Genomic DNA, 461,373 nt, shown 5'->3' with positions numbered 1-461,373 from the left:
AATAAGAATAGTTAGGTTTTAACACACTCAATTGCCTTTAGAATTTAACATAATTACTAATGAAAAAAATTGGGCTTGTTGGTGGAATTAGTTGGGTTTCAACCATCGAATATTACAGGTATATTAATGAAGGAATTAACGAAAAAGTTGGTGGTTTAAACTTCGCTGAATGCATAGTTTATTCCCTCAATTTTGGAGATATCCAGGCTAAGGGTTGGAGCAATTCATTCGAGTTGTTGTATAAGGCTTGTCTTAGTCTTAAAAAAGGCGGTGCTGAAGTAATTGTACTCTGTGCCAACACTGCTCACATGATGGCGAGTAAGCTTGAAGAAGAAACTGGACTGCCCATCATCGATGTGATTACAGCAACATCTGATGCCGCACATAAACAGGATATAAAAAAAGTAGGATTACTAGGTACAAAGTTTACAATGGAAATGGATTTTTACAGGCTAAGTCTTAGGCAAGTGGGAATTGAAGCAATCATTCCTGAAAAGCAAGAAACACGCGATTTTATACAGCAAACACTTGTCGAAGAATTGGGGAAAGGAATCTGCAAAGAGTCTACAAAAAAAAAGTACATCGAGATCATTGATGAACTGGTTGATAATGGAGCCGAGGGTATTGTTCTTGGGTGTACGGAGATCCCTCTAATTATACATCAAAACGATGTTTCAGTTCCTGTTCTTAACACAACAAAAATACACGCAGAGGCGGCAGTGACTTTTTCTCTCTCTTTATAAATCTTGAAATTTTGCTAATCTTTTAACGAGTTGAGCATTCACAATTCTAATGAAAGCTCGTAAACAACTCAATGCTATAAAATAGTATTTAAATTAATAAGCTTTGAAACTATGAATTATCCCATTATTCATAGTTTGCCAATTTAAGGTATTTCTATTCTACTCTCAATGTATCAATTACTGCATTGGCAGGTCTGGCAAACAAAGAGTCGGGCGGTGCTTGTTCGTTAAGTAGTACATTTGTAAAAACTGCTGTAGCAAAAGGTTCTCCTTTTGTTCTACCGTTTTCATACTGATACCAATCAATTTTTGAAGGCACTAACAAGCCATTTACTCTTTGCCATTCTTTGTAGTGTCCAAACCCATATCGCTCAGCCTTTTTATTTGTAAAATAGGTCGCTGAGTACAGTATTACCTCCATCAAATTTGTTGTTACATCAAAATGAAGAAAATATTCATCATGAGGTGAGTCCCCTATACCTTTACTAAAACTACATCGAACAACGTTATACACTTTCCCGTTTGCCTCTTGTCGACCAAGGTCTTCATATTCAACTCCTGGATCTGTAATGATAAATGGTAAACTGAAAAAATACAAGTATAAACCATGATAAAATCGTGGCGGAGTTCTTGTAAATGCTTCTAATCGAGGAGTTACCCAGACATCATTCCCATCAAATCCAATCGTATAAAGGTTTGTTGATATTCTCTCTTTACGGTTCTTAAGATTTGTTACTTGCCGTTCAGGTTCTTCAAAGTCTTTTCCTCCCAGCATTCCATTTACAGTAAACTCCATTGTATTAATCTTATTCCACGTACCTAAGCCACCATGGGCAGTTAACCCTTGGGCAAGGCTTGTTGGAAACCGCGATGAGTCATAAATTGTTTTTGATTCTAATGATTCATCAACTATTGCATTAGGCTGTCGACAAGCGCAAAAGGTAACGAGTGTAAAAATTAGAAAAAAGCTTAGTCTCATTTCAATCTACCATAAATTCAAAACGTTATCAGTTTTTCACCAATGCATCCAGCATCATAACCTAAAACCATGGATTGTACTTGTTGAAAAAACTGATAACATTCAAATAACGTCATCTGCTTAATAATAAACTGTCGCTTTTATGACATAATGAATCTGTCACATTTTTGTAAAACAAATACCAGTATCAACTAGTTATTCTCAGTTTTAAGCCAAACCTCTGCTTCCTGCAGACTACTAAAAAATAACGCAAACTGATTGCTTCTCTGTTGTGCTAATTGCTCTGTATACATCTCCATTGACATCTGTGTATAAATGCTTTCAGGTAACACAAAAAGTATTTTTTCAGCACCAAACTCCACTAATTTATTTAGTTCACGTGCCGCATAGTCTGTAGCTTCTTGTGTAAGTGGTGCTTGCAATTGAGTATCTGCAATAATATATTTTACCTTGTATCGATGGCATAGTTCCAGCAATACGCTTATCTTTTCAATAAACTGGTCCGTGCTGATAACTCCGTACCAGGTAACAATTAATAATTTTCTATTGGAGAAGTACTCCATCTTTACTGAGATTGAATCATGAACTTTCATTTTTATGGGGATTAAATGCCAGATAGAACGTGCTTTCTGAAGATTGGATTGTCAGAAAAACTACAATAGATTGTACTTTTTGTTAACCAAAAAATCAAAACCTTACTCCCATTAAAAGCATATCATCAGTTTGTGGTGTTTTTTGCATCCATGACAGCAATTCTTTCTCAATACACTGCATCTGTTCTTTGAGGGGTAGCCGATGTATACTTTCTATTAGTGCTTTCAATCGCTTAGTTGAATATTTTTTTGAGTCACTCCCATCGTATTGATCAGTTATTCCATCGGTATAAAAGTAGAATGTGTCACACTCTTTTAGACTAAATACCATCTCTACAAAGGGTGATTTTTCACTAAGGCTAGACCCAATAAAATTTCTGCTTCCCTTAAATTCATGTAACACATTATCTCGCATAAGAATAAATGGCCTGCTGGCTGAAGAGATTTTCAGTGATCGGCTTTTTTTATCAATGACGCAAAGCGTCATCTCCATCCCTTCCATTGTTTCAACACCTCCCCCGCTTAGCATCTTTATTAGCTGAATATCAAGGTATTTTAAGATTAAACGCGGACTGTCGGACAGGGTGCTCTGAATAATCTGATTCAGCAAGCTTCCCCCAAGCATGCTCATCAGCGCCCCTGGCACACCATGTCCGGTACAGTCAGCAATAGCGAGATATGTCTTATCATTTGTCTGCATAAACCAGTAGAAATCTCCGCTCACAACATCGCGTGGCTTAAAATACAGAAAGAGGTCGGTAACGTGCTTCTGTATTTCATTAACTGCAGGTAACATTGCATGTTGTATTCTATGAGCATACTTAATGCTTGATGTAATCCCTTGATCTCTGGCGCGCAACAAATTATTTGTGCTGATAATTTCGTCACGTTGAGTTTCTATCTCGTCCCTCTGCAACTTTACTATTTCGCTGTTAGCTCTTAGTTCCCTTTCGTAGTTTTCCTGACTATACTTCAGCAAGGCCAGAGTCATTATTATTACAATCAGGCTAACTGAATAATAGATATATTTGACCATATCAGAGGATACCACCGGCTGAGGCGTTTCCAGATTATTCAGTAGAAAAACCGATAGCAGGTAGCAAGCAGCCACAAATATGGCAAATTGAATGGTACGCTTCGGTTGAGGAATAAATACGAATGTACCAGCCAGTATAGCAACAAACGCCAACTCGATATGGAGATTGGCACCATAATAGTAGACATGGATCAGTGTCGCTACGCAAGCGATACTAAAGTAGAGTATCTGCGCGGCCAGATAAAGATGATAATAGTGTAAAAGTGGAATTGTTATAAGAGCAAACGAAGTAATGAGTGCAGCAGTAAAAGGCAGGGCATGAATCTCACCATTGGCTAGCATCAGGCTAATAAAAATGGCTAAAGGACTATTTGAAATTATCAGTATGTTAAATAGGCGCAACGAACGTCTATGTGAGTTGGGCATGGCAGGTTGAACTCCTGCATTAATAATACTGCCCAGAAAATTGCTCTTGATAACGCTAGTCATTTCATTCTGTCACCTGAATATTCTATGCAGTCTAATCCTCTGCCAAATCTTTTTTTCGGATGGTAGATGCAGCTACTCCAAAGTTTTCAGGAAGCACAAGAAATGAGTTCACTTCTTTTAGGCCGATTCTGATCATTGCCATGTGATGGACAGCATGCTCAATATTATAGACAAGTTCCCGCTGATAGTTTGTTTCCAAGGAAACAGCTTCTAATCCATTGATATCGTAACTGAGCTCTAGACTAAGTACCTTTTCCAACCTGTGATAGCGCAATTGCTCGCTATTTTTTGCTATCCAACTGATCGCAGTAATTCGATCCGACTCGAGCAGAAAGTCTCGCCTTCGTTTATCATAGTTTACAATTCCATTAAAGTATCCCTGGTTCAAGCAACCAAAGAACTCCAAAATATGCCTTACATGCTGACCAATGCTTGAACCGTTTAAGACCTCTAGCTTAGTACTGTAGTCAGCATCTGACATTGAATTGATAGCAAATTCCAGTTGTTCCATGATTTGCTTTGCTGCTTTTCTCAGGTGCATACCATATTCATAATTTTTCATTAGCAAACTTAATTACTATAGGTTACCACGCTAGTCATTTTAGTTTCATTTCTCATTGGAAAAGCCATTTGACTCTTTGCTTTTCTAAATATTGTAATATTTATGACAGTCAGAGTGTCTCAATTTGAATGGAGGAGAATAAGCGTCTAAATTGATGAAATTAAACATTACTGATACCTCAGTAGTTTTTGAAAGGAGTATTTCTTAGCTAACGTTAAGGTTCAGGATTAGTCAATATTTTAAAATTGCTAATCCTGAATATCGAAAGTAAAGTCCAATTTCATTTTAACATCACTGATCAAAGTAACATTAATAGTCGGCCCATCTTCTTGAATTAATTGAAAAGTATTATCTACTGCATCTGTACCAAAATATAAGGGCTTTTGGTATTTGCTATCGCTATGTTGATTATTCCGATTGTTTGGATTAGGGTAAATATCGAATTGGGTAGTTACTTGATCAGTCTCGACAGCAGTAAGAGTGCTCACCGTTAACGTACGACTTACTGATTCCGTAGGATGGCAGTTGTTGTTACCATCCTGAAAAACAGTGATAACTGTTGCTCCAATGCCATGTAACAAAACCACACTATTATGTATTGATGCAACATTTGTATTGCTACTTTCAAACCGAAGGGGCAAGCTCCTTGAACTTAACGACATTAATTCAATGAGATCAAAATCTTCTAGGGTAGTGCCAAAGTCGGAAAATGTGATTATTTGATCCGCTTTGTTCACAGTCAGAGTCTGCAGAACTTCTGATGCTGTTTTGTAGTTTTCATTTCCGTTCTGTATAGCTCTGACTAACGTAGTACCTGCACCTACAATAGCTACCTGGATTCCATTTATGATCGCAACCGAAGGATCCAAGCTCTCAAAGCTTACTGGGATCCCTGAACCGGCAATTGCTTCTATCTCAAAAGTACCATCCCCAAAAATTCGTTCTGCCAATGAATTAAATGTGACAGACTGATCTGCACTATTTACTACCAGGATTTGTTCAACATCAGCAGGATTAAAGTTTTCGTTACCCGATTGAATAGCTTTAATTACTGCAGTACCTGCAGCTACAATAGTCACCTGGCTTCCATTTATGGTGGCAACCGAAGGTTCCGAGCTCTCAAAGCTTACCGACAACCCTGAACTGGCCACTGCATTTATCTCAAAATCACCATCCCCAAAAATTCTTTCTGCCAATGAATTAAATGTGATAGACTGATAACTGCGAAAGGTTGTCGCTGAGGCTTCAATAGAACGTATAGATCCTCCGTTAATATTTAACACGCTTACAGCATAAGAATAAAGATTACCACTTATGGATTTAGATCTAAAAATTAGTTTTCTGTTTTGAGACACTACCGTTTCCAGTGCAATACTGCTAGTATCTTCTCTTAAGCCCTTTGCCTTTCAAATATTTACTTTTAAAAGATTGCACTTTCTTTCTCTCTTGAATTCCTTTTTGCTTACCATACGGGAGGTGTGTGATACATTCACTAAGAAGTCTTTTCCGCTCAGCATAAGATGAGAAATCGATTCTTAATGTGAACTCGCTTGTTGAACCAAGCTGAGATCTGATTCCTGATGTATTTAATTCATGAGAATATGCTACCATCACTTTTTCAAAAATATAAAACCCTAGAGTTCCATTGATTGCATTACCTTTTCGTACAGCCGCTCCTGCAATTATTTTTTCTGCATATGTGTAGAAAACACCCAAGTCCCACAATGTATAAAGTGGCGAAAATTTCCTCAATGAAATGTATGGATCAAAAACATCCTTCTCGCTTCGGACCGGAATACTACCTTGCAGGTAGGTGGAAAAGTAATTTGAAAACAAATCAGAGCCACTTTTTACCCATGAAGATGCAATCTTATTGAGCGCAAATCCGGATTTGATGTACCGAGTTTGATAGTGCACACCAAACGAAACATCAAAAGCAGGAATTCTTGAACGGTAGTCCTCTAACACCGGATCTATAACGGTAGGATTGACGCTTGATGGCTCAGAGATAATAGAAGTGCCAAATTCAGTTGACACTCCAACCGAAATTGCTTTGAACTTATTTCTTATATGGTATGCAAAGGCTGCTGTGGCAAATGAATTCCGAATTACGTTCACCTTCTCCTGAAACAAGTTAAGGCCAACACCACAGCGATATCCCGAAAATGGCGTATGTGCACTCAAAAAATGATCTTCAGGGCCACCCTCTATATCTGCATAGTTTCTTCGATAAGTATACGTTGCAGAACCTGTTGTTTGTCCTGCCAAGGCTGGATTGTAAAAAAATGAATTAGTTAGTTTCTGAGAGAACAAAGGTATATCCTGGCACACAGCTGGCACACCGATAAGAATGCCCACAAATAGTATTAACGATCTCATCATTTACTCTTTAAAATTGAAATCATCTGCTTTTTACGCTTTGTAACAGTTTCGTTGAAAAGCTGGTACTCAAGTAAACAGATGTAATTACCAGGAACTAATTGGTTGAAGTCTATGATATGTTCGCCTCCATCTGGATCGTCAAAGTTTTTAAAGTTTGTCCATTGTTTCACAATAACTCCGTAACGATCAATAAGAATTACTTTATTCTTATTCGTGAACTGAATATTTTTTATGTAAAAATTATCATTAATCCCGTCCACATCATAAGGTGTTATCAGATTACTGATAATCATTTCATCGTCATAAACTGTAAACTTTCTGGTACTCAATGAAGATACCCCACATATCTGTACGTTTATGTTTCCTGTTGTGGAACCTTCTGGAACTTTACATTCAATTTGGCTTGTGGAGGAGGATAAAACGACTGCGCTGACGCCATTAAATGTAACAAAATTGTCTTCAGGCACTTCACTAAAATTACTTCCTTGAATGATAACAATATCGTCTACTTGTCCTTCATTAGGCGATATGGATGTAATTACAGGTGTAAGTTTGTTGGTGTAATGCCCAGTTAGCGGTGCACTTGAAAGGTATTGGATACAAAGCCCTCCTCCGTTAAATGAGTATATAGCGTAATAATAATCTATACAGGGTCCAATAATTGTTTCAGTAAAAGAAAGATTGGGTCCTACATAAGCAACCGTCCCATCACTTAGTATTGACCCTGTAGTGTAGAATACTCCATCAGCAGGTACGGATGTTGGAGCGGAACCATCTTTTCTAATTACAATATAGCCTGAAGGTAATTCTGACGCTGCACGGTAACTTACAATTACTGACGATGAGCTTGATCCTGGTGAGAATACCAGTGAGGTCGGCTGAGAAATCGGACCTTGTGCTTGAGCTTGTGTTTGCTGATTGCCTGTAAGGGGAGCTGTAGTCAGGTAACCCACGCAGGCTCCACTCCTTTTGTATGCATAAATTTTATAAAAGTAATTAGTGCAACTTTCCAATGAGGATTCATGGAACATTCGCTGTGGTCCGGTGTATACTATTATGCCATCACCTAACGGTGCGCCTGCTACATAGGTAATCCCATCAACGGGAACGGACGTTGGTGGAGAGCCCTCTCCCCTTATTACTAAATAGCCGGTGGCTAAATCGAAAGAGGTACTAAAGCTCACATCCATTTCAGCTGTAGTGACATTAGAAAATTGCATTCCAGTTGGTTGGTAAAGGGGCTTATCTGGAAGTGTCTGTTGGTTTCCCAAAAGTGGTGATGAGATTAGGTAATCAATACATATGCCATCCTGGTAGTAAGCGTAAACTGCATAATAATAGTTTGTGCAACTCTGCAATCCATCATCAATGAAGGTGCTTAACGCTCCAGTGTATGCAACGACTCCATCTGTTCCCACCATATCGCCCTTCGAATAATTGATTCCATCTTGCGGAGGCGAAAGGGGTCTTGAACCAATTTTCCTGACAACGATGTAACCAGTAGGTTCCGTTGCAGGTGCACTATACCGAACCTCCATAGACGAAATTCCAATCGGTGAAAGTATCAGCGACAAAGGCTGCAAAAGTGGCTCACGTGAAGGTGTAAGTCTGCTGCCAATAAGGGGCGAAGTATTAAAATAATCAACACAAGCACCGTTCTCAGTATAAGCAAAAATACTATAATGATAATCCGTACAGGGTAAAATTGATTCGATAAACGATAAGTCAGATCCCTTATATACGATCATGTCGTTTCCAACAGTTGTTCCCATTGTGTACGCTTCTCCATCTGCAGGAACAAAAGCAGGATCAGAATTAATGTTTCTTAGAACCAAATAGCCAGTTACGACACCAGTAGCCGGAGAATATTCAATTCTCATTTGTGAGCTACTTAAAATTGAAAAGCGAAGTGAAGTTGGTTGGGTTGCTGGCGATTGAGAAGAGGTTTGTTGAAATCCTGAAAGCGGTGATTGAACAAGGTAATTAATGCACGATCCGCTTTGGTTATAAGCATAGACACGATAGAAATAGTTTGTACAGCTTGTGAGCATCATGTCAGTAAAGCTATTTGATGACCCCACGTATGCTATTACTACATCGTTACCGGTTATCTGTTGCCCCGTAGAGTACAAGGTATTGTCCGTTGGCGAAAAAGATGGAGACGACCCGACACCTCGTACTACTAAATACCCTGTAGTACCTGAAGACATAGTGTATTGCACGTTCATTGACGAAATACCTACACTTGTAAATGTTAACGATGTTGCTTGAGCAGTTGGTTCATCCAACAAAGTCTGTTGGTTTCCAGAAAGTGGTGATGTCGTCAGGTAATTGATACAAGAACCATCCTCATAATAACTATACACATTATAAAAGTAATTCATACAACTTGTCAGTGAAAAATCATAAAACGAAGTTCCAGCCCCGACATAAGCAACTATTTCAGTTGGATCTGTTGGATTCATCGTTGCTCCAATTCCATAACGAATTCCATCATCAGGAACAGATGAAGGTGGTGATCCCATCTTTCGTACTACTAAATAACCTGAAGGTATCGTTGAAGGTGCTGTATACTGCACTTGCATAGAGGTGCTGGAAGGACTAAATCTTATTGAGTATGGTTGAGTGGTTGGTTCGCGAGAAGCTGTCTGCCAATTTCTGGAAAGAGGTGATGTAGTGAGGTAATCAATACATGAACCATTTCGACTGTATGCAAATACGCTATAGTAATAGCTTGTACAAGGTAAAAGCGATGATTCCTGAAATGATACATCCGATCCATTATACACAACTATGCCACTACTAGTTGTTGAACCGAATGCATAGTCTGTACCATCAACAGGCACGAATGTTGATTGTGATCCTATGTTTCTCACAACAAGATAACCCGTAGTAGTTGAGGCCGATGTGGCGTTGTAACTAACTGTTACTATTGAAAAGTCACTACCTTGGGCAAAAGTCATCATGGACGGTTGCGAAACTGGTTGCTGAGAAGATGTCTGCCGGTTTCCTGCCAGTGGCAAGTCGACCAGGTAGTCTATGCAAGAAGCACTCTCGTTATAAGCAAAGATTCGATAGTAATAATCTGTACAAGGAGATAAAAAATTATCAGTAAAGGAAGTAAGTGGTCCTGCATATACAACCACTTCGTTACCAGTTACCAATCCGCTATAGTTATTTCCATCCTGCGGCACAAAGCTTGGAGCTGAGCCGGATTTTCGAACAACAAGATAGCCTGATGGAGCAATTACCGGGGGTGTGTAGCTTCCTGTAATCGAACTTGAAGAAGCTGACAGCGTTAATGATGTTGGCTGAGATGCAGGCTGCGAAGGGGAAATCGCGCCTACCATCACTGTCGGTTGCACTGAGGGGTAGTTGAAATAAAAAAGACTATCAAATCGGGCACTGTGACCAGATGAATAGAAAGTGAAATTTGTCGCATTGTAGCTAGCTGCACTGTACGCAAAAACATCACTTTCATAATCATCAAAATATAGTTTTGCATTACCGCCAGATAAAGCCATTCGCACCTTATGCCAACCAATTGATAAGGGCGATCGATCAATATTTAATGGATTACCTAAGTTCCCATTCAAATACCACCTTACCTGATACCTTGTGCCAATACTATTTACGTACCAATATTTATCTGCATATGAGCCACTACCTTCTCTTACTCCTACTAATAAAGATTGTGTCCCAATAATTCCACCCCAGAGGTTTGTGCTTGTTCCCGTGAACCCGTCTTCATAAAAAGAAAATTGTATGTACACATTATCCAAAGGAATTGCTGCATCAGTATAATTAGGTGGAGTATTTATAGGACCTGAAAAATTGGGAAAAACGCTTCGTGGATCATTTGCATACGTTAGTAAGGGGTTACCATGACGAACGTATATTGTTGTACTTCCAGTAGGTAAGTTTGGTGCTATCTTTACCCAAATACGTGTTTCTGAAGAATTTAAGCCACTCTCAATCCAATGAGTATAATATATGCCACTATTTAGTGAGACCTCAAATCGTAAATCTCCACCATCAGCACGTAGTTTGCCATCATTGATTAGTACTTGTGTATTTAATGTTACCAATAAGGGGTAATTATTAAGTACACCTCCAGGGTTATTAACTGTAACTGGTGTATAATACCAGCATACCTGGGCTGACACAATGTTAGAAAAGATGAACTGTACTAAAAGCAAGAATAGTGTAAGTTGTACCCTTGCCCCCAGTTTCTCTTTTAAAAAGCATTTTTGAAACGCTAATGAAGTTTGTTGGCTTGCCGTGAAATACATATTATCCTTTTCTTAAAATCTGGATGTAACGTAAATCTTGATTTATTTTGACGAGCCTGCTAAATTGATGAATAGAGAATGGGTGCACACGCATTTTTAGCCACTCTGCTTGTACTCCTAAGCAATTGTACACCTAAAATACACTGCTAATGATGATCTTGAACCTGTAAATAGGGTTGAGTTCTAACCAAAATCTGATATTTTCAAAGAAAAGAACCTTCAAAAATTAAATCTTAACTGCTGGATTAGTGAGTTGATTGATATTATTAATAGGTAATGTAATTGTAAATGATGTGCCCTCACCCAACTGAGAATTAACATAAATGGCGCCCTCCAATTTATCAACAACTTCCTTGACTATATATAGACCAATACCCGAGCCTGGTCCAATGTCCGTTGCTCTGAAGAACATGTCAAATATTCTCGGTAAAAATTCAGAATGTATGCCTCTTCCATTGTCTTCAATGGTTATATGCTGATTTGTACAATTCAGGGTATGTGTCAATTTGATAAACGGCTGACTCTTTCCTGGATTATAGTATTTTATACTATTTGCTATCAAATTGCTGAATATCACTTTTACTCTATGAACATCGCAGGTAATTTCAAGATCTTCAGGTATAGCAAGTTCAATAGCAATAAATCGCTTGTTCTCCATATAGTCAAGCTCCTCAATAATGGAGTTTAATAACTGATACAAATTAACTTTTGCCAGACTGACAGTACTTCTGGAATTTCTTGAGTATGCCAGCACATCGTGAATAAAGCGATCCAATGCTGTTGCTCGCTCTCCCATCATTACGATAAATTTCCTAAGTTCAGTCTCATTGCTTGAGGTTTTTGCAAGGTTAACAAGTCCCAAGATGGAACTTAGTGGTGCCCTTACATCATGAGATACATGGTATACAAAATTATCAAGTTCCTCATTGGCCTTCAATAACATTTCATTTTGCTCGATAATTTTCTTCTCTGTCATTTTACGGTCATTGATGTTCATAAGTGATCCGATCATCCATCGAGGCATATTTTTGGTATCTCTGTCAATAATTGATGATGCTGATAACCAGATATACTCTCCTGATTTTGCTCGAACTCTGTATTCTAATGAAATAGTATCGCCATCTGCTAATGCCTTTGTAATCTTTCCTATAAATTTTTCTCTGTCTTCGGGATGTATTAAGTCGGCCGACTCTTCAAAAGTGTACGCTCTGTTATCTTCATAACCCAGCATACGATTAACTTGTGGATTCGGTGGCACACGGTTGTTAATCAAATCATACTCGTAAAGTATAGCACCTGATGCAGAATGAATAATTTCATACTTGCGTAATTTATCTTTAAGTTCATTGGTCAGATCTACCAGTTTTTGTTCAGCGTAGTACTCATGTCGTACAGGTATAAATACAATTACAATGCCTGTTGTCAAACACATAGTATAGCTTATTAGAAAAATCGTTACATCATAGTCAGAAGAAAAATAAAGTCGCTCTGTCGTGATTAACCAAATGAATGATCCAAAAAAAGAAAGACAACAAATGAAAATCATTAATATAGAGAAAATTTTTTCTCTATATGTAAACAACATTATAGAGGTAATGGCAATAAATATGTAAAACCAAAGGGCAACTGGATTACCCTTGATTACTAATGTGCCAGAGACCATCAATAGAGAATTTACAGGAAGCAGTAATCTGCTGACCAAGTGATGCCCTCTAACATTAAGAAAAAATATGATTGCATAAATAATTAGAACTGAGGCAAATAGTGGTAAAGAACGCCAGTCTCCAAAGTAAATATCCAACAGCATCACCACAAAAACAAAGAGAACAGAAACCACTGATAGCGTATTATTAAATTGAACCTTTCGTTGAATTGCTTGTGTCAGCGAATTCATTTGCGCTTCAGACAGTATGTCAAATACTCTTTTCATAGCCTTTGCTCTATCAACCGAAAATTGGGTGAATTTTATTGACCAAAATGTGCTATAGATGACAAACTTTTACTGAATGAGAACGAATGAGTTCTGGTTGGATATATAAATGACTTCAGAATGTCAGAGCAACCACCAAGTATGAGAATGTTTTTCCGTTTTCGTCTGGAGATTATGTGAACTGTTTCTTTATGTTATTTTTTAACAGCCTTGATTCGAGTAGCGTTTCTGCTGGTTTTAGAAGAAGCACAATTGATAACTTCAACAAAAATCCAAGGAGCATACCATTACCTAAAAAGTCAATAACGGGCTCAATAAAAAATTCTTCCAATACAAAAAGAATTACCGCTATGGTATAGATAATTGCTCGTGCGCGATTACTTACACGAGCTTTGGTAAGCTCAGTTAATACTGATTGTAATTGCGTATTTTTTGTATGCAAATCATGATTAACTGACTCTAATTTTTTTTCCAGTCTATCGCTAATTTTTGTAATAAACTTCGCCTGGTTTAGTAACTCCTCATAACTATTAACAAATTTAGAGAATTCTTCACGTGTGTAAATATCAGTCGAGCTTTGTGATCGTCTACCAAATGCCAAATTTCGGTACCTCTCCAATATTCGTTCTTCAGTATCAAAGAGTTGTTTTTCTTGTCCATTCATTCTACACTTCTAGTAATTAAGTTGAAAGGTATTCTTAGCAGTTCACTAAAATCAAGCCCTGCATCTTTCATATCTTCATCTTCACTTTCATATTGCCATTCAATAGAAAGATCAAATCCCATTTTTCTGACAGTGCACAATTTTTTCAAAAGCTCGAGTATGCATTTGGATGAGCTGGTGTTAAAATATTCAAAAAAGATAACCACATGCGTACTACGTCTGGGGGTAACTACATAATTATCAACCCAAGAACTTATTTTAGCATAATACTCCGCAGGGTGTTCTGGGGTGGAACGTCCATTGATTTCGAACTTACCAGTTGTGTAATCAAAATTTACAGAAGGTGTCGAATTTGTTGGTGGTATAATCAGGGATTCCATAATAAAAATACGTTGTTAACTAAGCTCAGCTGATTTTGGGATTGTGATAAAAAAAGAGAAAATTGAATAATGATCATTAATTTTCTCAAATGCATATTTAAGCTTCTGCCCAGATTTGCGGGCAATGTCTATAAATCCCAAGCCTGCAGTTCCTTTCGCAGAAAATTCTCCATTGTCTAATATCTTCTTATATGATATTCTTAAATCTTCAGGTGAGAGTGAATTGACAACGTCAAGCCACCCTTTCAGCTCGTGAATCCTAACATTAGCTACCATATTCCCAGTTCGTATAAGATAGCCTCCCTCTTCACAAGTCAACAATATTAGTGTTATATTATCCTCACACGAAATCATTCTATCAAAATCCTGATGATGCGCAATGTTCTGGATACATTCTAACATTACATTATAAAGTTTCTTCCGAATTCTTAAATTTTGCTCTATGCATTTCAAGCGTGGCTCCACTGTATCCATTAGCGCACTTACCAATGGTCCGGTAATCTCTCCTTTATAAGTCAACATAATATTTTGATCATGCATTTTCCTATAAAAATCTTTGTACCTGTTCATCATGTTTAATAATCAGATAATTTATATCACAAGAATAGTAGGTATTGTGTACAACGAGTGTCAGATTTTAAACATTACAACAATTTAGAAAAGTCTTCGGTCCTGATTATGTTTCTTGTTTAAAAAGATTAGGCTTTGTCGACTATCCGACAATATCAGTAAAGAGACATCTGCACCTTAACAACTCTTCACTAAATTCATATTCAAATCCATGCAATTTTATACAAAAATGTTGCTTATTGATAATAGAGTAACTAGTCTAAGTCTCCTGTTCCTGTTAACAACTAACTTATTGCTCGGCCAGCAGAAAATCAATACGGAATCGGTTAGCGAAATTACATTTCTTAAAAAAGTTAAATTTTCTACCGTCTTTATAGCAGGACAAGATAAGAACAATATTAGAGCTTGTAATGGTAAAGTTTGCCATCCCAACGGGGTGTCAGTCACCTCTATTCAGCGACTCATATATCCTAAAGCCAAAATTCAAACAATTGGAGACTGTAAAGTAGAAATGGAAATTGCTTCAGACCATCTAGTAAAATATAGTATTCTGACAAAGGATAAAAAGACAACGGAAAAACTAAGCGAATCAGTTTTAAAGTTATTAGGCACTCCTTCATATGAAAAAGATGGAGTAAAAACCTGGATTCAGATGCAAACAGACAAGAAAAGCATTGCATCCACATGGACATTAACAGCAGACGCGATGACAGGAAGTTTTGTAAGTTGTTTTGATGACTTCCTATAAATATCAATTTGTATATGTTTTTTGTAGCACTTGTCAGTAAAGGTATACCTACAACTTACTTTAAAAGTAAGCTTTCCCCCGAAAGGTTTATACAAATAAATTTTTGTCTTGCGCAATTTTAAGGTTCAAATTTGCGCGATTCAGCTTATAGTTTGACCCAAAATAATTTTATGAATTCCTTTGAGAACTTTTTTCAATTACACCATAACACCACACCACTATTACTTGGTAATATTTGGGATGTCAATAGCGCCAAATTGTTTGAGGCGAACGACTATCAGGCAATTGGCACCTCCAGCCAGGCAGTAGCCAATACTTTTGGGTATGAGGATGGAGAAAAATTGGACTTTGAAGCACTGTTTCAATTGGCAAAAAGAGTTGCCCAGGTTGTGCAAATTCCGCTCTCGGTAGATATTGAGGGTGGGTTTAGCCGCACTACTGATGGCATTATTAAAAACATAAGTAGACTTCATGATGTTGGCGTAGTTGGAATAAACCTGGAGGATACTATCGTAGACACTACTCGTCAATTTCAACCTATTTCGAAATTTCAAAAAATTCTTTCTACTGTAGCTGATTACATTGGTCAGAATAATCTTAAAGTATTTCTAAATGTAAGAACAGATGGATTCCTTTTAGATATACCTTCAGCACTTACTGAAACAGTATCAAGAATCAAGGCCTATGAAAATTACGGGGCATCTGGAATTTTTGTCCCATGCGTCACACGTAAGGACGACATAAGTGAGATAGTGAGAGTGACACACCTTCCGATCAATGTGATGTGCATGCCTGGATTACCAGATTTTGAAGATTTAAAATTATTAGGCGTAAAAAGAATCAGTATGGGGCCTTTTGTGAATAATTATGTAAATCAAAAGGCGGATGAGACGATTAAGGAGATAATGCGGCAAAACAGTTTTTCGGCACTCTTCACATAATTTTCATACAAGACAAAATCAGCAAACGTATCAGCTTAACATAGCCCTTTTGTGCTCCAAAATCAGTTTTGCAAAAGCTATCCCGGGAATGCTGTAAGTTCTTCATCTCATTTCTTATATTTTGAAAATCGAATTGCATATTGCATGAAGTCCATAGATAGGAAGTAAGTACTTTTTTCCAGAAGAATTTCATTTCTGAAAAATCACTTTCTTTAATATTCTATAAAATCGCATACTGTAGCAATGCAACATCAGCGGATGCGGCATTCACGTAAACCAGTATTCAAATTTCCTTTTATTGTTCAATGATTTCACATTTGACATAAATATGACATTTCCCAGGGATTTTCAGCATTACATTAGTTTGAAAATATCCCTACATCATGATAGACAAAGCGAAAAATTACATTATCCTGCTACTTCTTTTAGTCGCATTCAGTAGCAGTGCACAGATTACAAACAGCCAGCTGATTCAGTCAATAAAGGATTGGGAGCGCGCCAAAGAATATACCCGAGAATACCTGATTGTTGTATCCGAAGATGGATTATTCTTTAGACCAACCGCTGAAATGAGGACATTCGCAGAGCAATTACTTCATTTAGCAGAGGACAATTACTTTTTTACTTCTATGGCTTTAGGAAAGTTAAGTCCTTATAAATTTCAGGAATTGGAAAAAAACAAAAATTTTAAAACAAAGGATGATATTATCAAAGTTGTGATGGACAGCTATGACCATGTAATTAATGCTCTTAAGGACCTGGGAAGTGATGACAAATTTACTGAAGTCATTAAATTAAAAGACTTTGAATCAACACGTCAAACCATAATCAACAAAGGGTTTGAACATCAAACCCATCATCGTGGGCAAACGACTGTTTATTTACGTTTAAAGGGCATCAAACCACCAGATGAGAAACTATTCTGATGTGAAAATAGTGAATTCAAATTGATTCCGAATTGGATTAGATTAATTAGTCGAGTATTAGCAAGCTGTTTTAAGCTTACAACAAAAAATGTATGCAGAGTATGAAATTTACAGTCACAACCATCACAGCAATTATTATTTCCAGTGCGTTTTTAACTTGTCAGGCCCAGCCCAAAAAGTACAATAAAGTGCGTAAGGTTAACCTTTCAGCTCCTGAAGGAAAAGCTATTGCAGCATTTGCCGAAGGATGCTTTTGGTGCTCAGAACATATTTTTGAGGCTGTCGTGGGAATCGATTCAGCCGTTTCTGGTTATGCCGGTGGCACTACACCCAACCCAACTTATGAACTTGTAAACACTGAAACTACGGGTCATGCAGAAACGGTGCTTGTGTATTACGACCCTAAAGTAATCAGCTACACTGAGCTTACAAGAATTTTTTTCTTATCGCACGACCCGACAACCCGCGACAGGCAGGGACCTGATCATGGCTCGTCCTACCGGTCTATTCTATTTTACCTGACTGTCGAAGAAATGAACATAGCAAAACAATCGGTAAAGAGTTTTTCTCCTCAATTTAATAATGCCATTGTAACGGAAGTTAAGCAGTTAACTGAATTTTACAGGGCGGAGGAGTATCATCAGGACTATATTAAGCATAATCCTTTAAATCAATATGTACAAAATGTATCGCTACCACGATTCGAGTTGTTTAGGAAAAAGTACAAGGGAAGACTTAACTGATGCTGGTGGTTACTAAAATTACTCTTTGTGTATAATGTAATTCTTTCTGAAATGCAGCAATAGTGGGTCTAGTTAGTGGTTCTTTCTGAAATCCATATCAGAGTATCGAGAAAGCATATTTCAAATTAGTTTTTAAGTCAACTTCTAAAACATGCAATAGGGCATCCTGAACATTCGCACACATTACAAGGAGGAGGTGTTTTAATGGATTCAGTTATGACTACATAACACCGTTTTTAATCTTTATATTTCAAATTCTGCGGTCTAATGAAAAAACACTCAAGTCATAAATACTCAATCAGTTTGGCATTTGAAGAGATAAAGCTCCCTCCTTTTCAGGATATATTAGTACTTGGCAAAAATTCACAGCATGGAAAAATTGGCCTGCATAAGTCGTTTGACCTTCTTGCCCCAAGCGGTTTTGAAGTTATTGAGGTTGAGCATGAAAAAGTAGAAGCTGTTTTTGTAAATAAAAGAATACTCACGAAAATTCCACAAGAAAAAGTTCTGCAAATACTCACCCTTAAGGTGTTCCCTTTTATATCGGAAGGCGAGCTACTCAAGCTTGATTTTAAGGTTTCAATTTCTTACCTGAATATTGAAGAGGAGTTTTAGTTAATATCAGGAATAAACGAAATGTAGCTATATGACAATTGCACCTTTCATAAAAACAGACTATACAACAATTTCACCCTATAGCGGCACTTTTTTAAATAAAAGTAAGCTGCTTAAGGCCGGAGCGTTAGTTGTAATAGATGATGATGCTGAACTGGGCTCAACTGTAATCGGAGTTTTAACCCCTGATGATATACTTCGCAAACCTTTTAATCTCGTTATTGATTGTCTTAGTCAAAAGCCTGTGGTATCATCAAATGAACTGCTAGAAGAGGCAGTAATTATCATGCTAAGAGAAGATGCAGAGGTACTCCCGGTTTACTCAGATGATAAATTTGAAGGCATACTATTCAGATCTGATCTTGTGAAATTCATTGCCAGTCAACGCAGTGATGATCAAAGCAAAATAGTTGAGAATTCAGTAATCCTAGCATCGCTAAACAAAAAATTTGAAATTTCTAAACAAGCGCTCATTGAAATTTGCCACATCCAGTCGCACGAAACGAGGCAACCCGTTGCCACAATTCTTGGTCTTCTGAATTTAATGGATGGATCATTGCTCTCGGAACAGAACAAAGAAATTCTCGAAATGCTTACAACAACCTGTGAAAAATTAGATGTAATTATTAAAGGCACAGTAATTAAAGCAAATCATATTTACGACAGGGTTACAGATGGTAACATGACACTAAGTGATGGTGGTCAGTAAACAGCACGCATGAAATGATCTTTGCTCAATCAATATGCCGCAATCAGAAGAATAAAAACTGACGTCATATGCCATAACTGGCTCAAAAGAAAAGGTAAAAAAGATTAAGCAACAGACATTACTTGTGACAAGGGGAGCATATTCTGCCTAGGAAGTTTAACAATAAATTCCGTACCCGCGTCAAGATCACTCTCAACGGTTATTTCACCTTTCAATTTTTCAACAAGTGATTTAACAATGGACAAACCTAATCCAGTGGAATGTTCACCACCGGTTGGTCGGGCAGTTAGCCGCTGAAACTTACGGAACATTTTGCGCTGATCATCTGCGCTGATGCCTGGCCCCTGGTCTTGCACGCCAACAAAAACAAAATCGTGCGATTGAGTAGCTCTTATTATTACATTGGTCTGAGGTGGTGAGAACTTGATAGCATTCGAAATCAGATTTTCGAAAATTCGTTTGAAAGAAGAGGGATCAGTAAGCAATTCAATTTTATCATCTACAACAACAAACAATTCTATCATCTTTCGCGCAGCAGATTCCTGCATAGGCGCAATTATTTCATCCTGTAAAAAAGTCTTAAGATGAATGGCCATAAATACAGGTTTTTCTGACTCATAATGAATCGCATTGATGTCTAGAATATCTTTAATCAATCTTAGTCCTTCATCACTAACGGTAATAATTTTATCAATAATGGCAACATCTTCGTGCGGCAACTGGCGCGTACGCAATAAACTTGCAAGACCCTTTGTTCGATTAAGAGGTGCTCTTAAATCATGAGCCACAACCCCCATCAACCCATCCTTTTCCTGGTTAATTTCCTCCAGTCTTTCATTTTGCAATTCAAGGTATTCGTTTTTATATCTTAGTTGTTCTGTCTGAGATGTAATCTCCTCATGTTGCGAAGTGATCTCCTCATTTTGAGCTTGTATTTCTTTATTCTGCTCACTTAATAAATAATTCTTTTTTCGTATCTGAGTACGTGAAGTAAATAATACAAAGATAATTCCTGCACCCAATATCAGTACGACTGATCCGATAGCAATAAGCCAGTTCTGATTCCTGACTTTTTGCTGTTGAATAGCCAAATTCATTTTCAGAACGGTATGCTCCTTCTCCTTTCGTTCAGCCTCAAGTCTATGCTCAATGTCTTCTACATTTATTCTGCTTTTGGCAAGCGATAGGCTGTCGGACAGCGTGGAGTATAATTTAAAAAGCTTGAGCGCTTCGACTAAATTTCCAGTTTTTTCAAGAATAGTAGCCTGTAATTTGGCTATATTCACTTGCAAATCAGGGGACTTTAATTTTTCATTTAACAGGATTGCTCTATCAATTTCCCTCCGGGCATTATCATATTGCTTTATGCCAATATAGCATGATGCCTTTTCTGTATAATAATTTGGCTCAAGCTTGTAATTGAATTGCTTTGACAATACTTCTACACTGTCCAGTTTTTGTATGCATAAGTCACAACGTTTTTGAAGGTGAAGCAACCGGGAGCTTGTCAGAAGCAGCTGAACCATATAATGGGCAGGATTTCCCCCTCTATCACCTTCAATATTCACCATTCTTGCAGCCTGGATAGTTTGCAGTGCCTTATCAGTTAATTTTTGCTCAATATAGCAATCGGCTAAAGCTAACAAGACCTCTCTTAATAATATCGTTCTTTTATTTTTTCTGAAGAGTGCAATTGATTTATTGTAATACTCTTCTGCCCGTACATAGTCACCTTTCAGCTGGTAAATGTATGCGATTAATTCAAATCCTAATCCTGAGTTTCTGTGCCTCCCTTCACCATTTTCATCAAAGGCCTCCGATGCCTCAAAGTAATACTCAAGAGCACTATTTAATTTACCCTGGTATTGATGTAAAATACCAAGATTAATGCAGGTTGTACCATAGGCATTTACATCGCCTAGTTCCTTAAATAGAATTTTACCTTCTAAAAAATAAGGAATGGCCTTATCATAATCTTGTACTTTAAAGCGGTAATAATAGCCTAACCCATTTAGTGCAGATGCTTTGCCCCTTACATAACGAATCGAATCAGCAAGGGAAAAAGCCTTTTCGGCAAGCATAAGAAAAAAGGAACCAGTGTCTCTATTATATACTAACTCAGATGCTCTAACGTAAGCATTAACCCGTAGGGTATCATGCTGGTTCATGTCACCGGCAAGAAGCAACAGACTGTCTAACTTTGTACTTTTTTGCGCCAGAACTATTGTGTTTCCTGCAAAAAAAAATAATACCAAAGCCAGAACTCCATACATATGGTGCATTACTTTTCTAACCATAATGGCTCCTAACAAGGATTAATTTTTAAGCAAATTACTTATTAATAAACAATGTTAGCATTCAAATTTTAGGAATCTGCAGCCAAATTACTGACAGGGATAAGACAAAAGCAGAATAATGCCTAATTATTAGATACAAATAGTGTAAGCTGCCTTACAAAAGATCACAGAAAAGCATCAACATAAAAATTATCACTACCCAGATATTAAAAAGTTAAGGTTAATATTTACCTTAACTTCTTAAAATCTGGCCATTAGTGAAAAAATTCTTCCATGAGACTGCCAGAAAATAGCCTACTTACCGGCTGTAGTCCCTTTACTCAACAATCTGATTTTATAAATTCCTGCGCTTGCAGCAATAAATAATGTATGTCTGTCTTCGCCCCAGGCCATGTTTGCCGCATGCTCTGGAGTTTTGATCCTCCCCAGGTATTTACCTTCAGGCGAAATAATCCAGATTCCGTCTGGCCCGGAACAAAATACATTGCCGTTTATATCAACCTTCAATCCATCCAACGCATCCTCTCCATCTGTTTTATTCATATCAAAGAATACTATGCCCTTACTTAGAGTTCCATCCTTTGCAACATCGTATCGCATAATCACTTTTGTATTATGAATATCATTAATATCCCAATTGCTTACATACAAATACTTTTCATCAGGAGAAAAGGCAATCCCGTTTGGACCTTTCAAATCGGTAGTCAATAGTACAGTTTGTCCATTAACGACTGCATACACACCGCTATGCTGAGTTTCTTTTCTTGGATCATTAAAAGCTTTTGGTAGTCCGTAGGGTGGATCGGTAAAAAATAACATGCCATCAGAACGTAAGACTAAATCGTTAGGGCTGTTCAATTTCTTTCCTTGAAAATTATCCGCCAGAACTGTAACAGGTCCTTTCTTCTCAATACGAATTACTCTTCGCTCGCCATGTTGGCAAATCAATAATCTACCTTCTTTATCAAAGGTTAACCCATTCGATCCCGGCTGATGATACTCCCCTATATCTACCCCTGCATAGCCACTTTTTGTCCTGTATACTTCCACGTTTCCGCTCTCAGGCTTGTAGGCATAAATTACATTTGTATTTGGGTCAGAGAAAACAAGATAACCATCCGGGTGCCAAGCAGGACCTTCGGTAAATTGAAACCCTGTAGCCAATTTTTCAATTTTGGTACCAGGGGCTATAATCTTATCTAAGGCTGGATCAATTCTCACAATCTCACCAACATCTTTCCATGTTTGATTTTTGAGAGGGAACTCCCTGTAGAAGTCGATTGTAGCAGAGCGAATCCATATATAATTTTCTGGTAAGTCGGCTACGGGGGCGTTTATTCCCAACACCGCCAATTGAAATTGCTGTCCAGGTTTAACATTTTGACCAATGATTATCCTGTTTCGCGCATTCCAACCCTTCACTACACCCCCGCCCGACTGACCTGTTGATTTATTTAGCTTCCCATCAATAAAAATTTCCGAGTAATCATCCATTACAATTTCAAAAACGGCTGTTGAACCCGCTGTTGAAAAATCACCTAACTTTTCAGGAATAGTAATGTTAATTCTGTACCAGTTAAAAGACAATAGCCCGGTCCCCCTTCTTATTTCTAACGAGGTAGGATCAAGTTTCTCCCATTTGTTATCATCGAAATCTTTTGCGCCAGCTTTCGGTGTGATATCGTGTGTTTTAATGTTTTTACCTGTGGGATATAGCGCAAGTTTATCGTCCTTAAATGCGCCAGGTGCCTTAAAATCCTTTTCAACAATCTGGGCATCCGAGTAACGCCACTCGCCATTCACAAGTGCTACACCCGCTTTGGTTTTAAGATCGACTATTGCAACAGGTTTATCGAGTGCTAATTCAACAGACTCCTGCCCCGCAACATAAAAAGAAATGAGAAAGAAGCCCGCTACGCCTAAGCGGGACTTCCCGACTATTGCATGAAACAACCCTTTCATACCTTAATCAATTTTTGTTTTAGAACCAGCAAGAGCAATTTCTACATCTTGAGCAGAGCTTGAAGCACCACTCACACCAATAGCTCCCACAATTTGTCCTTGATAGATAATAGGAACGCCACCTTCCAGCATTACATAGCCTACCGTTACAAGTGGTGTTCGTCCACCCTTTATAGCATTTTCCATGTTTTGTGTAGGCTGCTCAAACATAACTGCAGTATGTGCCTTTTCATAAGCGACCATGCCTGATCCTGCAAATGTTGTCTCAGGACGGTCTAGGTATAGTAAATGACCTCCGCGGTCCACTATAGCAATAGCGGGACCTCCATGAGGTGCATTAATAGAGGCTGCATACTTTCTTGCCTCCGCTACAATTTTCTTTGCCGCCTCAAGTGTTAACGACTGGCGTGTACCAAGCTGCGCATAGCATGCTGTTGCACTTAGTAATAACAGAATAGCAAATGTTAATTTTGTCATATTGATAGAATTTGAGTGTAGATGAATAGAAATAATTTACTTTGCAGGCTTATCAAATTTTACCTTATGCCCGGCTTTTTTCTGTTCGACACTAGGCCATTTATTGTCAGCTTTAATAATATTGTCTTTTACGTTTTTATAAAAAAGATCATACGCTTCTTTAGTATGTTGTAGCATCAACCGACCTTCCTCTATAGAAAATATTTCAGGGTTAACAGGACGTATCTTCCCTAGGCTCATAGCATACGCACAGAAACCGCCATATTGCGGCAAATATTTTTTAGGTGTCTCACGAAACAGCTCCTGGTTTTCTTTTGACGAAAAATAGTATTTAGCACCATGAAACCACTCGGTGAATTTTGCCTCACCTTTTACAGCCTTATTTTCTGTATGATAAGCAACCACATCATATCCCTGATTCGCTAATCCTGTTTCGTCAAGATTAATATAGAAATGTTCGGCTCCCTTTATAGGTATTTGCTTGCCACCGTTTTTCTCTACCACTGGCCAATATTTAAAAGCATCAACTAATAGTCCGTTGGGATTTTTATTCCACAGATCTGATGCTTTTTGGTTGTGCTGGCAGATTAACCGCTTTACGCCTTTATCGTCTTCCTGTACTATACAGAAGTTAGGATTAATGGGTGATACATGTCCTTGCGATACGGCATATGCACAAAATCCTCCAAATTGTACTTCATATCTTTCTGGATCAGCATCAAATAATTTCTTATTATCAGCAGAGATAAAGTTATAAATGGAACCCTGATAGGTTGATTGATACTGTGAAGTACCTTTAACTGGTTTGTTTTCTGTGAAATAAGCGACAGGATCATACCCATCAATAACCACCCCTTTATCATCAAGATTAAGTAGTTTTTTTTGGGCTACTACCTGATTTGTTGTTAGCGCACAAACCATTAATATACCCATTAGTTTTACTGTACTAAATTGCATTTTTCTTTTTATTATACTTCAAAGAAAAAGAACAATGCCAATAGTGTTTGTCGTGAAAATTGCAAGCACATTATAAATACTGAATCAATGATAGAATGGAGAGGGCATTAAGAAGGCAGTGCCATATCATGCCGATGTATAGATTTTGTTCTTTTTTTATTACATAAGCAACTGGAAGAAAAATAAGAAATCTCGATAACAATCCGTATGGCTGCAGAAAATGCTGAAGAGAGAACAAGAAGCTATGCAGCGGAACCCCCCAACTACTCATTCGCTCCATCTGCTTTAATAAATAACCTCGAAAGTATAGTTCTTCAACAACAGGATTGATTATCGACACAATCAATAGTTGGCCAACAATAACAAGTAACACCAGCCCTTTAGAAAACCCTGATAGTTGTGCAACATTAAACCATGTAGGCACTATGGAATAAAACCACTTGGCGAATGCACCCTCAAAGACTGAGGCAATTCCTACTGCCAAAATTATTGCTATGAGTAACAACATTACTACATATAGTAGGTATTTAAATAACGGAATTCTGCTCTGATAGCCGAGTATCTCATTAACTGATTTTCCCTGACTAACAGCTACTCTATACAAAAAAAATAATTGAAAGGAACTCACGACAAGCGATGAGAGAAATACGGCAAAATACACTGGCAAACTGTAGATGACGGCCATAGGAGCAAGTATACAAAAGAGCAAGAACAACATTGCTCCGGGCCACATATGCAATAATAGTAGTTTGGTCGATGGTTTTTGGATTATTTTCATAATTCTAAGAACTACTTATTTAGAAATCGGTTTGTCGGAAAAATTGCTTACACGTCCCCATTTACGCTACTCAGTCTGGCATCTTCATTATTTATATTTGAAAAGTCGTCTCAAATACCATCATTAAAAGCGATCGCTAAACCAGAAACTTGAATAGTAATCACCTAGCGATTTCCTAGACTGAATCCGCAAATGGGTGATTACAGCTTATGAAAGTGTATCAATGGCACTAAATAATTTTTATAAATAGTTGCCTTCAGATCACGCAATCTTTTAAATAACTATTTTTCAAAAATTCCAACAGGGTGTCCATCGGGATCCCGTACGTAAAACCCTCTTTTATATAAATAATTTTTTGAAGGAATCGAGATAATACCTGTTGATATAAAGGGGACCTTCTGTTTGATTAGCTTATTATACAATGCATCAAGATCTACAGTAGTCATAATCGTTTCAATATGAATCAGATCATCAACACGTGTTCCAGATGGATACTTTCTTCCATTTTCCGGATAAAAATACTCAAGAAATTCTACTCCCATGCCTTCCCCTGCGCTATTACCTGAGATATGCAATTTTGCTCCCTCTACATTATTCAGGTGTTCCTGTTCTGTACCAAAGTTAAGGCTCTCTCCCATGTACTTAACTCCCAGTAGCTCACCATAAAATTTTTTACTTTTTTCAGTTGCTGTTACTGCAATTGCTGTATGGTCGATCCCCAGAAAAATCTTATTCCCGGGGTTCTGCCACTTTGGATTTCCTTTTCCTGGCGGAAAATAAATCAACTCAAGGTTGTGACCCGCTGGGTCGCGAAAATAAAAAGCTTTTATACCTTCTGCTGCGGGAATTGTTTTTGGTAAAGTTTGAGGCGATGTTGAAACATGTTGCACATTATGCTTTCTTAAGTATGCGTACGCTGAGTCCATGTCACTAACAACAATGGCAATATGCTGGAACCATTGATCATTACTTTTTGCATCTTCCGGTATCGATCGTCCTCCAGGCGTAAGGTAATCGGTGAGTTCTACCTCTTCATCACCAAGACGCAAACGCACCTTCTTATAACGAATGCCAAACAGTCCTTTAAGTCGTTCATATTCTGATCCATGAACTTCCACCTCAGAAATTTTTTCAAAAGGCAGAACTTTAGTAAAGAAATTTAAAGCTCGATCCATATCGGCTACAGTTATACCTACTGCATCTACACGCTGTACATGTTGAGAAAATGTTGCAGCGCTTATAGTAAGGAGTATGATGAGTATCGTTATTTTTTTCATAAATTTTGAGTCAATATTCAATGATTAAGATCTTTAAACTATTTTAAGCTACCTACAGTGCTGAGTTAATGTAAATTTAGTACCTGAACAATTTGCCAATTGTTGATTCTTATACTACAGCATAGCAAATGTCACTTAACACTTGCCATCGTTTCTGTATGCTGAGACGAATGCTTCAATTCTCTTTCCAGAAAATAATTTAGTAAAGTCCGGAGAGCAGCAATCGCTGCAAGTTTCCCTATTTCATCCCAGGTAGGTGCAACCGCAGTGCGTAAAATGTCGGCAGCTAGTAGAAATTCAAGTGACAATGCTAACGATTTTCCCAATGTCAACCGGATCATTAATTTATCTAGGACAGATTTTGCAGATAGTGCAGTCCGGCCATATAAAATCAAGGCCCTAATCACTGCATGTGCAATAATTAAGGCTGAAATTCCCTCTATAACGCTAGCCAGTGAAAGCGTGAGTGTTTTAACAAGATCTTCCAATTCAATCATAGTCCAATTAATACCCCAAGGGTCAAATCGTATTTCTGTAAATGCGTGACGTATTTTGATTCAAAAAACAACTTTACAACTTTCGTATCTAACTCCAAACCCACCCCAGAATTGAAGGCAGTTACCCAACGCTTGTCAGGGTCCTCTCCTCTGGGGTGAACTGTTATCTTAGAATAATTTATTCCTACTAAAGGATATGCAGCAATCTTCTCTCCTACTTCAAAAAGGTAAGTTCCATTAAAGTTGTACTCTATCTCTTTGTGAATTGTTTTCTTTCCATTCTCAATTCTCTCATCACTCAAAATAGCTGAGAAGTCTGGTCCAATATGAAGGTTGCCGATAATCCTGTACGTAACATTCAGATTAACACCGGGATTTCCCAGATAGCTGCAATAGGTTATGCCTGTACCGACCAGCCAACGGCTATCTTGGGCAGTAGCCTTGCTAGAGTAAAAGCAAAGCAAAATTATTGGTAAGTAGTATCTTGTGAATGTCACATCAATGCATTAGTTCATTACTGCTTTACATTACTTTAGGCGATTTATCAAATGATCGCCAACTCTTAAGGCATTTGCCATAATGGTAAGCGATGGGTTGTACGCTCCAGACGAAACAAAGAAACTGGCATCCACTACGTATAGATTATCCAGGTCGTGAGCCTTGCAATTCACATCCAGTACTGAAGTTTTTGGGTCCCTACCAAATTTAAGAGTACCCATCTGATGTGATACTCCCGAAATACCTAAATCATAACCAACTCTTACTGCGTCACGATAAAGCGAATCTTTCTCGGCAAGTTTATCCAGTATATCATAGAGCTTCTTCTTTAAACGAGTGTAAGCTTCCCTGTTATTAACAGTATAACTGGTTTTGATGGAACCATCGTTTCGCAAGGTTACTCTGTTTTCGTAAGCGGGTAAATCCTCCGAAGTAATCCAGAAATCTATTGAGTGACCCGAAAGCTCTTCAAACGATTTTGTTGGAAAATGCTCTTTAGCTAAATCCAGAAGTGTATCTGGATCACTTTTTCCCATAAGCTGTATTGTTCCTAATGGAAATTCTGAATCCTCTGCTCGATTGTAAAAATCTGACAACGAAAACGATTTTTGAAATTGTGAAGTGTTCGGCTTTTTAGAAATGTTAATGACACATCCGTTTTGATGAAGCATGTAATTTCTTCCTACCAACCCTGAACTGTTCGCCAGGCCTATATCATGTTGCCTTCCTTCTGAACGCAATAAGATGGCCGCAGAATTAACTGCACCAGCAGCCAGTACAACAAGATCGGCCTGAAATGAAATTTTCTCATTCTTATATTTTACCTCTACAAAAGCAACTTGTTTACCTGATTTGTCAGTCACTAATCTATCAACATATGAATGAGTGAGCAGTGTTACGTTGGGCAGTTTTAAGGCCTCTTTTATAGAAATTACCTGTGCATCTGCTTTTGCTTCCGTTAAATCAGGAAACCCATCAAAATTGCTCAGTTTCACTGGAGAAGCACCATCCTTACCATTCTCATCTAACCGAGCACCAATTGGTAATGGAAAAGGCCTGTAACCCAAGGACTGTATAGAATCATACAACTCCTGCATACTTGGTTCATGCATAAGCGGTGGTAATGGATACTCGATAGATGCTTTCGGCTCTGTAGGATCAACACCCCGCTTACCGTGTGCACTGTAAAGCTTTTCAGCAATTGTGTAGTACGGTTCAAAATCTTCATATCGAACAGGCCATGCTGGTGATATACCACCGTAGTGTTTTGTCTCCATAAAATCACTTTCGCGAAGTCGAAATAAGGCGGCTCCATATACTTTAGTATTACCGCCTACAGCATAATGTGTATATGGGCTAAAAGGCTGATCGTCCTTATCATACCACTTCTCGGTGGTGCGATAGCGGCCCACAGTAAATACTTCTTTTGCATCCCAGTTTTCTCTCTCTTTAGGTATATAATCACCGCGTTCCAGGATCAATATTTTTTTTCCAGATTGCGCAAGTTTGTAAGCAAGAGTACCTCCACCTGCCCCTGATCCAATAATGATAATGTCGTATTTAGTATTCATGCTTTCGAGTTGTTCATCCATTACTTAGTGATAGTAGTATTTATAATTATTGCTGAGTATTACTCCCACTTTGGTGTTTGCAATACCCACAGCGAAAAATGCAACGATAAGAATGTGCATGGTGAAATTTTGCACAAATAACTTTGCCATTGAAAACTCCATAAAGTGAGGCTGCAGAAAACATTCCCATAAAGGGGGCAACAATGTAAATCCAAAGAGATGGAAACTGATTGGCTGGTATGGCTGATGCAAGTGTACGTGCAGGGTTCATTCCAAATCCTGAAACGGGACCCGATACAATTACATATATCATTACGAGCAAGCCTGCCAACACACTTGTATACTTTGCGAGGCGTGCATGATTTGTGGTGATAAGCACCATCATCATCATTACAAAAGCAATAACAACTTCAGTGACAAACGCTAAAGCCTTACCCATAGCTGGTGCTGTGATGACGTAGTTAACGGGCATATTTCTAAAAGAATCACCTAGCAACCATGCCATCATATATACAGTTGCTACACCTCCTAAGCACTGGAAGAGACTATAGTAAATGGCATCATATTTTTTAATTTTTCCGAGTCCGTAAAATGTAATCGTAACTGCAGGATTCATGTGTGCTCCTGAAAGTTTACCCATGGGCGAATAAAAAATGCAGGTTGCTGTAGTACCCATTGCCAATCCCATCAGGCATAACCTAATAAAATCATCTGGCAACATTTTATGAATAACAGATGTAGGTGATTCCAGAATTGTTGCAAAAAAAGAGGCCGAGATCATAAACAGACCCAGGCACACTGCTTCCATTGAATATATCTTCCAGTTTTGTTTTAATGCGCGAATCATGGTTTATCAATACACAAGTTTCGCTCATTTATAAGATTTCGATTGTCAAATAGCTTGCAAGTATTACAAGATTATAATATTATGTACTGCTAAACTAAGTTTTAATCTATCATACGTACTAATTTACTTACTGAGTCAGAAGCACTGTTACTAGAAAAGCGTGGTTGTTATGTCTGACAAATTATCTATAAAGCAAAAAGTGGTAGAGCCAGAATAATTTGGCCACTACCACTTTTTTAAACAGATTAATGCCCTTCCCTGAAATTAGAGTCTTGGCGCAACACCCACTACTTGCATACTAACAGGATCTACATGAACACGAAAAGGGCCTAGCAGCGAATCATTAATAGTTCTGAATGTTACTACGATGGTCGCTATCTCCCCCCAACTTGACTCATCCAATTGGGCTTCTTCATAGGAATGTGTAACACTAGATGTCCAGCTTTTATCTTCAAGATATTGCCAGGCAACAAGTCTTAAATCCATTTTTTGTGACTCGGTCATTCCAGTTAACTTCAAACTAGTTACACTGGGTTGATCCTCAGATTTGAGTCCATTTTCTGAGCAGGATACGAATCCAACCTGAATCGCAACGGCTAATACTAGCACAATACATTTCTTAAGCATCTGGTTTACAATTTAAGGTTACTATGTTTTTTAGACATACTCACACTGATTGAGGTTGGAATGCACCTTTGATAAAATAAAACCATTTGTCACATAAATGACAAAACCTCTGATCTGGCGACTGGCCTAAACTAGTCAAGTTCAAATTATATCAGCTTTCAGATTCTTCATTACTTAAATGTTGTCACTAATTCTCCCCTGTTACCTGTAGATAAATAGAAAGGCCAGCCTTTGTAAACAGAAAAGCCTTCTCTAATTGTTACTTCTTCTTTTAGCTCAGCGCGTGCAGAGAAATAATCGTAAAAGGACATCTCATAATCACTTAAAGGCGTTTGTGTAACGATGATAGTCGCAATTTCAAATTTTTTTTGAGAATTTGCACTTGATGGCTCACGCACACCCATTTCATTCGTGATTTTATCTATTGAAAGTATCTCGATTGGTCCTGTTAATACAGCATTAGTTTGACTTACTTGATTCTGATTTTCAAATACTATGTGTGGAACCACTTCTTCAGCTGGAAGGAGTCCCATTAAGTAAAGATCTAAATCATTAAATGATGCAGGATTTGCTCTCGGCTTTAGCAACCATGAGTTTTCACCTTGTGACTCCAAATCAAAAGGGAAGCTTAATCCTTGTCCGCCACCCGGTGAGTAACCCATGATACTGTTTGCCAAATCGGAAAGAGGCCAATGAGGTCTGGCACTTCTCAAAGACGGAATGTCTAAGAAACTAACCCAGTAGTGTCCAAGTTCATGCTGATAACCGACACTTGCGCCATCAAAAAAGCGAGCATTCGGAAATACATTGATACCAAGTAGTCGTCCGGACGAGCCATACTCATCCGTAACGTCATATTGACGCTTTCCTATGCCGTCAATGTTAAGTTTCACATCAATATGATGCCTGTTTAAATTGTACCCAGGATAAATAATGACAATAAAATCATATTCATCTTCAAATACAGAATAGAATGTTTTAATGTAATCTGTAAGGTTATCGGGGCTTATTCTATCCGACACAAGGTTAACAAGGTGCGGAGTTTGTTGAATTGAGTTTGAAATTTTAATCGGGGAAAGTAAAGGAATGTCTGAGGAACTTACTTCAGCAAAAATACTCAGGTATCCCTGTGCAAGCTGTATACGTCCGACATAAGGTCTGAAAATATCATTGGGTTGAACCATTCCCAAAATCTTCTTTGCATTAAGAAAAACAGAAAATATTTTGTCCCCAGCTCTCTTATCTCCATTAGCACCGTTATCATTCAGTTCAATTGTTTCCTGCCACGCTGTTTGTAATATTAAGTTTGTTGTATTCATACTATTAATCTCAAGAAGAACATCACCTGAATATCCTACAGGAATCACACGAGGTGTAAGATTGGTGAAGTTATAATTAATATCATGCCCTCCTCCCGCGATAACAAGTGGCTCAGGGTCTGATTTACACGATACTGTTACAACAGTGATTGATAGTAAAAAGATACGCCTCAAAATTCCAGAAAAGATTATCATATAATTGTAATTTATTGGTGCTTTGCAATATGACTTTTTGTTAATTGTTAACTTACTCATGATTAAAATATACCTGCGAAATTTATCTTCTGGCTAATCAGTTGCCTTCAATTCCAACACCTATTCTAACTGTCCGACAATCAATAGAATTCTTCAGTGTTTTCACCTTTAATACCTGATAAGTTACATAAGATTATAAACCAAAATAGTATTTGACTAATTCTTGTCAGACACATGACAATTCTAATTCTCGTCTGGTCGTGGTGAATTAATAGTGGTCTATATTTTTCTAAAATTCTTGTGTTATTGTCCTTTTAGTGACTTCATTACGAAGAAACAGACACTAATTAGCTAGATAAATTTTGCAAGTATGAAGTCTTTAAATGCAGAGACCGAACGTTTAGCTATTGTAGACAGTATTCGAGCTTTTGCACTGTTTGGTGTTTTGTTGGTAAATATGTGCTATTCAAGTGGCCTTGAATTTATGACATCTGAAGAACGCTCTGTGCTGCCGACTGCAAGCATTGATTATTATCTCCATTTTTTTGTGCGTTTCTTCTTTGTAAGCAAGTCGATCACAATTTTTTCAATGCTTTTTGGTTTTGGAATGGTTCACCAGTTGAGTGCTTTGGAGCTTAACGGAGTTAGGCGCATTTTTTATCTCAGGCGCTTGGTAATTCTCGCAGCACTAGGTTTACTTAACATGAGCGTACTACTTTGGTTTGGAGACATCTTATTCCGGTATGCACTCGTAGGCACTGTTGTTTTTTTTCTGTTACTAATCAGCCCCAAAACTATTATAGCTAAGATCATTTTGATCTATTCACTATTCATTACTGTGGCAATACTTCTAGCCCAAACTATCTTGGTTCCATCTGACTTTGGTGAAATGGCGGAAAAAACAATAACTGCGTTTACGTCAAAAACATACATTGAAATGGTTAAGACGAGTACTCAATTTCAATTAAACAACTTCATTCTTGATTGGTCAGGTTTACGTGGACTACTGTGGATAACGGGGATTATGCTGGTTGGTGCATCTCTTTATTATTCCAATGTATTCACACATCAGAATAAACTAAAGGAAAAATATTTTCTGTGGGGAGGCCTCGGAATAGGAATCTGGGGAAACTTGCTATTCTGTTTTCAGCATTTAGTGTTATCACCACAAATACTAAACTTACTAAGTTATCAACTCATAGCTATTACTTCCATTACAGCTGGTTTTATCGGCATGGCCTTATTTTATTGCATGCTGCTGACTCGTCTATTCAGAAATAATACCTGGAAAAATAGATTGACGATCTTACAGCCAATGGGAAAAATGGCACTCACCAACTACCTTATACAGAGTGCTGCGCTCCTCATCCTGTTCACTTCCATTGGTTTTGGGTTAGCAGAAAAAACAGGCATAAGTGTTTTGTTCCTGTTATCAGTGTTGATTTATATACTTCAAATCATTTTTTGTCGATGGTGGATGAGGAAATTCTTGTACGGCCCTGTGGAGTGGCTATGGAGGTCATTACTATATGGGGAAATGCAAATCATGTGTAGGCAAAATGTAAACTTTAATGAAGTCAAATAAATTTTTTCATATGTTAGTTATCCGATTACTCAGAAAATTTTCATGCTCCCTATTTTTTCAACTCTTAAGCAGAATTAAGCACTAAATCGTTAGGATGAAATTACATTTCGGTGCCACAGGAAAACAAGTGTTCCAAAAGTCTGATATCCGACAATTCATATCACTACAAATCCAGAGATTGATTTAAAAATTATCATGAAAAAATTTAAGTTACTGACAATATTACTATTTGTTTCTCTTTTTGCTTTTTCACAGGAAAGCCCCAAGGGTTTGGCTGTTAATGATCTGGCACCGGATTTTTCAGCCAAAGATCAAAACGGTAAAACGGTTAATCTAAAATCTCTACTGACGAAAGGCTCGGTTGTACTTGTGTTTTATCGAGGGCAATGGTGCCCGTATTGCAGCAAGCATTTGAAAACCCTAGAAGATTCCCTTTCATTTATCTCTGCTAAAGGCGCGAAAGTAGTAACGGTAACTCCCGAAAAACCAGAGTATATCGCTAAAACGATTGAGCAGACAAATGCTAGTTTTCCCATCATACACGATAAAGGGCTTTCCATTATGCAAAAGTATGGTGTACTTTTCAGACTTGAAGATGAGAAGATTAGCGTTTACAAAAAATATAATTTAGATTTTGATATTATTAACGGAGAGAATGGGCCTAATCTTCCTGTTCCTGCTTTATACATTATTGATCGGAGAGGTAAAATCACCTATCGTTATTTCGATCCGAACTACAAGAACAGGCCAACTGTTAAAGAGATATTGAAAAATCTGTAGTGTAATTAAGCTGTATTTTATTCACGAATAAATTACTTCATCACTATCCTCATTATAAAACTATTTATCTGTATGCAGATAAATAGTTTTATACATTAATGATCAGTAATTGTTAATTGCCTAGTACGTTTTTTAAATATGGCCACTATATTGTTATGCCTTTTCTTTCTTAATCGTGTTGGGGCGTAATAATAAATCATACTCCAGAGTAACTCTTAATATCTCCGCCACACCCCAGGCTTGTGCAATACATCCTCGTGAAGTGTGAGGAGCGTCTGCATCAAAAATTTCTGATACTGTACCCACTCCTGCTTCATCTAAATGTTCAAAAAATTGGTTCACAATTCGGGAGGCTGTCGCTTTACCTTTACTCCCTTTTAACAGCATTAATGCATCAATATAAGGACCCAGTAAAAAACTCCACACAGTGCCCTGATGATAACTTCCATCCCGTTGCCACTGATTGCCTCCGTAAACAGGTTTGTAATCTCTATGAGATTGTGACAAGCTCCGTAAACCTCGCCTGGTAAGTAAGTAATTTCCCACAACTTCTAATACCTTCCCGGCTTTCTCACCTTTTAGTAAGGGAAAAGGTAAACTGATGGCGTAAATCTGGTTAGGCCGCAGATCATCATTCTTATAATCACCATCAACAAAGTCGTACAAACAACTTTGGTTTGCATTCCAAAATTTGTTTAAAAAGTTTTCACTTACTCTTGTTGCTGCCTGTCTGTATTCTTCAGACTCCGGTTTATATCCCAACTCAATAGAAAGCACATCCATAATAGAAAGTGCATTGTACCAAAGCGCATTAATCTCTACTGTTTTTCCTTTACGTGGGGTCACAACCCAATCACCAACTTTAGCATCCATCCAGGTAAGCTGAACACCATCAGCACCACCATAAAGAAGTCCATCAGTGGGGTCCACCTTAATATTATATCGGGTTCCCTTATAATGCCACTCAATTATTTCCTTCAAAATGGGAAATATCGATTTCACAAACTTTTTATCTTCGGTATGTTCATAGTATTTGTAAATAGCATGAAAAAACCATAGGGTAGCATCAATAGTATTATACTCTGGTGTTTCACCATAATCAGGAAAACGATTGGGCAACATACCTTCACTAACACTTTCTGAAAACGCTTTTAGAATTTTCTTTGCATCAGCATATCTTCCTGTTGACAAACATAAGCCTGGTACTGAAATCATCGTGTCACGACCCCAGTCGCTAAACCAATGGTACCCCGCTATGACAGTTTTAAGATTATCACCACGTTGTACAATGAATTGGTCAGCTGCAAGCACCAATCGTTTGATGGTATCATTCCACTGAAAATCCACAAGCAGAGCTTCCCTTCGTTTTTGCTCTTTATTATACAATTTGAAAGCGTCTTTTGTGCCCGTATTTTCTGTAGAGATAATAATGCCCAGTTTACTACCTTTCTTTAGAGTAACACTAAAAATACCGTAATTAAACAAGTCCTCGCTAAAGTCAAGACCACGATAGCGCTCTATTTCATATTGAAAATTGTGGTACCAATGTCCTGAAGTATTGAAAGATGATCCAGGTACTTTTATAAATAGATCCGGATCATCATCATAATTTTTTGTATGAAGTAAGCCATCTTCGAAATGATACTTAGCATTAATAGCCTTATTAGCATGACTTAATGAATGATAATCGCGCGAAGTACATAGTGGTAATAATTCTAGCAAGAATTGTTTTGAAGCATCTAACACTTCAAACAGAATCACTGTTGTATTTTCACCATGAATAGATGCGATGGTTTTCTTAAGTCTGATTCCGGCAACTTCATAGATAAATTCAGGAAACATGTTACGCTCAAATCGTGTGAGGTGTTCAAATCCTTTTGGATGGATTGCATCAGGGTATTGATTAGCACCTAACTCGTAGCGTTCGCTATTAATTATTATAGTCTCTTCAAGTTTTGATAACACAACAGTGCGTCCTACCGGTGGATGCATTGCAGCTACTAAAAGACCGTGGTATCTGCGTGAATGAGCTCCTGAAAATGTACTGCTGGCATACCCGCCCAGTCCATTAGTTTCAAGCCACTCCAGTCGTTGCAATGATTCAAATGAATTCATAAAATGATGCTTGGTTATATGTTAATCGGTCTTTGATGTTAATTATTGACTAGAAAGCACTATTTACGTGGTTGTATCAATTTAGCCACAAGCCCCGTCCAACCGGTTTGATGCGTAGCACCCACACCCCTTCCGCTATCTCCATGAAAATATTCGTAGAAATAAATTAAATCACGGAAATATTCATCATCCTGTAACTTTTCATTATCGCCAAACACAGGGCGTTTGCCATTTTTATTTCGTTTAAAAATCTTCACCATACGTTCTGAAAGATCATCTGCTATTTGTTGTAAGGTTCTTAGATTACCTGAGCCCGTTGGGTGCTCAACTTTAAAATCATTTCCATAATAATGATGGAAACGTTGAAGAGATTCAATCAATAAATAATTCACAGGAAACCAAATAGGTCCTCGCCAGTTAGAGTTTCCACCAAACAAATCTGTATCTCCTTCACCGGGTGTATAACGCACACTAAATTCGTTTCCATTGGCATAGAACTTATAGGGTTCATCTAAATGCTTTCGTGAAAGCGCTCGAATTCCATAGTCAGATAAAAATTCCTTTTCATCAAGCATTCGCTTAAGTAGCTGCTTCATTCTATGACCACGAAGTAAAGAGAGCAAATGGCGCTCACCTTTTCCTTTTTCTTCCCAACGCGAAATAAGGGATGCTAAATCTGGCCGATTTTTTAGAAACCATTGCAATCGCTCACGAAACTCAGGCATTGCTTCGAATATCTCATTGTCTAGTACCTCTACTGCAAAAAGTGGAATTAATCCCACCATCGAGCGTACTTTCATCTTAGTTCGTTGGTTATCGGGCGTATGTAACACATCGTAAAAGAATTTATCTTCTTCATCCCATAAGTTCACACCGTCTTCATTAATATTAGCCATGGCACCAGCGATGTAGAGGAAGTGTTCGAAAAATTTAGTAGCCAAACTTTGATAGGTCGGATTCTCTTTTCCCAACTCAAGCGACATGCGCAACATATTCAGGGTGAACATAGCCATCCAACTAGTTCCATCCGATTGTTCTATAAATCCACCAGTGGGTAATTGGTTACTTCGATCAAACACACCGATATTATCCATTCCCAAAAAACCACCTTGAAAGATATTGTTTCCGCTATTGTCTTTTTTATTAACCCACCATGTAAAATTGAGCAGTAGTTTATGAAATACTTCTTCTAGGAATTTAGTGTCACCTTTACCAGCATTTAGCTTCTGATCCATTTTATAAACTCGCCATGTAGCCCAGCCATGTACAGGTGGATTCACATCACCAAGTGCCCACTCATACGCAGGCAGTTGACCATTTGGATGCATATACCACTCTTTTGTTAACAGCAAAAGTTGTTTTTTTGCAAACTCCGAATCGACCATTGCAATTGGAATAGTGTGAAATGCTAGATCCCAAGCAGCGTACCACGGATATTCCCATTTATCAGGCATTGAAATTATGTCGGCATTATTCAGGTGAGTCCAATCATGATTGCGCCCCCGCTTTCGCTCGGGCGGAGGTGCCGGCTGCCCTGGATCGCCCTTTAACCATTGCGCTACATCATAATAGAAAAATTGTTTACTCCACAACATCCCAGCAAAAGCCTGTCGTTGAATCTCTTTTTCATCTTTATCCTTTATGTCCTTTTGAAGTTCATTATAAAATTCATCTGCCTCATTCTGCCTTTCCTTAAAAAGGACATTGAAATCCTTAAATGCATTCGCTTCAAATTTTGATGATAATCGCAGGCGAATGGTTTTTGTTTTACCGGCTGGAATAGAAAGATTATAATTAAACGTAGCCTTCGTTCCTTTCGGGCTAGGGTTAATTGCATCTACATTTCCGTGGATGAGGAAGTCATTGATCCCATCTTTAAAAGTACCTTCCTTAGGATAATTAAATAGTCTACGTGTATTTGTCTCATTTTCACAAAAAAGCACCTCAGGCTTATCGTCAGCAAAAAGATAATAACTTCCTAATTCCTTATGGTCTATTTTAATGCAGCCACTATCATTGAGATACATTTCCGGTTTATAGTCGTTATAACCCCATGACCAAGTATTACGAAACCATGAAGTAGGAAGCACGTTTATAGCTGCTTCCTCAGGGCCGCGATTATGAATCGTAATCTTAATGAGTAAATCATCGGTATCAACTTTTGCGTACTCGATAAAAACATCGAAATAGCGATTTGCATTAAATATGCCAGTATCCACCAATTCAAACTCTGGGTCGAGTTTTCCACGTTTTTTGTTCTCATCTACAAGCCAGGCATAAGGAAATTCCTGTTGTGGATACTTGTAGAGCATTTTCATGTATGAATGTGTAGGTGTGCTGTCTAGGTAATAGTAATGCTCCTTACAATCTTCAGCATGGTTACCCTCATTGCCCGTGAGTCCAAATATTCTCTCCTTGATAATTGGGTCTTTCTTATTCCAGAGTACCAGAGAGAAATTAATCAATTGTCGCTCGTCACTAATACCTCCTATCCCTTCTTCACCCCAACGGTACGCTCGGCTTCTGGCTGCATCATGCGAAATATGCTCCCAAGCATTTCCAAAGGCACTATAGTCTTCTCGTACAGTTCCCCATTGGCGTTCTGTTAAATAGGGTCCAAATTTGCGCCAGTTTCTTTTTTTTTCGCGGTCTTCAGTTAGTCGTTGTCGTTCTGTGGTCATAGTGGTGATTTTTGATTTAACAATGCCAAAAGCATAGGCTACTTGGACTTATGGACTGTCAGCAGGGTAAATTTCATGCCCATCAATAACAAGAGAAAACTATTTAAGGCAAGCAGTCTCATTTTTCAATAAGCAAGCCAGGCAAGAACAGAGCAGTAAATTGGTGATGGACTCCATTAACAGATGCAAGTACTAAGGGATTCAAGCATTCATCCCTGGCATCCCAATTAAAAGGCTGAAGCACGCAATTTTTTGAAGTGAACACTTCATACTTTAAGTCAGACAAAGTAAAACCCGCTTTTATTTTTTTAAAAATCACTTGCCATTCATAACCAGGTAGAAGTATGTACTCAATTCTATACAAAAGTGTGTCAGCCATTGTAAAGGTTTCGGCAACATTCAATGCCAACTTTATCTCTTCAATGGGATTAACCCGTCCTTGTCCGACACTATATTTTTTGATAATAACCGTATCTTGTTCTAATTCCTGCGGTGTATATCCTAGAGTTTTAATATAGAACCTCGAATAATTCGTGCAGGCTGTTTCATCACAGCAACTTGAAATAAAGACAAATAGGATCAGCAATGGACATGTCGTCTTCTTGGATAAATTGAAATTCCAATGCAAGTTAGTTGGCATAATTGCTGAAAGCATTGTACCCGTCTTCATTAATGATACTTAACCAATCACCCGTTATCTTCAAACCCTGGGTATAACAACATTCCCCCGTCCACAAAGAGTGTAATCCCATTTACGTAATCAGAGTCATCCGAAGCAAGCCAGACAGCCGCACCACCGATGTCGTCTGCTTCACCAATGCGCTTAGAGGGTATTAATTTGAGCAACTGGTTGTACGCTTCAGGTGTTTGCCAGGCGGCATGATTGATTGGCGTTTTAATGGCACCCGGCCCGATGCTATTGATTCGGATTTTCATAGGAGCATATTCCTGCGCCATTGTTTTCATCAGCATCATTACGCCACCTTTAGAAGCCGCATAGTTTGCATGCCCTGCCCAGGGTATAACCTCATGTACGGAGCTCATGCAAATAATCTTTCCTGCAGCCTTCGATTTTTCAGGGACAATACCTCTTCTTATAAACTCCTTTATAGCTTCGCGGGAACAAAGAAACTGTCCAGTAAGGTTAATTCCCAGCACGTAATTCCATTGCTCAAGAGTCATTTCATGGAGCTTCGCATCTTTTTGAAGTCCTGCATTATTTACTAGAATGTCGACAGTACCATACATTTTTACCACCTGCTGGAACATATCAACCACTTCCTTTTCATTACTAACGTCAGCCTTTATTGCAATCCCTTCTCCACCCTTGTCTTTAATTTCTTTAAGCACATTCATTGCTTTTTCTGGGCTGCTCGAATAATTAATCACAACAGTGGCTCCTTCGCTAGCCAGTGCTTTTGCAACACCTGCTCCTATTCCTGAACTCGCACCAGTTACAATGGCTATTTGATTAGTTAGCTTCATTTTTAAATTTGAATTAGTCATTATCAAAAATGGTTATATCGTACTTCATGGTTTGTCTTACTTCTTTCCAAATTGGTTAATTGACAGCCAAAATTATTGAAGAGAACTCTATTTCTTTGCGTGTATAGTTAATATCACCTGACTTCTTTAATTCATTCAGAATAACAGTAACGGTTTGCCTTGATGTGGAAACAAGGTTGGCTAAATCGCTATGTGTAAGAGAATTTTTCACAATTACTTTATCTCCAAGCTTTCTGCCTTCTTTTCGAGCCCATTCTTGAAAACAATAAATAAGTCGTGACTTTACATCTTTTGTAATCATGTTCATATACCTATTCTCAAGATTCTTGAATTTTTCATTTACTTTCGCCATGAAATTCATCGTTAAGGTATGGTTGCTTCGCATCATAGAAGCAAGTTGTTCCTGTCCTATTGCATAATAAGTAGCTCGCTCAGAAACGACTTCAGCATATTCATAATTCGGGCCGTCATAGGTAAAAAGTATGTCACCAAAAATATCACCAGCTACAATAAGTTCTTTGATCATCTCATTACCCGATGCATTTATTTCTGATATTTTTACTTTGCCGCTGATCAGTAGAAATATTTTTTTCTCACTGCCTTTTGCATAAATCACCTGCGATCTTTTTGCCTCCTTTTGAAGCATACTGGCGCTCAGATCATTCAATTGTTCGTCAGAAAGACTAGTACCAATATTGAAAGATTTAAGATAAAAATTTTTGGTTTCCATGAGAGTAAAGGATTAGTGATAATTTTTACTTGACTAATTGATTAATTCTATTTGAGATAACATTCTTTTGTACTAAGCCCGTGAGCTTATCAACTAATGCTCCTCCTTTAAAGAATAATAGAGTCGGGACTGACTCCACCCGATATGTTGAAGTAAGAGCAGCTTCTTCATCATGGTCCATTTGAAAAAATTGAACCTGACCATAAAACTGATCGGCTAGCTCTTGTAATGGCGTTTTTAAGAGTTGCGATGAAGCACTCCAACCCGCACTAATTTTAACTATTGCATCAGCTTTATTGATTAATATTTTGTCAATAAACTGAGCCGAATTTATTTTGGATATCGCTTTCTGTTCCATGTAATCAAACATTTGTATTGCTTGATTACAATAGGTATGCCATGAAGTTAATTATTTGACAAACAGACCTTTACAGAATTAAATCACCTCCAATTTATTGGATATTCTAAAATATTGGAGATTGGATCTCTAATATTTTGGAGGGACTGTTGTTTAAGAATTGCAGTTAGCTTTTTGCTCTTTTGATTCCCATTTTCTTCATGCGGGCCTCAAGTGTTGTGGGCTTAAGTCCAAGGAGTGCAGCTGCACCGTCATGTCCTCTGATTTTCCAGTTAACAGATTCCAAGACATTTATGATATGTTGTTTCTCAAGTTCTGTAAGGCTATGTATAGAATTTATAGCTGTGGGCAATTGTAAATTTTTTTCATTACTTATTCCATCTGCACTATTCTTTGCCTTATTTTTCGGCAACCAGTCTCCTAACTCCAAGATTCCAGTTTTTGAAATGATCATTGCCCGCTCAATCACATTTTCTAGTTCTCGAACGTTACCTGGCCAGTTGTAGTTAATCAGTACATCCATGATATTCTTCGGAATTGAAGTAATCTTTTTCCCAAGCTTCACACCATACTTCTTACAAAAATGATGAACCAGTAAGGGAATGTCTTCTTTACGTTCTCGAAGTGAGGGCGACTCTACAGGGAATACATTTAGTCTGTAATAAAGATCTGATCGAAATTCTCCCTTTTCTATCTGAGCTTCAAGATTTCGGTTTGTTGCAGCAATAATTCTTACATCAACTTCTTGTGTTTGAGAACTTCCCAAACGCTCAAATTCTCCTTCCTGTAATATTCTTAATAGTTTGGCTTGCAGCTCTATCGGTAATTCACCAATCTCATCTAGAAAAATTGTACCACCGTCCGCTAATTCAAAACGTCCGACCTTTCGGGCAACAGCACCTGTAAAGGCACCCTTCTCATGACCAAATAGTTCACTCTCAATTAAGTTTGCCGGCAGGGTTGCACAGTTTACTTTTACAAGTGGGCGGTTACTTCGTCTGCTTATGCTATGAATAGCCCGTGCTATAAGTTCTTTTCCCGTTCCAGATTCACCCAGAATAAGAACAGTAGCATCGGTTTCGGCAACTAACTCAATCTTTTCAAGTACTCGCTTAAATAATTCACTTTGGCTTACAAGCTCATCAAAGTTATTATGAAGTTTTATCTCCTGTTGAAGATAAATGTTTTCTGCCTCTAGGCGCTCTTTTAAATCTTCTACCTGATTAAGCGCTTGCTGAAGTTTACCTTGAGCTATCTTTTGCTCACTAATATCAACACATGAAACAACAGATCGCTTCCAACTTATTTCTGATCCTCTCAAGATTACACGCTTTGCTTTTAAGTACCGGATTTCACCATTTGCCATTTTCAGCATAACCTCTCGTTCAAAAGACTGATTGCCTTCTTCCAGCTTAAGAAGAGACTCTCTAAACGTATCTGGCTGAAACTTATGTCTAATAAAATCGCAATATGCTTCTTTAGATTGAACTCCAAATAGGGTTAACTGCATCTGGTTGACATCGATCCAACGAATTTTGTTGTTACACTCTATAATTGCTTCTGGAAATTGATTAAAAATATCTCTAAGGGGTAAACCATGCTTCACTTTAAGCGCATCAATATGTTTTTTAACCTCCGAGAAGTCTTCTTCTGTAAGACCAATTGGCGAGTCTTCGAATAAATTCCAATACCTTGCAAGATTATCTTCCAGAAGCTTATCCTTATGTTCACGCTCAATTTCCACACCGGCACGAGAAGCAAAGATCTTAAGGATGTTGAGTTTTTGATGATTAATTTCCATGGGCTGGCGATCAAAAACAGCTATGTGCCCGGCAACCCTACCATCTCTTAGAAAAATCGGAACTCCGAAATAAGATTTAATACCCTCTTCGTTAAAGAATTTATCAAGATCGTTGGTGCAATAATATGTCTCGCCCTGCATCACAATTTCGCATGGTGTACCTATAAGGTCATACTCAAAATTATCCAGCAGTTTATCATGAGCCATGTAAACAATTGTCTTTACCCTTGTCTTAGCTTCACCTGTACATTCTGTAATTATGGCATATTGAATTCCTATCGTATCGATAATGTACCTTGCCAACGACTGAAAAAAATCAATGCCCGTTTTTGACATAGTGCCCTCCGAAATGATCCGCAGTATTTCAGCAGCTTCCTTATCATGATCAGAAACGTGAGCCTTATCCATTATAAACTATAGAATGCAAAACAAAGATATTTATAAATTTTAATGGTTTCTTCAACGACAAATTGAGCAAAAAGATTAAGGAGATAAAGTAGGAAGGCTGAGAAGTTAATACTATATTAATCAAGTAGATCATAGTATTAGCGCATCTGAATGTCTCCGAGCGTCTGCTTCGTGTTAGTGACTTTAGGCGATAACCATTAATCATTGATTATCAGTACATTAGCAATCTGTTGATAATTTAACTTTTTTGAATTTGCCTTAAATTTTGGTTTAAAAGGCATTTTCTAATAAAGCCTTAACATTTCTGCTTACTGTTTACGCGTAATCCCATAGTTCTTTACATAATCGATAAGCACCCTAACATTTAAGATTCTTCATTCAATCTACAAGCCCTATTAATTTATTCTTCCAGATCAGTATCTTTGGATGTTTTTGCCCTATTCATGAGAAAATTTTTTGTTGTAGCAGCTTTATGCCTATTCTTGATAGGCACGGCCCTCTCTTCATCCAAAGCCCAATGTTTAAACGGTACATATTCTGTTGGTGCCAATAGTAATTATGAAACTGTTAAATTGGCAATTCAGGCATTGGTAGAGCATGGTGTGTGTGGTCCTGTTATCTTCAGTATCAAAGATGGTGTTTACCAGGGCAATCTACTCATTCCGGTTATTCTAGGTGCCTCTCAAACAAACACAATAACCTTTGTCTCAGAAAGTCTTTCAGCTTCAAAAGTTAAGATAACATCTAATACCGGATCCAGTACAATGCTTGACATTCAGTCTTCAGCGCACCTGAAATTCCAGCACCTCACCTTTTTTACTAACAACAGCACAGGACAAAATGTTAGGGTTAAGAACTCCAGTTATATTGAATTCTCCAACTCTGTATTCACTTCTCTTCCTGTGTATTCGAATCCTCAGTTATCAATACATAACGCTGGCCTGCCCGCCTCTCCTAGTCAGTTTATAAATGTTACAAATTGTATCTTCAGTTTCGGATCAAGTGCGATCAGTACCTCTTCTGTTAGCCATATTACTATTGATGGAAACATTGTACATAATAGTAAGTTCGCATTCGCATTGCAAGACACGCCAAACAGCCTTGTCACCAATAATTATGTGCTTCTAGACATTGAGGATGCAGGTGCAGCCATCTACTTGGCAAATTCTTCCGAAAACACTGTCGTTGCCAACAATGAAGTTATACTGCGTAATTGTAAAAATTGTTTTGCCTTATCCCTTCAATCGGTCTCGGTAAAAGTTCCTACGGAATTCTTAACAATTGCCAATAACATTTTTAATGTTCGCAAAAGTGCCACACTGCAGTCAGCTGTAAGATTTTACGGAAGCACAAATGTAAATTTTGTGTTCAATACTGTTGCATTGGGATATGGTTCATCCGAGACTTTTCCTCAAAGTGCAGCAATCTACATTGACCAATCCCAGCGGTTTGATTTACGAAACAATATTTTGGTAAACTATTCTGGTGGATACGCATTGAAGCAGTATCACACAAGCAGCACGGCACCATGGACATCGGATTACAATAACCTCTATACAAAAGGAGCCAACTTGGTTAGCGCAAGATCAACAAACGTTGCTTCGCTTCAAATCTGGAAGCAATACGGTTATGATTTGCACTCTGTCAGCCTTATACCCGATTTTGTTTCTCACGACAATTTGAGAGTAATCAATGTTGATGGATTACAAAATGGAGGCATACAGATTGCTGGTATCACCCAGGATATTGATGGCATAAGTCGCTCATCAAGCCCTGATATAGGTGCCTCTGAATTTGAAGGATTATCCCCTACTGCTGTTGATGCGGCTATAAGTGTTCCTCCCCTCAATCATGAAACTTATTGCTATGGCTGGCATCCTGTTCAGGTATTGTTAAAGAATTCTGGAACAGTTCCATTGACTTCGGCCACCATTATTACCCATGTTGCAGAAAAGGAATATATCACAAACTGGACTGGTAACCTGTCGAGTAATGAATCCGAAATAGTCAATGGTGCCGAACATTATTTTACCGATAGATTTTACAAAATAAACATTGCGTTGCAGTACGTGAATGGAATGCCTGATCTAAATCCTTCCAATAATGTTCAATCTTTCGCTCTGAGCATAAAGGATAAGCCTTTGATAAGCTTATCTGGCTCACCCGACATTTGCGATGGAGAGATTGTGACACTTTCTGCTAACACACCATCCGCTAACTGGTCCAATGGATCTGTTACAACTTCCATCTCAGCAGGTACGGCAGGCCAATATTGGTACGACTATATCGTAAATGGTTGTTCTTCACGATCAGATTCAATTACGATGACTGTGAATTTTAACCTACCTGAAGTTCAGGTTGATTTAAAAGCAATTGGTCAAGAACTTCAAATCAAAAATAATTCAGTCAATGCCACATCTTATACATGGAACTATAATGATGGAACGTCTGGAAGTGGAGCATCTATAGAGCAGCTCCACCAGTTTGAAAATCCGGGTACATACAATATCTCGTTTACGGGTGACAATGGTGAATGCAAGAACACTAAAACCTATGCAGTTGTCATTGACGATCTTGCAACCACAACTTGCCTCATTACAGATGTCAGGGCTAAACTTATCAAAGAAATAGGTGAATTTATCTATGTCGGTGGACAATCAAAATTTGATCCTTCAAGTGCGCTTATTTACAAATTAGACCGAAATACAAAGGCAATCATTTGGCAATGGCAATATAACACCAGTGATGGTTCCAACGGTACTGATGTGGTGAAAGATATTGATGTTGACAGCCATGGAAATGTTTGGGCCACCCTGTATTCATCATTCCTTTACAATAGGTTAATAAAAATAAGCAGTACTGGTGTTTTACTATTTGAGAAAAGAGTGCGTAGCTACTCTAGTGACGATACCGGACCTATAGGAGCAGCCGTAGTCAAGGTTGGTACAGATGATGCAGTCTATTTTGTCAACACGCGAAGTACCTACACTATTGAAAAATTAAGTTCAACCGGAGTTAGCATTTGGTTACGTGAATTTCCGACTGGAAAGTCTGCGTTTGTTCACGATGCAATGATGGATGTGGATGGTAATATGGTTGTGATTGCCTCCGAATTGCTTCCCCAAGGTGATCAGCTTACTATTACCAAGTATAATGCCAATGGAAACCTTATCTACAGTCGCCTACTAGATGAGCGTACCTATAGCGATACTGATTTTCGAATTACTATGTCTATTAAGAACGGATATATTTATGTTTTTGGAATAAACTATCTTAATAAAACCTTTGTAAAAAAAATTAATTCAACAGGCAATGTGGTATGGTCGCACAAGCTATCGGAAACAGTAGCTCCTTATTCCCACGCGGTAGATAGTAAAGACAATCTGTTAATGCTTTATGGGAAAGAATCCTCAATAGTTGTACGAAAAATAGACTTCAATGGTAGTTTACTCTTTGAAAAAGTTGCGGCTCAGAATCTAACAGGTACCAATTCAACTTTTTGCCTGGACGATAATGATTATATTTATATTGTGAAGAGAAGACTGCTTGTGAAACTTTCTCCACAAGGTAATCTGGTGTATACAGAACCCAATGATCTAATTCCAGCGGTTAAATTTGCTTTTATTTCCTCGACAAGAAACGAAATATTGATTGCTGGCGATATTTCCTATCCCGATTGTGGTGTTTCTCGAATTATACAAACTGAACATCGCAAGCTTCAGACGATACAGGTTAGCCAAGGGGCCTTGAGTGGTAAATATGGTTCAACAATACCTTTTTCAGGCATAAGCAGCGCTTCACTGCCTGTTGATTACAAGATAGATGACGAAAACATTGCTGGTATTGAAAATGAATTTGTAAAGTTGAAAAATGTCGGAGAAACTTTATTGTCAGTTTCTCAACCAGGAAATGAAGAGTTCCTTCCAGCCACATTAATGATTGTTCCCGTCATCGTGTCGAAGGCGGATCTCTTGGTTCTTGCTAACGACAACCTTAAAGTTTATGGAGAAGATAATCCCACCTTTTCCCGTTCCATAACCGGATTTGTAAATGGCGATACAGAATCCGACCTTGATGAACTCCCCGTTATAAGCACTTCAGCAGAGAAATTTACTAATGTGGGCACCTACGATATTACATTTGAGGGAGGACTTGATGACCGCTATAACTTTGTTTTTGAAATTGGAAAACTCCAAATAAATAAGGCCCCTCTTCAGTTTACACCTAACAACCAAACTAAATTGTATGGAGATGTAAATCCTGATTATACCTACACAATCACTGGATTTTTAAATGATGATGATATAAATGACGTAGACTCACCTCCAGTCTTCTCTACGTCAGCTGACGCTCTTAGTGATGCAGGTGAATACCTAATTTCGGGTAATGATGGCCTCGATAATAACTATGAATTTGAGCTGGAAACAGCCACGTTGACAATACAAAAGGCGTTACTGACGGTAACTGCTAACCATGCCACTAAGACTTACGGACAACCTAATCCCGATTTATCATTCTCCGTTGAAGGCTTTGTTGGTAATGATAATATAGACGAAATAGATTTGCTTCCAGCCTTCTCTACGTCAGCTGATGTGCTTAGCGGTGCTGGTGAATACCTGATTTCAGGTAATGGTGGCCTCGATAATAACTATGAATTTGAGTTGGGAAGAGCCAAGTTGACAATACAAAAAGCGTTACTGACAGTAACTGCTAACTATGCCATTAAGACTTACGGACAACCTAATCCTGATTTATCATTCTCCGTTGAAGGCTTTGTTGGTAGTGATGATATAGACGATCTAGAAGTGCTTCCAGCCTTCTCTACGTCAGCTGATGTGCTTAGCGATGCTGGTGAATACCTGATTTCAGGAAACGGTGGCCTCGATAATAACTATGAATTTGAGCTGGGAGCAGCCACGTTAACAATACAAAAAGCATTATTGACAGTGACTGCTAACCATGCCTCTAAGACTTACGGACAACCTAATCCTGACTTATCTTTTTCTATTGAAGGCTTTGTAGGTAACGATGATGGCTCAAATCTGGATGAGTATCCAATTATATCAACATCAGCAACTGTATATAGTAATGCAGGATCGTACGATATTACCTGCAGCAATGGATTTGATAACAACTATACGTTCGAATACAGAGCTGGGTCTCTGACAGTGAATAAGGCATCACAGGTGATATCCTTCCCCGAAGTGCCTGACAGACTCCTGTCCGATCGTTCGTTTATTGCAACGGCAACAGCATCATCTGGTTTGCCAGTAACCTTTCTGACCACTTCTCCACTCATCCAAATTGAGGGTGACGTTGTACAGTTAATAGATATTGGTGATGCCGAAATGTCTGCAATACAACAAGGGGATGAAAATTTTCTTCCAGCGGAATCGGTAAACCGCCAATTTAATATAATGATGATAACGGATATTGAGCAAAGACTAAATCCGTTTCAGGTGTTCCCGAATCCAGCTTCAAGTGAACTAAATATAGAAACAAGCGAAAATAATACAGAGGCTACACTATTAAACATATCTGGTGTTGTTCTGAATAGTAAGCTTCTTACTAAAGGATCAAACAAAATAGACCTTGCTTCTCTTCCCGCTGGAGTTTACATGTTGAAAATAACTTCAAAAACTAACGTAAGTTATTATGTCAGAATACAAAAAGTTGAGTAAGAAAGGGTAAGTCCCTACTCACTGTTTAGGGTCATCATGCATTTAACATAGAGTCTGGATTTTTTGTCATTAAATCACTGTTTAGAACAGCATTAAATGCGGATAGAGTAATAGACGCATTTAGAGTAGACACATACAAAAAAAGAAAGTTAATTGCCATATTGTGAGATACTTAGTCCCATTGTATGTAAATTCACTTTACACTTGCAATCAGGTGTTTTGAAATGTCTTTAGCCTATGGTATAATTGCTTTTGTAACACCCTAACTCGTATTAATGAACCTAACCTCTGCTGAGGCTATACCACAAAGCCTGATACCTGATACCCTATCGGGTTTGCACTGCATAGCCAATCTCCATACCCATAGGCAAGACTTACTCAAGCACTACGAGTCATTTCAACACTTCATCAATCAAGAAATAAAAAAGTATGGCTTGACTAAAATCGGTGAAGTTTACCACAACTTTCCAAACGGTGGCTTTACTGCAGTTGTCTGCCTGGCCGAATCACATTTGTCTATTCATACCTGGCCTGAACGCAACTACCTGACTTTCGATGTATTCCTCTCGAACCACATGAAAGACAACAGCGGAATCACCAGGGCCTTATACAACAACACGCTTCTATTTTTTCAAGCTACTCCCCTTCAGGAAAACATTCTTAATCGTTAAGCGTGAATCAGTATCATTTATTTACTTGTCCGGATTGTAACCTGGCTGCTAAAACCAAGGGCTTGCGTTCTGTTATTGTTACTTGTACAGCCTGTGGTGCAGTGCTGGCCAACGAAACAAGTTTAGACATTCCGAAAATGGCTATGCCCGATGACTGGAGCATTATCCAGATAGGCGCTACAGGCACGCACAACAAAAAAGGTTTTGAAGTAGTCGGCCGTGTGCGCATGCAAATGCGCAAGGAATATAAAAACTATTGGTGCCTGTGGTTTCCGATTGATATGAAGTATGCCTGGCTGGTGGAATCCCTAGGTTTCTACGCCATATGCACCGATACTTTCTTTGAGATCGATCAACTTGAGCTTGTAAAAAAGATCAGGGCCAACACATCTTTTCAGGTTTCTGATAAGACTTCTGTTACCATTGATGAAGTGGATTTCTGTGAGATACTCTCCTTCAGCGGTGAAATAAACACCTGGAGTTACGGCAATCGCTTTTTTGTCGCACAAGGCAAAAAAGGTCCTATCATCGCGGCCTTTATCCATTTCTCAGCGCAAAAAGACAGGGTAAAATTTCTAGCAGGCGAATGGGTGCCAGTAGAATCTTTGCAACTTAAAAATATCAATACAACGCATGTCTGGTAAAAGTCTGATCACCTCTGTATGTCCACATTGTAAAAAAGACAATGTTGTGAGAGGCAAGGCCCTTACCCTCGCCATGACTTGTCAGCATTGCTCCACCTATTTTACCAGAGGTAACTGGACGGAAGTAGATGTTAAATTCAACGACACCACAGTGCCTGTGCTGCCTATTGGCAGTAAAGGAAAAGTAGAGGGTACCACCTATGAAGTGATGGGCTTTGTGGTAAAGTACGTGCGTAAGTATCGCTTTAAGTGGCGCGAGTACACTTTATTTAATCCTGTAAAAGGTTTAGCCTTTCTATCTGAAAGTGAAGGACATTGGAATTTTGTGAAGCCCCTCAAGGATGATCCTAAAGGAGAAAAAAGAGGACTGAGTTTCAATTATAATGGAAATGGCTTCCACTTATTTCAAAAATATAAGGCTGAAGTGGTTTTTGCCAAAGGGGAGTTTTGCTTTGATATTTTTACCGGTACGGGAAGAACCCTAGTCGAAGAATACATTGCTCCACCCTACTTACTGAGTCTTGAATCGGACAGCGAAAGTTACCGTTGGTACGAAGGTGTTTACATGCCCAATACAGAAGTGGCCAGTGCTTTCGGTCTGAATACAAACACACTCCCACCCAAGGAAGGTCGCGGTTACACCCAGCCCTTTATCTCAGCCTTCAGTAAAGAAAGTTTGATGTTGCTTTGCTTTTTGTTGGGGGCAGCCTTGTTTGCTATACAAATCTACCTGCATGCCAGTAGTCAGGATAAGATTGTATTCGAGCAAAAGTTTTATGGCAATTCTCTTAAGGAAGGACAGAAAATGTTTGTGACTCCCTCCTTCGAACTGGAAGGAGAATCTAAAAGTCTGGTGATGGATTTGTACGCGCCCCTGTATAATGATTGGTTCTTCGGCAATTTTGTGTTGGTAAATGAAAACGATAATTCAGAATACGAGTTCTCTAAAGAAATAGAATACTATTCCGGTAATGATGGTGGTGAGTCCTGGTCGGAAGGATCGAAGAAAGGTTCTGCTTTTTTATCCAGAATTCCAGCAGGCCGCTATCACCTGAACATCTACCCTGAGTTTTCTTTCTCCAACAAAGAGTTTACCATTACCTTAATCCGTGATGTGTCCAACATGAGTAATTTCTGGATCACCTTACTTGTATTGAGTATTTTTCCTGTCTTCTATTTTATCAGGCATCACCACATCGAATCCTCACGCTGGAGCGATAGCGACTATTCACCTTATGACGAATAATGTATATGAATAAGAAAGACCTTTATGCCTTGCGCTACTTCATCGCTTTTGCCACCCTGGTACTTGGCTTTTATGCCTACTCAGGTACTATAGGCTGGAAATGGATTGGTGCTACCAATACTGAAAAAGCTGAAAAAAATAGTGATGGCACTTATCGTTACCGTTACTTGCATAAATAAGATAAAGGCTACTTTATTTAATTGCATGAATGTAAAAACAAGCGGCCATTAGATTTTAGCAAAAGAGATAAACAAATATGAGCAACTATTAAACAACTAATTATACTGATATGGAATGGAAATATGTATTAGCCTCGCTGGTTTACTCAGTAGTAGGTATTGTGATTTTAGGTATAAGCTTTTGGATTTGGGAAAAGATTACTCCCGAAGATCTTTGGAAAGAAATTCTTGAAAAGCAAAACCTGGCACTTGCCATTGTCGCTGCAGCTTTCATGATTGCACTGGCCATTATCATCAGCTCTGCTATTCATAGTTAATTGTAAGAATAGCGTGCAGTCGCATAATCAGAAGAAGAGTTTTCAGTTATTGATGTTGCTATCCGTTTTTGTGGTAGCAACCTGTGGTCTTATTTATGAGTTGGTAGCCGGTACCCTGGCCAGTTATCTCCTGGGCGACTCGGTAACACAATTCTCTACCATTATAGGCACTTACCTATTTGCCATGGGTATAGGCTCTTATTTTTCCCGTTTCTTTAATACAAACCTGGTAAGGTGGTTTGTGCAGATTGAAATACTCGTAGGCATCTTTGGTGGCTTTAGCTCTACCATCTTGTATTTACTCTTCGAGCAGGTCGCTTACTTCCGTTTGGTTCTTTATTTTTTAGTAAGCTTAACGGGCATATTAGTAGGTCTTGAATTGCCCCTACTCATGCGCATCCTTAAAGACCGCCTGGAGTTTTCGGACCTTGTTTCTAAAATTTTCACTTTCGATTACATTGGTGCACTGCTGGCCTCGCTGATTTTCCCCATACTGCTCATCCCCTATCTCGGCATTATTAAAACCTCACTTTTCTTCGGACTTTTTAATGTGCTCGTAGCCATTTTAGTTTGTTACAAATTCAAGACTGAAATAGCCGGTGCAAGGTTTGTGTTAATACAAGGTTTAATGGCCATTGCCTTACTTATTTTAGGAATTATCTATTCCGAAAAACTTGTTCAGCTATCAGAATCACTCGCCTATAGTGATAAAATCATTTACACTAAATCAAGTCCTTATCAACGCATAGTAGTCACTAAAAATAATGAGGACGTTCGTTTGTTTCTCAATGGCAATCTTCAGTTCAGTTCTAAAGATGAATACCGTTACCACGAAGCCCTCGTTCACCCGGGCATGAGTATGCTTGATCAACCAAAAAATATTTTAATATTAGGCGGTGGGGATGGTTTAGCCATCAGAGAAGTTTTAAAATATGAAAGTGTAGAACACATTACCCTGGTTGATCTGGATCCAGTAGTGGTTGACTTATTTAAATCTCATTCTTTGTTAACCAAACTTAATCACTCCTCATTATTATCGGAAAAAGTAAAAGTAATCAATGAAGACGCCTTTCGTTGGATAAAAGAACAGCAGACACAATATGATTTTATCATCATCGATTTTCCGGATCCCTCCAATTACTCCCTCGGTAAATTATACAGCGTTTCTTTTTATAAGGAACTAAAAAAAATACTAAAGCCCAAAGGTTATGCCGTAGTGCAATCTACCTCCCCTTTCTTTGCCAGAAAATCGTTTTGGATCGTAAACGAAACCTTAACACATGTGGGTTTCTCCACACTCCCCTACCATTGTTATTTACCCTCTTTTGGTGAATGGGGTTTTATACTGGTAGCACATCAGGCGATTGGGAAAAACATCAGCACTACTTTACCTGCGCTTTCTTTTATTGATGCAGAAACATTTAAACAGTTAACCTATTTTCCTCCGGATATGAATAAAGTGCCAGTACCGGTCAATCATTTGAATGATCAGCGTTTGGTGCAGACTTTTGAAAAAGAGTGGGCGCAGTATACACAATGATAAAGCGAAGAGAATTTATTGCGCAAGGCATAGGCTTGATCGGTGCAGCCACTTTTGGTTCGGTGCTTACTTCCTGTACACCAAAACGGAGTATCAGTGGAGTACTCTCTGGTCCTAATCAGGCCTTAGGTCACAAATTACGCCAGGCTAATTTTTCTTTACCCATTGACATACAACAACAAGATGTCGTGATTGTTGGGGGTGGCGTGGCTGCCTTGTCTGCCGCACGGTACTTAGCCAAACAAGGTATTAGGTATACTTTGTTGGAACTTGAGCAGCGTGTAGGTGGAAATGCTTCTTCAGGTGTTAATTCAGTTTCTGCCTATCCGTTGGGTGCACATTATTTGACAGTGCCTGGAAAGCACGATCAGGAGCTGCTTCAATTTCTGGAAGAGTGTAAAGTAATTGTTGGCTACGAACAGCAGAAGCCTGTGTTCAACGACTACTACTTATGTTTTGATCCAAAAGAAAGGTTGTTCATTCACAATCAATGGCAAGAAGGACTCGTACCGCATCAGGGAGTACCCGCTGCGGATGCAGATGAGATAAAACGCTTTCACGAACTGATGGACAAGTATAAAAACCTTGTCGGTGCAGATGGCAAGGAAGCCTTTTGTATTCCCCTGGCAGCCTGTTCAAACGATCCGGAAATTTTGAAACTGGATACCATCAGCTTTGCCCAATTTTTAAAAGAGCATCAATTACAGTCACCTTATTTGCGTTGGTATGTAGGTTATTGCTGTGCCGATGATTTTGGTGCTTCTATTCACAATACTTCAGCATGGGCGGGCATACATTATTTTGCGAGTCATAAAGGTATAGGCGCTAACGCAGAAGCAGATGCAGTACTCACCTGGCCGGAAGGCAATGATTGGTTGGTGAAACAACTCAAAAGCTATGCTGAGCAAAGCATCATCAGCAATAGCCTGGTGTATAACATCACCATCAGCAACGAGGGTGTGCAGGTAGATTACCTGGATGCGCAGCAAGAGGTAAGCAAACGAATACTCGCCAGAAAAGTTCTTGTGGCCACACCACAGTTTATCAACCAGCGCATCTTGGCGCGGGACATACACAGGCCTTTGGATTATACAGCTTTTCAATATGCTCCCTGGATGGTTGGCGCACTTACCGTTAAAGGTGAACTGAACAACCGCAGAGGCGAACAACTTTCGTGGGATAATGTCATCTATGGCAGTTCATCACTCGGCTATGTTAATGCTAACCACCAGGATGTTGCCATGCACAGCTATAAACGTGTAATCAGTTTTTATCAGCCTATGTTAGGTGATAATATACAACAGGAAAGACAAGTTGCTTATACCAGGACCTATCAGCAATGGTACGATCACATCCTGAAGGATTTGCAGCATCCACATCCGGAAATAGAAAAACAACTGGAGTCTTTAGACATCTGGGTCTGGGGACATGGTATGATCAGGCCTTCAGTGGGTTTTATGAGTGGACAAGCAAGGCAAGAAGCCACGCGCAGCATCGATAACAAAATATTTTTTGCACATTCCGACCTGAGTGGTATCTCTATTTTTGAAGAAGCATTTTTTCATGGTGTAAGGGCAGCCAAAGAAATTTTGTTATGATGAGAGATCTATTGCAACATCAACCCTGGCTGGAAAGTAAAAAGAAAGATTTGCTTTTTATCTTACTGCCTGCTTTTATACCCTTGTTGTTGATTATCATATTTCAGGATTATTTCAGCAGACAAACAGAGGTAAACATTTTTTGGTGGGTTGTATTGGTGTTGAGCATTGATGTGGCCCATGTGTACAGTACCTTGTTTCGTTTTTATTGGGAAAGCGACACCTTTACTAAGCATAAGTCCTTGTTAATCATCATTCCCCTGGTCGCCTTCATGGCAGGCTTTATACTCCACCTGATTGACGGAATGCTTTTCTGGCGCGTTCTTGCTTATGTAGCGGTATTTCATTTTGTACGCCAGCAATATGGTTTCATGCGCTTGTATTCCAGAAAAGAAAAGTTTAATCGCCTTTCGCGTTTCATTGACAGCCTTACTATTTACAGTGCAACAATCTATCCCCTGATTTACTGGCATGCCAACCTTAACAATAATTTGCATTGGTTTGTTGAAGGGGACTTCATCCATATTTCAACACAGCTTGCCGACATAGCCGCTTATGCCTATTGGCTTATCATCGTGGTCTATGTAGTCAAAGAGATCATATCGATTAAGCAAGCTAGAAGTATTAACCTTCCCAGGAATTTACTCATCATTGGCACTTGTTTGTCCTGGTACCTGGGCATTATCACTTTCAAGGGCGATTTGATTTTTACTTTATTTAATGTTATTGCCCATGGCATTCCCTACATGGCGCTGGTTTATTTTTTCAGCACTAAAAAGTCTGTGCGCAGCAATACACTTCCCTGGAAGAGTGTTTCCATTTTTATACTTACGGTATTAGTCCTTGCCTACCTTGAAGAAGGGCTATGGGACGGATTAGTTTGGAAAGACCATGAAGCTGTATTCCCTTTCTTTAACGCTTTGCCGGCTATAGAAAGCCCGCTCCTCTTGGCGGTGCTTGTGCCCCTGCTAGCCTTGCCACAGCTGACACATTATGTGCTTGACGGATTTATCTGGAGAAAGCATTAATAAGAGTTATGATTTTTTTTAGCTTCGCGCAAAATTTAGAAAACAAATTTTTCGTTCTTATTTGGCATTATTTCCTATGAATTGAGATCAGTGGTATACAATAAGCTCTGTTGTTTTCTTAATAGAGAATTCCTTTTAAGCCAAATCATGTTTGTGGGCATAGTTCAGTAGTTGAAGGCTGTTCTTAACCTTTAATTTCCTAAATAATTTGTTCCGGTGATTCTTTACTGTACTTACACTAATATCCAGTGTTTCTGCAATCTTTTCATTAGAGAATCCCCTGGCCAATAAACCTATTATGTCTTTTTCACGTGGTGTAATGGCATTACCTTTTTGTTCGGGTATATAATGCTGCACTTTGATAAAACCTCTATCTTTTTGTTTAGATACCAACAATTCAACATGATGAAAAGGCTTTTCTGCGCTGATGTTTTTAATCATGGCTAAATCTGCAAAGTAGCCGTCATGCTGAATAGTAATTGCCTCATAAGTAATGTGGGCATAGTCTGTACCATTCATCTGATAGCGTAGGTTTATTTGATAGCGTATGGCCTCATGTACATACCCTGGTTTTTGCGTGAGTTGATATACTTGTTCCATCGCCTTCCGAACTGGCATGACATCTTCCGGATGTATACGCCCGATAAACTCCATATCAGTAAAACTGATTACCTCTTTTGGTTTATAATTAAGCTCCTGTGTTACGTTACTGGATACATATACCCGCTCCGACAAATCGCTATGCAATAAAACAATACAATCCGGAAAAAGTGCTTCGGCTGTGCGAAGGATGGTGTGAAGTCGTTCCACATCATTTTTTCTGACCACTTTCTTGTCTTTATAATACAACTCTGTAAACTTCATTAATTTCTGTTGTATGCTATAAAGCTTAACTAATTCTGTCTGTCCCATTTCCCAAAGAAAAAACTTTCCGGAAAGCCTACAGGCTAGCCGTTGTGTGTTGCAAATTTCAATAAGTCAGTAGGATAATCTAACGAAGCAATGTGAATAAAAGAGTTACACTCGTTGAATGTGTTAGCCGTGCAAACCAATACTTTGGTACTATTGACGAGCTAGCGAGAAAAGTGAAAATTGCGCACACTAACCTTTAGCTCATGAAACACCTTTACATTATTTTATTTTTTGTAACTTCTCAAGTACTTGCACAACAGGTTTATTATGTATCTCCTGCTGGTAATGATGCTAACAATGGTACGGAACAATCTCCTTTAAAAACTATTGGACGGGCATTAACGCTGTCTAATGCTGGTGCTGAAGTAGTTTTAAGAGCAGGTATTTATAACGAGTCGTTAAGGGTTCAGGATGAAAATATAACCATACGTTCATTTGAAGGTGAAAATGCTACTATCTCAACAAACAATACTAATGGAAGTCCCGATCAAACCATTTGGTTTCAGGAAAAGGGTGGTAAACTTATTAACCTGAATGTAATTGGTGGTTTCTATTATGCAGTAAAATTTGAGAAAGGTGATGCTTTGGTTCAAAACTGTAAAATACATGACAGTGGCAGGGATTGTATTAAAATAGTACCTGGCGCCAATAACATCACCATTGAGCAATGCGAAATATACAATTCAGGCCAACGTGACAATTCGAATGCCGAAGGAATTGATAATGTAAATGGCGATGGTTTTGTGTTGCGTGAAAGCTACATACACGATACAGGAACGACAGGTGTTTATGTTAAGGGCGGTGGAAGAAATTGTTTGATTGAAAGAAACCTGATTATGAATACAGGTAATGCCGGTGTTCTGTTGGGCTTTTTTACAGATGAAGAATTTTATCGGCTTGATAATGATGCGGATACTAATCCTGAATATTATGGAAATATTGATGGTGTAGTGCGTAATAACATTATTGTCAATACAAGCGGCCCGGGTATTGGATTATTTGCATCCTTCAATTCAAAAGTATACAACAACACCTTTGTCAATGTAGCTAAGGATTCTCGCGGGGGGATACACTTTGAACCCCTGGACGATGATGGCAACGGGACCCCTACTCCTGTTGTAAATCCATTCATTGTCAACAACATCGTAGTGATGAATTCTACTCGCCCTGTTATTGAAGGCAGAAAAGTAGGCACAGTAAACAGCTTATCAGGATCGATTACTATTAACAATAACTTATATCATCGTGCAAGTGGTGCCCCGGGTTTTAGTCTGAACGGAACCGGCAACAAAAATTTCACGCAATGGAAGACAGACACTGGCTTTGATGCACAAAGTTTAGCCTCAAATCCCTTACTGGATGCCAATTACCATTTGCCAGCCAATAGCCCGGCAGTTGGAAATGGCCAGACGATTGCTGCAAACACCATAGATTACGATCGCGGTGACAGAGCACAGCCCTTTGATATTGGAGCAGATGAATTTGCCCAAGGGTGCGAAACTGTAATAGTCCCTCCGGCCTCAGGTATAATTGGTACCGGAGCAGATTGCGGAGATCCTGACCTAATAACTGATTTAACAGAGGATATGGATAAAAACTATGCCTATCCCTCTCCTACAAGTTTCAAACTTTATGTTGATCATAAAGGTAATAGCAAGACCACTTTTGTAATCAGTGACTTGAATGGGCGTAAAATAACATTTGGCAACTATACGCCTGAAGGTATTGATATAAGGAGTCTGGATAACGGGGTATATATTTTTACTATCTATACTGAAAATGGACGGCCAAGCAGCTCCAGATTTACAGTCAAGAAATAAATTGGGCTATTAGTCCCGATTTCGTCAGTCCTGCAGCCTATATTTTTGATGCTAATCGAATATCTGACCTGCCTTTATAGGCTGCAGGAATTCTAATGTTCATAATGCTTTTACTTTCTGGTGTCTTTTCTTGGAAGCCTGTCTTCTAACACATACACCCATTAAATAGTAGTAAATAGATTCCACGATAATCAAATCCCCCCACTAATGGGGTAGTAAATCGACTTTCTCCAAATTTGTTCACCATTCGTTCACCTCAAAATTTCTTCATGTTCACTGATTGCTGACCTGATTTTAAAGCGATTGAAGCCTTAAAGTCCGTTATTAGAGTAAGTATTTAAAATGCTATTTTCATTTTTTGCACAACCACACGTGGCTGCAAAATTGAACCTGTAAAAAAGTATTGATTTAAACATTAGATTTAATGAACCTGGAAAGAAATAAGCCCATCCCTCTGTACGTAAAAAATAACCCTTGGCAGCATTCCGTTCAATTTCAAAATTTTGAAGCGGAATCGGTTGAATCATCTGTGATTGCAGGCATTCGTTTTGCAGAACAACTTTTTCCTCAAAAACTTTTTATGTTATGCCCTGTCTCTCATCCCACATTTTCTTATGTAAGTGAATCATGTCAGACAGTTTTGGGTTACTCCGTTAAAGATATGAAAAACAAAACCATAGCTGATTTTGTTGCACTTATACACCCTGAAGATATCGATGGTTTTATGCGATGCCTCTCTTATGTAGAGAAACTTGAACCATACGACCCCACACAGTATCGACTTTTGATCAACTACCGGATTAAAAATAGTGACGGTCATTACGTTCAGATTTGCGATGAGAAAATCGGTTTACAAAGTCAGTCAGGCAAATACATTTATATGGCCGTTTTGCATGATGTAAGTAAAGAGCAAAGAACACATAATGTTAAAGTTGAAGTGCTCAAAAAAAACAGGAGTGGATTCACAAAATTAACTTCCTATAATCCACTGTTACAACAAAATGACATTACCCCTCGACAAGAGGAAATTATCAATCTTATCAAGAAGGGTTTCACTAATAAAGAAATAGCCGATATTCTTCATGTCAGTGTTTATACAGTTAAAAATCACAAACAAGCACTGTTTAAGAAAAGAAACGTTAGTTCCAGTCTTGAGCTGGCCTCTTTGGAATTTGCTGTATAGCCAGGAAGGAGTGAACTAAGTCAATCATAATCCATAAAAAAAGATATTTTTACTTCTTGGTCAGTTTTGAGGACTGACTCTTGATTGAATATCTTTTTATATTGGTGAATGAGTGAATCAATTTTAGCATTTTCAATCGCAGAGGACTCATGCATGTAGATAACAATAGCCGTCTCTTCAATAACCGGATTACCGCTCAGATCAGTCCAATATCCATCTGCTCGTATTTCAGTATATCCATGAAGACTTTTGCTAATATTCTTCCGAAAGCTATGCCAGGCTGAATCTGATACAGGGCCTGATTTGTTAGATAGACCAAAATATATTTCTGTTTTGACCATCCTCTTTTCATTAGCTATTGTCGAACACGCGCTCGACATTAAAGCCAATAAGATAATGTAATACAGGTTTAATAATTTCATCACTACATTTTATTGACTTGCAGTGGTTCTCAACAGCATACGGAACACTACCATTACCTGTGCTGTTTCCAGAAATACCCTGATCCAATTGGTATCTGTTATTTTTTGCATCAACACCAAATCCTTACCATGGGCAAGTTGGTAGTTCCAGGGAGCTTGCATCAATACAGTCGACATAAAATCAAGCACTAATAGCACCAAAGATATAGCCAGCATTTTTCGAAAGTCACTATTGGCGCCCTTCCATAGCAGAAAACCGTTTAAAACAATGATCAATAAAAAAGGAATCACACTGATGGGCCAAATAGTCGCTTCTAACAACTCATGGTATGCTATAAATTCCTTCTCACCTACCAGAAATCGTGATGGATATACTAAAAAATAATCCATCATGGCCGTGCCATAACTGTAAAAAGAAAGGCTACAGAAGAGCAGAAAAATAATATGAATATATTTTGTCGTTTTCATGAGGCAAAAGTAATTCTTACAAATAAGTATGAATATAGCTCTCTGGTGCTATTTAAGCGTTACCATACTTTCTTTTGCAGACACCCCATTATTATTGAGTGATGCTTAAAAGTATATTGAACTAGTACTTTAGTATTATTTGTAAGTAATAACCACTCCGTTAACATTTAGTTAACAACCTTAGTCGGAATAAACACGTGAGTAGCAAACATTGCTAAAGGAATTTTTCTATGCTTAAAAATTATTTCATACTTGCACTCAGAAATCTTGTGGGTGGCAAAATATATTCTCTGATTAATATTGTCGGGCTTGCCGTTGCGCTCACTTCGGTTATATTAATTGCGCTCTTCCTTGCAAATGAATATAGTTACGATAAGCATTTTGAACATGCTGCCAGGCTCTATCGAATACCTACCAAGTTAGGATCTTACCAAACACATCACTCTCCTCTCCCACTTGCAGGAGTTCTTCAGGAACGTTTTGCTGATGTCGAGGCTGTAACGAGGCTATTATGGATGGAACCACCTTATCCTTATTTTAGTCCACGCGAGGAGGATGACTTCCGGGAAACACAGGCGTACTATGCAGACAGTTCAGTACTGGATGTCTTTGGAATTACACTCATTGAAGGGAGTCCAAAAGAAGCACTCACACATGCACAAACTGTTATACTCAGTGCATCACTGGCCAAAAAATATTTTCCAGACAGTGAAAACGTGATTAATAGAACAATTCGCTATAACAACAGCATTGATTTAAAAGTAACTGGTGTTTTTTCAGATTTCCCTGTTAACTCTCATATTCGCCCAGCTCTTTTCGTCTCAGCCATTAGCAATAGGTTAATGACAGATCAGTCTCATGCCAATTGGGACTGGCTTTATCCTTGCTTAACCTATGTCCGTTTAAAAGAAGGTGCAGACTTACCTAAAAATGATGCGGTGTTAAAAGACTTATTTTTTCAGGTAACTGGTTATACTCGTGAACAGTACAATGCAGATTACCAGTTGAAATTGCAAGCTGTACAAGACATTCACCTTGAATCAAATTACCCTGGTGAAAACAATGGCAATAAGTCAGTTACATACACTTTCGCTATTATCGGAATAGTGATCATCTTGATAGCAGCCATTAATTTTATGAACCTTGCCACTGCACGCTCGCTGCAACGTGCCAGAGAGGTAGGCATGCGTAAAGTACTTGGCGGAACAAGAAGCAGTCTGATTGCTCAGTTTCTTACTGAATCAGTATCGACCGTCATGTTATCCGGTGTACTGGCGGTAATTTCAGCCTATGCTTTACTGAATGAGTTTAATGAACTAATTGGTGCCAACTTTACCTTCTCAGCGGTAGCAACGCTCCCTAACCTGCTTATACTTTTCATTTTCATTCTTATGTTAGGGATGCTGGCAGGCTTGTATCCGGCCTTCTTTTTATCTAAACATAATCCAGCCTTAGTATTAAAAGGAAAATTTTCCAAACAAGTCAGTTCAATCCGTCTTAGGAAGGCCTTGGTAATTGTCCAATTTGCAATAGGCTTTGTAGTACTCAGCGGCACGTTCATTGTGAATGGACAACTGAATTTTATGCTCACTAAAGATCTTGGTTACACCAAAGACAATATAATTACTATTGAACTCCCTGCTGACTCAGTGGGTGTTGATCGTCTCCGCGATGCAATAGCTTTACTACCAAACATTGTGGAAGCTTCTAAAATGTCAGAGTCTTTTAATAATGTGCAGGGATGGCGTGTGCCCTGGTATGAAGGCGCACCGCCTGAACGCGATTTTTCTGTAACGCGCTTCCACACAGATAGTCATTTCATAAAGCTCGCAGACTTACAGCTTGTGGCCGGACGTTTTTTTAATGAAGATTTCCAAAGCGATAGTCTCAACTACGTATTAAACGAGACTGCTATTAAGCGACTAGACTGGAAACCCGAAGAAGCCATAGGAAAATTATTTGGCAATCAGGATAACCCCGGCAAAGTTATCGGTATAGTCAAGGATTTTAATTTCAGACATTTAACTACACCTGTCGCTCCCTTTATTTTTTTTCCACCCAGCAAACGAACAGATGTTTATGAAAAAGGAAGAATTGCTGTAAGGATGGAAAAAGAGGCTAATTTGCATGAGACTATTGCCTTAGTTGAAAAACGTTGGAATGAACTAGTACCTAACTGGCCTTTCCAATATACCTTTCTGGACGAAGATGTGGCGCAGCAGTACCAGACTGAGCAGAAGCTCAGCCTGTTGACGCAGGTATTTTCAGTACTGGCCATGCTTATTTCTGCACTGGGTTTATTTGGCTTAGCTTCCTTCAGTATTGTTCAGCGTGTAAAAGAAATTGGTATCCGAAAAGTGCTAGGTGCTAAAAGTTCTCAGCTTGTATTTTTAACAACACGCGATTTTATTGCCCTGGCTGGTGTAGGTGTGATGCTTGGAATTCCTGGCGCTTATTGGCTAATGAATCAATGGCTTGATCAGTATGCTTTCCGTATTCCTATTTCAATAACTACTTTTATCATGGCAGTGTCTCTCTCATTATTCATTGCAGCATGTACAGTGATGCTGGTTGCCTGGAAAGCTTCCATATCCAATCCTGTTGACGCGCTTAAGCAAGATTAGTGAAAGTTCAACCATGATAAATTGGTAATGTATGAAATGGACCGTTCTCATTGGCAAACAAATCGGCAATTTTCTTGATTGACCAAAAAAATGGCATTTTACTCAGATAAAATAAATGGAAGAGAAAATAGTAATAAGGCAAGAAACGGAAAGTGACTTCAAAGAAGTTGACAGAATTATTCAATCTGCTTTTAGACAAAATAATGAGGCTAACCTTGTTAAATTATTGCGATCTAGTGAGGCATTTATTCCTGAACTTTCTCTAGTTTCGACATTGGATGGCAGAGTCATTGGTCATATTCTATTTACAAGAATTAAGATTATTAAACCTGATAAAAATGAAATAGAGAGTTTAGCGCTAGCACCCTTGTCAGTTAGCCCCGAAAATCAGAATAAGGGAATTGGCGGACAATTAATTTGGGGTGGTCTTGACAGAGCAAGAGAGTTACGATACAAATCTGTTATTGTGTTAGGGCATGAACATTACTATCCAAAGTTTGGTTTTGTTCCGGCTAGTCAATGGAATATTCAATCGCCTTACTCTGTATCAACTAACCGCTTTATGGCCCTTGAATTAGAGTCTAATGCTTTAAAAAATACAGCAGGTCAGGTTAACTATGCCAAAGAATTTGAGTTTTTTTAATAATTTAAAAGAAGATGAAATATGTGATGCATGTCTAAAGTTAGTAAGTACTTTTTTAATGGAAATGCGCAACCTACAAAAGCATTCAAAAAATATTGTTTAAAGCTCTTTGGGGGCAAGTCATTTTATTTAAGTATGCATACAAATTCATAATAATATATCTTATACTTATCAGAAAAAACAATAGACAGACTATCAATATTAACAGTAAGATTACTGAAATAAGTAATAAAAAAAAGCATAGAAATGAAAATTTTTTTTAAAGAATTATTTGAATACAATCATCACTTCAATCAAAAAATGGAGGTGTTTTTTACCGAACAACAAGGCAAAACGTCTGCCAAGGCAGTGAATCTGTATAATCATATTCTTAATGCACATCAAATTTGGAATAACAGAGTGAAGCCTTTTGAAAAAGAAACTTTTGGCGTCTGGCAACTGCATTCTGCGCAAGAATTAAAAAGCATTGATATTAGAAATTATGAACATTCGCTGGCAATACTAGATACGCTTGATTTAAATACCGTAATCGAATACTCAAATACAAAAGGTCAAAAATTTCAAGGCACAATTCGAGATATTTTTTTCCATGTAATCAATCATTCAACCTATCACCGAGGGCAAATTGCTACTGAATTTGTGCAATTCGGACTTGAACCAATTGTAACTGACTATATCTTCTATAAGCGATGAAATTTAAAAGTGTCATATTTTTTTTAGGGATGCTAGCTATTATTCATTTTTCTTTAACAGGTTTGTTAATGAAAAACAACTTCTTTTTAATAGAATCAGGGCATACCCTAGTACGAATGATGCTTAGGGCAAATCATATCTATATTTTGTTTAGTGGACTTATTCTTATGCTTGTTAGCTATTCTTTAAAAGAAAACCGGGAGGTGAATTATCTTAGAGTTCTATCGAACAGTATTTTAATAATAGCAGCTGTTGGGATTAACGTAAGCTTTTACATCGATCCAATAAATCATCTGGGATTGCCAACCCAAGTGTTCCAACGAAAACTGACTGGATTTTCTATTATTGGCCTTTTAACAGGTACAGGACTACATATGTTGTTAATACAATTCGGTGATATGAAATGGCGTAGAAACCAGCATTGACATTATCAGTTGGGCTCCAGATGGTTTCAGTTTCGAATTGAATGCCCTTTGCACTGAGACCAATCCACCATATAATAATCGCGTTTCAATTTGAATTCGTAATTTAAAAGTTTTTATTTTTTTTTAAAATAATGATTATTAGAAAAGGTAACCTTGGCGATCTTATGGAAGTACAACAATTGTTTGTATCTACTATCGAGAATATCTGTAAGAGAGATTATAACAGCGAGCAAATTAAAGCGTGGTGTTCGGCTGCTGCAAATAATCAGAGATGGATTGAAATCTTAACTAAACAATTTTTTATTGTGGCACAAGACAACGAGAAGATAATTGGTTTTTGTTCACTTGATCAGCATAATTATATTGATCTCCTGTATATCCACAAAGATTATCAACGTCAGGGAATTGCGCATAAACTCTACTCAAAAATTGAAACGGAAGCAAGACTACAAAAGCAAGTCAAACTGATATCAGACGTTAGTTTAACTGCTAGAGGTTTTTTTGAACGCATTGGTTTTAAAGTTATCAGCGAACAGAAAGTAGTCAGACATGGCACAGAACTTACAAACTTTAAAATGACAAAAGACTTGGTTGATGAGTAGTTTTAAACTAGTATTTAGTAGTATATGGAAATTAGCACAGTAAAGCTCGCAGTTACTATTGCGTGATTTTTTACTGGCAATGGCAAAAAATAATCTAAGCAAAAAAAACTAACATAAATTTAATAACCTAAGCACTAAGTAACTCGAATATGAAATCATTTGACAAATTTAAAAAACTTCACCAACAGCCAAACCCAATATTGATTGGTAATATCTGGGATGTGCAAAGTGCAAAGATCTTCAGCGCTAAAAAGTTTCAGGCAATTGGTACGTCTAGTGCAGCAGTGGCCAACTCATTTGGATATGATGATGGTGAACAGGTCCCATTCCCACTTATCGTTCAATTGGCAAAACGTGTAGTCGAGGTTGTTGACATACCTTTATCGGTTGACATTGAAGGTGGCTTTGGGAACAATGCAATGGCTGTAAGTGAGAATATTGAAAAGTTGTTTGATGTAGGTGTAGTCGGCATTAATATAGAAGATTCATTACCTGGTAAAGCGCGTACCTTAAAAAACAAGGAGGAATTTACTAAAATGCTTGACGCTGTTATTAATCAGCTAGCAAGAAAAAATATGCGCATCTTTATCAATGTGCGAACAGATAGTTTTCTGTTAGGTCTGCCAAATCCGCTTATAGAAACCATTCAACGTACAAAGTTGTACGAAAATATTGGAGCAGATGGCATTTTTATTCCTTGTATTACTGATACTGAACACATCAGCAAGGTTGTTGCTGCCACACAATTGCCAGTCAATGTAATGTGCATGCCCAATCTACCTTCATTTGATCAACTTCAGCAATTAGGTGTAAAACGAATCAGTATGGGGAATTCCCTGCATAAACGTATGCTGGAAATTCACGCACAGCACCTGGAGTTAATCATGAAAAATCAATCCTTCAAAAGTCTTTTTCTTGAATAATTGATTCCTTTAAAGTATACAACTAAGTCGTTTAACACATTAGCGATACTCATTCAGTTCTAAAGAACTATTTCAGCTTAGCATGACTTTCGCCTCTTTTGCAATTAAAAAGAAGGGATCGCATGAAGGAGAAAAAGAAATGGTTAGGGATTACTAGCATACTTGTCATTTTGGCTTCATCCTTTGCTATTCGTTACAATCCAATCCCTATCACATGGGATTTATCCGAGATAAAACGATTTCACCTACCACCACCTGATAGCACTGTGCGTGTGGTTTATGCCAATGAGAAATACTATAATTCCTTACCTGAACATATTATTTATAAGTCTTATCCCGTCTACGTTCGGGAACTGGCACCTGCCAATTACCTCGACTCCCTGAGACAACTTGAACCTGAGATAGCTTTTGATCTTACAAAAATAAAAACGCAAGAAGATTGGATTAAGGCTGGTGAATTAGTTTTTAACTGGCCGGTTGCTTCCTATCGGAAAATCGAAGGCAAGGTGCCGCACCTCTCCACTGTTTCATTTGAAGGTAACCGTGGTAAATATTCTAAAGAAGGTATCTACCCCGCGAATCGTTACTTTATTGCAGAGAAAGGTATCATCCAGTTGGGATCCTTATCTTGTGCTTCCTGCCATACACGTGTGATGGAAGATGGCGAAATGGTGGCTGGTGCTCAAGGCAATGTATTTAGCTTAACAGGTTTTGCAAATGATATTGAATCTGGCAAAATCCCCTACCAAGCTATCCAGCAAGAGAATCAGAAACTTACTTATGTGCCATGGATTGTGCAAGACACAAAGAATACTAGTATTTCAAAGGAAGAATTTGTAAAGTACCTACGAAATTTACCACTGGGCGTAAGTGATCGTTCGGGCATGGCATTTCTGTATCCCTTGACGATACCAAGTTTAATTGGTTTAAAAGATATTGAATATTTAGACCATACTGGCCTAATGCGCCATGATAATCCTGGTGACCTGATGCGTTACGCTGCCTTTAATCAAGGCATGGATATGCTTACAGCTTATAATGGCTATATCCCTATTGGAATAGAGAAAAATTCAAAACTGCCCGATGCTACTGCGTGGCGACATCCTTTTGGTTACTTACCTAAACGATATTCCGATGCGCAATTGTATGCCCTCACGCAATACATTTATTCGCTAAAGGGACCAGAAAATCCCAACAAATTTTCAAAAGCGATTTTAAAAGAAGGGTCACTTGTATTCCATAAGGCAGGCTGTGTAACATGCCATACACCGCCCTTATATACTAATAATACACTTACACCTGTCAATGGCTTTGAACCACCTGATGCGCACATTAAGAAGTACAATATATTTAATGTGTCTGTTGAGACAGACTCTGTAACGGCACTTTACTCAAGGAGAGCTACTGGATATTATAAGGTGCCATCACTCAGAGGTGTCTGGTATAGAAGTGCCTTTTTCCACAATGGGCATCTGACCAAACTTGAAGAAGTATTTGATCCTAAAAGATTGAATCCGGATTATGTTCCTTCAGGCTATTTACCGCCTCAAGTTAAATCAATGGCTGTAAAGGGGCATCCTTTTGGTTTGGATCTGACTGACAAAGAAAAGGTAGCCTTACTCGCTTACTTAAAATCGCTTTAAACACCCGCTGCTTTGAAAATATTATTGACCTGTATATTTCTCACGCATACCTGGATATCAACTACTGACAATTTGGTGCTTGGTAATTGTGATTTAAAATTTGAGGTGATTAATGCGGGTTTTACTGTTGAAGGATCATTGCAGGCGACTGTGATTGAAGGCCACTTCGATCCAGAAAAACTTGACGAGAGTCATGTCCTTATTGTGGCAAATCCGGCAACTATTAACACAGGTATCTCTATTCGCGATAAGCATTTGCAACGTACCGATTATTTTAATACGAATGCTTTTCCTGACATAAAACTGGTGTCTCAATCTTTTGAAAAAAAATCAGGAAATAAATTCCTGGGGAAATTCAAATTGTCTATCAAGGGCATAACCAAAGATTTTGAAGTGAGCTTTGCAATGAGATCGTCAGGAGGCAAAAAAAAATACGAAGGTTCTTTTACCATTAACAGACTTGATTTTGAGCTAGGCAAACCTAGTCTTACACTTTCGGATGAAGTGCTGATAAAATTTAGCATTAACTAAGATTATATATCAAAAAAGGATTCGCAGCATAACGATTGCAAATACATGGATTAAGTCTTCAGGGGCTAAAAATTAGTGCGCTGGTACTATTGCTATAATTTTAGGTCAGGTCTTACTTGCAGGCTTATTTATTTTATTATGAAAAAGAACCTCCTACTTTTTTTTGCAATAATAACTTCCATCACAAGGATTCAGGCGCAAGCTCCCTTTACGCTGCAACGAGATGTTCGCATACCCATGCGCGATGGCATTACTTTATCAGCTGATATTGCGATACCTAAAAATACTAAACAGGCTTCGGTAGCACTCATAGTAAATTGCTATCCCACTGAGAACGGCATTGTTGGTGCTCAGTACGCAATCACTAGTGCCGGCTATATTTATGTAGAGGTGGCTAACCGGGGCAAAGCCAAGTCTGAAGGAGAATTTACTCCTTTTGTCAATGATGCCCAAGACAATTATGACATTATAGACTGGATTAGTAAACAATCGTGGTGTAATGGCAATGTTGTTATGGGCGGTGGCTCCTATCTGGGTTTTACGCAATGGGCGGCCGCTAAAATGAATCATCCAGCACTTAAAGCAATAGCCCCTATGGTGGCAGCAGCACCCGGTATTGACTTTCCACTTGCTAATAATATTTTCTCAAGCTATGCTTTGCGCTGGTTAAATTACGTAACCAACAATCCATATACTGATAATGCTTTGTTTGAAAATAATAAACACTGGTATTCTTTATACAATCTCTACCATACCAAAGGATTAGCATTTAATAAACTGGATTCACTTGATAATAATTCAAAAGAAATATTTCAGGAATGGTTGTTGCATCCTTCCTTTGACAATTATTGGTCTTCCTCTTTGCCTAGCACGTCAGAAGACTTTAGTGCTATTTCTATTCCTGTATTGACCATCACTGGTTTTTTTGATGGTGACCAGCGTGGGGCTTTCTATTATTACAACAATCATCAAAAATTTAATGCAAGGGCTAAGGATAATCATTACTTGATCATTGGGCCTTACGATCATTTTGGCGCCCAATCAATGCCTGCTAAAAAGTATGGCGATTACGTTGTTGACAGCACCGCCCGTATTGACATGCGTTTTGTATGTATTGATTGGTTCAAACATACCCTGGAAGGGAAATCTAGACCAGCCATTATAAAGGATAAAGTAAATTGTTTTGTACTCAATAGCGGCTGGAAGCATGCAGCATCACTAGATGCACTTGCACCCGACACTCTTACTTTAAAGCTAAAAGCTAATGCTAAAAACGCATTTAATATGCTGACCAAAGAAGAAACAGTAAAGTCTGAGATTATCTCTATCAGTTTTGATGCAAGCTTAAAAGACACCATAGATATAGGCACACAAGATTCTGTTTACAACTATGAAAATACCAAATCATTTTCAAACGAATACTTAAAGAAAAAACAAACGATATTTTTTGATTCTGAACCTCTTCAGAAAGTATTCGATTTAATTGGATCGCCCGTAGCTGATTTGTATCTAAAGTTTAAAGGAATAAAAGATTGTGACCTTAGCCTTACTTTTTATGAGGTTACGCCCGATGGCAAGAGCTATCCCTTATCACAACAATATCAGCGCATGAGCTACTTACTTGACAATAAGCAAAGAAATTTATTAAGTGAAGATAAAATCTATCAGTTCAAGTTCGATAATACTCAATTCATGGGAAAGAGAATAGCGAGTGGCTCAAAAATAAGACTAGCCATTTCAGTTATTAATTCACCGTCCATTCAAAAAAACTATGGCAGCGGACGTGATGTAAGTGAAGAAACAATTAAGGATGCCCAACTAGGCACCATTCAGGTATTAATGAGTAAAAAACAACAAAGCGCTATTTACTTACCAGGAAGTAAAAATTGATTCAGTATTAATTACTGAGTTCAATGAACGCAAAGCAGTATGACACCATCTTAAGTGTAAAAAAGCAGTTACCCTTACAAATAAACTCAACAAAATAATTTAGTAAAAGTTAACAAACAATGTATGAGAGCAGGCGATGTTTTTGATAACCCCATAACAGGAGAGCAAGGTTACATTAGGAAAGGCACCACAGAAACAAATGGGCAATTACTTATAGCAGATTTGCGTGTTAGACCAGGAGGTGCAGTATTGGGTAAGCATTACCATCCCATAATTCATGAAAGGTTCACAGTAGTTAGTGGAGAACTACAATATGTATTGGATAAAAAGCGTGGAGTGCTTAAAGCTGGTGATACCATGGATCTGCCAGCCGGAGTGGCACATGATTGGTGGAATGCAAGTAACCAAGAAGTACGGGTAATTGTACAAGTAAAGCCGGCTGCCCGCTTTGTGGAAATGGTCAATACTACTTTTGGCTTAGCCAGAGAAGGGAAGACAAATAAAAAAGGAATGCCCAACATTTTGCAACTAGCAGTCATCTCTACCGAATATAAAGATGTAATGCGACTTACAAGTCCGCCAGTATGGTTGCAAGATGCTCTGTTTTTTGTGCTTGCCCCTATTGGCCGACTAGTGGGTTATAAAGCTCTTTATCCACATCATCAAGTGGTAACAAAATCGGTTACGGTAGAACCCCTGCCTGATGATTTACGAATTGAAGAACTTTAAATAGATGGATTATGCAAAAAAATGCTAACTCTCTAAATTCATACACATCAAAGCATGGCAGTTGGGTAACGATTTTCTTTTTCAGTCTGGCCTTCTACGAAATTGGGGCGGGTATGATGGATAGTTTTGTCCTATATCACAGTTGGCAATTTGTTGGTGAAAATGAGTTTGCTCTATTTCATAAGGAGGCTGGTCAGCGCATTGTCCCGATATTTGTATTACCTATGTTTTTATTGACTGTGTTGGCAATTCTTATGCTTTGGCACAGGCATGTTGCCATACCAAGGAAATTTCTATGGATTTTACTGATTTGTCTTGGAACCGGATGGTTATCTTCTGCGCTGATACAAATACCTATGCAAATTGAATTGGACAATGGGAAAGATTCAGTCTTATTAAGTCAACTCATCATAACAGACTGGATACGTGTAATTGCCAGCTGGGCAATGGGCTTCATTACGATTTTAATGATGCGCAGGACTATATCTTGAAATTAAATAAAATAGAATCAGATACAAATGGAACAATCATTAGGAAAGAAAGTACACGAGAATCCAATCTATGGCGATAAAGCTATATTTTTAAAAACGTCAGCTGAAACAGAGGGTGCTCTTACTTTAATTGAAATAGAACTCGCTGTTAATGGAGGGAACACAAAACACTACCATGCCTCGTACTCAGAGACCTTTACAGTAACAGAAGGTGAACTTACATTGTATGTGAATGGTAGTTTTATGAAACTTAAAAAGGGGGAGAGTTTTTTAGTGAACCCCAAAGTAGTGCACTATTTCAAAAATGAAACACAGGAGAAGGTTACGTTTTTGGTTGAATTTCAACCTGGACAACCTGGATTTGAAAAAGCCCTTATGATAGGCTATGGTCTGGCTAAAGATGGACTAACCAACAAAACAGGGACACCTAAAAAATTCTCTCACCTGGCTTTGCTCATTGTACTATCTGACGTACAGGTACCAGGACTATTCAAGATGATAGACCCCCTCTTTAAATGGGTAGCCAAACGAGCCGTGAAAAGAGGTGAGTTGCAAGAACTAATTGATCGATACTGTCATTAATCTATCAAAGGATAAGCTAACAAACTAAATAAAATAACCCATTAGTCAGGTCGTAATGAAAGCAATCTTTATACTATTATTCTTACTAGGTATAGATACCAGATCGTATACTGTTCACCAAATTGATAGCTTATCCAGTGCGGAGGTTATCATAGATAAGGATCGTAAACTTAATAAACTCATTTATGAAGGGAATTCTCTAGCCGCTGCAGCGTATTATCATGATGATTTTATATTGATTACCTCAATGGGAACTCAGCGAAACAAACAAGAGATACTTGACCAGATCGCCATGCCAACGTTAAAAATGCAAATAAATGAAACCTTAAATCCAAAGGTACGAATTGCAGGTGAAACAGCTGTTCTTACTGGGACACTCCACCAAAAGTATATACTGAATAATCGTGAATATGATTATAAAATGATTGTAACCGATACATGGGTAAAAGCTGGTGATGATTGGCTTCTATTTTCAGGACAAGCTAATCTGATAAAATAATTAATAAGCTTTATATGAAATTTGGATTTTAACTTAACATAATTTTTGCCCATGACGACTGGGGACCTGGATTTATTTATTGATAACAAAAATTGATGAGTATTAGATGGTATAATTAAATTAACTAATAAGCATTAACAATCAGGGAATAACTATACTTAAGTACTATTGAATATAAAAGCGTGAAATAGAAACTTGCATCATTTCTTAGTACGATCAACAACTAACATCAAAGCACAGGCGGTGTTTTGATGTTTTTTTTTACACAATTTCTTTACCCATGCGCAACAATATCATCTGAAGAATATAACTTATGAAAAAAATAATACTATCCATTACCTTTTTGTTTGTATTGGTGCTTGTTGTTTTAGTAGCCAACACCATAGTATTTGAGAGCAAGCAAAATCAGGATTTCAAAGTTAGTTTGGCAAAACCGCTCACTCATCAATCGATTGTAAATCTGCAAAAAGCTGTTACACATAAGACCATATCCTTTCATGATTCCTCACAAGTTGATAAAAGTGAGTTTTTGAAATTCCATGACTTTTTAAGCCAAGCCTACCCCCTTTCACACACAACCTTAACTAAAGAAGTCATTAACAAATACAGTTTATTGTATACTTGGCATGGCACGGACTCAAGCCTGAAACCAGTCGTATTGATAGCACACATGGATGTAGTTCCCGTAGAAAAAGAAACTATTCAATCATGGCTTGAAGATCCTTTTACCGGAACATTCAAAGATGCATATATCTGGGGGCGTGGTACAGTGGACGATAAGATAAATCTGATCTCCATGATGGAAGCTGCAGAAGATTTACTACGTGCGGGATTTAAGCCTAAGCGTACGATTTATTTTGCTTTCGGTCATGATGAGGAAGTAGGTGGTAAAAATGGAGCAAGGAAGATTGCTGAAAAATTAATAAGTCGGAATATAAAAACTGATTTGATCCTTGACGAAGGAGGAATCATTACAAACAATAAAATTCCAAACATGCAAAAGCCGGTAGCTTTATTGGGGACGGCTGAAAAGGGATACCTGACAATAAAACTCTCGGCCGAAAAGAATGGTGGTCATAGCTCAATGCCTGAAAAGGAAACTGCAGTAGATATATTGATAAAGGCACTTTCAAAAATTCGCAGCACTCCCTTTCCAGCAAAGGTTACTGAAGCGCAAAAAGATTTTATAGAATACCTGGGACCAGAGTTACCCTTTTTACAAAAAATGGTATTTGCTAATCGCTGGCTATTGGAGCCCTTAATAATAAATCAGTATAGTAAATCAGCAACTGGTAATGCTCTGATGCGAACAACAACTGCTCCTACCCTATTAAATGCTGGTGTAAAAGAAAACGTAGTCCCTGGTGTGGCTGAGGCTACCATCAATCTTCGGCTTTTACCAGGAGACTCCATTCACAACATCGTACAAAAGCTTCAACAAATCATCAATGATAATCGAATAAGCATTACTGTACTTGATGGTGCAGAGGCTTCTTCAAACACACAGGTAAAAGGTTTTGGTTTCAAAGCTATAGAAAAGGCCACTAAGAGTACTTTTGACAGCACAATAGTTACTCCTTTTTTGTTAGTTGGTGGAACAGATTCAAAGCATTTCACTCAGGTTTCTGAGAATATCATTCGTTTCAGTCCGGTAATAGATCCAATTGGTTTTCACGGTGTTAATGAAAGAGTCAGTGTCGACAGTTACCGAATGGCTATTTGGTTTTATATTCAACTTATGAGTGATTTATGATGGCCTTGAATCTAAATAAGCGAATGGTTAGAATGGCCTTTCTTTTGCCAGAATTATTCAAAAAGAAACATTTCGTATTGCCATAATTCAAAATATCAGTGCATTTGCGTCTAGATAAAGTACCATTGCGCAATAAACTAAATTACTTTTACCATGAAGACACTAATCAAATATATAATAGCCGTTTTTATTGGAATAACTACAGGCTTAGTCACAATTTTCGTTGTGCCGTCCAGGTATGAGGTAATAGTTTGGGTAATTGTGATTCTACTTTTAGCATATACATCTGGACAATTATCAAAAGTAAGGTCGTTTAAGCTTTCATTTCTGTTTGCTGTTACTTCCGGTGCTTCTATTACAGCTACGCATTTGTTCTTTTTAAAAGAATATTTAGAAAGTCATTCGGATGAAATTCAAATGCTCGAACAAACTAATATTTTCGATTCATATTATGCAACGCTAATTTTAGTCGCTCCCATTTATTGGCTGGTCCTTGGTATTCTGTCAGGGCTTCTAGCTTTACTATTGGATCGATTAAAAGAATAATAATGCCATACTCTTTATAGTTGTTTACAAGCTTTTGCTGAAGAGCATCGCCAGCAATTGTTATAACTACTGTCGAAATACAGCATTCGTTTATTAGTTTTGCTGTATTTATGAATTTATCATAAGCAAGTATTTTAATCACTACACAGAGATGATGCTAAGAAGATATGAAAGCAGAAATTATGATATAATATCTACAATGGCTTGAAAAATATTTTCGGGATTCTCTGCTATTCTATTACAAAGGTACAGGTACCATTCTTTTCCATATACAATATATTGCCTGCACGGATGTCCTTCGTTTTTTAAATTATGCAATAAATCCTCTCTAATTCCTAAAAGCATTTCGAATTCATAGTTATTCTTGCTTACGGAATATTGATGCAGCAATTCTTTTAGTCTAGCTTGAATTTTATCGTGATGCGTGGCTATGGAACACCTCCTGTTGTGCTTAATAAGTTCTTCTACAAGATTGACATACGTATTGTCCAAGTGATCACCTCTATCAAGTGCATGTCCTGGAGGTGCAGCAAAGGCACCTTTCACTAATCTTATTTTTCCCTGTGTCTCCTTTAAAAGTCGTTCAATATCTTTCGGAGTTCTTAACAAGTAGGCTTGTAAAGTAAGGCCAATGTTGGGATAATGGGGTGAGAATTTACAAAAAGTATCTATTATTTCGTTTGTCCTTTCAACACCTTCAGCACTAATAACTACTTCTATATTATTTTTGGCAGCATTATCAGCGATTATCTTAAAGTTTTCAGTAGCCAGTTCCTGATTAAAAGCTAAACCAATATGTGATAAATCAAGTGAAATTATCGATGTCAAATTTCTGATTCTAATATTGTTGATAACGCTTATGAATTCCTCTGTTACCTCATTAGCTTCCCGTACAGACGAGACACTTTCACCCATAAACTCTAGGGATACAGGCATTCCTTTTGCGTTAATCCGATTGGCTGTTACAATTGCTTCTTCCAGATTCTCACCTCCAATGTATCTTTTTGCTGCCTTTAAGAGTAGACCAAAAAGTGTTGGATTCTTAAGAAGAAATTCCTTAGCAGATACGTTTAAAGCAGCAATTTTTAGTGCTTCACTGGCTTTTGATTGTAAATGGGTCATATTATAAAAAGAATATTGATTGTCTAATCCGTACTAAGGTCATCATCAAACCCAGACTATGTACTTAGCATCAAAATCATAATAATAATAATACATTTTAGCTCTTAGTTAGAAAAATGGGAAATTGAGACTATTCTCAATTTCCCTCATTCTTTGTGATCAATTCTTAAAAATCTATTATTGATAGGAATATGCGCCAAGGCACTCTCCCAGTTGATTTCTTTAGTTCTTCTTAGTTGCTTATTACTTTATTCCTAAAAGTTATATAGCAAAAGAGAGTGAGTATTATGGCGTTATTGTTACTGAAATATAATAGATACCACCTATAGTGGGCGCTCCGTAGTTCGCAAAGTAGCGTTGGTTAAAAATATTAGAACCACCTATTTTTACAATTGATTTTAGTGGCTTTACTGCATAGCTCAATTGTGCATCTGTCACTCCAAAGGATGGCACTTCCCCCTTGGCAAAAGTTGATTCCCATAAAAATGCCTCCTGCCAACGATACGAAATACTAAAGCCCAGATTCTGCGTAAGTTTGCGGTTACTAAACATAATATTAAACTTATGTTCTGGTGTGTTAAAGTCAGTATTAAACCCTTCCAATTCTTCATTCAGTTTGTTCCAATTGTAATTACCACTCATTACAAAATTTTTGGGGAGGCTATAATCAAATCCCCCGACAAATCCTTGTGATGATATCACTTGCTCCACATTTGTATGGATGGAGAAAGTATTCTCATTACCAGGTGTGGTTACAGCACTTAGCAGACTTTGTGCAGCTTGTGGGTTAGTGGGGGAAACAAGACCGTTGGCCTTACGGACGGCTCGCTGTGCCAGAAAATTGTTATATTGGTTGTAAAAATAGGATGTTTCTATAAACAGTTTCTTTGTCAGCATAGATTTATAGCCAATTTCAATCGCCTGAACTTCTTCTGGAACAATAGGTTTAAACTTTTCTACACGCTCGAGCAGTGCTTGATTGGCTGGATTAACAATGGCAGCAGGGGAACCGGAAGCAGCAATCGCAGCAATAAATTTCTGAACCGATGGCAATGAATAAGCATTTTCAAAGACATTGAATGATGCTGCATACTCGGGCAAACCGCCTAATAACCGCAATGATACTGCGTTAAAATTAACATGCTGACCTTGTACTGTAGGGTTTCTAAAACCTGTTTGATAGGATATACGGAAATTATGGTTAGTGACGGGTGCGTATACGACTCCAAGACGTGGGTTCAATTGAGCATCAAAATTTTCATTCTTATCATAGCGAAGTGAACCGGTAATTTTGAGCTTGTCATTCAATACGCTTTTTGTAGCCTGAAGATAAGCACCGACTTCCCTGATTGAAATATTCCTTCCGGCAGTATCTGAAAAAATAGTTCCATTCGATTGCAGATCGAAAATACGATAACTGGCGCCTGCCTGTAAGGAAACAAAACTGATCAGTTTCTTAAAATCATATTGTGCCTCTGCATGGTAAATAGAGGTGTTGTCTTTAATGGCTGACCCATTAGGGATTGTGTTAGCCACAACATTTTTCTTAGTTGCTTCAAATTCAGGTGTACCAGGAATCAAACGTCCTTGATCGGCCGCTGAACGTGCAAACTGGTGTGCTGCTTCTTGTGCACTTATACTAGTAGGGTCATACCCTGGTTGACTCATTTGAGTGGCTATATTGGTTAAGTAAGCAAGTGAATATTCCTGAAACCACTGGCCGTGAGGCTTCCATGAATTATTGATCAAAACCCCCGTCAAATCACCACTATACGTTTCTCCTAAATCAGGTATGGTAAAATAGGTGCGTACAAAAAAATCGTTACTCTTTAGTTCCAATTTATGCTGCTGCATTGAAAACCCATTGGCTACAGTACGTTGCGCGGCATTAAAGATTGAAGACGCATTACCATAATTGAACATGTAGGACAGTTCAAGATTATCGTGCACACGGTAGTGTACAGAGGTATTGATTTTGGCATTGTAAGTATCGTAATCCACAAAGGAAGATTCATCATAGCCTGTACGGGCAACCGTATGGTTGGGTAAATATTGAAGTAATGGCGCTAAGGGGCTGCTTTGAAAGGCAGGATTTGCAGCTAATGAAAAACGGACAAGACCTAATGAGGTTGCTACCTCATCTCCAGATGCAAAAATAAGGTCAGCGCCTGGATTAAATGAAAAGCCTTGTGGTTTATTTATGGCTGCTCTGTCTTTGAAACTTGTACCGTACCAATCTTTGGCTTTTGCATATGAAAAAGACACTTTAAAAGCAAAGCGATTGTTGAAAGCTTTGGCATACCTAAGTGCTGTCTCATACATGACTTGAGCTGAACCAGGACCTACCTTACCCCTACCCTCTGTTTCAAGATCTGAATCATCCAAATGATTGACACCTACTTTTGTAAAGACGCTTAGTCCCTGGTAGTCAAAGGCATTCTTACTTGTCTGCAAAATAATTCCGTTAAAAGCGTTCGGGCCATAGAGTGCAGAAGAGGCACCCGGTAGGATTTCAATACTTTCTATATCAAGCTCAGATGGACCAAAAATATTTGCTGCTGACAAGTTAAGGCTAGGAATTTGTGTATCCATCCCATCAAGCAACTGAACTGTTCTATTGTTACTTGCTGAACCAAAACCCCTCATGTTAAAAACAGGAAAATTAATGCTACTAGCTACTACGTCTACACCTTTCAAATTCCCTATACTTGAATAATAATCAGCCGCAGGTGAACTTCGTAGCTGGAGCATGTTCAACTTTTCGATGCTAACTGGTGCATTTAAAATGCTTTCTTCAACTCTAGAAGCAGCAATTATTATTTCATCATGAAGTACTGCATGTTCTTCAAGTTTGACAAGTATAGTAGAACTATAATTGTCCAACGTTATTTCTTGTGAGAGATAACCTATAAATGAAAAATTAATTACAAACGGTGGTGCTTTTTTTACCGATAAGGAAAAAGAACCTTCAGAATCGGTAACGGTACCCACTAATTGATTTTTCATTTGAATATTTACACCAGGTAATGGCAATTGTGTTGCTGCATCAATCACCTTACCTGATAGAACCGTCTGACCAAATCCGAAAAAATTACAGGTCAGTAACGCTAGCAAAAGAATAATTTTAATTTTCATGAAGTGTCTATATATGTTGAGAAGAAATAAACCACAAACGTCTTATTAACACTGGCTACTATCAATAGTACTTTAGAATCAAAAGAAAAATAGCGGAAAGCGTTTCAATTGAAATCTTGTGATTACTTACAACATCACATTTAATTCGCTTAGCTGTTCTGCGCTAAGTCTAAAATATTTCTGAAGCTTTTCCCCCTATTCATTGAAACCAAGAATAATCAAAGCTGATTAAATATTAATACATAAACTCAAGGAAGTATTTACATATAAAAAATTGTCAAAGTAAGTGCGTTCAAGCAGTCATTTTTTGATGTTACCTCTGGCATTCTTATCCTGGCTACGCATTTGTTCTTTTTGAAAGAGCATTTTGAAAATTATTTGAATGAGAATAAGATGCACAAGTAAATTAAAATTTACAGACCATTTTATGCAATGCTAATTTCAACTACTCCCTTATGTTGACTAGTCTTTTGCATTCTGTAAAGGCATTTGGCTTTATTGTTACAGAAAGTAAGATAAAAATGAGGTCCTGCTTAGTGTTTTGTTTTTTCTTTAACTGTATCTTTGGTAATAGCGATAAATTCAATCTCGATAATTGCCTCCGGTGAATACAATCGTTGCACTTGAACCCATGTAGACGTTGGATACTCACCTTTAATATAATATTGCTTGCGTATTTCCTTATATTGAATCAAAGAATCAAATTGCGTGGTATATATTGTTTCTTTTACTACGTGATCTAAAGTTAAATCATAGAAAGCTAGAATATTTATTGCGCGTTCGTAGACCTTTGTAATTGCAGAGTCCATTTCTCCTTTTGCGGCAATACCTGAAATATAAATCGTATTATTAACACACATTGCCTGGACATAGCCAAACTCGTCCTCAAAGATTTTATTATTGTTAAATACATTCTTTTTCAACCCATCTTTAGGTTGTGCAAATACCGATTGCAGCCCCAAAAGGGCAAAAAATAAATACGAAAAAATAATTTTACCGCTCTTGATTTTCATAAAGTAGTGTATGCTTAGTCATATAAAGTTCTTCCTGATCTTGAGGTAATTCAATGATAATTCTAGTTCCTTTGCTTATTTTACTTTCTACTTTCAGCTTGCCATTATGCTTTTCAACAAATTCTTTGCAGATAATTAAACCTATCCCAGTGCCCTTTTCATTGTGTGTTCCTGACATTGACTTACGTTCATTTAGATGATAAATTTTTGCTACCTGTTCTTGGGACATACCCACACCAGTATCTTCTACTATTATAGAAAGTGTTGGATATTGATAAGTCGTATACACTGAAATATTTCCATTTTCAGTAAATTTAACTGCATTGGAAATTAAGTTTCTCAATACCAGGCTAAGCAATGTCTTGTCAACTTTACCAGATATTGTCTCGTCAACATTATTAATTAGCTTGATATTCTTCTTTTGACTTAGAAAATAATATAGATTAAAGTTTTCTGATACTAAACTATTAATACTATGCTTTTTTATGGATAAGGGAATATTCGTGCCTTGATAAATTGACCAATACAGTAAGTTATCCAATAGGTTACCGGTACTTCCTAAAAGCAGGTCTAGTTTTTTCGAATGTTCTTTAAATTCTTCATTTGTTATCATATTTGATGAGTATAGATACAGTATTCCTTTAATACTGGCCAGGGGTCCCTTTATATCGTGCGAGATAATAGACAACAATTTATTTTTTACCTCATCCGCTCTTTTAAGTTGCCGTGAGTATCGCTCTAATTGATTTTTTTTTCTTGTAATTTTTAAGAGATTATTTTTCTCCTTCTGCTGAAGTTTCGTGATGAAAAATTGAACAGTACTTCCAAGAAAACCAGCTGTAAATAAATAGGAAACCTGCTCTAAAAAAATAGTGCATTGCAGATAGTTGGCGTCTATGCATGCAGATTTATTTATACCCAACACAAAAACGATAATAACTATGCTGATAGAAAGAATCGTAAAAAAAAAGTTAAGCGCAAGCAGCATTGGGCAAAAACTAATTAATAGGATAAGTCCTACAAAATAAACAAACTGTACTGTAGCATTTTCACTAGACAAATGCATGCAGATCAACATTCCACTAAACCCAATAAGAGTAGCCATAAAAGAGATGATCTGATTAAAACGAGCTATGTTTTTACTGTAGGTAAGCGCAAAACAAATAATCAGGCCTGGAAGCACAATAAGATACCGCGTTATATATAGAGGTTGATAACTGTCTGGTAGCAGCAAAGGATCATATAAGCCAAACAAAGCATACAATATAATTCCCAGGATAAGCCCTATCCTTGTAATCTTGATTGAGCTATCAAAATAGTGCAGATTTAAAGATTGCCTCTTAATCTGCATACCGATATTAACTCCAAATAGTTTCATTGGTTTTTGCAATTTTTTGACAATAAATAGACAGCTTGGAGAATATTAAAAGCTTCTAATGTCACACCAAATCTGATCTAAAAAAATAGTACTTAAGTACTGTTATAGTTAATAGAGGTTTAGTAACAAAAGCCGTTGCCCCACTTTGCAGCACATCTATCGAATTGATTCGTTGTATTTGCATAAGATATTTAACTTATCTCATGCAGTAGGTGCGCTGATGCAGAAACTTCATTCCAGCTTAGATATTTAGCACCATACATGCCTTGTTTTGGGTACAGGATGCCTTCGTATACCCCCTAAAGGGCTAGCTACTCTTTGTCAAGATATGTCCGTTTTGTTTTGTTACGTTCCCAATACTTCTCAATAAAAATTTCAGTAAACTGAATGCCATAATTTTACTGAGAAAGCTTGTGTTGATCAATATTGAATTGCTTTCGCTAGTAGACATACTGATGTTGTTACTTCGCTTAAGCTTTCTGACTAATTATTTTCTTTAGAATATATCTTTACTCCACTTTCGAAACTCATAATATTTACTCTTTGGTTCTCCGGTCCAACCGTTTATGCCCTTCTTCTTTGGCAAATAGTATCCGTGAACATATAACAACGGCAAGATAAATAGTGATAGAATTGACATTGAAATTGTTCTCCCAAAATAAAAGGAGACGCTGCAGACCAATCCGAGTGTTAAAAAATATTTTCCTAATCTTCGGACTTTCGGGGTTCGTTCTTCAAAATGTCCCATAAGTATATTTCCTATAGCAAAAATTATACTTACAACCGCTATTTCAAACCATAACGTTTCCATTGACTACTTATCTATTTATTGCTAAAAACGAGAGTTCACCTATTTATAATTTATATCAAAATTCTTTTAACTTTTAACCTGTTTCCAGAATGCTTTAGAATTAGAGAAATCCGGGTTTATAGACATACCAATGCTCAAGATCAACCAAGGTAAACCCCAGCACATTATTGCTGTCAGATCAGGGTGACCAATAATTATTAATAAGGGAAGCATTACCATAAACGGATAGAGGCCAACTAAAAGTGAAGCATATTTATAAATGCCAATCCAACACTTAGAAACAAGTATCTCAATACCTGTTATTGTCATCCCAACACCTGTCAGCAATGCTCCCATAGGTAATAGAATTTTCGTATTTAAATCTAACCAGTATCCCAATACATAATTCAATATATAACATATCGCACCAATTGCAGCGATGGATAGACCCAATGGGCCTAGACTTTTGCCATTATGAAATTTCTTGTTAAAAAATTGTTTAAGTGTAAATAGAATTCCAATCTGTCCAATTGTCCACAATGCCCCGAGAACACCATTAAGAAAATAGCTTTGTGGAAATGAAATCCAAATTAGGAATTCTGATAGATAGCATATTGGTGTTATAAAGTAGAAAAAAAATATTAGACCAGATGTATTCTTTCTTATTTGAAACGATTGATTTTTCATGTAGCTAAATATATTATCTTGTGAACAGTAGACATATTGTGAGCGTAGTCATTATAGAAATCTTAGAATTGGTATAAAGGAAAGACTAGAATACTTTTTTTCTTGATCTTAGTTATAAACTAAAATATTTCTTATTGCAATTCTTATGCTAGATAGCATCTTCACTCAAATGATAGCATAGTACTTAAGAACTGATTCAAATGCTTAGGCTTAAATCAATTGATAACTCATGCTTTACTTAGTACTCCATTATTAGGTATTTTTATCTACACTTAGTGGCATGCTATTAGCCTACTAATGAAGCTTAAGCTACATTGTAGAGATTCATTACTACTCATTAAATCGTTAATGAGAAAAAATTAACTTCTAGACTAATTATAATCATGATTATCATCTCCCCTGCTTATTAACCAGAAGGCTGGGCACTGTATTACGCCAACGGATAAAAGTAGAGCCCTGTAATGCAAGGACATCAAGGGGGCTGTTCATATTATAAGCCAAAAGTAATCAGTAAGACTGATGATTAGCACACTTTTACTTATGAACTGTGCATAAGATTATATGTTAAGGTGATTCTTTCACTAATACGTCATTCTCTATGACTTACGTAAAATAAATTTCAACTGCATGTGCCCTTATTAGGATTTCATTGGCTCGGCTTTCAAAAAATCTTCTTCAGTTAGCTCAGGCAAAGGCAAACTGGAGTCAACCAGGATTTGCCACTTATCCATTGATTTCTTTAGCGTCACATGAAAAATGGAGTAATAGTTTAATACACGACCATCGGGCAAAGTAAGAACGCTTTTATAATAACCTGTCTCATAGGCAAGAGTGTCGATAGCTATTCGCTCTAGAAAACGAAGTTCAACCTCGAATTTTACACCCGGTGTCTTTTTATTTTGAATTATACTTTGTTCAAAACCAGTTTTCGTCAGCTTGTGATAATAGTCATAGCCATAAATTTTACTATTCTTACGCTCTATCCGTATCAATTCCTTAGCATGTACTGACATGTATGTAGTGGTGTCCAGCGATGTTAGGCCTTTGCAAAAAGGTTTCCAGACTTGATCATTAATTTCTGTTTGGTAGTCTTGCGCTGAAAGTTTGATAGTAATTAATATAATGAAAACACTAAACCAGTATCTCATATGCGGTTAAATTTATCAAGTCAAACAAGTTTTCAAGCACCATGTTTTTACTAATAAATCGATTCAGCTTGAATTGTAAAACAATAATTTATCGTAATTTTGGCACTAACCCAGATCCCAAACAATAGTCTTTTAGTACTATTTAAGGTTTATGTTCATTAAAAGTCATACTATGCTGCTAGTGCTTATTCGATGATTCATTATATATTAAGATAGCCTTAAAATTCTACTTACGAAGCCTCCTTCATATGTTATTCAGGCAAATTTTTTTCTTTTTTATATCACTACTAATTACTAATGTTTCATTTGGTCAGGCGCGAGAAAAAATTGATAGCCTCAGTGCTTTGCTATCTACTTATCCGCATGTGGATACACTCAGGATTAACATACTGAATCAAACTGGATTTGAGTATTGGACTATTGATGCTAATAAGTCAGAGGAGTATGGCTTACAGGCACTTGAACTCTCTAGAAAACTGAAATACATGCCTGGAGAAGCCATGGCCAATCGCGTAATAGGTGTATCTCATTGGGCACGAGGCAACTTCTACGATGCACTACAGTATTTATTTGTTTCACAGGAATTATACCAAAAAGAAAATGACCTTTTGGGAGCTGCCAATAGCACCATGAATATTGGATTGATTTATGCCGACCAGCAAAACCATGCGCAAGCCTTACAATATTACATGACGGCTTTGGATTTTTTTAAAAAAACTGGTTATCAAGACCGTGTAGGTACAACGTACACTAAAATTGGATCAATATACAACGATCAGAAAAAATTTGCATTAGCATACGATTATTTCAGTAAAGCATTAGAGATACATCAAAAAATAAACTTTCAATTTGGCATTCAGGAGGTTACCAACAAGCTTGGTCTGCTCTACTTTGATCAGGATAAAATTGCGGAAGCTGAAAAATACCTGCTTCAATCGCTTGCAATGGCCCGCAGTAGAAATGACCATGAACATATTGCCACTAACTTAGAAAATCTTTCCAGGATTTACATTAAACGCGGGAAACTCAAAGAAGCCAGGCAAAGTCTTGCTGAAGGATATAAAGTAGCCAAGGAATACGGATATAAAAAGTCTTTACTGGACATCCTCTTCAGCTTAAAAGAATTAACTGCAAAAAATGGAGAGTATGAGTCATCACTCCGGTATTTTGAGCAATACGAACTGTTGAAAGATAGCATTTTTAGTCAGACGAAGGCGCGACAGATTGCTGCCCTAGAGAAGGAAAGAGAAGTGAGAGATAAAGAACAACAACTGAACATGCGAAAGCGCGAGATCCAACTCTTGCAACAGGAAGCACGATTTAATAATATGATGCTCATTTTTTTAACTATATCTATTGTACTACTCGGTCTTTCAGGCTATATCGTTTACAAATATCAACGTGTCAGGATAAAGAAGAATGCTGAGCTTTTGGAGAGCAGTCAAAAATTATTTGAGTCCAAAGAAAGGCTGGCAATGGTTGAGCTCGAAAACATTAAACTGAAAGAGAAAGATCTAAAACAGGAACTCGAGCTGCGTAATAAGGAGCTCACCTCCTATGCAGTTAATTTTATACAGAAAAATGAGCTGTTTGAAGAACTTGAGCAAAAACTTCAGGTGTTGAAACAATCAGTAACAAATCCTGAGTTAGCAAAAGATGTAAATGGGATTCTGCAACTCGTTAACAAAAAATTGAATATAGACCGTGATTGGGAAGATTTTAAACTGACTTTTGAAAACGTACATCAAAATTTCTTTACCAATCTGCTAAAAAGTTACCCTGACCTTTCACCTGCGGAATTAAAACTATGTGCCCTAATCAGACTGAATATGGGCACCAAGGAAATAGCCTCGCTCCTGGGCATTTCTGCTGACAGTACGAAAACAGCCAGATATAGGTTGCGGAAGAAACTTAATCTGAATGCAGAACAAAGTCTTACGGATTTCATTATTGCCTTTTCTTAAGTCAAAGTCGCTTTTTATGGTCAATTCTGATTTCTATTGGCCTTTGTTCACTTCTTGTACCCCTCCTTTCGCCTGTTTGTTCACTCTTTGATGGCTTGATTTTCTTCGTAATTGCTATCAAGCCTACTTCTTTTGTAGTGTAAATTTTAAACTACAAACAAACCCAATTCACAAATGAACTACCTGAATTTTAAGGTGTACACCACCAAAGTATTCTCTATTGCGTTGCTCACCCTTTGCATTTTTACCCTGGCCTGTTCTTCTGACGATGACAATGTAACGCCTCAAAGTATTACATTAACTGAACACGATACCTTTGGCTACATTATAGGCGATTCAGAAGGAATGACCCTATATTTCTTTGCAAACGATGCAGATGGAACCAGCACTTGTAATGGCGCATGCGCTGCCACATGGCCTCCGTTTTTATTGCAGGAAGGTGCCTTGCCTGCCGGACTGCTCGCAGCAGACTTTGGAGAGATTACACGCGCTGATGGCACCAAACAAACAACTTATAAAGGATGGCCTCTTTACCGCTTCAGCGGAGATGCTACGGAAGGCGCTGTAAATGGTGAAGCTAGTGGTGGAACCTGGTTTGTAGCTAAGCCAGATTATACACTTATGCTCGCTAAAGTTAATGGCGAGCTCGTATTTGTAGGCTCAAGAGGCAAAACAGTTTATACGTTTGACAATGACGCAGCCAATGTGAGCAATTGCAATGGAAGCTGCGCAACTACCTGGCCACCCTACTTCTATGGTGAGTCCATCATAGTTCCGTCAACTCTTAATACCAATAACTTTGGTACGATTACCCGTGCGGATGGCGCAAAACAAAACACTTATGCAGGTAAGCCACTTTACCTATTTAACAACGATGTAAATCGCGGTACTGTGTTGGGTGATGGTGTTGGAGGTGTCTGGCACAAAATCGTTAAGAACTAACTAGTAAATCTCGGAAGTGTTAAAGACCCTCTCCCTTTAGCACTTCCTGAAGTACTCCATTTCTTTTTTTTACTAAATACTGCTTTACATGAAAAATGTTACTTATAAGCTAACCCGACTCATACTCGGCCTTGCGGCTTGTACGACTGCCTGTACTTATGAAACCATTCAAAGTAATTTGTGTGAGGTATTTCCTGCTATTGATGCCCTAACTATACTCGGGACAGCATGTGGCCAAGCAACAGGCTCTATTGAAGTAGTCAGCGACTCTGACACACCCGTAACGTATAGTATTGATGGAATTAATTTCCAGGAAAGCAATGTATTTACCAATCTATCAGCACAGTCATATACAGTTACTGTTAAGAATGAATTGGGTTGTCTGACGAGCCAGACTGCTATTATCGAAAATCTTAACGGAATAAATATTTTGATAAGCAGTAGTCCCTCAGGTTGCGATGCCAGCAATGGTACAATCAATGTTACAGCATCTGGCGGACCTGAACCTTATACTTATAAACTTAATGGCGGTGCAGGCCAGACTGCTTCATTATTTTCAGGGCTTGCCTCAGGAACTTACACTGTATTGGCAGTAGATGCCGATGGTTGCTCAGTACAACAAAGCACCAGGGTACACACCGGTCAAAGTTTTGCCTCTATCAAATCAATTATTAATGCGAATTGTGCTACCTCTAGCTGTCATGGAGGAAGGGTATCACCTGACCTTAGAAATAATCAGAATATTCAGAGTAATGCAACACGGATTGCAACGCTCACCGCTAATGGCAGCATGCCACCCCTGGGCGAGCTTAGCAACAGTCAGATTCGTGAAATTGCCTGTTGGGTAAGCGATGGAGCACCTATTAATTAATTAATGAATACTATGCAGACAACAATTGTTCGAAACGTTTTCATTATTGTGGGGATATTCGTTTTTGTAGGTCTGTTATTGACTACCATAGTTTTTATTAAGGATAACTTTACTAGTCCATCCATAAAATCTGTTACCGCTGACGAGCTACTTGTTTCATACGCAAGAGATGAGAAAAATGCCAATCAGCAATACCTTAACAAAATAGTTAAAGTATATGGCAAAGTATCAGAGATTGGCCTGCTAAAAGATAATCAGGTGGAAGTAGCCTTGACTGGCTCCAGCAAAAATTCCATTCTGTGCACCTTAATGCCTGAAAGAATATTTAGCGTCATCGATAGTATTCAAATAGATGATGAGCTTATCATACAGGGTAATTGCATTGGTTATTTAAATGATGTCTACTTGAATAATTGCACAATTCTTAGTCTATCCAACATAAACCAAAACAAATGAAAAAAATACTTTTAATATTTCTGGCGATGTGCAGTTTACAGGCTGTGGCTCAGAACAGGTACATTACCAAAAACGGTCATATACAGTTTTTCTCAGAAGCACCCCTTGAAAATATAGAGGCTCACAATCATCAAGTAGCCGGTATCCTGGACTTGTCCAAGAATGAAGTGGCGATCAGCTTATTGATTAAAGCTTTCAAGTTTGATAAATCCCTCATGGAGGAACACTTCAATGAAAATTATCTTGAATCAGATAAATTTCCAAAATCTGCACTGGTTGGTACACTACAACTCAAGGAGGCTATCGATCCAAATAAAAATGGGGTTTATCCTGTAACCATAGAAGGTAAACTAACCCTGCATGGTGTAACCAAAGCGGTAAACATAACGGGTACTATAGAAGTACAAAAAACACAATTATTAGCTAAGGCCAAATTTCAAATATCCATCAAGGATTATAATATCGAAATCCCTACTCTGGTAATCAAAAACATTGCAGAGGTAGTAGATGTAACTGTTGAATTGCCATTTACTCTAGAAAAGAAATAAGATGAAAAAATTAGTAACCCTGCTATTCTTACAGATTTCGCTGGCAGCCCTGGCACAAGACGATTTGTTGAGTGAACTTGAAAGCAATGTGGTGGAAAAGACCCCCACGTATGCAGAAGCTACTTTTAAGGGCAGCAGATTGATTAATGGCCATTCTGTAATTACACGAAAGAAAAAATCACTTGAGTTTCTAATATCACATCGTTTCGGAAAGGTAAATACGGGTGCTTACAATTTTTTCGGAATTGATGGTGCCAATGTTCGTTTTGCCCTCGAGTACGGAATCAACGACAGACTTACGGTTGGTGTTGGAAGAAACTCTTTCGAAAAAACATATGATGCTTTTGGCAAGTATAATTTGTTAAGACAGCAGACTGGCACACTTACAATGCCTGTCACCGTTACCTGGCTTTCCAGCATAGCCATTAAAACAATAAAACCGGCTGATCAGGCGCAGGTTGTAGAGACATCATTTTCGCAAGCCGTATACAGTCATGTACTCTTGATTGCCCGCAAGTTCAGTCCAGCAATCTCCTGGCAATTGATGCCAGCCATGGTTCATCGTAATCAGGTGTTTGAAGGCGAACGCCATGATCAATTCGCGTTGGGTACAGGTGGTCGTATCAAAGTGAGCAAGCGCATTTCCCTCAATGCAGAATACTACCATCAGCTCAATACTGTGGCTACAAATACCAGTGAAAACTCAATAGCATTGGGTGTGGACATAGAAACAGGTGGTCATGTCTTTCAATTACATTTTACCAATTCTCAAAGTATGGTGGAGAAAGGATTTATTACAGAGACACAAGGCAACTTCTTTAAAGGGGATGTTCACTTTGGTTTTAACATTACAAGGGTGTTTAACTAAAAGTATAATCGATGGAAAAGATTTATTACAAAGATGACTATTCTACACTGTCGATTAGCCAAATGATGCCATGCCTCTTTCAGAAATTTAAAGGAACAGCCCATAGCTCAGATCATTATAAAAAAATCCAAGATATGAGCATAAGCCTGGTTACTGAAAAACTGCAACATTACAAAAGACTGAATATGTTGGTAGATTCCAGTGAAGCCAGTCCGATAACACTGGAGGATATTGAATACTATAGAAATAAAGTAATACCTACACTTTATAATAAGGGAATCCGATTTATTGCTTATGTTCCACCATCAAAAAAAATTTCCCGAATAATTTTTGGTGAAGTATTACAATTTGAAAATTGACAAGCTCGTAGTGCAACACTTTGATTCACCCATGGAAGCCAGAAAGTGGTTGCGATCGTTAATAAAAGGTAATTTATACTATAACTAAAAAACTCAGTAAAACAGCTTGAAACTAAGCGTAATTCCTTAGTTCAAAATCTAGCTTGATTGTTTGCTACACTGTATAATTTAAAACTGACATCAGCAAAGTTGATAGTTTAAATAAAAGTATTTACCTAGATGGTATTATTGATTTCAGAAGATGTGAGTTTTTTAGGCTGAGAAAAGTTTCTAGCATATGGTTTAAAAGTAGATTTGATTCCTGCTATACTTTTGTAAACATTTAGATGATTTTAAAAGACTTTATCCCTAGCCCATCCCTTAGCGAATTTGTAAAGTGTTTCAGGATCGTTCATTTTAAATTTGAAAACAGCAGCGAACCTGTTCATAAAGCCTACGCGCCAAGGCCAGAAGTTTGCCTTCACTTTTTTCTTAATGAACGTGAACTAATTCAATTAAAGGAAAGTCCAGCCAGAGACTATAAATATTCCGTAGTTCTTGCTGGCCAGCAAACTTCAGTAATTAACCGATATTTACTCGGAGGTGAATTTATAACGTTCAATATCATTTTTCAACCCACTGCCTTATTTCGCTTAGTAGGTATTCCTTCATTTGAGTTAACCGATAAATACCTGGATGCCGCTTGTATTTTTTCAAGTAGTATCAATCTGGTACTTGAACAGCTGCAACATGCCTACAATTATCAACAGATGATACTCATCGCGGAGCATTTTATAAGTAGCTTAGTGAGTAAAGCCAAAGCGAGTGCTCACAGAATAGATGAAATAAGCAGAAAGATGCTACTATTTAATAATAAAATTTCGCTAGAATGGCTTGGAAATGAATCATGTTTATCTCCCAAACAATTTACCAGAAAATTTTATGAAAGAGCCGGAGTCAATCCTAAAACATACATGAGCATTATTCGCTTTAATAAAGCCTTCAATATAAAAAATGCCTACCCTGAGCGGGATTGGCTACAAATAGCTTTAGATTCTGGTTACTTTGATTATCAGCACTTAGTTAAGGACTATAAGAAGTTTACCGGGCATAACCCAAATCAATTTCATCTTATTGAAAGCCACTCACCGGAACGAAGGTTTGGACTTACACCTGATGTTTATAAGAGTCGTGTAAATTCGTCCACCATTTTAAACAATGTCGCTTTTTTACCACCAGTTATAAAATGAGTTTTAGGAATTTTGGCTTATAATCCATTAAAATTATGAAGTCAATCTTATTTTTCACTTTATTCTTTGCTACAATGACAAACAATGCATTTTCCCAAGGCGGTAAAACATATATTCTGATTCATGGTGCATGGCATGGTGCCTGGTGTTGGGATAAAGTCGTACCCTTGCTACAGGCTAAGGGGCATAAAGCAATTGCTATTGATTTGCCTGGACATGGTGGCGATATAGGTCGTACTGCAGATATCAGCCTCGATGATTATGTAAATGCAGTAATTAAAGCCACCAATGAGCAGGAAGGCTCAGTAATATTAGTAGGCCATTCCATGGCGGGGATGGTAATTTCACAGGCTGCAGAAAAATTGGGTAGCAAAAAAGTATCGTCATTAATCTATCTCGATGCTTTTCTTCCGAAAAATGGAGAATCATTATTTTCCTTAGTTGAGGCAACAATGAAAAATTTGCCACCCAACTCAGGTAAATCAGACATTGTTGGAAACATCATTACGGCTGATGATCATAAAACAAATTTTATTAATCCTACCATGGCTGCGCAACTTTTCTATCATGATTGTTCTGATGATGACAAAAAGATGGCAGTGTCAAAAATGACAAAAGAACCCATCGCTCCGTTGGCAACACCTGTTATTTTAACTGATAATATTTATGGAATTATCCCGAAGTACTACATCCTTTGCACAGAAAGCAAAAACATGGATAATACTTTTATTTCTACAAATGTTCCTTGCAAAAAAATCTATAAGCTTGCCAGCAGTCATTCACCCTTTTTCTCAATGCCTGACAAGCTTGTCAACATATTTGACGAGATCAAGTAGAATTTCTTAGTTTAAACCATTGTGATGAACTGCGTGAAAGAATCAGATCTCCATTAAAAAGAAGCAGGTTCCAACTTAAGGAACCTGCTTCTTTTTAACTAATTACGTAAAATTCAGAAAGATATAATTAATAACCCATCACCTAAAAGACGTTTCCTGCCATTTCACTATCTGTCAAGTATTCTCAAAAACAGCTAGTTCATCCACCTTCTTAACATTAAGCTTATGCTCATTTAAATTGCGATGCTTATAAAAAGCGTACTTAAAAATGCAATAAATAGCCCTGACTCCATCTTTCCAACCAATCTTCTTTCCTTCATTAAAAGAGCGACCGTAATATGAAATTCCTACTTCGTAGATTCTTAACTGAGGTACTTTTGATATTTTAGCAGTTACTTCTGGTTCAAATCCAAATCTCTTCTCCGTAAGATTAAGACTCTGCATTAATTTAACTGGGATTAACTTATAACAAGTTTCCATATCTGTTAGGTTTAATCCTGTTGTAATATTGGAAAGAAAAGTCAAAAAGTTGTTCCCAAAAGTATGCCAGAAAAATAATACTCTGTGCGCTTTTCCACCTAAAAAACGTGAGCCATAAACAACATCTGCATGGCCATCTATAATCGGCTTTAGCAAAAGATTGATTTCCTCAGGGTCATATTCAAGATCTGCATCCTGAATTAAAACATAATCACCATTTGCAGCATTTATACCCTCATGAATTGCAGCACCTTTACCCATATTGCTGTTTAATTTTATATAACTTATATGTACACCATAATTATCGTCTATAAAATCAAAAATTATTTGTTCAGTAGCATCTTGCGAAGCATCATTCACAATGATGATTTCCATCCTAACTGATTCCAGGAATTTGACAGATTTTATTTTGTTAAGAACTTGTAAAATACTTTTTTCTTCATTGTAGACCGGCACGATTACTGACAATAAAATATCTGATGACTTTTTCATTGATTAATTTTTAATAGATAAGTATCGGGGTTTTTGAAATGTAGAACGATTGAAAAAGACTGTATATTCTTTTCTATTGCAGGAATTAAAAATTTTTGTGTGGAGGCGTACCCGAGATTATCTATTATCACGTAACTAACTTTTTTATTTCGCAAATCCCCTAGTAGCTCCTCAGCATTTTTTGTGAATTTATAATTTGTTGTTAATCGATTGCTGAAAAGATGAAATAATTCAGGTTTTCTACAGGAGACTATTGCTTCTTTAGATGTGTTGGCTTTCACCCATTCAGCTATAGAAAAATAATTACGCCAATTATTGGGGTATTGCGCAACTGCTTGTTTGTGTAATTCTTTAATCTCGGTAAAATAGGGTAAGAGAAAAATTAAAAGAATGAATACAGTTGAATCAAGTCTAATTTTAGTTTTTATGGTTATCCAATGTAGTACGTTCAAAAAGCTCACAGCTAGCAGAAAAATTAATATTGGCAGAAAGCCTAGAATAAAACGGACTCCAATCCACATGCTTGGCCATAAGAGTAAAATTATAAAAGTTGTAATGAAGTATATACCTATAAGCCTCCGGAATGGAAATGGCCTACTAAATGCAAAGCCTATAACTAGAATAACCAGGAACCCAAAAATGTATTCGTTTGTTGTCGTTGTATCATATCTTGCCTCTTTATGTGGGAATAGAACATATGGTATTTCTTTAAAAGCGTATCTCTTTGCATTTTCACCAATTCTTATTGTTATATCTGAAAAGGTGGCTCTGCCTAAGGATGGATCATAGTGATTCTTTGCTATTAATGCTCTAGAATACTGGCTGGGTCCAAGAAGATTTGATCGCAATTGCCACGGAAGTAGACAAATGCTTGAAAAAACGGCTAATACAATCACATGTTTTATTCTCTTTTTAGTTAGCATATCTAATACATATGCACCAGCCAATGCTATCCCTAATGCTCGGATATATATTGCGATAAGCAATAAGCTCAACGACAACAAAAAATTTAAACCAAAATATGTTTTTGAACTAAAATCAACTTTACCGTAAAAAAACAGACTAAGCATTGAAAAGAATAGAAATGGTATCTCGCTCATCTCTATGGTTGCATATCGAAGTAGATGACTGTTGCATAATAAAAATAGAGTGAAAACAAAGGCAACATTCTGATTACGTAGTAGTCTGATAAGAATGAAGAAAAAAAGAAGGACAGTCCCCAATAAGAAAAGGCCATTAACAATTTTTATAGCGAACAAACTGTTAGGGGCCAACAACATAATTATACTCAGTAAAGCAGGATATCCGGGTGGAAACTGATTATTGGGTGTTTGCTCAGCAGTAAATATGTTAACATATCCTTTACCAGATAATATAGACTTTCCCAACAAAATATAATTCGCATTATCCCCATTAAGATCCAGCTTAGCATCATAAATGTAGGCGTAGACTGTCCAAAAGGTCAAGATTAATATAGCGATGTAAAGTAGTCTAGTCCTCCTAGTATTACCAGTTGATTTTTCTTCAATAGCTGTATTTTTCAAAGCTGAAATTTAATTTATCATTTTTTCCAATACTATAGGTTATTCAGAATAAAACAATTAAACATATAGAATCTTACCTTATGGTCTAGAATGTGTAGGCACAATAAATATGATGTTAGCATAGTTCATGCTAATTAAATTCATTACAAAGATGCCAAGATTAAATTCATAACCCACTGCGTTAAAATGTTATACATGAAGAAGAGTATATGTCCAATTTTATAACGTATTACATCGGATAAAACTATTGTTAAAAATTTTAAAATTCATAATTTTTGCTGATTGTAAATAAGCTAAAATAAGTACTTATTTTACTTTGCAAAATATATTGACAGCAAGAAATATAACATAGTACTTTAGGATGATATAAGAAGTACGTCCATCATTTACTAATATTTAAAGTAAACTTTGACATTATACTATATTTAATACTTACAGAAAAAAAATTACAAAATTCAGGCAGATCTCCATTAAAACGAAAAGGTTCCCTCTTGGGAAACCTTCTTCATTAAATAAAACAACCGAAATTTATAAAACTAAAAAATGATTACTATCTCTTTTATCTCTGTCCTTTTGTTATTCTCTTTCAACCTGTTGACAACTAATTCTAATTGTACTTAAATAAAGAGAATAGTCTACATCATGTACTCCTTACTCTTTTTATCCTGTAGAATAACAAGTTTTTTCCTTCCCACTCCAATTCTTTAAACTTCATCATTCCCAGTCTTTCGCAAACCATCCTTGAATTGATATTTAATAGATCAAATGAAGCATCTACATACTTATAATTGAGATCAGTTAAGGCATATTTGATAACTTCAGCACTAGCCTCAGTTGCGTATCCTTTTCCGGTATGTTCTGGGGAAAGTATATAAAGCAGTTGTGCTTGTGGCTCTTCAAAGAAGAACCATAAGCCAACAACACCCACAGGAACAAGGGATTTCTTTTCTAAAATCTTCCAAAGCCCCAACGACTTTGTTTTAAAGAGGTGCTCATTGGTTTGCAACAAGCTACCTGTCTCTTCTTCAGAAAGAATGAGATCATCAAACAAGTATTTACGAACCAATGGAATAGTTACCAGCTCATGGAAGTATTCATGATCCTCTAAACCAAGTTTGTGAAACAGCAAACGCTTCGATTCTATCAGATTATTCAAGAACAGAATTGTTTTATTGTTTAATCATCACCCTGGAAATATCATCTTTTCTCAATTTAAGTGTTGATTCATTGAGAATGTCAATTGTTGATATCTCTGCGGTAACAGTAACTATCTCGAGCTGAATTTGTTGCTTATCCACAAAGCGCCATGTACCATCAGTAATGCTGTTAGTCCTGCTACCCGCGTGGGTGGTAAGACTTGCGCTGAAAATGCCATTTTCACTAAATGTATAAATTAAACTTGGGGGTACCCCAGCAGGGTCATTGGTTTCAATTAGTTTCCAGCTACCCAGAATGAGTGCATTTTTATCAAGATCAACTTCTTTCTTTTCGTCAGGTTGACAAGCGAACGTAAATGCCAATGCTATTATAAAGACCAGGCTTATTAACTTTTTCATAATTTCAGATTATTCAATGACCAACATTTTATTTGAGATGACTTTGCCTGCTACTTCAAGTGAACATATATACATTCCTGTCAGACTTCCATTTTTAACACTTTCCTTTGCATTCCACATTATTTTATGGATTCCTGCTTCCTGCCTTCCGTTAACAAGAACAGATACTACTTGGCCGGTCGTGTTGTAAATGCGCAACGTTACATGTGCACTCTTTTCAATAGCATACTTTATTTCTGTAGAGATCGAAAACGGGTTTGGATAGTTAGCATACAAACGGAATCCATCTGCGCTGGTCTCACCATTTGGAATTGAGGTGACAAGGTCATTTAAATCAGTTTTCCAAACACGCAATAGTTCACGCAGTGCTTCTGGTTTGTTCTGAGGAACATCATTATTCGCCTTAGACTTTCCATTAATACCATGGCAACCAGCACAAGTCCTTACTTCTCCAGGTGCAAAAGTTACCCATTGTCTTTCCCGAACAATTGGCTCTTTAGTTGGAGAAAGTGTTTGCCAAGTCATCGCTCTGGTAGCAGGGACAAAGGCTGCAATTGATCCATCACTTGCAATTTTTACACTACCGGCTGGTGCATTGGGATCAAGCAGGTTAGTACTTTCTATGCTCGTATTCTGCGGAGTGTTATGCATGGGTGTTGCTAACACACGTCTGCCTGGTTTACCTTGTCTGTAGCCACGTACAACATCTGCCTGAAAAATCTGAAAGTGCGAAATATCATATACTTTACCCTGCTTAGGTATAGTTGAAACGCCTCCAGGTACTCTTAAATTGAAGGGTTGCTGTAGATCAGCTGCATCGCGTTCAGTCGCATTTCTGATCACGATTAACGCCAAGTTCCTTTCTCTCATCCATGTACGAAGTTCCTCTTCATTTACTTGTTCCTCTGCAATTACCTGCTTTTCAATATCTTCAATTTTAGAAGGAATCTTAGTGGGGCGGTTACGGGGGGTAATTTCTACAACGTCCACTTCATTCATTTTCACAAAAGTGCGTAATGGAGTTGCTGCATCGCTGTGATATACAATTTCTCTCTCAATACCATTTCCTGTAAATCTTTCACCTGCTATATGTTCAGTATCACCAGGGGTTGCATTTGCCTTTATCATTTTTGCAATTTGAAAATGATAGGGTTTAGTTGAACTGAATAAATCAGACTGAGTAGCAAATGAAACCAACATAGTGCCGTTCATAAGCATCAGAGGATTGCGGAAATGACCTTTATTGTTAGCACTATTATCTATGGCAGCATTTGTCCAGTCAATTATTTCCATATCCTGCGGGTTAAAACCTATGGGCATGGTAAATTCAAAAATTCTGCCCGATGCAAATCGCTTAAATTCTCTGGACCACGTTCCATAAAAAGTTCCTTGTCTGCCAGGTCGTGGATCTTCTTTTAATTGAAATATACCGGCATCTGAGCTAACAGTACCATGGTATTTGTTCTTAGTAAGGCTTGAGAAATTTTCACTAAGATTAGGATCATCTTTTTTCGAAGGTGCCAGATACAATCCACCAAATTCATGTCTACCGGCATGGTTCATCGTCTGGTGACCTTCTCCATCCTCCGACATTTCCCAAATTAAAAATTCGTTAAAATCATGAAGTGATTCATTGGGATCGCGTGTTGGATCTTCCGCAGATAAGGCTTCAGGAAAAAGCTCATACGGAACACCCCTTGCATCGGCAAAAGGTTTGCCGTCCTTAATCTGAGGTGCTACAATGGGCTGAGCATTGGCTGCCTCACTAGCAAATGTTTTAATCTGATAATCATTAGAACCAAACCTTGTTTCATCCGCTTGTTGATCTCGCTTTAGGTGCTCCCAACGTGTAGATAGAATACGACCATCCGAAGCTAAAAACAAATCAGTGTCACCACTGGGTGAGTGACTGAGGTGAACCACAGTCCCTGTTACTGGATTTAACTTGTAAATTCCAGTGTTAATCGGTGTTGATTCATATTCGTCTAAGGCAGGATAGGCATGTGTCAAATTAAAAAGAGGGGCATCACTTGTAAAAATAATCTGATCATCCGATCCGTAAATTGGTGAAATATTATTGTAGTCAGGTTGTCCACTTACTTTTACAATATTTGCAACCTGGCCTTGCTGCACAACTGCATCTAAGTTAGTGATCTCGTAAATCTGCCATTTATTACTTTGATATGAAATATCAAATCTTCTCAAAGGGCCACCAATAACCATTGAGAATAAAGCTCGCTTACCGCTCCAGTGAATGGTTGGCTGACGAACAGCAATGGCATTTTCGGCTTGGATTTGCCCACTGGCAACACCAAAACCGGCTTCTGCTGTAAGAAATCGTATTGTTCCATCAGTGTTCATCAAACACAAATCGCCTCCCCTGGGAGCAGATTCCATATCCGTTAAATGGTTGCCAAATGTTTCCATTTGATGACCATACGAAGTACTTGTGTGCATTGGGGGTGGAACTAGGGCAAAAAGCAAAGGGTTATCAAGAATGACAGCCTTGTCCCTAATACTTTTTGATGTTGCTGAAGTAAACAAAACAAGTAACGAAGTAAGCGCTAATGCCAACAAGCTTCGTATTCTTTTCTGTGTCAGTTTTTTTTCGTGTAGAATTGCTTTCATAGAAATTGGTCAATAATGATTGGCAACTTCACTAGAAAGTAAAAAAAACGGAATAGTACTTTAGTACTGAATTATTCTTGCGTGTGTATAATCGAGTTCTTTAGAGCATGATCATCTAAGCTCAATGTGGAATAAGTGTTTCTACACAAATCATTGGTGATTCAATAAAATGATGCTTAAGTACTATTTAAACAATTTAATATTATTTACTACTTTGAAAGTTGTTGAAAGGTTAATTGCTATTTGTAAATCAAGTATACAACACCATCTATTAAAATAAAGAATAGAAGATGGTTATTAACCTTTCTGATGAATAGGACGAATTTATTTTGCAGATTAAAAAAATCATCCTTCTACCGTGAGCATAAGTGTCGATACGAATAAACGAGCAATAGTTTAAACTATCGAATAGCGAATTATCATTTTCTGTGGCATCATTAATCTTGAGAAAAAATATTGTCGATTATACATAACAAAAAAGAGAATCGTAATCATTCATTTTTAATTACATTAAAATAATTTAGATATGAATATTCAAGATCTATAAGTTATAGTCCAGCTCAACATTTTTTTTTCTTCTTTAAATAACTAACAACTTTTCGGACCCAAACAGTGTATAATCTACTATGATCCGTATAATTCTTACCCTACTGGCAACATTCATGTTATACCAATGTTGCACTAAAGATGAAAAAGAGTATTATAAATTAACAGATAAGGATAGACAGGTTGTACCCTATCATGATCAACAGGTTTTAAAATTTCGGAATAATGTTAACAATACAATAGACGAAGTCACGGTTAGCGTTTCCGAATTTTCTAATGACTTTGATTACAGCATGTGCGGTGGGGAGTGTTGTGATATATGGAAGAATATTGAATTAAAGATTATAGAGTTTAATTCAGCAACCCGGCAAGAATTGTTTCCAACTCTTGTTATTAATCCATATACTAAGAAAATAATGTTTTATACATGGCTTGATTTTGATAGAGAATAAGACTGGTTACCAGAAGGTGCAGACATCTCATACAACGATGAATACTTTCTTGAGTGCCTTCCTGAAAATTGTGAACAATCAATTGATATTGGAACTGCTCATTTCGAATCAGTAAACATGCTTCGAACGCCAGGACCAGGCAGTACTGCTTCGGTATATGAAGCTTTCATCTATCATTATACAAAAGATGAAGGAATTCTTAAGATTACACATGAAATCTCGGAATATCGTGGAAACCAAATGGTTGTCATTTCAAGTGATGAATACTTTGCGGTATTGTAACTACTTCTTTGCGTAGGCTATAATAGTAAATTCGAAACCCATCATTCTGATATTCGAATACTTTTCATTTAAAAGCGCATATTATAAGGAAAACAAACTGAATTGATCTTATTAATGCAAACCTAGTTTTTATTGAATCTTTCTGCTTTAACAGTTTTAAGCATTCAATGCTTTCTAATAATCAATAGTTTGTAATGTGACCAACTATATCCTACGCAGTTGATATAGGGTATAACCCAAATCAAAAGTTCTCACCATTTCAAAACCCAGTCTAGAATAAAAGGGCAGATTTCTTTCCATGGATGTCTCCAGGTAAATTGGCCTATGCACCCTTTCATATTCCATAAGTACTTCGTTCATAAAAGAGGTGCCTATTCCATTTCCCTGCTGCATTGGATGCACTCCCACAAACCATAAATAAGCGATTGTATCTTTAGGGTAACTTGCCTTGATGGTTGCTTCACGTTCCATTACAAGTTTAACGCGATTAAGCCCTATGGCGCCAATCGCTAATTTGAGGTCCCAGAAAAGTGCTTGAAAAGAAAAATATTTTTTATCAGGCAATAAAACAAGGGCACAAGCCAGATGATTGTCATCAATCCATACTTCACCAAAGGCTTGGCACATATTAAAAGAGTAGTCCATGAGCATTCTGATACGCTCTACCCTTTTCTGATCTTGCTTTACTACATAGTTAACGCTTTTATTATCGTTAAAGGATTGCGTGAGTAAATCCAGAATGAAGTGTTTATCGTTGTTGGTAGCCTTGCGCATAACTCATGGGAAACACAAAGATACTAACGATTCGTATGAAAGCGGAGAAGGTAGTTTTTAAGATAACCAATTGGGGAGGCTAAACTAACAAAAGCCCCCCCGTTCAGTCTACTAAAATCGATACAACTTGAAGCAACATAAGTGCAATAAAATCAATTACTTATATCGCATGAATAAACGCTGTTGTTCCAATCAAATTCAAGCTCTTTAAATAAATTGATTAATCAGGTTTTCATAATATTCTTGCTTGCCACTCAGTGCTTCCGGTTCACCATTTTTCAAGGCAAGAGAACGCAGATCGCCTAAACCAAGTTTACCCTGCTCAAACTGCTTACCTTTACCACTATCGAATGATGCATATCGTTCTTTGCGCAATGACATGTATTCGCCATCGTCCAGTATTGCTTGTGCGGTAAGGAGCGCTCGGGCAAACATATCCATGCCACCAATGTGTGCATAGAATATGTCTTTCAAGTCAGTTGAATTTCTGCGTGTTTTTGCATCGAAGTTGATACCACCTGTTTTTAATCCACCGGCCTGCAAGAACACTAACATGGCTTCAGTAAGCTCATAAATGTTGTTCGGAAACTGATCGGTATCCCAACCATTTTGATAATCGCCACGGTTAGCATCAATACTGCCTAACATGTTAGCATTGGCAGCTACTTGCAGTTCGTGCTGGAAAGTATGTAACGCCAGCGTAGCATGGTTCACTTCAATGTTCAATTTGAAATCATCCATTAAATCAAATTCACGTAAAAAGGCAATTACTGTAGCTGAATCAAAATCGTATTGATGCTTTGATGGCTCCATCGGTTTAGGCTCAATTAAGAAAGTACCTTTAAAGCCATTCTTCCTTCCATAATCCCGTGCCGCAGTCAGGAATTTAGCGAGGTGCTCCTGCTCGCGTTTCATGTCTGTATTTAATAACGACATATAACCTTCTCTACCACCCCAGAATACATAATTAGCACCACCCAATGCAATGGTTGCGTCAAGTGCATTCTTTACTTGTAGACCTGCGTGGCAAACCACATCGAAATTCGGGTTAGTGGCTGCGCCATTCATGTAGCGTGGATGCGAAAACAAATTGGCTGTACCCCAAAGTAATCGCAGATCACTTGCTTTCTGCTTTTGTTTGGCATAGTCTACAATTTTTTCCAGACGCTGCTCAGATTCTTTCAATGTTGGTGCTTCGTCTACTAAATCATAATCGTGGAAGCAATAGAATTTTATTCCAAGCTTGGCAGCAAATTCAAATGCCGCATCCATTTTATCGTAAGCGCGTTGCATCGGGTCGCTGTGCTGAAGCCATGGGTAATTTTTCGTACCTGGGCCAAAAGGATCACCACCAGTACCACAGAAGGTATGCCAGTAGGCCACTGCGTAACGTAAGTGCTCTTCCATGGTTTTCTTACCTACTTTTTTCTTGGCGTTATAATATTTGAACGCAAAGGGATTTTTAGATTCCTTTCCTTCAAATTTTATGGTAGGGATATCTTTAAAAAATTTACTTGTTGTTTTCATAATGAGTGGTTCTACTGGTTTTCAAGTTGTTTAGTTAAAATTGTTTTCCATTCAGCATAAGCTTCAATATAGGCAGGTTGCGTAGCCGCAGCCGGTTCAAAGCTTTTTATGCAGCTTAAACTACTAAAGGCCTCGTTTGTATTTTTATAATGACCAATCCCCATACCGGCACCGCGCGCAGCACCTTGCGATCCGTCCGTATTGTATAACTCCAGCCGTGCACCTGTAACATTAGCAAAGGTTTCACAGAATAGATCACTGAGAAACATGTTAGCATGACCGGCACGTATTACACTAGACTCAACACCTAATTGATTTAAAATTTCAAATCCATAGCCAAGTGCGAATACAATCCCCTCTTGCACAGCCCTGCATAAGTGCGCATGGCCGTGACGATTCAAATCAAGTCCGTTAAAACTGGCACCAATGTCTTTATTTCTGAAGATACGTTCAGCACCATTACCGAAAGGAAGCACTTGCAGTTTATCAGCACCAATAGGCGCCTGGTTGGCGAGCGCATTCATGTCTTTATAACTGATGTTTTGTCCTGCAAACAGATTTTTACGCAGCCAGCTATTCATAATGCCAGTACCATTCACACACATGAGTACACCATAACGTTTATCTTCTTCGGTATGGTTAACATGTACAAAAGTGTTTACACGCGAAAGCTTGTCGGCAAGTGGTTCTTTCACGATACCATAGATAACGCCAGAAGTACCAGCCGTGGAAGCAATCTCACCCGGATGAAGTGTGTGTAAGGAGAAGGCGTTGTTTGGTTGGTCGCCAGCTCTATAACTAATGGGCACTCCTTCTTTTAGCCCCAGCGCGCTTGCAGCTGTAGCTGACAAGCGCCCCTGATCTGAAAAAGTGGGTAAGGCTTCTGCGGCCAGGGCCTGGTCAATGCCCAGATAATTAAAGAGCCGCTCGGGTGTTGTTTTCTTCTGGTAGTCCCACATAATGCCTTCCGATAAACCTGAAACAGTGGTGGCAATTCTTCCCGTCAGCTTAAAGGCGAGGTAGTCACCGGGTAGCATTACTTTATGTATACTATTATATATAGAGGGTTCATTATCCTTTACCCATTTCAATTTGGCTATTGTGAAATTACCTGGTGAATTCAGCAGGCGCTCCATACAATAAAGTTCACCAAGCTGATTGAAGGCATCCTCTCCTATTTTAACAGCGCGGCTATCACACCAGATAATGGCAGGACGTAGCACCTCACCTTTTTTATCGACCACCACCAAACCATGCATTTGATAAGAGATACCAATGGCCAAAATTGAATCAGGCTTAGCATCTGCACGTTTGCAAATGGCGCGCACGGCAGTAACGGCATTTTCCCACCAGCCATTAGGGTCTTGTTCCGCCCAGCCGTGGCGCGGACTACTGATCTCCATTTCCTGCTGGGGGGAGAAAGCAAATCCAGCAGATTTGCCCGTGTCAGCATCTATAAGCGATGCTTTTACAGAGGAACTTCCTACATCGATTCCTAATAAATAGTGGGCCATAACTTAAAAACCAGTCTAAAAAGTGAGTATTTCAGTGCTTCAAGATACTGTGAAAGGCACAAATATCCATATTTTATGTAAATCGGTTGCATTAAATTATGTCTATTCTATGGCAAAAAACCGATTTCTAGAAAAAAAATAATGCAATCGGTTGCATGATTAGAATTATTCTCAGACATTAGTACTACCCTATCGGCCCAAACGCTGGGGTGCCTGACTAAACATAAACATTGAACAACTCAAAAACCACGTTATGAAGAAAGTACTACTGCGATTGCTCACGCCCCCAGCAGCGCTTACCGGAACGATCCGGTATCTGTTGGCCACTTTAACACTCGTTTTACTGTCGGTTTCCATACAGGCTCAAAGCCTTGTAAAGGGTACTGTAACAGATGAGAGCGGTGTTGGTATGCCCGGGGTAAACATTGTCATTAAAGGGACAACTTCTGGTACAACAACCGATTCTGATGGAAAATATTCCATCCAAGTTTCTGGTAATCAGATTGTACTTGTCTACTCATTCATTGGTCATGTTACACAAGAACAAACGGTGAATGGACGCACTCTTATTGATGTTTCAATGCCCTTTAGCGCCAGTGAGCTAAGCGAGGTTATTGTAGTTGGTTACGGAACGCAAAAAAAGAGTGATATCACTGGATCAATTGTCAGTGTCAATAGCGAATCATTAAGAGAAGTTCCAGTTGCCAATATTTCGCAAGCGCTTCAAGGTAGAGCTGCCGGTGTAGAAATTAACTCAACTTCATCAAGACCAGGTGCCGGAGCCCAAATTCGCATTCGTGGTAGCCGATCACTTTCTGCTACCAATGATCCCCTCATTGTATTAGATGGTATTCCTTTTAGTGGTACAATTAATGACGTTAATCCAAGTGACATTGTTTCGCTTGATGTTTTAAAAGATGCTTCTGCTACAGCCATTTATGGTTCCAGAGGTTCTAATGGTGTAATCCTGATCACTACAAGACGTGGTAAAAGTGGTAAAGCGCAACTATTCTATGATGGATATTATGGTGTATCAAATGTTATCGGTAAGTACGATGTATACAATGGTGTAGAATTTGACGCTTTCAGAGATGCCGCTGTTGCTGCTGGTGCAGCTTATGTGCCTACAGCGGATGAAGTAGCAAATCTTGCTGCCGGAAGACAAACTGACTGGCAAGACGAGCTTTACAAAAGCGGATATATCACTAATCACTCTATTGGAACAAGTGGTGGAACGGATGAAACGCAATTTGCAATCTCTGCCGGCTACTTTAAGCAAACTACCGTACTACCAGGTCAGGCATTCTCTCGTTATTCCTTATCTGGTGTAATCGATCAGAAGATTGGTGAGCGCATTAAGATCGGATTAAATACTATGAACTCATTTAATATTAATGATGGTGAGGGTGTAAGCCCCATGTTCTCGATTTTGACACTTAGTCCACTCTATAGTGCCCGCAACCCTGATGGTACTATATTAGAACAACCAGCCCTTGGAAGCGCAAACCCTGAAACACGTAATCCCTTATTGATCTACAGAGACAACACTTGGAAACAGCAAAGAAGAAGATTAAGAACTTTCAATAGTCTTTATTCGGAAGTGAAATTAGCTGAAGGCTTTAAGTACAGAATCAATTTAGGTCTGGATCTTTTCCAGGATAATTATGGTCAGTATGTTGGTTCTAATACCCCTTTTGCAAATGGAGGTACTAATACAGCGGATGTAGAAAATACAAATAGCTGGAGCTACACTATAGAGAATCTTCTCTTATATGAAAAGACTTTCGCTGAAAAACATAAGTTGGGATTAACAGGTCTTTTCAGTGTTCAGGAAACTGAAGATTACAGAAGTGGCGCTAACGCCAACACCTTACCTGCTGATTATACTTTTTACTACAATCTTGGTCTAGGTAATGTTACTTCTGTACCTGCCGGTGTTTCTTATTACGCAAAATCCGGACTACTCTCTTATATGGGTAGAGTAAACTACACTTTCTCTGACCGCTATTTAGTTACCGCCACAGCACGTGCAGACGGATCTTCAAGACTTGCAGAAGGTAATAAGTGGTTCTACTACCCCGCTCTTGCACTTGGCTGGATAATTAGTAATGAATCTTTCATGAATAGCCAGGATGTTGTTTCTTCACTTAAACTACGTTTCGGAACTGGCCGCACTTCAAATCAGGCGGTTAATCCTTATGCTTCATTAGGCTCTCTGACTTCAGAACCTTATAACTATGGTAATAGTGGTCTGTATGGTTTTTATGTAAATGCCTTACCCAATCCTGATTTACGTTGGGAGTTTACAACCACGACCAATGTTGCGCTTGATTTTGGATTATTCCAAAACAGATTAACAGGTACCGTTGAACTTTATAAACAAAATACCGAAGACATTTTGCAGCGTGTTAGTTTACCCAACACATCGGGTGTAGCCTCTGTTGTTAAAAATGTTGGTAAGACAGAGAATAAAGGTTTTGAGCTTATGCTGAACAGCGTAAACGTTGAGAGCAGTGAAACAGGAGGTTTTAACTGGTACACAGATTTAAATATTTTCCTTAACAGAAATCAAGTTGTTGAATTGGCCAATGGTGTGAAGCAAGACATTACTAATGGCTGGCATGTTGGCCACCCTATAGATGCCATTTTTGATTATGAGAAAATTGGTGTTTGGCAAACTGGTGAGACCGGTGCCCCTGCAGGCTTTAATACAGGCGAAATAAAAATCAAGGATCAGAATACAGATAATAATGGTGACGGTGAAATTGATGGTCCTGATGGTATTATCGATGCAAAGGATCGTGTCATCCTGGGAAGCGCGCAAGCCAAGTGGTCTGGTGGTTTAACCAATCGTTTCACGTACAAAGGCTTCGATCTTTCAGTGGTGCTCTTCTGGAGAGTAGGTGGTATGTTGGTAAGCACATTCTATCAATCAAATATTTCCAACCCTATCAATTCATTAGAGGGAAGAAGAAATGGACCTAAGGTAGACTACTGGACACCCACCAATCCTACTAATGCTTATCCAAGTCCAGGTCTTGGTCAGGTTCCTGATTTCGGTTCTACATTGGGTTATTTTGATGCCTCTTACTTAAAAATCAGAACAATGTCACTTGGATACAATTTACCAGCGAGCTGGTTAGGTAAAACAGGTATCAGCACATGCCACTTGTATGTTCAGGCACAAAATCCATTCAAAGCCTTTTTCTCCGACTATGTTAAAGAGGGTGGTTTAGATCCTGAAACATCTGGTGCAGGTGGTTCTGTAACGGAAGGCTTTGGTCCTAACGGAACAAATCGATTAACGGTGCAGCCTAATACCCCTCCCACCAAATCATTTATTGTTGGCATTAACATTAAATACTAATACTCATGAAATCAACTGTTAAAAAATATATTACTATCGCCTGCACGTTGCTTGCGGTATTAACCATCGGTTGTAACGATGTGTTGGATGAACAACCGCGATCTGCATTGGTTCCTGATTTCTTTAAGACAGGTCAGGGTTTAAATGCAGGTATTACAGCTGCCTATGCTTCCTTCCGCTACTTTTATGCTAATGAAGGTGGTATGAACACAACTGTTTATGGAACCGATGAGTTTACCCATGGTCAGCAACAGACCAATCCTATCTTGAGTGTTTACGGACCGCAATTAAATCCTTCCAATGCCAGTGGTCCGGCATGGGCACGCGCCTACCCTGCCATCAATACCTGTAATGGTATTGTAGATCTGGGTTCTGCTGCAACAGACTTGACTTTAGCGCAGCGTAACGCACTGATTGCAGAAGCTAAATTTATAAGAGCACAATGGTATTTTATTCTGGTTCAAACCTATGGTGGTGCTTCATTGGATCTGGGATCTGGCCCACTTCGTTTCAATTCAAACACAACCAGCTTTGCAACAAGAGCAACATTAGCTGATACTTATGCAGCGATTATTCAAGATCTTGTTGATATCACGGATGGTGCTAACAATGATGATCTGCCATCAGCTAAACCTACTACAACACCCGGAAGAGTTTGGCGTGCCAGTGCTCTTCATTTATTGTCGAAGGTTTACCTGACCCGTGCTTATACTTCAGTAGCTGTAGCCGGAGATTTCCAAAATGCATATACCACCGCTATGGATTTAATCAACAACAGTGCTGCTTATGGTGTGTCTCTATTGCCTAACTACGCAAGTGTACATCAGGAAGGGAACGAGAACAATGCAGAAACATTATTTCAGGTAAACTGGATTGATAATACTACTTTCAACAATAACACAGCTTTTGGTGGCCCTGCTTATCAGAACGTTAGTTTGTTTTTGTTCCGTTGCTTTTATAATCAGAACGTACCAGGAATGGTGAGGGATATTGCCAATGGGCGTTCTTTCGTTCGCTACAAACCTACGGCTTGGCTGTTGAATGATGCTTTCGCAGATAAGATCAATGATACACGATATAATAAGTCATTTCAAACCGTTTGGTATGTTAACTCCACTACAACTTTAAATCCAAAAGGTCTTGCCTTGGGTGACACGGCTATGTGGGTTGTACCTAATCATTTGGCTGCAGCTGTTGAACCTACAAAAGACAGCAGACGTTACGTTGTGTTCTTACCAAACTCCGCTACAAATCCTGGTACCTACTTTGGAGCAAGTGGCGCTGGTTATGCTGATTATGCCGGCTATTATAATGGTCAGAATAAATATTATCCAAGTCTTAGAAAATTCAATTCAACTCAGCCACGCTCTGGCAATGACGTGAATATTGCTTCGGTACGACCTTTCATTGTCTATCGCTTTGCTGAAACGTATTTGATTGCTGCAGAAGCTGGTCTTCAATCTGGACAGCCCTTAGCGGATATGGCCAACCTGATCAATGTGGTAAGAAGTCGCGCTGGTGACACAGCTCCTGCGAAAGCTGCATTGACAGCAACAACCTTGGCTGATTTAACCGCACGAGGTATTGACTACATTCTTGACGAACGTGCACGTGAATTGTGCGGAGAGCAAATGAGATGGTTCGATTTAGTTCGCACTGGAAAACTGATTGAAAGATTGGCATTGTACAATAGCCTACCAGCAAGACCGGGAGCTCAGGTGCCTAATCCACTACCGCATCATATCTTAAGACCTATTCCACAATCGCAAATTGATGCAAGTGTTGATCCAAACTCAGCAGATGGTAAGTATCCACAGAATCCTAATTATTAGATAGTTTGTTTAGTTTTAGTTAGAGGAGGGCGCTAATGCCCTCTTCTTTTTCCTATACACCATGAGAATATTCGTTTCCAGCCTTGCCATTATTATTTCTATCAGCTTGCTGCAATCACCATGCAAAGCGCAGATTCCTAATAGCAAGGTTAGCAGCCATAATGCAGGAAATAACTTTGCATTATTAGTTGCTGGTGAAGCTGTACCGATTCTCACCTCTAACACTGACCATCTTGGTGTTCTGTATGCGCTCAAAAATCTACAACAAGATATTAAAGCGGTAACCGATAAACAGCCAGCACTTGTGTTCGATAAATTACCAAAATCAAAAACTGTTATTCTTGCTGGCACTATTGGTAAGAATAGTTTTATCGATCAACTCATCACTTCAAATAAATTAGACGTTTCTGATGTAACCGGTAAATGGGAAAGGTATGTTATTCAGGTTATTGAAAAACCGTTTAAGGGTATTGACAGAGCTCTAGTCATTGCAGGAAGTGATAAGCGTGGAACCATTTTTGGTGTTTATGAAATCTCTAAACAAATCGGTGTATCACCCTGGAACTGGTGGGCTGATGTAACACCAACAAAAAACAAGAATGTGAGCATCGCTGCAGTAAGACAATATTCTGGCGAACCTGCAGTGAAATACAGAGGCATTTTTATTAATGATGAACAACCTGCTTTGGGTGGATGGGTAAAAGAAAATTATGGAGGCTTTAACAGTAAGTTCTACACCAAAGTATTTGAACTCATCCTTCGCCTGAAAAGCAATTTTTTGTGGCCTGCCATGTGGGGGCAAAGTTTCTATACTGAAGATCCGCTTAATCCTAAGCTGGCAGATGAATATGGTGTTGTCATCAGTACCTCCCATCATGAGCCCATGATGCGTGCCCATGTAGAGTGGCAACGCTACAATAAAGGCAAATGGAATTATGCTAGCAATGAAGCTGCCTTACGTGAATTCTGGCGCGAAGGCATCACACGCATGGGAAATTATGAAAGTGTGGTAACACTGGCCATGCGTGGTGATGGTGACGAACCGATGTCGGAAGACAGTAACATTGCTTTACTCCAAAAGATTGTTGAAGATCAGCGAGCCATCATCGAAGAAGTAACCAAACGTAAAGCCACTGAAACACCACAAGTGTGGGCCTTGTATAAAGAAGTACAGGACTATTATGACAAGGGTATGCGTGTACCGGATGATGTAACTTTATTGTTATGTGATGACAACTGGGGTAACATTCGGAAACTACCGCAAGTGGGAGAAAAACCAAGAGCTGGTGGTTATGGTATTTATTATCACTTTGACTACGTAGGCGGTCCACGTAACTATAAGTGGATCAATACCAATCCTATCGAACGTGTGTGGGAACAAATGCACCTGGCATATGAACACAAAGCTACTGAGCTCTGGATTGTTAATGTAGGCGATATCAAACCGATGGAATTCCCCATTTCTTTCTTTTTAGACTATGCTTGGAATCCAACTGCGGTCAAGGCAGATGATCTACTAACATATACTGAACAATGGTGTGCTCAGCAATTTGGGAATACCTATGCTAAGGAGATAGCGCCACTCCTGTCATTGTATTCAAAGTACAACGGACGCGTTAAACCAGAATTACTCAATGAAAAAACTTACAGTTTACAACATTACAATGAATTTGAAACAGTAGTAAAAGAGTATCAGCAATTAAAAACAAAAGCCGAAGCGCTTGCAAACAAACTGGACGCTTCAAAGCAAGAAGCATATTATCAATTGATACTTCACCCCATTATTGCTTGTGCTAATCTCTACGAATTGTATTACCATGTTGCACTCAATCATCAGGCGGCAGCCAATAACGATGCCAAGGCGAATGGATATGCAGATAAGGCTAAAGAGAATTACAAAAAAGATTCTTTGATTACCATTGAATATCACACACGCAACAATGGCAAATGGAACCACATGATGAGTCAGACACACATTGGTTATACCTACTGGCAACAACCTCCCTTTAACAAGATGCCTGAAGTTAAGTATGTAACAACCGGTAGCCTGCAAACAAACAAAGAAACTCGTTCATCGTTGGATGCATCTAAGCTTGTGCCGGCCTCTGATGCAAAGAATATATTCATTGAAAGAGACCAATACGTGTCCATCGAGGCCGATCATTATACCTATGCTTCCAACACCTCAGGAATAACCTGGCAAATATTGCCGAATCATGGGAAGACCGGCTCCGCCATCACTGCTTTCCCGGTTACGGCTCCAGAACAAACCTTATCATCAAGTTCACCACATCTGGCTTATGAATTCTATTCTTACAGTGCAGACACGGCAACATTACAGTTGTTCTTCTCGCCTACCCTTAACTTTCATCACCGCAAAGAGGGTTTGCAATACGCCATTTCTATTGACGATGAACAAGCCCAGATTTTCAGTCTGAATAAAGAGGACTCAGATCCACGGTATTGGAATAGATGGGCAGCTAATAATATTATCATGAAAACTTCATCTCACCAATTGGCAAAACCGGGTAAACACACCATTAAGTTTTGGATGATCCATGCGGGTCCTGTTTTACAAAAACTTGTACTTGATTTTGGTGGTGTAAAACCAAGTTACCTGGGACCACCTGAAACTATGTTTAACAACAAACAATAAAAAAAAACATGAACAGAATTAATCAATCACTTTTAACAATCGGTTTGGCCTCAACCTTATTATTTTCAGGATGTGCCAAAAAAGAAGGCACAGAAAACACTACTTCAACTGACTCCTTATTGTCACAACCATTGGTAAGTCATATATACACGGCCGATCCATCTGCCCATATATTTAATAATCGCATTTACATCTACCCTTCGCACGATATTGAAGCCGGTACGCCTGAGAATGATAACGGTGACCATTTTGATATGCGGGACTACCACATCCTTTCAATGGATTCAATTGGTGGCGAAGTGACTGATCATGGTATAGCGATTGATATTAAGGATATTCCTTGGGCAGGCAGACAATTATGGGCACCAGATGCCGCGTATGCGAACGAAACTTATTTTCTTTATTTTCCTGTAAAAGATAAGCAAGACATTTTTCGTATTGGTGTAGCCACCAGCACAAAACCAGAAGGACCTTTTATTGCTGAACCCGAGCCCATAGCCAAGAGTTATAGTATTGATCCATCTGTGTTTAAAGATGACGATGGCACTTTCTATATGTATTTTGGTGGCATTTGGGGCGGTCAGCTACAACGCTGGAATAACAATCAATACGATAGCGCTGGAGCGCTACGCAAAGCAGAAGAACTGGCTGTTCTTCCCAGAGTGGCTAAACTATCACCCGATATGAAGCAATTTGCGGAAGAGGTGAAAGAAATTAAACTGGTTGATGAAAATGGTAATCTGTTTACCGAAGCACAAAATGACAAACGCTTTTTTGAAGCTGCCTGGATGCATAAGTATAATGGTAAATATTATTTTAGCTACTCTACCGGTGACACACACTTTATTAACTATGCTATCGGTGATTCACCCTATGGACCATTTACCTACAAGGGTGTTGTGTTGCATCCCGTTCAAGGGTGGACCAATCACCACTCTATTGTAGCAATAAACAACAAATGGTATTTATTCTATCATGATGTGCAGCTTTCTGGAAAAACACATTTGCGTAATGTAAAGGTAACGGAACTGAAACATAATTCGGATGGAAGTATAGAAGCGATCAAACCTTAGGTATAAACAATAGACTCGCCACAGATATCACTGATATACACAGGAAGAGCAACCATCTTTGTGAACATTTGTGTAATCTGTGGCAAAAAAAAGAATAAAAGTGGAAACCCGTAACCCGTAACCCGTAATAAGTATCAATGGAAAAAATAATCATAAGAACCGCCCTTATCATTTTAGCTGCTTTTGTTTTGGCTTGTCAGCCAAAACAGGAGGTAAAAGATGATACAACGAAAGGACTAAAAGATTTTTATTCAGATTACTTCACTATCGGTGTGGCTGTTTCGCCTTGGGCTTTAAAAACAGACGAAGCACAACTTATTCGTCAGCATTTTAATAGCATGACTGCTGAAAACGCGATGAAGATGGGGCCTGTTCACCCAAAAGAAAATGAATACTATTGGTCACAGAGTGATTCTATTGTAGCTTTTGCCGAACGAAACAATATGAGGTTACGCGGTCACACATTATGTTGGCATAATCAAACACCCGATTGGATGTTTAAAGATGAAGCAGGAAACACAGTAAGTAAAGAAGTACTACTACAACGTTTAAAGGATCATATCACTGCAGTTGTATCAAGGTATAAAGGAAAGATTTATGCATGGGATGTAGTGAACGAAGCCATCTCCGACAAAGGTGATGAGTACCTGCGTGTTTCTCCATGGACTACAATCATTGGCGAAGAATTTATTGCCAAGGCATTCGAATATGCGCATGAAGCTGATCCAGATGCTTTATTATTCTACAACGACTACAATGAGATCAATCCAATTAAACGCGAAAAAATAATTCGCCTTGTAACAGATTTAAAAGCGGCCGGTGTACCTATTCACGGTGTTGGCTTGCAAGGACATTGGGCCGTTAATGAGCCTTCTTTTACGCAGCTCGATTCTACGCTCACTGATTTTGCAAAAACTGGTTTACAGCTACAAATCACTGAGCTTGATATTTCAGTATACCCTAAAGAACATCAGGCCAGAGATCGGAAAGCAGAAGATTACGATACTACCTTTACTTCCACTAAAGAGCAAGAACAAATTGAAATGTATAAAAGATGCTTTGAGCTTTTCAGGAAACATAAAGCATCCATCAGCAGCGTTACATTCTGGAATATTTCAGACAGACGTAGCTGGCTTGATGATTTTCCTGTCAGAGACAGAAAGGATTATCCATTGTTGTTTGATAAAGCACTCAAACCCAAAAAGGCTTATTTCGAAGTAATTAAATTTTAAGCTACATTCATGAAGATGGTGAGGAATACCTTGTTAATCATTTTATTATTTGTTTCAAGCATTGTGGTAACACATGCTCAAATAAAATTGCCACGTCTTATCAGTGATGGTTTGGTATTGCAACGTGATATGGAATTATCACTTTGGGGATGGGCCAGCCCTGGAGAAAAAATTCAACTGGCTTTTCAAAATAAAAAGTATGCAAGCACAACAGATGCTTCCGGTAAATGGTCTATTCAACTGCCCAAACAAAAAGCTGGTGGCCCTTATGATTTACACTTTAGTGGTACTACATCCATTACAGTAAAAAATGTAGTGTTTGGTGATGTTTGGATTTGCTCTGGTCAATCTAACATGGAATTACCCATGGAGCGCGTTAAAGAAAAATACCGCACTGAGATTGCCCAGTCCGAAAACCAATTTATACGACACTTCCTGGTGCCTGACCGCTATAATTTTAAACAAGAGGAGCAAGATGTCTCCGGTGGTATGTGGGAAGTGGCGAACCCAAAAAACGTTCTTAATTTTTCTGCCGTTGGCTACTTTTTTGCCAAAGATCTATATGCGAGATACAAAGTACCTATTGGCTTAGTTAATTCAGCCCTGGGTGGCTCACCAGTTGAAGCCTGGATGAGTGAAGAGGCCTTAAAGAAATTCCCACACCATTATAAGGAAGCACAACGCTTTAAGAGTGATTCTGTTATTCGCGCTATCGAAGCTAGCGATAACAAACGTGCGCAAGACTGGTATGCCACAGCCAACGCAACAGATAAGGGATTGAAAGCATGGCATAAAACTGATTTAGATGACACTGACTGGCAATCCATTAATGTGCCTGCGTATTGGGCCAGCACTCCAATTGGAAATGTAAATGGGGTGGTTTGGTACCGAAAGAAGATTAATATTCCATCAGCCTTGCTGAGCACAAAACTTAGTTTATGGTTAGGTCGCATTGTAGACGCTGATTCTGTATTTGTTAATAATGTATTTGTAGGTACAACCAGCTATCAATATCCGCCAAGAAGATATGAAGTTCCTGCAGGTATTTTAAAATCGGGAGAAAATACAATAACCGTAAGAGTTATTAATAGTGCAGGACGTGGTGGTTTTGTAGAAGATAAGCCCTACTTTATAGCTTCCACAAGCGATACCCTGTCATTGGAAGGGCCTTGGAAAATTAAGGTAGGTGCCGTAATGCCCTCCCTGCAAGGTCCGACTTTTATTCGCTGGAAACCGGTTGGCTTATACAATGCCATGATAGCGCCACTTTTATCCTTTCCCATCAAAGGTGTGATCTGGTATCAGGGAGAATCTAATACAGGTAACCCTACTGAATATGCCTCTTCATTTCCTGTTATGATTAGCAACTGGCGTGCGAACTGGAAACAAGGTGATTTTCCTTTTCTATTTGTTCAGCTTGCCAATTTTATGCAGGTTAAAACAGAACCGACCGAAAGTGGTTGGGCAGCGCTCCGTCAAAGTCAGTTGAAAACGCTTAACGTACCAGCTACTGGCATGGCCGTTATCATCGACATTGGCGAATGGAATGATATACACCCCCTAAACAAAGAAGATGTAGGCAAGCGTTTAGCATTACAGGCACAACGCTCTGCCTATGGAGATAAAAAGATTGTTGCCTCAGGCCCCTTATATCAATCATCTTCGATAAAAGGCAATCAAATCATTCTTACATTTTCATCAATCGGAAAAGGCTTAACAACGAAGGATGGAAAAGAATTGAAATACTTTGCCATTGCAGGCACTGACAAAAAGTTTGTTTGGGCTAAAGCAAAAATAGAAGGTGATAAAATAGTGGTGTGGAGTGATGCCTTACCTAATCCTGCCTTCGTGCGCTATGCGTGGGCCGATAATCCTGAAGGTGCTAACCTATGCAATAAAGAAGGATTGCCTGCATCACCTTTTACAACTGAGTAGTTTGATATGACTGAACAATGAAAGCGAAAGGAGTAACAAAAAACAGAAGAGAATTTTTGCAACAACTTGGTGCGGCAGCAGCTATTCCCTTGTTGAGTTCATTTCCTTTATCTGCTATGCATCAAAGAAAAAATGTGAATAATCGTAAAAACGGTAAACTCGGTGTTGCTCTGGTGGGGCTGGGATCCTACGCTGAAGGTCAGTTGGCCTCTGCCCTGCTACAGACAGAACATTGTTACCTGGCCGGGATTGTTACGGGCACACCTTCAAAAATTAAACCCTGGCAAGAACGTTACGGCATTGAGGACAAAAACATTTACAACTACAAAAACTTTGATAGCATTGCCAATAACAAAGATATTGACATCATATATGTAGTGTTACCAAATTCGATGCACGCTGAATTTGTAATTCGTGCTGCACAAGCTGGCAAGCATGTTATTTGTGAAAAACCCATGGCCACTACGGTAGAAGATTGTGATCGTATGATCCAGGCTTGTACTAAGGCCAGGGTGCAATTTTCAATAGGTTATCGCTTACATTTCGATCCTTATCATCTTGCTTTGATAAAGCTTGTTGAAGAGAATTCAATAGGCAAGCTGAAAAGCATGTCAGCTGGTTTTGGTTTTAGCATTGCACCCAATGTATGGCGTCTTGACAAGACCTTAGCGGGTGGCGGCCCATTAATGGATCTTGGTATTTATTGTGTGCAGGCCTTCTGCTACCTCAGCGGAAAAGCGCCCCTCGCTGTAACTGCCAAGGAAGGTGTAAAAACGGACCTTAAACGTTTTAAAGAAGTCGAGCAATCAATACGCTGGACATTCGAAATGCCCGATGGAATAATCGCAGAAGGAAATACAAGTTATGAAGACGGGATGAATTTCATTAATGCCAAAACTGAGAAGGGTTCGTTTGGGCTGATGCCTGCTTTCAGCTACAATGGCATTCAGGGTAAAAGTTCTCTGGGCACACTGGATTTTAAACTAACAAACCAACAAGCCCTGCAAATGGATGATTTTGCGTTATGTGTAAAACAAAATAAACCAACGCGAGTGCCTGGTGAAATGGGTAAACGTGATGTAAAATTATTATTGGCTATTTACGAAGCAGCCAAAACAGGAAAGCGTATTGTTTTATAGTCGCTAATGGATAATATCCATGATTCCATAAAAAATAGAAACAGCTAGATTGAATTTTTAAAAAGTGAGTACTACAGAAGGCAAGTGGGAAAAACGCTGGCACCCTTTAAGAGAAGAATGGGTTGTCTATTCAGCTCATCGCAATAGCCGCCCGTGGCAGGGCGCTCCGCCATTAACTACAAAAAAATCGCATGAGCATGATCCCGGATGCTATCTGTGTCCTGGAAATAGTCGTGTAAACGGAAAGCAAAATCCACAATACCAGGACATCTTTATTTTTGAGAATGACTTGCCTGTAGTTGGAATGGAGGCCCCAATCATTCAGGAGTCTGATCATACCGGGCTTTACAAACGTGCCAGTGCCCTGGGTTTGGCTAAAGTGGTATGTTATGATCCGCGTCATGACATGACACTGTCAAGAATGAAACTGGATAATGTAGTGAAGGTATTTGAGTCCTTTCAACAGGAAATGACGGCTTTTGAAAAAAATCCAGCGATTAAATACGTTCATTTTTTTGAGAATAAGGGAGAAGCCGTAGGTGTAAGTAATCCTCACCCCCATTGTCAGGTTTACGCTACCGATTTCACTTTTAAGTTTATTGAGCAACAATTACGTGTTGCTAGAGAATACGAGAAGAAAAATCAACGCAATATTTTTGAAGACATCATTACTACCGAAAGGATGCATGGCGTTCGGATAATTGCTGAAAATGATTTTGCGATCGCTTTCATTCCTTTCTTTGCCAGGTATGCTTACGAAACTATGATTTTTCCAAAGAAAGCGCACTCAAGTTTAATAAGTCTAAGCAAAGAAGAGATCAAAGGCCTGGCTGCTGTTTTTCATGAGACTGTTCGCAGAATGGACATGAATTTCAACATGGACTTTCCGTATGTAATGTCTGTAATGCAAGCACCTGTAGATGGTGGAGATTATTCGGATTTCAGAATGCATTTGTGGCTGCAACCACCTTACCGGCAACCAGGCTTAATTAAGTATCTGGCAGGGCCGGAAATTGGTGGTGGAAATTTTATGGCGGATACTATGCCGGAAGACAAAGCTGCTGAATTAAGAAAATTAGACACGCACAACTATCCCTATGAGCGATGAATCACGCATTGATTAAAGAAATGCTTATTGAGGCTGGCAAAGCCGTAAGGCAGCATGTTATTCAGGCATTGGCTGTCTCGTCTCACCAGGCCTTATCTGCAGTGCATGAAGAAAAGAAAGAAGACACTATCTATGTTATCGATCGCGATGTAGAAGATATTCTTGTAAGAGTTATTGAAAAGCAAAGCAGAGCACTTGGTGGTATTATACTATTAGCAGAAGGTATTGGTGAAGATGAACAAGGCTTGATTCTGCCAGCTGACTACTCGCGTGAAAAGGCTGCGTTGTGCCTGATCATTGATCCTATTGATGGCACACGTGGTTTGATGTATGATAAACGATCCGCTTTCTATCTGGCTGGTGCTGCACCAAATAAAGGTGTGCATACAAGTCTTGCCGATATTGAGGTAGCCGTGATGGTAGAATTACCCATAAGCAAACAATACAAAGCAGATGTGCTCTGGGCCATTAAAGGAAAAGGAAGTTATGTCTATACTGATAATGTATTAACGGGTGAGACACAAGATAAATCGATCAGCCCAACCAATGCCAACAGTATATTGGGCGGCTTTGCACAACTTGCACGCTTCTTTCCTCCTGGGCGTGCCATACTCGCGGGCATAGAAGATGACTTGATTCAACACCTGGCTCCAGCCAATCCTTCCGGTAAAGCCCTGGTCTTTGAAGATCAGTACATTTCCAGTGGTGGTCAGTTGTACGAATTGCTAATGGGACATGATCGTTTCGTTGCAGATGTTCGCGGATTATTATTTCAGCGAATGAAACGTGAAGGTAAAGAAGGTGGTCATGTTTGTCACCCTTACGATGTCTGCGCTCATCTGATTGGTACGGAGGCAGGTATCATCATTACAGATGGCCATGGACAGGCTTTAAATGCACCGCTCGACTTGTACAGTGAGATTAACTGGGTAGGTTATGGTAATGCACGTATTGAACAAGAAGTGAAAACGATTTTTATTGACTTATTGAAAAAATATCAATTGCTATAAGCGATGAAAGAACCATTAATTAAAGCATCAGCACCAGGAAGATTAGATGTAATGGGTGGCATCGCAGATTACTCAGGCTCCCTTGTTTTACAGAAAGCGATTGCGCAACGAACTTTCGTTGAGCTTGTATTACGTGATGATTATCAGTGTTTTATAGAAAGTCAGCTAAGTACAGGAGAAGGCTTGGTCTTTAATGGCGATTACCGGGATTATCTGAATAATGATGAAGTGCACTACGATTATGCACAGAAGAAATTTAAGTCCCTTCAGCAAAATTCCTGGGCAGCTTATATATTGGGTTGTGCCTTGGTATTGCAAAAAGAAAAAGGAATAGACTTCAGAGGTGCCGATATGAAACTGATTTCACAAGTACCTAATGGAAAAGGTGTGGCCTCTTCTGCATCGGCTGAAGTGGCAAGCATGCAGGCGATAGCAGCTGCTTTCAACATTGTTTTCTCATCTACAGAACTTCCTGTATTGGCGCAACGAGTAGAGAACCTTATTGTAGGTGCACCTTGTGGCTTAATGGATCAACTCGCTTCATATTTTGGAAAACCAGGCATGCTGCTTCCTATTATTTGCCAGCCAGATCTGGTAAAAGATAGTATTGAGATACCAAAAGATATTCATTTCGTAGGCATTGATAGTGGCATTAGGCACAGTGTAGCAGGCGCTTCCTATAGCGATGTAAGGTGTGCCGCCTTTATGGGTTATGCCATCATTGCACATGCGCTGGGATTAAATAATCAGGATGTTATCCGTTCAAAAAAGCTAGGAACACTTCCATATAATGGCTATTTATGTAACATTACACTTGATGAGTTTAAACAACGTTTCGAGCACCTACTGCCTGAAAGTATAAAAGGAATTACTTTTCTGGAACAATATGGAGAAACCACCGATAGTGTTACCGATGTAGATCCGGATAAGACCTATCAAGTAAAGGCTTGCACCCTCCATCCAGTTTATGAAAATTATCGTGTTCAACAATTTATGGAATGCATCACTGTTTTGGATAATATTACCAATACTTCAGAAAAATGCGCAATTATTCAACGTATGGGTAAAATTATGCTGGGGACACACGAGAGTTATTCCATGTGTGGCCTGGGGACTGTAAGGACAGATACTATTGTAAAACTTGCGCTGACTAAAAAAGGAATTGCAGGTGGACGCATTACAGGTGGTGGCAATGGTGGAACTGTATGTTTAATGGCCATTGGTGAAGAAGGTATAAATGCTGCACATGAACTTCATCTTGAATTATGCGAACATTATGGGGAAGAACTTTCTCTATTTCTATAAAATCTGTTTTTTAACTCATTCATAAAGACTATGACTATTCCTCAAATAAAAAAACTGATCGTTTTAGTTGGCTTTGCCAGTTTATGGAGCTGTCAGTCAAGACAGGAAACTGACGCATCCATCAAAACGAAATCCTTCGGCATGATTAACGCTAAAGAAATTGTAGCGTACACACTTCAGAATAAATCAGGTATGCAGGTAACTGTGCTGAACTATGGAACAACGATTACCAAAATTCTTGTACCTGATAAGCAGGGTGTTTCAGGAAATGTAGTGTTAGGTTTTGATTCGCTTGCAGGCTATCTCCAAGAGACTAATCCATACATCGGCCCAACGATAGGACGTTTTGCCAACAGAATTGGAAAAGCGACATTTACCTTAAACGACACTGTTTATCAACTTACGGTTAATAACAATGGCAATACCTTGCATGGTGGTGCAGAAGGTTTGCATAAAAAAATCTGGAATGTACATGTGCTATCGGATAGTAGTTTAAAGTTCACCTACCTGAGTCCGGATGGTGAAGAGGGTTTCCCTGGAAACCTGAGTGCCGAAGTGATGATGACTTTGAAGTCAGACAATGCTTTGCAGATTGACTATGCGGCTACCACTGATAAAGCCACACCCGTGAGTCTTACGAATCATGCCTATTTCAATTTAGCTTATGGCGAAAGTGAAACAATCTTAGATCATGAATTGATGATTCATGCTGATCAGATAACACCCGTTGACAGCATGTTAATTCCAACAGGTATTTTAGCCCCCATAGCAAATACAGCTTTCGATTTTAATCAATTTAAAAGCATGGGAAGAGACATAGCTCAGGTAAGCGGTGGATACGATCATAACTTTGTATTAAATAAGCAAGAAGGTAAACTTGCTTTGGCCGCTACCGTGGTTGAAGGTAAAAGTGGGAGAAAACTGGAACTGTTCACTACTGAGCCTGGTTTACAATTTTATTCCGGTAATTTTTTAGATGGTACGTTAAAAGGAACCAACGACATCATGTACAAGAAACATGCAGGTTTCTGCTTGGAGCCGCAACGCTTTCCTGATTCACCAAATCAACCATTATTCCCCAATGCTATATTAAAACCGGGTGAAATCTATAAACAGACCAGTGTGTATAAGTTTTCGATTCAATAATGATTTAGTATCATCCTAATGGCCTTATCTGGAATTGACAGGTTGACCTAACAAATAAAGATTGAATTGCTTAGATATCAAACTCATTAAATTTAAAGTGAAACCCCACGTTTCCACGGAATAAAATCATCCTGACCAAGACGTGTGGCATGTGTCTGCTGTCTTCCACTCGCTACTTCAATCACGTATTCCATTAAGGCATGTGCCTTGCTTTCAATGGTATCTTCTCCGGTAATGATGGTTCCAGCATTTACATCTATTATGTCGTGCATGCGTTCTGCCAGCTGATTATTGCTGGATACTTTTATCACAGGTGTAATCGGATTGCCGGTGGGTGTGCCTAGACCAGTGGTAAACAACATCAAAGTACAGCCTGATCCGGCAAGGGCCGTTGTCGACTCAACATCATTGCCAGGGGTGCACAATAAATTGAGTCCGGGTTTGCTTATCTGTTCTGTATAATCAAGAATATCCGTAACAGGCGATGTCCCGCCCTTTTTCGCGGCTCCTGCAGATTTCATCGCATCTGTGATTAAACCATCTTTAATATTACCTGGAGACGGATTCATATCAAAACCAGAGCCCACTTCTTTGGCTCGCTTGTGATACACATTCATCAGGGAAACAAAGCGTTCGGCTAGTTCTATGCTTGTACAGCGGTCAACAATGTTTTGTTCCACACCATTCAACTCTGGAAATTCTGCCAATACAGGTGAACCACCCAGAGCAGTCAGCATATCTGAAAAGTAACCCAGCAAGGGATTGGCAGATATACCTGAGAAACCATCTGATCCGCCACATTCTAATCCAACCAATAGCTTACTTAAGGGAGCGGGTTTTCGATGACAGATATTCGCTTGCATCAATCCCGCAAATGTTCGCTTGATGGCATCTTCCACAAAATGCTTTTCCGATTTACTTTCCTGCTGCCCAAGTATATAAAGCGGTTTATCAAAATTCGGGTTAACTTTTTTAATAGCTTCTTCAAAAATTTTCACTTGTGCATTCTGGCAACCTAAACTTAAAATGGTTGCTCCTGCCACATTAGCATTGTGTACATAGCCCGCTAATAAATTACACAGGGCTTCACTATCCTGTCTAGTACCCCCACACCCACCGTTGTGTGTCAGGAATTTCACACCATCCACATTCGGGAAAAGCTTGTTATGTGGCTGTTGTTTTTCAACCACCTGAATATCGGTTTCTATAATGCTTTGTACATCAGCACCCGATTGATATTGCTTAATCAGCTTATGTACATCCCATGCCGTAGATTTTTTACCATAACCTAATTCAGATTCCAATGCCTCCTTTACTGCTTCTATATTTCTATTCTCACAAAACACAAGAGGTATTACAAGCCAATAATTGGCTACACCTACTTTCCCATCACTTCTGTGGTAACCATCAAAGGTTCTGTTTGCAAAAGAAGAAACGTTTGGGGCTTTCCATGTGAAGTCAGTGGGGCGTACAATCACTTCAGATGCAGCATGCTTTACGTTAAAAGTGGTAATGACTTCTCCTTTCTTAATAGGTTGATACGCTTTCCCAATCAGCACACCATACATATAAAGCGGATCACCCACCTCAAAATTGTTTGCTGCAAATTTATGCTTGGCTTGTACAGTCTGTTGGACAATAATCTCTTCATTCATCCAGACAATGCGCTCCCCTGCCGGAATATTGTCCAGTGCTACAATCAGATTATCTTCCGGATGTACTTTTAACACTTTGCTCATAACGCCTCTACCTGAAATTAATCTACTTTAATGGCAATGCTCTTTGGAGTTAGTAAATGCATTAGCACTAAGGCTAATACATAGGCAAAACCACATAATAAAAATAATATGTTATACCCTGCGGTGAGGTTACCCAATAACTTGTAATGATCCAGTAAATAACCTACCACTATTGGAAATAGAAGTCCACCAACAGAACCTGCCATCCCGCCTATACCCACCACACTACTCACAGCATGCTTGGGAAAAATATCGCTCACGGTAGTAAATATATTAGCACTCCATGCCTGGTGCGCAGCTGCTGCTAAACTGATCAAACCAACGGCTACCCATACATTCGTGGTGTATTGTGCAAACACTATAGGAATGACGCATAAAGCAAAAATCAACATCGACACACGTCTTGCCTTAAATACAGGCCAGCCTCTGCGAATTAACCAGCTTGATAAATACCCACCACCAATACTACCAATAGTGGTAGCGGTATAAACAATTGCCAGATGAAGACTTGGTTTTTTAAAATCTATCTGGAAGGCCGCAGTGAAATATGAGGGCAACCAGAAAAGAAAAAACCACCAGATAGGGTCAGTTAACAACTTGCCTACAATGAAAGCCCATGTTTGTTTAAAGGACAACAATTTCATCCATGGAATCTTCTTACTGTTATCTTGTTGCTCTTCTACATCGCTATGTATATAATCATATTCCACTTTTCCCAATCGCTTTTGTCGGGCTGGAATTTCATAATAAATCCACCAAAAGATTAGCCAAACAAAACCGATTGCTCCTGTTAGAATGAAAGCTTCTTCCCAACCATAAGCACCCAATATCCAGGGTACCACAATTGGTGCTGTAACGGCACCTATATTGGCACCACTATTAAAAATACCTGTTGCTAATGCCCTTTCTTTTTTAGGGAACCATTCAGCCACTGCTTTTATCGCAGCAGGAAAATTTCCTGATTCACCTAACCCCAGCACTGCTCTTACTACACCAAAGCCAAAAGTAGTTTTTGCCATGGCATGTGCCATCGCTGCAATACTCCACACCACGATGGAAATGGCATATCCCAACTTAGTGCCGATCTTATCAATAATTCTTCCAAAGCCAAGGAGGCCTATGGCATAAGCTGCAGAAAAGGCCATAACAATTCTGCTATAATCTGTTTCAGACCAACCTAAGTCTTGCTCCAGCACTGGCTTTAATAAACCAATCACCTGCCTGTCTATGTAATTGATGGTGGTTGCAAAAAACAACAAGGCACAAATGCGCCAACGATAATTCTCAATAGTCTTGGGATTGATTCCTTGTGTCATGCTACAGGGTTTAGAAGAATATTATTACGTTTTGAATTTGTGCGTAGTTAATTTGAAATTTGAAATTTGAAATTTGAAACTTGAAACTTGAAATTCTTAATTCTTAATCTGATTGATCATAGACAAGGTATCCTTTACACGCTTTTCCATGCCTGACCAGTCCTTTTTGTTTATTAACTCTTTTGTGAATAATTGAGACCCCATACCCACCGCTACCACACCGGCATCAAACCAGGCAGTAAGGTTATTTATATTGGGTTCAACACCACCCGTAGGCATGAGTTTTACTTCTGGTAGAATTGCACGCACCGCAGATACAAAAGCTGGTCCCAATACATTCCCTGGGAAAACTTTGATCAAACGCGCACCCAACTCTTTAGCTTTTACTACTTCTGTAACGGTGCCACAACCTGGAATCCAGGGTGTATAAGCATTGGCCTGAATGGTACACATACTTGGAATCATGGCCGGAGAAACTACAAACCTGGCACCTGAAGATAAGAAAGTCTTGGATTCTTCTGTGCTCAGTATGGTACCAATGCCTAATAGTAAATCAGGATTTTGTGCAGCATAGTTTTGTAATACTTCGAAATTCTTTTGTGCTGCTGCACCCCGATTGGTAAACTCAAATACCTTTACACCAGCCTGATGACAAGCTTTTAAAACAGATAAGCACGTATCTGCATCGTCATGATAAAATACAGGAACAATAGCAGATTGTTCAATAGCCTGTACAGTTGTTTCTATTAATTGACTTGTCATCTTTAGCGAAGTAGTTTACCCACGTTTATTCCTTGTACTAATTGATTAATCTCTTCCTGTGTTGCAATCAGCGCATCACCCGGAATGGTATGTTTGAAGGCAGCAGCGGCAGTTGCAAACTCTATGGTCTCCTGCAGGGAGCTGCTATATAAAAGTTTATGAATAAGTCCTGCCATAAATGCATCCCCTGAACCAATACGATCCACGATGTCGTGGAGGTTATAGACTTGTGAAGTATACAACGTATGATTCGCATACAGTATTCCAAACAAACTGTTTTCAGAAGCATCGATGGTGTCTCGAACCGTATTGGCAAACATCTTGGCAGCAGGAAATTGTTTTGTAACCTGTTTACAAACGGATACAAACGGATCTTCATCTCCATGAGGAACAATGCCTAAACAATTTTCAAAATCGGTTTTGCCGCCAATCACTACATCGCAATAGCTGATTAACTCAGGCATAATTTCCTGCGGACTTTTACCATATTGCCAGAGTACTCTGCGGTAATTGATATCGCCTGAAATTTTTATGTTAAGTTTTCTGGCAGCCTTAACTGCCGCCAGGCAAGCCTTTGCTGCACTGGCTGAAATGGCAGGCGTTATACCAGACCAATGAAACCAATCCGCTCCTTTTAAAATTTCATCCCAATTGATATTGCTCGCATCAAGCCTTGCAAAAGCAGAATCGTAACGGTCATAGATCACCTTGGATGCGCGCACCGAAGCACCGTTCTCTAACAAATAAATACCAATGCGCCCCGATTGTAGCTGTATATTTTCCACACCCACACCAAATTTCCGAAGTGCATGTATGGCCGCATAACCTAAGTCATTGTCGGGTAAAACTGTTACATGTGAAGTCGCATTAAACCACTGCGATAATGCAACGCTTACATTGGCTTCTGAACCACCATAAACAACATCAAACACAGATGCTTGCTGAAGACGTTCGTGATGCTGCCCTGAAAGGCGAAGTAAAACTTCTCCAAAAGTTATAATTTTCTTACTCATCAGAAGTTAAAGTAACGTTTTGCATTTGTATATCCTATGCCTTTTACAAGACCGTGAAGCAAATTCATATCTTGTGGTAACTCTCCCCGCACTACATCATTGCCAATGAGGTTACATACAATGCGTCTAAAGTACTCGTGACGTGGAAAAGAAAGGAAACTGCGTGAATCGGTAACCATACCAACGAAGTGGGCAAGCAATCCCATATTCGACAAGGCATTGAGTTGCTTTTCCATACCATCTTTCTGATCTAAAAACCACCAGCCACTACCCCATTGTATTTTACCAGCACTAGATCCATCATTGAAATTGCCTATCATGGTTGCGAACAACTCATTGTCTGCAGGATTCAAATTATAAATAATGGTTTTGGCTAATTGGTTATTGCTATCTAATTCATTAAAGAAAGCAGCCATTGCTTTGGCCTGCGGAAAATCGCCAATGGAATCGAAACCTGTGTCAGCACCCAATTGTCTCATCATGCGAGAACTATTGTTGCGCAAGGCGCCCAGATGAAATTGCTGCACCCATTGTTGACGGTGATACAGTTTACTCAAATGTAACAAAATGAATCCGCGCAAAGCATTTGCCTCAACTTCCACAATCTGTTTACCATTTCTTATTTGCTTGAATAAGCTATTGGCACTTGCTTCTGTCAAGCCAATGGATGGCATCATTTCCAAACCATGATCGGAAACACGGCAGCCATGTGCTTCGAAGAAAAGTATTTTTTTCTCCAGTACATCGAGTAAATCCTGTAGCGTTTCAATTTGCTGATTCGCTGCCTTCCCTAATACAGTCAGGTAATTATTATAAGCAACTACATCGTGAAAAGCATATGATTTGTCGGGACGAAAAGTCGGATACATACGGAAACCCACCTCTTGTTTTGAAAAGGCGGCATGGAATTCCAATGAATCTGCAGGATCATCGGTTGTACAGACTACCTCAACTTTCATTCTTTTCAACAAACCCTGCACACGGTAATCTTCTTGCTTCAGTAAAGCATTGCATTGCTCATAAACAGAAGCTGCCGTTTTTTCGCTGAGCAATTCTTTTATACCAAAGTAGTTTTTCAACTCCAAGTGTGTCCAGTGGTAAAGAGGGTTGCGTAAAGTAAACGGAACTGTCTTTGCCCACTGCAAAAACTTCTCATCGGGTGGCTCATTACCTGTACAAAATTTTTCAGGAACAGCATTGGTACGCATGGCACGCCATTTATAATGGTCACCCTCTAACCAAACTTCTGTAATGGTACTGAACTGTCGGTTCTCTGCAATATCCTTTGGCGATAAGTGATTGTGATAATCGAGAATAGGAAGTGATGAGGCCGTTTGATGATACAACGCTTCCGCTACCGGAGAATGAAGTAAAAAATCATCACCTAAAAATTGTTTACTAGTCACTGTCATGTGTCTAAATAGTTAAGCGAAAGCAATTGCACACATCACTTATATCCATTGTCTTGTGTTGCATAAAAACCTTCGGTTTTATGTTGCTTTTTCATCGCTGCCTAAATATACAGGAATTTTGTGCAATCGATTGCCTAAATATGACAAAAGAAATCGTTACACACCCCTCTGTGTGAATATAAATTACTGATTTACAGATTATTAGTGTTAAAAATAATTGAAATCTGATGATCCAAAAACGAAGAAAACAGCCTTTACTCACCAAATTTAAACGCACTTAGAATGCAGTATAAAGGATTATACCTCCTGTCTGTTTAACTCACGCAAACTCTCCACTATTCCATGTTGGTCAATGGCATAAAGATATTTTCCTGTTTGCGCTGCCAGGTTGGGAACAAGCGATAAGTCACTCCCCCACCACTCCGTGTGCGCAAGTAGTGTTGTGCACAAATCCTTAATACCTTCAGGGTTATAGGAGGCGTTTTTCCACACTTCTTTCACCACTTCAATGATCTTCGGATCATCATTAAGCGGTATCTCTTTGCCTGACTTAAGTCCTCTATAGAAAAAGAATAAAGCAGCAAAGGCATAGGCTAGCCTGGGAGGTACATAACCATTACCGGAAGTGTATGCCAGCAACGTAGGCAATAAGCGCACTTTGAATTTACCAAAACTATTCAATGTAATACTCAACAAAGCATGTTCTATGGCCGGATTCATAAAGCGAGCGAATACTTCTTCAGCGTAAGCCTCAAGATCGCTCCTGTCTCCCGCCAATACAGGTATTATTTCCTTATACACGAGTTTACGAATGTATTCACTCACCTCTTTGTGTTCCATGGCCTCACGCACAGTTGGAATGCCAGCCAGAAAACCAACGCAAGCCATGGCAGAATGGGCACCATTTAAAATCTTTACCTTCCTATTTCTGTACAGTTCAAGGTCTTTAGTGAAGATGACGTTAATACCAGCCTTATCCCAGGGTAATGCTTCCTTTACCCAATCCGGTGCTTCGATCACCAGTAAATGGAACCATTCGGCTGTTACCATTAACTCATCCTTATAATTTAATTCTTTCCAGATTGCTTCGTGTTCAGTTTTAGGCGCACCGGGTACGATGCGATCCACCAGTGTATTACAAAAAATTATCTCAGCATTTATCCATTCAAAAAACATGGTTGGTAAGCCCCAATGTTTCGCATAAGTTTCAACACATCGTTTTAGCACCTCCCCGTTTTTTTCAATTAATTCACAAGGCAATACCACAATACGGCCAGTCAGTTTAGACTTAAAGCGATGGTATAAGAGTTGTGTAAGCTTACCTGGAAAGGTGGTGGCTAAAGTATCAACATCCTTGTCTTTGTCACTGAAAACAATACCCGACTCCGTTGTATTGGATACAATGAATTGAAGATCAGTGTTGATAGCCTCCTGTAAAAATGCACTGAAGTTGTCCTGTGGTTGCACAATTCGTTGCACACAATCAATGCGATAATGCTGTTGCAGGTATTTGCCTTTGTGCAATCCTTTTACCAACACCGTATACAAACCCTGTTGCTCTTCCAGCTTTTTATCTCTTGAAACAGATTGAACAATGCTGACTCCGGCATTAAAATCAATTTTATCATTAGCTTCCTGCACCATCCAATCAATAAATGCACGCAGAAAGTTGCCGCTCCCGAATTGCAGCACTTTTACAGGATAGCGCTTACGTTCAAGGGTTGATATAGCAGGGAGTACTTGATTTATATTTTTTGACATTGTCTTATTTGCTTGCGTTTGTAGCTGCAATTAGACAATAATTAAAAGGATTGACAAAACTTTTTGAATAGACGTTGTAATTTTTTAGTCTAACGAACGTACGCTTAATGTATTTGTTATCAATCTTTGGTTGCTATAATTAATAGTTTTACTTACTCAGCGAAACAAAAATCTTCTCTCCCTTTTCCAGATCTGGTATACTGGTGTAAAGTGTGAGTAAATCTTTCTTCACGACTACACTTACTTCGAAGTAAGCACCGCAAAAAATTACACGCTCAATATATGCTTCAACTGCATTGGCTGCCTGTCTTCTGCTTATCTTAAATGATCCTGGTCGTATTACCTCACCTTCCTTTAGTTTTTGCCTTCCAAGCTGTTTGACTAAAGCTTTGGGTACAACATTGTATTGACCCATTAAGGCGGCCACATATTCATCTGTTGGCTCGTAGTAAATATGTTGTGTTGATCCTGACTGAACAATTTTCCCCTTGCGCATGATCATTACGTGTTCTGCCCAAGGTAAAATATCCAATGGATCGTGCGATACAAGTATGCAGGCTATGCCTGTTGTTTGAAGCACTTTATCGACTACCTGCCGCAAGCTATTCTTGTGGATAATATCCAGATTTGAATACGGTTCGTCTAATAATAACAGTTCCGGATTGCTTAACAGTTGTCTGGCTAAGGCAATGCGCTGCCTTTCACCACCAGAAAGCTCATCTGTTTTGCGATCAAGCAAATGCTGTATTTCACAAAGTTTAAAAAGTCTGCTGGCTTCTTTCTCGCTTTGAAGATTAGCGTAGGCCAGTACTTGCTCCACACGCAAAAATTTGGGCAACTCGAATAGTTGGGACAGGTAAGCAATTTTAGGATGTCCTGGAACAAGGGTTTCCAGTGGCCCCTTGATCACTTCGTTATTAAAAATAACTTCTCCGCTATCGGCTTGTTCGAGTCCGGCAATTACTTTTAGCAACGTACTCTTACCTGAGCCCGTTTCACCTGCCACCACCATGCGTTTGTAAGCCTTTTGTTCAAACGAAATATTGCGAAGGATATGGTGCTGTCCTGATTGTTTAGAAATTTTTGAAAGCCTGAGTCCGCTCATAGACCAAAGGTATTGAAACAAGATTAAATCAAGAGGCTAAGGAACTTTATTTTACAGCTTGTGTTTTGCTGATAATTATTCAGGAGTTTATGGAATTAGGATTATACAGCTTTGTTGAAATGGGTAAAGATCCGGCTACCGGTAAAACCATGAGCGGTGCTGAGCGCATGCAAAATTTGATGGAAGAAATTACCCTGGCCGATCAGGTAGGCCTGGATGTTTTCGCTTTAGGTGAACATCACCGCGCGGATTATCTGATATCCTCTCCGCCTGTTGCTTTGGCTGCGGCTGCTGTGCTCACTAAAAATATTAAACTCTCCAGTGCTGTAACAGTACTCAGTTCTGAAGATCCTGTTCGTGTATTTCAACAATTTGCAACGGTAGACCTACTGTCGAATGGTCGTGCCGAAATGATGGCAGGACGAGGATCTTTTATCGAGTCCTTCCCCCTCTTTGGTTACGACTTAAAAGATTACGATACGCTGTTTGCAGAAAAGCTTGAGATGTTGATTAAGCTGAATGAGCAGGAGCGTATTACCTGGAAAGGAAAACACAGGGCTTCGGTTAACAATCTCGGAGTATATCCAAGGCCACATCAGCAAAAAATGCCCATCTGGATAGCCATTGGTGGCACACCAGAATCAATTGCTAGAGCAGCCACACTTGATTTACCATTGGCCCTCGCTATCATTGGTGGCAGTCCTGCTCAATTTGTTCCGCACATCAAATATTACAGAGATACTAAACAACAATTGGGACATACAAGTCCTGTTCAGGTAAGCATAAATTCGCATACCTACCTGGCGGATACCTCCCAGAAAGCAGCCGATGAATTCTATCCGGCTTACGCTGCCGTGATGTCGCGTATTGGCGCTGAACGTGGCTGGCCTCCTATGGAAAGAGCGCACTATGAAAACATGCGCAGTCCGAAAGGCTCATTATTAGTAGGCAGTCCACAACAGGTCATTGACAAGATTTTGTATGAGCATGAATTATTTGGTCACACACGTTTCTTAGCGCAAATGATGGGCCCCATGCCACACAAGCAGATGTTACGATCTATCGAACTCTTTGGAACAGAAGTAGCACCGGCCGTGCGGAAGGCTTTGGGTGTTAGTCAAAAATCTGCTGATGTCAGTGCGGTAGCAACCTGATACCTGCGGCAAAGCGTCCGCTATCACCCTTACGAGCAGAGAAAAAATAATGGCTGTGAATAACGGTACAGGTATTGGCAACTTCAATGTTTTCTGGTTTTACACCGAAAGCAGTGAGTTGCACATAATTTGCCTGCCAGAGATCAAGCTTCGCTTTGCCATTATCCTGCAGCTGAAGTAAAGCATCTGATTTACCAAAAGATTTACGGACAGCTTCCACCACTTCGTGACCTACTTCATAAGAGGCCTGGCAAACAGAGGGGCCAATGGCAGCAACAACATCAGCACCCTGAGTACCAAATTCACGCTGCATGGCCTGCAAAGTTTTGGTTAAGATATGGGCGACTGTTCCTTTCCAACCCGAATGCACTGCCCCTGCAACATGGTTCTTCTTATCATACAAAAGTATGGGTACGCAATCAGCCGACATCACTGCAATACAAACATGAGTATCATTCGTAATCAGGGCATCTGTTTCTTCCAAGGCATCTACTAGAGTATTAGCATCAACTTTAAGCACATGATCTTTGTGAACTTGCCTGGGTATATATAATTCATCGACCGTTAAGCCCATTGTTTTTGCTACACGCTCTCTGTTTAGGGTAACAAGGTTGGGATCTGGTGAAGTACTGTAGCTGAGGTTAAAATCAATATCATCGAACGATTTTCTATCACTCACAAAATGGTTTATACTCTGCTCTTCGGATAAGCGTGTAAACTGCCACAGTTTTAAGTTTCCTATATTCTTCTTTTCAAACATCTTTAACTAATCCATTAACCACAAACCATTGTTTCGCAGATGTTGCAGGCTTTTCTGAAAGTACCTTTTTTGCTATTTGCTCCTGAGCCCTTACAATTGATTTATTAATCATGGTGTGGGCAATTACTTCGTCTTCCTGTGTACCCAATTTGTACATAAGCTCTCGTATGCGATCTCCACCAAAAATACTGAAGAAGGGATCATCTAAAGAAGAGAGCACAGGAACATTGTTAAGCGCTAAACGGATAAAAAGGTCTTGCTCTTTTTCTTTTAATGGATAATGCTCAACGAAAATCAAAAGTTTATGCTTCAGGATTTCTTCTGTAATTTGATCTGCCAGCAGTACTATCTGATTATCTTCATCAAGTGATAAATTCTTCCTTAATGCCTGCGCTGTATCTTCAAACCAGGCAACAAACAAAATGTCTGGATTAGCCTTTAACATTTTCTGGTAAGCACGAAATTTTGCTGCCTCCGTTAGCCACACCTGATCATTGACAGTATTGTACTTTGTCTTACTTTTGAATAGACCGAACATCTTTAGTTTTATTATGCCCTATGTTTACTCTCTAAAAGTAATGGTGAAGGTAGTGCCTTGATCAATGATACTTTCTACCTGAATTTTCCCACCAAGACTACTCACGTGGTTATGAACAAGGTAAAGACCAATTCCTTTACTATCTGTATAGTCGTGAAAGGTTTGATGCAGTCCAAATATTTTATCGTTCACCTTCTCCATATCAAAGCCACGACCATTGTCTGTAAATATCAATTGTTTGCTTCTGTTACTTAGTTTTGAAACAATTGAAATCATTGGCACATCATCTGGCCTGGCATACTTAATAGAATTGGTTATCAAATTCAGAAAAATGCTATCCATGTAAGCCTTATTAAACTTTACAATGGCTAATTCAGAAAAATCTGCCCGTATTACTGCTTTAGAAACATCAATCAATGCACTGATCGATTGATGAACATAATCAAGACTCTCCTGGAAAGAAATTTCTGTCAGGTTATTATGTGCAACGTGTTTATTACTCAACACATCTACATATTTGTTCATGGTTTGCTTTAACTTATCGCCAGTGAGTTTAACCACTTCAATGAGTTCAAGCGTTTCCTGATCGCTTATTTTCGAATTATCAATCAGACTAAAAAGTGAAACCAGATTATTCACCGGAGAGCGTAAATCATGTGAAGCTGTAAAAGTTAATCGCTTTAAGTCTTTATTGGTTTCCGTAAGATTGGCTAACAAGGCATTTCTTTCTGCTTCCAGTCGTTTTTTATGAGTAATATTCTTCGCGATGGCAAAAACAAGTTTCTCCCTTTCAACCGGTAACGAAGTCCAGGAAAGCCAGACGATTTCTCCGCTTTTGGTAACATATCGATTCTCAAAATTGTGGAGCGTCTTAGCCTTTGTCAACTCCTGCCTGACCCTGCTGGTAATATCTCTGTCTTCCTCATATATGAAGCTGTTAACGGGGCGTGAATACAACTCTTCCAAACTATAGCCCAGGAGTTGTGGCACAGCAGGATTTACCCTTTTAAAGTAGCCATCAAAGCCTGCGATGCAGAGTAAATCCGGGGTTAAATCGAAAAAGCGTTCATATTGAAAATCCTCTGCAGCCATGGACTAAAATCCTACACAAATTACATACCGCAAAATGTCATTTTTTAACAATTTTTACTAACCCACATTCATCATTTAAAGGCTTTTAACCAACATTGAAAAGTATATTACCACTCGCTGGAGAAAGCTACATGTATTAGCTTAAAAAACCTGAAAGCAATCGGCAAACTTGGCATTTCACCCTGATAATTCTCATGAAACCTCTTATCTTTGCGCCCTTATTTTAACAAACATGATCTCAGTAGACGCAGTTGGTGTAGAATTCAGTGGCACAGTTCTTTTCAGCGATATTACCTTTAACATTAATGAAAATGACCGCATAGCCCTGATGGGTAAAAACGGTGCGGGTAAATCTACCCTGCTCAAAATAATTGCCGGTGTAAATAAACCAACCAAGGGTAAAGTTTCGGCTCCCAGAGAAGCCGTGATTGCTTACCTGCCCCAACACCTTTTAACGGAAGATAATGATACCGTATTCGAAGAAGCCGGTAAAGCTTTCGCCAAAATCCACAACATGAAAAAGTTGATGGATGAACTTAACAGTCAGCTCGAAACCAGAACTGATTATGAATCTGAGGAGTATGCTAAAATTATTGAAGACGTTTCTGAGTTAAGCGAGAAATACTACTCTATTGAAGAAATCAATTATGATGCAGAGGTAGAAAAGACTTTAATGGGCCTTGGTTTTCTCCGCAGCGATTTCGACAGGCCTACAAAAGAGTTTAGTGGTGGATGGCGCATGCGCATTGAGTTGGCTAAAATTCTATTACAAAAACCTGATCTCATCTTATTGGATGAGCCAACCAACCACCTGGATATTGAGTCGGTGCAGTGGCTGGAGGACTTTTTAAAAAATAATGCGAAAGCTGTCATTGTAATCAGTCACGATAAAGCCTTTGTTGACAACCTGACTAATAGAACCATTGAGGTCACCATGGGCAGGATTTACGATTACAAAACCAACTACACCCATTATCTACAACTGCGTAAGGAGAGACGCGAGCAACAACAAAAGCAATTCGATGATCAGCAGAAAGAAATTGCGGACATCACCGCCTTCATTGAACGTTTTAAAGGCACTTACTCTAAAACATTGCAAGTACAGTCGCGCGTAAAAATGTTGGAGAAAATTGTGCCAATCGAAGTGGATGAAATTGACACTTCCGCTCTTAATTTGAAGTTCCCTCCTGCTCCCCGTTCAGGAAATTATCCCGTTATTATTACGGACTTCACCAAGAAATATGGTGATCATACGGTGTTACAAGATGTATCACTGACTATTTCACGCGGAGAAAAAATTGCCTTTGTCGGTAAGAATGGTGAAGGTAAGTCTACCTTGATTAAAGCCATCATGAATGAAATTCCTTTTGATGGAAAATGTCAGCTGGGACATGGCAGCATGATTGGTTACTTCGCACAAAACCAGGCAGCTTTGCTGGATGGTGAACTGACTGTATTCGACACCATTGATCAGATAGCCGTAGGCGAAATTCGCACCAAGATGAAAGATATTCTGGGTGCCTTCATGTTTGGTGGTGATGCTATTGATAAAAAGGTGAAGATGCTGTCCGGGGGTGAGCGTACACGTCTCGCGATGATTAAATTACTACTTCAACCTGTTAATCTGTTGATTCTCGATGAACCAACCAACCATTTGGATATCAAAACCAAAGACATTTTAAAAGATGCATTAAAAGCTTTTGATGGTACGTTGATTCTTGTATCGCACGATCGTGATTTCCTTGATGGACTTGCCAATAAAGTATTTGAGTTTGGTAACAAGCGAGTTAAGGAACATTTCGAAGATATTGGTGGCTTCTTGCGCAATAAGAAGATGGAGAACTTGCGTGAGATTGAAAGGACAAGCAAGTAAGTAAAGTCCGCTCATATAAAGCAGGTTAACATAGAACTAATAATTAGTTATTTGTGACATGCGTGAAATCTGTGCATCAAATAATCCTGAGTTTAAGCGGAGAATATTTTGATACTCTAATAGGCTAACATAGCTAAAGAAATTCCAACAATCATTTGGGTAAATAGCTACATTAGAGTTTTCGCTCTCAGGCCGCTGGGCCTCGCATACTCATTCAAGGCTGTATGCTATCCGCACATACCCTGCCAGGCCAAAGATAGCATAATGCCTTGTCTGAGCATGCTGTAAGAAAGCATAAGAACTTCAAATTGGGTAACAAGAATACCTTCTTGTTTTAAAAATAGCTTTCATCGATGACTGTTTTTTTAAATACATTAATTTCCCTATACTCTGAACAAATCTGACAAATAAATTGTCTGTTAACTATTGAATTAATGCTACTATGGATAAAGTATGGTTTATTACCGGGTGCTCCACCGGCTTTGGAAGAGAGCTCTCTAACTTATTACTGGCACAAGGCTACAAAGTAGTAGTTACTGCCAGAAAATTAAACGACATTCTGGATATTGTTGAGAAACATACTGACAAAGCATTAGCGCTTAGTCTGGACGTTACTAAGCCGACTGACATTGAGAATGCCGTAGTTCAAGCGTATAAGCATTTCGGCCGCATTGATGTACTGGTGAACAATGCCGGCATTGGATACTTCGGTGCCATTGAAGAAAGCGAAGACGAAGAAATTCGAAAAATGTTTGAAATCAATTTCTTTGGTTTAGCCAACATGACTAAAGCTGTTTTACCAATAATGCGCAAGCAACGAAGTGGGCATATTCTCAACATTGCCTCCATCGCTGGCTTGGTTGGTTACCCGGCTGTTGGTTATTACAATGCTACAAAATTTGCGGTCGATGGTTTCTCAGAATCGCTTTCAAAAGAAACAGCCCCTTTGGGTATTAAGGTAACGGTGATTTCCCCAAGTGGTTTCCGCACCGATTGGGCCGGCCGCTCAGCCAACACCAGTAAAATTGTAATTGAAGATTATGCTGCCACTGCCGGTGCCAATAAGGACAGCATCCGTGGGTACAGTGGCAGTCAACCGGGCGATCCGCTACGTGCCGCACAGGCGATGATAAAAGTAGTGGAGTCTGAAAATCCACCTTATCGCTTATTGTTAGGACAAGGCGCCCTGCGCAGTGCAAGAGCTAAACTTGATTTGCTTAAAAAGGATTTTGATAACTGGGAAGAAACTACCATTTGGGCAGATAATCCAAAAAATTAATTAGAGCCCATCTTAAAAAAGAGGATTCGTCATGCGATCCCGATAAAATCGGGAGAAGCAATCTAGCTGGTTGCTTTAAATCTCATAAATAGATTGCTTCCTCACCCTAACACACATTCAACGCTTCGTTCATCGCAATGACGCGATGATTTTGTTTCGAATTATTTTTAAGCTGGCTTATAATAAAAAAAGCCTCCGGTTTAACCGGAGGCTCTAACTATCTGATTCGCTCTCCCCAGTCAGCGAACTTCGATAGCCTTCTTAGGTTTTGCAGTGCCAATCATCTTTTTGGCCACATGCAGTTTTAAAATACCGTCTTCGTAATAGGCCTTCACATCTTCTTCATTCACGTTTTCAGGCAAGGTGAACGAACGACTAAAAGAACTATAACTGAATTCTTTGCGCGTGTAGTTTTTGTCTTTCTCCTCTTTTTCTTCTTGTTTTTCTGATGATATGGTCAGTAAACCATTATCTACAGAAACGTGAAAATCTTTTTTAGTTAACCCAGGCGCAGCCACTTCAATTTCAAAGGTCTTTTCAGTCTCTTTTACGTTGACAGCAGGAACTGATTGCTTACGTAGCCAATCAGCATCAAAAAAGCGATCGTTATCGAAAAAATCCGATAGCAGCGAGCCATTCATTAAGGATGGCCAGTCAGTTTTTTTAATGAGTGACATAAATACCTCCTTGTTTTAATTGTTGATACTAAACTAATCTCCAAACGGCTGGAATTTTATGACGCATCTCATGGCCTGGAGTGATCTTAATCATTTATAAGAGACTTATGCTACCATGACAGAAAATTACGCAGCATACTAATTGCCTTTCTAAAATGTTAATTGAAAAAATGCTATTCTTTGCCTAGATCATAGCCACCAATTGATTAGACGATAGAAAGTCTTACCTTGAACCACATTATTTACCCCTATGAAAACAACTACGGTCTTTTTCTTCCTGATTTTCTTTTCCATCAACGTGCATGCCCAAAGTAAAAGTGGTGCGCAACAGTTTTGGAGTGAACTTCAAAAGCATTGTGGAAAAGCATATGAAGGAAAATTGACTGAGAATCCTGAAGGCAGTGGCACTTTTAAAGATCAAAAACTGGTTATGCATGTGCGGGCGTGTAGCGACTCCGTTATTCGCATTCCTTTTATGGTAGGCGATAACCGTTCCAGAACCTGGGTGCTCACCCTTAAGAATGATTTGATTCAACTCAAGCATGACCACAGGCATGAAGATGGCAGCGAAGATGCCGTAACGCAATACGGTGGCCTCGCTACCAATAGTGGATCTGCCACCTTACAAATTTTTCCGGCTGATGTACAAACCGCCACCTTACTCCCCAATGCAGTTGCTAATGTTTGGTGGATTTCATTGACAGATAAGTTGTTTACCTATAATCTACGCAGACTTAACAGTGACAGAATCATTACGGTTGTTTTTGATCTTAGTAAAGCAGTAGAAACACCTGCGGCACCCTGGGGAAGTCAATAATTACAAATTACTTAAAGATTCCTTCTTGCCTGCTGTATGTGTCTTTGGTTATGCACCAGTAAAAATTCTATCGCATCACCGCCATTAATTTTAATCAGCGGGGCTAAGGAGGTTTTGATCTTCACATTTTTAAGATCTTTAGAACTTGCTTCGTGCAGCAACTTCAATAAATCTTCCTGATGCTGAATAAACCTGCTGATCACCCCTGCCGGATTTTCAATATGCTTTGGCTGATGTTGCTTTATGGCTTTATACTTCTTTTGCGTGCCATCAATACGCATCGTTCTGATAAAGTACAAGCCTAACCAGGTATTCCTGAAAAGTGGCAGCACTTCTGCAGCTGGTGTACGGTTAAGTCCTTGTTGAATTTTAGGATGATAATATTCAGCGTAAGAATTTAAGTGTTCAAAACATGCTGCAATACTCCAGCCACCTTGCGCAGATGACCGGAGTAATGTTGTAGTAGGTAAATTCTGAAAAACACCTATTACTTCCTGCAATTGCTTTTCAAGCATTGCCTCCAGTTTTAAAAGATATTCTTCCTGACTAAGCATTTCTAATCTCGGTAAATTTACGACCAAAGATCAATAGGCCGAGACCAATCAAACAAAAAGTGGTCTCGATAATAAGCCAGGTATTCCCAAATTCGCCCAAAGCACCATCAACCAATAAAGTAATTAGCCTTGACAGTGCGTAGGATCCCCAGAAGATTGAAATAAAGGCAAGTCCTTTGCTGAGTTGAAAAAATGCCAGGTAAATAATAACAATAACCAATGTAATTCCCACGCCTCCATACACGCCCCTGATTGAACTCAAGGCATCGTTGTTATTCAGTTTAACATTGACAAGATCCATTACGGCTTGCGGGCTTTTTATGGCCAATAAGGCAACATAGGCCAGGCTTAAGGCTGACAAGAGCATAAAGCCTTTGGCTAATACAGTGTAGATTGTTTGTGTTTTCATTTTGTGTTGTTTTACATGTTTACACAAAACAAGCCACTGCTGTGCTCTTCACTCTTGGTATTTACCAACAATTCTAAATCCGCACAGAATTTATGAACTTACTAAAGTTGGTGGCATCTATGCCCAGGTAGTTAGCCAGGTATTTGTGGGGCACAAGCGTAAGTATGTGTGGACTTCGCTGCAATAGCTTTTTGAACTTTTCCTCGGAACTAAAGCATTGCAACTCCACCATTCTTTCTAACAAGCCGGAGAAAGCCTGTGTGAGACCAATGTGCACCAGTTTTAGAATGTCCGGGTGCTTGTCCATCAATAAGGCTATGCTCCCATAATCTGCGCGAAGAAAAACAGATGGCGTTAATGACTCATAATAAAAGCGTGAAGGACTTTGCATGAGAAATGAATCCATTACCCCGCCAAAAGAAGGTGCATAGGTTAATATGATGGTTGATTCTCTTACATCATCCAGGTAGTAAATGCGCTGTACACCTTCTGTCACAAAGTAAAGGTAGGCTTCCTTCTCTCCTGCTTTTGTAATTGTCTCTTTACGTTTTACTGAAAAGGTTTTCCAACAGTCGGCAAAATCTCTCCATGCTTCGTCCGATAAAGGTTGAATATGATTAGCCGCTGATTTTAATAAGTCAAGGGGTTTCATGACAGCACAGGTAATAGCAATTTCAAATTACAAATTTGAAATTCAAAATTAGCATTGAGATTCATTCCTTTTAAAACCTTATCAATCATTTTAGGAACAGCTACTATTCATCATTGTGTTACTAACAATTTACCTCGACTAAATCCCTCTTCAGTTTTAATGCTGAATAAATAAATTCCCGGGGGTAATGATGGTATTTGTATACTTTCCCTGTCTGAAAGTAAGTCATACGTAAACAATTTCATACCATTACCACTGTAAAGTGTAAACACTTGTGGTGAGCGCTCAAACTGCTTGGCAATAATCTGCAGTTCGGATCCGGCACTCACCGGGTTTGGAAATATTAAAAATGGGATTGTTGACAAGAAGTAGTCACTGACAATATCACTTACCAACTGCTCACCATTCATAAAGTGTAATACTAGTCTGTAATTGTTTAAGCCCTGAAGTGGTGCGGAGTCCAGAAAACTAAAATTATTTGATTCGATAGAAGTTAGTGTTTGAATATCCATAAATTCATCACCCATCTGTCGCTGAAAAACAATACGCTCTATCCCATAGGTAGTACCAACTTCGCCTATCAGGTCAATTCCTTCGTTAGGTCGAAGCTGGGTATAAAACGAACGAAGAAAACAAGTGATTTCCTGTAACGCATAATCAAAAGCATAACCCTGAATTCCCGTTTGCCCATTCCCTAAAACAGTCTGAATGGCAAAATAAGTTTTGGCTGATCCTGTCTCTTTAAAAATGAAACTTGTATCACTGGTCAGTAAATATTCCTCCATACGTGAATTATTATAATAGCTAACGCGATAGCTATTGGCACCATTCACCCTGTTCCATTGTAGCAAAACAGAATCCTGACAATTAAACCCAACTTTCGGAATAATTGGCTGCGAAATGATGAATTCATCTGTGGTATATTGAGCTGACCCTACTACCATGCGTGCTTGTGCAAGGGTATTGATTGCTGGAGCCTGCCACCGTAGTAAACCTGTTGAGAGATCAACAGCATCTTTGATCACTTGCCAGGTATTCCCCTGATCCATACTTAGCTCCAATCTCCCATGAGCAGCAGCCAAGGTACTCTTCCATTGAAAATAGGTACCTGCTTCACCATTATAGGGCATGTTATCACTTGCTGTCGGATAATACCAGGTAAATGCGTCCTGCTCTTCCCAGCTATAGGCTATTGCATAACTTTGCTCATTCCCTGCAAGTTCATTCGCTTTAACCACAATCGAATACATGCCCTGCTCAGGTTGTTCAATCAATACCTGTTCAATATTATTTAAATGATCTGCCCCGCGCGTGGCAGGCTTCTCCAAAGCACTAAGTAGTGGTGAACTGTCTAATATCCATGGATAAACTTCCTGAGCTTGGGGCGTTTGAATAACCATATCTAAATCGTTAACCAAGGCTATGGTTGAATTTACCTGACCAGGTACATCGTCCCACAACAGTGTTATTTTCAGATTGCGGACATTGGGTGGAATGGTTAACTGATGAACCTTACTTTCAAACTCATTTATTGCCTGCTCAATAAACTGATCCGTTTGTAACAGATGCATACTCTGCCACGCATCAAGGTTTCCATAGCCGGTTTTAAAATCAGGACCTGTAGTTCCTAAATCCTTTGCACCGTTAATTAACAGTGCTTTTTGCAAAGCTACCGAAGGCAAGCTACCATACTTTTGTTTATAGACTTGCTGCAATAAAACTGCTACACCCGAAACCAAGGCAGCAGCATTGGATGATCCTACCATACTATAACTAACAAGCTCAGGTTTAACTCGCCCATCATAAGCTGGCCCCTTTGAAGAAAATGATATCGCTCTGCCTACTGTATCTACTGATCCGACAGCGAGTGTATTTTTCGACATTTTAAAATTACCTGTAAGGTTCGCATAACCAGCTATCCCCGCATAGGCACCCGTTGTGCTTGCCAGGGCACCGTCATTACCTGAGGAAAATACATGCAGCAGGTGTGGTTGTTGTTGAACGTTTTGATCAAAAGATTCTGCCAAAGCCCCGTACATATTTTCTATTTGGGTACCGTAAGAATGATTTTGTACAGAAATGTTCAACGAATTATAAACAGGCAGAGGATCTGGACTCAGCACAGCAAAACTGGAAGATGCGAGCCTTACCTCCGGAGCCACCCCTTTTCCTGTGATGAATGAGTTTCCTTCTCCGCCAATAATCGTAGCCATTTCAGTTGCATGCAAATCCTGCGTGGCCGATTGAAGGTTTGATTCAACATATCGCCCCTCAAGATCAATGTCATTTGTATTGAAGGCTTCTTCTTTTACTGACACTGTAATGCCTTCACCCTGCAACATTGGCAACCTGTGATGCAGATACGAAACTGTATTAGGTGCAAGATTTAAATCCAAAACTCTGCTTTCAGTCCTGGCTTTTTGTGATTCATATCCGATATATACCACCATATCAAGCGGAAGTACAATGTTGCGAAGCGCATCATCACTACATTCAATCAAAACAGTACTATTTCTTACATCACGAATTTTTATTCCAGGGAAAAGTGCTGAAAGTGCATCACCATCCATGGGGCACCTTAATTTTAAGGTATAAACATTTTTACTGTGTTTATGCACTGGCAGTTCTAGTAAGTTATCTGAGAGTTTCCATAAGTCATTGGCCTTGAACAACGAAGGGTATACTGGTAAATTCTTTATCGCATCTCCCCGCATAATAAAACTGCGAAAATTCAGGCGCCTCATTATTAAGGTTTTTCTTACCAAATACTGTTTGGCCTCTGCCTCATTTTCAAAGATTGCAAGGTAGTAGGCACTATCAGAAATAACTGATTTTGTAAGGGCATTACCTGCTTTAAATGTTGAAACATCTACCCCCCTATTGGTTTTTTGAGCAAGCGAAATCGCTGTATTTGAAAGGATCAGGGCTATTATGAAAAAACATGTGCTCGCCCAGTAAAAAAAAACACTTCGACTTGTTGAAGCAAAAGCCTTAAAGTATGCAGATACACGAAAACACATTTCATTACGCTTGAACATTATGCAGGTGGACATGAAGTAATTTCGAAATATAAACCTAAACCTAATAATTATGTTAAACATTCGAAAAGCCGCTTCGGCACTTGCGGTAGTTCTTCTCAGTGCCTTTGTAATTTCCTGTACGGAAACTTCTGTCAAAACTGAAAAAGCTGAGATTTCAGAAAACGTGAAACTTCAGTTGACAAGTCTTGGTTTTGATGTGAGTGATGTACAAAAAGTATCTTCAAGAAATCCTATAACAGGAGAGTTGATGCAGGGATATATGCTTGAAAAAGATATGTTCCTCTCTGACGAAGATATCAGGGAAATGAGTAACAGTAAAGTTCAGCACGTAGGTGCTGTTGGTGAACAATACAGAACCACTAATTTGGTTAGCTCACCCCGCACCATCCGTGTGCTTGGTTACACCAGTGGAACCAATGCATTGGACACTAAGATGCGCACTGCACTTCAAAATGCTGTTGCTAACTACAATGCCCTGAACATTGGTCTTGATTTCACGCTGACGTTCGGTACTAATACTGCAGCTGCAGAAATCGTAGTTTACCGTGTTAGCGGTGGAGCCGGTGGTTCTGCGGGCTTCCCTAGTGGCGGACTTCCTTATAAGTGGGTTCAGATTCTTTCTGGTACAAGTTCTTATAGCGTAGACGTTGTAGAACACGTAATGACACATGAAATCGGTCACTGTCTTGGTTTAAGACATACTGATTACTTCAACCGCTCACTTTCTTGTGGAACAGGTGGTAACGAAGGTGCATCAGGTGTTGGTGCTATTCTTATACCAGGTACACCTTCTGGTTTTGATGCTAACTCTATCATGTTATCATGCTTTGGTTCATCTGAAGATGGAGAGTTTGGTTCATTTGATGTAGTGGCACTGGAATATTTATACTAGCTAAATAGCCCCCAGCTAATGCTAGAAGCCTGACAATTAATTGTCAGGCTTTTTTTATGCAAATGCTTTTATCAACAAGCTTACTGACTTAATTTGCGGAAAATTTGTGAACATGAAGGTAGCCGAAATCCATACAAAAAAGGGCGTTATGAAGATTCAGTTCTTTGAAGAAGATGCCCCTGGAACTGTAAAAAACTTTATTGACCTTGCCCAACATAATTTCTATGATGGCCTGACCTTTCACAGGGTTATTCCAAACTTTGTGATTCAGGGTGGTTGCCCCAATGGCATTGGTAATGGTGGCCCCGGTCATACCATTAAATGTGAACTAGATGGCAATAACCAATACCACGACCGTGGTGTACTATCAATGGCACACGCTGGACGTAATACTGGTGGCTCACAGTTTTTTATTTGCCATAGTCGCCAAAACACAGCACACCTGGACCGCAACCATACTGTCTTTGGCAAGGTGTATGAAGGCCTGGAAGTAATTGACCTGATTCGTCAGGGTGATGTAATGGAGAAAGTGGTGATTAAGGAAGTTGAAAGTCTTTAAGCTAACGCAAGCATTTTTTTTATAATAAACAATAAAAGCGGGTTCTCCCGCTTTTATTGTTTTGCAGCACGTAAAAAAGAAAATGGGAACAACAATATTGCACCTACCAATTTAAAAAGCCACTCCAATGTAAAGCCAACAATTCTAAAAGGCAAAGCTATTAACCAGATGATTGGAAAGAACAATAATAGCAACAAGGCTAAGGGCCAACATAATACTAAGAGCAGACACCAAAGCACCAAAGAAAGGAATACGTTCATGTTGATATAAGTTTGAAAACTTAAGTCAACAATCACGCCAGCTCATAAAACAATCATTCATGCGAAAAATGGCTGTTTGTCTGTGGCAAACAAGTAAACCTGAACAGTTGCTTGTACAAAATCGTACAACTTACTTGTAGAAGTCCTGCAGCGATCCGAAATATACTTCGTTCCACCCCTGAACAATATCCTCATAATCCTCATCAGGGATATTGGTGTGCCTGAGTTCGGCTGAAGTGGCTTTATCGCCATCAGGGTGAAGCTTAATGGTTACAATAGAGGCATCGTTGTCAATGCCAAAATACCATTGTTGTATAATCTTCTTATCCTTTTCAAACTCCAGGTTACGGCCTACAATTGCACCATTCCACATCGAAAACTCCGTTCCAGGTTCAGCGATCATCTCGGCATGATCGCCCGTCCAAAGCATAATGGTAGTTTCTGTAGTAAGCGCGAGGTAAACCTGATCTGGTGGAGCAGATATGGGGAAATATTTTTTGTAATCCTTCATTTCGGGATTACTTAATAATCTTAGTCAACTCCACTTCAAATTTCAGGTTGGCATTTGCAGGAATTGAAGTACCTGAACCTTGAGCACCATAGGCCAAACCTGAGGGTATCAGGAAAATAGCACTTCCTGTTTCGTCCAGCAAGGGCATTCCCACTTTCAATCCATCTATTAAACTAAATACATTGATGTTCGATAATGTGCCATCGTCAAACACACTTCCTGTGGTTAATAAGGAACCTGAGTAAATCATGTTGACTGCGTCATATGATTTAGGTCTGACACCCGTTCCTTGCTCGGTAATTTTATACCACACACCACTTGGGTGTTCCATAAATCCATCAAGGCTATTGTCAATAATGTATTGCTTAATAGCCGTTGTGTCACTGGTAAATCTTGCTTGTTCAGTTGTTGTTCTGGTAACCTCAAATAGCTTAACTTCATAAACCAAGGTGGAATTTGCCGGAATATCGTTGGTAGTAGCCGAGCCATTTGCATATTTGGAGGGAACGTAAATACTTGCTTCTCCACCCACCAGTAAAGATGAGATGGCATACTGCAGGCCTGCACCACCAATACTATCCAGTAAGGAGTTAAAGTTAAGGTCAGTGAAGTAATTACCATTACTGAATAATTTGCCTTTTACACTGGCTCTTATTTTTTGGCCCTTATGTACTGGAGGCAGGTATCCAAACTGATGAATTACTAATCTTATGCCTGATTGGTCATAGGCAACATAGTCAGTTACATTGGCTTTTAGGTAAGCGTCTATCGCTTCAACTTCACGAAAAAGCTGATCATCAGGCACTTCTAGTTCCTGACAAGAGAAGGAAAGGATAGCGAGGGATAATACGAATGGGGCAGTTAGTCTCTTCAGCACAAAATATTGGTTTAGGAATCCCAACGCATTGTCGGGAATTTATTGTTTAAACAATTGAAATTAAATACAAATATAAGCAAGTCATGATTCCATGTAAATGATCAGGATTGTTTTAGACGATTAATAAGCCTTAAACTGTTTAATCAGTGATTTCGGACTGAAGTAAAGCAAAGAATACCTTAATTATAAGGTATTCTTTGGACATTGGTCTTTTTGAAAAAGTAATGAATTACTCACTTCTCAAGGCACTGATCGGGTTAGCCAATGAAGCCTTAATAGCTTGATAACTTACTGTGAGCAAAGTTATCCCCAGCAAAATAAGGAAGCTGACCACAAAGGTTATTACATCCAGGCTGGTATGGTAGGTAAAGTTCTGTAACCAATCATTTAAAAAATAATATGAAATTGGTATTGCCACTAAAAATCCGAACAAGAGTAACCAAACAAAGTCTTTAAAGATCATTAATAGAATACCACTGATGGTAGAGCCTAAAACCTTACGAACACCAATCTCTTTTACTTTACGCTGAACAATAAATAACACAAGGCCATATACCCCCAAGCAAGAAATAAGGATGGCTATTAAAGTAAAGGCCCTGATGATATCACCAAAGCTTTGATAGTTGGCATACTGCAGATCCAACTGTTCATCTAAAAATACATATTCAAAACTCTTTTCAGGAAAAGCTTTATTCCACTGCGCTTCCACTTTATCCATCAGTGTAGTAACCTGATCATTTTGAAACCGCACTGACAACACATTGAACTGATTACTATTATGTTCGATCACCAAAGCAGATACAGCCGTAGTTAATGAGGTAAAATTATAATCCTGAATCACACCGATTACTTTTCCCAACTTACCTTCGCGGTTTATTGTTTTACCAATGGCTTCTTCCGGACTTCCCCAGTTAAATTCCCGCACCGCTGTTTCATTTACTACAAAGGCCTCTGTGCCATCTGTCCCGTAGCCTTGTTCAAGCCATCTACCAGCAATAACCTGTAGTCCATATGTTTCATTAAAATTATAATCAACAGCAAAGTTTGCTACAAACAATCTATCTTCCTGTGAATATCCTTCTGGGATAGTACCACGGTAGGTGGCCCCTAAGCCGGGAGGGTTAGATGACAAGGTGGTTTTTAAAATACCTGTTTCACTTTCGAGTGCATCGCGAAAGCTTTGCAAACGAATAGCAAATAAGGAATCACGCTGACCAAAAATACCATTTAGGTTCTGACTGAATAAAGGAATAGTGACCACATTTTCTTTTTCAAAGCCTAAGGGTCTGTCGTGCAAATAGCGAAGTTGTTTAACAATTAACATAGAGCATGTTAAAAGCAGAAACGCAATACTCAATTGAAAAACAACTAAGCCCTTTCTTAACCACTGGCTACCCAAGCCCGTAACCCCCTCACCTTTCAAAGAACCAACTGAATTGAATTTTGTGACGAAATAAGCCGGGTAAGACCCTGCAAGCAAGGTAATACCTATCAGTAAAGCCAGGCAGGTAAATGCCAGGGGCATATCTACAAAATCCATAAACACTAGATTTTTACTGGTAAATAAATTTAACAGTGGAAGTGTAGTGTAGAATACACCAAAGGCTAACACCATTGATATCAGTACAAACAGAAAACTTTCCACAAAAAACTGTATAACAATCTGTTGCTTACCAGATCCCATGATTACCCGCACACCAATTTCTTTAATGCGTGAGAGTGACTGGGCAGTGGAAAGGTTGATGTAATTAATGCTGGCAATCACGAGTGTTAGCAAGCCAATAGCAATAAAGATATAAATGGTAGACATCGAATTTGTTGTTGATGGCTCTGCCAATAATGTCGACTTCAGGTGAATATCCTTAACTGGAAAAAGTGTAAACACTTGCCCCACCAGCATCTGTGGTAATGCATGTTGTTTCAGGAAAGCCTCCATATTGGCATCAACCTTTCCAGGATCGGCTCCTTCTTTTAATAATACATAGGTATAGCCATGACTGATCACAAAGTTTATGGCCAAATTATTTCGCAGCACCTGTGCAGTCTGCTCAGTTTCTAAATCAAACATATTTTCATAAGGCACTAACATATTAAAGCGCAGATGCGAATTCTCCGGAAAGTTTTTGACAACTCCGGTTACCTTAAAACTATGCTGACCAGAAAACAATAATGATTCTCCAATAGGGTTGGCATCACCGAAGTATTTGGTAGCCATCTCCTCGTTAATAATAATGGTAAACTTATCTACTAATGCTCGTGAAGGATTTCCTTTCACAAATTCGAAAGAGAACATATCCATAATAGCGGAGTCCGCAAAGAAAACACCTGATTCTTCAAAAGCAATTTCCTGATCAGGAAGTTTGATACTCACATTCCGACCGTATAGCCTTGCCGCTTGCTCCACTTCCGGAAAGAAGTCTTTCATCGCTGGTGCAATGGGCGGTGGTGAACTGGCCAGTTCCAAACCATTGGGTGCTTTATATTTTATACGATAGAGTCTGCCAATCTTTTCATGAAAGGTATCATAGTTGGTCTCTGACCTTACGTAAGCCATAATCAACAAGGCCAATGCGATACCTGATGTAAGACCAATCAGATTTATCGCTGCATAAGCTCTTTGCTTTACAATAATGCGGCCGGCAGTTTTTAGAAAATTTTTAAGCATGGATGTGCGATTGATGAATAGGATGAAAACCTTTGTACGTGGAGCATTGCAAAAGAGTTACATAAAACAACTGTGCTCTTTCAGGATAACCTTCCTTGGGGTATTCAGATAAAAAACTGTGCTTTTTTCTTATACTGCTTGTCAGATAAATTTCATATTATTAAATCATGGCTGCAAGCATCTAAAATGCCGCTTATATAATTTGTTTTACCACTTTTTACAAGCCTACCGTTTATTTCTAACTTATGGCTTGAACCACATTATTCACCTTAAATATTACAACCTTGAAAAGAAGAGACTTTGTACAGATTGCGGGCCTGGGTCTGGGTGGCATGATGCTGCCTTTGGGCTTACTGGGTAATTCTAACCCTGTATCCATTGAGGCCTTACTTGAATCGCCCCTGGATGCCCTGCAGAAAAAGCAGATAGCTGATGCTGCACTCAATACTGCCAAAAGTAACGGAGCCACCTATACAGATGTTCGCATTGGCCGTTATTTGAATCAGTTCATATCTACCCGTGAAAACAAAGTGCAGAACATTGTTAACGGTGAATCGTATGGTGTTGGTATTCGCGTGATTGCCAATGGTACCTGGGGATTTGCCTCAACCAACGATGTAAGTCCTGAGGGTGTTAAGAAAGCCACCCTGCAAGCTGTTGCCATTGCCAAGGCAAACTCAAAGTTTCAAACAGATCCGGTAAAACTTGCTCCGAATGTGTCTCATGGAGAAGTAAGCTGGAAAACGCCTATCCAAAAAAATGCATTTGAAATACCCGTAGCGGAAAAAGTAGAACTACTATTGGCGGCAAATGCCGAAGCACAGAAGAATGGTGCAAGCTTTGTCAATTCGAATCTGTTTCAGGTGAATGAACAAAAATATTTTGCTTCCTCTGAAGGCTCTTATATTGATCAGGACATTCACAGAATCTGGCCAACGTTCAACGTAACCGCCATTGATAAGGCTGCAGGTAAATTCAAGACACGTCAGGCCATGAGTGCACCTATGGGCATGGGTTATGAATATATGATGCCTAAGAAAGAAGATAAGTTAATTGGTGCAGTCTCTGACATGTATCTGTATAAAAACAGCTACGATATGATTGAAGATGCAGCACTTGCTGCGCGTCAGGCAAAAGAAATGCTTTCTGCCAAGTCGGTCGATCCAGGTAAATACGATCTTGTATTAGAACCTAATCACCTTGGTCTTACCATTCACGAATCTGTGGGCCATCCATTGGAACTAGACCGTGTGTTGGGTTACGAAGCCAATTATGCGGGTACAAGCTTCGCAACACTAGATAAGCTGAAGGCTGGCAATTTTAATTACGGCAGCAAGCTTGTTAACATCTTTGCAGATAAAACACAAGTCGGTTCATTAGGTGCTGTGGGTTACGATGATGAAGGTGTTAAGTGCAAACAATGGGATTTGATTAAAGATGGCGTGTTGGTTAACTACCAGGCTATTCGCGATCAGGTTCATATTATCGGGCAAAATGAATCGCACGGCTGCTGCTATTCACAAAGCTGGAATGATGTTCAATTCCAACGGATGCCAAACGTATCGCTAGCACCAGGTAAAGATCCCTATTCTGTACAACAAATGATTAAGGATGTAGAGAAGGGAATTTACATAGCTGGACGTGGTTCATATTCAATTGATCAGCAACGCTACAACTTTCAGTTTGGCGGCACAGTGTACTACGAAATCAAGAACGGTCAGATTACAGGTATGCTCAATGACGTAGCCTACCAATCTAATACACAGGAGTTCTGGAACAGCTGTTCAAAAATATGTGATGCATCGGATTACCGTTTGTTCGGATCTTTCTTTGATGGCAAGGGCCAACCCTCGCAGGTAAGTGCAGTGTCGCACGGAAGTTCGACCACACGTTTTAATGGTATTAACGTTATCAATACCGGAAGAACTATCTAATTAGTATCACATAATTTGTAAAAGCATCATGGCTATATTATCGAAAGAAGAATCAAAACAAATACTGGAAAAGGTGATCAGCATGTCAAAAGCTGATGGCCTCATTGCTAACTTAAATGGAAACAACAGTGGTAACATCCGCTATGCCCGTAATACCGTTTCTACCGCAGGTGAAAACAGCGATGTAACCCTGGGTGTCCAGGCATATTATGGAAAGAAATCAGGTGTGGCTACTATCAATGAGTTTGATACGGCATCGCTTGAAAAAACAGTAAGACGCGCTGAAGAACTTGCCAAACTAGCTCCTGAAAATCCTGAGTTTATGGAGCCACTGCCTCAGCAACAATATGGTGGTGAATCTAAAACTTACTCAGAGGCTACTGCTAAAATTACACCTGAATACCGCGCTCAGGCTGCTGCTAACAGCATCAATCCTGCTGCTGCCAAAGATGTTACTGCTGCAGGTTATCTGGAGCACAATCATGGCTTTTCAGCCATGATGAATACCAAAGGCATGTTCTTATATAACCAATCTACCAATGTCGATTTTACTGTTACGATGCGTAGCAATGATGGCACAGGCTCTGGTTGGGTAACACGTGACTTCAATGATGTAAGCAAACTGGATACGGCAGAAGCTTCTAATATTGCTATTCAAAAAGCATTAGGATCGAGAGATGCTAAAGCGATTGAGCCTGGCAAGTATACCGTAATTCTGGAGCCTGCCGCTTCTGCTGAATTATTGGGTAATATGTTTTTTGCGATGGGGGCCCGTCAGGCAGATGAAGGCAGAAGCTTTCTTTCTAAAAAAGGTGGTGGAACCAAGTTAGGCGAAAAAATGCTTGACGAGCGTGTTAACATCTACTCAGACCCATTCAACACTGAAGTACCGGCTACACCCTGGACTGGCGATGGTCAAGCACGTCAGCGACTTGATATTATTAAAAATGGTGTTGTCAGCAATTTGTTTTACGATCGGTACTGGGCAGCGCAAAAAAATGTAGCACCTGTTCCTTTTCCCGGGAATATCATTTTTGAAGGTGGTAAAGCATCGGTAGAGGATATGATTAAGGATACAAAGAAGGGAATTTTAGTAACGCGCTTCTGGTATATCCGTTCGGTAGATCCGCAAACACAACTCTATACAGGTCTTACACGCGACAGTACATTCTTTATTGAAAACGGAAAGATTAAGCATCCGGTAAAGAATTTCCGTTTTAATGAAAGTCCGGTAATCATGTTGAATAACCTTGAAACACTTGGAAAGCAAGTGCGTGTAGGTGGCAACTTAATACCTTACATGAAAATTCGTGATTTCACTTTCACCAGCTTATCTGATGCTGTGTAGGCCATAACAATTTTTAATCAGAGACTGTCTCATTACTGGTGTTGTCTGTCATAAATAGTTTCAGACAAAATATGAATCAGCAGAAATGCTGAGACATGTACCACATGAGGCAGTCTCTTTATTTAGGTTTAGTCGTACTGTTCTTTTTACTCAATGAGTCTTGTTAATAAGTTCTTCTTCACCCGCTTGCAATATGAGTCCGGAGACTGGGACGTAGACCAACGCATGCCATCCAATGTACTCAACTCACTGGTGGAGTATACTTCATTAAATATTGACACACAAGAAAATATCATTCTCCTTAGCAGCAACGAGATTTTTCGTTGCCCATTTTGTTATTTAAGCGGACATAAGCTGGTTGAATTTACACCACAGGAAAAAGAGAATTTTGAGAAGTATGTGAACAATGGTGGTTTTGTTTTTGTAGATGATTGCAACCATGACATTGATGGTCTCTTTGCTAAATCTTTCGAAGCACAAATGGAAAAAATATTCGGTATTGCCGCACTCAAGAAAATACCTAACAACCACGTACTCTATTCCTCCTTTTTTAAATTCGAGGGCCCTCCTACTACATCGCAGGAATTGAATGGTTGGGGTGATGACATTGTACACGATTATTTAAAAGCCATTGAAGTAAAAAATAAAATCGGAGTACTCTACAGCAATAAAGATTATGGTTGTGAATGGGACTACGACTTCAGAAATAAAAGATTTTATAGAATTGACAACACACGATTCAGCATCAACATTATTATGTACGCGCTAACTGCCTGATTTTTTTATGACGAATGATTTAAAAGAAACCGAGAAAAATATAAGCTTACTCACCGGTAAACTTCAGGCACTTAAGAAAGAAATTAAGAAAGTAATAGTAGGCCAGGATGAAATTATCGATCAGTTGCTCATTACCTTTCTTGCAGGTGGTCATGGTTTGTTAGAAGGTGTGCCAGGTCTGGCCAAGACTTTAATGATTCGTACCTTATCGGAAGCAATAGATCTTCACTTCAGGCGAATACAATTCACGCCTGATTTAATGCCTTCTGATATTATAGGAACAGAAGTATTGGAAGAAGACCACGCCACAGGTAAGCGCTTTTTCAAATTTAACAAAGGTCCCATCTTCGCTAATATTATATTAGCTGATGAAATCAACCGAACATCTCCTAAAACACAGGCTGCTTTACTCGAAGCCATGCAAGAGTTTGAAGTAACCTATGCCGGTGTTACTTATCCGCTGGATAAACCTTTTTTTATCCTGGCTACGCAAAATCCAATTGAACAAGCTGGCACCTTTCCTTTACCCGAAGCACAATTAGATCGTTTCCTGCTCTATATCAAAGTAAGTTACCCGACCTTAGAAGAAGAGCTAAATATTTTATCACAAACAACGGGAAGCAAAAGAGGTGGCGTAGAAAAGGTAATCACGGCACAAGAGATCATCAAGCTCCAACAATTTGTACGTGAGATTCACATCAGTCAGGAATTAATTGAAGCAGTTGGTAAACTTGTACGGGCTACCCGACCAAATGAAACACAAGATGCCTATGTAAAAGAATGGGTACGCTGGGGCGCTGGGCCACGTGCCGGACAGGCGATGATCTTAACTGCCAAAGCACGGGCTATTTTACAAGGTAGATTAGCCGTTAGTCCTCAAGACATCACCCACGTTGCCTATCCTGTTTTACGACACAGAATTTTGATGAATTTTAAAGCAGAGGCTGAAAATGTCAGTTCAGACTCTGTATGTAAACACCTATTACAAAGTAGTCAGATAAAGCTGATCTAAGGTGGACGCGCGCATTAAAGAATTATTAAAACCGGAAATCCTCAATACCGTAAATGGTCTTGAGTTGGTGGCGCGCGTAATTGTAGAAGGTTTTATGAGTGGCAGCAATAAAAGTCAGGCTGTAGGGGCAGGTCAGGAATTTAGTCAGTACAAAAACTATCAGGCGGGTGATGACCTCAGGCAACTGGATTGGAAATCGTTTGCCCGGACAGAAAGATACTACATCAAGCAAGCTGAGATTGAAACCAATATCACGGTTAAGTTTGTAGTCGATGCCAGTCAGTCGATGGCATATACCGAAGATGCTATCAGCAAACTTCAGTATGCCAAAGTGTTAACAGCGGCATTGGCTTACCTGGGCAGAAAGCAAGGCGATTCGATTGGTCTTTCTACTGTTAATGAAAGTCAGATTAAAATATTACAACCACGTTTTGAGCAACAGCAATTTGTACGCTTCTTATACGAGCTCATCAACGTAAAAACTTCAGGCACCTGGAACCATTCAAACCAGCTTGAACAATTGTTCGATCATCATGGCAAAGAATTAATCATTTTTCTTACCGATCTGTATGACGATAAGGGAGATCTGTTAAACTTTATTGCACGACTCAAGACACCCAGAAATGAAGTTATTGTTTTTCATCTGATCGGTAAAAAAGAAAGAGACCTGAGTTATGAAGGTTCATTTACCTTTCAGGATATGGAAACGCAGGTGCGAACCAAAGTAAATACCAACACACAAAAAGAAAACTACATAAAAAGGTTTAATGAATGGTTGGAGCAATCCAGAATCTGGATGCTTGAAAAGCACGTATCCTGTTATCCGGTAAATTTGTTCGAATCGCCTGATACTGTGCTGAGAAATTTCTTAACCACACGCAAAAGATTACAAAGATGATTAGCTTTAGTAATCCCCTCATGCTTTGGTCATTGCTTGGTTTATCCATTCCGCTTGCTATTCATTTATTGAGTAGAAAACAGGGTAAGATAATCATGATGGGTAGTGTGCGACATCTTGAAGAAAGCCCCTCGCAGCAATTTAAGGGTATAAAACTGAATGAATATTGGTTGTTAATTTTACGCGCGCTCTTGGTTATTATACTTTCATTTTTCCTGGCGGGCGCACAGTATATACCTGCGTCTGGTAATACACAGAAGTGGCTTATTGTTGAAAAGGCATTACTTGAAAAGCCCATGGTTCAAAAACTGATCGATAGCTTATCACTTGATGGCTATGAAATCCATCTTCTGGCTCAAGATTTTCCTTTAGCTCAATCAAATGATGACTATATTCCATCAGATTATTATACACTGCTTGAGGAACTTAGTAGTTATAATATTACTAAGGGCATTATAATCAGTAGTAACCATGCTTCATTGTTCACTGGTGATGTTGTGCCTCTACCGAAAAATATTCAATGGTTAAGCATTACTTCCGATCCTGTACAATACTTGTTAAGTAGTCGAAGAATAAACAATGATAGTCTTGCAATCCGCTATGGATACACAGATGCAGACCTCACCTACTTTAGTACTGAGATGATTCATAACAATGAGTACAAGGATAGTGTAGCCATTAGCGATGCAGACACCATTAAAATAAGTATCTATGCAGAAAATAACTTTCAGTATGACAAACAGATAATCGAAGCTGCCCTCTCAGTCATTCAGAAAACATTTAAAACAAACATAATCCTGCAGTACATTACAGACAAGTCGGATCAGATCCGTGCTGATTGGCTTATCTGGCTTTCCAATGAAATAGCACCAACTTGTGATTGCAAAGTCCTATATTTCGAGGATAAGGACTATGACCGACTTGTTAAGAAGATCAGCGCTCAACAATGGACGTTAACGCAAAGATTGAATCAGGAAGTAGCCACACAACAACATCTCACCTTACAATTAACTTCTTTGCTCATCAATACAGAAGCTTTACAAAACAGGGCGCTTGTCTTTGATGCGCGCTCCTTATCCGACTCCTTGGCTTTTGCCTGTCAGGGGAATAAGAAAGTGGCTGCCATTTCTCCAATGGCAAATCAATCTTTGAATAATATTCTCTTCATTCTGTTCTTCAGTTTATTCGTAATTGAAAGATTGCTATCCTATATCCGAAAACAATGACGCTGACAGATATTCGATATTGGATAAACCGACTTAGCGCTAAACAAAAATTAGTGTTGTTGCTTCAAGCTTTACTGAAAGGAATGGGCTTTGGTGTTTTATTTTTTGCCTTAGCGCAAGCATTCAGCATTTCTTTTACCAGCAGCCTTGTTCTATCTATCGTCACAACAATACTATTCATAACTACTTCCCTTTTCTTATCAAAAATTTGGGTGATTAATAACAACTACATTAGTCGTTCCTTAGATCAATTGTATCCCCAATTGCAAAATAGCACAGACTTAATACTCAGCGAAACACAGAATTTGTCAACACTGCAACAGATTCAGCAATTCAAGGTGATTGAACTTATTGCTACGCATAAAGAAACACTTAAGCTTCCGAATGACTTATTGAAATCAGCAGGACTCTTTTTCCTTTGCCTGGTCAGTGCCTTGCTATTAATGTGGAATCAAAACAGTCATGGAAATGATTTTATAACTCGTCTGGAGGAAAATAATGCAGACCAAGTCAATGCTTCCTTTACCACACCAACAATAGAAACGATTAAAATAAATATAACACCACCCGCCTACACGCAAATCAAACCTTACTCCTCTCCCCTGCAAAATATTGTTGTCCCCGAAGGAAGTGTTATTAATTACCAGATTCATTTTAATCAACATGTTCAAGTTGCAAGTATTATTATTTCAGGAAAAGACAGCCTGCAATTTAAATCTCGGGAGAATCAGTTTTTTGAAATCAGTTTCACTATGAAACAGGATGCCTACTTTCAACTCGCCTGGAAAGATAAAAGCTGGCATCAGAGCGATCTCTATGCCATACGCGTAACCAAGGACAACAGTCCAGTGCTAACAATCAATAACCTTCAGCAATTCACAGAACTTACCTGGGAGGATTCGCCACAAGTAATGTTACGCGCGAATCTGCTGGATGATTATAGCATCAGTAAAGCACAGATTATTGCGACAGTAAGTAAAGGCAGTGGTGAGTCCGTGAAATTCCGGGAAGAAAAAATCAATTTTACTTCACCAAGATCCATCCAAGGCAAAAATATAAAGGCAGAAGCACTGCTGAATCTTAAAAAGCTAGGCCTCGAACCAGGAGATGAGCTTTACTTTTATATTGAAGCATTCGATAATAAAACGATTCCTAATCGAAGTCGCACCGATACGTACTTCATTGCTGTACAAGATACCAGCGAAGTCATTACCAGCACTGAGGAAGGACTCGGTGTAGACCTGATGCCGGAGTACTTCAGAAGTCAGCGCCAAATCATCATTGACACCGAAAAACTAATCAGGAATAAAAAGACCTTGTCGCTGGCTGACTTCAAAGCTACCAGCAACGAATTAGGATATGATCAAAAAGTATTGCGTCTGAGATACAGCGAATTTATGGGTGAGGAATTTGTTTCAGGCATCGGTCCACAGGTTGATCAGGAGGACATGGAGGCAACAGAAGAGGAAGATGTAACCAAGGCCTTTGGTCATGTGCATGATAGTGAAAATGAACACAACCTTGTTGAGCATAAACACGAAGAAGAGCATGATCATAAACATGAAGAATCAGCTGACCCTGACAAGAAACTAAGCCCGCTGGAAGAATTTGTTCATGCGCATGATGACGCGGAAGAAGCCACTTTTTATATACAATCTGTAAAAGCCAAGTTGAGGGCAGCACTTACACTCATGTGGGATGCCGAATTGCAACTCAGACTTTTTGAACCTACGAAGTCCTTACCCTACCAATATAAGATTTTGAAATTGTTAAAAGAGATTAGTAACGATTCCAGAATTTATGTTCATCGAACAGGTTTCGATCCACCACCCATCAAAGAAGATAAACGTTATAGCGCTGATCTGAGTGAGGTGACTAATCCGATAAAACAGAGTCAGCTCAGGCAGCAAAATGCTTATGTAGCCATCCAGCGCGCCATTACCCTGCTTCAGGCAAAGAAAAGTGTTACTACTAAAACCTTTACCATAAAAGAAATAGTCGTTTTGCAAGTGGCAGGAAATGAAATGGCTGCCCTTTCCAAAGACAATCCAATACAATACCTGGAAGGTTTACAAGGCTTATCGAAACTAATCAATGGTAACTATGCTAAAGAAGAGCTTCCACAAGTCATGAGCGCAACAGAAAAAGCTTTATGGGAGGCCTTACCAAACAATTTGCAGCAAAGCACACGTAAACAGATCGTACAGCATGCCTTGGATAGTGATTTCATAAAAGCCTTGGAGCAACAGAAAAATGACTAAGGAGTTTTTCATCTTTCATCCAGTATTTAATACCTTTTGGTTATTTTTTATACTATTGTTAGTAACTATATTTTTACTAGTAATAGAATGGCTCAAACCCAGACGCTTCCTTGCATATAGACTGCTCGCGCTTAGTATAGCCATGTTTTCAATTGCCATGCTCTTACTACGACCCTCCTACCTCACAGGAGATAAATCCGATCAGTATCTGATCTTAACCCCCAACTATCAACAGCAGCTTGTTGATAGTGTTCTGCAAGTACATCCGGAATTAAGGGTGCTTAGCTATGGCGATAGCAGTAAGCGACAATCGACTGAAAAAATTGAAACACGGCAGCAACTAAAGAATTTAGATGGCAAAATTGCTTTCATTGCCGGAGAAGGATTAAATAAATCGCATTTTGATCTGCTCCAAGATAAAACGTTTCATTACTTAGTTGGAGAAAAACCAGGTGGAATTATTGAAGTTTCACTTCCTTCTCTTATTTATCCTGGACAATTATCAGTAATCAAAGGAAAACTCAATGCACGGGAATCTACCCAGTTACATCTCATCGACCCCGCTGGAAAAATTGATTCCTTAGCTTTTGATCAGCCTGGCGAGTATGATTTTAGCTTTCAAGTGCTCCCGAAACAAGCGGGTAAGGTATTGTTTACTTTAAAAACAATAACGAGTTCAACCGTAGAAACAGTGAACATTCCCTTAAAAATAAGTGAACCCCAGAAGCTTGAGATATTGATGCTGCAATTGGCACCCTCCTTCGAAATGCGTCAACTTAAAAACTTTCTGACAAGTCAGGGGCACGGTATTCAAGTAAGAAGTCAACTATCGAAAAGTAATTTCAGTTATGAAAAAGTAAATACAGCGCTAAAGCAAATGACCAGTATGAATGATGATGTACTGAAAAATTATGATTTGTTGATTCTTGAAAACTCAACTCTTGAGAAACTTTCGCGTAATGAAACAGAAGCTATTAGTAGGGCTGCAAAGGCAGGCTTGGGTATACTCTTGTTAATGGATCAGTCAGAAAACAAAAACAAGGAGACTAAACGTATTATCGATATGCCTCTAATGAAGGATGATCAGGATACGATTCATCTTTCCTTTTATAGCTCCTCAAAAAAGTATATCCTAAAAAAACAAAGGCTAAGCATTACTCCTGAACAAGACATCATTCCGATATTGGCAAACACAGATAAAGTACTGAGTGCTTATCGTCATCAAGGCTTTGGCAAAGTAGCTATACAATTAGTAAACGAGACTTATCAGCTGCGGCTTTCCGGAGACTCCACAGTCTACGCAGCAATTTGGACAGACCTGATTAGTAAGAGCAGCAGGGCAAAACCAATAAAAACAGAAATTACCATTGCTGATCAATTTCCTTACTATACTGGAGTTCCGTTGACATTCAACATCCTTAGTGCTGAAGAGAAGCCGCTACTTTCCTATGAAAATCAAATTATTCCCATTACAGAAGATCTTTTCATTGACAACCTATGGAGTGTCACACTACGTCCACAAAAAGTCGGATGGAATTCAGTACAACTTAGCGACAGCAGTTTCTATGATTTTTATGTTTCTGTAGAGCACGAATGGTCGACCTTAAGACGTCAACAGCAGATGACTTTACATCAGGCTGAAACAATTAAGCCCAATGATTTAAACGAGGAAAAAGTAAGAAGGTATCAAGATATCCCCGGTTATCTTTTTTATTTTACCTTCTTACTCTCCATTGCTTTTCTATGGCTTGCCCCTAAGCTTTAACGCAATTCAAAGCTGGCTCCGTTTTTGGTGTTGGAATCAGGGCCAACAAATACCCTGAACTCGCCAGGCTCGGCTGCAAATTGTAATTGTTGGTTATAAAAAGACAATTCTTGCTTGCTGATGGTGAAGCTCACTTCTTTCGCCTCCCCTGCCTTTAACGCAATTTTCTCAAAGCCCTTCAACTCACGCACAGGTCTGGTTACACTGCCTACTACATCCTGCACATAGAGTTGCACAATTTCTTCGCCAGCGCGTGCACCTGTGTTGGTGATGGTACACGAAACCTTTATACTGTCTGTTTGGGACATGCTGGTGTTTGACAGCTTAACTTCTCCATAGCTAAAGCTTGTGTAGCTTAAACCGTATCCAAATGCGTATAGGGGCTCGTTGGATACATCCAGGTAGTTCGACTTAAATTTCTCAAACCACTTACCCTCAGGCAAGGGTCTTCCGGTTGTTCTGTGGGCATAGTAAATAGGCACCTGCCCTACATTTTGTGGAAATGTAACCGTAAGCTTACCTGAAGGATTGACATCACCAAAAAGCACATCAGCAATAGCATTGCCTGCTTCTGTACCACCAAACCAAGTGTTTACAATAGCCGGTACGTTGGCATTTTCCCAGGTAATAGATAAGGGTCTGCCATTGAATAACACTAATACAACAGGCTTACCAGTTTTTAGCAAGGCCTTCAACAGTTCTTGTTGTGTGTCGGGTATCTCCAGATTAGTTCTGCTTGACGATTCACCACTCATTTCTGCTGACTCGCCTAAAGCCGCTACAATTACATCGGCTTTCGCAGCCACACGCAAGGCCTCTTGAAGCAATTCCTGCTCTGTTCTGCTATCGCGATGCAATGTTTTTCCAAACATGGTTGCTCTTTGTTCAAAAGCATCATCTTTAGATAAGTTAGAACCTTTTGCATAATGCAAAACAGTTTTTTCACCTAAGGCATTTTGTAAGCCTTCTCGCAATGAAACTGCTTTCATAAAATCAGTGGCTACAGCCCAGGTGCCTACCATGTTTTCTTTCGCATCAGCCAAGGGGCCAATCAGAGCAATCGATTTGCTCTTGCTTAATGGTAAAAGATTTTTGTCGTTCTTCAACAGCACTATACTCTTCGCTGCTACTTCTCTGGCAAACGCTCTGTTCTCTGGTGTAAAAATTTCGTTGGCCCTGCTTTCATCGCAGTATTTATAGGGATCATCAAATAAGCCAAGTTTGAATTTAGCTGTCAGTATTCTTCTGCAGGCTTCATCAATTTGTGCCTGCGTTACTTTTCCTTCTTCCAAAGATTTTTTCAATGTAGTAAGCATGCCTTCACCTACCATGTCCATATCAACTCCGGCATTGAGGGATTGAGCCGTAACCTGTTGTAAATCACCAATACCGTGCGCTACCATTTCGTTAATAGATGTATAGTCGGTAACCACAAAGCCATTAAAGCCCCATTGATTGCGTAGCACATCCGTTGTGAGCCATTTATTGGCTGAGGCTGGTACACCATTAATGTCGTTGAAGGAAGTCATGACACTGCCTGCCCCGGCTTCTACAGCACCTTTATAGGGCAGCATATAATCATTGAACATGCGCATTTCGCTCATGTCTGTTGTATTGTAATCTCTGCCTGCCTCCGCAGCACCATATAAAGCAAAATGCTTCACACAAGCCATAATGGTGTTGTTAACGCTTAAGTCATTGCCCTGATAACCACGCACCATGGCTTTAGCAATATGATAGCCCAAAAAAGGATCCTCACCATTACCCTCAGCTACACGTCCCCAACGAGGATCTCTGGAGATGTCCACCATCGGTGAGAAAGTCCAGTTAATACCATCCGCACTTGCTTCTACGGCAGCAATGCGTGCTGTACGTTCAATCAATTTCATATCCCAGGTGCTGCTGAGCGCCAGTGGTATTGGAAACTCTGTTTGATAACCATGAATTACATCCATACCAAAAATCAATGGAATCTTCAGTCTGCTCTGCTCTACCGCTATTTTTTGTATTTCTTTAATGCGTGATGCTGACTTGATATTGAAAAGTCCGCCCACCATGCCTTGTTCAATTTTCTTGGCAATGTCGGAGTTACTCGCCTGACCTGTTACAAAATCGCCTGCTGACGGTAAATTCAACTGGCCGATTTTTTCTTCCAGTGTCATGAGTGCCATCACTGAATCAACTTTGGCATCAATACCTGAGCTGGGTTTATTCGATTTTGTGCAGGAAGTTATAAAGGCAACAAAAAGACAAGCTATAACACTTATCCTTACAATTGAACGAAGGGGACTGTGCTTAATCATTGGTTATTATTTAATTGGACGTATCCGTAAATTCAAGTTTAGTAAAGCCTTCCTGTACTTCAGGGGCAGACATAAATAGATCCCACAGTAAACCTGTTCTGTGGTTTTCAATCATAACAATGATTGGTCCCTGGTCTATTGCTAAGTATGAATTAGCAAACCAGGCTTGTGTTAAATTAAATGAATCATAAAATCCATACTCACCCCATGTGCGATCGCCCAGGGTGTAATAGAAAAACTTTAATGCCTTCATAGACTCCGTTGGTGTGTATGGGAATGAAGACAAGGCGGCTGTTGGTGTGATCACACCAAGATCATTGCCAGGTGAATGAGCACTGTAGCCATTCTGGTTGTCGCTGCTGGTTAAACCCCAGCATGCATCGCTGTAGCCCACATAGTTTCTGGGATTCGCTATACAGTGTGCCTGGTTGATTAAAGTAGCATTTACATTTTGCTCCCAATAATTAGCGTAACCATCGGAGAAGTGAGGATCAAGACCGAGGTAAGAATAATGCACCCAAAACAAAGGACCCGGACTTTCTAAGGGGAGTTTTATGTTATAGAAGAGATTGTTTTTAACAATGGCCCCATTTTTACCATAACCATTGGTATAAACACTTTTAGGTATACCATGCGTTGGTGAAGCAGCGGCAAGAAAATAGGTGATCTGTTGTTCGTAATAACCGTACATCGGAAAATTCATGTCCCAATTAAAATTGGGTGACCAATGCCAGTAAAGTACCTCTTGATTGTTTTTGCGATACCAGTCCCACTCCACTTCATAATATAAATCTGTAATGCGATCGATTAAGTCATTCCCCACTGTATCCGTAGGTTCTAAATATTGGCGAAACGTAATGAGACCTTGTATGAGAAAAGAAGTTTCTACTAAATCACCCCCATTGTCTTTTGCACTGAAGGGTACTACATTGCCGGTGTTGCCATTGATCCAATGCGACCAGGCGCCATGAAAGCGATCGGCTTCTTCCAGAAAAGAAACAATCTTGTCCATGCGTTCAATGGCCTGTTGTTTACTGATAAAATTTCTTTCTGCACCAACAATCAAGGCCATAATGCCAAAGCCGGAGCCACCACTGGTAACGATATCACCAGACGTGTTCCGTTCGCGTGCCATACCACTGGTAGGATGTGCAAAATCGTAGAAGTATTTGAAAGTTTGTTGTTGGACGAGTGTGAGGAGTTCTTCGTCTGAGACACGTGGAAATTTATCAGTTTCGTCTATCTCAGTTATAAAACTGTATTGTGAGTAAACCGTGTATTCCCTTTTTGATTTTGCTTTAAGGGCAGCATCAATATATAGATCGTGTTTTGATAAAGCTTTTAAATTTGAAATAGGTCTTATTTGTAAAGTGCTATCTCCATTTGTTAATGAGAATTCGCATAATATCGTAGTGGACTTTTCTTTAAGCACAATTGTGTTTTGGGCAGAGGCCAAATCCACTGGTTCGGAAAAGCTTAGCACAATGAGCGGTGTTCTGGAAACAGCCGTAAGGCTTGCGCCTCCTTGATTGTTGTCTATTGTTAAATTGATAAGAGTGAAGTTTTTTGCACCCTGTATGTTGTCTTCCTTTTCATCGCATGAAAAAGAGAGCAATAAAATAACTGCAATAAAAAGTTTATTTTTTAACATTCGATAAAAATAAAAAGAGCAGAGGCCTTACCTCTGCTCTTTATTAAAAACAAAATTATCTACCCGCTGTACCTAGGTTAAATAAAGCAGTGATCTCTGCATCAGACAAAGCAGTGTTATACACACGCACATCATCAATTAATGCATTCGCCAATACGTTAAAGCTTCTGTCAGGTGCGCTGGCAAAGCCTACATCGTTATGTGTTAAGCTACCAAAGATAGCTCTGGCCGGTGTTCTCATTACCAATGGAGGTGTTGTTCCACGATCGCTGTAAGCACCAACATTCACACCGTCACCAAAAATTTCGAACTTATGTGTAGTCCCATTCCAGCGAGCAACATAATGTGCCCATCTTTTAGCACCAAGAAAATGCTTACCCACATCACCATTAATTGTACTAATGTTATCCTGTAAGCTGGTACCTCCACCATTTAAAAGCGTTTTCAATAAAGGCTTAAGCATGAGTGTATCAGAAGTTGGTAAATAATTACCTGTTTCAGCAGCCATTGTGATATTACCCCAAATGTCGGTATCATCTTGATAATTAATAGCAAAGAAAGACGTAAACCCTTGCTTAGCAGTGCGCTTGTTACCTTGTACATTCACCCACATACTAACAGTGAAGTTACTTAGTGAATTAGCACCTCCTATATCAGCAATGCTTGGATACAATACAGCACCGCTTGTTAGTTTAAGCGCTTTGCCTACCTGACCATCTGCAAAGCTAACAGCTCCTGCTCCACCATATTCATTAGACGGTGCAGTGTTAGACAAGCGTTCATTCTTTGTATCATCGAATGTCCAGTGTGCCTTTAAATTATCCGATGCAACTTCATTTGAATTGTTGTAGCCATCAATTGGCGGAAGTGCTTCCTCATCATCGCAAGAAAACACTACAGCACTTCCCAGTGCAAGTGCTGAAAGTAAAAAATAATTAATCTTCTTCATTTTTAGTTTGTTTAAATTTAATTGTTCTCGTTTAGTTTAATTGAAAAAAATCTTCTTCTTAAAGTCGATACCCTGTTTGTTGTGTTCAACATTGCTTAGTAATTATTTTGAGTCAACTTATTTCCGCTTAATACAATCTGAGAGTTAGGAATTGGCAACAATTCATGCTTACCTGCTACAAAATTTGTTTTACCTGCGGCCAACATTACCTGCGCTGCCCTGCCCTGCCTAACAATATCCCAAAAACGATCGTGCTCCATGGCAAACTCAACATGTCTTTCTTGCCAGATGTCATCTACAGTAACTCCGCTCTTCGGGAGTAAACCTGCCCTGTCGCGAATCTCATTTACGAGTGCATCAGCATCACCGGAGCCACCACCTCTCACAATAGCTTCCGCATGCATAAGCAGCACATCTGCATACCTTAAAATTCTGATGTTCTTGGGTCTGTTTTTTGATTCAGGACGCGCGAACGACTCCATCGTTCTACTTGTGTAGGCTTTATAATTGTAGAATAGATTCTGTACCGAATCTGAACTCGGTATTCTAAAGCCATCCCACAACCTGGTACCTACATGCGTACCTGAGTTATCAATGGCTATAATTGTCGCATCCTTGCGGAGATCACCTGGCTCATAAGCGTTTAATAAACTTGCTGATGGATTATTAAAACCAAAACCCAGATCATCCCAGCCACCAGCACCACCAACGCGGGGTCCCTGACTGACAATGTAATTATCTATTGCAAGGTTTTCATTATTGAATTCACCTGTTTGTATTTCAAAAATTGACTCGCTGTTATTATCACCTGCCTGTCTCCAAATGGTGGCATAATCATTCACTAAACTATATTGACCAGATTGAATAACTGCGTTCGTCAAGGCATATACTTGCGGCCACTCTCCTCTGTACATATGTACTTTGGCCAACATCGCCTGCGCAGTTCCTTTATTGATGTGCCCAACTTCACTTTGGCTTTTTATTTGCAAATTATCAACAGCATATTGTAAGTCACGTTTTATGCTATCGTAGACAATACCAAGTTCAGCCCTTGTCTGAAATGAGGGGTCACTATTTGCATCATCTGCATCCACCGGTACTCTTAACACCAAGGGTACTTCGCCAAACATTCTTACTAAATTGAAATAGATATAGCCTCTAATGAAGCGAACTTCTCCCAAAAGCTTTCTCTTCTCTGTTTCATCGAGAGAAGCAGTTTTTAGTGCCTGAATAGCCTGGTTAGCCGCTCCAATACTGTTGTAATGTCCGCTCCAAAGTGTTTCTACAAATCTGTTGGTGGGTGTCAATGTGAAATTATCGATGTCACCGATTGGCACTGCCTGATCACCAGCTGTACTTCCTTTATCAGCATCATCTGAAATGATGCTGGTGACAGAAATAAAGCCCCAGCCGTGTACATCACCATTTCCAAAGGCATCTCCTTGTAATAAACTATTATAAACACCCGTTACCAACTTCTTAGCAAGGTTAGGATCTGTTTTGGTAGTAACACCACCCTGAACTTTTATATCCAGAAAATTTTCACTGCACCCGACTACTATTAATCCAATAATAACTACTGCTACTATTTTCGTTCTATGTATATATTGATTAGTCACTTTCTTCATATGCTTAATCATTAAAAACCAACATTTAAACCCAAAGCAACTGTACGCGTAGTGGGATAAGCACTTAATTCTATTCCTGAACTGATTGGATCACCTGGTAATTCAGGCGTGAAGCCGCTATACTTTTTAAGTGTGAACAGGTTCTGTGTAGTAACAAAGGCCCTGCAACTGGAGATCCTAACTTTTTCAAGGATTGACTTGGGAATGTTGTATCCAACAGTCAAATTATTAATACGAAGAAATGAACCTGATTCAACAAAATACTTTGATGCTAACTGATTTCCCGTATTAGCGCCAGGCTCCGTCTGAGATCTATTGCCCGAAGTCCATCGATCATACACCACTGATTTCTCTACATTATCACGACCTTCTACCCTGACAGCCTTTTTACCATTATACACTTCGTTGCCCACGTTTCCATATAAGTCAAGACTGAAATCCCAGCTCTTAAAATTAACGGATCCATTTATACCGAAGTAAGCAACCGGTTGATAGGAACCAGCAAAAACACGATCTTCATCATCTATTCTGCCATCGTTGTTTACATCTTCATATTTAAAATCTCCTGCTTTCGCAGTAGGCTGAATGATAGTACCATCACCGTCGGTATAGGCATTTACTTCAGCTGTTGTATTAAATACGCCTATAGGATTTAGAACATAAAAACTACCCACTGGCAAACCCTTGTCGGTTAAAGTGGTAAAACCTTGTGCTGCACCAATGAAACCACCCCGAATAGCACGGCCACCATTCAATGCTACTACCTTATTATCGTTAAAAGTTACATTACCACCAACCGAGTACGATAGGTTATCATTTACCAGTTTTTTCCAATTCAATAATATTTCAACGCCACGATTTTGAATAGTGGCTGCGTTGGTCAAGATAACACCGTCTGCATCGCCTACCGTTCTTGGAATTGGCACATTGATGAGTGCGTTGGCTACTTTTTTATCATAATAGTTTACCTCGCCAGTCAACTTCGATTGGAACAAACCAAATTCTATAGCAAGATCATATTCTTCTGTGATCTCCCAAGTGATGTTCGGATCGATGATTTGATCAATTTGCGCACCATTGGTTGCTGGTTGTGCACTACCATTAAATGGATAGGGTTTATTTAAAGTAACTGTCTGCGAAAATGCATTGGTAGGAATTTGATCGTTACCAACCTTTCCATAGGAACCTCTCAGTTTCAACATATCGAAAGTATTCTGGCTTTGCATGAAACCTTCTCTGTTTATTAACCAACCCAGACCAAAAGACGGGAAGGTTTGCCAACGATTTACTTTTGGCAATCGTGAACTACCATCTAGTCTAACAGTAGCAGTAAACAGATACTTTTCATTATAGGAATAATTGACTCTAGATAAATATGAATTGCGTGCCCATGCATCACCACGTCCGTTGTTCTGCGAGCTGTTGGCATCACCTACACCGATGTACCAAAGATCCGGATCTGCCGGAACATCATTGCGATTAGCGGAGAAGAGCGTGAAATTTGATTTCTCAGCAGTGATACCTGCTAACACCGTAACATCGTGTTTACCTATTTGCTTTATAAAGGTTGCAGTGTTGTCCCACACCCAGCGAAATGCCTGTGAATTTTGAATGTTTAAAGAACTTAATGCACGCAACTGATTACCACCGGCTACTAAGAAAGTAGTCTCGTCTGCATTGAACTGATAATAATAACCTCTGTTAAGTGAATTTTTCCAATCAGCACCTAAGGATGAACGGAGACTCAACCATTCAACAGGTTTATAGGAAAGGAATGTTGATCCTTGTAAACGATTCTCCTTAACCTTAATACTGTTGTTATTAAGATCGAGTAGCGGGTTACCTACATTTTGATATGCTGATGTATTACCATAACGCCCACCTTGAATACTTGTGATGGTAGGTGAAGCGCGATACGCATTGTTATACACCGAGCCAACATTTCCAAAAGCATCAATATCAATATTACCAAAAGCATTTTCGTTAATGCTATTGCCAAATGAAGTCTGAAAACCCAATTGGAGTTTATCGCTTATTTTATAATCGTTATTAAACCTGACGGTAAAGCGCTCAAAGTCGTTGTTCAGAATAATACCCTGGTCCGCTAAATAACCGACATTAAAAAGATAAGTTACTTTATCAGAACCTCCTGAAACTGATATGTTATGATTTTGCTGGAAAGCATTTCTTAAAATGGTTCCATACCAATCTGTATTGTAAGGTGAAGCAGGAGCAGGATTACCTGTTGCAGCCTGTATGTAATTGCTGTACTCTGCTGCATTGGCCATTTCAACCAGGTTTGAAGCCTGTCTGAAACCAAGGTTATTATTATAATTAATTTTTAAATCACCTGCAGCGCCTTTCTTGGTCGTAATGATTATTACGCCATTAGCACCTCTAGATCCATAAATCGCTGCTGAAGAGGCGTCCTTCAGAATATTCATGTCAATGATGTCGGCCGTGTTGATATTAGAAATATCATCAGTCAATACGCCATCCACCACATAGAGTGATGTGGTGCCACCCAAGGCTGTACCCACACCTCTAACTCGTATCTGAGGAGAGGTGCCCGGCTGACCGCTGCTTATGATTTGGACCCCTGCAACTTTACCCTGCATGGCTTGCGTTGCAGTCAGAACAGGTTGTTTTAAAAGTTCATCTCCCTTCACACTGGCTGTAGAACCTGTGATGTCGCTCTTTTTTTGCACGCCATAACCGACCACTACAATTTCGTCTAATGTTTTAGTATCCAACTCAAGTTCTACGTCCACCACGGCACGACCCTGTACTAACACTGTCTTGCTGGTAAAGCCGATAAAAGAGAAAATCAGTGTTTCATCTGTAGTAGCAAGTTCGAGACTGTATTTACCATCCAGGTCCGTAACGGTACCCCTACTGGTACCCTGAACCAGCACGTTCACCCCAGGGACAGGCTGTTTGTCCTCCGCTGAAGTGACTGTTCCGGTAACCTGCCGGTTTTGTGCCAAAGCCGAATTCAGGCTCAAGAGGCAGAAAGCGAAAGAGAATATTCTGTAAAAAGGCTTCATTCGCATTGAGAATAAGGTTTATTGACTTAAAGCGAAATGAAGTTAGGTCAGTGTCAAGCTTTTTTAAACTTTTTTTAGCTCAATTGAAGATTTATGCAATCGAATTCGGTATTTAATCGCTGTAATATTTCCCGCTAAAAAAACATTAAAAAATAGGCCAAATAGGGCAAAATATGGCACAAACGATTGCAATATGTCGCATAAAAAACATAGACAAAAGAATGGTGGAATTCAGGCCAGATTCCTGAGTTTTTCTGATTTTTTGGAACTCTCTGAACTTCGCTTAGGCAGCAAAATAACCTCTTGCCAGCGGTTAGAAGATGGCCTGGCGCCCTTGTTTTCGAGCTCCTGAAGCCTTTCTGCTACCTTGCTTTTGAAGGCCCAAATGGTATTCAGGCGTAAATCTAATACCTGAGAAAGGGTATCGAGGGTTAAATCCTTACGTCCTGAAACAATTAAATAAGCGATGTAAAAGGCCTTCTCTATCGGGAACTTAATGCTATGGAATATGGTATAGGCCGTAATAGACTCATTATAACCACAACGGGTACAGCGTCTGGCAAATTTCTGTGCACCATCAAAATGTTTATCATTGCCACACTTCTTGCAGGCATAACCCCGCTCCCATTTCAGGCTCTCTAAAAAACGGTAGCACGAAAGATCATCTGGATATAAAGTCTTGAATTGATCATAATCCATGGTTCTTTCCATAATACGATCATTCAACACTTCTTTAATACTGTTCTTCAATTTCCAGTTGTCAAGATCGAGCATAGAGTTAATCTGGTTGATCTCGGTGGACTGCTTTTCAAGCCTGGTGTTGATTAATTCTAATTCCTGATTCTTGTGGTTTAATTCAGTAGTTCGCTCCTGCACCTTGTGTTCAAGTTCACGATTAACAGTATCTTTTAACTGCATATTAAACTCATGCTGTTGAATGATTCTCCGCAAGGCCCTGTCTCGGTTATCTTTTAAAATACGAATACGGTCGCCCAGGGCAAAAGTCAGAAATAACATCTCCACACCAAATGAAATGTGCAGGCTATAATGCGACAGGATGGTGAATGGCAAAATATTAAAGTGAACTAACGTACGAAGAAAAAAACCCATGAAAAGAATACCGTAGGCAATGACAAAGAAACGGGCTGGTTTATAATTGCCCATCCATACTTTTATACCTGTGTAAAAGATCAGTGACAAGGGGATGATCTCAATATTTCTATAGGTAAGAAATGATGGGAAGAAAAATAATGAAATAAGAAACAGCAAGGTTCTCGCTATCACCATACCTATAATAGCCCTGTCGAGCTCAGGAGCATTGGCGCGCGTGCTTAAAAACTTTCGTGTAAATAGCAGTGCCCAAATGATAAGTGAATACAGGGCAAATCCTGTAGCATAGCTATTCAATTGTGGCAGGTCTGGCCATAAAAACTGAAAGCCGGTACCATCAAGACTTGCGGCATACAAGGCCACACTTAATATGTAAAATATGTAGTATATGTTTTTGATTTCACGGATGGCCAGGTATACCAGAAAATTATACAAGCTGATGATCAGGATCATGCCATAGAACATGCCATAAAGCAAATACTCATTCAGGGCGTAGTAAACGAAGCGGTTTACTGAGCGAAAGGCAATGCGAATATCGGCAAATTCATGTGAGGTGACTTTGAAGTAGCAAACCACGGTCTCATCCGAAAACATGTCAACCGTAGCTTCAAAATTTTTGTGTAGCAGCATGCGTTCAGCAAAAAGATGTTGATCGCCCGTGTATATACTGGCATAAGTACCATTTTTAGTTGGTACATGTATTTCTAAATAGTCAATGGTCTGATCATAAAATTCAAGTAACCATTTCTTTTTGCTCTCTGAATTTAACTTAACAGGAAATTTTACCCAGTAGGCTGTATTTACATTGAAATCTGTATTCTGATAATCGCTGTGTCTTTTAAACCTGGATTGAAAATCAGCTTTACTTACATCCGCTAATGTTAGCATATTGGTTGAATCGATGTAGTACTCCAGGTCGTTGAGTGTGTAGATTTTTTCATCTACTTCATCAGATACCTGCACGACTGATTGCGCACACAGGTTTCCAGCCAGGCTAAGCGAGCAAATCAATAAGAAAATCCTTCCCCTCATAGCCCTAATCTACAAAATTATTGGATTGTCACGCAGTCATTTGTGTGTCAACACTAGGGCTTATCTAACCATCCGCCTGCAAAGCCTGCCTTTTTCAAACCCTTAACAATGTATGGGTTCTTCTTCATCAGATTCCAGACAAACTCACTTCTGTAGTTCTCTGTCTGAATTAAAATCGGTCCCTGATCTATGCCCAGGTGATCTTTGTCTACCCAGCCTGTGGTTCCATCCTTATTCTCAATAGATAAATTGAAAGCATCTACAAAGCCGTATTGTGTATAAATCTTATCGCCATATTGCTCGTACATCGTTTGTAATGCAGGTATGCAAATTTCCGGTGCAAAAGCAATTGATCCACCTGCTGCCGTTGGCGTAATGGTTCCGTCATCGTCATTGTAATATTGCGCAGCTCCTCTTGCATGATAACCCATAAAGGATACGTTTGGATTTGCTTTAGTCGAATTGCCAGGTCCATCGCAGGCAGTCAATCCCCAAATGTTAGCCGAGTATCCTGTATAATGCCCGGGGTTTGCCATGCAATAAGCACGGTTTGCATACGTAGCGCGTTTGCTGTTTTCAAAATAGTCTATCCCCTTATCTTTCATATAGGGATCATAAATACCTCTGAAGTCGATATACATCTGTGAATACTGATGCCCGAATAGTGGACCAAAGTTGACGTGCTCCTGCCCATAATAATTCGCCCATTGATAAGTACTTGTCCAGGCTGTCCAGCTTTCTGCAGGGATGCTGTGTGTTGGCGACCCCAGTGCTAATACATACAAGATCATGGCTTCGTTATAACCTCTCCATCTGCTTTCGATAAAACCTTTTTCAGGGTGCCAACCCATCGTCATGGTTTCCTCATTGTTCATCGCCCAGTCCCACTCAATAGCAAGATAAAGTGAATCTGCTATTGCCCTGATTTGTTTTTCATTATCGCCTTCGCCATCAAAATAACTTTGTGCAGATAAAATACCCGCCATCAGCAAACCTGTATCAATGGTTGACAATTCAACATTGCGATAACGGTGTCCGGTTTTCATATCGATGAAATGATAGAAGAAACCTTTATATCCTGCTACACCGCTTACAGAATCACCTTTGGGCAAGTGATGTAAGAATGCAATCGTTTTCAATACCCTTTCTGCAGCTTGTTCTCTGGTAATGTAACCTCTTTCTACACCAATTAAATAGCTTGTAATGCCGAAACCTGTTGCTGCAATACTCGAAAAACTTGGCGTTGGCCAACGATCTGGCACTTGCGCTGTGTTGCTGTCTGCGGTTTCCCAAAAGAAATTAAAAGTGTGTTTAGATAATGAATCTAAAAAGACAGTTGAATCACCATTAACAACTTGCTGTTTTGGCTGGCAGCCTACAACAAGGAGAACAAAAATGGTGACAACTGAGTAAACAAGTAAACGCATAGAGAAAAATTTTAACGCAACAATATCGTTACATTTTTAATTATGTGAGGGTAATTTTTTTTTCAACGGTGTAAGCAGCGTGGTTTAACCGAAAAACATTGCAAATACGTTGATAAGAACCGACCTTCGTTGCTCAAAGTGCTGCCATGAAAAAGATTTTGCTTATTCAACTGTTTGCCCTGACACTGCATTCATCCATTCTATTTGCACAACGCCTGGACCAGAAGACTTATTGTAATCCCATGGACATTGGTTATCGTTACAATTGGGAGCAAATCAATAAGAAAATTTCGTACCGTTCAGGTGCTGATCCTGTCATCATCAATCATAAAAAAGAATACTTCTTATTTGTAACTATTTCAGGTGGCTATTGGCATTCGCCAGATTTAATTAACTGGAAATACATTGTACCATCGCGCTGGCCGATGGAGGACATGTGTGCGCCTGCAGCAATATCGGTTCGTGACACGTTATATCTATTTCAATCTACATTCGAACAGCGCCCTATTTTTTATACTACTACACCTGAAACAGGAAAACTTTCATTTTATAATCGCTGGCTGCCTGCTTTGCCAAAAGAAGTAGGCCCTTGGGACCCTGCTCTATTCTACGATGAAGCGTTGGATAAGTGGTACATGTATTGGGGATCTTCCAATGTGTATCCTTTGTATGGAGCAGAGTTAGATAAAAGCAAAAACCTTATTTATAAATCTGATTACAAAGCCATGCTCAAACTACATCCCACATTACACGGCTGGGAAAGGTTTGGTCAGGATCACAGAGACACCATCAAGCCTTACATGGAGGGTGCATGGATGACCAAGTATAAAAATAAATACTACTTGCAATATGGTGCACCCGGCACTGAATACAATGTATATGCTAACGGAACCTATATTGGTGACGATCCACTCGGGCCTTTTTCTTATGCCAACTACAATCCCATTTCTTATAAGCCTGGTGGTTTTGTAACCGGAGCCGGACATGGCAATACTTTTCAGGATAACTATGGCAACTGGTGGAATACTGGTACACCCTGGGTGGCTGTAAACTGGAACTTCGAAAGGAGAATGGCGATGTTCCCCGGTGGATTTAATGAGGATGATGAAATGCATTTCAACACACGCTTTGGAGATTTTCCGCATTATATGCCTAAGCAATCCGTTAAGCATAATGAATCACTTTTCACAGGTTGGATGCTCCTCTCCTATAAAAAGAAATGCATGGCATCTTCTGTGAAAGATGATAAACAAGCTGATTTTGTCAATGATGAAAACCCACGGACTTTCTGGGTGGCTCAAACTAACAAAGCCGGTGAATGGGTTCAGATGGATTTAGGTGCTGTGAAAAACATAAAAGCTTTTCAGGTAAACTATACTGATTACAAATCTGATCTTTATGACAATGATGAAAGCGTTTACCTGCAATTCAAGATGTACTCTTCTACTGATGGTAAAAACTGGGGCGTAATTTTTAGTAACGCAGACAGAAAAGAAGACAGACCAAATGCTTATATAGAACTTGAAAAAGCAGTTGACGCTCGGTATTTAAAATTTGAAAACATTTATGTGCCTACTGACAATCTAGCGATAAGTGATATTCGCGTTTTTGGTAACAGCGCAGATCCACTCCCTAAAACACCAGGCAAATTCAACGTCACACGCATGACAGATCAGCGTAATGCACTGATCCGTTGGGAGCCAGTAAAAGGTGCGGTTGGATACAATATTGTCTGGGGCATTGGCACTGATAAACTGTACCAGACGTATCAGGTATGGGCAGATCAGCCCACATCACTCGAAATAAGGGCTTTAACACTCGATCAAAAGTATTATTTTGCCATCGAAAGTTTTAATGAAAAAGGTGTATCGACCTTGAGTAAAGTATTGGGGCCGTTTTAAGGAGTGAATGTCCTCGTTTAAGATGTTTTGTTCCTTTACATGATTGCTTTCGAAACAAAAATTGCGTTTTAAATATATCACCAACCATAATAACAAGTAAATCAACACTAAATAAGTATACATGAAACCAGTTAAGTTTTTCATTTTGTTAATGTTTGTAAGCCAACTCATTATGGCACAAACGTTACAATCACCTGACCAGCAATTAAAGATGCGTTTTTCGCTATCGTCTGCTGGAGAACCACTTTATCAGTTAATCTATAAAACAAAAACAATTGTTAAGTCCAGTAAGTTAGGCTTATTGCTAAATGGTGCAGACGCACTCAATACCAACTTCAGTATATTAAAAATTGATTCTTTAAAACACGATTCAACCTGGGAACCGGTGTGGGGAGAAGTAAAAAGTATCAGAAATAATTACAACGAACTAAGTGTAACACTTCATCAGCAAGCGACCGACCGAAGCATCGTTATTCGTTTCAGACTTTTCAATGATGGTTTGGGCTTCAGATACGAATTTCCCAAGCAGCCAAATCTTCAGCACATGGTGGTGAAGGAAGAAGTATCTGAATTTGCATTGGCAGGTGATCATAAGACATTCTGGATACCCGGTGATTATGAAACCAATGAGTATGTGTACTCAACTTCAAAGCTCAGTGAGATATCTCCTACGTTGCGCAGTGCCTCTGCTGATGAAATCAGTACAAGGGCTGTGATACCTGACGGTGTGCAAACACCTTTGATGATGAAAACGGCTGACGGCCTCTACCTCAATATTCATGAAGCTGCTTTAGTGAACTACTCAGCGATGCACCTGGTGCTGAACAAACAAAACCTGACACTGACTTCTCATTTAGTTCCTGATGCGAGAGGCAATAAAGCCTATTTACAAACTCCTTTTTCTACACCATGGCGAACAATTCTGGTAAGCGATAAAGCGGGAGATATCCTGACATCAAAAACAATCCTGAACTTAAATGAGCCCTCTAAGATTGAGAACACAGATTGGATTAAACCAACCAAGTATGTGGGCATCTGGTGGGAAATGCACGTGGGTACCGGAAGCTGGAATTATTCAGATGAATCGAACCTTAAACTGGATGGCACCGATTGGTCTAAATTAAAACCTAATGGAAGACATGCTGCAAATACCACTAACACAAAACGCTATATCGATTTTGCTGCACAGCATGGTTTTGATGGTGTATTGATTGAGGGTTGGAATGTAGGCTGGGAAGATTGGTTTGGTCAGTGGAAAGAAGAAGTATTTGATTTTACCACGCCCTACCCTGACTTTGACGTAAAAGCACTTCATCAGTACGCAGCTTCAAAAAATGTGAAGTTGATTATGCACCACGAAACTTCTGGCTCTGTAACCAACTACGAACGAAGAATGGATGCTGCCTATACCTTTATGAAAGCGAATGGTTATGATGCCGTTAAAACAGGTTATGTAGGACGTATCATTCCACGTGGTGAGTTTCATGATGGTCAGTGGATGATTAACCACTTTAATCGCGTAGCCGCCAGAACAGCGCAATACAAAATCATGCTTGATGCCCATGAGCCTGTACGCCCTACAGGTTTACACCGCACTTATCCAAACTGGTTGGCCTCGGAAGCTGCCAGAGGTAATGAGTTTAATGCCTGGAGTGTAGGCAATCCACCAGAACATGAAACCATTTTGCCTTTCACACGCCTGATGGGTGGCCCGATGGATTATACACCGGGTATTTTTGAAATTAAGATGGATTATTATGTAGCGCAAAGACCTTTCAACAACCAGGCACCTAATGGTAATCAGGTGCATACTACATTAGCCAAACAACTAGCCTTGTATGTAACCATGTATAGTCCTTTGCAAATGGCTGCTGACTTACCAGAAGCCTATGAAAAACGAATGGACGCTTTCCAATTCATTAAAGATGTTGCCGTGGATTGGGATGATACACAGATTCTTGAAGCAGAACCTGGTGACTACATTACCATTGCGCGCAAAGCCAAAAACAAGAATGAATGGTTTATCGGCAGTATCAGTGACGAAAACAAACGCATAGCTACTGCATCTTTAAAATTCCTAGAAAGCAAAAAGAAATATGTAGCCACACTTTACATGGATGCCCCTACAGCCCATTGGAAAGACAATCCCATGGCTTATGAGATTAAATCATTTATTGTAGACAGCAGTAGCATTCTGAAATTACCCATAGCCTCAGGTGGTGGCGCAGCCATCAGTTTAAAAGAAGCCAATGCTGATGACTTGAAAAAGTTTAAGCGTTATAAATAGTCTTATTTGCAATAATCATAAAGCCAACCTGATCATTTCTGGTTGGCTTTACCTTTTTTTTTCTTGTTTTCTGAAATATCTGCGCGTTAAAAAATTATGTTTCAACGCCTCCATATTTTCATTAAAGCGAGAGGTGCCTTCTTCTACATTGACCATACTTCGCTTCAATTTATTAACCAGGGCAGTATCATACATTAAGGTGGCTGCAGTACCCCCTCCTTCTTTTGTTTGTTTCACCAAGGCCTCCAGATCGCTTGCCAGACGCTGTGCGCTGTTACCAGTCTTCTCTAAACCATTCACAGCATTCTTCAACTGATTAAAAACAAGTGTATCAGTCAGGATACTGCCCGCAAGCCCCTCACCTCGCCTGACTTCTTTAATGAGGTAATTGGCTTGTTCTGTAAAAGCGACCGTATTCTTGCTCGCTGCGCGAATCTCCTGCACAGCCATGGTCAGGTCTTTTGCTATAACTGTATCTGCCAGTAATGTCCAAAGACTGTTGTTGCTGTTGAGCTTCTCCGTAATGCTCTTTAGATTTTGTGTTATAATTTGAATATTGTCGTTTGTAGTATTTAAAGTTCTGAGCATGGCATCTGTTTCTATCGGCCTTAAGGATTGTATCACTGTGCCGGGTTCCAGCAAAGGCGCTGCACCAGATTGGGAATTTATGTTGATCAGCTTATTGCCCATTAATCCGTCTGTGCCGATAGAAGCAATTACATTTTGTCGCAAGTACTTTCTTACACGCTTATCCAGGAGCATGGTTACAGCGATTGTAGAATCTGATTCGATTTCAATGCTTTTAACGGTACCTACATCAATACCGGAAAATCTTACATTATTGCCCGGGGTAAGTCCGTCAACATTATAAAAACTGACTTTAATGGTAAATGAAGAACCAAATAAATTTCTATTACTGCCAATCATGTACAGCGAAAAAACCATGAAAAGCAAACCGGAAAAAACAAAGAGTCCGAGCTTTACATTGTTAAGTGACTTGGGTGTCATTGAAGTAGCGTTTATTCCTAACTAAAAAATAATCTAATATTCTGGTCCTGACTGTTCTGCAATTTTTCAAAACTGTCTTCAGCATAACAACGGCCGTCAATCAGCATGATAACACGATCAGCTGTTGTCTTAATGCAATTCATATCATGCGAAATTATAATAGAAGTAGTCTGGTACTTTTCTTGAATGATGTTGATCAGCTCACTTATCTCGCGGGAGGTTATGGGGTCAAGTCCTGTTGTTGGCTCATCGTACAAAATGATTTCAGGTTTTAGTATAAGTGTTCTGGCTAATGCTATTCGCTTGCGCATACCACCCGATAATTCAGCCGGCATCATGTCAATGGTATGTGCCAGTCCTACATTTGATAATGCTTCCAATACCATCGTCTCTACAAACTGATTTGTCATTTCTTGTTTGATTCTATGCCTGCGTAAAGGAAACTCCAGGTTTTCTCTTACAGTCATTGAATCATACAAGGCGTTGCTCTGAAACAGAAATCCGACCCTTGACCTCAATTCGTCAAGACCTTCATGATCAAGATTAAGCACATCTGTACCCAGTAATTTTATACTGCCATGATCAGGTTCATTTAAGCGAATAATGCACTTTATTAGTACAGATTTTCCTGAACCTGATTTGCCTAACACTGCAATATTTTCACCTCGCCCTACACGCATACTAAAATCTTTCAGTACATGGTTATTACCAAATGATTTATATATGTGATCAACGTCTATAACGATCTGCTTGTCCATATACCTCAGGTGAGCCCTAACAAATCAGTTATTTGCACAGCAAGTAGATCGATGATGAAGACCAGCAGTGAAGCGACCACAACGGCCTCATTGGCTGAACGCCCTACTCCTTCAGTACCTTTTTTTGAATAGTAGCCTTTAAAGCAACCAACCAGGCCAATAGCAAAGCCGAAGAAAAAAGTTTTGATCAAAGAGGGCACCAAATCACCAAAGTTCAGCACATCATACACCTGCGTCCAGTATAAACTCCAGCTGACATTGCCCCTAATATTCACACCAAGATAACTACCATATAGTGAAATCGCATTGGAAAGATTCACCAATACAGGCAACATTAAAGTAGCTGCGGCAATTCTTGTTACTACTAAATATTTAAAGGGATTAGTACCCGACACTTCCATAGCATCAATCTGCTCGGTCACCCGCATTGAACCCAGCTCTGCCCCCATACCAGAACCAATTTTACCTGCGCAAATCAAGGCTGTGATGACAGGAGAAATTTCCCTTATTAAAGAAACAGATACCATTGAAGGCAACATGGCTTCCGCTCCGAATTCAACCAGCGTTGGTCTTGATTGAATGGTTAAGACCAAACCCATAATGAAGGCGGTGATGGCCACCAATGTAAGTGACTTATACCCTATCCAATAACATTGTCTCAAAAACTCTTTCCATTCATAACGAGGCTTCAGACCCTGCGAAAAAAAGCGCATGGCGAAGCGTGTAAGTTCACCTGTTTGCTCAAAAAATTTACTGTTGAAATCTCGCATGGCATCTGTGTTTCACACAATTAAAGTTGCACGGAAGACCAGAGTAAAATACTGATAGCGCTTAGTTTAAAATATGATAATTGTCAGCTGAATCACTGCTTAAGCTAACCTGGCTACTTTTCGGTTTTTAGTATCTTGACAGCATATAACCAACAACCCAATGAGCCATTATTTTAAAAGAGTAGATAAGGAGATTAAAACACAAAATAAGCAATTGCTCATTTTACAATATGTCGTATACGGTTCGCTAATACTTTACTTTGGAAGAGATCTGTTTATTCCAATCAGCTACGCACTCTTGATTAGTTTTATTCTTTTTCCGCTTTGCCGTTGGTTAGAGTATAAGGGTTTAAGCAAATGCGTGGCCATTCTTATAGGGCTGTTGCTGCTGCTCTTGCTTATTGTCAGCGTGGTTCTTCTTATGACCTACCAATTAACACTATTCATAAATGAGTGGCCGGCTATTCAGGCAAAGCTCCAAGTCTTTATTGCAGACAGCAGTTTATTCTTTATAGAAAAATATGCTATTACAAAAGAACAACAGGATCTATGGTTTAATGAAATCAGTAATGGATCTGTAACATACCTTTTTTCTCTTATTAAAAATACTTTATCCGCCTCTGTTCATTCAAGTGTAATACTTATTCTAATACCGGTTTATGCAGCCTTGTTTCTTTATTACAGGAATCTGCAGATACAAGCTATCGCGTATATTTTTCCCGGTGAGAAAAAAGAAGAGACAAAAAGAATACTTTATTTATCTGTAGACGCCTATTACAATTTTATTAAAGGCATGGCTATTGTTTACCTGATTGTCGGCCTACTCAATAGTCTGGGACTACTTATGTTAGGCATACCGCATGCTTTTTTCTTTGGATTTGTTACCTCTATACTTACTTTTATTCCGTATGTAGGCATTATCATCGGTTCACTCCTACCCATAGGCATGGCCTGGGTCACCTTTAATTCAATCTGGTATCCATTAGGTGTAGTTATCATTTTTATGATAGTGCAATACATGGAAGCCAATATTATTTTCCCACTAGCGGTAAGTAACCGATTGAGCATAAATCCCATGGCCACTATACTGGCTATTACCTTGGGAGGAATATTCTGGGGTGTTTCAGGTATGATTCTTTTCGTACCCTTTCTGGCCATATTAAAGCTAATTGCCGATCGGCATCCTTCTATGCGTTTGTTATCGCTGTTGGCTGGTCAGGAAACAATAAATCCCTGAAAACCAAGACCGTCATCAACAGCAATAATTTTCAGGGATCTATTCTCTTTTAATGAAGAGCTTTCCTTAACGATTTGTAGTTATCATGTATGGTCTGTTTTGCTTTTAGCCATGCATCTTCACCATCATTTATTACCTCTTCAGCCTGCTCCTTTACTTTTTGTAATACACTGGAAGAACTTTTAAAATAGTCACGAACACTATCTTTCACTTCAAACTTCTTCAAGGCAAATTTCAACTTTAGAATTTCGAGCTTCAGTTTAAATTTTTCAAATTCGTTAATAAACTCATGCGATAAACGTTTATCACTTAACCAACGTTCCACATCATGCTGAACGGTTTCAACCAAGGCCAACAGTTTCGTTCGTTGCGCATCAAAATCGACTAAATTACCGGTTTCAGGCTTCTCCAGCGCTGCCTCTAATTGATCAATGGCATCGCGTGTTTTTTTAGTTAGGCCTGATCCATTAAAAGAAAGGATTTGTAGCTTAAGTGAAGCCATAGAAGCTTTAAAATCTTTCTTTAGCTCCTGAAACTTATCTTTAGCTTCCGCTTTACCTAATGCCAATTGAAGCATAAGTTCATCAATCTCTTGTTGTACAGTCAGCAGATTTTCAGCAACAGAAACCAAAAACCGCTTTTCCGATGCAGGCATGGTTGTTTTCATTTTATTTAACGTTTTTCATACAACTTATCTTTGTGTTTTCTTAATTGACTTTCTAAATCCAATGCTACTTCATTCGCTGCGGCTTCAAAACTATCACCGGTTTCCTTTGCGAAGAGTACATTTCCGGGTACAAACAATTTGGCTTCTACGAAAAATTTATCAATGATGCCCTTTGGCTCTTTCTTAATGACAACTTCGCATTTTTCAATTCTATCAAACAGCTTTTCTAATTTTCTAAACTTTTGCTCAACAACTTCTTCTGTAGATTCTCTTAAATCTAATCTGGGAGACTCAATAATCAGTTTCATAAAATAATATTAAGGTTAAAAAAATATTTGTGTTTGATCGTTTATGCGAATTACATCGCTAATTACTTGTAACTAATATAACTACTAACGATCTCTCGGTATATGAGTTCCATCTTTTAAAGAAATGATTTTAGTCAGTGTTAAATTTTGTTACTGTTTCTGATTAGGAACATCAATCTGAAAGCTTGTTCCTTTGGTAAGCTGGCTTTCTACACGAATGTTTCCACCGAGCTTATCTACAGCTTTTTTAACAATATAAAGGCCAAGGCCATTCCCTTTTGAATCAAGACTGGCACGATAATACATATCAAAGATTCTTTCCTTGTAAGCAGGATCTATTCCCTGTCCATTATCTTCAATCTGAAAAATATAACGATCGGACTCTTGCCTGGCACTAATGGAAATAACCGGATGCTCCTGTGCACAAAAGTTGATGGCATTTTCCAGGAGATTTTCAACAATAATCTTTAGCAATGAAGGATAGGAAAACAGCTCATTTCTTTGAATGGTAACGTTCACCTGAATACCTTTCTTATTTATTTCTTGCTGATAGCTTGTAATAATGGAATCTACAAACTCTCTGAAAAACACCTCTTTATATGCCAACTGCTGCACACCAACATCACTAATGGATTGAAGTTTCAGCAACATCTTATCCAGATTTATAGCAGTCTCTTTTACCTTGTCAAACAGGTGAATAGCATTGGGATCTTTTAACGTTATTTTTGCAACTTCCGCGAGGCCCATAAAAGTAGTTAATGGTCTTCTGAAATCGTGCGATGACCTGTAGAAGAACGTGTCGAGTTCCAAATAAGCCTGGCGCAACTCTGCTGTTCTGTCGGCTACTTTTCTTTCTAAATTACTATTGGCTAAAAAAATGGCTTCATTTGCTTCTCTCAATTCTTCAGACTGCGCTTCAATCTCTTCTTGTTTTTGCTGCAGATCATGGTTTACATCAATCAGCCTTGAATTAGATTCAATGAGTTCCTCTGCCTGCCGTTGAATCTCTTCCTGCTTGTCACTGATTTGTGTATTTAATGCCTGAAGTCTATCATTTGCTTTTTTCTTATTTATATAATAGTTGAAAAGTGTAATTGCCACTGCAAGCAGCAATAAACCAGCCACTGCAGAAAAAATAAGCGCCCACGTCTGATTCTTCAATTTAGACTCCTGTAATTCTAATTCATTTGCTTTAATCTGGTTCTCACGATTTAAAAGTTCTATTTGTTGTTCCTTTTTCTCCAGGTCATATAACGCATGAATCTGAGCTGCTTTTGAAATAGATTCTATTGAAAAGAGACTGTCATTGATTTCTATGTATTGATTTAAATAATCGCTTGCACGCGAGAAATTACCTTCTTGTCTGTAAATTTTACCTCCTAACAAGTAGGCACGCTTTAGTTCGATCGGCAAGCTCAGTCGCTGACTGCTGTTAATTGCTTGCAGCACGTATTGAAGCGCTTCTTTTCTGCTACCTGTTATAAATTTTAACTCAGCAATGTTATTGTAGGTGGTCGTCAGCCTGCTATTCGAACCAGTCTCTTTAAATATAGATAAGACTTGTTGATGGATCTCCAATGATTTTTTAAAATCCTTCTTTGCTTCATAAACATAAGCCATATTCTCCAGTGTTGAGGCCACGTAAACAGTAAGCCCCAATTCTTTTCTAATTTGCAAAGCAGAATCATAAAAGGATATGGCTGTGGTGAAATTTTTAAGAGCCAATGTAAGTGAGCCTAACAAATTCTGTGCATACGCAATTCCAGCCTTGTCGCCAACTTGCTTCATCAGGTAGAGTGACCTGCCAGCATAATTCTCGCCCTGACTGTAATTACCTTGATGATAGAAACACCAACTGATAAGTCCGTAAGTCCTGGCCATTTCATGTTTGCTCTCCAGACGCTCTTCTATAGCAAGTGCCTGAAAAAAATGCTTATTGGCTCTTTCATAATCACCTAATTCGTCATAAATTTTGCCTATTCGTTTTAATGTTATGGCTTCATAACGTTTAAATTTATGCTTACTTAAACTTTCCAGTGCTTTTTCGTACATGCTGATGGCATCAAGGATTTGCCCTTGTTTCGTATACAATTCCCCTATACTCACCCAATAAAAAATTTTAAGTTCGGTATCATCATAGCGTGTTGCCAATCCATTAACCTTAGTAAGGTAGAATTGTGCAGAATCAAAATTTAGTAAGGCACTGTGTGTCATACCTATGAATTTCCAAGCTTCCGCTATCAATAACGAGTCTTGCATTTTGAGCCGAAGTGAAAGTGACTTTCGCATTAAGCGCATTGCTTCGGCATAATTACTAAGCTCATAGTTGAGCCATCCCAAATTGTGGTATACAGATGAAAGTGCAAATTCAGCCTGCTTACCATTCAATAACTCCAGCGATTTTTTATAGTAATATCCAGCTGAATCATAGCTACCCTGTACCCTGTACAAATTACCAAGGCGTGTGAATGTATAGGCAGGGTAATCTCCAAAGTTATTACCTCCTGTAGTTGATATTGCGTTTGTGTAATATTGTTTAGCTGTTTTATAGTTGCCACTGAAATAATGGTACAAGCCAATGTCAGTAAGACTTCGAACGAGAAGCTCAGGATCTTGAAGTCGGGTGGCAATGGCATATGACTGTTTTGCATAATTTAAGCCTTCTTCAAAATCGTAATCCCATGATTGAGAGGCTAACTCATTTAACAGCATAGCCTTTTCCCGATCGTTGGTGCTGGTTTGAAGCTTATACTTAAGTTTTTCAATAGCCGGTTGCGCAGTAAGACCTATGCTGCATCCTGAAAGTAAAAGCAAGAGTAGATAACGTGTAACCACGGGGCTTTGAGAAAAAACTTAAGCTAAATAAAAGTGATGATATTGTAAAGTATTAATGCAAAATCGGCAATTCCACGCAAAAAGTTGTCCCTTCATTATTGCGGGTTGTGAAATTGATACTCGCATTCAATTTTTCAGTTGCCTTCTTCACTATGTAAAGACCTAACCCATTACCCTTTGAGGATACATTGGCTCTGAAATACATATCAAAAATACGTTCATGATAATCTTCTGGTATGCCCTGTCCGTTATCTTGTACGGAGATTACCAGTTTATCGGTATAATCTTCCACTAAAATTTTAATAAAAGGATTAACAGGTGATGCAAAGTGGATTGCGTTCTCGATAATATTAGCCAGGATCACATTGATCAGTGCCGGATATGAATCAAAGGATCGGATATTGTTAAACTGATTATATACTTTAATATTTTTTCTCTCCAATTCTTCCTGAAACCCAATCAGGATATTATCAATCATTTCTTTCAGCAACACCTCCTTCAAAACAAGTTCTTGTGCCCCCACATCGCTTATTGATTGAAGCTTACGAATCATCTTATCAAGACTTTCAGCGGTTTCCCTCACCTTATCGAATAATTCCAGCGCTTTAGTATCTTTAACTGTAATGCTGGCTACTTCGGCCAGACCCATAAAGGTGGTAATTGGCCTTCTGAAATCATGTGATGACCGATAGAAAAAAGTATCCAGCTCTACGTAAGCTTGTTTGAGCTGATGTGTGCGCTCCTCTACTTTTTCTTCAAGGGTTATATTAATGTCCGATATCGTTTCATTGGCCTCTCTCAGTTCTTCCGCTTGTGTAAGTACCTCCTCCTGTTTCTCATGAAGTGCTTCATTAAGCTTAAGTAGTGCATCGTTTGATTCCCGCAGCTCCTCTGATTGCGCTTGTATTTCTTCTTGCTGCTCCAGCAGCCTGTTATTCAGTTCAACAAGCGATTCATTTGATTCGCGAAGTTCTTCTGATTGTGCCATCAGTTCTTCATTTAACTCAGCTAAATCAACCTTTGCTTTGGTTAGTTTTTTATTGGTGCGTACCATAAGGAAGATAAAGCCAGCTGCAAATACAATGACAACAACACCAAGCGAGATAATAAAAGTCTGGTTGCGCAACCTGGCCTCTTGCAAAGCCAATGCATTGGCTTGCAATGCCCTTTCTTTTGAGAGTAATTCAATTTCCTGTTCTTTACGCTCTACCTGGTATAAAGCCTGCATCTCAGCCAGCTTCATACTGTTGCTCTCGGAGTAAAGACTATCGCTTAATACCTGTTGCTTTTTTCTAAAGACAGATGCCGTTTTGTGATCACCCTTTGCATCTGAATAATCTGCATAATTGGTATAATAGTTTTTCAATAAAAGTCTTGAGCCTGTTTCTTTAGCAATTGAACTGACTTGCTCCAGAACCTTCTCTACTTCTGATAATCTACCTAACTTTAAATAAAGTGCTGCCAGTCCGTTATATGAAATACCAAGGCTCAGCTTATCGCCTATCGTTTTATCGATGGCCAGCGCTTCGAGTTGCAATTCCAGCGCTTTGTCTAACATATTCAATGCTTCATAGGCCAGACTCATGTTATACAAAGAGGCGGAAATACCACCCGCATGGTTTATTTTCTGCCTGATGACCAAGGCTTTTGTGTGTTCTTCAATTGATTCCTTGATTCTATTTTGAAGGAGAAAAATCAAACCTCTTACATTATGACACGATGCCATACCTCGCTGGTCATTCATTGCTTCACGCAATACCTGCGATCTATCTGCATACTCGAGTGCAAGCTGAAAATTAGATTGATCTTTATACACCCAGGCCAGGTCATGGTACAGAGAAGCTGTCATTGGTTTTAAACCATCTTTCTCTGTAATGCTTAATGCCCTGTAAATAAAATCAGAAGCTAATTTATAATCTGATAACTGGCTGTAGATCTCACCAATCAATGTATAAACCTGCGCTCTTAATAAATGATAATCATAGACCTTTGTCATTTCAAGCACCTTAAAACTTTCGGTCAAAGCCTGTTGTAGTTTACTTTGTCTAAAGTAGACGAGGGCACTCAGGTAATGGCACATACCAGAATGAAACTGATCTTCCTTATTTTTAGTAAGTTCACAAAGCTTATTTACATAAGTCGATGCCTGTGCAAAGTCCCCAAGGTTAAGGTATATTCTTGCATAGTTTAGGTATATATCCTGTTTATCAGTTTCCGGCTGTCCCGTGCGAAGTTTCTCAGCTATTTGAAGGTTGCGAAGTGCCTCTTCATTTTCCCACTGATATGTTTTGAGAATTGCATAGCCCTTATAAATACCGGCACTATACCTATTGTCTTTCGATTCTTTAAGTAAAGCAAAACCACGTTGAAATGTACTCTCAGCAGCACCATACTCACCAATATCGGCTTGGGTTCTGCCCATGAGCATGAGGTTATACAAACTGTAATTTAATCGCCCCTTGCTGCTTACGCTATCAGATTTATAAAAAGCCTTCAATGCTCTGGGGTAATGACCAAAAGTAAAATAGCCCACGCCACAAAGGGTATATGCGTATTGCATACCTGACATGTATTCAATATCTAACGAAAGTTGCAACGCCTCTTCTGCATAAGATAATCCTATGCTGTCATTAAAATCATAATACTCGTAGGCAAGGGTATTCAGAATATCAACCCTTTGTTCATCGCTGAGTTTTGTCTCCAGCACTGAGGCAAGGCTATCCTTTGAGAGGTCTTGTGCAAAAGCATGCGTCAAGTTGGTCAGCATAAATGCTAACAACATTAAAGCAAACAATAGTAGGCTAGAGACCTTCGTTTTCAAGAGGAAATGGTTGCTTTAATTAAGTCAAAAAAATTCAAGTAAAAAACAAATTAGTGGCATTTAATAGGCTGATAATTATATATCTATGAATTCATATCATTTTATTAATTTTGGGGTCGAATAATAGTTTAAACTGTGAGATTAGCCTTTATAAGTCTCTTTTACCTCCTTTTTAATGGTGCCACTGCGGTGGGACAACATTCCTATCTTAACATTCTTGAGGACAAGGCCATACGTTTTGATACTACTTATTGGGTTAACGTATCCAATATATTGGCCTTCGATACTCTGTATGCCTGGCAAGAATGGCAAATAGCTGAAAACTATAACTTTGGTAAAAACAGAGGAGACCTGCAAATGATTACTGATCTGGAGGCGCTACATCCTTACTTTAGAGACAAGATTATTCAACTTATTAAAAACTGTAAAGAGAAAGGAATTCAAGTTTCAGTTGTAGAAAGTTACAGAACCCGTGCCAAGCAAGCGGAGTATTTTGGTATGGGCAGGAAATACACACGATCGGCAGGTGGTAAGTCAAAACACCAGTACGGATTGGCTTGTGATGTTGTGCCAATCGTGAATGATAGCGCACAATGGGAAGATAAAATGCTCTGGAAAAAAATTGGCGTTGAAGGTGAAAAGCTTGGATTAAGATGGGGAGGTCGGTGGAGAAATCCTTATGACCCTGCACACTTTGAATGGACCGGTGGTTTAACAACAGTACAGCTTTCTGCCGGCTATTTTCCGAAACCAAAAGAAAAGCTTTATCCCTGCATTGATGAAGACCTTAAAATACTTAAGAAATTTTGGGAAGCTTGGGAAAATGAACAAGCCGCTATCAGCCGCTCAAATAAAAATAAAGGACTAGCAAGTTCTCTAATTCCTTAAAATAATAAAACTGGTGCCGTTCATAAAGGCTTTGTTGCATTGGCTCACAAGCAGCCTTAACATGCTTGTTGTTTTGTTTCACTAAACCTAAAAATTATGAGGACTTCACTCCTGTTTTCCTGTCTGTTTTTTCTATTGGCCATCCAGGTCCATGCACAAACTGATGTTGCCGTAACTGATGAAGAATTGAGCAAATACGCTACTGCCATGGATTCGGTAAATGAACTTACCATTGAATTAATGGATAGCATTACGCTGCTGGTGAAAAATAATACAGTGATGAATGCAGCACGTTATAATGATTTGTCAAAAATCATTAGCGATGAAACCAAATTAACTGAAGCAAAAGCAACACCTGAAGAAATTGCGTTTGTAAAGGGCATCGCTGATTATAAATCAAAAGGTACAAGTGAGATCAATGTTGCCTTTCAGAAGCTTGCGAAAGAATATGTAGGTGCCGCTACTTTTAACAAGGTTAAAAAAGCACTCGCTGCCAACGCAGACCTTAAAGCTAAATATGATGGCTTAATGGAAGAGCTGAAAAAAGATAATGTTAAAAGTGTAGAGTAATTTTAAGTCTATCCGCAGTATTACAAACATACTGCGGATAGTTTTTAATCAATCCATTTCATCGTGCGTTCAATTGCTTTCTTCCAACCCTTATAAAGTTTAGCCCGCACGTCTTCCTGCATATTCGGGGTAAAGCTTCTTTCAATTTTTCTGTTGCGGGTAATTTGATCCTTTTTCCAAAGTCCTGCCTGAATACCGGCAAGGTATGCAGCACCCGTTGCTGTAGACTCAATAACGGTTGGCCTTTCAACAGGGGTATTCAATATATCAGCCTGAAACTGCATCAGCATATTATTGGCAGAGGCTCCACCATCTACGCGCAACGCTTTTAAGGGTATACCAGCATCCTCCTCCATGGCAGTCAACACATCTTTAGTTTGGTAGGCCAGGGACTCTAAGGTTGCTTTTACAATATGATCCTTTCCGGTATCACGGGTAAGCCCGAAGATGGCACCACGGGCATACATATCCCAATAAGGAGCGCCTAAGCCAGCGAAAGCGGGAACTACATACACATCGTTAGAGCCGAGTGCCTTAGAAGCAAAGTATTCTGAATCTTTTGACTGATCGATTAAATGCAAGCTGTCGCGTAACCATTGCACAGCTGCACCCGCTATGAAAACACTACCTTCCAGGGCATATTCTACTTTTCCATCCAGCGACCAGGCAATGGTTGTTAATAAACCATGCTTGGAAAGTTGCAGTGTTGTACCGGTATTCATCAACATAAAGCAACCAGTTCCATACGTATTTTTAGCCATGCCTGGTTCAAAACACGCCTGTCCAAACAGCGCTGCCTGCTGATCGCCCGCTATGCCACAAATATTAATACTTACACCATTCACTTTAGTACTGCCAAATGTATGTGCAGACGGTTTAACTTCAGGCAACATTGTCTGTGGAATGTTTAATGCTTTCAAAAGCTTCTCATCCCATTGCAGGTTTTTTATGTTATACAACATCGTACGCGAAGCATTGGTAACATCGGTTGCATGCACCTTCCCTTCGGTCATATTCCAAAGCAACCAGGTATCTATGGTACCAAATATCAACTCACCCCTATTTGCTTTCTCTCTTGCACCTGCAACATGATCTAAAATCCACTTTACTTTTGTAGCCGAAAAATAAGAGTCTATCACAAGCCCTGTATGCTTGCGAACATAATCTTCGAGTCCTTGCTGTTTTAATTCTTCACATATATAAGCTGTGCGCTTGTCTTGCCATACGATGGCATTATAAACGGGTATTCCTGTTTTGCGATCCCATACCACAGTGGTCTCTCGCTGATTGGTAATACCCAGGGCTACAATTTCTTTCTCCGAAATACCCTGCTCTTTGATCAATTGACTCAGTACGGTCAGTTGTGTTTTCAGGATTTCTTGCGTATCATGTTCAACCCAACCTGATTGTGGAAAAATTTGTGTAAATTCCCTTTGCGCAATTCCTTTGATCTCCCCCTGTTCATCAAATAAGACTGCACGTGAACTTGTTGTACCCTGATCGAGGGCAATAATATACTTTGATGCCATAGTCTAGTGAAAGTGTCTTGCTTCTGTAATAAGCTTATTGATAAATGCTTCTTCTTGTTCCATTTTTTCTAAACTCCAGTTAAATTGATCTTTAAAATATTTGAGCACCCAGATTTTATATTGAAGTACCCTATCCATATCAAAAAACAGCATACCTGTTCTTCTTACAAAAAAATCGCTGGCATTCAATACCAGTTCATGTTGCATGGTAAAATCCAGTTCTGCCTGAAGCAAACTCTCTTCACTGCCTTTACCTTGCTTAATTAAGTGCTTTGTTTGTATCAAAATTTCGTCACTTTGTTTCCCATAAAGATGTACACAGTAATCTGCATAGTAGGGCGATAAACCAATTTGTTGAAAATCTTTACGCATTGTTCTCAGATACAATCTAAGTTTGCGCATATTTTTAAAATCAGCTCCGGTAAGTTTGAGTTGCTTTGTTTGGCATACCTTTAACTTACGATCAGCAAAATATTTCTTCTGAACAAGATCAACCACACGTTCGGCCATTTTGCGGTAACCCGTAAGTTTGCCTCCTGCGATGGATAATAAGCCGGAAGCAGCTTCAAAAATTTCATCCTTCCTTGATAACTCAGAAGCTGATTTACCTTCTTCATGAATCAATGGCCTTAGTCCTGCCCAACTCGACTCCACATCTCTTTCGCTTAGCATTACATGTGGAAAACTTTCATTTACTGCATTGAGTAAATAGTTAACATCAGCCGGAGTAACACGCACAGCATCGATATCGGCATGATAATCCGTATCTGTAGTACCGATATAGGTTGTTCTGCCTCGCGGGATGGCAAAAATCATCCTGCCATCGGCTACATCAAAATACACAGCTTGTTTTATTGGAAAGCGTTGATAGGCCACCACGATATGAACACCTTTAGTCAGGTGAAGTGTCTTACCTTGTTTTGATCCATCCAGCACCCGCAACGTATCTACCCAGGGGCCTGTAGCATTTACAACTACCCTGGCTTTAATACTTAGTGTGGTGTTGGTTTGCAAATCAGTCACCTGAACTCCTTCAACTCTACCATCTTTATAAATAAAATTTTCAACTTGTGCATAAGTCAAAAGCACGGCACCTTGTTGATGGGCAGTCTTGGCAATTTCAATGGTTAGGCGAGCATCGTCAGTTCTGTACTCTGCATAAAGTCCCCCACCTTTTACACCATCTTTTTTCAATAAGGGCTCGGCTCTGAGCGTTTGTTTGCGTGTCAGCATTCTTCTTCTGTCCGCTTGTTTAACACCTGCCAGCCAATCGTATAACCATAATCCAAAAGAAGTTAACAGACTGCCAAAGCCTCTGCCTTCGCGCAAGGGCAGCAACATTTTTTCGGGCAGCACAAGATGTGGAGCAAGTCTGTGAACAACTGCCCGTTCACTCCCTACTTCTTTCACCAACGCGAATTCAAATTGTTTTAAATAGCGCAAGCCCCCATGAATCAGCTTTGTAGAACGACTGCTCGTGCCATAGGCGAAGTCATTTTTTTCTACCAGCACCGTTTTTAACCCACGGGAGGCCGCGTCTAAAGCAATACCAACACCTGTTATGCCACCGCCAATGATCAGCAGGTCAAAGGTTTCGCTTTGCGCTTGCTTTAAAACTGAATTTCGTTGATGTAAGGAGAATGACATTGTGATGATAAGTTAATAGTTATTCATCAACAATCATCATAGGCAGATATTAGAAAAGTAGCTGGAATATCCAGGCCCCTAATAGACCTCCTATGGCAGGCCCGACAACCGGTATCCAGGCATAAGACCAATCGGATGAGCCCTTGCCGTGAATCGGTAAAAGAAAATGTGCTATGCGCGGCCCAAGGTCGCGTGCCGGATTAATGGCAAAGCCTGTAGTACCTCCCAAGCTTAAACCAATTGAAATAATCAGTAAGCCCACAACGAGGGGATTGAGTCCTTCTGTAAAAGTATTAGCCCCTATAAACAAGATGGCCAATACCAAAACAGCTGTGGCCAGTACTTCATTAAATAAATTGCTGAGCGGGGAACGAATGGCTGGTGCCGTACAAAACACGGCCAGTTTAACCTCAGTACTCTCTGTCTTTCTCCAAAAAGGAAAGTAGAAAAGCCAAACCAATACACCACCGCTAAAGGCTCCCAGCAATTGAGAAATGCAATAGGCAGGTACCTCCTGCCAGGGAAAACTTCCCTGAAAGGCCAACGCTATGCTTACTGCGGGATTAAGGTGTGCACCACTGTGCGCACCCACTGCATAGATAGCCAAGGTAACCGCCAGACCCCAACCTATAACAATGGTGAACCATCCGGCATTCTCAGACTTCGTGTGTTTAAGAATAACAGCGGCTACTACCCCATCGCCTAATAAAATAAGTAGTAGCGTGCCAAAAAATTCTGCCAGGTATGGATTCATGCTATTCAGTTTAGGATACTCAATATGCATGTAAAGCAAAAGACAAGCAAATAACTTGCTTGTCTTTTATAATAGGACTTTAAAACTTCCACTCCGTAGACTCGCCTACCCCAAAGGCTTTATCATCTTTATCGTCTTTCTCATTTGACTGAGAAGTACCATTGTCTAGCGTTTCTTCGGTTTCGTTTTGGTCTTTGTTTTCACTTGAGCTTTCACGCTTTTCTTCGAAGTCTTCTTCTCGACTTTCTTTGGTTTTGCTTTTGTTGCTTTCACCGAAGAGGTCTTTTTGCTCGACTTTGATTTTTTTGATGGGCTCGCCTTTTTGCTGGTGGCTGGGCGCTTGCTCGCGGCCTTCGCTACTTTCTTGCCTGGGCGGGCCACCGAAGAGGCTGACTTGCCCGTCTTCTTCGATAACGGTGCTTGCTTCAGGTTCTGTTTTTTTTTTGACGACTGATCATCATCAGTAGTCTCATCATCTTCTTGCGGTGCAACCTCCTCAGGCTCTTCTAGTAAAGAAACCTTGGTTACCTTATACTGAGATAGTTTATTGCCAAGTGCCTTCCAGCCCTTTACATCAACAATCTCTTCCAGGTTCACCACTTCGCTCACTTTACCCTTGTCTTTGCTCCTGATTTCCTCCACTTCAATTTCTGGTGTTTCTGAGGTTGTAATCAATACCAGGCGCGAGCCAATACCTTCTGAAATAAAGCCAAACTCTTTATCTGCTGTACTGGTTTCAATCATGAAACGCTTCGCCATGTATTGCTTACTTTCACCATCAACATAAACGGCAGAAATAATTTTCTTAGGATTGAATTTCTCCAGGTGCAAGGTTTTCTCCGGTTCGTAACGGTTAGTCAGATCGTAATTAGTGATCTTGTAAGAACCGTTGCGCATGAAGGCAATGATTTGATCATCACCATCAAACTTACCTATATACTTACCACGTTCATCTTTATTGATACGGCCTGATGCTTCGTCATACCAGAGGTTAAGCTTACTCAAAGTAGAGCCTCCGGCTTTTAAGAAGTCAACTCTTCTGATAGGATACTTCGTAATCGTGTTACCTTTCACAGCACGACCTTTCACTTCTAACTCTGAAAAGTCATACTCAAATATCTTTTTACGTGCTGTACTCGCTTGTGATAATTTCACTTCTACTGTTTCAGCTTCACCATTAGGGTTGCCACTTACATAGTGAATCTTCGAATTCTTTTCATCTGTAGCAATCGGGTACTCTTTATCGCGGGTTACACCAGGTATGGCAAAACGTTTAGCGAAACTTACACCTGTTTTACCATCGGTGTAGATTACGTTATAGATCATCCTGTCGTCACCTTTCTTCCAGATACCCACATAGAGGATATCTTTACCCATAAATACTTTCTCCTGTATGCGGGATACTTTGGCTTTACCATCCTTACGCACCACAATCACATCATCTAATTCAGAGCAATCGCAAATGTATTCGTCTTTCTTCAGACCCCAGCCTATGAAACCATCTTCTCTATTTACATACAACTTCTGGTTGTTGGCAATTACTTCTACTGCTGTTACTGACTGGAAGCTCTTGATCTCTGTTTTGCGCTCACGTCCTTTACCATATTTATCCAATAAGTTCTGGTAGTAGGCAATGGCATATTCTGTTAAATGCTTTAAGTGATTCAGTGTTTGTTTTAATTCCTTTTCAAGGTCCTTCAACAATTCATCTGCCTTGAAGGAGTCGAATTTAGAAATACGTTTAATTCTGATCTCCGTCAGGCGAAGGATATCCTCTCTGGTAATCTCGCGATAGAATTGTTTTTTATAAGGTTTTAAACCTTTATCAATTGTGGTGATTACTTCTTCGAATGTTTCGCACTCTTCAATGTTGCGATAAATACGTTTTTCGATGAATATCTTCTCCAATGAAGAGAAAAGGATTTTCTCCATCAACTCATCTCGTCTGATCTGCAACTCCTGTTTCAGTAACTGAACAGTCTGGTGCGTGTTGTATTTGAGGATTTCATTTACCGGCATGAAAGTCGGCTTGTCCTCAATAATTACACAGGCATTCGGTGAAATCGAAATCTCGCAATCCGTGAAAGCGTATAATGCGTCAATAGACACCTCAGGTGACTGACCTGCCTGTAAGTGAATTTGTATCTCTACATCTTGTGCTGTATTGTCTACTACCTGCTTTACCTTGATTTGCCCCTTCTCACTCGCCTTTACAATAGACTCCATGATGGAGGTTGTGGTCGTGGCAAAAGGAATTTCTTTGATCACAAGTGTTTTTTTATCAAGCACTTCAATCTTGGCGCGCACCTTGATTTTACCACCGCGCAAACCTTGGTTGTATTCTGAAAAATCAGCAATACCACCGGTAGGAAAATCAGGATAGATTTTTGGCTTCTTTTCTTTAAGAATATCGATGGAAGCCTTGATCAACTCTACAAAGTTGTGTGGCAGAATTTTAGTAGAAAGACCTACTGCAATACCTTCTACACCTTGCGCTAATAAAAGTGGAAATTTAACCGGAAGAGTTACCGGTTCTCTTTTACGGCCATCATAGGATAATTGCCATTCAGTAGTCTGTGCGTTGTAAACTACATCCAGGGCAAATTTTGAGAGTCTGGCTTCAATGTAACGTGGTGCCGCTGCACCATCTCCTGTGCGTACATCGCCCCAGTTACCCTGGGTTTCTATCAATATATCTTTCTGACCAATATTAACGATGGCTTCCCCGATGGCAGCATCACCGTGTGGGTGATATTGCATGGTGTTACCGATAACGTTTGCTACTTTATTAAAACGTCCGTCATCCATTTCTTTAAGCGAGTGCATGATTCTTCGCTGCACTGGCTTAAGACCATCTTCAATGCGGGGCACTGCGCGTTCAAGAATTACGTACGAGGCATAATCCAAAAACCAGTTTTGATAAAGACCGTCCACACCAATGGAAAGGTTAATACCATCGGCCTGTTCGGCTGCGGAGTTAACTGCGGGTGTGATATTCTTAATTTCCTTTTTCTTACTCATATTAAATGATTTAGACTTAAGTAGTAAGACATTAGATTTTAGACTTGACTTAGTCTTAAGTCTAACGTCTAATGTCTTGTGTCTAGATTTTTACTGTCTTATGTCTCTTCTACAATTTCCTCTTCTTTGGTATTCTCTACTTTATCGAGTTCTATGCGCAGGTTTCCAATAATAAATTCCTGGCGGTTAGGTGTGTTCTTACCCATATAAAACTCGAGCACTTTTTGTAAGTGACTGTCTTTGTGGAGCAGTACAGGTTGCAAGCGGATATTCTCGCCAATAAATTTTCCAAATTCATCTGGTGAAATTTCTCCCAAACCCTTGAAACGCGTGATTTCTGGCTTACTGCCGAGTTTATTTACTGCGGCCTGTTTCTCTTCCTCACTATAGCAGTAAATGGTTTCCTTTTTATTCCGTACCCGGAAAAGTGGTGTTTCAAGAATGAAAACGTGCCCTGCCTTTACCAGGTCAGGGAAGAATTGAAGGAAGAATGTCATGAGCAACAAACGAATGTGCATACCATCCACATCGGCATCGGTAGCAATAATCACTTTGTCATAACGCAAACCATCCATGCCATCTTCAATATTCAAGGCATGTTGCAAAAGATTGAATTCTTCGTTCTCGTACACTACTTTTTTAGTGAGTCCGTAGCAGTTCAGTGGCTTACCACGCAAACTAAATACAGCCTGAATTTCTACGTTGCGCGACTTGGTAATAGAACCACTGGCCGAGTCACCCTCAGTAATGAAAATCATGGAGTCTTGTCCTTTCTCATGTTTTTCATCTAAATGAAAACGGCAGTCTCTTAGCTTTCGGTTATGCAGGTTGGCTTTCTTGGCTCTTTCGTTTGCCAGTTTTTTAATACCGGCAATCTCTTTACGCTCACGCTCAGACTGCATGATACGCTTCAACAGCGATTCTGCAATAATCGGGTTTTTGTGCAGGTAGATTTCCAGTTCTTTGGAAACGAAATCGCCCACGAAATTCTTAATAGTTACACCGCCTTCTGGTGAAGTACTGATTGAACCTAATTTCGTTTTTGTCTGCGATTCAAAAACCGGTTCTTGCACCCTTATCGCAATGGCCCCGATAATGGACGCACGAATATCTGCCGCATCAAAGTCTTTTTTATAGTAATCGCGCACAGCCTTTACTACACCTTCGCGGAAAGCCGCTAAGTGTGTACCACCTTGTGTGGTGTTCTGTCCGTTAACAAACGAATAGTATTCTTCACCGTATTGATTGCCGTGCGTTAAAGCCACCTCAATATCATTGCCTTTGAAGTGAATGATCGGGTAACGTAATTCTTCAGGCTCTGTCTTTTGTTTTAATAAGTCAAGTAGACCGTCTTTCGAGAAGAACTTGTTGCCGTTGTAGTTAATGGTTAAGCCTGCGTTCAGAAAGGCGTAATTCCACATCAAATCATCCAGGTATTCCGGAATGAAGTGATAGTTTTTAAACATGGCATTGTCAGGTTCAAACACCACCAATGTTCCATTCTTTTCGTCTGTCTTACCTGGTTTAGGATCGGCTGTAAGTACACCTTTTTTGAATTCCGCAAGCTTGGTTTGTCCATCGCGAAATGCTTGTACTTTAAAATAGTTGGACAGAGCATTAACTGCTTTAGTACCCACACCATTTAAACCAACAGATTTCTGGAATGCTCCTGAATCATATTTGGCACCCGTATTTATTTTGGAAACCACGTCTACCACTTTACCCAACGGTATACCTCGTCCATAATCGCGTACGGTTACTTTAGAGTCGGTAATGGTGATGTCGATGTTTTTACCGTAACCCATCATGTGTTCATCGATGCAGTTATCAACAACCTCTTTCACCAACACATAAATACCATCGTCTTTTGCAGAACCATCGCCCAATTTACCGATATACATACCGGGTCTTAAGCGAATGTGTTCACGCCAGTCAAGCGATTTTATGCTCGACTCGTTGTATTCAAATACATCCGGAGTTTTAGCCATAGAAAAGAATAAGGTTAAAAAAAATGCTACTGCTAGCAAAGCGCGAATTTATAGTATTTATCGCAGTGAGAAAGTATTGACAAAAAAGTCTTTGTCAATTAGTGTCAATATTTTACTATTCCAAAGGACTTCCAGTGCAGTTATGCTGGCTGAGCAATGTATCCAACCCACAGGCAGAATGGTCCGAAAAAAGAGGTAAGGCGTTGATTAATAGAAACTTCGCGCTAAGCAGCTTGTAAACGTTTACGAACAAACCAGTATAAAAGCCCCCCTACGATCCATGAAAAGACTAAAATTAAAGATCCGTAAATTATGAAACCGATTTGGCCAAAACGGAAGTCCTCATTGCTGTTAAAAAGGCTGATAAAGCTTAAGGCAATGACCAAAAAGAAGTTAATAATGGCGATAAAGCCATAAAACCAGGCTTGAAATTCTTCGGATTTTTTAGCGAAATTCCGCGCGATGTAAACCGTTACGTTTACAAAAGCCAGTAGCGCCATGCACATATAGAAAAAATTATCTCTCGAAAGGCTGATAAAATTAACTTCTCCCTGTCCTACAACTATTGTTTCTGGCCAGGCAGCATATTGGTACAATAGCACGAACAAAATCGCCAAAACTGATAAAAACCAAACTGAACGAAATATTTTTACTGCCATGTGCGGGTTATTGAGGCGCAAAAATGAAAATAAATACTGTATTTTAACAGCTCAATAAGAAAATGGTTTTTTATCATGGATATCAACCCGATAGTACTGTCTATACCTATCTTTTTTGTGCTGATAGGCATAGAGTTGGTGGTGGAGCGAATCAGTCATAAAGACTTTTACAGATTGCCGGATGCCATTGCCAACCTGAGCTGCGGCATTACTTCTCAGTTATCGGGTTTATTTCTGAAAATACTTGCTGTTGGTGTTTATCAAGTTCTCTTTGAGAACTTTGCTTTTTTCACTTTAGAACGCACCTGGATCTACTGGTTAGCGCTCGTATTATTGGTGGATCTCGCCTACTACTGGGCACACCGCATGAGCCATGAAGTAAATTTGTTTTGGGGAGGACATGTTGTGCATCATCAAAGTGAAGATTATAATCTATCCGTTGCCTTACGACAAAGTTCTTTACAGATTGTCTGGACTTTTGCTTTCAGCCTACCCATTGCCTTTATTGGTTTTAATACTACTGATTTTGTATTGATCACCGCCTTGAATACCTTATATCAATTCTGGATTCATACAGAAGCCATTAAGAAATTGCCCCGGTGGATAGAATTCATTTTCAACACCCCCTCCCATCATAGAGTACACCATGGCAGAAATCCAAAATACATTGATAAGAATCATGCAGGTTCTCTTATTATTTGGGACAGAATGTTTGGCACCTTTCAGGAAGAGGAAGAACATCCAACCTACGGTATTACAAAACCAATTAACAGTTGGAATCCTGTATTCGCCAATTTCAGTCATTATGTAGATATGAGTCGTGATCTGAAAATGATTCCGAAGTGGTCTGATAAGATCCGTTATATCTTTAGCAAACCAGGCTGGTTGCCCAGTTATTTGGGTGGACAGCGTGCAGTACCTGAAGTAGATGAAAAAACATACAAGAAGTATGATACACCGGCCCCGATGCTCTTAAATGTATACGTACTGTTTCAATACATTTTGTGCCTAGGTGGAACGGCACTTTTCTTATTTAAACAAACAGCATTTAGCATGCCTGAAAAGATTTTTATCTCCATGCTGATTACGATTACTGTTGTAAACTGTGGTGTTCTTTTCGAGAAAAAAAACTGGGCTTATTATACAGAATGGTTCCGAATCATTTCTTATCCTTTACTGCTTACCGCACTCACCTATCAAACAAGTGCATCATACTGGCTTTACCTGGTTGCTGCGGCATACATGATCATATCAGTACTTTGGTTTAAAACAATTTTTAAAAATGAGAAGGTTCTTCGTGCTGCTTAGTGTGCTTTTATTGATGGCATGTAGCAAATCAACACCCCAATTAGAAAACCTGGATACTGAGCTTTGGAAAAACGATCGCTATGCCTGCAATGGCAATAGAAAAGAAATGCTTGCCTCATTAGAGGCACAACAAGATAAATTGCTGGCATTAAGGGAGACGCAGATAGTTACCTTGCTGGGCAGGCCAGATAATAATGAACTTTATGAACGCAACCAGAAGTTCTATTATTACCACATAAACCCGGCACCAGCTTGTGCTAACGCAGATTCCGTTCAACTGCAACTTGAAATCCGCTTTAACGCCCTGGGTTATTCCAAGGAGATCTATATCAAGTAGATCACCATTTTAAACATTGTATGGCAGGCATTTTTTGGTTAACTTCCCAATAGTTAAACCAGAGAAGTCTATGCAATTCCATCCAAATGAGCTTTTTCTACTCTACAATCCGCAAAGCAATAGTGGCAAGCAAACAAAAGCCATGGCCAAGGATATCTGTAGCAACATTAATGAAATTGACGCCTTACATGAAAAACTGATTCCTACCTATTGGATAGAGGTTGTAACCATGCTGGGTATTAGTCCTGCTGAGCTGCTGGATAAATCGCATCCTGACTATGCATCTAAGGTTGGTCAGAACACATATACGATGGAAGGTTGGTTGGAAGTGTTGGCCAGGAATCCACAATTGTTAAAGGCGCCCATTGCTATCTATAATAAACGAGCCATCTTTTGCGAAACCCCTACGGATATCATGAAGTTGGCCATCACAGCAAAAGCAGGTGAAAAAACTTTGCCTCATTTGCGCGGAAACGCCTAGCTGTGTAAAGCATTTGTCTGAATACGTGGCCTCCTTTGTTTAGCCAGTTCAATTTTCTCCCAGAGTAAATTGACAAGTTTGTCTTTGCTTTTATAATTGAGCGGATAAAGTAAAGAAGGCTTAAAGTAAAAATGATTGCCCAGGATATCTGCATAATACAACTCAACACGCCACATTCCTCCCAGTGTTTTCATTTCTATATCCTTGATATTTTCCAGAGGCATTAAAACATCTCCTGTTCTTTTTAACACATATAGGTACTCATCATCAAATTCTACCTTATAAACCTTTATGTGTGCCTTAAACCAGGTGTAAATCATAAAACCCCACACCACTGGAAAATAGAGCGAGGGGAAGAATCCACGGCTCCTAAAATCGTCAATGGACTGAACAAGCAGAAGGCCTGCAAAAGCAGTAAGTATTACTACAAAACCATACCTGTAAAACTCCAGATACCTCGTTGATAAGTTTCTGATTCTTGATTTTTCTGACACAGCTTATCCTTTATATTTGCGCTCGCAAACGATGTAAGCCCGAATTTATGAAGAATATTGCAGTTATCGGATCTGGTACCATGGGGAATGGCATTGCGCATGTTTTTGCGCAATATGGCTTTTCTGTCGCCTTAATAGATATTTCTGAGGATGCCCTTAAAAAAGCACTTGCTACCATTGAAAAGAATCTGGACCGACAAGTGGCTAAGCAAACCTTAACAGAAGAGGGCAAAAAGCAAACCCTGCAAAACATCAAGATTTTCACGCAGCTAAAGGAAGGTGTCGCTCATGCTGATTTAGTTGTTGAGGCTGCCACTGAAAATGTTGAATTGAAGCTTAACATCTTTAAGGAAATGGATAGCTATGCAAAGCCTGAGGCGATTCTAAGTACCAACACTTCTTCAATTTCAATTACTAAAATAGCCTCTGTTACCAAACGCGCTGATAAGGTAATAGGCATGCACTTTATGAACCCTGTGCCTGTGATGAAATTGGTAGAGGTAATCAGAGGATATAATACCAGCGATGAGGTAACTAACACCATCATGGAGATGTCGAAGAAACTTCAAAAAGTACCTGTTGAAGTGAATGACTATCCTGGCTTTGTTGCCAATCGCATTTTAATGCCCATGATCAATGAGGCCATTTATTCATTGTACGAAGGTGTAGCAGGTGTTGAAGAGATTGATACCGTGATGAAATTGGGTATGGCACACCCGATGGGGCCTTTACAATTGGCCGACTTTATAGGACTAGATGTTTGTTTATCTATTCTAAGGGTTTTACATGATGGCTTTGGTAATCCTAAATACGCACCCTGCCCCCTATTGGTAAACATGGTACAAGCAGGACATAAAGGCGTAAAATCAGGCAGTGGTTTCTATCAGTACACGGCAGGAAGCAAGGATTTAATAGTCGCCAAACAGTTTACAAAGTAAGTTTTAACGGCTGATTCTATCTTTTCAGAATCACTTCCTTACACGAAATATATACCTTTGTGTAAATGAAGTTAAACTGGTCTGGATTTTCAAGATTCGAGGGCTTAAACGATGACGAGAACAACGTCTATAAGGGTTTTAATGTACTTCTGATCTTAGCATTATTCGACCTGATTGTCATTGCTGGAACACTCAGTACAATCGAACCACGTTGGCCCTTATTTATATGCCTGGTTGAGTTTTTCGTATTCATCGCCCTGATATTTCTTCATCTAAAAGGACATTTTAAGACAGCCCGTTATATCTTCTTTTTATTAACCACGGGGCTGCAAGTGATGGCAAGTATTATCCATGGAAAATCTGGTGGTTTCGATTATCTCTTATTTTTGATTTGTGTTCTACCCATGATGTTTTTTGAATCCAAGAAACATTACATATCGCTTTTTATTTTCAGTATGGGAAGCTATTTATGGGTACAGTATCAATTGTTAAGGATGCAACCACTTATTGTTATTGACTCAGACTTCCCCTTGTACTGGAATACATTTGTAACCGGATTCGGATTATTGTTTATTCTCTACATTTTTAAAAGAAGTTATCAGAAATCGCAGGACTCCCTGCGGAAACAAAATGAAGAGGTTAAGCTTCAGAAGGAAGAGATAGAAAGTATCAACAACAATCTTGAAAAACTTATTGTGCAAAGAACTAAGAAGGTGTTAGAGCACGAAAAATTATTTACTGAATACGCCAACATTAACGCACATAAAGTAAGAAGTCCGTTGGCACGCATTCTCGGCCTGCTAAACTTAATTCAACTGGAAGAAGACAAGGAGAAGCATATTAAGGAGTTTCTCCCCATGCTTAAAGCCAACGCTGACGAACTGAATGATATTCTGGACGAGGTTAGTAAATCACTCAACGCGGTCAGTCACTCAGGTGAGTCCCACAAGTCATCTTAAAATAATTCTTTAGCGATCCTATAAATAGGATCTGACTTACCCATGGAATAAAAGTGCAATGAAGGCACACCCGCTTTCATTAACTCCTTGCTTTGTTTTACTGTCCATTCAATCCCCACTTGTTTAACGGCCGCATTGTCTTTGCATTTATCTACTGCGTCTGAAAGTTCTTCTGGCAAATCAATATAAAAAATGGTAGGTAGAATGCTGGTCTGCGCTTTTGTTGTGATGGGCTTAATACCTGGAATGATCGGCACGGTAATACCTATTTCACGGCATTGCTTCACGAATTCAAAGTATTTACTGTTATCGAAAAACATTTGTGTAACGATAAACTCAGCACCTAAATCAACTTTATTTTTCAGGTACTTTAAATCTGTTTTCAGGTTGGGCGCAGCAAAATGCTTTTCAGGATAGCCTGCTACTCCAATACAAAAGTTTGTTGGTGTTGAATTAAGCAAGTCTTCATCCAGGTATCTACCCTGATTAAGGTTCACTACTTGTTGCAACAGTTCAGAGGCATAACGGTGACCATCAGGATCTGCTACAAATCGTCCTTCGTTTTTTATACCATCGCCTTGTAGTACCAACGCATTCTCAATTCCAAGAAAATGTAAATCAATCAATGCATTTTCTGTTTCATCTTTGGTGAAGCCACCACAAATAATATGCGGCACAGTATCAACCTTATAGTGATTTTGAATAGCAGCACACAAGGCAACAGTACCAGGTCTTTTACGGGTAGACCTCTTCTCTAACAAACCGTTTTCACGTTTTTTATAAACAAACTCTTCACGGTGATAGGTTACATCTACAAAAGGTGGTTTGAACTCCATTAAAGGATCCATGTGATCGAATAAGGTACGTATGTTCTCCCCTTTCAATGGAGGCAATACTTCTAATGAAAAGAGAGTTTTACCTTTTGCGTTCTTTATATGGTCAATTACTTTCATAGTAGTGCTAAAGTGTTAGGGTTGTAAAGTGTTAGAGTGTTGAAGTATTAAGGTGCTAGAGTGTTGAGGTGTTAAAGTTCGTATGAGAAAAGATTAAGTGCTATTTTCTTAATAATATTAAATTCAATTTATTTTTTGGGTCTGCTCTTTAGATACCGGATAAGTCCTAGAATTTGATTTTTTGTATCGTCTGTAAGCTTTTGTAATTCATTAAATCTATCTTCTTTTATATATCCTATATCTAATACTACATAGAGAATACTTTTTACCTCTAAAGCAGATGCTTGTGCAATATTGAGAAACTGAATAATTCTTTAGGATTAAATCTTCCAAAACCTTCTGCTATGTTATTCATTACCGAAAGTGCTGCTCGCTTTAACTGACTTCTGGTATCAAAATCTTTGGCAAGTTTACCTTCTTCACATACAAAATAAATTTCACGGACTAGTATTCTGGCATCCTTCCAACAATTAAGGTCTTCAAATCTTTCAATTTTAGCCATAACCCCAATTCGTTAAAGATTTATCATTTTCAAACCTGCAAACTTTAACACTTCAGTACTCTAACACTTTAAAACTTCAGCACTTTAAATATCGTATGCCAAATTAGGCGCCAACCATCGCTCTATTTCCTCTACGCTCATTCCTTTTCGCTTAGCGTAATCCAACACCTGGTCTTTTTCTATTTTACCCAAGCCAAAGTATTTGGATTCCGGGTGTGAGAAATAAAAACCACTCACAGCCGCTCCGGGAAACATCGCGTAAGACTCTGTCAATTGTATGCCTACCTTTTCAGCTTCTAACAACTTAAATAATAATTTCTTTTCAGTATGATCTGGACAAGCCGGATAACCCGGTGCCGGACGAATACCACTGTACTCCTCATCAATCAACTGTTGATCTGTCAGTTTTTCTTCTTTGGCATAACCCCACAACTCTTTGCGCACTTTTTCATGCAGGCATTCTGCAAAAGCCTCCGCTAAGCGATCGGCCAAGGCCTTCGCCATGATATCAGAATAGTCATCCTGATTGGCCTGGTGTTTGGCTGTTAATTTTTCCAACCCTAAGCCAGCCGTAACAGCAAACATGCCCAGATAATCATTTCCCTGTTCAGGTGAAACAAAATCAGCCAAACAGAAATTAGGCAGGTTTTGGGCCTTCTTATTTTGCTGGCGCAGGAAATGGAAAGTAGCAAATGCTTGATTAGCTGAATCCTTTTTATATAATTCGACATCATCACCCTTATTTGCTGCCGGATAAAAAGCGACTACACCATTCGCCTGCAAACTTTTATCGCGCACAATTTCATCCAACATTGCATTGGCATCATCAAAAAGCTTTTTGGCTTCAACACCTACAACGGCATCTGTTAAAATGCCAGGATAGCGACCCGCCAGCATCCAGGTTTGGAAGAAAGGGGTCCAGTCAATATACTTCCTGATTTCTTCCAATGGATAATTCACAAACTCTTGTCTGCCAAGTACCACTGGCTTAGTCAACTGTGTTGCTTTCCAGTCAATTTTAACGCGATTCGCACGGGCTTCACTTAAGGGAATATAATTTTTAGCCTGCTGACGACTTGCGTGGTCTTTCCGCATTACTTCATATTCCAGCTTGACCTTAGATTTAAAAGCATCCCGTGTTTCTGTGCTGATTAACTCACTGGCTACTGGAACCGAGCGTGAAGCATCCAGTACGTGTACAACAGCACCATCGTAAACCGGATCAATCTTTACTGCAGTATGTATACGCGAAGTGGTAGCACCCCCGATTAACAACGGCAGAGTCATTTTTTCGCGCTGCATCTCTTTGGCTACATACACCATTTCATCCAGGGAAGGTGTTATTAATCCGCTAAGCCCTATTACATCAACTTTCTCGCGTTTGGCTGCTTCAATAATTTTTTCAGGTGGCACCATTACCCCAAGGTCAACAACATCATAGTTGTTACAGGCAAGTACTACACCTACAATATTTTTTCCGATGTCGTGTACATCACCTTTCACGGTAGCCATTAAAATACGGGCTGCCGGTTTACCAACATTACCACTAAGTCTTTTTTCTTCTTCCAAAAAGGGCGTGAGGTAGGCTACCGACTTTTTCATTACGCGGGCACTCTTTACCACTTGTGGTAAAAACATTTTACCTGCGCCAAATAAATCACCGACTACGTTCATACCCGACATAAGCGGACCTTCAATTACATGCAGGGGTTTGTCGTACTTCTGGCGCGCTTCTTCGGTATCCTGATCAATAAAATCAATAATACCTTTTACGAGTGAATGTGTTATTCTTTCTTCAACAGTGCCCTTTCGCCACTCATCATCTACTTCCTTCTTCTTGGCAGAACCTTTTACTGATTCCGCAAAATCCAACAACCTTTCCGTTGCATCTTCCCTCCTGTTGAGCAGTACATCTTCAACACGTTCCAGCAAATCTTTCGGTATTTCATCGTATACTTCCAGCATGGTTGGATTAACAATGCCCATGTCCATACCATGTTGTATTGCATGATATAAAAAAGCAGAGTGCATGGCTTCCCGCACCTTTTGATTTCCCCTGAAACTAAAAGAAACATTACTTACACCACCGCTTACGTGGGCATGTGGAAGATTCTCTCTAATCCACTGGGTGGCTTTAAAGAAATCCAAGGCATAATTTCTATGCTCATCTATACCCGTAGCAACTGGAAAAATATTGGGATCGAAAATAATATCCTGAGGTGGAAATTTAACTTCATTCACCAGAATATCGTAAGCACGTTTACAAATATCAATTCTGCGTTGATAAGTATCCGCCTGACCTTGTTCATCAAAAGCCATTACGACAGCTGCAGCACCATAGCGCTTCACCAATTTAGCCTGACGAATAAATTCTTCAACCCCACCCTTCATGCTGATGGAGTTCACAATGCCCTTGCCTTGTAAGCATTTCAGACCGGCTTCAATCACTTCCCACTTGGAGGAATCGACCATAACCGGTATAGCGGCAATCTCAGGCTCAGAAGCCATCAGGTTTAAATACTTGACCATGGCTGACTGAGAATCTAACATCCCCTCATCCATGTTCACATCAATTACCTGAGCACCACCACGCACCTGATCGAGTGCTACTTCGAGCGCTTCATCAAATTTATCTTCCTTAATCAGCTTAAGAAACTTAGCAGAACCAGTTACGTTGGTCCGCTCACCAATGTTAACAAAATTGGAATTGGGTGTTACTTCAACTGCTTCTAATCCACTTAATTGTAGCGGTCGATTGTTTATAGTCAATGGTCGATGGTCGATGCTCATTACTTAATTGAATTTCGTAAGGCTTGAATACTTTTTATTAATTCAGTCAAATAGTTATAAAAATGATTGAATTGATCTTCATTAATTAATTTTCTTCTTTTTGCTAGATATAAACAACTCACTACCTCAATTGCAGGTCTTAGCGCAAAGCTTAAAAATCTTTTAAACTCTGGTGTTGTTTGCCCTGTTGAGCCTTCAGCTATATTTAATGCAATAGAATCAGAAGCACGTTGAATTTGAGAGGATAATACAAACATCTCGTGCTTAGGAAATACCTCTGTCAACTCAGCTATCTGCCCGGATAACTCAACTGCATTTTGCCACACTTTTAAATTTTCAAATTTGAAAGCCATGTATGGTTCATTTAGTTCTCGGCAATCGACAATGGACTATCGACCAAACGCGGCTTATAATTTTTAGCAATATCAGCGATACGCTTAATATGTTCAGGTGTTGATCCACAGCAGCCTCCTAGTATATTGATTAAACCTTCTTTCAGGTAATCTTCAACTTCTTTGCCCATTTGAATGGCTGTCTGATCATACTGACCGAACTCATTTGGCAAGCCTGCATTAGGGTGTGCACTGATGAAGAATGGTGCCTTATCGCTCAGTACTTTCAGGTAGGGTCGCAAGGCTGATGCACCCAGGGCGCAATTGAGTCCGACACTCAACAAAGGAACATGAGAGACTGAAATCAGAAAAGCTTCAGCTGTCTGTCCGGATAAGATCCTGCCACTGGCATCGGTAATTGTGCCTGAAACCATGACGGGCACTTCCTTACCTGTTTCTTCAAACAATTCCTGAATGGCAAACAAGCCTGCTTTTACGTTCAGTGTATCGGTAATGGTCTCAAGCAAAAGCATATCAACACCACCGTCAATTAAAGCTTTCGCCTGTTCTTTAAATGCAACTACCAGCTGATCAAATGTAATAGCACGGTAACCTGGGTTGTTTACATCAGGCGACATGGAAGCCAACTTGGTGGTCGGTCCCATTGAGCCTGCTACAAAACGTGGCTTATTCGGTTCTTTTTTAGTGAACTCGTCTGCAACTTCGCGTGCTATTTTAGCTGACTCATAGTTGATCTGATATACTAGATGCTCCAGGTGATAATCAGCCTGCGCTACACTTGTGCTACCAAAAGTATTGGTCTCAACAATGTCGGCTCCTGCATCAAAATATTGACGGTGAATGTCTTTAATGATATCTGGCCGGGTAACACTTAGTAAGTCATTGTTACCCTTTAGCGGATGCGGATGGTTCTTTAAGATTTCTCCTCTGAAATCAGCTTCTTCCAGTTTATGACGCTGAATCATCGTGCCCATGGCACCGTCCAGTATCAAAATGCGTTCTTTTAAAATGTCCTGAATTTTTTGCTTCATACACTCTGGTCTACAATCGATTATCCAGAGAGCCCTGTAAAGTGGGTTACTTATCTTTTTTCAGTACAAAGTCTGAAAAGGGATTTAGCACAACATCACGCCAAGGGCGTGATAGGATGCTAAGACATCATAGGGCCCGACCCTCAGTCTTTCTGGATAAGTGATGCAAAGAAAGCGAAGGAAGAGGAAATAACAAAATCTACTTGAAACGGTAGCCTATTCTGGCGCCAAAAAGCGGTGAAAGAACAACTCTGTCTTCTTCATTAGGACCAAAGAAATTAAATCCCCCCGTAGTGGCTACGGGAGCATCATCAGGTTGGTCATAATCAATTGATCGCCAGGACCATCCAATGTTTATATCCAGGAAAATGTTCTTATCAAAGTAGATCATATATCCTCCTTTACCACTAATGCCCACCTCTCTATACTCGACCTTATAGGCATAGTATCGCAAAAATCTATTCTGGCAATCAGGATCAAAGCATTCACTTAAAGTAACAGCCCTGTCAAAGTTGATGCTGGTCATATAGGGTTCAATGCTGGCATAAAAACCATCAAGCGTACCCGGGAAACTTCCAAAGTAATATCGCAATTCTGCCTTGAGCTTAACACCTCTTTTGTTCATGTATTCGGTATTGGTACCCCCTCGGTAACTTACTACAACGCCTGCATCTGCCTGTACCGATAGTCTTTTACTGATGCTTGTTTCATAGGCGAGCTGCAGGCTTGGGTAGAAGCCCCAAAGATGCAACGGGCTCCACTTAATAGCCTGCGCTGGTTTATGCTTGATTTGCAGGGAATCTTGTGCCACAAGCGTAAGGCTTGCCTGTATAAGAATCAGTATTATAAAACAGCGCATTAGATTATTTTGTAACAGGAATTAAGCTTAACAAGTCCAACTCATCATGACTGTAGCTATATTGATAAATGCCCTCGTCTCCTGTAATGGTTGCTATTCCGTTATGCAATATAACATCATAAGTATGTATGTCCTCAACCTGATGAAGCATTTGTATGTTGTTAGGATTGCTTACATCAAATACTTTAAAGCCGAAGGTTTGCTCACATACGAATAAAATATTATCTCTTACCCCAAGTCCAAGCGGTGTATTCATAGGGTAATTTGCAATGAGCACCGGGTTATTTGGATTGGAGATATCAATAATCTCTAATGCATTGGTGCCTCTGTTGCAAAAACTTCCGCTGCTTAATGTAACATAGGCCCTGTTGCCTTCTACAACAACCGGATCGCAGGAAACGATGTGAGAATACCGGAAAATAAACTGTGGGTTCTCAGGATTGCTGATCGAATAAATGTACATGGCGTCCTGGGCGCCAAGGTATAGATAGGTACCCCGCGTAGAAATTGTTTCGAGCCCAAAGCCCACGTTCATGGTTTTCAGCATTTCAAAATCATTATTGTTGCTGATATCATAAACACTTAATGTTGTTTGAGAAGCTATGTAGAGATAGTTGCCATTAATAGCGAAACGGGATAATGATCCACCCTGTCCTTGACCACCACCCACCTGAAGGTTGTTGGCTCCATCATCTGTGCAGGCCATGACTAAACAAAGCCAAAGTAAATTCCAAATAGTCTTAGTTTGTCGCATAGCAGTCAGGGTTATTAAGTTCAACAGATTGCCAGCCAACCACCACACCTTTTGATACATCCACACATTCAAAATAAAAACCTGCAGGCGGTGGCACACCCAAATTCCAAATTGCCAGGGGGATTGAATCAAGAACAGCCAATGAATTAAAGCCATTGAGTCTGATGGATTTTAAATCGCCATTGTGATCCGCATAGAGAATATCATCTTTAATGGCCATATCAGTATTACCTAAGAGGTTAATAAAAGCTGTGGCTTGCGGATTGGAAGGGTCAGCATTATTGTAAATATGAATGCCCTTACCACGTTCGTTAATCAATAAAAATTGGTTATAAACGTATATTTTCCCAGGATTTTCCAAGCCACGGGCTTCCAGCAACGAGACCTCCGTTGTTGCCGGGCTACCGTAAAGCGGTCTGTAGCCATTTATTTTGCCTGCAGGAAATTCGTTTCCAAATGGTTCTACCACACAGGCCGAAAGACTCGCAACAAAGAGTGCAACCACAAACAAAAGTTTTATAGTTTTGTGCATCATAAATTCTTAGACAAGTAAACCAGCCTAATAGTTGTAAGCAACACTAAATTAATATAAGCATTTGAAACTAGCAGCTATCGACATCGGTTCTAACGCTATTCGCTTTCAGATTTCATCTGTTCTGGAAAATGGCCCTAAGGTAATCTTCAAAAAACTTGAATATGTACGTTTTCCGCTCCGTTTAGGGCATGATGTATTTGCCACAGGCAAAATCAGTCCAAAAAGCATAGAAAAGTTTAAAAAGCTGATGACTGCTTACAAATTATTGATTGACCTGTATGAAGCTACGGATTATATGTTCTGTGCTACTTCGGCCATGCGCGAATCGGAAAACGGGTATGCCTTAGCCGAAGAAATTGAGAAAGAATTGGGTGTAAGCATTGAAATTATTGATGGCAACAGAGAAGCTGAATTTATCAACCGTGCCATACAATCTTATCTTTCAGATAATACCTATTTGCATATAGATGTGGGGGGAGGAAGTACAGAACTCAACCTGTATACAGGCGGTAAAAAAATAAAAACACGTTCTTTTAAAATCGGCTCTGTTCGTGTGTTGGAAAATTACGATTCGCCTGTGATGTGGGAAGACATGGAGAAATGGGTACGGGAAAATGTAAAGAAAGAATTAGGCAAAGTGACTGCGGTGGGTACCGGGGGTAACATCAGTAAAATGTATGAGCTGGCTAAATTGAAACCACACCGCCTGATGTCGTTTAAAAAAATGATTGAGGTGAGGGATATGATTGAAAGCCATAGTATTGAAGATCGTATTTATAAACTCCAGATGAATCCGGACCGGGCCGATGTGATTATCCCTGCCAGTCGCATATACATGAAGGTAATGGAGTGGGCTGGTGCAAAATATATTTTTGTGCCGGATGTTGGTTTAAAAGACGGCATGCTCCTGCATCTTTACGACAGGAATATACAACAGCATAAGATAGAGTTTGTGAAGTAGCCTTCTCTTGGAAAGAAAGTGATCAGGGAAAACCAACCACTTCAATGTAAAACTTATAAGCAATTCATTTTCTACAATAAACAACTCTTTTTACAAACGAGTATGTTGAGCGTAAGTTTGATTTTTCTTTATTAAAGAATAAACAATTCTAAAATAAACTAAGAAGATTGCTATCGCTATTAAGAACGCATAATTCAAATAGGTTTGATTCTTAAAAAAAATATGTCTTTCAAATGACAATATAGAAAAAGATTGCATCCTGTAGATGTATAAAAAAATAGCATATAGGACTCCTTCGGAAATAAAAAAGTAAATATGGGTTCTTCTTTTAAAGGAAAATTTGAGAAAGAATGTTACCAACATATATAACAATGCTAAACTAATATAATATAAGCCCTCAATCGAACTTGAAGCATTAATGATACTCATGTGATAAATCGAAACAAGCACAAGCGTCAAATGGATTGGAATTAAATAATGCTTTAATAGAAGATTATTCATTTATCTGAAAGTTATAATCTATAGGTTCTATTTCTTGTGACAATCTTCAAATTTATGTTCTATAACTAGTCTTCTTCCACCACCAAAGGGAAATCCTGACCTCTTGAAAACGTATGCGGATACTGTGGTTTACCTTTTAGCTTGCGTGTTAGTTCAGGTACCTGATCATCCAGGTATGATTTCAATTCGTATATCGTAACCTTACCGTCCTTGGGTGAACCATCGGCTTCACCAGAGAGTCCTTTGATTAACAGATACGTAAAAATACCGTGACCCAGTTCTGCAAACTCTGCTGCAAATTGTTCACTGCCCGCTGAGGCCATTACATGAATACCTGCACTTCTCGAAAGTTGCGCAATGGCTTTTTCTTCTGTTGCACCTCTGGCAGCCATTAACTCCACTGACCCACCCGACTGACAAGCATCCATAATGATCAGCTGTTTTAATGCCTGTATCTTTTTAAACTTTTCTTGCAATACACTTCCTTCAATCGCTTCCTTTTGAAGCGCGTTTAAATCGTACAAACGCAAGCTCTCGGTAGGAATAAAAAAGAACTGATCATCTACCATACTGCCATGCCCTGCATAATAAAAGATAAATACATCTTCCTGCTGAATTTTTCCAGAAAGCTCATCCAGTTTATTTAAAATGCCTGTACGTGTAGCTTCTCCATCATATAAAGTATGTATCTCTATTTTTTTATGAAGTGATACCCCCATCTCATCAATAACTTGCTTAAAAGATTCTGCATCTGGCTTCGCGTAATTAAGTGCCAGCTTAGGATTTTTATATTGATTAATACCAACAGCCAGTAAATAACAAGTACTGTTCTTGGTGACAACATCTGAAAAGATTTCAACGGAATGTGGATCTGCCTCTACCCTGTCCAGGTTAGCAGCGGTAGCAGAAAATGTATTATTACCTCCAACAAGTGAAACTTCCTTCTTAAATGTAGCGACCTGTCCTTTTCCTTTAGGCAAGGCAAAGTTTTTATCGATCAAAACAGATTTACCATTGTGAAAGAGTTTGAAGTTCTCCACGCCTGCGCCATTGTCTTGTACACGAACATAGAGTTCTGCCTTTCCTTTTTCTGATGAAGGAAGTAAGGCAACCTTAACGTGTGGCGGAGGTGATTTTAATAATTTACCCTGCATACTTTTATAACCATCATCGCCTCCCCTGCTTTGGAAAATCTTGGGTAATAAATCAGGTCTGTAAAAATCATTGAAGAACTGATCCGCTGAATAAGTCTTCATGCCATCTACAAAATGAATATAGCGTCTGGCTTGCTCTGTGGCATTAAAATAACCTTCAGGGCTTTTCGCCATCCAGTCTTTTTCTCCAATATGAATGTGTTCAAAAAACTCCTTTCCTGAAGCGAGGTCCCAGAATTTTGTTACTCCATCAACGCTATGGCTGATCAACATCTTTTCATCAGTAGTGAGTGCTAAACTCATCACCTCACTTTGATGACCTATAAATGTCTTGATGACTTTGCCAGTAGTCATATCCCAGTATCGTATAACGCGGTCTGCTCCGGCACTATAAAAATTCTTCTCTGAGGCAGTCATTACGCTGGCATAGATTGCACCCTGATGCCCTGTGTATTTTTTTTCCATCAAGCCAGTGCCCACATCCCACAAACGCACAGAGCCATCCCAACTGGCACTTAAGAGTTTGCTGCCATCATGCGTGAGTTGCAAAGCAGAAACTGTTTCCGTGTGGCCAATAAATTCGCGAATGACTTTCTTTGTATCTATTTCACGCAAAGCCAAACCGGTTGGCAGATTGGCTGTGAGCACGTACAAATCATTTGGTGTAAATTGCGCCAGATAGGCAGAGGCATTATCAAGGTCGATATAGCTTAAGCGTTTGCCTGTAGACACCTCGTGGATTTTCAATGAACCGTCCCAACTACTACTCACCATTTTAGTTTCATCGTGACTGAAGTTAACATCAAATACAGGTTGGTTGTAGGATTTGATTGTACGCAGTGTATCTCCCTTCTTCGCATCCCAGAGTATCAACATTCCATCTGCACCCCCTGTTAGCAGCAAACTTCCATCGCGGTTATAACGGTAGCAAAGCACCGCCTTTTCATGGCCTACATATTCCATTGCTGTTTTTCCAGTTGCGATATCCCAACGTTTTGCTTTTGTACCAAACTTCCCCCTCAGTAATGTTTTATTATCGCTGCTTACTATCACACTTCCTTTAAAGCGGAGGTATTTGGCAATGCTGGCATCCCAGTAGGAATTAGGATTATAGTTTAATCCACCCTTATCTCTTGCATTCAGAAAGCCAGTGAGCTCTTTTACTTGTTTACCAGCGCCTATATCGAAGATCATCACTGTATTGTTATCGCTGGCAATCAATAAACGTTTGCCATCGGCAGTAAAATTTGCCTGGTTTAACGCAGCTTCTGCATCAGGAGTGATGGTCTTGATCAAATCGCCTTGATCAGCATTATAAATCGAAACAGCATTTTCTGTGCAGATAGCGATTAGTTTTCCGCTACCACTTACAGTAACAGATCGCAGATTATTGACCTCTTTACTATAGGTGCTCACTAATTTTCCATTGCTGAGGTCATATTTTATTACAGCATCATTGTTCGATGCTTTAATCAGATACTTGCTGTCTGGTGTGAATTGAACATCAGTATAACAACCTCCACACGAGGAATGAAGTTGGGAAGTATTGAACGTGTATATTCTCTTCCAATCACTGCAACGATAGACATTAGCTGTAAAGCCATCCTCTCCCACAGCAAGCCATTCACCATTCGTACTGATGGCGACATGGATAAGTCCACCTGAACCAGCATAACCATTGGCATCCATTTCTGCTAACTTTTTCTTTGTCGTAACATCCCATACACGCACTTTTTGTCCAAAACCTACTGTCACAAAAAATCTGCCTTTCGGATCATAGGCTACATCAGTTATGCGTTCTTCATCCGGTTTGATAGAGAAGAGTTCTTTGCCTGTGGCCACTTCCCAAATTTTGGCTGTAGCATCACCATTAGCACTGATTAGGGTTTTGCCATCACTACTGAAATTCAATTGATTTACAGAGGCGCTATGCCCTAAGAAGGTGCGTACCTCACGACCTGTGCTTAACTCCCAAAGCTTTATTGTTTTATCGCGACTCCCAGTAGCCACATAATTACTATCAGGGCTTACTACTACCGTGAGCACAGCAAGCTCATGTCCTTTTTGGATAACCGTTTCCAGATTTTGAGCATAGGTAAATTTTATGCTAATAAAAAAAATAATGTATAAGCATAGCTGCTGTTTGGTGATCTCCGGGTAGCCCAAAAATTTTCTATTCATATCATTTCCCATTTGAGCAGTGCGCCCATGTCTGTCTCGTTAATTCTACTCACAAATTAAATTATAATAATTCATCAATCGGTATACTGAAATTCATTTAAAGTGCTAATCTGTTTAGCGTTCAAAAAATGTTTTGTCAAGTCCTTATAACTCGGAACAAATCGTACGTAGTGTTAAACTTAAATAGGACAATACATCGTTGTCAGTATTTTTTAATGGATGTTTCCAACAAATTCATTAAATTTAATATCAATAATCTATCATGAAAGCAGCAGACTTAAAATTTAACCTTGTTAACAGCTATTTGGGGCTTTTAAACAATTTAAGTATTGATAATAAGCTTGAGTTGATTGCTAAGCTATCAGACTCGCTAAAGGGCTCTAAAAGGCCAGTTGATAAATCTATCCGTGATCTCTACGGTGCTTTTATCTCACCCAAATCTGCAGAGGAAATTATCACTGAGCTCAAAAATGCCAGAAGTTTTAATAGAAAAACGGAAGCGTTTTGAAGAAATTCCTTCTTGATACAAACATCTGTATATACTTTTTAAAAGGACAATACGATCTTGATAAGAAAATTGAAAAAGCTGAGACATCGAATTGTTTTGTTTCAGAAATAACCATTGCAGAACTAAAATTCGGAGCGGAGAATAGCGAGAATAAAGAGAAGAACTGGGAAACCATTGATTATTTTGTAAGTAAATTTACAATCATTCCGATCTTTAATTCCCTTGACGTTTACGCAATAGAAAAGACCAGATTAAGAAAGAAAGGATTTCCTTTGGATGATTTCGATCTTTTAATTGGTGCTACAGCAATTTCAAATGGCCTTACACTGGTGACAAGGAACACCTCTGACTTCGAGAGAATGGAGGGAATTGAAATGGAGAATTGGGTGACTGACTAAGCACAAAGTCAAATAAAGCCCAATAAAAAAAGGGCCTTTCGGCCCCTTCACTTATCAATATTAGTATTGACTATTTCACCTTGTTCAACACTGCGTTGAACGCTTCAGGGTGGTTCATGGCTAAGTCGGCAAGAACCTTACGGTCCAAATTAACACCTGACTTTTTCACTTTACCAATGAAGGCTGAATAGCTCATACCGTGTTCGCGAACGGCAGCGTTGATACGCTGAATCCAGATAGCGCGGTATTCTCTTTTCTTTTGCTTGCGATCGCGGTATGCGTACACAAGTCCTTTTTCAACGGCATTTTTTGCTACCGTCCAAACGTTTTTCTTACGACCAAAGTAACCTTTGGCGAGCTTTAGCACGCGCTTTCTCTTGGCGCGGGATGCTACAGCATTGACTGATCTTGGCATTTCTTTTTACATTTTTGACAACTGGCGTCTCTTCTTACAGAGGTCTTAGGTGCCAGGCATCGGGTTAAACATATATTCTCCTTCGCTTACGCTCCGGAGAACGAACCAATCCTGATTTAAAATCAGAATGTTACACGAGGTACGGTAGCATAATGGCTACGTTCTTCGCATCTGCCTTACTTACTACCACTGTTCCAGTAAGGTTTCTCTTTTGTTTTGTCTCCTTCTTTGTGAGGATGTGGTTTTTGAACGCTTGCTTGCGCTTTATTTTACCGGTACCGGTTACTTTAAATCGCTTTTTGGCGCCCGACTTGGTTTTTACCTTCGGCATTTTATTAAACAGTTAAATAAAAACTACTTTTTAGCTTTGGGCTGAACAAGAATACTCATGTTCTTACCTTCCAGCTTTGGCAATTGCTCCACCTTTCCATGTTCTTCCAAGGCCTGAGCAAACTTCAATAAAAGGATTTCTCCTCTTTCCTTATACACAATTGAACGACCTCTGAAAAACACACTTGCCTTTACTTTAGCACCTTCACCTAAGAAGTTGATGGCGTGTTTTACTTTAAAGTTAAAATCGTGATCATCTGTGTTCGGGCCAAAACGAATCTCTTTCATCACGACCTTCTGGGTCTTCGCTTTGATCTCTTTTTGTTTCTTTTTGTGCTCGTACTTAAACTTCGAGTAATCCGTAATTCTGCAAACCGGTGGATCTGCATTGGGCGAAATCTCCACTAAATCTAATCCCAGATCCTGAGCCAGTTTAATGGCCTGCTGAATGGGATATACGTCTACCGCAACATTTTCACCAACGACACGCACACGTTGTGCCGTAATTCGTTCGTTAATCTTGAAAGGTTCTTCCGGACGCTGCGGGCCTCTTCTCTGAAATGGCCTTGGATTAGGCTTAAAATTCGGGTTTATACTCGTTTTGTTTAAGTTCTACAAAAACACATGCTTACCTTAGGCAAACAGGGTGCAAATATCGGTAAATACTGTTTAAAAGCAAACTTTACTTCAAAAATGCCTAAAAAGGTGCTGCGCATTCTTTGCGGAAGTTCTCCACAAATTCATCAATCCCCACACTACCCTGGTCGCCCTGACCATGCTTACGAATGGCAACCTTTTGTTCATTCACCTCTTTCTCCCCTACAATCAGCATAAATGGTATTTTCTTAACCTCTGCATCGCGGATTTTACGACCAATTTTCTCGTCACGATCATCAAAAACACCACGAATATCGGCTGCTTTTAAACGCTCATAAACAGATTGTGCGTAATCATTAAACTTCTCAGATATTGGCAATACCGCTATCTGATCCGGTGCTAACCACAAGGGGAAGTTACCGGCACAGTGTTCAATCAATACCGCCACGAAGCGTTCCAGCGAACCAAAAGGTGCGCGGTGTATCATCACTGGCCTATGCTTTTGGTTGTCTGCCCCTACATATTCCAATTCAAAACGCTGCGGTAACTGATAATCAACTTGTATAGTACCCAACTGCCAACTTCTTCCTAACGCATCACGAACCATAAAATCAAGTTTAGGTCCATAGAATGCTGCTTCGCCTTTAACGGCTACAGTTTTCAGCCCTCTCTCATCAGCTGCCTCCTGAATCTCTCGCTCCGCCTTATCCCATAAATGATCTTCTCCAATGTATTTGGCTTTATTGGCCGGATCGCGCAATGAAACTTGTGCAGTATAGTTTTCAAAACCTAAAGAGTTGAACACATGAAATACCAGGTCGATTACTTTCACAAATTCTTCCTTCACCTGATCAGGGCGACAGAAAATGTGAGCATCGTCTTGTGTAAAGCCACGTACGCGTGTCAAGCCATGCAACTCACCGCTTTGCTCGTAACGATATACTGTTCCGAACTCCGCTAAACGCACTGGTAAATCCCGGTAAGAGCGAGGTTTGTGTTTATAGATTTCACAATGGTGCGGACAGTTCATGGGCTTTAGCAAGAACTCCTCTCCTTCATCCGGTGTATGGATAGGTTGGAAAGAATCCTTACCATATTTTTCATAATGACCAGAAGTAACATACAACTGCTTGCTGCCAATGTGTGGGGTTACTACAGGATCATATCCGGCACGCACTTGTGCTTTGCGCATGAACTGCTCAAGACGCTCACGCAGAATAGTACCTTTTGGCAACCACAAAGGCAAGCCCATACCTACTTTCTCGGAGAAGGTGAAGAGCTCTAACTCTTTTCCTAGCTTTCGATGATCGCGTTTTTTGGCTTCTTCCTGCAGATGCAAAAACTCTTCGAGCTCTTTTGCCTTAGGGAATGTGATTCCGTACACACGGGTGAGCATCTTATTATTCTCGTTACCGCGCCAGTACGCACCAGCCACGTTGAGAATCTTGGCTGCTTTTACAAAGCCTGTATTTGGTATGTGCGGACCACGGCACAAATCTGTAAAGTTACCTTGTGTATAAAAGGTAATAGTACCATCTGCCAGATCGTTGATCAGCTCCAGTTTATATTCATCACCTTTTTTGGTGAAGTATTCAATCGCTTCTGCTTTGCTTACCTCTCTTCGCTCGTAAGCGCTAGCCTTCTTTGCCAGCTCCAGCATTTTCGCTTCAATCTTAGCGAGATCATCTTCCGCGAAAGCTTTGCCACCTAAATCCACATCGTAATAAAAACCATTTTCAATAGCAGGGCCAATACCAAACTTGGTACCGGGGTACAAAGCCTCTAATGCCTCTGCAAACAAGTGAGCTGAAGAGTGCCAGAAAGTAGTCTTACCTCCTGCATCATTCCACGTCAAAATTTTAATGGAAGCATCTTCCGTTATAGGCCTTGACAAATCACGGATTTCACCATTTACTTCAATGGCTAATGAAACCCTGGCCAAGCCTTCACTGATACTTTGGGCGATTTCTATGCCCTTCACATGTTGCGGGTACTCACGCACGCTGCCATCGGGCAGTGTAATTTTAACACTCATACTTGTCGAAAAAATGAATGGCAAATATAGGGCTTATTCAACAATGAAAGCATTAACTCTCAGGATTATACCTGACAACTAGCATAGCGGCAGAAGTCTGGATGCTTACGCGAATTCTGTCTCCGTAAAAATAAAGACCAATGGCAGGAATTACAGCGTTAGCTGCACTGTTCCGAATACACCAAACTTACGTACATCAGGTCCGTCCAGATAGGAAAGTCTATGGATGAAATCAATTCTGAAAAATTTGAAGATGTTTTCAACACCATAACCCATTTCCAGATAAGGTTTACGTAGGGACAGCTGCCCCGGGGGTAAAATCTCATTGTTCGGATCAGTGTTTTGTACAATAAGGTTCTGACTGGCCTGACTCATGCTACCATACACCATATTGGCTGTACCTACGAGGCGCCACTTAAGCTTACGCAACAATGGCATCCTGTTAAGTAACAAACCCTCGAAGTGATGGTTGTATTGAGCTGTAACATAACGATCGCTCACAAACTCCCCATAATCCATCAGGTTAAAAGTAAGGGGTGTGAAAATCGGTGTTTGATTGCCTAAGTGAAGACCTAATAAAGTATAAGGCAGGGGCTCGAAAACATATTCTGCGGTAGCCCTTAACTTTCCTGTACCCAAAATGCCGAGACGGGTTCCTTTCTCGAAGGAGAAACGGAGTTTATTGTAATCAAAATCGCTTCCTGCAATGTTTTTAATACCGCGGGTATAGCGGAGTGTTAAAACTGGCCACTTTATAGTTCCCAGACTTACACGTTGATTATCGTCCTGTAGAAAGACTTCATCTCTGGCATAACGTGACTCCACGATCACCTCTGAAGTGGTGTACCTTGATTCAATGGGTGAGTTTACAATGTCATCCGGATTTTCGTAATAGCCAAAGTTGAAAGCCGGATCAAACGTAGCATGCCTTACGGCTATTCGCTGGTTAAATCCTTTGAACAGTTCTCGCTGGAAATCCAATTTTGTTTCGTCAAAATAAAATCCGCGTCTGAAAAAGCCCCAGCGCTGTGAAGCCAGCAAGAGCGCGTTTCCGCCCACAGCTTCATCATCAAAACCAAGGCGGCCCAGGTCACTTCGTGAACGAATGCTCCAGGTTGTCCAACGTCTGGTAGATAAAACCTGCTTGGCATAAACTACATACTTATACTTCTCATCTAAAAAACCATAGCCTATCTGTCCGCCAAATGTCCATTTCTTATTAAATGCATACGTTGTGCGGAAGCCGGGCATAATTCTTATGCCCTCTATGTTGTTGTATGAAATCAAATCGGGATAGGGTCCAATTTCAATTTTCTTACCAACACCAATATAACCGTCAACAACAACCCTGATGATGTCTGTATATGTTCTGATAATGGGAATGTTACGAAGTGTATCAATCATCTTATACACGTTCCGCTCAGTTTCAGTAAGTGGTTCGTGCCTTAAGGTATCCCAAACCGTTTCATCATTTTGGTTAAGGCGGGCACGTTCATCTAATAAAATCGGTCTTTCATAAAATGTTAAATCATAAGGCTTATTAACCACAAAGTTTTTGTTTGATGTGTAAAACTTGGCGAGCATACCTGCACTGTTATTGCTTAACTCACTCACATCAATCAATACACGATTCTTCACTGGTAACCAGGCTCCGCCTGAGGTTGGTTCAAGCTCTTGCTGAATGCGGATTCGTTCAATGAAGTTCAGGTTGGCTCCCTTCCCAATATTTACATCAATCTGTTTGAGTGCGTAATTATCTTTTGTTATCCACATGCTGCCAGTAAAGGCAAGATCCTGGGGTGATCGTGGGAAGAAATCAAGGCGATAGCAATAGTGCTCACCTACGAAAAGACTGTCTATTAAATCATAATCATAATACAAACGCCAGCCGTCTGCTATAGGTGAAACAAATTCTTTCTCTACAATATTTAACCAGTTTTGATAAAAATTATATTCCTGAAAAGAGGAACCAACAAGTTGTGTCACGGTTGTTCCATCTTCTACACCTAATCCATTGATTTTTGAGTGAAGGATTTTTTCGAATTTGGAGTTAGGATTATCTCTGTAGTATAACTTTGAAACGCTTTCCGTGATAAAAATAGGTAAGATCGGCTTACCATCTTCGCCAGCAATGCGCTCTACACTATCCAGTACTTGAGTTATTTTCTGAATCAGTTTTCGCTCTCGAAACTTTTCAGACATGTTATCAACATCAACTTCAATTTTTGTATACGTATCGTATTCGTAGGCTGACAGTCTGCGCTTATCGTTTTCTTTTTTATTACGCACTACTTTACGAAGCACTTCAAAGGCAGGATTCTCCCCGGCCATGACAACTACCTCCTGTAAGTTGGTAACCTCCTCCTCTAACTGGAAGTTAACGGTTTGTGTTGTACCCTTTGTAATAACTTTAGTTCTGGGTTTATACCCTATGTAAGAGGCGAGCAGGGTATCCTTAGGGGTATTGGTCTTTAGTAGATAATTACCGTCAAAGTCGGTGGTCGTTCCAATGCTGGTTCCCTTATATAAAACATTAACAAAAGGAATGGGATCTCCTGAATTGGCATCGGTTACTTTGCCTTTAATGATAGTTTCCTGAGCAAAGGCTGTTGAAGCAACAACAAAGAAAAGGAATATGAAAATGGGTCGGGTAAGCGTATTCACAACAGTTAAACTCCTCAAAAGTATAAAATTTACACGTGCTTACTTACGTGTCAGGGACGATTTAGTTCTTCCTTTTCGCCTAAAAAACGTGGTTCGGTATTAAAAACATAGAGATCCAGTATAGCCAAAGGCCTGGCTAACAGCTCTCTGGTCAGTACTTTAACTGATTGCATGGCTTCAGGTTCTTCAGCAACTACAACGATTGCATCCATCCCAAAATAATTGCTGATAAATAAAGAACGGTAACTGTGAAAGGGTTGTGTAATGATGGTGATGCTTTCCTGGCCGAAGATCTCTTTGCAGCGCACAATCGAATCGAAGGTTCTTAGACCAGCGAAATCAAGTGTTATGATTGCAGAAGGTACCCCCTTAGCAATAAGGGCTTTGCGCATTTCAGCTGGTTCATTGTAGTATTTACTCCTATTGTCACCGCTTACAATAATATAATCTGCTTTACCAGCTTTATAGAGATTGTAAGCAGTGGTAATTCTATTATCAAAAAATGGATTTGCACTACCATCTGATAGTTTTCTGCTGGTGCCTAAAACAAGTGCCACTGATCGGTGCGGTGCTTCTGCTGAAGTGTTGTACACCTGGTTTTGAGTTGACGCCACAACCCACACATTACTGATAATAATAAACAGGGACAGAGAGAGGAAGGCATAAAATACCATTCGCCTGATCCATAGCCATGAACTAAAGCCCTTACTCGACAACACAGTGCAAAGTTAACACAGATTAAGCAAATAATGCACCTGCAATTGTTCCACTTAACATAGTAGCTAAAGAGGCAGCCAATAAGGCACGTGGTCCAAGTTTTGATAAATCGCCTTGTCGCGATGGTGCCATACCTCCTATGCCACCAATCTGGATGGCTATTGAACTGAAGTTAGCAAATCCGCAAAGGGCATAGGTAGCAATGATGATTGATTTTTCACTGAGCACACCAGCAGCTTTCATGTCTGAAAGACTGAGGTAAGCAACAAATTCGTTAATCACCATTTTTTGACCAAGTAAGCTTCCTACCTGCACTGATTCAGACCAGTCAACCCCCATCACAAAGGCAAAGACTCTGAACAATTGTCCAAAAATATATTGTAAAGAAAAACCGTCAAAAGCACCATTGGTACTTGAAACAACCCAGGCATTAAGACCTGTCCAGTTACCTATACCATCTACCAACATCCAGTTTACCGCATAGATCACCGCGATAAAAGCCAATAACATGGCGCCAACGTTCAGAGCAAGTTTTAAACCATCACTTGCACCTGTGGCTAAGGCGTCAACGATATTAGTACCTATACTTTCTTTGTTAACCTTTAATGTCCTGTCAATTTTTTCAGGCTCGATTTCAGGCATGAAAATTTTAGACATGACTATTGCTGCGGGCGCATTCATAATGGAAGCACACAAAAGATACGTTGCAAACTTGGTGGCTTGCTCGGGGTCTGCCCCTCCTAAAAAAGTAATGTAAGCCCCCATTACACTGCCTGCTATGGTTGCCATACCACCTGTCATTAAGCAATGCAATTCAGAGTTTGTCATTTTTGCAATGAATGGTTTTACCAACAAGGGAGCCTCTGTTTGGCCCATAAAAATATTACCTGCAGCTGACAAACTTTCGGCACCAGAGAGACGCATGGTCTTAGCCATGATCCAGGCAAAAACGTGCACAATTTTTTGGAGCACTCCCAAATAGTATAACCCTGATGTAACGGCTGAAAAGAATATTAAAACCGGCAGTGCCTGAAAAGCGAACAAGAATCCTAAGTTATGTCGCGCACCAGCAACGGCATCGCTGTTGCGCGCTAAATCGCCAAACAAAAAGGAAGCACCCTCTAAACCAAAATTTAAAAATTTAACAAAGCCACTCCCTACTGTTTCAAATCCATCTCTGACAACGGCTACCTTCAACACTAAAACGGCTATGACTAGCTGTAGCAAAAGTCCTGATATGACTAAGCGCCAATCTATTTTTTTTCTGCTGGCCGATAGCAACCAGGCTACTGCAACAATAAAGGCTATGCCTAATAATCCGCGCAAATAATCCATATCTCTTGGCTTTTACTCAGTGGTTGAATTTAACTGAGTTAATTACGTTTACTCAATTCATCGCGGATCTTCGCGGCTTTTTCGTAGTCTTCTTTATCGATGGCATCTTTCAGCAACTCATTGAGTTTATCTACGCTCAGGTTCTTATAATCATCCTGGCTTTTGGAAGCCTCTCCTTTCTTAACCCTGGTTTTTGGTTCTGGTTTCACCTCTGGTTCATCATCGGCTTCATCTGTCAGAACTATACCGGCCTCAGCCAGGATATTCTCGTAGGTAAATATGGGCGAATCGAATCGAAGACCTATGGCGATGGCATCTGAAGGTCTTGCATCAACCTCCATTTTTTTCAAGCCATCGGTGCAGATAATTTTTGCAAAGAAGACACCTTCCTTTAAATCGGAGATGATTATTTCTTCAATCGTAAAATGAAAATTAGTCGCGAAGGCTTTGAAAAGATCGTGGGTCATTGGCCGATTAGGCGAAATCTTCTCGATTTCAATCGCAATGGCCTGAGCCTCAAACATTCCAATAATAATCGGCAGCCTGCGGTTTCCCTCTACCTCACCCAACACCAGAGCAAAAGAGCCAGTTTGTGATTGGCTGGAGGAAAGCCCCAGTATTTCTAATTTAAGTTTATTCACAACAGCAAGATAATAGTTCTTTGCAAATAGTTAATTGTTGGTCAAAGAACCTGCAAAAAACACAAAAAATCAAAAAAACTATTTACCTGCCTTTACTGCCGCAATCAGTTTGGGCAGCACATCAAAAGCATCCCCTACTATGCCATAATCAGCGGCTTTGAAAAAGGGAGCATCAGCATCTTTATTGATAACTACAATGCATTTGGAGGAGTTAACACCTGCCAAATGCTGAATAGCACCAGAAATGCCAACTGCTATATACAATTGAGGGCTCACTTTAACACCTGTTTGTCCCACGTGTTCGTGATGTGGTCTCCAGCCGATGTCTGACACAGGTTTGCTGCATCCGGTAGCTGCACCTAAAAGCTTGGCAAGCTCTTCAATTGGTCCCCAGTGTTCAGGACCTTTCATACCACGACCACCAGATACTACAATATTGGCTTCTGGTAGTAAAATCTCTCCGGTGGCTTTTTCTGTAGCGGTAATTTTTGCTGCAAAATCAGCATCGCTTAACTGAGGCGCAAAAGTGGTTGGTGCTACATCGCTGCCAACTTCTTTGATCTCAGCCGCATTCTTTTTAATGGCTATTACTTTCTTGGCGTTCTTCAGTTCTATTTTAGAAAAAGCCTTTCCTGTGTATATGCTCTTCTTTACTACAAAACCTGCTGATGTTTCTGGTAATTCAGTGACATTGGTGGCAATGCTGGCACCAAGCTTTGTAGAAACACGGGCTGCAACGGGCGTACCTAAAGATGAATTGGCCAAAACCAATACATCGGCACTTTCTGCATTCATGGCTTGTACAATTGTGTTGGTATATGCCTGAATTACACCATCGTTAAGTTTAGCATCGCCCGCGTGTAATACTTTTTTAGCACCATATCTTCCAAGTGAAGCTAATTCAGCGGCCTCTACAGTTCCCAAAGCCAGGGCGGTAACATTACCCCCCATGCCATGTGCGTAAGCCACAGCTTCTAATGAAGTCTTCTTGATTTTACCTTCTGCACTTTCTACAAATACTAAGATATTCATATCGTCAATCGTTGATTGTGTTCGTTAAAGATTTTAAAGATTAAAGAACCTTTGCTTCGTTCTTCAATAAAGTTACCAGTTCAGCAACATTGTCTGCCGACACCATTTTCACAGCACCTTTTGCAGGAGGTAATTCAAATTGCTGAAGACTTACTCCGCTATCCACTGCTACTGGTTCCACTACCTGCAAGGGTTTAGTGCGCGCAGACATAATACCACGCATGTTCGGGATTTTCCATTCAGCAATAGGTTCCTGACATCCGGCTACGAAAGGAAGATTTACCTCTAGCAACTCTTTACCGCCTTCTATTTCACGCGCAAGTTTAGCTTTTGTTCCGTCTAACTCCAGTTTCATCACTGGCGATAAAGAAGGTATTCCCAATAATTCACCTACAATACCGTGTACAACACCACCATTAAAGTCAATAGACTCACGACCCATCAATATCAAATCGTAACCTTTAGATTTTGCATGCTCAGCTATTTGCTTGGCTACAAAGAATGAATCGCTTGGCTCAGCATTCACACGCACCGCATCATCCGCGCCAATGGCCAATGCCTTGCGAATGGTTGGTTCGGTATCTGCAGGGCCAACATTTAAAACTGTAACAGTAGTACCAGCATTGGCTTCCTTGATTTCGATGGCACGCGCCAGGGCGTAATCATCGTAAGGGCCAATAATGAATTGCACACCATTGCCATCAAATTTTGTATTGTTGTCGGTAAAATTGATTTTTGATGTGGTGTCGGGAACGTGCGAAATGCAAACTAAAATCTTCATCGTGCTCACTATCAGTTAGTTGAAAACTCCTTTTCTTAGAGGCCTCAAGATAAATCATAAAATTGGAAAAATAGTATGCATGCCTACAAAATTTATGAATACGCAAAGGATTGAAATGCTTAAAAAGCTGGTTTTAGAAGATCCGAATGATCCCTTCTACCCATATGCCCTGGCCTTGGAATATTTGAAAACGCAGCGATCGGAGGCCTTGTCTATATTAAAGGAGGTAATGGAAAAGCATGCGGATTATTTGCCCAGTTACTACCAGGCTGGTCTATTAAATATAGAGTTTGGACAACTTGATGAGGCTCAGGCTATTTTGGAAAAAGGCATAGCACTGGCACAACAACAGAACGACCGCAAGGCCCTGAATGAGCTGCGGTCGTTGCTTGACAATATGTAAAGTATTACGAAGGGTGTCTTAGCTGCTGGCTACGAGTTACTAGCTGATAGAAATAAGTGAATGCTAACGAAAATATCAAATTTTAAAACGGAGCATCTTCATCGTCTAAGGATGGTGGTGCCGGTCTTGGTGGCGCTTCTGTATCACCTGTATTCAAACGACTTTCAAATTTGCGGAAGCCTTCGAACGGACTATCATTAGATGGCGCATCGAAATCAGCAAACTTCGTGTACTTGCCTATAAACTTCAGCTTAACCGTTCCGGTAGAACCATTTCTGTGTTTAGCTATGATGACTTCACCCATGCCTTGTGTTGGCATGTTGTCTTCATCTACTTCAATCTTGTAATACTCAGGGCGATACAAGAACATTACAATATCAGCATCCTGTTCAATAGAACCCGATTCACGTAAGTCAGAAAGCTGAGGGCGCTTATCTCCTCCCCTGGTTTCTACACCACGACTCAATTGTGACAGAGCCAATACAGGTACATTCAATTCTTTAGCAATTCCTTTTAAGGCACGCGAAATAGAAGCGATCTCCTGTTCGCGGTTACCCCCCTGGTCGCCCTTCATGAGCTGCAGGTAGTCTATAATAATGAGTTGCACATTATGTTCAGCCTTTAAGCGTCTACATTTGGCGCGTAATTCGAGTACTGATAATGCAGGTGTATCATCAATGAAAATGGGTGCAGAAGAAAGCTTGTTGGTTTTATGTACGAGTTGTTGCCACTCAAAATCAGCAAGTTGACCTTTCTTAATTTTTTCACCTTCCAATTCAGCTTCGGCAGAAATCATACGATTCACCAGCTGAATCGAGGCCATTTCTAAAGAGAAAATGGCTACTGGCATTTTGAAATCAACTGCGGCATTGCGTAAGGCCGAAACTACAAAGGCAGTTTTACCCATACCAGGTCGTGCCGCAATGATCACTAAGTCAGAACGTTGCCAGCCTGAAGTCATACGATCCAGTGCCGTAAAACCACTCGGCACTCCGGTAAGTCCGTCTTTATGTTCCTTCAGTTTTTGCAATTCCTGAATGGCACGATACATGAGGTTCTTCATGTTATCGTAATTCTTTCGAAGGTTTGAATCAGAAATTTCAAAAACGGCTTGTTCGGTTTTATCTAATAATTCGAATACATCGGTGGTATCTTCATAAGCATCTGCATGAATCTGAGAAGCCACTGTAATCAGTGTTCGCTTGATCGCCATCTCAATAATCACACGGGCGTGATATTCTATATTAGCTGCTGAACTTACTTTGGAGGTAAGTTCGGCAATCTTATACGGGCCGCCAATAATATCAATCTTACCCGACTTGCGCAGTTGGTTCACCACCGTGCGCATATCCACTGGCTCTGTATTTTTAAAGAGCTCTACAATGGCTGAATAGATTTCTTTATGCGCCTCCGCATAAAAATGTTCAGGTTTTAAAAATTCAACGACCGCATTTAATGCATTTTTCTCGAGCATGAGTGCACCTAGCACCGCTTCCTCCAGATCAAGCGCCTGAGGCGGCAATTTGCCTAAGCTTTCCGAAATGTCTTTCGGTACTAACTTGTTTGACTTGTTACCTATCCTCAGTGCTGATCGCTCCATACAAGTGGTTGTTGTACGTTCTTTAAATATTTTTTAGGGGAGACAAACGTACAACGATGTATAGATACACAGTAGACAAGTTCTGCACAAAGCATCCATGTGGAAATGTTCATAAGTATCCAAAATCACGTCAGTAATTGTCAATAGAAAGACTTGGGAAGGTAATGGTGATTAAAACCAGGCTGTGCACTGTGGACAAATTTTCATTACTTTAGCCACAAAAACATTGAGTAATGGCAGTGAAGCTGCAGAAGATACATTTTATAGCGATCGGTGGTAGCGTTATGCACAACCTGGCCATCGCATTAAAGGAGTCTGGTCATACGGTTACCGGATCTGATGATGAAATTTATGAACCCTCGAGATCCTTCCTCCAGCAACAAGGATTGTTGCCTGTTTATGAGGGTTGGAATCCCTCCTTACTGGATAAATCTTATGATGCTGTTATTCTTGGCATGCACGCTAAAAAAGACAACCCTGAATTACTTAAGGCTCAGGAGCTTGGCTTAAGGATTTACTCATTCCCTGAATACATTTTCGAACAATCAAGAGATAAGCAACGTGTAGTTGTGGCTGGTAGTCATGGTAAAACAACAACTACCGCACTTATAACGCATGTGCTTAACTACCACAAACGCAAATTTGATTATGTAATTGGCGCACGCGTTGAAGGATTGACCAACACGGTTAAACTATCGGATGCACCTGTCATTATAATAGAGGGTGATGAGTATTTGTCTTCAGCCCTTGACCCAACACCCAAATTTTTACGGTACCAACACCACATCGGCATTATAACAGGCATTGCCTGGGATCACGCCAACGTATTCCCTACTGAAGAGGACTATGTAAAACAGTTTGATCTATTTGGCGACCAGACCCCAAAGGGTGGAATGCTTATTTATTGCGAGCAGGACTCCATGTCCATGATGATTGGCAAGAAAGAAAGACATGATGTGTTTACCATTCCTTATAAAACGCATCCTCACGCAGAAGAAAATCATCAATGTTATTTGACCAATGGCAAGGAACGGTATTCTATCAAAATCTTTGGTACGCATAATTTACAGAACATCAGTGCTGCAAAAGAGGCCTTAAAAAAAATCGGAATTACTGCCGATATGTTTTTTGAAGCAGTCTCCAGTTTCGAAGGTGCCGCGGGCCGATTACAAAAAGTTAAGGAGGTGCATGGCACAACCATTTTTAAGGATTTTGCACATGCACCCTCGAAAGTAAAAGCTACTGTTAAAGCCGTTAAGGAGCTATACAACGACCGAGATCTGATCGCTTGTTTTGAATTGCATACCTACAGCAGCCTTAACAAAAACTTTTTACCACAGTATAAGGATAGTTTTAAATATGCCAACACGGCTGTGGTTTATTTTAGTCCTGAAAAAGTAAAAGCGAAAGGCTTTCCTGAAATTACCGCTGAAGAACTAAAGAAGGCTTTTGGTAATCCATCAATACAGGTTTTCACTTCAACGCAAGATCTGATTGCCTTTTTAAAGCAACAGCAATACAAAAACAAAAACCTGCTCATGATGAGTTCAGGTAATTTTGGCGGACTGGATATTAGTCAACTGGCCTCCGAACTGATTTAATATCATCTCCAATCTTATGAAATTGAATTTAAAAAATCCGCTGTGCTTTTTTGATCTTGAAACTACTGGTATCAATATTACGCATGACCGTATCATTGAAATAGCAGTAATTAAAATGATGCCGAACGGAGAAGTATTGCGGAAAAGCAATTTACTTAATCCTACCATCCCCATTTCACCAGAGTCTACTGCCATCCATGGCATTAAGGATAGTGATGTTGCCGATAAACCAACCTTTAAGGAAGTAGCGAAGGATTATGCAAAGTTTTTTGAAGGGTGTGATCTGGCAGGATTCAATATTTTGAAGTTCGATATTCCCCTGCTGGTAGAGGAGTTCCTCAGGGTTGGCGTTGATTTTGATTATGGCAGAAAACGCATTGTTGATTCACAACGCATTTTTCATTTGATGGAAAAAAGAACCCTTTCTGCAGCATATAAATTTTATGTGGCTGAAGATATGGTTGATGCGCATTCGGCAGAAGCAGACACTGAAGCTTCTATGAAAGTGTTGCTGGCACAAATTGAACGGTATGACGGACAGGATGTAACCGATGGCTTGGGTAAAAAAGTGGGCGAGATCCGAAATGATATGGATAGTCTGCATAAACTGACGGGTGCAGAAATGGTAGACTTAGCTGGCCGTATTGTGCGCAACCAAAAAGGTGAAGAAGTTTTCAATTTTGGGAAGCATAAAGGTAAAGCAGTTACTTCAGTACTTTCAGCAGAACCATCCTATTATGATTGGATGATTAACGGTGATTTTGCCCTTGACACTAAGCGCAAGTTGACAGAAATCAAGTTGAGAAACTTTAAACGTTAATTCTTTAATCTTGCGTTTTCTTCAGCCAGGAGGAAGTCAATTCATTAAGCAATGATACCTTTTGAGAGAAGTCTCCCTTAATATGACTACGCACTTTATTCATGTTGACTAGCAATTCATCTGCCGATTCAGGAATTACTTCTTCAAAAAATTCACGTATTCTTTTGGCAATGGTTGGTGATTTTCCATTGGTTGATATGCCCAGTTTCAGGTTTCCTTTTGTAACTACAGCGCCAAGATAGAAATCACAAAGATCTGGTGTGTCAGCTACATTAATTAAAATCTTTTTCGCTCTTGCCTCTTCATAAATGCTGGCGTGTAGAATCTTATTATCTGTAGCCAGTATCACGATATTTTTCCCCTCCAGGTCTTTGTGTTCGAAATCGCGGTGAATCAACGTTAAGTTAACGTGGGTGCTAGCCAGCTTTCTAATTTCAGGCCTAATACTTCCGGCAACAAGGGTAATTATTGCATTCGGACTGCTCTTCAGCAAGGCGTTAATCTTTTCAAGTCCCACATTACCTCCACCAACTACAAGGCACTCCAGATTCTGCAGTTTGAGGAAAATTGGAAAAAGTGTATTCTGAAAAGGCTCCATACACTTCTATGCGGTATGCTGAAACTGTTGTGAAACCTGATGCAATCTATTCGCAAAATATACCACCTCTCCTATTACAATTATAGCTGGAGCCTTCATGGCATTGGACTCTACCAGGCTTACTATAGTGGAAGCCTTTCCAACAATACTTTTTTGGGTTGGCAACGTACCATCCTGGATGATAGCCACCGGAATATCTGGATTTCCATCATTGACGAATACTTCCATGATCTCCTTCAAATGATGAAGCCCCATCAGAATAACAATGGTAGCAGAGGATTGAGCGGCCAATTGTATATCTTTTGAGATCGATCCCTCACGTGTTGTGCCCGTTACTATCCATAGACTTTCGCTCTTCCCCCTGGCAGTAACCGGTATGCCTATACTTGCAGGCACTGCCAGTGCACTGCTTATACCAGGTACTATATCAGTCTCTATTCCAAATGATTCGGCATAAGCTATCTCTTCTGCACCCCTTCCAAAAACAAAAGGATCTCCACCCTTCAATCGAACAACGTGCCCATACCGGTTGGCAAAATCAACAATCAGTTCATTGATTTTGTCTTGAGAGAATGCGTGTTCACCAGCCCGTTTTCCTACACAAAAAGATGGAATGCCTGTTGGAATTCGCTTTACAATTTCATCTGAAACAAGCGCATCATACAACACAACGTCTGCCATTTCAAGCACACGCAGCGCCTTTAAGGTAATCAGTTCAGGATCACCCGGGCCTGCCCCCACCAGACTAAGCTTGCATCTATTTTTCAAGGCTATCATACAGTTTGATTTTTGATTGCTCCGGCTAAATGATAAGCAATGCAGTCTTTGAGGAAGGTTTTCATGTCTTCCAGATAACTTAGTGCAAACTCAGCGGAAGGATCATTCTTGTTAATCTGTAAAATGAATTCCTTGAAATTTTTTGCGCGGGTGATTGTGCTTTCCGAAAATTCTTTTTCAAAATCCTGCACAATCTGAATTTGTGTACTGGGATGTATTTCTTTTAACAACAACAAGGCTTTTGCGGCATTCACTCCAGCACTGTAGCTATGATAAATCGCATCTGCATACTGTTGATCCTGTATGGCCTGTGCCGACCACTGCAGTTTTTCTTCCGATTCGTAGAAAAGGGTAGTTACTAAATCGATGATGACACCAGCACACTCACCCGTAGCTGTCTGAAGCTTAAAACTGTGATCTTCACTCCAATCACAATAATCAGTTGGTGTTATGGATGACAAGTCACTCAATGGCTTCAATAAACTATAAAAATGATTCCTTCCAATTCTCTCAAAATAATCGTGATAGTATTCTCCCTCGTTGGATTGGTTCATAAAATCATTAAGCAATAAGCGCAGGGCTGCTGGGCCTCGCTTGCTCGGAATTTTGATAATTTTATCTGAAATTCGTCCGTCTCCATCTTTTAAACGACCGCCACCAAGCAATACCACCAAAGCAGGAAGTACTTTACCCTCCTTATCTTTTATGGTGCTTCCATGCAAACCAATTCCAGCTAAGCCATGCTGCCCGCAAGAATTAGGACAACCACTGATTTTTATTTTAAGATCGCTGTTATAGATAAGGTCAGGGTACTCTTCACGAATAATTTTTTCTAATTGCAATGAAATATTTGAACTGTCTGAGATAGCTAAATTACAAGACTCCGTACCGGGGCAGGCCGTAATATCTCCTACGCTGTCAAAACCTGGTTCTGCCAATCCAAATTTATCGAGTGCTTCAAACAAGTGCGGTAAAGCTGAAGGGTGTACAAAGCGAATGAGATATCCCTGATTGATGGTTACCCTGAGTTCAGAGGAAGCATATTTGTCTACCACCGCAGCAAAAGAACGCGCCAGCGTTGAAGACATATTGCCCAGGGGAAGTTTTACGTATACACCAAAAAATCCATCCTGTTTTTGCTTTACTACATTGGTGCTCAACCAGCGTTGGTACTTGACTTCATTAGTGACCGTTATTTTTTCGAAAGCAGTAAACTCATTGATATTTGAATGCGAAAGTATATCCTTGTTAATCGTGTAGGTTTTGTTTTTAATTGCTTTTCGCTCTTCATTTACAAGATTCAAGAAAGCCGGCAATCCCAGTTCATCAATAAGAAATTTGAGTCTTGCTTTCATTCTTCTGTTGCGCTCTCCATAGCGATCAAAGACCCTGAGTACAGCTTCTGAAAAAGGTATAATTTGATCTTCTTCTAAAAAATCGAAAGCCTTTAGTGCAAGGTGAGGATTCGCTCCCAAGCCACCGCCTATCATGACTTTAAAGCCTCGCTTACCCTCTTTAAGTTTAGGAATAAAACCAAGATCGTGGATAAAACTGAAAGCAGAATCCTCATCACTCGATGAGAATGAAATTTTGATCTTACGCCCCATCTCCTGACAGATAGGATTTCGCAGAAAGTATTGAAACATCTCATAGGCATATGGGCTTACATCGAATGGTTCCTTGGGATCAATGCCCGCTAAATCAGACGTTGTAATGTTTCGAACTGTGTTGCCACAGGCTTCGCGTAAAGTAATATTGTCTTTTTCAAGCTTTGCCCACAGTTCAGGTGTTTTATCAAGGCTAACAAAATGCAATTGAATGTCCTGACGGGTTGTGGCATGCAGATTTTTACTTGCATATTCATCAGACACATCAGCAATGGTTCTCAATTGTCGGGTAGTCAAACGCCCCATCGGAAGTTTAATCCGGATCATTTGCACACCAGCTTGTCTTTGTCCATATATACCACGGGCAAGTCGTAGACTTCTGAATTTATCATTATCTATCTTTCCATGTTGGTATAGATAAATTTTCTTTTCTAGATCAATGATATCTTGAGCTACTACAGGGTTGGTAATGTCTTCAAGTTCTGTGCGAAATGCCTGCATTGTATTTTGGATTAGTGGAAAGTAAAAGAGCCTCTCTGAAAGTTTCAGAAGAGGCTCCATCATATTGAGTTTAAGACAAGGTCAGGGTTCTCTTCTATTTAAGGATGGCATCATGCAACAACACATAGAAGCTGTTTCATTTATTCTACACTTATATATTGAGGTATTGAGCATATTTCAAGGTAGCTTCTCCTTTCTGGTTCAAATATATGTAAAATTTATTAGTCTACTATTCCCATAGATATAAGATATTTTATATTTTTGCCCCATGCTATTAGATACATGGATTTCAGGCAAATTGAAGACCGATCAGGAAGCGGCACGCTGGATTAGCGCTACAAAAGCAGTTTCATGGCGTATTGTAGGTACAATTGATACCTGGATCATCTCCTTTATTATTACAGGACAATGGGAATTAGCGTTCTCTATCGCCTCGGTTGAGGTCTTTTCAAAAGTAGTGCTCTATTATTTTCATGAAAGAGCATGGGAAAAAATTCGGGTACGTACCAGTAAAACAAATCGGGTATGAACCAGCAAGCACTGGCAACACAACTTAATGGCCTGACTAGCTCAGAAGCACTGGCGTGGGTAGCAAGCAATTTTACTAAACCCAAATTTTCCACAGCACTTGGGGAAGAAGACCAGGTATTAACACACCTGATTGCTAAACTTCAGCTTCCCATTGAGATTTTTACACTGGATACAGGCAGGTTGTTTTCAGAAACATACGATCTGCTCTCCCTTACAGAGCAAAAGTACAAGCTTAAAATTCAATTGCATTTTCCGGAGGCCGAAGAAGTTGAACAATTTGTTGCGACTAAGGGAATCAACGGCTTTTATGATTCAGTAGAAAACAGAAAACAATGCTGTCAGGTACGCAAAGTTCAGCCACTTAAACGCGCACTTGCCGGAGCCGATATATGGATCACTGGTTTGAGAAGCAGTCAATCAACCAACAGACAGCAAATGCAAAAAGTTGAGTGGGATGCCGGCATGAACATATTAAAATTCAATCCACTCCTCGATTGGACAGATCAGGAGTTAAAAGAATTTATTGAACAGCATAACATACCCGTTAACACACTTCACAAAAAAGGATTTGCAAGCATAGGATGTGCACCTTGCACCCGTGCTATACTTGCCGGAGAAGACTTGCGAGCCGGCAGGTGGTGGTGGGAAAGTTCAGCAAAGGAATGCGGGTTACACAATACCAAAGTAGTTATACATAATTGAGAGGGAAAATGAGCGAATATTTAAAAGAGTTTCCGCGTGATTTAGAAGATGAGGCAATTTACATTTTAAGAGAAGCAGCTGCTCAATTCGAACGTCCATGCATCCTATTCTCAGGTGGAAAAGATTCCATTACGCTGGTTAGGCTTGCACAAAAGGCTTTCTATCCTGGTAAGGTTCCTTTTCCGCTTGTTCATATTGATACCGGACATAATTTCATCGAAACAATTCAATTCAGAGACTGGCTGGTTAAGGAAGTTGGAATGGAGCTTATCGTTGGTTATGTGCAGGATGATATTGACTCGGGAAACGCTACAGAGGAGACCGGAAAGTTTTCAAGTCGTAATGTATTGCAAACCACCACACTCCTACGAACCATAGAACACCATAAGTTTGATGCCTGTCTGGGCGGTGCAAGACGTGATGAAGAGAAGGCCCGGGCAAAGGAGAGAATCTTTTCTGTTCGAGACGATTTTGGTCAGTGGAATGCAAAAAATCAGCGCCCTGAATTGTTTGACTATTTAAATGGTAAAATTCAACCTGGTGAAAATGTTCGGGTATTTCCGATTTCCAATTGGACCGAACTTGATGTTTGGAACTATATACGCGAAGAGCAATTGGAAATCCCATCCATATACTTTAGTCATCAGCGTGAAGTAATAGAAAGAGATGGTGTTCTATGGCCGTACTCACATTTTATTCACAAAGATGCAGATGAGGTTTTAGAAAACAGGCAAGTGCGCTTTCGCACAGTTGGCGATATGAGCTGTACGGCAGCGCTCCCCTCTTCAGCCTCTTCTATTGATGCCATTATTGAGGAAATCATTGGTACCACAGTATCAGAGCGAGGCACCCGCCTTGATGATAAACGCAGTGAGGCTGCAATGGAATTGAGAAAGGCCAACGGTTATTTCTAAACGCATTAAATTAAACTTTGTACCTGAATTCAGAAAATTGTTTTTATCATGGAAGTATTACGTATAGCAACCGCAGGAAGTGTAGATGACGGAAAGAGTACCTTAATCGGAAGACTTCTTTATGAGACAAACTCAATTACCACTGACAGGCTCGAGGCCATTGAAAAAGCCAGTCAGCGGAAGGGCATAGGATTTCTCGACCTATCGTTATTGACTGATGGACTCATTGCTGAGCGGGAACAAGGAATCACGATTGACGTAGCGCATATTTACTTTAATACACCGAAACGAAAATTTATTATCGCTGATTCTCCTGGCCATGTAGAGTACACCCGTAATATGGTTACAGGAGCATCTAAAGCAGATGTTTCTCTCATTCTAATTGACGCCCGAAATGGTATTGTAGAACAAACACATCGACATTTCTACATTGCGAGTTTACTGCGTACACCTCAAGTAATTGTCTGTGTCAATAAGATGGACCTTGTTGCTTATTCGGAAGACACATTCAATAAGATAAAAGAGGAATTTCTAACCTTGACAAAGCGTTTGTCTGGCACAACGCAATCTGTTCATTTCATTCCTGTTAGTTCACTTCATGGTGATAATTTAACCAATGCTTCAACGCAAATGACTTGGTTTAACGGAAAACCACTTCTTGAGACATTGGAATCAATACCTGTACAAGAATCTGTCAGCTCAAAACCATTCAGGCTCCCAATTCAATACGTGATTAGGCCAAGAAGTAATGAGCATCATGATTTCCGCGGCTATGCAGGTCGCATTGTAAGCGGTGAACTCAGCGAAGGCGACACCGTCATTGCGCTTCCATCGGGCAGGCAATCTACTGTATCCAAAATTTATCAGCACACTACAAGCCTACCAAGTGCAAAAGCACGACAATCGGTAACAGTTACCCTTAAGGATGATATTGATATCAGTCGGGGAGATATGCTGGTAAAGATTCAAGCTCAGCCTGAATTAAAAAATGAATTCACTGCATCGCTTTGCTGGTTAAACAATACGCCATTGTCACCTGGGAAAAATTATTTGCTCCAGCATGGAACGCAGCGATCAAAAGCCAAGGTGCAAAGCATCCACTACGTGCAGGACCCCAGTTCCCTGCTCAGAATTGAATCGGTAGATTCCCTAAAAATGAATGACATGGCCAGCGTAAACATACGCGTTGCCAAGGCTTTGCCTGCAGACCCTTACGAGCAGAATGCACCAAACGGTTCGTTCATACTAATTGATGAACATACCAACAACACAGTTGCTGTAGGTTTTGTCAGGTGAGCCTAGCCTTTGCTGTTCGGTTTTAAAAAAGTGTTTAGCTCTTCTTTTGAGAAACCCAACTTTTCAGCTACAGTTGTAATCAGATCAAGTTCTGCTACGGCAAACTCACCATCCACCATAGCAAAGTCTATCATTTCCTGTAACTGCTTTTCGCGCTCAAACTGGTTTTGTGGAATTAAAAAGGTATATTCATTAGCCCTGTTCAGCATGACATTCATTCTGTCCATGGGTATACCCTTTTCGTAAGCGATTTTTGAGAGTGCAATCCGCTCACTTTCTTCAATTTTTCCGTCTGCTGCGGAAAGTGATACCAGGTTTCTGAAGTGTTCTATTTCTGTAGCCATTTTATTTAAGGGGGGGATTAAATAAAGATGGCCTTCTAAATATCTAGTGCTGCTTGTATCCTTTGAACAGGAGATTTACTCCAAGCTTTTTAAAGTATTCGGAAAGCCATCAGATTAGTTTTTCTTGTAATATTTTAGCGCTTCCGGCATGGCCGCATTTAAGTCACGTATGCGGGTATCATCAGAAGGGTGAGTCGATAACCACTCAGGTGGCTTTTGACCTCCACTACCTGCCGACATACGCTCCCAAAATTTAGGCGCTTCCTGAGGATCATAACCAGCCATCGCCATAAATATCAGGCCGATCCTGTCAGCCTCTGACTCGTGTTTACGTGAAAAACTGAGCATACCCAATTGTGAACCATAACCCACGGCTTGTGCAAATATCTGAGAAGTTAGCCCCGGATTTTGTCCCATGGCTGCCCCTAAGGTGCTCAGTCCAAATTGTTGAACTAACCCGGTGCTCATACGTTCTCTACCGTGGTTGGCAATAGCGTGCGCCACCTCATGTCCCATAACTACGGCAACTCCATTCTCATCTTTACAAATTGGCATAATGGCTGTATAAAAAGCCACCTTACCACCAGGCATACACCAGGCGTTTACCGTTTGTGGATCGTCAATTAAATTAAACTCCCAAACAAAGCCTTCCAACTCTGAACTTGCGCCCTTTTCGGCCATATATTGCTCAACGGCCGTCTGTATTTTCAAGCCAACACGTTTCACCATATCGGATTGCTCCTTGTTAGTTGAAATAGGGCCTTTCTTCAACACTTCATCGTATTGTTGGGCAGCCATTGGAATAATCTCACTATTCGAAACCAGACTTAACTGTGATCGGCCGGTAACCGGTACTGTAGCGCATGCGTAACAGATCATGCCTGCAGTAAAAAGAAATACTACCTTTTTAAACATAGGTTTGTGATTTGTGTAAAAATACAATTCTATTCATTTTTTGTTTAATAGATTTGAACTTTAAGTTTTAGCAACGCACAAGCTATGAGAATATTTGCCATTGGTCGAAATTATGCAGAGCATATTAAAGAATTAAACAATGAAAGGCCAGATGAGCCGGTAATTTTCACTAAACCGGACACAGCCATTTTACGTAATAACGCCCCTTTCTATTATCCAGATTTTTCTAAAGATATTCATTACGAAGTAGAGCTGGTTTTGCGCATTAGCAAGGAAGGAAAAAACATACAGGAGAAGTTTGCCTCTAAATATTTTGATGCCATCGGTATTGGTGTTGACTTCACAGCCAGGGACTTACAGCAAAAAGCCAAAGAAAAGGGTTTGCCATGGGATATCGCAAAAGGCTTCAATGGGTCGGCTCCCATCTCCGACAAATTTATAAACGTGGGTGATTTTAAAAATCTGGCCGACATCAATTTTAGTCTCGATGTGGATGGTATAAACAAACAACAAGGGAACACTAGCCTAATGCTATTCAACTTCGATTACATTATTGCTTATTTATCAAAGTTTTTTACACTGCGAACCGGTGACCTTATTTTTACAGGAACTCCCAAGGGTGTGGGACCTGTTATGGTAGGTAATAAATTAAGTGCAGCAATAGAAGGCGAAACACTGTTAGAATTTGAAGTGAGGTAATGGAAGGGTGCGGCAGCATAAGGGCTGCTTAATTTTTTAAACTTAATGAGGTATTTACTTTTATTTATTCTGGTTTGTGCAGATCAATTCGTGATCGCTCAGGCTGACCGTTATTTATTCCCGATACAACCGGGGCAAACTGCTTCACTGGCAGGTACATTGGGCGAATTGCGTTCCAACCATTTTCATACGGGCATCGATATTCGTACTAACAATCAGATTGGCTATGCTGTAGTGGCTACGCAATCAGGTTATATTTCAAGGGCTGCCATGAGTGCCGGTGGTTATGGCAATGTTTTATATGTGCGCCATCCGGATGGCAATACTTCTGTGTATGCACACCTTGACGCATTTAGTGGTGCTGTTGGTAAGTATGTTTTACAGGAACAATACAGGCGCAAAACATTCGACATTGATTTATACTTCAGGCAAAATCAGTTCCCTGTAAAGAAAGGCGATACCATTGCACTGTCTGGCAACACAGGTTCTTCCAGCGGTCCTCATTTACATTTTGATATCAGAGATAAAAACAACCTTGCATTGGATCCGCTCTCGTTCAATTTCCCTGAAGTGGTTGATAATGCATCTCCTTATACAGAAAAACTTGCGCTTAAAACGCTCACTACACAATCAAGGATTAATGATCGTTTCGGCAGAACCGAATTTTATGTTCAGCGTAATGGCAATGATTTCTTCTTGCCCTACCCTATTCTTGCGTATGGTGATATTGGCATAGAGTTACTGGCAAAAGATAAGCTCGCTGTAGGAAGTCCCTACTTTGGTGGCGTTAACTTTGTGGAGGTGTATGAAAATGATCAATTGGTTTTTAAACAAGCCATTGAAAAACTTGATCTGGCCGAAGGCCGGGCGATCAATGCCTTATTGAGTTTCAGAACACTGCGTGGTAATAACAATAAGTTCTATAAGCTCTATGTTGATGATGGCAATTCCTTGCCCTTCTATTCGGTAGCTGTCAATAAAGGCATCATTAAAGTAGAAAGCGGAGTAGAAAAATCTATTAAGATTATCTACAAAGATATTTTTTCAAACTCCGCCACACTCAACTTTAAACTAAAAGGAAGTCAACCAGACCAGCAGATATTACTTGACAATAGCATAAAAGGAAATTTTAGATATGAAGTACAAGACAATACCCTTAGCCTGACCATCAATGAAGCACTCGCCAAAAATGTAAAGGCCATTGCTTTTACAAAAGGTAGTGTCGACACCATTTCCCTGGCCTATGGTGGTAAGTACTCCTCTACTTACCTGATTGATTTAACCAAAAAACTTCCGGATTCCATTTACCTGGGCAATGAAAAAGTATTCACACATTTTAAAGCCATGGTGCCATCAGGCAGCGCTTACACCTATTATGGAGATTTCGCTGAAATGTTCTTCCCTAAAGGCAGTTTGTACGATACGCTCTTTTTAAAAGCAAGAGAAGGGAGATTAGAAGACAGCACACAATATATTGAAGTGGGCGACCCGCAAGTTCCGTTGCATCGCTTTATCAGCATTGCCTGGAAACACAACATGAGTAAAAGCTGGACAAAGACCTGGGCTGTTTACCGAAGAGCAGGCAGTGAACTCAGCTATGTTGGTGGCAGTGCAAGTAACGATAGAATCAAATTCAATATACGCGAGTTTGGGGTTTATCAATTGGCACAAGACACGATTCCCCCAAGCATTAAACCCATAATCGTTAACAATGCCAACGTGAGTTTCAAAATTAAAGATGATCTTTCAGGAATTGAACGTTATGAAGCAAACATAAATGGAAAGTGGTTGTTAATGCATCTGGATGGCAAGAGCGGCACAATAAAATCCGAGCGACTTAATAAGGAAGAACTTCTTAAAGGGGACCTGGTAATTGTTGTCAGCGACCGTGCCGGAAATATAGCAACGTATAAACAACTCATTCCTTAAGTATGGCATTTTTAAAAGTTGGTAGCAAAGCCCCTGATTTTGGTGTTCCAGACCAGGATGGTAAGATAGTACAGCTCGCAGATTTTAAAGGTAAAAAAGTGGCGCTGTATTTTTACCCAAAAGATGCAACGCCTACATGCACTACAGAGGCCTGCAACCTCAGAGACAATTATAAAGCTTTACAAGGTGCAGGCTATGAGGTACTGGGCGTTAGTACCGACACTTCCAAATCGCACAAGAAGTTTATAGCCAAAGAGAAACTTCCCTTTAGCTTATTGGCCGATACGGAAAGAAAGATGCATGACACCTATGGTACCTGGATAGAGAAATCCATGTACGGAAGAACCTTCATGGGCACAGCCAGGGTAACCTTTATCATTGATGAGAAAGGCATTATACAGGAGGTGATAGAAAAAGTGGAATCAAAAATTCATGCATCCCAGATTTTAGGAGAAGTACAGGCTGCGCCAAAAAAGATTGCGCAAGCAAAAGCCAAGCCTGCTAAAAAAACTGCAAAAAAAGCTGCTAAAAAGACGGTTAAGAAAACTGCTAAAAAGAAATCAAGTAAAAAATAGACTAACAGGCCTGGTTCGAGTCATTCAGCCTGAAAATGCAGTTCAATTCAGATTTGAACTGCATTTTTTTATATGAAATGCTACATTTTTCCTACATCTTCGCGCCAAGAATTTACCATCATGGCCACAACAGACACTAGCTCCCTAAAGAAACTTTCTTCTCAGATCAGACGCGACATCGTACGCATGGTACATGCTTGTCAATCAGGGCATCCGGGAGGGTCTTTGGGTTGTGTGGAGTATTTTGTCGCGCTTTACTTTCACTTTATGAAGCACGACAAAAGCTTTAAAATGGATGCACAGGGCGAAGATCTATTCTTTTTGTCCAATGGCCACATTTCACCGGTTTGGTATTCAACCCTGGCCAGAGCAGGTTACTTCGATGCCAAAGAATTATCCACATTCCGTTTTTTAAATACAAGATTACAAGGCCACCCTGCTACCCATGAGCACCTACCCGGTATTCGCATAGCCTCTGGTTCTTTAGGACAAGGTCTTTCAGTAGCCATTGGTGCTGCACAAACCAAGAAGCTTAACAAAGACGATCGTTTTGTTTATGTGTTGATGGGCGATGGCGAGCAACAGGAGGGCCAGGTATGGGAAGCAGCTATGTATGCGGCTCACAATAAAGTGGATAACTTAATTGCTACTATCGATTACAATGGTCAGCAGATTGATGGCGCTGTTAAGGACGTACTTAACCTGCTTGATTTAAAAGCAAAGTGGGAAGCCTTCGGCTGGATTGTGAATGAATTCAATGGCAATGTGATGGAGGAAGTGCTGGCAGGCATTGAGAAAGCACAATCCATGGCAAAACATGGTAAACCAGTACTTAATTTAATGCGCACTGAAATGGGCTTTGGTGTAGACTACATGATGGGCTCACACAAATGGCATGGTGTTGCACCTAATGATGAGGAGCTGAAGAAGGCACTTGCTCAGTTAGAAGAGACTGTGGGAGATTACTAGAAGCGTTATTAGTTGATCGAAGGTTCAGTACCACCGAACTCAACTAAGAAAAAATTGCAAGTAGACAATTATATAACTATCTGACTTTAAGGTAGAATAGTCAATAACATGGTATGATCTCGACTATTTGACTTTAGGAAATTTACCTTCAATTAATACGAGCGATTAAAAACGAACAACCAACAACGACCAACGATCGACCACTAAACCGACTCCTTCATCTGGAAAGTATAAATAGTTGGGTCTAGTCGTAAAGTGCCTTCATTAAAATCCCTTATAAAAATTTCGATGGTTTCTTCTGTTACTTCTTCTACATGAAGACCAATATCCAGAGCAATACCAAAATCAACATTAAAGTCTTTGTCAACGTGCTCTTTTACTTTTACGGCACCATCCTCCTCCAGTTCCATAATCACCTCCGCCATAAACAATCCAATTTCCTCTTCTAGATCATCTAGCGGTTCAAGGTTGCCATTTTCATCTTCTTCGTAGTCAATCTTCTTATACTCAGGAAACTGTTGTGCGGCACGGTGTTCCGCTATTTCAAACAATTCACCCTCATGCTGCATGCGTAATGTGTACAATACAGCATCATAGATCACCTCTTTACCATCGTGCTTGCCAATAAAAAAGAAGTGAGCATACTCCTCAGTGCGATCATCATCGTCATCATATAAAAAAGTTTTGCCCAAAGCTTTCATCTCGGCTTTGTATTGATTGATTTCCTCCGTTGAATAACCCTGATTATCTTTTAATGACATATCTTCTGAATCGTTAAATAATGTAATACAATGCTGGCTCAAATCAAAACAAAATGAATCTCAAATTTCAATTTTTTACTTCCTCCTTAAACCATTCAGCATACATGGGATAATTGCGAGCCGTTCTGGCAATCACTTCCTTCATCTCCTCTCCTACATCCTTTATGCGTTTGGCGGGTATGCCCGCATAAATACTCCCTGGTTCCACCATAGTTTTGGGTAACACTATAGCCCCGGCTGCAATGACAGATCCTGCACCAATCACAGCATCATCCATGATAATGGCCCCCATACCCACCAATACATTGTCTTCAATGGTACAACCATGCGCAATAGCCTTATGCGCAATGGAAACATTGCTGCCAATCACCGTTTTTGCTTTCTGATAAGTACAGTGGATTACGGCACCATCCTGAATGTTGGTATTATCTCCTATGCTAATCGAGTGAACATCTCCCCTTACAACAGCATTAAACCAGACCGTACAATTGTCACCCATGGTTACTTCCCCCACAATAACAGCTCCGTCTGCAAAAAAACAGTTCTTACCAAATTTGGGCGTAAAGCCCCGCACTGATTTTATAATAGCCATAAGAAATTCAGAAATTCAAGATTAGCGATAAGAAGGCATTAGCCCAATTTTAGATTTAAAATTTTGAATCCGATTCTGCCAATCTGTCATAAATAATGCAATAAAAGGCTTATTTTTGCGTCTAAGAAAGGGTTAAGACATGGAGAATTTAGTTACAGACCTTGATATTCTAGATAAAAACAGTGAAGAAGCTTGCGAAACCGTAAAAACAACACCTGAGCAAAATACAGGTAAGGGGCGTAAGTTGTATATAGAAAGCTACGGTTGCCAGATGAATTTCTCAGATAGTGAGATCGTTGCCTCCATTTTAAACAAAGAGGGTTTCGATACTACCTCTGAAATTGAAAAGGCCGATCTGATATTTTTGAATACCTGCTCTATTCGTGAAAAGGCAGAGCAAACTGTAAGGCATCGCCTGATGCACATCAATGGCTTCAAGAAACACAAGCCTGAGTTATTGGTTGGTGTACTAGGTTGCATGGCTGAGCGCCTCAAATCAAAATTTCTGGAGGAAGAGAAGATCGTAGACCTTGTAGCGGGTCCTGATGCTTATCGTGATTTACCCAAGCTTATTGGTCAGGTAGATGAAGGGCAAAAAGCCATTAACACCTTCTTGTCGCGTGATGAAACTTATGCAGACATAAGTCCAGTTCGATTAAATTCTAATGGTGTTACAGCCTTTGTATCGATCATGCGGGGCTGCGACAATATGTGTACTTTTTGTGTGGTGCCTTTTACCAGAGGCAGAGAGCGCAGCAGAGATCCGCAATCTATTGTAGCCGAGGCACAAGACCTGTTCGACAAAGGTTTTAAAGAAGTTACTCTTTTAGGGCAGAATGTTGACTCTTACAAATGGAGCCCTGAAGAAAACAACAAGATGTGGCTGGAGAAGAAAGGGATCAGCAACACGGTTACATTTGCCATGCTATTAGAGATGGTGGCACAGATTAGTCCGGCTTTGCGTGTTCGTTTTTCCACCTCACATCCAAAAGATATTACAGACGATGTACTGCACACCATAGCCAAATACGAGAACATCTGTAAGTACATACACCTACCCATTCAGAGTGGTAGTAGTAGAATTTTAGAGATGATGAACCGCGGTTATACACGCGAGTGGTATTTAGGCAAGATTCAGCGCATTAAGGAAATACTGGGTGATGATTGCGGCATTTCATCAGACATGATTATAGGCTTCTGCAGTGAGACTGAAGAAGAACATCAGGAAACACTTTCCTTGATGGATCTTGTACAGTTTGATTTTGCTTATATGTTTTATTATTCAGAACGTCCGGGTACGCTGGCCGAGAAGAAGTATAAAGATGACATTGATCTGCCCACAAAAACCAGAAGACTGGACGAAGTCATCAAAAAGCAGCGGGCCCACTCGCTTAAAAGCAATTTGAAAGATGTGGGCAAGGTATATACAGTGCTGATTGAAGGTTTTTCGAAACGGTCAACCAATGATTTACAAGGTCGTACCACCACCAATAAAGTAATCGTATTCCCGAAAGGAAACCATCAGAAGGGGGAATATGTTGATGTCTATGTGAGAGAGTGTACGGGCGGCACCTTGCTTGGTGAAGTCGTTAATAAAACTGTTAACCATTAACAGGTAGATTAAAAAAATGACCATTACAGATTCAGAAATAGTAAGTGTTAAACAACGTTTCAGCATTATTGGTAATTCAACATTACTAAACAATGCTGTGCGGGTAGCCATGCAGGTGGCACCTACCGATATGTCTGTGTTAATTACAGGTGAAAGCGGTAGCGGTAAAGAATCGTTTTCAAAAATTATCCATCACCTTAGTGCGCGCAAGCATGGTCAATTCATTGCCATTAACTGTGGTTCAATACCAGAAGGCACAATAGACTCAGAATTATTTGGCCATGAAAAGGGCTCATTTACCGGTGCGCACGAAGCGCGTAAGGGATATTTTGAGGTAACCAACGGAGGAACCATTTTCCTGGATGAGATTGGGGAAATGCCCTTAGGAACGCAAGCGCGTTTGTTACGTGTATTGGAGAACGGAGAGTTCATTAAAGTAGGTTCTTCTAAAGTATTGAAAACAGATGTGCGTGTGGTAGCTGCTACCAACGTAAACCTTATGCGCAAAGTGGAAGAAGGTAAATTCCGCGAAGACCTTTATTACCGCTTAAGCACGGTGCCTATTTATGTACCCCCCTTGCGCGAACGTGGCAGCGATACCGAATTGCTTTTCAGAAAATTTGCAGGTGACTTTGCAGAAAAGTACAAAGTAAAACCGATCACCTTAACAGCTGACGCAAAAGAGGTTTTATTAAAATATCGTTTTCCTGGAAACATACGTCAATTAAAAAACCTGGTTGAGCAAATCAGTGTGCTTTCAACTGACGACAAGGATATTAATGCAGAAAAGTTATTGCAATACATTCCAAGGGAAAGCAGTCTCCCAGCAATTTATAAGGATGGTGTCGACAAAGAGAATTTCTCTGAACGGGATATCCTCTATAAAGTGCTCTTCGATATGAAGAAGGATGTGCTGGACCTGAAAAAATTAGTACTCGATTTATACAACAATCAGGGAAAGGCAGGGCAAATCATTAAAGAGCACTCGCATCTATTCGATGGTCTCGAAGAAAATACTGCATCGGTAGTGGCAGGTAACGAGCCCTTGGTATTGAATTATCCGGTGAATGGTAATGTAAATACCAATACACAAGATGATGCTGACGAAGAAATTCACGACATCAGTCATGAGACTGAAGAAGACAATCTATCCATTGAAAAGAAAGAAAAAGAGTTGATCATGCGTGCTTTACGCAAGAACAACAACAGACGCAAATATGCGGCACGCGATTTGGGTATATCGGAACGAACTTTGTATAGAAAAATAAAACAATACGAACTTGAAGAGTAATTCAAATCATTGGCGCATGTTTAGTTCATTTTTTAAGAATCCAGTAACCCTGGTAATAACACTTCTGTTAAGTTTAACCACTACAGCTTGTGGTGTTTACTCTTTTTCAGGGGTTAATATTACGGCTAAGAATATATCCATCAGCGAGTTTTACAACAACACAGATCTGGGCCCGGCCAACATAGGCCAGACATTCACAAACAAATTAAAAGATTACATGCTCCAGAACACCAGCCTGGCTTTTGTACCTGACAACGGGGAATTGCAAATGGAGGGGGTGATTACCGACTTTCGTATTGCTGATGTGGCGCCTACCGCTGCGGCTAATCCTAATGAAAGAGATGCAGCTGCCTTGAGTCGTCTAACCATCACAGTAAAAGTTACTTACGTCAATAATACCGATGATACTATGTCTTTTCGCGATAAAACATTTTCATTTTATGAAAACGTTGACAACGACATCTCCCCTGATGCCATCAGCGAAGCGGTTATTAATAAGATACTTGACCAGATAATTCTGGATATCTTTACGGCTTCCGTTGCCAATTGGTAAAAATTGCCCTATTTTAGACCTCTGATCCGAAACCTGCGGAATGACTAAAACCGAATTTAAAGAACTACTTCATCGCTATACCAAAAGCACTCAAAAGGAAGCTGAGCAAGTTCTTTTACTCGAGAAAGAATATCCGTACAGCCAGCTTTTACACGCATTGGCTGCCCGCTTAACTAAAGATCATGATCTGGCCAGTCAAAAAGAAGAACTGCAAATGGCTGCTGTGTATAGTGCCGACAGGCACGTACTTAAGCTGATCATGTCAGGTGAAATCAGTGCCCATCATGAATCCCCTGTTTCCGTTGGTAAAACCTCAGTTAGTAACCTGGAGTACCACGACTACGCAGAGGAAGTTGTGCATGACCTTGAAATTCTCCACGAACTAAAACATAATTTTGAAGTTTTATACGATGAGCAAGCCAAGCGTAATGACGCTTCCAATAAGGCTGCCGCCAAGAAGCTGAGCATTGCTGATCGCAAACCCAAAGCAGCAGTAAAACCCGCTAAAAAGGTTAAAGCTAAGGCAGTTAAGTCCGCAAAGGCTACGGCTAAAAAAGTAAAGGCTATCAAAAAGACTAAAGCCAGCCCCAAGAAGTTAGCCAAGACTTCGCGTACGGTCAGTGCTAAAAAAAAGTCCAAACCAAGCCTCGAAAAAAAAAGCTTAGTGTCAAAAAGCGCAACACTAAACGATGACCTGCTGTTCGAAATAGAAAGTAGCAAAAGAAGGCTAAAGCCCGAAAGCAATAAGCAAAAAGAGCAGATTCAGCTCATAGACCAATTCATTAAAGCTCAGCCAAGTATTAGCAGTATGCGCGACCGGGCAGCCTCGGCTCCTGCGGGCGATCTCACACCCTTCAAGCAAGGGGAGTTTGGCGACCAGATTATCTCAGAAACTTTGGTGGACATATTGAAAAGGCAGGGCAAGAAAGAAAAAGCCATCGAAGTCCTTAAAAAGCTAATTTGGAAATTTCCACAAAAAAAGGCTTACTTTGCGGCTCAAATTGAAGAACTTAAGCAATAGTCATGTACACACTCATTATCGGTTTTATCATTTTTCTCGCTTTTTTACTCGTAGTCGTAGTTTTAGCGCAAAATTCTAAAGGCGGTGGACTTACCAGCCAGTTTGGTGGTTCAGGTGCCAGCAATATGTTTGGTGTAAAAAAGACAGGCGATTTCTTAGAAAAAGCGACTTGGGCATTAATAGCCTTAATCATGGTTTTGGCTTTATCCACCAATTTCACAACACCAGGTGTAAGAAGCTCTAATGAAATACTTGATGCAGCCGGTGAACAAGCGCCTGCACAACAGCCCCTTCCTAGCTCAACTGAAGTACCTGTTGAATCTGCTCCTGCTGATTCAGCTCAATAATATTAAACGATAAAAAATGAAAAGCCCCGCAAGGGGCTTTTTTATTGATTCTACAGCATGGAAACCTACAGTATCCAATCAGGTCAAATCAAATTATCCTTCATCAGGCTTGGTGGCCGTATTACATCCTTAACTTGTGCAGATCGTCAGGGTAAGAGGGAAAATGTAGTACTCAGTCCCCTTGACGTGACACAAGGCAATCCTTATTATGGTGCTATTATCGGAAGAGTTTCAAATCGTATTCGTCAGGGCAATTTTAGCTTGAACAGCAAATCTTATAAGCTCGATATCAACAACAGTCCAAACCATTTGCATGGCGGTCCTAAAGGTTTTCATAATCAGTTGTGGGAAATCAAATCTCTAAAATCAGATCAGGTTGTGCTTGTTTACACAAGTAAAGATGGTGAAGAGAACTATCCAGGTAATGTAAAAACAGAAGTAAGCTATACTGTGCTTGATCTCGATTTGATTATTGAACTGAGGGCAACAACAGATCAGGCTACCCCTATTAATTTAACGCACCATTGCTTCTTCAATCTGGCGGGCGAAGGTGCGGGCGATATTCTTGACCATGTAATGGAAATCCATGCAGATAACTTCACTCCCCTGGATCAACACCAGATTCCTACAGGAGAAATTAAATCAGTATCGGGGAGTCCTTTTGATTTCAGAAAAGCCAAACGCATTGGCGAAGATATCAATGCAGATCATGAGCAAATACGGTACGGCCAGGGCTACGATCACAACTTCGTTATAAGAAATAACGGAGATGTTCTGAGTAAAGCAGCGAGGGTTGAAGAAGTCGTGAGTGGCAGAACACTTGAAGTCTTTAGCAACGCCCCCTGTATGCAATTTTATACGGGTAACTTTATGAATGGTGCTGAAACAGGTGAAAGTGGAAAAAAATATGAAAGACGTACGGCTTTCTGTCTGGAACCTCAGCATTTTCCAGATGCTGTTAACCAGCCTGCTTTTCCCTCTGTCATTTTAGAACCAGGTCAGGTCTATGATCAGAAAATCATCTATCGCTTTGGCCTTGTCTGATTTGTTTTAGTTGGAATACCTGATCAGCTTAAACACTAAATCCGTATTTTTGGACAATTGCTGTTATGACACAATCCCTTATCCTAAAAAATCTCTGGTACTTCGCTATGCACGGCTCTTTCCTGAAAGCAGGTAAGTTAACCCCAAAAGAAATAGCCGGTGAACGCATTGCCTTTGGTAGAAATGAAAAAGGAGAACCCTTTGCCTTGCGCGATAATTGTCCGCATAGAGGGGTGCCACTTTCTGAAGGCTGGTATAAAGATAACCGCATACAATGCTGTTACCATGGTTGGGAATTTGATTGTTCCGGTAATTGCTTAAACATACCGGCATTGGCCGATAAAGAATTTGATACGAAGAAGATTAAAGTATTCGAGTATCCTTGTAAAGAGATTAACGGTACTATTTGGGTTTACATACCACAAAACAAATTACAATTACAAGGCGCTGAAACAAGTGTACCTGATTTGTTAATCCCACAAGACAAGCAATTTATGTTTGTCGAAAAAGTAACGATGCCTACCGATATTGATCACGCGGTGATTGGTTTAATTGATCCTGCCCACGTTACTTTTGTGCATCAATCCTGGTACTGGCGCTCCGCTAAAAAACTTAAGCTCAAGACGAAGGACTTTGCACCTTCTGAAAAGGGTTTTAAAATGGTCAGGCACAAGCCTTCTTCTAACTCGAAGGGCTATAGCGTTTTGGGAGAAAGCTCCACTGAAATTGACTTTCAACTGCCCGGTAATCGCTTTGAACATATTAAGGTGGGTAAACACGAAATTGTTTCCATCACCTGCCTTACACCGATTAACGAGAACGCGACAGAACTCAATCATATTTTCTTCACCACCATCCCCATTGTAAAATACATCTGGTGGCCGCTTCGCTATTTGGGCAAACAATTTATCCATCAGGATTTGGGTGTATTCAATAAACTGAAAAGAGGCCTGGAAACAAAACCTACACTCATGCTATTGGGAGAACCCGATATGCAGGCACGTTGGTACCACGAATTAAAAAGGCAGTGGGATTTATCGCAGCAGAATAAAACGGAATTTGTAAACCCCGTTAAGGCACAAACACTTCATTGGATAACTTGAGAAGAGATCTATTAGTCCTTCTTAGATTTTTATGAAGATTGAGTTGGGAACATTGAAGGTTTATTGTCATATCTAACAACGAATAACCTCCAACCATCAACGATTTGAATTTTCAATCAAAGTGTAACCATCTGCTAATTCTCTATATATGCAGCAATAGATATTCGTTGCACAGGATTAACTGGATCATTGCTATAAATAGTGATGAACTTCTGTTGTGTGGCTTTACGCTGCTCTCCATTAAACTGAATAGTTAATACTTCTGATTTACCAGGTGCTATACTCATCTTGTTTATTGTGGCGACAACACACTGGCAATTGCTTTGAATTGATCTGATCATCAGTTCCTTCTTACCGTTGTTAGTGAAGATGACTTGCTTTTCTACAGTGGTATTTGTTTTAAATCTGCCAAAGTCAACTATTTCCTGAGGCAAGGTTAATCGCGGTGCTTTGCTCAGCTCTTCCTTCGATAATTCCGGAAAATATTCTTCCATTGTTGCATATACAGAGAAAGATTTACGAGGTGTATCTTTATCGTTTGTAAGAAACTCAACATTATCGCTCTGAAAACCGTAGGCGTTCTTTTTAGCTGCATTATAACCAATGCGTATTGTGCCTTTCTCTCCCGGTTTCAATGTTGTAAAGGAAAGTTCGGCTTTCATATGCGCTGGAACAATCGGCTCGCCTGTAATAACAATAGGAGCATCTCCACCATTGACCACTTCAAAGTCCTTCCAGGTATACTCGTCAATTAGAAAAACCTTACCCATATTAAAGCCTGTGCTGATGAGCTTCCAATTACCTTTTGCCTCCCTAAAAGCGCTATAGTAATTTTCCAACACTACGTTTCCTTTAATGGTAAGCACGAAGGCTTCACCCCCACCATCGGTTGTGATGGTCAGTGTTTTATTAAAATGTCCGGGGCGAGATTTGGGATCATACTTAGCGGCCACAAAACCTTTTGCACCTGGTGCTACTAAATCTTTTGTCCAATCAGGTGTAGTGCAACCGCAAGAGGGTTTGACAGTCAGTATTTTTACAGGTCTATTACTTGTGTTTTCGAACTGGAAATTATGCGTAACAGGGCCCTTCGCTTCTTCTATCAGACCAAAATCAAAAACCACTTCTTCGAAAGTCAAAAGGTCTTTTCGCTGAGCAAATAAAGTCAGATCGAGCAATAAGAACACACAAACCAGTAAAACACTTTTGTTCATTATATAGTTTTATCAATACAGTGGTAAATAACGCTGTTTTAATCGAAAAATTACAGTCTAACCTAACCCATTTTCCGCATAAGAGCCTTTATATTTGCAGCTTATGGCAAGAATTTTAACAGGTATACAAAGCAGTGGCCGTCCTCATTTGGGCAATTTATTGGGTGCAATTATTCCGGCAATTAAATTATCCCAGCAGCGTGGCAATGAATCCTTTTTCTTCATTGCTGATTTGCACTCGTTAACCACCATTAAAGATGCCCAAACACGCATCAACAATGTAAATGCTGTAGCTGCAGCCTGGTTAGCCTTCGGCTTTGATACTGAAAAGAACCTGTTGTACAGACAATCACGCATTGGTGAAGTGTGTGAACTAACCTGGTACTTAAACTGCATGACGCCCTTCCCTATGCTGGCGAATGCGCATTCTTTTAAAGATAAATCAGAAAAGCTATCAGATGTAAATGCAGGTTTGTTTACCTACCCTGTGTTAATGACGGCCGACATTATACTTTACAATGCCAACGTAGTGCCTGTTGGTAAAGACCAGAAGCAACATCTGGAGATGGCACGCGACCTGGCCTCTGCTTTCAACAATCAATATGGCGAAACCTTTGTGGTACCCGAAGCAAAAATTGAAGAAAGTGTTATGACGATTCCGGGTACCGATGGCCAAAAGATGAGTAAATCTTATGGCAACATCATCGACATATTTTTACCTGAAAAAGAATTGCGCAAACAAGTGATGTCGATTATAACCGATAGCACGCCCATGGAAACTCCTAAGAATCCGGATACGGATAATGTGTTTGCCATTTACAGTCTGGTGGCTACTGCCGAGCAAACAGCCGCTTTGCGTGCCAAGTATCTGGCAGGCAATTTTGGATATGGCCATGCCAAGCAAGAATTATTTGAACTGCTATTAAACAACTACGCTAAAGAAAGGGAAGCCTTCAATTTCTACATGAGCAATTTGCCAGCGCTCAATGAGAAACTAGCGCAAGGTGAAGCTAAAGCCCGTGTCATTGCGCAAGAAGTATTGGCAAGAGTAAGACAAAAACTTGGTTTTGCCTAAACTTTATTTATTGAATAGCTCCTTATAGATTGTTTCATCAAAACCCAGTGTCAACACTTTTCCATCGGCTTCTATTACCGGGCGCTTAATCATGCTGGTAGCCTCTTTCATGACAGCAATGGCTGCCTTCTCATTTGTTACTTTTTGTTGTTCCGCTTCAGGCAGATTTCTCCAGGTAGTCCCCTTCTTATTTACTAGAGGCTCCCACCCTACTTGCTTCACCCAATTTTTTAACTTGCTTTCTGTAATGCCTTCTTTTTTATAATCATGAAAAGTATAAGATATTTTCTTCTTGTCTAACCAGCTTAAGGTTTTCTTAATGGTATCACAACTCTTGATACCGTAAACGATCAATTCCATATTTGAATAAGGTTGTCTGCTTACAAACTATGTAAAAAAGTATAAGCCTTCTTTAATTTTTGAATAAGGGCTGTCGATTCTGAAAAATCAAGCGTCTGTTGTCCATCACTGGCTGCTTTCTCTGGTTGCTGGTGTGTTTCGTAAATAATGCCATCAGCACCTGCCATTAGTGCTGCCAGAGCTACTGGCTCTACAAATTCACGTATACCTATACCGTGAGAAGGGTCTGCCACAACAGGCAAATGACTTTTCTCTTTTAGAATAGGGATAGCGTTAATATCCATCGTATTGCGACTTGCCTTTTCATACGTTCGTATACCGCGTTCACACAAAATCAGTTTTTCATTGCCTGCAGAGAAAACATATTCTGCTGAATATAAAAGTTCTTCTATCGTTCCGGATATACCTCTTTTAATCATCACCGGTTTATCTACCCTACCTAACTCATCTAACAAATTAAAGTTTTGGGTATTTCTTGCTCCGACTTGGAATACATCTACATAATCATACATCTCTGCAATCTGGCTGACCTGCATGACTTCGGTAATGATTTTTATCCCGGCAGCTTTAGCTTGTTTATGCCATAGTTTTAATCCTTCAACTCCCATACCTCGAAAAGCATACGGTGAGCTTCTTGGTTTAAATACCCCACCACGCATGATCCGCACTTCATTATCTTTTAAATGTTGCAAAGTAAGTGCTACCTGTTCTTCGCTTTCAATTGAACACGGCCCTGCCATGATAGAAAGATTGCCTTCGCCAATCACCACGTCATCACCCAAATCTAATTGCGATCTACCCACTTTCCATTTACGTGACACGAGTTTGTAGTCATCCGACACGCGGTGTATATCTTTAATGCCTGGCATGTAGCCGAGTGTACGCAAGTCAAATTCCTTTTTACCGATACCGACAAGGTAATGGCCTGATTGTGTTTTTACTTCCGTTGACTTATATCCCAAAGAAGTGACAGACTGGTTGATGTTACTTTTTTCTTCAGCCGTGACGGAAGGTGTGAATTGTATAATCATAAAACTAATTTCCCTTTTTTAAACGCGTAACGAAAAGGTGTATGTCCTTTTCAAGATCAGTTGACTTCTCCAGCATTGATATGAAAGCACTGCCTACAATAGCGCCTGCGCCATATTCGCATGCCTTAGTAAAAGTCTGGTGGTCGTGAATACCAAAACCAATCAAATGGGGGTTTTGCATTTTCAGATTTGAAAGCCTTTCGAAATAAGCAAGTTGTTCTGGTTGAAAATCTCCCTTGGCTCCGGTAGTGCTGGATGCAGAAACCGCATATACAAATCCGGTTGAAGCCGCATCAATTTTATAAATGCGTTCTTCTGATGTGGTTGGTGAAATCAAAAATGACATACACAAATCTTCCGCCTCTATCTTAGCCTGGTAATGCATCTGAAATTCTGCTAAAGGCAGATCTGGTAATATCAAGCCATCAGCACCAGCCACTTTTGCATCTTCAATAAAACGTTCAACACCATATTGCATCACCGGGTTTAGATAACCCATCAATACGATTGGCAACTTCACTTGTTTTCGTATTTCTTTTACTTGTTCCAATAATAGTGGTAGAGTCATGCCTCCATCCAAAGCAACTTTGTTACTGGCCTGAATGGTTGGGCCATCCGCCACCGGATCTGAAAAAGGAATTCCAATTTCAATAATATCTGCACCTGCTGCTTCCAGGTGTTTAGCAATGGCAACTGTATCGCTTGTAGTTGGAAAACCTGCCGTATAAAAAATGGAAAGTATGTTTTTACTTTTTTTCTTAAAAAGTGTTCGTAATCTGTTCTCCATGTCGGTTAGTATTTTCCCCATTTAATGTAGGTGTCCAAATCTTTATCTCCTCTGCCAGATAAATTGATGACGACAACATCATCTTTATCAAACTTAATTTTATCCAAAGCTGCCAGGGCATGGGCAGTTTCTATAGCGGGAATAATTCCTTCTAGACGACTTAGCTCAATGCCTGCCAGCATGGCTTCTTCATCGGTAATGCTCATAAATTGCGCACGTCCTGTTTCAAATAAGTGGGCATGCATGGGGCCAATGCCCGGATAATCCAACCCCGCTGAAATTGAGTAAGGCTCCACAACTTGGCCATCGGTGGTTTGCATTAATAAAGTCTTGCTACCATGCAAAACGCCCGGTTTACCCAATACAGTAGTTGCTGCTGATTCGCCAGAGTCAACTCCCTTTCCCGCAGCCTCTGCTCCGATGAGTATTACATGCTCTTGATCGATGAAGTGATAAAATGCACCGGCTGCATTACTGCCTCCTCCAACGCAGGCAATCACATAGTCTGGATAAGGATTACCAATTTCTCTTATGAGTTGTGTTTTGATTTCCTGGCTAATGACAGACTGAAACCTCGCCACCATATCAGGATAAGGATGTGGCCCAACGACTGAACCGATAATGTAATGTGTATCAGTTGGATTATTAATCCAGTGGCGCATGGCTTCATTAGTGGCATCTTTTAAAGTCATACTGCCACTCAAGGCTGGCACTACCTTGGCACCCAAGATACGCATACGCTCTACGTTGGGTTTTTGCCTTTCCATGTCGTGTTTCCCCATGTACACAATGCAATCCATGCCCATTAAAGCACAAACCGTAGCGGTAGCTACCCCATGTTGACCTGCACCAGTCTCTGCAATAATTTTATTTTTACCTAAGGCTTTCGCTACTAGAATCTGACCGATGGTGTTATTCACCTTGTGTGCACCTGTATGGCACAAGTCTTCACGCTTCAGATAAATGCTTGCCTGATGTTTTGCAGACAAACGTTTTGCTAAAAACAAAGGTGTCGGTCTGCCCACAAAGTTCCTGAGCAGCTCATTAAACTCCTCCTGAAAAGAAGGCTGCGCTATGATATCAAGGTAACGCTCCCGTAATTCTTCAACATTTGGATACAACATTTCGGGAATGTAAGCACCTCCGAAATTACCATAGTAGCCTTCATCTGTTACTGCATACTTCATCGCCAATCAGTTTAGTTCTTGTATAATTTCTTTAATCTTTTCAATGTTCTTTACGCCAGCACTTAGCTCTACCCCACTATTAATGTCTATACCCACAAATTGTGGATGTTTGAATACTGTTACCTCGCTCATGTGCTCCTGTTTGATACCACCACTCAACAAAAAGGGAGTTTTTCCTTTGTATTGCTGCAGTAGATCCCAATTAAAGCGAATGGCGTTTCCACCATAATGCTGCCCCTTGGTATCAAAAAGAAAATACTCAACGTAGGGTGTATACGAAAGTGTGTCTTCAAAATCAAAATGCTCGTCAACCCTGAATGCCTTCATCACTTTAATGTGCTTTTCGAAAAGTGCTTTCACAAAATCATGTGTTTCATCGCCATGCAATTGAACAAAATCCAATCGATGTTGATTTACCATTCTTACCACTTCATCAATACTTTCATTCACAAAAACGCCTACTCGCTTCACTTCAGTATTTAACAATGCAGGCATGGTGAAGTTATGCCCCACAAAGCGAGGCGACTTTTCATAGAAGATGAAACCCATCATGTCTGGTTTCAAACCTGCTACTGCCTGACAGTTCTGTGCCTCACGCATCCCACAAACTTTGATTAACAATGACATATCAGAGTTGTGCTATAAATTCTTTGGCAGCCAACTCTGGTCGGCTGTTTTTCATAAATGATTCACCAATTAAAAAGCCTTTGTAACCAAAAGTTTTTAATTCCTTAATCAAAGCCGGATTATCAATGCCACTCTCCGATACAGCTACCACTTCTTTAGGCATGAGCTCACTTAATCGTTTAGAAGTATTGATGTCCACTTCAAATGTTTTGAGGTTGCGGTTATTGACACCCACTAATGTTATACCTGCCTCCATGTTGGCTTGGAGTTCTGCCTCATCGTGCACTTCGAGTAATACTTCCATACCCAGTGATATAGCCAATGCAGCCAAGTCTTTCACCTGCTGCGGTGTAAGAATGGCGGCTATCAATAAAATGACATCTGCGCCAATGGATTTAGCCTCTATGATCTGGTATTCATCAATGATAAAATCTTTGCGGAGTATCGGGCAAAAGTTAAACTTACGAGCTACTTTCAAATCGTCAGCACTACCACCAAAGAAATCCTTATCCGTTAAAATCGACAAAGCAGAAGCACCTGCCTGCATGTACCCAATAGAAGTTCGTTCGATGGAAACATAGGGATTGATGTCGCCTTTAGAAGGTGACTTGCGTTTAATCTCAGCAATGATGCCTGATTTATCGGATCGTAATAAATATTTCTTGAGGGAAACGGTTGGCGAAGGAAAGTATAAACTACTCTCCAATAACTTAACCGGATAAAGCGATTTTCTTTCCTCTACCTCTTTCTGTTTCACTACTACAATCTTATCTAAAATATTCATATCAAAACTTATGGCTGTAAACTGATTAATTTTTTAAAAGTGTTCATGGCGCGTCCGGACATCAATGCTTCTTTTGCTTCTCCTATACACTGCTCCAAACTTTTGGATCGGTTGGCTGCATACAGGGCTAAGCCTGCATTAGCTAATACCACTTGGTTTTGTGCTTGTGTGCCTTCGCCAGATAAAATCCTGGTAAAAATCTGCGCGGCTGCTGCTACTGAATCTCCTCCCCCGATATCCTCTAGTTTTACGCGATGAAATCCTAAATCTTCTGGTTCAAATTGGTGTTCACCTTCATTATTGTAAAACTTAAAGGCTCCGGTCAAAGAAACTTCATCATAACCATCCAGTGCATGTACAATCAGGAAGTCCTTTTGTGTTTGCTGATAGATGTAAGCATATTGTCTGGCCAACTCAAGATTAAAAACACCCACCAATTGTCTGCTTGGAAAAGCTGGATTAATCATCGGGCCCAGCATATTGAAGAAGGTTTTTACACCCAGCTCTTTGCGTATAGGGGCTACGTTTTTTAATGCCGGGTGAAATAAAGGCGCGTGCATAAAGCAAATATTGGCTTCTGCCACACTACGTTTCAATAGATTAATGTCATTGGAGAATTTGAACCCGAAATACTCTAAAATATTGGATGAACCACTTACGGATGAAACGCCATAGTTACCATGCTTAGCAACGGGTTGTCCTGCAGCTGCTACAATAAAACTGGATAAAGTGGAAATGTTAAAAGTATTCTTTCCATCTCCGCCTGTTCCACACACATCCATCACCGGTTCTTCGAAGTGAACGGGTATACATAACTCAAGCATGGCATCGCGAAAACCCTCCAGTTCTGCCACCGTAATGCTGCGCATCATGTACACGGTAATAAAAGAAGCCACCTGACTTGGATTGTACTGACCAGACGCCATGTCAATGAGCACTTGTCTGGCGCTGGCCTTATCGAGTGATTGGTGATCGATTAATTCGTTAATTACTTTTTTCATAGCTGGGAATTAATGGGCTAACCAATTTTCAATCATGCGGGGACCTTCGGGAGTCATGATAGACTCCGGATGAAATTGTACTCCGCGCACATCGTATTGTGTGTGATACAAAGCCATGATCAAGCCATCTGGATTAACAGCACTTACCTTCATGGAGGCAGGAATGGTTTCAGGTTTTACAGCCCAGGAATGGTAATGCGTAGATTGAAAGGTATCTGCAAAATCCTTAAATAGATAATCGCTTTTGTCGGTGATGGTAGAAACAGAAGTTACACCATGCAATACTTTAGGGATGTTGAATAAGGAAGCGCCAAACACTTCTGCAATTCCCTGATGCCCCAGGCAAACACCTAAAATACTTTTGGTGCTGGCATAGGTCTTGATCACTTCTTTCATAATGCCGGCTTCGTCTGGAATGCCCGGACCGGGTGAAAGTAAAATCTTGTCAAAGTTTTTAACCTCCTCCACCTTAATGGCATCATTCCTAACAATGACTGGCGCATGACCTAAGGCACGAAGGATGTGCACCAAATTGTAGGTGAAGGAGTCGTAATTATCAAGTACTAATATCTTCATATGATTATTGCTTAAATCGTAGTGGCCATTTCCAGGGCCTTGCGCAAGGCACTTAGCTTATTGTTTACTTCCTGCAATTCGCTGGCTGCATCAGACTTGGCAACAATGCCTGCCCCTGCCTGACAAATCAATTGGTTTTGTTTACTTAAAAATGTTCTGATCATAATAGCATGGTTAAAACTGCCGTTGAAACCTATAAAACCAATAGCCCCTCCGTAAAAGGATCTATTAACATTTTCATACTGGTTAATCAGGGTCATGGCTTTGTATTTGGGTGCACCCGATAAAGTCCCGGCCGGAAAAGTGTCCACCGCCATTTGTATCGCTGAGCTTCCCTCCTTCAACACACCACTTACTTTAGATACCAGGTGAATAACATGTGAGTAGAATTGTACTTCTTTAAATACTTCCACACTTACCTGTTCTGCGTGGCGGCTCATATCATTCCGCGCCAGGTCAACCAGCATAACATGTTCCGCATTTTCCTTTTCGTCTTTGGTTAACTGTTCAGCTAAGGCTAAATCTTCCTGATCATTACCTGTTCTGCGAAAAGTACCTGCTATCGGATAGATGTGTGCTTTTCCATTGGCAATTTGTATCTGTGCTTCAGGCGAGGAACCCATTAAACGAAAATTGCCATAATCGAAGTAAAACAGATAAGGTGATGGATTGATGGAACGCAAAGCCCTGTATACATTAAACTCATCTCCGCGAAAGCGGGAGGTAAACCTTCTGGATAGTACAATCTGAAAAACATCGCCTCTGTAACAATGCTGCTTTCCTTGCTCCACCATCTGTAAGAACTCCTGATCGCTTACATTCGATATTTCCTCACTCTCTCTTGTAAAGGAGTAAGTAGATACTTTATTACTGTAAATAATCTGCTGTAATTTATTGAGGGCCTGTGAGTCAATCGGATTGGCTTCTCCTTCCACACTGTGTGCAAACAAAGTAAGTTCATTTGAAAAGTGATCGACAACAATCACATAGCGGTAGAGTTTATAGAGGATATCGGGTATTCTGCTCTCTGTCTTGTCAATTGTAAGCGACTCAAAGAAACGGATGGCATCGTAAGTAGTATAGCCAAAAAGGCCTGATGGATTATAACGGCTCACCAGGTTTTTATCAGCCTCGAAAGCCTGTGAGAAATCCTCCAGGTCTTTCAACACAGTGCCTGTATTTTCCTTTAACACTACAGTGCCATCTGGGTAGCGGATATTAACTTTCTCCTGATCTACTGTAAATGAAGAAATGGGGTCACTGCAGATAAATGACAAACTATTTTCATTGCCATGATAATCTGAGCTCTCTAATAATATGCTTCCCGCAAAAACATCGCGAAGTTTCAGGTAGATATTCACGGGGGTGAGGGTATCTGCCAATAGTTTTCGTTCCTGTGTTTTTAGTTTAAACTTCTTCATTACGCTTTCAATTGCTATAAAACAAAAAGGCCTGTTCCGTTGATCGGAACAGGCCTTTACAAATTATTTATTTGTAAACATTAGAACATAGCCGTGCACCGATCGGAGTTCGATCTATGCCACCACCATGCTATGTTTACTACTTGAATCATATTAAATTGACTATTCAGCTTTTTTACGGGCTACCTTTTTTGCTTTAGCAGGTGTTGCAGGTGCATCTGCACTCTTTTTAGAAGCTGTACGCTTCAATTTAGCCTTAATAGTCTTTCTATTTCTAGCTTTACCAAAAGAACCGATGGTTCTTTTGCCTTTTGCTGTTTTTTTATCTCCTCTTCCCATAGGGTTTTTATAAATACGGGGCAATAATACAAACGCAAATCCAAATTACAAATTCCAGGTTCAAAATTTAGGGAATAGTCAAGGCTTAACTTTCCATTTTGAACCTGAAATGTTAAAAACAACTACCAAATTTTAACCCGCTCAGCCTCTGGCTTAAACATCTTATCGCCTTCTTTCACGCCAAAGGCATCATAGAAATAGGGAATATTGGTTAAAGGACCATTGGCTCTGTACATGCCTGGCGAGTGTGGATCAGTTAACACCTGAGTTCTCAAGGTTTCATCTCTGTACTTCACTCTCCAGATGGTTGCCCATGAAATAAAGAAGCGTTGCTCAGGTGTGAAGCCGTCAATCTTGCCGGGATGCTTATCCGGGTTCTCGCGCAAGAAACGTTGCAAGCCATCGTAGGCTACTGTTACACCGCCAAGGTCGCCAATGTTTTCGCCCAAGGTAAACTGACCTTGTACAAAAACTCCTGGAAGGGGCTCGTATTTGTCAAACTGAGTAGCCAGGGCCTTGCCCTTTTGCTGGAAGTTGTCGTAGTCTACTTTCTGGAACCAGTTTTTCAAATTACCGAATGAGTCGAACTTGGCTCCCTGGTCATCGAAGCCGTGAGAAATCTCGTGGCCAATCACAGCACCAATACCCCCATAGTTGACTGCTTCATCTGCGCGATAATCGTAGAAAGGTGGCTGGAGGATTCCTGCTGGGAATACAATTTCATTAAAGAGTGGATTGTAGTAAGCGTTGATGGTCTGCGGTGTCATTTGCCACTCTGATCTATCTACTGGCTTACCAAGTTTGGCAAACTCACGTTTGCTCTCATAAGCATTGGCATTCATCACATTCTGAAAGTAAGAGGCTGTTTCAGGATCTTTACTTACCGGAAGGCCAACGTAGTCTTTGAATTTTTCAGGATAACCTATTTTTACGGTAAAGGTGCTTAACTTCTTGAGTGCCATTTCTTTGGTTGAATCTGTCATCCAATCTAGTTGTTTGATTCTATCGGCAAAAGCCAGCTTAATGTTCTCTACCATGGCCATGGCTTTTTGTTTGGCTTCAGGTGGGAAAGTCTCCTCCACATAAAGTTGACCGATGGCATCACCTAATACATTGTTGGTCATGTCCAGCACACGCTTCCATCTTGGACGGATCTGCTCAACACCCGCCAGATACCTTCTGTTAAAGTCAAAGGACTCTTCAACAAAGGCGTTGCTCATTAAAGGCGCAGCCTTTCTCAGTAAGGTGGCCTTCAAATAGGTTTTAACATCTTCTATTTTATAGGTGCTTACGATCTTCTCATACTCAACCATATACGCTGGTTCAGTAACAATAATGGTATCGGCTGCCACCATACCCAGGGTTGTGAAGTAGCTCTTCCAATCCACCGAAGGGGTAAGCTTATACAGCTCTTCTATTGATTTAGGGTGATACAGATTGTAAGGATCACGGCTCTCTTCTTTCGTGAGCATAGACTTTGCTAACTGGGTTTCCAGTTTCAACACCAGATCACTATTGCGTTTGGCTTCCGCTTCAGGAGCACCCGCCAGTTCGAATAAATTAGCGATGTGCTTAACATAGCGGTCGCGTATTTCTTTCGACTTCGCATCGGTTTTCAAGTAGTAATCGCGCTCAGGCAAACCAATGCCACCAGAACCTAAATAGGGCACAATCTTCTCGCTGTTCTGCAAATCTGATAAAATAAACAACCCGAAAAAGGCATTACTACCCGTTAACATGTCATCTGTTAAATAGCTCTGAATCTGAGACTTATTGGTAATCGCTTCAATCTTTGAAAGATAAGGGGTCAACACTCCTACACCCGCTTTTTCTGCTAATAAGGAATCCATTCCTATCGAGTAAAAATCAGCTGCTTTGCGCTGGTCAGAGCCTTCAGGATATTTGGTATCAGTTGCCGCTTTCTTTAAAATATTGAGCAATACCTGCTGATTGGATTCACGCAACTCGGTAAAACTTCCCCACGAGCCTAGGTCACCAGGAATCGTACTTTTAGCTACCCAACCCCCATTGACAAACTTAAAAAAATCGTCACCTGGTCTTACCGTAGTATCCATGTTACTTAAATCGATACCGACACCTTCTGGAAGTTTAGTTTCCTTTTCTGAGGTACAAGCTGCTAAAGCCAGTACCATTGCGCTTAATACAATAACTATCTTTTTCATTTCTTCAATTATTAGGAGATGATTAAAGATATAGCGCTTTAGCCGTAACTTCATAGCCACTTTCTTTGTTTATTCAGAAAATCAGAGATTATGGCAAAGGCATCTGTAGAACTTATCGAAGCGCTTCGCAAAACAGCTAATAAGCTGTCGAACAGTACTAACTACCAATGGGGTCACATGGGGGCTTGCAATTGCGGGTTTCTGGCACAAGAGGTAACACAATTCAGAAAGGAAGAAATTCATGCCAGGGCTATGCAGCGATACGGTGACTGGAGTGAACAACTGAACGACTACTGCCCTACCAGCGGTTTGCCTTTTGACGAACTAATCAGTGAATTGATTGCCTTCGGCTTTGATTCAGAGGATCTTAAAAACCTGGAACGATTATCTGATGGAAGGGTATTACGTTCACTACCTCTTGAGCAACGTAACCTGACGCACAACAAAAAAGCAGACGTGATTTTATATCTGAATACATGGGCAGATCAATTAGAAAAACAGTTGATTGATGGAATCAAGCTCCCTGATTTCGAGAAAAGGAAACCAGTAACGATCCTTTAAATCAGTACATATACTTTACAGTCTTTAGCCTGGTTGCCTTGGTTAGGAAATCTAATCCAGCGCTTCAATGTACCTTCACATTGATACCCGGATTTTTCTAAAACCCTGGCTGACGCAGCATGTTCCTGATCTACAAATGAGCCTATCCTGTAGACACCGATTTGTGTTTTCAGTAGACTGGTCATGCGTAAGCAGGCCTCTGTTGCATAACCATTACCCCAGTGTGTGGGGCTTAAAATATAGCCAAATTGAATCCTTCCCATCTCGTTGATAATACCATAACTACCAATGAGTTGGCTACTTTCTTTTAAGCGGATAGAATAAGTATAATCCAGCCCTAGATCCCAGGCATTTTTAGCGTAACGAAGGTAGGTACGCGTATCCTTTATGTCTTTATGGGTGGCAAAAGAAACAAAACGGGTCGCCTCTGCTTTGCTGGCATAAGCATAAAAAATTTCCTCTGCATCTTCGTACCTTAGCCGCTGAAACAAGAGTCGTTCAGATTCCAGGCTCTCCGGTAAGTTCATTCGTTCCATGCATTAAATATAAATGGCAAAAACCAACAACATCGTTCATCAGTACTTTAAAAAGCAATTAGAAGGTTTCAAGTTGCTGGTAAAGGTAAACCCTATTCATTTTAAAGGCACCGAAATAATGGTGCCTGAAACCGGAGAAGTAGAAATGCGGGACCTCGAGTTTGATGCGGAGATTTTTGACGACCTGAAAGCCGATGGCTTCACCGAATGTACTGCCCTGGAGTTTAACCTTTATGCAAGTGGCTTGGCGAAGTAGAAACTTTGTTGACTTGGCTATTTACAACTTAATCTCAGTTGGCCCATTTTTCAAGCCATTGGCTATTGTTAACTTTACTTGATCGACAAGCTGCTTTAATGTTTCATAGCTATTGTCAGGAGCATTCAACACAATCACCGCAAGCGTATATTTATTAAAATTTTGTTAATACTGAAGATTCTTATCGAAAGTTAGCAGAGCATCAAAACTGTTTTCCTTCATCAGGGTCAATAACTTACCATTGGAAATTCCTGTCCAGCCTCTGTCCGCGACTGTGTAAATTTCATGCTCTGTAAAATGTTGCTTAAGCCGTTTGGGTAAATTTTCATCAAGCAGCAGTCTCATAGATTTGCTGGATATTTTTTGAAGTCAGGATTTTACCAGCAATCTCAATTACAGCTATGGCTTGTTTCTTTTGAACGGAGGGGAAGTCATCAAGAAACTGATCGAGGGAAATACCCTTTTCCAAATGATCAAAAAGCGTTTGAATGGGCACCCTTGTTCCTTTAAAAACAGGGCATCCCGACAAAATTTCTTGATCGATAAGGATGTAATCTTTCACCTGATACATATGACAAATGTACAAAATTTGTAAGCACTTTTCAGGTAGAAGATGGATTGTCAGGGACTTACCAGTGTTCAAAGAGAGCAGCGCTTTTTAAATATTAGTCAACAAATTGGTAATTGCCATTTGATTCGTACTTTTGCAACGCAAGCCGGCACGACCAGCTCCTGCTGAACTCCCCCAGGACCGGAAGGTAGCAAGGGTAGGCGGTTGTAGCGGTGCGATGTTGGCTTGTATTTTTTCTACCTGGTTCATTTTCGTTGAACCCTCCAAAATCTCCTCTATCTTCTTTACTTCAACTCACTAGTTTCCCTTAACTTTACAGTTCAAGTAACCACTACCTTTTTATGAAATTCTTTATTGATACTGCTAATCTTAACGAAATACGTGAAGCTTATGACCTTGGCGTGCTGGACGGAGTAACCACTAACCCATCGCTGATGGCCAAAGAAGGCATAAAGGGCGATGCCAACGTACGTGCTCACTATAAAGCCATTTGTGATATCGTTGACAATAACGTGAGTGCTGAGGTGATTGCCACAGACTTTGAAGGTATGGTGAAAGAAGGTAAGGAACTTGCCAAAATCGATGATAAAATTGTGGTGAAGATCCCGATGATTAAAGAGGGTATCAAAGCCATTAAATACTTCTCAAGCGAGGGTATTCGTACTAATTGCACTTTAGTCTTTTCACCAGGTCAGGCTATTCTCGCGGCCAAGGCCGGAGCCAGCTACCTCTCTCCTTTTGTGGGGCGCCTTGACGATATCTCCCAGGATGGTCTGGACTTTATTGCACAGGTTCGCGTCATCTACGATAACTATGGATTCGGAACGGAGATTCTGGCGGCCTCTGTACGCCACACCATGCACTTGATTAAGTGTGCCGAGATTGGTGCTGATGTAGTGACTTGTCCGTTGAACGTGATTACCGGTTTATTAAACCATCCATTAACAGATGCTGGTCTGGCTAAGTTTTTGGCTGACCATAAGAAAGCCAATGCTTAAACAATTTTAAATTCAACATTCAAGGTTCAAAATGGCGGAAATCTAATTTTGAATCTTGAATTTGAAATCTTGAATTAACTATGTTTTCATCCGATCCCATCGTACGCATTAAAGAGGCAACGATCTTCCAGGAACACAATACGGTGCTGGGTAATCTTAACCTCGAAATAGAAAAAGGAGAATTCGTTTTTCTGGTGGGCCGTACTGGTTCGGGTAAATCATCTTTGCTCAAGACCTTATATGCTGATCTTCCTTTGCGATTAGGGGATATCAATGTGGCGGGTTTCAACATTCGTGGTATCAAGCCTGCACAAGTTCCACTCCTCAGGCGCAAACTGGGTATCATCTTTCAGGACTTCCAATTGTTTAACGACAGAACTGTAGGTGAGAATCTCACTTTCGTGATGAAGGCAACCGGATGGAAGGAATCTTCTAAAATTAAAAACCGCTTGTCTGAGGTATTGATGCAAGTGGGTTTAGGTTCTGTTGAAAAGAAAATGCCGCATCAACTTTCGGGCGGTGAGCAGCAGAGAGTGGTCATTGCACGGGCTTTATTAAATGAGCCTGTTATGCTGATCGCGGATGAACCAACTGGAAATCTTGACCCCGAAGTGTCAGATGGCATTTTGAAACTATTTCAGGAAATCAATAAAAGTGGTACGGCCGTGTTAATGGCTACACATGATTACCGTCTTATTAAAAAATTCCCAACCAGGGTTTTAAAATGTGAGCACGTAAAAGTACTCGACTCATCAAAAGAAAGCTTCGAGTTGACGACCGAATCCTTATGATCAATTTTACCCCCGGGCCTTCTCAACTCTACTTCACAGTAGCCGATCATCTTAAACAAGCGCTGCGTGACCAGGTACTGTCTTTATCTCATAGAAGTAAGGACTTTGAAAAGATTTCCATGGAAGCCACCAGTGGTCTAAGGGCCCTATTGGATATTCCGGAATCACACAGTATTGTGTTTACTTCCTCAGCGACTGAAGTCTGGGAAAGAAGTATACAGAATCTTGTTGCGGAGCATTGCTTTCACTTTGTGAATGGCGCCTTTTCTAAACGTTACCACGAAATTGCTACGCAGCTTAAGAAGCAGGCAAAAGCATACGAAGTAAAGGAAGGTGAAGGTTTTACCGACTTATCTCAAATTCCCGCAGATACGGAATTAATTGCCTTAACCCACAATGAAACAAGTACAGGTGTTTGCTGGTCAGTCGATAAAATTCATGCCTTAAAAGATTTATTCCCAAAAGCATTGTTGGTAGTAGATGCTGTCTCTTCACTTCCCTACCCTGCTTTCGATTACAATAAAATTGATTCGGTTTTCTTTTCTGTACAAAAAGCATTTGGTTTACCTGCTGGCCTCGGTGTATGGATTGTGAATGAGGCTTGTCTCGCTAAAGCAGAGGCCTTGCAAAGCAAGGGCTATGTAACAGGCACTTACCACAACCTGCCAACGCTCCACGCTTTCGCCAAGAAAAACCAAACACCAGAAACGCCTAATGTGTTGGGCATCTATTTGCTGGCTAAAGTCACCGCTGATTATCTGAGAAGAGGCATTACTACTTTACGAAAAGAAACAGAATACAAAGCAGCCATTCTATACAATGCCTTGCAGACACATGGTCAGGCAGAAGCTTTTGTAAAGGATGTGAACTGGCAATCTAAAACAGTTATTGTCGCCCATACGGGCAGTCATACCAAATCCATCAGTGAGGCACTGATGGCTAAAGGTTTGTATCCGGGTGATGGCTATGGCAAGGCCAAAGAAACACAATTACGCTTTGCCAACTTCCCGGCTCATTCAAAAGAACAGTATGAGCTTTTGGTAGATACCCTTGGGCTAATTTGAAATTTCAAATTAACAAATTCCGCTGATCTGCGTTATGTTTGTTCATGGTTGATCTGTATAACTTTCTCTACTCCTGGCAACTCTTTCCTGAAAAGGGTACATACGAATTTGGTAAAAGACCGAAATCAGGTAATTATAAAATGCAATGGAAGACTGAAAACAATAGTCTTGCTATCGCCATTAACTGGGTTACCCTGGAAGATCAGGCCTTTACTTCCGAATACAGCGTACCAGGAGACGGATTATTTCATACGATTGAAGACAATCCTTTAGCCAATCGCATTAAACTTTCTATTCTTAACTCATTAACTTTTGAAGTTGTCTTTGCTCAGGATGAACAAGAGACTTTGCGAATACGGCATGAGATCATGCCCAACAGTTTATTGAAAGTAACACAAAGCAACTTACTCGATCCAGAGAAAATAATTACCAATACTGAAATCTATCACAAACAGTTCAGTGTATTGCCTTATGCCTCTTCTGTAACAGGTGCAGTCATTAAACATAATGAGGAAGGTCTCATTCGCCACAAGGCCTTAACGGCTATGGAAGAACAGACCAACATGCAACTGGAACAGATTCGCAAGCAAATAGAATTGTTAGCGCTACAGGCCAAAGAAATTGTGACGCGTAAAGAGTTGTCTATGCTAATTTACGAATCGAAGCTGAACTTCGCCCCCATCATTGGTCAGCATTATTATCTATACGAAACAAAAGACAACTCTCACATCTTAAGCATGATCGCACCCAATGAATGGGGACGCAAACCCATGCCTTATAAAAGTTTTGTGAGCATGGTGAAATTACTGGCCGATCATACCTGGGTAGAAATAAAACACCAGAGTGATTACAGCTCCAGCTTAACGGCTACCGGACAATGATCTGAGCCCATCAACTCATTATAGATCAAGGCTTCTTTTACCTTAGGCATGAGTCTTTCGCTTACCAAAAAATAATCGATGCGCCAGCCTGTATTGTTAGCCCTTGCGTTGAATAAATAATTCCAGTAGGAGTATTTAATTTCTTCCGGATGCAGGTGTCGGAAGGTATCTACAAAACCGGCATTTAACAAAGCTGTGAAACTGTCAATCTCTTGTTGCGTGTAGCCTGCAGATTTATTGTAGTTCTGCTTTGGCCGTGCAATGTCGATCGCCTGATGCGCTACATTTAAATCACCACAAATAATAACAGGTTTACGTTTGTTCAGCCAGCTTACATAATCCCGAAAGGCATCATCCCAAGTCTGTCTGTAGTCCAGGCGCTTCAAGCCTTCACCGGAGTTAGGTGTATAAACGGTAACGAGAATAAAATTTTCAAACTCTGCTGTTACTACCCTGCCCTCCTGGTCGTGCTCCTCTACGCCCATGTCGTAAGTAACTGACAAAGGTTCTTGTTTAGTAATGATGGCCGTACCTGAATAACCTTTACGTGCTTTTGAATCATTCACGAAAGACTTATACTCAGGAAAAGCTTCCAAAACTTTTTTAACATCGGCTACCGTTGCCTTATGCTCTTGCAAGCAAAGCACATCGGGGTTTAATGCCGCGATGTCTTTTGCAAAATCCTTTTTAATAATGGATCTGATTCCGTTTACGTTCCAGTTAACTAAGTGTAAGGCCATGATTATTTTTTAGCAGGAGTTTCAGGTGATGGTGGTGTTTGTGGTTTTGTCGGTGCTTCCTTTGTTTCAGTACCTAAATAAGCAGGTAAATCGAGTCCGGCCATTTTAAATACTTCCTGTAAGGGCGGTACTGACTGATACATACCTGAAATAAAGTTGGCCGTTGATGATTTACCATCTTTGCTATTACCGCCATCCCAAACGGTGATCTTATCAATCTGAATATTCTTGATGGCTTCTGTTTGTAACCTTACCAACTCTGGCAGTTTGTCTGCAATGATCAACATCGCTGCATCTTTAGAACTATTACCTGCAGCCCCTACAATCTGACGAAGACCTTCTGCCTGCTTAGTCAAGATTTCATAAATACCTTGTGCTTCTGCCTGACGTTGCAACAATACAGCATCAGCCTCACCTTTGGCTCTCTCACGGATACGTTCTGCTTCGGCTTGCGCTTCAATGATGGCTTTTTGTTTTTGAATTTCTGCTGCCACCACAATGTTGGCATTCTGTGATGCCCGTTCACGGTCAGCACGCGCCTCTTCCGCTTTTTGTTCTGCCAGATAAGCTTCTTCTAATGCTTTCGCAGCTTGTACTTTTTCCGCAGCCATCGCTTTCTTCAAAGCTTCCGCTTCGCGTTCTCTGCGTTCTGCATCGGAGCTTGCAATGGCAATCTTAGACTGGTTTTCTCCCGTTACTGCCAAGGCATTCGCATCCGCGGTTTTAATACGGGTATCTCTCTCTGCTTCTACCTTACCAATCTGCTCATCGCGTTTGGCAGCTGCAATCAACACTTCTCTATCTTTTACTGAGTTGGCAACATTCGTGTCGCGATCGCGTTGCATTTCTGCCACTTTAATATCGCGTTCCTTCTCTGCTTCGGTTTTACCAATATCTCCTAAACGCTCTTGTTCCGCTACGCGGATCTTAGCTTCATTGATCGCTTTCGCAGCAGCTTCCTTACCCAGGGCTGCGATGTAACCACTCTCATCTTTAATATCTGTAATGTTTACGTTGATCAATTTCAAACCGATCTTCTTCAATTCTACTTCAACGTTGTGCGAAACATTCAATAAAAATTTATCGCGGTTGGTGTTAATTTCTTCAATGTCCATCATGGCCACCACCAAACGCATCTGCCCCACAATAATATCATGTGCTAATGAGTGTACATCATTGCGTTGTAAGCCCAGGAGACGCTCAGCGGCATTTTCCATCACACCGGTTTCTGTAGAAATACCCACGGTGAATTTAGAAGGTACATCTACGCGGATATTTTGCTTACTCAAGGCATTGGTCAGGTTAACTTCAATAGAGATCGGTGTTAAATCCATGAAGGCATAATCCTGAAACACAGGCCAGATAAAGGCTGCACCACCATGTATACATTTAGCAGAGTCGCCTCCACCTACTTTACCATACACTACCAATATGCGGTCGGAGGGACAACGCTTGTACCTTCTGAAAAAGGTGACCAATACAATAAAGACAAAGAAAACAGCCAGCGCTAAAACCGGAAGTGCATAAAAACTCATAGGGGTTTATTTAGAGGTTACTAATAATACATTTTCATTCACAATATCCTTCACCGTCACCATGGTACCTGTGGGTATGTTGTCTGCTTCGTCTGTCATGGCATCGAGTGTGCGCAAAGTGCCTTGTACTTTTATCTGTACCTGGCCTACACCACTTCGCTTGCTGGCAATGGTCAGGTAAACCTGTCCCGATTTACCAATGGCCTTTTTGAATTTCATGGTACCATCGCCACTGGCTTTTGCCAGAAAGTAAAAGAGCGAAGCCATAATCAGCATCATAATAATGCCGGCAACAAATGCCACTATACCAGCCGTTGTTTCTGATAACCCGGAATCAATACAAGCTATGCCCGTCCAGGAGAAAATGGTGAAAAAGGCAATCAGGTTTTTGAGGGTGAAGAATTGAAAACCAATTCCTGTATCGGCTTCTACTTCTGCATCCGGTGTATCATCCGGTACATCACCTCCGCCAAAAAAGGACAAGAAGAGTTGTAATAAAAAGAATAGCGTAAAGGGAATGGCCAGTATCCAGTAGAACTTCAGCGAGAAACTAAGACCTGTCCACCAAGCATTTAAATCGCCCATTGTTGTTGAGAATTATCCTCACAAAATAGAAGTAATAATTTTAATTCCAATGGACGAGGTTGACTTACTTTAAACTTAATACAGGCTTAAAAGAAAAGAAAAAGCCCTGCTTGCGTAGCAAACAGGGCCTTCTTATGAATGAAAAGAGAGCGATTAAGCCTTCTTCTTGAATCCTTCTTTGATCTCTTCAATATCAACGTTCTTGATAACCGGCTTAAAGCCTTGGTTCTTCAAAGACTGACGTCTTACAGCAGATACTGATTTATCTTTGCGGTTCTTTCTCTTCAGTCGTGTTACAGCCATGACAAATTTGTTTTAAAGGAGCGCAAAAGTAAGCCAAGATTTAGAAGATTACAAGATTTGCTGAATAATTATTGAAAAAATATGAGGAAATTGCTGCCTTTCTGGCTGATCCTTCCATCAAAGCTTTCCGATTAGCCAGGCGCACTATGGAAAAACCAAGTATACCTAAAGGAACACGTGATTTTGGCCCTGCCACCATGGGCAAACGCCAGTTTATCTTCAATACCATCCGTTCTGTTTACCAAAAGTACGGTTTCCAGCCTTTGGAAACACCTTCGATGGAGAACTTGTCAGTGTTGACAGGTAAGTATGGTGATGAGGGAGATCAGTTGTTGTTTAAAATATTGAATTCAGGTGATTTTCTGAAGGACGTAGACAGCTCGAAGCTCGAAGCTCGAAGCTCGAAGCAGCTTACTTCCGCTATAGCTGAAAAGGGTCTCCGCTACGACCTCACCGTTCCCTTTGCGCGTTATGTGGTCATGAACCGCCATGAGATTGCTTTTCCTTTTAAGCGCTATCAAATGCAACCAGTGTGGCGTGCTGATCGTCCGCAAAAAGGTCGCTACCGCGAATTTTACCAGTGCGATGCCGATGTGGTGGGCACAACTTCCCTCTTATGCGAAGCAGAAATTGTGATGATGATTCGTGAAGTGATGAAGGGATTGGGTATTGTGGATTTTACGATTAAGATTAACCACCGGGGTGTATTAAAAGGCATAGCCGATAGCATAAAAGCCGAAGGCAAAGAAACGGCTCTATATGTGGCCATAGATAAATTAGATAAAATTGGTCAGGAAGGTGTCAGCAAAGAATTGATTGAGGTCGGATTTACCAACGAGAATATCGACTTGCTGTTTAAACTCTTAAGCACCAGCGGCAGCAATGAAGAAAAGCGTTTGGCACTGGCTGCTTTATTTAATTCCGACAGCGGACAAAAAGGCTTGAGCGACTTAAAAGAAGTATTTGATTTGTTGAAAGAGGCGGGCAGTGATCAAAACAATCTGGAATTTGATATCGCCCTCGCCAGAGGATTGAGCTACTATACAGGTTGCATCTTTGAAGTGAAAATCAACAATGTGGCTATTGGCAGCGTGAGTGGTGGTGGCCGTTATGATAATTTGACACAAAGCTTTGGCGATAAGGAAAACTTATCCGGTGTTGGCATTTCTTTCGGTGTAGATCGTATCTATGATGTGATGGAAGAATTGCAGCTTTTCCCTAAGGAAACACAGCGCTCTTCTACTTTACTGATTTGTCATTTTGATAAAGAGAGTATGCGTTATGGCTTGAAACTGCTTACGCAACTCAGGGCTACAGGTATTGCGGCAGAACTATACCCGGATGAGGCTAAAATTAAGAAGCAACTGGATTATGCCAATAAGAAGATGATTCCCTATGTGATGGTGATTGGTGAGGAAGAACGCAACAGCGGATTACTGGCCTTTAAGAATATGGAAGCCGGAACCCAGGAGAAATTAGCGATTGAACAAATTATAGGATTATTGAGTAAGTAAGCAGCTACTGCGATCCGGGCTTGTACCGAAATAAAAATTAAGCACTTTTATATGATCGCATCTGACTGTTCATTATCCAACCAACAATATTCATTAAACCCATTGGTAAATGTCATTTAAGCACGCCATCTCGACTGAAACCATAACCTTAGAGACGCTCGAAAAAATCGTCTTCTCTTCAGGCACTTTGTCGCTTTCAGAAGAAGCCAGGAAGCGTATTGAAAAGTGCCGACTTTATTTGAATGAAAAATTAAAAAAGTCGAGTGCGCCTATCTATGGCATCAACACAGGCTTTGGTTCGCTCTACAACAAAAACATTTCTTCCGATCAGCTTGAAAAGTTGCAGGAGAATTTAGTAAAGTCGCATGCTTGTGGTATGGGTGCCGAAGTACCTTCAGAAATTGTGCGTTTGATGCTATTTCTCAAAGTACAATCCCTGGCTTATGGTAACTCTGGTGTACAGGTAAGCACTGCGCAGCGCTTAGTAGATTTCTTTAACAACGAAGTCTACCCTGTTGTCTATGAAATGGGTTCGCTGGGAGCCTCTGGAGATTTAGCCCCATTAGCACACTTGTGCTTACCCATGCTGAATGAAGGTGAAGCGTATGTCAAACAAGTAAAAACTTCAGCACCACTATTCAACAAGACTTTTCAATGGGAACCTTTACATTTACAATCTAAAGAAGGGCTGGCTCTGCTCAATGGCACACAGTTTATGCTGGCATACGGAGTGTGGTGTACGCTTCATGCCAATCGTATTCTACAACTGGCCAACATTATCGGAGCACTTTCGCTGGATGCTTTTGACGGCCGCATTGAAGCCTTCGATGAAAAAATACACGTAGTTCGTCCGCATGCAGGTCAGGTTAGTGTGGCTTCTACCATTCGTGAATTGCTCAAAGGTTCTGAAATTATTCGCCAGCCGAAAAAACACGTACAAGACCCCTACTCTTTCCGTTGTATCCCGCAGGTGCATGGTGCCAGTGCCGATACCATTGCGTATGTCAGTCAGGTGATGCTGAAAGAAGCCAACAGCGTTACCGACAACCCAAATGTTTTCCCGGATGCTGATGCAATTTTATCAGGTGGCAATTTTCACGGCCAGCCCCTGGCCTTGGCACTCGATTTTCTCGCCATCGCGGTAGCAGAATTAGGCAATATTTCAGAACGCAGAACTTTTCAGTTAATCTCTGGCTCACGTGATTTACCGAATTACCTTGTGGCCAATCCGGGTATTAACTCTGGTATGATGATCCCCCAATACACTGCGGCTTCTATTGTAAGTCAAAACAAACAATTATGTACTCCCGCATCTGTAGACTCTATTGTTTCCTCTAACGGACAGGAAGACCATGTGAGCATGGGCGCCAATGCGGCTACCAAGGTGTACAAAGTGGTAAACAATTTGTATTCGATATTGGCCATAGAATTGTTAACCGCTGCCCAGGCGATTGAATTCAGAAAACCCTTGCATACCTCTGCTTTCTTGCAAAACTTTGTAGATACTTTCCGCAAGGAAGTTTCGTTTATACAAGAAGATCGTCTGTTGCACAAGGACATGAAAAAGGCAGAAGATTTTTTAAAGCATATTGACCTGAGCAAATGATTCGTTTTTCCTTTTTTTTCTTTTTACTCCTGAGCACAACACTGGCCTTCGCTCAACCCTACACGAGCAGGCTCGGTCGCTTTCGAGTAGATCAGAAAAAAGGATGCGCTCCCCTTACCGTTACTTTTGAAACCCTCTTACCCGGAGGCTGCGGTACCAATCCCTGCATCATTGATTTTCTCGGTGATGGTTTTACACAACCTGTCGACAGCCGGAATACCTCGCCAGCTTCTTTTACCTACACAACACCCGGTACTTATTTAATAAAGGTATGTTACAGCAACCAATGTGCGGCCAATGAAGTGGATGATATACAAATAGAAGTAGTGGCTAATCTTCAACCTGATTTCGATCTCTATACTTGTAATGGCAATGGTGTTCAGGTAAAGATTAATGATAATCTATACAATCAGTACGTGATTAATTACAGCGATGGGGCTAGTACAACTGTTCCATCCGGGTCGCTGGCAAAAGACAACCATACTTTTGCTACAGCAGGTGCCAAAACGGTTTCTGTAAGAGGACGCAATCTGAATGCTGCGGATAACTGCGCTACTTTACAAAAGAATATTACAGCCGTGGCGGCTGTAGCGCCTGGTAATTTCAATTCACTGACCACCATCAACGATAGTGAAATTGATCTGCGCTACACTTTACCAGTCAACACGTTGAGCAGAATTGATATTGCTTTAAACAATGCCACTACCTTTCAGCAATTGAAGTTTACCTTTGAAGACAACCGCGATACGGTGAATAACCTAAGCAACAACAGTGCTTACTATTGTTACCGCATTAGTTCGATCGATGCCTGTACGAATACTTTGGCGAACACTTCACCCATCGTCTGCTCTATCCGCTTAAACGCCAGTGCACAAGATGGTTTCAACCGCCTTGACTGGATTGGCAACAATACAGGGGTAACTTCTTACAGTGTCGGTAGGGATAATCAGGCAGGTTATTTCGGAGGCATCTCTCCTGCCCTCACTACTGTTAACGACACAGAAAGTATTTGTAATCAGGAACACTGCTATCAGCTTACAACCAGCTATGCAGGCGGTGTAACTGCCACTTCTTTAATAAAATGTGTGGAGAGTTTTACCAATCAGCAGCCACCTGCCCTCACCGATATTACGGCCAGCATTAACGACAACAATGAAGCTGAACTGGTCTGGACAGATGCTCCGGAAGCAACAACCTACTCTATATTTAAAAATAGTAATGGTAGTTCCTATTCTTTTCTGGCAAGCGATACGCAATCACCTTTCACCGATACTGCCATCGAACTTGCCGCTAATGCATGCTATCAAATCTTATACGATGATGCTTGTGAGAATGTCAGCAATACTAGTCCTGAAGCCTGCCCGGTTATTCTTAGTGCGAGTCTGAATACAGACAACGCAGTGAATCTTTCCTGGACTGCCTACCAGGGTTGGGCTAATGGTATTGCGGGGTATCGCTTAGAAAAATATGCGCAGTCGGGTGGATTATTGCGTGTATTTAATGTAGGTAACGTCAATACTTTTACCGATACCGAAGTTGATCTTTTTAACCAACAGACTTACTACAGAATTTTTGTATTGCCGAATGATGGTGGGCTGAGTGCAGCAACCTCCAATCGACTTGAAGTCATTCGCAAACCTAATTTATTTTATCCGCGTGCTTTTACACCTGATAAACAAGGCCCTGCTGAAAATGAAATCTTCAGGGTTTTCGGTCAGTATATTTCTTCTTTCGAAATGAAAATATTCAATCGCTGGGGCGAACTCGTTTTTACAACCAACAGTATTGATCAGGGCTGGGATGGTACCTTCCGTGGTGTAGAGCAACCCGATGGCACCTATGCTTTCGTATCTAACCTCACCGACTTTGCTGGCAGGACCTTTACAGAATCCGGTGCCGTTGTGCTGATGCGCAAAAAGTGATTTGATTAGAGACTATTTTAGCTGCCACAGTTTTCACAGATTCTCACAGATAAGTATTTTTTTTGATCTGTGAACATTAGTAAAATCTGTGGCTAAAGATTTTTTTCAACTATTGAATGCGTCAGACCGATGTATACTTCAGCAATCATCGGTCAGACGCATGATAGACTGGAAATAGTTGTTTCAAAATGGATTGACAATAAGTAATTCAATCCTTTCCTGTATTTTCGCACCTGATGTACAATTAAACGCTATAGTTATGTTTGATATGATGAAGATGATGGGCAAAATGAAAGAGGTGCAGGCCCGCATCAAAGAAGCACAAGATAATCTGGTGACTATAAGTGCCCATGGTGAATCCGGTGGCGGTATGGTACAGGCGACTGTCAATGGCAAACGTCAACTAATGGCGCTTACTATAGATCCTTCCTTATTAAAAGCAGAAGATAAAGGCATTTTACAAGACCTGATCATTGCAGCCGTAAATAAGGCAAGCGATGAAGCTGAGGTGTTGGCCAAAGAATCATTAAAGAAAAGCACCGAAGGATTATTGCCAAATATACCGGGCATGGATTTGGGTAGCTTAATGGGCGGTTAATCGCACTTTACCAATTCCAGTTGTAACAGACCTTCCATTTTTGATGTGATCAGTTGAGTACAGTAGCAGTTGTTATTCTAAATTATAACGGAGCACATTTTCTCCGCCAGTTTCTTCCTACTGTCATTGAGCATAGTCAGGGAGCGGAAATTATTGTAGCTGACAATGCCTCCACGGATCAATCCATTGAAATTTTAAAAGCAGAATTCCCTCTTGTACGGCTCATACAATTAAAAGACAATTACGGTTTTTGTGGTGGCTATAACCGGGCCTTGCAAGAAGTGAAAGCCGATTATTACGTATTGCTCAACTCTGACGTTGAAGTTACTGCACACTGGCTTCAGCCCTTAGTCAAGTTATTGGATGAGTATGCTAACGTTGCCGCGGTGCAACCTAAAATCAAATCCTTTCACAACAAAGCATACTTCGAATATGCCGGAGCGGCCGGAGGTTTCATTGATAGTTTAGGCTATCCCTTTTGCAGGGGAAGAGTCTTTGATGAAGTTGAGAAAGACCTTGGTCAGTATAATGACAGTAAAGAAATATTCTGGGCTACGGGTGCCTGCATGGTGGTGCGCAGTAAATTATACCATCAACTTGGAGGATTGGATGAAGACTTCTTCGCGCACATGGAAGAGATTGATTTATGCTGGCGTTTGAAGCGACAAGGTCATGCTATCTATTATGTTGGAGCAAGTACCGTATATCATGTTGGTGGTGGTACTTTATCCAAACTGAATCCACGAAAGACTTATCTGAATTTCAGAAACGGACTTTCCTTGTTAATCAAAAACCTTCCCTTAACAGCGCTCCTCTGGAAACTACCCTTTAGAATTATATTAGATGATATCGCTGCCCTACGATTCTTGATAACAGGACAGGGCAAGCATGGATGGGCCATTATTCAGGCACATGTAGCTGTTTTGGTAAGACTTGGATCAAACCTGAGCAAGCGAACGTCAAGCCATAACCCCAGGTTAACAGGGATTTATTCAGGTCTGTTGATCTGGCAGCACTTTATAAAAAAGAGGAAGCCTTCCGTTTGACTGTTGATACACGCGATTATAAGTAAACCGCAGAGGGCGCTAAGGTTCGCAAAGTATAGAGACACATATAAGACAACAACTCCGTAAACCTTCGCGAGCTTTGCGGTTAAATTAAATTCCAAACCGCAGAGGGCGCTAAGGTTCGCAAAGTATAGAAACACATATATTAAGACAACAACTCCGCGAACCTCTGCGAGCTTTGCGGTTAAATTAAATTCCAAACCCCAGAGGGTGCTAAGGTTCGCAAAGTATAGAAACACATATATTAAGACAACAACTCCGCGAACCTCTGCGAGCTTTGCGGTTAAATTAAATTCCAAACCGCAGAGGGCGCTAAGGTTCGCAAAGTAAAGAGACACATATAGGACAACAACTCAGTGAACCTCCGCGAGCTTTGCGGTTAAATTAAATTCCAAACCGCAGAGGGCGCTGAGGTTCGCAAAGTAAAGAGACACATATAGGACAACAACTCAGTGAACCTCCGCGAGCTTTGCGCTTAGAAACTTAAAAATCCCAAATCGGGGTTCTTTTACGCTGATACTTGCGTAGATTCATAATGAAGGCCAGGGCCAAATAGATGAAAATAGGTGAGCCATAAGTTATAAAGGAGGCATAGATAAAGAAAAGCCTGATGCTCCAGGTCGCTACCCCCAATTTTTCACCCAGGCGATGGCAAACACCAAAAGCATAGTTCTCCCACAAAAATTGAACTTGATTTACGAAACCTTTCATAAAGATTAACCCGGGTTTTAACTTCTAAATACGCTCTTTATCGGAAAAACAGCAATTTGGTAACAAAGTTATGCAATGTCAGATTGTCAAATTTCGGCCAAATCACATTTTTTTGACTATTATTGCACAAAAATTACATCAAGTAGTAATACAACTCTAAAACTAACCAAAAACGTATTCCAATGAGAAAATTAGTTTACTCGCTACTCATCTTGGCTACCTTAACCATGGCGGGCTGTACGCTGCCCCAGATGATTAAGAAGGCAAAAGAGCAACAATTGACTGTTACTCCCAATCCCCTGGAAGTTCACAAGGACACCGTAGCCTTCGATATGGCTGCCAACCTCCCTGTAAAAATGCTTAAGAAAGGCACATCTTACACGATTAACCCTTTCTATAAGTATAACGACCAGGAATTAGCCGTCAGCCCTATCGAAATTAAAGCTGAAGACTATCCTAATTCAGGTACAGAACAGCCAAGAGCAACTAAATCTGTCTCATTCCCCTACCAGGCAGCCATGAAAACTGGTGTTCTGGAGATTGAAGGCGTAGCCTCAGCAAAAGGTAAGTCTAAGACTACACCTCGCATGCAGGTTGCTACTGGTCTTATCACCACTTCTAAATTAGTGAAGCCTGTATACCACGCTGCTTTCGCAGCTCACGGTTATAACAATGCTGAGGAAATTGTTCCAGTTGTTATCCCTGATTTCATTTTCGAACAAGGCCGTTCAGTATTACGTCCTTCTGAAACAAAGGCTGACAAAGGCAAGCAATTAGATGCATTCATCGCAGCTAAAAACTTAACGCGCACAGTTACCATCACAGGTACTCACTCTCCTGAAGGTGCTGAACGTATCAACAAAAAACTATCTGAAGAGCGTGCGGCAGCTATCGAAAAATACTACCGTGCTCAAATGAAGAAATACGACTACCAGGGCAAAGCTGATTCAATCAAGTTTATCTTGAAGCCAGTTGTTGAAGATTGGGCTGAATTTAAGAATGCCTTGTCTGCTTACGAAGGCATCTCTTCTGAAGAGAAATCTGCTTTCTTGAACATCGTTAACAATGGCTCTGATTTCGAATCACAGGAAAAAGAATTAAAGAAACTTGCTTCTTACAAGAAGGTTTTCAAAGAAGTATATCCTGGCTTACGTGCTGCTAAGACTGAAATCCTAACAGTAAAAGACAAGAAGACCGATGCTGAAATCTCTGTTTTGGCAAAACAAGTAGCTGGTGGTTCAGCTTCTGCTGATGCACTTACTTTTGAAGAAATGATGTACGCTGCAACGCTTACACCTTCTTTAGAAGAGAAAGCTGCCATTTACGAAGCCGCTACTAAAAAAGGTACTAACTGGAATGCTCACAACAACTTAGGCGCTGTATACATCGCTCAGGCTATTGAGAACCCGGCAAATGCTACTGACCTGGCTAATAAGGCTAAGGCTCAGTTAGACATCGCTGCAAAAATCAATGCAACAGGCGAAGTACACGCTAACCTTGCTTCTGTTAACATGATGATGGGCAACGCTTATGCTGCTTATAACCACGCTAACGCTGCGCTTGGTAAGAATTTATCATCTGACAACAGCCGTGGTGTAAATGGTGTTAAAGGTGCTGCTGAAATCGTTAAAGCTCAGTATGCTGAAGCGGTTCGTTCTACTTCATCTGCTACTGACAATGCTGACAACGCCTTCAACAAAGGCCTTGCTCAGGTATTGAATAAGGATTACCAAAACGCTGTAACTTCATTCGGTGAAGCTACTGGCAAGAACAGCAACCTGGCTATTGCTTACTACGGTGCTGCTGTAGCGCATGCTCGCTTAGGTAATGCTGATAAAGTGGTAGAAAGCTTAACAGCTGCTGTGCGCATCGATGCTTCTTTGAAGCAGGCTGCCCTTTCTGATCTTGAATTCTCTAAGTATGCGGCAACAGAAACGTTCCGCAATGCTTTGAAATAAGCAAAACACAATCATTGGATGAGAAACCCCTCTGCTAACGCGGAGGGGTTTTTTATTTACTTAAAATGATGGCCGGGCTTTTATACTAGGTCTGGTCATACTATTTTTACGCACTTTCTTAAAAATTATGAGAGAAATTCAGTTTAGAGAAGCCCTTCGGGAAGCCATGAGTGAAGAAATGCGCAGAGACCCCAGCGTATTTTTAATGGGTGAAGAGGTGGCAGAATATAACGGTGCTTATAAAGTAAGCCAGGGTATGTTAGAAGAATTCGGTCCTGATCGTGTAATCGACACCCCTATTGCTGAGCTTGGCTTTGCTGGTATTGGTGTGGGTGCAGCCATGAATGGCCTGCGTCCGATCATTGAGTTCATGACCTTTAACTTCTCACTGGTGGCTATCGACCCTATCATCAGCTCTGCAGCTAAAATGCTATCTATGTCTGGTGGTCAGATCAATGTGCCCATTGTGTTTCGTGGCCCAACCGGTAATGCCGGACAGTTGGGTGCACAACACTCCCAAAACTTTGAAAACTGGTATGCTAACACCCCTGGATTAAAGGTAGTAGTACCTTCCAATCCATACGATGCCAAAGGTTTGATGAAGTCTGCTATCCGCGACAATGACCCTGTCATTTTTATGGAGTCGGAAGTGATGTATGGTGAAAAGATGCATGTACCGGCTGAAGAATATTTGATTCCTATTGGTGTAGCCGACACCAAGCGTGAAGGTACAGATGTAACCATCGTTTCATTTGGTAAAATCATGAAAGTGGCCCTGGCCGCTGCCGAAGAATTGCAAAAGGATGGCATCTCTTGCGAGGTTATCGACTTGCGTTCTGTTCGTCCGATTGATTATGCTGCCATTGTTGAATCTGTTAAGAAAACAAATCGTTTAGTCATTGTTGAAGAGGCCTGGCCTTTATCTTCCATTGCTACTGAAATAACTTATCACGTTCAGAAGCACGCCTTCGATTATTTGGATGCACCGATACAACGTGTAAACAGTTTTGATGTACCACTCCCCTACGCACCTACTTTAATACAAGCTATTTTACCGAATGTAGAAAAGACTGTTAAGGCGGTTAAAGCCGTAATGTATCGGGATTGACGAACTTTAATTTCAAATTTCTAATAATAAAAAAAACCACTGACAAAATCAGTGGTTTTTTTTATTAATGAATATGAGCTTTTACCTGATCGTCTATAAAGTTTCAGGTTGATAAATTTTTACAAAACCATCTCCTTCGGAGCTTACCACAAGCAAGCTTTTGCCAGTGGGACTGTTAGAAGCCGGAATAAACAATACTCCTTCAGGAGCATCTCCGGTTTTAATGGCCTGCAGGAAAATCGGTGAAGATGGATTTGTGATGTCGTAAATCAATACTGCATCAGCACGTTCCAAACCTACAAAAGCAATCGTTTTTCCATTGATTGATGCTACCGTAACTCCTTCCGGTTCAACACCTTTATTATCACTGCGACTGTCATCGTATAATGAAGCATCAAAGTTAAGCAGCTCTTCTTCTAATTCTTTTCCACTGTCGAACACCAGCGCTCCGGTAGCACCATTCCAAATGGAGAAGGATCTTGCTCCAAATGAATATATCGCTTCATAAATTCCATCACCATTAGCATCGCCAAGTGTTGAGGTTACACCAAGTCTGCCTAATGACTCATCTTCCTGAAGATTGGCTGCATCCGGAAAACTAACAGGATCAAGGTCAAGATCTTTAACCCTTACTTCTTCTTCAAACACATCATATTCACGGGCATCACCTTCATTTGCACTTATTATGTAGTCAGTTCCGTTGGCCGAGAATGAGGCGATGGCATCTGGCATGTACACACCCTTAATTTTCCAGGTCTTAAGTTCCTTTACTTCGTCTCTGTCACTCACGTCCAGCGCATTTGCAGCTATGTTATGGTCTTTAAAACCCAGTGGTGTTATTGAAGTAATGGATTTCGTTAGTAAATCTATTTTGGCCATCGCATTATTCTCTTGCAAGGTAACCCACGCAGTTTGGGAATTCTTGGATACGGCAATGTATTCAGGCTCCAGGTCTTGGGCAAATGATGCATCAGGTCCGAATAAACGCAAGCCATTCGCCATCAATTGTTGAGCTGATGATGCAAATCCGCTGAAATCAATTGTGGTAACACTATAGTTACCTGCTACAGAAATAATAGATACAGATCCAACCGGATCGATAGAATAGTCTGCATTGGGTTCTCCTTCATTTGCCGAAAGAATTAATTTACCATCGGGTGAGAATGTTACCATATCCGGTAATGCGCCTACTGTAACTTCAGCAACTTTTGCCAATGTGCTAGTATTAAATACAACAATTTTACCGTTGTCAGTTTTATCGTTTGCTTCAATAGCTGCAGCAAGCAATCCATTAGAAACAGCCACACTGTTAACACCACCACCAAAAGATGTAATGTCGATAGAGGAAAGCAAGGCTGGCGAAGATGGATTCGTAATATCTACAACATCAATACGGGAAACACCAGAGTTGTTCACAACAAATAGCTTTTTTGAATCCGCATCGTAAGCCGTAATTTCAGATGCAGCCTCATCACCTAAATCAATCGAACCGATTTCTGAAAAAGTAGCAGGATCTTCACGGATACCTTCTGAGTCATCGCTGTCGCAGGCAGTAAAAAGTAAACTTAAACTAAGTAAAAAGTAAATGTAGTTTTGTTTCATATCTATGTTTTAAATGAGCTACAAATAAAATGTGTTGCTCATTGGCATAGATGAACCTAGTTTTAAGATTCCATTATCAAACCATTTTTAGTATGACCAATACTTTACTGGTATTACTTATATTGTAAAATATGTACCGTTTTGTTAAGCCACCCGTGAAAGGTGCTTAATAAACAAACGCTTCACCACAGGTAGTAAAGTTTGTTGCTCTGGAAATTTTGATTTAGATAATACCAGAAAGGTGGCTGGATTCGGCAGATCTTTAAAGCGCTTAACCAAATCAAGTTTCATGTTCTCGTAAGTCGTAGCCAGGCTACGGATTTGTGTCTCCAGGTAAATGGTCTGTAAACTTCTCATCGGCTCATGACTATCTTCGAAAATGCTTACCTGATACCGGTAGATAGCCGTTTCTCTTTCCGGAGGCTGACTGATGAACAAATAACCTTCGTTAGCATATAAGGGCGTTACTCCAACCGGAGCCAATTCACATTGTGATTCTACATGTTCATAAATAAGGGAACCTTCCTCTAATGAATTTTTAAATTGAGGCAAAGCATAATTTATGATAGCCTCCAATTCTTCCATAATCGAATCATCTTCCACCAATTGCTTATAACTCAACTCCAGCCTTTGCAAATCCTCGATAGAAAGCTCTTTAGGAAAAGCATCTTTAAAAATCATCTTCGTTCGTTTTAACTCCTGCAGATTTCTGAAGTGAAAAACCAAGTCGCCTAAATAGGGATACAACTCTACCCTACTGAAGGATTGCCGTACATTTTGCAGGTAAGCTAACAACATGTACTTCTTATACTCGAAGTCAATCAGTCCCTGCGTAATCCAGTCTTTCGATAAGTTCATACAATGAATTTTACCTCTTAAAATAATAAAAAAGCCAATTACATAAGCTTGTTTATAATAAGTCTAAATAAATTATATTTGCAGCTTAATGACCTCCCCAAAACGCATATTGGTAGCCGATAAGCAGGCCCTGACCCTGGCGGGTACAATTGCCTTGCTTGCACAACATGCTGAAGCCCAGGTTGTGGACATTGTAAAGCGTTATGAAGCCCTCCATGATGCCCTGCAGCAGCACAGGCCAGATATTCTGCTAATCGATTATAGTATAGGTGGTGAAGCTTGCCTGGACGATTTGACTAAACTCTCCACAGATTATCCGGAGACTTCCCTTTTCCTATTGTCGTCCGAAAAAGATAAGACACTCATTTTACGGGCTTTGCAAACGGGAGCGCCTGTTTATGTGACTAAAGAGTGTAGCGAACTGGAAATCCACAGGGCTATTGAAGCCAGTGTTAAAAGTGAAAAATTTTACTGCCAAAGTGTGCTTAACCTCATCATGGACAAGCACTTCGTCCAGCCGAATGAAGTCGCTGAGAGTGGCATACTAACCGCCAGAGAAAAGGAAGTACTAACGCTTTTAGCCAGAGGAAAACAGACGCAAGCGGTAGCTGAATTACTTTACCTAAGTCCACATACTGTACATACGCACAGAAAAAGCATTATTAAAAAGCTCAACATTAAATCTCCCACAGAATTTGTAGTAAGGGCTATGGACCTTGGTTTATTGTAAATATGTTATGTTGAACAGTCATCTATACCCTCCTCAGGGTATTTAAAAAATAGCCCAGATAAGCGATTGACGCAGACGCAAGTCAAATCTACCTTTGTTTAGAATTAATCTAAACAAGATGATAAGAAATATATTACTTATAGCTTTTTCCCTGTTTTCTATGGGACTTATGGCCCAAAGCGGCAGTATTAAAGGAAGTATCAAAACCAGCGATGGCAAACCTGCAGAATTTGTAAATGTGTCCATAAAAGGCACAGCGAAAGGATCCGTAACAAATAAAGAAGGCAACTTTCAGATCAGTAATCTGAAGCCCGGCACCTATCAAGTAGTGGCCACTTTTGTTGGTGCTTCCAAGCAGGAACAAAGTGTTGAAGTAAAAGCAAACGAAGTAAGCATTGTAGATTTTACTTTAGATGAAACGGCCACTGCCTTATCTGAGATAATGGTTACGGATACCCGCATCAATAGATACTATCGCAATGAAAACGCCATTGTTGCCAAGCAACCTCTAAAAGACCTGGAAAACCCGCAGGTCTATAACTCCATTTCAAAAGAAATTTTGGCAGACCAGGTAGTGACTAATTTTAATGATGCCTTAAAAAATGCTACAGGTGTTACACGTTTGTGGGAATCAACAGGGCGTGGCGGTGATGGTGCTGAGTTCTTTTCTTTACGTGGTTTTGCCGTACAACCTTCTATGGTAAATGGTTTGCCAAGCGTTAACAACGGTGGCCTTGATCCTGTAAATATTGAAACCATAGATGTTATCAAAGGTCCATCAGGTACATTGTTCGGAAGCCCACTTATTTCTTACGGTGGTTTGATCAACGTAACTACTAAAAGGCCTTATGAAACATTGGGTGGAGAGCTTACTTACATCAGCGGGAGCAATGCCTTGAACCGTTTTACGGCAGATGTTAATCTTCCATTAAGTGAGCAGGCTTTTGCGCGTATTAACACTGCGTATCATAGCGAAAACTCCTTTCAGGATGCCGGTTTTAAAAAGTCTTTTTTCATAGCGCCATCCTTCAAGTTTAAGGCTACTGAAAAACTTACTTTCCTGATCAATACGGAGTTTATGAATGCAGAGGCGGCCAACCCTGCCATGATTTTCCTGAGCCGTTATTCAGCACTGTCTTTTAACTCACTCGATATTTTTGAAAAGTACTATTCACGTTCTTTTACCAGCAACGATCTCTCTATTAAAAACCCAACGATGGGTATACAGGCGCAAGCCTTGTATAAACTTTCTGAGGCGTGGACATCACAAACAGTGGTATCGAGAAGCAGTGCAAAAACAGATGGCTACTATCATTACCTATGGGATTTCAGCGATGGCAATACTTTCGGAAGATATATTTCTAAACGTAATGGAGAAACCAATACTACAGACATTCAGCAAAACTTCATTGGTAATTTCTCCATTGGCAATGTTGAGAACAAAGTATTGATTGGTTTTGATTACTTCAACTCAGCCATTCACAATGCCAGCACGGGTTGGGTATTGGGAGGATCAGTTACATTGGCTGATGGAGCCGACACTGGTGTATTAACGAAAGCTGCTGTAGACAATTTACTGGCAGGTTCAAGTGAAGGGGTATCTACTGCAGAAAGTGAAGTGATCAGTGCTTATGTTTCGGACGTAATCAACCTAACACCTTCCCTATCGGTGTTAGCCAGCATACGTTTTGATCAGTTTGGTGGTAAAACTTCATATTACGCAACTGACGATGTAAAAGACCAAAATGCATTCTCACCCAAGTTTGGTTTGGTGTATCAATTACTTCCTGAAAAACTTTCAGTATTTGGTAATTACCTGAATGGATTTACCAACGTTGCTCCTGCTGAAGTATCTGACATTGACGGCAGCAATGTTCGTATGGTAACGTTTGACCCTGAACAAGCTAACCAATATGAATTCGGTGTAAAGAGTAATCTGCTCAATGGAAAACTATCTGCCACGGCTTCTTATTACAACATCGCGGTAAAGAACAGGGTGATGGTGGATCCGGATAATCAGAACAACTCTATACAAGGTGGTGAAGCGCAAAGCACTGGCTTTGAAGTCAGCTTAATAGCTAACCCAATTGAAGGACTGAACATTATTGCGGGCTACAGCAATAATGACAGTGAGATCGTTAAAGACAATCCTGGTGATGGTTATCTGGGCTTGCGTCCTGAAGAAGCGGGACCTGCGCAATTGGCTAACCTATGGATAAACTATACGCTTAGGCATGGCGCTGCAAAAGGTTTAGGTCTTGGCTTCGGTGGTAACTATGCAAGCGAAAACAAAACCTTGAACAGATCAACTACAGGTACTTTTGTATTACCGGAATATGCAGTACTGAATGCAGCCCTTTCGTACAATGGCGATAAGTACGGTATCATTTTGAAAGTAAATAACCTGACGGATAAAAAATACTACTCAGGTTGGTCAACAGTAACACCACAAAACCTGCGCAACATTTCATTAAGTCTTAACTATAAGTTTTAATAAGCGTCAGACTAAAAATTAAAATCATCCTCATCCACTTGATTTTCTTGATGCTTTTTTAATTGGCCTCACTCCTACCTCTCTCCTTTAGAGAGAGATAGAAGAATCAAGAAAATCAAGTGGTTATTTAAAGTACCAAATATTAGTTACACAATATTGATTTAGTTAAAAAAAAATAATGCAGTCCAATTTTAAAAAGATCATTGGCAAACTTCACCTCTGGCTCGGACTAACGTCCGGGCTAGTGGTTTTTATTGTCTCCATAACGGGGTGCATATACGCATTTCAATATGATTTACAGGAGTTCACACAAGACTACAGGCATGTAAATGAACAACGTGCTGCATTCCTGCCACCTTCTATACTCAAAGACATAGCAGAGGCAAAATTGCCTGGCAAGAAAATTCACGGTGTGCAATACGAAGGGAAAGCAAGAGCTGCCTTTGTAAGCTTCTATGAGTTTGATCCTTTTTATTACTACCTGGTTTACATCAATCCTTATACAGGTGAAGTGCTGAAGGTAAAAAACATGTCGCACGACTTTTTCTACCAAGTCTTGCAAGGTCATTATTATTTATGGTTACCCGCTTCCATCGGACAACCGCTTGTCGCCACCTCTTGCCTCATTTTTCTGATCATGCTTATCACAGGTATAGTGTTATGGTGGCCTAAAAAAAATAAAGCCAAGCAACGCTTTACTATTAAATGGAATGCACGCTGGCGCAGAAAGAATTATGACCTGCATAATGTATTTGGTTTTTATTCCTTATTCATAACCCTCATACTTGCCATCACCGGATTGGTCTGGGGCTTTCAATGGTTTGGCGTAGGTGTTTATTTAATGGCTGGTGGTGATAAGGCGGCCATTTATGAAGAGCAGCACAGCCCAAAATCTACCGCTACCTTTCAGCAACCCGTAGATGTTTTATGGGCAAGACTTCGCACTGAAAATCCACAGGCTGAAATCCTGGAAGTGCATTTCCCAGAGAGTGATTCAGGTGCCATCGCAGCCACGATCAATCCCGATCGGCTCACTTACTGGAAGGCAGACTATCGCTTCTTCAATCAATATACTCTAGCAGAAATAGAAGCTAACCAGATCTATGGCAAGCACGAGAAAGCCACTGCGGCCGACAAACTGATCCGCATGAATTACGACATTCATACCGGAGCCATCATGGGTTTTGCCGGCAAACTGCTGGCGTTCTTTGCCAGCCTGATTGCCGCCTTCCTACCTGTTACCGGAACCTTCATTTGGTGGGGTCGCAGAAATAAAAAGAAGGCTGAAAAGGTAGTTACCACACCAAAAGGAGAGTCATTCCCTGACACCAAGGAGGTAATTACCGTCTGATCTCCGCGCTGCATTCCTGCCATCTTGCCATTTTTCAGCCAGACACCTGACAAGTACCTGTCTGAAAATGAGGTTAAAAGGCTTAAAATGGAAAAAATGTCTTTTATTCGCTCGATTTTTGGCTATGGCACAATATCTGACAAGCCACGTCATATCATTAATATTTCAACCTAATTATTCAGTACGTATATGTCAAAAATTAACTTCAAACCCAACGAAGACAGAGTGCTTGTGGAAGCAGCTCCTGCAGAAGAAAAGACCTCTTCTGGCATTATCATTCCCGACACGGCTAAAGAGAAGCCCCAGAAAGGAAAAGTTATAGCCGTTGGCGATGGCTTAAAAGACAAACCTGTAACAGTGAAAGTTGGTGACAACATCCTGTACGGTAAGTATGCTGGTACAGAAATTACCATCGAAGGTAAAGAATACCTGATCATGCGTAACTCTGACATTTTCGGTACTATTTAATTCACTCAAACAATCACTACAATGGCTAAAGAAATTACATTCGATACCTCTGCACGCGACAGACTGAAAAAAGGCGTTGACAAATTAGCAGACGCAGTAAAAGTTACCCTTGGTCCTAAAGGACGTAACGTCATTCTTGATAAGAAATTCGGAGCTCCTACAGTTACAAAAGACGGTGTGTCAGTAGCTAAGGAAATTGAATTGAAAGACCCAATCGAAAACATGGGTGCACAATTGGTAAAAGAAGTTGCCTCTAAGACTGCTGATGCAGCCGGTGATGGTACTACAACTGCGACCGTATTGGCACAATCTATCTATGCACACGGTATCAAGAACGTAGCCGCTGGCGCTAATCCGATGGATCTTAAGCGTGGTATCGACAAGGCGGTTCATGCCGTTGTTGATAACCTTAGAAAGCAAAGCAAGAAAATCAAAGATTCAAGCGAAATACAACAAGTGGCTACCATCTCTGCTAACAGCGATGAGACGATCGGTAAGATGATTGCTGATGCCATGGAGAAAGTAGGCAAAGATGGTGTTATCACGGTTGAAGAAGCGAAAGGAACTGAAACTGAAGTGAAGACCGTAGAAGGTATGCAGTTCGATCGCGGTTACCTATCTCCTTACTTTGTAACCAACGCAGAGAAAATGGAAGCGGAATTAGACAGCCCTTACATTTTGATCTACGATAAAAAAATCAGCAGCATGAAGGAATTATTGCCTGTACTGGAGCAAACAGCTCAGACTGGCAAGCCACTTGTTATCATAGCTGAGGAAGTTGAAGGTGAAGCTTTAGCTACTTTAGTAGTGAACAAAATCCGTGGTGCCCTCCGTGTAGCGGCTGTTAAAGCGCCAGGCTTTGGCGATCGCAGAAAAGCTATGTTGGAAGATATCGCCATCTTAACGGGTGGACAGGTGATCAGCGAAGAGCGTGGTTTCAAACTTGATAACACAACGCTTGACATGCTTGGCCGTGCTGAGAAAATAAACATTGATAAAGACAATACTACTATCGTAAATGGTGCTGGTAAAAAAGCAGACATCACAGGTCGTGTAGCACAGATCAAAGCACAGATTGAGACTACAACCTCTGACTACGATAAAGAAAAATTACAAGAGCGTTTAGCGAAGCTTTCAGGTGGTGTGGCTATCCTGTATATCGGTGCCGCTACTGAAGTTGAAATGAAAGAAAAGAAAGACCGTGTAGATGATGCCTTGCACGCAACACGTGCTGCTGTACAAGAAGGTATCGTTGCTGGTGGTGGTGTAGCCTACATCCGTGCTATCGAATCTTTAAAAGACCTGACAACACTTGGTCTTGACAACGAAGATCAGGCAACTGGTGTGAACATCGTTCGCCTGGCGCTTGAGTCTCCTCTAAGGACCATCGCTGAAAATGCCGGTCAGGAAGCTTCAGTAATTGTGAACAAGGTGAAAGAAGGCAAGAAAGATTATGGATACAATGCCCGTGAGAACAAGTTCGAAAACTTCTTCGAAGCAGGTATCATCGATCCTACTAAAGTTTCTCGCTTAGCGCTTGAAAACGCAGCCTCTATCTCTGGCTTGTTGTTAACAACCGAAGCAGTAGTGTCTGAAATTCCTGAAGAACATCCAGCACCAGCTATGCCTCAGGGCGGTGGCATGGGCGGCATGATGTAATCAGTTGACCTGTAACTAGTAAAAGGCTTCCTCGCAAGGGGAAGCCTTTTTTATTATGCCACAAATTACACAAATAGACACAGAGGCAGTGCTTTGTTATAGGCCACCTGGCTATTGCCAAAACTATAATTTGCTGGAGCTTATACCGACCCGGTAGACAAAGCCTATTGATCTGTGCTATCTGTGGCATATAGTTCATCTTTTTTGAAAAAAAGTGAGAGAATTTTGAATTGGCGTTTGCAAATAAAAAGCCTAAAACTATCTTTGCACTCCCATTTAGCACGGTCCGTTCGTCTAGGGGTTAGGACACCAGATTTTCATTCTGGTAACACGGGTTCGATTCCCGTACGGACTACAAGCCATAGTGCGAAGCCCTTGTAATTCAATGAGTTGCAAGGGTTTTTTGTTTTATAACCACAGAGAACACGAAGGTTCGCGAAGTGCTGCACTTTTCTTTTCCAAGCTCTGCACTTAAAAAACACTTCTGCATCGGACGAAAAATACTTCCTAAGCGCAAAGAGCGCGAAGGTTCGCAGAGCAACAACTTCTTCTTTGCAAACCTCTACGAGCGCTGTGGTTTATTTAAGATACCACAATGTGAGACGATACTTTAAAAAGAAAAAAACTTTCTAATTGGGAAGACCCAAAGCGTGATACTTAGTTGTACCAGTCATTGCCTACTGTCAACTGATTTATTTCGAATAGGAAACTAGCCCCTCTTTACCAAAGAGGCACTTCCCTGCGCAGTGGGAAAAATAGTGACATCTGCCAGCACTACATGTGCAGGTGCTTGTAGTGCATACAGAATAACATCTGCGATATCTACTGGCTTAAGTGGTTCTAAGCCTTTATAAACCGTAGCTGCTTTCTCTTCATCACCTTTAAATCTTACAACTGAAAATTCTGTTTCTACCAGGCCTGGATGTATGCCCGTTACCTTTATTCCGAAAGGATATAAATCCATACGCATGCCTTTAGTGAGGGCATCTACAGCAAACTTACTGGCGCAATACACATTACCATTGGGATATACTTCTTTACCTGCAATAGAACCAATGTTAATGATATGTCCCTGTCTGCGATCGGTCATACCAGGAATAACTTCTTTGGATACATACAAGAGACCTTTCACGTTAATGTCAATCATGGCGTCCCAATCTGCAATAGCACCTGTCTGAATCGGATCCAGGCCATGTGCATTGCCGGCATTATTAATCAATACATCAATGGCTTTCCATTCAACAGGAAGACTTTGCAATGCTTTAGCAGTTGCTTGCTGATCACGCACATCAAAACTTAGTGTATGAATTTCGGTTGAGGACTGCAACTCATCAACCATTGCCTGCAGGCGGTCTACCCTGCGACCGCACAGGATCAGTTTAAAATTATTTTTAGCTAATAACCTGGCCGTGGCAGCGCCTATGCCGGAAGTAGCGCCAGTGATCAATGCAATTCGTTTTGTCATTATTGAAAAACAAGGTAAACGGTAATGGTATTAGTATTAATTCTTGAAAGTGGTTGACCGAAAGGATTATTCGGATCTTTTAACAGATTGCTGAGCCCTTTCGAAAAGCGGATCTCAGGAGAAAACTTAAACAAGGGATAATAAAAGTCGAAGCCAACCCCTCCCTCGATAGCCAGGTTAAACTCGCGCACGCTTAATCTGCTGGTAATGGCATCCAGATCCTTTTTTCCTGAAGCTTCAATGCCTGGCTTTACACCACCAATCATGTACATCCTGAAGTTACCCCTGCGAATGGATTGGTACTTTGCTAAAATAGGTAACTCAACCATGGTAGTCTCAATTACCTGTTCATTCGTAGGCTGGCCTGTCGTTCGCAGATAGCGATAGGCCAATGCATGTTCGTAGAAAGCCACCTGCGGTGTGAGACGCAGATCCAGAAACTCTGCTACTCTATAATTCACGATAAAACCAAGTGCAAAACCTTGCCTCCATTCAGGATCAACCGAATAAACTGAATCAAAGGCGGGTGTTACAAAGGCATCTGAATATTTTATCTGATAGGCTGTTGTATGCAGTCCAATTAAAAATCCATAGGTTAACTTCTTACGCTGATCGTAGTTGGGATTGTTTTTATTTTCGTACCTTTTATTGGTATAATATTGGGCTGAAACTGACTGACTAGTAGACAACAAAGCTATTAATACCAAAGCGGCAGAGTATATCTGAAGCCTTAAACTGGCAACTGAGTATCTATCTGTCGAGAAAACCTGCTGCATGTTATTTTTTACCGGTATATATCGAACTGATTCCAAATGTTAATGGCCGGTCTGTAGTTTCAGTAAAACCGACTTTGCTTAGAACGTTCAAAAAATCTTTTCCGTATGGGAAGGCATCCACTGATTCTGGTAAATAAGTATAGGCTGCACTATCCTTTGATAACCAAGAGCCTACTCTGGGGAGTATGTTCTTAAAATAAAACCCGTACAACTGTTTGAAGGGAAATGAATTCGGCTTTGAAAACTCAAGTACCACAATTCTACCATCCGGCTTTAATACTCTCCTGATTTCGGCCAAGCCTTTTTCCAGGTTTTCGAAATTGCGAACCCCAAATGCTACAGTTACAGCATCAAATGTATTATCGGCAAAAGGTAAGTTCTCTGAGTCTCCGGACTTCATCTCAATCTTATGACTGAATCCCCGGTCGGCCATCTTTTTTCTGCCCACATTGAGCATACCTTCAGAAATATCTACACCAATGATTTTATGGGGGTTAAGGTCTAATGCCTGAATGGCAAAATCCCCGGTTCCGGTTGCTACATCCAACAGCATCTTGGGCTTAAAAGGTTTTAGATAGTTGATGGCCTTTTTACGCCAACCCTTATCTATACCCATACTCAAAAAATGATTAAGGAAATCATAGCGATGACTGATGTTATCAAACATCTTAGCCACTTGCTCCTTCTTACTGCCGCTCTCTTCTTTATAAGGTACTACCGCCATGTTATTATAATCGCTGTTCAATTTTTCTATACATCTGCAAACACACCCAGGCATCGGTAGCCGCATATTCTATTTGCTTTTCCGTAAGTGTGGGAGCTTCCCAATTGGAGGTTTGTGCGCTCTTTGATATTCTAAAACCCAAAAGCAAGCCAGTTAGTTTTTTTACACTTTCAACTTCTACGCCAACCTGCTTTGTCAATTGTGTCAATTCAACAAAACCACCTGGCGAAAATGGCTGTAAGCGTTGCAAGGCATTCAAATCGTCTCTCAATCCTACACCCACCTTGTGAACTGTTGTATTTTCAAGAAAGTCTCTTAGCTCAGGAATAAAACCGGTTTGCTGCAATCTTACCAGCCATACTCTTTCTTCGGCTGCAAATTGCATAAGGGCTACGTTGTATCGTTGTCCTTTTACAAAAGCGGGCCTTGTTTCCGTATCGAAACCAAGATGACCCGCCTTTTCCATTTCTTTTAAGGAACGTGTAAGTTTTACAGGATCAGTAATGACAGAAACATGTCCTTTATAGGCATGAAGGGGCAAGGTTTGTATCTCTTCGTGCGTTATAGAGTTGGTAAAGATATTGTCTTCGTTAAGCTTGTTTTGTCCCATCGTCACTAAACCTTCTGATCTTATAATTCAAATATGCCTGCAGCACCGTCATGAGCGGACTGATGTAACAAAAGATTGCGAATGGTGCGTAGGCCCAGGTTGAAACACCTAGCACGCTGGATTGTGTTGCCCCGCAAGTATTCCATGGAATCAATACAGAGGTTACCGTTCCTGAATCTTCCAAGGTTCTGCTCAACACCTCTGGTTTTAATCCACGCTTGCGATACGTATCAGCAAACATTCTGCCCGGCACTGCAATGGCCATGTACTGGTCTGAGGCTGTGAGGTTGAAGAAGATACAAGTCGCAGCTGTTGAAGCCACTAGTGAGCCTGTAGAGTGTGCAAACATGATAATTCTCTCAGCTATAACTCGCAACATGCCACAGGATTCCATTACTCCACCAAACATCATGGCACAAATGATTAACCAAATCGTGTTCATCATACCGTACATACCTTTGGATGAGAGTAACCCTGTTATCATCTCATTATCAGTTTGGATAGAGGTCGATGCCGACATTGATTTCATAACCGCAAGGAAAGATGACTTAAAGAAATCTGTACTGATTCCAGAAACCTGATTGATGATGTGTGGCTGAAAAATGATAGCAAAAACTCCACCTAACAACGAGCCAATCAATAATGCAGGAAGCGCTGGCACTTTCTTTATAATCATAAAAATTACCACAGCCGGCACTACAAAAAGAACAGGATTAAGATTAAAGGCTGAATCAATGGCCTGCATAACAGCTTCAGTTTCTGTTGCTGTATCTCCTGTTTCTAATGTAAAGCCCCAGACAAAGAAAACAGCCAGTGTTATTATCAGTGTGGGTACTGTCGTATACATCATATACCGAACGTGCGTAAACAAATCAGTGCCCGCCATCGCTGGCGCAAGATTGGTTGTATCCGAAAGCGGAGACATTTTATCGCCAAAATAAGCACCAGAAATAATGGCACCTGCAATAAGCGGCTCTGAAATACCAAGGGTTTTACCAATACCCAATAATGCAATACCAACAGTTGCTACCGTGCTCCACGAGCTACCAGTTGCCAATGAAACAATGCAGCAGACAATGGTTGCTGCAAACAAAAAAATGGTAGGATTCAATATTTTAAGACCGTAGTAAATCATGGCAGGAACTATACCACTCAATAACCAGGTACCTGACAAAGCACCAATGACCATTAAGATAAGGATGGCAGCCATGGCTGAGCTGATGCTTTTTACAATGCTGTGCTCAATCTCTGACCATTTATAACCTAACCTGACAGAGAAAATACCCGCCACACCTGCAGCGATAACCATAGCCACCTGGTTGGGGCCACCCGTGGCATCAGCACCAAAAATGATCACATTAACCGCTAATAATAACACCAGAACAGCTATGGGGATGAGGGCCTGCCAAAGAGCAGGAACACGCTTGGTTTCAGTCATGAAAAAGTAAGGTCAAATGAACAAAATAAAGGCTTGAAGATACAAAAAATATGATTGCTCAGGAGATCAAATAGTGAACCTCACGCTGCTTTAAATAGCTTAAAATGAAGTCAAAATGCTCTTTTTCTTCTCCCAAAAACTCGGGCGGATTAATACCTTTGCGTGTATAACTACCATTGGCCACCAAGTGCACTGCAGCCGTACAGGTATAACCAGTAGTACGTGCCATCGACAAGGTTCCACTATTCGTACGGTCAAGTAAATTGTATTGATAACGCTTTTTCTTACCTGCTTCTTCTCCCTCCATGACAATGCGCATGACCGTAAACTCTTCTTCGCCTGGCTTCAGTTTCCATTTGGGGAATAGCAATTTAGCCATTACGTCTACCGGTCTTACCTTAACACCTTTTACCTCAATTTCTTCATAGGAGAAAAGACCTGTTTCGCGCAATACCCGCAGGTATTCAATACAACCGGGGTAGCGCAAGGTTTTCTCAATCATGTTAGGAATGTCAGGCATGGTCTTGATCAGTGAGCGAAGTCCATCGGAATTCCAGGACTCTAGTGTACCAACACCATCAAAATGAATAAGCTCCGGATCTGACAATGCCTCTTTTACAACCAGTGCACCGTTTTGTACATAGCGGGCCGGACGGATATATTCTTCAATAACATCAATGGGAGAAAAAACAGCCTTGTATTCATAGGGCCATTCGCGCACAAGGGGTAATCCTCCCACCAGACATTCATAATGTTGTATTTGCATGCGCTTGTTATGATAGCCCAGAATGATATTACCCATACCTGGTGCAACACCGCAATCCGTTACAATGGTAACACCCTGTTTTTTAGCTAAATCATCCAGCAGAAATGGATCTTCAGGAAAGAAGGAAATATCAACCATGTTCTTTCCGGCTTCAATAACGGTTTTGGCAATGTTGAAACCCATAAAACCTGGTACGGCTCCTACTACAAGATCGTAAGGTTGAAGTAGTTTGCGCAATGCCACTAAATCTGAAAGATCAGCCTGTTGTGTTTTTACACCCAGTTTGGCTGCTTCATTCAGGGCATCCTGATTAAAATCTACAGCGGTAACATCAAATGATTTAGCAAGGTCTGCGGCCATCACCTTGCCTACCAAGCCTGCACCCAAAACAATTACTTTTTTCATATAGCTTTAAATAAACCAGTTCATTTCTGTATGATGGAAAAAACTGATAAGTATTAAAATAAAAAATTTACGGATGCAAAAACAGAATTTCCCTTAACTTACCCAAATCAAATACGCACTATGTTAGATCCCAATAAGTTAGTTGAAAAAGCAAAGACCTCTTCTTTCTACAAAGGCATACTCAACTTTGCCCTTGATCGAATGATCCCATTTAATAAGCCCCATGGTTTCAGGATTGTGGAGATCAGCGATTATAGTTTAAAAACCTTGCTACCCTACCGCAGAAAGAATTTCAACCATATCCGTGGCATACACGCCTGCGCCATGGCCACTGTATCTGAGTTTACAACCGGCTTCTTATTGATCTCGAGGCTTGATGCTAAAAAATACCGATTGATTATGCAAAGACTTGAAATGGACTACCATTATCAGGGAAAAATGGATGCTTTTGCCTCCTTTAGCATTTCAGAGGAGTGGTTAACAGAGAAAATTTATCAACCACTTCAGCAACAAGAGGCTGTTATTATTCCTTGCGAAGTAAAAATTCATGATAGTAAGGGAAATCATTTAACTACCGGTAAAGTTTTTTGGCAAGTGAAGGATTGGGCTAAAGTAAAAACCAAAGCTTAGTTTTATTATCTTAGTACCACTGAAAAAAGATAATTATGAGAAAGATAGATCAACTCCTTTCGGAATATGGAGAAAGCCATCAGAATGCAACCAACAAAACCATTCACTGGATTTGCGTGCCCCTTATCTTCTTTAGTATTGTTGGACTGATCGCTTCTATTCCATCAGGTTTTGTACAGTCCTTTCTTGGCCAAGGAAATGTGTATGCTAACTGGGCAACGGTTACCCTAATTGGGGTTACTGCTTACTATGTTTCACTCTCCATACCTTTAAGCATAGGCATGGTACTTTTTGCCCTACTTTGCCTATATATGGCTAAAGTAATTGTGTCCTTTGATATTGCTCCATTATGGATGGTCAGCATTATTATTTTTGTAGTTGCCTGGATCGGGCAATTTTATGGACATAAGGTTGAAGGAAAAAAACCTTCGTTCTTTAAAGACCTTCAATTTTTACTGGTTGGTCCTGCATGGCTTATGCATTTCATTTATAAAAAGTTAGGCATTCCTTACTAATTGAAAAACTATACATTTCATTCGGGTAACTATAAACCGGTTGCTCAGTTTTTATTCAATACGAACGACCACATTCAACTTCAATCTAAAGAGGGCTGGAGGTGTTATTATGTTTTAGATAAGAAACGAGACTGCCAGGGATTTATTTGGCTTCATATTGAAAAAGGAAAAGCATCGTCTCCGTTAAAGGCACCATTTGGTTCCTTTGAGTTTATGCAGGGGCTTGATGCAAGCATTCTTTTTGATTTTATCAACTACATCTTACAAGATTTAAAAAATAAAGGAATCCATCAGCTTGTTATTAAACAAAGCGTAGATGCTTACCTACCGGCATGTAATGCGCTCGTCAATACCTTGTTGCTGAACCTTGGGTTTACAATTGTCAATGCAGAAATCGCTAACCTCATCAAGGTGGATGCAATTCAGTTCGGAACTAAACTGCATGCATGGGAAAAACGCAAACTGAGGCAAGCCAGACAGGAGCAATTCAGCTTTGAGGTTTTAAAGAGAAACAAACTCTCCGAAGTGTACGCATTCATTGAAAATTGCCGGGCCAAGAAGAAGTATACACTATCCATGCCTTTAAAAGAGCTTAAGAAGTTACAACAAAGTATACCAGACGCCATCCATCTCTTTAGCATAAAGCATAATAAAGAAATGATTGCCGCCTGTATCGCAATCAAGGTAAGTCCTACAATTCTGTATACTTTCTATTATGATCACGCGAGTGCTTATCAAAAAATAAGCCCGGTAGTTATGCTCATAGAAGGAATTTATAATTTCTGTTTTCTAAATAAAATCGAGATGCTTGATTTAGGTACGGCTGCATTACATGGAAAACCCAATTTTAATCTACTTACTTTCAAGCAACACCTGGGTGCCAGCTACAGTACCAAATTTACTTTTGAAAAGAATCTGGACGACTAAGTATGCAACTGGTCACTGTTATATGTCTTTGCCATAACCATAGAGCCTTTGTTATTGAAGCCCTTCAGTCGGTTTTACAACAAACACATGTTCAAGTGCAATTGATCGTGGTAGATGATGCCAGCACAGATGGAAGTAAAGTAGTTATAGCCGATTTTGTAAGTCAACAAAGCAGCATTGAATACCTTGATCTGCGGGAGAATGTCGGTAGTTGCAAGGCATTCAACATTGCCTTAAAAAAAGCTAAGGGTGATTTTATCATTGATCTGGCAGCAGATGATGTTCTCTTACCTGAACGGATACATGAAGGCTTGACTTGCTTCGAAAAAAATGGAACTGAGTACGGACTGCAGTTTAGTGATGCCCTGTTAATACAGGCCGATGGAAAGAGCTCAGGATTGCATTCCGATAAATTTCCGCATAATAGCATTCCGCAAGGGGACATTTATAAAGATTTAATTGAACGTTATTTTATTTGTTCCCCCACCATGATGTTCAGAAAAGAATTAATTGATGCATTGGGTGGGTACGATGAGCAGTTAAGTTACGAAGACTTCGACCTTTGGATACGCTCGGCCCGTCAATGGAAGTATTGCTATATACCGAAAGCTTTAATTAAAAGAAGAATTCTTCCTGGATCATTATCAGCAAAGCAATTTTCAATAAGATCGACTCACCAGTACAGCACCTATCTTATTTGCAAGAAAATAATGTATCTTAACAGGACAAGAGATGAACAACAGGCTTTGAATAAACGAATTCGGTATGAGATGCGTGTAAACCTTCGACTTTTAAACTGGAAGCTCGTATGGAAATATCTGAATTTATTATCCGCGAATAATAGAATGGTGTATGTCTGAATTGGTAAATCATTGTTTAAACTGTAATACCCCATTACAAGGACAGTTTTGCTATGCATGCGGTCAGAAAGTTGCTGAACCCAATGATCGCACGCTCAAGCATTTCATTTTTCAATTCTTTGGTGCTGCCTTCTTCTTAGAAAATAACTTCCTTAAAAATATCTGGATCTTATTTACCAAGCCTGGCCAGTTAACTATTGATATCATTGAAGGAAGACGCAAAAGATGGATGCCACCCTTTTCTCTATTTCTATTGATTAATTTATTCTATTTTTGGTACACTCCCTTCTCTGATTTCAATCAAACTTTGTATGAGCAAACACATTTTTCTCCCTACAAGGATTTCACAAACGCGATGGTTGAAAATAAACTGGCTGCTGAAAAGATTAAGTTTGACGCTTACGCTGAAATCTACAATAAAAAAAGTTCGGTTTATGCCAATAGCTTAATCATACTTCATATTCCGATTATGGCCGCTTTCTTACTGCTGCTATTCTACCGCAATAAGTATTTTTATGCTGACCACTTTGTATTTGCCCTACACTTATTGGGATTTCTTTTGCTAGTTGGACTTTCTGTAGGTCTGGTGGTTGGAATTGACAAATATCTCTTTACCTTCCTCAGCCCTTTATTAACCAATATTATTCAGTTTTTGTATTTGGGGGGTATATTGTTCTATACCTGGAAAGCCATTAGTAAAGTATACAAAAGAAAATGGTGGGCCACCTCAATCTATTTACCGTTGGTGCTTGCTGTTTTTATGTTTACACACATCCTGTACCGTTTCTTATTATTTCTGATCGTTTATACGATTACCTGAAGTACGAATAGTCTAAAAGACTATTTCCGGTTGTCATCACCCTTCACCATGCTCACATAACTATCGTAGCGGCTTTGAGCAATTGATCCGTTGACTACTGCCTCTTTCACTGCACACTTCGGTTCATTCATATGTAAACACCGCCCTCCGAATTTGCAAGACGAACGCAGTGCGCGCATCTCAATAAAATAATCTGATAACTCTTCGGGTTCCATATTCACCAAGCCAAGTTCTTTTATCCCTGGTGTATCAATGATAAAAGTATGTTCATTCAACTGAAACATTTCAGCGAAGGTAGTTGTGTGTGTACCCTTGCTGGAGAAATCTGAAATCTCACTTGTTTTTTGCTGTATGTTTTTTGAAAGCTGGTTAATTAATGTAGACTTGCCCACCCCAGAGTGACCGGAGATAAGTGTTTTTTTATTTTGTAACAACAACTCTAAATCACCTTGATCTGCGTTATTCGCAGAGGTTTGAATACAACGTATATCTAAGCGCTGATATAGCTTCATCAGTTCCTCCACTTCTGCCTGTTGTTCTGGAGTCAATAAGTCTGACTTATTAAATACAATTACCTGAGGAATCCTGAAAGACTCAGCCGCTACAATAAAACGGTCAATAAAACCCAAAGAAGTTCTCGGAAAAGCTAAGGTAACAACCAGCAAAGCCTGATCAACATTGGCCGCCAGAATATGTGAGTGGCCTGTCTTTTTTACGGATTGTCTGGCTATATAATTCTCACGATCTACAATGGCTGATATAATTCCTTCCTCGCCTTCAATATCAAACACAACATAGTCTCCAACAGCTACTGGGTTAGTTTCCTTAATTCCCTCGAGGCGGAGTTTACCACGCACCCTCGCCTGATAGCGTTTGCCGTCTTCGCCTAATAATAAGTACCAGCTTCCCGTAGATTTTAACACAAGCCCTTTCATACTTTCAATATTGAATGGCAGTATTTCATAATCTTGTCGGTAGCGCCAAGGTTCTCTTGCACATACGACTTTGTTACTTCACATGCAAGCATAAAGTTTTCCGGCACGTTTACCATTTCATACTTAGCCAATAGGTCACTATAATCTGCAATATCAAAAGCACCTCCCCTGTTTATCAAGTCTTTTGCTTCCTGAAATTTCTCAAAATTCTTATTCCCAAAAAATATGGGAATTCCATAACAAGCGGCTTCTAAAATATTGTGCAAGCCTTTGCCATAAGCCCCGCCAACAAAAGCAAACTCCCCATACTTATATAATCTTGATAACAAACCGATGTTATCAATGATGAGCACCTGGTACGACTGAAGATCCATGGCTGAGGCCTGAGAGTATCGTATGCTTTTTTGCAATAATTGAGATTCGATCAGCTTTAGTGAAGCCTCCTCTATTTCGTGTGGGGCAATGATGAATTTCAACTTTAAACCTTGTTCATTTATAAAAGGTGATAAGACTTCCATATCTTCTGACCAGGCACTACCAACTACCATTAATTTTGTGTCATTTTTAAAATTCAACACCAGTGGAAGTGGTTCAGAAGCCTTGGCAATAGCATTTACCCGATCAAAACGAGTATCTCCGGCAACAGCAATATTGGTTAAGCCAATTCTCTTTAAGAGATCCTGCGATACAAAATTCTGAACAAAGAAGTAAGAGAACTTCTTGAGTATACTTCGGTAAAAACTTCCATATGATTTAAAAAACAATTGATCCTTTCTGAAGATAGAGGCAATTGATAATAATGGGATGGATCGTTTGTGCAATTCATTGCTGTAGTGAAACCAGAATTCATACTTTACAAAAATGGCCAGTGCAGGCTTTACAGCATCAACAAATTGTCGGGCATTGCTTTTCGTATCCCAAGGCAGATAGTAGATCCAATCAGCCAAGGCATATTTTTTTCTAACCTCATATCCCGATGGAGAGAAGAATGTCAGCAACACTTTATATGCCGGGAAGTCTTTCTTAAAAGCTTCAATAACAGGCCTTCCTTGTTCAAACTCTCCTAATGATGCGCAGTGTATCCATAGTATAGGTGCATTGTTCTTTTTTAAATCTTCTCTTATGGTGCTGATTAAGCCTTTTCTCCCCTTTACAAATAGTTGTGCCTTATTGTTAAAAAGAGCCGCAAGGGCAAAAAGACCTGAAATGACTTTAATGGACAGGTTATAAATAAAAATCATGCTGCAAAAATAGAAAAAGGACTTTGTCCGGTACTTTTTTTATTGATTCTGATGTTGTTATTGATTTTATTAGTTACTTCATACCGTAAACAAAAAACGATGAAACCTATCTCAAAAATACTTGCTGTTACACTGCTGATGGCTGGCGCTCAAACTACCTTTGCACAGGGTGACCTGGGTGAAATTCTAAGAGGGTCGCAGGCCGATGCCAAATATTTGGCAGAGGGTTATATTAGCCCATTCCTGCGCACTTATGCAGCAGGCATTAACCAGGGCTGGTACAATACAGCCAAACCACATAAAATAGGTGGTATTGACTTTACACTTTCAGGTGCCTTGGTTACAATACCCGGGGGTGACAGAACTTTTACAGTTGATAACAGCCGACTTAATAATATTTATTTAAAGAACACCAATAATGGTGGTGGCTCTATTCCCCCTGCTAATGGAACAGGTCAGATCCCGACAATTTTTGGTAAAACACCAGCACCTACTTTCGAATCGAAGGATCCAGGTACTGATACGCCCATTCCTGGTACAGACTTTAGCGGTCCGCAGGGTACAGATGTATTCGATGATTACTTGAATGGCCGCGTTCCTGTGCCAGTATTCAACGCAGGTATAGGCTTGCCAAAAGGCTTTGAATTGAAAGTACGCTGGACACCAGAAATAGACTTTGGTGATGGACAAGTAAAAATGATCGGCTTTGGTGTAATGCATGATATTAAGCAACACATACCCGGCATTAAAATGCTACCCTTCGATTTGTCTGCCATGATTGCTTATTCTAAAATGGATATTGGTGTTTCGCTTGATGATACTGATGCGACCAAAAGGGGTGAATTTACTGTGCAAGGAACCAGCGTTCAGGCCATTATTTCCAAGAAGATTTCTGTAATAACACCTTATGCTGCCATTGGTTTTGGTACAGGTACCTCAACACTAAAAGTGAGAGGTGATTATGACCTGAACGATGATGGTATTGATGAAACAAAAGATCCTGTAAGTGTTGAAGAAAAAGTTGTTAGCCCACGCATGACTGCAGGTTTAAGATTAAAACTGTTGATTCTTACCATTCATGCGGATTACACCATACAAAAGTATAGTACACTTACTGTAGGTTTAGGTCTTTCAGTGAGGTAAATAAAATTTAAATCCTAATAAAAAGAGACTGCGCTTAAAACGCAGTCTCTTTTTTATTTACCCTTGAAGTCTGGTTTACGTTTTTCAACAAAAGCGGCCATCCCCTCCTTCTGATCTTCTGAAGCAAAGGCGAGATAAAAGTTTTTCCGTTCGAAGTGCAAACCTTCATCCAAAAAGGTTTCAAACGATCGGTTCACAGCTTCTTTAGCCAACATCGTGGCTATGGGTGACATGGCTGCAATCTCCTTCGCTAATTGTACTGCTTCAAACATATACATTTCAACAGGAACGACCTTATTCACCAAACCATAACTCTTGGCTTCTTCTGCCGATAAAAACCTGCCTGTCAACACCAGTTCCATGGCTTTGGCTTTACCAATGGCCTTGGTCAGGCGTTGGGTGCCACCCGCTCCGGGCATTACACCGATCTTAATTTCTGGCTGTCCGAATTTGGCTGTTTCCGATGCGATAATCATGTCGCAGGTCATGGCAAGCTCGCAACCTCCCCCCAGGGCAAAACCAGATACCGCAGCAATAATGGGCTTTCTTGTTTTTCTGATCTGGTCCCAAGTGCTGAACTGATCAATCAATAACATATCAATGGCAGTTTTGTTGGCCATTTGCTTGATATCTGCGCCTGCTGCAAAGGCTTGTTCGTTTCCTGTTATAATGATGGCCCTTACTTCGGCATTATTGTCTAATTGTTTCAGTGTATCGCGCAATTCCTGCATCAGTTGCAGGTTAAGTGCATTGAGCTCTTTGGGCCTGTTTAATTCAATCAGTGCGACATGCTTCTCGAACTGTTCAGTAAGCTTGATGAATTCCATGATGGTTGATTTATAACGCTAACATACATTAACCTGTCAGTATAAAAAAGCGAAAAGCCCCGTCTCTCTAACTGGGGCTTTTCAAAAAAAGGTAATCGTTATGCTTCTTGTTTTTATACTGGATCGTTGCCTTTAGTAACCCATAAGTTTTATTTTTGAGCACTATGAAATTTGCTACCACAAAAGTGCTATTTGTTTGTCTGGGCAATATTTGCCGCTCTCCCCTGGCTGAAGCCATCTTCAGGAAAAAAATTGATGAAAAAGGATTGACTCAATATTTTGAGGCAGCCTCCTGTGGAACGGCTAATTACCATATAGGCGATTCACCAGACCCGCGTACAATCAGCAATGCACTAAAAAATGGTGTTCGCATAGATCACCTGGGCAGGCAACTCCACCATAATGACCTTGAGGAATTTGATTTAATAATATCGATGGACGAGAGTAATCTTCGCAACATACATCGCTTGCCTAATGCAAAACAGCATAGCAACAAAATAAAACTCATGCGAACTTACGATCCCCTGGCAGATGCTACTGAGGTGCCTGATCCGTATTATGGCAGCGAAAAAGATTTTCAACATGTTTTTGAAATTCTGAACAGCGCGAATGAGCATCTGCTGCTTCAACTCCAAAAACAGCTTAAGCTTTAACTAAAACCTGTAAGGTAGAACGTGAAGATTGTTCCAGCATTACACCCTTCTGCTTTCTATAAAAATCGAAAGTCTTTTCATCATAGTTCTTTACTGTAATCAGGGTTAAGCCTGTATTATAGTATACTTCAAAATGATGCTGAAGGCTTTCCACCAACTTCAGTATCTTATTCTCCCGGAAATCCACACAGAAGGAAAATGAAATGGCTGAATTCTGCATCAGGTTTATTTTAATATTTAACTCAGAAAGCGCCTTGAAAATAATACCTAATTGTGCTTCATCGATAAAGGTGTAATCAACCACCTTACAAGATATCAGGCATTGGTTATCCTTAAAAACAATTAGCGGTGGTAGCTCATCTACCTTGCATTCATGAATACGGGTGCCGGGCAATTCAATGTTATCAAAATTCTTAACCAATAAAGGTATACCTGCATTGGCAAGTGGTTTAATAGTTTTAGGGTGAATAACAGAAGCACCGTAGTAAGTCATTTCTGCTGCCTCCTTAAAAGGCAGTTCTTCAAAAACGATGGCAGCTGGTAATCGCTTGGGATCAGCATTCATCACACCTGGCACATCTTTCCATATAGTAACAGAGGTCGCCTTCAAACAAGAAGCAAAAATTGCGGCAGTAAAATCTGATCCTTCCCGCCCGAGTGTAGTCGTAAATCCATCAGATGTTCTGCCAATAAAGCCCTGGGTTATAAAGCATTTATTACCCTCGAAAGTGATACTGGACATGGCTTTTTTGCTGTTCTCCCAGTCTACCTTGCCCTCCCGGTAATTCGAATCTGTTTTAATAAACTCTCTGGCATCTAACCAGGTACATTTATTAGCACCTTGATTCATATAGGCAGCCACAATCAGGGTTGATACAATTTCACCTAAAGACACTACCTGATCATACAGCTGATCTTCTGAAAATGGTTTAATGCTGAGGCCATGGATTGAGTCGAGGACTGCTATAATCTCTTTATGGATGTGGTGGTCGGCCTCAAAAAGCGTATTTGTAATGGTGAGGTGGTAATCTTTAACTTGTTGAAGTTCGTTTTTATAATTCTGCTTGTGTAGAATTGCCTGCACAATTACCTCTAAAGCATTGGTAGTCTTACCCATAGCTGAAACTACCACCAATAAAGGCTCATCTGTATGGGCGCTAATAATAGAAGCTGTGTTAACAACGGCCGGAGCATTCTTAACAGAAGCTCCGCCAAACTTAAAAACCCTCATTTGATTGTACTAAAACGTTTGCGATTTATCTTTGTCATTTAATTATGAGCACGCAAAGTACTACGTTTAAAGCCAACTCACCAAGTATGGAGAGTTCACGCATCGCCCAATCGATCGGAATTGCCCTTGACCGCTTTATCAAGAACAACCAGGATGAATTTGCTTATGCCAGTGGGGAGCTTTCGCAGTTACTCAGAGATATAGCACTCGCCTCAAAAGTAGTTAACCGTGAAATCAATAAAGCCGGTTTGATTGACATTATGGGCGGGGCAGGCTCACAAAATAATACAGGCGATGACCAGCAGAAACTTGATGTACTGGCCAATATTCGTTTTACCAGGGCCTTGGCCAAAGGTGGTGAAGTATGTGCTTTGATTTCTGAAGAAGAAGAAAGCTTTACAGACCTTAACAACAATGGTAAATATGTAATTGCCATTGATCCGCTGGACGGTTCATCTAATATTGATGTTAACGTATCTATTGGAACCATTTTTTCGGTGTATAGAAGAAAGAGTCCTATTGGTACACCTATCACTGATGCTGATATTTTGCAAAAAGGCAGCGAGCAGGTAGCGGCTGGTTATATACTTTATGGATCGAGTACCATGCTGGTTTACACAACTGGACATGGTGTAAATTGCTTTACGCATGAGCCTAGTCTGGGCGAATACTTTTTATCGAAAGAAAGATTGACCATGCCCGAAGATGGAAAAATTTATTCCATCAATGAAGGCTCCGCGAATTCCTTTAGTGAAGGTGTGAAGCGTTATGTACAATACTGCAAAGATCAAAAATATACAGCGCGGTATATTGGATCTTTGGTGGCAGACTTTCACAGGAATATGTTAAAGGGTGGTATCTACATCTATCCGGCTACAGCAAAAGATAGTAATGGCAAATTGCGTTTGATGTACGAGTGCAATGCGCTGGCTTTTATTGCAGAGCAGGCGGGAGGTAAAGCCACGGATGGAAAAAATAGAATTTTGGATATCCAACCCACCAGTCTTCACCAACGAGTCCCTTTCTATGTTGGTTCTAAAAAGATGGTGGAGAAAGCGGAATCTCTTCTTTAGAGATTCAAGATTTCAAATTTCAAATTTGAAATCTTGAATTAAGATCAGGCTTCTTTATTGTCAGCTTTCTCTTCAAAAATTTCAGGTACCTGCTTAAGTAGCATGTTATACCAACGTACCAGCTTTTTCATGTCTGATACGTACACCCGGCTTTCATCATAGTCGGGTACGACAGATTTAAGAAAAGCCTTCAGTTCATTGTTGGCTGCATCTGCATCCAGGCCCAGATCAGCCCCGTACTCTTTATTAATTTTTTTCAGTACCTCTTCCAAAGGAACAGTACCCTCTTTTGTGGTGGTATAAATAGAAATCTCACTTAACACAGACAAGCGATGACTGGCATTAGCCACAATCTTTGTTTTGGTCTCATCCAGCGATTCAAGTATTACACCTGCCTTACCTGGTTTTAAAACCTTATATAATGTGCTCTTTCCTGTAATGGTGGCAATTTCCGAAAGTGTCATATCAAAATAATAAATTAGCGCGCAAAGCTATTTATTTTCCCGAGAATTGCGGATTACTTCATCGATGAAGTTTAGCACCTCTGCCTGGCCTCTTCTGGTTTCTGCTGAGGTGATAAAGCTGGGAGGCACTTCTTCCCAATATTGCGTTAATACATCTTTATAACGCTTCATGCTTTTAGCCAGCTCATTCGCGGATAATTTATCGCTTTTGGTAAAAATAAGGGCTATCGGAACACCGGCAGAGCCGGCCCATTCTAAAAAGCTGAGGTCAATTTTCTGAGGTTCCAGCCTGGAGTCGAGAAGTACAAAAAGGCAGTCCAGGTTCTCACGTTTTAAAACATAGTTGTCTATAATCTTACCAAAGCCAGCCTTCAGGCTTTTACTTACACTCGCATAACCATAGCCAGGTAAATCCACCAGATACCATATGTCGTTGATAATAAAGTGGTTGATTGTCTGTGTTTTACCAGGCTTGTTAGAAGTTTTCGCCAATTGCTTACGATTAGCAAGCATATTAATCAACGAAGATTTGCCCACATTAGAACGTCCAATAAAAGCGAATTCAGGCTTGTCTGGTGGGGGGCACTTGGCCAGGTCAGCTACGCTGGAAACAAAGGTTGCTTGCAGTATTTCCATCTCACTTAAAGTATTACTTGCACCATAAAATCCTAATTGTATAATAATTGACTCTTTACGAATAGCAAAAAGCTTTGAAAGTTAGGAGTTTTTTCTACCTTAGTGTGCTCAGAAACGTTAAAAAGTGATATTTTTAGGAGCTTTTAAATTTTTTAAACAATGCCCCAACTAAGGAGTGTTATTTTTTTAGCTGCTTCACTAGGTCTTTTCGCTCAAGTAAGTGCTCAGGATCAGGATAGTGTAGCCCAATCAAAGGAATACCAGTTACAAGCAGAACTGATACTTGAGGCAACTCGTGTAGAGGATGATGCGCGAGATTTGATGGAAATTGCTGCCAACTATGATCCAAATAATTTAAAGGCCAATTTCTTGGCAGGTGAACTTCGGTTGAAAACCATTGGTAAAGCGCTGGCGGTAAAGTATTTCTTACGCGTTTATGAGAAAGACCCAGCGTATAATTTTGCACTAGAGTACTGGATTGGTCGAAGCTATCAATACGGAGAAGAATTCGACAAGGCCATTGACTTCTACACACGTTATCAAAACAAACTAAAAAGTAAACCCAACTATCAGGGCAAAGACCGGGTAGTGCCCGCTGATGTTGAGCGTAGAATATTTGAATGTCAGAATGGAAAAGAGTTTGTCAGCAATCCCGGAAAGTTCTCCATCATCAATATTGGAAATCAAATCAATTCTGAATTTGAAGATTACGCTCCGGTGTTAAACGAAGATGAAGACGAGATTGTGTTCACCTCCAGAAGAAAAGACGACAACTTAAACCAGGATGTGTTTGATGATAACAAAGCTTATGAAGATATTTTCATTGCTACAAAATCAGGTACCGCATGGAGCAGGGCAAAAAACATTGGTAGTCAGGTAAACACACCTTACCACGATTCTAACCTTGCTCTTTCTTCGGATGGTAATACGCTTTTTATCTATAACGATGATAATGCCGGAGACATCTACGCCACAGAACGCATTAATGGGCAATGGATGCCACCGGAACCCCTGCCTGGAATAATTAATTCAAGCTACGAGGAGAACTCTGTTTCAATTTCTAGAGATGAGAAAACACTTTATTTTTCGAGCAGGAGACCTGGTGGCTTTGGAGGCTTAGATATTTATAAAGCAACCAAGAATGAAAAGGGTGAATGGAGCAATACAAAAAATCTCGGCCCTAAAATTAATAGTTCAGACGATGACACAAGTCCCTTTATTGATTACGACCAAACCACTTTATTCTTCAGTTCAAAAGGCCGTAAGGGCATGGGCGGTTACGACATCTTTAAGTCAACCATAACTGTAAAAGGTGCTGCTGAAGAATGGTCAGATCCGGAAAATATAGGCTACCCGATTAATACACCTGATGACGATGTATTCTATGTGAGAAGCAAGGACGGTAAACGCGCCTACTACTCATCAGTGCGCGAAGATGGCTTGGGTTATACAGATATTTACCTCATCACCGATCCTGAACCAACTGTAGCCGCAACCAAAACCCCTGAACCACCTAAGGTTGATCCTCCTAAAAAAGATACCGTTGCTGTGGCCGTTGTTACTGAACCAGTTAAAGAACCTGTCAAGGAACCCGTGAAGGAGCCGGTAAAAGAACCAATAGTTGTAGTGACAGAACCCATTAAAGAGCCAGTGAAGGAACCCGTAAAGGAGCCAGTAAAAGAAGTTTTGCCATCTGTGTTTACTGTTAAAATTGCTGACGCTATTACAAATGACGCATTGGAAGCTAAGGTTTCTTTAAAAGGGTTACGCGATAACATTATTGTTCCGATGAAAAGTAATGGGCCAGGTGAATACGTTTTCACCATCAGTGCTGCACAAACAAAGGACTATCGTTTAGCCGTAGAAGTTGAAGGTTATTCTTTCCAAAATATTAATGTGAAACTGGATGGAGCCTCTGCAAATCCGAAGAGCATCAGCCGTACGGTTAACATGCGTAAGCTTCAGGTTGGCTCAGTATCTATATTGCGTAATATCTATTTTGATTTTGATAAAGCCACTTTTACAACAGAAGCTTACCCTGAGTTGAATAAGTTATTGAGCATGATGCAACAGAACACTAACCTCAGTGTTGAGATTGGCGGGCATACTGATTATTATGGCTCAAAAGAAGTAAATATGCGACTCTCGAAGAGAAGAGCTGAAGCTGTCAAAGATTATTTAGTTAAAAAAGGAATTGATTCAAGAAGAATTACAGCGGTTGGTTATGGTAAATCAAGACCATTGGCCAGCAACGATGACGAAGAAGAAGGCCGTGAACTTAACCGCAGGGTGGAGTTTAAGGTGCTGAAAAACTAAAATACCCTGATCCCTTTTCTCGTTTAACTTAAGACCATACATGTACCTGACCGAAGCTTACCATCAGCATCGGTCAGTTGTACAGAAATTCATCGCGTTGCTGTAGATCTTTTAACAAAGCCTGAAATTTCTCTTGCCTCAGATTTCAATCTCGTGTACAAAAAAATTAAGGCTTGTATCAATGTCATTTAGCCGTAACCAGCATTGATTTCTTCAATGTTCTTCGCGCAAATATCGCACTAATCAAGGTTAGTATTGCACCCAAAACCAAGGCCGCCCCTGGGTAGTAATAGGGTGCAGCAGGTCCAGTAAAATAAGAGAACAAGCCATTCATAATGAAGGGACCGAAAATTGAAGTAAGACTCATCAAACTGGTAAATCCTCCCTGTAATTCTCCTTGCTCATTGGCTGGCACCACACCCGACATGATGCCTTGCAAGGCTGGTCCTGCAATACCTCCCATACAATACACAATGGTAAAGGCATACATCATCCAACTATGCGTAGCCACTGCATATAATATAAAACCTGCTGCATATAATGCCAGTCCAACGTACACACTTCGCTCCTGCCCTAACTTTGGAATAATCACCCTGATTAATCCACCTTGCACAATTGCAAAGACAAGACCTACTACGCCTAGCGAAATACCGATCATGGCCTCTGTCCACTTAAATTTTTCGATGGTATAGTAAGCCCAATTACTTTGTACAGCGTGGGCTGAGATGTAGACAAAAGATAAAGAGATTAATAAACCTGCAATCAAAGGATAACGAAACAAGCTTTTAAGCGTTCCGATTGGGTTAGCACGCTTCCACTCAAAAGTTCTTCTGTTTTCCTGACTCAGTGATTCAGGCAAAATAAAATAACCATACAACCAATTGATGAGTGTTAGTATTGCAGCAACAATAAAAGGCACACGCGAACCCATGCCGCCCAGTAAACCACCTATAACAGGTCCAATAATAAAGCCTAGACCAAAAGCAGCCCCAATCATACCAAAGTTCTGTGCGCGTTTTTCAGGTGTGCTTATATCAGCCATGTAAGCTCCAGCCGTAGTAAAACTTGCACCCATCACTCCGGCTATAATACGCCCAACAAAAAGCCAGGCCAGTGTTGGTGCAAATGCCAGAAACAGATAGTCAATGCCAAAGCCAAAGAGAGATGCAAGTAATACCGGCCTCCTGCCGTAGCGGTCGCTCAGCCCGCCCATTATGGGTGCAAATAAAAATTGCATAATGGCATAAGCAGAAATAAGCCAACCGCCATAACTCGCAGCTTCACTATTAGTACCCCCAGTAAGTTCCTGGATTAGTTTTGGCATTACCGGAATGATAATACCCAAGCCTGTAACATCGATCAGTAGCGTAATAAAAATAAAACCTACGGCAGCTTGTTTTGTCGATTTCATAAAAGATTTTTTTGGCAATCATGCAATATAAAAATATTGCCTTGAACCGGAGTTAATCATCAAAAAAATGCAATGGCTGAAATCCCTCGCATCGAGTATAAACCAAAAAGGCAAATTTCTTATTCTTTCTGAATGGTAAGTTGAAAACCAAGTTTTTTCAACAACTCAAATCGGTTCAAGGCCTTTGGCATATTCACCACACTTCCCTCCAGTAATAAATAGCAAGCTTCTTCAAACGTCTGTTCCAGAATTTTTAAATCAAACTCTTTAACCAAGCGCATGATCTCACTTGTGCCCTCGTAGGGAAAGTAAAGTTTTAAAGTTGCGGTAATCATTTTTTCTTCAATGATTGCCGAATTAAGCGCGTCTTCTACTGCCGATTTATAAGCCGTGATCAGCCCCCCTACACCCAGCTTAATGCCACCAAAATAGCGCACTACCACAATCAGTGTGTTGGTAAGGCCCTTAGATCGGATTTGTCCTAAAATAGGGTCGCCAGCCGAATGGTTAGGCTCACCATCATCATTAGCCCTATGTCTCATCTTGTCTGTTCCCAGCACCCAGGCATAGCAATGGTGCCGGGCATCATAGTATTCCTTTCGCAGCGCAGTCAGGTGGACTGTTACCTCCTCCTCATTCCTTACCGGGTAACAAAAAGCCAAAAACTTGCTTCCTTTCTCCTTATACAAGCCTGTAGACTTACTGATTACGGTTCGGTAGGATGTGGTCATGCTTCGCAAATAAAGTAAAATAATGTCAGGCTGGATGCAACCCAGGCATTTTCCCCGCGTCTATGGATAGTAATAACCCAAAACAACATGAAAAGAATATTCATACTGACAGCAGTCTTATTGATTAGCTTAAGTGCATTGGCTCAAAAAAAGGAAACCAGAGACGTTGCAACCTTTAAAAAAATAGGTTTTGGAGGCGGAGGTACTCTCTACGTTAAGCAGGGAAGTCCGCAAAAGGTAGAATTAGAAGGCAAGCAGGAAACACTTGATAAGTATGAGACCATTGTTGAAGGTGATAAGCTTAGCATAAGACCAAAAGAACGCTGGAACAATTGGAACTGGAATGATGAAAATGACATAACAGTATACATAACTGTTGAAAATATCACAGGCCTGGCAGTGGCCGGCTCTGGTGATATTATTGGGCAGACTACTATTAAAACAAGCGAGTTAGATCTTAAGGTAAGTGGTTCCGGTTCATTAAAAGTTGAAGCAGCGGTAAGCGGTGATCTTGAAAGTGACGTTTCGGGCTCTGGCAATATTGAAGTGAAAGGAAGTGCCGGAAGTTTTGAGAGCGATATTAGCGGCTCGGGTGATGTGATTGCTTCTTTGAAAATAACCGGCAAATCATCATTTAGCATTGCAGGCTCTGGCAAAATCATTATTGATGGCAGTGCTAAAGATTTAACCACCAGAATAAGTGGTTCCGGTAATGTTAAGGGCGAAAATTTTGAAGTTGAAGTTTGTGATATTAAAGTGGCAGGTTCTGGCAATGTATTCATTCATGTAAAAGATGAATTAAATGTAAGTATTGCCGGAAGTGGTGATGTACGTTATAAGGGCGATCCTAAAAGAGTAAATAGTAATGCCGCGGGTAGTGGCTCTGTAAGGAAGCTTTAATGCTAGACATAAGACCTAAGTAGTAAGACACAAGACGTAAGAAGTTAGACATAAGAAGTAAGATACAAGAAACAAGATATAGGCTGCTTCAGAAATGAGGCAGCCTTTATTGTTTGTGTCTGAGCAGCCCCTCGACAATCAGGTATTGCGCTGTGATGTAGCTTAGCATAACCCAGAAACCGCTATTGGCTACAGGCATCAGAAATTTGTTTATGGCTATCATTGAGTCTGAGATCATAAAAAGAGTGGCTCCGAAAAACACCATAGAAAAGCTGATCAAGCTTGTGCGACCAAAACGAAAGAGGGCATTCAACACCATGAACACCAGCACCAATGCATAAATAACTACCGGGATCTTTAAATCTCCCAAATGATTATACAACACAGTTATCAAACCTGTACCTGCTAAAATAACTGGAAAAGAATAACGAAAGCGCTGAACCCCCAGCAGAGCATTGCTGGTATCCTCGCTCCTAAACTGACGGTATGTAAAAATGTAGAAAAGATGCGCCACCAAAAAAGAAGCAAGTCCGAAAACAAAATACAACTCATGTTTGGGTTGATACATAAGTAGTACATCTCCACCCCAGGAGAAAATGAGCGCAAGCACCACTAGTTTGGATAGCTGATTCCTTTCTACTGACACATAATAATAAAACCCCAGCAAGATCAATAATAATGGCTTGGAGAAGTGACGAACCGTTGGCCAATCAAATAAGTGTGCTGCCAATTCTGTGACAGAAACCAGTAGAAAGAGTACAAGCGCTAACTTTTTCATATGATAATTCTTTCAGGTTTTTTAACAAAAAACAGATAAAGAAAAGCAATAGCACTTAAGCTTGAGCAAACCGCAAAAGATAGCAAAAAGTGTTCGGGGTTATTCGCATACATGAAGCCGGAGAAAAGGGCTCCCACTCCAATGCCCGCTTCCATAAATATGTATAAACTCGAGATTCCTCTTCCTTTAAATCGCTCATCGCTTAAATCAGTTGCCCATGCAAACAACGTAGGGGACGTCATGCCCTGCCCCATACCGTAAATTGTAATACCAACTATAGCGTGTATCGGCTTTGTACCAAATCCAAGTAAGATAAGTCCTGCACCCAATAAAATAACAGAAACTTTCAGCACATTTACTCTTCCGTAATGGTCCGATGCCTTACCTGCTATTAAGCGAACGGCCAATGAAGCAACTGTGAGAAACGAAAAAAGTAATCCCTTATTATTTATTTTCAGATAATCGCTTAGATCTGGCAGCAAGGTAAACACTGCTCCATAGGAATAAGCATACAGGAGCATAATGATACAGGGCACTATTACTAAGGGTTCAAATAAATCATGCCGTTGTAACTTTAACGAATTCCTGGAAAAAGAAACCTTGTTGTGCAGCGTTTCCTTTATTGAAAGCAGTATAACAATTGATAACAATCCAAATAAGGATGAAGTATAAAAAAGTGCATTCAATGAAAACTGATTGGCGATTACTCCACCGATGGCAGGGCCAGCAGCCATGCCCACAGAACCTGCTGTGCCTAACATACCCATGGCTTCTCCCCTTTTATGGGCCGGTATAATATCAGATAAATATGCTGTGAGTCCGGTAGGCGTAAAACCTGTAGAAAAACCATGTAACAAACGCAAAAATAAAAAACCTGAAACTGTTGTTAATAAGGGGTAGAGAAGACTGCAGACAATACAAACAAGTCCTCCAAACATCATTACAGGCACTCTTCCAATAGTGTCTGCCAGCTTGCCACTGAATGGTCTTGACAACATGGCTGTAAGTGTGAACAAGGCTATAATCAAACCTTTATGCTCTGCTCCACCAAGCGATGTGAGGTATGCAGATAACTCGGGAATGAGCATATTAAAACTGGCAAAGAAAAGAGCCGAGCTTAAGCACACCAACCAGAACTGTGTTGTATAAATTTTTGTTTTGTTACTCTTTTTTATCACTGATCAATACATCAAATTCTTTTTTCAATTCAGGATCATCAGGTTGGCTCGCATGTAGTTTATAGTCTTTGCCTTGTTTATCGATAATAACAAAACGCGGAATCTGCCGTACATCATAGGCCTCAGCAATCGTTGATTGATCTCCTATCCTGAAATTTGTAAATCCATCAACTTTCAGATTATATTTTTCCATTGTGCGCTTCCATTTTGCTTCATCTTTATCCAATGAAAGTAAAACAAAAGCAACATTTTCCTGGTACTTTTTCATCAGCTTCTTTTGATATTCAATTTGCTGGAGGCAGGCTAAACAATCACTATTCCAAAAACTGAGGTAGATGATCTTCTTGTCCTTATTTTCATTAATAAACCACTTGAATTTTTCATCAGCCTTACCACTTTCAATCTGGTTAAGTTCATACTGTTGGTATTGTTTAAATTGCTCTGACAAGGATTTGCCTCCACCCAAATCATCAATAATTTCGTCTTCAAGCGGTGTGGTTTTCAAAATGGTATTATTGCTCCAGTAAACTGAATCGTGCGGGATTTTGAGTAAGTCAAATTTTCCTGGTTCGTCACCATAAAAAGTTTCATAGCCTTCTGTCAAAATTTCAGTGGCCATCATTTCTACATGAAACCAGTGTGTAGTATTATCACTTGCTACACTATTACCATCTCTTATTAAATGGTAAGGGTAATATTTGCCCTTGTAGGGCGTATAGTATGTAGTGGTTCTGATAGTATCCTTACCCCAGAATTTAACATCTGAAAGCTTTACAAATACATAATCTTTAGTTGCAATAAAAAGTGAACCCTTATTGCCTGGCCTTACTTCGTAACCCTTCGTTGTCAATACAGAATCTTTTCTAAGGCTATAGGCTATTTCGTATACTTCTTTTCCATCGTAATACGTAAGTCCTTCGTAGGTAAAATCATATTTAGCCGCATCCGCCTTCAAGCTGCTTACTTCTGCAAAAAAAGAAATGTAATCACTGGGCATATTCGCCTGGTAGCCTGCGATATCGGCCTGTAAAATATTTTTTAAGGCAATGGGTGTATGCCCTTGCGATACTTTAGTGTTATCAAAGCTTCTGCGCAATTGTGTTACGCGTATTTCATCGGTAATACCAGCAGCATTTTGAGAAGCTTTGTACCCTTTTCGCTTCCACACGTCAACGGATGCCTCAATAAGTCTTCCGTAAACCGAATCGTCTTTACAATAATGACGGTAGAAAAATTTCTGAAAAAATGGCTCTGTGTTAAAATTATCAGATACCGCCCTGAAAGCTTTATACACAACTTTTCTGGCATTTACCTGCTTATTAAAGACAACAATTTCTTTTAACTGAGTTGCACTGGGTTCCAGTTCAATGGTAATGAATTCATCTTTAGTAAGATTTTCTAACTCAAGGGTTTTATAACCTAAGCAGCTGATACGTATAGAAAAGTTTTCATTTACTGACAGTGAAAATTGTCCTTTCAGATTAGAGCTTGTACCCTTGCTTGTACCCAACAAACCAATTGAGGCAAAAGGTATGGGTTGTTTTGTATCCTTATCTATGATTTTACCCTCAACAAGTTTAGCCTGACCAAAAGCCACAGTGCTCAGCAGGCATAAACTTATCAGGAGTCTAAACATGTTCAGTTATTAATTTAATTACTTGCACTTGATTGCTCTTGTGCTTCTAATAAAAATGCTTTTATATAATCGTCCAAATCCCCATCCAAAACGGTTTGAGCATCTGTACGCTCTACACCCGTTCTTGCATCTTTAACCAGCTTATAAGGATGCAACACATAATTTCTTATCTGAGAACCAAAATCGATTTTCATTTTACCGGCCTCTACTTTATCGCGCTCGCTGTTACGCTTTTCCATTTCCATCTGGAACAACCTCGACTTCAGCATTTGCATGGCACGTTCGCGGTTGGCATGTTGCGAACGTTCTACCTGGCACACTACTACAATACCTGTTGGCTTATGCGTAAGCTGAACCTTCGTTTCTACCTTGTTTACGTTCTGACCACCAGCACCACCAGAGCGGGACGTGTGTAGTTCAACATCGCTTGGGTTGATTTCTATTTCAACCGTATCATCAACTTTAGGATACACAAAAACAGAGGCGAAAGAAGTATGCCTTCTTCCATTTGAATCGAATGGCGAAATACGAACGAGGCGATGTACACCTATTTCAGACTTCAGCTTTCCGTAAGCAAAAGGTCCGTCAATTTCCAAGGTGCCAGATTTCATACCAGCCACTTCACCCGGCAAGTAGTCAATTTGTTTTACATCATATCCACTCTTCTCTCCCCACATAATATACATGCGGTTAAGCATATCTGCCCAGTCATTGCTCTCAGTACCTCCCGCACCCGGGTTAATTTCAAGAATAGCACTTAGCTGATCTTCATCACGGCTCAGCATTTTCTTAAACTCCAATTCTTCTACAGCTTTGGCTGTTTTTTGATACTCGCGGTCAAGCTCTTCATCAGAGGCATCACCTGCATCATGAAACTCGTTAAGGACTTCTAAATCTTCTACCTGTTTATTTACTGCATCAAAAGCATCGGTCCATACTTTTACAGACCGCATGGTTTTCAGGGTAGCTTCTGCCTGCTTAGGATTATTCCAAAAATCAGATTGTTGCGTGATCAGTTCCTGATCTTTCACTTCTACTTTCTTACGATCGTAGTCAAAGATAGCGCCTTAAGGCAACCACGCGGTTCTTAAGGTCTTTGAGTTGTTCGGTTGTCATGTTCGAAAAATTTTGACAAAGGTATTAATTTCTGGGAATGTGGGGGGAAATATATCCTTTACGTTGAAAGCGTGACTCTGTATAATAAAACGGAGAATTGCGATCGATTATTCTGAGTCTCTTCTTGAAGCCAACCCTGTGCGAGTTTTTTCTTGCCAGCATCATGGGTAAGCCAAGGCCAATGGAAACAAGACTGATGGAGGCAACGTTTTCGTTAATAGAGGCGCCATCACCTTGTACAAAAAGTACATTTACCTGATCAATCAAAAAGATAAGTACGCCACCTGTTACCAAAAAACCTCCCACAACATTTAGGAAATTACTTTTTCTGAAATAAACGCGCTCTATCTGGTGTTTAGCAACGGTATCGGTATTGGTTATAATGGTTGAATCATTAATATCGATAATGAAAGAATGAATTGGTGCTTTTAAGCTTTTTCGTTTGTAGACAAAATCGTCACCTTTTTGGTAACGAACCATCACTTGATCATTTTTGATGACCAGCAACTGGTTTTGACTAAAGCTGTTGATACTTACCAGCAGAAACACAAAGAGTGAAAGTCTTACCATTGCGTTAAAATAAAAAAAAGCGCCTGACTAAAGGCGCTTTTCATTTACATTTTTGTTATCCAGCCAAAGGGATCTGGCTGGCTGCCATTTTTTATGGCATCTAATTCTTTATACACTTTGTTCGAAAACTCACGCTTTTCAATCGGAGGAAGGTAATAATCTTTGCCCTCGTGCCCGATCAATTCAATATGGGCTATGGTAGCCGCGGTTCCTGCACCAAAGGCTTCTGTTACCGAACCCTTCTCCAGTCCGATTACTAACTCATCTACTGAAATTCTTCTTTCTTCTACCTTCATTCCCCAATGGCGCGCAAGGCTCAATACACTGTCGCGTGTAATACCTGCTAAAATAGAGTCGCTTAATGCAGGTGTTATCAAAGTATTGTCCATGACAAACATCACGTTCATAGTACCAGATTCTTCTATGTATTTGTGCTCAACGCCATCCGTCCAAACAAGTTGATGGTAGCCTTTGTCTTGTGCTAATTTTGCCGGATAAATAGCACCACCATAGTTACCTCCTGCTTTCGCAAAACCCGTTCCTCCGGCTACTGCTCTTGTATAGTGTTTTTCAATTTTTACTTTTACCGGAGTGGAGTAATATGAACCCACCGGACAAAGTATAATCTGAAAAGTAAAATTCTCTGATGGTCTGATACCGATATACTCATCTGCAGAGTACATAAAAGGTCTGATGTACAATGAGCTACCCTCTGCTGTAGGTATCCATGACTTGTCTAAATCAATGAGCGCACTTAAGCTTTCCATGAATAAGTCTTCAGGGATATATGGCATGCACATTCTTTCAGCAGAAATGTTCATGCGTTTCCAATTATCAAGTGCCCTGAAAACAAAAGCGGATCCATCATTGCCTTTAATGGCTTTCATGCCTTCAAAAATAGATTGACCATAATGCAAGGCAGGTGTTGCCGGGCTGATGGGCATGTAGCCATAAGGCACAATTCTGAAATTCTGCCATTCGCCCTGTTTATAATCAGCCAAAAACATGTGGTCTGTATAAATCTTGCCGAATGGGATATTGGCAAAATCTACTTCCGGTAAACGGCTTTTCGATACTTTTTGAATGCTGATCTTTTCAGTGGCTATCATGTCGTATTCCTGATTTTTCGGCAAGATAATTCAATAATCCGAAGTCGACTAACGATTGTTAGGAATTTGAAAGCCTCTGGCGTTTAATTTGAAGGCTGAAAATCTACATCCTTGGTTTCCAGGGACTTTCCGAAATATTAAGTTCTTGCGACATCATCCTGGATAGCACAAAAATATAATCTGATAAACGATTCAGGTATTTGATTACCAATGGATCCACAGGCTCTTCTGTATTGAGGGCAATGGTTAAGCGTTCGGCTCGTCTGCACACGGTTCGCGCAATGTGACAAAATGAAACAGATTGGTGTCCTCCTGGTAATACAAAAAAGCGCATTGGTGGAAGCTTGGCGTCCATTTCATCCATGCGCTTTTCCAAAAAATCAATATCGCTTTCTGCGATGTGTGGAATTTTTACTTTTTGATTACCCGGCTCTGTGGCCAGTATGGAGCCAATGGTAAACAATCTATCCTGCACTTCAAGTAAGTCATTAAGCCTGGGCTGATTGACCACCTGATCTCTTAATAAACCTATGTAGGAATTCAATTCATCTACCGTCCCGTAAGTATCAATGCGCAAATCTGCTTTTGACACGCGCTTACCACCAAATAATGATGTCGTTCCCTGGTCTCCGGTTTTTGTGTAGATTTTCATGGCAGTCTCAAATTGAAAGACAATATCTAAAATTGATATGGTCTTTCAACACAGAAAAAGGATTAGTGTTCAACAGGTTCTCCCCTGTTTACATTTTCATTCTTTCTATCCCACTCAATCAAACCATCCTTTAAACGAATAATGCGGTGTGCATAATGGGCAATATCGTCTTCGTGTGTTACCATGATGATCGTATTACCTTTGTCATGAAGTTCTTGAAAAAGATTCATGATACTGTAAGATGTTTTGGAGTCGAGGTTACCTGTTGGTTCATCGGCTAATATGATCGATGGATTATTTACCAAAGCACGGGCAATAGCCACACGCTGGCGTTGACCACCCGACAACTCATTTGGTTTGTGGTGCCAGCGGTTATCCAGGTCTACACTCTTCAATGCTTCCATGGCCATTTCATCACGGTCTGACTTGCTGTAACCAGCATAAATAAGCGGCAAGGCTACATTCTCAAGTGCAGAAGCCCTTGGCAAAAGGTTAAAGGTCTGAAATACGAAACCAATTTCTTTATTGCGCACCATGGCCAGTTCATTTTCTGTCATGTCGCTTACCTCCTGATTATTAAGGATGTATGTTCCACCACTGGGGGTGTCCAAACAGCCTACAATATTCATTAAAGTTGACTTACCTGAACCAGAGGGGCCCATAAAAGCTACATATTCACCTTTATCGATGGTGATAGAAATATCCTGCAAAGCACGGACAATGTTATCACCCATTTTGTACTCGCGTGAGATGTTCTTGGTTTCGATGATTTTCATATGCAATAAGTAGCGCTAAGTCTTGAAAATTACAGTTTTCTATCAAAATTATTGCTGTATTGACGTTTTCTGCTGGATAAATGTTACACAACGGTTGATGACTTTATCCTCTTTCAGAATTCTGTTATGTCCTAAGCCTTTGGTTTGAAACAAAATTGCCTGCTGATAAACCTTTTTGATGGCATGGGCATGTTCCATGGTCACCTCTTCATCGTCTTCATCATAAACGAGTAAAAGATCAAATTCATGAGGAATGCGTTTGACAATCTCAAGGGCGGAGAATTCTTCAAAATGCTTACCTGTTTGCTTCAGGATAAAGCCACGAAACAACTTGCCAATGCGTTCCGATGCTTTTAAGGCTTTCAGAAAAGATTTGATGATTTCTTCCCCAATGGTTGGGCTGGCTATGTTAATCTGAACTTTGTTTTGCAGCCCGCTAGCCATGGCATATAAACTGGCAACCCCGCCAAACGAATGAGCAATAATGGCCACTGCTTTTTCCTTCATGTATACGCTTTCAATAACGCTCGCAAACTCCATGATTTCTGTTTTGCTGCCATCACTTTTTCCATGCGCAGGGCCATCAATCGCCACCACTTTGAAACCTTGTTCTATAAAAGGTTCAACAAATTTTCGGAACTGTGTTCCCCTGCCGGCCCAGCCGTGAACCATTAACACAGGTATGCCCTCACCCCAGGTGTAGATTTGAATATGCTTCTCTCCAACCAGAAGTTTATACTGCCTGGCACTACGCGCAATCTCTACTTCTTTTTCGGGTGACTTGTAACGAATTGGTGTAAAAAATAAGTGTTGAAACCAACGGGCTGCCAATGCCGATGATGTAGCCTCCACTTTAGGGAAGAGCCACTGGATGGATCGAAGGGCAAAGGGCACTTTGGATTTTTTACTCATGTTCTAATGTATGGATAAAAGTATAAAAAGGTGTGTCATCTACCCAAATCTGTCTGACCGCTGTTTACCTCCGCTTTCAGCGGTCTGACAGATTACACAGCAAGCATTCTGCCATTTAAAGCATAACACTATTGAAGAAAATTGTTAAGAAGGGTTTACACAACCAACTCATAGGTACGTGTGCTGTGCGCAAAAGTTTGTAAGTCATAAACACGCTCATGATACTGAACATGATTATCATGACGCACCAGCATCACTGTGGAGCAGCGTGTACCATAATTGGGGCTTTTGATAAACATGGAGGACAACATACGTTCACGTTCTATGCCGACACCTGTATCCGGCAATAAATTATCAGCGGCCTGCTCTTCGTTATAGAGCATGGTAAACAATACTTCAGGGTCAACTTCCGGCTTGTTAATAAGCGAGGCAAAGTATGCTTTACCCTTTTCGACTTTTGGCCAGGGGGTATTTAATAAAGCATTACTTAAGCCATGAATGCCAGTGTTAAGTCTTTCTATTCCTTGTTTGTAATTAGATAGATAATAAAGGTCATCAACATTACCCACTAACAAATTAAATCCGTTATAAGCTACAGCTTTTGGCTCTATACTTTGCAGATAGTCATTAGCATGCATGTCTGTCAGCAGAAAGTCAGAGACTAAAGCACCACGCGATGGGGCTGTTTGCTTAAGATTCTTCAAATCGCGGTAATTGGTTACCATGGCCACCCTACCCATTTTGTTCATGGCCATCCAAGTGCCGCTGGCTTCTAAATCGCGCCCCCCTAAAATTTGAGGGTGGTCCGGCCAATAGTCGGCTGCTGCTGTTTTGCGCTGATAGAACTCATCGCGGTTAGCTGCGATAATGAGTTTATAGGCAGGGTGATTATTAAGGGATAAAAAAATTAGACACATAGTTGAATAACTAAAAAGATTATCGTGAAGTTCAAATTACTTCAAGGACCACATGGTAACTACAAAAAGTAAAAATCTATAGCAATGAATAACGATTATCAATGAAGTCAAAAGAGTAGCTGTTGATAAGATGATGCGCCACCATTTGAATTGATAAAATTGTTTCAGTCCGAAGAAAAGCATATAGCCTGTCAAGATGGCAACCGTAGGCGCAGCATAAGTATCAATATCGAATTGACTTGTGTTAAACCCAAGAATCTGAGCTATTACTTGAATAAGTGCTACCAAAAAAGACAAGAGAATGGTTGGGATAAAGAGGATATAAGACGCTAACTCGAAGGTAAAGATTAAGTGGTCGGATACGAACAACCTTTTAGCATAATTAATCAGAAATAAAAAAGGAAAAGTAATAGGCACAATCAGAATCAGTAAAATCTTAGCCCAATTGGTTGAGGTAGCATTATACTTTTCTGCAAACACGCTATGGTCAATTGATGCTTCTTGCAAGTACCTTTGAACATAAGGCTCGATCCATTCGCTATAAGGCATGAAATTGAGCTGCGCATAAAGGCTACTATTGAAGGTTTGGAATATCGGAAAAAAGAAATAAATGAAATTACCAACAAAAAAGAAAGCCACTGGCTTCATGTAGGGCTGCCGCCTGCCAATGGCAATATCTGCTGACATCTTTCCTGGTTTAAGCAGCATTGTTCTAAAGCTATTTAAAAACTTCCCATCAATAAAGGTGAAGGCATTGAGTAAATTATCGAAAAAGTGTTTTATTGATCGATCATAGGGCTCAATTACTTTTTCACCACATTTATTGCAGTACCTGCCTTGAAATTTGCTTTCACAGGTTAAACATATTCGTTCAAGCTCGAAATCAAATTGATCGGGATTTTTCTTGAAGAATTTCATGGATGGCCTAGGTGATTAAAATGCTCATTTTATAACAATATAGTCAAAACAACTCACCTTGTATTGGCAGTAACTGGAAACTCATACGGTGATGTGGTGTAACACCAAGTCGCTCGATTCCTAATCGATGTTCTTTGGTTGGGTAGCCCACGTTGCGCTCCCAGGCATAGCCAGGAAACTGAAGTGCGAGTTTTTCCATTAAATCATCGCGGTAATTTTTAGCTAACACAGAGGCTGCAGCGATGGACAGAAATTTACCATCGCCTTTAATAATACAGTGGTGACTTATTTTCTTATAGGGTGTGAAACGATTGCCATCAATCAGCAATACTTCAGGCTGTAATTTCAACTGATCTAAGGCCAGGTGCATGGCCTTAAAGGAAGCTTTTAAAATATTAATCCGATCAATCTCTTGTGGACTTACCTCAGCAATGGCCCAGGCCAGTGCTTCACTTTTAATGATAGCATCCAATGCCTTGCGCTTTTGAGCAGGTAACTTTTTAGAATCGTTGAGCCAATCATGCTGAAAATTTTTGGGAAGAATAACGGCAGCAGCTACCACTGGCCCTGCCAGACAACCACGCCCTACCTCATCGCAGCCAGCTTCGATTTTATCAGGTGTAAAAGAGGATTGTAACAATGGCAGCTTTTTGGATCAGGCTACAATGTTAACAATAATTGCGCGTCCTGCTTAGAATTTCAAATAGGAAATTATGCCTACAATAAGTATGCTGACGATGAGTATGAGTTCGGGGGCAATTCTTTCCCAATATGCATTGAGATTAAGTGTGCGCTTCATAACGCTGTTCATTTATACTATAAAGGTAACAGAACGTGAATGAAACGATGTATTAAAATACCTAGGTGTTTATACCTAATTTTCAGTGTGTTATACTTAAAATAAGTAAACTATAAATTTAAGACTGGTTTTGCATGAAGAAGTAAATAAGTGCCAGTAATAATAAACCGCCCAAGATGGCAAAAGTAATCTTAACAGCACTGAAGGGCCTGTCTCCCTGCACCTCACCTGTTCTTGCATTGATCAGGAATTGGTAAAGTTTATTATTAAAACGATAGGCGCTAATCCAGACTGGCATCAGGATGTGCTTAAAGGTAGGATCCTTATACGTGCTGTTTGTAAAATGTATCATTTGGGTATCACCACCAATGTCTTGCCGGATGCTTTGCTCAATAATAGGCTCCATCCTTTGCTTGGCTTGTTGGTAGGCACTTCGTATTTCTACCTGATACGTTTCTGTTCGGAAACCGCTCAAATATTTGTCGTTGTACTCCACCAGATTTTTCACATCCCAGGGTTCCAGAGCTCGAAGTTTGTCTTTTTTTAAAGAAGTTGTTGCTTCAATTAAGAGGTCATCAAAAACATTATTAACATGACCACTGGCGGGATACCACCTTGTTTTTTGTACCTGTCTGGTTCTGTTTACAGACTTGCCGTTTTCTGTAGTGGTGTAGTTTTCGGTAACATAATAATGTTCGCCTCTTTGGCCTGTGTAAGAAGTGTCAGTAGAACAATCGAAAGTCCAGTAAGGTAAATACATGCCCGAAAGTTTACCTGCCCGATCGGCATAATGCTTCAAATCATTGGGTGCAAACCATAAGCCCTTTAACCATGTGGCGAAATGCTGCCTTGCCTTCTTCTCATCGATACCAAAAGGAAGCACATATTGTGGTTTGTGCATGCTGGAAGTAGTGCCAGACTGAATAACCAAAGGCGAAGCACAAAAAGGACACTTGTCTGAACTTGTTTTAGGATCGAAGGAAGATATTGCGTGACAGCCATCACATTTTACGGTAGCCACTTCCATTTGATCTTCTTTATCGAAGTTGTTCGCAAGAAAATCTTCCAGTGGTGTTTCCTCTATCTTTCCTGTTAGATCAGGTTGCGCAATTTCATTTTGTGCACCACAATATTCGCAAGCCAGATGCCGGGTGCCTGGCTTAAATTTAAGCAATGCCCCACAACTCTGGCATGCCAATTCGAGGTTAATGGCTTTAGTGCTTTCTGTAAAATTACTCATGACGTCAGGAAGAAATTATCAATCAGCATTCAAGGATTATTGTGGTGGAAGTGGTGGCGGCACTGCACCAAATAACGAGGCCAATTCTGCCACCTCACCCGCTTTTATCCATGCACTCATGCCTTGTTTCCAAACCAGACTTTCACGACTAAAAGTACCTTGCTGAAGCATTTGTTGTAAACTTGTTATGGTTAAAGGACCTTGTTGTTGTCCGTTGACGGCAATAAAATAAGCAGCTGCGTTTGGCAAAGGTGGTGGTGCCTGATTACCTGTCTGTGTATTTTGATTTTGCTGATTGAACATTTGCCCCATTTGCTGCGCCATAGCGAAGCCCATGCCCATACCCATACCTGAGGCGGCATCACTTCCGGGATTCTTGGCAGCCGCTTCCATGGCATTCGCTGCCTGAAATTGCGCATACTGGTTGAGGTTACCCAAAATACCCATGCTGCTACGCTTATCCAGCGCAGTCTCTACTTCTGGTGGCAATGAAATATTTTCCACCAGGAATTTTGTTACCTCAAGTCCATACTCGCCAAACTCAGGATTGATTTTACTGCTTATGAATTTCGACAACTCATCATAGTTAGCTGCCAGATCTAAAACAGGAATTTTACTTTCTGCTACGGCATCCGTAAAGCGGGTAACGATCAGGTTACGCAATTGCTCTGTTACTTCTTCAGTGGTAAAATGTGCCTGTGTGCCTGCAATTTCTTTAATAAACTTACCGGCATCAATTACTTTAATTGCATAAGTTCCGAAAGCACGCAAACGAATAGGCCCAAACTCAGCATCGCGTAGCATAATGGGGTTCTTGGTTCCCCACTTGTTGTCAGTAAAGTTTTTGGTGTTAGCAAAGTATACTTCAACTTTAAAGGGACTGTTAAAGCCATATTTCCAACCCATGAGTGTGGTTAGTACAGGCATGTTCTCTGTACTCAGTTTTACCCTACCTGGCTGGTAAACATCTGCTATCTTACCTTCATTCACAAAAACCGCTACCTGACTTTCTCTTACCGTAAGTTGTGCCCCATTTTTAATTTCATTTTGATGGCGCGGAAAACGCCAAACCATTGTATTGGTACTGTCATCTGTCCATTCGATGATGTCGATTAATTCATTTTTAATTCTGTCCCAAAGTCCCATGTTAGCAGCGGTTAAATTTTACCTACAAATTAATTAATCCATTCGATTTGTTTTAGAAAAATTAAAATGAAAGTCAATTTAGTAGCCACAGATTACGCTGATTTTCTCAGATAGCTACTAAAAAATAGAAGGATTAGGGTTAGCGTTAAATAGAGTTTCAAATCTGGATTAAGCTATTGAGCATGTAGCCACAAAGGATTCAACCGCAAGAACAAAAGCTTGGTATAATTGCTTAAGTTGCAAGCTTAAATTTTAAGATTCGAAGAATCGCATATGTCAAATCAACAATCCTCGTGGGAAACCTTATCTACAGAGATAAAATATGATAATAAGTGGATCACTTTAACAGAACATCAGGTGATTAACCCTGCAGGTGGCAAGGGTATTTATGGTAAGGTTCACTTTAAAAATAAAGCCATCGGCATAGTTGCCCTTGATCTGGACAATAATATCTGGTTGGTGGGGCAACATCGTTACACGCTCAATGAGTGGAGTTGGGAACTACCGGAAGGTGGTGGTGCTTTGGATCAGGATACTCTTGAATCTGCCAAGCGGGAGTTGAAAGAAGAAACCGGCTTAACGGCCAATAAGTGGACAAAGCTGATGCGCTTCCACACCTCAAACTCAGTTACCGATGAAGAGGGACACATCTTTCTGGCAGAAGAACTTACAGAAGGCAAAAATGCATTAGAAGATACAGAAGCCGATATGCAAGTAAAAAAAGTGCCTTTAACCGAAGCCATAAAAATGATTACGGAGGGCGCAATTACCGATAGCATGAGCGTTGCGGGTATTTTATATGTTGCCCGTTTAAAACATATCTGATCTTTCCATTTCTTAACATCGCGCATTCGCTCTATCATGACCCTGAATCAACATTTAAAAACAAACATTACACTCGCCCTGCCTGTGATGCTGAGTCAATTAGGGCATGTTACCATGGGCGTAATGGATAATATCATGATTGGCCGTGTTGGCGCTACCCCATTGGCTGGTGCATCGTTGGCCAATGTTATTTTTAATGTATTGATGTTGTTTGGTATTGGCGTGTCTTATGCGATTACGCCTTTAGTCGCTGAAGCAGATGGTAAAGAGGATAAACAATCCATCATTTCAGTTTTCAGACATGGTTTTTTAATTAATGTATGCCTCAGTTTTATACTGATTGTTGCAGTTATGCTGGGCAAGAGTTTGTTGTATAAAATTGATCAGCCTCAGGATGCCGTTGATCAGGCACTACCCTATTTGAGTATTGTCACCGTTTCCCTTTTACCGATTCTGATCTTTCAATCTTTCAGGCAATTTGCTGATGGTCTTTCTTTAACCTATCTGTCATTGGTTGTTATGATTGCTGCCAATCTGTTAAACATCTTTTTAAACTACACCTTCATTTATGGCCACTTCGGTTTTGAAGCCATGGGGCTTGAAGGTGCCGGTTATGCAACGCTTATCTCTAGGTTCTTTATGGCCATTGCTTTGGCTGTTTATGTATTCTACCATAGTAAGCTTAGAATCTACCGTGCCATTTTTGCTTTTGGCAGCTATTCCAAAAAAACTTTTAACAACCTACTCCATATTGGCGTGCCGGCTGGCATGCAATTCATTTTTGAAGTGGCGGCATTCGATTTTAGTGCTGTCATGATGGGATGGCTCGGCACCAATACACTGGCTGCCCACCAAATTGCCATTAACCTGGCCACCATCAGCTACATGACTACCAGTGGTTTGGGGGCCGCTGCAGTTATCAGAATTGGTAATTACATAGGTAAAAATGATTATAAAAATGTAAAGGCTTCTGCTTATTCGCTGATAGGTATGGCTTTAGTAATCATGCTTGTTTGGGGCTTTATTTTCTATATCGGACGATTCTGGTTTCCTTCACTTTATATCAACAATGCTGATGTAATTGCCATTGCTGCTCCCTTACTTATTATTGCCGGCTTCTTTCAATTATCTGATGGCATGCAGGTAGTGTGTGCAGGCGCTTTACGAGGTTTACAGGATGTGAAAATCCCTTCACTTTACATTTTTATTTCTTACTGGATTATTGGTTTGCCCCTGGGATATTACCTGGCTTTTAAAGCTAACATGGGGGCTATTGGCATTTGGTCAGGTTTACTCATCGGGCTTACACTCGTTGCACTGGCTCTTTTCTTAAGGCTCAGGTCGTTAATGAACAAAAGAGAACTTGAGGCGGAGTAAGTAAAAGATAGTTGTAACTTCGTCACAGAACCCTTTAAACCATGGAACCTAAATCCGTACGCCTTTCTCAAACTACTATCACAGAATTGATGATTCCCTCCTACGCCAACTTTGGCGGGAAGATTCACGGTGGAATTTTGCTGTCGCTGATGGATAAGGTGGCTTATGCCACTTCTAGTAAACATGCGGGCACTTATTGCGTAACAGTTTCAGTAGATAAGGTTGAGTTTTTGCAACCTGTAGAAGTTGGAGAATTGGTATCGCTCCATGCTTCCGTTAATTATGTGGGCAATTCTTCTCTGGTGGTGGGTATCAGGGTTGAAGCACAAAATGTAAAAACCGGAATTATCAAGCATACCAACTCGAGTTATTTTACCATGGTAGCTAAAGGTGATGACGATAAACCCACTACAGTTCCACCACTGCTGCTGGAGCATAGTGAAGACGTAAAACGTTTTATCGAGGCCATGCGCATGAAGGAGATTAAGCGGAAAGTGCGGGAAGAAATGGACGATGCCAACTCAGCCATCGATATTGCGCGGGCGCCCGAACTTTTAAAGGCGGAGCGTTGTGTTATAAAATTTCACTAGTCTGATTTGAACCCTTATTTATCAGGCTTGTTTTGTATTTTTGATGCCTGTGGACAGAACTGTAACTTATTGGTCTTCTTTAGCCGATGCCTTTAAATCGCTTTCAGCCGGGTTAAGGTTAACCCTGCGCCATTTTTTTAAAGCTACTAAGAGTCAACCGGTTAAATCAATTAAAGCCGCTGACTACTTTAGCGAAAGAGAGGGTATTGCCACCATACAATACCCGCATGTTCAATTACCTGTTCCGGATATAGGGCGTTACAAGCTTCATAATGAGATAGATGACTGCATTGTCTGCGATAAATGTGCTGTGGTTTGTCCTGTTGATTGCATTACCATAGAGCCTATAAAGTCAGCTGAAGTAATTGGTAAGACCTCTGATGGAACTTCCAAACGGATATATGCGGCCAAGTTTGATATTGATATGGCCAAGTGCTGTTTTTGTGGTTTATGCACAACGGTATGTCCTACCGAATGCCTGACCATGACGAAGGAATATGATTTCAGCGTGTTTGACCTGAAAGAACATACTTTTGCTTTCGGAGATATGAATGCTGCTGATATTGATGAAAAGAAGAAAGCGTGGGACGAACATCAAAAACTTAAGGCCGCGGCCAGTACAGCTACAACAGCACCTTCAACTGCCAATAGTACTGAAGCACCAAAACCAGCCAAACCTGTTTTTAAACCCAAGATCAAACCACCCAGTCCTCCCTCGGCATGAGTCTGCTTAACTTTATTTTTTATTTCTTTTGCGTGCTGGTAGCCGGATCGGCCATAATACTTTTGTTTGTAAAGAACATATTTCATGCTGCCTTAGCTTTGTTGAGTTGCTTATTGGGGATAGCAGCACTTTTCATTTTGTGTATGGCTGAATTTTCGGCTGTAGCACAAATTCTATTGTATGCGGGTGGTGTAGTCGTGTTACTTATCTTTGGAATTATGCTCACCAATAAATCTGGTGCCCAGCCAATTCCTATTGGTAATACTGGCATATTCGGTGGTGTATTAGTAGGTGGTTCTCTCTTTTTTCTGCTTCTCTTTTTTGTAAATAAATCGATCTTCATGCTGCCGTTACAAAAGCCATCAGCTGAGAGCAATACGATAAAAACAATTGGTGTTGAGTTGCTGACTGATTATGTTTTGCCATTTGAGATTACCGGTATTTTATTGTTAGCCGTATTGGCTGGCGCAGCTACCATTGCAGGTTTTAAACCAAGCAAGAACTAATGCCTATACAACCACTATACATATTGAGTGCCTTACTCCTGTCCATTGGCTTAGTCATTGTAATAGTGAAGCGCAATGCCATTATGGTTTTGATGGGTATTGAGCTAATGTTGAATGCAGCAAATATTAATCTGATCGCCTTCAATCAAAAAAATACACAAGCATTGGATGGTCAGGTATTCTCCTTGTTTGTAATGATTGTTGCCGTTTGTGAAGCTGCCATTGGTCTGGCGATTATTCTTCAGGTGTATCGTCATTATAAAACATCTGTTCCTGATGAAGTAACTGAATTGAAAGGATGAGCCAGGCACTACTGATCAATTTACTTTTTTGTTTGTTGGCTTTGCCAATTGTTTCAGCTATGCTGGCGCAGTTAATTACTGAAAAATACCGTTGGCTCAATCCACTCTTGGCTGTTTTATTTCTATTACTGACTACCATTACTGCAGTTAGCATTTGTCTGGCGCAATGGAATGAAGCGTCTGTTATTTTGGAGCATAACTGGTTTGTTTTAGGTGACTCTACAATCACCGCTGGCTTCTACATCAACAATGTAAGCCTGGTGATGGTGTTGATTGTCAGCTTCATTTCCTTGATGGTTCATCTTTTTTCCAGCGGCTACATGGCAGGTGATAAATTTGAAAAGAGCTATTATACCATGCTGGGCTTTTTTACTTTCTGCATGTTAGGCTTAGTGCTGGCTAATAATATTTTACTGCTGTTTGTATTTTGGGAACTGGTGGGTTTTTCTTCTTACACACTTATTGGGCACTGGCGCGAAAAAGATGCAGCCGCTAAAGCTGCTGGTAAAGCTTTTATCATCAATCGAATAGCTGACTTGGGCTTTATTGCCGCCATACTTATTCTGTATACCCAGACCACTAGTTTTGGCTTAACAGAAGCAATACAAGTAACGAATGAGTTCTGGCGAAATGCTGCGGCTATCAGTTTGTTAATTGCTGTTATGGGCAAGTCGGCCCAGGTTCCTTTTTTTGACTGGTTACCCTCTGCCATGGAAGGCCCAACCCCTGTGTCTGCTTTAATCCACGCAGCCACCATGGTGGTTGCTGGTATTTTTTTACTGATCAGAATGTTCCCGCTCTTTAGTGCTGAAGTTTTGGATATAGTTGTGATTGTCGGAAGCATTACTGCTTTGCTGGGAGCGCTGGCTGCTTTACACCAATACGACATCAAAAAGATTCTAGCCTACTCTACTATTTCTCAATTAGGCTTGATGCTTGCAGCTGTAGGCTCCGGTGCTTATGGTGTTGCGCTTTTACATTTATTTACACATGCCTTTTTTAAAGCAGGTTTATTCCTGAGTGCGGGGGCTATTATTCATGTACTCCACCAGGCACAGCATAGTGCACATGTTCATTTCGATGCACAGGACATTCGGAATTTAGGAGGATTAAAGAAATTGATGCCTGTTACAGTAATTTGTTTTACTGTTTGCAGTGCTGCTTTATCAGGTTTCCCTATGTTATCAGGCTTTCAATCGAAAGATGCTATTCTGGTAAGTTTGTTTAACTGGTCAGGAAATTCATGGAAGCTTATATTCTCTTGGATTGTTGTCATCTCTTCTGTTCTAACGATTCTTTACAGTGTGCGCATGTTGTGGTACATCTTCTTTGCACCCGCTAAAAAAACAACTCTATTGAAAGTAAATGAAGCTCCCGGGATTTTACGCCTACCTATTATTTTGCTTTCTGTTTGTTCTTTATGGTTTGTGGTTTCTGTACATCCACTTGAATACAATGGCTGGTTACTCAATAGCATACAACCCGCTAAACACTATTTATTCATCACCTGGCTATCCATGATACTGATTCCTGCCTTCTCTGTACTAGCCTGGTGGTGGTATAGAAAAAAAGAAGTAACGAGCGTCTATCCTGTTTTTAAAAATGGCTACTACCTCGACAGGGTATATGATAAAGCTGGAAAGAAAGCTGCGCTTACCCTGGCTTATTCTGTGCAGAAGAGTGATCAAGGGATTGATAGTTTTATTCATGTGTTAGCTTATGCGCAGGTAACTTTTGCGCATCTACTCGCCTGGTTCGATAAGTGGATTATCGATGGCGCTGTGAATGGAATCGCCTGGGGGGCAAGACAGACGGGGGCTTTGTTGCGTTCTTTTAGTGGCGGTAAAATTCAGACTTATATTTTCTGGACAACCATCACACTGATAATTTTTCTATTTTGGATTTTGTTTTAACATGTTGTATTAGCTGATGCAAGCCTATTTACTTTCTTTATTGCTTATAATACCGTTGGCAGGTGCTTTGGTAACGCTTGCTATGCCTTCAACTTTCAGGCAATTCAGGGTAATAGCCCTCGTAGCCAGTCTGCTTCAGGTTATTGTTCTACTGTTGATCTTCAGTCACTACTCAACACAACAACATGGTTTACAACTTATTGAACTAAAACCCTGGATTACACTGGACATGGGAGCCTGGGGTATTCTCAAAGCTAATTACTTTTTAGGGGTCGATGGTCTTAGCTTACCCTTGGTAGCATTATCGGTAATTGTGGTTTTGATTGCAGTTATCTCTTCATGGAAAATTGAAAAAAGTCCTAAGGGTTATTTTGCATTGCTGCTTATATTAAACGCTGCGGTCATTGGTACATTCTGTGCTCAGGACTTCCTGCTCTTTTATCTCTGCTTCGAGTTTATGTTGTTACCCATGTTCTTTCTCATTGGTATATGGGGAGGTGTTAAACGGGAATATGCTTCAATCAAATTTTTCCTTTACACCTTATTGGGTTCAATCTTCATCCTGATCGTAATGATTGCGCTTTACCTGTCAACGCAAAGTATAGGTGATGGACAATTGATCGTCCATTCTTTTAGTCTGGTAGACATGCAAGAGGTAAACAACATTATCAGCAATTCTATTTTAGATCCGCAACGCAACGTAAGTATATTAGGTATGTCGGCCAGAACGTGGGCCTTCATCTTACTATTCATTGGCTTCGGTATTAAATTACCCATGATACCCCTGCACACCTGGTTGCCTGATGCACACGTGGAAGCGCCAACACCTATTTCTGTTTTACTGGCTGCACTATTATTAAAAATTGGTGGTTACGGCTTACTCCGAATTACCTATCCCATCTTTCCGGATATTGCTTTGGAGCTAAGTTGGTTAGTGGCACTCTTTGGTGTGGTGTCTATCATATATGGTGGCCTTGCTGCCATGGCCAGCAAAGATTTAAAAAGACTGATTGCCTATTCTTCCGTTTCACACATGGGCTTTGTATTGCTTGGTGTTGCCTCTGTTACACCGGAAGGGAGTGCGGGAGCTATTTATCAAATGGTGAGTCATGGCATAATCTCAGCTATGTTATTCTTATTGGTAGGTGTATTGTATGATCGCACCCACGACAGAATGATTGGTAACTACTCAGGACTTTCAAGTAAGATGCCTGTTTACTTTACTTTTACGCTTATTGCTTTCTTTGCTTCCCTGGGCTTACCGGGGCTGTCTGGTTTTATGGCGGAGCTCATGGTTTTCCTTGGGGCATTTAAATCCGGTAGCACCAACTATTTATTGCATGAAAGCTTTGCTATCGTGGCTACTTTCGGTTTAGTGTTGGGCGCTATCTATTACTTATGGACATTACAAAGAATGTTCTTTGGTAAGTTTCATGTAAAACCAGGCATCAATGGCAATTTGGCCGATGTTGATTTGCGGGAGAAGATCATGCTAATCCCTCTTCTCTTTATTACAGTTGCTTTAGGTATCTTCCCTCAAGTACTACTTAATTTTATTAATCCTTTTGCCGAAGCCTTCAGTACCTCTATTATTGAAAGTGGTAAAATGGTAAAAGCTTTACTTCAGCCATAACCATGCAGGGGATAGCAGAAAAGTTAGAATGGATTCAATTAAGTCTGGGGTATTTTTTTCCCGAACTACTGCTGTGTATCAGTGTGCTTATTCTTTTGCTAGCCAGTCTATTTACTAAAGCACAGGGAAGAGTTGCTGATATTTTTGCGTTATTATTTTTCACCGGAATATTCATTCTATCATTGTTCCAGTATCATGAAGTATCCTCCAATATTCCGCTCTTCAGCGGTATGCTTCGGCTTACTAGTTTTTCTATCTACTTAAAGATACTGATTGATCTGGCGGCTGTGCTTACGGTACTTCTCTCCTATTCACAACAAGAACGCAAAGGAGAATATTATGCCTTGATTGCTACAGCTACCTTGGGAGCACATCTGTTAGTCATGAGTAGTCATTTGGTAATGGCCTTTCTTGCGTTGGAACTTATCTCCCTTCCCTCGTATGCATTAGCCGCATTCGGCTTTCAGAAAAAAAGTATGGAGGCTGCACTCAAGTACTTTTTGTTTGGATCCGTAGCTTCAGCCATCATGTTGTATGGTATGTCCATGCTCTATGGTCAAACACTTACGCTAGGTTTCACATCCGCTGAATTCGCTAAGGCCATCTTGAGTGGACAAAATTATTTTTTAGTTATCAGCGTGTGTTTTGTACTGGTTGGATTTCTGTTCAAAATGAGTAGTGCACCGGTGCATCCGTGGGCGCCTGATGTGTATGAAGCATCGCCTACACCTGTCGTTGCCTTTTTTTCGGTGGTGCCTAAGTTAGCAGGGTTGGGAATTCTCATTCACTTTGTCCAAGCTTTAAACCTGGGCGGATCCTCCTCTATCCGTTGGTATATTATCATTAGCCTTATTGCTGTACTCACCATGGTCATAGGCAACTTTGCTGCCTTATTACAAAAAAATCCGAAACGTATGATGGCCTATTCATCCATCGCGCAAAGCGGTTTTTTGTTGATTGGTGCCATAACACTTACTGAACAAGGTATAGTGGTAATGCTGTATTATGCAACGGCCTTTCTATTGGCCAATTACCTGGTGTTTTGGTACATCGCTCATTTCGAGCAGCACGCGGTAGTGGAAATTGAAGATTATGCCGGAGTTGGAAAAATGTACCCTTTTGCCTCCATTATGCTTTTAATCGGTCTGGTATCATTAACCGGTTTACCCCCGACAGCAGGCTTTATGGCCAAACTCTTCATTTTCTCCTCCTTATGGTCAATCTATGAAAGTTCACAGGCCATTATTTACCTGATGGTGTTTTTTGTGGGCCTACTCAGCACCGTTGTTTCACTCTTTTTTTATTTAAAAATTCCTTACCAGGCCTTTTTAAAGGCAGAAAGTCAAGCACTTACGATTAAAAAATCAGTACCAGTAAATCTTTTCGGAATAATTGTGGTTATCATGCTGTTAGTGCTATTCTTCATGCCATCTGGTTTGATGGGTTGGTTGAATAGGATTAACTTTGCACTTTGATACGCTCCAATCATGACTGACGAAATCCTTCACGAATGTGGCATTGCCATGGTTCGCCTGCGTAAGCCACTTTCTTATTACGTAGAAAAGTACGGCCCAACCTACGCGATGAATAAAATGTATGTGCTGATGGAAAAGCAGCACAACCGAGGTCAGGACGGAGCCGGTATTGCCAACATTAAAATTGACGTAGATTCAGGACACAGGTACATCAGTCGCTACCGTTCAATTAAACAGCAGCCCGTGGCTGACCTTTTTAAAAAAATAGGTAAGAAATTCAGAAAAGCACAAAAACTCGGAAAAGACAGATTTAAAGACGAGCAGTGGCTTAAAGAAAATGTGGCCTTTACCGGAGAACTTTGGTTAGGCCACCTTCGCTACGGCACACATGGTCGCAATAGTATTGAAAACGTTCACCCCTTCTTACGCCAGAACAACTGGAGAAGCCGTAACCTGGTCATGGCCGGCAACTTCAACATGACCAATGTTGATGAACTCTTTGATATTCTGGTAGGTCTCGGTCAGCATCCTAAAGAGAAAGTAGACACCGTAACCGTGATGGAAAAAATCGGTCACTTCCTGGATGAAGAAGTACAAAGTCTTTTCGAAAAGTATAAAGATCAATTTTCGAATAAAGAGATTTCCGAAATTATAGAAAACGAAATTGAAATAGCCCGTGTACTCAGACGCGCCTGTAAAGATTTCGATGGCGGCTATGCCATGGCTGGTATGACTGGTTCAGGTTCTTCATTCGTGGTACGCGATCCCAATGGTATTCGCCCTGCTTATTTTTATGCCGATGATGAGATCGTTGTCGTTGCTTCTGAAAAGCCAGCTATTAAAACTGCATTTAACATTGACTATAACCAGATTGAAGAGATTAAGCCCGGGCATGCCCTAATCGTTACTAAAAGTGGCGAGTATGAGCAGCATCAGATTATTCAGCCGGGAGAAAAAGCATCCTGCAGTTTCGAGCGTATTTATTTCTCACGCGGTAACGATCCCGATATCTACAGAGAGCGTAAACAGCTTGGCAAATTATTGGTACCTCAGGTATTGAAAGCCATCAACTTCGATTTAAAAAATACTGTCTTCTCTTACATTCCCAACACAGCCGAAACAGCCTTTTATGGCATGATGGCCGGTGTAGAAGAATATCTGATCCAAAAACAGAAAGAAGTATTGCTGGAAGGAAAGCCAACCATGGATGATGCCGAAGATATCCTCTCTTTCAGGCCACGCATTGAGAAAATTGTTATTAAAGATGCCAAGCTTCGCACCTTTATTACCGATGATGAGCACCGTGATGATCTTGTATCGCATGTGTATGACACTACTTATGAAGTAATTCGTAAAGGCGTTGATACGCTTGTGGTCATTGACGACTCTATTGTAAGAGGCACAACCCTGGAGAAAAGCATTCTGAAAATGCTGGATCGCTTAGAGCCCAAGAAAATTGTAGTCGTATCGTCTTGTCCACAAATACGCTACCCCGATTGCTATGGCATTGATATGAGCAAGATGGGCGAGTTTGTTGCCTTCCGCGCCATGCGCGAGCTTCTAAAAGATAATGGCAAAGATTATATGTTGGACGAAGTTTATGAAAGATGCCAGGCAGCCAAAGGCCATGAGCAGCACAAAAACTTTATACAAACCCTGTACAATCAATACAGCGATGAAGAAATCTCTGCAAAGATCACCGACATTGTAAGACCTGTTGGTATGAGAGCAGATTTAGAAGTTGTTTTTCAAACAGTTGATAATCTTCATAAGGCCATTCCTAACCACAAAGGCGATTGGTACTTTACGGGTAACTACCCCACTGCGGGTGGTATGCGTGTTGTCAACAAGTCCTTCATCAATTACCTCGATGGTAAACTAGTGCGGGCTTACTAACCAATCTTTAGGTACTATTTCCTCATTTAGCAAAATTTAATTGATCTATAAAGTGATATAAGTAGAAGATTTTACTGCTTTTTATTACTTTACAGCATCAAACTAAACCTAAAATTTATGAGGAAAATTCTACTCTTAGTGGGATTGTTCATGTCGTTAACCCTGACATTGAGCGCCCAAGAACGAACTGTTTCCGGAAAAGTGACCTCTTCTGAAGATGGCACTGCTTTACCGGGTGTAAACGTTGTCATTAAAGGAACAACTGTGGGAACCGTAACAGATGTTGAGGGTAACTACAAATTAAGTGTTCCTTCTGGCGGATCACCATCCTTAGTGTTCTCTTTCATCGGTCTAAATACAACTGAGGTAGCCATTGGCGAACGAAATGTTGTTGATGTATCTCTGGGATTAGATGTAACACAACTTAACGAAGTAGTTGTAGTTGGTTATGGTACGCAGCTAAAACAAGACCTTACTGGTAATATTTCCAAAATCAATGGCGATGCTATCCAGAATTTGTCGGTTACCACTTTCGAGCAGGCCATGCAAGGAAGATCTGCAGGTGTATTAGTTACATCTCAAAATGGTAAACTGGCACAAGGTATGAATATCCGAATTCGTGGTTCATCTTCAATCAGTGCAGGTAATGAACCACTCTATGTTGTTGATGGTATGATTGTGAATGCCGACAACTTATCTAGTAATGGTGCTGCAACAAATGCTTTAGCAGATCTTAATGCAAATGATATTGCATCACTTGAGATTTTGAAAGATGCTGCTGCTTCAGCCATTTATGGAGCACGTGCTGCAAACGGTGTTGTACTTATTACAACAAAAAGAGGTAAAGCAGGTAAAACTAACTTTACTGCAAACTATCAGTTTGGAACAAGTAAGCCAACAAGAAACAGAGAGTTTCTTAATTCAGAGCAGTACGTTGAGTTAATGCGTGAATCTGCATACAACAATGACTTACGTGATGGTTTTGATCCCATTAACAACCCTGCTGACTACCCTAACTCATGGTTAGAATTCTGGGAAGGTTATATGGATTACCTTGGTGGGCATACTGACTGGAGAACCTTAGAAACAAATACAGACTGGGAAAAGGAAGCTTACCAAAAAGCTAACTTCACCTCTTTCGACTTCACAGCCAGCGGTGGTAGTGATAAGACTACCTTCTATTTCGGTGGTGGTTATACTGATCAGGATGGTATTTTAATTGGAAATGCCTTCAAAAGAATTTCAGGTCGCTTAAATCTTGATCATAAGGCAACCGATAAACTTAGTTTTGGATTAAACGTAAACATTGCCAACTCTATCAACAATCGTTTATCTGCCGACAATGCTTTCTCAACCCCGTTACAGCTTGTGGCTCAGGCACCCATTACTCCAGTAAGAGATGCTGATGGAAATTTATACGACAATGTATTAAATCCTGCAATGTCTTATTACCCTGCTACAGTGGAATTAGTTAACTCAAACTTTGTTACCTCTGTATTTCGCAATATTATCTCTACAAATGCTTCATACAAGATCACTAAAGATCTCAAACTTGTGGGAGAATATGGTTTCGATTTACTAACGCAAAATGACGATCGTTACCAAAATGAATTTACAGAAGATGCAAGAGCAGTTGGCGGATATGGTCAATCAAGATGGACACAGGTATTCAATTCTACTGCCCGTGCTTTACTGATTCTCGACAAGAATATTGATAAGCATAGTATCAGCGCAACTTTTGGAACTGAATTACTCCAAAAGTCAATAGATGTTACTGATGCACAAGCACAAGGTTTTCCATTACCTGAATTGAAAAAATTAACCTCTGCTGCAGAGCCCGTAATTACAACTTCTACACTTACAGAAGAATCTTTCACATCATTCTATGCAAGAGCAAACTATAAGTTTAATGAGAAGTACTTATTCAGCTTAAGTGGACGTGCCGATGGTTCATCCAAATTTGGTCCTGAAAACCGTTATGGCTTTTTCCCTGCTGCATCTGCTGGCTGGATTATGTCTCAGGAAGGTTTTATGTCATCCATTACACCCATCAGCTTCTTTAAGTTGAGAGCTAGCTATGGTTTAACAGGTAATGCTGCTATTCCTGACTATCGTTACATTGCTCAATATACAGGTATTGCATATGGTGGTGAATCAGGTCTTCAACCTAGTCAAATTCCTAATCCGGAACTTCGTTGGGAAAAAACAGCCCAGTTAGATATTGGTGTTGATTTTGGTTTCTTCAACGATAAGTTGACTGGTGAAATCGATTATTATAATAAACAGACCAGTGATCTATTGTTAAATACACCAGTTAATGCAACCAGCGGATTTACAACGCAGTTCAGAAATGTTGGTGAATTAGAAAACAAAGGACTTGAATTTGTTTTAAACTATACAGTTATTAAAACATCAGATCTTTCTGTAACAGTTGGTGGTAATTATGCTGCAAACAAAAACAAGATCCTAAAGCTAAACGATGGTCAGGATCAGATCGGTCCAACAGGTTCTCGCTTCCTCAATGCCGTTAAAGTAGGTGAGCCTATTGGTGTATTCTTCGGCCGCGAATATGCAGGCGTAGACCCTGCAAATGGTGATGCCTTATGGTATGTAAATGGAGAGAACACAGGATCGGCTACAACAAACAGCTTCAATGCAGCCAATGCTGTGGTACTGGGCAATCCTAACCCAACCTCTATCTATGGCTTTAATACTAATGTAAACTTTAAAGGATTAGAGCTATCAGTTTTGTTCCAAGGTGTTGCTGGTAACAAGGTGTTTGATGGTGCTGGAAGTTTTATGTCTGCTAACGGAAGATATGAAGATAACTCCACGGTTGATCAATTAAGAAGATGGCAAAACCCTGGTGATATCACAGATATTCCGCAAGCCAGATTATATGCTAATAACGGTGCTCAATCGTCAAGCAGATTTTTATATGATGCTTCATATCTCAGATTGAAAACGCTAACACTTGCTTACAACATTCCTGCTTCTGCAATCAGCAGATTGAAGTTATCAAGTGCGCGCCTATACGTTACCGGCCAGAACTTATTGACCTTTACAGATTACAGGGGATGGGATCCTGAGGTTAACACAGACTTTAACGCTGGAAACGTAAATCTGGGTAACGACTTCTACGCTGCTCCTCAGGCTAAAACATTCACAGTAGGTGTTAAAGTTGGTTTCTAAATATTTAAACTGATTGACCATGATATTTAATAATAACTATAAAAAGATATTCTTGGCAGCTATGGTAGTTTTTACTTCAGCATGCGAGGATAAACTAGAGCTTACTGATCCTAACAATACAGGTGATGAGATCGCTTTAGTAAATGATACAAACGTTAAGCGAACACTGATAGGTGCTTATAATAATCTATCGGTAGGTGCTTACTTTGGAGGTAATACACTTAGAAACAGTGAATTAATGGCTGCCAACGATGAAATTGTCTTCTCTGGTACATTTAATGATGTATCCGATTTATATAGAAAGGAGATGATCACTGCCAATACAGATGTTACAAACATGTGGATTGCGGCTTATGCAACCATCAATACTGTGAACAACGTACTCAGTGCGTTAGATGTTGTTGATGAAGAGGATCGTGATCAGGTAGAGGGCGAAGCATTGTTCTTAAGAGGATTATCTTACTTTGAGCTGGTTCAGTTCTTTGCATTACCATATTCTGCGGGTAGTACCTCCAGCAATTTAGGTGTTCCGCTTATGTTGACAGAAAATCGTAATAGTACAGATCCTATTGGCAGATCAACTGTTCAGCAAGTCTATGATCAAATCGTTACTGATCTGACTAGTGCAGAGGCTAAACTGGAATCCGGACCTTCATCCGGTAAGGCTACAGCAGAAGCTGCTGCTGCTGTTTTATCACGTGTTTACTTACAAATGGCAAACTACGCTGCTGCACGCGATGCTGCAAACAGAGTTATCACGTCAGGAAACTACACGTTGGTTGGTGATTATGAAGACTGTTTCAATGGAACCAGCACTGTCGAAGATATCTTTGATATACCCGTAAGCAGCGTTGATGGTATTAACAACATGGTAACCTTCTTTGCCGCTGGTGTTTTTGGTGGCCGTGGGGATATCGAAGTGCAGAATAGTCATCTGGCACTCTATGAAGCTGGTGACGATAGAGAAGCACTTTTTTATGTGGATCCAAGTACTGGTGAAACCAGAACCGGAAAATGGACAGATCCATTTGGAAATGTAAAAATGATCCGCTTAGCTGAAATGTATCTGACAAGAGCTGAATGTAACGAACGTCTGGCAACATCAACTGGAGATACTCCACTTAATGATGTTAACTTAATTCGTGACAGAGCCGGCTTAGGTGCTTTAGGTGCTGTAACGCTAGCCGATATTTTAAATGAAAGGAAATTAGAACTTGCCTTTGAAGGTCAGCGGTTACATGATGTTAAGAGATTACAAGAATCTGTTGCTTTAGGAGCTACTACATTCCTTTACAACGCAAACTTGATGGTCTTTCCTATTCCTCAACGCGAGATAGATGTTAATGATGCCTTAACTAATCAACAAAATCCAGGTTACGGCAACTAATCTTATCAGCATACATAAAACAGAAAACCCCGTGCAAGCGGGGTTTTTTGTTTTCAAACATAGCTATGGCAAACTATTTCTTTTTATGAAGCGCAACCAGTTGCAAAGCCAACTGATCCGCCAGGGGTGATGTTGATTGTATACTGTCAGGTAATGATTTAGTGTAGAAGGAATGCACCAACCAAAGCTCCATTACTTCAGCAGCTTTTATAGTATAGGGTTCATAAGCTCTGTTGTCTGATACTAACAACAAAGTGTCCTTGTGTTCTTTAAATTGAAACACACGTTTAAAAACAATGCCGTCCTGTTTGGTCACCAATATGTAAGACTTCCCGTTTTTCAGATCTTGCAGTGATTCTACATACTCACCAAAAACAATACTCCCTGGTTGTATGGGTAACATTGACTCTCCTTGTATTTCAAATGCACGGTGTGTTCGGTTACGCGGTAATACCGGCAAACTAATCTTCGGCAACTCACTGATATATTCCGGATCCTGATAACCTGATAAATATCCAGCCGCTGCCTTTTGAGGTATCAATTCTATATTTTCTCTATCATTACTATCAACCGTAATAGCTAACACTTCTCGTTTAGCAGCTTGCTTCTTCTTTTGTGTTGGTTTACTCAAATCGTCCTGTACCAAAGCGTCTAAACTGAGATCAAACAGGGTGGCTATGCGCATCAGGGTAAAAAGCGGGGGTACTGCCCGCTCCTCTTCATAAGCACCCACTACTGGTTGTTTTACATCCAGCTGATCAGCCAATTCCTTTTGGGTCCAGCCACGCTGTTGCCTCAGGTAACGAAGGTTCTTATTAACAAACGACATGCTGCAAAGTAATACTAAATATTTTAGTTTTGCAACATAACATTTTACTAATTTATTTAGTTAATGTTGCAGTATGGATCGGAACATCATTCACATGGATTTGGACGCTTTTTTTGTAGCCGTAGAATGCCGCAAAAACCCGTCTTTGAAGGGTAAACCGCTTATTGTAGGCGGACAAAGTCGCAGGGGTGTAGTGGCAGCCTGCAGTTATGAGGCGCGTGCCTTTGGTGTGCATTCTGCTATGCCCATGTACCTGGCCATGCAGCTCTGCCCGGAGGCTACTATTATTTCCGGTGATATGGAAGCCTACAGTCAGATGTCGCACGAGGTGACAGAAATTATCGCTTACCACGCTCCCCTATTCGAAAAAGCATCTATTGATGAGTTTTATATCGATGCCAGTGGTATGGATAAATTTTTTGGTGCTTTTAAATGGGCGTTAGAATTACAGCAGCAGATTATTAAAGAAAGTGCACTTCCTATTTCATTAGGCATGTCTGTCAATAAGCTGGTGTCTAAAGTAGCCACAGCAGAATTTAAACCCTATGCACAAAAGCATATTGTGTCTGGTGACGAGCAAAACTTCCTCGCCCCGCTTGCTGTCGATAAACTGCCTATGGTGGGCAAGCAAACTGCCACCTTTTTATACGATATGGGGGTGCGCACAGTGGCTACGTTGCGCGATATGCCACTAAAATTTTTAGTAAGTGCCTTTGGCAAAAATGGTGTAAGCCTCTGGAATAAAGCCCACGGTATTGACGATACACCTGTTGTACCCCACAGTGAACAAAAATCCATTTCTACTGAATCGACCTTTGAAGAAGACACCATTGACGTTAAAAAACTGAAATCGATCCTGATTGCCATGGTTGAAAAGGTGGCTTTTCAGTTGCGTGAACAAAAGAAGCTCACGGCTTGCATCACTGTAAAAATAAGGTATTCCAACTTCGATACAGAAACCAAACAAGTACACATTCCTTACACTTCTTCCGATCATGTGATTTTGCGTGTAGTGCAAGAGTTGTTTGATAAACTTTATAATCGAAGAATGTTGATTCGTTTAGTGGGTATCCGGCTAAGCAACCTGGTACACGGCAATCACCAGATCAATTTATTTGATGATACCGAACAAGATATTAACCTGTATGAAGAGATGGATTACATCAAACACAAATACGGAGTTGAAAAATTAGTAAGAGCTACTACACTGGATGTGAACAAACGCGTGCGTATGGAAATGAATATGTTTAAAGGAAAAGTAAGGAAGAATCTGGTTAATTAGGATCTCCAAACCACCCTGGTCTGTGTCCTCACAGACCAGAATAATTGAAAAACAAATCTAACGCTGAGTCTAATTGAAAAACAAATCCCTAACCCTGGTCTGTGTCCTCACAGACCAGAATAATTGAAAAACGAATCTAACGCTGAGTCTGACTGACACAGAACCAAAGCACAAAATATTAACCTTCATTCCTTTATAAAAATGGAAGATCGAAATTTAAAATACGATACAAGAAACTCCAGAATGGATTTGAATAGCGTCTATTTTTGGACAGACACTATAAAAGAATGGAGATGTCTATTCACCAAAGACAGCTTTAAACAAGTAATTATCGACTGCTTGAACAATCTTATCCTTAGAAAAAAAATATTGGTTTATGGATTCGTAATTATGCCCAATCATATTCATCTCATTTGGGAAATGCTTGAGCTGAATGGTAAAGAAATGCCTCATGCCAGTTTTAACAAATTTACTAGTCATCAGTTTCTAGCGTTACTAAGGAAAGAAAATAGTAAAGAACTCAATCAATATCACGAAAACGATATGGAACGTAAGCATCGGTTTTGGCAGCGCGATCCTTTAGCCATACACCTGGACGGAAAGGTAAAAGCAGAACAGAAATTAGAATATATACATCTGAACCCGCTGCACGAAAAATGGAATTTAGTAATCAAACCTGAAGACTACAGGTGGTCTTCAGCTAAATTCTATGAAACTGGTGAAGATGAATTCGGGATTTTAACTGACTACAGAGAACGATTTTGATTTTTTTCAGGCCAGAATCTGGTACCTAAACTGTACCCCATGTCCGCAACCATTCCGGTCTGTGAGGACACAGACCAGGGAGAGCAGGCTATAAAAAAATAAATTGACACAAATTGTCACACGATACAAATACCTTCGTAACAACAAAACAAGAGACTATGAATACTTCACATACATCATTCAGCGAAAAATCGAAAGAACTTCTCTTCGTACTAACGCCACCAACTCCCTTACAGGAAACGGTTAGTCACTTTAAGAAAGATGCTGAAAGCCTGGTTGGTTATCCGTACAAGAGTCGCTATGCCAAAGCACACATCACCCTGGGTTATTGTATTACTGATCAACCTTTAAAGCTCATCTGGTCTATTGCCGATAAAATGCAGGCACACGCCCCCTTTCATGTTCATATAAAAGATTGTCGTCCCTTATTGCATGGCGAAAACAGAAGCATTTGTCTGGATGTTGCCAATAAGTCTACCGTTACAGACATTACCGATAACTTATCGGAACTGACTGAAACCACAGATACGCCTCACCTTACCATTGCCCGAAACCTTCCTTATGAAGACTTTGCCAAAGCATGGCCGTATTTTCAGAACATTCATTACAGCAACAACTTCATTTGCGATCGGATTACTGTACTGGAGCGTGCCGGAAACCGCTGGATTCCTTATGAGCAAATTCCTTTAGCCGGCTGATGAATTCCAACGTATGTACCTCAATTGCCACACGGCTTACAGCTTTAAATATGGAACACTTCAAATAGAAGACCTGTTCAATGAAGCCAGGCGATGTGGTGTACATAAACTCATACTGACTGAAATAAATAACACAGCATCGTACATTGAGATGCTTCGCTGTTGCGAAAAGAACATGCCATCCAAAAATGGTTTAACCAAATTCGGACAAGAACCCTATTCACTGGAAATTGGTATTGGTGTTGAATTCAGAAAAGAAGGTGAACTGCTTTACATTGCACTGGCACGCAATAACAATGGCTTCGAACAAATCAATCGTCATCTGTCTCGGTATAACCGCGGGGAAGTAAATCTGCTTTCAAGAGCGCCCGAACTGCCTGATACTTTCATTCTTTATCCACTGGGGAAAATCGAACCCGACTTATTGCGCAAGCACGAATTTATAACCGTGCGTAAATCACAACTGAATGCCTATAAGCTTCATGCTAATAGAAAAGAATTTTCCCACAAATTTGTTTTACACCATCCAGTAACATTCAGACCACCCATTACAGAGCAACATGGAAAAACAAAAAAAGTAAACTACCGTGATCATAACATCCATCGGCTATTACGCGCCATTGCCTGTAATACACTACTGAGTAAACTCGATGAACACGCACAAGCAGACAAAGACGAGTACATGCTACCCGAAGCTGAGCTGCTTAAAAATTTTGAACAATTCCCCGATTTAATAGCCAATACACAAAGACTACTCAACAAATGCTCTATCGACTTTAATCTCGGAGAAGACAAAAACAAAAAAATTATTACCGATAATAAGAAAAATGACATTGCGTATTTGCGGGAAGAAACCAAAAAGGGATATCAACGAATTTATGGCAATGATCAACACATCTGGCAAGAACGTATTGAGAAAGAATTGTCCATTATAGAGCGTAAAAATTTTACAGCATACTACCTGATCAGCTACGACCTGATCAATTTTGCCAAACGACAAGGTTATGATTTTGTTGGACGTGGCAGTGGTGCCAACAGCACGGTAGCGTATTGCCTGGGCATTACCAACGTAGACCCTATCGAGCTTGATTTATACTTCGAGCGTTTTTTAAATGAAGAACGCTCCTCCCCGCCTGATTTCGACATCGACTTCTCCTGGGATAATCGCGATGCCATTTATCAATATATCTTTTCAACCTATGGTGAAGACCATGTTTGCTTACTCGGTACCCATACCACCTACCAAAGAAAATCCATTATCCGAGAATTAGGCAAAGTATTCGGTTTACCTAAAGAGGAGATTGATGAGATTGTAGAATTTCCGGAAGCTAACAGAAAGAGAGATCAGATACGCGAACTGATTTTTAAGTATGCTGAATACATGAAGGACCTGCCGGCCAACATTTCTATTCATGCTGGTGGTGTCCTGATTACTGAGAAGCCTATTTATGCCTATACCGCTACCGAACTACCACCCAAAGGTTTACCAGTCTCGCATTTCGAAATGCACAGTGCCGAAGATTTTGGCATCTATAAGTTTGATATTTTAAGTCAGCGTGGTCTTGGTCATATAAAGGAAACGGCTAAGCATGTAAAGAAGAATCAGGGAATTGATGTAGATGTACATCAATTCAGAAAATTTAAAGACGATGAAAAAATAAAAGACCTGCTCCGCAACAGTAAGGCTATGGGTTGCTTCTACGTTGAATCACCGGCTATGCGCATGTTGCTGGGTAAATTACAGTGCGAAGATTATTTGACACTGGTAGCTGCCAGCTCTATCATACGCCCGGGTGTTGCCAGTTCCGGTATGATGAAGGCCTACATTGAGCGTTACCATACAGTGAAAAATGGTGGTACTTATGAAGCCATTCACCCAAAAATGGATGAGTTAATGCGCGAGACCTATGGCGTGATGGTTTATCAGGAAGATGTTATTAAAGTAGCACATCACTTTGCGGGACTTACGTTAACAGAGGCCGATGTATTGCGCAGAGGCATGTCAGGTAAGTATCGTTCGCGTGAAGAGTTTCAGCGGGTGCGTGATCAGTTTTTTCAGAATTGCACAAAGCGTGGTTATGAACAAAAAGTAACTGATCGCGTCTGGTTTGAAATAGAAAGTTTTTCTGGTTACTCCTTTGCTAAAGGGCACTCTGCCAGCTATGCAGTAGAGAGTTATCAAAGCCTGTACTTGAAAGCACATTATCCCCTTGAGTTCATGGTGGGTGTGATCAATAACTTTGGTGGTTTTTACAGCACTGAATTTTATTTTCATGAAGCCCGTATGAACGGTGCTACCATACAGGCGCCTTGTCTTAACAACAGCAACCACCTGACTAGTATACAGGGCAAAACCATTTTTATAGGTTTTATTCATATTAAAAGCCTGGAGCAAAAAATAGCAAAAGCCATCGAAGCAAACCGACAAATACATGGCGCTTACACAAGTCTGGATAATTTTTTACAACGCACACCAGGCATAGGACTCGAGCAGGTAAGAATTCTCATACGTATAGGTGCGTTCCGGTTTACCGGAAAAAATAAGCAACGTCTGCTGTGGGAAGCCATGCTCTACCTGAGTAATTCAAAAAGTAAACTACCCAGTACAGAAGTACTTTTTGATACTGAACCGAAAGACTTTCCGCTGCCACCTTTGTTGCGCAGCGACCATGAAGATGCTTTCGATGAAATCGAGTTATTAGGTTTTCCGCTGTGCGATCCTTTTGAGCTGCTCCCTAACAAAAATTTAGGTGATACACTGGCAAAAGAATTAACTGGTAAAATAAATAAACAAGTGAGCATTATCGGATATGTAGTTACTACAAAACCAACCAGTACCACCAAAGGAGATGCCATGAGCTTTGGTACTTTCTATGATGCTGAAGGAAATGTTTTTGATACAGTACATTTTCCTAACGTACATAAAGCTTATCCTATGCGTGGCCGGGGCTTTTATTTAATAAAAGGAAAAGTAACAGTCGACTTCGGTGTATACATGATTGAAGTACAACAACTTGAAAAACTATCCATGATTCACAAAAGGCCGGAAAAGGTATACCAGGAAGTTGAATCGAATACGCACTGATCAAAACTGTGAATACAGGAATTTTCTGAGGGCGATTTTATACCTGCATAATTGCCCCTAATAAATCGACTGGAAGCGCTGATCTTTTACAACATTAGCGAACATAGGTGCATTCTTCATCTCTTCAATCATAGCAGCGTACCCATCGTAGTTATTCTTTTTAGCAAGGTCGATACATTCAATAGCAGCGTCTACATTATTCATTTCAGCATAAAGGCACGCTGCGTTAAAGTAAATGGCAGGATTCTTTGGACCGAATGGAAGACATTTTGCTAGAAAAAGATTATTCAATTCGTAGTTGACAGGAAGTCCGGTATTATCCTTTTGAAGCACATATAATGCATTGCAGTAAGGTGATAAATCATTAACGGTTTGCCTGGGTTCTAAATCCATTTGTAAAACCAACTTAAATAATGTAATTGATTGCTTATAATTTTTCGCTTTCAAGAGTAGATAGGCCTTAGATGCTAATTGCTCCACAAGTGAAATCATCCATTTACGTGATAACAACTCATCACTAAACTCTTCGAGCAACGGCAGATAACGTTCATGTGTAATTGCCGGAACCAGTACGCTGAAATCCCCTTGCTTCATGGCATTTAAAAAGTCTTCACGGTAGTGTTCATTCGACTTTTGAGTAAGCTCGTGCAAAAAATTATCTAATTCATAAAATAATGATTCTGTCAGCACCGGTGCTTGTTGGTCTAAATTAAGTAACGCTTGAAAGTTTGCTAAACTTCCAAAGGGTGGATTTCGGTTTTCCCTCCACCATAACTTCCAATGCTCTGGCGAGCTCTTGAGAAGATCAACAGCAATGGGACTGTTTTTCATAATCACTTCCTGATCCCAACGTTGCTCAAACTGCTTTAGTAGTGCTGTGGTCAGGTTCGGATTATACGATAATAATTCCCAATTCCAATTAGCTGAGTAGCGTTCCAATATCTCTGAAGTGATCATTAGCCCCTTATTATAGCTGAGACGATCCCAGCCGGAAGATCCTGTATGATCAGGTTCCGAAGTAATTTTGGCTAATAGATAATTATGACTATGCCAGGGGAAAAATTCGTTACTAGCAAGTAAGTTTAAATCAATTTTATTAAGACAATGGTTAAACGTATCAGCGTTCAGTGTGTTCCACTGATTAAATTTCAATGCAAATTGTTGCCAGTCAATGTAATGCTTATCAGTACTGGCTTCCTTATTGATCAGGAACTTAATAAAGTCAGGTGAGAATCGAACACATTCTAAGTGAATTGTCCAATACTCATGTTCTTGCAGAACTACATAATCATATGAGACACTGCGTTCCTCCTCAATTAACTTTTGAAATTGAATATGAATTGTATCACAGCATGCCTGAAATAACGCAGGTGTCCACAGTATCGATGGATTTATTATCAGGCCATCCACATCGACCAGATCGCCAGCTTCATTATGCAGGGGACTAACCCAGCGTAGTTGTTCTTTGAAATAAATCAGTGTTTCTACATCCCATTGTCGATAACGATTGGCGGAGAGTAAACCCCAATGAATATGATCGCGGAATTTCTCAATCATACCAATAGTCCAGGGAATAGATTTGTTATAGCTGATATTTCGCCAGTTCCAACGGTGTCCGTAGACTTCAATAAATCCTTCATTCCATGGAAGTGCATTATTATCGCTAAGCGCTTCCCAGTTAAGGCCTTCTTCATGCTTTTTAATAAACGCTTCTGACCATGGAAAACCTTCATAGCTACTGAACAATGACCAGTTCAGATTTTTCCAATTCTCAAACACATTTTCAGCCCATTCTACTGATTGACCAGTTAACGCTGGCATGAAGGCATACTCACTGAATAAATTTTTTTGATGCCATTCATTCCAATGAAAAAAACAAAGCTCAATCATAGAACGATCATTGACAATCCTGCTTTGCCATCCCAAATGATACCAACTCCATCGATTAGCAAATCTGCGAAGCAAAGATGCTGACCATGGAAGTGATTCATTACTGCTTAAACCACGATACTCCCAGTGCCACTGGTCTTCAAATTTTTCGACTAATTTTTCGTTCCACTTAATAGAAGTGTTTCTACTGAGTAGTTTCCAGTCCCATATGTCCGGATATTCACTTAATAGGTATTCGTTGATTGGATAGTACAACGAAAAACCATTAATAAATTCTCTAGGATGTCTGCGTACGATCTCTTTCAACAACATGGCATGTTTTAGTGGTTAGAGTTATATATCTCGATGCTAGTCTTATATCCTTAAGAGTATTGTGCTAAAATCTTAAACAATCATGTATAAAAATAAAATTCTAAGTTCAAATGATATTTCAATAAGTCCCATCACAGGAGTTAGCCAATAATCTTCCACTGGTTGTTGATCAACATTTAGGCTTTTACTTTTCAGTTTAACTACTGTACGAAAAGTTAGACATTGTGCTTTAGTATGAAGTGGATCTATAGAAAATTTGATTATGCACTATAATAAAAAAGCTCCTGATTTTTTTATCAGGAGCTTCATTAGCCTTTATATTCAGCGGCTCAGTTACTAGACATTATTCTTAGTTATCGAAGTACTTACTGAGTTAAGGGTGTCCAGTTCAAATTTCAGTAATCAAGTTTTAAACTATTTGCCCAAAACCTCTTCCAGCTTTTGCTCAAGCGCAGCACCGCGCAAATTTTTGGCAATAATCTTTCCTTCTTTATCTAACAACAACGAATAAGGAATGCCTTGTATATCGTAGGTCTTTGCTGCTTCTGACTGAAAATATTTAAGATCGGATACGTGTGTCCACGTTAAGCCATCTTGTTCAATGGCCTGTATCCAGTCTTCTTTAGTGCGATCTAATGAAACGCCAAACACCGTAAAGCCTTTGCTTTTAAAGCGGTTAAATGCTTTTACTACGTTAGGATTTTCTCTACGACAAGGACCACACCATTTTGCCCAAAAATCAACCAACACATATTGACCGCGTAAAGAACTTAACTTAACCACCTGCCCTTCTGGATTAGGTAAAGCGATTTCCGGTGCTTCCTGACCAATGGCCAGCTTCTTAAGCTTATCAACTTTTTCAATAAATGTTTTAGCGTGGCTATAGCTGCCCCAATTTGTGCGCAACTTATCTGCTACTGAAAGATAGAGATCAAAGTGCTCATCTGCATCTAAAGAATTATTTTGTAGTAAGTTAACAACAGCCAATGATGGCTCCTGTGCTTTCAGATAAGCCGCTACTTTATCGTTATTGGCCTTAGCCAGTTTCATGTAGGTCTGTTGCAATTCCAATATCTTTTCCTGATTACCAGCACGTTGTGCCACTGCAAACTCTTCATTCAACTTGGCAACTTCAGGCATGGTCTCTACAGTGCGCAACATCTTTTGTGCAGTCGAGATAATATCCATATCTCTTGAACCTGTTATCTCAGAGAAACCCTGTGGACTATTGCCATCTACGTTAACTTCAATATCATTTTTATCTACTATTAAATTAATAACCTGTGTATTGTAAAAGTTAATGCGATAATAACCTGGTTCTGTTAGTTTCAACTTCTTAACAAAAGTATAATTGCTTTTTAACTTGATGGTATCTTCCCAAGCTGAAGAAGTATTACTTTTTAATTCCTGAATAACAATCTGGCCTTGTTGTGGAAAACCAACTTTGCCCTTAATGGTTACATACCAGCTTCCATTATCCTCACTTTCTGTAGAGGCAGATGAACACGAGATCAATACAACAAAACTCAGAACAGCAATCTTTAATAAATTTTTCATAGTGCTTCTAATTTCTTTGATAATAATTCGCTGGCCATTTTAGGGTCGGCTTTACCCTTACTCTTCTTCATTACTTCGCCCATAAACATGGCGAGTATTCCCTTCTTACCACTTTTATATTCTGCCACCTTCTGCGGATAACTGTTGATTACTTCTTCAATCACCTGCATCAGACCTCCTGTATCATTTTCCTGCAACACATTCAATTGCTGTGCCACTTCCAATGCGCTTTTCCCTTGTTTTTCTACCAATACAGGAAATACCTGTTGCGAGGCTATTGAGAAACTAAGTTTTCCCTCTTCAACCAAATTAATTAATTCAGCAATTATAACAGGACGTACCGGAATTTCCGAAACCTTATTTGTTAACGTTTTTAAATAAGCTTTTACCGGACCCATCATCCAGTTAGAGGCTGCTTTATAATGCTTGGTTTGCTTACAAAGTTCCTCAAAATAAAGGGCTATTTCTTTGGAATCGGTTAGCACCTGTGCATCATACTGTGGTAATCCATATAACTCGGTGAATTTCTTCTGCAAATCGTAAGCCATTAAAGGCAGGCTCGACATAATACTATTCAGCCATTCTTCCGAAACAATAACCGGACTTAAATCAGGATCAGGAAAATAACGGTAGTCATTCAGCTCCTCCTTGGCACGCATACCGTAGGTCTTACCTGAAACAATATCAAACATCCGCGTTTCAGAGATAATGCTATTACCCCTTTCTACCTCTTCTATTTGTCGCTCAATCTCAAAATCTATTGCTTTTTGCACATAGCGAATTGAGTTCATGTTCTTGATCTCCACTTTCTTGCCAAAGGCCTGCGCATCTTTAAGCATAATGGAGATGTTAGCATCACAGCGCAAGGAGCCTTCCTCCATGTTACCATCGCAGATGTCGAGGTAACGAACGCGTTGTCTGACTTCTGTTAAAAAAGCAGCGGCCTCCTCTGATGTGCTCAGTACAGGTTCTGTTACAATTTCAATGAGTGGTGTACCTGCCCTGTTCAAATCTACCAGACTAAACGTGCTATCCTGGTCGTGAATGAGTTTACCGGCATCTTCCTCTAAATGAATGCGGTTAAGTTTAATATCTTTTTGTGCTCCGTTTTTTAAAGTAATAGGGACATAACCACCTATGCAGATAGGTGTTCTGTCTTGCGTAAGTTGATAGCCTTTCGGCAGATCAGGATAAAAGTAGTTTTTACGATCGAAGATGTTGTAACGCGAAATCTTCGATTGACAAACCAAACCCATTTTAATGGCGTACTCCAGTGCTTTCTTATTCAGCTTGGGTAAGGTGCCAGGATGTGCCAGGTTAACTACACTGATATTTGTATTGGGGGAATCACCAAAGGATACAGATTCGCTGCTAAAGATTTTAGAAACGGTGCTAAGCTGTGCATGCACCTCCAATCCTATGACAACTTTGTATTTATCTCTGATTGATTCTTTCAACATCATTTCATTTAATCAACCCCGTGATCCAACCCATGGTCTGTGTCCTCACAGACCATATGTTTTCGATCCGTGGAAACACAGACGGAGGAATGCCTAACAAAAAAACTTTATTACTTAATCATTCCCTTTGCTTTCACCAACACAGCATCAAGGCCTGCTAAATTTTTACCCCCGGCTGTTGCATAGAATGGCTGACCACCACCTCCACCATCAATTTCTTTGGCTAACTCTTTTACCATATTACCGGCATGATACGCTTTAGTTTCTGCCAACTGCTCCCCTACCATTACGCAAACTTGTGGTTTACCCTCTACCTCAACAGCCAACACCAGTAGCAAATCATTAAACTGATTACGCAAGGCATAGGCAACATTCTTCACCGCATCTGCATTGGGCAAAGAAATTTTATCCATGATGAGTGTCTTATCGCCCTGCTTCACGGCTTTCGTCACCAATACATCCTTTACCTGGTTGGCTTTCTCCTGGTTAAATACTTCCAGTTTTTTCTCCAAGGCCTGCTTCTCCTCTGCCAGGGCTTTAACTGCTGCGGATAAATCTTTAGGATTTTTCAGCATGTTGCGTATTTCATCCAACAAGGAAACTTCATTGCGCACATAGGCTTCTGCTTCATCGGCTGTAATGGCCTCAATTCTGCGTACCCCTGCTGCTACTGAACTCTCAGATATTATTTTAAATAAACCAATGTGACCCGTAGCCCTTACGTGGGTTCCTCCGCAAAGTTCCACAGAGAATTTCGGATCGAAGGTGATAACGCGTACAAAGTCGCCATACTTCTCCCCGAACAAGGCCATAGCGCCCAGTGTCTTGGCTTGCTCGATAGGTACATTGCGTTTCTCATCCAGTGCAATATTCTCGCGTACTTTCTGGTTTACAATATCTTCTACCTTCTGAATTTCTTCAGGTGTCATGGCTGCGAAGTGTGAAAAGTCGAAGCGTAACAATTTATCGTTTACCAAAGAACCTTTTTGCTCTACATGCTTGCCCAGTACCTGACGCAAAGCCGCGTGTAATAAGTGCGTGGCCGAGTGGTTGTTCATGCTTTGTCTGCGCTTGTCGCGTTGCACTACTGCATGGAAAGAAGCAGTTAAGCTCTCCGGCAATTTATCAGAGAAATGAACAATGAGCTCATTTTCTTTTTTTGTATCAACAATAAAAATTTTCTCGTTAGCGGATTCTATAAAGCCTGTATCACCTACCTGGCCACCGCTTTCAGCATAGAAAGGTGTTTTGTTAAACACTAATTGAAACTGTTCTTTATTTTTTTGTTTGATGATGCGGTACTTCACCAGCTTCACCTCTTCTTCAAGGGAATCATAACCAGTGAATTCAGTTTTCACATCATCACCAACACTCATCCAGTCACCCGTTTCTTTAGAAGCTGCTGCCTTCGAACGATCCTTCTGTTTTTTCATTTCTGCTTCGAAGCCTTTTTCATCTACTGAAAAAGCCCTCTCTCTAGCTATTAAAGATGTAAGATCCAAAGGGAATCCAAAAGTATCATATAAAGTGAAAGCAATTTCACCTGGAATAACATCTTCCAAATAGTATTTACCTTCAAGTGCCTTTTCAACTCCGCGCTTGGTGAAAATATCCTCGAGCATTAATATCCCCTTCTCCAAGGTCCTCAAAAAAGAAGACTCCTCTTCAAAAATCACCTTGCTTACATAATCTTCCTGGGCTTTCAATTCGCCAAATACATCTTTTAATTGGTTAGCCAATACCGGTACCAATTTGTAAATGAATGGCTCTTTGAAATTGAGGAAAGTAAATCCGTAGCGCACAGCTCTTCTCAGAATTCGTCTGATCACATAACCAGCTCCTGTGTTAGACGGCAACTGACCATCGCATATAGCAAAGGATACTGCGCGCACATGGTCTGCCATTACGCGCATGGCAATGTCTGTCTTCTCGTTTGCCTTATATTTTACATTAGCCGCCTCACCAATGAAAGTGATCAGCGGTTGAAATACATCGGTATCGTAGTTAGAGGTTTTGCCTTGGATGGCCATACACAAACGCTCGAAACCCATACCGGTATCCACATGTTGTGCGGGTAATTTTTCTAAGGATCCATCAGCTTTACGGTTGAATTCCATGAACACGAGGTTCCAGATTTCTACTACCTGTGGATGATCATTATTTACCAGTGTTTTACCTGGCACTTTCTTCACTTCTTCCTCACTACGCAAGTCAACGTGTATTTCTGAGCAAGGGCCGCAGGGGCCACTCTCACCCATTTCCCAGAAATTATCTTTCTTACTACCATGTAAAATACGGTCTTCATCGATGAAAGCTTTCCACAAGGCCTTTGCTTCCTCATCTACAGGCAGATTATCGCCTTTATCGCCTCCAAATACGGTCACATACAGGCGATCTTTCGGCAGTTTGTATTCTTCTGTCAGTAATTCCCAGGCCCAGGCAATAGCATCTTTCTTAAAGTAATCGCCAAAACTCCAGTTGCCCAGCATTTCGAACATGGTATGGTGGTAGGTATCAATACCCACCTCTTCCAGGTCGTTATGCTTACCACTTACGCGCAAGCATTTCTGCGTGTCGGCCACGCGGCTGCTCTTGGGTGTGGCATTGCCCAAAAAGCAATCCTTAAACTGCACCATACCGGAGTTGGTGAATAACAAGGTTGGGTCATTTTTTAGCACCAATGGCGCAGAAGGCACGATTTGATGGCCTTTTTTCTCAAAAAACTCTAAAAACTTCCTGCGTATTGAACCCGAATCCATATTAAAAAACTTGTAAGTGTCTCGTTTTTACTATATTAGTCCGTTTTTAGCAAACGGCAAGCTGCAAAATTAACCGTAAAGTGGGGAGTTTGAGTGAGTTGAGCGATTTTTTTAGCTGCCCAAAGACGATAAAATTTTGACGAAATTCATTTACAACCCCAAGACATGTCGCTATGAGCGCGAAGGTATAAACCTTTGGCGTATCGGTGGTCTGTTATCGCTTGTACTTACACTGGCTTGCTTACTTTTTGTGGGTATTGCTACCCTTCATGGCCTTGTTTGGCAAAGTGATGAAGAGATTCGACTGCGCAGTGAGAATAAAGCCCTGAAGCAACACTATGCTGTGGTGAAACAGCAATTTGAAGATAGTGAACAACAACTAAGTCTGCTCGAGGAAAAAGACAAGGCACTTAAAACTTCTCTTTTCAATTCCATTTTTGTTGAGCCTGAGAAAAAGGAGATACAACATGCCTCCTTTATTATGGTAACCGATGTAAATGTACTGCGCGAACGTATTAAAGAACTAACCAACATTACCAAAGAAATTGCCAATGATGCTGCCTTTAATAGTTACTATTTTGGCGATAAACTAGCTGGTGATCGTAAAAAAACCATTGATAAACTAAGCGTTACACCTTCCATTATGCCAGTGGTGAATGGCAAACTTATCTCCGGTTTTGGTAAGCGCATTCACCCTTTCCACAAAGGCTTATACGATCATCCCGGCATAGATATTTCTGCTACACGCGGCACCGATGTGGTAGCCAGTGCCGATGGTTATGTAAGTGACATTACTAAAAGTGAATTGCTTGCCGGTTACGGAAACACCATAGAATTAACGCATAGCCAATCGTTGAGTACTCGTTATGCACACCTTGAAACCATTTTGGTAAGACAAGGTCAGAAAATAAAAAAGGGTCAGGTGATCGGTACTGTCGGCAATAGTGGTGGTTCCATTGCTCCCCACCTGCATTATGAAGTACTTAAAAATGGCAGGGAGCAAAATCCCATTTATTATTTCCTTCAGAATATTGATCCGGCTCAGTATCAGCAGTTGTATGCGGTTAGTTTAAAACAAAACCAATCTCTCGACTAATGGCTCGCTATATCTACAATAAAGAAACCTGTGCGTATGAGCGTTACGAGCTTAAAGGAAAGGCCCTGCGCAACCGCATTTACGCTATCCTTGGTTTTTCCTTAACACTTGCTTTCGGTGCTTACCTTACCTTTCTCAATTACAGCAAGCCATTGGATTTGCTGGAAGTTGAACGTAACAATGCCAACCTGAGAACTGCCTGGTTTCATCTCAACTTCAGATTGGGGGAAACAGAACAAAAGCTAAAAGCATTTATTGAAGAAGACGATCAAAACTATCGTGTCATTCTCGATGCTGCACCCTTATCATCTATAGAAAGACAAGCTGGTGTCGGTGGTACCGTTCGTAAGCCAAAAGCATTAGAAGAGCATGTATTGATCTCTTCTACTTTTGATCGGGCATTGCAATTGAATAACCAACTAACAGTTCAAAATGAATCGTTTGATGAGTTACGGAAACTACTTGACAAGAGACTAAAACAATGGGCTTCGCGTCCTGCTATTCAACCTTTAGATAACAGAGATGTACGCCATCTGCACACCACTTTCGGAATGCGATTGAACCCTGTGCTAAAAATATGGGCTCCCCACAAAGGACTTGACTTCACCGCCTCAACCGGCACCCCTATTTATGCGACAGGCGATGGTGTTGTACAAGATGCCTATTATTCTGACTCCTTTGGAAATGTTGTTTACATCGATCACGGTTTTGATTTCGAAACACGCTATGCCCATATGGTAAAATTTATCGTGGCACGTGGCGATAAGATAAAAAGAGGCCAGGTAATTGGATACGTGGGTAATACCGGTCGTTCTGCAGGCGAGCATTTGCACTATGAGGTGCTGTATCAAGGCACTCAAATTAACCCAATCAATTTCTTCCAGCGCGATTTGAGCAACAAAGAGTACAAAAAACTTCTTGAGCACGCTAAAACTGAAAATAGTTCGCTGGATTACTAAGTTTTAAATCTAATTATCCCTTTTCTTTGCAGCCTAATTTTACAATGGCATGAGACTACGTGTTTTTATTCTTTTTCTGTTCTCATCTCTTGGAGCCTTTTCGCAATCAAAAGATACTTTAACCATCATTGGTGTTGGCGATATTATGATGGGTACCAACTATCCTGAAAATAAATTACCAGCCAATAACGGTGCTTTTTTGATGAAGGATGTAGAAGCTGTGTTAAAAAATGCAGACGTTACATTTGGGAATTTGGAAGGTACATTGTTAAATGAGGGGGGAACACCCAAAACCTGTCGCGACCCTAAAGTATGTTATGCTTTTCGCACGCCTGTTGCCTATGTTGATAACCTCGTCAATGCAGGTTTCGATTTAATGAGTCTTGCCAACAATCATGCGGGCGATATGGGCGATTTGGGAAGAAAAAGCAGTATGAAAACCTTAGAAGATGCCGGTATTCTTCATGCCGGGCAACTCAATCAGAAAACTGTCATTTTTATTAAAGACAGTATCAAATATGGATTGGTAGCTTTTGCCCCTAATAGCAATTGTGTTCCCTTAAATGACCTAACCGGTGCTAAAGAACTGGTAAAGCAACTGGCTACAGAGGTTGATGTGGTTATTGTTTCCTTTCACGGAGGTGCTGAAGGCCCGCAGCATCAGCACGTACCCCGTACTATTGAAATGTTTCATGGCGAAAACCGTGGAGATGTATACAAATTCGCGCATGAATTGATTGATGTAGGGGCAGATGTCATTTTCGGACATGGTCCGCACGTTACCAGGGCTGTGGAAGTCTATAAAAATCGTTTTATCGCTTACAGTTTAGGTAATTTCTGCACTTACCGGGGGATAAATGTATCTGGTATCAATGGTTTAGCGCCTATTGTTAAAATATACACCAGTAAAGAAGGCAAATTTCTGCAGGGCGAAATCATACCCACCATCCAAAACCACATAACAGGTGTACAAATTGACTCCCTGAAGCGTGTTACAAAAGTGATTCAGGAACTCTCTAAAAAAGATTTTCCTGAAAGCCCCGTTCGCATTGCCGAGAATGGTTTAATTACTTATCTTGCCCAATAGCATGGCGTACAAAGAGAAAGAAATAGAAAAACTTTATTACTCTATTGGCGAGGTGGCTGAAATATTTAATGTTGCCCCATCACTAATTCGTTTTTGGGAAACAGAGTTTGATGTTATCAAACCTAAGAAGAACAGAAAGGGCAATCGTCAATTTACCAGAGAGGACATAGACAATGTCCGCACCATCTACCACCTGGTGAAAGAAAAAGGATTTACACTGCAAGGTGCAAAAGAAATGTTGCGCAACGACAACCAGTCCGTACGCGATAAAATGGAATTACTGGAATCATTAAAGAATGTCCGTAGCTTCCTGGTAGAACTTCGCGAAAAATTACACTAATCATTTTGAGCTTTTTAAAGCATAGATAGACTGAGTAGCAATACACTCAGCTTATCAAATTCATATACCTTCAAGCGTGATTGATCAAACTCGCTTGTGCTTGTTAGCACTTCATTTTATTCCTGGTGTTGGCGATTATTTGTTGCGCCAGTTAGTCAGTTATTGCGGTTCTGCAGAACGTGTTTTTAAAACACCTAAAGGTAAATTATTAAAAATTCCTGGTGTAGGAGAAGTTACTGCCAATGCCATTATTGCTCACAAAACTTTTGAGTCAGCTGAAAAAGAAATCAAGAAGGCCGAGAAACTCAATACCCAACTAATTTTTTATCTGGATAAAGAATATCCCACACGTTTAAAACAAATTCCGGATGCACCCACCCTATTATATAGCAAAGGTTCCATCAATTTTGAGAATCCTAAATCAGTAGCTATTGTAGGAACACGTAAAGCAACAGCTTATGGCAGAGAATGTGTAGAGCAACTGATTACAGAACTTCTGCCTCATCAGGCATTGATTATTAGCGGACTTGCTTACGGCATAGATATACAAGCACATAAACAAGCAGTAAAGCAAGGCTTACAAACTATTGCTGTGATGGGCAGTGGTATCGATGTGATCTACCCGGCCAGTCATAAGGACGTAGCAAATCAAATGCAGAAAAATGGTGGTTTAATTACTGAAAACCGGTTAGGTGCTAAACCTGATGCACATAATTTCCCCATGCGCAACCGTATTATCGCTGGTTTGTGTGATGCACTGGTTGTGGTGGAAGCTGCTGAAAAAGGAGGTGCATTAATTACAGCTGAGATTGCGAATAATTATAACAAAGATGTATTCGCTTTTCCAGGCAATGTAGGTGAAACGCACTCTGAAGGATGTAATACTTTGATTAAAAGTAACAAGGCACATTTAATCACATCCGTAAAAGATCTTGAATACCTGATGAACTGGGAAGTAGCCACGCTACCTCCTAAAAAGAAAGAAGCCCTCCCGTTGGAAGGCTTCGAACCTGAAGAACAAGTTATTCTAAAATTACTGTTGGAAAAAAGCCCCTCCACTATCGATGAGTTGAGTTGGAAGAGCAATATTGCAGTCAGCCAATTAGCTTCTTTATTACTTACACTTGAGTTTAATGGTATTGTTCAATCTCTTCCTGGAAAACAATACAGGCTCAAGTTCTAAATCAGATACAATCCAAGCTGCTGAAACAATTCTAAATTCTAAATTCTAAATTCTAAATTCTAAATTCTAAATTCTAAATTCTAAATTCTAAATTCTAAATTCTAAATTCTAAATTCTAACACTTTAATCATTATCTGTTACCTTCGTATTACACTTCTCTTTAATAACTTCATAAGCACGTAAGTCACCCAGTTCACCCGCTTTGCTTAAATCAAGGCAACCGTTTTTCATATCTCCAAAATCGATGCGTAAAATGCCGCGCATATAATAAGCGTCAACACTTTTAGGATTAATCTGAATAATTTTTGTTACATCATTTATGGCATCTTCGTAAGCCATCAACAATTGTTTGGCTTTACCACGGCTGAAGTATGCTTCCACAAAATTTTCGTTTACTGCAATGGCTGCCGAAAAGTCTTCGATGGCTCCATAATAATCCTGCAAACGCATCTTCACATTACCTCTGGCGAAAAAAGCATCAGCAGATTTTGGATTTGCTTCAATGGCTGTATTGTAATCCTTCATTGCACCATGCAGGTCTTCAAACTTCTCTTTCAAAGTTGCCCTTAAAAAATAAGCACTTGAGTTTTTGGCATCTAACTCAATAGCCTTATTCAGATTAAGAATGGCCTCCATGTAATCACGTTTGTCAATCAACTCCCTGCCCTTTTGTGTATACTCCCTTGAAGTTTGAGCCAACACACCAAACGATAAAAACGTAAATACTACTAATGCTATCTTTCTCATACCAACTAAAATATAAAATTCTGTTTAAAACTTCAATGATTATGCCAAACTCAGTGTACAGGAAATATAGTTGATGCCATTTTCATTGCTTCAACAAAAGCCTGATGGTTAATTCCTGTTTTAACCTGTTTTTCATCCAAATAAGCAAGAATAGTTTCGGTTGCCATATTGCCCACCAATGCATCGTCTGCCATCGGGCAACCACCCAAACCCTTAAGTGCACCGTCAAAGCGCTTACAACCTGATTCATAGGCTGCCTGTATTTTTTCCAGGGCTGTAGCAGGGTTTGAATGGAGATGCACCCCAATCTCTACTGAAGGATACGATTTTGACAGTGAAGTAAACAGGTACTTGATATTATCTGGCGTAGATACACCTATTGTATCTGCCAGTGAAATAACGTCAGCGCCTAGTGTAACCAAAATGTCCACAAACTGTCCAACTAAATCAACTGCATAAGGGTCGTTGTAAGGATTGCCAAAACCCATGCTTACATAGGCTACCAGTTTTTTATTCTTGCTATCGCACAAATTTTTTATCTCCGATAATTCATTTAGTGCTTCCGCAATTGATTTATTAGTGTTGCGCTGTTGAAAAGTCTCGGAAATAGACATGGGAAACCCTAAATAAGAAATACCCTCAAAGTTTATCGCATCCTTCGCTCCTCTGGTATTTGCTACAATGGCCAATAATTTGGAAGAGCTATTCTGCCAATCCAGTTGTGCATAAACTTCAGCTGTATCGCGTAGCTGTGGAATGGCCTTAGGAGAAACAAAACTGCCAAAGTCAATGCTGTCAAAACCAACTTTCAGTAACTGATTGATATAGCGCGCTTTATCTTCCGTGGGTATAAACTCATGGAGACCTTGCATAGCATCACGTGGGCATTCTATCAATTTCATTTTTTAATAGATTAATTACTCCCAAACATATTATAAATGCGGCTAAATATTTTGGTAAATCATACCTACAGTAAAAAACAAACAAATATCGGCTTATATAACCGTTCAACCGGAGAAATTAATTCCATGAATAGTACACATGTATTAACTTCGATTAAAACTTATCTATGCCCCTCATTGAATTAAATGACCCTTTAGGTTATAAAAGGGCTCTTCACTTATTGCGAAGATGCACCTTCGGTTTCACCAAACAAGATATTGAAGATAGCTTTCAAGACCTCACTCCGCGACAAGCCATCTCTCTTCTTTTTAGACAAACACTACCAGATCCACCCTTACCCATCAATCCGCAAACAAATCAGGAATGGGTGGAGTCTGGCGTTTATGCAGCCGATCAGATGGATGGTGAACTACAAGAGGCCTTTAAACGCTGGTTTGTAGCACAAATGATGGCCGCTGGTTTGCCTGCAAATCAAAAGCTGGCGTATAGTGCTCGCGAGAAAATTGTTTATTTTCTGCATACGCACTTCACTACCATTCAGGAAAAGGTAGGTAATAGCCGATCACTCTATTTTCAAAATGCCTTATACCGCATGTTTGCGCTGGACGACATGCCGCCCCCGACTTTTCCGGATCTTCCTGTTCCGCCACCGCCCTTAGCACTTAACTTTAAAAACCTGACGGTAAAAGTAAGTGTAGACAATGCCATGATTGCTTTACTCGATGGCAACCTGAATGTTAAGGGGAGTCCGAATGAAAATTATGCACGCGAACTTTTCGAACTTTATTCTATTGGTCGCGGACTCGAAGGATCGCTTCCGGAAGCCACTGAACAAGGTGACTATATAGTGTATAAGGAGCAAGATGTGCAAGCTGCTGCGCGTGTGCTTTCCGGCTGGACAACCAATACAGATTTTGATGCGATTACGGAAGCAACTGTAACACTTGATCCGGAAACTCAACTACCACGCGGACGTGTAAGAGGTAATGTTCTAGACGCCTCTGGTCATGACAACGACCCGAAAACATTCAGCAATAGGATGCCAGGAATCATCACGCCTGATCCTTTACTACTCAATGGCAATCGTGCCACTGAGGAAAGTGCTTTAGATGAAATACGCCAGTTGGTTGATTTAATTTATGCACAACCAGAAACTGCCAAACACATTTGCCGAAAACTTTACCGCTTCTTTATCTATCATGAAATTACTCCTGCCATTGATAGTACCATTATTGAAGAGATGGCCAATACCTTTACAAGCAGTGGTTTTAAACTGCAAACATTGATCGAAAACCTGCTCTGCAGTGAAGTATTTTATGATGCCGCTCCCGGAGTTGGCGATGATGCTTACGGTGGCATTATTAAATCACCCTTAGAGTTGGTATTAAACACAATTGGCTCTTTTGGTATAAGCATACCTGATCAAAGTACTGACCTAACATCCTTTTATAATATTACCGGAGAAATAATCAGTGTTGCCGATAACCAGGGCATGAATTTCTTCCAACCTTTCGATGTAGCCGGTTATGAGGCCTATCATCAGTTTCCCATTTACCACAGAAGCTGGATCAATGTTAATTACCTGACAAGACGTTACGATTTTATTCGCAACATCGTTAACCCGATGTCAGATAGTCTGTTAAAAATTGATGTCTACCAGTTTGTAAAGGATAATGTGCCTGACGCCATTGCTGGTAATGCGAAAGACCTAGTCATTGAACTCTGTAGATATTTTTTACCAGTAAGCGATAGCCTGACTTTTGATGAAACTGCGGATGACAATGTATCTGGTATTACCGCTGAAAGACTCAAATATTTTCTGCACGTTTTCTTATCCGATATTGATCCGGATCCTGAAGCCGCCTGGACACAACGCTGGACAAGCGGTGTCGGCATAGGCACAGCTACAGAACAATTGCAAAGACTGTTTAACGTCTTGCTTCAAACACCTGAGTATCAACTTCAGTAAACCATTTATATGAAGCGTAGAAATTTCCTGAAAAAATTACCCATCGCGGTAAGTATACCATTCACACTGGCTAACATTCCTTTCAATGTGATGGCTGAAAATGCTTTAACCCGCATGGCCCGACAAAGCACCAACGACCGGGTACTTATTATTCTGCAAATGCATGGTGGCAATGACGGACTCAATAGTATCATACCTGTAGATGCTTACGAATTGTATTACAATGCCAGGCCCAACATCGCCATACCTTCAAAAAATTCCACACGCAAAATGATTATGCTCGATGGAACACTTCCATCAGATAGTCAGGTAGGACTTCATCCAGACATGGCGCACATGAAAGCCTTGTACGATCAGGGAAGAATGACGGTTGTGCAGGGTGTGTCGTACAAAAATAATAATGGCTCGCATTTCAGAGGCCGCGACATCTCATTTATGGGAGGAAACTCCGATGATTATTTTTCCTCCGGCTGGTTAGGTCGCTATTTGGGTAAAGAGTATGCACCCAATGCTTATCCCGATGATTTTCCGAATGCAGAAATGCCAGATCCGCTGGCCATTGAAACCGGAAATGATTTGTCGCTCATTTTTCATCAGGAAGGGAACATCCCCACCTCTATTTCTTTGGATAACCCGCAAGGCTTTGCACAACTTGTTTCCGAACTGGAGGGTTTCCAGGAAGATGCCAGCTTAGATCCTTTAGGCATACCACCTGCGCATTTGATTGGTTCTCCATATTATAAAGAGATGGAGTGGATTTTAGGGCTGGAAAATAAATCCAAAGATTATGCACAAAGGCTATATGAAGTTTACCTGGCAGGTGGTGCCAGCAGTATTACTTATCCTGAGCGCTATCCCTTTAATGCACCCCAGGGCAGCATGCGCAATGGCCTTTCTGCACAATTGCAAATGATTGCCCGCTTATTAGCAGGTGGTTGTAAAACAAAAGTATTTCTGGTAAAGATTGGTGGCTTCGATACCCATGCCGATCAGGTAACAAGTTATGATCCAACCATGGGGGTACACGCAGCACTCATGTATCATATTTCTTCTGCTATGGATGCCTTTCAGCGCGACTTGCGTGTGCGTGGTTTAGAAGATCGCGTACTGAGCGTGACTACCTCAGAGTTTGGCAGACGCATTTACTCTAATGGAAGTTACGGGACTGACCACGGTACGGGTGGGCCTATTTTCATTTTTGGAAAAGGTGTGCAACCGGGCGTGGTTGGTAAGGTGCCTGACCTCACTAAAGATAATGTGGAGATGCAATACGATTACAGGCAAATCTATGCGAACCTTTTGAAAGACTGGATGCTGGTTGATAAAACTGTATTGAACAATGATATCTTCTTCGGTAATTTTATCGATGGCAGTGTTGAGGGTGTCAACTATCAACCGCTTCCATTGGCCAATGATGTTATTGCAGGCGCAGAAGGTTTTGTAAGCAGTCGATTTGCCTTAGAAAGTTTATACCCCAACCCTACCCGAGATCTGGTAAATATAAAATTTAAGGTTAATCATGCCGATCAGGTTTCTATTAAATTATTAGATAACCAGGGAAAAGAAGTGAAACTACTCGTAAAAGGATTTTATGAACCAGGTAATCACGAAGCACAGGGTAACCTTCAGGGCTTACAACCCGGTACCTATGTGTGTGCTTTTACCTCAGGCTTTTTTAAAGAAAATAAAAAACTCGTGATCCGTTAATCTACCAAACCCACCCTCAACCTTACCCCTACATGAAAAAATACTACCTCCTCTTTTTGATTTCGGCTTTGTTAAGCTTGCAGGCTTACGCCCAGGCACGCAAGGTGAATAAACGAAATCCTACCGGGACTGCAGCCGCTAAAAAAAGTAACCCATTTTTACAGAAGCAGTTTTGGTTAGGCTTTAAAGCAGGCACAAATCTTACACAAGCCAAAGTGCAAGAATCTTATTCAATCATCGTACCTCCACCCAATGCCATCGTAGCTGATAAATCTTATAAAAACTTTAATCTCACCGGTAGCCAAGTGGCATTAGAGGTTACCTTTTATACCAGAGGTTTTTCCATTAGTGTACAGCCCACCTATTTCCATTCGCGTTTTGAATATGCAAACCGATATGAATGGATGGATGCCATCAACCCAACCAATCTTTTAACACTTAATTACCAACAAGAACAACAAGTTGATTATGCAGAATTACCCTTGCTTGTTAAATACGATATTGCGGGCAGTGTATTAAGACCTTTTGTACAGGCGGGTGTTTATTATGCGATGTTGGTTAATGCAAATAAAGCGGTAACCGTAAAGGGTATTGACTATGCTTCTGGTGGCCTTAATGAGTTTGAGAATGAGCCCATCCTGGTTGGTGCCGAAGATTTGTTTGCTAAAAACTATTGGGGTATATCGGCAGGTGCAGGTGTCAATTACAACCTGGGGAATGTTAGACTTACACTTGAAGGCAACTACAGAATAGGCATGAGTTTAGCCAATTCAACTGAAAATCGTTATAAAAACGATCGTCTTGCGGGTGTTGGTGATGCTTTAGATGATATCAAACTCAACAACATTGTTTTTTCTTTCGGATGTCTCTTTCCCATGCGTTACCTCGCCAGTGGCTTTAAAACCTTAGATCGTTAATCCCATGAAATTTATCATACGAATTTTCCTTCCGCTTACTTTACTCTTATCTGCCTGTCTGGAGAAAGCTGACCTGACTTTAGAAGAAAAAAGTTTTTTCAGAATTTATGATAATGCCGATTTCAATGCTGCCTTCACCCCCATTGATATGCAACAAACCAGCGATGAGGGCTACCTTGTGTTGGCCGGCAAACGTTTGGTGGATAATAATTTTACAGGCATCTACCTGTTGAAGGTAGATAAGACAGGACAAATTGTTAATGAAGTGGACGATTTTGATGAACAATATGTGAATCCTGTAGGTCCCTTGCTTTTGATTAATGGTGCTTACCATTTTGTTTGCATGGATACTAACCTGCAACAAGCACAATTAGTCAGATTGAATGCAAATGGCGAGGTTGATGGCGCCATTACACCACTCGGACTTACGTATCCATTGGCCATTAACGCAGACGGTAATAACATACTGCTACTCAGTTATGACAATGAAGACAAAGAGATGGACATTACACAATTCAGTGCTACGGGTTCAATTGGTGCCGGACCTACAGGTTTCAGTATTGGTGTGGGTGATGAAACAGAAGAGCCCATCATCAACCATTTTATACAAGGTGGCCGGAAGTTTCCTTTTGCTATTGGCCGTGCCACTGGTGGTGCCCTTTATTTTAACGGCTTTTATAATTATACCTTCTCTCTTGTCTTCACCAACTTCGGGGCAGATGATCCATCAGGTATTGTTTACGGCCAGCAGGATGATGGCGGCTTTAGTGCACTGATGCCAGTGGGTGCTGGTCAGTTTGCAGCTTCACGTTTTAATTTTGGTGATAACTTCCTGCTGCCACAAGTCAATCTATCGACCAGTGGAATTACCATAGGCACTGAGTTAGGTGGATTCACCCTACCCGAACTTGCACCTAATGCAACAGTAAAACTCCTTCAACACACCATAAATCAGCAAGAGAGTATCATTTTCGCTTCTAATACACAAACCAGACAAATCGCACTTTTAGCGTATAACGGAGATGATGGAGCCTTTACAGGCAGTCGTTATCTTGGATTTGCTAATCCCTTTGAAGTGGGTAGTCTTATACAGACGAGCGATGAGGGTCTGGCTGTATGTGGTATAACCTACCTGGCAGGCCGCTTCCCGCGCATTTGCATCTTTAAATTATCCAAACCTGAAGTGGAAGCGATGACAAAACCCTAAGTTGAGAGATCAACTTTGTTTATTATCCATTTACCTTCTGCAGAGGTCAGATGAATGGTGGTCAGATATTTTTTAGCAAATTGCTGACTAATTACTTTGGATGATACACTTGCAGGAAAACGTTGATCTTACAAAACTCAATACTTTTGGTCTTCAATGCACCGCACGTTACTTCGTCACCATTCAACGAGCTGATCAACTTAAAGCTTTACTTGAACTCGATTTCATTCAAAAAGAGATACGGTTGGTGCTTGGTGGAGGCAGTAATTTGCTTTTTACAAAAGAAATTTTTGATGGTCTTGTCATTAAAAACGAGATCAAAGGAATAGAGATTCTGAAAGAAAACGATGACCATTGCTGGTTAAAAGTTGGCGCGGGTGAAGGCTGGCATGACTTCGTTTTATACTGTGTTACACAACAATTGGGTGGTGTTGAAAACCTTTCGTTGATACCTGGATCGGTGGGTGCCGCACCCATGCAAAACATCGGAGCATATGGTGTTGAAGTAAAAGATGTTATAGAAACGGTTACTGCTTTTGACTTCGAAAAAAGAGATTACCGCGACTTCACTAACCAGGAATGTGCCTTTGGTTATCGCGAAAGTTACTTCAAAAACGAAGGCCGAGATCGTTACTTCATCACCCATGTTTGCTTTAAACTCAGTAAGCGGAACCATATCATCAAAACTGAATATGGTGCTATCAAAGAATTTCTTACGAAAATGAATATCAATGAGTTATCACTAAAGGCTGTAAGTGATGCTGTCATTGCAATTCGTCAATCAAAACTTCCTGATCCAACACAGATCGGTAATGCCGGAAGCTTCTTTAAGAACCCCACCATTGCACTTGAGCAATACGAAAAATTAAAACTAAAGTATGCTGCGATACCAATGTTTGTTGTTGATAACGCACATGTAAAAGTACCGGCAGCCTGGCTTATTGAACAAGCCGGGTGGAAAGGAAAGACCTTTGATAAAGTGGGCGTACACAAACAACAAGCACTTGTATTGGTCAACTACGGGCTTGGAAAAGGTAAAGATATTCTTGCCTTGGCAACAAAAATTCAAGCGAGTGTCGAATCAGATTTTGGGATTAAACTTCACATGGAAGTCAACATCGTTTGATGATTGTTCATCATAAAGTTGCGATGAACAATCATGTAAAAAATATCGCACTTGAAAATTTTTTCGTAAAAATTTTTGCAGATTAATTTTTTGTTATAACTTTTCATCAGTTTTTAAACTAAACACTTACGCGCTATGGCAAAAACCGCTAAGAAGACAGCAAAGAAAGCAGCAAAGAAAACTGCTAAGAAGGCTGCCAAGAAGAAGAAGTAATTAGGTATAACCTAAAGACTTTGCGAGGGGAAGTAATCTAGGATTTCTTCCCCTTCGTTTTTTATAAGCGCCCAGCATTCACACTACTCATAAATCCTCTCTCCCATTTCTTCAACACCACAGCTTTGTTTATAGAGTTATCCACAATCGACTTAACATTGGATTGTTGTAATGACCGGTCAACATCTCACCATCACACCTCTTTTTCTTATTTATAAAATCGTTTGCAGAGATTAAATGTCTCAACTCCTTCCTTCTTCCCACCATACATCGTAATTTTCTCATGTAACCAAAGCATGAAACGATGGCAAAATCTACAACCACTACAAAAAAGAAGGTAAGCACAATTGCTAAAAAGTCTGCTCCAAAGAAAAAAGCAAGTACTTCATCCATTACTATTGACAAAGCAAGTCAGGCTGCGTTGGATGTACTTAAAAAATTGAACATCGAAGAAAAGCTTCAGCAGGATATTGAGTGGTGCTTGGGCAGCTACGGACAAGATAAGAATCCTGTTGGACTGATTGAAACAGCAAAACGTACCATTACAGTACTCAAAGCTGCTAAAGCAAAGCAGGCTAAAGCAGTGGCGCTGAAGATAATTAATGATCTGGAGAAGGTGTCTAAGTAAATTACTGCAATACCTAGATCATGTGCGTCACGTTGGTCAGTTCGCCAGCGTATTGCTCAGCTTGCACCCCAAATCGTGTTAAAAAATCAACGCCCTCATCGTTAGGTAAACCTTTAAAGGCCGCGTACGACTTCAGGTAGATAACCTTACGAATGCCCATGGTATAAATGATACGGGCACAGGCCAGACAGGGTGAGAGCGTTACATAAAGCGTAGCACCGTCTACAGAGGTTTGATTCTTTACGGCATACAGGATGGCATTCTGCTCCGCATGAAGCGCCAGTGAACAGCCACCTTTTGAATCGCGAGGACATCCCGTTTCCGGAAATTCAACATCGCAATTGTGTGTACCCGCAGGAGGTCCGTTATAACCTATCGATATAATTCGTGTTTCTTTGGTGAGCACAGCACCCACGTGCCGCTTTACACAATGAGAGCGTTTGGCTAAATTGACAGCCAATTCCATGAAAATGTCATCGAAAGCGGGACGTTGCATGATTTTTGTATATTTCTACAACAATATTACTAAACAGAATGAAATGGCCATGCACACCGTCTGTTAAAAGGACTTTAATAAGTCTGGCTGTTCCAACAAAAACACTTATCGCATGAAACGATCACTCATTTACTTCACATTGTTCCTGTTATCCGGAAGCGCTCTTGCGCAAAATTCAGTAGAATTAGAAAAACGCAATGGTTTTAAAGATATTAAGCTGGGCACACCGATTGATTCTATCAAAGGTGCCACGTTTAAAAGTGAGTCGACAAATAAAGAAGGACAGCTTTCTAAGATATATGCGGTAGACTATCCTGCTTACAAAAATATTGGCGATGTGATTGTAGAAGCGGTGGAACTCACCACCTATAAAGGTCTGATTTATATTATTAAAGTAGTTACCGTAAAAGATACACGCCTGATGAAAGGTATGGAACTGGCTTTGGGTAAGTCTGAATGGGATTTGCGCAATGAACAATACTTCTGGAAAGCTGAAAACCTGACGCTAACTTTTAAAGCAGTAGAGAAAGACAAGATTGAGCTTACCTACACCTCATTCCCGATTCTGAAAAAGATGAAAGACGACAAGAAGAAGGAGGTTGAAGACATAGCCGATGATTTTTAACTCATGCTGCACTACAAAGGTAAAAAGCGGATTAAATACCAATAAAATATTAAAAAGCCTTCAGGGACTGAAACCTGAAGGCTTTATTATTTATTAAGGATAGAATATAAAATCTAAACTTTCTGCTTCGAATTCTCAAGAACCCATAGCAAGGCCTGTTCTCTATCCTGAAATGTTTGCATCACAAAGTTGCCCATTTTTTTAATAAGTGCATCCGCAGCAAACTTGGTGAAAACATCTTTTGAAACAACAACGCCTTCGCATTGCATGCCTTGCGCCAACATCTTTGGATAATATTCTTTTGTCAGATATTCAATTAAGTGAGTAAATGTACCTGTCATTTTTGACAGATCCACAAACTCACCTAAGACTTGGTTTTTTTTTGTGAATTCAATAATTTTTGTTGTTACCTCTTTCGTGAGATCGGTGTTCACTACACCTTCAAAAATCAAATGCAACACCTTATTTTTCGGATCAAAATGGCAGACAAGATGCTTATTTTTTCCAATGAGTTCCATAGTAAATATCTTTAAGTGTCCGACAAAATAAATATTCAGCGAACTAAAGTTTTATTACTATAGGATCAATTCATAATTAGAAAAGATCATTTAATGTAAGGGCTATCTGCAACCTGGTATTAACCCTTATAAAAAATTCTATAAATCACCCCAGCCTGATCGTCTGATACCAGCATTGAACCATCCTTCAGTACGAGTACATCTACGGGTCTACCCCACGACTTCTGTTCTGCCTCATCTAACCAACCACTGGCAAAGGTTTCGTATGAAGTCGCTGTGCTTGCGTTCTCCACATTAACCATACTAATTCGGTAACCGATTTTATTTGTGCGATTCCAGCTGCCATGTTCAGCAATAAACAGCTGATCACGGTATTGCTCAGGGAAATTATCACCTGTATAAAATTTAAGTCCCAATGGGGCAACATGTGGGCCCAAAGTTTGCGCAGGTTTTGTAAACTTATCGCAAGGCTGGCCTTCACCAAACTCAGGATCACTGATGGTACCTGCATGGCAATATGGATATCCGAAATGCAATCCGGCTGATACTACGCGATTCAATTCACAAGGCGGTGTGTCATCACCCAGCATATCACGACCATTATCCGTAAACCACATTTCTTTGGTTTCGGGATGCCAAGTAAAACCTACGGAGTTACGAACACCATTGGCATAAATCTGCAAATCGCTACCATCTTTTTTAATTGATGTAATGGAGGCATAGATTTCTTTTTCTGATTTACAAATATTGCATGGTGCACCTACAGGCACATACAGTCTTCCGTCTGGTCCGAAAGCAATGTATTTCCAACCATGGTGTGTTTCAGTAGGAAAGTCATCCTTTACAACTACTGGCGTGATGGCCTTCCCTAAGTTAGCTTCAATATCATCGTACCGGGTTATGCGACTCACTTCAGCCACATACAAGTCACCATCATTTACAGCAACACCATTGGGCATATTCAGGCCAGAGGCAATCACCCAGCGTTTGTCAGCTTTATAATCTCCATTAACATCCATTACCGCATACACCTTATCGCCATTTCTATTGCCTACATACAGTGTTCCTTCAGGGCTCATGGCCATCGAACGGGCATTGCTTACCTCCGCATATACTTCAATGGCAAAGCCTGCAGGCATCTTTATTTTATCCAAAGGGAGCGTTTTAGCGTACTCCGTAATGGCTTCTTCCCCACCCTCAGGTGTGATTCTCCTTACCTCTTTTGTTGCACTGTTGCAGCAAAGCACCAGGGCCGCTAGCGACAGTATGATCATTTTCTTCATAGCTCTGAATTTTAAACGAAAATAAGACATTCAATACGCTAATTAACACGTTTTTCTGTAAGTGGTTCACACACCTGATGCTGCTTGGCAAAAGGCTTTGCTTATTTTTGCACTATGATTTCCATTACCAACCTTTCTTACTTTATCGGGGGGCGTGCCTTATACGAAAATGCCAATATGTTTATTAAGCCGAAAGATAAAATCGGGTTAATTGGCTTGAATGGCCGTGGTAAATCAACATTATTAAAAATCATTCACGGAGAATATACCATTGATGCCGGTTCTGTAAGCAAAAGCAACGATTGCACCATCGGTTTTTTAAATCAGGATCTGCTCTCTTACCAATCCGATGATGCGATTGTAACGGTAGCCATGGAGGCATTTAAGGAGGCTGTAGACACCCAAAGGCAGATTGAACAGCTTTTGCACAAGCTTGAAACTGAGTACTCGGATGAAATGGTTGAAAAATTAACCAATCTACAGGAAAAGTTTGAGCAACTGGATGGCTACTCTATGCAAGCCAAGGCCGAAGAGATTCTGGAAGGAATAGGTTTTACAACCCAGGATCTTCATCGCCCGCTACGCGAATTTTCGGGAGGATGGCGCATGCGCGTTATGCTTGCTAAACTACTGTTAGAAAAGCCTTCTTTGCTCATGCTTGATGAGCCTACCAACCACTTGGACTTACCTTCAATTGAATGGGTGGAAAACTATTTACGCAATTACGAGGGTGCTGTTATGGTGGTTTCACACGATCGCTATTTCCTGGACAACGTTACTACTAAAACTGTTGAGGTCACGCAAGGTCAATTGATTACTTACGAAGGTAATTACTCTTTCTATCTGGAAGAAAAAGAGTTGAGGAAAGAAATTCAAAATGGTGCCTACGAAAATCAGCAGGCCAAGATCAGACAGACCGAGCGTTTTATAGAACGATTTAAAGCAAAAGCTACCAAGGCCAGACAAGTACAGTCGAGGGTAAAAGCATTGGATAAACTGGATCTTATTGAAGAAGTGGTCGATGATACAGCTGCTGTTAACTTTCGTTTCCGTTTTAAACAACAACCGGGCCGCTACATCATTACTTTAAAAGATGTATCAAAAGCCTATGGTAATCTGGAGATTTTAAAAAACAGTAATGCCACCATTGAACGCGGTGATAAAATTGTACTGATTGGTGCTAACGGCAAGGGTAAGTCTACCGTGCTGCGTATTATTTCAGGTACCGAACCAATTGAAGGTGAACGAAGCCTGGGATACAACGTTATTCAGGGATTTTTTGCACAGCACCAGCTTGAGTCATTGAAACTCGATAATGAGATTATTGAAGAAATGAAACAGGCTGGCTCTGGTAAAACAGAACAAGAATTAAGAAATGTATTGGGCTGTTTCTTATTTTCTGATGATGATCAATACAAAAAAATTAAAGTACTCTCCGGTGGTGAAAAATCGAGAGTAGCTCTTGCCAAAACCTTGATATCAGAAGCTAACTTCTTATTACTCGATGAGCCTACTAACCACCTTGACTTCATCTCGGAAAACATTCTGATACAAGCACTTCAGCAATATGAAGGAAGCTTTGTTGTAGTTTCTCACAACCGACATTTTGTAAGTCAGGTAGCTAATAAAATCTGGTATATAGAAGACAAGCAGATAAAAGAATACCCTGGTACTTATGATGAATACGAGTATTGGAAAAAACAACAGACCGCGGCCATTGTAACACCCGTTAAAGCACAGCCTACACCGAAAGTTGAAAAAAAACAAGAGTTGCCTAAGAGCGACAACAATCAAAATCGTTTGAAGGCCCTTGAAAAAGAAATGAAGAAGGTTGAAGCCGATATGGAGGCCTTACAAAAACAAAAAGAGACAGTAGAATTGAAAATGACTGATCCTGCAATTTTCGGCAACTTTAATGAACTTCAGAAACTGCAACAGGAGTTGGCGATTATCACACAAAAATTAGAGGTGATCAATAAAAAGTGGGATGAACTGGCAGAAACAATAGATACGCTGTAAAAAAGCAAGGGCTACCAGTCCGAATCCAGAGCCTACGTTCGGTTGCCGGCAGCCCATTACCCAAATACAAACCCAAAAAATTCAACAGGTTTAGGTTTAAACTGCAAATCTTTCAAGCAATACGCTCAAGCCTAATAAAATCATTAGGAATAACAGCGCATAAAGTGATATGTGCACCCTTTTTTGCAATCTGTTTTCTAAAGTTTCCATAATGAGGGGTTTAATCTGTTAGACACACCCTGGAAACAAATGGTTGGAAGCTTATTTTAAAATATATCGGAATCGCACCGCCACATCAAAAGTAAGGGGGCTTGATTTGACACCTAAATCAGATTTATAGATAGAACTGAAAGGGTAACGTAAACCAGGAGATAAGGCTAGCCGGTAGTGGTCACCAAAACGATAACTAAGCTCTGTGCCTACCAAACCACTTATGTTAAAGGCCTTATAAGGCGAATCATCCCCTCTTCCCTGTGTGGATTTCTCCAGGTTTTCAACTTGGGGTGTAATGGTGTTTTGTAAAAATAAGTCGGTAGAAAATCCTGAATTAATCTGAAAACCAACCTTCCTGTCCATTAAAATATAGCCTGCCTGCATAGGGAAACTGATCAACTGGATATTGTTATTAACTGTGTAAGGGCTGGTGGTGAGTATGTTCGATTTAGCATCTTCGTTTTTCTCAAACTGATTAATAGAGGCCGCCTTTAATGTTTGTTGAACAGGGTCTGCTACTACTGAAGTTGCGGTATAATCTGAACTTTGCGATATATAGCTCATACCTCCCTGTATTACCCATCGTTGCGAAACTTTTGTACCTACCATCAAATTAACTGCATAGGTATAACCAGGGGAGTTACTTTCTGCTGCTGCTGTTTGTCCGGCAAATGAATTATTGAGCGCACCTGCCGCAGCGCCAGGGCTGGTGGGTGTTGTATTACTAAAGGTACCAGCCGCAAAGCCTACAGCAGTCCAGAATTGTTCGCTTCCTTTTTTATTCTCTTCTTCTTCAGCGTTTTCTTCAGTGGGTAAAACCGCGGCAATCAATTGTTTATCTTCTTTTACGATGGGCGATTTTATTTCTTCTGCTGCTAATTGATTGTTAAGCGTGGTATTATTAAAAGAAGTAAATCCGCCTCTTGCACTTGCTAGCACTTCTTTCAATGACTTTCCATAGTCAGTGGTGGTCATCCGTAAATATGGATTATTTGAAACGCCTTGAGCGCTTTCTTGTGCGAAAGCCGCTGTTGATTTTAAAGTATTGGCTTCAGATGTTGATGCATGAGTATAGTGTTCCTTTGTTGAACTCAACTTTCCAACTTGTTTTTCAAGCGATGCAACATCAGCGGAAGAATTATCTGCTCCAGTTTCTTTGAAATCTTGAGGGCTAATGTTGCCTTCATTAAACTTCGTATTGTTTTCCTGAGTCAATTGTTGATTAAATGATGTTTCTGCATCATTTCCGAAATAAGTGTAGGCGCCAGAAAGTAATGCTAATGAAACACAGGCGGCTGCAAGCCACTTATATAGCAATATGGTCTTGCGCAAGCGCTTCACCTCATCATCTTTGTCAAGTTGCATTTCAATACCTTCCCATACGGCATCCGAATGCGCAACTTCAGCTTCGCTTAATTTTTTAATCCAGTTCTCCTGCTTATCACTTGTCTCCATACTTCAATCTGTTTTCTTCCTGTTGCAATTGTTTTCGCAACAACTCCTTGGCCCTGGCATATTGAGATTTTGATGTTCCCTCCGATATACCTAGAAGTCCGGCTATTTCCTGATGCGTATAGCCCTCTACCGCATACATGTTAAAAATTAACTGACAACCATGGGGCAATGATTGTATCATATCCAGCAACTGTTCAAAAGCCAAATTGTTCAGACTTTCGGCATTGGCCACCAAAGGGGCTTCTTCAACATCTACCATTGGAAAGAGATAGAGTTTCTTGCGGTGCATGTTTAAAGCCGTGTTAACCATAATCCTGGTCATCCAGGTTGTGAGTTGCGACTGAGCCTTAAAATTCGACAAGTGTTGATATATCTTCACGAAACCCTCCTGTAACACATCTTCCGCCTCTGGTACAGATTTGGAGTAACGCAGGCATACCGCCATCATACGTTTACTAAATTGCTTGTATAGCAGGTGCTGACACGCACGATCTCCCTTACGGCAACCGTCAATAAGCTCTTCTTCTGTATACATGCTTTCTTTAGACACGACTTTCTTTTCTAAAGTTGGAATACATTTCTAATTTAAAGGAATTTATGAAGAAACTACTTGTCCTTTTCTTGCTGGCCTCCTGTACCCCCCTTTCGTACCCTACAACGGGAGAACAATCTTATAATTTGCTGGATGACGGGGTGTTTTCAAACACCATCAAAACCATTCAGCTTTATCCCGATAAAAACGATGTTACCAATGTTTTATTACCAGCCAGTGTTCCGCTTCAGGAACAAAACCTAAGGCTTGAATTTGACGACCTGGTAACAGCCTACCAATCGTATACGGTGCGTATTAGTCATTGTAATGCCGACTGGACAAAATCCAGCCTCTCCAACCTGGATTTTCTGATGGAATATAATAGCTTCCCGATTAACCAATATGCTTTCTCTTCCGATACCCACATACCCTACTTACATTATTGGTTCATTGTTCCACCAGTAAAACTAAGTGGTAATTATGTGCTTACTGTTTACCTGGATGATAGCAAACCAGTTTTTTCAAAGCGTTTTATGGTCTATAGTAAGCAAGTTCAGCTTTCTTTGAACACCGACTTATCGGGTGCCAGTCAGCTCAACGATAAACAAGGCATTAGTCTGTCAATTCAATACCCCAACCTCGAAGTAATGAATGCTTCAACACAATTTGAAGTGCAAATCAGACAAAATCAACGTTGGGATAATTTAATTACCAATGTACCTCCAGCATTTTTAAGAGAAGCTGAGCGTGCCATAGAATACAGAGTGAATGATGAAGACTATATGCACGATGGCGGCAATGAATATCGTTTCATCGATCTTCGCACGGTTATTAATACAGGACAGAACCTGGCCAAGATCGACAGATCTGCAAAACCTTATACTGCATTTGTTGGCACCGATAAATCCAGGCAATACGACCGCTATGCGCAGTACCCCGATTTTAATGGCAACTATGTAATCATGAATTACGATTACACACTTCAATATTCAGAAAATTATATTAAAACCATTTTTACTTTATCCACTGGAAAAAAGATGGATGGTGCCGTGCACCTGCAAGGCAAACTTGTAAACAATCCTTTTAGTAAAGAAAGTGAGATGCTCTATGATTCTGCAAAACAGGAATACAGAAAGGAACTTTTATTAAAACAAGGCTGGTATAATTATCAATACGTAATTAAGAAGGGAGATAAAAAAAATAATCTGTTGGAGGGTAATCATTTCGAAACAGAAAATCTTTATGAGGTGCTGGTGTATTATAAGTCACTTCAACCAAGGGCAGATTTATTGGTGGGTTACTTACAATTGAATAAAAATCCGCGTTAAGCGTAAACGGCCTGCTTTTCTTCATGTCGCTGGATAGCATCATTATTGGCCAGATCCAGCATGCCAAAACCTTTGGCTGTATAATGGCCTAAGCCATTTTCGTAAATAAATTGCTGTACTTCTGTAGCGGCATACAGTTTAAAAGGAAAAGTATAACCCCTTACTTCAAATCGAACATCGTTATCGTATAAGGGATAGATGCGTGCAAATTTTTTGTGCGAATCCTGCAGGCGTTGTAAATAATCCTGATCGGCTACTAATTGGAATTTATAAAAAGAGGTAATCGCCTCTGGTGAATATTTACCAGAAGCCTCCATTCTGCTGATGGTGGAGTCATATAATAAATCTGAAAACTCATCAGTGCCTGGTGAGATAAAGCGTTTGCTGCTTTCATCATTAAAAATGGCAGGTAGTAAAACAATGGGTGAAATACACAGAAATTTAGTTTCAGCACCCACTGTTACGGCATCCTCATTTTCATAACTCTCAGGAGAAAGCTGCAGGTTACCCACCATAATTTCCCGCATTTTAAAAAGCTGGTCCATGAAGTAATCCAGAAAAGGCTTGTCTGTGCAGGCAAAAACAAGGGTTACTTTTGAGGAGTAGAAGTGCAGGCCTTTACGACTGATTTTAGTCTGCCCCTTTAATCCAGAGAAATTAAATAGTGAAAAGCTTCTGTAGTCCGGATTTGACCCAAAAACTAATACACCTTTGATAAACTGTGCTATCAGGTACTGATGATGGAAAGGGACGTAAGCCCCTCTATTTTTCAACGAAAAAACAATCCTAACTCTCAAGCAAAAAAAAATTTGGGGTTAAAAAAATAACTACGAGAACCCCCGCTACTCATTGAGGTTGAGCGGTTTATAAAACTAGAAAAGAAGAACTGATTTTAAAAGGAAGAACCGTATTAATTATACGTTAAAGCGGAAATGCATGATATCGCCATCGGCTACCACATATTCTTTGCCTTCTACAGCCATTTTACCAGCCTCCTTACATGCCACCTCCGTTTTATATTGCTGATAATCAGACAGTTTTATAACTTCTGCCCTAATAAAGCCCTTTTCAAAATCTGTATGAATAACACCAGCAGCCTGGGGTGCCTTCCATCCTTTCTTAATGGTCCAAGCCCTAACTTCCTGAACTCCAGCAGTAAAATAAGTAATTAAATTAAGAAGGGCATAAGAAGCCCTCACCAGCTTATTTAAGCCAGATTCGGTTAAGCCGTATTCTTTCAAAAACTCTTTCCGGTCTTCTTCGCTCTCCAATTCGGCAATTTGTGCTTCAATGGCCGCACTGATAATCACTACATCTGCACCCTCTTGTTTCACCAAGGCTCTAAGGGCGTCTACATGTTTATTGCCTGTATGCAATGATCCTTCATCTACATTGGCTACATACAAAACAGGTTTAGCCGTTAATAATTGCAAGTCAGCAATGGCCTTAGCATCTTCTGCATCCAAGACTACTGATCTGGCGTTTTTACCCTCCAGCAGCGCTTCTTTTACCTGTAGCAAAACTTGTAACTCCTTTTTGGCCTTTGCGTCACCGGTCTTGGCAATTTTCTCTGCCTTTGTTATTTTTTTATCTATTGACTCCAAGTCCTTCAATTGAAGTTCGGTGTCTATAATTTCTTTGTCTGCTACCGGATTTACACGGCCATCCACGTGGACAATATTGTCGTTGTCAAAGCAGCGCACCACATGTAAAATGGCATCAACCTCTCTGATGTTAGCCAGAAACTGATTGCCCAATCCCTCTCCCTTACTGGCTCCTTTCACCAATCCGGCAATGTCAACAAACTCAATAGTAGCTGGCATAACACGTTGTGGAATAACCAATTCTTCCAATACCTTCAATCGTGGGTCTGGTACAGTAATAATACCCACATTTGGCTCGATCGTACAGAAAGGGAAGTTAGCTGCCTCAGCCTTATTATTAGAAATAGAGTTAAAAAGGGTGGATTTACCAACATTGGGAAGACCTACTATACCGCACTGAAGAGCCATAGACAAATACGAATTTAAAATGAGGTGCAAATATAAGCCTCAAGCGTAGTATGTGGAGCAGCCGACCAGATTATTAGCCAAGTCAGCTGTGAGAATCCAAAAAAAAACCTCCAAAGCGGAGGTTTTTCTTGAAATTTATCAAAGTCAGGGGGCTTTACTCCCACTTAAGCTCTGTATCATTCTGGATGCTTCCATTGTTATCAGACTCAATCGTCACCTCTTCATGGTCGGCTTCACGCTCGCGGTCGAATTGTTCAAAATCAACTCCCGGCATTAATTCCTTGATGTGTGCTACAGAACCATTCAGGGCATTTAAAAACTTGTTGAAATCTTCTTTGTACAAGAAAATCTTGTGTTTTTCATAGGTAAAACCATCTTCTTTAAAGCGCTTCTTACTTTCCGTAATGGTTAGGTAGAAGTCGTTTGAACGAGTCGATTTTACATCAAAGAAATAGGTTCGCTTTCCTGCCTTCACTTTCGCAGAGTAGATTTCTTCTCTGCCATTTGCCTTATTATCTTCCACAATCCTGTTGGTTAAGGGGTTGGTTTTTGGGTTTGTCAGGGCGAAATATAATATTTTGCCTTTTGATAGCAAACTATATTAAAAATTCTAATCAGTGCAGCTTTGTTAGTAGATTTACCCGTGTTGTTTAAACTAAGTGATTTAAAGCAAAGTGCCAGCCTGGATTTGCTGGCCAGGCAATTGGTTGAGGGCTTCATTACAGGTCTTCACAAGTCTCCTTACCATGGCTTTTCAGTCGAGTTCTCAGAACACCGTCTTTATAACGAAGGCGAAAGCACCCGACATATCGACTGGAAAGTTTACTCAAGAACAGATAAGCTTTTTACTAAACGCTATGCTGAAGAAACGAATCTGCGTTGCTTATTGATCGTAGATAAATCCCCATCCATGTACTATCCAGCCCAAGGCAAGGGTAAGATAACTTTTAGCACTTATGCAGCAGCGGCACTGGCTTATTTAATACAACATCAGCGCGATGCTGTCGGACTTTGCACCTTCTCCAACCAAATAGAATCCCTTTCTCAAATTCGATCCACACCTTCTCACCTCGAAAAGCTTTTCATCGACATGGAAAAGCTACTGAAGGAGGACCGAACGAAAGGGAGCAGCAACAGTGATACTAAACTAAGTGAGGTTCTGCATGAGATTGCAGAAAAAATTCATAAACGTTCGCTTGTAGTCATTTTTAGCGATTTTTTTGATGCTGACGAGACTACCCAGGAGTTGTTTAAAGCCTTGCAGCACCTCAGACACATGAAACATGAGGTTATTGTTTTTCACGTAACCGACAAGGCTACTGAATACAATTTCGATTTTGGCAGCAAGCCCGTTGAATTCATCGACCTTGAAAGTGGCAACCGTATTAAAGTAAACACTGAGGATGTTAAAGGAGCCTATATCAAAACAGCTGAGGGCTTTTATCAAGCCCTCAAACAACAATGCCAGCAATTTAAAATTGATTTTGTAGAGGCCGATATTTCAACAGGCTTTCAACATGTTTTGCAAACTTATTTAATCAAAAGAGCTAAAATGCGATAAGTTTTAGCCTTCCTGATGCAGCCAGGCTTTCTTTGTTGCCAATTCCTCTTTGGTTTCTACGTAATCCGGATCTGGCACGCAACAATCCACCGGGCATACCGCTGCGCATTGGGGCTCTTCATGGAAACCTGTGCACTCAGTACACTTTCCTGGAACGATATAGTAGAATTCAGCAGATACAGGTGCCTGCATCGCTTTTGCATCTTGCTCAGTTCCATCCTCTAACTCTACGGCTGTGAGTTTTGTACCTCCTGCCCAGTTCCATTCCCTTCCTCCCTCGTAAATAGCAGTATTAGGGCACTCAGGCTCGCATGCTCCACAGTTGATACACTCATCAGTAATTATAATCGCCATGTAATCCGTATTTTTGAGTCCTTAAAAGTGCTGCAAAAATAGAACAGCACAACCAGTAATCAAAAACAGCTTTTAACTGCTTAAAGTTTATTTTTCTCATGAATTTACAACAACGTATTCAGGCTTTTCACCAGTTGGGACAAGTACTGCAAACTATGCCCCCCGAGAAACTGGAAGCCTGGAGTTTTGCTGCCAAATCAGAGAATCCCTGGTTTACCCCTGCCTCCGTTAAACAAGCCATAGAGGGTATAAGCACAATGCTGCACGAACCACACCTTCTAGAGTGGGTACAGGCCTATACACTAGCGGAAGTAAGTAGCAAGCGCATTGCCATTGTGATGGCCGGCAACATTCCCATGGTTGGTTTTCATGACCTGCTTTGTGTTTTAATCAGTGGTCATCATGCCGTGATTAAATTAAGTTCGAAGGATGGCGTACTGATAAAAAACATATTGCAGGAATTAAAGAACATAGCACCCGATTTTGCCGATCAATATTCAATCGTTGATGGCCCTCTGAAAACTTTCGATGCCGTAATAGCCACAGGTAGCGACAATTCTGCAAGGTACTTCCATCATTACTTTGGTAAGTATCCCAACATTATCAGAAAAAACAGAACATCCTGTGCAGTGCTTACCGGCAAGGAGAGTAAAGAAGATATCAGCAAACTAGGTGAAGATATTTTCAGCTATTTTGGTTTAGGCTGCAGAAACGTTTCTAAGCTTTTTATTCCGAAGGGATTTGAAATTCCCTTGCTGCTGGATCAATGGCAGAAGTATGAAGATGTAATCCATCATCATAAATACAATAACAATTATGACTATCAGAAGGCCATCCTGCTGGTTAACCAAACACCACATCTTGATACTGGCTACTTGTTATTACAGGAGAGCGATCGGCTCGTCTCCCCTATTTCAGTGTTATTCTACCAATATTACAATTCAGAAGATGACCTGATTAATACGATTATTCAAGAGCGCGAAAAACTTCAATGTATTGTGGGCAATGAAGCTTTCTGTACAGTGCCTTTCGGTCAGACGCAAATGCCTGGTCTGAAAGATTATGCAGATGATGTTGATACGCTTGCGTTTTTAAGTAAGATCGCTGCTGACTAAGTATAATTAAGTTTCGGACTTCCGTCCGCTAGCCATGCGGAATCATTGACTGTAGTATTCGAAGAAGCCAATAAAAAAGCCCTTCAGTTTCCTAAAGGGCTTTTTTATTAAAATTCTATTTCAAGTTAAGGCTTGTTACCTCTTAAAATCTCTACCCAACCAGTAAACTCCTGGCCACCTGATTGCAAGTTGTAGTAATAAATACCATCTGATACACCTTCGGCATTCCAGTTATTCTGGTAATCGTTTGAAGAGTAAACTTCATTACCCCAACGATTGCTGATGATCAGTTTAGAACCCGCTGCCAGATTTCTTATAAAGAATACCTCATTGCGCTGATTAGGATCATTGTCTGGTGTAAACACATTTGGAATGAAAATATCCGTCTTAACACCAATCACAAATTCCTTTTCAGCCACGCAGCCAAAGTCATCCTGAACAATCGCTGTATAAGTACCTGGGCCAAGGCCTGAGTACTGTTGAGAGTAACTAGTATTTACCAATAATACTTCTGTCTCCGGACGAATCACTTCATCGAAAGCATTTTGTAACTGCATGAAATAAACCGGAGAACCACCTGTTACAACAAATATGCGTGCAGCAGTAGGATCATCTTCAAAAGAAGTTTCCTGCTGAGGTCTTGGTGTAGTGGGGTCACTGATAGCCAGTGCTGTGTTTGGCCCTTCTATAATAAGATCGGTAGTTACCGTTGACTCACAGCTCTGTGTTGACCCTGGTTGTCGAAGAATTAAGCTATACACATCTGGTACCACACCTTCAATGACCGTACCCAATAAGGACTCAGTGAAAGTAATATTTCCATTAAGTGTTTGGTTACCTGAGCTCAGTACGTATTCATAATCCTGCTCCTGAATACCACTCACATTGCTTAATACGATACTTCCCCCTTCACCAAAGCATTCTTCATTAACAGCAGTAGCTGTGAAGGTAACACGAACAGCGCCCCTTAACCTTGTTGAGGCAGGATCAATGCGTGTAGGACATAAGGCATTCACAGATTTAACCCACACAAAGTAATCGCCAGATGCAAGGTTTGGAATAAACACCGGGTTTGGGCTAGCCGTAGCAAAGTCAGCATCCGTTGGTATTACTGAAAAATCTGTAAGTACAGCCACCTGGAATTGACCAGCAAAATTGTTATCAATATTAAAAGCTATACTTCCGTTCTGTCCGTTACCAGCACAATCCGGGGCTGTGGCCACAATTGAATTTGTCGTAACGATACCCGGGAAGTTTACAGTTGGCAGTGTCAGCGTTTTCGGTGCGCAACCAGAAACATCTGATACTATCAAGCTATAGGAACCTGGCGCCAAAGAGGTAAAGGTATTATTAGCAGGAAGACCACTGATGTCTTCTTCACTACCTGTTAATCCGAACTTATAGGTAAATGGCGCTACACCACCTGAAGTAGTCACGGTGATGGAACCATCATTACTGTTGCACGATGCATCTTGCTTGATCGCACTGACTAATGAAACCGGCTCCTGGAATCCAGGGCCAACATTAACCAGTACTTCGGCAGGGCACGTATCTGTATTATCGTCTCTGATCAGGATGGCCGCTGTTCCCGCAGGAATGTTCGCAATTGTTTGTCCCGATAAGAAAGGCTGGGCATCAGTGAAGTCACCTATAATAGAGTATTCGTATGGTGCAGAACCACCCCCTGTAATGGATATGGTCGCTGTGCCTGTTGCATCACCAATACAAGTAGGATCAATCTTATTATCCAGCACTGCAGTTACATTCGCTTGTCGATCGAGCTTAAATGGCAGTGTACAAATGTTGCCAGAGCCATCTAAAATTCTGTAATAATACTGTGCGGGTTTTAAGCCACTTATCACGATTGGCGTTCCAGCGATTCCCGTCTCACTTGTCTGATTAACAACAGGTAAGCCTGCTACAATAACTGTATCAATCAAAATCACAGTATAGTTAGGTGAAGGTGTGCCCCCTGAAATATCAAAAGAAAGCTGGCCATCATCCTCACCGTTACAGCCTGGTTTAGTTTCTACAATATTCGTAGTGAATAAGGTACAATTCTCATTGCCAATCGGTCCACCACCACCCGATCCGCAAAGCGGGTCAGTCGTAGCGCGTGTAGTAATTGTAATAGTCTGCGTCAACTCTACAGCACAAGAACCATCCATATTAGCTGCCAACACATTAAAGGTTGTTGTTGTTGCAATATCAGAAGTAGGCAGGTTAATGCTGAAGCCGTTACCAAGGAAGGCACCGCCCACATTAGAATCATCTGCATCCAATCTGAGTTGATATACAATGTTGTTTTGAGAAGCAACTACAATTGCAGATGAAGCTCCAGCACAAATTAAAGTCGGGAAAGCGCTTAAACTTCTGGAAGCATCTGGCCCATTATTAACCGTAACACTAACCAAGGTTGCCAATTCAGCTGAACACGTTCCATTAGAAGCTAACACATTGAAAGTTGTATTGGCATTCAGTACTCCTGATGACAATACCAGGTCTATGCCCGTTCCTGTACCTGAAGCAAGTACAGCATTGTTAGCATCATTTCTCAACTCATATAACACTCCATTCTCCGCTAAAGCAATGGTAATATTAACACTTGATCCTACGCAGGTTGTTAGTGTTGAGGCACTAACTGCCAGGGATGTAGAGGGCGTAGGATTAACCGTAATCGTTTCTGTATCCGTTAATTCAATAGAGCATGTTCCGCTACCTGCTAACACATTGAAGGTAGTGGTTGATGTTAAATTCCCTGTTGGTAAATTAATAGTAGTACCATTTCCTGTAACAGCAGCATTTACATTTGAATCATCAGCATCGTTCCTTAATTGATATGAAACCCCCACTTCTGAATTCAATACCTGAACAAAGGTAGTTCCGCCTACACATATTGTGGCACTGGTCGAAGAAGTCACTAATGAATTATCAATTGTTCCGACACCAATTATGACAGTTACAACTTCAGTCAGAACATCCGATGCACAAACGCCATTTGATGCCTCCACGTTGAAATCAGTATCAACTAAAAGAACATCTGTTGGCAAAAGAATTATACCTCCAGTACCTGCAACGGGTGTGCCCACAAGTGCATTGCTTGGATGCAACCTTAGTTGATAGTTTACTCCTACCTCTGAATTAATAACCTGAATAGATGTTGATCCACCAGCACAAACCGGGTTCGCTGATGCGCTTAGATCAAGGCTCAGGTCTTGTTCATTAACAACCTGAACCGTAACCTGATTAGTTAACTCAGCTGTACATGAAGCATTTTCAGCTAAAATATTGTAAGTAGTCGTAGTTGTAATGGTCCCTGTGTTGAAAATCACAGAGGCACCGCTAAAGGGTCCGTTGATAATAGAATTATCTGCATCATTTCGCAGCGTATAATTTACCCCAGCTTCAGGGTTTGTTATTTCAATTGTTGTACCGGTGTTTTCACAGATAGTTGTGGCGGCTGGTGTTACTGCTAAGCTAATATCAATGGTTCCGTTTACCGTAACTGGCACCGTGGTCGTCAATTCCACAGGTGTGCAAACCCCGCTGCTTGCCAAAATATTAAAGACAGTAGATGTAGTTAAGCTACCGCTTATCAATATTATCGGGCCACCTGTTCCAATAACGGCAGCTCCTGAAAGCGCATCACCACTTAGATCATCTCTTAATTGATAGGAAACACCAAGCTCAGAATTTACTATATTAATACTTGCTGTACCTCCTTCACAAATGGTTGATCCTGGCCCATTTACTGTAAGTGAGGCATCCGGATTTTGATCAATATTAACCGTAACTTGATTGACTAGCTCAACTGAGCAAGAACCATTGGTGGCAAAAATATTAAAGGTTGTTGTGGCGTTGAGTAAGCCAGTAGATATGACCAGATCTGCTCCTGTGCCTGGCACCTGAGCACCTATTAAGCTATTGTCTGCGTCATTTCTTAATTGATACAATACACCGTTCTCAGCACTTATAATGGTAATGTTGGTCTGATTGCCTTCACACAAAGTGGAGGCAGCCACATTTACGGCCAGGTTGCTATTGATTGTACCAGAAACTGTAACCGTTGGCTTTGCTGTTAACTCAACAGGAGGACATGAAGTCACTGTAGCCAATACATTAAAGGTGATGTTTGCCGTAAGTATGCCTGTTGGTAATTGAATATTTCCTCCGGTACCTGTTACTGGCGCGCCAATGGGTGCATCATTGGCATCATTGCGTAATTGATATGATACACCCAGTTGTGAATTTGCAACTACAATCTCTGTAGAACCACCTGTACACAAATTGGTAATGGTGGCTGTTAAACCTAAGCTTATATCAGGTGAGTTAACTACTGCTACTTGGGTTGATCCGCTGCTTGCTACTGAACATCCTGTAGCATCTGAAAGATTGACAATAGTGAAGGTTGTAGTTACTGCCGGGTTTACTAAAAGCGATAAACCAAATGAAGTCACCTGCGGTGCTGAAGTAGTTGTTCCGTCAAACACCTGGAAAGTCCAAGGAGCTGTACCCGTAAAGCTTATGTTAATATTTGTTGAAGATCCTGCACAGATGGTAGCATTAGTAGCTCCAACGGCTGCGGTTGGAATCGCATTAACGGTTACTGCAAAGTTAACGGCTGAGCCCGCGCAGCTCGCTGCATTCGTCTCAACTACACTAACATTGCCTGAGGTAGAACCCCACGTAACGGTGATGCTGTTCGTGCCCTGACCTCCGGTGATGGAAGCTCCTGCCGGAACTGTCCAAACGTAAGTACTGGTCGGAGTATTCACTACGCTGTAACCAACCCCTGTTTCGTTGGCACAAACACTGTTGTCGCCTGTGATGATACTTGTAACGGGAAGTGGATTGATGGTAACGGGACGATTAACAGCTGAGCCAACACAACCTGAATTCGTTTCTACTACCTCAACATTGCCTGCTCCGGCTGCTCCCCAGTCAACAGTAATGCTCGCTGTGTTAGTACCACTCACTTGTGCACCCCCTGTAATCATCCACGCATACGTACTACCTACATTAGAGGTAACACTGTACGCAACACCTGCTTCACTCGCACAAACACTATTGTCGCCTGTAATCGTACTCGTAACCGGAATGTCATTGACCGTCACCACAGGCGTACCAGCCATATTAGCAGATGTACACACGCCATTTGAAGCCACAATAGAAAAAGTATAAGGAGAACCTGCCGGTGTCAACTCTGAAGCTGCCACATTAAAAACGAGTGCTCCTCCAGTTCCCGGCACAGCTGCACCGAGCGGATTACCATTCTTAAAGAGTTGATAGGTTGTACCTGGAGCGGGATCAGGAGGATTAATTTCTGAATCTGCCAAGTCAATAGTTATGGACTCTCCATCGCATATATCTGTGTCGGATGCTAAAACACCAAAGGAGCTTGGTGAAGGATCTGTGATAGCGATAGGTCCTGCAGTCGCCTGACAAACGGTTCGGGAGTCAGTTACAGTTAATGAATAGTTACCACCACTTAGGTTAGCTATATCTTCAGTAGCATAAGGGCCACCTGGGCCAGTCCAATTATAAACAAGGTTTGCCGGAGCACTACCACCAGAGACAACAATATTTATTGCCCCATTCGCTGCAACGCAGCTAGTATTATTCACAGGTGAAACATTATCTATTGATGGCGTACTAAAAAGAAAAACTGTAGTACCCGAAGCTGGGCTACCATTATCATCTGAAACAACTACTGTATAATTTCTACCTCCTGGTGTTCCTCCCAAATTTGAAATAAGGACAGGTGAACCGACAGAAATAGGTTGATTGATTAAATTGAACGCCCCGCTAAAAACACTAAAGGTGGCTGTCCCAGTAGCACTTGTCAAGGTAATTTCAATTTGACCATTTCCATTGGCTCCACAAGCATCCAAGGTTGTTGTCACTGAAAATACGGGTGGTTGAGCCCACGATTTGAAGCTTCCAAACAAGGTCAAGGTCAGGAAGGCGCTAAAAATAAGTATCGACTTGCGCATTTTAGTTTATAGTAAAGTCAAAATGTTTCTGGCAAAAATTTTCTGGGCCCTTCTGGTCAATAACTATCAAAACATAAGAACCTTTGCCCAGATTATTTAACTCTTCTTCTTCTATATTCTGCTTAGCAAACCCTTTGTTTCCAACAAGATGAAGCACTTGTTTTCCCTTCAACCCAGTCACCTCCAAAACGACCTTGTTGTTCTGATCAACAATAACTTTTACATTGAACTGATCACAATCGGAGGTGGTCTGCAAGGATCTTGCGTTGGCAATGAAGCCGATCAGCATGAGACTAACAAGTAGTAGTCTGCTTATAAGGTATTTAGGTACAGTCATTTGGAGGTAAAGTTAAGCATAATAACTCATATTTAAATATGCCTGGAGGCTCAATAGTAACCGCAAAAAATGCTACGCTAGTTAACTAAGTCAATTCGTTCAATTCCTACAAAAAATACCTTACGCTTAAGAATGTAAGGTTCATATCAAAAAATATAGATAGTAACTTAGAAAAGAACCTAAGCGTACTTTCTATTAAAAATTTCACCCATAATAAAAGCCCTTTTAACCCGCTCAGGATCAGAAAATTCATGCATAATTTCACTGGCGATTGTTGGCTTGTTCTCCTCTTCAAAGGCTTTAAATTTACCGAAGGAAACATTGGTGTCTTCCACTTTCATGGTGTCTTCATACGAGAGACGGTTAAAAGCAGCAAACTTATTTTCTTCAAAAGTTTTATATGTTTCTTGTTTTCTAAAGTCGTAATCAGGTCTTGTTGGCGCCTTCTCTTCCTCTACCTCATCGTCATAATCGACAAACTCCTGCACTGGTCTGCTGGGGGCTGCCGGGCTGGTATATGGTTCCTTAGCCTCTGTTATTTCCTTCAATAATTCTTCAAAAGTCAGCGGCTTGGGGCTATTTCCATCGCTTTGACCATCATGCTGCCTCCTGGGCTGGGGAGCCTGCTCCTCAGGCTTTTTCCTAAGCCTGCTGATAAAGTAGACCAATCCAAGGGCAATATAGATCCAGGTTTGAATGTTATCCATCATTCAAATGTACTGAAATAACCTTTTAATCAAAATTTTCTTCGTTTTTTGAGTATTTAGCAAGTATTCCCCATACCAGATTTTTTATTTTGAATTGGCAAGGTCAGGCAATTATCTTTGCGTTCTTTTTTACAAACAACCACTACACGTTCATGCAATTATCTAAGCTGGAGATTAAGGGTTTTAAAAGTTTTGCCGACAAAGTTGTTATCAACTTTGATGAGGGTATTACCGGTATTGTCGGGCCCAATGGGTGCGGTAAGTCTAATGTGGTAGACTCGATCCGTTGGGTTTTAGGTGAGCAGAAAACAAGCGCACTTCGTTCTGAAAAGATGGAAAACATCATTTTCAATGGTACCAGCCAGCGATCGCCTCAACAAATGGCCGAAGTTTCTCTTACCATCAACAATACAAAGAACATTCTCCCAACTGAATACTCGCAGGTAACCATTACTAGACGCTTGTACAGATCTGGTGAAAGTGAATACCTGTTGAATGGTGTTACGTGCCGTTTAAAGGACATTACCAACCTCTTTTTAGATACTGGTGTAGCATCAAATACCTATTCTATCATTGAATTGGGTATGGTTGATGATCTGCTGAACGACAAAGACAATTCCCGTAGAATGCTTTTTGAAGAAGCTGCGGGAGTTTCCAAGTTTAAAAAACGTAAAAAAGAGACACTCAAGAAAATCGAAGATACCGATGCTGATTTGGAGCGCGTAGAAGACCTTCTTTTCGAAATTGAAAAGAACATGAAGAGTCTTGAAAAGCAAGCCAAGCAGACAGAAAACTATTATAGAATCAAAGAAGATTACAAAGAGAAGAGTGTTCATTTCGCCAAAGTTACGGTTAACAAACAGCGCGAGAACTTCAACAAATTAACCAAGCAAATTGAGGAAGAGAACGACCGCAAATTGTCGCTCACTTCTCAAATAGCTGAACGTGAAGCAGGTGTTGAAAAGTTTAAGGCCGATTTAATTTTAAAGGAGAAAACTTTATCGTCTCGTCAAAAAGCAATCAATGAGCATGTTGCCCGCATTCGCCAGTATGAAAGCGAAAAGCAAATTAAAAACGAGCGTTTAAAATATTTAAACGACCGTGCTAATAGCTTACGCGAGCAGATTGATCAGGATAAGAAAAGTAACGAACGCGCACGCTTCAGCATTGGTAGTCTTGAAACAGAAAAAACAAGTGCTGAGCAAATTTTAACCGACATTCAGGCTAAGTTAGAAGCGCTGAAAAACGATTACGAGAACCAGCGTAGAATTACTTCAGAACTTCAGTTACAATCTGATGCCATTCGCAGAGAGCAGCGCACCAAGCAGGAAGAAAGCTTCCAGATTAATAAATCAATCGAGATTCGTCAGATTCAGATAGCCTCTTTTAAGCAAGAGCTTGAGAAAACGGCTACAGATTCTAATCAACAAAGTGCAAGCCTTGTTGAGTTTGAAAAGAAACTCGTTCTGCTAAAAGAAGAGCTTAATAAAAAGAATAGCGAACTTGAGCAATACAAAAAGGAGGAAGAAAATGTAATTCTTCGTATTTCTCAGATGGAAAAAACCATCGAGATGATACGCGAAGAGATGACTTCAACCAGCCGTATTCTTGATGCCAAACAGAATGAATATAACCTGACCAAGTCTTTGGTTGAAAGTCAGGAAGGTTTCCCGGAAGCAATCAAATTCCTGAAGAAGAAGATTGCTAAAAATGCTCCTCTCCTCTCTGATATTCTGACAACATCAGAAGATTACCGTGTAACCATTGAAAATTTCCTTGAGCCTTACCTCAACTACTACATTGTTGAGCATGAATCTGAAGCATATGAAGCCATCAACATATTAAGCGATGCTTCTAAAGGCAAGGCTCACTTCTTTGTGTTGGACAAGTTCGAACGTTTTGAGCCAACCACAGGAAGAATTTACGAAAGTGCCTTCCCTGCTACTGAGATTATCGAATATGATCAGAAGTACAGGAAACTAATGGCCTTTATTCTGGATAAAGTCTACATCTACGAAGGCGATTTAAAAAGCATTCCTTTAGATGATGATAACATTTTCATAACCAAGAGCGGTAAACTTACCAAGCGCAAGTACTCACTATCGGGTGGTTCTGTAGGTTTGTTTGAAGGTAAAAAGATTGGTCGTGCGAAGAACCTTGAAAAACTAGAGAAAGAGATTAAAGACCTGAGCGCTAAATCAGACGAAATACGCAGCAATTTGCTGATGAAGCAATCTGATCTGGAAAAGTTACGCAACCATCAGTTAAGACAACAAATCGAGACTGTACAAACTTCCATTCGTCAGATTAACGATGAATTTGTTTCTGTACGCACTAAGCGCGAGCAGTTCTCCGAAATGCTCGGCAATGCGGATATGCGCAGAGAAGACATTCTTGAGAAGATTGACACCTTATTGAAAGAGTTAGATGAAGCAACACCCAAAGCCAAAACCATTGAGCACGAAGTGCACGAAATGGAACAACGCCTTGCATTGGTGATTGAGGACCTCGCTTCACAAAATGAATTGCTGAACCAGAAATCTTCAGCTTTTAATGAGCAGAATATTTTCTTCCATCAGCAGGAAAACAGGGTGAAGAGCCTCGAGCAGGAAATGCGCTTCAAACAGGAATCTGTGGAGCAAAGCGGTGCCCGCATTGAAGTAAATACAGTAGAGCTAACCAAGAATGAGGATGAGATCAAAATCATCCTGGAAACCTCTGAAAACAATGATGAGGATCTACTGGCACTTTACAACGAAAAAGAAGAGATGGAAAAAGGCCTCAACGAGGCTGAGCGTGAGTATTACGATTCACGCGGACAAATCGATACTATTGAAAAAGAACTTCGCAGCATACAACATACGCGCGAGAGCATCGATGGTTTGTTAATGAACCTCCAGAATGCTTTAAATGAAAGCAAGCTTGAGCTTAGCTCCGTTAAGGAGCGCTTGTCTGTTGAATTTAAAGTTGACTTAGACGAAGTGCTTGCAGCTGTTTCTGAAGAAGAAGGCAAGCAATTGGCTGAAGCGAATGAAGCCGAAATTAAGGCACAGGTAAATAAAATCAGAGAACGCCTGGATAACATGGGGCCAATCAACCCTATGGCGATGGAAGCTTATCAGGAGATCAAGCAACGCAACGACTTTATCTTGTCGCAAAAAGACGACTTATTAAAGGCTAAAGAATCTTTGCTCAATACGATAGCAGAAATTGAAGGCGTAGCCAGTCAGACCTTCATGGACGCCTTTAACCAGGTGCGTGAACACTTTAAGAAGGCTTTCAAATCATTGTTTAATGAAGATGATGATTGCGACATCCGCTTGGTAGATCCTAATAATCCACTGGAATCAGAAATTGACATTATTGCCAAACCTAAAGGCAAGCGTCCATTGACTATTAATCAGCTTTCGGGTGGTGAGAAGACTTTGACGGCAACTGCCCTGCTCTTCTCTATGTACTTACTGAAACCAGCTCCGTTCTGTATTTTTGATGAGGTAGATGCTCCGTTGGATGATGCCAATATTGACAAATTCAATAACATCATCCGTACCTTCAGCAAAGACTCGCAGTTTGTGATTGTTACACACAATAAGCGTACAATGACAAGTACTGATGTTATTTATGGTATCACCATGGTTGAGAAAGGTATCTCAAGAGTGGTGCCCGTTGATTTAAGAGAACTTGCCTAATCAGTTTCTCGTTGATAGTTGTTGGTTAATTACCTTCCAACAACTATCAACGAATAACAGGCAACTATTTAGCCGTCCAGACAGTTTCTTGTTTTTCCTTACCTACCGATAAGATAATGCGTGGGGGATTTGATGCTAAAATTAATTTAGTGTCTTTGCCAGGATAATCATCTGCATCCACCACTACCCCCTTACCTAAATAGGCAACTGGCATTAAAACATCGTTATCGGAGCAATATTCATCATGAATGTCTTGCAAGATCTCCTCCAGCTTAGCCCCAAACTGCTCCTGAAAGTCGTCCTCTAAATCATGCAGGGCGTCCTCCATTTCATCATACTTAGGGTTATTGTAGTCAATAGCAGCTAATTCTTCTTTTCTTTTAGTCAGTTCTGCCAGCGCTTTATCGAGTGCTTTAATATCCATAGGTCAATTTTTAACAAAGATTACACAAAGGTAAATTTTTAAAAAGGACTTGTTGTCTTAAATTTACAACGATTGAAATGAAATTATCATGACAGAAGACTTTCTACCCATCAATGGCACCGATCATATTGAAATGTATGTAGGAAATGCCAAGCAATCTGCATTATTCTATCAATATGCTTTTGGTTTTGAGCTGATTGCTTATGCAGGGCCTGAAACAGGCGTGCGGGACAGGGCTTCATATGTGCTTAAGCAGAATAAGATTCGCCTGGTGCTTACTTCATCCATTCGACAGGATTCGGAAATAGCTGAGCATGTAAAAAGACATGGAGATGGCGTAAAAGTATTGGCTTTATGGGTAGACGATGCCACTAAATCATTTCAAGAAACAACAAAACGTGGTGCTGTAGCTGCAAGAGAACCGCAGATTTTAAAAGATGACAATGGTGAAGTCGTGGTCGCATCCATTAAAACATATGGTGAAACAATACACACTTTTGTAGAGCGTAGAAATTATACAGGTATATTTTTACCCGGCTACCAGGCAAGAAAGAGCAATGCCAAGGTTGAACCTCTTGGTTTGGAATATGTAGACCATTGTGTTGGTAATGTAGAACTGGGCGCCATGAATAAGTGGGTGAAGTTCTATGAAGACGTGATGGGTTTTAAGCTTTTATTGACTTTTGATGATAAAGACATCTCCACAGAATACAGTGCGCTGATGTCGAAGGTGGTCTCCAATGGTAATGGTTATATTAAGTTCCCAATCAATGAACCGGCAGAAGGCAAGAAGAAATCACAAATTGATGAATACCTGGAGTTTTATAATGGTCCCGGTGTGCAACACATTGCTGTGGCTACTAATAACATTCTTCACACAGTTGGAGAACTTAGAAAACGTGGCGTAGAATTTCTACAAGTTCCCGAAGCGTATTATGATGATGTTTTAAGTCGCGTTGGAAAAATTGATGAAGACCTGAAGCCATTAAAAGATTTAAATATTCTGATCGACCGAGACGAAGAAGGTTACTTGCTTCAGATATTTACGAAACCCGTGCAAGACAGACCAACACTTTTCTTTGAAATCATTCAACGCAAAGGTGCTAAATCATTTGGCAAGGGAAATTTCAAGGCTTTATTTGAAGCAATAGAGCGAGAACAAGCCATAAGAGGTAACCTATAATTAAACTTAATTCATTAATTTATTCCTGATTTTTTAATGTCAGGGATTTAGAAATCTAATACTTATGACACTTTCGCAAGAAGTACAAAACCGCATTGCTCTATGGCTAAACAGTCCTGTTGTAGATGAGGCTTCGAAAAATGAAATAAAAAAACTTCAGTCGGGCGCAAAAGAAAAAGAGCTAAATGACAGCTTCTACAAAGACCTGGAATTTGGTACTGGTGGCTTACGTGGAGTAATGGGTGTTGGTTCAAATTGCATGAATCAGTATACACTTGGTAAAGCCACACAAGGGTTGGCTAATTACCTCAACAAGACTTATCCCAACTTACCCATTAAAGTAGCCATCGCTTACGACAGTCGTAATAACAGCAAAACTTTCGCACAGATTACAGCTAACATTTTTTCGGCCAATGGTATTCAGGTTTTTCTTTATGATGAATTAAGGCCTACTCCACTCCTTTCTTACACCATCAGGCACTTGCACTGTCAATCTGGAGTGGTGATTACCGCCTCTCACAATCCAAAAGAATACAACGGCTATAAAGTATATTGGAATGATGGTGCTCAGGTAGTACCTCCACATGATAAAAACATCATTGCTGAGGTAAATGCGGTTAGTGCTTTTGAACAAATCAAGTTTAAGCCAAATACATCTCTAATTCATTCAGTTGATAAGTCAGTTGAGCAAGCTTATTATGAAGAAGTAAAAAAACTGATTCCTAAAAAAGAAGCCATCGCCAGGTATCATAACATGCCCATTGTTTACACCAGTATACATGGTTCAGGCATTACCATGGTGCCGGAATGCCTGAAGCAAATTGGCTTCACCAATGTTCAGGTGGTAGAGGAGCAGGCAAAGCCAGATGGCAATTTCCCTACGGTACATTCTCCAAATCCAGAAGAACAGGCCGCTATGGAAATGGTAATTAAAAAAGGTTTAGCACTTAATGCTGACATGGTAATGGCGACCGATCCTGACACTGACCGTGTAGGTATCGGTGTACGCAAACCAGATGGTGAATTTATATTATTAAACGGCAATCAGGCATTTAGTTTAATGATGTGGTTTATTTTAAAAAACCAGCAAAACACAACCAAGGCCTATATTGCCAAAACTATTGTTACCAGCGAATTGGTGGATGATATGGCGCATCAGTTGAATGTAACCTGCTACAACACACTCACAGGCTTTAAATACATTGCAGAGGTAATGAAGCAGCAGGAAGGAAAGCAACGCTTTATTGCTGCTGGTGAAGAAAGCTACGGTTATATGGTGGGCGATTTTGTTCGCGATAAAGATGCAGTTTCTGCATGTGCTTTTTTTGCAGCCATGGCTGCCGCAGCCAAAGATGAAGGTAAAACCATTTACGATTGGCTAATCCGGATGTATGTAGAATTTGGATATTATAAAGAAAGTTTGATTACACTTACTAAGAAAGGGCAAGAAGGCGAGCAAGCCATTAAGGCCATGATGGCTAAATTTAGAAGTGAAGCACCTGTAAGCATGGCCGGCATTGAGGTAGTAAAGGCACTAGACTATGTAAGTCAGAAAGAAAAAAATCTAAAAACCGGAGAAGAAAAAACTTTAGCATTCCATAAATCTGATGTACTGCAATACTACCTGGCCGATGGCAGTAAAGTTTCTGTAAGACCTTCAGGAACGGAGCCCAAGATTAAGTTTTACATAAGTGTAAAAGCAACACTGGCTACGCAAACTGATTACGAAAAGACAAGTAACTTACTCAATCAGAAATTAAAGTCTCTTGAAGCGTTTTTAATGAGTCTTTAATGCGAGCCTGGCATTTTATTATAAAGCTGGCCAACCAAATTTCTCGGCTTGCTTTGCATACAATGCTGCGCCTAGTTTGTCATCGACAATATGATAGCGGGATCCCACGTACTTTATCACCTCTCCTTCATTGTTTTTGATTGGAACAATGGTTGCGTCTACCCAATAATGACCTCCTTCTTTTGTCTTATTTTTAACAACACCTTTAAATACTTCGCCTTTTCGAATTGTATCCCAGAATAATTTAAAGAGCGCTTTCGGCATGTCAGGGTGGCGTACAATATTTTGAGGCTTGCCAATCAACTCCTCACGGCTGTATTTTGATATTTCACAAAATTTATCATTAACAAAAATAATCGTGCCGTGTAAATCTGTTTCAGATACTATGGTGGTTAAGGCCATCACCATTTCCCGTCTGCCTACTCTTTCAGCCAGCACCCTTGATTCTTCCAATTGTCTGTTCAATTGTTCCTGAGTAGTCTGCATCTCCTCAAGGTTTTGACGAATTTCTTCTTCCTGTGAGCGTAACTGTTCAGTTTGTGTCTGTGTAGCGTTGAGTAGTGCACGCGTTTCATTATTTACTTTGGTTGTGCGCAACACCGAAGCAAAGCCTTCGCATACTTTTTCAATAAACCTAATTTTGTAGTCCTCAATGGGTTTAAAGCCAGCCATCTCCAACACACCTTCTGTTATGTCATTAACTTTAATTGGTATGAGTATGATAAAATTCGGAGGGGCATCTCCAAGCCCTGAGGTTATCCGGATGTAATCTTGAGGCACTTGTTTCAGGATGATGGTATCGTTTTCCAAAAAACACTGTCCAACAATACCTTCTCCGGGACGCACAGATTTTGTGACATATTTTTTTCGGTCATACGCATAGCAAGCACGTTGTACTAATTGCTCCTCATGTTGCTGTGTTCCACTTTCATGGATAAAAACTGCACCTTGATTTAATCCCGTATACTTCACCAGGTTCTTAACTACTTCATTGGCAAGTACATTAAGGTCATCTGCCTGCCTTAATACCTCCCCAAAGCGCGCATGCCCTTCAGCGACCCAACGTGCCTTGTCATCCTCCTCTTTTTGGCTGACCAATTTTTGTTGGATTGACATCAATAGAGATGAGAGTTCGGAGTTCTTAAAAACATATTGCGTTTCTGCAAAATTGCCCTTGGATATATTCTCGACAAATGCCTGTAAGTGATCCATTTGATCCTCTGCTTCAGCTTTATCCTGCAGTAGCAATTGTTCGCGTGTACGATACGCTTTTGAAAAGGCATAGCCTATCCATGCTAGGATGAGGGGAATTACCCAACCAATCCATTGTATAGAATTTTCTTTATAAATGATTGAGATGCTGGCCATATCAAAACGCAAGCCTCCGAAGTATAGATCGATGAAAAATGTAGTCATGGGAAATATCAATCCCAGCAGTGCGCCAATCCAGGCAAGGGTGCTTCGTTGTGAGGCAAGTGATTGAAAATTAGTCATTGAATTTTTTCAAGTCTTTTAAAAATCAATGTTTCAAAACTAAAGTCTGGTTTTATGCTTTTTCCTGATTTCTATCAACTACGTACTTAACTAAATTCATTTGCTTTTTATCATTCCAATCGATGAAGCTGAATACCTTGTTTTGAGCGGTTTTATCCTTCAGGCAGTGGCAAAGCATTAATTACTTTCCAAAATCCTCTATTCATCCTTATCTTTGCAGACTTTAGCATGAAAAAAGTCGCTTTTTACACACTAGGCTGCAAGCTCAATTATTCTGAGACCTCTACCATTTCCCGAATGTTCGAGGAAAAAGGTTATGCTAAGGTTGATTTTTCCGATACACCGGACATTTTTATTATTAACACCTGTTCGGTTACCGAAAATGCCGATAAAAAGTGTCACAAAATTGTTCGCGAGGCCCGTACTATTTCTCCAGAGGCTTATGTGGCTATTATTGGTTGTTATGCGCAGTTAAAACCGCAGGAAATTGCCAGTATACCAGGGGTTGACGCTGTGTTGGGCGCTGCCGAAAAATTCAGACTGGTAGAGTTATTGGATGGTTTTGTGCGTAAGCCTGAAACAGCTGTTTATGCTTCTGATATTGAAGCAGCTAATAAATTCAACACCTCTTATTCTGCACATGACAGAACCAGAACCTTTTTAAAAGTGCAAGATGGCTGCGATTACTCCTGTGCCTTCTGTACCATACCCCTAGCGCGGGGTAATAGCAGAAGCGATAGTATTGCCAATATCTTAAAGACTGCGCAGGAGATTGCAAAAACAGAAGTAAGAGAAATTGTTTTGACGGGAGTTAACACAGGAGACTTCGGAATACAACAAGGGATACGGGTAGAACGCTTTGCAGACCTGGTAAAAGCCCTTGACGAGGTTGAGGATATTGACCGTTTCAGAATTTCATCCATCGAACCCAACCTTTTATCAGATGAAATCATTGCCTTTGTAGCAGAGTCTAGACGATTTGTACCACATTTTCATATACCCCTTCAATCAGGTTCAAATAAAATTCTGAAACTGATGCGCAGGCGCTATTTGCGTGAACTCTATATCAGCAGGGTAGAAAAAATTAAAGAACTTATGCCCCACTGCTGCATTGGTGTAGACGTTATTGTGGGCTTTCCCGGGGAAACAGATGAGGATTTTAAAGAGACATATCAATTCTTAAATGAACTAGACATTTCCTATTTGCACGTATTTACCTACTCAGAAAGAGAAAATACACTGGCAGCCGAAATGGAAGAAAGTGTACCCACAAGCAAAAGAGCAGAACGCTCTAAAATGCTGCACATCCTTTCAGATAAAAAACGCAGAAAGTTTTATGAAGATAATCTTGGCAATGAGTTTACTGTGTTGTTTGAAAACGATGTAGAGCATGGGATGATGCATGGCTTTACTGAAAATTATATTCGTGTGACTGCTAAATATGATCCTATTTTAATCAATGAGCTGCGTAAGGTTAGGCTAACTTCTATCAACGAAAAGGGGTTTGTTGAGGTAGATGAAGCGAGTCAGGAGGTATTTCATCATCAGTAATCGACTACTTACTAAGTGACTTTCAGTTTAACGTCAAAATCGACTAAAAAACTGTAAAAAATTAAAAACCTGCCTAAAAGCCATTTGTAATAACATTATGCTGATCAATGTAAGATTTCAGGCGCTTCAAGATATTTTCAGTATTACCTTAATTTTAAGGTATTCTATAAGATACTGATTATAAGAGTATTAAGTGTACACTTCATTTATTCATCTTGAGCTGAATCTCCCTGCATAGAAGGTGTACTTAATAAGCTGTACTTTTCACTTTTTCTGAAGAGAAACTTTAAAAAGTGGCTAAATAAGTCAGGCCCTTACGTGAAACTTATCAAAGCACCTATTCGAATTTATGCTGGGTTAATTGGAGAGACCTTTGTTATAACAAAACAAAGACCCATGAAAAAATCAACCCTCCTTTTCATTGCAGCTTTATTTATCCTTTCATCTTGCAGTTTGTCAACTTTTCAGTGTCACAGTTATGGACACACCAATCAGGTAACTAAGCACGGTATGAAAGCTCAGACAAAGTACCACAAGAAGCACAGAATCTAATTATCGCATAACCAGACCATCTGCTAATTCAATCTTCCGGTCGGCCATGCCCGCCAATTCTGCATTGTGTGTTACAATGATAAAAGTTTGGTCAAGCTCTTTTCTTAGCCTAAAGAAAAGCTGATGCAGTTCTAGCGCAGTTCTTGAATCTAAATTTCCGCTGGGTTCATCAGCCAGAATAATAGAGGGTGCATTAATCAGTGCACGGGCAACAGCCGTTCTTTGTTGCTCTCCACCCGACATTTCTGATGGTTTATGTTCGGCCCGTTGCGACAAGCCCAAAATCTCTAACAATTCACCAGCACGTTTTTTCAATGCAGGCTCAGTCTTCCCTCCAATAAAACCTGGCATCATCACATTCTCAAGCGCAGAGAATTCGGGTAAGAGGTTATGAAATTGAAAGACAAAACCAATTGATTTATTTCTAAAGCGCGCTAAATCAGCCGCATTTTTTACAAAAACATCTTCACCATCCATCAATAACTGGCCTGCATCAGGTTTATCGAGCGTACCAAGTATATGAAGTAGCGTACTCTTCCCAGCACCGGATGCCCCAACAATAGCTACTATTTCACCCTTATTTACTTGAAGGTCAATACCTTTTAGCACTTGAAGTGCTCCATACGATTTTTTTAAACCTTCGGCTTTCAGCATATTATTTGAATTAGAATCTGAAATAAACTAGTTTCGCTTCAAATTAAAAATGCATGAACATTCACGAATATCAGGGTAAAGAAATTCTCAAGAAGTACGGAGTGGCAGTTCAGCGTGGTATTGTAGCAGATACACCAGACGCAGCTGTCAATGCAGCCAAAGAATTACAAGCCGAAACAGGCACAAAATGGTTTGTGATTAAGTCGCAAATCCATGCCGGAGGCAGAGGAAAGGGATCCGTAAAAGAAACAGGTTCAAAAGGTGTAGTGCTTGCTAAAGGTATTGCAGAGGTTCCTGAAAAAGTGAAGGCTATATTAGGCGGCACCCTGGTAACTATCCAGACGGGTGCAGAGGGCAAAAAAGTAAATAAAGTGCTTATTGCTGAGGATGTTTATTATCCAGGTGAGACTGAGCCAAAAGAATATTATATGAGCATTTTGCTCGATCGTGCCACTGGATCACCCGTGATCATGGCCTCTACAGAGGGTGGTATGAATATTGAGGAAGTGGCCGAAAATCACCCTGAAAAAATTATCAAAGAGTGGATTGACCCACACTTGGGATTACAGCCATTCCAGGCAAGAAAAATTGCTTTTGCCATGGGTTGGGAAGGTAACGCTTTTAAAGAAGGTGTAAAGTTTATTCATTCGCTTTACAACGCCTATTTAGGTCTGGATGCCTCCATGTTTGAAATTAACCCTTTGCTAAAGACATCCGATAATAAAATATTGGCTGTTGATGCTAAGGTTAACTTAGACGACAATGCATTATACCGCCATAAAGACTTAGCTGAACTCAGAGACATTACAGAGGAAGATCCTTTGGAAGTTGAGGCTGGTAAATCAGGGCTTAACTATGTTAAACTCGATGGTAATGTGGGTTGCATGGTAAATGGTGCCGGTTTGGCGATGGCTACCATGGACATTATTAAGTTGTCTGGTGGTGAACCTGCCAACTTCCTTGACGTAGGGGGTGGAGCTAATGCTGAAACTGTTGAAGCCGGTTTCCGTATTATCTTAAAAGACCCGAATGTAAAGGCTATTTTAATTAATATTTTTGGAGGTATTGTGCGTTGCGATCGTGTGGCGAATGGTGTGGTAGAAGCCTACAAAAAAATTGGCGACATCAGAGTACCCATTATTGTACGCTTACAGGGCACAAATGCTGAAGAGGGAGCCAAAATAATTGAGCAATCGGGCTTAAAAGTATATTCAGCGATCGTTTTAAAGGATGCTGCACAAAAAGTAAAAGATGTTTTAAAATAGTCTGATTTTTCATACTATTTTTCTTTTCTTATATTGTGCGTTGGAAATTGCAGATATGCGGAAACTAGTAACCATAATTTTAGCGATTTTACTTTCGGTGCCGTTTTTCGGCTTCTCACAGAGTTTCTATTCTGTAAGAAGAGATCGCAATCTTATTATTAGTGGCGGAACTGGCGCTACTAAATACTATGGTGAGCTGGTGAACCCTAATTCAATTGGCAAGATCAGACCCAATATTTATGCAGGCGCAGAGTATCTTATTCTTCCCAGGATCTCCGCAAGATTGGATGCTACGTGGTTTCAATTATCAGGTAGTGATGGTTTAGCAGATGTATCGAGAAGGAGCCGAAACCTTAGTTTCTTTTCGGATAATTTCGAAATAGATTTAGCAGGTTCCGTGAGGCTTTTTGCAGACGAAGGAACCTATGCTAAACGAAGACCTTATAATTTCTATGGTTTAGCAGGTGTTGGACTACTTTACTTTAATCCTAAAACAAGGTATCAAGGTGATGTGGTGGCACTCCAGCCCTTGCAAACAGAAGGTGTTAAGTATAATAAAATACAATTTGTTATTCCAATGGGTATTGGGGCCACCGTTAAGATAAACCCCTTTATCAACTTTGCTCTTGAGGGCGTATACAGAAAAACCTTCACCGATTACCTAGATGATGTGAGTTCATTCAACTATGTTGATCCTGCAACGCTTCCTGGTGGCGTAGATGGTTTATCGGCTAAGTTGGCTGACAGAAGAGGTGAATACAATCCTGACGGTGATTTTACTTTTAATCCGGCTAACCCTGGTAGAAGAGGTAATCCTGAAACAGATGATTCTTACTTTATCGTTACCGCCAAACTGCAATTTTATGTACCTACTAAGTTTGGGCAAAGCAAAAAACTTTATAACTCCAAAAGAAAAGGTTATAAGAGTGGTCGCACCAAGGGCGGTATGTATAAAGTTAGAAAGAGCGCCTACAAACGCAGATAAACTATCCCCTACTGGCAGTGCTCTGGTATAATACATTAGGTTCTCTCGAAATTAGTCTGATCCTTGCCTTCTTTGTCTTTTATGGCATCTACCTGTTAAAACTTAAACGAGTAGCAAGGCAACTAAACACCAATTTCTCCTCAGCCTTCTTTAAATTCACCTTACGTTGCATCATTTTTGCGCTGCTTATTATTTCATTGTTAGGCCCCTCTTTTGGCTCTGCTAAAAAAGAAGTTAAGTCTGTTGGTAAAGACATCATGATTTGTGTTGATTTGTCCAAGTCAATGGATGCATTCGATATACAGCCAACACGAATAGAGAAGATCAAATTTGAACTAAAACGCATTGTGGAGGCTTTTAACTCCGACAGAATAGGTATTATTATTTTCTCTTCAGAAGCATTCATGCAGTGTCCGCTCACTTTCGATCAGAATGCATTGAATCTTTTTATTGAGACCATGAATTCAAGTCTGGTGCCAGGTGGCGGAACAGACTTTGCTCCTCCCCTTCGCATGGCGCTCAGTAAATTAGAAGATGATAAAGCACCACTCGCGCAAACTAAATCTAAAATTATCGTGTTAATCAGTGATGGTGAGGATTTTGGTGAAGATACTCCCGAGGTAAGCTCACTTATTGAGGATAAAGGTGTTAAACTCTTCACACTAGGGGTTGGTACGCAAAAAGGTGGAAACATTTACTCAGGTAATGGGCTCAAAATGGATCGATCAGGGAATGTTGTTACAACAAAGCTTAAGCCTGAGGCGTTAAAAGACTTAGCAGATAAAACAGGAGGTCAGTACTTTGAGATCAATGAAAACCGAAATGATGTGGCACGCATGATTAACGCTATCAGTAAAATTGAAGGTGAATTCAGAGATGCCCGTTTTGTTGATACCTCGGCAAATAAATACTATTATTTTCTGGCAGCAGCATTATTACTACTCGCTTTAGATGTATTAGTTAATATCAGAACGATCAGGATATGAAAGCGCTGCTATTTGCCCTTATCTCTGTCGTAATGCTTACTGATCCAGGTAAGATCAGTCGGATCAACACATTGAAATCGGAAGCCAGAAAAGCTTTTAATGCTGGCGATTACCAATCCGCGGCCAGCAAATACCAAATGTTAAAAGATTCGCTATTGGTTACTGAGGATGAAATAAACCTTAACCTGGCACATGCCTATTACCAGTTAAAAGACAGTGCCCAGGCCATTTCAACTTACCAGGAAGCCACAGCCAGTCTAGACAACACCATACGATCAAAAGCTAATCAGCAGCTTGGCATTATTCACAATCAACAAGGCAAATTTGAAGAGGCACTCAATAATTTTAAGCAGGCTATTAAAGCCGATCCGAACAATATGGATGCTCGCTATAATTATGAGATGCTGAAGAAAAAATTAGAGGAGAAGAAAAAGCAAGAGGAGCAAAAAAAGCAAGATCAAAAACAAAACGATCAACAAAAAAATAAGGACGAGCAGAAGAAAGAGGACCAAAAGAAAGAAGAACAGAACAAAAACGACAAGGAGAAAAAAGAGCAAGACAAAAAAGAAGATCAAAAAAAATCTGAGAATAAAGACGAGCAGAGCAAAGAAGAAAAGAAGGACGAACAGCAGAAAAAAGACGAACAAGAAAAAGATTCTGAAAAACCTAGTGAGGAGAAAAAAGAAACTCCACCCTCTGTAAGTGAGAAGCTACAACAGATGAAAATCAGTGAAGAGAAGGCCAAGATGCTATTAGAAGCCATGAAAAACCAGGAAGTTCAGTACCTGCAGCAGAATAAACGCAAAGCCACTAAACCCAAAGAAAAAGGCAAACCTGATTGGTAAATGGTAGCGTTCTGCCCCATTAAACTCTATCAAATATTCGAGGAGCGGTCATGAAGGTGACCTGAATTTCCTATTTTTGCCCTACTAAATCGTTTACGGAAATCATTTAACCATGCAAGAAGTATATATCGTTTCAGCTGTCCGCACACCCATTGGCAGCTTTTTGGGTAGTTTATCATCCCTTACTGCAGTCCAACTAGGTGGTATTGCCTTTAAAGGTGCCCTTGAAAAAGCAGGCATTGATAAGAAATTGGTGCAAGAAGTTTTTGTTGGTAATGTTATATCGGCTGGCTTAGGCCAGGCACCAGCCACACAAGTTGCTGTTGCTGCCGGATTAGGCTTTGATATCCCCTGCACCTTAGTGAATAAGGTTTGTGCCTCTGGTATGAAGGCTGTTATGCTTGGCGCACAATCGATTATGCTGGGTCATAATGATGTCGTTTTAGCGGGAGGTATGGAGAGCATGAGTAATATTCCCTTTTATCTTCTAAAAGCCCGCACAGGGTATAAATATGGCAATGGTGAATTAGTGGATGGTCTCCAATTTGATGGCTTGACAGATGTTTACAACCACTGTGCTATGGGTGTTTGCGCTGATAATACTGCTAAAGAGATGAACATCTCCCGACAGGATCAGGATAACTACGCGATCAACTCATACAAAAGATCAGCTGCCAGCTGGGCTGCCGGAAAGTTTAAAGATGAAATTGTTAGTGTTGAGATTGTTGATCGCAAGGGTAACAAGACCATTTTTGCAGAAGACGAAGAATATAAGAATGTTAACTTTGATAAAATGGCTGGATTAAAACCTGCCTTTACTAAAGAAGGTACCGTTACTGCCGCTAATGCTTCTACCTTAAATGATGGCGCCTCTGCCCTCTTGTTGGTGAGTAAAGAAAAGGCTCAGGAGCTTGGCCTGAAGCCACTTGCTAAAATAAGAGGCTTTGCCGATGCAGCACAGGATCCGATGTGGTTTACTACTGCCCCATCCCTGGCAATCCCGAAGGCCCTTAAACTGGCTGGTGTGGATAAAAAAGATGTTGGTTACTACGAGATTAACGAAGCCTTTTCAGCAGTTGCTATAGCTAATAACATTAAACTTGGCTTAGATCCTGCCAATGTGAATATCAATGGCGGTGCTGTAGCTTTAGGTCACCCGCTTGGAGCCTCAGGCGCCCGTATTACAGCCTCTCTCATTCAGGTATTGAAACAAAACAACGCTTCAATAGGTGTGGCTGGTATTTGTAATGGCGGTGGCGGTGCTTCTGCCATCGTTATAGAGAACCTCTAATCGAATTTTTTGGCAATATTTTGGATAGCCTTGCGTTAATCGCGAGGCTATCTTTATTTTAGCTGTGCTTAAACCATGTCATATGACTAAAAGGTTTTTCTTCCCCCTCATTCTCTGCCTGTTAACCTATAGTAGTTTTGCACAACGGGAGGTTAAGACTTATTATGATGGCAGTAGAAAACAAGTACAAGAAAACTATTTTGTATCCGTAGCCGACAATGAATCCATTGTTGGTAAGTACAAAAAATTCTATCCGGATGGTAAACTGGCTCTTGAAGGAGAATTTATTGAGGGTAGGAAGTCCGGAACCTTTATAGAGTATTATCCCAATGGCAAGCCTGCCCGCATTCTCACGTACGAGAATGGTTTGAGAGAAGGACCCGTGGAGATTTTTGATGTCAACGGACTTCAGGTGCAACGGGCATACTATCAAAACGACAGGCTCATTGATAGTGTAAGGACCTACCACAACAACGGTGCACTCAAAAGCGAAACACTTTTCAAGAAGGGTAAACCCGATGGACTTGTACTTGAGTATTATCCTGATAAGACAATAAGCAAAGAGATTCTATATAAAAACGGAAAACCAAACGGACTTACCAGAACTTTTTACCCTGATGGCAAACCGGAAACGGCTTTCAACTGTAAAGATGGTATTGTTGTAGATTTCTATAAAACCTATTACCCCAACGGGCAAATGGAGTTTCAATACACTATGGAAGCCGGAGCTAAAAATGGTGAGTACAAGAGTTTTGATCGCGAAGGACACCTAACCACCATGGGCTACTTTATGGCTGGTCAGTTACATGGCGATAATTTTGGTTACCATGCCAATGGAAAATTGCAACATAAATTCAAATACTATGAAGGCAAGCGTATTGGTAATGGTTTTGTATATCATGACAATGAACAAATTAAAACCAAAGAAGTTGTGGCGCTTAATGGTCGCAATATCACTGTTGAAGAGTATGCAAAAGACGGCAAGCCGCTTTGGGTAAAAGAATATATCAATGAAACGCCACATGGTAAATGGATTTTCTATTTTGAAGATGGCAAAACCTTGAAGGAAAAACAGCTATATGAAAATGGCAAACTACACGGTGACCATGTAACGTATCACCCTAACGGCAAAGTAGCCAGCGAAGACACCTATAAATTCGGATTACTGGCCGGCCCTTTTAAAATGTTTTATGAAAACGGGAAACTCCAAAGTACAGGAGAGTATAAGTCAAATCGTTTGCATGGAGTGTTTACAGCTTACCATACCAATGGCAAAATCAAAGAACAAGGCGAATACATTGCTGCCCGAAAACATAAAGTGTGGAAAGAGTTTGATGAGCAGGGAAATTTGATCAGAACCTTTAATTTTAAGGCCGGAATCCTGGTAGAAACCCAGGAGTAAAATTCATGAAGGCCATACGAGAAACAACATTCAATTTTCCAGGACAAACCGGTTTTTACCGAGGCAAAGTACGCGATGTATACTTTTTCGGAGAATACATGGCCATGGTTGCCAGCGACCGTATTTCAGCTTTTGATGTTATTTTACCCAAAGCAATACCTGACAAAGGGAGGGTTTTAAATCAAATTGCGGCCTATAACCTGCAGGCTACCAAAGACATAGTTCCAAATTGGGTTATCAGTAGTCCTGACCCAAATGTTACCATAGGATTCACCTGCGAGGCTTTTGCCGTAGAAATGGTGGTGAGAGGCTACCTGGCCGGGCATGCATGGCGCGAATATAAAGCCGGTAGACGCACCTTGTGTGGTGTAGTACTTCCGGAAGGTTTGCGCGAAAACGACAAGCTTCCCCACCCTATCATTACACCTACAACCAAGGCAGCTGTTGGCCATGACGAGGATATTTCCAGAGAGGCCATACTGGAACGCGGCATTGTAAGCCAAGCTGATTATGAGGCATTAGAAGACTATACTCTGAAGCTTTACCAACGCGGTACTGAGTTGGCAGCAAAACGGGGACTCATCTTGGTAGACACTAAATACGAATTTGGCAAGCATAAAGGTAAAATCTACCTGATTGACGAGGTTCATACACCGGACTCATCCCGGTATTTTTACAAAGAAGGTTACGAAGAAAGACAAAAGAGAGGCGAGCCTCAGAAACAGCTATCGAAAGAGTTTGTGCGCCAGTGGCTTATAGAAAATGGTTTTCAGGGAAAAGATGGACAGCAAGTACCCGAAATGACGGAGACCATTGTTAATTCCATTTCGAGCCGCTACAAAGAACTTTACCAGCATGTTACCGGAGAATCACTTGGGCCCGTTGATTACGACCAAGTAATGGAAAGGATAGAAAAGAGCATTCTCAATTCAATAAAATCGCTTAACTTACAGCCTAGTGTTAATTAAGTCATGAAGTATACAATCGACAAACAAGAAAAATACGCCTCACTTCGCTTGCATGAAGAAAAATTGGACTCGAGTGTAGCTCCCCAATTAAAATCTGAGTTGATAACGCTTCATGCAGAAGGCATCCACAATGTAATTCTGGATCTTAAGGAGGTAAAATATACTGATTCATCGGGACTGAGTGCGCTACTCGTGGGTAACCGTATTATGCAGGAAGATGGCGGTATTTTCATATTGTCCGCACTTTCTGAGCACACCATGAAATTGATTAAAATATCGCAGTTAGATACTGTCTTGAATATTTTACCAACCGTTGAAGAAGCTGTTGACGCAGTATACATGCACGAAATAGAGAAAGATCTAAAACAAGGGAGTTAAAATCCCTCCATTATTTTAAAGCCCTGCTTGTCGGGGCTTTTTTGTTATATATAAACTCACAATTTGTCATTTTCCATTACTATACTAGGCTCCAGCGGAGCGCTCCCTGCCTACGGACGTTTTCCATCCTCTCAATTTATTGAAATACAAAACCGCTATTTTCTGGTGGATTGTGGCGAGGGAACTCAAATACAGCTTAGACGATACGAACTGAATGTGCATCGCATTAACCATATTTTTATCAGCCATTTGCATGGCGATCATTATTTGGGCCTGATGGGTTTACTCTTCACACTTCACTTACAAAAAAGAACTACAGATCTCCATTTGTATAGCCATCCAGGGCTAGATGAAATCATTACAGTACAACTTCGCCATTCAAAATCTGTACTTAATTATGCCATTATTTTTCACACCCTAACAAAAGATAAACACGAGATTATTTTTGAAGATGATCATTTGCAGGTTGAGAGTATACCTTTAACACACAAACTTACTTGTTCAGGTTTTTTATTTAGAGAAAAACCAAAAGCAAGACGCATTGATAAAAACCGTTTGCCAGATGGTTTGTTAATACAACAACTGGCTGCCTTAAAAATGGGACATGATGTAGTTGATGAAAATGGAAACGTGTTGTATCGAAATGAAGAACTTACTTCCTCTGCCAGGCATAGTCGTAGTTATGCCTACTGCTCAGACACAGCCTATGAGCCTAAACTAATTCCACTTTTAGAAGGTGTAGATCTTCTCTACCATGAAGCGACATTTATTGAAGAAGATAAACTGAAGGCCAAAGAAACCAAGCACAGTACGGCATTGGATGCTGCAAAAATTGCCAAACAGGCTGGCGTGAAAAAATTGGCACTTGGGCATTTCTCGGCACGCTATAAAGAGCTTTCTGTTGTGGAAGAAGAAGCTAAAACAGTTTTTAATAACACCATACTGGCCACCGAAGGCCAAACTTTCTCCTTAGAAGAATAATATGAAGAAGACAGCGACACAAAAGCGAAATCTCCTTTTCATTGTATTATGCGGGATATTTCTGACCAATGCCCTTGTGGCTGAAATGATTGGTGTTAAAATTTTTTCTGGAGAAGCAACACTCGGACTACAACCTGCGCACATTAACATTCTTGGTTACACACTGGATTTTAATCTTACTGCTGGTGTTGTATTATGGCCCTTTGTTTTTATTACCACCGATATTATCAACGAATATTTTGGTAAGGAGGGTGTTAAACGCATATCCTATCTCACGGCCATTCTGATAAGCTATGCTTTCATTGTCATCTACGTCACCACTATCCTCCCCCCTGCTGATTTCTGGATGGATATTAACAATAAGGATACGAATGGGAATGCTTTCAACATTAACTATGCTTTTCAAACTATTTTCAGGCAAGGGCTTGGCATTATTATAGGATCCCTTACTGCCTTTTTAATTGGTCAGTTGCTTGATGTTTTTGTTTTTCACAAACTCAGAAAAATTACTGGTAGCAAGCTGATCTGGTTAAGGGCTACTGGCTCAACATTAGTCTCTCAGCTGATTGATAGTTTTGTAGTGCTGTTCATAGCTTTTTTTGTATTCGGTAACTGGAAAATTGAACAAGTAGCATCTGTTGGACTCATCAATTATTTATACAAGTTTTTCATAGCCATTGCCCTTACTCCACTCATCTATTTGGCGCATTATTTAATAGATCAATATCTGGGTAAAGAAGATGCCGACAAACTTGCAGAAGAGGCAGCCGCCAAAAGTGAGGGTTTATTCTAGCGTTTAATATTGTCTAGCAGAATGGCTGTGGCGATGGCTGCATTCAAAGACTCTGCCTGTCCAAGCCTTGGTATGGTGATCGGATGTGTAACCTTATGACTAAGTTCTTTTGAAATGCCGTTTGACTCATTGCCAATCAGCAATAATCCAGCCTTAGGAAAGGTGGTATGGTGTACATCTTGTCCATTTAAAAAGGCACCATACACCGGGAGCGTATTCTGAGCAAGTACCTCGTTCAAATCTGTATAATATACAAACACACGTGTAAAAGAACCCTTAGTGGCGTTTATCACTTTCGTATTATAGAAATCAACCGTTTCTTCCGAAGCGAATATGTGATTGATACCGTACCAGTCTGCTGTTCTGATAATCGTACCCAAATTCCCCGGATCGCGGATATCGTCTAAAACAAGGGTAAAGTTATCTTGCGCAATCGGGAAATTGCCTGGTTGCTTCATATACACCACTGCCAAAGCAGAGTCGTTAGTCTGAAAATCCCCTAATGTGCTTAAAACATCAGGCTTAACTACATACAATTCCGTGTCATCCTTAATAGTCTGCAAGTTTTGAACGAAAGTTTCGGTCCCCAGTACCATACGCACTTCAAAATCTGATGCCAGTGCCTCCAAAACACTCTTGCTTCCTTCAACAATAAAGCATTGCTCCTGTTTGCGATATTTCTTTTCTTGCAGGGATTTAATGAATTTAATTGTCGATTTTGTAAGCATATTCACTTGAGAAATAAGGTTATCAAATATATCCCATTTTTTTTAACGAGCCTTTTTCTGAGTGGCTGTCTGGGAATCAAGCACCTGAAAGATGGTGAGAAGCTGCTCTACAGGCAGGCTATTGTAGCGCCTAAGAGTATTAATAGCGATGACCTTGACAACCTCTATGTACAAACACCCAACCGTAAGTTTTTAAATCTGCCCATAGCACCCCTGGTTGGTATTTACTATCTCGGTGAAAGGCGATATGACACCGCCAAACTAAACAGGAAAAAGAAGGCTGTTGAACTTAAGTTCGACAATAAGATTAAGGCGACCAATAAGGCTCGTAAAATCACCAACCTGCAGTTTCGCAAACAGAAAAAAACGGAGAAGTTTAACAACCGCCTCGAAAATGGCAATACCATTATGCAGTGGGGCGAACCTGTTGCGGTATTTGACAGTGTAAAAGTTGAAGAAAGTAAATCCAGGTTTAACGCTTATCTTTTCAGTCAGGGTTATTTTACTAACACAGTAAGCTCCAGATCCATTACCATTCAAAGAGTGGTAAACGTTACCTACAGGATAAATCCTGGGGAGCCTTATAAGATTGATTCAATACATTATAAAATCAGTGATTCGACTGTAAACGCATTATTGGCTAAAAACAGTAATCAAAGTTATCTCAAAAAAGGCGAGCGTTATATCGATGACAACTTCTCTAAAGAAAGAGAGCGCATCGATTTACTTTTAAAAGACAACGGTTTTTTTGATTTCAGCAGACAGTACATAGAGTTTGAAATTGATACCAGCTATCTGAAGAACAGACGCGTAAGTGTAATTCTGATTATCCGGGATCCCGTAGACAGAGAAAAACATAAACAGTTTATTATTGACTCGGTTAACTTCAACATCAATGCGCCTAATCCGCTAAAAAGAGAAAGACAGTACAACAAGTATAGAAACATAAACTTCTCCTACTGGCAAAAAGAATACAGTCTTAAAATTTTAAGTCAGCGTGTATTTGTAAACCAGAATAAACTTTATAGTGGAACCAACACACTTAACACACAGCGGCAACTGGCTAATCTTGATGCATTTAAGTTTGCCAACATAAACTATGACACTTCGGGTGGGTTATTTGTCGCTAATATTTTTACAAGTCCCTTAGATCGATATGAGTGGTCAAACGAGGTTGGCGTGAATGTTACTCAGGGTTATCCGGGGCCTTTCTATAACCTTAATTTCAAAAAACGAAATATTTTCAGAGGTCTTGAAAACTTTGATTTAAATGGGCGAGTCGGTATCGAAGGAGTAGCATCAGCAACTAACCCCCTAAAGGCATATGCAAGCAAAGAGGCTAGTGTAAACGCTTCACTCACATTTCCACAGTTTATCTGGCCATTTAGTGAGAAATCGCAGAACAAGATTGCCAGGTATAACCCAAAGACCAGGGTTACTACTGGTTTTGCGTATACCGATAGGCCCGAATACAGAAGAACTGCTTCTAACTTATCAGCCACTTATAATTGGCAAAACAAACAGAATAGTTATTACTCCTTATCCCTTGCTAACTTAAGTATTATCAACTCCAAAATACTGCTGCCCGAGTTTCAGGATTTTCTTGATCTCCAAGATTCATTAGGCAATCGAAGCTTATCAAATTCATTCAAGCCTTCATTTGTTAGCAGTATGCTTTTCAGCTTTACGTGGAATCCTGACAACTATGGCAATGCTGAGAAAAGCTCTACTTTTCTTCGTACCTCTATTGAGACCGGTGGCAATATTTTTTATCTGGTAGATCCACAACCATTGATAGATCAAGAGCTGGCTTATTTTAAATATTTTAAATTAAATATTGATATACGCAGAATCACCATTTTAAGTAAACACATGGTATTGGCAAAACGTTTTAACGCAGGTACTTCTTACTCGTTTAATGATGACAAGAGCTTGCCCTACGAAAAATTCTTTTTTGCCGGAGGTAGTAATAGTGTGCGTGCCTGGAGACCCCGAAGATTAGGACCAGGATCATTCAAACCCTCTCTATCAGAAGATCCGAATAAGGATGGACTTTTCAACTATCAGATCGAACAACCTGCGGAGATTTTGCTAGAGGGTAGCATAGAATTACGCCAGAAACTTTTTGGTTTTATCAGTGGTGCAGTGTTTATTGATGCAGGCAATGTATGGACAAGGGTTGAACGCAAAACTCCGGATGAGGTACAGGGAACATCTAAGTTCGCGTTTGACAGATTCTACAAAGAGATTGGGGTAGGCACCGGCTTTGGTGTGCGTTTCGACTTTTCTTTTCTAATACTGAGATTAGATGCCGGTATTAAAGTATATGACCCTGCACGAGATAAGGCCAATAGATTTGTGCTTGATAATATGAAGTTCTTTGGTCCGTTCGGTACCAGTAAAGAACCAGTTATTTACAATATTGGTATCGGCTACCCTTTCTAATTCCTATCCAGGATTTCGAATTTAGAATAATTGCTTTTATACTCAGGCACCAGATCCTTCATAAGGGTTACCATTTTAAGTTCGTTCGCATCGGTAATCAAATCACCCAGTAATTCAATCATGCTATTGACATGCGTAAACTCATACTCACGAACTTTTGCCTTTAGAATCTTTTGATGATGCGTTGGCAGTGTATCTTCATTGTTGCTCAGTAATTCCTCATAAAGCTTTTCACCATCACGAAGTCCCGTAAATACAATATCAATATCCTTTCCTACTTCAAGTCCTGACAAAAGAACCATCTTCTTAGCAAGATCATAAATCTTTACAGACTTACCCATATCAAAAATAAATATCTCACCACCATGACCGATTGTTCCTGCCTCCAGTACAAGGCGACAAGCTTCAGGTATCGTCATGAAAAATCTCGTTACTTCAGGATGGGTAACTGTAATTGGACCGCCTGCGTCAATCTGTTTTTTGAAAATAGGTATCACAGAACCATTCGAACCCAACACATTTCCAAAGCGTGTAGTTACGAACATCGTGTGGCTTCCACCACGCACCTGTAAATGGTTATTTAAGGACTGCACATAGATTTCAGCGATACGTTTAGAGCAGCCCATAATGCTAGTAGGATTTACAGCCTTATCTGTGGAAATCATTACAAACTTCGTCACGCCAAACTCAACACTTAAGTCAGCCAGTAGCTTTGTGCCTAAGATATTGCAGCTTACGGCTTCTGCCGGATTGCTTTCCATTACCGGGACATGTTTATAAGCAGCAGCATGAAAAACCCATTCAAGTTTGTAGTCTCTGAATAAGGCACGCATACGCTCTTGATTGGTAATATCCATCAGGTGGAAACTTATGCGACATGGACTTTTAATGTTCATTAGTTCACGCTCCAATTCATATAACGGAGATTCTGCCTGATCAACCAATACCAATTGTTTGGGTTGATAGTGAATGAGCTGTCTTGCTAACTCACTACCGATAGAGCCAGAAGCGCCTGTTACGCAAATAACACGCCCCTTAATCGCTGCCAGCAAATTAGTGTTATCCAGTTGAATGGAATCACGCCCTAAGAGATCCTCAATATTTACTTCTTTAATCTGTCCAGCTCTGAACTCACCTTTTACCCACTTATCAAAAGAGGGTACCATGCGCACTTTTACCTTTTTTGAAATACAAAGCTCTACAATCTCATCTTTTCTTTCATTGCTGAGGTGCTTCACGGCAATGATCACTTCTGAAATGGCCAGCTGATCAATTCTCGATGATAAGTCTGAAGATTTATAAATAGGTATACCTGAAATAGCTTTACCTGCTTTATTATCATCATCTTCAAAAAAAGCAATTACTTTAGACTTACCTCTCGCCTCTGCATCCAATGCTTGCTTGGCCAACATACCAATCTGTCCAGCTCCAAAAATCACAACATTATTTTTCTTAGTAAGATCATTTCTTACATAAGAAAAAACACTTTTCACTAACAGTCTGTAGTAGACTAAAAACAAGAAGGAAACAAAAAAGAAAATAAGGATAACAGAATAAGGAATCAGGTTTAATCCAACATTATAGAAGTAAGCAAGATTTATGGTGATCGATAAAACGACAGTTAACAATGAGGTGTAGAAAATACGAATGGCATCATCTATACCTGTATACCTGACAATCCCGGAATAACTTTTAGTAATAAGAGAAGCAAATAAAGCCGAGATGGTTAATAGAATCACACCAGATCCAATCTTATGGACAAGCATTTCACTTTTTTGAAAATTGAAACGCAGTGCATATGCCAGGGTAGTTGATGTTACTACTACCATGAGGTCAATGAGCACTATAACCCATCTTGGAAGGACGGTTAGTTTTTTAACAAGAAGGAAAAAATCAAGCAAGACTTTTAGTTGTCTTTAGACGAACGTTTATGCCTGTTATACATTTTACGGGCACCCAACAGTGCACCAGCACCCAATACCCATTCAATACCGGTTATGGGCACACCCGGCTTCACACCACCTCCCGGATTACTACCAGGCTGTGCGTCCGCAAAGTAGCTACCTGCTAAAAGGAACAATAGAATTGAGAGCGTTTTATTCATTGCCACAGATTAGTTTTTAATGATGCGATAGACCAAAGTACGCTTTGCAGTTCTTACATTCAAATAGTACAGCCCTTTGGATTGTTCAGTCATATTAATTAACAAAGAGCCCTTGCTAATCTCTGAAGGATTGTAAGCAGATATTACAGATCCTCTTGCATCCACAAGATTTAGGCTGTTTACTGTAGCAGCTACCTCCGCTGGAATTTCAATTGTTAACCAGTCGTTTACAGGATTTGGGTAAGCTGAAATAATCTGATTGTTATTCAATTCCAATCCAGTAATCGCCACTGTTATTTCATCCGATAATACAGTGCAGGTATTTAAAGTAACGGATACCGTATATATACCGGTCTCAGTTACTTCGTAGGATGCACTCGTTGCACCAGGAATGACTTCGCCATTTTTATACCATTGATTACCAGTACTAGCACTGCTTGAAAGCAAAGTACCATTAAGACTTATTTGGGGGGTATTTATTTCAGTTACGCTTATATCTACCAGCATACGAGTTAAGCTTTCACAACCGTTTTTATTTAATACACTTACATAATAACTCCTTGATTCTGTAACATTATCAAGCGTTAAAGAATTGCCAACCGTTTGAACATAACTTGCATCATTTAGTTGAGAGTCATACCAACGGTAGGCTACAGCCTCTGATGAGCCCATTGCTGTGATGGTAGCATTTCCTGTGTTACAAATAGTGGCCCCAATAACCGATAGCACTTGTGGAACATTAACTACTTCGTAGCTAATAATGTTGTCAAAGCTTGTTGTCTGGCAACCATCCAGAGTATTAGCTTTCAGATTTAAACTATTCAAACCAGTACTTAAAATTGATTTTAAAACAATTGTACTTAACTCACCACCATTACCTTGCATAACATCACTCACTGGTAATTCACCTTTAAATAATTGATAGGTCACACCTAATTGTGAATTTAGGATACCAACATTTAGCAGGTTGCTTTCACATGTACTTTCAATGGACAATGACGAAGAAGCTACAGCCTGAATAGATGGAGATGTGAATCTTAACTCAAAACGACCATCTGCCGTGCTCGCAGGATCAGCCGTTGTCTGAAAAGTTATTAACTCGTTATTCTCAATAATATTTTCAGTAGATAAAAAGTTATCTATTAAGGTTGTAGTATAGCCAAGTTTAAGTTTATCCAACTCTGTAAAAGAAAGGGAATGTTCTCCCACAGTAAGATTGCTCATTTTTAATTTTACAGTACCGGCATCACAAGTAACTAACGGAATACCATTGATTGCATAATGATCAGAAGGGGTAACATTATAGCTACTGAGGTTTAGATTGGAATCATTTAAGCGCTTTTTTGCGTCAAACTCGAACTCAGTGCCAGTCGATGCATTGGCGTTAAAATGAATAATCATATCATCCTTCTTGCCCTGACTTAGCAATGCGATCCTCAAAAAGTTTTCTCCTTCCTCGCCTTCTCTTAAGAAAGTAGCACTACTTGTCTTAGCAGTTTCTGTTAATCCAATATTGGCAGCACCTGTGGATTCAATCCAAAATGATTGCCCCAAGGCAATCTCGCCTCGCCAGTTTGTATTAAAATCACAGTTTGTACAGAAATTGTTTCCTTTCAAATAGGTCGAAAATCCACCAGCACCCTCTGCAAAAGTCATATAAACCGTATTGGTAGTACCAGTGGTAGTGACATTGTCCCAATCAATCGGGGACGGATAGGGATTGGGAATTAAGTTCCATCCATCACCTACTGAAGAAACAGGAATAGATATGCTACTTTTTACAGGATTTCCTGCTATTGATATTGTAAAGTCACCTGTTAAGTAAGTATAGGCGGTATAACCTACCGTTGAGCTCAAAGCAGTTGCTCCTGTCGAGGCGCCTGTGCCTACCGCTACATACTGCTGACTAGGGCCGTCAAATCTAAAAATTGAAGGAGCTGTTGATACTTCAACACCGTTAACTCCATTAGGACTCGGATTTGAAAAATTACCCGTTACCGGAAAATCATCCTGCCACATACTTACTGTTGCATTAGTAATCGGAACAGAGAAGTAGCGATACCGATCAGGACCTTCTACAAATCTCTGCACTGTAATATTTCCTGTAAAGTTTGTGGGGGTGGTTAAAGTTGCAATTCTACCCCCAGTTGATAAATCTGAAGAAATGAGTCTTAAGATTCCTGAACCAGTTCCATCAGCATCAAATCTTCCTGAACCACTTAAACTAAGTGTTCCTGATAAATTTATTGTACCGTTGTTATTAACTCCTACCGCATTTGATGATGTTATGTTTTCAATGGCTAATGTTCCAGTAATAGTCTGCAAGGAAGTACCATTCATTATGATCGTTCCTGCATTCACAGTACCACTATTTGATAGATTACCAGAAACATTGACGTTGCCACTACTGCTTAGATTACCAGAGGCAGCAATGGTCAAATGGTGAAAACTTACAGGATTTACACCGTTAATCGTTGTCGCTCCATTGATGGTCAGCGTGCTTGATGTTGGCGTAAAAGTTCCATTGTTGGTAATGTTACCTGAGTTCAACGTAACCGTTTGGGAACCCAGGTCTAAAGTTCCTGTTGTAATGGTGATGCCGTTGGCTACAATAATGTTTTTATTAAGTGTTAATGTTCCTGATGATTTATTCAATTGTAGTCCGCCAGAGAAAGTAACACTTCCATTACCTTGAATGGATTGGGCTACCGCACCATTAAATACTACCGGATCAGCTGGACTCCAATCGCCCTCTGCAATGAGATTTGCGCCTATGTTAATAGATGTTGCTGCATTGGAGTTAAACGTAACGGATGATGAGTTTATGGTAAGACCTCCTGCTATATTAAGCGTTCCACTTGATAAGGTTTTGGTTACATTCGATGAAGCGTCTAAAAATAAGTTTCCATAAGTTCTAGCAGGAATATTTTGATTTGCATCTGCCTCAAAGTAAATAGTTGAGGCGGCATTTGTTGTACCTCCAGTTGGATTTGTACTTTGATACCACCAGCCCTGAGTTTGGTCAGCTCCGCTAAATGTGGTTCTGAATAAGCCTGTAGCTGTTAAATTAAAATTTGTACAATTAAAAAAGTTGCTTGTGATCAGTGTTCCGGAAATGCTAGCAGCGTTCACTCTACTTGTAGGCAGAGAAGAAGATTTAATTGGTACAGTTGTGTCAAAAATAACACCGGAGCCTAGCACAAATGCATTTACAACCTGAATTCCTGAAATATTAAACCCAGTGGTTAGCGTCCTTCCTGATCCTGTAATCTGAAGCTGATTTGTTACCCTAATTTCTGAAGTCAAATCTGCATCAAGCGTAGCATCATTAACTAGATTTATTGTCAGGTTTGTAATTGGTGCGATATCATTCCAATAACCTAGGATTTCGTTATTAAAGAGGAAAAAAAGAAATGTGTTGCTCAAATCGGCAGCAGTTAAGGTAATTCTCGAGGCGCCAGTTAAAATTGCAGCAGATGGAGGTGTGGGCGTGTCATTAGCATCATCCCAGGCAACTAAAGCTCCGCGCACGGTTACAGTTCCTGCTCCAGTCCAATTAAGACTACCCGCAACAGAAGCACTTACAGCTAAATTTCTAACAGTAACAGATGTTCCTGTGATATTAATTGCCTGTCCATTAGTGAATACATCATCATTTAGAGTAGGAGCTGCCGCTGGTATTGTACCTGCTTTATCATTTGTCCAAGTAACGCTAGTCCAGTCACCTGAAGTTTGAGCGTATCTCTCGTTTTGCGAAAATCCTGAGATTGACATCAAAAGAAACCCAACTATCACAATAAGCCTCATATTCGGTAGATTAATCCAATGGTTGATACAAAAATACGAAAAAAGTAACCCAATTAACATGATTTAAGAACTAAGTAAAGCTACTACCTTTTTCACGTCCTCTGCTGTCATGGCAGAGCCAGAGGGTAAGCAAATGCCCTTGCTGAATAGTCGCTCAGATGTGCCATTGCCGTAGTAGGGAAATTTGCCAAAAACAGGCTGCAGATGCATGGCTTTCCAAAGTGGTCTGCTTTCGATATTATGCTGCTCTAGTGCTACTCTAACTTGCTCTGGAGACCTTTTTTCCAATATAAGAGCTGTTGTAAGCCAGCGATTGCTGTAGAAATCTTCTGATTCTGTCGGCAAAGTGAATTTATTGGTTGGTAAATAGGTGCTGTACCATTCAAAAACCTGTCTTCTCTGCCCTACACGTTCATCTATCACTTCCATTTGCCCCCTGCCAATGCCGGCACAAATGTTACTGAGTCTGTAGTTGTAACCAATTTCGGAATGTTGGTAATGTGGTGCCGGATCTCGCGCTTGCGTAGCTAAGAACTTGGCTTTTTCAATCCATTGCTGATTTTTGGATACTAAGGCACCACCTCCTGAGGTTGTTATAATTTTGTTCCCATTAAAAGAAAGTATCCCAAAATCACCAAAAGTGCCACATTTCTGACTCTTAAAGGTAGATCCTAGTGCTTCAGCTGCATCTTCAATTAAGGGTATTTCATATTGACTGGCTATTTTCATGATCTCATCTATTTTAGCCGGCATGCCATAGAGATGGACCATAATAATGGCTTTAGGCTTTTTACCTGTTTTAGCAATCCTGTCTTCAATCGCCATTTTTAGCATAAGCGGATCAATGTTCCAGGTTTGTTCCTCTGAATCAACAAAGACAGGTGTTGCTCCCTGGTAAACAATTGGATTGCATGAGCCTGAGAAAGTAAAAGTAGAACAGATAACTTCATCGCCTCGCTGAACACCTAAAATGATCAATGCAAGATGTATCGCAGCCGTTCCTGACGAAAGTGCTGCAACCGACACACCCTGCCCCAGGTAATTGGCAATATCTGATTCAAAGCCTTGCAGATTCGGTCCGGCAGGCGATATCCAGTTGGCTTCAAAAGCTTGTTGTACATAAACTTGCTCGCGGCCTCCCATATGTGGGGGCGATAAATATAAACGGTTATTCATGTTTAGTGCCTGAGGATTCTTGAAAACGTTGATAATAAATAGCTGGTATTAACAAAAGCATGAGGGTGGGGTTTACAATCAGTCTATGCCACTGCGAAAGCAAAGGTGTAGAAATTTCACTTGTACCTTCAATGTTTAATTTAATGAGCAGGTATATGGGCAGCAAGATGAAAGTATCTGCTGTCTGAACCCACAGTCCGAGTTTAATAATGCTTTTATTGTTAAACCAAGCGTACAAAAAAAGTAACATGCACAGATCATTTAATGTGACTCGTATAAGCTTTTTGAAAACAAATTCAACATTATCAGCAAGCTGAATAGTTAGTAAGGTTGACAGTGTTAAGGATTCTTGTAGCAGGTAAATTAATGCCAGACCAGCAATTGACAGTACAAGGAGTAGCAAACGTTTTGGTTGGCTGAGAATTTCAACTACTTGCTTTTTCATGCTGTGATTTTAATCCAATAGTACCACAGCACAAATACAACTGCATAAATAAAGCCGGTAAATAAATATTTATGAAAGAAGTAAAGTTGCTCCGGATAAAACAAAGCGACCTCTGCCAGTAGTCCGACACGAACTAGATTGAGTAAATAAATTAAGAGTATACCGGCAAAAAAGAATAAAAGGAATTGACGTAGGCTGCCTTTGTACGCCACTAAAAATGAGAGGTAAACGATCATGACATTAATGCCATTGCAGCCTTCAAATACATAAACGACCACCTCATTGTTTAACGATAGCGCCACATTAGCAGATTGCAGTTCTGTACTTGCAGAAAAAGTTTGACCGAAGAAGGTAAGTATGATCGCTACCTGGTTAGCAATGCTGACGGTAAATGGGTCGACTTGCGGGTAATAATTTTGTATCCAAACACCATATAAAGTATTTAACAAAAGATAGAGACCTACAAAAATGCCGAGGAAACGAATTGCCGGTTTGTATTTAGTAAAGAGTTCTTTCATATCAAAAATCACCAAGGTTTTGCGGGCACACCTTTTACCCTTTTACTTGATGCTACATCTTCCGTTACTACTGCCCCTGCCCCTATTATCACATCATCGCCTATAGTTAAACCTTGTAATATGGTGGCACCGCTACCAATAAAAACCCGCTTACCTATCTTAACATTTCCTGAAATGTTAACTGAAGGCATGATTGAGGTAAAATCACCTATTACAAGATCATGGCCAATAGTTGAGTTAAGGTTAATGATAACGAATTGACCAATATTAATATCAACCGTTAATTTCGCTCCGGGGCAGATGATACAGCCCCTACCTATTATTATGGAACGATGAAGCAAAATATCAGGACTTAAATACGAGGCGAATGGAACCGATTTCTTATTCCAATCTTTTATTAATTTATAACGAATAGCGGGATCAGCAATAGCGAGCAACACATCGGAGTAAGCTTGCTCATTTACCAATGGTATGTCTGTTTTAAAATCATCCATGAAACCAGCAAAAGTGCCGGGAGCAAACAAGTCCAGCATACCCCTTACTTCCTTGCCAAAACCACCGGCTCCATATATGGCAATTTTACTTTTCACTTATCTTCAATCTTAAGTATGGAATTTAGAAACTGTCTGTTATAAAACTTTTGCTGGCACACCACCTACAGTGGTGTTTGGTTCTACGTCTTTTATAAGCATTGATTGCCCTGCAATAATGGATGAATGCCCTACCCTAATATTTTGTTTAGTAGAAACCCCTATACCTACACTTACCATTGCTTCAAGATGAGTAAAGCCCGCAAGATTTACCCCAGGGGCAAGGGTTGAATATTGACCTATACTACAATTATGACCTATAGCACAATTCATATTCATGATGATAAAATCTTCAATCTGAGTTTCATAGTTTATGGAAACACCAGGATAGAGTATCACACCTTTGCCGATTGAAACCTCTTTTGATAACCAAACATTCTTAGCTATAAAATTCGGAAATGCTACATTAAATGCCTTAAGTCTATCATACATCTTTTGCTTAGCTGCTGGAGAGGATATCCCAATAACTACATTCAATTTTTCGATCTTGGATAAAATCTCAATTTCATCAATACTGCCTAATACCTTTCTTCCATAGAGTGTTTTACCATGTTTGTGTTGGTCATCATCTAAGAAACCCAAAACTTCATACTTACCAAAAGTATCAATATTATACGATAAATAACCTCCAACATTTCCTGCTCCTATTATGACTAGTTTATTCATAATCCTAATTATTTCCGTTAAAAGGCTCCATAGGTCTATGCTCACTTTGATTTATGCCATCACGCTTTAGTACTTTAACAATTGTTAAGAATATAATTTTTAAATCTAACATAAACGAAAGGTTATTTACGTAATACAAATCAAGTTCAAACTTTCTTGACCATGAAATTGAATTACGACCATTCACTTGCGCCCAACCTGTAATTCCGGGTTTTACCAGATGCCTTTGTTTCTGCTCAGGTGTATATAACGGTACATATTTTATCAATAAGGGACGTGGTCCAATTAAACTCATATTACCCTTTAAGACATTGATTAGCTGAGGCAACTCATCGATTGATAGCTTTCTAATCACTCTGCCTGCATAAGTGATGCGATCATTATCAGGCAGCATCTTTCCAGTTTTATCAGTTTTATCATTCATTGTTTTAAACTTGACAATTTCAAAGGTTTTCTCATTTAATCCTGGACGTTTCTGAAAAAAAAAAGGGTTACCTCTATTTTGTACAAATAGTATCAAAAAAACAAATAAAAATAAAGGACTAAATATTAAAAGTATAACTATAGATATTACTACATCTAAGACTCGCTTACCAAACCTCTTATACATAATTCTATAAAATCACTTTATCATTTCGTTCACCAATTTTCGCCTTTTCCCAGAACTCAGCAAGGGTATTTCATCTACATACTCTATAGAAAAATCTGAATCATTTCCCAGGTAGGACATAAACTCATCTATAATTTGCTTCTCGTGTGAAAAGCCATGTTCTGCATTTACTTTTAACACATACCTTTTCTGATCCTTCTGAATAAGTTGATACTGTCTTATATCTGTATATTTCCACATGTTTTTATACATGATGTAAGATGAAACAATATTACCCTTTGTGTCATAAAGAACGTCCAATTTTCTTCCTTCCACTGTTTCAAGAAACTTATTTCCACATTCATCTGTTATGCTTGAAAATGAGCCAAGGTCGCCTGTATCATAACGAATAAGCGGGAATGCATAATTGTAAAGGTCTGTAACTACAATACGTCCAACAGAACCAAATGGAACAGGTTTATTGCTTCCGATCTCAAGAATTTCAACATGATAGCTAGCAGAATTAATTAAAAACCTATGCTCACTTCCAGGAACTTGTTGTGCAATGATACCATTTTCAAGGTTTGAATATCTTGAATACACATTCACTTTAAAAAAATTCTGCAGCGATTTTTTCACATACTCTGATAGCGATTCGGACATGGTAATGATAGAACTAACCTTTGCATTAACTTTCGTCTTTCCATTTTTTTCAAGATAACGGCAAACCAGTTCAAGTGCTGAAACATATCCGAGAATTCCATGCCACGAATGACTTCTTTCCATTTCTAAGATCATGCGTTCAATCTGCTGATCATTTAGGTGGATAACATCAATTGGCACTATATTTTGGCGCCAGTAAGTAAAAGGATTGGCCATTTTTTCCTTTGCCCAGATCTTTAAGTATAACAGCTTTTGTCCGATTTTGAATCCTGTCAGTTCTGAAAAATAAATCGCATCGGCTGAATTTCTGGTTCTCTTTCTTTTATTCTGAAAAACCTTGAAGGGTGTACCTGTTGATCCACTTGTTACAACAGGTATAAGTTCTGTTTTTTCTGTTTTACTTGAAAGAAAGTCACTTAGATTTTCTCGGATAAGGTTTTTATCAATTACAGGAAAATCATTTATGGATGTTTTACCTGCATATGATTTGTAGAAGGTAGTAGTACTCGTTGCGTGCTCTAACAATAATTCGAGCTGACCTGATGTTTGGGGTTTAGATGAGGATAGTTTAGTTTGTATATCTTTCAAGTCTCTGGCCACAGGATTTCCCATAAGAAAGTCTGCTGTCAAAAAAAATAGTTTTCTAAAGTTCACAATTTGAATCGTTGCTAGTGTTGCCATTGAATAAAACCAAAACGTGCCATTAGCCGAGCGAGGTGTGCTCTCAATTTAAGCAAAGCCAGTTTGATCGAATTCTCTTTAGTTGCCCTGAAGTCTTTGAAAACTGGTATGAATTTTTTCTTACGCCTTTTTGCTTTATAGAGAAGTAAGTATTGTTCTGGTGATAGATCCTGAAACGGTGAATGCTGTTTCAAAATTTTACTTGATTCAAAATCCTCTGAAGCAACAAAATTAACTTTATGTTGCTGCCCATCGAGTACATACTCAAACCAGTGGCATATTGCTTTATTTGTTATAGGATTCCATTCTAATGCCAATTGAAGGCTGGCCCATCTTGGAAATGATAGTTTTCCGTTCGCAAATATGTTGTTTGGTAGAAAAAAATTACCAAGACCATACACAATATAGCCTTGTTTGTATTGCTCCCCGCCCTGAACACAATGTGAATGACAACCTACGACAACGTTTACACCTAAATCGATAAGGTGTTTTGCAAATTCCCTGTTCATTGGCGTTGGAAGTGTTTCCAAATCGAAACTCCAGTGAAAATAAACAATTATAGATGACGTGGGATATTGTTGGCGATGTTTCTCAATCACGCTAGAAATTCTTGACTCATTCATATCTGAAAGAAAAACACCATTTGAAGGATTACTCTGATGATAGAATAAGAAATTCCAGCAATAATTGAATATCCAGACATCTTTGCCATAATCCAATATATGAGCTGGGGCTATTGCCTCATTTATTGATATACCTGCACCAGTATAGCAGATATTTCCATTTGATAATAATCGAGCTGTTTCCGTGAATCGGTAAGGAAGGTCAAGTGTATGGTTGTTTGCTAATAACACAGTCGCTGTATTCCATTGGCTTAGGACATCAATTGTATCAGCGTGATTAAACAGTACAGGTGTTTTTCTTTTTAAGGGTTCTTCACTAACACTCACCAATCCCTCAAGGTTTGCTACAAGCAACTTATCCTGAAAAATTTCGGTATTCTGTTTAAACACTGCCTGTAAATCTTTCGCAGTGCTTTTATCTGGTGCAGCTATGTCTCCTATTATTATCATGTGTGCTTTTTAAGAGATGCCTTATAGACTTGATCTATTCCATCCCAAATCAACTCAGATTTGAATTTCTTTGCCCATATTAAACTATTTGCTGAATGCTCTTTCACCAATTGATCGCTTTCTATATAGGCCTGGAGTGCTTCTTTTAATTGTGGCACTGACTTCATTTCAAAAAGTTTACCATTAAATTCCGGGCTAATTGCATCAATACAACCCGTTGCTGTGCTTGTAACAACAGGGAGTCCCATAGCTGCTGCCTGGATTGAAGCATTTGAGAAGCCTTCGCGCCAAGAGGGTAAAACAAATACATTAAATAAAGACATATATAGCGGCACATCATCAAGAAATTCAAGATATACGATGCCAGGGTGTGATCGAACACGCTTTTCAAAATCTTCTGAGCAACCCATGTGACCAATCATTACAAGAATGATCGATTTATTAAATTGAAAAAGCTGATCGAATGCTTCGACTAGTTCGAAAGATCCTTTATGCAGGGAAACCCTTCCAACGTAGCCAATCACAAATTTAGACGTGAGACCATGCTTTACTAACAATGACTTTCTAACATCTTCATCAATTGAGTTCCTGGTAAAATAATTTAGGTTTATACCATTACTACTTCCACTGTTAATTACAAAACTTTTCTTCACATCCGCAGTTTTATTTCTTATTGCAGTCTCTTGTAATGAATGTCCGACATAAATAACCTTGTTTGCCAGCAAAACACTTAATTTTTCCATTAAGCGGAGAATTGCGCGCTTTACTCCTCTCTCACTTTCATAGCGGAGGCCGCGGCAGGTATAAATACGGTTTGGAATTCTTAACAAAAAAGCGGCCACCACACCTAATAAACCCATCTTCGGGGTGCCGACATTCACGATATCTGGATTCACCTTTTTTAAGTGTCGAAGGATTTGCCAAACGGTTCTAATATCTGCAAATAAATTAATCTCCTTTTCAATGTTTACAGGTAAGTGAATACAATTTTCTCGGGCGCAAAACTTATGTTCTTTAGGATGATCTGGTGAAAGTAAGTAAACCTCATATCCCTTCGTAATAAAATACTGTACCTGACCGTCCAACAATCTTGAACTTCCTGGAACGGTTACCCCCAATACTAATTTTTTCACTTACTGAAATTTTTTTTATACCATTTTTGAAATACAAAAAGACACCAGAGCTTCGAAGCATGATTTTGTTTTCCGTGTATATGTTCATGAAGCAAAGTATCAATTACTGATGGATCAAATAGTCCATGGATTTGAATCTCTTTTTGATCAAGTACTTTTTCTATCTCATTACGAAGTTCGTTTCTGAACCACAGCGCGATGGGAACGCCAAAACCCTTTTTCGAAAAACGAAAAACTTTTTTTGGTAACAAATCTCTAAATGTATCTTTTAAAATTCTCTTTTTATTTTTTCCAAGAATCTTGAAGTCAGAAGGCATACTGAAAGACTCTCTTACAATTTGCGTATCAAGAAACGGCACTCGCGCTTCGAGGGAATTGGCCATGCACATTCTATCTACTTTTACAAGCATATCGCCTTCAAGTACGGTGGTAACATCTGTATAAAATCCTTTATCCATCTCAGAATGATTCACTTCATCATATCGCTTCTTAATATATGATTTGATATCAATGAGAAACTCAGGACTTAATAGCAAAGCACGTTCTTGATCATTAAATCCAAGAGACATAAAATTATAATGAAGTCCAAATGCGTCTAATTGAGAGTTGGCCAATACTTTCTTGACTTTCCGCAGTATGGTATTTGTGAATGCATTATGAGGTACTAGACCAACAGTAAAGTTAAATAAATTTCTAATTGATTCTGGGATACTTTTGTATCGCTGCACATAATAGGGTGCCAGGTACTTTTCATATCCTCCAAATAGTTCATCAGCACAATCTCCGGTTAATACCACTGTTACTTTCTCTCGCGCTTTTTTAGCAACCATAAATGAGGGAAGCGCTGAAGAATCTGCAAAGGGTTCGTCAAAATAGTCTACGACATCATTCGCAATATTGAGCAAATCTTTATGGTCAATGGTATACAGCGTATGGTTAGCATTAATGTGTTTCGCTACCAATGCTGCACGTTCACTTTCATCGTAAGCACTTTCTCTGAAACCAATTGAAAAAGTATTGATCGGTTTGTCCGAATGCTTGGCCATGATGGCAGAAATAATACTTGAGTCAATTCCTCCACTTAAAAAAGAGCCTAGAGGAACGTCAGCAATCATCCTATCCTTAACTGATTGAAAAAGTGAACTTCGTAGATCATTCTGAGCCTCACTATAGCTAGTATAACGCTTTGCTTCGTTAATAACAGTCTTCAACGAATAGTATTCAGAAAAATCAACTTCCTGATTAGATTTTATTTCGATAAATTCTCCTGCACCTAACTTTCGAACATCCTTATAAATGCTAAAAGGCGCTGGTATATAAGTAAGTGTGAAATAAAGATTTAATGCCTCTTTGTCAATAATTTTTTGGCTTAGCAACGGTGTTAAAGCCTTTAATTCTGAAGCAAAATAGAAAGTTGTTTCATTTCTAAAATAATAAAGTGGTTTTTCACCAAATCGATCACGTGCTAAAAAAACACTTCCTAACTTAGTATCAAAAAGGGCAAATGCAAACATACCTTCGAGCCTTTGTAGAATGCCTTTCAATCCAAAGACTTGATATCCGTTGATTATTACTTCAGTATCACTTTCTGTTAAAAAAATTGAACCTCGATTTATAAGTTCTCCCCGGATTACTTTATAATTATAAATTTCTCCATTAAAGACAATTACAATTGTTTTATCCTGACTGAACATCGGCTGATGTCCCGTTGATAAGTCAATAATGGATAATCGTCTATGACCTAAAGCAACATTATTCGTGCAAAAAAAACCGAAATCATCAGGTCCTCGGCTATTAAGCAGATTGGTCATTTCTTTTAACTTAACCTCATCAGCTCTTTGGTTTGCTATAAAACCTGCGATCCCACACATTATCTTAACAATCTTATCAGGTACACTAATGCAAGAAACATAGTTGTCTTTCTCATCCTTGCTAAAACAAAAAACAATTTCCAATGCAGTGGAAGCCGGTTAAATGCAAATTCATTCCACCTAACGACTTTCGACAGTTCTTTCAAGACGGTATCAATATCCTTCCACTTTCTAAAAATTGAGGTTTCATTACGTGGGTTTGTAATACTCAATACAATATTTATTAATGAAACTATTTTTCTATTGTTGAGCGCTTGGCTTGCTTCTTTTGAATTGGCGTACTTTTCAATTGCAAAGAAGAGATGAGTAAATTTCGTGTATAGTAAATTTGTATCCACTTTTGTGAGTGACTTTGGGTTGTCAAGTCGATAATAATTGAAATATGCTTTCAAATACGATACACGTTGTGCTTTATGAAATAGTTCAATATTAAAAAGTACATCCTCCATTCCGACTTTTTTTCTTTCGATAAAACGAATCTGTGATTTCATCACAAAATTATGACTATAAAGTTTTGCCCAAGGGGTGCAAAAGGCATCAGTTTTAGTAGGATCGGATAGCTCTTCATTTATGAGCCCAAGTGATCTCCTGCGAAGCTTAGGAATATCGTTATTAATAAGAATTGAGGAATTCTTTTCAAGATAAAAATCCTTGATGCTTCCCTTTAAGGATACCTTTTGCCATGACCAGAATAGGATGTCCGAATTACTTTGTAACGCATGGGCTAGGGTAATTTCACAGGTATTCTTATCAATCCAATCGTCAGAATCAAGAAACATTAAGAAGTAGCCTTTAGCATTATCAATACCTACATTTCTTGCATTAGAAACGCCTTGATTCTCAATATGAAAAATACGAACCCGTTGGTCTTGTACCGCATATTTGTCACAAATATACTTCGACTTATCAGTAGAGCCGTCATTGACGAGTATTACTTCCAAATTCTGCATTGTTTGGTTTAAAACACTCTCAACGCAATAAGCAAGATATTCTTCAGCATTGAATATCGGAATGATAACAGAAATATTCGGTAGCTTTTCAGTTTTCATTTTCTATAAGGGAACAAATACGAGAAACAATCTTTCCTGCACCAAATCGCTCTCGGGCAGAAAGTGCGTTGTGTGATAATCTCAAACGCTTAGAATTGTTTTCAGCCAATCTATCTATTTCATTAGCAAGACCTATAAGATCACCATCATTAACCAAAATACCATCATATTCATGGGTAATAATCTCATTTGGACCGGCTACAAAGTCAAATGATATGCAAGGTATACCCGCAGCCATTGCCTCAACAAGCGCATTTGGAAAGCCTTCACTCCGTGATGGAATTACAAAAATTCCAGCTCTTGCGTATAGATTATCGATGTCATGAATTCGTCCAAGAAATCTGACTTTTAAAGAAATGCCAAGGTCGGAGGCCAACTGTTTTAGATCAGCTGCTTCCTCTTCATCTCCTCCTGCAATTTGTAAGATCCAGTTTGATTTGATCAGTGCCATTGTTTGGATCAATCGATCAAATCCTTTCAGGTGATCATTCATTCGACCAACAGCAAGGATAAATTCCTCACGCTCTATGGATGGATGGAGTTCTACCTGTTTAACAATATTCGGAATAACTTCAATAGTAGTTTTAGAGCCATAGTATTTCCGCTGAACTTGCGCAGCAGCATTTGTCTGCGCGAAGACAGCATCTGGACTCCTAAGACTAAAAGCAATCTTATTAAAAATGGAGATTCTTTTACCCCAATTATATAGTGGACTGGAGCGTTCGGATATGATAAATCTTACCTTGATGCCGATAAGCGCTACTGCAGTTAATGCTGCATAAAATTTACTAAAGGCGATTATTACATCCGGTTGATCACTTTTGACCGAACGTCTTATCCGTTGTATGGTTGATAATATGTTAAGGCGTTTCTTGTTAAACTGATCTTGTGGCTTTTCATATTTGATCGCACTTCTCAAAGTAAAAAACTCTTTATGCGGAAATAATGCATGGTAAGTCACAATATATCCTAACATTGAAAGCTCATTAGCAATATTTGTAGAGGCGCGTTCAACTCCGCCCATTGAAATACCTGGCCCTACGATCAATACTTTTTTCAAACTAGTTCTGCGCGTATTGCCCAAAGCATCGGGTATTGAATTTCAACTAGATAGCCTTGGTCATGGAAAAGTTTTTTTAGAACATCTCCATTTCTATTTTCATCAACGAAATGGTATTCCATAGCGATCCGCTTGATTTTCTTGAAGTCATTGGCATCAAGATTTAGCAATATATCATATTCGCCACCTTCAATATCCATTTTTAAAAAGTCAATTTTCTCGATGCTTTCCTTCTTTATAAAATCCTTAAACGACTCCACTTGTACTTCTTCGTAGTCATTTTGTTCAAGTTTATTGCGTTGCATAAAGCCTGCCTGATCGACCAGCGAATGTCCGCCTGTGTTTCGGGAGTGATATAATTTTAAAACACCTCTTTCATTTCCAAGTGCCGAATTATATGCAAAAACATTTTTCAAATTATTCACCTTCAGAGTCTGAGAAAGAATTGAAAAATTATCTTTATTTGGTTCAAATGAATACACCTTACAATTACCAAACGTATTTGCGCTGTATACAGAGAAAAATCCAATATTTGCACCTACATCAAAAACCACATCTCCATCAGCTACTTTTACTGAATTCCTAAAGTAATCCTCAGTCAAAAATATCTCACGTGCCATCGACTTATCATTAGTTCTGCCTCGTAAAATAAGGCGCAAACCATTTCGAAATTGCAGTTCATATCGTTTTCTGTATACCCCCAGGTAATCAAGGATAAACATGTAGAAGTTTCGAAATTTGACTACGGCCAAAACCAACATTTTTATTTTACGCATAGAATATTATTCAATCTTTCTTATTACTTCCCTATTATATTTCTCATTATAGATGTCAAGTACATTTGTCCCTCCCTTTGCCTCACTTGTATACTTCCCGGCAATTTTTACTTTTTCTTTAGCCTGCTGTCGGAACCATTCGTATTCAATGTCAATGTTCCCAATATCTATTGCTTGATATCCTTGCTTAGCAAGATCAAAAGCAAGGACAGTAGCAGTTGGTCCAAGCGCAATCAACACTAGGTGGCTTTTATTGAACATAAGAGTGGCATCTAAAATATTATCATAACACCTGAACGCATGGTGCATTGGAGCAAGAATACGTTTAACAGATGCTGCGTTTTCAAAAAGATCGTTGTTGACACCTAGCCTACTTTTCTCACCCTCAATAAGTAAGATATCTCGGTTCTCCCACACCAATTTTATTTTCGCAAAGTGACTCGCTGCGGATGATTTGTCCTTGAAACTAATGTAAGGACGCGTAATACTCGCATTGTAATATTCCTTTTCAGGCTTCAACAATTTTTGAAGACGTGGATAAACAAAGGCAATATGCGCCTGCCATGAACGTCTGGTTTGTGGTGTTAGATTAACAAGCGTTTGAAACCCAATGGGAAGACATACCAAGATTGATTCATTATCTGACCTAAGGATTTCAGTCATTCTTTGTGCAAGTGTCGCATCATACTCCTGGAAGGGATAGCTTGCTTTATCAACTATAATGGAAATTTCACCATCTCCCAGGCGCGTTACTGAAGCTTGTGATCTAATGATTCGATCAAGCGTCTCCTCTATAGTCTTAACCTTTGGCATTTTCCAAAACCTTACAATAACATGATAAGCAATAATCAAAAAGATTTTTGCAGCTTTCCTAGGAACTTTCAGTACCTTGCTCCTTCTAACGTCCATTAGCTTAATATCCCTTTTTGCTAATTAGCCCCAGGTTTTCCCCTTTACCGCTTCTATCGAACAGATAGAAAAACGGGAGCAATATAATTTGAATAAATTTTGTAGTCTTAAGAAGCGCACGGCTATAAACAAATTTCTTATTTGTGGTGATTTCTTTCTTTGTAGTTGTATCCGTTATTCGTACTTTTTTTGAGATGAGTTTATTTAAAAGTGCCTTCATGTTGAGCAGCGAAGTTGCGCCAACAATCATATTGTAGACAGTGTGATTTCCATTACTTGTAGTTCTTTTGAAAACTGCAGAGTGGTGAGGGGGAATTGCTTGTTCAAGCGTTTCTATATCAAAAAAGTTAAGGTGACCGGGAGGGCTCATTACAGGGTAATGTGCCTTGAATAAACTTACCCCTACAGATTTGAAATTTGGAGTCTCTAGGATCATTATTCCGCCCTTTGCCAAAAATTGATCAGCTCTTCGCAAAAACGCGGGTGCATCGATCACGTGCTCTATCACGTGGTAAATGATGATCACATCGAAATAATTTATGTAAGAATCTGGTGGAAATTCTGAATTGAATACGTTGACTCCATACCAATCCTTCGCAAGTAAAACAGCATCAGTAGACAATTCTGTACCTGTAACCTCATAGCCAAGCTGGCGTAATCCATGTAGATAGTACCCGGTGGAGCACCCAATTTCAAGAACCTTTTTAACATCAGGGTTATACTTCCTAATAAGTTTGTCAATTTCCAAAGATGCCTTTACCGCTTCCTCATCGGTATGTCTGTAAAAGCGGCTGTTCGAAATGGTATTGTAAAAATTGATGAGGTAATCTAGCGTTGGACGAGGCTCGGCAAACGTAAATCCACACATATTACATTGACCAAGTTTAAAGTCATTTCTTAATAGCCAGTTTTTAATTGTGATGTCAGTCGAGCCACAATTGTTACATTTTGCTTGCACGTGATTATTAGGTTTAAATTGTATATCAACTTTTAGCTTATCTTCTTTCCTTGCATCCACTGATGGGTCCAAAGACGTAGCATGACGAGTCGCCATATTATTGCAGGATAGATAAGTTTATCCTGTTTAAAATCTTCGATTAATTTTTCGATTCTCGATCGATTTAAACCTGTAGCTTTAAAAAAAGCGTAATCTGCTAAAAAATCATTAATCAGATATGACAGTTCATTTCGAAGCCATTTATATATTGGTAGATCAAACCCCACCTTTGGCCTATCCATCAAGGCATGAGGAACATATTGATAGGTGATATCCTTCAAAATTTTCTTTAAGGTTTTACCGTCATGCTTGAACTCATAAGGAAGCTTTGCAGCGAACTCAATTAAGCGGTGGTCAAGAAGGGGTTCACGGCCTTCGAGGGATGCCGACATCGTTGCGCGATCCATTTTTACAAGCAAAAAATCTTTTAATGGCCCTTCAAATGAATTATATAGAAAACCGCTGCGTTCATCATAGAATTTATCCCAATATCTTGCATAAACAGGATGTCTGGCTGAAAAGTTGTCGATTAAGAGCTCCTGAATAAAACTGAATGGAATATCATATCCCTCCTCAACAAGACCCTTTACCTGCTCTTCCCTTTGCAAAGTCATGACTCGACTTGCGCCAGACAGTTTCCTTTTCATTGATATTTTACTCTTTGGCAATACGCCAGCAACACTGTTAAATATGCCGGAAAATAATCTTGGAAATGGAATTTTCCTAAGGTAGCTAAGTTGCTCTTCAAAGTTTTTAAATCCATCATAGCCTGCAAATAATTCATCTCCACCGTCTGCAGAAAGTGCCACCGTAACATGTTTTTTTGCCAGCTTGCTAACCAACATAGTGGGTATAGCAGAAATATCCGCGAATGGTTCATCGTAATAGTAAGCCAATTCGGGAATTATAGACTTAGCATCCTCATGCGAGCAATTATAAGTCGTATGATCAGTTCCCAAATGTCTGGCAATTTTTTCTGCATCTGGTGCTTCGTCTACCCCATCTGGGAAGCCAATGGTAAATGTCTTAAGTTTTTGAGATGAATCTTTCTGAAGTAAAGCTGTAATCAACGTACTGTCGAAGCCACCACTCAAAAAAATTCCAACCGGGACATCTGATACCATTCTGTATTTGCATGAAGACTCGAGCAATACTTCCAGCTCTTTTTTGCATTCATCATAGGTCAAATCCAAAGTAGGACTGACAAAATAGTTATTAATCGTCCAATAGACATCTTGACTCAAGGTATTATTTTTAAGATCCAGAACAAGCCAGGAACCAGGATCAAGCTTAAAAGCTTTTTCAAATATTGTTGATGGCCCAGGTACATATCCAAATTGAAGATATAATGCCAGACTTTTTTTATCAATTTCATTTCTGAAATCAGGATGCGCATGGAACGCCTTTAACTCTGAGCCAAATAAAAAAATGTGTTGATGTTTATAATAATAAAGAGGTTTTACTCCCACTCGATCTCTACATAGAAATAGTTTATCCTGATTGGTATCAAAAATGGCGAATGCATACATACCAATAAACCTATGAACACAAGCTGTTCCCCATTCCTGAAATGCATGTAATATAACCTCCGTGTCACTATTTGATTTGAAGGTATGCCCAAGGGATATTAGTGATTGCTTGATTTCTTTAAAGTTGTAAACTTCACCATTTAGCACAATTGATAATCCTTCATAAGACATCGGTTGATGTCCTAGCTCACTCACGTCTAAAATAGAAAGTCTAGTATGAGCCAACCCTGCCACATATTCGCTATTCTCATAAAAATCTATCCCAGAGTCGTCAGGCCCCCTATGTCTCAGCGTAGCTTGCATTTTCACTAAATCAACCTTAGTTGATTTTTTATTGAAATCAACAAATCCTGTTAGTCCACACATTTTTGCTTATAAAGTAAGGCGCCCAATTGATCGGATGACAAAAACTGAACATCTGGCCACTTCTTAACAATTCTAATTAGCAATTCCTTCAAAAGTCTAAGATTTGTTTTGCGATTATCCTGAGAAATGGACCCAATAAAATTTAATCGATGAAGCGAGATGATTGCAGGTTTACCCCAAAAAAAAGCTGTTGAAATCTTCTTTTGGCAGCTACCAAGCCAATCATAACTTGGTAATGTTGCTGGTTCGAAATAACAATTTCTAATGATGTATCCTTGACCAAACTTAGAGCTGTCCCCAAGGTTGTGAATCAAAGTTTTATATCCATTCAGCTCAATTGCTGGAACTAGGTGCCCTCTAAATCCTTGAAGAAATTCAACACCAGCTTTAGACAAAATGTCTTCGGCCCCTTCGTCCCAAACATTTGCAGGGGCAATAAAACTTTTGGAAGAATACCCAAAAATATCCTTGAAAATTTTTGCTCCATCCAACAATTGCGCATATGCGAAAGATCGTTCCTCAGAAGTCGAAAAATCAAGCGATGCCATCAAATTCTCACGCCTTCCTTTACTGATTGCAAGGTCGATTGAAAAGACGCCTTCATTAAACGCCTTTATCAATGCCGAATCACCTTTTTGCAATAATGACAACCACCGCACAACATTAACATGTTCCCGACCATGAAATTGCGGTCTGAGGATTTTCTGCTGCGAAGCTTGCTGTATAAGAGCCCAATTTGACTCCATACTTTTTGCTCGTTTGTAGGTTTCAGTGAATCTTTCGTAAACATACTTACTAAACGAAGACTTCCGGATCAGGTCAAAATCTGGATTAGCCATAATGAAGTTCGCTGTTACTATTGGAAAATTTCCTTGACTATCTCTTATTGATGTTAGCACGTCAAAAAGAGCAGATAAATCCTCAGAAGTTTCCAAGGAATCAACCCTGTTGTATGGGTTTTTGTCCAATCGAAGACCTTGACCTTGTAAAGTATCATACGCCTTCTTAGAAGGGATTCTAATGGTACCCCAATCATCTGATTCAAGAACAACAACCTTACTAGGAATTCTTTTGCCTTGAATATTCAATAGATGATTCTGAATAGATGATCCTAAGTATTGAATCACTTTTTCAAAATTATATTTGATAGTTGCTCCATATCTATAAATTCTACATCCGGCCATTTTTGCAAAATAGTCTTCAGTAGCTTATCTAATTCTTTAAGTCCATTAATTCTATTCCTTTCATTAAGACCTCCGACAAAGCATACTCTATGATTGCTGATAATTGCTGGCTTTTTAAACCGGAAGGCTTGTTCTATATCCTTTATAGAAGACTCCCAACCGTATTCTGGCATATTTGGTTCAAAGACAACATTCCTGTTTATGTAGCAAGATTGCTTATTGAAATGTTGTCCCATATAATGAAATCTTCGCCTATACCTTCCTTTTCCAGTAGGCTCATATCTCAATCTTGGAACATCTACAATCCGAATACCACTTTGCAATAAAATTGGCATTAAAGATTCACCAAATTTCATGACAGGAGCTGTGAAGTGAACCGGCTCGTAGTTGAAATATTCTTTGAATAAGGATATTCCAGAAACAATGGCACTTTTGTGGAATTCAAGCTCACTGAGCTCCATAAAATCAAAGGCATCTGCTAGTTCACCAGCCATAGGAATAGCTACTTCCGATTTACTTAGAAAAAAGAAATCCTTATCAAAAGCCAAGGATGTTTTAGAATCATTTTGTTGCAGAGCCTTCAGCCAAGGCGTTACCTGTAAATGCTCTCTGCCATGAAACTGTGGCTTAAATATCTTTTTCCCGATACCATCTAAGTAAAGTTGGTAAACCTTATCGCTGTCCGGATATCTTTCAAGCGTTTTAGTAAAAGGCTCAAAATAATAATTTTCATATCCTGCGTTTTTGATTCTTTGGAAGTCAGGATTAGCGACATTCATCACCGCAGTAAATACAGGGTGATTTCCATTCATATCCTTATACTTTGTTAATACATTAAACAAGTCTTCTAAATCCCTATTTGATTCTAGTGTATCAAACAGGTTAAATCGATTGTTATCAACATCTACTCCTAAGGACTTTAACTCTTGTTGCTGCGTAGTATTTTTTATTCTTATTCCTCCCCAGTCATCTGAACAAACAACAACAAGTTTCCTCGTTGTTTTAAACCCTAGTAAATTTGATGCATTGCCTATCAGATTTCTTAACATGCTTATTTAATCCAATCTAATAAAGAAACTTCCAAAGGTGAAATCAAAGATACTGGCAAGAATAAGAGTATGGTTGAAACACTGGCACTTTGCATGGTTACTCTTATTATGATCACTAAATTAACCAGAAAAACTATAGACAATAAAATTTTTAACAGCAATGGAACAACCTTATCTGAACTAAAATAAAGTTGAGTTAAAAACATACAACAAAAACCCTGATACAAGACTCCAAATCTATTTGCAACTGATTCTAATTCACTAAAAAAATTGACGAATGCAAAGATTAATAGGGTCATACCAAATAATTTTTGGAGTTTATTGTTGGTAATTCCTATATAGTACGCACTAAATACAGAGAGAGCCAGAAAAAAAATATTGGTAAAATAAATATACTTATCCAAGATAAAATAACGTTGCGACTTTAACTGCGAGACCTGCTTTAAGTAATAATCGCTAGTATATTGTGTAGCATGATATTGCAATGCATTGTCATCTAAACTTGCTGTATAATCTTGGATATAATTAGAAACCTGATCAGTAAAAACGAAGCTTGCAAGAATAAGCAAATAATAAACCCAAAATCGTCCTCCTACAATTTTAAAAACAATAATCAGCGGTATAACCATTACAAAAGCGAAATGAATAAATGGGGTTAAGCTCAATAAAATAAGATATTTCAACTGCCCATTCTGTATATAGTTATAAGTAGAAAATAGAAAAATAGCTAAAGCAAAATAATGCCTAAAAGAGTTAATTCTACCTGGAGATAAAACCAACAAAAGAAATAATAAAAGAAGTACAGAAAAGTAATTTGAGCTTCTTTTAAAGGGTTTAGTTTCAACAACTCTTTCAAAAATAAATGCTGTGATGATAGCTAGTAATACTGAAATAATGCCAAAATAAATTTGTACATCAGTTGTAAACCGGGATACTGAAAACTGAAGTATATCTTGAAAAATATCCGGCTTATTACCCAAGGCATAAAGATTAATAATCTTACTCCATAAATCTACAAAGCTCAGTTTTGAAGCCTCTTCAAAATATTGAGATATTCTGTAGGTGTCCTGATCTTTGCCTGATATTATATAAGTAAAACCATATAGAAAATAAAAAAGTATGAGTATTATGGAGAACACTCTTTGTCCGATCAAGCGTAATGAGGCGACAAATGCTCCTAATGGCCATACAAAAAAAGCTATAACCCAAGGAAAAACGGCTTGTCTGTTACTGCTAAATTGCTTCACCGATTTCTTCTATTGATTTTATTACTTTCAAATGTTGGGAAGGACTCTTGATGGTCATTTTGTGAAGCTTAATACCAGCTTTTTCGAGCAACGGAAACATCCAGAAAAACCGGCAAGTTGAATTATTTACTAGCATCGCTGTTGACCAAAAGCTTAGGATAATTGATTGCTTTAATGTTGCTATAATTAGCTCCGCTGGTATTGTGCTATCAATAATTCTAACTTGCAACAATTCATCAAATCGCTTACGATGCGCTTCGTACGTTGTTGGATGCAGCTTTATATAGATTGGTAACGCAGGGAAGCGTTTCGACAATGTTTTCAGAATATATATCTCAAAATCATTAATTCTATTATCCCTAAAGGGTTGATTGGTATAAAAAATACATGATTCATTAATCAATTCGTTATATCCAAAAAACTTTCTGGTCGCCTTAATTGATTCAGGAGACTTAAGAATATCAATTTTACTTGCTGGTTTGCCACTTCTATTGTCAATATGTTTAGGGTACTGAACCCAAAGTTCCGATATTTCTTTCATTGCTCCATAAACCAAGGTTGGGTAATAAAAGTAAAACTTTCTAATTCGGTTGGCCCATAAGAATTTATGGGTATTAGCTGCTACAAGTAAACTCCATCGAGGTGTAAAGCGCGAAATTGTAGCATATGCCGCTGCACCATCTGGGGCGAGGATTATCTTTGTGCCCTTAGGCTTTAATAATTTTACACTAAAAAATGCAATATATGCCAGCTTATTAAAGATAACGCATGTATGTATGTCAGACCGGCTAATCTCGTTAATGTAGTCATTAAACTTAGGGCTATAGTCAAATTTACTTTCATCATATTTTAATTCGAGGTAAGTAATATGATTAAAATCCGATAAATCTTTTACAAATCTGAAACGCCTACTGTGGTCATCAATGGTCTGAACAATAAATATTTCGTATTCAGTATCATTCATAAACCGATCACATATCAAACTGATTGTAATCAGCATGTGATACTCCGTGTGAACAATAAACAGTATTTTTTTCCTATGCATCTTTCACTTATTAATTGCCATCCCTAAGAAGAAAAAGTTTAGGCAAAACAGCAGAAAATTAGAAAGTAACACACCATAAGCGGATAGCGTCAGTAGATTTCCATCCAGAAAATGAATGGCAAGATAAGGACATATAAATCGCAGCGCCAATTCAAAGCCTACAAAAGCATATCCTAAAGTATAGGCCTTTAGTGTATAGATCGCATTATGTGAAACCAAAGTACCTGAAAACAAAAAGTTAAGGGAAAATATTTGCATAGCTGGAATAGCACTTTCGTATTCTGCAAAATATTTTCCAACTAAGATTGGTGTGGCAAACCAAACACCAAAAATAAACGGTAACGAAAATAAAAGTATAATCAGATTTATATTTATAATTATTGGCCAAAGCTTTTTGGGCTCATCTGTTGCGCCCAGCAAGTAGTTCATTTTAGGGAAGAAAAAATTTCCAAGTACTCCAGGAAGCATCGTAATCAATGTTCCAATAGCATTGACTGGAGTAAAAAGTCCAACAGCCATTGTACCTCCTTTCATGAAAAGTACAACCCGATTGAAAGAATTTGCAATTCCACGAAAATATCCCATCGCAAAAACCGGCAAACCTACGACTGAAAGATCTTTAAGTAGTTTTAAATTAAAAAGTGGACGTTCTTTAATTGGCCTTGAAAAATGCATAAGCATAGTGAATCCAAATGGAACCAAAAATGAATATGCAAGCAGTCCATAGTATCGCTCATACCAAACAACAGGTAAAAGAAAAATCTGAATACCAATTTGATACAAATATAATTTTGACAGGCTAACGAATGACTGCGCTGACCGGTATGTGACGGTTAAGTAACGCTGATAGGCATTCACTGAAACAAGAAGACCAACAGTGCTGACTCCTGCAATCACCTTAGGATCATACCTAAGGCTTAATAAAATAATTGTTACCAGTATCGTTGCTATAAAAAATAGTAAGGCAACTGCTATCATAAAAGACTGAGCTGCTTGCGCATACTGAACTCCCTTGCTCGTGTTACCCTTACCGTAGAGATACGGTAGTTCACGATTCAGACCATTAGGTATACCCATTTCCAGAAAAGGAACATACAATTGTAAAATGGACAAGCTTTGCCATATACCAAGTTCGGATGGTGAAATCCAACCGATAATCAAAATACCAATCACCATGGCGACTAAGCCAGATACTAATGATGAGGAGCCAAATAAAACACCTGATCTTAATTCAGGCTTTTTAAAAAATTTAAGAATCCTTAGCATTTTCCTTGATAAGTAGCTCAGCTAATTTCCAATCTAGCATTGTATCAATATCGTGAGAGGAGAAAGCATCCATCTCAAACTTTCTTATAGCGGTAAATTCATGAAGGGGCTTAGTCTTCAATTGTTGAACATTAATAACATATATTGCTCCATTAAGCTCCCACACTTTAGGACAGTCTTGCCTGCGGGTAAATTTTCCTGATTTTGACTTTTCGAGAAAACCTTGACTATTTTCTTCAAAAAGTAAGTAATAAGGGTTAACAGAAGTCTCCTTTACAGATACTACCATATCACACGACTCATCAAAAAGCTCCAAAGCCTGTTTAATTTGACTCCCACTTCTAAATGGTGATGTCGGTTGAAGTAATACGAGGATGTCAGGATTATAATTAACGGACTCTGCATAGGCAACAGCATGCAATAAAACCTCATAGGTACCAGAGATATCTGTGGCAAGTTCTGCTGGACGCAAGAAAGGAACTTTTAATCCCAACTGTTCAACTGTTCTTTTAATTTCCTCATCATCAGTTGAGACATAAATAATGCCATCATCAAAAACTTCGCGTGCTGCTTCAATCGTATAATAAATTAACGGTTTGCCGCTCAAAGGCTTAATGTTTTTTAGTGGTACACCTTTAGATCCACCTCTAGCAGGAATGACAACAAGAATTTTCAATGAAATTTAATATGTTTAATATCGTGCTGGGCTCTATTAAAATCTTCTATTTTACCAATGTCTAACCAATAACCGTGCAAGGGATAAGAGTGAACAGTTCTTTTTTCAGAAATTAATCGTTCAATTAAATCTGTAGCATTAAACATGGAGTTTTTAGGAATGAGCTCTAACACTTCACGTTTCATGAGATAAATACCACCATTTGAGTAATAGGTAAATGTGGGTTTCTCTTTGAAACTCATTACATGTCCATTGGTGGTTTCCAATACTGCGTAAGGAACGTTTACTTCATAAGGAATAGTAACAACAGAGAGGTCTGCATTAGATGCTAAAAATGATAGAAAAAAATCCTCATAGTCAAGGTTTGTCAGCAGGTCAGAATTTGTTACCAACACATAATCATGCTGTAAATTATTGATCTTCGATACGGACCCAATAGTTCCCATCGGAGCGTCCTCAGTAACGTATTCAATCCTGACGTTCTTCTTCTCTCTCACATTAAAATGTTCAATTATCTGATTCCCGAGGTAACGAATGGAAATCCAGAAATCATCAACTCCGAACGAAATAAGTCTGTCGAGATTATGTTCAATAATTGGCTTATCTCCAACTAATAGCAAAGGTTTGGGTGTTAGGTCAGTTAAAGGTTTTAGACGTTCTCCCCTGCCTCCAGCCATAATTACAACATCAACTGGTAAATAAGACTTTTGTGTTCTGAAATTGATGACATTAATAATACAGTCATCTTTATCCAGCACAGGTATAATTTTATAATCTTTATTTCTATAATCAATTATCGTTTCAATTGAATAATTATTCTTTCGAATAAATTTAGGATTTGGTTGAATAAAATCTCTAACAAGGTTATTTAAATCAAGTCCCCTTAAAAACCCTCTTCTTATATCGCCATCGGTTAAAGAGCCTAGTAATCGTGAATTAACATCTACTACAAAAAGTATAGCATCAGCTGCTAATACGTTAAGCTGTGCCAATGCCATTCTTATCTGAGAATCACCAGTTATTAAATATCTTTCAAAGTTCTGCACACTTTTGTTTTAATATGTTAATTATAGCTAATGCTGGACTTGGCCGATCATAAATATTAACTCCTTCGTAATTGCGGCCTGATATTAAGCGTGAAGCACTAAGGATTTCACTGGATTTAAAGGGCACATGGATAACATTCTCTCCTGAGAGTCTACCATTTTGTCTGTTACCAATGTTCAATACAAACTTTTTAAAAGAGGCGGCTTCAACTATTCCACTTGAGCTGTTTCCAATCAAATAATCGGAAAATTTCATGCAAGAGAAGTAGGATAATTTTCCAAAATTTTCGATTAAATAAAATTTATCAGGGAACCAATTTTGTAAATCATTAAATACTTTCCTAAATACAGTTCCGTTAGTATCTGCATTGGGTAAAGTGATTACAATTTGATTTGTAATTGAAAGAATCATTAGTGCATCAGCAAGTTCTTTAGCATATTCGATATTTTTTTCATAGCCAATTGTCTCTGGATGTACTGTTACTAAAATAGTGGGTAGATTAAGATTTATTCCCCATTTGTCATAAAATTCGTCCTTTGTTAATAATTTTATTTGTTGCAAGGAATCTAAACTCAGCGAGCCAACAACAAAACAATTAGATCCGTTACCATTTAAATCTTTTATTCTATTCTTAAATGGTTCAGCAGAAACAAAGTGCAATACTGACGATAGAGTGATTGTATGCCTGTAGATATTATCAATAGCCCCGAGTGTAGTTTCTCCTCCATAAAAGTGAATAAATTTGACTCCTAATGGAACTCCTGCTAGAACTGCCGCTGCCATTTCAAATCGATCACCAAGACAGAGAATAAAATCATATTCTGAAGAATAGGTATTCCAGAATTCCGCGAATTTGAGATTTGTTATTGCAAAACTTGAAGAAATACCTACTGGAGAATCTGAAATTAATAATGATTCAATTCTATGTTTTACCTCAAATCCAGAGTCCTCAATTTCTTGAATAGTATATCCATGTGGAATTGAGAGATGAGTTCCAAAAGCAATAATTTCGAATGAAAAAGAATTTTCAGATTTCAATAATTGCAACAATGGAAGGTAGATACCGAAATCTGCCCTAGAGCTAGTGAGAACTCCGAGTCGAATTACTGGATTTGTGCCCACGTCAATTTCGAATTAGCCAGCATGTCAACTATTAATCTCTTTCCTACAACATCATTTAATTTCATTGGAGATATACCATCACCTGGCCTTAACATTATCAAATCTTCTTCTGTAATTAATTCACCTTTCCTAATATCTCTTGCAAGATGAATACTCTTCCTTGCAATCAAAATATTTTTTGATTCTGATTCACTGGGCGATTTGACCCCATTTCCTGCTAAAGCTGATTCAACATTACGAATAGACCTAACCATTGATTTAAATTCTTGTGGTTCAAGTGATGCAATATGATCTGGTCCTTTTAGGGTTCTGTCTAATGTCAGGTGTTTTTCAATGATTTTGGCTCCCATTGCAACTGCAGCTATTGGTATTTCAATGCCAACTGTATGGTCAGAATAGCCAATATCTACTCCTAACATATGCTGAATGGAAAGCATAGCCTTTAGATTAACATCACTAAAAGGTGTTGGATACTCAGTATTACAGTGAAGTATACTAATCTTTCTTTTATCAAGTCCACATTCTAACATCAATTGAAATGCGTCTTTCACTTCCTGCATATTTGCCATGCCCGTAGACAAAATAACAGGTCTGTTTTTCTTTGCTATAAATTCCAGAAATGGTTTATTGGTGATTTCCCCTGAAGGGATTTTGAAAAAATCAATATTTAAGGTATTGAGAAAATCAATACTCGGTAAGTCAAAACCAGTCGATAAAAACTTAATACCACATTCTTTACAATAACTACTCAGGTTACTAAAATCTGTGAATGAAAGCTCTAGCTTTTTAACCATCTCAAACTGAGATTCTAAGGAATCTGTCGTTTTAAGTTGATAGTTGGCCTTCTTTGCATCTTTGGCTATGTTTAACTCAGTTACAAAAGTTTGAAACTTAACATAGTCAGCTCCACAATCAGCAGCAGCTTTGATTAAGTTTTTAGCTAAGTTAATGTCGCCATTATGATTAACTCCAGCCTCAGCGATTATTAATACACTCATCTCAAAAGCGGTTTTGCAGGTACGCCTATCATAACCAAATCATTTAAAAAACTTTTATTAGCCAAGGAGCCGGCACCCAATACATTACCGTTACCTATATTCAAATTTTGAAGAATGGTTGAATTTGTTCCAAATAAATTTTGTGCACCAATTTTTACACCACCACTTACGTTACAGCCTGGGTTGAAGACATTACAATTACCTATAACAGAATCATGACCAACTGTTGTATGTAAATTGAAAATATTAAAATTCCCTACTAAGATATCAACAGTAAAAGTACATCCTGCGGTAACTATATTGCCGTGCCCAAAAGAAATGGATTGGCTATCTCCTATAAAATTTGGGTGAATTAAGTTAGGAAATGAAAAATCTTCAAACTTTTCACTTAATTCAAATATTCGTTTGGGATCTCCTAATCCAAAAAATAAAAGTATATCATTATTATTTCTATGGATATTTAAGAAATCCTCCTGATCCCAAACTTTCTCGCTTTTGTTTCTAACAATTATAGAATCACTTTTAGGTCGATAATCTATAAATCCTCCAAAGAAATGTTCGTTGTCAAGAGTAGATTCAGCTAAAAAATAGACTTCTTTAGCGAAACCACCACAGCCAATAATAAAATATTTTTTCATCCTTATAGATTATAAATATCTGCTTTGTACAATCTTCTATTTTCATTATTTCGAAACCATTGAATTGTTTCATGAAGTCCTTTAGTGAAAGGGTATTTTATATTCCAGCTAGTAAACTCCATTAGCTTTTTATTTGAACCTAACAATCTAAACACCTCACTTTTTACTGGTCGTACTCTTTCTACATCAGACACAATTCTTGCCTCCGGATTAATTTGTTTAATTATCTCTTCTGCAAGATCCTTTACTGATATTTCCGATTGAGTTGCAATGTTTACATCGTGACCAATTAAAGAATCAGATTTAGCTATTTCAATAAAACCTTCGATAGTATCCAGTACATAAAGCAGATCTCTAGTTGGAGTTAAATCACCAAGCTTTATTTCAGAAATACCAACCAGTAACTGAGTAATTATTGTAGGGATAACTGCCCTGGCAGACTGACGAGGACCGTAGGTATTAAAAGGTCTTACAATCGTTACAGGTAAATCAAAACTCCTGTAAAAAGATTCCGCCATACAATCGGCCCCAATTTTAGATGCAGAGTATGGAGATTGGGGTTGTTTAGGATGCGTTTCCGTAATTGGTATAAATTGAGCCGTACCATATACTTCTGAAGTAGATGTAACTAAAACGCGTTCAACATTTAAGTCTCTTGCTGCCTGAAGTATATTCAGTGTCCCTTTCACATTGGTATCCACATAGCTATCAGGTGAGTGGTAACTGTATGGAATTGCAATAAGTGCGGCTAAGTGAAAGACTACATCGATATCGCGCATGGCAGTGCGTACTCCATTGGGGTCGCGTACATCACCAGCAAAAATTTCCAGTGTATCTTTCTCCTCTTTTGAAAAGGAATCTATCCAGCCCCACGAATTAAAGGAATTATAGTAAACAAAAGCTCTCACTTTACAGCCCTCTGCTAATAGGCGTTGCACTAAATGGCTACCTATAAAGCCATCCGCACCTGTTACAAGCACTCGCTTATTTGATAATGTCATTTAAATTTTATTCGGTATAATAACCGCCTCCATTCTTTTTACTCTTTGAATAATAACCGTAACCGTAACCGTAACCGTAGCCATAGCCATAGCCATAGCCATAGCCATAGCCTAAACCAGTACGATAAATATCATTGAGCACAATACTAACGTTTTTTAGTTTACCCGAAGAGTGGTAGTCTTCAATTGCGCGTAGTAATATTTTGGGGGTGTAATCTTGCCTGACCAAAAATATGGTATGGTCAGCATATTTGGCTAACTCAAAAGCATCTGCAACAATAGCCAAGGGTGGGGAATCGATTACTACAATATCAAACTGTTCTTTAGCCAGTGTCATAAACTCATCCATACGCTTACTTAAAATAAGCTCTGATGGATTAGGTGGTACTGGTCCACCACTCACTAAAAATAAATTATCGTAATCAGTGGAATTAATTACCTGCTTGAATTCAGCCAAGCCGGCCAGAAAGGAACTCAAACCAATTTCGTTAGGGATTTTAAAATCATCCACTATTTTCGGCCTGCGCATATCGGCACCAATAATCAAGGTTCGCTTACCAGATAGGGCAAATACTGAAGCAAGGTTAATGGATGTAAATGTTTTGCCTTCACCGCTAATAGAACTAGTAACGAGGATGGTGCCCTTGTCTTTATTATCCATAAAGTAAAATAAATTAGCCCGCAAGGCCCTAAAAGATTCTGCTACAGCAGACTTGGGCTTTTTCATTACCTCCAGGTTATCTTCACTGTTTTTATGGCCAGTTCCACCCAGCACCGGTGTTTCTGTTTGTTCTTCAATGTCTTCTCTAGATTGTACTTTATTGTTTAAAAGTTCTATACCCACGAAGAAGAGTAATGGTAAAGCCAGACCTACACTAATAGCTAAAAGGTAATTAAGCCGAATGCGTGGAGAACTAAATGCACCAGCCATGGGTGGATTTACGACAACAACATCGCTTGTGGTGGATGCCTTTGATATGCCAGCTTCGGCTTTCTTTTCCAAAAGAAATACATATAGGTTCTCGAGCAAGGTGTAGTTGCGCTTAATAGATATGAGTTGACGCTCAGCCAGAGGCAGATAACTTAAACTCTTTTCTACTTCTTTAATTCCCTTGGTAAGAAAATCCATTTTTAATTTATCAACGCCTTTTTGATTATTAACGGACTCTATGATGTCTTTCTTAATTTCAGCAATTCTTTTTCTCCTTTCGTTTACAATTGGATTATCTAATTTATCACGGGATATCAGCATTTTCATTTCTAACTGAAAATCAACCATACGTGATAGCAAGCCGCCTAAAATAGGATCGGATATACCAACTGAAGTGGGTAAGATTATTTGTTCCAGGTTTTTTTCAGCGTTTAAGTATGTCAGCAGGTAATCATGATAATTGGATCTTAAGCTTAGTTCTGATTTTTGAACTTCGAGGCCTTCTACTTTCTGATAAAGCCGCAAAGCTTCAGAGTTAAGATCTGTTACTACATTCTTATCTTTAAATAGTTCTAATTGACGTTCGGCCCTCTTCAATGAATCGCTTATTCCTGTTAATTGATCATTGATGAAATCAATAGACCTGGAAGCAGCTAAACTTTTTTTATTGAGGTTGTATTCCTCATATTCTAAAATCAACTGGCTCAGGAAATCAATTTCCTTCTGTGGAATAGAACCTGATAAGGTAAGGTTGATAACCCCTGCCCCCTCTTCTGCCCAATTTGCGCCCAACCTGTCAACATAGGCTGTGGCCAATGCTGATGAGGGGGTGTAGTTAAAAATGAAAGTTTGATTCAGGAATGTTTCGTCCAGTGTCAATAACTTTTCAAAAAGGTATTTATTATTGACGAGTTCAATTGTGTCATTAAACTTAAACGTTCCACCTATGCCAGTTTCACTATCTTCTTGAAATAGTTTAAACGTATTTTGATCTAAAGCTATAAAATTAAGCGAGAGTGGTCTTGAAGCAGGCTCCTCATCAAGCATGTGAATTTTGATGGGAAGGGTTTTATAGTTCTCTGTAGTTAAAATGTTACCCTCCTTGTAAAAAGCTACCTGAAAATCTAATTCCTGGATGGTTTTGAGGATAAGGGGATAAGAACGAACTATGTATAATTCATTTAAGTAATTTTTGTAGAAATTAACCAAGGGATTATTTAACAAGAAGCGACTCTCACTACTTTCTTCGGATTCTTTAATAATGATGGATGCACTAACCGGGAAGACTCTTGTGGCATATCGATTGCGCAAAAATGCAATGCTTAATGCGATAACTAATGAAAGAACAACCAGATACCAATACTTAAATACGTGGTATAAAATTCTCTTATAATCAATAGAAATGCCAGTGTCTTTTGTAATCTGTGCAAACCCTTGCTGCGTGTTGATTTCTCGCTGCATGTTATTTTGTTAAAGAGTATGTTAATACAAGAAGTGATAATGTAGATACTACTAAAGAGAAGTTCTGTCCAAAGTATTTACGGTATGGTCTCTGATTAAGTGCGGGAACAATAATCATATCATTTTGGTGAACATAGTAATAAGGTGATTGTATGAAATTCTCATCCAGGAGATTTAAATAAACTATTTCCACCCTATTATCTTTTTGTCTTACCAGTTTTACCTGCGAACGTTTTGCCAAATCGGTAAAGCCTCCGCTTAGTCCAACAGCTTCAAGCATGGATACCCTGTTATTGGTTAGAAAAATGGTGCCCTCTTTATTTACTTCACCCAAAACAGTAATGCGATAGTTTAATAAACGAACTTTGACCACTGGTGATTCTAAATACTGATCAGCGATTGCCAATAACTTCTCCTGAAGTTCAAAGACGGTAAAGCCAGCTACTTTTATTTTCCCAACAACCGGATAAAAAATATATCCATCTTCATCGACTAACTCTCCGATAAGTAATGCATTGTTTTGGATTGAAACCGCTCCTGCATTTGCCTGACCTGATTGCGAAGAGTTTAAAAAATCAAAATCTTTCTGAGTTAAGCTTTCAAACCGTATTGAGACAATATCATTAGGCTGTATCCTATACTGAAAAGTATCTACTGCATAGGTTCTAACCACTGTATCCACAGGTACTGATTTCGCTTTCACATCATTCTTCTGTAAAAAAACATACTTTCTATTCGGTACGCATGAAGATATTGCCAACACCAGCAAAGCAAACAAGATGATATTTTTCATCAATGATTTTTTAACAATCTTAAATATAGGCATAATTTTAATGGCTTGGCGCAGCTCCGCCTCCTCAGTCACAGTGAGTAATTTGAAATCGTTGTTAGTTGATGGTTGTTGGTTGTTCGGAACTACCTTAATAATAACTAACAACTAGCAACCACGTCAGTCTGCAGCCCATACCAGCAAACATTCGGTAAACTGATCATGTTTAAATGCCTGCTTCTGTATATGGCTTACTTTAATATTTCGTTGAATAAGTGTTTGTGCTTTTACCACTAACTTATTCAGGTATTCCTCATCAATATTCCCAATCAGCAGTACCTCTATGGTGCCGCTATCCCTCCCTCTGGCATAATCGCCAATGATATACGCAGCCTGCAGGTCGCCCAGTTTGTGGACAATGTTCTCCACAATGGTATCTATGCCCAAGTACTTGTGCATTAAGTTTTTAAGGGAAGCATAAAGGGGGTGAGCCGTATTGGCTCTGTACTCTATGGTGCGGCCATTGCCTTCAGAAATCAGATAGCCTGCTTTAGATAGGTTATTCAACTCGTGCCGGATGGCGTTGGTGGATTCCCCAAACTCTTCTGCCAAACCTCTCAGGTAGGCAGTCGCTGAGCTGTTGACAAAGAACTTCAACAGCATTTTTAAGCGCGTTTTAGAGGTTATTAGGGTATCTAACACCGTTTAAAGTTAAAGTAAAGATTTAGATGAGTAAAATTTTTACTCTATTTTTTAAGAACCAAAAAAGTAACCCTAAACCAGCTGTAATAATTCACTTTGCACTGTTACCAGCAAACTTTGACCTATAGATTCCAGCGATAAAGTGAACTTGTCACCTTCCTGACTTCTTTGAATCCTGCCCTGTAACCCTTTAAGTGGTCCCCCCATAATTTCCACGAGATCGCCAACCTCGGCACCGGCTAAAGGAGTAACCTCCACCAATAAACCGGACGCAAGAAAACGCTGAATGGTTGCCAACTCTTTGGGATGAAGTATAGCGGGTTTATCGTTATGCCGGATGTTCCAGGCAATACCCGGGGTTTGTAGTACAGTGGCTATTTTATCCTCCGACTCAAACACAAAAATGTAAGAGCTGAACAAGGGAACTTCAACCTTTTTTTTACGGTCGCTCCACTGCCGAAGCACTTTATGCATAGGTAGAAATACTTCATGGCCATTTCGAAGCAAAAGATCTCTTACCTTTTTTTCCTGACGGCTTTGAGTATAAAACACAAGCCAATTTTTAGCTATGCTCATGTTATTCCTGTAAGACAATGGTCAATGGACGATGGACAATTGTAAAATAAGACACTATTTGAGTTCCCAATAAGCCAATATGGTTTTCAAAAATGCTTCCATCTCATGCAAGGGAATCATATTCGGGCCATCACTTAACGCCTTCTCAGGGTTAGGATGTGTTTCAATAAAGAAACCGTCAACGCCCACTGCTGCGGCAGCTTTTGCTAAATAGGAAGTGAACTGACGATCGCCACCACTTTTACCACCTAAGCCACCCGGACGTTGTACACTGTGCGTAACATCGAAAATAACGGGAGTATACTGGCGCATAATCGGTAAGGAACGCATATCTACTACCAGGTTATTATAACCAAAGGTGCTTCCGCGTTCTGTGAGAAACACATTGTTGTTGCCCTCTCCTTTTACTTTGGCTACAGCATATTGCATATCCTCAGGTGCCATAAACTGACCCTTTTTTACTTTCACCGCCTTGCCTGTGCGGGCTGCTGCTTTTAGCAAATCAGTCTGACGACATAAGAAGGCTGGTATTTGTAATACATCTGCTACTGTAGCCGCTTCTGCACATTGATAACTTTCATGTACATCGGTAACAATGGGTACTTGTAAATCTTTCTTTACACGTTCTAATATCTGTAAACCACCTTCCATGGATGGCCCGCGGTAAGAACCCAATGAAGTACGATTGGCTT

The 461,373-nt window shown here is 39.9% G+C and carries 397 protein-coding genes, 1 tRNA gene, 1 other RNA gene, 2 pseudogenes and 1 riboswitch (1 of these 402 only partly in view); of the genes and pseudogenes, 180 read left to right on the top strand and 221 right to left on the bottom strand.

The annotated features are described in order from the left end of the window. Positions 1-59: 59 nt before the first annotated feature. Positions 60-743 carry an aspartate/glutamate racemase family protein gene (locus ACO1XM_RS04085; protein WP_486226094.1) on the top strand — a complete coding sequence of 228 codons (684 nt, stop codon included), beginning with the start codon at positions 60-62 and terminating at the stop codon, positions 741-743. A 154-nt stretch (positions 744-897) separates the two neighbouring features. On the opposite strand, the gene ACO1XM_RS04080 is transcribed toward ACO1XM_RS04085, so the two are convergent. The 11 genes from ACO1XM_RS04080 to ACO1XM_RS04030 all read right to left on the bottom strand — a co-directional run bounded on the left by ACO1XM_RS04080 (position 898) and on the right by ACO1XM_RS04030 (position 14,623). Next, positions 898-1,539, bottom strand: a complete 642-nt coding sequence (locus tag ACO1XM_RS04080) for a DUF6503 family protein (protein WP_486226092.1) — start codon at positions 1,537-1,539, stop codon at positions 898-900. A gap of 374 nt (positions 1,540-1,913) precedes the next feature. Next, positions 1,914-2,315: a hypothetical protein gene (locus tag ACO1XM_RS04075; protein WP_486226090.1), complete on the bottom strand. Its 402-nt coding sequence runs from the start codon at positions 2,313-2,315 to the stop codon at positions 1,914-1,916. 94 nt (positions 2,316-2,409) lie between these two features. Beyond that, the gene (locus tag ACO1XM_RS04070) at positions 2,410-3,840 is read right to left on the bottom strand and encodes a PP2C family protein-serine/threonine phosphatase (protein WP_486226088.1); all 1,431 of its coding nucleotides are present in this window, start codon (positions 3,838-3,840) and stop codon (positions 2,410-2,412) included. Positions 3,841-3,871: 31 nt separating this feature from the next. Next, complete coding sequence (locus ACO1XM_RS04065) at positions 3,872-4,402, bottom strand: DinB family protein (protein WP_486226086.1); 531 nt, start codon at positions 4,400-4,402, stop codon at positions 3,872-3,874. A gap of 248 nt (positions 4,403-4,650) precedes the next feature. Continuing rightward, positions 4,651-5,685, bottom strand: coding sequence for a hypothetical protein (locus ACO1XM_RS04060; protein WP_486226084.1), 1,035 nt, complete (start codon positions 5,683-5,685; stop codon positions 4,651-4,653). A gap of 94 nt (positions 5,686-5,779) precedes the next feature. Continuing rightward, a complete protein-coding gene (locus ACO1XM_RS04055) occupies positions 5,780-6,784 on the bottom strand; it encodes a PorP/SprF family type IX secretion system membrane protein (RefSeq protein ID WP_486226082.1) in 1,005 nt (334 codons plus the stop codon). Beyond that, positions 6,781-11,076, bottom strand: a complete 4,296-nt coding sequence (locus ACO1XM_RS04050; protein WP_486226081.1) for a DUF2341 domain-containing protein — start codon at positions 11,074-11,076, stop codon at positions 6,781-6,783. The genes ACO1XM_RS04055 and ACO1XM_RS04050 overlap by 4 nt, the downstream gene beginning before the upstream one ends. A gap of 226 nt (positions 11,077-11,302) precedes the next feature. Beyond that, a complete protein-coding gene (locus ACO1XM_RS04045; protein WP_486226079.1) occupies positions 11,303-13,006 on the bottom strand; it encodes a sensor histidine kinase in 1,704 nt (567 codons plus the stop codon). A gap of 172 nt (positions 13,007-13,178) precedes the next feature. Next, positions 13,179-13,670, bottom strand: a complete 492-nt coding sequence (locus ACO1XM_RS04040; RefSeq protein ID WP_486226077.1) for a hypothetical protein — start codon at positions 13,668-13,670, stop codon at positions 13,179-13,181. Further along, on the bottom strand, positions 13,667-14,050 hold the full coding sequence (locus ACO1XM_RS04035) for a DUF1987 domain-containing protein (RefSeq protein WP_486226075.1): 384 nt from the start codon (positions 14,048-14,050) through the stop codon (positions 13,667-13,669). Before ACO1XM_RS04035 ends, ACO1XM_RS04040 begins: the two co-directional genes overlap by 4 nt. Before the next feature lie 15 nt (positions 14,051-14,065). After that, positions 14,066-14,623, bottom strand: a complete 558-nt coding sequence (locus tag ACO1XM_RS04030) for a SiaB family protein kinase (RefSeq protein WP_486226073.1) — start codon at positions 14,621-14,623, stop codon at positions 14,066-14,068. Between the two features lie 208 nt (positions 14,624-14,831). On the opposite strand from ACO1XM_RS04030, the gene ACO1XM_RS04025 reads away from it, so the two are divergent. The 6 genes from ACO1XM_RS04025 to ACO1XM_RS04000 all read left to right on the top strand — a co-directional run bounded on the left by ACO1XM_RS04025 (position 14,832) and on the right by ACO1XM_RS04000 (position 19,302). Then, complete coding sequence (locus ACO1XM_RS04025) at positions 14,832-15,368, top strand: hypothetical protein (protein WP_486226071.1); 537 nt, start codon at positions 14,832-14,834, stop codon at positions 15,366-15,368. Positions 15,369-15,538: 170 nt separating this feature from the next. Further along, on the top strand, positions 15,539-16,309 hold the full coding sequence (locus tag ACO1XM_RS04020) for an isocitrate lyase/PEP mutase family protein (protein ID WP_486226069.1): 771 nt from the start codon (positions 15,539-15,541) through the stop codon (positions 16,307-16,309). A 383-nt stretch (positions 16,310-16,692) separates the two neighbouring features. After that, positions 16,693-17,235 carry a DinB family protein gene (locus tag ACO1XM_RS04015; protein WP_486226067.1) on the top strand — a complete coding sequence of 181 codons (543 nt, stop codon included), beginning with the start codon at positions 16,693-16,695 and terminating at the stop codon, positions 17,233-17,235. 101 nt (positions 17,236-17,336) lie between these two features. Then, positions 17,337-17,978 carry a peptide-methionine (S)-S-oxide reductase MsrA gene (gene msrA / locus ACO1XM_RS04010; RefSeq protein ID WP_486226065.1) on the top strand — a complete coding sequence of 214 codons (642 nt, stop codon included), beginning with the start codon at positions 17,337-17,339 and terminating at the stop codon, positions 17,976-17,978. A 303-nt stretch (positions 17,979-18,281) separates the two neighbouring features. Then, positions 18,282-18,593 (top strand): hypothetical protein, encoded by a 312-nt coding sequence (locus ACO1XM_RS04005; RefSeq protein ID WP_486226063.1) that lies wholly within the window; start codon positions 18,282-18,284, stop codon positions 18,591-18,593. Between the two features lie 31 nt (positions 18,594-18,624). Next, positions 18,625-19,302, top strand: coding sequence for a CBS domain-containing protein (locus ACO1XM_RS04000; RefSeq protein WP_486226061.1), 678 nt, complete (start codon positions 18,625-18,627; stop codon positions 19,300-19,302). 104 nt (positions 19,303-19,406) lie between these two features. Here ACO1XM_RS04000 and ACO1XM_RS03995 read toward each other — a convergent pair whose 3' ends face one another. From ACO1XM_RS03995 to ACO1XM_RS03940, 12 genes are all read right to left on the bottom strand, one after another. After that, a complete protein-coding gene (locus ACO1XM_RS03995; protein ID WP_486226060.1) occupies positions 19,407-21,614 on the bottom strand; it encodes an ATP-binding protein in 2,208 nt (735 codons plus the stop codon). 279 nt (positions 21,615-21,893) lie between these two features. Next, positions 21,894-23,561, bottom strand: coding sequence for an SMP-30/gluconolactonase/LRE family protein (locus ACO1XM_RS03990; RefSeq protein WP_486226058.1), 1,668 nt, complete (start codon positions 23,559-23,561; stop codon positions 21,894-21,896). A gap of 3 nt (positions 23,562-23,564) precedes the next feature. Further along, positions 23,565-24,038 carry a GlcG/HbpS family heme-binding protein gene (locus ACO1XM_RS03985; RefSeq protein ID WP_486226055.1) on the bottom strand — a complete coding sequence of 158 codons (474 nt, stop codon included), beginning with the start codon at positions 24,036-24,038 and terminating at the stop codon, positions 23,565-23,567. A gap of 36 nt (positions 24,039-24,074) precedes the next feature. Then, positions 24,075-24,995: a YHS domain-containing (seleno)protein gene (locus ACO1XM_RS03980; protein ID WP_486226053.1), complete on the bottom strand. Its 921-nt coding sequence runs from the start codon at positions 24,993-24,995 to the stop codon at positions 24,075-24,077. 70 nt (positions 24,996-25,065) lie between these two features. Then, complete coding sequence (locus ACO1XM_RS03975) at positions 25,066-25,680, bottom strand: CPBP family intramembrane glutamic endopeptidase (RefSeq protein WP_486226051.1); 615 nt, start codon at positions 25,678-25,680, stop codon at positions 25,066-25,068. A 374-nt stretch (positions 25,681-26,054) separates the two neighbouring features. Next, positions 26,055-27,050 (bottom strand): VOC family protein, encoded by a 996-nt coding sequence (locus ACO1XM_RS03970; protein WP_486226049.1) that lies wholly within the window; start codon positions 27,048-27,050, stop codon positions 26,055-26,057. 131 nt (positions 27,051-27,181) lie between these two features. Then, positions 27,182-27,547, bottom strand: a complete 366-nt coding sequence (locus tag ACO1XM_RS03965; RefSeq protein WP_486226047.1) for a DUF1622 domain-containing protein — start codon at positions 27,545-27,547, stop codon at positions 27,182-27,184. Beyond that, positions 27,544-28,044 (bottom strand): hypothetical protein, encoded by a 501-nt coding sequence (locus ACO1XM_RS03960; RefSeq protein ID WP_486226045.1) that lies wholly within the window; start codon positions 28,042-28,044, stop codon positions 27,544-27,546. Before ACO1XM_RS03960 ends, ACO1XM_RS03965 begins: the two co-directional genes overlap by 4 nt. Positions 28,045-28,074: 30 nt before the next feature. Further along, entirely contained in the window at positions 28,075-29,637 is a 1,563-nt protein-coding gene (locus tag ACO1XM_RS03955; RefSeq protein WP_486226043.1) for a GMC oxidoreductase, read from the bottom strand. 25 nt (positions 29,638-29,662) lie between these two features. Next, positions 29,663-30,463, bottom strand: coding sequence for an MIP/aquaporin family protein (locus ACO1XM_RS03950; protein WP_486226041.1), 801 nt, complete (start codon positions 30,461-30,463; stop codon positions 29,663-29,665). Between the two features lie 264 nt (positions 30,464-30,727). After that, a complete protein-coding gene (locus ACO1XM_RS03945; RefSeq protein WP_486226039.1) occupies positions 30,728-30,967 on the bottom strand; it encodes a hypothetical protein in 240 nt (79 codons plus the stop codon). A 293-nt stretch (positions 30,968-31,260) separates the two neighbouring features. Then, the gene (locus tag ACO1XM_RS03940) at positions 31,261-32,664 is read right to left on the bottom strand and encodes a hypothetical protein (RefSeq protein ID WP_486226037.1); all 1,404 of its coding nucleotides are present in this window, start codon (positions 32,662-32,664) and stop codon (positions 31,261-31,263) included. A 310-nt stretch (positions 32,665-32,974) separates the two neighbouring features. Between ACO1XM_RS03940 and ACO1XM_RS03935 the strand changes: the two genes are divergently transcribed. Together ACO1XM_RS03935 and ACO1XM_RS03930 are read left to right on the top strand one after the other, a co-directional pair. After that, a complete protein-coding gene (locus ACO1XM_RS03935) occupies positions 32,975-34,189 on the top strand; it encodes a DUF418 domain-containing protein (protein WP_486226035.1) in 1,215 nt (404 codons plus the stop codon). A 195-nt stretch (positions 34,190-34,384) separates the two neighbouring features. After that, on the top strand, positions 34,385-34,969 hold the full coding sequence (locus ACO1XM_RS03930) for a peroxiredoxin-like family protein (protein ID WP_486226033.1): 585 nt from the start codon (positions 34,385-34,387) through the stop codon (positions 34,967-34,969). Between the two features lie 153 nt (positions 34,970-35,122). Here ACO1XM_RS03930 and ACO1XM_RS03925 read toward each other — a convergent pair whose 3' ends face one another. The 7 genes from ACO1XM_RS03925 to ACO1XM_RS03895 form a co-directional block, all read right to left on the bottom strand. Further along, a complete protein-coding gene (locus ACO1XM_RS03925) occupies positions 35,123-37,084 on the bottom strand; it encodes an amylo-alpha-1,6-glucosidase (protein WP_486226031.1) in 1,962 nt (653 codons plus the stop codon). A gap of 59 nt (positions 37,085-37,143) precedes the next feature. Further along, on the bottom strand, positions 37,144-39,765 hold the full coding sequence (locus tag ACO1XM_RS03920; protein WP_486226029.1) for an MGH1-like glycoside hydrolase domain-containing protein: 2,622 nt from the start codon (positions 39,763-39,765) through the stop codon (positions 37,144-37,146). A gap of 118 nt (positions 39,766-39,883) precedes the next feature. Then, complete coding sequence (locus ACO1XM_RS03915) at positions 39,884-40,435, bottom strand: hypothetical protein (RefSeq protein ID WP_486226027.1); 552 nt, start codon at positions 40,433-40,435, stop codon at positions 39,884-39,886. A 17-nt stretch (positions 40,436-40,452) separates the two neighbouring features. Then, the gene (locus ACO1XM_RS03910) at positions 40,453-41,250 is read right to left on the bottom strand and encodes an SDR family oxidoreductase (protein ID WP_486226025.1); all 798 of its coding nucleotides are present in this window, start codon (positions 41,248-41,250) and stop codon (positions 40,453-40,455) included. 76 nt (positions 41,251-41,326) lie between these two features. Continuing rightward, positions 41,327-42,001 carry a Crp/Fnr family transcriptional regulator gene (locus tag ACO1XM_RS03905; protein ID WP_486226023.1) on the bottom strand — a complete coding sequence of 225 codons (675 nt, stop codon included), beginning with the start codon at positions 41,999-42,001 and terminating at the stop codon, positions 41,327-41,329. A gap of 25 nt (positions 42,002-42,026) precedes the next feature. Next, the gene (locus ACO1XM_RS03900; RefSeq protein WP_486226021.1) at positions 42,027-42,359 is read right to left on the bottom strand and encodes a thioredoxin family protein; all 333 of its coding nucleotides are present in this window, start codon (positions 42,357-42,359) and stop codon (positions 42,027-42,029) included. Positions 42,360-42,525: 166 nt separating this feature from the next. Further along, the gene (locus ACO1XM_RS03895; RefSeq protein WP_486226536.1) at positions 42,526-44,496 is read right to left on the bottom strand and encodes a sigma-54-dependent Fis family transcriptional regulator; all 1,971 of its coding nucleotides are present in this window, start codon (positions 44,494-44,496) and stop codon (positions 42,526-42,528) included. Positions 44,497-45,011: 515 nt separating this feature from the next. Here ACO1XM_RS03895 and ACO1XM_RS03890 point away from each other — a divergent pair. The 9 genes from ACO1XM_RS03890 to ACO1XM_RS03850 all read left to right on the top strand — a co-directional run bounded on the left by ACO1XM_RS03890 (position 45,012) and on the right by ACO1XM_RS03850 (position 57,472). After that, the gene (locus tag ACO1XM_RS03890) at positions 45,012-50,249 is read left to right on the top strand and encodes an MBG domain-containing protein (protein WP_486226019.1); all 5,238 of its coding nucleotides are present in this window, start codon (positions 45,012-45,014) and stop codon (positions 50,247-50,249) included. 275 nt (positions 50,250-50,524) lie between these two features. After that, positions 50,525-50,920, top strand: a complete 396-nt coding sequence (gene speD, locus ACO1XM_RS03885; RefSeq protein WP_486226017.1) for an adenosylmethionine decarboxylase — start codon at positions 50,525-50,527, stop codon at positions 50,918-50,920. A gap of 2 nt (positions 50,921-50,922) precedes the next feature. Continuing rightward, positions 50,923-51,564: a hypothetical protein gene (locus tag ACO1XM_RS03880; RefSeq protein WP_486226015.1), complete on the top strand. Its 642-nt coding sequence runs from the start codon at positions 50,923-50,925 to the stop codon at positions 51,562-51,564. Then, positions 51,554-52,810, top strand: coding sequence for a DUF4178 domain-containing protein (locus ACO1XM_RS03875; RefSeq protein WP_486226013.1), 1,257 nt, complete (start codon positions 51,554-51,556; stop codon positions 52,808-52,810). The genes ACO1XM_RS03880 and ACO1XM_RS03875 overlap by 11 nt, the downstream gene beginning before the upstream one ends. A gap of 5 nt (positions 52,811-52,815) precedes the next feature. Next, entirely contained in the window at positions 52,816-52,989 is a 174-nt protein-coding gene (locus ACO1XM_RS03870) for a hypothetical protein (RefSeq protein WP_486226011.1), read from the top strand. Positions 52,990-53,099: 110 nt separating this feature from the next. After that, entirely contained in the window at positions 53,100-53,306 is a 207-nt protein-coding gene (locus ACO1XM_RS03865; protein WP_486226009.1) for a DUF350 domain-containing protein, read from the top strand. Positions 53,307-53,319: 13 nt separating this feature from the next. Next, positions 53,320-54,846, top strand: a complete 1,527-nt coding sequence (locus ACO1XM_RS03860; protein WP_486226007.1) for a polyamine aminopropyltransferase — start codon at positions 53,320-53,322, stop codon at positions 54,844-54,846. Next, entirely contained in the window at positions 54,843-56,444 is a 1,602-nt protein-coding gene (locus ACO1XM_RS03855; protein ID WP_486226005.1) for an FAD-dependent oxidoreductase, read from the top strand. The genes ACO1XM_RS03860 and ACO1XM_RS03855 overlap by 4 nt, the downstream gene beginning before the upstream one ends. Next, positions 56,441-57,472, top strand: a complete 1,032-nt coding sequence (locus ACO1XM_RS03850) for a hypothetical protein (protein ID WP_486226003.1) — start codon at positions 56,441-56,443, stop codon at positions 57,470-57,472. Before ACO1XM_RS03855 ends, ACO1XM_RS03850 begins: the two co-directional genes overlap by 4 nt. A gap of 135 nt (positions 57,473-57,607) precedes the next feature. Here ACO1XM_RS03850 and ACO1XM_RS03845 read toward each other — a convergent pair whose 3' ends face one another. Further along, the gene (locus tag ACO1XM_RS03845; protein ID WP_486226002.1) at positions 57,608-58,384 is read right to left on the bottom strand and encodes a LuxR C-terminal-related transcriptional regulator; all 777 of its coding nucleotides are present in this window, start codon (positions 58,382-58,384) and stop codon (positions 57,608-57,610) included. 203 nt (positions 58,385-58,587) lie between these two features. Here ACO1XM_RS03845 and ACO1XM_RS03840 point away from each other — a divergent pair, with 203 nt between their 5' ends. Then, positions 58,588-60,204, top strand: a complete 1,617-nt coding sequence (locus ACO1XM_RS03840) for a right-handed parallel beta-helix repeat-containing protein (RefSeq protein ID WP_486226000.1) — start codon at positions 58,588-58,590, stop codon at positions 60,202-60,204. A 424-nt stretch (positions 60,205-60,628) separates the two neighbouring features. Then, complete coding sequence (locus ACO1XM_RS03835) at positions 60,629-61,387, top strand: LuxR C-terminal-related transcriptional regulator (protein WP_486225998.1); 759 nt, start codon at positions 60,629-60,631, stop codon at positions 61,385-61,387. A 20-nt stretch (positions 61,388-61,407) separates the two neighbouring features. On the opposite strand, the gene ACO1XM_RS03830 is transcribed toward ACO1XM_RS03835, so the two are convergent. Both ACO1XM_RS03830 and ACO1XM_RS03825 read right to left on the bottom strand, forming a co-directional pair. Further along, a complete protein-coding gene (locus ACO1XM_RS03830; RefSeq protein ID WP_486225996.1) occupies positions 61,408-61,809 on the bottom strand; it encodes a DUF3574 domain-containing protein in 402 nt (133 codons plus the stop codon). Positions 61,810-61,818: 9 nt separating this feature from the next. Then, on the bottom strand, positions 61,819-62,277 hold the full coding sequence (locus ACO1XM_RS03825; RefSeq protein ID WP_486225994.1) for a hypothetical protein: 459 nt from the start codon (positions 62,275-62,277) through the stop codon (positions 61,819-61,821). Between the two features lie 230 nt (positions 62,278-62,507). Between ACO1XM_RS03825 and ACO1XM_RS03820 the strand changes: the two genes are divergently transcribed. The 15 genes from ACO1XM_RS03820 (at position 62,508) to ACO1XM_RS03750 (ending at position 76,851) form a co-directional block, all read left to right on the top strand. Then, positions 62,508-64,901: an ABC transporter permease gene (locus ACO1XM_RS03820; protein ID WP_486225992.1), complete on the top strand. Its 2,394-nt coding sequence runs from the start codon at positions 62,508-62,510 to the stop codon at positions 64,899-64,901. Between the two features lie 115 nt (positions 64,902-65,016). After that, on the top strand, positions 65,017-65,544 hold the full coding sequence (locus tag ACO1XM_RS03815) for a GNAT family N-acetyltransferase (protein ID WP_486225990.1): 528 nt from the start codon (positions 65,017-65,019) through the stop codon (positions 65,542-65,544). Positions 65,545-65,790: 246 nt separating this feature from the next. Then, complete coding sequence (locus tag ACO1XM_RS03810) at positions 65,791-66,237, top strand: DinB family protein (RefSeq protein WP_486225988.1); 447 nt, start codon at positions 65,791-65,793, stop codon at positions 66,235-66,237. Then, on the top strand, positions 66,234-66,662 hold the full coding sequence (locus ACO1XM_RS03805) for a hypothetical protein (RefSeq protein ID WP_486225986.1): 429 nt from the start codon (positions 66,234-66,236) through the stop codon (positions 66,660-66,662). The genes ACO1XM_RS03810 and ACO1XM_RS03805 overlap by 4 nt, the downstream gene beginning before the upstream one ends. A gap of 131 nt (positions 66,663-66,793) precedes the next feature. Further along, positions 66,794-67,264, top strand: a complete 471-nt coding sequence (locus tag ACO1XM_RS03800; RefSeq protein WP_486225984.1) for a GNAT family N-acetyltransferase — start codon at positions 66,794-66,796, stop codon at positions 67,262-67,264. Between the two features lie 149 nt (positions 67,265-67,413). Then, entirely contained in the window at positions 67,414-68,187 is a 774-nt protein-coding gene (locus ACO1XM_RS03795; RefSeq protein WP_486225982.1) for an isocitrate lyase/PEP mutase family protein, read from the top strand. Between the two features lie 122 nt (positions 68,188-68,309). Further along, entirely contained in the window at positions 68,310-69,830 is a 1,521-nt protein-coding gene (locus ACO1XM_RS03790; RefSeq protein WP_486225980.1) for a hypothetical protein, read from the top strand. Between the two features lie 12 nt (positions 69,831-69,842). Beyond that, complete coding sequence (locus tag ACO1XM_RS03785; RefSeq protein WP_486225978.1) at positions 69,843-70,361, top strand: YceI family protein; 519 nt, start codon at positions 69,843-69,845, stop codon at positions 70,359-70,361. Positions 70,362-70,499: 138 nt separating this feature from the next. Continuing rightward, on the top strand, positions 70,500-72,251 hold the full coding sequence (locus ACO1XM_RS03780) for a CocE/NonD family hydrolase (RefSeq protein ID WP_486225976.1): 1,752 nt from the start codon (positions 70,500-70,502) through the stop codon (positions 72,249-72,251). 123 nt (positions 72,252-72,374) lie between these two features. Further along, positions 72,375-72,980 (top strand): cupin domain-containing protein, encoded by a 606-nt coding sequence (locus ACO1XM_RS03775; protein ID WP_486225974.1) that lies wholly within the window; start codon positions 72,375-72,377, stop codon positions 72,978-72,980. An 11-nt stretch (positions 72,981-72,991) separates the two neighbouring features. After that, positions 72,992-73,471, top strand: a complete 480-nt coding sequence (locus ACO1XM_RS03770; protein WP_486225972.1) for a hypothetical protein — start codon at positions 72,992-72,994, stop codon at positions 73,469-73,471. A 27-nt stretch (positions 73,472-73,498) separates the two neighbouring features. After that, entirely contained in the window at positions 73,499-74,053 is a 555-nt protein-coding gene (locus ACO1XM_RS03765; RefSeq protein WP_486225970.1) for a cupin domain-containing protein, read from the top strand. A 55-nt stretch (positions 74,054-74,108) separates the two neighbouring features. Then, entirely contained in the window at positions 74,109-74,552 is a 444-nt protein-coding gene (locus ACO1XM_RS03760) for a nuclear transport factor 2 family protein (protein ID WP_486225968.1), read from the top strand. Between the two features lie 313 nt (positions 74,553-74,865). Next, positions 74,866-76,305: a M20 family peptidase gene (locus ACO1XM_RS03755; protein ID WP_486225966.1), complete on the top strand. Its 1,440-nt coding sequence runs from the start codon at positions 74,866-74,868 to the stop codon at positions 76,303-76,305. A gap of 153 nt (positions 76,306-76,458) precedes the next feature. Then, positions 76,459-76,851, top strand: a complete 393-nt coding sequence (locus tag ACO1XM_RS03750) for a hypothetical protein (protein WP_486225964.1) — start codon at positions 76,459-76,461, stop codon at positions 76,849-76,851. Positions 76,852-77,031: 180 nt separating this feature from the next. Here ACO1XM_RS03750 and ACO1XM_RS03745 read toward each other — a convergent pair whose 3' ends face one another. The 6 genes from ACO1XM_RS03745 to ACO1XM_RS03720 form a co-directional block, all read right to left on the bottom strand. Next, a complete protein-coding gene (locus ACO1XM_RS03745; protein WP_486225962.1) occupies positions 77,032-77,973 on the bottom strand; it encodes a proline dehydrogenase family protein in 942 nt (313 codons plus the stop codon). 285 nt (positions 77,974-78,258) lie between these two features. Beyond that, a complete protein-coding gene (locus ACO1XM_RS03740) occupies positions 78,259-81,108 on the bottom strand; it encodes a TonB-dependent receptor (RefSeq protein ID WP_486225960.1) in 2,850 nt (949 codons plus the stop codon). Positions 81,109-81,641: 533 nt separating this feature from the next. Then, the gene (locus tag ACO1XM_RS03735) at positions 81,642-82,121 is read right to left on the bottom strand and encodes a RidA family protein (RefSeq protein WP_486225958.1); all 480 of its coding nucleotides are present in this window, start codon (positions 82,119-82,121) and stop codon (positions 81,642-81,644) included. Further along, positions 82,102-83,499, bottom strand: a complete 1,398-nt coding sequence (locus tag ACO1XM_RS03730) for a sensor histidine kinase (RefSeq protein WP_486225956.1) — start codon at positions 83,497-83,499, stop codon at positions 82,102-82,104. Before ACO1XM_RS03730 ends, ACO1XM_RS03735 begins: the two co-directional genes overlap by 20 nt. An 877-nt stretch (positions 83,500-84,376) precedes the next feature. Further along, positions 84,377-84,976, bottom strand: a complete 600-nt coding sequence (locus ACO1XM_RS03725; protein WP_486225954.1) for a hypothetical protein — start codon at positions 84,974-84,976, stop codon at positions 84,377-84,379. Between the two features lie 638 nt (positions 84,977-85,614). Next, on the bottom strand, positions 85,615-86,124 hold the full coding sequence (locus ACO1XM_RS03720) for a Cif family virulence factor (protein WP_486225952.1): 510 nt from the start codon (positions 86,122-86,124) through the stop codon (positions 85,615-85,617). Positions 86,125-86,372: 248 nt separating this feature from the next. On the opposite strand from ACO1XM_RS03720, the gene ACO1XM_RS03715 reads away from it, so the two are divergent. The 9 genes from ACO1XM_RS03715 (at position 86,373) to ACO1XM_RS03675 (ending at position 94,197) form a co-directional block, all read left to right on the top strand. Next, positions 86,373-88,088 carry a tetratricopeptide repeat protein gene (locus ACO1XM_RS03715; RefSeq protein WP_486225950.1) on the top strand — a complete coding sequence of 572 codons (1,716 nt, stop codon included), beginning with the start codon at positions 86,373-86,375 and terminating at the stop codon, positions 88,086-88,088. Positions 88,089-88,262: 174 nt separating this feature from the next. After that, positions 88,263-89,030, top strand: a complete 768-nt coding sequence (locus ACO1XM_RS03710; protein WP_486225948.1) for a hypothetical protein — start codon at positions 88,263-88,265, stop codon at positions 89,028-89,030. 88 nt (positions 89,031-89,118) lie between these two features. Next, positions 89,119-89,901, top strand: a complete 783-nt coding sequence (locus ACO1XM_RS03705; protein WP_486225946.1) for a SprB repeat-containing protein — start codon at positions 89,119-89,121, stop codon at positions 89,899-89,901. Between the two features lie 12 nt (positions 89,902-89,913). Further along, positions 89,914-90,357, top strand: coding sequence for an OB-fold protein (locus tag ACO1XM_RS03700; RefSeq protein WP_486225944.1), 444 nt, complete (start codon positions 89,914-89,916; stop codon positions 90,355-90,357). Beyond that, on the top strand, positions 90,354-90,905 hold the full coding sequence (locus ACO1XM_RS03695; protein WP_486225942.1) for a YceI family protein: 552 nt from the start codon (positions 90,354-90,356) through the stop codon (positions 90,903-90,905). Before ACO1XM_RS03700 ends, ACO1XM_RS03695 begins: the two co-directional genes overlap by 4 nt. Before the next feature lies 1 nt (position 90,906). Further along, a complete protein-coding gene (locus ACO1XM_RS03690; protein ID WP_486225940.1) occupies positions 90,907-91,773 on the top strand; it encodes a DUF5777 family beta-barrel protein in 867 nt (288 codons plus the stop codon). Positions 91,774-91,784: 11 nt separating this feature from the next. Then, on the top strand, positions 91,785-92,132 hold the full coding sequence (locus ACO1XM_RS03685) for a hypothetical protein (RefSeq protein ID WP_486225938.1): 348 nt from the start codon (positions 91,785-91,787) through the stop codon (positions 92,130-92,132). 326 nt (positions 92,133-92,458) lie between these two features. After that, positions 92,459-93,361 (top strand): helix-turn-helix domain-containing protein, encoded by a 903-nt coding sequence (locus tag ACO1XM_RS03680; protein WP_486225936.1) that lies wholly within the window; start codon positions 92,459-92,461, stop codon positions 93,359-93,361. Positions 93,362-93,396: 35 nt separating this feature from the next. Next, positions 93,397-94,197, top strand: a complete 801-nt coding sequence (locus ACO1XM_RS03675; protein WP_486225934.1) for an alpha/beta fold hydrolase — start codon at positions 93,397-93,399, stop codon at positions 94,195-94,197. A gap of 174 nt (positions 94,198-94,371) precedes the next feature. Here ACO1XM_RS03675 and ACO1XM_RS03670 read toward each other — a convergent pair whose 3' ends face one another. From ACO1XM_RS03670 to ACO1XM_RS03650, 5 genes are all read right to left on the bottom strand, one after another. After that, positions 94,372-95,169 carry a glycosyltransferase family 2 protein gene (locus ACO1XM_RS03670; RefSeq protein WP_486225932.1) on the bottom strand — a complete coding sequence of 266 codons (798 nt, stop codon included), beginning with the start codon at positions 95,167-95,169 and terminating at the stop codon, positions 94,372-94,374. Beyond that, positions 95,166-96,713 (bottom strand): glycosyltransferase family protein, encoded by a 1,548-nt coding sequence (locus ACO1XM_RS03665; protein ID WP_486225930.1) that lies wholly within the window; start codon positions 96,711-96,713, stop codon positions 95,166-95,168. The genes ACO1XM_RS03670 and ACO1XM_RS03665 overlap by 4 nt, the downstream gene beginning before the upstream one ends. 640 nt (positions 96,714-97,353) lie before the next feature. Beyond that, entirely contained in the window at positions 97,354-97,869 is a 516-nt protein-coding gene (locus ACO1XM_RS03660) for a GNAT family N-acetyltransferase (protein ID WP_486225928.1), read from the bottom strand. A gap of 13 nt (positions 97,870-97,882) precedes the next feature. Then, entirely contained in the window at positions 97,883-98,269 is a 387-nt protein-coding gene (locus ACO1XM_RS03655) for a lipocalin family protein (RefSeq protein WP_486225926.1), read from the bottom strand. 9 nt (positions 98,270-98,278) lie between these two features. Then, on the bottom strand, positions 98,279-100,897 hold the full coding sequence (locus ACO1XM_RS03650) for an HzsA-related protein (protein WP_486225924.1): 2,619 nt from the start codon (positions 100,895-100,897) through the stop codon (positions 98,279-98,281). Positions 100,898-101,523: 626 nt separating this feature from the next. On the opposite strand from ACO1XM_RS03650, the gene ACO1XM_RS03645 reads away from it, so the two are divergent. Both ACO1XM_RS03645 and ACO1XM_RS03640 read left to right on the top strand, forming a co-directional pair. Next, on the top strand, positions 101,524-101,895 hold the full coding sequence (locus ACO1XM_RS03645) for a hypothetical protein (RefSeq protein WP_486225922.1): 372 nt from the start codon (positions 101,524-101,526) through the stop codon (positions 101,893-101,895). Between the two features lie 117 nt (positions 101,896-102,012). Then, positions 102,013-102,177, top strand: coding sequence for a hypothetical protein (locus tag ACO1XM_RS03640; protein ID WP_486225920.1), 165 nt, complete (start codon positions 102,013-102,015; stop codon positions 102,175-102,177). A 204-nt stretch (positions 102,178-102,381) separates the two neighbouring features. Here ACO1XM_RS03640 and ACO1XM_RS03635 read toward each other — a convergent pair whose 3' ends face one another. From ACO1XM_RS03635 to ACO1XM_RS03625, 3 genes are all read right to left on the bottom strand, one after another. Beyond that, positions 102,382-102,951: a GNAT family N-acetyltransferase gene (locus ACO1XM_RS03635; RefSeq protein WP_486225918.1), complete on the bottom strand. Its 570-nt coding sequence runs from the start codon at positions 102,949-102,951 to the stop codon at positions 102,382-102,384. 207 nt (positions 102,952-103,158) lie between these two features. Next, positions 103,159-104,478, bottom strand: coding sequence for a xylose isomerase (gene xylA / locus ACO1XM_RS03630; RefSeq protein ID WP_486225916.1), 1,320 nt, complete (start codon positions 104,476-104,478; stop codon positions 103,159-103,161). 11 nt (positions 104,479-104,489) lie between these two features. Beyond that, complete coding sequence (locus ACO1XM_RS03625; protein WP_486225914.1) at positions 104,490-105,992, bottom strand: xylulokinase; 1,503 nt, start codon at positions 105,990-105,992, stop codon at positions 104,490-104,492. A gap of 253 nt (positions 105,993-106,245) precedes the next feature. Between ACO1XM_RS03625 and ACO1XM_RS03620 the strand changes: the two genes are divergently transcribed. The 11 genes from ACO1XM_RS03620 (at position 106,246) to ACO1XM_RS03570 (ending at position 123,795) form a co-directional block, all read left to right on the top strand. Beyond that, complete coding sequence (locus ACO1XM_RS03620) at positions 106,246-109,359, top strand: SusC/RagA family TonB-linked outer membrane protein (RefSeq protein ID WP_486225912.1); 3,114 nt, start codon at positions 106,246-106,248, stop codon at positions 109,357-109,359. 5 nt (positions 109,360-109,364) lie between these two features. After that, positions 109,365-111,191, top strand: coding sequence for a RagB/SusD family nutrient uptake outer membrane protein (locus ACO1XM_RS03615; RefSeq protein ID WP_486225910.1), 1,827 nt, complete (start codon positions 109,365-109,367; stop codon positions 111,189-111,191). A 61-nt stretch (positions 111,192-111,252) separates the two neighbouring features. Continuing rightward, positions 111,253-113,847: a glycosyl hydrolase 115 family protein gene (locus tag ACO1XM_RS03610; RefSeq protein WP_486225908.1), complete on the top strand. Its 2,595-nt coding sequence runs from the start codon at positions 111,253-111,255 to the stop codon at positions 113,845-113,847. 8 nt (positions 113,848-113,855) lie between these two features. After that, positions 113,856-114,920 (top strand): glycoside hydrolase family 43 protein, encoded by a 1,065-nt coding sequence (locus ACO1XM_RS03605; RefSeq protein WP_486225906.1) that lies wholly within the window; start codon positions 113,856-113,858, stop codon positions 114,918-114,920. A 137-nt stretch (positions 114,921-115,057) separates the two neighbouring features. Then, the gene (locus ACO1XM_RS03600) at positions 115,058-116,152 is read left to right on the top strand and encodes an endo-1,4-beta-xylanase (RefSeq protein ID WP_486225904.1); all 1,095 of its coding nucleotides are present in this window, start codon (positions 115,058-115,060) and stop codon (positions 116,150-116,152) included. Positions 116,153-116,161: 9 nt separating this feature from the next. Next, positions 116,162-118,087 carry a sialate O-acetylesterase gene (locus tag ACO1XM_RS03595; RefSeq protein ID WP_486225902.1) on the top strand — a complete coding sequence of 642 codons (1,926 nt, stop codon included), beginning with the start codon at positions 116,162-116,164 and terminating at the stop codon, positions 118,085-118,087. Positions 118,088-118,104: 17 nt separating this feature from the next. Beyond that, on the top strand, positions 118,105-119,226 hold the full coding sequence (locus tag ACO1XM_RS03590; RefSeq protein WP_486225900.1) for a Gfo/Idh/MocA family protein: 1,122 nt from the start codon (positions 118,105-118,107) through the stop codon (positions 119,224-119,226). A 64-nt stretch (positions 119,227-119,290) separates the two neighbouring features. Further along, positions 119,291-120,334: a galactose-1-phosphate uridylyltransferase gene (gene galT, locus ACO1XM_RS03585; protein ID WP_486225898.1), complete on the top strand. Its 1,044-nt coding sequence runs from the start codon at positions 119,291-119,293 to the stop codon at positions 120,332-120,334. After that, the gene (locus ACO1XM_RS03580; protein WP_486225896.1) at positions 120,331-121,344 is read left to right on the top strand and encodes an inositol monophosphatase family protein; all 1,014 of its coding nucleotides are present in this window, start codon (positions 120,331-120,333) and stop codon (positions 121,342-121,344) included. The genes galT and ACO1XM_RS03580 overlap by 4 nt, the downstream gene beginning before the upstream one ends. A 3-nt stretch (positions 121,345-121,347) precedes the next feature. Further along, positions 121,348-122,649 carry a GHMP family kinase ATP-binding protein gene (locus ACO1XM_RS03575; RefSeq protein WP_486225894.1) on the top strand — a complete coding sequence of 434 codons (1,302 nt, stop codon included), beginning with the start codon at positions 121,348-121,350 and terminating at the stop codon, positions 122,647-122,649. 30 nt (positions 122,650-122,679) lie between these two features. Continuing rightward, entirely contained in the window at positions 122,680-123,795 is a 1,116-nt protein-coding gene (locus tag ACO1XM_RS03570; protein ID WP_486225892.1) for an aldose epimerase family protein, read from the top strand. Positions 123,796-123,887: 92 nt separating this feature from the next. On the opposite strand, the gene ACO1XM_RS03565 is transcribed toward ACO1XM_RS03570, so the two are convergent. The 7 genes from ACO1XM_RS03565 to ACO1XM_RS03535 all read right to left on the bottom strand — a co-directional run bounded on the left by ACO1XM_RS03565 (position 123,888) and on the right by ACO1XM_RS03535 (position 132,903). Continuing rightward, positions 123,888-125,534, bottom strand: coding sequence for a UxaA family hydrolase (locus ACO1XM_RS03565; protein WP_486225890.1), 1,647 nt, complete (start codon positions 125,532-125,534; stop codon positions 123,888-123,890). 17 nt (positions 125,535-125,551) lie between these two features. Next, positions 125,552-126,850, bottom strand: a complete 1,299-nt coding sequence (locus ACO1XM_RS03560; RefSeq protein ID WP_486225888.1) for an MFS transporter — start codon at positions 126,848-126,850, stop codon at positions 125,552-125,554. A gap of 96 nt (positions 126,851-126,946) precedes the next feature. After that, complete coding sequence (gene eda, locus ACO1XM_RS03555) at positions 126,947-127,612, bottom strand: bifunctional 4-hydroxy-2-oxoglutarate aldolase/2-dehydro-3-deoxy-phosphogluconate aldolase (protein WP_486225886.1); 666 nt, start codon at positions 127,610-127,612, stop codon at positions 126,947-126,949. A 2-nt stretch (positions 127,613-127,614) separates the two neighbouring features. Further along, the gene (locus ACO1XM_RS03550; protein WP_486225884.1) at positions 127,615-128,625 is read right to left on the bottom strand and encodes a PfkB family carbohydrate kinase; all 1,011 of its coding nucleotides are present in this window, start codon (positions 128,623-128,625) and stop codon (positions 127,615-127,617) included. Then, entirely contained in the window at positions 128,625-130,037 is a 1,413-nt protein-coding gene (gene uxaC / locus ACO1XM_RS03545; protein WP_486225882.1) for a glucuronate isomerase, read from the bottom strand. The genes ACO1XM_RS03550 and uxaC overlap by 1 nt, the downstream gene beginning before the upstream one ends. 297 nt (positions 130,038-130,334) lie before the next feature. Next, complete coding sequence (locus ACO1XM_RS03540) at positions 130,335-131,798, bottom strand: tagaturonate reductase (RefSeq protein ID WP_486225880.1); 1,464 nt, start codon at positions 131,796-131,798, stop codon at positions 130,335-130,337. Positions 131,799-131,946: 148 nt separating this feature from the next. Then, complete coding sequence (locus ACO1XM_RS03535) at positions 131,947-132,903, bottom strand: ABC transporter ATP-binding protein (protein ID WP_486225878.1); 957 nt, start codon at positions 132,901-132,903, stop codon at positions 131,947-131,949. 89 nt (positions 132,904-132,992) lie between these two features. Between ACO1XM_RS03535 and ACO1XM_RS03530 the strand changes: the two genes are divergently transcribed. Then, positions 132,993-134,057: an LLM class flavin-dependent oxidoreductase gene (locus ACO1XM_RS03530; RefSeq protein WP_486225876.1), complete on the top strand. Its 1,065-nt coding sequence runs from the start codon at positions 132,993-132,995 to the stop codon at positions 134,055-134,057. Here the strand turns inward: ACO1XM_RS03530 and pgeF are convergent. Genes pgeF through ACO1XM_RS03515 form a run of 3 tightly spaced genes read right to left on the bottom strand, consistent with a single transcriptional unit; the run spans position 134,038 to position 136,447 of the window. After that, positions 134,038-134,817, bottom strand: coding sequence for a peptidoglycan editing factor PgeF (gene pgeF, locus ACO1XM_RS03525; RefSeq protein ID WP_486225874.1), 780 nt, complete (start codon positions 134,815-134,817; stop codon positions 134,038-134,040). The genes ACO1XM_RS03530 and pgeF overlap by 20 nt on opposite strands. Then, a complete protein-coding gene (locus ACO1XM_RS03520) occupies positions 134,810-135,355 on the bottom strand; it encodes a hypothetical protein (RefSeq protein WP_486225872.1) in 546 nt (181 codons plus the stop codon). The genes pgeF and ACO1XM_RS03520 overlap by 8 nt, the downstream gene beginning before the upstream one ends. Before the next feature lie 24 nt (positions 135,356-135,379). Next, the gene (locus tag ACO1XM_RS03515) at positions 135,380-136,447 is read right to left on the bottom strand and encodes a PAS domain-containing sensor histidine kinase (RefSeq protein ID WP_486225870.1); all 1,068 of its coding nucleotides are present in this window, start codon (positions 136,445-136,447) and stop codon (positions 135,380-135,382) included. A 232-nt stretch (positions 136,448-136,679) separates the two neighbouring features. Between ACO1XM_RS03515 and ACO1XM_RS03510 the strand changes: the two genes are divergently transcribed. After that, the gene (locus ACO1XM_RS03510; RefSeq protein WP_486225868.1) at positions 136,680-138,320 is read left to right on the top strand and encodes an ABC-F family ATP-binding cassette domain-containing protein; all 1,641 of its coding nucleotides are present in this window, start codon (positions 136,680-136,682) and stop codon (positions 138,318-138,320) included. A gap of 442 nt (positions 138,321-138,762) precedes the next feature. After that, on the top strand, positions 138,763-139,599 hold the full coding sequence (locus ACO1XM_RS03505; RefSeq protein ID WP_486225866.1) for an oxidoreductase: 837 nt from the start codon (positions 138,763-138,765) through the stop codon (positions 139,597-139,599). Positions 139,600-139,838: 239 nt separating this feature from the next. Here the strand turns inward: ACO1XM_RS03505 and ACO1XM_RS03500 are convergent, their stop codons facing one another. Then, entirely contained in the window at positions 139,839-140,276 is a 438-nt protein-coding gene (locus ACO1XM_RS03500) for an Hsp20/alpha crystallin family protein (RefSeq protein ID WP_486225864.1), read from the bottom strand. 250 nt (positions 140,277-140,526) lie between these two features. Here ACO1XM_RS03500 and ACO1XM_RS03495 point away from each other — a divergent pair, with 250 nt between their 5' ends. Beyond that, on the top strand, positions 140,527-141,093 hold the full coding sequence (locus ACO1XM_RS03495) for a hypothetical protein (protein ID WP_486225862.1): 567 nt from the start codon (positions 140,527-140,529) through the stop codon (positions 141,091-141,093). Positions 141,094-141,104: 11 nt separating this feature from the next. Here ACO1XM_RS03495 and ACO1XM_RS03490 read toward each other — a convergent pair whose 3' ends face one another. The 4 genes from ACO1XM_RS03490 to ACO1XM_RS03475 form a co-directional block, all read right to left on the bottom strand. Continuing rightward, a complete protein-coding gene (locus ACO1XM_RS03490) occupies positions 141,105-141,647 on the bottom strand; it encodes a DinB family protein (RefSeq protein WP_486225860.1) in 543 nt (180 codons plus the stop codon). Continuing rightward, complete coding sequence (locus ACO1XM_RS03485; protein ID WP_486225858.1) at positions 141,640-142,056, bottom strand: DUF4345 domain-containing protein; 417 nt, start codon at positions 142,054-142,056, stop codon at positions 141,640-141,642. Before ACO1XM_RS03485 ends, ACO1XM_RS03490 begins: the two co-directional genes overlap by 8 nt. Before the next feature lie 73 nt (positions 142,057-142,129). Next, positions 142,130-142,708 carry a Crp/Fnr family transcriptional regulator gene (locus ACO1XM_RS03480; protein WP_486225856.1) on the bottom strand — a complete coding sequence of 193 codons (579 nt, stop codon included), beginning with the start codon at positions 142,706-142,708 and terminating at the stop codon, positions 142,130-142,132. Positions 142,709-142,818: 110 nt separating this feature from the next. Further along, entirely contained in the window at positions 142,819-145,452 is a 2,634-nt protein-coding gene (locus ACO1XM_RS03475) for a S8 family peptidase (protein WP_486225854.1), read from the bottom strand. A 346-nt stretch (positions 145,453-145,798) separates the two neighbouring features. On the opposite strand from ACO1XM_RS03475, the gene ACO1XM_RS03470 reads away from it, so the two are divergent. Together ACO1XM_RS03470 and ACO1XM_RS03465 are read left to right on the top strand one after the other, a co-directional pair. Beyond that, the gene (locus tag ACO1XM_RS03470; protein ID WP_486225852.1) at positions 145,799-146,641 is read left to right on the top strand and encodes a M57 family metalloprotease; all 843 of its coding nucleotides are present in this window, start codon (positions 145,799-145,801) and stop codon (positions 146,639-146,641) included. Positions 146,642-146,753: 112 nt separating this feature from the next. Beyond that, positions 146,754-147,200 carry a peptidylprolyl isomerase gene (locus ACO1XM_RS03465; protein ID WP_486225850.1) on the top strand — a complete coding sequence of 149 codons (447 nt, stop codon included), beginning with the start codon at positions 146,754-146,756 and terminating at the stop codon, positions 147,198-147,200. A gap of 390 nt (positions 147,201-147,590) precedes the next feature. On the opposite strand, the gene ACO1XM_RS03460 is transcribed toward ACO1XM_RS03465, so the two are convergent. From ACO1XM_RS03460 to ACO1XM_RS03450, 3 genes are all read right to left on the bottom strand, one after another. Continuing rightward, complete coding sequence (locus ACO1XM_RS03460; RefSeq protein WP_486225848.1) at positions 147,591-147,971, bottom strand: SRPBCC domain-containing protein; 381 nt, start codon at positions 147,969-147,971, stop codon at positions 147,591-147,593. Between the two features lie 7 nt (positions 147,972-147,978). Then, positions 147,979-148,848, bottom strand: a complete 870-nt coding sequence (locus ACO1XM_RS03455; RefSeq protein WP_486225846.1) for an FKBP-type peptidyl-prolyl cis-trans isomerase — start codon at positions 148,846-148,848, stop codon at positions 147,979-147,981. 229 nt (positions 148,849-149,077) lie between these two features. After that, positions 149,078-151,513 (bottom strand): ABC transporter permease, encoded by a 2,436-nt coding sequence (locus ACO1XM_RS03450; RefSeq protein ID WP_486225844.1) that lies wholly within the window; start codon positions 151,511-151,513, stop codon positions 149,078-149,080. A gap of 284 nt (positions 151,514-151,797) precedes the next feature. On the opposite strand from ACO1XM_RS03450, the gene ACO1XM_RS03445 reads away from it, so the two are divergent. The 8 genes from ACO1XM_RS03445 to ACO1XM_RS03410 all read left to right on the top strand — a co-directional run bounded on the left by ACO1XM_RS03445 (position 151,798) and on the right by ACO1XM_RS03410 (position 162,734). Next, entirely contained in the window at positions 151,798-153,447 is a 1,650-nt protein-coding gene (locus ACO1XM_RS03445; RefSeq protein WP_486225842.1) for a TldD/PmbA family protein, read from the top strand. A gap of 28 nt (positions 153,448-153,475) precedes the next feature. Next, positions 153,476-154,795, top strand: a complete 1,320-nt coding sequence (locus tag ACO1XM_RS03440; RefSeq protein WP_486225840.1) for a TldD/PmbA family protein — start codon at positions 153,476-153,478, stop codon at positions 154,793-154,795. A 153-nt stretch (positions 154,796-154,948) separates the two neighbouring features. Next, positions 154,949-155,572 carry a DUF4159 domain-containing protein gene (locus tag ACO1XM_RS03435; protein WP_486225838.1) on the top strand — a complete coding sequence of 208 codons (624 nt, stop codon included), beginning with the start codon at positions 154,949-154,951 and terminating at the stop codon, positions 155,570-155,572. 7 nt (positions 155,573-155,579) lie between these two features. Next, positions 155,580-156,584 (top strand): AAA family ATPase, encoded by a 1,005-nt coding sequence (locus ACO1XM_RS03430; RefSeq protein WP_486225836.1) that lies wholly within the window; start codon positions 155,580-155,582, stop codon positions 156,582-156,584. A 1-nt stretch (position 156,585) separates the two neighbouring features. Further along, the gene (locus ACO1XM_RS03425; RefSeq protein ID WP_486225834.1) at positions 156,586-157,482 is read left to right on the top strand and encodes a DUF58 domain-containing protein; all 897 of its coding nucleotides are present in this window, start codon (positions 156,586-156,588) and stop codon (positions 157,480-157,482) included. Further along, positions 157,479-158,708, top strand: a complete 1,230-nt coding sequence (locus ACO1XM_RS03420) for a BatA domain-containing protein (protein ID WP_486225832.1) — start codon at positions 157,479-157,481, stop codon at positions 158,706-158,708. The genes ACO1XM_RS03425 and ACO1XM_RS03420 overlap by 4 nt, the downstream gene beginning before the upstream one ends. Continuing rightward, complete coding sequence (locus ACO1XM_RS03415; RefSeq protein ID WP_486225830.1) at positions 158,705-160,969, top strand: hypothetical protein; 2,265 nt, start codon at positions 158,705-158,707, stop codon at positions 160,967-160,969. Before ACO1XM_RS03420 ends, ACO1XM_RS03415 begins: the two co-directional genes overlap by 4 nt. Positions 160,970-161,126: 157 nt before the next feature. Then, on the top strand, positions 161,127-162,734 hold the full coding sequence (locus tag ACO1XM_RS03410) for a hypothetical protein (protein ID WP_486225828.1): 1,608 nt from the start codon (positions 161,127-161,129) through the stop codon (positions 162,732-162,734). On the opposite strand, the gene bglX is transcribed toward ACO1XM_RS03410, so the two are convergent. The 7 genes from bglX to ACO1XM_RS03375 form a co-directional block, all read right to left on the bottom strand. Next, positions 162,731-165,037, bottom strand: a complete 2,307-nt coding sequence (bglX, locus tag ACO1XM_RS03405; protein WP_486225826.1) for a beta-glucosidase BglX — start codon at positions 165,035-165,037, stop codon at positions 162,731-162,733. The two genes, ACO1XM_RS03410 and bglX, sit on opposite strands and share 4 nt — an antisense overlap. 10 nt (positions 165,038-165,047) lie before the next feature. Next, positions 165,048-166,688 (bottom strand): glucoamylase family protein, encoded by a 1,641-nt coding sequence (locus ACO1XM_RS03400; RefSeq protein WP_486225824.1) that lies wholly within the window; start codon positions 166,686-166,688, stop codon positions 165,048-165,050. A 55-nt stretch (positions 166,689-166,743) separates the two neighbouring features. Continuing rightward, positions 166,744-167,637 carry a LamG-like jellyroll fold domain-containing protein gene (locus ACO1XM_RS03395; RefSeq protein ID WP_486225822.1) on the bottom strand — a complete coding sequence of 298 codons (894 nt, stop codon included), beginning with the start codon at positions 167,635-167,637 and terminating at the stop codon, positions 166,744-166,746. Between the two features lie 95 nt (positions 167,638-167,732). After that, positions 167,733-169,265 carry a RagB/SusD family nutrient uptake outer membrane protein gene (locus ACO1XM_RS03390; RefSeq protein ID WP_486225820.1) on the bottom strand — a complete coding sequence of 511 codons (1,533 nt, stop codon included), beginning with the start codon at positions 169,263-169,265 and terminating at the stop codon, positions 167,733-167,735. 11 nt (positions 169,266-169,276) lie between these two features. Next, positions 169,277-172,312 (bottom strand): SusC/RagA family TonB-linked outer membrane protein, encoded by a 3,036-nt coding sequence (locus ACO1XM_RS03385; RefSeq protein ID WP_486225819.1) that lies wholly within the window; start codon positions 172,310-172,312, stop codon positions 169,277-169,279. A gap of 231 nt (positions 172,313-172,543) precedes the next feature. Beyond that, positions 172,544-174,454 (bottom strand): 7TM diverse intracellular signaling domain-containing protein, encoded by a 1,911-nt coding sequence (locus ACO1XM_RS03380; protein ID WP_486225817.1) that lies wholly within the window; start codon positions 174,452-174,454, stop codon positions 172,544-172,546. Between the two features lie 53 nt (positions 174,455-174,507). Continuing rightward, complete coding sequence (locus ACO1XM_RS03375; RefSeq protein ID WP_486225815.1) at positions 174,508-175,881, bottom strand: glucoamylase family protein; 1,374 nt, start codon at positions 175,879-175,881, stop codon at positions 174,508-174,510. A 146-nt stretch (positions 175,882-176,027) separates the two neighbouring features. Between ACO1XM_RS03375 and ACO1XM_RS03370 the strand changes: the two genes are divergently transcribed. Both ACO1XM_RS03370 and ACO1XM_RS03365 read left to right on the top strand, forming a co-directional pair. Beyond that, positions 176,028-177,782, top strand: coding sequence for a discoidin domain-containing protein (locus ACO1XM_RS03370; RefSeq protein WP_486225813.1), 1,755 nt, complete (start codon positions 176,028-176,030; stop codon positions 177,780-177,782). 172 nt (positions 177,783-177,954) lie between these two features. Further along, a complete protein-coding gene (locus tag ACO1XM_RS03365) occupies positions 177,955-180,069 on the top strand; it encodes a glycoside hydrolase family 97 protein (RefSeq protein WP_486225811.1) in 2,115 nt (704 codons plus the stop codon). Positions 180,070-180,117: 48 nt separating this feature from the next. Here the strand turns inward: ACO1XM_RS03365 and ACO1XM_RS03360 are convergent, their stop codons facing one another. Genes ACO1XM_RS03360 through ACO1XM_RS03350 form a run of 3 tightly spaced genes read right to left on the bottom strand, consistent with a single transcriptional unit; the run spans position 180,118 to position 182,605 of the window. Continuing rightward, complete coding sequence (locus ACO1XM_RS03360) at positions 180,118-181,077, bottom strand: MlaD family protein (protein ID WP_486225809.1); 960 nt, start codon at positions 181,075-181,077, stop codon at positions 180,118-180,120. A gap of 17 nt (positions 181,078-181,094) precedes the next feature. Then, positions 181,095-181,835: an ABC transporter ATP-binding protein gene (locus tag ACO1XM_RS03355; RefSeq protein ID WP_486225807.1), complete on the bottom strand. Its 741-nt coding sequence runs from the start codon at positions 181,833-181,835 to the stop codon at positions 181,095-181,097. 5 nt (positions 181,836-181,840) lie between these two features. After that, complete coding sequence (locus ACO1XM_RS03350; RefSeq protein ID WP_486225805.1) at positions 181,841-182,605, bottom strand: MlaE family ABC transporter permease; 765 nt, start codon at positions 182,603-182,605, stop codon at positions 181,841-181,843. A gap of 160 nt (positions 182,606-182,765) precedes the next feature. Between ACO1XM_RS03350 and ACO1XM_RS03345 the strand changes: the two genes are divergently transcribed. Then, a complete protein-coding gene (locus tag ACO1XM_RS03345; protein WP_486225803.1) occupies positions 182,766-183,842 on the top strand; it encodes an AI-2E family transporter in 1,077 nt (358 codons plus the stop codon). Positions 183,843-183,891: 49 nt separating this feature from the next. Here the strand turns inward: ACO1XM_RS03345 and ACO1XM_RS03340 are convergent, their stop codons facing one another. The 4 genes from ACO1XM_RS03340 to ACO1XM_RS03325 all read right to left on the bottom strand — a co-directional run bounded on the left by ACO1XM_RS03340 (position 183,892) and on the right by ACO1XM_RS03325 (position 190,419). Beyond that, a complete protein-coding gene (locus tag ACO1XM_RS03340) occupies positions 183,892-184,509 on the bottom strand; it encodes a hypothetical protein (protein ID WP_486225801.1) in 618 nt (205 codons plus the stop codon). Between the two features lie 5 nt (positions 184,510-184,514). Continuing rightward, complete coding sequence (hpf, locus tag ACO1XM_RS03335; RefSeq protein ID WP_486225799.1) at positions 184,515-184,817, bottom strand: ribosome hibernation-promoting factor, HPF/YfiA family; 303 nt, start codon at positions 184,815-184,817, stop codon at positions 184,515-184,517. Between the two features lie 150 nt (positions 184,818-184,967). Next, a complete protein-coding gene (locus tag ACO1XM_RS03330; protein ID WP_486225797.1) occupies positions 184,968-187,652 on the bottom strand; it encodes a tetratricopeptide repeat protein in 2,685 nt (894 codons plus the stop codon). Positions 187,653-187,704: 52 nt separating this feature from the next. After that, positions 187,705-190,419, bottom strand: coding sequence for a tetratricopeptide repeat protein (locus ACO1XM_RS03325; protein WP_486225795.1), 2,715 nt, complete (start codon positions 190,417-190,419; stop codon positions 187,705-187,707). Between the two features lie 189 nt (positions 190,420-190,608). Between ACO1XM_RS03325 and ACO1XM_RS03320 the strand changes: the two genes are divergently transcribed. After that, a complete protein-coding gene (locus tag ACO1XM_RS03320; RefSeq protein ID WP_486225793.1) occupies positions 190,609-191,361 on the top strand; it encodes a M15 family metallopeptidase in 753 nt (250 codons plus the stop codon). 96 nt (positions 191,362-191,457) lie between these two features. Beyond that, positions 191,458-191,931, top strand: a complete 474-nt coding sequence (locus tag ACO1XM_RS03315) for a hypothetical protein (RefSeq protein ID WP_486225791.1) — start codon at positions 191,458-191,460, stop codon at positions 191,929-191,931. A gap of 44 nt (positions 191,932-191,975) precedes the next feature. Here the strand turns inward: ACO1XM_RS03315 and glpK are convergent, their stop codons facing one another. The 6 genes from glpK to ACO1XM_RS03285 all read right to left on the bottom strand — a co-directional run bounded on the left by glpK (position 191,976) and on the right by ACO1XM_RS03285 (position 201,529). Next, positions 191,976-193,460 carry a glycerol kinase GlpK gene (gene glpK, locus ACO1XM_RS03310; RefSeq protein WP_486225789.1) on the bottom strand — a complete coding sequence of 495 codons (1,485 nt, stop codon included), beginning with the start codon at positions 193,458-193,460 and terminating at the stop codon, positions 191,976-191,978. Positions 193,461-193,463: 3 nt separating this feature from the next. Beyond that, positions 193,464-195,107, bottom strand: a complete 1,644-nt coding sequence (glpD, locus tag ACO1XM_RS03305; RefSeq protein ID WP_486225788.1) for a glycerol-3-phosphate dehydrogenase — start codon at positions 195,105-195,107, stop codon at positions 193,464-193,466. Between the two features lie 49 nt (positions 195,108-195,156). Next, positions 195,157-195,861, bottom strand: a complete 705-nt coding sequence (locus ACO1XM_RS03300; RefSeq protein ID WP_486225786.1) for an MIP/aquaporin family protein — start codon at positions 195,859-195,861, stop codon at positions 195,157-195,159. 165 nt (positions 195,862-196,026) lie between these two features. Continuing rightward, the gene (locus tag ACO1XM_RS03295) at positions 196,027-198,882 is read right to left on the bottom strand and encodes a DNA gyrase/topoisomerase IV subunit A (RefSeq protein WP_486225784.1); all 2,856 of its coding nucleotides are present in this window, start codon (positions 198,880-198,882) and stop codon (positions 196,027-196,029) included. Between the two features lie 98 nt (positions 198,883-198,980). Then, a complete protein-coding gene (locus tag ACO1XM_RS03290) occupies positions 198,981-200,870 on the bottom strand; it encodes a DNA topoisomerase IV subunit B (protein WP_486225782.1) in 1,890 nt (629 codons plus the stop codon). Positions 200,871-201,094: 224 nt separating this feature from the next. After that, complete coding sequence (locus ACO1XM_RS03285) at positions 201,095-201,529, bottom strand: hypothetical protein (protein ID WP_486225780.1); 435 nt, start codon at positions 201,527-201,529, stop codon at positions 201,095-201,097. A gap of 75 nt (positions 201,530-201,604) precedes the next feature. Here ACO1XM_RS03285 and ACO1XM_RS03280 point away from each other — a divergent pair, with 75 nt between their 5' ends. From ACO1XM_RS03280 to ACO1XM_RS03270, 3 genes are all read left to right on the top strand, one after another. Then, positions 201,605-202,837: a sterol desaturase family protein gene (locus ACO1XM_RS03280; RefSeq protein ID WP_486225778.1), complete on the top strand. Its 1,233-nt coding sequence runs from the start codon at positions 201,605-201,607 to the stop codon at positions 202,835-202,837. Continuing rightward, entirely contained in the window at positions 202,812-203,174 is a 363-nt protein-coding gene (locus tag ACO1XM_RS03275; protein WP_486225776.1) for a hypothetical protein, read from the top strand. Before ACO1XM_RS03280 ends, ACO1XM_RS03275 begins: the two co-directional genes overlap by 26 nt. Positions 203,175-203,244: 70 nt before the next feature. After that, complete coding sequence (locus tag ACO1XM_RS03270; protein ID WP_486225774.1) at positions 203,245-203,655, top strand: arsenate reductase family protein; 411 nt, start codon at positions 203,245-203,247, stop codon at positions 203,653-203,655. On the opposite strand, the gene ACO1XM_RS03265 is transcribed toward ACO1XM_RS03270, so the two are convergent. Next, positions 203,652-204,149 (bottom strand): hypothetical protein, encoded by a 498-nt coding sequence (locus ACO1XM_RS03265; RefSeq protein WP_486225772.1) that lies wholly within the window; start codon positions 204,147-204,149, stop codon positions 203,652-203,654. The two genes, ACO1XM_RS03270 and ACO1XM_RS03265, sit on opposite strands and share 4 nt — an antisense overlap. Before the next feature lie 47 nt (positions 204,150-204,196). Here ACO1XM_RS03265 and ACO1XM_RS03260 point away from each other — a divergent pair, with 47 nt between their 5' ends. Continuing rightward, positions 204,197-205,087, top strand: coding sequence for a 3-hydroxyacyl-CoA dehydrogenase family protein (locus tag ACO1XM_RS03260; protein WP_486225770.1), 891 nt, complete (start codon positions 204,197-204,199; stop codon positions 205,085-205,087). Positions 205,088-205,152: 65 nt separating this feature from the next. After that, a complete protein-coding gene (locus ACO1XM_RS03255; protein WP_486225768.1) occupies positions 205,153-206,046 on the top strand; it encodes a hypothetical protein in 894 nt (297 codons plus the stop codon). Here ACO1XM_RS03255 and metF read toward each other — a convergent pair. The 8 genes and pseudogenes from metF to ACO1XM_RS03215 all read right to left on the bottom strand — a co-directional run bounded on the left by metF (position 206,043) and on the right by ACO1XM_RS03215 (position 213,793). Continuing rightward, a complete protein-coding gene (gene metF / locus ACO1XM_RS03250; protein WP_486225766.1) occupies positions 206,043-206,999 on the bottom strand; it encodes a methylenetetrahydrofolate reductase [NAD(P)H] in 957 nt (318 codons plus the stop codon). The two genes, ACO1XM_RS03255 and metF, sit on opposite strands and share 4 nt — an antisense overlap. A gap of 128 nt (positions 207,000-207,127) precedes the next feature. Then, positions 207,128-207,501 (bottom strand): annotated as a pseudogene (locus ACO1XM_RS03245) (four helix bundle protein). 84 nt (positions 207,502-207,585) lie between these two features. Beyond that, a complete protein-coding gene (metH, locus tag ACO1XM_RS03240; RefSeq protein WP_486225763.1) occupies positions 207,586-210,291 on the bottom strand; it encodes a methionine synthase in 2,706 nt (901 codons plus the stop codon). Continuing rightward, complete coding sequence (locus ACO1XM_RS03235) at positions 210,291-210,644, bottom strand: four helix bundle protein (protein ID WP_486225761.1); 354 nt, start codon at positions 210,642-210,644, stop codon at positions 210,291-210,293. The genes metH and ACO1XM_RS03235 overlap by 1 nt, the downstream gene beginning before the upstream one ends. An 11-nt stretch (positions 210,645-210,655) precedes the next feature. Beyond that, entirely contained in the window at positions 210,656-211,675 is a 1,020-nt protein-coding gene (locus ACO1XM_RS03230) for a homocysteine S-methyltransferase family protein (RefSeq protein ID WP_486225760.1), read from the bottom strand. 47 nt (positions 211,676-211,722) lie between these two features. After that, a riboswitch (SAM riboswitch) is annotated at positions 211,723-211,838 on the bottom strand. A 36-nt stretch (positions 211,839-211,874) separates the two neighbouring features. Continuing rightward, positions 211,875-212,534 (bottom strand): DUF3575 domain-containing protein, encoded by a 660-nt coding sequence (locus ACO1XM_RS03225; RefSeq protein ID WP_486225758.1) that lies wholly within the window; start codon positions 212,532-212,534, stop codon positions 211,875-211,877. Positions 212,535-212,538: 4 nt separating this feature from the next. Continuing rightward, entirely contained in the window at positions 212,539-213,288 is a 750-nt protein-coding gene (locus tag ACO1XM_RS03220; protein ID WP_486225756.1) for an LVIVD repeat-containing protein, read from the bottom strand. After that, positions 213,275-213,793, bottom strand: a complete 519-nt coding sequence (locus tag ACO1XM_RS03215) for an LVIVD repeat-containing protein (protein WP_486225754.1) — start codon at positions 213,791-213,793, stop codon at positions 213,275-213,277. The genes ACO1XM_RS03220 and ACO1XM_RS03215 overlap by 14 nt, the downstream gene beginning before the upstream one ends. A 91-nt stretch (positions 213,794-213,884) precedes the next feature. Between ACO1XM_RS03215 and ACO1XM_RS03210 the strand changes: the two genes are divergently transcribed. Continuing rightward, complete coding sequence (locus tag ACO1XM_RS03210; protein WP_486225752.1) at positions 213,885-214,784, top strand: Ppx/GppA phosphatase family protein; 900 nt, start codon at positions 213,885-213,887, stop codon at positions 214,782-214,784. Positions 214,785-215,350: 566 nt separating this feature from the next. Here ACO1XM_RS03210 and ACO1XM_RS03205 read toward each other — a convergent pair. Next, on the bottom strand, positions 215,351-218,620 hold the full coding sequence (locus tag ACO1XM_RS03205; RefSeq protein WP_486225750.1) for a caspase family protein: 3,270 nt from the start codon (positions 218,618-218,620) through the stop codon (positions 215,351-215,353). Positions 218,621-218,882: 262 nt separating this feature from the next. Here ACO1XM_RS03205 and ACO1XM_RS03200 point away from each other — a divergent pair, with 262 nt between their 5' ends. Together ACO1XM_RS03200 and ACO1XM_RS03195 are read left to right on the top strand one after the other, a co-directional pair. After that, the gene (locus ACO1XM_RS03200) at positions 218,883-219,128 is read left to right on the top strand and encodes a hypothetical protein (RefSeq protein ID WP_486225748.1); all 246 of its coding nucleotides are present in this window, start codon (positions 218,883-218,885) and stop codon (positions 219,126-219,128) included. Then, complete coding sequence (locus ACO1XM_RS03195) at positions 219,125-219,526, top strand: PIN domain-containing protein (protein WP_486225746.1); 402 nt, start codon at positions 219,125-219,127, stop codon at positions 219,524-219,526. Before ACO1XM_RS03200 ends, ACO1XM_RS03195 begins: the two co-directional genes overlap by 4 nt. Positions 219,527-219,596: 70 nt before the next feature. On the opposite strand, the gene rplT is transcribed toward ACO1XM_RS03195, so the two are convergent. The 10 genes from rplT to ACO1XM_RS03145 form a co-directional block, all read right to left on the bottom strand. After that, a complete protein-coding gene (gene rplT / locus ACO1XM_RS03190) occupies positions 219,597-219,941 on the bottom strand; it encodes a 50S ribosomal protein L20 (RefSeq protein WP_486225744.1) in 345 nt (114 codons plus the stop codon). A 130-nt stretch (positions 219,942-220,071) separates the two neighbouring features. After that, positions 220,072-220,272, bottom strand: a complete 201-nt coding sequence (gene rpmI / locus ACO1XM_RS03185; protein WP_127120650.1) for a 50S ribosomal protein L35 — start codon at positions 220,270-220,272, stop codon at positions 220,072-220,074. A gap of 23 nt (positions 220,273-220,295) precedes the next feature. Then, positions 220,296-220,865 carry a translation initiation factor IF-3 gene (gene infC / locus ACO1XM_RS03180; protein WP_486226534.1) on the bottom strand — a complete coding sequence of 190 codons (570 nt, stop codon included), beginning with the start codon at positions 220,863-220,865 and terminating at the stop codon, positions 220,296-220,298. A 103-nt stretch (positions 220,866-220,968) separates the two neighbouring features. Further along, the gene (gene thrS, locus ACO1XM_RS03175; RefSeq protein ID WP_486225741.1) at positions 220,969-222,903 is read right to left on the bottom strand and encodes a threonine--tRNA ligase; all 1,935 of its coding nucleotides are present in this window, start codon (positions 222,901-222,903) and stop codon (positions 220,969-220,971) included. Between the two features lie 150 nt (positions 222,904-223,053). Continuing rightward, positions 223,054-225,585: a DUF5686 and carboxypeptidase-like regulatory domain-containing protein gene (locus tag ACO1XM_RS03170; protein ID WP_486225739.1), complete on the bottom strand. Its 2,532-nt coding sequence runs from the start codon at positions 225,583-225,585 to the stop codon at positions 223,054-223,056. 32 nt (positions 225,586-225,617) lie between these two features. After that, entirely contained in the window at positions 225,618-226,286 is a 669-nt protein-coding gene (locus ACO1XM_RS03165) for a SanA/YdcF family protein (protein ID WP_486225737.1), read from the bottom strand. 19 nt (positions 226,287-226,305) lie between these two features. Next, the gene (locus ACO1XM_RS03160; RefSeq protein ID WP_486225735.1) at positions 226,306-227,619 is read right to left on the bottom strand and encodes a NupC/NupG family nucleoside CNT transporter; all 1,314 of its coding nucleotides are present in this window, start codon (positions 227,617-227,619) and stop codon (positions 226,306-226,308) included. A gap of 38 nt (positions 227,620-227,657) precedes the next feature. Continuing rightward, complete coding sequence (locus ACO1XM_RS03155; RefSeq protein ID WP_486225733.1) at positions 227,658-228,260, bottom strand: bifunctional nuclease family protein; 603 nt, start codon at positions 228,258-228,260, stop codon at positions 227,658-227,660. A gap of 78 nt (positions 228,261-228,338) precedes the next feature. Then, a complete protein-coding gene (locus ACO1XM_RS03150; RefSeq protein WP_486225731.1) occupies positions 228,339-229,292 on the bottom strand; it encodes an electron transfer flavoprotein subunit alpha/FixB family protein in 954 nt (317 codons plus the stop codon). Between the two features lie 40 nt (positions 229,293-229,332). Continuing rightward, positions 229,333-230,073, bottom strand: a complete 741-nt coding sequence (locus ACO1XM_RS03145) for an electron transfer flavoprotein subunit beta/FixA family protein (RefSeq protein WP_486225729.1) — start codon at positions 230,071-230,073, stop codon at positions 229,333-229,335. A gap of 94 nt (positions 230,074-230,167) precedes the next feature. On the opposite strand from ACO1XM_RS03145, the gene ACO1XM_RS03140 reads away from it, so the two are divergent. Next, on the top strand, positions 230,168-230,476 hold the full coding sequence (locus ACO1XM_RS03140; protein WP_486225727.1) for a tetratricopeptide repeat protein: 309 nt from the start codon (positions 230,168-230,170) through the stop codon (positions 230,474-230,476). An 82-nt stretch (positions 230,477-230,558) separates the two neighbouring features. Here ACO1XM_RS03140 and dnaB read toward each other — a convergent pair whose 3' ends face one another. Further along, positions 230,559-232,076, bottom strand: coding sequence for a replicative DNA helicase (gene dnaB / locus ACO1XM_RS03135; protein WP_486225724.1), 1,518 nt, complete (start codon positions 232,074-232,076; stop codon positions 230,559-230,561). Positions 232,077-232,309: 233 nt separating this feature from the next. Here dnaB and ACO1XM_RS03130 point away from each other — a divergent pair, with 233 nt between their 5' ends. After that, complete coding sequence (locus ACO1XM_RS03130; RefSeq protein WP_486225721.1) at positions 232,310-233,677, top strand: UDP-N-acetylmuramate--L-alanine ligase; 1,368 nt, start codon at positions 232,310-232,312, stop codon at positions 233,675-233,677. Positions 233,678-233,693: 16 nt separating this feature from the next. Further along, positions 233,694-234,497 (top strand): exonuclease domain-containing protein, encoded by an 804-nt coding sequence (locus ACO1XM_RS03125; RefSeq protein ID WP_486225719.1) that lies wholly within the window; start codon positions 233,694-233,696, stop codon positions 234,495-234,497. Between the two features lie 4 nt (positions 234,498-234,501). On the opposite strand, the gene ACO1XM_RS03120 is transcribed toward ACO1XM_RS03125, so the two are convergent. From ACO1XM_RS03120 to ACO1XM_RS03110, 3 genes are read right to left on the bottom strand one after another with little or no spacing between them, the layout of a single operon-like run. Further along, complete coding sequence (locus ACO1XM_RS03120) at positions 234,502-235,095, bottom strand: precorrin-2 dehydrogenase/sirohydrochlorin ferrochelatase family protein (RefSeq protein WP_486225717.1); 594 nt, start codon at positions 235,093-235,095, stop codon at positions 234,502-234,504. A 6-nt stretch (positions 235,096-235,101) separates the two neighbouring features. Beyond that, complete coding sequence (gene cobA / locus ACO1XM_RS03115; RefSeq protein WP_486225714.1) at positions 235,102-235,872, bottom strand: uroporphyrinogen-III C-methyltransferase; 771 nt, start codon at positions 235,870-235,872, stop codon at positions 235,102-235,104. After that, complete coding sequence (locus ACO1XM_RS03110; protein ID WP_486225711.1) at positions 235,869-237,980, bottom strand: nitrite reductase; 2,112 nt, start codon at positions 237,978-237,980, stop codon at positions 235,869-235,871. Before ACO1XM_RS03110 ends, cobA begins: the two co-directional genes overlap by 4 nt. A gap of 268 nt (positions 237,981-238,248) precedes the next feature. Here ACO1XM_RS03110 and ACO1XM_RS03105 point away from each other — a divergent pair, with 268 nt between their 5' ends. Genes ACO1XM_RS03105 through ACO1XM_RS03090 form a run of 4 tightly spaced genes read left to right on the top strand, consistent with a single transcriptional unit; the run spans position 238,249 to position 241,423 of the window. Beyond that, on the top strand, positions 238,249-238,509 hold the full coding sequence (locus ACO1XM_RS03105; RefSeq protein ID WP_486225709.1) for a DUF2061 domain-containing protein: 261 nt from the start codon (positions 238,249-238,251) through the stop codon (positions 238,507-238,509). Then, positions 238,506-239,213: a phosphoadenylyl-sulfate reductase gene (locus tag ACO1XM_RS03100; RefSeq protein WP_486225706.1), complete on the top strand. Its 708-nt coding sequence runs from the start codon at positions 238,506-238,508 to the stop codon at positions 239,211-239,213. Before ACO1XM_RS03105 ends, ACO1XM_RS03100 begins: the two co-directional genes overlap by 4 nt. Before the next feature lie 8 nt (positions 239,214-239,221). Continuing rightward, the gene (gene cysD / locus ACO1XM_RS03095) at positions 239,222-240,127 is read left to right on the top strand and encodes a sulfate adenylyltransferase subunit CysD (protein ID WP_486225704.1); all 906 of its coding nucleotides are present in this window, start codon (positions 239,222-239,224) and stop codon (positions 240,125-240,127) included. 48 nt (positions 240,128-240,175) lie between these two features. Next, on the top strand, positions 240,176-241,423 hold the full coding sequence (locus tag ACO1XM_RS03090) for a sulfate adenylyltransferase subunit 1 (protein WP_486225701.1): 1,248 nt from the start codon (positions 240,176-240,178) through the stop codon (positions 241,421-241,423). Between the two features lie 2 nt (positions 241,424-241,425). Here ACO1XM_RS03090 and ACO1XM_RS03085 read toward each other — a convergent pair whose 3' ends face one another. Both ACO1XM_RS03085 and ACO1XM_RS03080 read right to left on the bottom strand, forming a co-directional pair. Continuing rightward, the gene (locus ACO1XM_RS03085) at positions 241,426-241,767 is read right to left on the bottom strand and encodes a TerB family tellurite resistance protein (protein ID WP_486225699.1); all 342 of its coding nucleotides are present in this window, start codon (positions 241,765-241,767) and stop codon (positions 241,426-241,428) included. A gap of 114 nt (positions 241,768-241,881) precedes the next feature. Further along, a complete protein-coding gene (locus tag ACO1XM_RS03080) occupies positions 241,882-242,682 on the bottom strand; it encodes a M48 family metallopeptidase (RefSeq protein WP_486225697.1) in 801 nt (266 codons plus the stop codon). Between the two features lie 84 nt (positions 242,683-242,766). On the opposite strand from ACO1XM_RS03080, the gene ACO1XM_RS03075 reads away from it, so the two are divergent. The 4 genes and pseudogenes from ACO1XM_RS03075 (at position 242,767) to ACO1XM_RS03060 (ending at position 246,854) form a co-directional block, all read left to right on the top strand. After that, the gene (locus ACO1XM_RS03075) at positions 242,767-243,381 is read left to right on the top strand and encodes a fumarylacetoacetate hydrolase family protein (RefSeq protein ID WP_486225694.1); all 615 of its coding nucleotides are present in this window, start codon (positions 242,767-242,769) and stop codon (positions 243,379-243,381) included. A 45-nt stretch (positions 243,382-243,426) separates the two neighbouring features. Then, positions 243,427-245,310, top strand: coding sequence for a M23 family metallopeptidase (locus ACO1XM_RS03070; RefSeq protein WP_486225691.1), 1,884 nt, complete (start codon positions 243,427-243,429; stop codon positions 245,308-245,310). A 2-nt stretch (positions 245,311-245,312) separates the two neighbouring features. Next, positions 245,313-245,759, top strand: a pseudogene (bcp, locus tag ACO1XM_RS03065) (thioredoxin-dependent thiol peroxidase); the annotation flags it as partial. Between the two features lie 246 nt (positions 245,760-246,005). Continuing rightward, a complete protein-coding gene (locus tag ACO1XM_RS03060) occupies positions 246,006-246,854 on the top strand; it encodes a transketolase (protein ID WP_486225688.1) in 849 nt (282 codons plus the stop codon). Between the two features lie 203 nt (positions 246,855-247,057). Here the strand turns inward: ACO1XM_RS03060 and ACO1XM_RS03055 are convergent, their stop codons facing one another. Together ACO1XM_RS03055 and ACO1XM_RS03050 are read right to left on the bottom strand one after the other, a co-directional pair. Further along, a complete protein-coding gene (locus tag ACO1XM_RS03055; protein ID WP_486225686.1) occupies positions 247,058-247,615 on the bottom strand; it encodes a hypothetical protein in 558 nt (185 codons plus the stop codon). A 67-nt stretch (positions 247,616-247,682) separates the two neighbouring features. Next, positions 247,683-248,207, bottom strand: coding sequence for a gamma carbonic anhydrase family protein (locus tag ACO1XM_RS03050; RefSeq protein ID WP_486225683.1), 525 nt, complete (start codon positions 248,205-248,207; stop codon positions 247,683-247,685). Between the two features lie 139 nt (positions 248,208-248,346). Between ACO1XM_RS03050 and miaB the strand changes: the two genes are divergently transcribed. From miaB to ACO1XM_RS03015, 7 genes are all read left to right on the top strand, one after another. After that, positions 248,347-249,819, top strand: coding sequence for a tRNA (N6-isopentenyl adenosine(37)-C2)-methylthiotransferase MiaB (gene miaB / locus ACO1XM_RS03045; RefSeq protein WP_486225681.1), 1,473 nt, complete (start codon positions 248,347-248,349; stop codon positions 249,817-249,819). Positions 249,820-249,835: 16 nt separating this feature from the next. Continuing rightward, positions 249,836-251,110 (top strand): sigma-54 interaction domain-containing protein, encoded by a 1,275-nt coding sequence (locus tag ACO1XM_RS03040; RefSeq protein WP_486225678.1) that lies wholly within the window; start codon positions 249,836-249,838, stop codon positions 251,108-251,110. A 16-nt stretch (positions 251,111-251,126) separates the two neighbouring features. Next, the gene (lptE, locus tag ACO1XM_RS03035; protein WP_486225676.1) at positions 251,127-251,663 is read left to right on the top strand and encodes an LPS assembly lipoprotein LptE; all 537 of its coding nucleotides are present in this window, start codon (positions 251,127-251,129) and stop codon (positions 251,661-251,663) included. 40 nt (positions 251,664-251,703) lie between these two features. After that, positions 251,704-252,684: a hypothetical protein gene (locus ACO1XM_RS03030; protein WP_486225674.1), complete on the top strand. Its 981-nt coding sequence runs from the start codon at positions 251,704-251,706 to the stop codon at positions 252,682-252,684. Between the two features lie 2 nt (positions 252,685-252,686). Continuing rightward, a complete protein-coding gene (secG, locus tag ACO1XM_RS03025; RefSeq protein WP_486225671.1) occupies positions 252,687-253,031 on the top strand; it encodes a preprotein translocase subunit SecG in 345 nt (114 codons plus the stop codon). A 57-nt stretch (positions 253,032-253,088) separates the two neighbouring features. Beyond that, a complete protein-coding gene (locus ACO1XM_RS03020; protein ID WP_486225669.1) occupies positions 253,089-254,075 on the top strand; it encodes an aldose epimerase family protein in 987 nt (328 codons plus the stop codon). Between the two features lie 65 nt (positions 254,076-254,140). Then, positions 254,141-255,178 (top strand): Rieske 2Fe-2S domain-containing protein, encoded by a 1,038-nt coding sequence (locus tag ACO1XM_RS03015; protein ID WP_486225666.1) that lies wholly within the window; start codon positions 254,141-254,143, stop codon positions 255,176-255,178. 134 nt (positions 255,179-255,312) lie between these two features. Here the strand turns inward: ACO1XM_RS03015 and ACO1XM_RS03010 are convergent, their stop codons facing one another. Beyond that, positions 255,313-256,392 (bottom strand): DUF1573 domain-containing protein, encoded by a 1,080-nt coding sequence (locus tag ACO1XM_RS03010; RefSeq protein WP_486225664.1) that lies wholly within the window; start codon positions 256,390-256,392, stop codon positions 255,313-255,315. 103 nt (positions 256,393-256,495) lie between these two features. Between ACO1XM_RS03010 and trpS the strand changes: the two genes are divergently transcribed. After that, positions 256,496-257,467 carry a tryptophan--tRNA ligase gene (gene trpS / locus ACO1XM_RS03005; RefSeq protein WP_486225661.1) on the top strand — a complete coding sequence of 324 codons (972 nt, stop codon included), beginning with the start codon at positions 256,496-256,498 and terminating at the stop codon, positions 257,465-257,467. A gap of 3 nt (positions 257,468-257,470) precedes the next feature. On the opposite strand, the gene ACO1XM_RS03000 is transcribed toward trpS, so the two are convergent. From ACO1XM_RS03000 to ACO1XM_RS02950, 11 genes are all read right to left on the bottom strand, one after another. After that, entirely contained in the window at positions 257,471-257,827 is a 357-nt protein-coding gene (locus ACO1XM_RS03000) for an ArsC family reductase (RefSeq protein ID WP_486225659.1), read from the bottom strand. Between the two features lie 20 nt (positions 257,828-257,847). After that, positions 257,848-258,858, bottom strand: a complete 1,011-nt coding sequence (locus ACO1XM_RS02995; RefSeq protein ID WP_486225657.1) for a bifunctional 3-deoxy-7-phosphoheptulonate synthase/chorismate mutase — start codon at positions 258,856-258,858, stop codon at positions 257,848-257,850. A 4-nt stretch (positions 258,859-258,862) separates the two neighbouring features. Beyond that, positions 258,863-259,645, bottom strand: coding sequence for a tryptophan synthase subunit alpha (gene trpA, locus ACO1XM_RS02990; protein WP_486225655.1), 783 nt, complete (start codon positions 259,643-259,645; stop codon positions 258,863-258,865). 5 nt (positions 259,646-259,650) lie between these two features. After that, positions 259,651-260,832, bottom strand: coding sequence for a tryptophan synthase subunit beta (gene trpB, locus ACO1XM_RS02985; protein WP_486225652.1), 1,182 nt, complete (start codon positions 260,830-260,832; stop codon positions 259,651-259,653). 6 nt (positions 260,833-260,838) lie between these two features. Beyond that, entirely contained in the window at positions 260,839-261,459 is a 621-nt protein-coding gene (locus tag ACO1XM_RS02980; RefSeq protein ID WP_486225650.1) for a phosphoribosylanthranilate isomerase, read from the bottom strand. A gap of 1 nt (position 261,460) precedes the next feature. Then, a complete protein-coding gene (gene trpC, locus ACO1XM_RS02975; protein WP_486225648.1) occupies positions 261,461-262,243 on the bottom strand; it encodes an indole-3-glycerol phosphate synthase TrpC in 783 nt (260 codons plus the stop codon). Positions 262,244-262,251: 8 nt separating this feature from the next. Then, positions 262,252-263,244, bottom strand: a complete 993-nt coding sequence (gene trpD / locus ACO1XM_RS02970; RefSeq protein WP_486225646.1) for an anthranilate phosphoribosyltransferase — start codon at positions 263,242-263,244, stop codon at positions 262,252-262,254. Between the two features lie 9 nt (positions 263,245-263,253). Then, entirely contained in the window at positions 263,254-263,820 is a 567-nt protein-coding gene (locus tag ACO1XM_RS02965) for an anthranilate synthase component II (protein WP_486225644.1), read from the bottom strand. A gap of 11 nt (positions 263,821-263,831) precedes the next feature. Further along, positions 263,832-265,241, bottom strand: coding sequence for an anthranilate synthase component I family protein (locus tag ACO1XM_RS02960; protein WP_486225641.1), 1,410 nt, complete (start codon positions 265,239-265,241; stop codon positions 263,832-263,834). A 162-nt stretch (positions 265,242-265,403) separates the two neighbouring features. Then, complete coding sequence (locus ACO1XM_RS02955; protein ID WP_486225639.1) at positions 265,404-265,580, bottom strand: 30S ribosomal protein THX; 177 nt, start codon at positions 265,578-265,580, stop codon at positions 265,404-265,406. Between the two features lie 122 nt (positions 265,581-265,702). Next, positions 265,703-267,763 carry a M13 family metallopeptidase gene (locus tag ACO1XM_RS02950; RefSeq protein ID WP_486225637.1) on the bottom strand — a complete coding sequence of 687 codons (2,061 nt, stop codon included), beginning with the start codon at positions 267,761-267,763 and terminating at the stop codon, positions 265,703-265,705. A gap of 90 nt (positions 267,764-267,853) precedes the next feature. On the opposite strand from ACO1XM_RS02950, the gene ACO1XM_RS02945 reads away from it, so the two are divergent. After that, a complete protein-coding gene (locus ACO1XM_RS02945; protein ID WP_486225635.1) occupies positions 267,854-268,324 on the top strand; it encodes a hypothetical protein in 471 nt (156 codons plus the stop codon). Here ACO1XM_RS02945 and ACO1XM_RS02940 read toward each other — a convergent pair. After that, positions 268,321-268,860: a GNAT family N-acetyltransferase gene (locus tag ACO1XM_RS02940; RefSeq protein WP_486225633.1), complete on the bottom strand. Its 540-nt coding sequence runs from the start codon at positions 268,858-268,860 to the stop codon at positions 268,321-268,323. The two genes, ACO1XM_RS02945 and ACO1XM_RS02940, sit on opposite strands and share 4 nt — an antisense overlap. A 13-nt stretch (positions 268,861-268,873) precedes the next feature. Here ACO1XM_RS02940 and ACO1XM_RS02935 point away from each other — a divergent pair, with 13 nt between their 5' ends. Beyond that, positions 268,874-269,116 (top strand): hypothetical protein, encoded by a 243-nt coding sequence (locus ACO1XM_RS02935; protein WP_486225631.1) that lies wholly within the window; start codon positions 268,874-268,876, stop codon positions 269,114-269,116. A 165-nt stretch (positions 269,117-269,281) separates the two neighbouring features. Here the strand turns inward: ACO1XM_RS02935 and ACO1XM_RS02930 are convergent, their stop codons facing one another. Next, on the bottom strand, positions 269,282-269,461 hold the full coding sequence (locus ACO1XM_RS02930; protein ID WP_486225629.1) for a DUF5615 family PIN-like protein: 180 nt from the start codon (positions 269,459-269,461) through the stop codon (positions 269,282-269,284). Beyond that, on the bottom strand, positions 269,445-269,687 hold the full coding sequence (locus ACO1XM_RS02925; protein WP_486225627.1) for a DUF433 domain-containing protein: 243 nt from the start codon (positions 269,685-269,687) through the stop codon (positions 269,445-269,447). Before ACO1XM_RS02925 ends, ACO1XM_RS02930 begins: the two co-directional genes overlap by 17 nt. Before the next feature lie 138 nt (positions 269,688-269,825). On the opposite strand from ACO1XM_RS02925, the gene ffs reads away from it, so the two are divergent. The 5 genes from ffs (at position 269,826) to ACO1XM_RS02900 (ending at position 273,421) form a co-directional block, all read left to right on the top strand. Continuing rightward, an RNA gene (ffs, locus tag ACO1XM_RS02920) (signal recognition particle sRNA small type) lies at positions 269,826-269,921 on the top strand. Between the two features lie 107 nt (positions 269,922-270,028). Beyond that, positions 270,029-270,685, top strand: coding sequence for a fructose-6-phosphate aldolase (fsa, locus tag ACO1XM_RS02915; RefSeq protein ID WP_486225625.1), 657 nt, complete (start codon positions 270,029-270,031; stop codon positions 270,683-270,685). Between the two features lie 80 nt (positions 270,686-270,765). Further along, entirely contained in the window at positions 270,766-271,476 is a 711-nt protein-coding gene (locus ACO1XM_RS02910) for a cell division ATP-binding protein FtsE (protein WP_486225623.1), read from the top strand. Beyond that, positions 271,473-272,540, top strand: a complete 1,068-nt coding sequence (locus ACO1XM_RS02905; RefSeq protein WP_486225621.1) for an aminotransferase class V-fold PLP-dependent enzyme — start codon at positions 271,473-271,475, stop codon at positions 272,538-272,540. Before ACO1XM_RS02910 ends, ACO1XM_RS02905 begins: the two co-directional genes overlap by 4 nt. A gap of 44 nt (positions 272,541-272,584) precedes the next feature. Beyond that, the gene (locus ACO1XM_RS02900) at positions 272,585-273,421 is read left to right on the top strand and encodes a DUF2452 domain-containing protein (RefSeq protein ID WP_486225619.1); all 837 of its coding nucleotides are present in this window, start codon (positions 272,585-272,587) and stop codon (positions 273,419-273,421) included. Here the strand turns inward: ACO1XM_RS02900 and ACO1XM_RS02895 are convergent. The 4 genes from ACO1XM_RS02895 to ACO1XM_RS02880 form a co-directional block, all read right to left on the bottom strand. After that, positions 273,388-274,161 carry an exodeoxyribonuclease III gene (locus tag ACO1XM_RS02895; protein ID WP_486225617.1) on the bottom strand — a complete coding sequence of 258 codons (774 nt, stop codon included), beginning with the start codon at positions 274,159-274,161 and terminating at the stop codon, positions 273,388-273,390. The genes ACO1XM_RS02900 and ACO1XM_RS02895 overlap by 34 nt on opposite strands. A gap of 2 nt (positions 274,162-274,163) precedes the next feature. Beyond that, positions 274,164-275,696: a flotillin family protein gene (locus ACO1XM_RS02890; protein ID WP_486225615.1), complete on the bottom strand. Its 1,533-nt coding sequence runs from the start codon at positions 275,694-275,696 to the stop codon at positions 274,164-274,166. 6 nt (positions 275,697-275,702) lie between these two features. Next, complete coding sequence (locus ACO1XM_RS02885; RefSeq protein ID WP_486225613.1) at positions 275,703-276,281, bottom strand: hypothetical protein; 579 nt, start codon at positions 276,279-276,281, stop codon at positions 275,703-275,705. 153 nt (positions 276,282-276,434) lie between these two features. Further along, positions 276,435-276,584: a hypothetical protein gene (locus tag ACO1XM_RS02880; RefSeq protein ID WP_170177222.1), complete on the bottom strand. Its 150-nt coding sequence runs from the start codon at positions 276,582-276,584 to the stop codon at positions 276,435-276,437. A 146-nt stretch (positions 276,585-276,730) separates the two neighbouring features. On the opposite strand from ACO1XM_RS02880, the gene hisS reads away from it, so the two are divergent. The 5 genes from hisS to ACO1XM_RS02855 all read left to right on the top strand — a co-directional run bounded on the left by hisS (position 276,731) and on the right by ACO1XM_RS02855 (position 283,270). Continuing rightward, positions 276,731-278,098, top strand: a complete 1,368-nt coding sequence (hisS, locus tag ACO1XM_RS02875) for a histidine--tRNA ligase (protein WP_486226532.1) — start codon at positions 276,731-276,733, stop codon at positions 278,096-278,098. A 109-nt stretch (positions 278,099-278,207) separates the two neighbouring features. Next, positions 278,208-279,704, top strand: coding sequence for a histidine ammonia-lyase (gene hutH / locus ACO1XM_RS02870; protein ID WP_486225610.1), 1,497 nt, complete (start codon positions 278,208-278,210; stop codon positions 279,702-279,704). Further along, positions 279,701-281,626 carry a T9SS type B sorting domain-containing protein gene (locus tag ACO1XM_RS02865; RefSeq protein WP_486225608.1) on the top strand — a complete coding sequence of 642 codons (1,926 nt, stop codon included), beginning with the start codon at positions 279,701-279,703 and terminating at the stop codon, positions 281,624-281,626. Before hutH ends, ACO1XM_RS02865 begins: the two co-directional genes overlap by 4 nt. A 259-nt stretch (positions 281,627-281,885) precedes the next feature. Continuing rightward, complete coding sequence (locus ACO1XM_RS02860) at positions 281,886-282,224, top strand: YbaB/EbfC family nucleoid-associated protein (protein ID WP_486225606.1); 339 nt, start codon at positions 281,886-281,888, stop codon at positions 282,222-282,224. 53 nt (positions 282,225-282,277) lie between these two features. Beyond that, positions 282,278-283,270: a glycosyltransferase family 2 protein gene (locus tag ACO1XM_RS02855; protein WP_486225604.1), complete on the top strand. Its 993-nt coding sequence runs from the start codon at positions 282,278-282,280 to the stop codon at positions 283,268-283,270. Between the two features lie 504 nt (positions 283,271-283,774). On the opposite strand, the gene ACO1XM_RS02850 is transcribed toward ACO1XM_RS02855, so the two are convergent. Continuing rightward, entirely contained in the window at positions 283,775-284,002 is a 228-nt protein-coding gene (locus ACO1XM_RS02850; protein ID WP_486225602.1) for a PspC domain-containing protein, read from the bottom strand. Between the two features lie 182 nt (positions 284,003-284,184). Here ACO1XM_RS02850 and ACO1XM_RS02845 point away from each other — a divergent pair, with 182 nt between their 5' ends. Next, positions 284,185-285,960, top strand: coding sequence for a TPR end-of-group domain-containing protein (locus ACO1XM_RS02845; RefSeq protein ID WP_486225600.1), 1,776 nt, complete (start codon positions 284,185-284,187; stop codon positions 285,958-285,960). 127 nt (positions 285,961-286,087) lie between these two features. After that, the gene (locus tag ACO1XM_RS02840) at positions 286,088-287,068 is read left to right on the top strand and encodes a pyruvate dehydrogenase complex E1 component subunit beta (protein ID WP_486225598.1); all 981 of its coding nucleotides are present in this window, start codon (positions 286,088-286,090) and stop codon (positions 287,066-287,068) included. 93 nt (positions 287,069-287,161) lie between these two features. On the opposite strand, the gene ACO1XM_RS02835 is transcribed toward ACO1XM_RS02840, so the two are convergent. Next, positions 287,162-288,670, bottom strand: coding sequence for a choice-of-anchor I family protein (locus ACO1XM_RS02835; RefSeq protein WP_486225596.1), 1,509 nt, complete (start codon positions 288,668-288,670; stop codon positions 287,162-287,164). A gap of 144 nt (positions 288,671-288,814) precedes the next feature. Continuing rightward, positions 288,815-289,528 (bottom strand): hypothetical protein, encoded by a 714-nt coding sequence (locus ACO1XM_RS02830; protein WP_486225594.1) that lies wholly within the window; start codon positions 289,526-289,528, stop codon positions 288,815-288,817. Positions 289,529-289,616: 88 nt separating this feature from the next. On the opposite strand from ACO1XM_RS02830, the gene ACO1XM_RS02825 reads away from it, so the two are divergent. The 6 genes from ACO1XM_RS02825 to ACO1XM_RS02800 all read left to right on the top strand — a co-directional run bounded on the left by ACO1XM_RS02825 (position 289,617) and on the right by ACO1XM_RS02800 (position 296,585). After that, entirely contained in the window at positions 289,617-290,258 is a 642-nt protein-coding gene (locus ACO1XM_RS02825) for a LuxR C-terminal-related transcriptional regulator (protein WP_486225593.1), read from the top strand. A gap of 118 nt (positions 290,259-290,376) precedes the next feature. Next, entirely contained in the window at positions 290,377-292,752 is a 2,376-nt protein-coding gene (locus ACO1XM_RS02820) for a TonB-dependent siderophore receptor (protein WP_486225591.1), read from the top strand. Between the two features lie 178 nt (positions 292,753-292,930). Further along, entirely contained in the window at positions 292,931-294,103 is a 1,173-nt protein-coding gene (locus ACO1XM_RS02815) for a PepSY-associated TM helix domain-containing protein (protein WP_486225590.1), read from the top strand. A 189-nt stretch (positions 294,104-294,292) separates the two neighbouring features. Further along, entirely contained in the window at positions 294,293-294,571 is a 279-nt protein-coding gene (locus ACO1XM_RS02810; RefSeq protein ID WP_127120589.1) for a co-chaperone GroES, read from the top strand. 21 nt (positions 294,572-294,592) lie between these two features. After that, positions 294,593-296,230: a chaperonin GroEL gene (groL, locus tag ACO1XM_RS02805; protein WP_486225589.1), complete on the top strand. Its 1,638-nt coding sequence runs from the start codon at positions 294,593-294,595 to the stop codon at positions 296,228-296,230. 283 nt (positions 296,231-296,513) lie between these two features. Continuing rightward, positions 296,514-296,585 (top strand) — tRNA-Glu (locus ACO1XM_RS02800). 354 nt (positions 296,586-296,939) lie between these two features. On the opposite strand, the gene ACO1XM_RS02795 is transcribed toward ACO1XM_RS02800, so the two are convergent. The 6 genes from ACO1XM_RS02795 to ACO1XM_RS02770 are packed head-to-tail and all read right to left on the bottom strand — an operon-like array spanning position 296,940 to position 302,414. Then, positions 296,940-297,695 (bottom strand): SDR family NAD(P)-dependent oxidoreductase, encoded by a 756-nt coding sequence (locus ACO1XM_RS02795; RefSeq protein ID WP_486225588.1) that lies wholly within the window; start codon positions 297,693-297,695, stop codon positions 296,940-296,942. Further along, on the bottom strand, positions 297,695-298,471 hold the full coding sequence (porT, locus tag ACO1XM_RS02790) for a type IX secretion/gliding motility protein PorT/SprT (protein WP_486225587.1): 777 nt from the start codon (positions 298,469-298,471) through the stop codon (positions 297,695-297,697). The genes ACO1XM_RS02795 and porT overlap by 1 nt, the downstream gene beginning before the upstream one ends. A 1-nt stretch (position 298,472) precedes the next feature. Continuing rightward, complete coding sequence (gene ubiE / locus ACO1XM_RS02785) at positions 298,473-299,195, bottom strand: bifunctional demethylmenaquinone methyltransferase/2-methoxy-6-polyprenyl-1,4-benzoquinol methylase UbiE (RefSeq protein ID WP_486225586.1); 723 nt, start codon at positions 299,193-299,195, stop codon at positions 298,473-298,475. Positions 299,196-299,199: 4 nt separating this feature from the next. Continuing rightward, positions 299,200-299,805 carry a 3'-5' exonuclease gene (locus ACO1XM_RS02780; protein ID WP_486225585.1) on the bottom strand — a complete coding sequence of 202 codons (606 nt, stop codon included), beginning with the start codon at positions 299,803-299,805 and terminating at the stop codon, positions 299,200-299,202. Beyond that, on the bottom strand, positions 299,786-301,243 hold the full coding sequence (gene nhaC, locus ACO1XM_RS02775; RefSeq protein WP_486225584.1) for a Na+/H+ antiporter NhaC: 1,458 nt from the start codon (positions 301,241-301,243) through the stop codon (positions 299,786-299,788). Before nhaC ends, ACO1XM_RS02780 begins: the two co-directional genes overlap by 20 nt. A gap of 58 nt (positions 301,244-301,301) precedes the next feature. Beyond that, on the bottom strand, positions 301,302-302,414 hold the full coding sequence (locus ACO1XM_RS02770; protein ID WP_486225583.1) for a saccharopine dehydrogenase family protein: 1,113 nt from the start codon (positions 302,412-302,414) through the stop codon (positions 301,302-301,304). A 120-nt stretch (positions 302,415-302,534) separates the two neighbouring features. On the opposite strand from ACO1XM_RS02770, the gene ACO1XM_RS02765 reads away from it, so the two are divergent. From ACO1XM_RS02765 to ACO1XM_RS02745, 5 genes are read left to right on the top strand one after another with little or no spacing between them, the layout of a single operon-like run. Continuing rightward, positions 302,535-303,044, top strand: coding sequence for a DUF4442 domain-containing protein (locus ACO1XM_RS02765; RefSeq protein WP_486225582.1), 510 nt, complete (start codon positions 302,535-302,537; stop codon positions 303,042-303,044). 35 nt (positions 303,045-303,079) lie between these two features. Beyond that, complete coding sequence (locus ACO1XM_RS02760) at positions 303,080-303,559, top strand: Mpo1 family 2-hydroxy fatty acid dioxygenase (protein WP_486225581.1); 480 nt, start codon at positions 303,080-303,082, stop codon at positions 303,557-303,559. Then, the gene (locus ACO1XM_RS02755) at positions 303,560-304,486 is read left to right on the top strand and encodes a hypothetical protein (protein WP_486225580.1); all 927 of its coding nucleotides are present in this window, start codon (positions 303,560-303,562) and stop codon (positions 304,484-304,486) included. Positions 304,487-304,488: 2 nt separating this feature from the next. After that, positions 304,489-305,346: a glycosyltransferase family 2 protein gene (locus tag ACO1XM_RS02750; protein ID WP_486225579.1), complete on the top strand. Its 858-nt coding sequence runs from the start codon at positions 304,489-304,491 to the stop codon at positions 305,344-305,346. After that, positions 305,339-306,166, top strand: coding sequence for a DUF3667 domain-containing protein (locus ACO1XM_RS02745; protein ID WP_486225578.1), 828 nt, complete (start codon positions 305,339-305,341; stop codon positions 306,164-306,166). The genes ACO1XM_RS02750 and ACO1XM_RS02745 overlap by 8 nt, the downstream gene beginning before the upstream one ends. 20 nt (positions 306,167-306,186) lie before the next feature. On the opposite strand, the gene rsgA is transcribed toward ACO1XM_RS02745, so the two are convergent. Further along, positions 306,187-307,101, bottom strand: a complete 915-nt coding sequence (gene rsgA, locus ACO1XM_RS02740) for a ribosome small subunit-dependent GTPase A (protein WP_486225577.1) — start codon at positions 307,099-307,101, stop codon at positions 306,187-306,189. Beyond that, the gene (locus tag ACO1XM_RS02735; RefSeq protein WP_486225576.1) at positions 307,098-308,342 is read right to left on the bottom strand and encodes a 3-deoxy-D-manno-octulosonic acid transferase; all 1,245 of its coding nucleotides are present in this window, start codon (positions 308,340-308,342) and stop codon (positions 307,098-307,100) included. The genes rsgA and ACO1XM_RS02735 overlap by 4 nt, the downstream gene beginning before the upstream one ends. A gap of 99 nt (positions 308,343-308,441) precedes the next feature. On the opposite strand from ACO1XM_RS02735, the gene ACO1XM_RS02730 reads away from it, so the two are divergent. After that, positions 308,442-309,485: a DUF6588 family protein gene (locus tag ACO1XM_RS02730; RefSeq protein WP_486225575.1), complete on the top strand. Its 1,044-nt coding sequence runs from the start codon at positions 308,442-308,444 to the stop codon at positions 309,483-309,485. A gap of 53 nt (positions 309,486-309,538) precedes the next feature. Here ACO1XM_RS02730 and ACO1XM_RS02725 read toward each other — a convergent pair whose 3' ends face one another. Next, entirely contained in the window at positions 309,539-310,312 is a 774-nt protein-coding gene (locus ACO1XM_RS02725; RefSeq protein ID WP_486225574.1) for an enoyl-CoA hydratase-related protein, read from the bottom strand. Positions 310,313-310,476: 164 nt separating this feature from the next. On the opposite strand from ACO1XM_RS02725, the gene ACO1XM_RS02720 reads away from it, so the two are divergent. After that, the gene (locus ACO1XM_RS02720) at positions 310,477-310,965 is read left to right on the top strand and encodes a low molecular weight protein-tyrosine-phosphatase (protein ID WP_486225573.1); all 489 of its coding nucleotides are present in this window, start codon (positions 310,477-310,479) and stop codon (positions 310,963-310,965) included. Here ACO1XM_RS02720 and ACO1XM_RS02715 read toward each other — a convergent pair. Beyond that, a complete protein-coding gene (locus ACO1XM_RS02715) occupies positions 310,955-312,196 on the bottom strand; it encodes an aspartate kinase (RefSeq protein WP_486225572.1) in 1,242 nt (413 codons plus the stop codon). The two genes, ACO1XM_RS02720 and ACO1XM_RS02715, sit on opposite strands and share 11 nt — an antisense overlap. 44 nt (positions 312,197-312,240) lie before the next feature. Here ACO1XM_RS02715 and fbp point away from each other — a divergent pair, with 44 nt between their 5' ends. Further along, complete coding sequence (fbp, locus tag ACO1XM_RS02710) at positions 312,241-313,269, top strand: class 1 fructose-bisphosphatase (protein WP_486225571.1); 1,029 nt, start codon at positions 312,241-312,243, stop codon at positions 313,267-313,269. 44 nt (positions 313,270-313,313) lie between these two features. Here fbp and ACO1XM_RS02705 read toward each other — a convergent pair whose 3' ends face one another. Both ACO1XM_RS02705 and yihA read right to left on the bottom strand, forming a co-directional pair. Then, entirely contained in the window at positions 313,314-313,733 is a 420-nt protein-coding gene (locus ACO1XM_RS02705) for a DUF5606 family protein (RefSeq protein ID WP_486225570.1), read from the bottom strand. Positions 313,734-313,760: 27 nt separating this feature from the next. Further along, on the bottom strand, positions 313,761-314,369 hold the full coding sequence (gene yihA, locus ACO1XM_RS02700; protein ID WP_486225569.1) for a ribosome biogenesis GTP-binding protein YihA/YsxC: 609 nt from the start codon (positions 314,367-314,369) through the stop codon (positions 313,761-313,763). Positions 314,370-314,528: 159 nt separating this feature from the next. Between yihA and ACO1XM_RS02695 the strand changes: the two genes are divergently transcribed. Next, on the top strand, positions 314,529-316,685 hold the full coding sequence (locus ACO1XM_RS02695) for an OmpA family protein (protein WP_486225568.1): 2,157 nt from the start codon (positions 314,529-314,531) through the stop codon (positions 316,683-316,685). Positions 316,686-316,869: 184 nt separating this feature from the next. On the opposite strand, the gene ACO1XM_RS02690 is transcribed toward ACO1XM_RS02695, so the two are convergent. Together ACO1XM_RS02690 and ACO1XM_RS02685 are read right to left on the bottom strand one after the other, a co-directional pair. Then, positions 316,870-318,096: a TCR/Tet family MFS transporter gene (locus ACO1XM_RS02690; RefSeq protein WP_486225567.1), complete on the bottom strand. Its 1,227-nt coding sequence runs from the start codon at positions 318,094-318,096 to the stop codon at positions 316,870-316,872. 119 nt (positions 318,097-318,215) lie between these two features. Next, positions 318,216-318,827: an IMPACT family protein gene (locus ACO1XM_RS02685; protein ID WP_486225566.1), complete on the bottom strand. Its 612-nt coding sequence runs from the start codon at positions 318,825-318,827 to the stop codon at positions 318,216-318,218. Between the two features lie 87 nt (positions 318,828-318,914). Here ACO1XM_RS02685 and ACO1XM_RS02680 point away from each other — a divergent pair, with 87 nt between their 5' ends. After that, positions 318,915-319,727: a head GIN domain-containing protein gene (locus ACO1XM_RS02680; protein WP_486225565.1), complete on the top strand. Its 813-nt coding sequence runs from the start codon at positions 318,915-318,917 to the stop codon at positions 319,725-319,727. Positions 319,728-319,833: 106 nt separating this feature from the next. Here ACO1XM_RS02680 and ACO1XM_RS02675 read toward each other — a convergent pair whose 3' ends face one another. The 14 genes from ACO1XM_RS02675 to ACO1XM_RS02610 all read right to left on the bottom strand — a co-directional run bounded on the left by ACO1XM_RS02675 (position 319,834) and on the right by ACO1XM_RS02610 (position 333,474). Continuing rightward, positions 319,834-320,505 (bottom strand): lysoplasmalogenase, encoded by a 672-nt coding sequence (locus ACO1XM_RS02675; RefSeq protein ID WP_486225564.1) that lies wholly within the window; start codon positions 320,503-320,505, stop codon positions 319,834-319,836. After that, positions 320,502-321,632, bottom strand: a complete 1,131-nt coding sequence (locus ACO1XM_RS02670; RefSeq protein WP_486226530.1) for an MFS transporter — start codon at positions 321,630-321,632, stop codon at positions 320,502-320,504. The genes ACO1XM_RS02675 and ACO1XM_RS02670 overlap by 4 nt, the downstream gene beginning before the upstream one ends. 34 nt (positions 321,633-321,666) lie before the next feature. Further along, entirely contained in the window at positions 321,667-323,319 is a 1,653-nt protein-coding gene (locus tag ACO1XM_RS02665) for a carboxypeptidase-like regulatory domain-containing protein (protein ID WP_486225563.1), read from the bottom strand. 14 nt (positions 323,320-323,333) lie between these two features. Continuing rightward, a protein-coding gene (gene prfB / locus ACO1XM_RS02660) for a peptide chain release factor 2 (protein WP_486225562.1) occupies positions 323,334-324,435 on the bottom strand; the annotation gives its coding sequence in 2 pieces (ribosomal slippage) (positions 323,334-324,374 and positions 324,376-324,435; 1,101 coding nt in all). 24 nt (positions 324,436-324,459) lie between these two features. Further along, positions 324,460-325,005, bottom strand: coding sequence for a hypothetical protein (locus ACO1XM_RS02655; RefSeq protein WP_486225561.1), 546 nt, complete (start codon positions 325,003-325,005; stop codon positions 324,460-324,462). A gap of 44 nt (positions 325,006-325,049) precedes the next feature. Continuing rightward, complete coding sequence (locus tag ACO1XM_RS02650; protein ID WP_486225560.1) at positions 325,050-326,114, bottom strand: branched-chain amino acid aminotransferase; 1,065 nt, start codon at positions 326,112-326,114, stop codon at positions 325,050-325,052. A 103-nt stretch (positions 326,115-326,217) separates the two neighbouring features. Next, on the bottom strand, positions 326,218-326,766 hold the full coding sequence (locus tag ACO1XM_RS02645; RefSeq protein WP_486225559.1) for a cob(I)yrinic acid a,c-diamide adenosyltransferase: 549 nt from the start codon (positions 326,764-326,766) through the stop codon (positions 326,218-326,220). A 62-nt stretch (positions 326,767-326,828) separates the two neighbouring features. Continuing rightward, the gene (locus ACO1XM_RS02640; RefSeq protein WP_486225558.1) at positions 326,829-327,542 is read right to left on the bottom strand and encodes an ABC transporter ATP-binding protein; all 714 of its coding nucleotides are present in this window, start codon (positions 327,540-327,542) and stop codon (positions 326,829-326,831) included. 48 nt (positions 327,543-327,590) lie between these two features. Continuing rightward, entirely contained in the window at positions 327,591-328,454 is an 864-nt protein-coding gene (locus ACO1XM_RS02635; protein WP_486225557.1) for an alpha/beta fold hydrolase, read from the bottom strand. Between the two features lie 155 nt (positions 328,455-328,609). Then, a complete protein-coding gene (locus tag ACO1XM_RS02630; protein ID WP_486225556.1) occupies positions 328,610-329,371 on the bottom strand; it encodes an NRDE family protein in 762 nt (253 codons plus the stop codon). 36 nt (positions 329,372-329,407) lie between these two features. After that, positions 329,408-330,289: a DUF3667 domain-containing protein gene (locus ACO1XM_RS02625; protein WP_486225555.1), complete on the bottom strand. Its 882-nt coding sequence runs from the start codon at positions 330,287-330,289 to the stop codon at positions 329,408-329,410. 43 nt (positions 330,290-330,332) lie between these two features. Beyond that, positions 330,333-330,929 carry a ribonuclease HII gene (locus ACO1XM_RS02620; protein WP_486225554.1) on the bottom strand — a complete coding sequence of 199 codons (597 nt, stop codon included), beginning with the start codon at positions 330,927-330,929 and terminating at the stop codon, positions 330,333-330,335. Positions 330,930-331,206: 277 nt separating this feature from the next. After that, entirely contained in the window at positions 331,207-332,328 is a 1,122-nt protein-coding gene (locus tag ACO1XM_RS02615; RefSeq protein WP_486225553.1) for a TFIIB-type zinc ribbon-containing protein, read from the bottom strand. 36 nt (positions 332,329-332,364) lie between these two features. Further along, positions 332,365-333,474, bottom strand: a complete 1,110-nt coding sequence (locus ACO1XM_RS02610; protein ID WP_486225552.1) for an SPFH domain-containing protein — start codon at positions 333,472-333,474, stop codon at positions 332,365-332,367. A 273-nt stretch (positions 333,475-333,747) separates the two neighbouring features. Between ACO1XM_RS02610 and ACO1XM_RS02605 the strand changes: the two genes are divergently transcribed. From ACO1XM_RS02605 to ACO1XM_RS02550, 12 genes are all read left to right on the top strand, one after another. Beyond that, a complete protein-coding gene (locus ACO1XM_RS02605) occupies positions 333,748-334,299 on the top strand; it encodes an NUDIX domain-containing protein (protein ID WP_486225551.1) in 552 nt (183 codons plus the stop codon). 36 nt (positions 334,300-334,335) lie between these two features. Beyond that, positions 334,336-335,676, top strand: a complete 1,341-nt coding sequence (locus ACO1XM_RS02600; RefSeq protein ID WP_486225550.1) for an MATE family efflux transporter — start codon at positions 334,336-334,338, stop codon at positions 335,674-335,676. A gap of 41 nt (positions 335,677-335,717) precedes the next feature. Next, the gene (locus ACO1XM_RS02595; protein ID WP_486225549.1) at positions 335,718-336,266 is read left to right on the top strand and encodes an acyl-CoA thioesterase; all 549 of its coding nucleotides are present in this window, start codon (positions 335,718-335,720) and stop codon (positions 336,264-336,266) included. A gap of 49 nt (positions 336,267-336,315) precedes the next feature. Beyond that, on the top strand, positions 336,316-336,990 hold the full coding sequence (locus tag ACO1XM_RS02590) for a 4Fe-4S dicluster domain-containing protein (RefSeq protein WP_486225548.1): 675 nt from the start codon (positions 336,316-336,318) through the stop codon (positions 336,988-336,990). Continuing rightward, complete coding sequence (locus tag ACO1XM_RS02585) at positions 336,987-337,496, top strand: NADH-quinone oxidoreductase subunit J family protein (RefSeq protein ID WP_486225547.1); 510 nt, start codon at positions 336,987-336,989, stop codon at positions 337,494-337,496. Before ACO1XM_RS02590 ends, ACO1XM_RS02585 begins: the two co-directional genes overlap by 4 nt. Continuing rightward, positions 337,496-337,798 carry an NADH-quinone oxidoreductase subunit NuoK gene (nuoK, locus tag ACO1XM_RS02580; protein ID WP_486225546.1) on the top strand — a complete coding sequence of 101 codons (303 nt, stop codon included), beginning with the start codon at positions 337,496-337,498 and terminating at the stop codon, positions 337,796-337,798. Before ACO1XM_RS02585 ends, nuoK begins: the two co-directional genes overlap by 1 nt. Further along, positions 337,795-339,711 (top strand): NADH-quinone oxidoreductase subunit 5 family protein, encoded by a 1,917-nt coding sequence (locus tag ACO1XM_RS02575; protein ID WP_486225545.1) that lies wholly within the window; start codon positions 337,795-337,797, stop codon positions 339,709-339,711. The genes nuoK and ACO1XM_RS02575 overlap by 4 nt, the downstream gene beginning before the upstream one ends. 16 nt (positions 339,712-339,727) lie before the next feature. Continuing rightward, entirely contained in the window at positions 339,728-341,344 is a 1,617-nt protein-coding gene (locus ACO1XM_RS02570) for a complex I subunit 4 family protein (RefSeq protein WP_486225544.1), read from the top strand. 2 nt (positions 341,345-341,346) lie between these two features. Next, on the top strand, positions 341,347-342,819 hold the full coding sequence (locus ACO1XM_RS02565; protein ID WP_486225543.1) for an NADH-quinone oxidoreductase subunit N: 1,473 nt from the start codon (positions 341,347-341,349) through the stop codon (positions 342,817-342,819). A gap of 12 nt (positions 342,820-342,831) precedes the next feature. After that, entirely contained in the window at positions 342,832-344,715 is a 1,884-nt protein-coding gene (locus ACO1XM_RS02560) for an amidophosphoribosyltransferase (protein ID WP_486225542.1), read from the top strand. A 117-nt stretch (positions 344,716-344,832) separates the two neighbouring features. Then, positions 344,833-347,907 (top strand): SusC/RagA family TonB-linked outer membrane protein, encoded by a 3,075-nt coding sequence (locus ACO1XM_RS02555; protein ID WP_486225541.1) that lies wholly within the window; start codon positions 344,833-344,835, stop codon positions 347,905-347,907. Positions 347,908-347,926: 19 nt separating this feature from the next. Next, on the top strand, positions 347,927-349,294 hold the full coding sequence (locus ACO1XM_RS02550) for a RagB/SusD family nutrient uptake outer membrane protein (protein ID WP_486225540.1): 1,368 nt from the start codon (positions 347,927-347,929) through the stop codon (positions 349,292-349,294). 73 nt (positions 349,295-349,367) lie between these two features. On the opposite strand, the gene ACO1XM_RS02545 is transcribed toward ACO1XM_RS02550, so the two are convergent. Continuing rightward, complete coding sequence (locus ACO1XM_RS02545) at positions 349,368-350,123, bottom strand: XRE family transcriptional regulator (protein WP_486225539.1); 756 nt, start codon at positions 350,121-350,123, stop codon at positions 349,368-349,370. 73 nt (positions 350,124-350,196) lie between these two features. On the opposite strand from ACO1XM_RS02545, the gene dinB reads away from it, so the two are divergent. The 4 genes from dinB (at position 350,197) to ACO1XM_RS02525 (ending at position 355,953) form a co-directional block, all read left to right on the top strand. Beyond that, positions 350,197-351,405 (top strand): DNA polymerase IV, encoded by a 1,209-nt coding sequence (gene dinB / locus ACO1XM_RS02540; RefSeq protein ID WP_486225538.1) that lies wholly within the window; start codon positions 350,197-350,199, stop codon positions 351,403-351,405. A 201-nt stretch (positions 351,406-351,606) separates the two neighbouring features. Beyond that, positions 351,607-352,170, top strand: coding sequence for a transposase (locus tag ACO1XM_RS02535; protein WP_486225537.1), 564 nt, complete (start codon positions 351,607-351,609; stop codon positions 352,168-352,170). A 158-nt stretch (positions 352,171-352,328) separates the two neighbouring features. Then, the gene (locus ACO1XM_RS02530; protein WP_486225536.1) at positions 352,329-352,868 is read left to right on the top strand and encodes a 2'-5' RNA ligase family protein; all 540 of its coding nucleotides are present in this window, start codon (positions 352,329-352,331) and stop codon (positions 352,866-352,868) included. 13 nt (positions 352,869-352,881) lie between these two features. After that, complete coding sequence (locus tag ACO1XM_RS02525) at positions 352,882-355,953, top strand: DNA polymerase III subunit alpha (protein ID WP_486225535.1); 3,072 nt, start codon at positions 352,882-352,884, stop codon at positions 355,951-355,953. Between the two features lie 57 nt (positions 355,954-356,010). Here ACO1XM_RS02525 and ACO1XM_RS02520 read toward each other — a convergent pair whose 3' ends face one another. The 4 genes from ACO1XM_RS02520 to alaS form a co-directional block, all read right to left on the bottom strand. Then, positions 356,011-358,155 (bottom strand): TPR end-of-group domain-containing protein, encoded by a 2,145-nt coding sequence (locus tag ACO1XM_RS02520; protein WP_486225534.1) that lies wholly within the window; start codon positions 358,153-358,155, stop codon positions 356,011-356,013. 414 nt (positions 358,156-358,569) lie between these two features. Further along, positions 358,570-359,712, bottom strand: a complete 1,143-nt coding sequence (locus tag ACO1XM_RS02515) for a TlpA family protein disulfide reductase (protein ID WP_486225533.1) — start codon at positions 359,710-359,712, stop codon at positions 358,570-358,572. Beyond that, a complete protein-coding gene (gene gatB, locus ACO1XM_RS02510) occupies positions 359,709-361,172 on the bottom strand; it encodes an Asp-tRNA(Asn)/Glu-tRNA(Gln) amidotransferase subunit GatB (RefSeq protein ID WP_486226528.1) in 1,464 nt (487 codons plus the stop codon). Before gatB ends, ACO1XM_RS02515 begins: the two co-directional genes overlap by 4 nt. A gap of 110 nt (positions 361,173-361,282) precedes the next feature. Then, positions 361,283-363,931: an alanine--tRNA ligase gene (alaS, locus tag ACO1XM_RS02505; protein WP_486225532.1), complete on the bottom strand. Its 2,649-nt coding sequence runs from the start codon at positions 363,929-363,931 to the stop codon at positions 361,283-361,285. Positions 363,932-364,067: 136 nt separating this feature from the next. Between alaS and ACO1XM_RS02500 the strand changes: the two genes are divergently transcribed. From ACO1XM_RS02500 to dprA, 5 genes are all read left to right on the top strand, one after another. Next, positions 364,068-365,027, top strand: coding sequence for a M23 family metallopeptidase (locus ACO1XM_RS02500; protein WP_486225531.1), 960 nt, complete (start codon positions 364,068-364,070; stop codon positions 365,025-365,027). Next, on the top strand, positions 365,027-365,986 hold the full coding sequence (locus ACO1XM_RS02495; RefSeq protein WP_486225530.1) for a M23 family metallopeptidase: 960 nt from the start codon (positions 365,027-365,029) through the stop codon (positions 365,984-365,986). Before ACO1XM_RS02500 ends, ACO1XM_RS02495 begins: the two co-directional genes overlap by 1 nt. A gap of 49 nt (positions 365,987-366,035) precedes the next feature. Continuing rightward, positions 366,036-367,073, top strand: coding sequence for a CapA family protein (locus tag ACO1XM_RS02490; RefSeq protein ID WP_486225529.1), 1,038 nt, complete (start codon positions 366,036-366,038; stop codon positions 367,071-367,073). Between the two features lies 1 nt (position 367,074). After that, positions 367,075-367,413, top strand: a complete 339-nt coding sequence (locus tag ACO1XM_RS02485; protein ID WP_486225528.1) for a MerR family transcriptional regulator — start codon at positions 367,075-367,077, stop codon at positions 367,411-367,413. 76 nt (positions 367,414-367,489) lie between these two features. Continuing rightward, entirely contained in the window at positions 367,490-368,596 is a 1,107-nt protein-coding gene (dprA, locus tag ACO1XM_RS02480) for a DNA-processing protein DprA (protein WP_486225527.1), read from the top strand. A gap of 123 nt (positions 368,597-368,719) precedes the next feature. Here dprA and ACO1XM_RS02475 read toward each other — a convergent pair whose 3' ends face one another. After that, positions 368,720-369,343, bottom strand: a complete 624-nt coding sequence (locus tag ACO1XM_RS02475; protein ID WP_486225526.1) for a tetratricopeptide repeat protein — start codon at positions 369,341-369,343, stop codon at positions 368,720-368,722. A 50-nt stretch (positions 369,344-369,393) separates the two neighbouring features. Next, positions 369,394-370,245: a hydroxymethylglutaryl-CoA lyase gene (locus ACO1XM_RS02470; protein ID WP_486225525.1), complete on the bottom strand. Its 852-nt coding sequence runs from the start codon at positions 370,243-370,245 to the stop codon at positions 369,394-369,396. A gap of 167 nt (positions 370,246-370,412) precedes the next feature. Here ACO1XM_RS02470 and ACO1XM_RS02465 point away from each other — a divergent pair, with 167 nt between their 5' ends. The 6 genes from ACO1XM_RS02465 (at position 370,413) to ACO1XM_RS02440 (ending at position 378,013) form a co-directional block, all read left to right on the top strand. After that, positions 370,413-372,215 (top strand): DUF1800 domain-containing protein, encoded by a 1,803-nt coding sequence (locus tag ACO1XM_RS02465; RefSeq protein ID WP_486225524.1) that lies wholly within the window; start codon positions 370,413-370,415, stop codon positions 372,213-372,215. Between the two features lie 9 nt (positions 372,216-372,224). After that, on the top strand, positions 372,225-373,922 hold the full coding sequence (locus ACO1XM_RS02460; protein WP_486225523.1) for a DUF1501 domain-containing protein: 1,698 nt from the start codon (positions 372,225-372,227) through the stop codon (positions 373,920-373,922). 32 nt (positions 373,923-373,954) lie between these two features. Further along, positions 373,955-374,839 (top strand): porin family protein, encoded by an 885-nt coding sequence (locus tag ACO1XM_RS02455; RefSeq protein WP_486225522.1) that lies wholly within the window; start codon positions 373,955-373,957, stop codon positions 374,837-374,839. Positions 374,840-374,843: 4 nt separating this feature from the next. Further along, positions 374,844-376,046, top strand: coding sequence for a hypothetical protein (locus ACO1XM_RS02450; RefSeq protein ID WP_486225521.1), 1,203 nt, complete (start codon positions 374,844-374,846; stop codon positions 376,044-376,046). Between the two features lie 100 nt (positions 376,047-376,146). Next, positions 376,147-377,172, top strand: coding sequence for a UDP-N-acetylmuramate dehydrogenase (murB, locus tag ACO1XM_RS02445; RefSeq protein WP_486225520.1), 1,026 nt, complete (start codon positions 376,147-376,149; stop codon positions 377,170-377,172). Between the two features lie 517 nt (positions 377,173-377,689). Beyond that, entirely contained in the window at positions 377,690-378,013 is a 324-nt protein-coding gene (locus ACO1XM_RS02440) for a hypothetical protein (RefSeq protein WP_486225519.1), read from the top strand. Positions 378,014-378,026: 13 nt separating this feature from the next. On the opposite strand, the gene ACO1XM_RS02435 is transcribed toward ACO1XM_RS02440, so the two are convergent. Beyond that, a complete protein-coding gene (locus tag ACO1XM_RS02435; protein ID WP_486225518.1) occupies positions 378,027-378,509 on the bottom strand; it encodes a deoxycytidylate deaminase in 483 nt (160 codons plus the stop codon). A gap of 112 nt (positions 378,510-378,621) precedes the next feature. On the opposite strand from ACO1XM_RS02435, the gene ACO1XM_RS02430 reads away from it, so the two are divergent. Beyond that, positions 378,622-379,134, top strand: a complete 513-nt coding sequence (locus tag ACO1XM_RS02430; protein WP_486225517.1) for a hypothetical protein — start codon at positions 378,622-378,624, stop codon at positions 379,132-379,134. A gap of 113 nt (positions 379,135-379,247) precedes the next feature. Here ACO1XM_RS02430 and ACO1XM_RS02425 read toward each other — a convergent pair whose 3' ends face one another. Next, positions 379,248-379,652 (bottom strand): hypothetical protein, encoded by a 405-nt coding sequence (locus tag ACO1XM_RS02425; protein ID WP_486225516.1) that lies wholly within the window; start codon positions 379,650-379,652, stop codon positions 379,248-379,250. Positions 379,653-379,771: 119 nt separating this feature from the next. Continuing rightward, positions 379,772-380,935: a PQQ-dependent sugar dehydrogenase gene (locus ACO1XM_RS02420; protein ID WP_486225515.1), complete on the bottom strand. Its 1,164-nt coding sequence runs from the start codon at positions 380,933-380,935 to the stop codon at positions 379,772-379,774. Positions 380,936-381,049: 114 nt separating this feature from the next. On the opposite strand from ACO1XM_RS02420, the gene ACO1XM_RS02415 reads away from it, so the two are divergent. Next, positions 381,050-382,954, top strand: coding sequence for an ABC-F family ATP-binding cassette domain-containing protein (locus ACO1XM_RS02415; RefSeq protein WP_486225514.1), 1,905 nt, complete (start codon positions 381,050-381,052; stop codon positions 382,952-382,954). 261 nt (positions 382,955-383,215) lie between these two features. Here the strand turns inward: ACO1XM_RS02415 and ACO1XM_RS02410 are convergent, their stop codons facing one another. Continuing rightward, positions 383,216-384,622 (bottom strand): hypothetical protein, encoded by a 1,407-nt coding sequence (locus tag ACO1XM_RS02410; RefSeq protein WP_486225513.1) that lies wholly within the window; start codon positions 384,620-384,622, stop codon positions 383,216-383,218. After that, complete coding sequence (locus tag ACO1XM_RS02405; RefSeq protein WP_486225512.1) at positions 384,609-385,172, bottom strand: RNA polymerase sigma factor; 564 nt, start codon at positions 385,170-385,172, stop codon at positions 384,609-384,611. Before ACO1XM_RS02405 ends, ACO1XM_RS02410 begins: the two co-directional genes overlap by 14 nt. 47 nt (positions 385,173-385,219) lie before the next feature. Between ACO1XM_RS02405 and ACO1XM_RS02400 the strand changes: the two genes are divergently transcribed. After that, positions 385,220-386,482: a type IX secretion system plug protein gene (locus ACO1XM_RS02400; RefSeq protein WP_486225511.1), complete on the top strand. Its 1,263-nt coding sequence runs from the start codon at positions 385,220-385,222 to the stop codon at positions 386,480-386,482. Here ACO1XM_RS02400 and cas6 read toward each other — a convergent pair. The 3 genes from cas6 to ACO1XM_RS02385 form a co-directional block, all read right to left on the bottom strand. Then, a complete protein-coding gene (gene cas6, locus ACO1XM_RS02395) occupies positions 386,479-387,279 on the bottom strand; it encodes a CRISPR-associated endoribonuclease Cas6 (RefSeq protein ID WP_486225510.1) in 801 nt (266 codons plus the stop codon). The genes ACO1XM_RS02400 and cas6 overlap by 4 nt on opposite strands. A gap of 117 nt (positions 387,280-387,396) precedes the next feature. Beyond that, a complete protein-coding gene (gene ychF, locus ACO1XM_RS02390) occupies positions 387,397-388,494 on the bottom strand; it encodes a redox-regulated ATPase YchF (RefSeq protein WP_486225509.1) in 1,098 nt (365 codons plus the stop codon). A gap of 154 nt (positions 388,495-388,648) precedes the next feature. After that, complete coding sequence (locus tag ACO1XM_RS02385; protein WP_486225508.1) at positions 388,649-389,017, bottom strand: DUF3276 family protein; 369 nt, start codon at positions 389,015-389,017, stop codon at positions 388,649-388,651. A gap of 102 nt (positions 389,018-389,119) precedes the next feature. On the opposite strand from ACO1XM_RS02385, the gene ACO1XM_RS02380 reads away from it, so the two are divergent. Continuing rightward, positions 389,120-390,055: a DUF58 domain-containing protein gene (locus ACO1XM_RS02380; RefSeq protein WP_486225507.1), complete on the top strand. Its 936-nt coding sequence runs from the start codon at positions 389,120-389,122 to the stop codon at positions 390,053-390,055. 3 nt (positions 390,056-390,058) lie between these two features. Here the strand turns inward: ACO1XM_RS02380 and ACO1XM_RS02375 are convergent, their stop codons facing one another. After that, positions 390,059-390,409 carry a 4Fe-4S binding protein gene (locus tag ACO1XM_RS02375; protein ID WP_486225506.1) on the bottom strand — a complete coding sequence of 117 codons (351 nt, stop codon included), beginning with the start codon at positions 390,407-390,409 and terminating at the stop codon, positions 390,059-390,061. 98 nt (positions 390,410-390,507) lie between these two features. On the opposite strand from ACO1XM_RS02375, the gene ACO1XM_RS02370 reads away from it, so the two are divergent. After that, complete coding sequence (locus ACO1XM_RS02370) at positions 390,508-391,524, top strand: acyl-CoA reductase (RefSeq protein ID WP_486225505.1); 1,017 nt, start codon at positions 390,508-390,510, stop codon at positions 391,522-391,524. 125 nt (positions 391,525-391,649) lie between these two features. Here the strand turns inward: ACO1XM_RS02370 and ACO1XM_RS02365 are convergent, their stop codons facing one another. The 3 genes from ACO1XM_RS02365 to ACO1XM_RS02355 form a co-directional block, all read right to left on the bottom strand. Then, positions 391,650-397,517 (bottom strand): T9SS type B sorting domain-containing protein, encoded by a 5,868-nt coding sequence (locus tag ACO1XM_RS02365; RefSeq protein ID WP_486225504.1) that lies wholly within the window; start codon positions 397,515-397,517, stop codon positions 391,650-391,652. Position 397,518: 1 nt separating this feature from the next. Next, positions 397,519-397,854 (bottom strand): hypothetical protein, encoded by a 336-nt coding sequence (locus tag ACO1XM_RS02360; protein WP_486225503.1) that lies wholly within the window; start codon positions 397,852-397,854, stop codon positions 397,519-397,521. Positions 397,855-398,033: 179 nt separating this feature from the next. Beyond that, complete coding sequence (locus ACO1XM_RS02355) at positions 398,034-398,564, bottom strand: hypothetical protein (RefSeq protein ID WP_486225502.1); 531 nt, start codon at positions 398,562-398,564, stop codon at positions 398,034-398,036. A 149-nt stretch (positions 398,565-398,713) separates the two neighbouring features. Between ACO1XM_RS02355 and smc the strand changes: the two genes are divergently transcribed. After that, complete coding sequence (gene smc / locus ACO1XM_RS02350; RefSeq protein ID WP_486225501.1) at positions 398,714-402,250, top strand: chromosome segregation protein SMC; 3,537 nt, start codon at positions 398,714-398,716, stop codon at positions 402,248-402,250. A 64-nt stretch (positions 402,251-402,314) separates the two neighbouring features. Here smc and ACO1XM_RS02345 read toward each other — a convergent pair whose 3' ends face one another. Beyond that, on the bottom strand, positions 402,315-402,674 hold the full coding sequence (locus ACO1XM_RS02345; RefSeq protein ID WP_486225500.1) for a hypothetical protein: 360 nt from the start codon (positions 402,672-402,674) through the stop codon (positions 402,315-402,317). Positions 402,675-402,762: 88 nt separating this feature from the next. Here ACO1XM_RS02345 and hppD point away from each other — a divergent pair, with 88 nt between their 5' ends. Both hppD and ACO1XM_RS02335 read left to right on the top strand, forming a co-directional pair. Then, the gene (gene hppD / locus ACO1XM_RS02340) at positions 402,763-403,857 is read left to right on the top strand and encodes a 4-hydroxyphenylpyruvate dioxygenase (protein ID WP_486225499.1); all 1,095 of its coding nucleotides are present in this window, start codon (positions 402,763-402,765) and stop codon (positions 403,855-403,857) included. A gap of 64 nt (positions 403,858-403,921) precedes the next feature. Beyond that, positions 403,922-405,649 (top strand): phospho-sugar mutase, encoded by a 1,728-nt coding sequence (locus tag ACO1XM_RS02335; RefSeq protein WP_486225498.1) that lies wholly within the window; start codon positions 403,922-403,924, stop codon positions 405,647-405,649. Between the two features lie 18 nt (positions 405,650-405,667). Here the strand turns inward: ACO1XM_RS02335 and ACO1XM_RS02330 are convergent, their stop codons facing one another. Then, the gene (locus tag ACO1XM_RS02330; RefSeq protein ID WP_486225497.1) at positions 405,668-407,143 is read right to left on the bottom strand and encodes a PAS domain-containing protein; all 1,476 of its coding nucleotides are present in this window, start codon (positions 407,141-407,143) and stop codon (positions 405,668-405,670) included. A gap of 228 nt (positions 407,144-407,371) precedes the next feature. Here ACO1XM_RS02330 and mtaB point away from each other — a divergent pair, with 228 nt between their 5' ends. Next, positions 407,372-408,694, top strand: a complete 1,323-nt coding sequence (gene mtaB / locus ACO1XM_RS02325) for a tRNA (N(6)-L-threonylcarbamoyladenosine(37)-C(2))-methylthiotransferase MtaB (protein WP_486225496.1) — start codon at positions 407,372-407,374, stop codon at positions 408,692-408,694. Between the two features lie 552 nt (positions 408,695-409,246). On the opposite strand, the gene ACO1XM_RS02320 is transcribed toward mtaB, so the two are convergent. Next, positions 409,247-409,900, bottom strand: coding sequence for an ABC transporter ATP-binding protein (locus tag ACO1XM_RS02320; protein ID WP_486225495.1), 654 nt, complete (start codon positions 409,898-409,900; stop codon positions 409,247-409,249). 53 nt (positions 409,901-409,953) lie between these two features. On the opposite strand from ACO1XM_RS02320, the gene sucC reads away from it, so the two are divergent. The 10 genes from sucC (at position 409,954) to ACO1XM_RS02270 (ending at position 419,794) form a co-directional block, all read left to right on the top strand. Continuing rightward, on the top strand, positions 409,954-411,165 hold the full coding sequence (gene sucC / locus ACO1XM_RS02315) for an ADP-forming succinate--CoA ligase subunit beta (protein ID WP_486225494.1): 1,212 nt from the start codon (positions 409,954-409,956) through the stop codon (positions 411,163-411,165). Positions 411,166-411,220: 55 nt separating this feature from the next. Continuing rightward, positions 411,221-412,150, top strand: a complete 930-nt coding sequence (locus ACO1XM_RS02310; RefSeq protein WP_486225493.1) for a hypothetical protein — start codon at positions 411,221-411,223, stop codon at positions 412,148-412,150. Positions 412,151-412,167: 17 nt separating this feature from the next. After that, entirely contained in the window at positions 412,168-413,136 is a 969-nt protein-coding gene (locus tag ACO1XM_RS02305; RefSeq protein WP_486225492.1) for a vWA domain-containing protein, read from the top strand. Then, complete coding sequence (locus ACO1XM_RS02300) at positions 413,133-413,981, top strand: tetratricopeptide repeat protein (RefSeq protein ID WP_486225491.1); 849 nt, start codon at positions 413,133-413,135, stop codon at positions 413,979-413,981. Before ACO1XM_RS02305 ends, ACO1XM_RS02300 begins: the two co-directional genes overlap by 4 nt. Positions 413,982-414,093: 112 nt before the next feature. Next, positions 414,094-415,272 (top strand): acetyl-CoA C-acyltransferase, encoded by a 1,179-nt coding sequence (locus tag ACO1XM_RS02295; protein ID WP_486225490.1) that lies wholly within the window; start codon positions 414,094-414,096, stop codon positions 415,270-415,272. Positions 415,273-415,354: 82 nt separating this feature from the next. Beyond that, positions 415,355-416,674, top strand: a complete 1,320-nt coding sequence (locus ACO1XM_RS02290) for a toxin-antitoxin system YwqK family antitoxin (protein ID WP_486225489.1) — start codon at positions 415,355-415,357, stop codon at positions 416,672-416,674. A gap of 5 nt (positions 416,675-416,679) precedes the next feature. Beyond that, a complete protein-coding gene (locus ACO1XM_RS02285) occupies positions 416,680-417,642 on the top strand; it encodes a phosphoribosylaminoimidazolesuccinocarboxamide synthase (protein WP_486225488.1) in 963 nt (320 codons plus the stop codon). Positions 417,643-417,645: 3 nt separating this feature from the next. Next, positions 417,646-418,020: an STAS domain-containing protein gene (locus tag ACO1XM_RS02280; RefSeq protein WP_486225487.1), complete on the top strand. Its 375-nt coding sequence runs from the start codon at positions 417,646-417,648 to the stop codon at positions 418,018-418,020. A gap of 63 nt (positions 418,021-418,083) precedes the next feature. After that, entirely contained in the window at positions 418,084-419,001 is a 918-nt protein-coding gene (locus ACO1XM_RS02275) for a ribonuclease Z (RefSeq protein ID WP_486225486.1), read from the top strand. A 1-nt stretch (position 419,002) separates the two neighbouring features. Next, positions 419,003-419,794: a queuosine precursor transporter gene (locus tag ACO1XM_RS02270; protein WP_486225485.1), complete on the top strand. Its 792-nt coding sequence runs from the start codon at positions 419,003-419,005 to the stop codon at positions 419,792-419,794. Here the strand turns inward: ACO1XM_RS02270 and ACO1XM_RS02265 are convergent. Beyond that, on the bottom strand, positions 419,791-420,522 hold the full coding sequence (locus ACO1XM_RS02265) for a TrmH family RNA methyltransferase (protein ID WP_486225484.1): 732 nt from the start codon (positions 420,520-420,522) through the stop codon (positions 419,791-419,793). The genes ACO1XM_RS02270 and ACO1XM_RS02265 overlap by 4 nt on opposite strands. Before the next feature lie 6 nt (positions 420,523-420,528). Here ACO1XM_RS02265 and tamL point away from each other — a divergent pair, with 6 nt between their 5' ends. Then, on the top strand, positions 420,529-422,967 hold the full coding sequence (gene tamL / locus ACO1XM_RS02260) for a translocation and assembly module lipoprotein TamL (protein WP_486225483.1): 2,439 nt from the start codon (positions 420,529-420,531) through the stop codon (positions 422,965-422,967). Here the strand turns inward: tamL and ACO1XM_RS02255 are convergent. The 35 genes from ACO1XM_RS02255 to kdsA form a co-directional block, all read right to left on the bottom strand. Then, positions 422,964-424,796 carry a polysaccharide biosynthesis protein gene (locus tag ACO1XM_RS02255; protein ID WP_486225482.1) on the bottom strand — a complete coding sequence of 611 codons (1,833 nt, stop codon included), beginning with the start codon at positions 424,794-424,796 and terminating at the stop codon, positions 422,964-422,966. The genes tamL and ACO1XM_RS02255 overlap by 4 nt on opposite strands. Before the next feature lie 77 nt (positions 424,797-424,873). Next, on the bottom strand, positions 424,874-425,071 hold the full coding sequence (locus ACO1XM_RS02250; RefSeq protein ID WP_486225481.1) for a hypothetical protein: 198 nt from the start codon (positions 425,069-425,071) through the stop codon (positions 424,874-424,876). A gap of 9 nt (positions 425,072-425,080) precedes the next feature. Next, a complete protein-coding gene (locus ACO1XM_RS02245) occupies positions 425,081-428,878 on the bottom strand; it encodes an Ig-like domain-containing protein (protein ID WP_486225480.1) in 3,798 nt (1,265 codons plus the stop codon). Between the two features lie 63 nt (positions 428,879-428,941). Next, positions 428,942-430,054, bottom strand: a complete 1,113-nt coding sequence (locus ACO1XM_RS02240) for a DegT/DnrJ/EryC1/StrS family aminotransferase (RefSeq protein ID WP_486225479.1) — start codon at positions 430,052-430,054, stop codon at positions 428,942-428,944. Next, a complete protein-coding gene (locus ACO1XM_RS02235; RefSeq protein ID WP_486225478.1) occupies positions 430,047-430,499 on the bottom strand; it encodes an exosortase F system-associated membrane protein in 453 nt (150 codons plus the stop codon). The genes ACO1XM_RS02240 and ACO1XM_RS02235 overlap by 8 nt, the downstream gene beginning before the upstream one ends. Further along, on the bottom strand, positions 430,496-431,017 hold the full coding sequence (gene xrtF, locus ACO1XM_RS02230; protein WP_486225477.1) for an exosortase family protein XrtF: 522 nt from the start codon (positions 431,015-431,017) through the stop codon (positions 430,496-430,498). Before xrtF ends, ACO1XM_RS02235 begins: the two co-directional genes overlap by 4 nt. 8 nt (positions 431,018-431,025) lie before the next feature. Continuing rightward, positions 431,026-431,607, bottom strand: coding sequence for an acetyltransferase (locus tag ACO1XM_RS02225; RefSeq protein ID WP_486225476.1), 582 nt, complete (start codon positions 431,605-431,607; stop codon positions 431,026-431,028). Between the two features lie 39 nt (positions 431,608-431,646). Next, the gene (locus ACO1XM_RS02220) at positions 431,647-432,273 is read right to left on the bottom strand and encodes an acetyltransferase (RefSeq protein WP_486225475.1); all 627 of its coding nucleotides are present in this window, start codon (positions 432,271-432,273) and stop codon (positions 431,647-431,649) included. A 4-nt stretch (positions 432,274-432,277) separates the two neighbouring features. Next, entirely contained in the window at positions 432,278-432,883 is a 606-nt protein-coding gene (locus ACO1XM_RS02215; RefSeq protein WP_486225474.1) for a sugar transferase, read from the bottom strand. 12 nt (positions 432,884-432,895) lie between these two features. Next, the gene (locus ACO1XM_RS02210; RefSeq protein ID WP_486225473.1) at positions 432,896-434,155 is read right to left on the bottom strand and encodes a phenylacetate--CoA ligase family protein; all 1,260 of its coding nucleotides are present in this window, start codon (positions 434,153-434,155) and stop codon (positions 432,896-432,898) included. A 38-nt stretch (positions 434,156-434,193) separates the two neighbouring features. Continuing rightward, the gene (locus ACO1XM_RS02205; RefSeq protein ID WP_486225472.1) at positions 434,194-435,279 is read right to left on the bottom strand and encodes a CapA family protein; all 1,086 of its coding nucleotides are present in this window, start codon (positions 435,277-435,279) and stop codon (positions 434,194-434,196) included. Next, positions 435,276-436,412, bottom strand: a complete 1,137-nt coding sequence (locus ACO1XM_RS02200; protein WP_486225471.1) for a glycosyltransferase family 4 protein — start codon at positions 436,410-436,412, stop codon at positions 435,276-435,278. The genes ACO1XM_RS02205 and ACO1XM_RS02200 overlap by 4 nt, the downstream gene beginning before the upstream one ends. After that, on the bottom strand, positions 436,409-438,367 hold the full coding sequence (gene asnB, locus ACO1XM_RS02195) for an asparagine synthase (glutamine-hydrolyzing) (protein ID WP_486225470.1): 1,959 nt from the start codon (positions 438,365-438,367) through the stop codon (positions 436,409-436,411). The genes ACO1XM_RS02200 and asnB (ACO1XM_RS02195) overlap by 4 nt, the downstream gene beginning before the upstream one ends. Then, complete coding sequence (locus ACO1XM_RS02190; RefSeq protein ID WP_486225469.1) at positions 438,283-439,332, bottom strand: glycosyltransferase; 1,050 nt, start codon at positions 439,330-439,332, stop codon at positions 438,283-438,285. Before ACO1XM_RS02190 ends, asnB (ACO1XM_RS02195) begins: the two co-directional genes overlap by 85 nt. Beyond that, the gene (locus ACO1XM_RS02185; protein WP_486225468.1) at positions 439,322-440,392 is read right to left on the bottom strand and encodes a glycosyltransferase; all 1,071 of its coding nucleotides are present in this window, start codon (positions 440,390-440,392) and stop codon (positions 439,322-439,324) included. The genes ACO1XM_RS02190 and ACO1XM_RS02185 overlap by 11 nt, the downstream gene beginning before the upstream one ends. Further along, positions 440,389-441,168: an FkbM family methyltransferase gene (locus ACO1XM_RS02180; RefSeq protein ID WP_486225467.1), complete on the bottom strand. Its 780-nt coding sequence runs from the start codon at positions 441,166-441,168 to the stop codon at positions 440,389-440,391. The genes ACO1XM_RS02185 and ACO1XM_RS02180 overlap by 4 nt, the downstream gene beginning before the upstream one ends. Positions 441,169-441,174: 6 nt before the next feature. After that, positions 441,175-442,077 (bottom strand): SP_1767 family glycosyltransferase, encoded by a 903-nt coding sequence (locus tag ACO1XM_RS02175; RefSeq protein ID WP_486225466.1) that lies wholly within the window; start codon positions 442,075-442,077, stop codon positions 441,175-441,177. A 4-nt stretch (positions 442,078-442,081) separates the two neighbouring features. After that, positions 442,082-443,131 carry a class I SAM-dependent methyltransferase gene (locus tag ACO1XM_RS02170; protein WP_486225465.1) on the bottom strand — a complete coding sequence of 350 codons (1,050 nt, stop codon included), beginning with the start codon at positions 443,129-443,131 and terminating at the stop codon, positions 442,082-442,084. Continuing rightward, on the bottom strand, positions 443,068-444,969 hold the full coding sequence (gene asnB / locus ACO1XM_RS02165; protein WP_486225464.1) for an asparagine synthase (glutamine-hydrolyzing): 1,902 nt from the start codon (positions 444,967-444,969) through the stop codon (positions 443,068-443,070). The genes ACO1XM_RS02170 and asnB (ACO1XM_RS02165) overlap by 64 nt, the downstream gene beginning before the upstream one ends. Further along, positions 444,957-446,153, bottom strand: a complete 1,197-nt coding sequence (locus ACO1XM_RS02160) for a hypothetical protein (RefSeq protein WP_486225463.1) — start codon at positions 446,151-446,153, stop codon at positions 444,957-444,959. The genes asnB (ACO1XM_RS02165) and ACO1XM_RS02160 overlap by 13 nt, the downstream gene beginning before the upstream one ends. Next, positions 446,093-447,202 (bottom strand): hypothetical protein, encoded by a 1,110-nt coding sequence (locus tag ACO1XM_RS02155; protein WP_486225462.1) that lies wholly within the window; start codon positions 447,200-447,202, stop codon positions 446,093-446,095. Before ACO1XM_RS02155 ends, ACO1XM_RS02160 begins: the two co-directional genes overlap by 61 nt. A 2-nt stretch (positions 447,203-447,204) precedes the next feature. Further along, on the bottom strand, positions 447,205-448,449 hold the full coding sequence (locus tag ACO1XM_RS02150; protein ID WP_486225461.1) for an EpsG family protein: 1,245 nt from the start codon (positions 448,447-448,449) through the stop codon (positions 447,205-447,207). Next, positions 448,436-449,494 carry a polysialyltransferase family glycosyltransferase gene (locus ACO1XM_RS02145; RefSeq protein ID WP_486225460.1) on the bottom strand — a complete coding sequence of 353 codons (1,059 nt, stop codon included), beginning with the start codon at positions 449,492-449,494 and terminating at the stop codon, positions 448,436-448,438. Before ACO1XM_RS02145 ends, ACO1XM_RS02150 begins: the two co-directional genes overlap by 14 nt. A gap of 3 nt (positions 449,495-449,497) precedes the next feature. After that, on the bottom strand, positions 449,498-450,760 hold the full coding sequence (locus tag ACO1XM_RS02140; protein WP_486225459.1) for an MATE family efflux transporter: 1,263 nt from the start codon (positions 450,758-450,760) through the stop codon (positions 449,498-449,500). Beyond that, positions 450,744-451,436 (bottom strand): acylneuraminate cytidylyltransferase family protein, encoded by a 693-nt coding sequence (locus ACO1XM_RS02135; protein WP_486225458.1) that lies wholly within the window; start codon positions 451,434-451,436, stop codon positions 450,744-450,746. Before ACO1XM_RS02135 ends, ACO1XM_RS02140 begins: the two co-directional genes overlap by 17 nt. Next, positions 451,433-452,482, bottom strand: coding sequence for a nucleotidyltransferase family protein (locus ACO1XM_RS02130; RefSeq protein ID WP_486225457.1), 1,050 nt, complete (start codon positions 452,480-452,482; stop codon positions 451,433-451,435). Before ACO1XM_RS02130 ends, ACO1XM_RS02135 begins: the two co-directional genes overlap by 4 nt. Next, positions 452,469-453,605 carry a UDP-N-acetylglucosamine 2-epimerase gene (neuC, locus tag ACO1XM_RS02125; RefSeq protein ID WP_486225456.1) on the bottom strand — a complete coding sequence of 379 codons (1,137 nt, stop codon included), beginning with the start codon at positions 453,603-453,605 and terminating at the stop codon, positions 452,469-452,471. Before neuC ends, ACO1XM_RS02130 begins: the two co-directional genes overlap by 14 nt. Then, on the bottom strand, positions 453,587-454,603 hold the full coding sequence (gene neuB, locus ACO1XM_RS02120) for an N-acetylneuraminate synthase (RefSeq protein ID WP_486225455.1): 1,017 nt from the start codon (positions 454,601-454,603) through the stop codon (positions 453,587-453,589). The genes neuC and neuB overlap by 19 nt, the downstream gene beginning before the upstream one ends. Continuing rightward, the gene (locus ACO1XM_RS02115; protein ID WP_486225454.1) at positions 454,600-455,241 is read right to left on the bottom strand and encodes an acetyltransferase; all 642 of its coding nucleotides are present in this window, start codon (positions 455,239-455,241) and stop codon (positions 454,600-454,602) included. The genes neuB and ACO1XM_RS02115 overlap by 4 nt, the downstream gene beginning before the upstream one ends. A 2-nt stretch (positions 455,242-455,243) precedes the next feature. Then, a complete protein-coding gene (locus tag ACO1XM_RS02110; RefSeq protein ID WP_486225453.1) occupies positions 455,244-456,242 on the bottom strand; it encodes an NAD-dependent 4,6-dehydratase LegB in 999 nt (332 codons plus the stop codon). Positions 456,243-456,249: 7 nt separating this feature from the next. Beyond that, positions 456,250-458,634, bottom strand: a complete 2,385-nt coding sequence (locus ACO1XM_RS02105) for an exopolysaccharide transport family protein (RefSeq protein WP_486225452.1) — start codon at positions 458,632-458,634, stop codon at positions 456,250-456,252. A 1-nt stretch (position 458,635) separates the two neighbouring features. Next, positions 458,636-459,460, bottom strand: coding sequence for a polysaccharide biosynthesis/export family protein (locus tag ACO1XM_RS02100; protein ID WP_486225451.1), 825 nt, complete (start codon positions 459,458-459,460; stop codon positions 458,636-458,638). Positions 459,461-459,583: 123 nt separating this feature from the next. Next, complete coding sequence (locus ACO1XM_RS02095) at positions 459,584-460,066, bottom strand: winged helix-turn-helix domain-containing protein (protein ID WP_486225450.1); 483 nt, start codon at positions 460,064-460,066, stop codon at positions 459,584-459,586. A 111-nt stretch (positions 460,067-460,177) separates the two neighbouring features. After that, on the bottom strand, positions 460,178-460,681 hold the full coding sequence (locus tag ACO1XM_RS02090) for a UpxY family transcription antiterminator (protein ID WP_486225449.1): 504 nt from the start codon (positions 460,679-460,681) through the stop codon (positions 460,178-460,180). Positions 460,682-460,735: 54 nt separating this feature from the next. Further along, positions 460,736-461,373: the 3' portion of a 3-deoxy-8-phosphooctulonate synthase gene (gene kdsA, locus ACO1XM_RS02085; RefSeq protein WP_486225448.1), read on the bottom strand. It continues 184 nt past the right edge of the window; the window shows 638 of its 822 coding nt (coding positions 185-822); the start codon falls outside the window, past its right edge; the stop codon is at positions 460,736-460,738.

Source organism: Chryseotalea sp. (genome assembly GCF_057350905.1).
This window is presented reverse-complemented; position numbering and strand designations above follow the sequence as displayed.

Coding starts and splice junctions, on each gene's coding strand:
- ACO1XM_RS04085 (WP_486226094.1), top strand. CDS start 60: ATGAAAAAAATTGGGCTTGTTGGTGGAATTAGTTGGGTTTCAACCATC.
- ACO1XM_RS04080 (WP_486226092.1), bottom strand. CDS start 1,539: ATGGAGTTTACTGTAAATGGAATGCTGGGAGGAAAAGACTTTGAAGAA.
- ACO1XM_RS04075 (WP_486226090.1), bottom strand. CDS start 2,315: ATGAAAGTTCATGATTCAATCTCAGTAAAGATGGAGTACTTCTCCAAT.
- ACO1XM_RS04070 (WP_486226088.1), bottom strand. CDS start 3,840: ATGACTAGCGTTATCAAGAGCAATTTTCTGGGCAGTATTATTAATGCA.
- ACO1XM_RS04065 (WP_486226086.1), bottom strand. CDS start 4,402: ATGAAAAATTATGAATATGGTATGCACCTGAGAAAAGCAGCAAAGCAA.
- ACO1XM_RS04055 (WP_486226082.1), bottom strand. CDS start 6,784: ATGATGAGATCGTTAATACTATTTGTGGGCATTCTTATCGGTGTGCCA.
- ACO1XM_RS04050 (WP_486226081.1), bottom strand. CDS start 11,076: ATGTATTTCACGGCAAGCCAACAAACTTCATTAGCGTTTCAAAAATGC.
- ACO1XM_RS04045 (WP_486226079.1), bottom strand. CDS start 13,006: ATGAAAAGAGTATTTGACATACTGTCTGAAGCGCAAATGAATTCGCTG.
- ACO1XM_RS04040 (WP_486226077.1), bottom strand. CDS start 13,670: ATGAATGGACAAGAAAAACAACTCTTTGATACTGAAGAACGAATATTG.
- ACO1XM_RS04035 (WP_486226075.1), bottom strand. CDS start 14,050: ATGGAATCCCTGATTATACCACCAACAAATTCGACACCTTCTGTAAAT.
- ACO1XM_RS04030 (WP_486226073.1), bottom strand. CDS start 14,623: ATGATGAACAGGTACAAAGATTTTTATAGGAAAATGCATGATCAAAAT.
- ACO1XM_RS04025 (WP_486226071.1), top strand. CDS start 14,832: ATGCAATTTTATACAAAAATGTTGCTTATTGATAATAGAGTAACTAGT.
- ACO1XM_RS04020 (WP_486226069.1), top strand. CDS start 15,539: ATGAATTCCTTTGAGAACTTTTTTCAATTACACCATAACACCACACCA.
- ACO1XM_RS04015 (WP_486226067.1), top strand. CDS start 16,693: ATGATAGACAAAGCGAAAAATTACATTATCCTGCTACTTCTTTTAGTC.
- msrA (WP_486226065.1), top strand. CDS start 17,337: ATGAAATTTACAGTCACAACCATCACAGCAATTATTATTTCCAGTGCG.
- ACO1XM_RS04000 (WP_486226061.1), top strand. CDS start 18,625: ATGACAATTGCACCTTTCATAAAAACAGACTATACAACAATTTCACCC.
- ACO1XM_RS03990 (WP_486226058.1), bottom strand. CDS start 23,561: ATGAAAGGGTTGTTTCATGCAATAGTCGGGAAGTCCCGCTTAGGCGTA.
- ACO1XM_RS03985 (WP_486226055.1), bottom strand. CDS start 24,038: ATGACAAAATTAACATTTGCTATTCTGTTATTACTAAGTGCAACAGCA.
- ACO1XM_RS03980 (WP_486226053.1), bottom strand. CDS start 24,995: ATGCAATTTAGTACAGTAAAACTAATGGGTATATTAATGGTTTGTGCG.
- ACO1XM_RS03975 (WP_486226051.1), bottom strand. CDS start 25,680: ATGGCCGTCATCTACAGTTTGCCAGTGTATTTTGCCGTATTTCTCTCA.
- ACO1XM_RS03970 (WP_486226049.1), bottom strand. CDS start 27,050: ATGAAAAAAATAACGATACTCATCATACTCCTTACTATAAGCGCTGCA.
- ACO1XM_RS03965 (WP_486226047.1), bottom strand. CDS start 27,547: ATGATTGAATTGGAAGATCTTGTTAAAACACTCACGCTTTCACTGGCT.
- ACO1XM_RS03955 (WP_486226043.1), bottom strand. CDS start 29,637: ATGGATGAACAACTCGAAAGCATGAATACTAAATACGACATTATCATT.
- ACO1XM_RS03950 (WP_486226041.1), bottom strand. CDS start 30,463: ATGATTCGCGCATTAAAACAAAACTGGAAGATATATTCAATGGAAGCA.
- ACO1XM_RS03945 (WP_486226039.1), bottom strand. CDS start 30,967: ATGACCGAGTCACAAAAAATGGATTTAAGACTTGTTGCCTGGCAATAT.
- ACO1XM_RS03940 (WP_486226037.1), bottom strand. CDS start 32,664: ATGAGTAAGTTAACAATTAACAAAAAGTCATATTGCAAAGCACCAATA.
- ACO1XM_RS03935 (WP_486226035.1), top strand. CDS start 32,975: ATGAAGTCTTTAAATGCAGAGACCGAACGTTTAGCTATTGTAGACAGT.
- ACO1XM_RS03930 (WP_486226033.1), top strand. CDS start 34,385: ATGAAAAAATTTAAGTTACTGACAATATTACTATTTGTTTCTCTTTTT.
- ACO1XM_RS03925 (WP_486226031.1), bottom strand. CDS start 37,084: ATGAATTCATTTGAATCATTGCAACGACTGGAGTGGCTTGAAACTAAT.
- ACO1XM_RS03920 (WP_486226029.1), bottom strand. CDS start 39,765: ATGACCACAGAACGACAACGACTAACTGAAGACCGCGAAAAAAAAAGA.
- ACO1XM_RS03915 (WP_486226027.1), bottom strand. CDS start 40,435: ATGAAGACGGGTACAATGCTTTCAGCAATTATGCCAACTAACTTGCAT.
- ACO1XM_RS03910 (WP_486226025.1), bottom strand. CDS start 41,250: ATGAAGCTAACTAATCAAATAGCCATTGTAACTGGTGCGAGTTCAGGA.
- ACO1XM_RS03905 (WP_486226023.1), bottom strand. CDS start 42,001: ATGGAAACCAAAAATTTTTATCTTAAATCTTTCAATATTGGTACTAGT.
- ACO1XM_RS03900 (WP_486226021.1), bottom strand. CDS start 42,359: ATGGAACAGAAAGCGATATCCAAAATAAATTCGGCTCAGTTTATTGAC.
- ACO1XM_RS03895 (WP_486226536.1), bottom strand. CDS start 44,496: ATGTCAAAAACGGGCATTGATTTTTTTCAGTCGTTGGCAAGGTACATT.
- ACO1XM_RS03890 (WP_486226019.1), top strand. CDS start 45,012: ATGAGAAAATTTTTTGTTGTAGCAGCTTTATGCCTATTCTTGATAGGC.
- speD (WP_486226017.1), top strand. CDS start 50,525: ATGAACCTAACCTCTGCTGAGGCTATACCACAAAGCCTGATACCTGAT.
- ACO1XM_RS03875 (WP_486226013.1), top strand. CDS start 51,554: ATGTCTGGTAAAAGTCTGATCACCTCTGTATGTCCACATTGTAAAAAA.
- ACO1XM_RS03870 (WP_486226011.1), top strand. CDS start 52,816: ATGAATAAGAAAGACCTTTATGCCTTGCGCTACTTCATCGCTTTTGCC.
- ACO1XM_RS03865 (WP_486226009.1), top strand. CDS start 53,100: ATGGAATGGAAATATGTATTAGCCTCGCTGGTTTACTCAGTAGTAGGT.
- ACO1XM_RS03855 (WP_486226005.1), top strand. CDS start 54,843: ATGATAAAGCGAAGAGAATTTATTGCGCAAGGCATAGGCTTGATCGGT.
- ACO1XM_RS03850 (WP_486226003.1), top strand. CDS start 56,441: ATGATGAGAGATCTATTGCAACATCAACCCTGGCTGGAAAGTAAAAAG.
- ACO1XM_RS03845 (WP_486226002.1), bottom strand. CDS start 58,384: ATGGGACAGACAGAATTAGTTAAGCTTTATAGCATACAACAGAAATTA.
- ACO1XM_RS03840 (WP_486226000.1), top strand. CDS start 58,588: ATGAAACACCTTTACATTATTTTATTTTTTGTAACTTCTCAAGTACTT.
- ACO1XM_RS03835 (WP_486225998.1), top strand. CDS start 60,629: ATGAACCTGGAAAGAAATAAGCCCATCCCTCTGTACGTAAAAAATAAC.
- ACO1XM_RS03830 (WP_486225996.1), bottom strand. CDS start 61,809: ATGAAATTATTAAACCTGTATTACATTATCTTATTGGCTTTAATGTCG.
- ACO1XM_RS03825 (WP_486225994.1), bottom strand. CDS start 62,277: ATGAAAACGACAAAATATATTCATATTATTTTTCTGCTCTTCTGTAGC.
- ACO1XM_RS03820 (WP_486225992.1), top strand. CDS start 62,508: ATGCTTAAAAATTATTTCATACTTGCACTCAGAAATCTTGTGGGTGGC.
- ACO1XM_RS03815 (WP_486225990.1), top strand. CDS start 65,017: ATGGAAGAGAAAATAGTAATAAGGCAAGAAACGGAAAGTGACTTCAAA.
- ACO1XM_RS03810 (WP_486225988.1), top strand. CDS start 65,791: ATGAAAATTTTTTTTAAAGAATTATTTGAATACAATCATCACTTCAAT.
- ACO1XM_RS03805 (WP_486225986.1), top strand. CDS start 66,234: ATGAAATTTAAAAGTGTCATATTTTTTTTAGGGATGCTAGCTATTATT.
- ACO1XM_RS03800 (WP_486225984.1), top strand. CDS start 66,794: ATGATTATTAGAAAAGGTAACCTTGGCGATCTTATGGAAGTACAACAA.
- ACO1XM_RS03795 (WP_486225982.1), top strand. CDS start 67,414: ATGAAATCATTTGACAAATTTAAAAAACTTCACCAACAGCCAAACCCA.
- ACO1XM_RS03790 (WP_486225980.1), top strand. CDS start 68,310: ATGAAGGAGAAAAAGAAATGGTTAGGGATTACTAGCATACTTGTCATT.
- ACO1XM_RS03780 (WP_486225976.1), top strand. CDS start 70,500: ATGAAAAAGAACCTCCTACTTTTTTTTGCAATAATAACTTCCATCACA.
- ACO1XM_RS03775 (WP_486225974.1), top strand. CDS start 72,375: ATGAGAGCAGGCGATGTTTTTGATAACCCCATAACAGGAGAGCAAGGT.
- ACO1XM_RS03770 (WP_486225972.1), top strand. CDS start 72,992: ATGCAAAAAAATGCTAACTCTCTAAATTCATACACATCAAAGCATGGC.
- ACO1XM_RS03765 (WP_486225970.1), top strand. CDS start 73,499: ATGGAACAATCATTAGGAAAGAAAGTACACGAGAATCCAATCTATGGC.
- ACO1XM_RS03760 (WP_486225968.1), top strand. CDS start 74,109: ATGAAAGCAATCTTTATACTATTATTCTTACTAGGTATAGATACCAGA.
- ACO1XM_RS03755 (WP_486225966.1), top strand. CDS start 74,866: ATGAAAAAAATAATACTATCCATTACCTTTTTGTTTGTATTGGTGCTT.
- ACO1XM_RS03750 (WP_486225964.1), top strand. CDS start 76,459: ATGAAGACACTAATCAAATATATAATAGCCGTTTTTATTGGAATAACT.
- ACO1XM_RS03745 (WP_486225962.1), bottom strand. CDS start 77,973: ATGACCCATTTACAATCAAAAGCCAGTGAAGCACTAAAAATTGCTGCT.
- ACO1XM_RS03740 (WP_486225960.1), bottom strand. CDS start 81,108: ATGAAAATTAAAATTATTCTTTTGCTAGCGTTACTGACCTGTAATTTT.
- ACO1XM_RS03735 (WP_486225958.1), bottom strand. CDS start 82,121: ATGAAAATCAAGAGCGGTAAAATTATTTTTTCGTATTTATTTTTTGCC.
- ACO1XM_RS03730 (WP_486225956.1), bottom strand. CDS start 83,499: ATGAAACTATTTGGAGTTAATATCGGTATGCAGATTAAGAGGCAATCT.
- ACO1XM_RS03725 (WP_486225954.1), bottom strand. CDS start 84,976: ATGAAAAATCAATCGTTTCAAATAAGAAAGAATACATCTGGTCTAATA.
- ACO1XM_RS03720 (WP_486225952.1), bottom strand. CDS start 86,124: ATGAGATACTGGTTTAGTGTTTTCATTATATTAATTACTATCAAACTT.
- ACO1XM_RS03715 (WP_486225950.1), top strand. CDS start 86,373: ATGTTATTCAGGCAAATTTTTTTCTTTTTTATATCACTACTAATTACT.
- ACO1XM_RS03710 (WP_486225948.1), top strand. CDS start 88,263: ATGAACTACCTGAATTTTAAGGTGTACACCACCAAAGTATTCTCTATT.
- ACO1XM_RS03705 (WP_486225946.1), top strand. CDS start 89,119: ATGAAAAATGTTACTTATAAGCTAACCCGACTCATACTCGGCCTTGCG.
- ACO1XM_RS03700 (WP_486225944.1), top strand. CDS start 89,914: ATGCAGACAACAATTGTTCGAAACGTTTTCATTATTGTGGGGATATTC.
- ACO1XM_RS03695 (WP_486225942.1), top strand. CDS start 90,354: ATGAAAAAAATACTTTTAATATTTCTGGCGATGTGCAGTTTACAGGCT.
- ACO1XM_RS03690 (WP_486225940.1), top strand. CDS start 90,907: ATGAAAAAATTAGTAACCCTGCTATTCTTACAGATTTCGCTGGCAGCC.
- ACO1XM_RS03685 (WP_486225938.1), top strand. CDS start 91,785: ATGGAAAAGATTTATTACAAAGATGACTATTCTACACTGTCGATTAGC.
- ACO1XM_RS03680 (WP_486225936.1), top strand. CDS start 92,459: ATGATTTTAAAAGACTTTATCCCTAGCCCATCCCTTAGCGAATTTGTA.
- ACO1XM_RS03675 (WP_486225934.1), top strand. CDS start 93,397: ATGAAGTCAATCTTATTTTTCACTTTATTCTTTGCTACAATGACAAAC.
- ACO1XM_RS03670 (WP_486225932.1), bottom strand. CDS start 95,169: ATGAAAAAGTCATCAGATATTTTATTGTCAGTAATCGTGCCGGTCTAC.
- ACO1XM_RS03655 (WP_486225926.1), bottom strand. CDS start 98,269: ATGAAAAAGTTAATAAGCCTGGTCTTTATAATAGCATTGGCATTTACG.
- ACO1XM_RS03650 (WP_486225924.1), bottom strand. CDS start 100,897: ATGAAAGCAATTCTACACGAAAAAAAACTGACACAGAAAAGAATACGA.
- ACO1XM_RS03645 (WP_486225922.1), top strand. CDS start 101,524: ATGATCCGTATAATTCTTACCCTACTGGCAACATTCATGTTATACCAA.
- ACO1XM_RS03640 (WP_486225920.1), top strand. CDS start 102,013: ATGCTTCGAACGCCAGGACCAGGCAGTACTGCTTCGGTATATGAAGCT.
- ACO1XM_RS03635 (WP_486225918.1), bottom strand. CDS start 102,951: ATGCGCAAGGCTACCAACAACGATAAACACTTCATTCTGGATTTACTC.
- xylA (WP_486225916.1), bottom strand. CDS start 104,478: ATGAAAACAACAAGTAAATTTTTTAAAGATATCCCTACCATAAAATTT.
- ACO1XM_RS03625 (WP_486225914.1), bottom strand. CDS start 105,992: ATGGCCCACTATTTATTAGGAATCGATGTAGGAAGTTCCTCTGTAAAA.
- ACO1XM_RS03620 (WP_486225912.1), top strand. CDS start 106,246: ATGAAGAAAGTACTACTGCGATTGCTCACGCCCCCAGCAGCGCTTACC.
- ACO1XM_RS03615 (WP_486225910.1), top strand. CDS start 109,365: ATGAAATCAACTGTTAAAAAATATATTACTATCGCCTGCACGTTGCTT.
- ACO1XM_RS03610 (WP_486225908.1), top strand. CDS start 111,253: ATGAGAATATTCGTTTCCAGCCTTGCCATTATTATTTCTATCAGCTTG.
- ACO1XM_RS03605 (WP_486225906.1), top strand. CDS start 113,856: ATGAACAGAATTAATCAATCACTTTTAACAATCGGTTTGGCCTCAACC.
- ACO1XM_RS03600 (WP_486225904.1), top strand. CDS start 115,058: ATGGAAAAAATAATCATAAGAACCGCCCTTATCATTTTAGCTGCTTTT.
- ACO1XM_RS03595 (WP_486225902.1), top strand. CDS start 116,162: ATGAAGATGGTGAGGAATACCTTGTTAATCATTTTATTATTTGTTTCA.
- ACO1XM_RS03590 (WP_486225900.1), top strand. CDS start 118,105: ATGAAAGCGAAAGGAGTAACAAAAAACAGAAGAGAATTTTTGCAACAA.
- ACO1XM_RS03580 (WP_486225896.1), top strand. CDS start 120,331: ATGAATCACGCATTGATTAAAGAAATGCTTATTGAGGCTGGCAAAGCC.
- ACO1XM_RS03575 (WP_486225894.1), top strand. CDS start 121,348: ATGAAAGAACCATTAATTAAAGCATCAGCACCAGGAAGATTAGATGTA.
- ACO1XM_RS03570 (WP_486225892.1), top strand. CDS start 122,680: ATGACTATTCCTCAAATAAAAAAACTGATCGTTTTAGTTGGCTTTGCC.
- ACO1XM_RS03565 (WP_486225890.1), bottom strand. CDS start 125,534: ATGAGCAAAGTGTTAAAAGTACATCCGGAAGATAATCTGATTGTAGCA.
- ACO1XM_RS03560 (WP_486225888.1), bottom strand. CDS start 126,850: ATGACACAAGGAATCAATCCCAAGACTATTGAGAATTATCGTTGGCGC.
- eda (WP_486225886.1), bottom strand. CDS start 127,612: ATGACAAGTCAATTAATAGAAACAACTGTACAGGCTATTGAACAATCT.
- ACO1XM_RS03550 (WP_486225884.1), bottom strand. CDS start 128,625: ATGAGTAAGAAAATTATAACTTTTGGAGAAGTTTTACTTCGCCTTTCA.
- uxaC (WP_486225882.1), bottom strand. CDS start 130,037: ATGACAGTGACTAGTAAACAATTTTTAGGTGATGATTTTTTACTTCAT.
- ACO1XM_RS03540 (WP_486225880.1), bottom strand. CDS start 131,798: ATGTCAAAAAATATAAATCAAGTACTCCCTGCTATATCAACCCTTGAA.
- ACO1XM_RS03535 (WP_486225878.1), bottom strand. CDS start 132,903: ATGAGCGGACTCAGGCTTTCAAAAATTTCTAAACAATCAGGACAGCAC.
- ACO1XM_RS03530 (WP_486225876.1), top strand. CDS start 132,993: ATGGAATTAGGATTATACAGCTTTGTTGAAATGGGTAAAGATCCGGCT.
- pgeF (WP_486225874.1), bottom strand. CDS start 134,817: ATGTTTGAAAAGAAGAATATAGGAAACTTAAAACTGTGGCAGTTTACA.
- ACO1XM_RS03520 (WP_486225872.1), bottom strand. CDS start 135,355: ATGTTCGGTCTATTCAAAAGTAAGACAAAGTACAATACTGTCAATGAT.
- ACO1XM_RS03515 (WP_486225870.1), bottom strand. CDS start 136,447: ATGGCTGCAGAGGATTTTCAATATGAACGCTTTTTCGATTTAACCCCG.
- ACO1XM_RS03510 (WP_486225868.1), top strand. CDS start 136,680: ATGATCTCAGTAGACGCAGTTGGTGTAGAATTCAGTGGCACAGTTCTT.
- ACO1XM_RS03505 (WP_486225866.1), top strand. CDS start 138,763: ATGGATAAAGTATGGTTTATTACCGGGTGCTCCACCGGCTTTGGAAGA.
- ACO1XM_RS03500 (WP_486225864.1), bottom strand. CDS start 140,276: ATGTCACTCATTAAAAAAACTGACTGGCCATCCTTAATGAATGGCTCG.
- ACO1XM_RS03495 (WP_486225862.1), top strand. CDS start 140,527: ATGAAAACAACTACGGTCTTTTTCTTCCTGATTTTCTTTTCCATCAAC.
- ACO1XM_RS03490 (WP_486225860.1), bottom strand. CDS start 141,647: ATGCTTAGTCAGGAAGAATATCTTTTAAAACTGGAGGCAATGCTTGAA.
- ACO1XM_RS03485 (WP_486225858.1), bottom strand. CDS start 142,056: ATGAAAACACAAACAATCTACACTGTATTAGCCAAAGGCTTTATGCTC.
- ACO1XM_RS03480 (WP_486225856.1), bottom strand. CDS start 142,708: ATGAAACCCCTTGACTTATTAAAATCAGCGGCTAATCATATTCAACCT.
- ACO1XM_RS03475 (WP_486225854.1), bottom strand. CDS start 145,452: ATGAGGCGCCTGAATTTTCGCAGTTTTATTATGCGGGGAGATGCGATA.
- ACO1XM_RS03470 (WP_486225852.1), top strand. CDS start 145,799: ATGTTAAACATTCGAAAAGCCGCTTCGGCACTTGCGGTAGTTCTTCTC.
- ACO1XM_RS03465 (WP_486225850.1), top strand. CDS start 146,754: ATGAAGGTAGCCGAAATCCATACAAAAAAGGGCGTTATGAAGATTCAG.
- ACO1XM_RS03460 (WP_486225848.1), bottom strand. CDS start 147,971: ATGAAGGATTACAAAAAATATTTCCCCATATCTGCTCCACCAGATCAG.
- ACO1XM_RS03450 (WP_486225844.1), bottom strand. CDS start 151,513: ATGCTTAAAAATTTTCTAAAAACTGCCGGCCGCATTATTGTAAAGCAA.
- ACO1XM_RS03440 (WP_486225840.1), top strand. CDS start 153,476: ATGGCTATATTATCGAAAGAAGAATCAAAACAAATACTGGAAAAGGTG.
- ACO1XM_RS03435 (WP_486225838.1), top strand. CDS start 154,949: ATGAGTCTTGTTAATAAGTTCTTCTTCACCCGCTTGCAATATGAGTCC.
- ACO1XM_RS03430 (WP_486225836.1), top strand. CDS start 155,580: ATGACGAATGATTTAAAAGAAACCGAGAAAAATATAAGCTTACTCACC.
- ACO1XM_RS03420 (WP_486225832.1), top strand. CDS start 157,479: ATGATTAGCTTTAGTAATCCCCTCATGCTTTGGTCATTGCTTGGTTTA.
- ACO1XM_RS03415 (WP_486225830.1), top strand. CDS start 158,705: ATGACGCTGACAGATATTCGATATTGGATAAACCGACTTAGCGCTAAA.
- ACO1XM_RS03410 (WP_486225828.1), top strand. CDS start 161,127: ATGCTCTTACTACGACCCTCCTACCTCACAGGAGATAAATCCGATCAG.
- bglX (WP_486225826.1), bottom strand. CDS start 165,037: ATGATTAAGCACAGTCCCCTTCGTTCAATTGTAAGGATAAGTGTTATA.
- ACO1XM_RS03400 (WP_486225824.1), bottom strand. CDS start 166,688: ATGTTAAAAAATAAACTTTTTATTGCAGTTATTTTATTGCTCTCTTTT.
- ACO1XM_RS03395 (WP_486225822.1), bottom strand. CDS start 167,637: ATGAAGAAGATTAATTATTTTTTACTTTCAGCACTTGCACTGGGAAGT.
- ACO1XM_RS03390 (WP_486225820.1), bottom strand. CDS start 169,265: ATGAAGAAAGTGACTAATCAATATATACATAGAACGAAAATAGTAGCA.
- ACO1XM_RS03385 (WP_486225819.1), bottom strand. CDS start 172,312: ATGAAGCCTTTTTACAGAATATTCTCTTTCGCTTTCTGCCTCTTGAGC.
- ACO1XM_RS03380 (WP_486225817.1), bottom strand. CDS start 174,454: ATGAGGGGAAGGATTTTCTTATTGATTTGCTCGCTTAGCCTGGCTGGA.
- ACO1XM_RS03375 (WP_486225815.1), bottom strand. CDS start 175,881: ATGCGTTTACTTGTTTACTCAGTTGTCACCATTTTTGTTCTCCTTGTT.
- ACO1XM_RS03370 (WP_486225813.1), top strand. CDS start 176,028: ATGAAAAAGATTTTGCTTATTCAACTGTTTGCCCTGACACTGCATTCA.
- ACO1XM_RS03365 (WP_486225811.1), top strand. CDS start 177,955: ATGGCACAAACGTTACAATCACCTGACCAGCAATTAAAGATGCGTTTT.
- ACO1XM_RS03360 (WP_486225809.1), bottom strand. CDS start 181,077: ATGACACCCAAGTCACTTAACAATGTAAAGCTCGGACTCTTTGTTTTT.
- ACO1XM_RS03355 (WP_486225807.1), bottom strand. CDS start 181,835: ATGGACAAGCAGATCGTTATAGACGTTGATCACATATATAAATCATTT.
- ACO1XM_RS03350 (WP_486225805.1), bottom strand. CDS start 182,605: ATGCGAGATTTCAACAGTAAATTTTTTGAGCAAACAGGTGAACTTACA.
- ACO1XM_RS03345 (WP_486225803.1), top strand. CDS start 182,766: ATGAGCCATTATTTTAAAAGAGTAGATAAGGAGATTAAAACACAAAAT.
- ACO1XM_RS03340 (WP_486225801.1), bottom strand. CDS start 184,509: ATGAAAACAACCATGCCTGCATCGGAAAAGCGGTTTTTGGTTTCTGTT.
- hpf (WP_486225799.1), bottom strand. CDS start 184,817: ATGAAACTGATTATTGAGTCTCCCAGATTAGATTTAAGAGAATCTACA.
- ACO1XM_RS03325 (WP_486225795.1), bottom strand. CDS start 190,419: ATGCTGACCAACTTGACGCATGCTTTTGCACAAGACCTCTCAAAGGAT.
- ACO1XM_RS03315 (WP_486225791.1), top strand. CDS start 191,458: ATGAGGACTTCACTCCTGTTTTCCTGTCTGTTTTTTCTATTGGCCATC.
- glpK (WP_486225789.1), bottom strand. CDS start 193,460: ATGGCATCAAAGTATATTATTGCCCTCGATCAGGGTACAACAAGTTCA.
- glpD (WP_486225788.1), bottom strand. CDS start 195,107: ATGTCATTCTCCTTACATCAACGAAATTCAGTTTTAAAGCAAGCGCAA.
- ACO1XM_RS03300 (WP_486225786.1), bottom strand. CDS start 195,861: ATGAATCCATACCTGGCAGAATTTTTTGGCACGCTACTACTTATTTTA.
- ACO1XM_RS03295 (WP_486225784.1), bottom strand. CDS start 198,882: ATGAGTAAGAAAAAGGAAATTAAGAATATCACACCCGCAGTTAACTCC.
- ACO1XM_RS03290 (WP_486225782.1), bottom strand. CDS start 200,870: ATGGCTAAAACTCCGGATGTATTTGAATACAACGAGTCGAGCATAAAA.
- ACO1XM_RS03285 (WP_486225780.1), bottom strand. CDS start 201,529: ATGGCAGTAAAAATATTTCGTTCAGTTTGGTTTTTATCAGTTTTGGCG.
- ACO1XM_RS03280 (WP_486225778.1), top strand. CDS start 201,605: ATGGATATCAACCCGATAGTACTGTCTATACCTATCTTTTTTGTGCTG.
- ACO1XM_RS03275 (WP_486225776.1), top strand. CDS start 202,812: ATGAGAAGGTTCTTCGTGCTGCTTAGTGTGCTTTTATTGATGGCATGT.
- ACO1XM_RS03270 (WP_486225774.1), top strand. CDS start 203,245: ATGCAATTCCATCCAAATGAGCTTTTTCTACTCTACAATCCGCAAAGC.
- ACO1XM_RS03260 (WP_486225770.1), top strand. CDS start 204,197: ATGAAGAATATTGCAGTTATCGGATCTGGTACCATGGGGAATGGCATT.
- ACO1XM_RS03255 (WP_486225768.1), top strand. CDS start 205,153: ATGAAGTTAAACTGGTCTGGATTTTCAAGATTCGAGGGCTTAAACGAT.
- metF (WP_486225766.1), bottom strand. CDS start 206,999: ATGAAAGTAATTGACCATATAAAGAACGCAAAAGGTAAAACTCTCTTT.
- metH (WP_486225763.1), bottom strand. CDS start 210,291: ATGAGCATCGACCATCGACCATTGACTATAAACAATCGACCGCTACAA.
- ACO1XM_RS03235 (WP_486225761.1), bottom strand. CDS start 210,644: ATGGCTTTCAAATTTGAAAATTTAAAAGTGTGGCAAAATGCAGTTGAG.
- ACO1XM_RS03230 (WP_486225760.1), bottom strand. CDS start 211,675: ATGAAGCAAAAAATTCAGGACATTTTAAAAGAACGCATTTTGATACTG.
- ACO1XM_RS03225 (WP_486225758.1), bottom strand. CDS start 212,534: ATGCGCTGTTTTATAATACTGATTCTTATACAGGCAAGCCTTACGCTT.
- ACO1XM_RS03220 (WP_486225756.1), bottom strand. CDS start 213,288: ATGCGACAAACTAAGACTATTTGGAATTTACTTTGGCTTTGTTTAGTC.
- ACO1XM_RS03205 (WP_486225750.1), bottom strand. CDS start 218,620: ATGAATAGAAAATTTTTGGGCTACCCGGAGATCACCAAACAGCAGCTA.
- ACO1XM_RS03200 (WP_486225748.1), top strand. CDS start 218,883: ATGAAAGCAGCAGACTTAAAATTTAACCTTGTTAACAGCTATTTGGGG.
- rplT (WP_486225744.1), bottom strand. CDS start 219,941: ATGCCAAGATCAGTCAATGCTGTAGCATCCCGCGCCAAGAGAAAGCGC.
- rpmI (WP_127120650.1), bottom strand. CDS start 220,272: ATGCCGAAGGTAAAAACCAAGTCGGGCGCCAAAAAGCGATTTAAAGTA.
- thrS (WP_486225741.1), bottom strand. CDS start 222,903: ATGAGTGTTAAAATTACACTGCCCGATGGCAGCGTGCGTGAGTACCCG.
- ACO1XM_RS03160 (WP_486225735.1), bottom strand. CDS start 227,619: ATGGATTATTTGCGCGGATTATTAGGCATAGCCTTTATTGTTGCAGTA.
- ACO1XM_RS03150 (WP_486225731.1), bottom strand. CDS start 229,292: ATGAATATCTTAGTATTTGTAGAAAGTGCAGAAGGTAAAATCAAGAAG.
- ACO1XM_RS03145 (WP_486225729.1), bottom strand. CDS start 230,073: ATGAAGATTTTAGTTTGCATTTCGCACGTTCCCGACACCACATCAAAA.
- ACO1XM_RS03140 (WP_486225727.1), top strand. CDS start 230,168: ATGAATACGCAAAGGATTGAAATGCTTAAAAAGCTGGTTTTAGAAGAT.
- dnaB (WP_486225724.1), bottom strand. CDS start 232,076: ATGGAGCGATCAGCACTGAGGATAGGTAACAAGTCAAACAAGTTAGTA.
- ACO1XM_RS03130 (WP_486225721.1), top strand. CDS start 232,310: ATGGCAGTGAAGCTGCAGAAGATACATTTTATAGCGATCGGTGGTAGC.
- ACO1XM_RS03125 (WP_486225719.1), top strand. CDS start 233,694: ATGAAATTGAATTTAAAAAATCCGCTGTGCTTTTTTGATCTTGAAACT.
- ACO1XM_RS03120 (WP_486225717.1), bottom strand. CDS start 235,095: ATGGAGCCTTTTCAGAATACACTTTTTCCAATTTTCCTCAAACTGCAG.
- cobA (WP_486225714.1), bottom strand. CDS start 235,872: ATGATAGCCTTGAAAAATAGATGCAAGCTTAGTCTGGTGGGGGCAGGC.
- ACO1XM_RS03110 (WP_486225711.1), bottom strand. CDS start 237,980: ATGCAGGCATTTCGCACAGAACTTGAAGACATTACCAACCCTGTAGTA.
- ACO1XM_RS03105 (WP_486225709.1), top strand. CDS start 238,249: ATGCTATTAGATACATGGATTTCAGGCAAATTGAAGACCGATCAGGAA.
- ACO1XM_RS03100 (WP_486225706.1), top strand. CDS start 238,506: ATGAACCAGCAAGCACTGGCAACACAACTTAATGGCCTGACTAGCTCA.
- cysD (WP_486225704.1), top strand. CDS start 239,222: ATGAGCGAATATTTAAAAGAGTTTCCGCGTGATTTAGAAGATGAGGCA.
- ACO1XM_RS03090 (WP_486225701.1), top strand. CDS start 240,176: ATGGAAGTATTACGTATAGCAACCGCAGGAAGTGTAGATGACGGAAAG.
- ACO1XM_RS03085 (WP_486225699.1), bottom strand. CDS start 241,767: ATGGCTACAGAAATAGAACACTTCAGAAACCTGGTATCACTTTCCGCA.
- ACO1XM_RS03080 (WP_486225697.1), bottom strand. CDS start 242,682: ATGTTTAAAAAGGTAGTATTTCTTTTTACTGCAGGCATGATCTGTTAC.
- ACO1XM_RS03075 (WP_486225694.1), top strand. CDS start 242,767: ATGAGAATATTTGCCATTGGTCGAAATTATGCAGAGCATATTAAAGAA.
- ACO1XM_RS03070 (WP_486225691.1), top strand. CDS start 243,427: ATGAGGTATTTACTTTTATTTATTCTGGTTTGTGCAGATCAATTCGTG.
- ACO1XM_RS03060 (WP_486225688.1), top strand. CDS start 246,006: ATGGCCACAACAGACACTAGCTCCCTAAAGAAACTTTCTTCTCAGATC.
- ACO1XM_RS03055 (WP_486225686.1), bottom strand. CDS start 247,615: ATGTCATTAAAAGATAATCAGGGTTATTCAACGGAGGAAATCAATCAA.
- ACO1XM_RS03050 (WP_486225683.1), bottom strand. CDS start 248,207: ATGGCTATTATAAAATCAGTGCGGGGCTTTACGCCCAAATTTGGTAAG.
- miaB (WP_486225681.1), top strand. CDS start 248,347: ATGGAGAATTTAGTTACAGACCTTGATATTCTAGATAAAAACAGTGAA.
- ACO1XM_RS03040 (WP_486225678.1), top strand. CDS start 249,836: ATGACCATTACAGATTCAGAAATAGTAAGTGTTAAACAACGTTTCAGC.
- lptE (WP_486225676.1), top strand. CDS start 251,127: ATGTTTAGTTCATTTTTTAAGAATCCAGTAACCCTGGTAATAACACTT.
- ACO1XM_RS03030 (WP_486225674.1), top strand. CDS start 251,704: ATGACTAAAACCGAATTTAAAGAACTACTTCATCGCTATACCAAAAGC.
- secG (WP_486225671.1), top strand. CDS start 252,687: ATGTACACACTCATTATCGGTTTTATCATTTTTCTCGCTTTTTTACTC.
- ACO1XM_RS03020 (WP_486225669.1), top strand. CDS start 253,089: ATGGAAACCTACAGTATCCAATCAGGTCAAATCAAATTATCCTTCATC.
- ACO1XM_RS03015 (WP_486225666.1), top strand. CDS start 254,141: ATGACACAATCCCTTATCCTAAAAAATCTCTGGTACTTCGCTATGCAC.
- ACO1XM_RS03010 (WP_486225664.1), bottom strand. CDS start 256,392: ATGAACAAAAGTGTTTTACTGGTTTGTGTGTTCTTATTGCTCGATCTG.
- trpS (WP_486225661.1), top strand. CDS start 256,496: ATGGCAAGAATTTTAACAGGTATACAAAGCAGTGGCCGTCCTCATTTG.
- ACO1XM_RS03000 (WP_486225659.1), bottom strand. CDS start 257,827: ATGGAATTGATCGTTTACGGTATCAAGAGTTGTGATACCATTAAGAAA.
- ACO1XM_RS02995 (WP_486225657.1), bottom strand. CDS start 258,858: ATGATTATACAATTCACACCTTCCGTCACGGCTGAAGAAAAAAGTAAC.
- trpA (WP_486225655.1), bottom strand. CDS start 259,645: ATGGAGAACAGATTACGAACACTTTTTAAGAAAAAAAGTAAAAACATA.
- trpB (WP_486225652.1), bottom strand. CDS start 260,832: ATGAAGTATGCAGTAACAGATGAAGGCTACTATGGTAATTTCGGAGGT.
- ACO1XM_RS02980 (WP_486225650.1), bottom strand. CDS start 261,459: ATGTCATTGTTAATCAAAGTTTGTGGGATGCGTGAGGCACAGAACTGT.
- trpC (WP_486225648.1), bottom strand. CDS start 262,243: ATGAATATTTTAGATAAGATTGTAGTAGTGAAACAGAAAGAGGTAGAG.
- trpD (WP_486225646.1), bottom strand. CDS start 263,244: ATGAAAAAAGTAATTAACGAATTAATCGATCACCAATCACTCGATAAG.
- ACO1XM_RS02965 (WP_486225644.1), bottom strand. CDS start 263,820: ATGAAGATATTAGTACTTGATAATTACGACTCCTTCACCTACAATTTG.
- ACO1XM_RS02960 (WP_486225641.1), bottom strand. CDS start 265,241: ATGAAGAAGTTTAAACTAAAAACACAGGAACGAAAACTATTGGCAGAT.
- ACO1XM_RS02955 (WP_486225639.1), bottom strand. CDS start 265,580: ATGGGAAGAGGAGATAAAAAAACAGCAAAAGGCAAAAGAACCATCGGT.
- ACO1XM_RS02950 (WP_486225637.1), bottom strand. CDS start 267,763: ATGAAAAAGATAGTTATTGTATTAAGCGCAATGGTACTGGCTTTAGCA.
- ACO1XM_RS02945 (WP_486225635.1), top strand. CDS start 267,854: ATGGCAAAGGCATCTGTAGAACTTATCGAAGCGCTTCGCAAAACAGCT.
- ACO1XM_RS02940 (WP_486225633.1), bottom strand. CDS start 268,860: ATGGAACGAATGAACTTACCGGAGAGCCTGGAATCTGAACGACTCTTG.
- ACO1XM_RS02935 (WP_486225631.1), top strand. CDS start 268,874: ATGGCAAAAACCAACAACATCGTTCATCAGTACTTTAAAAAGCAATTA.
- ACO1XM_RS02930 (WP_486225629.1), bottom strand. CDS start 269,461: ATGAGACTGCTGCTTGATGAAAATTTACCCAAACGGCTTAAGCAACAT.
- ACO1XM_RS02925 (WP_486225627.1), bottom strand. CDS start 269,687: ATGTATCAGGTGAAAGATTACATCCTTATCGATCAAGAAATTTTGTCG.
- fsa (WP_486225625.1), top strand. CDS start 270,029: ATGAAATTCTTTATTGATACTGCTAATCTTAACGAAATACGTGAAGCT.
- ACO1XM_RS02910 (WP_486225623.1), top strand. CDS start 270,766: ATGTTTTCATCCGATCCCATCGTACGCATTAAAGAGGCAACGATCTTC.
- ACO1XM_RS02905 (WP_486225621.1), top strand. CDS start 271,473: ATGATCAATTTTACCCCCGGGCCTTCTCAACTCTACTTCACAGTAGCC.
- ACO1XM_RS02900 (WP_486225619.1), top strand. CDS start 272,585: ATGGTTGATCTGTATAACTTTCTCTACTCCTGGCAACTCTTTCCTGAA.
- ACO1XM_RS02895 (WP_486225617.1), bottom strand. CDS start 274,161: ATGGCCTTACACTTAGTTAACTGGAACGTAAACGGAATCAGATCCATT.
- ACO1XM_RS02890 (WP_486225615.1), bottom strand. CDS start 275,696: ATGAGTTTTTATGCACTTCCGGTTTTAGCGCTGGCTGTTTTCTTTGTC.
- ACO1XM_RS02885 (WP_486225613.1), bottom strand. CDS start 276,281: ATGGGCGATTTAAATGCTTGGTGGACAGGTCTTAGTTTCTCGCTGAAG.
- ACO1XM_RS02880 (WP_170177222.1), bottom strand. CDS start 276,584: ATGGCTGTAACACGACTGAAGAGAAAGAACCGCAAAGATAAATCAGTA.
- hisS (WP_486226532.1), top strand. CDS start 276,731: ATGGAAAAACCAAGTATACCTAAAGGAACACGTGATTTTGGCCCTGCC.
- hutH (WP_486225610.1), top strand. CDS start 278,208: ATGTCATTTAAGCACGCCATCTCGACTGAAACCATAACCTTAGAGACG.
- ACO1XM_RS02865 (WP_486225608.1), top strand. CDS start 279,701: ATGATTCGTTTTTCCTTTTTTTTCTTTTTACTCCTGAGCACAACACTG.
- ACO1XM_RS02860 (WP_486225606.1), top strand. CDS start 281,886: ATGTTTGATATGATGAAGATGATGGGCAAAATGAAAGAGGTGCAGGCC.
- ACO1XM_RS02850 (WP_486225602.1), bottom strand. CDS start 284,002: ATGAAAGGTTTCGTAAATCAAGTTCAATTTTTGTGGGAGAACTATGCT.
- ACO1XM_RS02845 (WP_486225600.1), top strand. CDS start 284,185: ATGAGAAAATTAGTTTACTCGCTACTCATCTTGGCTACCTTAACCATG.
- ACO1XM_RS02840 (WP_486225598.1), top strand. CDS start 286,088: ATGAGAGAAATTCAGTTTAGAGAAGCCCTTCGGGAAGCCATGAGTGAA.
- ACO1XM_RS02835 (WP_486225596.1), bottom strand. CDS start 288,670: ATGAAACAAAACTACATTTACTTTTTACTTAGTTTAAGTTTACTTTTT.
- ACO1XM_RS02830 (WP_486225594.1), bottom strand. CDS start 289,528: ATGAACTTATCGAAAGACTGGATTACGCAGGGACTGATTGACTTCGAG.
- ACO1XM_RS02825 (WP_486225593.1), top strand. CDS start 289,617: ATGACCTCCCCAAAACGCATATTGGTAGCCGATAAGCAGGCCCTGACC.
- ACO1XM_RS02820 (WP_486225591.1), top strand. CDS start 290,377: ATGATAAGAAATATATTACTTATAGCTTTTTCCCTGTTTTCTATGGGA.
- ACO1XM_RS02815 (WP_486225590.1), top strand. CDS start 292,931: ATGCAGTCCAATTTTAAAAAGATCATTGGCAAACTTCACCTCTGGCTC.
- ACO1XM_RS02810 (WP_127120589.1), top strand. CDS start 294,293: ATGTCAAAAATTAACTTCAAACCCAACGAAGACAGAGTGCTTGTGGAA.
- groL (WP_486225589.1), top strand. CDS start 294,593: ATGGCTAAAGAAATTACATTCGATACCTCTGCACGCGACAGACTGAAA.
- ACO1XM_RS02795 (WP_486225588.1), bottom strand. CDS start 297,695: ATGACAAAACGAATTGCATTGATCACTGGCGCTACTTCCGGCATAGGC.
- porT (WP_486225587.1), bottom strand. CDS start 298,471: ATGCAGCAGGTTTTCTCGACAGATAGATACTCAGTTGCCAGTTTAAGG.
- ubiE (WP_486225586.1), bottom strand. CDS start 299,195: ATGGCGGTAGTACCTTATAAAGAAGAGAGCGGCAGTAAGAAGGAGCAA.
- ACO1XM_RS02780 (WP_486225585.1), bottom strand. CDS start 299,805: ATGGGACAAAACAAGCTTAACGAAGACAATATCTTTACCAACTCTATA.
- nhaC (WP_486225584.1), bottom strand. CDS start 301,243: ATGACTGAAACCAAGCGTGTTCCTGCTCTTTGGCAGGCCCTCATCCCC.
- ACO1XM_RS02770 (WP_486225583.1), bottom strand. CDS start 302,414: ATGAAAAAAGTAATTGTTTTGGGTGCAGGCTTGGTAGGCAAGGTGATG.
- ACO1XM_RS02765 (WP_486225582.1), top strand. CDS start 302,535: ATGTTAGATCCCAATAAGTTAGTTGAAAAAGCAAAGACCTCTTCTTTC.
- ACO1XM_RS02760 (WP_486225581.1), top strand. CDS start 303,080: ATGAGAAAGATAGATCAACTCCTTTCGGAATATGGAGAAAGCCATCAG.
- ACO1XM_RS02750 (WP_486225579.1), top strand. CDS start 304,489: ATGCAACTGGTCACTGTTATATGTCTTTGCCATAACCATAGAGCCTTT.
- ACO1XM_RS02745 (WP_486225578.1), top strand. CDS start 305,339: ATGTCTGAATTGGTAAATCATTGTTTAAACTGTAATACCCCATTACAA.
- rsgA (WP_486225577.1), bottom strand. CDS start 307,101: ATGAAAGGGCTTGTGTTAAAATCTACGGGAAGCTGGTACTTATTATTA.
- ACO1XM_RS02735 (WP_486225576.1), bottom strand. CDS start 308,342: ATGATTTTTATTTATAACCTGTCCATTAAAGTCATTTCAGGTCTTTTT.
- ACO1XM_RS02730 (WP_486225575.1), top strand. CDS start 308,442: ATGAAACCTATCTCAAAAATACTTGCTGTTACACTGCTGATGGCTGGC.
- ACO1XM_RS02725 (WP_486225574.1), bottom strand. CDS start 310,312: ATGGAATTCATCAAGCTTACTGAACAGTTCGAGAAGCATGTCGCACTG.
- ACO1XM_RS02720 (WP_486225573.1), top strand. CDS start 310,477: ATGAAATTTGCTACCACAAAAGTGCTATTTGTTTGTCTGGGCAATATT.
- ACO1XM_RS02715 (WP_486225572.1), bottom strand. CDS start 312,196: ATGAGGGTTTTTAAGTTTGGCGGAGCTTCTGTTAAGAATGCTCCGGCC.
- fbp (WP_486225571.1), top strand. CDS start 312,241: ATGAGCACGCAAAGTACTACGTTTAAAGCCAACTCACCAAGTATGGAG.
- ACO1XM_RS02705 (WP_486225570.1), bottom strand. CDS start 313,733: ATGACACTTTCGGAAATTGCCACCATTACAGGAAAGAGCACATTATAT.
- yihA (WP_486225569.1), bottom strand. CDS start 314,369: ATGGAAATACTGCAAGCAACCTTTGTTTCCAGCGTAGCTGACCTGGCC.
- ACO1XM_RS02695 (WP_486225568.1), top strand. CDS start 314,529: ATGCCCCAACTAAGGAGTGTTATTTTTTTAGCTGCTTCACTAGGTCTT.
- ACO1XM_RS02690 (WP_486225567.1), bottom strand. CDS start 318,096: ATGAAATCGACAAAACAAGCTGCCGTAGGTTTTATTTTTATTACGCTA.
- ACO1XM_RS02685 (WP_486225566.1), bottom strand. CDS start 318,827: ATGACCACATCCTACCGAACCGTAATCAGTAAGTCTACAGGCTTGTAT.
- ACO1XM_RS02680 (WP_486225565.1), top strand. CDS start 318,915: ATGAAAAGAATATTCATACTGACAGCAGTCTTATTGATTAGCTTAAGT.
- ACO1XM_RS02675 (WP_486225564.1), bottom strand. CDS start 320,505: ATGAAAAAGTTAGCGCTTGTACTCTTTCTACTGGTTTCTGTCACAGAA.
- ACO1XM_RS02665 (WP_486225563.1), bottom strand. CDS start 323,319: ATGTTTAGACTCCTGATAAGTTTATGCCTGCTGAGCACTGTGGCTTTT.
- ACO1XM_RS02655 (WP_486225561.1), bottom strand. CDS start 325,005: ATGGTAAGACTTTCACTCTTTGTGTTTCTGCTGGTAAGTATCAACAGC.
- ACO1XM_RS02650 (WP_486225560.1), bottom strand. CDS start 326,114: ATGATAGCCACTGAAAAGATCAGCATTCAAAAAGTATCGAAAAGCCGT.
- ACO1XM_RS02645 (WP_486225559.1), bottom strand. CDS start 326,766: ATGAAAATCTACACAAAAACCGGAGACCAGGGAACGACATCATTATTT.
- ACO1XM_RS02640 (WP_486225558.1), bottom strand. CDS start 327,542: ATGAAAATCATCGAAACCAAGAACATCTCACGCGAGTACAAAATGGGT.
- ACO1XM_RS02635 (WP_486225557.1), bottom strand. CDS start 328,454: ATGAGTAAAAAATCCAAAGTGCCCTTTGCCCTTCGATCCATCCAGTGG.
- ACO1XM_RS02630 (WP_486225556.1), bottom strand. CDS start 329,371: ATGTGTCTAATTTTTTTATCCCTTAATAATCACCCTGCCTATAAACTC.
- ACO1XM_RS02625 (WP_486225555.1), bottom strand. CDS start 330,289: ATGAAATTCTTCAAGAAAAATCCCGATCAATTTGATTTCGAGCTTGAA.
- ACO1XM_RS02615 (WP_486225553.1), bottom strand. CDS start 332,328: ATGAGTAATTTTACAGAAAGCACTAAAGCCATTAACCTCGAATTGGCA.
- ACO1XM_RS02610 (WP_486225552.1), bottom strand. CDS start 333,474: ATGGGACTTTGGGACAGAATTAAAAATGAATTAATCGACATCATCGAA.
- ACO1XM_RS02605 (WP_486225551.1), top strand. CDS start 333,748: ATGTCAAATCAACAATCCTCGTGGGAAACCTTATCTACAGAGATAAAA.
- ACO1XM_RS02600 (WP_486225550.1), top strand. CDS start 334,336: ATGACCCTGAATCAACATTTAAAAACAAACATTACACTCGCCCTGCCT.
- ACO1XM_RS02595 (WP_486225549.1), top strand. CDS start 335,718: ATGGAACCTAAATCCGTACGCCTTTCTCAAACTACTATCACAGAATTG.
- ACO1XM_RS02585 (WP_486225547.1), top strand. CDS start 336,987: ATGAGTCTGCTTAACTTTATTTTTTATTTCTTTTGCGTGCTGGTAGCC.
- nuoK (WP_486225546.1), top strand. CDS start 337,496: ATGCCTATACAACCACTATACATATTGAGTGCCTTACTCCTGTCCATT.
- ACO1XM_RS02575 (WP_486225545.1), top strand. CDS start 337,795: ATGAGCCAGGCACTACTGATCAATTTACTTTTTTGTTTGTTGGCTTTG.
- ACO1XM_RS02570 (WP_486225544.1), top strand. CDS start 339,728: ATGCAAGCCTATTTACTTTCTTTATTGCTTATAATACCGTTGGCAGGT.
- ACO1XM_RS02565 (WP_486225543.1), top strand. CDS start 341,347: ATGCAGGGGATAGCAGAAAAGTTAGAATGGATTCAATTAAGTCTGGGG.
- ACO1XM_RS02560 (WP_486225542.1), top strand. CDS start 342,832: ATGACTGACGAAATCCTTCACGAATGTGGCATTGCCATGGTTCGCCTG.
- ACO1XM_RS02555 (WP_486225541.1), top strand. CDS start 344,833: ATGAGGAAAATTCTACTCTTAGTGGGATTGTTCATGTCGTTAACCCTG.
- ACO1XM_RS02550 (WP_486225540.1), top strand. CDS start 347,927: ATGATATTTAATAATAACTATAAAAAGATATTCTTGGCAGCTATGGTA.
- ACO1XM_RS02545 (WP_486225539.1), bottom strand. CDS start 350,123: ATGTCGTTTGTTAATAAGAACCTTCGTTACCTGAGGCAACAGCGTGGC.
- dinB (WP_486225538.1), top strand. CDS start 350,197: ATGGATCGGAACATCATTCACATGGATTTGGACGCTTTTTTTGTAGCC.
- ACO1XM_RS02535 (WP_486225537.1), top strand. CDS start 351,607: ATGGAAGATCGAAATTTAAAATACGATACAAGAAACTCCAGAATGGAT.
- ACO1XM_RS02530 (WP_486225536.1), top strand. CDS start 352,329: ATGAATACTTCACATACATCATTCAGCGAAAAATCGAAAGAACTTCTC.
- ACO1XM_RS02525 (WP_486225535.1), top strand. CDS start 352,882: ATGTACCTCAATTGCCACACGGCTTACAGCTTTAAATATGGAACACTT.
- ACO1XM_RS02520 (WP_486225534.1), bottom strand. CDS start 358,155: ATGTTGTTGAAAGAGATCGTACGCAGACATCCTAGAGAATTTATTAAT.
- ACO1XM_RS02515 (WP_486225533.1), bottom strand. CDS start 359,712: ATGAAAAATTTATTAAAGATTGCTGTTCTGAGTTTTGTTGTATTGATC.
- gatB (WP_486226528.1), bottom strand. CDS start 361,172: ATGTTGAAAGAATCAATCAGAGATAAATACAAAGTTGTCATAGGATTG.
- alaS (WP_486225532.1), bottom strand. CDS start 363,931: ATGGATTCGGGTTCAATACGCAGGAAGTTTTTAGAGTTTTTTGAGAAA.
- ACO1XM_RS02495 (WP_486225530.1), top strand. CDS start 365,027: ATGGCTCGCTATATCTACAATAAAGAAACCTGTGCGTATGAGCGTTAC.
- ACO1XM_RS02490 (WP_486225529.1), top strand. CDS start 366,036: ATGAGACTACGTGTTTTTATTCTTTTTCTGTTCTCATCTCTTGGAGCC.
- ACO1XM_RS02485 (WP_486225528.1), top strand. CDS start 367,075: ATGGCGTACAAAGAGAAAGAAATAGAAAAACTTTATTACTCTATTGGC.
- ACO1XM_RS02475 (WP_486225526.1), bottom strand. CDS start 369,343: ATGAGAAAGATAGCATTAGTAGTATTTACGTTTTTATCGTTTGGTGTG.
- ACO1XM_RS02470 (WP_486225525.1), bottom strand. CDS start 370,245: ATGAAATTGATAGAATGCCCACGTGATGCTATGCAAGGTCTCCATGAG.
- ACO1XM_RS02465 (WP_486225524.1), top strand. CDS start 370,413: ATGCCCCTCATTGAATTAAATGACCCTTTAGGTTATAAAAGGGCTCTT.
- ACO1XM_RS02460 (WP_486225523.1), top strand. CDS start 372,225: ATGAAGCGTAGAAATTTCCTGAAAAAATTACCCATCGCGGTAAGTATA.
- ACO1XM_RS02455 (WP_486225522.1), top strand. CDS start 373,955: ATGAAAAAATACTACCTCCTCTTTTTGATTTCGGCTTTGTTAAGCTTG.
- ACO1XM_RS02450 (WP_486225521.1), top strand. CDS start 374,844: ATGAAATTTATCATACGAATTTTCCTTCCGCTTACTTTACTCTTATCT.
- murB (WP_486225520.1), top strand. CDS start 376,147: ATGATACACTTGCAGGAAAACGTTGATCTTACAAAACTCAATACTTTT.
- ACO1XM_RS02440 (WP_486225519.1), top strand. CDS start 377,690: ATGGCAAAATCTACAACCACTACAAAAAAGAAGGTAAGCACAATTGCT.
- ACO1XM_RS02435 (WP_486225518.1), bottom strand. CDS start 378,509: ATGCAACGTCCCGCTTTCGATGACATTTTCATGGAATTGGCTGTCAAT.
- ACO1XM_RS02430 (WP_486225517.1), top strand. CDS start 378,622: ATGAAACGATCACTCATTTACTTCACATTGTTCCTGTTATCCGGAAGC.
- ACO1XM_RS02425 (WP_486225516.1), bottom strand. CDS start 379,652: ATGGAACTCATTGGAAAAAATAAGCATCTTGTCTGCCATTTTGATCCG.
- ACO1XM_RS02420 (WP_486225515.1), bottom strand. CDS start 380,935: ATGAAGAAAATGATCATACTGTCGCTAGCGGCCCTGGTGCTTTGCTGC.
- ACO1XM_RS02415 (WP_486225514.1), top strand. CDS start 381,050: ATGATTTCCATTACCAACCTTTCTTACTTTATCGGGGGGCGTGCCTTA.
- ACO1XM_RS02410 (WP_486225513.1), bottom strand. CDS start 384,622: ATGGAGACAAGTGATAAGCAGGAGAACTGGATTAAAAAATTAAGCGAA.
- ACO1XM_RS02400 (WP_486225511.1), top strand. CDS start 385,220: ATGAAGAAACTACTTGTCCTTTTCTTGCTGGCCTCCTGTACCCCCCTT.
- ychF (WP_486225509.1), bottom strand. CDS start 388,494: ATGGCTCTTCAGTGCGGTATAGTAGGTCTTCCCAATGTTGGTAAATCC.
- ACO1XM_RS02375 (WP_486225506.1), bottom strand. CDS start 390,409: ATGGCGATTATAATTACTGATGAGTGTATCAACTGTGGAGCATGCGAG.
- ACO1XM_RS02370 (WP_486225505.1), top strand. CDS start 390,508: ATGAATTTACAACAACGTATTCAGGCTTTTCACCAGTTGGGACAAGTA.
- ACO1XM_RS02365 (WP_486225504.1), bottom strand. CDS start 397,517: ATGCGCAAGTCGATACTTATTTTTAGCGCCTTCCTGACCTTGACCTTG.
- ACO1XM_RS02360 (WP_486225503.1), bottom strand. CDS start 397,854: ATGACTGTACCTAAATACCTTATAAGCAGACTACTACTTGTTAGTCTC.
- ACO1XM_RS02355 (WP_486225502.1), bottom strand. CDS start 398,564: ATGATGGATAACATTCAAACCTGGATCTATATTGCCCTTGGATTGGTC.
- smc (WP_486225501.1), top strand. CDS start 398,714: ATGCAATTATCTAAGCTGGAGATTAAGGGTTTTAAAAGTTTTGCCGAC.
- ACO1XM_RS02345 (WP_486225500.1), bottom strand. CDS start 402,674: ATGGATATTAAAGCACTCGATAAAGCGCTGGCAGAACTGACTAAAAGA.
- hppD (WP_486225499.1), top strand. CDS start 402,763: ATGACAGAAGACTTTCTACCCATCAATGGCACCGATCATATTGAAATG.
- ACO1XM_RS02335 (WP_486225498.1), top strand. CDS start 403,922: ATGACACTTTCGCAAGAAGTACAAAACCGCATTGCTCTATGGCTAAAC.
- ACO1XM_RS02330 (WP_486225497.1), bottom strand. CDS start 407,143: ATGACTAATTTTCAATCACTTGCCTCACAACGAAGCACCCTTGCCTGG.
- mtaB (WP_486225496.1), top strand. CDS start 407,372: ATGAAAAAAGTCGCTTTTTACACACTAGGCTGCAAGCTCAATTATTCT.
- ACO1XM_RS02320 (WP_486225495.1), bottom strand. CDS start 409,900: ATGCTGAAAGCCGAAGGTTTAAAAAAATCGTATGGAGCACTTCAAGTG.
- sucC (WP_486225494.1), top strand. CDS start 409,954: ATGAACATTCACGAATATCAGGGTAAAGAAATTCTCAAGAAGTACGGA.
- ACO1XM_RS02310 (WP_486225493.1), top strand. CDS start 411,221: ATGCGGAAACTAGTAACCATAATTTTAGCGATTTTACTTTCGGTGCCG.
- ACO1XM_RS02300 (WP_486225491.1), top strand. CDS start 413,133: ATGAAAGCGCTGCTATTTGCCCTTATCTCTGTCGTAATGCTTACTGAT.
- ACO1XM_RS02295 (WP_486225490.1), top strand. CDS start 414,094: ATGCAAGAAGTATATATCGTTTCAGCTGTCCGCACACCCATTGGCAGC.
- ACO1XM_RS02290 (WP_486225489.1), top strand. CDS start 415,355: ATGACTAAAAGGTTTTTCTTCCCCCTCATTCTCTGCCTGTTAACCTAT.
- ACO1XM_RS02285 (WP_486225488.1), top strand. CDS start 416,680: ATGAAGGCCATACGAGAAACAACATTCAATTTTCCAGGACAAACCGGT.
- ACO1XM_RS02280 (WP_486225487.1), top strand. CDS start 417,646: ATGAAGTATACAATCGACAAACAAGAAAAATACGCCTCACTTCGCTTG.
- ACO1XM_RS02270 (WP_486225485.1), top strand. CDS start 419,003: ATGAAGAAGACAGCGACACAAAAGCGAAATCTCCTTTTCATTGTATTA.
- ACO1XM_RS02265 (WP_486225484.1), bottom strand. CDS start 420,522: ATGCTTACAAAATCGACAATTAAATTCATTAAATCCCTGCAAGAAAAG.
- ACO1XM_RS02255 (WP_486225482.1), bottom strand. CDS start 424,796: ATGGTAGTAGTAACATCAACTACCCTGGCATATGCACTGCGTTTCAAT.
- ACO1XM_RS02250 (WP_486225481.1), bottom strand. CDS start 425,071: ATGAATAAAACGCTCTCAATTCTATTGTTCCTTTTAGCAGGTAGCTAC.
- ACO1XM_RS02245 (WP_486225480.1), bottom strand. CDS start 428,878: ATGAGGCTTATTGTGATAGTTGGGTTTCTTTTGATGTCAATCTCAGGA.
- ACO1XM_RS02240 (WP_486225479.1), bottom strand. CDS start 430,054: ATGAATAACCGTTTATATTTATCGCCCCCACATATGGGAGGCCGCGAG.
- ACO1XM_RS02235 (WP_486225478.1), bottom strand. CDS start 430,499: ATGAAAAAGCAAGTAGTTGAAATTCTCAGCCAACCAAAACGTTTGCTA.
- xrtF (WP_486225477.1), bottom strand. CDS start 431,017: ATGAAAGAACTCTTTACTAAATACAAACCGGCAATTCGTTTCCTCGGC.
- ACO1XM_RS02220 (WP_486225475.1), bottom strand. CDS start 432,273: ATGAATAAACTAGTCATAATAGGAGCAGGAAATGTTGGAGGTTATTTA.
- ACO1XM_RS02215 (WP_486225474.1), bottom strand. CDS start 432,883: ATGTATAAGAGGTTTGGTAAGCGAGTCTTAGATGTAGTAATATCTATA.
- ACO1XM_RS02205 (WP_486225472.1), bottom strand. CDS start 435,279: ATGATAATAATAGGAGACATAGCTGCACCAGATAAAAGCACTGCGAAA.
- ACO1XM_RS02190 (WP_486225469.1), bottom strand. CDS start 439,332: ATGAAAACTGAAAAGCTACCGAATATTTCTGTTATCATTCCGATATTC.
- ACO1XM_RS02180 (WP_486225467.1), bottom strand. CDS start 441,168: ATGCGTAAAATAAAAATGTTGGTTTTGGCCGTAGTCAAATTTCGAAAC.
- ACO1XM_RS02175 (WP_486225466.1), bottom strand. CDS start 442,077: ATGGACGTTAGAAGGAGCAAGGTACTGAAAGTTCCTAGGAAAGCTGCA.
- ACO1XM_RS02170 (WP_486225465.1), bottom strand. CDS start 443,131: ATGGCGACTCGTCATGCTACGTCTTTGGACCCATCAGTGGATGCAAGG.
- asnB (WP_486225464.1), bottom strand. CDS start 444,969: ATGTGTGGACTAACAGGATTTGTTGATTTCAATAAAAAATCAACTAAG.
- ACO1XM_RS02160 (WP_486225463.1), bottom strand. CDS start 446,153: ATGGCCGGATGTAGAATTTATAGATATGGAGCAACTATCAAATATAAT.
- ACO1XM_RS02155 (WP_486225462.1), bottom strand. CDS start 447,202: ATGTTAAGAAATCTGATAGGCAATGCATCAAATTTACTAGGGTTTAAA.
- ACO1XM_RS02145 (WP_486225460.1), bottom strand. CDS start 449,494: ATGCATAGGAAAAAAATACTGTTTATTGTTCACACGGAGTATCACATG.
- ACO1XM_RS02140 (WP_486225459.1), bottom strand. CDS start 450,760: ATGCTAAGGATTCTTAAATTTTTTAAAAAGCCTGAATTAAGATCAGGT.
- neuB (WP_486225455.1), bottom strand. CDS start 454,603: ATGAGTGTATTAATAATCGCTGAGGCTGGAGTTAATCATAATGGCGAC.
- ACO1XM_RS02115 (WP_486225454.1), bottom strand. CDS start 455,241: ATGAAAAAATATTTTATTATTGGCTGTGGTGGTTTCGCTAAAGAAGTC.
- ACO1XM_RS02110 (WP_486225453.1), bottom strand. CDS start 456,242: ATGACATTATCAAATAAGCGAGTGCTTGTAACAGGTGCGGATGGCTTT.
- ACO1XM_RS02105 (WP_486225452.1), bottom strand. CDS start 458,634: ATGCAGCGAGAAATCAACACGCAGCAAGGGTTTGCACAGATTACAAAA.
- ACO1XM_RS02100 (WP_486225451.1), bottom strand. CDS start 459,460: ATGCCTATATTTAAGATTGTTAAAAAATCATTGATGAAAAATATCATC.
- ACO1XM_RS02095 (WP_486225450.1), bottom strand. CDS start 460,066: ATGCTGTTGAAGTTCTTTGTCAACAGCTCAGCGACTGCCTACCTGAGA.
- ACO1XM_RS02090 (WP_486225449.1), bottom strand. CDS start 460,681: ATGAGCATAGCTAAAAATTGGCTTGTGTTTTATACTCAAAGCCGTCAG.